The organism is Enterococcus sp. DIV0240d (assembly GCF_051711245.1).
GTDB classification, from domain to species: domain Bacteria; phylum Bacillota; class Bacilli; order Lactobacillales; family Enterococcaceae; genus Enterococcus_D; species Enterococcus_D casseliflavus.
This window is the reverse complement of the sequence record NZ_JBIOMG010000001.1, coordinates 2,765,400-3,226,772: the sequence shown is the minus strand read 5'-3', so window position 1 is coordinate 3,226,772 and position 461,373 is coordinate 2,765,400. Positions and strand designations below refer to the sequence as shown.

The 461,373-nt window shown below is 42.7% G+C and carries 450 protein-coding genes, 3 tRNA genes, 4 pseudogenes and 2 other annotated features (2 of these 459 running past the window's edge); of the genes and pseudogenes, 345 read left to right on the top strand and 112 right to left on the bottom strand.

Translation table 11 applies throughout. The annotated features are described in order from the left end of the window. The 4 genes from IGJ25_RS15510 to IGJ25_RS15495 all read left to right on the top strand — a co-directional run. On the top strand, positions 1 to 117 hold the final stretch of the coding sequence (locus IGJ25_RS15510; RefSeq protein WP_081116030.1) for an ABC transporter ATP-binding protein. 1,320 nt of this gene lie to the left of the window's left edge; only the last 117 of its 1,437 coding nucleotides appear in the window; its start codon lies beyond the left edge, outside the window; it ends in the stop codon at positions 115 to 117. Positions 118 to 258: 141 nt separating this feature from the next. Beyond that, complete coding sequence (locus IGJ25_RS15505; protein ID WP_010750009.1) at positions 259 to 966, top strand: response regulator transcription factor; 708 nt, start codon at positions 259 to 261, stop codon at positions 964 to 966. After that, on the top strand, positions 956 to 2,314 hold the full coding sequence (locus tag IGJ25_RS15500) for a sensor histidine kinase (protein ID WP_060791497.1): 1,359 nt from the start codon (positions 956 to 958) through the stop codon (positions 2,312 to 2,314). The genes IGJ25_RS15505 and IGJ25_RS15500 overlap by 11 nt, the downstream gene beginning before the upstream one ends. Before the next feature lie 107 nt (positions 2,315 to 2,421). Continuing rightward, positions 2,422 to 3,060 carry a PepSY domain-containing protein gene (locus IGJ25_RS15495; RefSeq protein WP_010750007.1) on the top strand — a complete coding sequence of 213 codons (639 nt, stop codon included), beginning with the start codon at positions 2,422 to 2,424 and terminating at the stop codon, positions 3,058 to 3,060. A 68-nt stretch (positions 3,061 to 3,128) separates the two neighbouring features. Here IGJ25_RS15495 and IGJ25_RS15490 read toward each other — a convergent pair whose 3' ends face one another. Together IGJ25_RS15490 and IGJ25_RS15485 are read right to left on the bottom strand one after the other, a co-directional pair. Further along, positions 3,129 to 3,299: a hypothetical protein gene (locus IGJ25_RS15490; RefSeq protein ID WP_008379536.1), complete on the bottom strand. Its 171-nt coding sequence runs from the start codon at positions 3,297 to 3,299 to the stop codon at positions 3,129 to 3,131. A 90-nt stretch (positions 3,300 to 3,389) separates the two neighbouring features. Further along, a complete protein-coding gene (locus IGJ25_RS15485; RefSeq protein ID WP_008379539.1) occupies positions 3,390 to 3,824 on the bottom strand; it encodes an acyl-CoA thioesterase in 435 nt (144 codons plus the stop codon). 189 nt (positions 3,825 to 4,013) lie between these two features. Beyond that, positions 4,014 to 4,221 (top strand) — a binding site (T-box leader). A gap of 532 nt (positions 4,222 to 4,753) precedes the next feature. Between IGJ25_RS15485 and hisS the strand changes: the two genes are divergently transcribed. The 4 genes from hisS (at position 4,754) to IGJ25_RS15465 (ending at position 10,937) form a co-directional block, all read left to right on the top strand. Further along, entirely contained in the window at positions 4,754 to 6,052 is a 1,299-nt protein-coding gene (hisS, locus tag IGJ25_RS15480; protein WP_010750006.1) for a histidine--tRNA ligase, read from the top strand. 11 nt (positions 6,053 to 6,063) lie between these two features. Beyond that, positions 6,064 to 7,839, top strand: a complete 1,776-nt coding sequence (gene aspS, locus IGJ25_RS15475; RefSeq protein WP_010750005.1) for an aspartate--tRNA ligase — start codon at positions 6,064 to 6,066, stop codon at positions 7,837 to 7,839. A gap of 155 nt (positions 7,840 to 7,994) precedes the next feature. Further along, positions 7,995 to 8,870: a YitT family protein gene (locus IGJ25_RS15470; RefSeq protein WP_010750004.1), complete on the top strand. Its 876-nt coding sequence runs from the start codon at positions 7,995 to 7,997 to the stop codon at positions 8,868 to 8,870. A 198-nt stretch (positions 8,871 to 9,068) separates the two neighbouring features. Continuing rightward, a complete protein-coding gene (locus IGJ25_RS15465) occupies positions 9,069 to 10,937 on the top strand; it encodes an acyltransferase family protein (RefSeq protein WP_008379546.1) in 1,869 nt (622 codons plus the stop codon). 77 nt (positions 10,938 to 11,014) lie between these two features. Here the strand turns inward: IGJ25_RS15465 and dhaL are convergent, their stop codons facing one another. The 4 genes from dhaL to IGJ25_RS15445 form a co-directional block, all read right to left on the bottom strand. Then, positions 11,015 to 11,620: a dihydroxyacetone kinase subunit DhaL gene (dhaL, locus tag IGJ25_RS15460; protein WP_010750003.1), complete on the bottom strand. Its 606-nt coding sequence runs from the start codon at positions 11,618 to 11,620 to the stop codon at positions 11,015 to 11,017. A gap of 14 nt (positions 11,621 to 11,634) precedes the next feature. After that, positions 11,635 to 12,618, bottom strand: coding sequence for a dihydroxyacetone kinase subunit DhaK (gene dhaK / locus IGJ25_RS15455; RefSeq protein ID WP_438779428.1), 984 nt, complete (start codon positions 12,616 to 12,618; stop codon positions 11,635 to 11,637). Further along, positions 12,615 to 13,019 (bottom strand): dihydroxyacetone kinase phosphoryl donor subunit DhaM, encoded by a 405-nt coding sequence (gene dhaM, locus IGJ25_RS15450; protein ID WP_005228160.1) that lies wholly within the window; start codon positions 13,017 to 13,019, stop codon positions 12,615 to 12,617. The genes dhaK and dhaM overlap by 4 nt, the downstream gene beginning before the upstream one ends. 204 nt (positions 13,020 to 13,223) lie before the next feature. Then, entirely contained in the window at positions 13,224 to 15,548 is a 2,325-nt protein-coding gene (locus tag IGJ25_RS15445; RefSeq protein ID WP_010750001.1) for an HAD-IC family P-type ATPase, read from the bottom strand. A 258-nt stretch (positions 15,549 to 15,806) separates the two neighbouring features. Here IGJ25_RS15445 and queG point away from each other — a divergent pair, with 258 nt between their 5' ends. Then, the gene (gene queG, locus IGJ25_RS15440; RefSeq protein ID WP_005228165.1) at positions 15,807 to 16,982 is read left to right on the top strand and encodes a tRNA epoxyqueuosine(34) reductase QueG; all 1,176 of its coding nucleotides are present in this window, start codon (positions 15,807 to 15,809) and stop codon (positions 16,980 to 16,982) included. 39 nt (positions 16,983 to 17,021) lie between these two features. Here the strand turns inward: queG and IGJ25_RS15435 are convergent, their stop codons facing one another. Then, positions 17,022 to 17,378, bottom strand: a complete 357-nt coding sequence (locus IGJ25_RS15435) for a hypothetical protein (RefSeq protein ID WP_005228172.1) — start codon at positions 17,376 to 17,378, stop codon at positions 17,022 to 17,024. Between the two features lie 165 nt (positions 17,379 to 17,543). On the opposite strand from IGJ25_RS15435, the gene IGJ25_RS15430 reads away from it, so the two are divergent. The 6 genes from IGJ25_RS15430 (at position 17,544) to IGJ25_RS15405 (ending at position 22,935) form a co-directional block, all read left to right on the top strand. Further along, complete coding sequence (locus tag IGJ25_RS15430) at positions 17,544 to 18,419, top strand: SPFH domain-containing protein (RefSeq protein ID WP_010750000.1); 876 nt, start codon at positions 17,544 to 17,546, stop codon at positions 18,417 to 18,419. A gap of 3 nt (positions 18,420 to 18,422) precedes the next feature. Next, complete coding sequence (locus IGJ25_RS15425) at positions 18,423 to 18,920, top strand: LURP-one-related/scramblase family protein (RefSeq protein ID WP_005233908.1); 498 nt, start codon at positions 18,423 to 18,425, stop codon at positions 18,918 to 18,920. A gap of 19 nt (positions 18,921 to 18,939) precedes the next feature. Then, positions 18,940 to 19,812 carry a fructokinase ScrK gene (scrK, locus tag IGJ25_RS15420; RefSeq protein WP_010749999.1) on the top strand — a complete coding sequence of 291 codons (873 nt, stop codon included), beginning with the start codon at positions 18,940 to 18,942 and terminating at the stop codon, positions 19,810 to 19,812. A 98-nt stretch (positions 19,813 to 19,910) separates the two neighbouring features. Further along, a complete protein-coding gene (locus IGJ25_RS15415) occupies positions 19,911 to 20,660 on the top strand; it encodes an alpha/beta fold hydrolase (protein WP_010749998.1) in 750 nt (249 codons plus the stop codon). A 107-nt stretch (positions 20,661 to 20,767) separates the two neighbouring features. Continuing rightward, on the top strand, positions 20,768 to 21,730 hold the full coding sequence (gene trhO / locus IGJ25_RS15410) for an oxygen-dependent tRNA uridine(34) hydroxylase TrhO (protein ID WP_010749997.1): 963 nt from the start codon (positions 20,768 to 20,770) through the stop codon (positions 21,728 to 21,730). A 266-nt stretch (positions 21,731 to 21,996) separates the two neighbouring features. Next, positions 21,997 to 22,935 carry a 2-dehydropantoate 2-reductase gene (locus tag IGJ25_RS15405; RefSeq protein WP_005228196.1) on the top strand — a complete coding sequence of 313 codons (939 nt, stop codon included), beginning with the start codon at positions 21,997 to 21,999 and terminating at the stop codon, positions 22,933 to 22,935. A gap of 111 nt (positions 22,936 to 23,046) precedes the next feature. Here IGJ25_RS15405 and IGJ25_RS15400 read toward each other — a convergent pair whose 3' ends face one another. Continuing rightward, complete coding sequence (locus IGJ25_RS15400; protein ID WP_060791485.1) at positions 23,047 to 23,835, bottom strand: PHP domain-containing protein; 789 nt, start codon at positions 23,833 to 23,835, stop codon at positions 23,047 to 23,049. 132 nt (positions 23,836 to 23,967) lie between these two features. Between IGJ25_RS15400 and IGJ25_RS15395 the strand changes: the two genes are divergently transcribed. The 10 genes from IGJ25_RS15395 to IGJ25_RS15350 all read left to right on the top strand — a co-directional run bounded on the left by IGJ25_RS15395 (position 23,968) and on the right by IGJ25_RS15350 (position 34,711). Continuing rightward, positions 23,968 to 24,834: an AraC family transcriptional regulator gene (locus tag IGJ25_RS15395; RefSeq protein WP_010749994.1), complete on the top strand. Its 867-nt coding sequence runs from the start codon at positions 23,968 to 23,970 to the stop codon at positions 24,832 to 24,834. A 234-nt stretch (positions 24,835 to 25,068) separates the two neighbouring features. Continuing rightward, a complete protein-coding gene (locus tag IGJ25_RS15390; RefSeq protein ID WP_005228203.1) occupies positions 25,069 to 26,142 on the top strand; it encodes a Gfo/Idh/MocA family protein in 1,074 nt (357 codons plus the stop codon). A gap of 30 nt (positions 26,143 to 26,172) precedes the next feature. After that, positions 26,173 to 26,925 (top strand): sugar phosphate isomerase/epimerase family protein, encoded by a 753-nt coding sequence (locus tag IGJ25_RS15385; protein WP_010749993.1) that lies wholly within the window; start codon positions 26,173 to 26,175, stop codon positions 26,923 to 26,925. After that, positions 26,922 to 27,641: a ThuA domain-containing protein gene (locus IGJ25_RS15380; protein ID WP_225000611.1), complete on the top strand. Its 720-nt coding sequence runs from the start codon at positions 26,922 to 26,924 to the stop codon at positions 27,639 to 27,641. Before IGJ25_RS15385 ends, IGJ25_RS15380 begins: the two co-directional genes overlap by 4 nt. After that, positions 27,638 to 28,606, top strand: coding sequence for a sugar phosphate isomerase/epimerase family protein (locus IGJ25_RS15375; RefSeq protein ID WP_225000610.1), 969 nt, complete (start codon positions 27,638 to 27,640; stop codon positions 28,604 to 28,606). Before IGJ25_RS15380 ends, IGJ25_RS15375 begins: the two co-directional genes overlap by 4 nt. Positions 28,607 to 28,630: 24 nt before the next feature. Then, entirely contained in the window at positions 28,631 to 29,659 is a 1,029-nt protein-coding gene (locus IGJ25_RS15370) for a Gfo/Idh/MocA family protein (RefSeq protein WP_010749991.1), read from the top strand. A 512-nt stretch (positions 29,660 to 30,171) separates the two neighbouring features. After that, complete coding sequence (locus IGJ25_RS15365) at positions 30,172 to 31,098, top strand: alpha/beta fold hydrolase (protein ID WP_010749990.1); 927 nt, start codon at positions 30,172 to 30,174, stop codon at positions 31,096 to 31,098. A 125-nt stretch (positions 31,099 to 31,223) separates the two neighbouring features. Beyond that, positions 31,224 to 32,303: a 3-phosphoserine/phosphohydroxythreonine transaminase gene (serC, locus tag IGJ25_RS15360; RefSeq protein WP_010749989.1), complete on the top strand. Its 1,080-nt coding sequence runs from the start codon at positions 31,224 to 31,226 to the stop codon at positions 32,301 to 32,303. Further along, the gene (locus IGJ25_RS15355; RefSeq protein ID WP_016609459.1) at positions 32,304 to 33,488 is read left to right on the top strand and encodes a phosphoglycerate dehydrogenase; all 1,185 of its coding nucleotides are present in this window, start codon (positions 32,304 to 32,306) and stop codon (positions 33,486 to 33,488) included. Beyond that, positions 33,488 to 34,711 (top strand): DUF1015 domain-containing protein, encoded by a 1,224-nt coding sequence (locus IGJ25_RS15350; protein ID WP_010749987.1) that lies wholly within the window; start codon positions 33,488 to 33,490, stop codon positions 34,709 to 34,711. The genes IGJ25_RS15355 and IGJ25_RS15350 overlap by 1 nt, the downstream gene beginning before the upstream one ends. A gap of 42 nt (positions 34,712 to 34,753) precedes the next feature. On the opposite strand, the gene IGJ25_RS15345 is transcribed toward IGJ25_RS15350, so the two are convergent. Beyond that, on the bottom strand, positions 34,754 to 36,103 hold the full coding sequence (locus IGJ25_RS15345) for an Nramp family divalent metal transporter (protein WP_010749986.1): 1,350 nt from the start codon (positions 36,101 to 36,103) through the stop codon (positions 34,754 to 34,756). Between the two features lie 155 nt (positions 36,104 to 36,258). Next, complete coding sequence (locus tag IGJ25_RS15340) at positions 36,259 to 38,601, bottom strand: ABC transporter ATP-binding protein/permease (RefSeq protein WP_010749985.1); 2,343 nt, start codon at positions 38,599 to 38,601, stop codon at positions 36,259 to 36,261. A gap of 138 nt (positions 38,602 to 38,739) precedes the next feature. Between IGJ25_RS15340 and IGJ25_RS15335 the strand changes: the two genes are divergently transcribed. The 8 genes from IGJ25_RS15335 to IGJ25_RS15300 all read left to right on the top strand — a co-directional run bounded on the left by IGJ25_RS15335 (position 38,740) and on the right by IGJ25_RS15300 (position 49,277). Beyond that, positions 38,740 to 39,225, top strand: coding sequence for a MarR family winged helix-turn-helix transcriptional regulator (locus tag IGJ25_RS15335; protein ID WP_010749984.1), 486 nt, complete (start codon positions 38,740 to 38,742; stop codon positions 39,223 to 39,225). Positions 39,226 to 39,385: 160 nt separating this feature from the next. Beyond that, positions 39,386 to 41,173 (top strand): glycoside hydrolase family 13 protein, encoded by a 1,788-nt coding sequence (locus tag IGJ25_RS15330; protein WP_005228237.1) that lies wholly within the window; start codon positions 39,386 to 39,388, stop codon positions 41,171 to 41,173. Positions 41,174 to 41,477: 304 nt separating this feature from the next. Then, positions 41,478 to 42,530: an aspartate-semialdehyde dehydrogenase gene (locus IGJ25_RS15325; protein ID WP_010749982.1), complete on the top strand. Its 1,053-nt coding sequence runs from the start codon at positions 41,478 to 41,480 to the stop codon at positions 42,528 to 42,530. A 122-nt stretch (positions 42,531 to 42,652) separates the two neighbouring features. Continuing rightward, complete coding sequence (locus IGJ25_RS15320; protein ID WP_010749981.1) at positions 42,653 to 44,335, top strand: ribonuclease J; 1,683 nt, start codon at positions 42,653 to 42,655, stop codon at positions 44,333 to 44,335. Between the two features lie 243 nt (positions 44,336 to 44,578). Continuing rightward, a complete protein-coding gene (locus IGJ25_RS15315; RefSeq protein WP_010749980.1) occupies positions 44,579 to 46,018 on the top strand; it encodes an MFS transporter in 1,440 nt (479 codons plus the stop codon). Positions 46,019 to 46,216: 198 nt separating this feature from the next. Next, the gene (locus IGJ25_RS15310) at positions 46,217 to 46,900 is read left to right on the top strand and encodes a metal-dependent hydrolase (RefSeq protein ID WP_005228247.1); all 684 of its coding nucleotides are present in this window, start codon (positions 46,217 to 46,219) and stop codon (positions 46,898 to 46,900) included. 37 nt (positions 46,901 to 46,937) lie between these two features. Continuing rightward, positions 46,938 to 48,269 (top strand): DRTGG domain-containing protein, encoded by a 1,332-nt coding sequence (locus IGJ25_RS15305; RefSeq protein ID WP_005228249.1) that lies wholly within the window; start codon positions 46,938 to 46,940, stop codon positions 48,267 to 48,269. Positions 48,270 to 48,323: 54 nt separating this feature from the next. Beyond that, positions 48,324 to 49,277, top strand: coding sequence for a DHH family phosphoesterase (locus IGJ25_RS15300; RefSeq protein WP_221692745.1), 954 nt, complete (start codon positions 48,324 to 48,326; stop codon positions 49,275 to 49,277). A gap of 140 nt (positions 49,278 to 49,417) precedes the next feature. Here IGJ25_RS15300 and dapD read toward each other — a convergent pair whose 3' ends face one another. From dapD to dapA, 3 genes are read right to left on the bottom strand one after another with little or no spacing between them, the layout of a single operon-like run. Beyond that, positions 49,418 to 50,131 carry a 2,3,4,5-tetrahydropyridine-2,6-dicarboxylate N-acetyltransferase gene (dapD, locus tag IGJ25_RS15295; protein WP_010749978.1) on the bottom strand — a complete coding sequence of 238 codons (714 nt, stop codon included), beginning with the start codon at positions 50,129 to 50,131 and terminating at the stop codon, positions 49,418 to 49,420. 12 nt (positions 50,132 to 50,143) lie between these two features. Next, positions 50,144 to 50,899, bottom strand: coding sequence for a 4-hydroxy-tetrahydrodipicolinate reductase (gene dapB, locus IGJ25_RS15290; RefSeq protein WP_005233953.1), 756 nt, complete (start codon positions 50,897 to 50,899; stop codon positions 50,144 to 50,146). A gap of 13 nt (positions 50,900 to 50,912) precedes the next feature. Beyond that, entirely contained in the window at positions 50,913 to 51,794 is an 882-nt protein-coding gene (gene dapA, locus IGJ25_RS15285; protein ID WP_008380503.1) for a 4-hydroxy-tetrahydrodipicolinate synthase, read from the bottom strand. A 222-nt stretch (positions 51,795 to 52,016) separates the two neighbouring features. Between dapA and IGJ25_RS15280 the strand changes: the two genes are divergently transcribed. The 8 genes from IGJ25_RS15280 (at position 52,017) to IGJ25_RS15245 (ending at position 59,609) form a co-directional block, all read left to right on the top strand. Beyond that, positions 52,017 to 53,186: a M20 metallopeptidase family protein gene (locus IGJ25_RS15280; protein ID WP_005228259.1), complete on the top strand. Its 1,170-nt coding sequence runs from the start codon at positions 52,017 to 52,019 to the stop codon at positions 53,184 to 53,186. A gap of 4 nt (positions 53,187 to 53,190) precedes the next feature. Beyond that, positions 53,191 to 54,507, top strand: coding sequence for a diaminopimelate decarboxylase (lysA, locus tag IGJ25_RS15275; protein WP_010749977.1), 1,317 nt, complete (start codon positions 53,191 to 53,193; stop codon positions 54,505 to 54,507). A gap of 23 nt (positions 54,508 to 54,530) precedes the next feature. Next, positions 54,531 to 55,364: a diaminopimelate epimerase gene (dapF, locus tag IGJ25_RS15270; RefSeq protein WP_086337891.1), complete on the top strand. Its 834-nt coding sequence runs from the start codon at positions 54,531 to 54,533 to the stop codon at positions 55,362 to 55,364. A gap of 92 nt (positions 55,365 to 55,456) precedes the next feature. Continuing rightward, positions 55,457 to 55,691 (top strand) — a binding site (T-box leader). Between the two features lie 50 nt (positions 55,692 to 55,741). Then, complete coding sequence (locus IGJ25_RS15265; protein ID WP_010749975.1) at positions 55,742 to 56,599, top strand: MetQ/NlpA family ABC transporter substrate-binding protein; 858 nt, start codon at positions 55,742 to 55,744, stop codon at positions 56,597 to 56,599. Between the two features lie 14 nt (positions 56,600 to 56,613). After that, positions 56,614 to 57,639: a methionine ABC transporter ATP-binding protein gene (locus IGJ25_RS15260; RefSeq protein WP_010749974.1), complete on the top strand. Its 1,026-nt coding sequence runs from the start codon at positions 56,614 to 56,616 to the stop codon at positions 57,637 to 57,639. Beyond that, complete coding sequence (locus tag IGJ25_RS15255; protein ID WP_010749973.1) at positions 57,632 to 58,291, top strand: methionine ABC transporter permease; 660 nt, start codon at positions 57,632 to 57,634, stop codon at positions 58,289 to 58,291. Before IGJ25_RS15260 ends, IGJ25_RS15255 begins: the two co-directional genes overlap by 8 nt. Before the next feature lie 183 nt (positions 58,292 to 58,474). Beyond that, a complete protein-coding gene (locus IGJ25_RS15250; protein ID WP_010749972.1) occupies positions 58,475 to 58,807 on the top strand; it encodes a zinc ribbon domain-containing protein YjdM in 333 nt (110 codons plus the stop codon). A 94-nt stretch (positions 58,808 to 58,901) separates the two neighbouring features. Continuing rightward, positions 58,902 to 59,609 (top strand): zinc metallopeptidase, encoded by a 708-nt coding sequence (locus tag IGJ25_RS15245; protein WP_005228270.1) that lies wholly within the window; start codon positions 58,902 to 58,904, stop codon positions 59,607 to 59,609. Positions 59,610 to 59,680: 71 nt separating this feature from the next. On the opposite strand, the gene IGJ25_RS15240 is transcribed toward IGJ25_RS15245, so the two are convergent. Both IGJ25_RS15240 and IGJ25_RS15235 read right to left on the bottom strand, forming a co-directional pair. Then, positions 59,681 to 60,373 (bottom strand): HAD family hydrolase, encoded by a 693-nt coding sequence (locus IGJ25_RS15240; RefSeq protein WP_010749970.1) that lies wholly within the window; start codon positions 60,371 to 60,373, stop codon positions 59,681 to 59,683. A gap of 2 nt (positions 60,374 to 60,375) precedes the next feature. Further along, positions 60,376 to 61,161 carry a DeoR/GlpR family DNA-binding transcription regulator gene (locus IGJ25_RS15235; RefSeq protein WP_010749969.1) on the bottom strand — a complete coding sequence of 262 codons (786 nt, stop codon included), beginning with the start codon at positions 61,159 to 61,161 and terminating at the stop codon, positions 60,376 to 60,378. A gap of 236 nt (positions 61,162 to 61,397) precedes the next feature. Here IGJ25_RS15235 and lacG point away from each other — a divergent pair, with 236 nt between their 5' ends. From lacG to IGJ25_RS15210, 5 genes are all read left to right on the top strand, one after another. After that, positions 61,398 to 62,798 carry a 6-phospho-beta-galactosidase gene (gene lacG, locus IGJ25_RS15230; RefSeq protein WP_010749968.1) on the top strand — a complete coding sequence of 467 codons (1,401 nt, stop codon included), beginning with the start codon at positions 61,398 to 61,400 and terminating at the stop codon, positions 62,796 to 62,798. Between the two features lie 24 nt (positions 62,799 to 62,822). After that, a complete protein-coding gene (locus IGJ25_RS15225) occupies positions 62,823 to 63,140 on the top strand; it encodes a PTS lactose/cellobiose transporter subunit IIA (protein ID WP_010749967.1) in 318 nt (105 codons plus the stop codon). A gap of 12 nt (positions 63,141 to 63,152) precedes the next feature. Continuing rightward, positions 63,153 to 64,826, top strand: coding sequence for a PTS lactose transporter subunit IIBC (locus tag IGJ25_RS15220; RefSeq protein ID WP_010749966.1), 1,674 nt, complete (start codon positions 63,153 to 63,155; stop codon positions 64,824 to 64,826). Positions 64,827 to 64,841: 15 nt separating this feature from the next. Beyond that, positions 64,842 to 66,473: a glycoside hydrolase family 53 protein gene (locus IGJ25_RS15215; protein WP_060791467.1), complete on the top strand. Its 1,632-nt coding sequence runs from the start codon at positions 64,842 to 64,844 to the stop codon at positions 66,471 to 66,473. Positions 66,474 to 66,998: 525 nt separating this feature from the next. After that, entirely contained in the window at positions 66,999 to 68,606 is a 1,608-nt protein-coding gene (locus IGJ25_RS15210; protein WP_060791466.1) for a CTP synthase, read from the top strand. A 263-nt stretch (positions 68,607 to 68,869) separates the two neighbouring features. Here IGJ25_RS15210 and IGJ25_RS15205 read toward each other — a convergent pair whose 3' ends face one another. Continuing rightward, positions 68,870 to 69,325 (bottom strand): YehR family lipoprotein, encoded by a 456-nt coding sequence (locus IGJ25_RS15205; protein WP_005233973.1) that lies wholly within the window; start codon positions 69,323 to 69,325, stop codon positions 68,870 to 68,872. A gap of 368 nt (positions 69,326 to 69,693) precedes the next feature. Between IGJ25_RS15205 and IGJ25_RS15200 the strand changes: the two genes are divergently transcribed. The 6 genes from IGJ25_RS15200 to IGJ25_RS15175 all read left to right on the top strand — a co-directional run bounded on the left by IGJ25_RS15200 (position 69,694) and on the right by IGJ25_RS15175 (position 75,247). Continuing rightward, on the top strand, positions 69,694 to 70,563 hold the full coding sequence (locus IGJ25_RS15200) for a class II fructose-bisphosphate aldolase (RefSeq protein ID WP_005228297.1): 870 nt from the start codon (positions 69,694 to 69,696) through the stop codon (positions 70,561 to 70,563). A 173-nt stretch (positions 70,564 to 70,736) separates the two neighbouring features. Then, positions 70,737 to 71,996 carry a UDP-N-acetylglucosamine 1-carboxyvinyltransferase gene (locus IGJ25_RS15195; RefSeq protein WP_005228299.1) on the top strand — a complete coding sequence of 420 codons (1,260 nt, stop codon included), beginning with the start codon at positions 70,737 to 70,739 and terminating at the stop codon, positions 71,994 to 71,996. Between the two features lie 2 nt (positions 71,997 to 71,998). Continuing rightward, positions 71,999 to 73,294, top strand: a complete 1,296-nt coding sequence (rho, locus tag IGJ25_RS15190) for a transcription termination factor Rho (protein WP_005228301.1) — start codon at positions 71,999 to 72,001, stop codon at positions 73,292 to 73,294. 99 nt (positions 73,295 to 73,393) lie between these two features. Continuing rightward, on the top strand, positions 73,394 to 73,657 hold the full coding sequence (locus IGJ25_RS15185; RefSeq protein ID WP_005233979.1) for a type B 50S ribosomal protein L31: 264 nt from the start codon (positions 73,394 to 73,396) through the stop codon (positions 73,655 to 73,657). A gap of 490 nt (positions 73,658 to 74,147) precedes the next feature. After that, positions 74,148 to 74,774: a restriction endonuclease gene (locus IGJ25_RS15180; protein ID WP_010749962.1), complete on the top strand. Its 627-nt coding sequence runs from the start codon at positions 74,148 to 74,150 to the stop codon at positions 74,772 to 74,774. Between the two features lie 227 nt (positions 74,775 to 75,001). After that, complete coding sequence (locus IGJ25_RS15175) at positions 75,002 to 75,247, top strand: hypothetical protein (protein ID WP_225000608.1); 246 nt, start codon at positions 75,002 to 75,004, stop codon at positions 75,245 to 75,247. Positions 75,248 to 75,274: 27 nt separating this feature from the next. Here the strand turns inward: IGJ25_RS15175 and IGJ25_RS15170 are convergent, their stop codons facing one another. Continuing rightward, a complete protein-coding gene (locus tag IGJ25_RS15170) occupies positions 75,275 to 76,048 on the bottom strand; it encodes a MurR/RpiR family transcriptional regulator (protein WP_010749961.1) in 774 nt (257 codons plus the stop codon). Positions 76,049 to 76,228: 180 nt separating this feature from the next. On the opposite strand from IGJ25_RS15170, the gene IGJ25_RS15165 reads away from it, so the two are divergent. The 4 genes from IGJ25_RS15165 (at position 76,229) to IGJ25_RS15150 (ending at position 80,863) form a co-directional block, all read left to right on the top strand. Continuing rightward, positions 76,229 to 77,800 (top strand): alpha-glucoside-specific PTS transporter subunit IIBC, encoded by a 1,572-nt coding sequence (locus tag IGJ25_RS15165; RefSeq protein WP_010749960.1) that lies wholly within the window; start codon positions 76,229 to 76,231, stop codon positions 77,798 to 77,800. Positions 77,801 to 77,828: 28 nt separating this feature from the next. After that, positions 77,829 to 79,160: a 6-phospho-alpha-glucosidase gene (locus IGJ25_RS15160; protein ID WP_010749959.1), complete on the top strand. Its 1,332-nt coding sequence runs from the start codon at positions 77,829 to 77,831 to the stop codon at positions 79,158 to 79,160. A 64-nt stretch (positions 79,161 to 79,224) separates the two neighbouring features. Beyond that, positions 79,225 to 80,391 carry an MFS transporter gene (locus IGJ25_RS15155; protein ID WP_010749958.1) on the top strand — a complete coding sequence of 389 codons (1,167 nt, stop codon included), beginning with the start codon at positions 79,225 to 79,227 and terminating at the stop codon, positions 80,389 to 80,391. 13 nt (positions 80,392 to 80,404) lie between these two features. Continuing rightward, a complete protein-coding gene (locus IGJ25_RS15150; protein WP_081116043.1) occupies positions 80,405 to 80,863 on the top strand; it encodes a PTS sugar transporter subunit IIA in 459 nt (152 codons plus the stop codon). Positions 80,864 to 80,918: 55 nt separating this feature from the next. Here the strand turns inward: IGJ25_RS15150 and IGJ25_RS15145 are convergent, their stop codons facing one another. Genes IGJ25_RS15145 through IGJ25_RS15135 form a run of 3 tightly spaced genes read right to left on the bottom strand, consistent with a single transcriptional unit; the run spans position 80,919 to position 83,472 of the window. After that, positions 80,919 to 81,692 carry an ABC transporter permease gene (locus IGJ25_RS15145; RefSeq protein WP_005228413.1) on the bottom strand — a complete coding sequence of 258 codons (774 nt, stop codon included), beginning with the start codon at positions 81,690 to 81,692 and terminating at the stop codon, positions 80,919 to 80,921. A gap of 5 nt (positions 81,693 to 81,697) precedes the next feature. After that, the gene (locus tag IGJ25_RS15140; protein WP_010749956.1) at positions 81,698 to 82,501 is read right to left on the bottom strand and encodes an ABC transporter permease; all 804 of its coding nucleotides are present in this window, start codon (positions 82,499 to 82,501) and stop codon (positions 81,698 to 81,700) included. Further along, positions 82,498 to 83,472 (bottom strand): ABC transporter ATP-binding protein, encoded by a 975-nt coding sequence (locus tag IGJ25_RS15135; RefSeq protein ID WP_225000607.1) that lies wholly within the window; start codon positions 83,470 to 83,472, stop codon positions 82,498 to 82,500. Before IGJ25_RS15135 ends, IGJ25_RS15140 begins: the two co-directional genes overlap by 4 nt. Positions 83,473 to 83,868: 396 nt before the next feature. Here IGJ25_RS15135 and IGJ25_RS15130 point away from each other — a divergent pair, with 396 nt between their 5' ends. Then, positions 83,869 to 84,537 (top strand): CPBP family intramembrane glutamic endopeptidase, encoded by a 669-nt coding sequence (locus IGJ25_RS15130; RefSeq protein ID WP_010749955.1) that lies wholly within the window; start codon positions 83,869 to 83,871, stop codon positions 84,535 to 84,537. A 47-nt stretch (positions 84,538 to 84,584) separates the two neighbouring features. Here the strand turns inward: IGJ25_RS15130 and IGJ25_RS15125 are convergent, their stop codons facing one another. Then, positions 84,585 to 85,376, bottom strand: coding sequence for a helix-turn-helix domain-containing protein (locus IGJ25_RS15125; RefSeq protein ID WP_010749954.1), 792 nt, complete (start codon positions 85,374 to 85,376; stop codon positions 84,585 to 84,587). A 235-nt stretch (positions 85,377 to 85,611) separates the two neighbouring features. Between IGJ25_RS15125 and IGJ25_RS15120 the strand changes: the two genes are divergently transcribed. From IGJ25_RS15120 to IGJ25_RS15110, 3 genes are all read left to right on the top strand, one after another. After that, a complete protein-coding gene (locus tag IGJ25_RS15120; protein ID WP_010749953.1) occupies positions 85,612 to 86,625 on the top strand; it encodes an acyltransferase family protein in 1,014 nt (337 codons plus the stop codon). Between the two features lie 178 nt (positions 86,626 to 86,803). After that, positions 86,804 to 87,868: a DUF1002 domain-containing protein gene (locus IGJ25_RS15115; protein ID WP_081116047.1), complete on the top strand. Its 1,065-nt coding sequence runs from the start codon at positions 86,804 to 86,806 to the stop codon at positions 87,866 to 87,868. Positions 87,869 to 88,028: 160 nt separating this feature from the next. Next, a complete protein-coding gene (locus IGJ25_RS15110) occupies positions 88,029 to 88,400 on the top strand; it encodes a YccF domain-containing protein (RefSeq protein WP_010749951.1) in 372 nt (123 codons plus the stop codon). Between the two features lie 245 nt (positions 88,401 to 88,645). On the opposite strand, the gene IGJ25_RS15105 is transcribed toward IGJ25_RS15110, so the two are convergent. Beyond that, positions 88,646 to 89,497 (bottom strand): MurR/RpiR family transcriptional regulator, encoded by an 852-nt coding sequence (locus IGJ25_RS15105; protein WP_005228428.1) that lies wholly within the window; start codon positions 89,495 to 89,497, stop codon positions 88,646 to 88,648. A gap of 152 nt (positions 89,498 to 89,649) precedes the next feature. On the opposite strand from IGJ25_RS15105, the gene gnd reads away from it, so the two are divergent. The 11 genes from gnd to IGJ25_RS15050 all read left to right on the top strand — a co-directional run bounded on the left by gnd (position 89,650) and on the right by IGJ25_RS15050 (position 98,937). Then, positions 89,650 to 90,549 carry a phosphogluconate dehydrogenase (NAD(+)-dependent, decarboxylating) gene (gene gnd, locus IGJ25_RS15100; protein ID WP_005228429.1) on the top strand — a complete coding sequence of 300 codons (900 nt, stop codon included), beginning with the start codon at positions 89,650 to 89,652 and terminating at the stop codon, positions 90,547 to 90,549. Between the two features lie 11 nt (positions 90,550 to 90,560). Beyond that, complete coding sequence (locus tag IGJ25_RS15095) at positions 90,561 to 91,562, top strand: D-isomer specific 2-hydroxyacid dehydrogenase family protein (protein WP_010749950.1); 1,002 nt, start codon at positions 90,561 to 90,563, stop codon at positions 91,560 to 91,562. A gap of 15 nt (positions 91,563 to 91,577) precedes the next feature. After that, the gene (locus tag IGJ25_RS15090) at positions 91,578 to 92,681 is read left to right on the top strand and encodes an iron-containing alcohol dehydrogenase family protein (RefSeq protein ID WP_005228431.1); all 1,104 of its coding nucleotides are present in this window, start codon (positions 91,578 to 91,580) and stop codon (positions 92,679 to 92,681) included. A gap of 11 nt (positions 92,682 to 92,692) precedes the next feature. Then, complete coding sequence (locus IGJ25_RS15085; RefSeq protein WP_005228432.1) at positions 92,693 to 93,526, top strand: PTS mannose/fructose/sorbose/N-acetylgalactosamine transporter subunit IIC; 834 nt, start codon at positions 92,693 to 92,695, stop codon at positions 93,524 to 93,526. A gap of 19 nt (positions 93,527 to 93,545) precedes the next feature. Further along, entirely contained in the window at positions 93,546 to 94,403 is an 858-nt protein-coding gene (locus tag IGJ25_RS15080) for a PTS system mannose/fructose/sorbose family transporter subunit IID (RefSeq protein ID WP_010749949.1), read from the top strand. An 18-nt stretch (positions 94,404 to 94,421) separates the two neighbouring features. Further along, a complete protein-coding gene (locus IGJ25_RS15075) occupies positions 94,422 to 94,928 on the top strand; it encodes a PTS system mannose/fructose/N-acetylgalactosamine-transporter subunit IIB (protein WP_010749948.1) in 507 nt (168 codons plus the stop codon). A gap of 102 nt (positions 94,929 to 95,030) precedes the next feature. Continuing rightward, entirely contained in the window at positions 95,031 to 95,906 is an 876-nt protein-coding gene (locus IGJ25_RS15070; protein WP_010749947.1) for a hypothetical protein, read from the top strand. Between the two features lie 24 nt (positions 95,907 to 95,930). Next, positions 95,931 to 96,386 carry a PTS sugar transporter subunit IIA gene (locus IGJ25_RS15065; RefSeq protein WP_010749946.1) on the top strand — a complete coding sequence of 152 codons (456 nt, stop codon included), beginning with the start codon at positions 95,931 to 95,933 and terminating at the stop codon, positions 96,384 to 96,386. 20 nt (positions 96,387 to 96,406) lie between these two features. Continuing rightward, on the top strand, positions 96,407 to 97,504 hold the full coding sequence (gene uxuA / locus IGJ25_RS15060) for a mannonate dehydratase (RefSeq protein WP_010749945.1): 1,098 nt from the start codon (positions 96,407 to 96,409) through the stop codon (positions 97,502 to 97,504). Further along, positions 97,501 to 98,118, top strand: coding sequence for a bifunctional 4-hydroxy-2-oxoglutarate aldolase/2-dehydro-3-deoxy-phosphogluconate aldolase (locus IGJ25_RS15055; RefSeq protein ID WP_010749944.1), 618 nt, complete (start codon positions 97,501 to 97,503; stop codon positions 98,116 to 98,118). The genes uxuA (IGJ25_RS15060) and IGJ25_RS15055 overlap by 4 nt, the downstream gene beginning before the upstream one ends. 96 nt (positions 98,119 to 98,214) lie before the next feature. Further along, positions 98,215 to 98,937 carry an HAD family hydrolase gene (locus IGJ25_RS15050; RefSeq protein ID WP_010749943.1) on the top strand — a complete coding sequence of 241 codons (723 nt, stop codon included), beginning with the start codon at positions 98,215 to 98,217 and terminating at the stop codon, positions 98,935 to 98,937. A gap of 206 nt (positions 98,938 to 99,143) precedes the next feature. On the opposite strand, the gene IGJ25_RS15045 is transcribed toward IGJ25_RS15050, so the two are convergent. Continuing rightward, complete coding sequence (locus IGJ25_RS15045) at positions 99,144 to 100,307, bottom strand: ROK family transcriptional regulator (protein ID WP_010749942.1); 1,164 nt, start codon at positions 100,305 to 100,307, stop codon at positions 99,144 to 99,146. A 250-nt stretch (positions 100,308 to 100,557) separates the two neighbouring features. Between IGJ25_RS15045 and xylB the strand changes: the two genes are divergently transcribed. From xylB to IGJ25_RS14995, 10 genes are all read left to right on the top strand, one after another. Then, the gene (xylB, locus tag IGJ25_RS15040; RefSeq protein WP_010749941.1) at positions 100,558 to 102,054 is read left to right on the top strand and encodes a xylulokinase; all 1,497 of its coding nucleotides are present in this window, start codon (positions 100,558 to 100,560) and stop codon (positions 102,052 to 102,054) included. Positions 102,055 to 102,171: 117 nt separating this feature from the next. Further along, positions 102,172 to 103,479, top strand: a complete 1,308-nt coding sequence (gene xylA, locus IGJ25_RS15035) for a xylose isomerase (protein ID WP_008380597.1) — start codon at positions 102,172 to 102,174, stop codon at positions 103,477 to 103,479. 141 nt (positions 103,480 to 103,620) lie between these two features. Then, on the top strand, positions 103,621 to 105,087 hold the full coding sequence (locus IGJ25_RS15030; RefSeq protein WP_010749940.1) for a glycoside hydrolase family 1 protein: 1,467 nt from the start codon (positions 103,621 to 103,623) through the stop codon (positions 105,085 to 105,087). Positions 105,088 to 105,123: 36 nt separating this feature from the next. Then, complete coding sequence (locus IGJ25_RS15025) at positions 105,124 to 106,530, top strand: response regulator (RefSeq protein WP_010749939.1); 1,407 nt, start codon at positions 105,124 to 105,126, stop codon at positions 106,528 to 106,530. A gap of 362 nt (positions 106,531 to 106,892) precedes the next feature. Beyond that, positions 106,893 to 107,723, top strand: a complete 831-nt coding sequence (gene licT / locus IGJ25_RS15020) for a BglG family transcription antiterminator LicT (RefSeq protein WP_010749938.1) — start codon at positions 106,893 to 106,895, stop codon at positions 107,721 to 107,723. A 111-nt stretch (positions 107,724 to 107,834) separates the two neighbouring features. Then, a complete protein-coding gene (locus IGJ25_RS15015) occupies positions 107,835 to 109,685 on the top strand; it encodes a beta-glucoside-specific PTS transporter subunit IIABC (RefSeq protein WP_010749937.1) in 1,851 nt (616 codons plus the stop codon). 10 nt (positions 109,686 to 109,695) lie between these two features. After that, entirely contained in the window at positions 109,696 to 111,123 is a 1,428-nt protein-coding gene (locus IGJ25_RS15010) for a 6-phospho-beta-glucosidase (protein WP_225000606.1), read from the top strand. A gap of 144 nt (positions 111,124 to 111,267) precedes the next feature. Continuing rightward, positions 111,268 to 112,167, top strand: a complete 900-nt coding sequence (locus tag IGJ25_RS15005) for an ROK family protein (RefSeq protein WP_005228453.1) — start codon at positions 111,268 to 111,270, stop codon at positions 112,165 to 112,167. Further along, positions 112,164 to 114,434 (top strand): alpha-xylosidase, encoded by a 2,271-nt coding sequence (gene yicI, locus IGJ25_RS15000; RefSeq protein ID WP_010749935.1) that lies wholly within the window; start codon positions 112,164 to 112,166, stop codon positions 114,432 to 114,434. Before IGJ25_RS15005 ends, yicI begins: the two co-directional genes overlap by 4 nt. Next, positions 114,435 to 115,898, top strand: a complete 1,464-nt coding sequence (locus tag IGJ25_RS14995; RefSeq protein ID WP_081116049.1) for a glycoside hydrolase family 43 protein — start codon at positions 114,435 to 114,437, stop codon at positions 115,896 to 115,898. It abuts the gene before it with no gap. A gap of 58 nt (positions 115,899 to 115,956) precedes the next feature. Here the strand turns inward: IGJ25_RS14995 and IGJ25_RS14990 are convergent, their stop codons facing one another. Together IGJ25_RS14990 and IGJ25_RS14985 are read right to left on the bottom strand one after the other, a co-directional pair. Further along, positions 115,957 to 117,753 (bottom strand): sensor histidine kinase, encoded by a 1,797-nt coding sequence (locus IGJ25_RS14990; RefSeq protein ID WP_010749933.1) that lies wholly within the window; start codon positions 117,751 to 117,753, stop codon positions 115,957 to 115,959. Beyond that, a complete protein-coding gene (locus IGJ25_RS14985; RefSeq protein ID WP_010749932.1) occupies positions 117,750 to 118,355 on the bottom strand; it encodes a YesL family protein in 606 nt (201 codons plus the stop codon). The genes IGJ25_RS14990 and IGJ25_RS14985 overlap by 4 nt, the downstream gene beginning before the upstream one ends. 234 nt (positions 118,356 to 118,589) lie before the next feature. Here IGJ25_RS14985 and IGJ25_RS14980 point away from each other — a divergent pair, with 234 nt between their 5' ends. The 6 genes from IGJ25_RS14980 (at position 118,590) to IGJ25_RS14955 (ending at position 125,331) form a co-directional block, all read left to right on the top strand. Then, positions 118,590 to 119,531, top strand: coding sequence for an ABC transporter permease (locus tag IGJ25_RS14980; RefSeq protein WP_005228459.1), 942 nt, complete (start codon positions 118,590 to 118,592; stop codon positions 119,529 to 119,531). 15 nt (positions 119,532 to 119,546) lie between these two features. Continuing rightward, positions 119,547 to 120,479 carry a carbohydrate ABC transporter permease gene (locus tag IGJ25_RS14975; protein WP_005228460.1) on the top strand — a complete coding sequence of 311 codons (933 nt, stop codon included), beginning with the start codon at positions 119,547 to 119,549 and terminating at the stop codon, positions 120,477 to 120,479. A 21-nt stretch (positions 120,480 to 120,500) separates the two neighbouring features. Next, entirely contained in the window at positions 120,501 to 122,249 is a 1,749-nt protein-coding gene (locus tag IGJ25_RS14970; RefSeq protein WP_010749931.1) for a hypothetical protein, read from the top strand. A 142-nt stretch (positions 122,250 to 122,391) separates the two neighbouring features. Next, positions 122,392 to 123,048, top strand: a complete 657-nt coding sequence (locus IGJ25_RS14965; RefSeq protein ID WP_010749930.1) for an SGNH/GDSL hydrolase family protein — start codon at positions 122,392 to 122,394, stop codon at positions 123,046 to 123,048. After that, the gene (locus tag IGJ25_RS14960) at positions 123,045 to 124,511 is read left to right on the top strand and encodes an alpha-L-fucosidase (protein ID WP_005228463.1); all 1,467 of its coding nucleotides are present in this window, start codon (positions 123,045 to 123,047) and stop codon (positions 124,509 to 124,511) included. Before IGJ25_RS14965 ends, IGJ25_RS14960 begins: the two co-directional genes overlap by 4 nt. A gap of 10 nt (positions 124,512 to 124,521) precedes the next feature. Next, positions 124,522 to 125,331 carry an alpha/beta hydrolase gene (locus IGJ25_RS14955; RefSeq protein WP_010749929.1) on the top strand — a complete coding sequence of 270 codons (810 nt, stop codon included), beginning with the start codon at positions 124,522 to 124,524 and terminating at the stop codon, positions 125,329 to 125,331. Positions 125,332 to 125,413: 82 nt separating this feature from the next. Here IGJ25_RS14955 and IGJ25_RS14950 read toward each other — a convergent pair whose 3' ends face one another. Continuing rightward, positions 125,414 to 126,631 carry an amidohydrolase family protein gene (locus tag IGJ25_RS14950; RefSeq protein WP_010749928.1) on the bottom strand — a complete coding sequence of 406 codons (1,218 nt, stop codon included), beginning with the start codon at positions 126,629 to 126,631 and terminating at the stop codon, positions 125,414 to 125,416. Between the two features lie 175 nt (positions 126,632 to 126,806). Here IGJ25_RS14950 and IGJ25_RS14945 point away from each other — a divergent pair, with 175 nt between their 5' ends. From IGJ25_RS14945 to IGJ25_RS14885, 13 genes are all read left to right on the top strand, one after another. Next, positions 126,807 to 128,957 (top strand): glycoside hydrolase family 65 protein, encoded by a 2,151-nt coding sequence (locus tag IGJ25_RS14945; protein WP_142962802.1) that lies wholly within the window; start codon positions 126,807 to 126,809, stop codon positions 128,955 to 128,957. Positions 128,958 to 129,121: 164 nt separating this feature from the next. Further along, positions 129,122 to 131,002, top strand: a complete 1,881-nt coding sequence (locus IGJ25_RS14940) for a BglG family transcription antiterminator (RefSeq protein WP_010749925.1) — start codon at positions 129,122 to 129,124, stop codon at positions 131,000 to 131,002. 3 nt (positions 131,003 to 131,005) lie between these two features. Then, positions 131,006 to 131,791 (top strand): tyrosine-protein phosphatase, encoded by a 786-nt coding sequence (locus IGJ25_RS14935; protein WP_010749924.1) that lies wholly within the window; start codon positions 131,006 to 131,008, stop codon positions 131,789 to 131,791. Positions 131,792 to 131,806: 15 nt separating this feature from the next. After that, the gene (locus IGJ25_RS14930; protein ID WP_010749923.1) at positions 131,807 to 133,072 is read left to right on the top strand and encodes a PTS sugar transporter subunit IIC; all 1,266 of its coding nucleotides are present in this window, start codon (positions 131,807 to 131,809) and stop codon (positions 133,070 to 133,072) included. Positions 133,073 to 133,100: 28 nt separating this feature from the next. Then, positions 133,101 to 133,400, top strand: a complete 300-nt coding sequence (locus tag IGJ25_RS14925) for a PTS sugar transporter subunit IIB (protein ID WP_010749922.1) — start codon at positions 133,101 to 133,103, stop codon at positions 133,398 to 133,400. Between the two features lies 1 nt (position 133,401). After that, a complete protein-coding gene (locus IGJ25_RS14920; RefSeq protein ID WP_225000604.1) occupies positions 133,402 to 133,743 on the top strand; it encodes a PTS lactose/cellobiose transporter subunit IIA in 342 nt (113 codons plus the stop codon). A 156-nt stretch (positions 133,744 to 133,899) separates the two neighbouring features. Next, the gene (locus tag IGJ25_RS14915; protein ID WP_225000603.1) at positions 133,900 to 135,240 is read left to right on the top strand and encodes a hypothetical protein; all 1,341 of its coding nucleotides are present in this window, start codon (positions 133,900 to 133,902) and stop codon (positions 135,238 to 135,240) included. Between the two features lie 217 nt (positions 135,241 to 135,457). Continuing rightward, entirely contained in the window at positions 135,458 to 136,813 is a 1,356-nt protein-coding gene (gene guaD / locus IGJ25_RS14910) for a guanine deaminase (RefSeq protein ID WP_010749919.1), read from the top strand. A gap of 49 nt (positions 136,814 to 136,862) precedes the next feature. Then, a complete protein-coding gene (locus tag IGJ25_RS14905) occupies positions 136,863 to 138,164 on the top strand; it encodes a uracil-xanthine permease family protein (RefSeq protein WP_051095412.1) in 1,302 nt (433 codons plus the stop codon). A gap of 310 nt (positions 138,165 to 138,474) precedes the next feature. After that, the gene (locus tag IGJ25_RS14900; RefSeq protein WP_438779427.1) at positions 138,475 to 139,089 is read left to right on the top strand and encodes a LysM peptidoglycan-binding domain-containing protein; all 615 of its coding nucleotides are present in this window, start codon (positions 138,475 to 138,477) and stop codon (positions 139,087 to 139,089) included. Positions 139,090 to 139,378: 289 nt separating this feature from the next. Further along, positions 139,379 to 139,780 carry an MmcQ/YjbR family DNA-binding protein gene (locus IGJ25_RS14895; protein ID WP_010749917.1) on the top strand — a complete coding sequence of 134 codons (402 nt, stop codon included), beginning with the start codon at positions 139,379 to 139,381 and terminating at the stop codon, positions 139,778 to 139,780. A 229-nt stretch (positions 139,781 to 140,009) separates the two neighbouring features. Continuing rightward, complete coding sequence (locus tag IGJ25_RS14890) at positions 140,010 to 141,719, top strand: ABC transporter ATP-binding protein (protein ID WP_311947220.1); 1,710 nt, start codon at positions 140,010 to 140,012, stop codon at positions 141,717 to 141,719. A 2-nt stretch (positions 141,720 to 141,721) separates the two neighbouring features. Then, the gene (locus IGJ25_RS14885; RefSeq protein ID WP_010749915.1) at positions 141,722 to 143,491 is read left to right on the top strand and encodes an ABC transporter ATP-binding protein; all 1,770 of its coding nucleotides are present in this window, start codon (positions 141,722 to 141,724) and stop codon (positions 143,489 to 143,491) included. Between the two features lie 208 nt (positions 143,492 to 143,699). Here IGJ25_RS14885 and IGJ25_RS14880 read toward each other — a convergent pair whose 3' ends face one another. Then, the gene (locus tag IGJ25_RS14880; RefSeq protein ID WP_010749914.1) at positions 143,700 to 144,017 is read right to left on the bottom strand and encodes an RNHCP domain-containing protein; all 318 of its coding nucleotides are present in this window, start codon (positions 144,015 to 144,017) and stop codon (positions 143,700 to 143,702) included. Between the two features lie 513 nt (positions 144,018 to 144,530). Here IGJ25_RS14880 and IGJ25_RS14875 point away from each other — a divergent pair. After that, positions 144,531 to 144,848: a hypothetical protein gene (locus tag IGJ25_RS14875; protein WP_010749913.1), complete on the top strand. Its 318-nt coding sequence runs from the start codon at positions 144,531 to 144,533 to the stop codon at positions 144,846 to 144,848. 106 nt (positions 144,849 to 144,954) lie between these two features. On the opposite strand, the gene IGJ25_RS14870 is transcribed toward IGJ25_RS14875, so the two are convergent. After that, entirely contained in the window at positions 144,955 to 145,746 is a 792-nt protein-coding gene (locus IGJ25_RS14870; protein WP_174273011.1) for an L-threonylcarbamoyladenylate synthase, read from the bottom strand. Positions 145,747 to 146,068: 322 nt separating this feature from the next. Between IGJ25_RS14870 and IGJ25_RS14865 the strand changes: the two genes are divergently transcribed. Next, complete coding sequence (locus IGJ25_RS14865) at positions 146,069 to 146,989, top strand: cation transporter (protein WP_081116056.1); 921 nt, start codon at positions 146,069 to 146,071, stop codon at positions 146,987 to 146,989. Positions 146,990 to 147,047: 58 nt separating this feature from the next. Then, complete coding sequence (locus IGJ25_RS14860) at positions 147,048 to 147,884, top strand: YitT family protein (RefSeq protein WP_015510257.1); 837 nt, start codon at positions 147,048 to 147,050, stop codon at positions 147,882 to 147,884. Positions 147,885 to 147,981: 97 nt separating this feature from the next. Here the strand turns inward: IGJ25_RS14860 and IGJ25_RS14855 are convergent, their stop codons facing one another. Beyond that, positions 147,982 to 148,650, bottom strand: coding sequence for a GntR family transcriptional regulator (locus IGJ25_RS14855; protein WP_015510256.1), 669 nt, complete (start codon positions 148,648 to 148,650; stop codon positions 147,982 to 147,984). A 188-nt stretch (positions 148,651 to 148,838) separates the two neighbouring features. On the opposite strand from IGJ25_RS14855, the gene IGJ25_RS14850 reads away from it, so the two are divergent. The 5 genes from IGJ25_RS14850 to IGJ25_RS14830 all read left to right on the top strand — a co-directional run bounded on the left by IGJ25_RS14850 (position 148,839) and on the right by IGJ25_RS14830 (position 154,089). Then, positions 148,839 to 150,434, top strand: a complete 1,596-nt coding sequence (locus IGJ25_RS14850) for a mannitol dehydrogenase family protein (protein WP_010749908.1) — start codon at positions 148,839 to 148,841, stop codon at positions 150,432 to 150,434. A 3-nt stretch (positions 150,435 to 150,437) separates the two neighbouring features. Further along, complete coding sequence (gene uxuA, locus IGJ25_RS14845) at positions 150,438 to 151,514, top strand: mannonate dehydratase (RefSeq protein ID WP_010749907.1); 1,077 nt, start codon at positions 150,438 to 150,440, stop codon at positions 151,512 to 151,514. A gap of 16 nt (positions 151,515 to 151,530) precedes the next feature. Beyond that, positions 151,531 to 152,919, top strand: coding sequence for a glucuronate isomerase (gene uxaC, locus IGJ25_RS14840; protein WP_081116057.1), 1,389 nt, complete (start codon positions 151,531 to 151,533; stop codon positions 152,917 to 152,919). A 139-nt stretch (positions 152,920 to 153,058) separates the two neighbouring features. Next, positions 153,059 to 153,385, top strand: a complete 327-nt coding sequence (locus tag IGJ25_RS14835) for an MGMT family protein (RefSeq protein WP_008380664.1) — start codon at positions 153,059 to 153,061, stop codon at positions 153,383 to 153,385. Beyond that, positions 153,382 to 154,089, top strand: a complete 708-nt coding sequence (locus IGJ25_RS14830) for a GntR family transcriptional regulator (RefSeq protein ID WP_010749904.1) — start codon at positions 153,382 to 153,384, stop codon at positions 154,087 to 154,089. Before IGJ25_RS14835 ends, IGJ25_RS14830 begins: the two co-directional genes overlap by 4 nt. Before the next feature lie 95 nt (positions 154,090 to 154,184). On the opposite strand, the gene IGJ25_RS14825 is transcribed toward IGJ25_RS14830, so the two are convergent. Then, positions 154,185 to 155,384 carry an enolase C-terminal domain-like protein gene (locus tag IGJ25_RS14825; protein WP_010749903.1) on the bottom strand — a complete coding sequence of 400 codons (1,200 nt, stop codon included), beginning with the start codon at positions 155,382 to 155,384 and terminating at the stop codon, positions 154,185 to 154,187. Between the two features lie 290 nt (positions 155,385 to 155,674). On the opposite strand from IGJ25_RS14825, the gene IGJ25_RS14820 reads away from it, so the two are divergent. Next, positions 155,675 to 157,504 (top strand): glucose PTS transporter subunit IIA, encoded by a 1,830-nt coding sequence (locus tag IGJ25_RS14820; RefSeq protein ID WP_010749902.1) that lies wholly within the window; start codon positions 155,675 to 155,677, stop codon positions 157,502 to 157,504. Between the two features lie 53 nt (positions 157,505 to 157,557). On the opposite strand, the gene IGJ25_RS14815 is transcribed toward IGJ25_RS14820, so the two are convergent. The 3 genes from IGJ25_RS14815 to IGJ25_RS14805 all read right to left on the bottom strand — a co-directional run bounded on the left by IGJ25_RS14815 (position 157,558) and on the right by IGJ25_RS14805 (position 159,681). Further along, positions 157,558 to 158,328 carry an ABC transporter permease gene (locus IGJ25_RS14815; protein WP_005228499.1) on the bottom strand — a complete coding sequence of 257 codons (771 nt, stop codon included), beginning with the start codon at positions 158,326 to 158,328 and terminating at the stop codon, positions 157,558 to 157,560. Further along, the gene (locus IGJ25_RS14810; RefSeq protein WP_005228500.1) at positions 158,321 to 159,256 is read right to left on the bottom strand and encodes an ABC transporter ATP-binding protein; all 936 of its coding nucleotides are present in this window, start codon (positions 159,254 to 159,256) and stop codon (positions 158,321 to 158,323) included. Before IGJ25_RS14810 ends, IGJ25_RS14815 begins: the two co-directional genes overlap by 8 nt. A gap of 176 nt (positions 159,257 to 159,432) precedes the next feature. After that, positions 159,433 to 159,681 carry a helix-turn-helix domain-containing protein gene (locus tag IGJ25_RS14805; protein ID WP_005234115.1) on the bottom strand — a complete coding sequence of 83 codons (249 nt, stop codon included), beginning with the start codon at positions 159,679 to 159,681 and terminating at the stop codon, positions 159,433 to 159,435. A gap of 193 nt (positions 159,682 to 159,874) precedes the next feature. On the opposite strand from IGJ25_RS14805, the gene IGJ25_RS14800 reads away from it, so the two are divergent. After that, the gene (locus IGJ25_RS14800; protein WP_005228502.1) at positions 159,875 to 160,138 is read left to right on the top strand and encodes a hypothetical protein; all 264 of its coding nucleotides are present in this window, start codon (positions 159,875 to 159,877) and stop codon (positions 160,136 to 160,138) included. 13 nt (positions 160,139 to 160,151) lie between these two features. Continuing rightward, the gene (locus IGJ25_RS14795; RefSeq protein ID WP_010749901.1) at positions 160,152 to 161,069 is read left to right on the top strand and encodes a LacI family DNA-binding transcriptional regulator; all 918 of its coding nucleotides are present in this window, start codon (positions 160,152 to 160,154) and stop codon (positions 161,067 to 161,069) included. 61 nt (positions 161,070 to 161,130) lie between these two features. On the opposite strand, the gene IGJ25_RS14790 is transcribed toward IGJ25_RS14795, so the two are convergent. Beyond that, positions 161,131 to 161,904, bottom strand: a complete 774-nt coding sequence (locus IGJ25_RS14790) for a MerR family transcriptional regulator (RefSeq protein WP_010749900.1) — start codon at positions 161,902 to 161,904, stop codon at positions 161,131 to 161,133. Between the two features lie 114 nt (positions 161,905 to 162,018). On the opposite strand from IGJ25_RS14790, the gene IGJ25_RS14785 reads away from it, so the two are divergent. The 5 genes from IGJ25_RS14785 (at position 162,019) to IGJ25_RS14765 (ending at position 167,855) form a co-directional block, all read left to right on the top strand. After that, positions 162,019 to 162,900, top strand: coding sequence for an HAD-IIB family hydrolase (locus tag IGJ25_RS14785; RefSeq protein WP_010749899.1), 882 nt, complete (start codon positions 162,019 to 162,021; stop codon positions 162,898 to 162,900). After that, positions 162,887 to 163,240: a DUF1827 family protein gene (locus tag IGJ25_RS14780; RefSeq protein ID WP_010749898.1), complete on the top strand. Its 354-nt coding sequence runs from the start codon at positions 162,887 to 162,889 to the stop codon at positions 163,238 to 163,240. Before IGJ25_RS14785 ends, IGJ25_RS14780 begins: the two co-directional genes overlap by 14 nt. Before the next feature lie 248 nt (positions 163,241 to 163,488). Further along, a complete protein-coding gene (locus IGJ25_RS14775) occupies positions 163,489 to 164,955 on the top strand; it encodes a nicotinate phosphoribosyltransferase (RefSeq protein ID WP_005228507.1) in 1,467 nt (488 codons plus the stop codon). A gap of 62 nt (positions 164,956 to 165,017) precedes the next feature. Further along, positions 165,018 to 165,842 carry an ammonia-dependent NAD(+) synthetase gene (gene nadE, locus IGJ25_RS14770; RefSeq protein ID WP_010749896.1) on the top strand — a complete coding sequence of 275 codons (825 nt, stop codon included), beginning with the start codon at positions 165,018 to 165,020 and terminating at the stop codon, positions 165,840 to 165,842. A 192-nt stretch (positions 165,843 to 166,034) separates the two neighbouring features. Continuing rightward, positions 166,035 to 167,855: an LTA synthase family protein gene (locus IGJ25_RS14765; protein WP_438779426.1), complete on the top strand. Its 1,821-nt coding sequence runs from the start codon at positions 166,035 to 166,037 to the stop codon at positions 167,853 to 167,855. A gap of 67 nt (positions 167,856 to 167,922) precedes the next feature. Here the strand turns inward: IGJ25_RS14765 and IGJ25_RS14760 are convergent, their stop codons facing one another. Continuing rightward, positions 167,923 to 169,572, bottom strand: coding sequence for a MutS-related protein (locus IGJ25_RS14760; RefSeq protein WP_081116060.1), 1,650 nt, complete (start codon positions 169,570 to 169,572; stop codon positions 167,923 to 167,925). Between the two features lie 41 nt (positions 169,573 to 169,613). After that, complete coding sequence (gene nrdI / locus IGJ25_RS14755; protein ID WP_225000600.1) at positions 169,614 to 170,063, bottom strand: class Ib ribonucleoside-diphosphate reductase assembly flavoprotein NrdI; 450 nt, start codon at positions 170,061 to 170,063, stop codon at positions 169,614 to 169,616. A 136-nt stretch (positions 170,064 to 170,199) separates the two neighbouring features. Between nrdI and gloA2 the strand changes: the two genes are divergently transcribed. Together gloA2 and IGJ25_RS14745 are read left to right on the top strand one after the other, a co-directional pair. After that, positions 170,200 to 170,577, top strand: a complete 378-nt coding sequence (gene gloA2, locus IGJ25_RS14750) for an SMU1112c/YaeR family gloxylase I-like metalloprotein (protein WP_005228512.1) — start codon at positions 170,200 to 170,202, stop codon at positions 170,575 to 170,577. Between the two features lie 93 nt (positions 170,578 to 170,670). Beyond that, positions 170,671 to 171,237, top strand: a complete 567-nt coding sequence (locus tag IGJ25_RS14745; protein ID WP_005228513.1) for a GNAT family N-acetyltransferase — start codon at positions 170,671 to 170,673, stop codon at positions 171,235 to 171,237. 4 nt (positions 171,238 to 171,241) lie between these two features. Here the strand turns inward: IGJ25_RS14745 and IGJ25_RS14740 are convergent, their stop codons facing one another. Next, a complete protein-coding gene (locus tag IGJ25_RS14740) occupies positions 171,242 to 171,763 on the bottom strand; it encodes an LURP-one-related/scramblase family protein (protein ID WP_005228514.1) in 522 nt (173 codons plus the stop codon). A 39-nt stretch (positions 171,764 to 171,802) separates the two neighbouring features. After that, complete coding sequence (locus tag IGJ25_RS14735; RefSeq protein ID WP_074535475.1) at positions 171,803 to 172,672, bottom strand: Cof-type HAD-IIB family hydrolase; 870 nt, start codon at positions 172,670 to 172,672, stop codon at positions 171,803 to 171,805. A 131-nt stretch (positions 172,673 to 172,803) separates the two neighbouring features. On the opposite strand from IGJ25_RS14735, the gene IGJ25_RS14730 reads away from it, so the two are divergent. From IGJ25_RS14730 to IGJ25_RS14710, 5 genes are all read left to right on the top strand, one after another. Next, positions 172,804 to 173,493: a uracil-DNA glycosylase gene (locus IGJ25_RS14730; RefSeq protein ID WP_015510245.1), complete on the top strand. Its 690-nt coding sequence runs from the start codon at positions 172,804 to 172,806 to the stop codon at positions 173,491 to 173,493. Positions 173,494 to 173,634: 141 nt separating this feature from the next. Continuing rightward, entirely contained in the window at positions 173,635 to 174,618 is a 984-nt protein-coding gene (gene pta, locus IGJ25_RS14725) for a phosphate acetyltransferase (protein ID WP_010749890.1), read from the top strand. Between the two features lie 214 nt (positions 174,619 to 174,832). After that, complete coding sequence (gene tsaE, locus IGJ25_RS14720; protein ID WP_010749889.1) at positions 174,833 to 175,306, top strand: tRNA (adenosine(37)-N6)-threonylcarbamoyltransferase complex ATPase subunit type 1 TsaE; 474 nt, start codon at positions 174,833 to 174,835, stop codon at positions 175,304 to 175,306. Then, positions 175,299 to 175,823, top strand: a complete 525-nt coding sequence (locus IGJ25_RS14715; RefSeq protein ID WP_010749888.1) for a GNAT family N-acetyltransferase — start codon at positions 175,299 to 175,301, stop codon at positions 175,821 to 175,823. Before tsaE ends, IGJ25_RS14715 begins: the two co-directional genes overlap by 8 nt. A gap of 15 nt (positions 175,824 to 175,838) precedes the next feature. After that, on the top strand, positions 175,839 to 176,354 hold the full coding sequence (locus IGJ25_RS14710) for a GNAT family N-acetyltransferase (RefSeq protein ID WP_081116061.1): 516 nt from the start codon (positions 175,839 to 175,841) through the stop codon (positions 176,352 to 176,354). A 75-nt stretch (positions 176,355 to 176,429) separates the two neighbouring features. On the opposite strand, the gene IGJ25_RS14705 is transcribed toward IGJ25_RS14710, so the two are convergent. Both IGJ25_RS14705 and IGJ25_RS14700 read right to left on the bottom strand, forming a co-directional pair. Next, positions 176,430 to 176,963 (bottom strand): 3'-5' exonuclease, encoded by a 534-nt coding sequence (locus IGJ25_RS14705; RefSeq protein ID WP_010749886.1) that lies wholly within the window; start codon positions 176,961 to 176,963, stop codon positions 176,430 to 176,432. Positions 176,964 to 177,047: 84 nt separating this feature from the next. Further along, a complete protein-coding gene (locus IGJ25_RS14700; RefSeq protein ID WP_225000599.1) occupies positions 177,048 to 177,800 on the bottom strand; it encodes an exodeoxyribonuclease III in 753 nt (250 codons plus the stop codon). A gap of 213 nt (positions 177,801 to 178,013) precedes the next feature. Between IGJ25_RS14700 and IGJ25_RS14695 the strand changes: the two are divergent. The 4 genes and pseudogenes from IGJ25_RS14695 to IGJ25_RS14680 all read left to right on the top strand — a co-directional run bounded on the left by IGJ25_RS14695 (position 178,014) and on the right by IGJ25_RS14680 (position 181,011). Further along, positions 178,014 to 178,289: pseudogene (locus IGJ25_RS14695) on the top strand (AbrB/MazE/SpoVT family DNA-binding domain-containing protein). A gap of 72 nt (positions 178,290 to 178,361) precedes the next feature. Continuing rightward, on the top strand, positions 178,362 to 178,493 hold the full coding sequence (locus IGJ25_RS14690; RefSeq protein WP_225000597.1) for a type II toxin-antitoxin system PemK/MazF family toxin: 132 nt from the start codon (positions 178,362 to 178,364) through the stop codon (positions 178,491 to 178,493). Positions 178,494 to 178,794: 301 nt separating this feature from the next. Further along, entirely contained in the window at positions 178,795 to 179,679 is an 885-nt protein-coding gene (murB, locus tag IGJ25_RS14685; protein ID WP_263637342.1) for a UDP-N-acetylmuramate dehydrogenase, read from the top strand. Between the two features lie 117 nt (positions 179,680 to 179,796). Continuing rightward, the gene (locus IGJ25_RS14680; protein ID WP_438779425.1) at positions 179,797 to 181,011 is read left to right on the top strand and encodes a hypothetical protein; all 1,215 of its coding nucleotides are present in this window, start codon (positions 179,797 to 179,799) and stop codon (positions 181,009 to 181,011) included. Between the two features lie 81 nt (positions 181,012 to 181,092). Here IGJ25_RS14680 and IGJ25_RS14675 read toward each other — a convergent pair whose 3' ends face one another. The 4 genes from IGJ25_RS14675 to IGJ25_RS14660 are packed head-to-tail and all read right to left on the bottom strand — an operon-like array spanning position 181,093 to position 184,064. Beyond that, positions 181,093 to 181,737: an ECF transporter S component gene (locus IGJ25_RS14675; protein WP_005228527.1), complete on the bottom strand. Its 645-nt coding sequence runs from the start codon at positions 181,735 to 181,737 to the stop codon at positions 181,093 to 181,095. Positions 181,738 to 181,739: 2 nt separating this feature from the next. Further along, complete coding sequence (gene coaC, locus IGJ25_RS14670) at positions 181,740 to 182,297, bottom strand: phosphopantothenoylcysteine decarboxylase (RefSeq protein ID WP_005228528.1); 558 nt, start codon at positions 182,295 to 182,297, stop codon at positions 181,740 to 181,742. Between the two features lie 31 nt (positions 182,298 to 182,328). Further along, a complete protein-coding gene (gene coaB / locus IGJ25_RS14665; RefSeq protein WP_087664694.1) occupies positions 182,329 to 183,078 on the bottom strand; it encodes a phosphopantothenate--cysteine ligase in 750 nt (249 codons plus the stop codon). Then, complete coding sequence (locus IGJ25_RS14660) at positions 183,075 to 184,064, bottom strand: acrylyl-CoA reductase family protein (RefSeq protein WP_081116065.1); 990 nt, start codon at positions 184,062 to 184,064, stop codon at positions 183,075 to 183,077. Before IGJ25_RS14660 ends, coaB begins: the two co-directional genes overlap by 4 nt. A gap of 386 nt (positions 184,065 to 184,450) precedes the next feature. Between IGJ25_RS14660 and IGJ25_RS14655 the strand changes: the two genes are divergently transcribed. From IGJ25_RS14655 to IGJ25_RS14635, 5 genes are read left to right on the top strand one after another with little or no spacing between them, the layout of a single operon-like run. Then, positions 184,451 to 184,993: a helix-turn-helix domain-containing protein gene (locus IGJ25_RS14655; protein ID WP_015510239.1), complete on the top strand. Its 543-nt coding sequence runs from the start codon at positions 184,451 to 184,453 to the stop codon at positions 184,991 to 184,993. A gap of 16 nt (positions 184,994 to 185,009) precedes the next feature. Then, positions 185,010 to 186,098 carry an ABC transporter ATP-binding protein gene (locus tag IGJ25_RS14650; protein ID WP_005228533.1) on the top strand — a complete coding sequence of 363 codons (1,089 nt, stop codon included), beginning with the start codon at positions 185,010 to 185,012 and terminating at the stop codon, positions 186,096 to 186,098. Between the two features lie 12 nt (positions 186,099 to 186,110). Then, positions 186,111 to 186,920, top strand: coding sequence for an ABC transporter permease (locus IGJ25_RS14645; protein ID WP_010749878.1), 810 nt, complete (start codon positions 186,111 to 186,113; stop codon positions 186,918 to 186,920). Next, positions 186,917 to 187,753, top strand: coding sequence for an ABC transporter permease (locus IGJ25_RS14640; protein WP_005228535.1), 837 nt, complete (start codon positions 186,917 to 186,919; stop codon positions 187,751 to 187,753). Before IGJ25_RS14645 ends, IGJ25_RS14640 begins: the two co-directional genes overlap by 4 nt. Further along, positions 187,750 to 188,823 carry an ABC transporter substrate-binding protein gene (locus tag IGJ25_RS14635; RefSeq protein WP_010749877.1) on the top strand — a complete coding sequence of 358 codons (1,074 nt, stop codon included), beginning with the start codon at positions 187,750 to 187,752 and terminating at the stop codon, positions 188,821 to 188,823. The genes IGJ25_RS14640 and IGJ25_RS14635 overlap by 4 nt, the downstream gene beginning before the upstream one ends. A 145-nt stretch (positions 188,824 to 188,968) precedes the next feature. Here IGJ25_RS14635 and IGJ25_RS14630 read toward each other — a convergent pair whose 3' ends face one another. Beyond that, on the bottom strand, positions 188,969 to 189,409 hold the full coding sequence (locus IGJ25_RS14630) for a MerR family transcriptional regulator (RefSeq protein WP_081116066.1): 441 nt from the start codon (positions 189,407 to 189,409) through the stop codon (positions 188,969 to 188,971). A 253-nt stretch (positions 189,410 to 189,662) separates the two neighbouring features. Here IGJ25_RS14630 and IGJ25_RS14625 point away from each other — a divergent pair, with 253 nt between their 5' ends. The 6 genes from IGJ25_RS14625 to IGJ25_RS14600 all read left to right on the top strand — a co-directional run bounded on the left by IGJ25_RS14625 (position 189,663) and on the right by IGJ25_RS14600 (position 195,945). Then, positions 189,663 to 190,670: an aldo/keto reductase gene (locus tag IGJ25_RS14625; RefSeq protein WP_081116067.1), complete on the top strand. Its 1,008-nt coding sequence runs from the start codon at positions 189,663 to 189,665 to the stop codon at positions 190,668 to 190,670. 171 nt (positions 190,671 to 190,841) lie between these two features. Beyond that, complete coding sequence (locus tag IGJ25_RS14620) at positions 190,842 to 191,135, top strand: zeta toxin family protein (protein ID WP_231472762.1); 294 nt, start codon at positions 190,842 to 190,844, stop codon at positions 191,133 to 191,135. Further along, positions 191,128 to 191,295 carry a hypothetical protein gene (locus tag IGJ25_RS14615; protein WP_005234163.1) on the top strand — a complete coding sequence of 56 codons (168 nt, stop codon included), beginning with the start codon at positions 191,128 to 191,130 and terminating at the stop codon, positions 191,293 to 191,295. The genes IGJ25_RS14620 and IGJ25_RS14615 overlap by 8 nt, the downstream gene beginning before the upstream one ends. Positions 191,296 to 191,703: 408 nt before the next feature. Continuing rightward, on the top strand, positions 191,704 to 193,461 hold the full coding sequence (locus IGJ25_RS14610) for a 1-deoxy-D-xylulose-5-phosphate synthase (protein WP_081116069.1): 1,758 nt from the start codon (positions 191,704 to 191,706) through the stop codon (positions 193,459 to 193,461). 289 nt (positions 193,462 to 193,750) lie between these two features. Then, positions 193,751 to 194,929 carry an MFS transporter gene (locus tag IGJ25_RS14605; protein WP_081116070.1) on the top strand — a complete coding sequence of 393 codons (1,179 nt, stop codon included), beginning with the start codon at positions 193,751 to 193,753 and terminating at the stop codon, positions 194,927 to 194,929. A 128-nt stretch (positions 194,930 to 195,057) separates the two neighbouring features. After that, positions 195,058 to 195,945 carry a MurR/RpiR family transcriptional regulator gene (locus IGJ25_RS14600; protein WP_074933326.1) on the top strand — a complete coding sequence of 296 codons (888 nt, stop codon included), beginning with the start codon at positions 195,058 to 195,060 and terminating at the stop codon, positions 195,943 to 195,945. Positions 195,946 to 195,980: 35 nt separating this feature from the next. Here the strand turns inward: IGJ25_RS14600 and IGJ25_RS14595 are convergent, their stop codons facing one another. Then, a complete protein-coding gene (locus tag IGJ25_RS14595; RefSeq protein ID WP_087627895.1) occupies positions 195,981 to 196,802 on the bottom strand; it encodes an MBL fold metallo-hydrolase in 822 nt (273 codons plus the stop codon). Positions 196,803 to 197,271: 469 nt separating this feature from the next. On the opposite strand from IGJ25_RS14595, the gene IGJ25_RS14590 reads away from it, so the two are divergent. Next, positions 197,272 to 199,128, top strand: a complete 1,857-nt coding sequence (locus IGJ25_RS14590; RefSeq protein ID WP_225000595.1) for a beta-glucoside-specific PTS transporter subunit IIABC — start codon at positions 197,272 to 197,274, stop codon at positions 199,126 to 199,128. Positions 199,129 to 199,139: 11 nt separating this feature from the next. Next, complete coding sequence (locus IGJ25_RS14585) at positions 199,140 to 200,564, top strand: 6-phospho-beta-glucosidase (RefSeq protein WP_081116074.1); 1,425 nt, start codon at positions 199,140 to 199,142, stop codon at positions 200,562 to 200,564. Between the two features lie 124 nt (positions 200,565 to 200,688). Here IGJ25_RS14585 and IGJ25_RS14580 read toward each other — a convergent pair whose 3' ends face one another. Further along, complete coding sequence (locus IGJ25_RS14580; RefSeq protein WP_081116075.1) at positions 200,689 to 201,573, bottom strand: AraC family transcriptional regulator; 885 nt, start codon at positions 201,571 to 201,573, stop codon at positions 200,689 to 200,691. Positions 201,574 to 201,705: 132 nt separating this feature from the next. Here IGJ25_RS14580 and bglB point away from each other — a divergent pair, with 132 nt between their 5' ends. Continuing rightward, positions 201,706 to 202,812: a beta-galactosidase BglB gene (bglB, locus tag IGJ25_RS14575; protein ID WP_081116076.1), complete on the top strand. Its 1,107-nt coding sequence runs from the start codon at positions 201,706 to 201,708 to the stop codon at positions 202,810 to 202,812. Between the two features lie 39 nt (positions 202,813 to 202,851). Continuing rightward, on the top strand, positions 202,852 to 203,163 hold the full coding sequence (rhaM, locus tag IGJ25_RS14570) for an L-rhamnose mutarotase (RefSeq protein ID WP_081116077.1): 312 nt from the start codon (positions 202,852 to 202,854) through the stop codon (positions 203,161 to 203,163). 156 nt (positions 203,164 to 203,319) lie between these two features. On the opposite strand, the gene IGJ25_RS14565 is transcribed toward rhaM, so the two are convergent. From IGJ25_RS14565 to IGJ25_RS14540, 6 genes and pseudogenes are all read right to left on the bottom strand, one after another. Then, the gene (locus IGJ25_RS14565) at positions 203,320 to 204,771 is read right to left on the bottom strand and encodes a response regulator (protein WP_005234181.1); all 1,452 of its coding nucleotides are present in this window, start codon (positions 204,769 to 204,771) and stop codon (positions 203,320 to 203,322) included. Then, positions 204,768 to 205,157: an ATP-binding protein gene (locus IGJ25_RS14560; protein ID WP_404850169.1), complete on the bottom strand. Its 390-nt coding sequence runs from the start codon at positions 205,155 to 205,157 to the stop codon at positions 204,768 to 204,770. Before IGJ25_RS14560 ends, IGJ25_RS14565 begins: the two co-directional genes overlap by 4 nt. After that, positions 205,140 to 205,307, bottom strand: a pseudogene (locus IGJ25_RS14555) (histidine kinase); the annotation flags it as partial. The pseudogene IGJ25_RS14555 and the gene IGJ25_RS14560, both read right to left, overlap by 18 nt. Positions 205,308 to 205,319: 12 nt before the next feature. Further along, a complete protein-coding gene (locus IGJ25_RS14550) occupies positions 205,320 to 206,537 on the bottom strand; it encodes a sensor histidine kinase (RefSeq protein ID WP_225000593.1) in 1,218 nt (405 codons plus the stop codon). Continuing rightward, complete coding sequence (locus IGJ25_RS14545) at positions 206,506 to 206,694, bottom strand: hypothetical protein (protein ID WP_438779424.1); 189 nt, start codon at positions 206,692 to 206,694, stop codon at positions 206,506 to 206,508. Before IGJ25_RS14545 ends, IGJ25_RS14550 begins: the two co-directional genes overlap by 32 nt. Before the next feature lie 9 nt (positions 206,695 to 206,703). Continuing rightward, positions 206,704 to 207,162 carry a DUF624 domain-containing protein gene (locus tag IGJ25_RS14540; protein WP_438779423.1) on the bottom strand — a complete coding sequence of 153 codons (459 nt, stop codon included), beginning with the start codon at positions 207,160 to 207,162 and terminating at the stop codon, positions 206,704 to 206,706. 264 nt (positions 207,163 to 207,426) lie between these two features. Here IGJ25_RS14540 and IGJ25_RS14535 point away from each other — a divergent pair, with 264 nt between their 5' ends. From IGJ25_RS14535 to IGJ25_RS14455, 17 genes are all read left to right on the top strand, one after another. After that, positions 207,427 to 208,737, top strand: a complete 1,311-nt coding sequence (locus IGJ25_RS14535; protein WP_225000592.1) for an ABC transporter substrate-binding protein — start codon at positions 207,427 to 207,429, stop codon at positions 208,735 to 208,737. A 186-nt stretch (positions 208,738 to 208,923) separates the two neighbouring features. Next, the gene (locus IGJ25_RS14530; protein WP_140966019.1) at positions 208,924 to 209,883 is read left to right on the top strand and encodes a carbohydrate ABC transporter permease; all 960 of its coding nucleotides are present in this window, start codon (positions 208,924 to 208,926) and stop codon (positions 209,881 to 209,883) included. 3 nt (positions 209,884 to 209,886) lie between these two features. After that, the gene (locus IGJ25_RS14525) at positions 209,887 to 210,720 is read left to right on the top strand and encodes a carbohydrate ABC transporter permease (RefSeq protein WP_005234188.1); all 834 of its coding nucleotides are present in this window, start codon (positions 209,887 to 209,889) and stop codon (positions 210,718 to 210,720) included. A gap of 75 nt (positions 210,721 to 210,795) precedes the next feature. Then, a complete protein-coding gene (locus IGJ25_RS14520; RefSeq protein ID WP_081116080.1) occupies positions 210,796 to 212,409 on the top strand; it encodes a glycosyl hydrolase family 28 protein in 1,614 nt (537 codons plus the stop codon). A gap of 421 nt (positions 212,410 to 212,830) precedes the next feature. Then, entirely contained in the window at positions 212,831 to 214,084 is a 1,254-nt protein-coding gene (locus IGJ25_RS14515; protein WP_081116081.1) for a glycoside hydrolase family 28 protein, read from the top strand. Positions 214,085 to 214,321: 237 nt separating this feature from the next. After that, complete coding sequence (locus IGJ25_RS14510) at positions 214,322 to 215,653, top strand: MGH1-like glycoside hydrolase domain-containing protein (protein ID WP_225000591.1); 1,332 nt, start codon at positions 214,322 to 214,324, stop codon at positions 215,651 to 215,653. 374 nt (positions 215,654 to 216,027) lie between these two features. Continuing rightward, a complete protein-coding gene (locus IGJ25_RS14505) occupies positions 216,028 to 217,542 on the top strand; it encodes an extracellular solute-binding protein (RefSeq protein ID WP_010749864.1) in 1,515 nt (504 codons plus the stop codon). A gap of 279 nt (positions 217,543 to 217,821) precedes the next feature. Further along, the gene (locus IGJ25_RS14500; protein WP_010749863.1) at positions 217,822 to 218,490 is read left to right on the top strand and encodes a DUF1961 family protein; all 669 of its coding nucleotides are present in this window, start codon (positions 217,822 to 217,824) and stop codon (positions 218,488 to 218,490) included. Beyond that, complete coding sequence (locus IGJ25_RS14495) at positions 218,490 to 219,164, top strand: YesL family protein (RefSeq protein WP_010749862.1); 675 nt, start codon at positions 218,490 to 218,492, stop codon at positions 219,162 to 219,164. Before IGJ25_RS14500 ends, IGJ25_RS14495 begins: the two co-directional genes overlap by 1 nt. Next, positions 219,139 to 221,652: a hypothetical protein gene (locus IGJ25_RS14490; RefSeq protein WP_010749861.1), complete on the top strand. Its 2,514-nt coding sequence runs from the start codon at positions 219,139 to 219,141 to the stop codon at positions 221,650 to 221,652. The genes IGJ25_RS14495 and IGJ25_RS14490 overlap by 26 nt, the downstream gene beginning before the upstream one ends. Further along, positions 221,637 to 222,584, top strand: coding sequence for an ABC transporter permease (locus tag IGJ25_RS14485; RefSeq protein ID WP_005234199.1), 948 nt, complete (start codon positions 221,637 to 221,639; stop codon positions 222,582 to 222,584). Before IGJ25_RS14490 ends, IGJ25_RS14485 begins: the two co-directional genes overlap by 16 nt. 11 nt (positions 222,585 to 222,595) lie before the next feature. Continuing rightward, complete coding sequence (locus IGJ25_RS14480; protein WP_005234200.1) at positions 222,596 to 223,474, top strand: carbohydrate ABC transporter permease; 879 nt, start codon at positions 222,596 to 222,598, stop codon at positions 223,472 to 223,474. A gap of 86 nt (positions 223,475 to 223,560) precedes the next feature. Next, on the top strand, positions 223,561 to 225,771 hold the full coding sequence (locus IGJ25_RS14475; RefSeq protein WP_010749860.1) for a helix-turn-helix transcriptional regulator: 2,211 nt from the start codon (positions 223,561 to 223,563) through the stop codon (positions 225,769 to 225,771). Between the two features lie 193 nt (positions 225,772 to 225,964). After that, complete coding sequence (locus IGJ25_RS14470) at positions 225,965 to 228,637, top strand: beta-galactosidase (RefSeq protein ID WP_081116084.1); 2,673 nt, start codon at positions 225,965 to 225,967, stop codon at positions 228,635 to 228,637. Beyond that, positions 228,609 to 229,448, top strand: a complete 840-nt coding sequence (locus IGJ25_RS14465) for a sugar phosphate isomerase/epimerase family protein (protein ID WP_010749858.1) — start codon at positions 228,609 to 228,611, stop codon at positions 229,446 to 229,448. The genes IGJ25_RS14470 and IGJ25_RS14465 overlap by 29 nt, the downstream gene beginning before the upstream one ends. Before the next feature lie 285 nt (positions 229,449 to 229,733). Beyond that, entirely contained in the window at positions 229,734 to 230,717 is a 984-nt protein-coding gene (locus IGJ25_RS14460; protein WP_438779422.1) for a LacI family DNA-binding transcriptional regulator, read from the top strand. Between the two features lie 271 nt (positions 230,718 to 230,988). After that, the gene (locus tag IGJ25_RS14455) at positions 230,989 to 231,756 is read left to right on the top strand and encodes a histidinol-phosphatase (protein ID WP_010749856.1); all 768 of its coding nucleotides are present in this window, start codon (positions 230,989 to 230,991) and stop codon (positions 231,754 to 231,756) included. Between the two features lie 68 nt (positions 231,757 to 231,824). On the opposite strand, the gene add is transcribed toward IGJ25_RS14455, so the two are convergent. The 4 genes from add to IGJ25_RS14435 all read right to left on the bottom strand — a co-directional run bounded on the left by add (position 231,825) and on the right by IGJ25_RS14435 (position 237,002). Then, on the bottom strand, positions 231,825 to 232,841 hold the full coding sequence (add, locus tag IGJ25_RS14450) for an adenosine deaminase (RefSeq protein WP_225000588.1): 1,017 nt from the start codon (positions 232,839 to 232,841) through the stop codon (positions 231,825 to 231,827). Positions 232,842 to 232,992: 151 nt separating this feature from the next. Then, on the bottom strand, positions 232,993 to 234,099 hold the full coding sequence (gene ald / locus IGJ25_RS14445; RefSeq protein WP_225000587.1) for an alanine dehydrogenase: 1,107 nt from the start codon (positions 234,097 to 234,099) through the stop codon (positions 232,993 to 232,995). A 148-nt stretch (positions 234,100 to 234,247) separates the two neighbouring features. Beyond that, complete coding sequence (locus tag IGJ25_RS14440; protein WP_010749853.1) at positions 234,248 to 234,970, bottom strand: C39 family peptidase; 723 nt, start codon at positions 234,968 to 234,970, stop codon at positions 234,248 to 234,250. A 100-nt stretch (positions 234,971 to 235,070) separates the two neighbouring features. Further along, positions 235,071 to 237,002, bottom strand: a complete 1,932-nt coding sequence (locus IGJ25_RS14435; protein ID WP_225000586.1) for an ABC-F family ATP-binding cassette domain-containing protein — start codon at positions 237,000 to 237,002, stop codon at positions 235,071 to 235,073. Between the two features lie 217 nt (positions 237,003 to 237,219). On the opposite strand from IGJ25_RS14435, the gene IGJ25_RS14430 reads away from it, so the two are divergent. Next, positions 237,220 to 237,894 carry a redox-sensing transcriptional repressor Rex gene (locus tag IGJ25_RS14430; protein ID WP_005228549.1) on the top strand — a complete coding sequence of 225 codons (675 nt, stop codon included), beginning with the start codon at positions 237,220 to 237,222 and terminating at the stop codon, positions 237,892 to 237,894. Between the two features lie 93 nt (positions 237,895 to 237,987). Here the strand turns inward: IGJ25_RS14430 and IGJ25_RS14425 are convergent, their stop codons facing one another. Next, positions 237,988 to 238,350: a thioredoxin family protein gene (locus IGJ25_RS14425; protein WP_010749851.1), complete on the bottom strand. Its 363-nt coding sequence runs from the start codon at positions 238,348 to 238,350 to the stop codon at positions 237,988 to 237,990. Between the two features lie 220 nt (positions 238,351 to 238,570). On the opposite strand from IGJ25_RS14425, the gene IGJ25_RS14420 reads away from it, so the two are divergent. From IGJ25_RS14420 to IGJ25_RS14400, 5 genes are all read left to right on the top strand, one after another. Further along, on the top strand, positions 238,571 to 239,518 hold the full coding sequence (locus IGJ25_RS14420) for a permease (RefSeq protein ID WP_010749850.1): 948 nt from the start codon (positions 238,571 to 238,573) through the stop codon (positions 239,516 to 239,518). 3 nt (positions 239,519 to 239,521) lie between these two features. After that, the gene (locus tag IGJ25_RS14415; protein WP_010749849.1) at positions 239,522 to 240,352 is read left to right on the top strand and encodes a TIGR03943 family putative permease subunit; all 831 of its coding nucleotides are present in this window, start codon (positions 239,522 to 239,524) and stop codon (positions 240,350 to 240,352) included. A gap of 145 nt (positions 240,353 to 240,497) precedes the next feature. After that, on the top strand, positions 240,498 to 240,764 hold the full coding sequence (locus tag IGJ25_RS14410; protein WP_005228556.1) for an IreB family regulatory phosphoprotein: 267 nt from the start codon (positions 240,498 to 240,500) through the stop codon (positions 240,762 to 240,764). After that, positions 240,764 to 241,195: a Holliday junction resolvase RuvX gene (ruvX, locus tag IGJ25_RS14405; protein ID WP_005234242.1), complete on the top strand. Its 432-nt coding sequence runs from the start codon at positions 240,764 to 240,766 to the stop codon at positions 241,193 to 241,195. The genes IGJ25_RS14410 and ruvX overlap by 1 nt, the downstream gene beginning before the upstream one ends. Before the next feature lie 22 nt (positions 241,196 to 241,217). Beyond that, positions 241,218 to 241,535: a DUF1292 domain-containing protein gene (locus IGJ25_RS14400; protein ID WP_005228559.1), complete on the top strand. Its 318-nt coding sequence runs from the start codon at positions 241,218 to 241,220 to the stop codon at positions 241,533 to 241,535. 84 nt (positions 241,536 to 241,619) lie between these two features. Here the strand turns inward: IGJ25_RS14400 and IGJ25_RS14395 are convergent, their stop codons facing one another. Further along, positions 241,620 to 242,765: a tyrosine-type recombinase/integrase gene (locus IGJ25_RS14395; RefSeq protein ID WP_438779421.1), complete on the bottom strand. Its 1,146-nt coding sequence runs from the start codon at positions 242,763 to 242,765 to the stop codon at positions 241,620 to 241,622. A gap of 53 nt (positions 242,766 to 242,818) precedes the next feature. Next, positions 242,819 to 243,550: a helix-turn-helix domain-containing protein gene (locus tag IGJ25_RS14390; RefSeq protein ID WP_010729032.1), complete on the bottom strand. Its 732-nt coding sequence runs from the start codon at positions 243,548 to 243,550 to the stop codon at positions 242,819 to 242,821. Between the two features lie 156 nt (positions 243,551 to 243,706). Here IGJ25_RS14390 and IGJ25_RS14385 point away from each other — a divergent pair, with 156 nt between their 5' ends. Together IGJ25_RS14385 and IGJ25_RS14380 are read left to right on the top strand one after the other, a co-directional pair. Continuing rightward, on the top strand, positions 243,707 to 243,913 hold the full coding sequence (locus IGJ25_RS14385) for a helix-turn-helix transcriptional regulator (RefSeq protein ID WP_010729033.1): 207 nt from the start codon (positions 243,707 to 243,709) through the stop codon (positions 243,911 to 243,913). 50 nt (positions 243,914 to 243,963) lie between these two features. Then, positions 243,964 to 244,245, top strand: coding sequence for a helix-turn-helix domain-containing protein (locus tag IGJ25_RS14380; protein WP_010729034.1), 282 nt, complete (start codon positions 243,964 to 243,966; stop codon positions 244,243 to 244,245). 312 nt (positions 244,246 to 244,557) lie between these two features. Here the strand turns inward: IGJ25_RS14380 and istB are convergent, their stop codons facing one another. Next, positions 244,558 to 245,298 carry an IS21-like element helper ATPase IstB gene (gene istB / locus IGJ25_RS14375; protein ID WP_311904618.1) on the bottom strand — a complete coding sequence of 247 codons (741 nt, stop codon included), beginning with the start codon at positions 245,296 to 245,298 and terminating at the stop codon, positions 244,558 to 244,560. After that, positions 245,288 to 246,526 carry an IS21 family transposase gene (istA, locus tag IGJ25_RS14370; protein WP_438779205.1) on the bottom strand — a complete coding sequence of 413 codons (1,239 nt, stop codon included), beginning with the start codon at positions 246,524 to 246,526 and terminating at the stop codon, positions 245,288 to 245,290. Before istA ends, istB begins: the two co-directional genes overlap by 11 nt. A 155-nt stretch (positions 246,527 to 246,681) precedes the next feature. Between istA and IGJ25_RS14365 the strand changes: the two genes are divergently transcribed. From IGJ25_RS14365 to IGJ25_RS14270, 20 genes are all read left to right on the top strand, one after another. Next, a complete protein-coding gene (locus IGJ25_RS14365) occupies positions 246,682 to 247,626 on the top strand; it encodes a replication initiator protein A (RefSeq protein WP_438779420.1) in 945 nt (314 codons plus the stop codon). A gap of 75 nt (positions 247,627 to 247,701) precedes the next feature. Next, positions 247,702 to 247,920 (top strand): hypothetical protein, encoded by a 219-nt coding sequence (locus tag IGJ25_RS14360; RefSeq protein WP_025481104.1) that lies wholly within the window; start codon positions 247,702 to 247,704, stop codon positions 247,918 to 247,920. After that, positions 247,907 to 250,597 carry a pLS20_p028 family conjugation system transmembrane protein gene (locus IGJ25_RS14355; protein WP_154694606.1) on the top strand — a complete coding sequence of 897 codons (2,691 nt, stop codon included), beginning with the start codon at positions 247,907 to 247,909 and terminating at the stop codon, positions 250,595 to 250,597. The genes IGJ25_RS14360 and IGJ25_RS14355 overlap by 14 nt, the downstream gene beginning before the upstream one ends. 13 nt (positions 250,598 to 250,610) lie before the next feature. Then, a complete protein-coding gene (locus IGJ25_RS14350; protein WP_002331596.1) occupies positions 250,611 to 250,808 on the top strand; it encodes a hypothetical protein in 198 nt (65 codons plus the stop codon). A 3-nt stretch (positions 250,809 to 250,811) separates the two neighbouring features. Then, positions 250,812 to 251,423 (top strand): plasmid mobilization protein, encoded by a 612-nt coding sequence (locus IGJ25_RS14345; protein WP_002321374.1) that lies wholly within the window; start codon positions 250,812 to 250,814, stop codon positions 251,421 to 251,423. Next, positions 251,408 to 252,799, top strand: coding sequence for a relaxase/mobilization nuclease domain-containing protein (locus IGJ25_RS14340; RefSeq protein WP_438779419.1), 1,392 nt, complete (start codon positions 251,408 to 251,410; stop codon positions 252,797 to 252,799). The genes IGJ25_RS14345 and IGJ25_RS14340 overlap by 16 nt, the downstream gene beginning before the upstream one ends. A 215-nt stretch (positions 252,800 to 253,014) precedes the next feature. Continuing rightward, a complete protein-coding gene (locus tag IGJ25_RS14335) occupies positions 253,015 to 253,329 on the top strand; it encodes a hypothetical protein (RefSeq protein WP_002340435.1) in 315 nt (104 codons plus the stop codon). Then, positions 253,322 to 253,816: a hypothetical protein gene (locus tag IGJ25_RS14330; RefSeq protein ID WP_002340436.1), complete on the top strand. Its 495-nt coding sequence runs from the start codon at positions 253,322 to 253,324 to the stop codon at positions 253,814 to 253,816. The genes IGJ25_RS14335 and IGJ25_RS14330 overlap by 8 nt, the downstream gene beginning before the upstream one ends. A gap of 76 nt (positions 253,817 to 253,892) precedes the next feature. Further along, positions 253,893 to 254,207, top strand: a complete 315-nt coding sequence (locus IGJ25_RS14325; RefSeq protein ID WP_002331591.1) for a hypothetical protein — start codon at positions 253,893 to 253,895, stop codon at positions 254,205 to 254,207. Between the two features lie 223 nt (positions 254,208 to 254,430). Further along, positions 254,431 to 255,486, top strand: a complete 1,056-nt coding sequence (locus IGJ25_RS14320; RefSeq protein ID WP_010749844.1) for a hypothetical protein — start codon at positions 254,431 to 254,433, stop codon at positions 255,484 to 255,486. A gap of 411 nt (positions 255,487 to 255,897) precedes the next feature. Beyond that, positions 255,898 to 256,314 (top strand): NUDIX hydrolase, encoded by a 417-nt coding sequence (locus tag IGJ25_RS14315; RefSeq protein WP_074535507.1) that lies wholly within the window; start codon positions 255,898 to 255,900, stop codon positions 256,312 to 256,314. A 151-nt stretch (positions 256,315 to 256,465) separates the two neighbouring features. Then, the gene (locus tag IGJ25_RS14310; protein ID WP_225000577.1) at positions 256,466 to 257,569 is read left to right on the top strand and encodes an alpha-hydroxy-acid oxidizing protein; all 1,104 of its coding nucleotides are present in this window, start codon (positions 256,466 to 256,468) and stop codon (positions 257,567 to 257,569) included. 177 nt (positions 257,570 to 257,746) lie between these two features. Then, a complete protein-coding gene (locus IGJ25_RS14305; protein ID WP_010749841.1) occupies positions 257,747 to 258,373 on the top strand; it encodes a glycosyltransferase family 32 protein in 627 nt (208 codons plus the stop codon). A 113-nt stretch (positions 258,374 to 258,486) separates the two neighbouring features. Continuing rightward, positions 258,487 to 258,996: a GNAT family N-acetyltransferase gene (locus tag IGJ25_RS14300; RefSeq protein WP_015510214.1), complete on the top strand. Its 510-nt coding sequence runs from the start codon at positions 258,487 to 258,489 to the stop codon at positions 258,994 to 258,996. Positions 258,997 to 259,118: 122 nt separating this feature from the next. After that, positions 259,119 to 259,961 (top strand): DUF368 domain-containing protein, encoded by an 843-nt coding sequence (locus tag IGJ25_RS14295; protein WP_438779418.1) that lies wholly within the window; start codon positions 259,119 to 259,121, stop codon positions 259,959 to 259,961. A 258-nt stretch (positions 259,962 to 260,219) separates the two neighbouring features. Next, on the top strand, positions 260,220 to 261,671 hold the full coding sequence (locus IGJ25_RS14290) for an amidase (RefSeq protein WP_081116343.1): 1,452 nt from the start codon (positions 260,220 to 260,222) through the stop codon (positions 261,669 to 261,671). Positions 261,672 to 261,683: 12 nt separating this feature from the next. After that, entirely contained in the window at positions 261,684 to 262,535 is an 852-nt protein-coding gene (locus tag IGJ25_RS14285) for a transporter substrate-binding domain-containing protein (RefSeq protein WP_015510211.1), read from the top strand. After that, positions 262,535 to 263,215 carry an amino acid ABC transporter permease gene (locus IGJ25_RS14280; RefSeq protein WP_081116344.1) on the top strand — a complete coding sequence of 227 codons (681 nt, stop codon included), beginning with the start codon at positions 262,535 to 262,537 and terminating at the stop codon, positions 263,213 to 263,215. The genes IGJ25_RS14285 and IGJ25_RS14280 overlap by 1 nt, the downstream gene beginning before the upstream one ends. Before the next feature lie 276 nt (positions 263,216 to 263,491). Continuing rightward, on the top strand, positions 263,492 to 264,130 hold the full coding sequence (locus tag IGJ25_RS14275; RefSeq protein WP_005228587.1) for a GyrI-like domain-containing protein: 639 nt from the start codon (positions 263,492 to 263,494) through the stop codon (positions 264,128 to 264,130). Beyond that, positions 264,127 to 265,071, top strand: coding sequence for an ROK family protein (locus IGJ25_RS14270; protein ID WP_225000576.1), 945 nt, complete (start codon positions 264,127 to 264,129; stop codon positions 265,069 to 265,071). Before IGJ25_RS14275 ends, IGJ25_RS14270 begins: the two co-directional genes overlap by 4 nt. A 43-nt stretch (positions 265,072 to 265,114) precedes the next feature. On the opposite strand, the gene IGJ25_RS14265 is transcribed toward IGJ25_RS14270, so the two are convergent. Next, a complete protein-coding gene (locus IGJ25_RS14265) occupies positions 265,115 to 266,314 on the bottom strand; it encodes an AI-2E family transporter (protein WP_010749831.1) in 1,200 nt (399 codons plus the stop codon). 202 nt (positions 266,315 to 266,516) lie between these two features. Continuing rightward, the gene (locus tag IGJ25_RS14260; protein ID WP_005228593.1) at positions 266,517 to 266,885 is read right to left on the bottom strand and encodes a PaaI family thioesterase; all 369 of its coding nucleotides are present in this window, start codon (positions 266,883 to 266,885) and stop codon (positions 266,517 to 266,519) included. 188 nt (positions 266,886 to 267,073) lie between these two features. Between IGJ25_RS14260 and menB the strand changes: the two genes are divergently transcribed. From menB to menC, 6 genes are read left to right on the top strand one after another with little or no spacing between them, the layout of a single operon-like run. Further along, positions 267,074 to 267,889: a 1,4-dihydroxy-2-naphthoyl-CoA synthase gene (gene menB / locus IGJ25_RS14255; protein ID WP_005228595.1), complete on the top strand. Its 816-nt coding sequence runs from the start codon at positions 267,074 to 267,076 to the stop codon at positions 267,887 to 267,889. Then, complete coding sequence (gene menE, locus IGJ25_RS14250) at positions 267,889 to 269,388, top strand: o-succinylbenzoate--CoA ligase (protein ID WP_081116346.1); 1,500 nt, start codon at positions 267,889 to 267,891, stop codon at positions 269,386 to 269,388. The genes menB and menE overlap by 1 nt, the downstream gene beginning before the upstream one ends. Further along, positions 269,366 to 270,730, top strand: a complete 1,365-nt coding sequence (locus IGJ25_RS14245) for an isochorismate synthase (protein ID WP_081116347.1) — start codon at positions 269,366 to 269,368, stop codon at positions 270,728 to 270,730. The genes menE and IGJ25_RS14245 overlap by 23 nt, the downstream gene beginning before the upstream one ends. Continuing rightward, a complete protein-coding gene (gene menD / locus IGJ25_RS14240; RefSeq protein ID WP_225000574.1) occupies positions 270,723 to 272,435 on the top strand; it encodes a 2-succinyl-5-enolpyruvyl-6-hydroxy-3-cyclohexene-1-carboxylic-acid synthase in 1,713 nt (570 codons plus the stop codon). Before IGJ25_RS14245 ends, menD begins: the two co-directional genes overlap by 8 nt. Further along, a complete protein-coding gene (menH, locus tag IGJ25_RS14235) occupies positions 272,432 to 273,271 on the top strand; it encodes a 2-succinyl-6-hydroxy-2,4-cyclohexadiene-1-carboxylate synthase (RefSeq protein ID WP_081116349.1) in 840 nt (279 codons plus the stop codon). The genes menD and menH overlap by 4 nt, the downstream gene beginning before the upstream one ends. A 15-nt stretch (positions 273,272 to 273,286) precedes the next feature. Beyond that, positions 273,287 to 274,414 carry an o-succinylbenzoate synthase gene (gene menC, locus IGJ25_RS14230; RefSeq protein ID WP_015510202.1) on the top strand — a complete coding sequence of 376 codons (1,128 nt, stop codon included), beginning with the start codon at positions 273,287 to 273,289 and terminating at the stop codon, positions 274,412 to 274,414. A gap of 72 nt (positions 274,415 to 274,486) precedes the next feature. Here menC and IGJ25_RS14225 read toward each other — a convergent pair whose 3' ends face one another. Both IGJ25_RS14225 and IGJ25_RS14220 read right to left on the bottom strand, forming a co-directional pair. Further along, positions 274,487 to 276,025 (bottom strand): AMP-binding protein, encoded by a 1,539-nt coding sequence (locus IGJ25_RS14225; RefSeq protein WP_438779417.1) that lies wholly within the window; start codon positions 276,023 to 276,025, stop codon positions 274,487 to 274,489. A gap of 194 nt (positions 276,026 to 276,219) precedes the next feature. Then, a complete protein-coding gene (locus tag IGJ25_RS14220) occupies positions 276,220 to 276,843 on the bottom strand; it encodes a DapH/DapD/GlmU-related protein (protein WP_015510201.1) in 624 nt (207 codons plus the stop codon). Positions 276,844 to 276,937: 94 nt separating this feature from the next. On the opposite strand from IGJ25_RS14220, the gene IGJ25_RS14215 reads away from it, so the two are divergent. The 4 genes from IGJ25_RS14215 (at position 276,938) to IGJ25_RS14200 (ending at position 281,906) form a co-directional block, all read left to right on the top strand. Next, positions 276,938 to 278,131, top strand: a complete 1,194-nt coding sequence (locus IGJ25_RS14215) for an NAD(P)-dependent oxidoreductase (RefSeq protein ID WP_225000573.1) — start codon at positions 276,938 to 276,940, stop codon at positions 278,129 to 278,131. Between the two features lie 54 nt (positions 278,132 to 278,185). Further along, a complete protein-coding gene (locus IGJ25_RS14210) occupies positions 278,186 to 278,839 on the top strand; it encodes a GntR family transcriptional regulator (protein ID WP_005228608.1) in 654 nt (217 codons plus the stop codon). Between the two features lie 135 nt (positions 278,840 to 278,974). Beyond that, the gene (locus tag IGJ25_RS14205; protein ID WP_005228609.1) at positions 278,975 to 280,189 is read left to right on the top strand and encodes a quaternary amine ABC transporter ATP-binding protein; all 1,215 of its coding nucleotides are present in this window, start codon (positions 278,975 to 278,977) and stop codon (positions 280,187 to 280,189) included. Beyond that, on the top strand, positions 280,182 to 281,906 hold the full coding sequence (locus tag IGJ25_RS14200) for an ABC transporter permease/substrate binding protein (RefSeq protein ID WP_005228611.1): 1,725 nt from the start codon (positions 280,182 to 280,184) through the stop codon (positions 281,904 to 281,906). The genes IGJ25_RS14205 and IGJ25_RS14200 overlap by 8 nt, the downstream gene beginning before the upstream one ends. Before the next feature lie 119 nt (positions 281,907 to 282,025). Here the strand turns inward: IGJ25_RS14200 and IGJ25_RS14195 are convergent, their stop codons facing one another. Genes IGJ25_RS14195 through IGJ25_RS14185 form a run of 3 tightly spaced genes read right to left on the bottom strand, consistent with a single transcriptional unit; the run spans position 282,026 to position 283,929 of the window. Next, a complete protein-coding gene (locus IGJ25_RS14195) occupies positions 282,026 to 282,862 on the bottom strand; it encodes a histidinol-phosphatase HisJ family protein (RefSeq protein ID WP_081116351.1) in 837 nt (278 codons plus the stop codon). Positions 282,863 to 282,881: 19 nt separating this feature from the next. Further along, positions 282,882 to 283,523, bottom strand: a complete 642-nt coding sequence (locus IGJ25_RS14190) for a sugar O-acetyltransferase (protein ID WP_081116352.1) — start codon at positions 283,521 to 283,523, stop codon at positions 282,882 to 282,884. A gap of 13 nt (positions 283,524 to 283,536) precedes the next feature. Then, positions 283,537 to 283,929 carry a VOC family protein gene (locus IGJ25_RS14185; protein WP_010749819.1) on the bottom strand — a complete coding sequence of 131 codons (393 nt, stop codon included), beginning with the start codon at positions 283,927 to 283,929 and terminating at the stop codon, positions 283,537 to 283,539. A 159-nt stretch (positions 283,930 to 284,088) separates the two neighbouring features. Here IGJ25_RS14185 and IGJ25_RS14180 point away from each other — a divergent pair, with 159 nt between their 5' ends. Beyond that, entirely contained in the window at positions 284,089 to 285,069 is a 981-nt protein-coding gene (locus IGJ25_RS14180) for an ROK family protein (RefSeq protein WP_081116353.1), read from the top strand. Positions 285,070 to 285,158: 89 nt separating this feature from the next. Here IGJ25_RS14180 and rnhC read toward each other — a convergent pair whose 3' ends face one another. Further along, on the bottom strand, positions 285,159 to 286,085 hold the full coding sequence (gene rnhC / locus IGJ25_RS14175) for a ribonuclease HIII (protein ID WP_005228632.1): 927 nt from the start codon (positions 286,083 to 286,085) through the stop codon (positions 285,159 to 285,161). Positions 286,086 to 286,301: 216 nt separating this feature from the next. Here rnhC and zapA point away from each other — a divergent pair, with 216 nt between their 5' ends. The 9 genes from zapA to IGJ25_RS14130 all read left to right on the top strand — a co-directional run bounded on the left by zapA (position 286,302) and on the right by IGJ25_RS14130 (position 295,865). Next, positions 286,302 to 286,742, top strand: a complete 441-nt coding sequence (gene zapA / locus IGJ25_RS14170) for a cell division protein ZapA (protein ID WP_005228634.1) — start codon at positions 286,302 to 286,304, stop codon at positions 286,740 to 286,742. Positions 286,743 to 286,765: 23 nt separating this feature from the next. Further along, positions 286,766 to 287,320 carry a CvpA family protein gene (locus tag IGJ25_RS14165; RefSeq protein ID WP_010749817.1) on the top strand — a complete coding sequence of 185 codons (555 nt, stop codon included), beginning with the start codon at positions 286,766 to 286,768 and terminating at the stop codon, positions 287,318 to 287,320. 78 nt (positions 287,321 to 287,398) lie between these two features. Further along, positions 287,399 to 289,762 carry an endonuclease MutS2 gene (locus tag IGJ25_RS14160; protein ID WP_074933413.1) on the top strand — a complete coding sequence of 788 codons (2,364 nt, stop codon included), beginning with the start codon at positions 287,399 to 287,401 and terminating at the stop codon, positions 289,760 to 289,762. Positions 289,763 to 289,858: 96 nt separating this feature from the next. Continuing rightward, positions 289,859 to 290,173 carry a thioredoxin gene (gene trxA / locus IGJ25_RS14155; RefSeq protein ID WP_005228645.1) on the top strand — a complete coding sequence of 105 codons (315 nt, stop codon included), beginning with the start codon at positions 289,859 to 289,861 and terminating at the stop codon, positions 290,171 to 290,173. 179 nt (positions 290,174 to 290,352) lie between these two features. Further along, positions 290,353 to 292,587, top strand: coding sequence for a L,D-transpeptidase (locus tag IGJ25_RS14150; RefSeq protein WP_081116355.1), 2,235 nt, complete (start codon positions 290,353 to 290,355; stop codon positions 292,585 to 292,587). Between the two features lie 121 nt (positions 292,588 to 292,708). Continuing rightward, on the top strand, positions 292,709 to 293,035 hold the full coding sequence (locus tag IGJ25_RS14145) for a PadR family transcriptional regulator (protein WP_015510192.1): 327 nt from the start codon (positions 292,709 to 292,711) through the stop codon (positions 293,033 to 293,035). Then, positions 293,022 to 293,702: a DUF2812 domain-containing protein gene (locus tag IGJ25_RS14140; protein WP_010749814.1), complete on the top strand. Its 681-nt coding sequence runs from the start codon at positions 293,022 to 293,024 to the stop codon at positions 293,700 to 293,702. The genes IGJ25_RS14145 and IGJ25_RS14140 overlap by 14 nt, the downstream gene beginning before the upstream one ends. 17 nt (positions 293,703 to 293,719) lie before the next feature. After that, positions 293,720 to 294,619 carry an ABC transporter ATP-binding protein gene (locus IGJ25_RS14135; RefSeq protein ID WP_005228654.1) on the top strand — a complete coding sequence of 300 codons (900 nt, stop codon included), beginning with the start codon at positions 293,720 to 293,722 and terminating at the stop codon, positions 294,617 to 294,619. Further along, the gene (locus IGJ25_RS14130) at positions 294,612 to 295,865 is read left to right on the top strand and encodes an ABC transporter permease (protein WP_225000571.1); all 1,254 of its coding nucleotides are present in this window, start codon (positions 294,612 to 294,614) and stop codon (positions 295,863 to 295,865) included. Before IGJ25_RS14135 ends, IGJ25_RS14130 begins: the two co-directional genes overlap by 8 nt. A gap of 72 nt (positions 295,866 to 295,937) precedes the next feature. Here IGJ25_RS14130 and IGJ25_RS14125 read toward each other — a convergent pair whose 3' ends face one another. After that, a complete protein-coding gene (locus tag IGJ25_RS14125; protein WP_438779416.1) occupies positions 295,938 to 296,651 on the bottom strand; it encodes a gamma-glutamyl-gamma-aminobutyrate hydrolase family protein in 714 nt (237 codons plus the stop codon). A gap of 77 nt (positions 296,652 to 296,728) precedes the next feature. Beyond that, complete coding sequence (gene gloA / locus IGJ25_RS14120; RefSeq protein ID WP_005228659.1) at positions 296,729 to 297,103, bottom strand: lactoylglutathione lyase; 375 nt, start codon at positions 297,101 to 297,103, stop codon at positions 296,729 to 296,731. A 147-nt stretch (positions 297,104 to 297,250) separates the two neighbouring features. Between gloA and IGJ25_RS14115 the strand changes: the two genes are divergently transcribed. Next, the gene (locus IGJ25_RS14115; RefSeq protein WP_005228661.1) at positions 297,251 to 297,694 is read left to right on the top strand and encodes an NUDIX hydrolase; all 444 of its coding nucleotides are present in this window, start codon (positions 297,251 to 297,253) and stop codon (positions 297,692 to 297,694) included. A gap of 45 nt (positions 297,695 to 297,739) precedes the next feature. On the opposite strand, the gene yidA is transcribed toward IGJ25_RS14115, so the two are convergent. Genes yidA through IGJ25_RS14100 form a run of 3 tightly spaced genes read right to left on the bottom strand, consistent with a single transcriptional unit; the run spans position 297,740 to position 300,743 of the window. Continuing rightward, on the bottom strand, positions 297,740 to 298,558 hold the full coding sequence (yidA, locus tag IGJ25_RS14110) for a sugar-phosphatase (protein WP_005228663.1): 819 nt from the start codon (positions 298,556 to 298,558) through the stop codon (positions 297,740 to 297,742). Positions 298,559 to 298,567: 9 nt separating this feature from the next. Continuing rightward, positions 298,568 to 299,938, bottom strand: a complete 1,371-nt coding sequence (locus IGJ25_RS14105) for an HD domain-containing protein (RefSeq protein WP_010749809.1) — start codon at positions 299,936 to 299,938, stop codon at positions 298,568 to 298,570. Continuing rightward, positions 299,922 to 300,743, bottom strand: coding sequence for a lipoate--protein ligase family protein (locus IGJ25_RS14100; RefSeq protein ID WP_376716996.1), 822 nt, complete (start codon positions 300,741 to 300,743; stop codon positions 299,922 to 299,924). Before IGJ25_RS14100 ends, IGJ25_RS14105 begins: the two co-directional genes overlap by 17 nt. A 223-nt stretch (positions 300,744 to 300,966) precedes the next feature. Here IGJ25_RS14100 and IGJ25_RS14095 point away from each other — a divergent pair, with 223 nt between their 5' ends. Both IGJ25_RS14095 and rpoE read left to right on the top strand, forming a co-directional pair. Next, a complete protein-coding gene (locus IGJ25_RS14095) occupies positions 300,967 to 301,404 on the top strand; it encodes a DUF1934 domain-containing protein (protein WP_005228669.1) in 438 nt (145 codons plus the stop codon). 84 nt (positions 301,405 to 301,488) lie between these two features. Continuing rightward, positions 301,489 to 302,097 (top strand): DNA-directed RNA polymerase subunit delta, encoded by a 609-nt coding sequence (gene rpoE, locus IGJ25_RS14090; RefSeq protein ID WP_005234347.1) that lies wholly within the window; start codon positions 301,489 to 301,491, stop codon positions 302,095 to 302,097. 164 nt (positions 302,098 to 302,261) lie between these two features. Here rpoE and IGJ25_RS14085 read toward each other — a convergent pair. Then, positions 302,262 to 302,333: transfer RNA gene (locus IGJ25_RS14085), tRNA-Arg, on the bottom strand. Between the two features lie 51 nt (positions 302,334 to 302,384). Here IGJ25_RS14085 and rpoN point away from each other — a divergent pair. From rpoN to IGJ25_RS13890, 39 genes are all read left to right on the top strand, one after another. After that, positions 302,385 to 303,704 carry an RNA polymerase factor sigma-54 gene (rpoN, locus tag IGJ25_RS14080; RefSeq protein ID WP_225000568.1) on the top strand — a complete coding sequence of 440 codons (1,320 nt, stop codon included), beginning with the start codon at positions 302,385 to 302,387 and terminating at the stop codon, positions 303,702 to 303,704. Positions 303,705 to 303,948: 244 nt separating this feature from the next. Continuing rightward, positions 303,949 to 304,986 carry a sugar-binding transcriptional regulator gene (locus tag IGJ25_RS14075; protein WP_005228675.1) on the top strand — a complete coding sequence of 346 codons (1,038 nt, stop codon included), beginning with the start codon at positions 303,949 to 303,951 and terminating at the stop codon, positions 304,984 to 304,986. 40 nt (positions 304,987 to 305,026) lie between these two features. Further along, positions 305,027 to 306,028 (top strand): type I glyceraldehyde-3-phosphate dehydrogenase, encoded by a 1,002-nt coding sequence (gene gap, locus IGJ25_RS14070; RefSeq protein WP_005228677.1) that lies wholly within the window; start codon positions 305,027 to 305,029, stop codon positions 306,026 to 306,028. Between the two features lie 99 nt (positions 306,029 to 306,127). Further along, entirely contained in the window at positions 306,128 to 307,318 is a 1,191-nt protein-coding gene (locus tag IGJ25_RS14065) for a phosphoglycerate kinase (protein ID WP_005234355.1), read from the top strand. Positions 307,319 to 307,381: 63 nt separating this feature from the next. After that, the gene (tpiA, locus tag IGJ25_RS14060) at positions 307,382 to 308,137 is read left to right on the top strand and encodes a triose-phosphate isomerase (protein ID WP_010749804.1); all 756 of its coding nucleotides are present in this window, start codon (positions 307,382 to 307,384) and stop codon (positions 308,135 to 308,137) included. A 112-nt stretch (positions 308,138 to 308,249) separates the two neighbouring features. Continuing rightward, positions 308,250 to 309,551 carry a surface-displayed alpha-enolase gene (gene eno, locus IGJ25_RS14055; RefSeq protein ID WP_005228686.1) on the top strand — a complete coding sequence of 434 codons (1,302 nt, stop codon included), beginning with the start codon at positions 308,250 to 308,252 and terminating at the stop codon, positions 309,549 to 309,551. Between the two features lie 156 nt (positions 309,552 to 309,707). Then, positions 309,708 to 310,763, top strand: coding sequence for a hypothetical protein (locus IGJ25_RS14050; protein ID WP_081116360.1), 1,056 nt, complete (start codon positions 309,708 to 309,710; stop codon positions 310,761 to 310,763). Between the two features lie 527 nt (positions 310,764 to 311,290). After that, a complete protein-coding gene (locus IGJ25_RS14045) occupies positions 311,291 to 312,859 on the top strand; it encodes a prealbumin-like fold domain-containing protein (protein ID WP_438779415.1) in 1,569 nt (522 codons plus the stop codon). 29 nt (positions 312,860 to 312,888) lie between these two features. Beyond that, positions 312,889 to 314,580 carry a Cna B-type domain-containing protein gene (locus IGJ25_RS14040; RefSeq protein ID WP_225000566.1) on the top strand — a complete coding sequence of 564 codons (1,692 nt, stop codon included), beginning with the start codon at positions 312,889 to 312,891 and terminating at the stop codon, positions 314,578 to 314,580. Between the two features lie 138 nt (positions 314,581 to 314,718). Then, positions 314,719 to 315,675: an alpha/beta hydrolase gene (locus IGJ25_RS14035; protein WP_225000565.1), complete on the top strand. Its 957-nt coding sequence runs from the start codon at positions 314,719 to 314,721 to the stop codon at positions 315,673 to 315,675. A gap of 17 nt (positions 315,676 to 315,692) precedes the next feature. Further along, positions 315,693 to 315,965, top strand: a complete 273-nt coding sequence (locus IGJ25_RS14030) for a GNAT family N-acetyltransferase (RefSeq protein ID WP_015510184.1) — start codon at positions 315,693 to 315,695, stop codon at positions 315,963 to 315,965. Positions 315,966 to 316,121: 156 nt separating this feature from the next. Further along, positions 316,122 to 316,358 (top strand): preprotein translocase subunit SecG, encoded by a 237-nt coding sequence (gene secG / locus IGJ25_RS14025; protein WP_005228700.1) that lies wholly within the window; start codon positions 316,122 to 316,124, stop codon positions 316,356 to 316,358. Between the two features lie 123 nt (positions 316,359 to 316,481). Next, a complete protein-coding gene (locus IGJ25_RS14020; protein ID WP_005228701.1) occupies positions 316,482 to 317,234 on the top strand; it encodes an alpha/beta hydrolase in 753 nt (250 codons plus the stop codon). A 3-nt stretch (positions 317,235 to 317,237) separates the two neighbouring features. Continuing rightward, the gene (gene rnr, locus IGJ25_RS14015; protein WP_081116363.1) at positions 317,238 to 319,598 is read left to right on the top strand and encodes a ribonuclease R; all 2,361 of its coding nucleotides are present in this window, start codon (positions 317,238 to 317,240) and stop codon (positions 319,596 to 319,598) included. Positions 319,599 to 319,613: 15 nt separating this feature from the next. Further along, entirely contained in the window at positions 319,614 to 320,072 is a 459-nt protein-coding gene (gene smpB / locus IGJ25_RS14010; protein WP_081116364.1) for an SsrA-binding protein SmpB, read from the top strand. A 293-nt stretch (positions 320,073 to 320,365) separates the two neighbouring features. After that, entirely contained in the window at positions 320,366 to 321,085 is a 720-nt protein-coding gene (atpB, locus tag IGJ25_RS14005) for a F0F1 ATP synthase subunit A (RefSeq protein WP_008380872.1), read from the top strand. 32 nt (positions 321,086 to 321,117) lie between these two features. Then, complete coding sequence (gene atpE / locus IGJ25_RS14000) at positions 321,118 to 321,330, top strand: ATP synthase F0 subunit C (RefSeq protein WP_005228705.1); 213 nt, start codon at positions 321,118 to 321,120, stop codon at positions 321,328 to 321,330. Positions 321,331 to 321,418: 88 nt separating this feature from the next. After that, positions 321,419 to 321,943, top strand: a complete 525-nt coding sequence (gene atpF, locus IGJ25_RS13995; protein WP_005228706.1) for a F0F1 ATP synthase subunit B — start codon at positions 321,419 to 321,421, stop codon at positions 321,941 to 321,943. Next, positions 321,930 to 322,472: a F0F1 ATP synthase subunit delta gene (locus IGJ25_RS13990; RefSeq protein WP_010749797.1), complete on the top strand. Its 543-nt coding sequence runs from the start codon at positions 321,930 to 321,932 to the stop codon at positions 322,470 to 322,472. Before atpF ends, IGJ25_RS13990 begins: the two co-directional genes overlap by 14 nt. A 23-nt stretch (positions 322,473 to 322,495) precedes the next feature. Next, entirely contained in the window at positions 322,496 to 324,052 is a 1,557-nt protein-coding gene (atpA, locus tag IGJ25_RS13985; RefSeq protein ID WP_005228708.1) for a F0F1 ATP synthase subunit alpha, read from the top strand. Between the two features lie 15 nt (positions 324,053 to 324,067). After that, entirely contained in the window at positions 324,068 to 324,970 is a 903-nt protein-coding gene (locus IGJ25_RS13980) for a F0F1 ATP synthase subunit gamma (protein ID WP_005228710.1), read from the top strand. 26 nt (positions 324,971 to 324,996) lie between these two features. Continuing rightward, positions 324,997 to 326,403, top strand: coding sequence for a F0F1 ATP synthase subunit beta (atpD, locus tag IGJ25_RS13975; RefSeq protein ID WP_005231864.1), 1,407 nt, complete (start codon positions 324,997 to 324,999; stop codon positions 326,401 to 326,403). Between the two features lie 31 nt (positions 326,404 to 326,434). Further along, a complete protein-coding gene (locus IGJ25_RS13970) occupies positions 326,435 to 326,857 on the top strand; it encodes a F0F1 ATP synthase subunit epsilon (protein WP_005228716.1) in 423 nt (140 codons plus the stop codon). A 160-nt stretch (positions 326,858 to 327,017) separates the two neighbouring features. Continuing rightward, the gene (locus tag IGJ25_RS13965; protein ID WP_008380880.1) at positions 327,018 to 327,251 is read left to right on the top strand and encodes a DUF1146 family protein; all 234 of its coding nucleotides are present in this window, start codon (positions 327,018 to 327,020) and stop codon (positions 327,249 to 327,251) included. A 90-nt stretch (positions 327,252 to 327,341) separates the two neighbouring features. Continuing rightward, positions 327,342 to 328,634, top strand: coding sequence for a UDP-N-acetylglucosamine 1-carboxyvinyltransferase (murA, locus tag IGJ25_RS13960; protein WP_081116365.1), 1,293 nt, complete (start codon positions 327,342 to 327,344; stop codon positions 328,632 to 328,634). Positions 328,635 to 328,654: 20 nt separating this feature from the next. Then, a complete protein-coding gene (locus IGJ25_RS13955; protein WP_005228723.1) occupies positions 328,655 to 328,831 on the top strand; it encodes a DNA-directed RNA polymerase subunit beta in 177 nt (58 codons plus the stop codon). Between the two features lie 91 nt (positions 328,832 to 328,922). After that, positions 328,923 to 329,198, top strand: a complete 276-nt coding sequence (gene yidD, locus IGJ25_RS13950; protein WP_016608771.1) for a membrane protein insertion efficiency factor YidD — start codon at positions 328,923 to 328,925, stop codon at positions 329,196 to 329,198. A 39-nt stretch (positions 329,199 to 329,237) separates the two neighbouring features. Next, the gene (locus IGJ25_RS13945) at positions 329,238 to 329,696 is read left to right on the top strand and encodes a GNAT family N-acetyltransferase (RefSeq protein ID WP_005228727.1); all 459 of its coding nucleotides are present in this window, start codon (positions 329,238 to 329,240) and stop codon (positions 329,694 to 329,696) included. Positions 329,697 to 329,820: 124 nt separating this feature from the next. Further along, a complete protein-coding gene (locus tag IGJ25_RS13940; RefSeq protein WP_005228730.1) occupies positions 329,821 to 330,702 on the top strand; it encodes an ROK family protein in 882 nt (293 codons plus the stop codon). A gap of 283 nt (positions 330,703 to 330,985) precedes the next feature. Beyond that, entirely contained in the window at positions 330,986 to 332,173 is a 1,188-nt protein-coding gene (locus tag IGJ25_RS13935) for an ABC transporter substrate-binding protein (RefSeq protein ID WP_225000564.1), read from the top strand. Between the two features lie 108 nt (positions 332,174 to 332,281). Then, positions 332,282 to 333,160, top strand: coding sequence for a branched-chain amino acid ABC transporter permease (locus IGJ25_RS13930; protein ID WP_005228742.1), 879 nt, complete (start codon positions 332,282 to 332,284; stop codon positions 333,158 to 333,160). A gap of 9 nt (positions 333,161 to 333,169) precedes the next feature. Continuing rightward, positions 333,170 to 334,147, top strand: a complete 978-nt coding sequence (locus IGJ25_RS13925; RefSeq protein ID WP_005228744.1) for a branched-chain amino acid ABC transporter permease — start codon at positions 333,170 to 333,172, stop codon at positions 334,145 to 334,147. Continuing rightward, complete coding sequence (locus IGJ25_RS13920; RefSeq protein ID WP_225000563.1) at positions 334,128 to 334,904, top strand: ABC transporter ATP-binding protein; 777 nt, start codon at positions 334,128 to 334,130, stop codon at positions 334,902 to 334,904. The genes IGJ25_RS13925 and IGJ25_RS13920 overlap by 20 nt, the downstream gene beginning before the upstream one ends. Continuing rightward, positions 334,904 to 335,605 carry an ABC transporter ATP-binding protein gene (locus IGJ25_RS13915; RefSeq protein ID WP_081116367.1) on the top strand — a complete coding sequence of 234 codons (702 nt, stop codon included), beginning with the start codon at positions 334,904 to 334,906 and terminating at the stop codon, positions 335,603 to 335,605. The genes IGJ25_RS13920 and IGJ25_RS13915 overlap by 1 nt, the downstream gene beginning before the upstream one ends. Positions 335,606 to 335,608: 3 nt before the next feature. Beyond that, complete coding sequence (locus tag IGJ25_RS13910) at positions 335,609 to 336,256, top strand: CBS and ACT domain-containing protein (protein ID WP_010749788.1); 648 nt, start codon at positions 335,609 to 335,611, stop codon at positions 336,254 to 336,256. 126 nt (positions 336,257 to 336,382) lie between these two features. After that, positions 336,383 to 336,616: a DUF2969 domain-containing protein gene (locus IGJ25_RS13905; RefSeq protein ID WP_005228752.1), complete on the top strand. Its 234-nt coding sequence runs from the start codon at positions 336,383 to 336,385 to the stop codon at positions 336,614 to 336,616. Positions 336,617 to 336,701: 85 nt separating this feature from the next. Continuing rightward, positions 336,702 to 336,785 (top strand) — tRNA-Tyr (locus IGJ25_RS13900). Positions 336,786 to 336,789: 4 nt separating this feature from the next. Further along, a tRNA-Gln gene (locus tag IGJ25_RS13895) sits at positions 336,790 to 336,861 on the top strand. A 154-nt stretch (positions 336,862 to 337,015) separates the two neighbouring features. Beyond that, positions 337,016 to 337,183 carry a hypothetical protein gene (locus IGJ25_RS13890; protein WP_179135447.1) on the top strand — a complete coding sequence of 56 codons (168 nt, stop codon included), beginning with the start codon at positions 337,016 to 337,018 and terminating at the stop codon, positions 337,181 to 337,183. Positions 337,184 to 337,232: 49 nt separating this feature from the next. Here IGJ25_RS13890 and IGJ25_RS13885 read toward each other — a convergent pair whose 3' ends face one another. Continuing rightward, complete coding sequence (locus IGJ25_RS13885; RefSeq protein ID WP_005228762.1) at positions 337,233 to 337,838, bottom strand: TetR/AcrR family transcriptional regulator; 606 nt, start codon at positions 337,836 to 337,838, stop codon at positions 337,233 to 337,235. A 174-nt stretch (positions 337,839 to 338,012) separates the two neighbouring features. Between IGJ25_RS13885 and IGJ25_RS13880 the strand changes: the two genes are divergently transcribed. Together IGJ25_RS13880 and IGJ25_RS13875 are read left to right on the top strand one after the other, a co-directional pair. Next, positions 338,013 to 342,239 carry a 2-hydroxyacyl-CoA dehydratase gene (locus tag IGJ25_RS13880; RefSeq protein WP_262119775.1) on the top strand — a complete coding sequence of 1,409 codons (4,227 nt, stop codon included), beginning with the start codon at positions 338,013 to 338,015 and terminating at the stop codon, positions 342,237 to 342,239. Positions 342,240 to 342,437: 198 nt separating this feature from the next. Next, positions 342,438 to 343,145 carry a GntR family transcriptional regulator gene (locus tag IGJ25_RS13875; RefSeq protein WP_005228765.1) on the top strand — a complete coding sequence of 236 codons (708 nt, stop codon included), beginning with the start codon at positions 342,438 to 342,440 and terminating at the stop codon, positions 343,143 to 343,145. Between the two features lie 193 nt (positions 343,146 to 343,338). Here IGJ25_RS13875 and IGJ25_RS13870 read toward each other — a convergent pair whose 3' ends face one another. Beyond that, positions 343,339 to 343,980 (bottom strand): YigZ family protein, encoded by a 642-nt coding sequence (locus tag IGJ25_RS13870; RefSeq protein ID WP_081116369.1) that lies wholly within the window; start codon positions 343,978 to 343,980, stop codon positions 343,339 to 343,341. Positions 343,981 to 344,090: 110 nt separating this feature from the next. Between IGJ25_RS13870 and IGJ25_RS13865 the strand changes: the two genes are divergently transcribed. From IGJ25_RS13865 to cls, 16 genes and pseudogenes are all read left to right on the top strand, one after another. Then, positions 344,091 to 344,384: a DUF7662 domain-containing protein gene (locus IGJ25_RS13865; RefSeq protein ID WP_010749784.1), complete on the top strand. Its 294-nt coding sequence runs from the start codon at positions 344,091 to 344,093 to the stop codon at positions 344,382 to 344,384. Between the two features lie 72 nt (positions 344,385 to 344,456). Further along, positions 344,457 to 344,777 carry a PTS sugar transporter subunit IIB gene (locus IGJ25_RS13860; RefSeq protein ID WP_005228768.1) on the top strand — a complete coding sequence of 107 codons (321 nt, stop codon included), beginning with the start codon at positions 344,457 to 344,459 and terminating at the stop codon, positions 344,775 to 344,777. A 106-nt stretch (positions 344,778 to 344,883) separates the two neighbouring features. Further along, complete coding sequence (locus IGJ25_RS13855) at positions 344,884 to 346,194, top strand: DEAD/DEAH box helicase (protein ID WP_231472711.1); 1,311 nt, start codon at positions 344,884 to 344,886, stop codon at positions 346,192 to 346,194. A gap of 196 nt (positions 346,195 to 346,390) precedes the next feature. Further along, entirely contained in the window at positions 346,391 to 346,867 is a 477-nt protein-coding gene (locus IGJ25_RS13850) for a ComF family protein (RefSeq protein WP_225000560.1), read from the top strand. A 137-nt stretch (positions 346,868 to 347,004) separates the two neighbouring features. After that, entirely contained in the window at positions 347,005 to 347,562 is a 558-nt protein-coding gene (hpf, locus tag IGJ25_RS13845; RefSeq protein WP_005231866.1) for a ribosome hibernation-promoting factor, HPF/YfiA family, read from the top strand. Positions 347,563 to 347,745: 183 nt separating this feature from the next. After that, positions 347,746 to 348,693: a LacI family DNA-binding transcriptional regulator gene (locus IGJ25_RS13840; protein WP_225000559.1), complete on the top strand. Its 948-nt coding sequence runs from the start codon at positions 347,746 to 347,748 to the stop codon at positions 348,691 to 348,693. Positions 348,694 to 348,849: 156 nt separating this feature from the next. Further along, a complete protein-coding gene (locus IGJ25_RS13835; protein ID WP_225000558.1) occupies positions 348,850 to 350,115 on the top strand; it encodes an extracellular solute-binding protein in 1,266 nt (421 codons plus the stop codon). A 160-nt stretch (positions 350,116 to 350,275) separates the two neighbouring features. Further along, on the top strand, positions 350,276 to 351,565 hold the full coding sequence (locus IGJ25_RS13830) for a carbohydrate ABC transporter permease (RefSeq protein WP_010749778.1): 1,290 nt from the start codon (positions 350,276 to 350,278) through the stop codon (positions 351,563 to 351,565). A gap of 2 nt (positions 351,566 to 351,567) precedes the next feature. Next, positions 351,568 to 352,401, top strand: a complete 834-nt coding sequence (locus IGJ25_RS13825) for a sugar ABC transporter permease (protein ID WP_016608756.1) — start codon at positions 351,568 to 351,570, stop codon at positions 352,399 to 352,401. A gap of 10 nt (positions 352,402 to 352,411) precedes the next feature. After that, complete coding sequence (locus IGJ25_RS13820) at positions 352,412 to 353,227, top strand: DUF1189 family protein (RefSeq protein WP_010749776.1); 816 nt, start codon at positions 352,412 to 352,414, stop codon at positions 353,225 to 353,227. Between the two features lie 248 nt (positions 353,228 to 353,475). After that, positions 353,476 to 355,860: pseudogene (gene secA / locus IGJ25_RS13815) on the top strand (preprotein translocase subunit SecA); the annotation flags it as partial. Between the two features lie 45 nt (positions 355,861 to 355,905). Continuing rightward, positions 355,906 to 355,980: pseudogene (locus tag IGJ25_RS13810) on the top strand (SEC-C metal-binding domain-containing protein); the annotation flags it as partial. An 88-nt stretch (positions 355,981 to 356,068) separates the two neighbouring features. Then, a protein-coding gene (gene prfB / locus IGJ25_RS13805) for a peptide chain release factor 2 (RefSeq protein ID WP_225000556.1) occupies positions 356,069 to 357,176 on the top strand; the annotation gives its coding sequence in 2 pieces (ribosomal slippage) (positions 356,069 to 356,140 and positions 356,142 to 357,176; 1,107 coding nt in all). Between the two features lie 112 nt (positions 357,177 to 357,288). Then, positions 357,289 to 357,975, top strand: a complete 687-nt coding sequence (gene ftsE, locus IGJ25_RS13800; protein ID WP_005228783.1) for a cell division ATP-binding protein FtsE — start codon at positions 357,289 to 357,291, stop codon at positions 357,973 to 357,975. Next, positions 357,968 to 358,852 (top strand): permease-like cell division protein FtsX, encoded by an 885-nt coding sequence (ftsX, locus tag IGJ25_RS13795; protein WP_010749773.1) that lies wholly within the window; start codon positions 357,968 to 357,970, stop codon positions 358,850 to 358,852. The genes ftsE and ftsX overlap by 8 nt, the downstream gene beginning before the upstream one ends. A 124-nt stretch (positions 358,853 to 358,976) precedes the next feature. After that, positions 358,977 to 360,422 carry a cardiolipin synthase gene (gene cls / locus IGJ25_RS13790; RefSeq protein WP_005228785.1) on the top strand — a complete coding sequence of 482 codons (1,446 nt, stop codon included), beginning with the start codon at positions 358,977 to 358,979 and terminating at the stop codon, positions 360,420 to 360,422. A 64-nt stretch (positions 360,423 to 360,486) separates the two neighbouring features. Here the strand turns inward: cls and IGJ25_RS13785 are convergent, their stop codons facing one another. Next, positions 360,487 to 360,606, bottom strand: a complete 120-nt coding sequence (locus tag IGJ25_RS13785) for a DUF4044 domain-containing protein (RefSeq protein ID WP_005237290.1) — start codon at positions 360,604 to 360,606, stop codon at positions 360,487 to 360,489. Between the two features lie 332 nt (positions 360,607 to 360,938). Between IGJ25_RS13785 and IGJ25_RS13780 the strand changes: the two genes are divergently transcribed. The 19 genes from IGJ25_RS13780 (at position 360,939) to IGJ25_RS13690 (ending at position 385,655) form a co-directional block, all read left to right on the top strand. Next, positions 360,939 to 361,307 carry a DUF3397 domain-containing protein gene (locus IGJ25_RS13780; RefSeq protein WP_225000555.1) on the top strand — a complete coding sequence of 123 codons (369 nt, stop codon included), beginning with the start codon at positions 360,939 to 360,941 and terminating at the stop codon, positions 361,305 to 361,307. 198 nt (positions 361,308 to 361,505) lie between these two features. Beyond that, positions 361,506 to 361,937, top strand: a complete 432-nt coding sequence (gene mraZ, locus IGJ25_RS13775; protein WP_005228792.1) for a division/cell wall cluster transcriptional repressor MraZ — start codon at positions 361,506 to 361,508, stop codon at positions 361,935 to 361,937. Between the two features lie 25 nt (positions 361,938 to 361,962). Beyond that, entirely contained in the window at positions 361,963 to 362,922 is a 960-nt protein-coding gene (rsmH, locus tag IGJ25_RS13770) for a 16S rRNA (cytosine(1402)-N(4))-methyltransferase RsmH (RefSeq protein ID WP_010749771.1), read from the top strand. Between the two features lie 5 nt (positions 362,923 to 362,927). Then, a complete protein-coding gene (gene ftsL, locus IGJ25_RS13765; RefSeq protein WP_005228796.1) occupies positions 362,928 to 363,347 on the top strand; it encodes a cell division protein FtsL in 420 nt (139 codons plus the stop codon). Then, entirely contained in the window at positions 363,348 to 365,543 is a 2,196-nt protein-coding gene (locus IGJ25_RS13760; protein ID WP_087627818.1) for a penicillin-binding transpeptidase domain-containing protein, read from the top strand. Between the two features lie 19 nt (positions 365,544 to 365,562). Continuing rightward, positions 365,563 to 366,525 carry a phospho-N-acetylmuramoyl-pentapeptide-transferase gene (gene mraY, locus IGJ25_RS13755; protein ID WP_010749769.1) on the top strand — a complete coding sequence of 321 codons (963 nt, stop codon included), beginning with the start codon at positions 365,563 to 365,565 and terminating at the stop codon, positions 366,523 to 366,525. Positions 366,526 to 366,537: 12 nt separating this feature from the next. Further along, on the top strand, positions 366,538 to 367,896 hold the full coding sequence (gene murD, locus IGJ25_RS13750; RefSeq protein WP_225000554.1) for a UDP-N-acetylmuramoyl-L-alanine--D-glutamate ligase: 1,359 nt from the start codon (positions 366,538 to 366,540) through the stop codon (positions 367,894 to 367,896). A 15-nt stretch (positions 367,897 to 367,911) separates the two neighbouring features. Beyond that, positions 367,912 to 369,006: an undecaprenyldiphospho-muramoylpentapeptide beta-N-acetylglucosaminyltransferase gene (gene murG / locus IGJ25_RS13745; RefSeq protein WP_225000553.1), complete on the top strand. Its 1,095-nt coding sequence runs from the start codon at positions 367,912 to 367,914 to the stop codon at positions 369,004 to 369,006. Between the two features lie 86 nt (positions 369,007 to 369,092). Further along, positions 369,093 to 370,076 (top strand): cell division protein FtsQ/DivIB, encoded by a 984-nt coding sequence (locus tag IGJ25_RS13740; RefSeq protein ID WP_438779414.1) that lies wholly within the window; start codon positions 369,093 to 369,095, stop codon positions 370,074 to 370,076. A gap of 153 nt (positions 370,077 to 370,229) precedes the next feature. Next, positions 370,230 to 371,552 carry a cell division protein FtsA gene (gene ftsA / locus IGJ25_RS13735; protein ID WP_225000551.1) on the top strand — a complete coding sequence of 441 codons (1,323 nt, stop codon included), beginning with the start codon at positions 370,230 to 370,232 and terminating at the stop codon, positions 371,550 to 371,552. 31 nt (positions 371,553 to 371,583) lie between these two features. After that, a complete protein-coding gene (gene ftsZ, locus IGJ25_RS13730) occupies positions 371,584 to 372,828 on the top strand; it encodes a cell division protein FtsZ (RefSeq protein WP_005228816.1) in 1,245 nt (414 codons plus the stop codon). Between the two features lie 12 nt (positions 372,829 to 372,840). After that, positions 372,841 to 373,512: a YggS family pyridoxal phosphate-dependent enzyme gene (locus tag IGJ25_RS13725; protein ID WP_074536072.1), complete on the top strand. Its 672-nt coding sequence runs from the start codon at positions 372,841 to 372,843 to the stop codon at positions 373,510 to 373,512. A 16-nt stretch (positions 373,513 to 373,528) separates the two neighbouring features. Continuing rightward, positions 373,529 to 374,182 (top strand): cell division protein SepF, encoded by a 654-nt coding sequence (locus IGJ25_RS13720; RefSeq protein ID WP_010749764.1) that lies wholly within the window; start codon positions 373,529 to 373,531, stop codon positions 374,180 to 374,182. 26 nt (positions 374,183 to 374,208) lie between these two features. Then, on the top strand, positions 374,209 to 374,472 hold the full coding sequence (locus IGJ25_RS13715) for a YggT family protein (protein WP_005228822.1): 264 nt from the start codon (positions 374,209 to 374,211) through the stop codon (positions 374,470 to 374,472). Positions 374,473 to 374,490: 18 nt separating this feature from the next. After that, positions 374,491 to 375,273 (top strand): RNA-binding protein, encoded by a 783-nt coding sequence (locus tag IGJ25_RS13710; protein WP_010749763.1) that lies wholly within the window; start codon positions 374,491 to 374,493, stop codon positions 375,271 to 375,273. Between the two features lie 20 nt (positions 375,274 to 375,293). Further along, positions 375,294 to 376,049 carry a DivIVA domain-containing protein gene (locus IGJ25_RS13705; protein ID WP_005228824.1) on the top strand — a complete coding sequence of 252 codons (756 nt, stop codon included), beginning with the start codon at positions 375,294 to 375,296 and terminating at the stop codon, positions 376,047 to 376,049. 497 nt (positions 376,050 to 376,546) lie between these two features. Then, the gene (ileS, locus tag IGJ25_RS13700) at positions 376,547 to 379,342 is read left to right on the top strand and encodes an isoleucine--tRNA ligase (protein WP_225000550.1); all 2,796 of its coding nucleotides are present in this window, start codon (positions 376,547 to 376,549) and stop codon (positions 379,340 to 379,342) included. Between the two features lie 366 nt (positions 379,343 to 379,708). After that, positions 379,709 to 384,214, top strand: coding sequence for a glutamate synthase large subunit (gltB, locus tag IGJ25_RS13695; RefSeq protein WP_225000549.1), 4,506 nt, complete (start codon positions 379,709 to 379,711; stop codon positions 384,212 to 384,214). A gap of 1 nt (position 384,215) precedes the next feature. Continuing rightward, positions 384,216 to 385,655, top strand: coding sequence for a glutamate synthase subunit beta (locus IGJ25_RS13690; RefSeq protein ID WP_225000548.1), 1,440 nt, complete (start codon positions 384,216 to 384,218; stop codon positions 385,653 to 385,655). Positions 385,656 to 385,749: 94 nt separating this feature from the next. Here the strand turns inward: IGJ25_RS13690 and vanS are convergent, their stop codons facing one another. The 5 genes from vanS to vanC all read right to left on the bottom strand — a co-directional run bounded on the left by vanS (position 385,750) and on the right by vanC (position 391,384). Then, the gene (gene vanS, locus IGJ25_RS13685) at positions 385,750 to 386,880 is read right to left on the bottom strand and encodes a vancomycin resistance histidine kinase VanS (protein ID WP_306569625.1); all 1,131 of its coding nucleotides are present in this window, start codon (positions 386,878 to 386,880) and stop codon (positions 385,750 to 385,752) included. Beyond that, positions 386,870 to 387,565, bottom strand: a complete 696-nt coding sequence (gene vanR-C, locus IGJ25_RS13680; RefSeq protein WP_015510158.1) for a vancomycin resistance response regulator transcription factor VanR-C — start codon at positions 387,563 to 387,565, stop codon at positions 386,870 to 386,872. Before vanR-C ends, vanS begins: the two co-directional genes overlap by 11 nt. Before the next feature lie 98 nt (positions 387,566 to 387,663). Further along, positions 387,664 to 389,766 carry a membrane-bound serine racemase VanT gene (gene vanT / locus IGJ25_RS13675; protein WP_225000547.1) on the bottom strand — a complete coding sequence of 701 codons (2,103 nt, stop codon included), beginning with the start codon at positions 389,764 to 389,766 and terminating at the stop codon, positions 387,664 to 387,666. Then, positions 389,763 to 390,335, bottom strand: a complete 573-nt coding sequence (gene vanXY, locus IGJ25_RS13670; protein WP_438779413.1) for a D,D-carboxypeptidase/D,D-dipeptidase VanXY — start codon at positions 390,333 to 390,335, stop codon at positions 389,763 to 389,765. The genes vanT and vanXY overlap by 4 nt, the downstream gene beginning before the upstream one ends. Next, positions 390,332 to 391,384 carry a D-alanine--D-serine ligase VanC gene (gene vanC, locus IGJ25_RS13665; RefSeq protein WP_081116383.1) on the bottom strand — a complete coding sequence of 351 codons (1,053 nt, stop codon included), beginning with the start codon at positions 391,382 to 391,384 and terminating at the stop codon, positions 390,332 to 390,334. Before vanC ends, vanXY begins: the two co-directional genes overlap by 4 nt. A 358-nt stretch (positions 391,385 to 391,742) precedes the next feature. On the opposite strand from vanC, the gene IGJ25_RS13660 reads away from it, so the two are divergent. Both IGJ25_RS13660 and IGJ25_RS13655 read left to right on the top strand, forming a co-directional pair. After that, positions 391,743 to 392,309, top strand: coding sequence for a helix-turn-helix domain-containing protein (locus IGJ25_RS13660; RefSeq protein ID WP_016249835.1), 567 nt, complete (start codon positions 391,743 to 391,745; stop codon positions 392,307 to 392,309). Next, entirely contained in the window at positions 392,267 to 393,154 is an 888-nt protein-coding gene (locus IGJ25_RS13655) for an IS3 family transposase (protein ID WP_411798475.1), read from the top strand. The genes IGJ25_RS13660 and IGJ25_RS13655 overlap by 43 nt, the downstream gene beginning before the upstream one ends. Before the next feature lie 116 nt (positions 393,155 to 393,270). Here IGJ25_RS13655 and IGJ25_RS13650 read toward each other — a convergent pair whose 3' ends face one another. From IGJ25_RS13650 to IGJ25_RS13615, 8 genes are all read right to left on the bottom strand, one after another. Beyond that, the gene (locus IGJ25_RS13650) at positions 393,271 to 393,819 is read right to left on the bottom strand and encodes a TIGR01440 family protein (RefSeq protein ID WP_015510154.1); all 549 of its coding nucleotides are present in this window, start codon (positions 393,817 to 393,819) and stop codon (positions 393,271 to 393,273) included. Between the two features lie 5 nt (positions 393,820 to 393,824). Then, positions 393,825 to 394,304, bottom strand: a complete 480-nt coding sequence (locus IGJ25_RS13645) for an ECF transporter S component (protein ID WP_015510153.1) — start codon at positions 394,302 to 394,304, stop codon at positions 393,825 to 393,827. After that, a complete protein-coding gene (locus IGJ25_RS13640; RefSeq protein WP_081116384.1) occupies positions 394,301 to 395,089 on the bottom strand; it encodes a bifunctional hydroxymethylpyrimidine kinase/phosphomethylpyrimidine kinase in 789 nt (262 codons plus the stop codon). Before IGJ25_RS13640 ends, IGJ25_RS13645 begins: the two co-directional genes overlap by 4 nt. A 103-nt stretch (positions 395,090 to 395,192) precedes the next feature. Continuing rightward, positions 395,193 to 396,719 carry a glucose-6-phosphate dehydrogenase gene (zwf, locus tag IGJ25_RS13635; RefSeq protein ID WP_225000546.1) on the bottom strand — a complete coding sequence of 509 codons (1,527 nt, stop codon included), beginning with the start codon at positions 396,717 to 396,719 and terminating at the stop codon, positions 395,193 to 395,195. Positions 396,720 to 396,728: 9 nt separating this feature from the next. Then, positions 396,729 to 397,376, bottom strand: a complete 648-nt coding sequence (locus IGJ25_RS13630) for a metal-dependent transcriptional regulator (RefSeq protein WP_015510150.1) — start codon at positions 397,374 to 397,376, stop codon at positions 396,729 to 396,731. Between the two features lie 192 nt (positions 397,377 to 397,568). Continuing rightward, positions 397,569 to 398,444, bottom strand: a complete 876-nt coding sequence (locus tag IGJ25_RS13625; protein WP_413118969.1) for an IS3 family transposase — start codon at positions 398,442 to 398,444, stop codon at positions 397,569 to 397,571. Further along, positions 398,414 to 398,980 carry a helix-turn-helix domain-containing protein gene (locus IGJ25_RS13620; protein WP_016249835.1) on the bottom strand — a complete coding sequence of 189 codons (567 nt, stop codon included), beginning with the start codon at positions 398,978 to 398,980 and terminating at the stop codon, positions 398,414 to 398,416. Before IGJ25_RS13620 ends, IGJ25_RS13625 begins: the two co-directional genes overlap by 31 nt. 86 nt (positions 398,981 to 399,066) lie before the next feature. Next, on the bottom strand, positions 399,067 to 400,302 hold the full coding sequence (locus IGJ25_RS13615; RefSeq protein ID WP_015510149.1) for an aminopeptidase: 1,236 nt from the start codon (positions 400,300 to 400,302) through the stop codon (positions 399,067 to 399,069). A 231-nt stretch (positions 400,303 to 400,533) separates the two neighbouring features. Here IGJ25_RS13615 and IGJ25_RS13610 point away from each other — a divergent pair, with 231 nt between their 5' ends. Continuing rightward, entirely contained in the window at positions 400,534 to 401,109 is a 576-nt protein-coding gene (locus IGJ25_RS13610; RefSeq protein WP_005228861.1) for a TetR/AcrR family transcriptional regulator, read from the top strand. A gap of 55 nt (positions 401,110 to 401,164) precedes the next feature. Here IGJ25_RS13610 and IGJ25_RS13605 read toward each other — a convergent pair whose 3' ends face one another. Continuing rightward, positions 401,165 to 401,611 (bottom strand): flavodoxin, encoded by a 447-nt coding sequence (locus tag IGJ25_RS13605; protein WP_225001452.1) that lies wholly within the window; start codon positions 401,609 to 401,611, stop codon positions 401,165 to 401,167. A gap of 176 nt (positions 401,612 to 401,787) precedes the next feature. Here IGJ25_RS13605 and map point away from each other — a divergent pair, with 176 nt between their 5' ends. From map to IGJ25_RS13565, 8 genes are all read left to right on the top strand, one after another. Further along, positions 401,788 to 402,552, top strand: a complete 765-nt coding sequence (gene map, locus IGJ25_RS13600; RefSeq protein WP_005228863.1) for a type I methionyl aminopeptidase — start codon at positions 401,788 to 401,790, stop codon at positions 402,550 to 402,552. A gap of 79 nt (positions 402,553 to 402,631) precedes the next feature. Next, the gene (locus tag IGJ25_RS13595; protein WP_005228865.1) at positions 402,632 to 403,555 is read left to right on the top strand and encodes a YihY/virulence factor BrkB family protein; all 924 of its coding nucleotides are present in this window, start codon (positions 402,632 to 402,634) and stop codon (positions 403,553 to 403,555) included. 19 nt (positions 403,556 to 403,574) lie between these two features. Next, positions 403,575 to 404,795, top strand: a complete 1,221-nt coding sequence (locus tag IGJ25_RS13590; protein ID WP_015510147.1) for a glycosyltransferase family 4 protein — start codon at positions 403,575 to 403,577, stop codon at positions 404,793 to 404,795. Between the two features lie 281 nt (positions 404,796 to 405,076). Next, complete coding sequence (locus tag IGJ25_RS13585) at positions 405,077 to 406,063, top strand: aldose epimerase family protein (protein WP_015510146.1); 987 nt, start codon at positions 405,077 to 405,079, stop codon at positions 406,061 to 406,063. Between the two features lie 141 nt (positions 406,064 to 406,204). Next, entirely contained in the window at positions 406,205 to 406,651 is a 447-nt protein-coding gene (locus IGJ25_RS13580) for a CopY/TcrY family copper transport repressor (RefSeq protein ID WP_060792542.1), read from the top strand. Positions 406,652 to 406,688: 37 nt separating this feature from the next. Continuing rightward, complete coding sequence (gene copZ, locus IGJ25_RS13575) at positions 406,689 to 406,898, top strand: copper chaperone CopZ (protein ID WP_005228873.1); 210 nt, start codon at positions 406,689 to 406,691, stop codon at positions 406,896 to 406,898. A gap of 126 nt (positions 406,899 to 407,024) precedes the next feature. Continuing rightward, complete coding sequence (locus tag IGJ25_RS13570; protein ID WP_225001451.1) at positions 407,025 to 409,463, top strand: heavy metal translocating P-type ATPase; 2,439 nt, start codon at positions 407,025 to 407,027, stop codon at positions 409,461 to 409,463. Positions 409,464 to 409,564: 101 nt separating this feature from the next. Continuing rightward, on the top strand, positions 409,565 to 410,092 hold the full coding sequence (locus IGJ25_RS13565) for a hypothetical protein (protein WP_010749742.1): 528 nt from the start codon (positions 409,565 to 409,567) through the stop codon (positions 410,090 to 410,092). A gap of 163 nt (positions 410,093 to 410,255) precedes the next feature. Here IGJ25_RS13565 and IGJ25_RS13560 read toward each other — a convergent pair whose 3' ends face one another. Beyond that, positions 410,256 to 410,975: a DUF2087 domain-containing protein gene (locus IGJ25_RS13560; protein WP_010749741.1), complete on the bottom strand. Its 720-nt coding sequence runs from the start codon at positions 410,973 to 410,975 to the stop codon at positions 410,256 to 410,258. Between the two features lie 178 nt (positions 410,976 to 411,153). Here IGJ25_RS13560 and IGJ25_RS13555 point away from each other — a divergent pair, with 178 nt between their 5' ends. Continuing rightward, on the top strand, positions 411,154 to 412,323 hold the full coding sequence (locus IGJ25_RS13555; protein WP_081116389.1) for a pyridoxal phosphate-dependent aminotransferase: 1,170 nt from the start codon (positions 411,154 to 411,156) through the stop codon (positions 412,321 to 412,323). Positions 412,324 to 412,458: 135 nt separating this feature from the next. Here IGJ25_RS13555 and IGJ25_RS13550 read toward each other — a convergent pair whose 3' ends face one another. Both IGJ25_RS13550 and IGJ25_RS13545 read right to left on the bottom strand, forming a co-directional pair. Next, positions 412,459 to 413,334 (bottom strand): IS3 family transposase, encoded by an 876-nt coding sequence (locus IGJ25_RS13550; protein WP_413118969.1) that lies wholly within the window; start codon positions 413,332 to 413,334, stop codon positions 412,459 to 412,461. Next, positions 413,304 to 413,870 carry a helix-turn-helix domain-containing protein gene (locus IGJ25_RS13545; protein WP_016249835.1) on the bottom strand — a complete coding sequence of 189 codons (567 nt, stop codon included), beginning with the start codon at positions 413,868 to 413,870 and terminating at the stop codon, positions 413,304 to 413,306. Before IGJ25_RS13545 ends, IGJ25_RS13550 begins: the two co-directional genes overlap by 31 nt. A gap of 194 nt (positions 413,871 to 414,064) precedes the next feature. Here IGJ25_RS13545 and IGJ25_RS13540 point away from each other — a divergent pair, with 194 nt between their 5' ends. After that, positions 414,065 to 414,973, top strand: a complete 909-nt coding sequence (locus tag IGJ25_RS13540; protein WP_016608721.1) for a phosphate ABC transporter substrate-binding protein PstS family protein — start codon at positions 414,065 to 414,067, stop codon at positions 414,971 to 414,973. A gap of 147 nt (positions 414,974 to 415,120) precedes the next feature. Here the strand turns inward: IGJ25_RS13540 and pnpS are convergent, their stop codons facing one another. Both pnpS and IGJ25_RS13530 read right to left on the bottom strand, forming a co-directional pair. Then, complete coding sequence (gene pnpS / locus IGJ25_RS13535) at positions 415,121 to 416,857, bottom strand: two-component system histidine kinase PnpS (protein ID WP_081116501.1); 1,737 nt, start codon at positions 416,855 to 416,857, stop codon at positions 415,121 to 415,123. After that, entirely contained in the window at positions 416,854 to 417,561 is a 708-nt protein-coding gene (locus tag IGJ25_RS13530; protein ID WP_005228895.1) for a response regulator transcription factor, read from the bottom strand. The genes pnpS and IGJ25_RS13530 overlap by 4 nt, the downstream gene beginning before the upstream one ends. Before the next feature lie 150 nt (positions 417,562 to 417,711). Here IGJ25_RS13530 and IGJ25_RS13525 point away from each other — a divergent pair, with 150 nt between their 5' ends. The 4 genes from IGJ25_RS13525 to IGJ25_RS13510 all read left to right on the top strand — a co-directional run bounded on the left by IGJ25_RS13525 (position 417,712) and on the right by IGJ25_RS13510 (position 420,540). Then, on the top strand, positions 417,712 to 418,185 hold the full coding sequence (locus IGJ25_RS13525; RefSeq protein ID WP_016608717.1) for a DUF523 domain-containing protein: 474 nt from the start codon (positions 417,712 to 417,714) through the stop codon (positions 418,183 to 418,185). Continuing rightward, entirely contained in the window at positions 418,175 to 418,513 is a 339-nt protein-coding gene (locus IGJ25_RS13520; protein ID WP_005228897.1) for a putative DNA-binding protein, read from the top strand. Before IGJ25_RS13525 ends, IGJ25_RS13520 begins: the two co-directional genes overlap by 11 nt. Positions 418,514 to 418,527: 14 nt before the next feature. Then, the gene (ffh, locus tag IGJ25_RS13515) at positions 418,528 to 419,946 is read left to right on the top strand and encodes a signal recognition particle protein (protein WP_005228902.1); all 1,419 of its coding nucleotides are present in this window, start codon (positions 418,528 to 418,530) and stop codon (positions 419,944 to 419,946) included. A gap of 393 nt (positions 419,947 to 420,339) precedes the next feature. Further along, positions 420,340 to 420,540, top strand: coding sequence for a CsbD family protein (locus tag IGJ25_RS13510; RefSeq protein ID WP_005228904.1), 201 nt, complete (start codon positions 420,340 to 420,342; stop codon positions 420,538 to 420,540). A 46-nt stretch (positions 420,541 to 420,586) separates the two neighbouring features. Here IGJ25_RS13510 and IGJ25_RS13505 read toward each other — a convergent pair whose 3' ends face one another. Genes IGJ25_RS13505 through IGJ25_RS13495 form a run of 3 tightly spaced genes read right to left on the bottom strand, consistent with a single transcriptional unit; the run spans position 420,587 to position 423,024 of the window. Then, entirely contained in the window at positions 420,587 to 421,747 is a 1,161-nt protein-coding gene (locus IGJ25_RS13505; RefSeq protein ID WP_167826978.1) for an ABC transporter permease, read from the bottom strand. Between the two features lie 12 nt (positions 421,748 to 421,759). After that, positions 421,760 to 422,641, bottom strand: coding sequence for an ATP-binding cassette domain-containing protein (locus tag IGJ25_RS13500; RefSeq protein ID WP_015510136.1), 882 nt, complete (start codon positions 422,639 to 422,641; stop codon positions 421,760 to 421,762). Then, positions 422,638 to 423,024, bottom strand: coding sequence for a GntR family transcriptional regulator (locus IGJ25_RS13495; protein WP_005228910.1), 387 nt, complete (start codon positions 423,022 to 423,024; stop codon positions 422,638 to 422,640). Before IGJ25_RS13495 ends, IGJ25_RS13500 begins: the two co-directional genes overlap by 4 nt. Positions 423,025 to 423,124: 100 nt before the next feature. Between IGJ25_RS13495 and IGJ25_RS13490 the strand changes: the two genes are divergently transcribed. Then, positions 423,125 to 423,694: a DNA-3-methyladenine glycosylase I gene (locus IGJ25_RS13490; RefSeq protein ID WP_081116499.1), complete on the top strand. Its 570-nt coding sequence runs from the start codon at positions 423,125 to 423,127 to the stop codon at positions 423,692 to 423,694. Between the two features lie 13 nt (positions 423,695 to 423,707). Then, positions 423,708 to 424,241 (top strand): dihydrofolate reductase family protein, encoded by a 534-nt coding sequence (locus IGJ25_RS13485; RefSeq protein WP_005228914.1) that lies wholly within the window; start codon positions 423,708 to 423,710, stop codon positions 424,239 to 424,241. A gap of 84 nt (positions 424,242 to 424,325) precedes the next feature. Here the strand turns inward: IGJ25_RS13485 and IGJ25_RS13480 are convergent, their stop codons facing one another. Then, the gene (locus IGJ25_RS13480; RefSeq protein ID WP_005228916.1) at positions 424,326 to 424,877 is read right to left on the bottom strand and encodes an NADPH-dependent FMN reductase; all 552 of its coding nucleotides are present in this window, start codon (positions 424,875 to 424,877) and stop codon (positions 424,326 to 424,328) included. Between the two features lie 254 nt (positions 424,878 to 425,131). Here IGJ25_RS13480 and rpsP point away from each other — a divergent pair, with 254 nt between their 5' ends. From rpsP to rplS, 7 genes are all read left to right on the top strand, one after another. Further along, positions 425,132 to 425,407 carry a 30S ribosomal protein S16 gene (gene rpsP, locus IGJ25_RS13475; protein WP_005228917.1) on the top strand — a complete coding sequence of 92 codons (276 nt, stop codon included), beginning with the start codon at positions 425,132 to 425,134 and terminating at the stop codon, positions 425,405 to 425,407. Between the two features lie 11 nt (positions 425,408 to 425,418). Next, positions 425,419 to 425,664 (top strand): KH domain-containing protein, encoded by a 246-nt coding sequence (locus tag IGJ25_RS13470; protein WP_005228918.1) that lies wholly within the window; start codon positions 425,419 to 425,421, stop codon positions 425,662 to 425,664. Positions 425,665 to 425,778: 114 nt separating this feature from the next. Beyond that, positions 425,779 to 426,036 (top strand): hypothetical protein, encoded by a 258-nt coding sequence (locus IGJ25_RS13465; RefSeq protein WP_005228919.1) that lies wholly within the window; start codon positions 425,779 to 425,781, stop codon positions 426,034 to 426,036. 87 nt (positions 426,037 to 426,123) lie between these two features. Beyond that, entirely contained in the window at positions 426,124 to 426,948 is an 825-nt protein-coding gene (locus tag IGJ25_RS13460; RefSeq protein ID WP_081116498.1) for a hypothetical protein, read from the top strand. 155 nt (positions 426,949 to 427,103) lie between these two features. Then, on the top strand, positions 427,104 to 427,628 hold the full coding sequence (gene rimM, locus IGJ25_RS13455; RefSeq protein WP_081116497.1) for a ribosome maturation factor RimM: 525 nt from the start codon (positions 427,104 to 427,106) through the stop codon (positions 427,626 to 427,628). Beyond that, positions 427,618 to 428,364 carry a tRNA (guanosine(37)-N1)-methyltransferase TrmD gene (gene trmD / locus IGJ25_RS13450; RefSeq protein WP_081116496.1) on the top strand — a complete coding sequence of 249 codons (747 nt, stop codon included), beginning with the start codon at positions 427,618 to 427,620 and terminating at the stop codon, positions 428,362 to 428,364. Before rimM ends, trmD begins: the two co-directional genes overlap by 11 nt. Before the next feature lie 166 nt (positions 428,365 to 428,530). Then, complete coding sequence (gene rplS / locus IGJ25_RS13445; RefSeq protein ID WP_002357176.1) at positions 428,531 to 428,878, top strand: 50S ribosomal protein L19; 348 nt, start codon at positions 428,531 to 428,533, stop codon at positions 428,876 to 428,878. Positions 428,879 to 429,107: 229 nt separating this feature from the next. Here rplS and IGJ25_RS13440 read toward each other — a convergent pair whose 3' ends face one another. Then, positions 429,108 to 430,160 carry a zinc-binding dehydrogenase gene (locus IGJ25_RS13440; protein WP_225001401.1) on the bottom strand — a complete coding sequence of 351 codons (1,053 nt, stop codon included), beginning with the start codon at positions 430,158 to 430,160 and terminating at the stop codon, positions 429,108 to 429,110. Between the two features lie 1,311 nt (positions 430,161 to 431,471). Here IGJ25_RS13440 and adhP point away from each other — a divergent pair. The 8 genes from adhP (at position 431,472) to IGJ25_RS13400 (ending at position 437,353) form a co-directional block, all read left to right on the top strand. Beyond that, positions 431,472 to 432,485, top strand: coding sequence for an alcohol dehydrogenase AdhP (gene adhP, locus IGJ25_RS13435; RefSeq protein ID WP_005229064.1), 1,014 nt, complete (start codon positions 431,472 to 431,474; stop codon positions 432,483 to 432,485). Between the two features lie 100 nt (positions 432,486 to 432,585). Beyond that, positions 432,586 to 433,305, top strand: a complete 720-nt coding sequence (locus tag IGJ25_RS13430; RefSeq protein WP_171805173.1) for a response regulator transcription factor — start codon at positions 432,586 to 432,588, stop codon at positions 433,303 to 433,305. Between the two features lie 261 nt (positions 433,306 to 433,566). Continuing rightward, positions 433,567 to 433,971: a VOC family protein gene (locus tag IGJ25_RS13425; RefSeq protein ID WP_005229066.1), complete on the top strand. Its 405-nt coding sequence runs from the start codon at positions 433,567 to 433,569 to the stop codon at positions 433,969 to 433,971. Between the two features lie 192 nt (positions 433,972 to 434,163). After that, a complete protein-coding gene (locus tag IGJ25_RS13420; protein ID WP_010749722.1) occupies positions 434,164 to 434,589 on the top strand; it encodes an Rrf2 family transcriptional regulator in 426 nt (141 codons plus the stop codon). A gap of 137 nt (positions 434,590 to 434,726) precedes the next feature. Beyond that, positions 434,727 to 435,374: an NAD(P)H-binding protein gene (locus tag IGJ25_RS13415; protein WP_016608699.1), complete on the top strand. Its 648-nt coding sequence runs from the start codon at positions 434,727 to 434,729 to the stop codon at positions 435,372 to 435,374. 179 nt (positions 435,375 to 435,553) lie between these two features. After that, complete coding sequence (locus tag IGJ25_RS13410; protein ID WP_015510123.1) at positions 435,554 to 436,015, top strand: GAF domain-containing protein; 462 nt, start codon at positions 435,554 to 435,556, stop codon at positions 436,013 to 436,015. 178 nt (positions 436,016 to 436,193) lie between these two features. Then, entirely contained in the window at positions 436,194 to 436,421 is a 228-nt protein-coding gene (locus IGJ25_RS13405) for a hypothetical protein (RefSeq protein ID WP_005229082.1), read from the top strand. Positions 436,422 to 436,579: 158 nt separating this feature from the next. Continuing rightward, positions 436,580 to 437,353 carry a hypothetical protein gene (locus tag IGJ25_RS13400; protein ID WP_081116494.1) on the top strand — a complete coding sequence of 258 codons (774 nt, stop codon included), beginning with the start codon at positions 436,580 to 436,582 and terminating at the stop codon, positions 437,351 to 437,353. A gap of 74 nt (positions 437,354 to 437,427) precedes the next feature. Here IGJ25_RS13400 and IGJ25_RS13395 read toward each other — a convergent pair whose 3' ends face one another. Next, positions 437,428 to 437,763, bottom strand: a complete 336-nt coding sequence (locus IGJ25_RS13395) for an antibiotic biosynthesis monooxygenase family protein (RefSeq protein WP_081116493.1) — start codon at positions 437,761 to 437,763, stop codon at positions 437,428 to 437,430. Positions 437,764 to 438,470: 707 nt separating this feature from the next. Between IGJ25_RS13395 and IGJ25_RS13390 the strand changes: the two genes are divergently transcribed. The 4 genes from IGJ25_RS13390 to IGJ25_RS13375 all read left to right on the top strand — a co-directional run bounded on the left by IGJ25_RS13390 (position 438,471) and on the right by IGJ25_RS13375 (position 443,128). Further along, positions 438,471 to 440,132: a peptide ABC transporter substrate-binding protein gene (locus tag IGJ25_RS13390; RefSeq protein ID WP_225001399.1), complete on the top strand. Its 1,662-nt coding sequence runs from the start codon at positions 438,471 to 438,473 to the stop codon at positions 440,130 to 440,132. Between the two features lie 188 nt (positions 440,133 to 440,320). Further along, positions 440,321 to 441,394 carry a dipeptide epimerase gene (locus IGJ25_RS13385; RefSeq protein WP_438779412.1) on the top strand — a complete coding sequence of 358 codons (1,074 nt, stop codon included), beginning with the start codon at positions 440,321 to 440,323 and terminating at the stop codon, positions 441,392 to 441,394. A gap of 21 nt (positions 441,395 to 441,415) precedes the next feature. Then, positions 441,416 to 442,327, top strand: coding sequence for a C40 family peptidase (locus IGJ25_RS13380; RefSeq protein ID WP_225001398.1), 912 nt, complete (start codon positions 441,416 to 441,418; stop codon positions 442,325 to 442,327). A gap of 36 nt (positions 442,328 to 442,363) precedes the next feature. Further along, positions 442,364 to 443,128 carry a serine hydrolase gene (locus tag IGJ25_RS13375; RefSeq protein ID WP_081116489.1) on the top strand — a complete coding sequence of 255 codons (765 nt, stop codon included), beginning with the start codon at positions 442,364 to 442,366 and terminating at the stop codon, positions 443,126 to 443,128. Positions 443,129 to 443,181: 53 nt separating this feature from the next. Here the strand turns inward: IGJ25_RS13375 and IGJ25_RS13370 are convergent, their stop codons facing one another. Next, positions 443,182 to 443,883, bottom strand: a complete 702-nt coding sequence (locus IGJ25_RS13370) for a GntR family transcriptional regulator (RefSeq protein WP_010749712.1) — start codon at positions 443,881 to 443,883, stop codon at positions 443,182 to 443,184. Positions 443,884 to 444,054: 171 nt separating this feature from the next. Here IGJ25_RS13370 and IGJ25_RS13365 point away from each other — a divergent pair, with 171 nt between their 5' ends. Then, positions 444,055 to 445,359, top strand: a complete 1,305-nt coding sequence (locus IGJ25_RS13365) for a PTS sugar transporter subunit IIC (RefSeq protein WP_081116488.1) — start codon at positions 444,055 to 444,057, stop codon at positions 445,357 to 445,359. Positions 445,360 to 445,374: 15 nt separating this feature from the next. Continuing rightward, positions 445,375 to 446,790, top strand: a complete 1,416-nt coding sequence (locus tag IGJ25_RS13360; protein WP_081116487.1) for a glycoside hydrolase family 1 protein — start codon at positions 445,375 to 445,377, stop codon at positions 446,788 to 446,790. 53 nt (positions 446,791 to 446,843) lie between these two features. Here IGJ25_RS13360 and IGJ25_RS13355 read toward each other — a convergent pair whose 3' ends face one another. Together IGJ25_RS13355 and IGJ25_RS13350 are read right to left on the bottom strand one after the other, a co-directional pair. Beyond that, complete coding sequence (locus tag IGJ25_RS13355) at positions 446,844 to 447,944, bottom strand: mandelate racemase/muconate lactonizing enzyme family protein (protein WP_081116486.1); 1,101 nt, start codon at positions 447,942 to 447,944, stop codon at positions 446,844 to 446,846. A 508-nt stretch (positions 447,945 to 448,452) separates the two neighbouring features. Then, positions 448,453 to 448,821 carry an ACT domain-containing protein gene (locus IGJ25_RS13350; protein ID WP_225001397.1) on the bottom strand — a complete coding sequence of 123 codons (369 nt, stop codon included), beginning with the start codon at positions 448,819 to 448,821 and terminating at the stop codon, positions 448,453 to 448,455. Between the two features lie 491 nt (positions 448,822 to 449,312). Between IGJ25_RS13350 and IGJ25_RS13345 the strand changes: the two genes are divergently transcribed. Further along, a complete protein-coding gene (locus IGJ25_RS13345; protein ID WP_010749707.1) occupies positions 449,313 to 449,558 on the top strand; it encodes a hypothetical protein in 246 nt (81 codons plus the stop codon). 666 nt (positions 449,559 to 450,224) lie between these two features. On the opposite strand, the gene IGJ25_RS13340 is transcribed toward IGJ25_RS13345, so the two are convergent. The 4 genes from IGJ25_RS13340 to IGJ25_RS13325 all read right to left on the bottom strand — a co-directional run bounded on the left by IGJ25_RS13340 (position 450,225) and on the right by IGJ25_RS13325 (position 453,165). After that, on the bottom strand, positions 450,225 to 451,361 hold the full coding sequence (locus tag IGJ25_RS13340) for a tyrosine-type recombinase/integrase (protein ID WP_438779411.1): 1,137 nt from the start codon (positions 451,359 to 451,361) through the stop codon (positions 450,225 to 450,227). Positions 451,362 to 451,467: 106 nt separating this feature from the next. Beyond that, positions 451,468 to 452,340 carry a hypothetical protein gene (locus IGJ25_RS13335; protein WP_428208838.1) on the bottom strand — a complete coding sequence of 291 codons (873 nt, stop codon included), beginning with the start codon at positions 452,338 to 452,340 and terminating at the stop codon, positions 451,468 to 451,470. A gap of 91 nt (positions 452,341 to 452,431) precedes the next feature. Then, on the bottom strand, positions 452,432 to 452,815 hold the full coding sequence (locus tag IGJ25_RS13330; RefSeq protein WP_428208837.1) for an ImmA/IrrE family metallo-endopeptidase: 384 nt from the start codon (positions 452,813 to 452,815) through the stop codon (positions 452,432 to 452,434). A 38-nt stretch (positions 452,816 to 452,853) separates the two neighbouring features. Then, a complete protein-coding gene (locus tag IGJ25_RS13325; RefSeq protein ID WP_428208936.1) occupies positions 452,854 to 453,165 on the bottom strand; it encodes a helix-turn-helix domain-containing protein in 312 nt (103 codons plus the stop codon). 288 nt (positions 453,166 to 453,453) lie between these two features. On the opposite strand from IGJ25_RS13325, the gene IGJ25_RS13320 reads away from it, so the two are divergent. The 4 genes from IGJ25_RS13320 to IGJ25_RS13305 are packed head-to-tail and all read left to right on the top strand — an operon-like array spanning position 453,454 to position 454,367. Further along, the gene (locus IGJ25_RS13320) at positions 453,454 to 453,657 is read left to right on the top strand and encodes a helix-turn-helix domain-containing protein (protein ID WP_428208836.1); all 204 of its coding nucleotides are present in this window, start codon (positions 453,454 to 453,456) and stop codon (positions 453,655 to 453,657) included. A 14-nt stretch (positions 453,658 to 453,671) separates the two neighbouring features. Further along, positions 453,672 to 453,911, top strand: coding sequence for a DNA-binding protein (locus IGJ25_RS13315; protein ID WP_428208835.1), 240 nt, complete (start codon positions 453,672 to 453,674; stop codon positions 453,909 to 453,911). Between the two features lie 37 nt (positions 453,912 to 453,948). Next, positions 453,949 to 454,164, top strand: coding sequence for a hypothetical protein (locus tag IGJ25_RS13310; RefSeq protein WP_438779410.1), 216 nt, complete (start codon positions 453,949 to 453,951; stop codon positions 454,162 to 454,164). 32 nt (positions 454,165 to 454,196) lie between these two features. Further along, positions 454,197 to 454,367: a hypothetical protein gene (locus IGJ25_RS13305; RefSeq protein WP_438779409.1), complete on the top strand. Its 171-nt coding sequence runs from the start codon at positions 454,197 to 454,199 to the stop codon at positions 454,365 to 454,367. On the opposite strand, the gene IGJ25_RS13300 is transcribed toward IGJ25_RS13305, so the two are convergent. After that, positions 454,348 to 454,599 (bottom strand): hypothetical protein, encoded by a 252-nt coding sequence (locus tag IGJ25_RS13300; RefSeq protein WP_438779408.1) that lies wholly within the window; start codon positions 454,597 to 454,599, stop codon positions 454,348 to 454,350. The two genes, IGJ25_RS13305 and IGJ25_RS13300, sit on opposite strands and share 20 nt — an antisense overlap. A gap of 69 nt (positions 454,600 to 454,668) precedes the next feature. Between IGJ25_RS13300 and IGJ25_RS13295 the strand changes: the two genes are divergently transcribed. From IGJ25_RS13295 to IGJ25_RS13230, 14 genes are all read left to right on the top strand, one after another. After that, positions 454,669 to 455,580, top strand: a complete 912-nt coding sequence (locus IGJ25_RS13295) for a hypothetical protein (protein ID WP_438779407.1) — start codon at positions 454,669 to 454,671, stop codon at positions 455,578 to 455,580. Further along, entirely contained in the window at positions 455,565 to 456,080 is a 516-nt protein-coding gene (locus IGJ25_RS13290; RefSeq protein ID WP_438779406.1) for an ORF6C domain-containing protein, read from the top strand. Before IGJ25_RS13295 ends, IGJ25_RS13290 begins: the two co-directional genes overlap by 16 nt. Continuing rightward, positions 456,080 to 456,268 (top strand): hypothetical protein, encoded by a 189-nt coding sequence (locus IGJ25_RS13285; protein WP_438779405.1) that lies wholly within the window; start codon positions 456,080 to 456,082, stop codon positions 456,266 to 456,268. The genes IGJ25_RS13290 and IGJ25_RS13285 overlap by 1 nt, the downstream gene beginning before the upstream one ends. Positions 456,269 to 456,378: 110 nt before the next feature. After that, positions 456,379 to 456,810: a hypothetical protein gene (locus IGJ25_RS13280; protein ID WP_087664308.1), complete on the top strand. Its 432-nt coding sequence runs from the start codon at positions 456,379 to 456,381 to the stop codon at positions 456,808 to 456,810. Then, positions 456,807 to 457,031 (top strand): hypothetical protein, encoded by a 225-nt coding sequence (locus tag IGJ25_RS13275; protein WP_438779404.1) that lies wholly within the window; start codon positions 456,807 to 456,809, stop codon positions 457,029 to 457,031. Before IGJ25_RS13280 ends, IGJ25_RS13275 begins: the two co-directional genes overlap by 4 nt. 125 nt (positions 457,032 to 457,156) lie before the next feature. Then, positions 457,157 to 457,339, top strand: a complete 183-nt coding sequence (locus tag IGJ25_RS13270) for a hypothetical protein (RefSeq protein WP_438779403.1) — start codon at positions 457,157 to 457,159, stop codon at positions 457,337 to 457,339. Between the two features lie 135 nt (positions 457,340 to 457,474). Continuing rightward, positions 457,475 to 457,600, top strand: coding sequence for a hypothetical protein (locus IGJ25_RS13265; RefSeq protein WP_438779402.1), 126 nt, complete (start codon positions 457,475 to 457,477; stop codon positions 457,598 to 457,600). Next, entirely contained in the window at positions 457,597 to 457,863 is a 267-nt protein-coding gene (locus IGJ25_RS13260; RefSeq protein WP_231477769.1) for a hypothetical protein, read from the top strand. The genes IGJ25_RS13265 and IGJ25_RS13260 overlap by 4 nt, the downstream gene beginning before the upstream one ends. A 73-nt stretch (positions 457,864 to 457,936) precedes the next feature. Beyond that, positions 457,937 to 458,272, top strand: a complete 336-nt coding sequence (locus tag IGJ25_RS13255) for a hypothetical protein (RefSeq protein WP_438779401.1) — start codon at positions 457,937 to 457,939, stop codon at positions 458,270 to 458,272. Further along, complete coding sequence (locus tag IGJ25_RS13250) at positions 458,269 to 458,964, top strand: DUF1071 domain-containing protein (protein WP_438779400.1); 696 nt, start codon at positions 458,269 to 458,271, stop codon at positions 458,962 to 458,964. The genes IGJ25_RS13255 and IGJ25_RS13250 overlap by 4 nt, the downstream gene beginning before the upstream one ends. A gap of 5 nt (positions 458,965 to 458,969) precedes the next feature. After that, the gene (locus IGJ25_RS13245; protein ID WP_438779399.1) at positions 458,970 to 459,647 is read left to right on the top strand and encodes a putative HNHc nuclease; all 678 of its coding nucleotides are present in this window, start codon (positions 458,970 to 458,972) and stop codon (positions 459,645 to 459,647) included. A 2-nt stretch (positions 459,648 to 459,649) separates the two neighbouring features. Beyond that, positions 459,650 to 460,279, top strand: a complete 630-nt coding sequence (locus IGJ25_RS13240; RefSeq protein WP_438779398.1) for a hypothetical protein — start codon at positions 459,650 to 459,652, stop codon at positions 460,277 to 460,279. Between the two features lie 10 nt (positions 460,280 to 460,289). Then, positions 460,290 to 461,084 (top strand): conserved phage C-terminal domain-containing protein, encoded by a 795-nt coding sequence (locus tag IGJ25_RS13235; protein ID WP_279280340.1) that lies wholly within the window; start codon positions 460,290 to 460,292, stop codon positions 461,082 to 461,084. Beyond that, positions 461,074 to 461,373: the 5' end (the start) of a DnaB-like helicase C-terminal domain-containing protein gene (locus IGJ25_RS13230; RefSeq protein ID WP_438779397.1), read on the top strand. It continues 939 nt past the right edge of the window; only the first 300 of its 1,239 coding nucleotides appear in the window; it begins with the start codon at positions 461,074 to 461,076; its stop codon lies off the right edge, out of view. The genes IGJ25_RS13235 and IGJ25_RS13230 overlap by 11 nt, the downstream gene beginning before the upstream one ends.

Sequence of the window (461,373 nt, the reverse complement as noted above, 5' to 3'; positions counted from 1 at the left end):
TTATTAGCGGTGATCAGTCATGATCGTGAGTTTTTAGCTGAAGCATGTCCTTACGTGCTTCAACTCCAACAAGGGGAACTCGTTGGCGCGTATCAGCTAGCAAAAAATATGGAATAAATGAAAGACGGAGTGGACCTTGGTTCATGCCGTCTTTTTTGTTCGAACATGAAAAAATCTTCATGATTTTTTTCTTTCAATCAGTTAGGAAGTTTCGAAAAAATCCGTTATGATAGAAGCAAAACAGGAGGAGGAGCGCATATGGCCTTGAAGATCTTGCTAGTAGAAGACGAAGAAAGTTTAGCCAGTTTTATTCAGACCGAATTGACTTTTGAGGGATATGACACGGTCTGGGCCAAAGATGGGCAAGAGGCATTGACCTTATTCAATCAGCAAGCAAATGTCTTTGATCTGATTTTATTGGATTGGATGCTGCCAATCTATGACGGCATCACAGTGGCGCGGCGGATACGTAAAGAAAGCGACATCCCGATTTTGATGATGACCGCCAGAAATCAAACCGCCGATGTGGTGACGGGGCTTGATGTCGGATTAGATGATTATTTAACGAAACCTTTTGAAATCGAAGAACTGTTTGCCAGAATTCGGGTAATCGAGCGACGGTTGCAACGAGAAGCCAAACAACAAAAGAACCAGCAAAACCAATTAGTGGCGGGGGAACTGATGATGGACATCGCCAAGCACTTGGTTCAGGTTGCCGGTGAAACCATTGAGTTGACGCCCAAAGAGTTTGGGATTTTATATGAATTGATGAAAGAACCCGAGGTAGTCAAAACGAGAGATGACCTGTTGAATGAGATTTGGGGCTATGAATACGACGGCCAAACGAATGTTGTAGATGTCTATATCCGCACACTGCGGAACAAGCTGGATGTTTGCGGCAAAGGCAAAATGATCGCAACCGTTCGTGGATTAGGCTATGTCTTGAGGACCGATCATGAAGAATAAATCAGCCAACCAACGTAGAAAAACAGCCCAATTTCAATTGACGAGCCGCTTTTCCTTGATTCTCTTTGGTCTGCTGATTCTCTTCAATCTGTTGTTTATTTTATTATCCGTAGGTTATTTGTTTGAACATATCGAAAATCGTGCCAGCAACATCCTTGAAGCCATCGAAAAAGGTGAGGCATCAGGGGATGCCTGGGACTTTCTCGTCAATGCCTATGTCTCGGCAGATGAAGAAGACGCCCTGCAAGTGATCTTAGCCGATGGCAGTGTCGTTTCATCAGAAGATGCGGAAGAGATTTTTGCCGATATCAATCAAGGGCGAGTGATTCCTTTTCTCGAAGACATCGTTTTTACAGAGGAGGGCATCTATTACACGAAAACCCAAGAAGTCGATGGGGATCAGGTGACGATCGCTATCAATGGGGAGGATAGTGTGGAATTAGCCTATGGCCTCTTTATGATCAGCAGTTTCTTGAATCTGATCGCTGTTGTCGTGGGCAGTCTGCTGATTTATTGGAGTGTCGGGAAATGGAGTCAGAAGCTTACGGGTATGGCGCAAGAAATTGCTGCCATTGAACAAAGTCGAACAGGAGAACTGACGGTTTCTGAAGAGCCCATCGAGATTCGTTCGGTGGCATTGGCCTTTAATAAATTATTGAAAGAACAGCGAGAGACGATCGAGCGGGAAAAACGGTTCGTTGCCGATGCTTCCCATGAGCTGCGAACACCTTTAGCTGCGATTCGCGGACATGTCCAATTGATCCAGCGGCGTGGAACCAAACATCCCGAAGTCATTCCTTCCTCAATGGCGTTTATCGACAAAGAGTCGAAGCGTTTGGAAACATTGAGCAATCAATTGTTGGACCTAGAAAAAAATCAATCCCAAGATGAAATGACCTTTGTTGATGTTTCCCAGATCGTCCGAGAAGAGTGTGAAAAACAAGCGACGATCGTTCCGCAATCGATTGAATATTTTGTGGAGAACCAATGTATGAAACGTGGGCATAAACGTGACTTCCAGCAAATCATCCAAAACCTGTTAGAAAATGCCGCGAAGTATTCACCTGCCGATCAGCCGATTCATGTGACCTTGACGCAAGAGCAGAGACAGATGTCTTTGACCGTCGCCGATTTTGGCATTGGGATTCCCGATGATAAGAAAGCCTTGATTTTCGAACGGTTCTATCGAGTAGAAGATTCTCGTTCCAGCCAGATTGCTGGTTCAGGCATCGGGCTTTCACTGGTAAAACAGCTGGCAGACAAGTATCATGCCAAAATTACCGTGACAGACAATCAACCGCAAGGCAGTATCTTTAAACTTGCCTTTCCAAATGAAAGAGAAAGATGAAGATTTTTTTAGATTTTCTTCAAGCATTTTTGATTCTTTTTCATGAGGAACTTGTTATTCTAAATATATAGAAAAAAGGAATACACAAACAATTGGAGGAATGAAACATGAAAAAAACAACTATTTTATTCGGAATTGCCGCATTAGGATTATTGGCAGGATGTACACAAAACAACACTGGAAATTCAGAACCTGCGCAAAACAGCAGCTCAAGCACAGCAGTTGCCTCATCAAGTGAAACAACGTCGTCACAAGCAACAGACAGCTCTTCAAGCAGTGCAGCGATCGCCAATGGCGGCTTACCTACGGTGACCGTAGAAGAAGCGATCCAAATATTCCAAGACAAATACCCAGATGCAGCGATCACTTCGATTGATTTGGATACTTCTTTTGGCAATTACTTCTACCAAGTAGAAGGCGTGGATGACACGAATGAGTTTGAATTAAAGATCGATGCAGAAACCAAAGAAACTTCTGAAGAAAGAACGGAAAAATTGGATGCCGATGAACAAAACGGTGTCAAAAAAGATGCCGATCAATTGGACCTAACCAACTTGCTTTCATTGGAAGAAATTTCTGATATCGCCGTGAAAGAAGCTGGCGGTGGTCAAGCAACAGATTGGTCATTAGACAAAGAAATGAATGTAACTTATTGGGAAGTCAAAGTAGAAGATGGCAACAAACAAACAGATGTGAAAATCAATGCCCAAACAGGTGAAGTACTAGAAACCGAATTGGATGACTAATCCTGTTTCGCAGTAAAAAAGATAAGCCGCTATCGTCTATGCGCAAAAGACGATAACGGCTTATTTTTTTACGTATGCTGTTTGACTTCAGTTAACGGTTTGACGCGACCACCAATTTTATCTGCAAATGCTTCGGACTGCTTCCGATCTTCAAAGACCCATAACTTGTCTGGAATTTTTTCACGAGTGCGACGACCATCTTTGCCAATGTAACCATGCAAAACTTTAATCACGTACATCGCCATCATCCTTCCCTGAAATTACTTTTGATTATACGAAAGCCGTTTCAAAAAGCAAGGATTTTGACTTAAATGAGTGATCAGAATTGATTATTCCCCTGACAGGGCAGCATAATCAGCAAATCGTTGATGGATTTCAGGAAAACTACGCTTCAGCTGCACGATGCGATTGGTCTCTTTTGCTAAAAAACAATGCTTTGAAGTCCCCGTCGTTGCCAACTGACCATCACTAGTTTTGTAGATCTCATAGCGAAAATCCAAACGCGTGCCAGTATATTTGTCGACCAAAACATCGATTCGCACCTCATCTTCGTAACGAATCATCGTTTTGTATTGCGCACTGACTTCCAGCACGGGAACGATCAAGCCCGCTTCTTCGATGGTATGATACGGTAAATCCAAAAACGCGAGTAATTCCACGCGGGCTTCTTCAAACCAGCGGATATAATTGGCGTGATGGATGATCGCCATTTGATCGGTCTCATAGTAGTGTGGTTGACGGATATAGCCTGAATATAAAGACATAAAAACAGCTCCTTTCATAGAAACAAAACCTTCGTTATTCAGCATAACGCAAAAAGGAAGAAAAGCAAACAGAAGGAGAGCTTCTTTGCGTTGGCCACTAGAGAAAATGCTACTAGAGAGCAGCGGAGTGAAAAAGACAGTGAAACACCTTGACTTTTTCATAGCTTTCTTGTAGTTTATAGATAATATCAAAAATCAGTGAAGGATCGAGTACTTTATTCTATTCCTTAAAAGAGAAAACTGCCCCGGCTGAAAGCAGTTTAGGACGTGTAAAGGAAAGACAATCTGGAGATGAACAGAAGAAAAGCTGTTCCGTGACCGAGCGTTAATCGAGCGAAGGAGAAGAACATTTCTCGAATTTAGGTGGTACCGCGTGTAATCAAAACTCGCCCTTGTATAAAAAACAAGGGCGAGTTTTTTGCTGTGAATCACTGCGACTGGTCCGCAAAGCGGAACAGAGCAGATGATGAACAGTACTAGGCGACCACAGGGAGCGTAGTAACCGAACTAGAAATCACAATGATTGGCTTGCGGAGCAAGACAGAATAGATGATGAACAGTACTAGGCGACGGTAGGGAGCGTAGTAACCAAACTAGGAATCACAATGATTGGCTTGCGGAGCAAGACAGAATAGATGATGAACAGTACTAGGCGACGTAGGGAGCGTAGTAACCAAACTAGGAATCACGTTGATTGACGCAGGAAGTGAGAAATGAAAGCTGTACCTGGCATTTTTGCTTTGTTCAATTGCAGTCGAAGCCAACGAAACCATGACCAGCAACCAACGGCAAAGAGCGCAATAACCCAAAAGTCAAACACGAGAACAACCCACCCACATCAATGAGCAACAAGCAATAGGTGAATAAGCAAACAAGCAATGAAAGCAAAGAACATGGGCAACCATGAAACAAATAGGAGGATGCATACGATGAGTTACCAACGTCCAAAAGGAACCAACGATATTTTGCCAGGAGAATCCGAAAAATGGCAATTTGTGGAAGAAACAGCACGCTTAGTGTTTCGCGATTATCAATTCAACGAAATTCGGACACCGATTTTTGAGCACTTTGAAGTGATCGCCCGCAGTGTCGGGGACACAACGGATATCGTTTCAAAAGAAATGTATGATTTCTACGATAAAGGAGAGCGTCATGTGACGTTGCGTCCAGAAGGCACCGCACCGATCGCTCGTTCTTATGTCGAAAACAAACTATTCGGACCAGAACATACGAAGCCTTATAAAGTGTTTTACATGGGACCAATGTTCCGTTATGAACGTCCGCAAAAAGGCCGTTTGCGTCAATTCCACCAAATCGGTGTCGAAGTTTTCGGTTCAGCAAATCCAGCGACCGATGTTGAGACAATGGCGATGGCAATGGATTTTTATCGTCAATTAGGACTGAGTCAATTGCGCTTGGTCATCAATTCATTAGGCGATAAAGAAACGCGCCAAAACTATCGGCAAGCGTTGATCGATTATCTAGCGCCCCATGAAGCGGAGCTTAGTGAGGATTCAAAACGCCGCTTGCATGAAAATCCTTTGCGGGTCCTTGACAGCAAGGACAAGCGAGACCAAAAATTCGTGGCGGATGCACCATCGATCCTAGACTACTTAACACCAGATGCCAAGGCACATTTTGAAACCGTAACGAGTATGCTGGATGCGTTGGAGATCCCTTATGAGATCGATTCAAATATGGTGCGCGGTCTGGATTATTATACCCACACGATTTTTGAGATCATGAGTGATGCACCAAAAATGGGGGCGCAAGCCACCATCTGTGCCGGCGGTCGTTACAATCATTTAGTGGAAGAGCTAGGCGGACCAGAAACACCTGGTTTTGGTTTTGCTTTAGGGATCGAACGTTTATTGATCACTATGGAAGCCGAAGAAGTTGTGATTCCTGCTTTGAATGAGTTAGATGCGTATGTGGTTGGTTTGGGACAAGAAACCAATTTAGAAGCGTTGAAAGTCGTGCAAGCGATTCGTAATTTCGGTTTTTCTGCCGATCGTGATTTCATGGATCGTAAAGCCAAAGCCCAGTTTAAATCTGCTGATAAACAAGGAGCACGGTTGGTTCTGACTCTAGGCGAAACAGAATTAGCAGAACAAGTGATCAATATCAAATCCATGGCAAGCCGTGAAGAAAAACAATTTTCGTTAGCGGATCTTTATGCCCGCTTCGATGAGATCTACGATGAAATGACAACCAAAATGTTTGAGTGAGGAGAAAAAGAATGACAAAACGTACAGTATATTGCGGGTTAGTAAATGAGACCCATTTAAACCAGACAGTAACTCTAAAAGGCTGGGTGCAAAAGCGCCGTGACTTAGGGGGCGTGATCTTTATTGACTTGCGCGACCGAGAAGGGATCGTGCAAATCGTCTTCAACCCTGAGGTTTCGAAAGAAGCCTGGGAAATCGCGGACAAATGCCGCAGTGAATATGTGTTAGAAGTAACAGGTCAAGTCATCAATCGTGCACCAGAAGCCATCAATCCGAAAATGGTGACAGGTGCCTATGAAGTGATGATCAGCGAAATCACGATTTTAAACACTGCAAAAACACCAGCCTTCTTGATTGAAGATGATCAAACCGTTGGCGATGAGATTCGCATGAAATACCGTTATTTAGACTTGCGTCGTCCAAAAATGACGAACAACATCGTGATGCGGGCGAAAACGACGCAAGCGATCCGCAATTTCTTAGATACGAACGACTTCTTGGATATCGAAACACCTTATCTAGGAAAATCAACACCAGAGGGTGCGCGGGATTATTTGGTTCCTTCACGGATCTATCCAGGTCATTTCTATGCGTTGCCGCAATCACCACAAATTTTTAAACAGTTATTGATGGGTGCTGGCTTCGATCGCTACTATCAAATCGTACGTTGCTTCCGTGACGAAGATTTGCGGGGCGACCGTCAACCAGAATTTACCCAAGTCGATATCGAAACCTCTTTCTTGACGGCAGAAGAAATCCAAACCTATACGGAAGAGCTGTTGGCAAAAGTGATGCGAGAAGTCAAAGGCATCGAAGTTACCTTGCCATTCCCACGGATGACCTATGATGAGGCAATGGGACGCTACGGCAGTGACAAACCAGATACACGGTTTGACATGGAGCTTATCGACTTATCAGAAGTTGTGAAAGACGTTGATTTTAAAGTCTTCCAAATGGCTCTTGAAAAAGGCGGCGTTGTGAAAGTCTTGAACGCCAAAGGGGCTGCAGACAAATACTCCAGAAAAGACATGGACAATCTAGGCCATTACGCTGGTCAATTTGGTGCCAAAGGATTGGCATGGGTCAAAGTTGAAGAAGATGGATTGAAAGGACCGATCGCTAAATTCTTGACAGAAGCGACCGACGCGATCATTGCAGCAGCCAATGCGGAAGTTGGCGATATTCTGATGTTTGGTGCCGATTCCTTTGAGATCGTTTCAGCAACATTGGGGGCGATCCGTAATAAATTAGGAAAAGAATTAGGCTTGATCGACGAGAGCAAATTCAACTTCCTATGGGTCACTGACTGGCCGCAATTTGAATACGATGAAGAAGCAGGCCGCTACGTTTCTGCTCACCATCCATTCACATTGCCAAAAGAAAGCGATCTGCCGTTGTTAACGACAGACCCTTCAAAAGTCTATGCGCAAGCCTACGATATCGTGCTAAACGGTTACGAGCTAGGTGGCGGATCATTGCGTATCCATACACGGGAAGTGCAAGAGCAAATGTTTGAAGCGCTAGGCTTCTCACGTCGCGAGATGCAAAATCAATTTGGCTTCTTATTGGATGCTTTGGATTATGGGTTCCCACCACATGGCGGCATCGCCCTTGGGTTAGACCGATTAGTGATGCTCTTGGCTGGCGAAGAAAACATTCGCGAAGTCATTGCTTTCCCTAAAAATGGGAAAGCAGCTGATCCAATGTCTCAAGCGCCAAGTACCGTTTCGCCAATGCAATTGTTTGACTTGAACATCGATGTAACAACGGTTGAAGAAAACGAATAAGCGTTAAACCATGATGAAATGAGTGATGAAATAGAAATTGGTGAATGAATGAAAAAAGTTCATGAGAATTCATCCATTTCTTTCATTGCTCGTTTCTTTTTTTATGAGCTGAAGTATAATAAAGGCAAATCAAAAAAGTGAGGCTATGAAATGCAATGACTCCTCTGTTTAAATGGCTCCCTCATCCAGAATACGCCAACAAACTTTCGTTTTCGATCGTCTATGCGCTGCTGGCATCGATTGCGGTCAATTTCTTCTATCAACCAGGTAATATTTATTCCAGCGGCATTACGGGTGTCGCTCAGATCATCACCACGATCTCAAGAGAAGGGCTCGGATTTTATATCCCCTTGTCCCTTGCGCTATTATTGTTGAATGTGCCATTATTTTTTCTAGGTTGGTTTAAGATCGGCCACAAGTTTACGATTTTTACTGGAATTACTGTTTTACTCACCTCCTTATTCGTGCAAATTTTGCCCGAAGAAACCGTTACGACGGACCCGATGATCTGTGCGATTTTCGGTGGTGCCATCAACGGGGTGGGGATCGGCTACGCCTTGAAGAATGGTCTTTCTTCAGGAGGGCTGGATTTTGTCAGCATTGCCATCCGCAAACGGACAGGGAAGACGATCGGCTCGATATCGATTTTCTTTAACATTGTTATTTTGTTCGCCGCAGGGATCTTGTTTGGCTGGCAATATGCGTTGTATAGTGCGATCGCGATTTTTGTCAGTGGAAAAGTGACGGATGCGGTCTTTACGAAGCAAAAGAAAATGCAGGTGACGATCATCACCCGCAACCCAGAAGAAGTCATTCAAACGATCCAAAAACATATGCGGCGAGGGATTACCATCATCAATGAAGCCGAAGGGGCGTACAAGCATGACAAACAAACGGTTTTGCTGACGGTAGTGACACGCTTTGAACTGCCGATGCTGCGCAGTGCCATGAAAGAAGCCGATCCAAAAGCCTTTGTCAGTATTGCAGAAAATGTCCAGATTTTGGGTCGCTTTTATGAAGAAGAACTGTGAAAAAGGAGTTGAAAAAAGTATTTCTTTATAGAAGTACTTTTTTTTCGCCAAAAATTAATTTTTTTGAAATATAGCAGATGTTGCTAGCTTTATATGGGGGATTTCTGGTAAATTATGAGAGTATGGAATCAATAGCGTTCATGCTGAAATTGTTTTTTTATGAAACAATTGGATCAATTAGAGAAAAGTGGTTGAAAAATGAATAAACGTTTAAGCACAAGCCGCTATATTACCGGGTTTGACGGCATTCGAACCTTGGCAGTCATCGGCGTTATTTTATATCATTTACTACCTACTCATATGCGAGGCGGGTATTTAGGAGTTCCAGTATTCTTTGTCGTATCAGGTTATTTAATCACTGACTTGCTGAGGCAAGAGTGGGATCAAAACGGCAAAATCAAAGTCAAAGATTTTTATGTTCGGCGGATGAAACGGCTCTATCCAGGAATGGTGGTGATGCTGCTTATCTCAGCAGCGTATATCACGTTGTTCCAGCGAAACCTGTTGAATAATTTGCGCGGGGTTTTTGTTAGCTCGTTGCTTTATTACAACAACTGGTGGCAGATCAATCATGGGTTATCCTATTTTGATCGGTTCGGTAATGAATCCCCCTTTACCCATCTGTGGTCGCTGGCTGTGGAGGGACAGAACTATCTGATTTGGCCTTTAGTATTTATTTTGCTGATGAAAATCGGCAAGCAGAGGCATCGCGCCTTTAAATTTACTGCCGCAGTCACGATTTTGTCGGCAATTCTGTTAGCAGTCCTTTACACACCAGGCGCTGATCCGACACGGGTCTATTATGGAACGGATACGCGGCTCTTTTCGATCTGGATGGGGAGTGCCTTAGCATTCATTTGGCCAAGTACCCATTTGAAGAAAGAGATACCGCAAAAAGCCAAACGGGTCTTGAATATCTCTGGCTTTGCTTCCTTGGCTGGTCTGATCGCAGCGTTCTTTTTCTTAGATGATCATTTGACTTTTGTCTATTATGGCGGCATGTTCTTGATCAGTATCCTATGTACGATTCTTGTGGCAGTCACCGCTCATCCCGGAGCCAGCTTGAATCGGGTATTGAGTAATCCGATTTTCAGTTATATCGGCAAGCGCAGTTATGGGATCTATTTGTATCAATTTCCAGTGATGATTTTTTACGAAGCAAAAGTGGGGAATATCGGGGAGAACGTGCTGATGCACACGTTAGTGGAACTATTCTTGATCTTGTTTATCAGTGAATTGTCCTATCGGTTTATCGAAAACCCAATGCGTAAATTCCAGTACAAAGACACATTCAGAACGGTCCGCGGTTGGTTCAGTAAACCGATTTTTAGTTGGAAAAAACCGTGGTTAGTGCCCAGCTTACTGATTACCCTCGTTGCTTTGTTTGGCGTCGTGACCGCACCGACGAATTATGTCGATGCCCAGCAGCAGCAGTTGAAAGACAACATTGCGGCCAATAAAAAAGCGGCAGAGCAATCGCAAAAAAATGCGAATGCTGAAGGCAATGAAGCAGACGATGAGGCGAACACAAGTGAAGATGAAAAAAATATCATGGAAAAATATGATTTAACAGCAGCCCAAGTGAAAAAAGCAGAATCTCTTGAAATCACGGCTTTTGGTGATTCCGTGATGCTGGATGCAACGGCTGACTTGAAAGAAGTCTTTACCCAAGCGGTAGTTGATGGGGATGTTGGGCGCCAGCTGTATGCGAGCCCTGAATTGATCAAAGACTTGAAAGAAAAAAATCTTTTGCGGGATACCGTCCTTGTGGGGCTAGGGACGAATGGTTCCTTTACAGAAGCCCAATTTGACAGCTTTATGAATGAGATCGGTGATCGCAAAGTCTACTGGATCAATGTGCGGGTACCGACACAGCGTTGGCAAAATGAAGTCAATCGGATGTTGGAGCGCATGGCGGAAAAATACGACAATATGACCTTGATCGATTGGTATGATTTGAGTAATGACCAAGAGTCATGGTTCTATGAAGATCGGGTCCATCCAAATCCAGATGGCATGGATCAATACGTGAAGCTAGTTGCCCAAACGATTTTACAAGAGGAATAAACAAGAAAAAGACAAACCTTACGCAATCATAAGGTTTGTCTTTTGTCTTAAACGGTGCTTTGTAAGAGCATCGTTTTTTAATTCTTTTCTATCACCGTTAATAGTGAGTCAAACAAAATCGCACTAGAAGCCGATCCGGGATCGATATGACCGATGGCACGTTCACCAACATAAGAGGCACGGCCTTTTTTAGCAACGAGTTCTTTGGTATGTTCTTTCGCTGCTTCGATCGTGTCTTTGGTCAATTCCCCTTTTTTCAAGGCTTCTGCGACAGGTTGCCAGACATCGACCATCGTTTTGTCTTCAAACTCAGCTTTTCCCCGCATTTTGATGCCCGTCAAACCTTCTTCAACGATCGTACCTAATTGTTCAAAGGAGTCGATCGTTTCTAGTTCCTTCGTTGCTTTGGTCATATTCATAAACGCCGAACCATAAAGGGGACCCGAAGCGCCGCCGACTTTTGAGATTATTGCCATCGAGAAGACTTTAAAGGTATCACTGATCGTCGTTGGCTGTTGTTTGGCATAAGCTTCTTGATAAGCAGCTACGCCGCGTGCCATATTGTTGCCATGGTCCCCGTCGCCGATCGGTGTATCTAAATCGCTCAAATAGGCTTTGTTTGCTTCGATTTCTTTTGTGAAGGTATCTAACCATGCTTGCACCATTTCTGTTGTCAATTGCATCTCTATTCGCTCCTTTACCAGGCTATTGTTGTGACGGCTTCATTTAACGCATCGGTGTGATCCGTTTCGCTGAAGTCGATCAAGGTCAGTGAAAGTCCCTGCATATCGATGGAAGTCATGAAATTGCCGACTTTATGGAAGGAGACAGGTATGTCTTTTTCTGCGAGTAATTTCGCGACATCATTGGCAAAAACGAACAGCTCCATTTGCGGCGTACCACCCATACCGTTGATCAAGACACCGACTTTTTCTGGGGTCTTTTCATAATCCGCTAAGATTTTTTCCACCAACTCTTGTGCTAGTTCATGTGAGGGTTTCAGTTTTTCACGACGGTAACCAGGTTCGCCGTGGATACCCACGCCATACTCGATCTCATCATCGGCTAAGTCAAAACCTGGTTTCCCAACTTCAGGAACTGTTGCCGCTTTTAATGCGACCCCAATGGTTTTGATCGATGCAACCAAGGCATCGCCCAGTGTTTTTAATTCGCTTAAGCTGGCACCATTACGAGCAGCTGCGCCTAAAATCTTGTGGACTAAGACCGTACCGGCAACTCCTCGTTTGCCAGCAGTATAGGTGCTATTTTCAACAGCGATATCATCATCCACGACCACGATCTCCGTCGTGATCTCTTCCATTTCTGCCATATCTTTGGCCATCTCAAAGTTCAAGATATCGCCAGTATAGTTTTTGACGATCAACAAGACGCCTTGTCCTTGATCAGAATCTTGGATAGCCGTCAAAATCTGGTCGGGGGTCGGGGAGGTGAAGACATCGCCTAAAACGGCGGCGCTAAGCATCCCATCACCGACAAAGCCAGCATGCGCCGGCTCATGTCCGCTCCCACCGCCAGAAACAAGACCGACTTGTTCTTTTTGATTATTCTTAGCGATCACCCGTGAGTCGGCGACTTGATGGACCAGTTCAGGATAACTGCCTACGATACCAGCCAACATTTCTTCTACGATCATTGAGGGATCATTAATGATTTTTTTCATGCTTCATGCCATCCTTTCTCGGCTGCTTTTTTTGCTTCTGCAACGATTTGTGCCAAATCATCACTGAAACCAGCGGTGATCGCTGCAGCAAAGGCACCTTCCACCAGCGGCGCGTCGATCAGGTGATAGCGTTCTTGTTGCTGAGGTTCCAGCATGTCGTATGCAAGTTCGGCATTCAAAACGGCACTGCCTAGATCGGCAAAGACTAAGATCAGTTCAGCGTCTGCGGATTCGTTGACGGCATCCACGATTTTCGTGGCGTCAGAACCCAGCTCTCCTTCTGCTGTCCCGCCTAAAGAATAGATCGTGACTGACTCGCCGTCAGCCATTTCTTCGATCATCTGTTTTAATCCTTCGGTGAGTTGCTGACTGTGAGAAACGAGTAAAATACTTTTTTTCATCCAATTTCACCAACACTTTCTGATTAAATTTGGCTGTTTGACAAGGGGGTTGCCTTTTCCAAAGAAACACCGTCCTTGTTGAAACCGCCTACAGGTTCAGTATACCAAATTTCTTTCTTCTTGTATGGTTGCACCTATGGAGAGGACAAAAAAACAGCATCGTCTTTCTGGACAAAGCAAGAAAGAGCGATGCGGTAAAATCAATTAGGATTGTTTAACGAGCACTTTGGCTGAAAAGCGCTTCGTTAGGAAAGAAAGCCCCACGTACAGGCAGATGTTCAATGCCATCATGCCAAGGAAGTAAGGCAATGTTACGGCGGTCAAGAAACCGACTTCCAGCAATCCGTGGAAAAGCATTGCTGCGACATAGATCCCCACGGTAGTGGTAATCGCTAAGAACAATCGCAATGGATTTAACGGCAAGCAAGCGCGAATCACAGCGATACAGCTGATCCCGATCAACAAATAGTACAACAAGGTCGTCGTATCAAATTGCGACCAACCGTAGTCGGTTTGTAAAAAGCGGATCGCAAAGTAATTGACTAACACCAACAAGGCATTTGGTAATGCATTGAGTAAGACCGTCGGCAAGTAGCGCCCCTTGATCGGTGCTTTGTTTTCTTCAAAGGAAAGGAAGAATGATGGATAGCCTTCAATTGCTAAGTCGATCAATGTGATTTGGATCGGCAAGAACGGAAAGGCGCTGGATGTCAGGATACAAACCAAAGAGAGCAAGAAGCTGTAAATCGTCTTGATAAAGAAGATCCCCGACGCTTTGGTGACGTTATTGACGACGCGGCGTCCTTCAAATAAAACATCTGGCAACGTAGTAAAGTCAGAATCCAATAAGACAAAGTTAGCGATTTGACGAGCCGCACTGTCGCCAGCAGCCATCGCAATACTAACGTCGGCTTCCCGCAGCGCCAACACGTCATTGACGCCATCGCCCGTCATAGCAACGGTCCGGTGATTGGCTTTTAATTCTTGGACAAGCAGTTTCTTTTGTTCAGGGGTCACACGACCAAAGACCGTATAGCGTGTCGCAGCTTCTCGGACTTCTGCTTCGGTCGTTAAGGTAGAAAGATCGATAGCTTGATCGGCATTCGCAAGACCTGCACGATGGGCGATCGCAGCGACAGCTATTGGATTATCGCCAGAGATTACCTTTAGATCGATGCCTTGATCGGCTAAGTAAGCCAAGGTTTCTTCAGCGTTTTGGCGGATGATATCAGATAAAATCAAGACTGCCACCGCTTGTGCATTGCTTGGGTCAAAGGATGCTGGCGCTTTTGGATCGGTCTCTACGGCTAAAATCAACACTCGCAGACCTGCTTCTTGCGCTTCTTTGACTTGCGGCAAGGCAGCAGAGCCAGCGACTTTTTCAGGTGCGCCAAGATAGACATTTCCTAGATGTTCAAAAGCTACAGCACCCCATTTGCGCTGTGAAGAAAAGGCAGCGACTTCGATCGGCTGATGATCCGTTAGCTCAGGGCAGCCTTGACGCAATGCTTGCATCGTCAAATTGTTATCTGTGCTGGCTGCCAAATAATTCCCTAAGAGCATGTTAGGGTCGCTGTCGGCTTGGAGAGGAACGATCGATTCGAGAACCATATGGCCTTCCGTCAACGTCCCCGTCTTATCCAGACAAAGGGTATCGACATGCGCTAAGGTTTCAACGGCATACATGTCTTGGACCAAAATCCGTTTTTTGGCCAATTTAATGACACCTGTCGTCAAGGCGATACTGATCAGCAGGACAAGTCCTTTTGGTAACATTCCTAATAAGGCAGCGGCAGAAACGACGACGGATTCCTTGATTCCAGCATCTCGCATCATAAAGGCTTGGAAGAACAAGATCACCCCTAAAGGAACGATCACATAGCTAGTGAATTTGGACACACTACGGATCGAAGCAAGCAGCTCAGAGCGGATCGGTTTGTGGACCTTCGCCTCATTGCTTAGTTTCGCTGCGTAGTTTTCAGCACCGACATGAATGACTTTTCCTGTCACTTCACCGCTGACGATGAAACTTCCTGAGAGTAAGGAAGCACCTGCTTCTTTGACAACCAGATCGGCTTCACCAGTCAGCATCGCTTCATTGACTTCGACTAGTCCAGAAAGCACCGTCATGTCAGCGGGGATTTGGTCCCCAGCACCAAGAATGACTGAGTCTTCTAAGACCAATTCTTTGGCTGAAATCTCATGGGTTTGACTATCTCGAATCACTCGTACCGTTTGCGGTGAAACAAGTGAGAGTTTTTTTACTAAATTACGTGCGTGCAATTCTTGGCTGATCCCAATGGTGATATTCACAAAAATAATCGCTAAGTAGAACATGTTGGAATAGGCGCCTACGGCAAATAAAAAAACGCCAATCAATAGGTTGAGAAAATTGAATAACGTCAGTAAATTGTCCTTGATGATCGCAGCAGTTGATTTACTGGTTTTGGTTTCATAATCATTGTGCAGCCCCTCTTGGGTTTTCTTGGCGACTTCTGCTGCAGTCAAGCCGGTGGGTAATTGAGTCATAAGCATCTCCATTTCATTTGTTCATTTCTTTCTGATTCCTTTATCTAGTCTAGCATTCGAAAAAGGCAATGCAATCGTTGCGAGGAAAATAGCGATAAAATTAATTAAAATCTTAAACAATCAACACGTGTTCTTTTAAAGAAAGAAAAAAATGGGGGAACAAACCGCACCATCGACTTTTTTCTGGTGCTTACGTATAATAGGGGAAGAGAAAAAGCCGAGAAGCAGATGCTTAGCGGACAAAAGAGGGTAGCGAGCATGTCTTTAAAAGAAAAAATTATTGCAGAAAGCAAGCGGCTTGGCATCGACAAGATCGGGTTTGCTTCAGCGGAGCCGTTTTTGGCATTGGAGCCTTCCTTGCGGGAACAAAAAGCCAAGGGCCATACCTCTGGTTTTGAGCATCCCGTGATCGAAGAGCGTATCTATCCTGAACGGACATTTGAAAATCCGCAAACGATCATTGCGATCGCTTTAGCTTATCCGACAAAAATCAAAGAGAAAGTCCCGCGGGATGAAAAACGTGGCATGTTTGCCCGTGCCTCGTGGGGCATCGATTACCATGATATTTTGCGAGAACGGTTGGATCGCTTGATCGCCTTTATCAAAGAACAAGCGCAAACGATGGAAGAACAAGTCGAATGGCGTTTCGCACCGCAAGTCGATACAGGGGAATTGGTGGATGTGGCGGCAGCGCAGCGGGCGGGTCTTGGCTTTATCGGTCGTAATGGCTTGCTGATCACAGAAGAGTTTGGTTCGTTTGTTTATCTCGGGGAGATCGTCACTAATATCTCTCTTGAACCAGATGAAGAAGTCCCGTTTGGTTGTGGGGATTGCATGCGTTGTGTGACGGCTTGCCCCACCAAAGCGTTATTGGGCGATGGTCGGATGAATGCCCAGCGCTGTTTGTCCTATCAAACCCAGACGAAGGGCATGATGCCAGAAGAGTACCGCAAAAAGATGCATAACGTGATTTACGGTTGCGATATTTGTCAGCTGGTCTGTCCTTATAATCGGGGGAAGGACTTCCATTTTCATCAAGAGATGGAGCCTGAAGTCGATACCGTTTATCCAAAACTGCAACCGATGCTGTCTTTATCAAACAAAGCCTTCAAAGAACAATTTGGCCATCTATCTGGCTCTTGGCGGGGGAAAAAACCGCTGCAGCGTAATGCCATCATCGCCTTAGCCAATGTGGGAGACCGCAGTGCCTTGCCAGCGATTTGGCGCTGTGCGACAGAAGACGTTCGCCCAGTGATTCGAGGAACGGCTTATTGGGCCATTGGTCAGTTGGGCGTCAAAGAACCAGAGATGTGGTTAGAGCGACTGCAACGATGCGCAGAGTTAGAACCCGAAGAAGAAGCACAGCAAGAATTGCAACCTGCCATCGAACGATTGCAAGCAGTCATTACCAAAAAGCAGGAAAAAGAGCTATAAAAAAAGCAAAACGTGCCCGTGGCCGTTTTGCTTTTTTGTTTAATCTAGTACGTCATCACTTTCAACGATTTCTTCTGAATCGAGTTCAAAATCTGGTGCTGGATGCACACGCTCAGGCAGCTCCATTTCTAACTCGCCTTCTTCGGTGTATTGGTTGTCGGTATCGGCAACGTCAACTAAAATTTCTTCAGGAAGCTCTTGTTCTAACCGATAGCCTTCTGCATGACGTGCATCGAGTAATTCCAAAAGATGTTGCCACTCGTCTTTCGAGATCACTACGACGTCAATGCCATCTTTGTTTTGTACCTCTACAACAGAGGAAAGATCGGTGCCGACCGTTTTAATGATCGATTCCAACGACCATTTACTCGTTTCTAAGTCAATTTTTTGTGCCATAAGAATTACTCCTTTTTTGAGAAAAATTTTGTCCTACCTTAATTGTAACGGGAAAGTTGCAGAAAACAAAATAGCTTGATTGGGAATCGTCCCTAATATGCGCAAGAACATTTGCACAGCGGCTTTAACCAAGGTAAGATAAGAGCAAGAAGGGAAGGAATAAAAATGACAGAAAAACAGACATTTCATGTGAATGGGTATTTAGCACTGGTTGTGCTGATCGGGTTATTAGTTGGCGGCGGTTATTTGTTTTATCATGGGTTCGTAAATGAGAGCGTTCTCGAAATCGTTCTCAGTATTCTTTTATGGATCGTTTCGTTTCTTTTCCTTAGTTCGTTAACGATCGTACAGCCCAACCAAGCCAAAGCGATCCTCTTTTTTGGGCAATATTTAGGGACCATTAAAGACAACGGCTTGTTCGTGACAACCCCCTTAACCCAAAAAATCAATGTTTCATTGAAAGTCCGTAACTTTAACAGTTCGCTGTTGAAGGTCAATGATTCAGACGGAAACCCGATCGAGATCTCGGCGGTGGTGGTTTTTAAAGTCGTAGATACGGCGAAAGCATTGTTTGATGTCGATTATTACCAAGATTTCATTGAGATCCAAAGTGAAACAGCGATTCGTCATATTGCGACGCAATACCCGTATGACACGTTCAATGACGATGATCTGACGTTGCGAGGCAATACCAATGAAGTTTCTGAAGAACTGGCAAAAGAATTGCAAGAACGATTGGCTGTTGCTGGGGTCGAAGTCATAGAGACCCGCTTAAATCACCTCGCGTATGCGACTGAGATCGCTAGTGCGATGTTGCAGCGCCAACAAGCTAAAGCAATTTTATCAGCACGGCAAATCATTGTTGAAGGGGCCGTCTCCATGACACAAATGGCGTTAGAACAAATCGAAGACGGACAGGACATCAATTTCACAGATGACCGCAAAGTCCAACTGATCAATAATTTATTGGTGTCGATCATTACCGATAAAGGCACGCAGCCGGTGATCAATACGGGCGATGTCAAAGAGAAAGGAGTGTAGCATTTGAAGAAACTTTACATCAAACAGAAGGTTTTCAGCATTGGCGAAAAATTTACCGTCACCGATGATTTACAAAACCCTCGCTATTATGTCGAAGGCAGTTTTTTTAAGATCCCGAAAAGTTTTACGATCTTCAATGAGCAGCAGCGACCGATCGCGGAGATCACCAAAAAAGTGTTCAGTTTATTACCGAAATTTTTTGTGGAAGTCCACGGCCAAGAAGCGATCGTTTTAGAAAAACATTTCACATTTTTTAAAGCCCGCTATTCCATCAGTGCAGAAGGCATCGATGTGGACGGCAATTGGTGGGATATGGATTTTGTGGTCAACCGCAACGGCAAACGGATCGCAGAGATCCACAAAAAATGGATCTCTTGGGGCGATACCTATGAAGTTGTGATCTATGAAGAAGATCTAGATGACCTGATCATTGCATTAGTGGTAGCCATCGATCGCGTCAAAGCAGATGATGCCGCAGCGTCAAGTTCAGCAAGTAGTTAGAAAAAAAGGAGCGATGTGCATGTTATACGGTTCGATTGAAGCAGGCGGCACAAAATTTGTGTGCGCCATTGGCGATGAAGAAATGACAATCAAGGAAAGAGTGAGCTTTCCGACAACGACACCTGAGGAAACAATGCCTTTAGTCATTGGTTTCTTCAAACAATACCAAGCAGATTTAGCAGGGATTGGGATTGGCTCATTTGGGCCCATCGATATCCATCGCGATTCTGCCACTTATGGGTACATTACCTCGACCCCGAAATTGGCATGGCAAAATTTTGATTTCATCGGTACCATGAAAAAAGAATTTCCGATCCCGATTTCTTGGACAACAGATGTCAATGCGGCCGCCTATGGTGAGTATGTCTTTGGCAGTGGCAAAGGATTGAGTAGTGTCGTTTATTACACGATCGGTACAGGTGTTGGCGGCGGTGCCTTACAAGAAGGGCGCTTTATCGAAGGCTTTAGTCATCCAGAAATGGGGCATATGCTGGTCGTCCCTCATCCAAAAGATGACTTTGCTGGCAGCTGTCCATTTCATGGCAACTGTTTAGAAGGGATGGCTGCTGGACCCGCCATCGAAAAACGCTTAGGGAAAAAAGGTCAAGAGGTTGCAGAAGATGATCCTTATTGGGAGATCGAAGCCTCCTATATTGCTCAATGTGCCTACAATACAACCTTGATGTTTTCTCCAGATGTGATCATTTTTGGTGGTGGTGTGATGAAACAACGCCATATGCTGCAAAACGTCCACGACGCATTTGCAAAATTGGTCAATGGGTATGTTGAAACACCTGAGTTAAGCAAATATATCGTGACCCCAGCATTAGAAGACAACGCTGGAACCCTCGGTTGTTTGGCATTGGCTCGAGAAGCGGTCTTACATTCATAAACGAAAAAGGGATCATCCTCTTCGGGTATGATCTTTTTTACAGCGTATCAGTGGCGCTTTTGGCGACTTTTTGTATACTTAAGCTGAGGTGGAAAAGAATGAAATTAGCTGTTCGAAAAAGAAAAATCGGGAATATTCCGGTCTTAGAAGTCGTACCTGAAGAAATGATTTATGAGCCGCTGCCATTGATTATTTACTATCATGGCTGGCAGACGAGTAAAGAATTAGTGTTGACACAAGGCAGAAAGTTGGCTAGAGAAGGTTTTCGGGTGGTCTTGCCAGATGCAGCCAATCATGGGGAGCGCAAGACCCAGCTATCGGAGATTCCTTCTTTAACTTTTTGGCAAAGTATCCAAACCAATCTATTTGAGTTTTCTTACTTAGTCGATTTTTTTGAAAACCTTGGTTTGGTCAACGGTCAGATCGCAGTTGGTGGAGTCTCTATGGGAGGGATGACCACGTGCGGTTTATTGTGTCAGCATCCAGAAATCACAGCGGCAGCTTGTATCATGGGTTCTCCTTCCATGTTGAAATACCGTGACCGCATCCAAATGCACGCTGGCGCTGCTGGGTTCTTTGTACCCGAGGATTATGGTCAGCTTTTAAGCTGGATGGATGCTTACGACCTGTCTTCTCAACCAGAGAAATTGGGACAGCGTCCTCTTTTGTTTTGGCATGGTACCCAAGACGAGAAAATTCCTTATGGTGATGTGGAAGCCTTTGTGGCAGAAAATCCAGAAGCAAATTTGCAGTTTATCTCGCGAGAAGAACGCCATCTGGTACGTGGAGAAACGATGGATCAAGTCACAGCTTTTTTCGTGGCAGAGCTCAATCAAACCAATCCATGACACGGTTTGCGCAAGGAAAAAGATTGTGTGAAAAGGTACAAGCATAAAACTCGTTTTTTGTCACGTGATAACCTATACTGTAGGGTGCAAAAAAAGGAGGAATTGGTTTGACATACCGCGTTTTATTATTTTATAAATACACAACAATTGAAGATCCGGAAAGCTTCGCCAAGGAGCATTTAGCATTTGGAAAAGAAATTGGCATCAAGGGCCGTATTTTAGTAGCCAATGAAGGGATCAATGGCACACTTTCTGGAACGGTTGAAGCAACGGATCGCTATATGGAAAAAATGGAAGCTGATCCCCGTTTTAAAGGGATTTTTTATAAGATTGACGAAGTAGAAGAACATGCGTTTAAAAAGCTATTCGTTCGTCCGCGTAAAGAATTGGTTTCATTGAACCTTGAAGACGACATCGATCCATTAGAAATGACTGGAAAATATTTAGATCCTAAAGCGTTCAAAGAAGCGTTGTTAGATGAAGATACCGTGGTGATCGATGCCCGTAACGATTATGAATATGATTTAGGCCATTTCCGAGGAGCCGTTCGTCCCGATATCCGCAGCTTCCGTGAGTTGCCGCAATGGATCATCGATAATAAAGAAAAATTCATGGATAAAAAAGTCGTTACTTATTGTACTGGTGGTATCCGTTGTGAAAAATTCTCAGGCTGGCTGCTGCGAGAAGGCTTTGAAGATGTGGCCCAACTCCATGGCGGTATCTTTGCTTATGGGAATGACCCAGAAGTTCAAGGTGAGCTTTGGGATGGGAAAATGTACGTCTTTGATGAACGCATCAGTGTGGAAATCAATCATGTAGATAAAAAAGTCATCGGCCGCGACTGGTTTGATGGGACACCTTGCGAGCGCTATGTAAACTGTGCCAACCCAGAATGCAATCGCCAATTCTTAACTTCTGAGGAAAATCAGGCTGCCCATTTAGGTGCCTGCAGCTATGATTGTGCCATCCACGAACACAACCGTTACGTGGAGCAACATGGAATCACAGAAGCAGAAAAAGCTGAACGGTTAAAAAACTTTGCAACAAAAAATGAAACAGTCACTGCCTAAACCGACAACTGTTTCACAGGAAATGAAGGATTAAAAGAGTCGCACGTGAGTCCGAAAACTGGCTTAGCTCAGTCAGTTTTTCCACCTTCCGTGCGGCTTTTTTGAATGGACAGAATTGGAAACGATTGTTTTTTAATTATCTGAAAAATCTAACTATTCCAATTGTTCTTTTTTCTTTCCTATCGAGAAAAAACGCAAGGCTCTCGCATATTTAACGATTTTAGAGTAAACTATACCTAATTGTGGAAGAGGAAAGAGGAATTCAGATGAAAATTGTTATTGCTGGTGCAGGTGCTATGGGCAGCCGTTTTGCTATTATGCTAAAAAGAGGCGGAAATGACGTCACGTTAATCGACGGCTGGCCTGCGCATATCGAAGCGATCCGTGAACACGGATTACGAGCGAACTTAAACGGTGAAGAGATCGCAGTCCCTTTTTCGATCTATTCGCAAAATGAGATCCCAACGACTGTACAAGCAGACTTGATCCTGGTCTTTACTAAAGCGATGCAACTGGATCAAATGATGCAAACGATCAAACCGATGATCGGAGAGCAAACGAAAGTCTTATGCTTATTAAACGGGATCGGTCATGAGGACACGATTGAAAAATATGTCAGCACGGATAAAATCTTTTTAGGAAATACCATTTGGACGGCGGACTTGATTGGTCCTGGTAATGTTCGCTTGTTTGGGGATGGTTCTGTAGAACTGCAAAACATCGAACCGGGGAAAGAAGAAGATGCCCGTCAATTGGCGGCAGTCTTGGCTGATGCTGGGTTGAATGCGTCTTATTCTGAGAACATCCGTTACTCCATCTATCGCAAAGCCTGTGTCAACGGCACCCTAAATGGCTTGTGTTCGATTTTAAATGTGAATATTGCCCAATTCGGACAAACCTCAACGGCGCGTGCGATGGTCCAAACGATCGTGGAAGAATTTGCGGCAGTTGCTGCCCATGAATCTGTTGAACTGGATGTATCCGAAGTAGTCCACCATATTGAAGAAACCTATGATCCAGAAGGCATCGGAATGCACTATCCATCCATGTATCAAGATTTGATCAATAATCATCGCAAAACCGAGATCGATTATATCAATGGCGCAATCTCGCGAAAAGGCCGCAAGTACCAAGTGCCAACGCCTTATTGTGACTTTTTGACTCAAATGATCCATGCTAAGGAAGATATTTTAGCAGCAGAATAACCTAAGTAAATCTATTCTAAAAATGCAAAAACGGCGTATCCTTTTAGGGTTCGCCGTTTTTTTGTCCATTTATTGAAAATGTGTTGCTGTAGAGTGCATTCAAAGTTGACGCTATTGAGCAGGCAGATCCGCCATAAACCGTTCGCTACCTTGAAATACCGCTAATTGATTGACACCAAAGGAACGCAATAGATCGCTCATCGCTGCAAAATCTAACCGATAGTCACTGGCTTTATGGGCATCAGAGCCGAGGGTGAACAATTTACCACCGACACTTTGATACAGCGGGATAGCATATTGATAAAGGTGGGCATTTTGATAGGGGCCAAAGCTCTTCGCGTTGATTTCCATCGCTAAGTCACGGGCAACGATTTTTTTGAAGATCGTCGTTAACTCTGTTTCAAAATGGGCGGCCAATTCCTCAGCTGTAAATTGGAAACGACGCAAGCCATAATCAAAGTGGGTCACGATGTGCCCGTCAGAAAACGAGTCCAACACGTGGGCCATTTGGTCAAAGTATTGTTTGGCGACTGCAAATTTGTCCTTGTTCAACACGGCATCGTCCATATAATCAAAGGTACCGTTTTGATGGATACTGATCAATTTCAAGTCATAGGGATGGCTTTCAAGATAGCGCAAGATTTCTTGTTCTTGACCAGGCACGACACCAATCTCGATGCCTTTTAAGAGTTTCGTCGCTGTGGTCTCTTGCAGCTTCTGGTGGGTATTTACTAGTAATTCATAGTCAGGAATATCATCACGGAATCCCGAATAGGGGTTCTTCAAATCGAAATGATCTGTCGCAACGAAGTAGGCAGGCTGGTAAGCAAGATAATTCTCAAACTGTTCATCTGAATCAAAAGACAAAAATGTATGCAGATGTTGATCATAATAATTCATAAACAAGACTCCTTTTCTTGAATACGATACCACAAAAAAGCAGAAGAAACTATGATTGGCTGAGAAAAGGTTTTCTCTTGGACAATTTTTCGCTTATAATAAATAAGAATAGAGCGAAGGAGTCGGTCAGCCATGAGTATGTACCTTGAAATTCCTGAATTTGAAAGTGAATTTCGTTTTCGAACGTTTCTAAATGATGGGTTGACCATCGTTTACCCCCATGTCCATAAAGAAATCGAGATCATTTACGCTAAGCGCGGCACGGTCAATATTGGTGTTGACGATATGATCATTGAGTTGGAGGAAGGGGATCTGTATCTTTTTTCCAGCGGGCAACCCCACTATTTTCTAGCATCGCCTGAGAGTGAACGCTATGTCTATCAATTTGATATGAAGCTTTTTGAAGAGCCGTTGCTTCGAGAAAATGAAGTATCCTTGATGACACTCTTTGAAGAAGGGGAGCCCCACAGCAAAAATTGGCCAACGAGTTTTACGGAAAAAATAACAGGTCTCTTGATCGAGTTGTATCAGTTGGAAGAGGAAAATGTCGTTGGGAAGCGTTATTTGACTCTCGGGCTGCTTTACCAGTTGATTGGGGAGTGCTATCAAAGTTTGCCAAAGCGCAAACAAGCCGTCAATCCGCTAAAACGAACGGCCGCACAATACAAAGAAACCTTGCAGCGTCTGAATGATGTCTTTGAGTACATCGAATCTCATTACCAAGAAGTCTTGACGATGGAGGACACCGCAAGACATGTAGGGTTTAGTCCCCATTATTTCACGCGTTTCTTTAAAACCAATACTGGCAAGACCTTCATGCAGTTTTTGACGGAATACCGCATCAATCAAGCCAAATTTATCTTGGCAAATGAAAAGATCCCCATGGCAGAAGTCGCTGAAAAAGCAGGTTTTGCCAGTGTTAAAACATTTCACCATGTCTTTAAGGAAGCCGTTGGTCAATCACCGTTGCAGTACCAGAAACAACTGAATCAAAATTGAGAGAAACAGCCGATGAGCCTTTGCTTGTCGACTGTTTTTTTGTCAATTTGGCACTATTTTTTTCTCGATAGTGTTTTTTTAAGCGCTTTGCATAAATTGTGGAGTGGTTCTTTTTGTTAAAGTTTCATAAGATAATTTTCGGGAATTTTTTCAATGGAAACTGGGAAGAACTGCTTTCGATGTTTCGCTATAATGAGGGGGTAGAAAATAATAAGCGTTTTCAGGAGGAAAGATATGACAGTTAAAGTTGGAATCATTGGGTGCGGTGGGATCGCAAACGGCAAGCACATGCCTGCCTTGTCTCAAGTAGAAGAAGTAGAAATGGTTGCCTTTTGTGATCTGCTGGTTGAACGTGCAGTTGAAGCGAAATCAGCGTTTGGGACCGAAGATGCCCAAGTATTCAGCGATTATCAAGAAATGTTGGCACAAGCTGATCTAGATGTGATCCATGTGTGTACACCAAACGCCTCACATGCTGAGTTGACGATTGCCGCACTAGAAGCGGATTGTCATGTCATGTGTGAAAAACCAATGGCAAAAACAGCGGCAGAAGCCAAAGCAATGATCGAAGCAGCTAACCGAACAGGGAAAAAACTCACGATCGGCTACCAAAACCGTTTTAGAAAAGATTCTCGTTATCTTCATGAAGTGTGCGCCGAAGGACAGTTAGGAAACATTTATTTTGGGAAAGCTCATGCGATTCGTCGTCGGGCTGTGCCAACTTGGGGTGTTTTCCTTGATGAAGAAGCGCAAGGCGGCGGTCCGTTGATCGATATTGGTACCCACGCATTGGATCTGACCTTATGGATGATGAACAATTACAAACCAAAATTTGTTGTCGGAAAAGCGTATCATGAGTTGTCGCAAACCAAAAATGCCGCAAATGCTTGGGGCCCTTGGGATCCAGAGAAATTCTCAGTAGAAGATTCGGCCTTTGGTTTTGTGGTCATGGAAGATGGCGCAACGATTTTCTTAGAAGCTAGCTGGGCGCTCAACAGCTTGGATGTGAAAGAAGCCAAAACGACACTGATGGGCAGCAAAGCGGGTGCGGATATGAACAACGGTTTGACCATCAACGGAGAAGACCACAGCTTGCTGTATGAAAAAAATATCGAACTTGAAACAGGCGGCGTTGATTTTTATGAAGGAAACGGCGAGACGCCAGAAATTTTAGAAGCACAATCTTGGATCCATGCGATCATCAACGATACCGAACCAGTGGTCAAACCTGAAGAAGCAATGGTCGTGACGGAGATTTTAGAAGCGATCTACAAATCATCGCAAACCGGTGAGCCAGTCTACCTATAAGAACTGCTGGAAGAAAAGGAGCGAGCATAAATGACAAAACCGAAAATCGCTTTACAGCTTTGGAGTATTCAAGAGGACTGCAAGACAGACCTTTTTGAAGCGTTGAAAACAGTAAAACAAAACGGCTATGACGGTGTTGAATTTGCCGGTTATCATGGACACAGTGCTGCTCAGATCAAAGAAATGCTTGAGCAGTTGGATTTGGCGGTCGCGGCTTCCCATATCCCGTTTGAAGCATTGCGAGATCGTTTTGAAGAAACCGTCGCTTTTGAAAAAACGATTGGCAATCAACGGATCGTCATTCCGTATGCCAGTTTTGATTCTTTGAAAAAATGGCAAGCCTTTGCTGCGGAGCTGACCCAGATCACCCAAAAGTTGCAAGCAGAAGGGCTGACTTGCTACTACCACAACCATGCCCATGAATTTACTGAAGTTGCTGGAGAATCTATGATCGATGAACTGATCAAAGACAATCCGCAACTGCGTTTGGAAGCCGACCTTTACTGGTTAGCCTTTGCAAACGTGGCTGTTTTACCTTGGCTAAAGGAACGCGAAACGAAGGTCGGTTTGGTTCATATCAAAGATATGCAAGAGCAGCCGCAGGAAAGCACCGAGATCGGCAATGGGATTTTACCAATCAAGTCGTATGTAGAAGCAGCTAAAGCATTAGAACTACCATGGCTGATCGTCGAGCAGGAAGCGTTTCAAAAATTCGCTCCTTTAGAAGCCAGCGGGATTGATTATCTGCAATTAAAAAACATCGTAGAGGAGGTCTACCAATGATCCATGTTACGGTATGGAACGAGTTTCGTCATGAAAAAACGAATGAGACCGTCCAAAAAATGTATCCAGAAGGAATCCATGGTCAAATTGCCAAGTTTTTAGAAGAGGATGATTTCCAAGTGCGAACGGCGACCCTTGATGAACCAGAACACGGGTTGACGGAGCAAGTATTGGCTGATACGGATGTGTTGGTTTGGTGGGGCCATATGGCGCACGAAGAAGTCGATGATACTATCGTTGCTCGTGTGCAGCAGCGTGTATGGGAAGGAATGGGACTGATCGTCTTGCATTCTGGTCATTTTTCGAAAATCTTTAAAAACTTGATGGGAACGTCGTGCGATTTGAAATGGTGGGTAGACGATCAGCATGCACGGATCTGGAATGTCAATCCAAGCCACCCAATTGTTGAAGGAGTCGGCGAATGGATCGAACTAGAGCAAGAGGAAATGTATGGCGAGCACTTTGATATTCCAGCGCCGGATGAATTGATCTTTGTCAGCTGGTTCCCTGGTGGTGAAGTTTTCCGTAGCGGCTGTACATTCCGCCGTGGGAATGGCAAGATCTTCTATTTCCAGCCTGGTCATGAGACATTCCCAAGCTATTACAATCCCAAAGTGCAAAAAGTGATCCAAAATGCGGCTCGCTGGTGTGCACCAACAGAAAATCGTTACCCAACATATGGGCATTTTCAAGCAATTGAGGAGGAAAGAAAATGAAATTAGGTGTTTTTACCCCGTTATTCAATCAACTTAGCTTCGAAGAAATGATCGATGAAGTAGCGAAAAAAGGGCTGCAAACCGTCGAGATCGGTACCGGTGGTTCTCCAGGCAATGCCCACTTAGACATTGACCGTTTACTAGCAAGTGAAGCAGAGCGAAAAGAATACTTAGCGAAATTAGCTGATAAAGGATTGGAAATCTCAGCTTTGAGCTGTCACAACAACCCAATCTCTCCATTAAAAGCAGAAGCGCAAGAAGCCGATGAACTTTTGCGCAAAACCATCAAATTAGCCAGCTTAATGAATGTACCTGTTGTGAACGGATTTTCAGGCGTTTCAGGCGGAAATGCAACAGATACACAAGTCAACTGGCCAGTATTGCCATGGCCAACGGAATACGATGACAATTATAATTATCAATGGGAACAAAAACTGATTCCTTATTGGAAAGGCATCAACACGGAAGCAGAAGCGGCTGGTGTTAAAATTGGGATCGAACTTCATGGCGGCTTTTTGGCACATACCCCTTATACGATGTTGAAACTGCGGGATGCTGCGGGGAAAGCCATCGGCTGTAACTTGGATCCAAGTCATTTATGGTGGCAAGGGATCGACCCAGTGGCAGCGGTCAAAATCTTAGGGGAAGCCGATGCGATCCATCACTTCCATGCCAAAGATACGTATTTGGATCAAGACAATATCAACATGCATGGCTTGACGGACATGCAGCCATATAGCAATGTCAAAACCCGAGCTTGGACCTTCCGTTCAGTCGGTTGCGGCCACAGCTTACAAGTCTGGTCAGATATTATTTCTGCGCTTAGAATTTATGGGTATGATTATGTCTTGAGTATTGAACATGAAGATCCAATCATGTCCATTGATGAAGGACTGACTCGTGCCATCAGTAACTTGAAGATGATTATGATCCGTGAAGAAGCTTCATCCATGTGGTGGGCATAAGAAGAAAACCGAGGAGTGTCAGACATGAGTGCAATCAATTTTGCAGTAATCGGATATGGCGGCATGGGTGCGTACCATGTCCACAATATCTTACCAAATGAAAACGAACGAATCCACATCGTAGGAACTTACGATATCAATGAAGAACGTCAAGCGATCTCCCAAGAAAAAGGCCATAAGATCTTTAAAAGCTATGATGAAGTCTTAGCCGATGAGACGATCGAAGCAGTATTGATCGCCACACCTAATGACTTGCACAAAGAGTTATCGATCGCTGCGTTGAAAGCAGGCAAACATGTTGTTTGCGAGAAGCCTGTTGCGCTGAATACTGCGGAACTAGATGAGATCGTGGCGGTTGCCCAAGAAACTGGCAATACCTTTATGGTTCACCAAAACCGCCGTTGGGATCCTGATTTTCTACTTGTACGCGAACTGTACCGTAATGGACAGATCGGTGATTTGTTCCAATTAGAGTCACGGGTCCAAGGGGCAAACGGCATCCCAGGAGACTGGCGCCATGTGAAAAAACAAGGTGGGGGAATGCTTTTAGACTGGGGCGTTCACTTGCTGGATCAAATGCTATGGCTGATCGACAGTCCAGTGAAAGATGTTAAAGCGGATCTTAGCTTTGTGTTGGGGGAAGAAGTCGATGATGGGTTCTTCGCTTTGATTACCTTTGAAAATGGGGTCAAAGCAATCGTGGAAGTTGGAACTTCCAATTACACGCAATTGCCTCGCTGGTACATCAAAGGCACAGAAGGAACAGCCACCATCACCGATTGGGATTTAAATGGGGAAATGGTGCAAGCAACAGGTCGCGAAGATGTGGCAGCACCAAAACCAGTCCAAGCAGGCGTCGGCTTGACGAAAACGATGGCACCCCCATCGGAATTGGCAGCCAAAGAAATTCCTTTCCCGAAAGCCGAAGCGGATTTTGAACCTTTCTACAAGAATTTTTACAACGTTGTACGCAACGGTGCCGAACCTATCGTTAAAAACGAAGAAGTCCGAGCAGTGATGCAGTTGATCGAACGCATTTTTGCTACAGCGTAAGAGATAGAGGAAGTAGCTCTTTATCCATGTAACCGAACGAGTGCGAGAAGCAAAAACTGGGAGAGAATGATGTTCATTCTGTCCCAGTTTTTTTATTTCTTGACATCATAAGTGACCCATAATCATGTGAAGGGGAAACAATTTTCAAAAGAAGCTTTGGTTAAGGTACTTGATGTTCAGTTAAAGAATACTGTTTTGAATGGTTTGGGTTAGTAGGATCACTCGAGGTACCTCGATCTATACGCTTATTGGTTAGATAAGCGAGGCGATAGCTAGGCAAGTTGTCGCTAACCCACACGCTTGGAAGTTGCAACAAGCGCACAATAGTCACTCTTACCGCAAATAGGGGTGGCTATTGTGCTACATATGTTTGAACTTCTCACGTTTTGCGTGGTTTTTTATCCTTGAAAATTCCCAACTCCTACCGCCATAGCCTAAAATTCCATGTATAATAAAGAAAACGACCGTTTTATTTGGCGAAGGGAAAAGAAAAAGCAAAAGAGGTGCGAACTATGAGGATGAATCAAGAAAAGCTGACTTCATCAAATGGGAAGGATCAGCTTTTTGTCAAAACGTGGCTGCCAGAAGAACAGCCGAAAGCAGTCGTGCAAATCGTTCACGGAATGATCGAACACATTGAACGTTACCACGAGTTTGCGGAATGTTTGACTGCGCAAGGCTATGCGGTGGTCGGTCATGATCACTTAGGGCATGGGCAATCCGTGAAAGAAACACAGGCCTATGGGCATTTTGGTGAAAAAGAGGGCGCCAACTATTTAGTGGCAGATGTGGGAGTGGTCCATCAGTACGCAGCTGCTTGCTACCCAGACCGACCATGCTTTATCTTAGGGCACAGTATGGGGTCTCTGGTGTTGCGGAATTATTTGTTTAGTCAGCCACATCCATTGTCAGGAGCGATCATCATGGGCACCACGATGGAAAAAGCCGTGCTGATGCAAGGAGGCAAACTTGTCACGAACTTGTTGCGCCCGTTTGCCGCTCAGCAATGGCCTTATCACGTAATGGAACAGCTGGTTTTTGGCCAGCACAACCGGCGTTTTCGTCCCAATCGGACCGCCAAGGATTGGTTGACCAGTGATCCGCAACAAGTGGATCGCTACTTGAAGGACCCTTACACGCAATTTCATTTTTCCTTAGCGGCTTACAAGGATCTCTTTACATTGACGCAAACTGCCAGTGATCCGGATCAACTGCGCAGGATTGATCCAGAATTGCCGCTGCTCTTGATTTCAGGTGCAGATGATCCTGTGGGGCACTATGGCAAAAGCGTCCGCCAATTGGCTCAGCAGCTGAAGCAAAATGCTGATGTGACGATGTATTTGCTTGAGCAGGGCCGGCATGAGATTTTGAATGAGCGCAATCGCGAGATCGTTTACAATGAAATTTCTCGCTGGCTGTTTGAAAAAATGCCGAAATGACGAACGTTAAGAAATTGGTAGTCTTTTCTGAAAATTCAAAATTATTTTCTCTTTTAAGGCTTTTTTCATTTTCGGCTATCTGTTATAATGATTTTCACATCTAACATAAAGGAGAGATTTTTTGTATGACAGTTTATAACTTTTCAGCTGGTCCTGCCGTATTGCCCCGTCCCGTATTGGAGAAAGCACAATCCGAACTTTTGAATTACCGCGGAAGTGGGATGTCCGTTATGGAGCTGAGTCATCGGTCCTCCTTGTTTGAAGCGATCATTAAAGATGCAGAAGCACTTTTACGAAAATTAATGGGAATTCCTGAAAACTATCAGGTACTGTTTTTACAAGGCGGCGCGAGTCTCCAATTCAGTATGATCCCTTTAAATCTTGCACAAAACAAAAAAGCCTTATACGTAAATACCGGTTCTTGGTCGAAAAAAGCTATTGAAGCAGCAAAAGCGCTTGGAAACGTGACGGTGGAAGTTGTTGCCTCTAGTGAGGATCAAAACTTTACCTATATTCCAGAAATTTCAGAAGATGCGATCGATCAAGAAGCGGCTTATTTGCATATCACCACGAACAACACCATTGAAGGGACGGCCTTTCAAACGATTCCGCAGGCTGGCGACGTGCCGATCGTAGCGGATATGTCCTCAAATATTTTAGCCAATGACTATCGCGTAGAAGACTTTGGTGTGATTTATGCTGGGGCCCAAAAGAATATTGGTCCTGCAGGGTTGACGGTAGTGATCATCCGAGAAGATTTACTCAATGATGATGCTGTCTTCGCTCCAATGCTGGATTATCGTCTACAGGCTAAAAATGACTCATTGTACAATACACCACCAACGTATGCTATCTATATTGCTAAATTGGTGTTTGAATGGTTGGAAGAATTAGGCGGCATTCCTGCCATTTTAGAACAAGACCGCCAAAAAGCGGCGCTTTTATACGAAACGATCGAAGCCTCTGCTCTTTACAGTAGTCCTGTGGCTGTTGATAGCCGTTCACTAACGAATATTCCTTTTGTGACAGGGGATAAAGCATTAGATCAGCGCTTCAATGAAGAAGCTGTCAAAGCTGGCTTTGAGAACTTGAAAGGGCATCGTTCCGTTGGAGGAATGCGAGCAAGCTTGTACAATGCCTTTCCATTAGCTGGCGTTCAAGCGTTAGTCGACTTTATGAAATCATTTGAAGCGGAGGTCAAATAAATGTTCCAAATCAAAACATTCAATGCGATCGCACCAGAAGGATTACAGCGTTTAGAAAAAGAAAAGTATGCCATCAACGAAAGCGACCAACCGCAAGGGATTTTGCTGCGCAGCCAGAAATTGCACGATTACGCTTTTCCTGAAAGTGTCTTAGGTATTGCCCGTGCAGGGGCTGGGACCAACAACATTCCCGTCAAAGCATGTACTGAAAAAGGGATCGTCGTCTTTAATACGCCAGGCGCCAATGCCAATGCGGTCAAAGAATTAGTGATCGCTAGTCTGCTCTTAAGTGTCCGTCCGATTTTACGAGGTGCCCAATGGGTCCAAACCTTGAGCGGTGATAATGTGGAAGAACAAGCAGAAGCGCAAAAAAGTCAATTTGCTGGAACAGAGTTAGAAGGCAAAAAGTTAGGAATCATCGGCCTTGGTTCTATTGGAGCGATGGTCGCCAACGATGCTTATCGTCTAGGGATGGAAGTAGTCGGTTATGATCCTTACGTGTCAGTGGATACTGCTTGGACGATCTCTCGTCGGGTCAAGCGTGCCAATGATATTGCGGAAGTCTTTTCAACCTGTGATTTTATTACGGTTCATGTGCCGCTAATGGAAAACACGCATCATCTCGTCGGGGAAGCCGAACTTGCGAAAATGAAACCAACAACGAAGCTATTCAACTTTTCTCGTAAAGAAATCGTCGATACAGATGCCGTTTTACGTGCGTTAAAAGCTGACCGTCTAGCGGGCTATACGACTGATTTTGCGGATGAACAATTGCTGCACAATGAAAAAGTCCTCGTCTTGCCGCATTTAGGTGCATCAACAGAAGAAGCCGAAGTCAACTGTGCCAAAATGGCAGCCCGAACATTGAAAAAATTCTTGGAATTTGGAACCATCAAGCGCTCAGTGAATTTTCCAACTGTTGAGATGGCTTTTCATTCGCCTTATCGTCTGACGATCATCAATCGCAATGTACCGAATATGTTAGGTCAGATTTCATCGATCATTGCGGAATCTGGAATCAATATCGACAATATGCTGAATCGTGGACGGGAAGACTTTGCTTACACCCTAGCCGATGTCGCTTCTGAAGATGAAGCCTTATTGAATCAATTAGCCGATAAACTGCGGGAGAACGAAAATATCGTTCGTGTACGGGTCATCAAGAATCAGGAGGTTGGGTATTAATGGTTCAAGTATTTCCGTTTAAAGCCATTCGTCCAGAAGCCTCATTGGCAGAAAAAGTGGCCGAGCTACCGTATGACGTGGTCAATTCACAAGAAGCCGCAGCGTTTGCGCAAGGCAATCCTTACAGCTATTTCCACATCGACCGTTCGGAGATCGACTTGCCAGGAATCGATCCTTATGATCCACAGGTGTATCAAAAAGCGGCGGAAAATCTTGCATCTTTTCAAGAAGAAGGCTGGTTGATTCAAGAAACGGCGCCCGCATATTATTTGTATGAATTGACGATGGCTGGTAGAAGCCAAACGGGGCTTGTCGCCTGTACCTCGATCGATGATTACGTCGCTGGGAAAATCAAGAAACACGAGTTTACCCGTCCAGAAAAAGAAATCGATCGGATCAATCATATTCTGGCATGTGATGCCAATACAAGTCCGATTTTCTTGAGCTATCGCCAACCAGCAGCAGTCAAAGAAGCGATCGATGCGTGGCAAGCAGAGCATGCGCCAATCTATGATTTTGTCAGCTATCATGAGGTGCAACATCGTGTTTGGCTGATCGATGATCCAGCGCTAGTCGCCTCTTTTGCCCAGCAGTTTCAAGCTGTAGATGCCCTTTATATTGCGGATGGGCATCACCGCACAGAGTCAGCAGTCAAAGTCGGCTTGCAAAAGCGAGCCGATGGCCAAAGCAGTCAAGAAAGCGACCGCTTTTTAGCGATTTTATTCCCAGAAAATGAATTAGCGATTTGGGAATACAATCGGGTTTTGCGGGTACCAGTGCCAGAAAACTTTTTTGAGCAGGCAGCCCAGCATTTTACGATTCGAGAAACTACAAGGAAGAAACCAGCGCAACGTGGTTCGATTCATCTGTACCTAAACCATGCGTGGTGGGAGTTGACCATCAAGCCGGAAGCTGTGCCGCAAGATGCGGTAGGACAGCTGGATGTGTCGCTTTTACAACAATACGTGCTGGCTGATATTTTCGCGATCCAAGATGTGCGGACAGACAAACGCATTGATTTTGTCGGCGGAATTCGTGGTCCAGAAGAATTGGAACGTTTGGTAGATAGCGGAGAATGGACATTGGCCTTTTCCATGTATCCAACGCAAATGGCCGATCTTTTGGCAGTCGCCGATGCGGGAGAAATTATGCCGCCAAAATCAACTTGGTTTGAACCAAAACTGTTGAGCGGTCTGTTTTTACATGATTTAGAAACGAATTAACCAAAAAAAGCTTACGAGGCTAGCTCGTAAGCTTTTTTTCTATTAGAAGTTGCCGAGTGTTTCGATGATCAAGCGGACATTCAAGACCGTCAGTGCAAGGGCACAGATCCAGCCTAAGGTAGAGACCCATAGCGGATTCTTGAAGCGTTCCCCCATGATTTTTTTTGAGCTGGTAAAAAGAACCAACGGAATCATCGAAACGGGTAAGGCGATGCTTAAAAAGACTTGCGAATAGATCAGCAGATCGTCCAAGGCTTGTTCGTTACCGCCAAAGTAAATCGTACAAAGCAAAACGGGGATCACCGATAAGCCACGGGTGATCAGACGTCGCGCCCAAGTAGGGATCTTCATATGGATAAATCCTTCCATCACGACTTGCCCCGTCAGTGTCCCAGTGATCGTTGAATTTTGACCAGATGCCAAGAGCGCCACGGCAAACAGAACGCTCAAGACTGGACTGGCGACAGCACCAGCAATGGAGGAATCTTGCAAAGCATCAAACAGCGCGGAGAAGGTGCCGACTTCTTCACTATGACCAAAGAACAAGGCACTTCCTAAGATCAAAAGCAGGCAATTGACCAAAAAGGCAGCGGATAATTGGATATTGGAATCCCAAGTAGCGAACCGCACGGCCGTTGCCACTTCTTGGGTATCGCTGCGATCGATTTTTCGTGACTGGGAGATCGAAGAATGCAGATAGAGATTATGCGGCATCACAGTCGCACCAACGATCCCCAACGCCATTGTCAGCTGCCCATGGTTCAAGACTTGCTTTTGGGGAATAAAGCCTTGTAAGACAGCAGGCAAATTTGGTTGAGCAATAATGACTTCGTAACAAAAGACCAGCATAATGACCAAAATCAGTGTCATGACGATCGCTTCGATTTTTCGGAAACCCAATTTCATTAAAAAGAGCAGAAGCAGTACATCGAAAATCGTTAAGATGACCCCAACTAATAAAGGTAAGCCGAATAGTAGATTGAGAGCGATCGCTCCTCCGATCACTTCCGCGATATCCGTTGCCATGATAGCCAATTCGGTGACGATCCACAAGACAAAGCCTAAGCCTTTGCTGGTGTGTTTACGAGTTGCTTGCGCAAGGTCCATCTGGGTCACGATCCCTAGCTTGGCTGCCATGTATTGCAGCAGCATAGCGATCAAACTGGAAATCAAGATCACAGAAAGTAAGAGATAGCCATATTCAGCACCGCCACCGATCGAGGTGATCCAGTTTCCTGGGTCCATATAGCCCACGGCTACCAATGCCCCAGGACCAGAAAACGCTAAAAGATTGCGCCAAAAGCTACCGTTTTTTGGAATGGCAACTGTATTATTTATTTCTTCCAAGCTAGGACCGTTGGCCGCTTGGATCAATTTTTTTTCTTCATTCATCGTTTCACGTCCTATCTTTTTAGGTATACCTAAAAACAAATCTATTGTATTCCTCATTTATGAATTTTTCAAGAGAAACCTTTTGGACGTCAGAAGGAAGGACAAAAAAACAGCAGCCAAAGGAATGGCTGCTGTCTGTTAGGTTTTTTATAAAATTAGTCGGCGCGTAAAGCGATCGCTGCATCTTTTTTCGCTGCCATTCGAGCTGGTATGTGGCCGCCGATCATCGTTAGGACGGTGCTGACGGCAATCAAGATCAGGCCGTGGACTGGATTTAATTGAGCAACATTTTCGAGATCAGTCATACTATATAAGATCGCGTTGATCGGGAATGTGGCTAACCAAGCAATCAGGACACCTAAAGCTCCTGAAGCGATCCCTAAAATACAGGTTTCGGCATCAAAGACGCGGGTGATGTCTTTTTTACGAGCACCTAATGCTTTTAAGACCCCAATTTCTTTCGTACGTTCTAGCACAGAGGTGTAGGTGATGATACCGATCATGATCATGCTAGTTACCAAGGAGATTCCTGCAAAAGCGATCAAGACGTAGGTGATGGCATCCATCAAGCCACCAGTCAATTGAGTCATCGTACCCGCTAAATCGGAATAAACGATTTGGTCTTCTTTGTCTTTGCCTTTGTTGAAGTCATCCAAGTAATCAAGGATTTTTTCTTTGGCACTGAAATCATTCGGATAGATCATAATGCTGTTTGGTAAATCACTGCCGCCAAGATAAGCGATCAATGAATCTTTGGCACTTTCGTCAACGGGTTCATTCGTCATCACGTTGGTGTCGCTGTCTTTTTGGGCTTGGACGATCGCTGAGTCTTGGTTTTCTTTGATGACTTCTTGCGCGAGGGCATCACTGTAGGCAATGCCAGTTGACAGCAAGTTCATCGTAGAGTTTTGCTTGATACGTAAGATTCCGCTGATCGTTAGTTCTTTGTTGCCGCTGTTATCGAAAACTTCATTTAAATCTTGATTTGGAATGAAGTTTCCAGTTGGTAATTCGGTGTAAAAGGCATCATTAGACGCCAATGTGATTTTTGTTCCCACGATATCGTCGAAGGACACCTTGTCGCCATCTTCAATGTCAAAACCGAGATTGATCAATGCATTGACATTCGTTACGTTGTTTTCATCGACGATCAAAACGACATCTGTGCTAGCACTTGGGTAGCTGCCTTCTAAAAGGTCGTAGTTGTCTTTTAAGAAATTGCCGTTATCCTCTGATAACTGCTCGGGGAAAGTCGAAACCCCAATCCCGGTGGAGGCACTCATGGCAGACATCATGGCATTGGTCTGTTCATTGTCAGGTGATGCATTGGAGAAGCTGACTTGTTCCACAGTATCATCGATCTTACGGAAAAGGTTCAAGGAAGTGGAACGAGTGTAGCCGATATTGTTGCTTAATTCAGGATCAATGTCGTTGATGTAATCGAGAAACTCTTGATCGATTTTATTGATATGGGTTGCACGATCTGCATCACTTAATTTGGCAGTGACCTCTTTATCTGAAGGGAAATCTTCAGATTTCTCCCGCGTTCCCATGGCTGATGGATCTTGTTCAGTGGCTACTTGCGAGATCGTGATCGGAAAACGAGCTAATGTTTCTGACTGGGTATTGTCGATTTGTTTTTGGAATCCCGTTGACAGTGACAAAACAATGGCGATTCCGATGATCCCGATACTAGAAGCAAAGGCTGTCAAGAAGGTGCGCCCTTTTTTGGTGCGGATATTGTTAAACGACAAACGTAAGGCAGTCATGAAACTCATTTTTGTGTGTTTTAATTCGAATTGGTCTTTCTTTTGTCCTTCGACATGAGGGTTCGAATCTTTAATGATTCGTCCGTCTTTGAACTCAATGATCCGTCCAGCGTATTTGTGCGCCAATTCAGGATTATGAGTAACCATGATGACCAATTTTTCTTTTGATAGTTCTTGGATCAGTTCCATGATTTGGACACTGGTCTCTGAATCCAAGGCACCTGTTGGTTCATCACAAAGAAGGATATCAGGATCATTTGCTAAGGCACGAGCGATCGCTACCCGCTGCATTTGACCACCAGAAAGCTGATTTGGTTTTTTGTGCATATGCTCAGCTAAGCCCACACGCGTCAAAGCATCGGTTGCTTTGGCGCGTTTTTCTTCTTTTGACACACCGCTCAAGGTCATCCCAAGCTCGACGTTGTCGATGATGCCTAAATGACTGATCAAATTGTAGCTTTGGAAGACAAAGCCGATCGAATTGTTCCGATACGCATCCCAGTCACGATCTTTAAAGGATTTCGTTGATTTGCCGTTGATGATCATATCACCAGAATCGTAATTATCTAAGCCGCCGATCACGTTCAACATGGTTGTTTTCCCAGAGCCGCTTGGCCCTAAAATGGCAACAAACTCTTGTTTACGAAAGGCGACGGAGACACCATCGAGGGCTTTTGTAGTACTGGCGCCAACCGTATAATACTTCTTGATATCTTTTAATTCTAACATGCTGTCACTCTTTTCTTGCCGTTTTCACGATTATTTTCATTATGTAACCACGCTATCATAATGGTTAACAAAAATCAACGATTATCATTGTTTAAACAAATAATTTATACTAAACTAAAGACAGAAAAGAGGGAGAGTATGGAAAAAGCGTTAGGAACATTCAATATGGCGGTATTTGCGGAAATCTTTTCGCTGATGGGAAACATATTGTTTGAAGAAATCGGTCTGGAAGATTTAAAATTGACCAAAATGGAAATCTTGGAACTCGTGGTGATCTCTAGTAATGAAGGAATCACGATGTCCGAGTTGGCCCAGCAAATCGGTACGTCAAAAGTCCAAATCAGTCGTTCGATCTCGGGGTTAGAAAAGGCTGGCTTTGTGGTCCGCAAAACCAACGGCGTCAATCGCCGCAACGTCAATGTTTATTTGGAAGAAGCTGGGAAGCAGTTGTTTGTCCAAAAGAAAAAACAAGTGGAAGACCGCTTGAATGCCAAAACCGCTCAAATGGCTGCAGAAGATATCCAGCAGTTGAGTCAGTCGTTGACGGAGGCAGTGGGGATCTTGCGGAAATATGACATTTTACGGACTGGCAATCAATGTGAGAAAAATACGCCGTTTGATTAAAAAAGGGCGAAGCAATCGTTTGCTTTTCAATTGCTGAATTAATTTCATATTAACTTATATTATCGATTTTTTAGATAAAGCAACCGATTGCGTTTTTCTCTTGTTTTGACTTCTGATTTGTGCGACAATGAGTATATCAAACAAGTCAAAGGAGTCTGCTATGAATACTACTGCCATTTATCATCGTCCCGAAAGTGAATTTGCGTATTTGTACGAGAAGGATAAAATGCATATCCGTTTGCGTACCGCCCGTCAAGACGTCCGCCATGTCCAGCTGCTTTGCGGTGATCCTTACACACTGTATAAAGAAGCTTGGTACCAGCAAAGAATTGAAATGAAAAAAATTCTTTCCACGGACTTGCATGATTATTGGCAAGTATCGGTCGGAGCAGAATTCCGCCGTTTGTCTTACGGCTTTTCCATCGAAAGTTACGATGGGTTGCATGTCTTTTATGGAGACCACGGGGTCTATCCTTTTGAGCAGCAATATTTAGAAATGAACAACAATTATTTTCGGATGCCTTACTTCCAAGAAGCCGATCGTTTCAAAATTCCCGAGTGGGCAAAAGAAACCGTTTGGTATCAAATCTTCCCTGAACGCTTTGCAAATGGGGACCCATCAAATGATCCAGAAGGTGTATTGCCCTGGGGCTCAAAAAATCCCGATCGCCAAGACTTTTTCGGCGGGGATCTGCAAGGGGTCATCGATCATTTGGATTACCTCGTCGATCTAGGCATCAATGGAATCTACTTCTGTCCGATTTTTGAGGCCTATTCGAATCACAAGTATGATACCATCGATTATTTAGCCATTGATCCAGCGTTTGGAGATAACGATACCTTTAAACGCTTAGTGGAGGAATGCCACAAACGCGGCATTAAAGTCATGCTAGATGCTGTGTTCAATCATATGGGGGATACTTCGCATCAATGGCTAGATGTCATCAAAAACGGCAAAGATTCGCCCTTTGCTGATTGGTTCCACATCAATGAGTTTCCTGTCAACTACAAAGAAGGGGAAAACTTTGAAGATGCTTATGACATCACCTATGATGTGTTTGCCTTTACGCCGCATATGCCAAAACTCAATACAGAAAATCCCGACGTGCAAGATTATTTGTTGAAGATCGCTCGTTATTGGATCGAAGAGTTTGATATCGATGCTTGGCGCTTGGACGTTGCCAATGAAGTCAGTCACCACTTCTGGAAAAAATTCCGCCAAGTGTGTGATGATGCCAAAGATGATTTTTATATCCTTGGGGAAATTTGGCACTCTTCTCAACGGTGGTTACAAGGCGACGAGTTTCATGCAGTCATGAATTACGCCTTTACGGATGCAATCATTGAATATTTTGTCAAAGACGAGATCTCCATGACGAAAATGGTCTCGGAATTAAATAACCAGCTGATGTTGTATCGGGAGCAAACCAACCAGGTACAGTTCAATATCTTGGATTCTCATGATACCCCACGCTTGTTAACTTTGGCTCGAGGAGACAAAGACTTGATGCGCCAAGTGATGGCCTTTACGTATCTGCAACAAGGCGTTCCTTGCCTGTATTACGGTGATGAGATCGGTTTGACCGGCGATATGGACCCGGATTGCCGCAAATGTATGATTTGGGAAGAAGAAAAGCAAGATCGTGATCTCCTGCATTTCACTCGCTCATTGATCAGCATTCGCAAAGACAACCAGAAAGTCTTATCAGAAGGTTCCTTGAGTTGGAACTGGGTTTCGGAAGAGGATGGACTGATCATTTTCGAACGAGAGTTAGGGGCACAGCGGATCATCGGTATTTTCAATACGGGCGATGACCAAATCACCCTTTCTCGTCCTGATTCGATCCTGATGGAACAGTTTGTCCAACTGGAAGATGAAACGATGATTATTGATAACAAAGGCTTTGCTATCGTGAAAGTAAACAACGAAGAATCGAATGAAGCATAAAAATGAGGCAAGAATTGCATATGCAATTCTTGCCTCATTCAATGTTTTGGGTATTTTTAATTTCCCCATGCACGTTGGAAAGAATCTTCCCCAAAATTCCTTCTGTCGGTATTATATCCTATAACACCTGAATGTGACAAATGATAACCCTTAAATATAGGTAGATTTTTTCTGCAAAGGGTAAAAAGATTAAAAATTTAGACAGTATAGCCTTCTTTTTGCGCTTCTTTCCACGAAAGGTCTTTTCTTTTTTACAAGATATGATAAACTAGTAAAAATGTATTTTTATTCGAGGAGTGATTTGATGAGTACAGGGTATCACGTAGCAGTTGTCGGGGCTACCGGCGCAGTAGGAACAAAAATGATTGAGATGTTGGAGAAGACCACGTTGCCGATCAAAAAAATAACGTTGTTGGCATCCAAACGTTCTGCTGGGAAGACCCTTGTGTTCAAAAATGAACCGCTCGTTATTCAAGAGCTGACCACAGATTCCTTTGCAGGCGTCGATATTGCATTGTTCAGTGCCGGTGGCGGCATTTCAAAACAATTTGCTCCAGAAGCAGTCAAACACGGTGCAGTCGTGATCGACAATACCAGTCATTTTCGGATGGACCCGAATGTTCCTCTAGTCGTTCCTGAGGTGAATCCTCATGCATTAGCGCAACATAAAGGAATCATTGCCAATCCGAATTGTTCAACGATTCAAATGATGGTGGCGTTAGAACCAATTCGTCAAAAAGTCGGTTTATCGAGGGTCTTGGTTTCAACGTATCAAGCAGTTTCAGGTGCTGGCGCCCAAGCCTTGGCTGAATTGACTCGTGAATCTCAAGAATTATTAGCTGGCAAAGCCGCTGATGAACTAAACCCTGAGATTTTACCAGCAGGCAGCGACAAGAAGCACTACCCGATCGCGTTTAACGCCTTGCCGCAAATCGATGTTTTCGCCGAAGAGGATTATACTTACGAAGAGTGGAAAATGATCAATGAAACGAAGAAGATCATGGAAGATACGCAGATCAAAGTAGCAGCTACGTGTGTTCGGATCCCTGTGTTTAGCGGTCATTCAGAGTCGATTTATATCGAGACCAAAGACCATGCTAGTGTTGAGGAAGTCAGACAGTGGATCAGCGAAGCGCCAGGAGCCGTCTTGCAAGATGATCCAAGTCAACAAGTGTACCCGCAAGCTTTGACCAGTGTGGACAAAACAGAAACCTTTGTTGGTCGGATTCGCAAAGATTTGGATGTCGAAAACGGCTTGCATTTATGGGTCGTTTCTGATAATTTGCTGAAAGGTGCGGCATGGAACTCCGTTCAAATCGCCGAAAGCCTGCATCAGCAAGGATTAGTTCATGTGTAAACCATAAGTTTTTCAGAAAAGTGTGGTGAATGCCACGCTTTTCTTTTTTTTGTTGTATAATAATAGGGACGGCTTATGCTTGGGAAATAATACAGTAGAAAAAAATTAAGAGGTGAATAAAAGTGGAAACGATAAAAATCATTCCTCTTGGCGGTGTACGCGAAAACGGAAAGAACATGTACATTGCTGAAGTTGGCGAGGATATATTTGTGCTGGATTGCGGTGTCCGTTATCCAGAAAATGAATTATTAGGGATCGATACAGTGATTCCAGACTTCACATATTTAGAAGAAAATGCCGACCGTGTGGCGGGTGTCTTCTTGACCCATGGGCATGCAGATGCGATTGGTGCATTGCCTTATTTCTTGGAGAATATCCAAGTACCAGTCTTTGGGACCGAGTTAACGATCGAACTAGCAAAATTGACCGTGAATAAAAATGAAGCTACCAAGCGCTTCAAAGATTTTCATGTGATCGATGAACATTCGGAGATCGACTTTGGTCATGCGACCATCAGCTTTTTCCGTACGACCCATTCTATCCCTGATTCTGTTGGGATCAGCGTCAAAACAGAAGCTGGCAATATCGTTTATACAGGAGATTTCAAGTTTGACCAAACAGCGATCCCTATGTATCAAACCGATTTTGGCCGCTTAGCGGAAATTGGAAAAGAAGGCGTCTTAGCATTGCTAAGCACGTCTTCAAATGCCGAAAATCCAACGCCGATCGCTTCTGAATTGACGATCCAAGATGAAGTTTACGACAATATCCGTTATTGGGAAGGTCGAATCATCGTTGCTAGTGTTGCCAGCAATTTGCAACGGGTGCAACAAGTATTAGATGCGGCGTTTCGTTCTGATCGCAAAGTCGTTTTGACCGGGCAAGATTTTGGTCGGATCATCAAAACGGCCATGAAGTTAGGGAAATTAAAATTACCTGCCGAAGACTTGCTGATCACCCAAAAAGAAATGAAAAAATACTCAGACGAACAGTTGCTGATTTTAGAAACAGGTCGTATGGGTGAACCAATCAAAGCGTTGCAAAAAATGGCCAACGGCTCTCACCGGACGCTGCGCATCAAAGAAGGAGATCTTGTTTACATCACAACGACGCCGACAACGGCAATGGAAACTGTGGTTGCGAAAACGGAAGATATCATCTATCGCGCTGGCGGTACCGTAAAACAGATCTCGGATAATTTCCGTGTTTCTGGTCATGCCAACCCGAATGATCTGCAGCTGATGTTGAATATGATGAAACCGAAGTACTTTATCCCTATTCAAGGCGAGTACCGCCAATTAGCCGCCCATGTGGACTTGGCGCAAGAAGTCGGGATTCCGATGAAAAATATCTTCATTACTGCTCGTGGAGATGTGTTAGAGTACAAAAAAGGCGAAATGCTTGCCGCAGGTGCGGTCCCAGCTGAAAACGTCATGATCGATGGGATCGGTGTCGGTGACATTGGGAATATTGTCTTGCGAGACCGCAAAGTCTTATCTGAAGACGGAATCTTCGTTGCGGTAGTGACGATCAATCGTCGTGAAAAGAAAATTATTTCTGCACCACAAATCACTTCTCGTGGATTCGTCTACGTGAAAGCCAGTCGCGATCTGATTCGTGAAAGTGGCGAGATCGTGGAAGAAATCGTAGAAAAACACCTTCATGATGAAGAGTTTGAATGGAGCAAATTGAAACAAGATATCCGTGATCGTTTGAGTCGTTTCTTGTTTGAACAAACCAAACGCCGTCCCGTCATCTTGCCGGTCATCATGGAATCAAGCCAAAGAAATCGCAACCGTAAATAATTCGTTTTGACCTACTGACAAAAGCAGGTGAAAGAATAGCCGTTTGACGGCCGATTTCTTTTCACCGAAGCTTTTGTCTTTTTTTTATGTAAGAAAACAGGTGGCGTTTTTTTTACAAAATGACCCTTATTTTGGTCGTGATGAGCAGATAAGGATTGACGGCGAATGGATTTCGATCAATAATACAAAGTTGTCCCCCTAAGACTAGAGGAACAAAACAAGCAAAGAGAGGATGGTCGATTTGTGAATAGTTATCAAGAAAATCCCATAGTACAACAGAGAAAGTGGTGGATTCTCATTGCTGTTTCGATGTTTACCTTTATGTCAACACTGGATGGGAGTATCGTAAATATCGCTTTGCCGACGATCTCGGCAGATATGGGTGTCCCTATGAATCAAGCGGAGTGGGTCGTATCCGTCTACTTGATGATCGTTTGTGCCTGCCTTTTGTTATTCGGTAAGGTAGGGGATAGTTGGGGCAAGATCAAAGTATTCCGCTTGGGGATGCTGATCTTTATTATCGGTTCGCTGTTATGCGGGTTTAATCATTCCTTAGCATTTCTGCTATTTGCCCGAGTCGTGCAAGCGATCGGAGCCAGCATGACGATGGCGACAAATACCGGAATCATTACTGAAGTTTTTCCTATGAGTGAACGAGGACGTGCCTTAGGGATGATTGGTGCCTTTGTTTCGTTAGGATCCATCGCCGGTCCTGGATTAGGCGGAGTGATTTTGGCGCATTTTTCTTGGCCGTTTATTTTTTGGATCAATGTTCCAGTCGGTATTCTGACAATGATTGCTGGAGAAAAGGTGTTGCCAAAAGATATCACCATGAGTCATGATTCCATCGATAAAACCGGGTTTGTGCTGTTTTCAATTGCAATTATCAGCTTCTTCGGCGGCATTTTTCTTGGACAAGAGCGTGGCTTTCTAACGTGGCTGCCGCTGCTGTTGGTGGGGATCGCCTTAGTGGCATTCATCGTCTTTTTGCGAGTAGAAGCGCGTGTGAGCAAACCGCTGATTACCTTTGGGATCTTTCGTAATAAAATTTTCACCATGAGCCTGATCACGGCGTTGCTGATCTTTTCTGCAAACTTTTTTGTCAATGTCGTGATTCCCTTTTACTTGCAAAGTGCCCGAGGCTTAACGCCGAGCGTGGCAGGAATGCTGATGATGGTCTTTCCTTTGATGATGGTCATCGGTTCACCACTTAGCGGCTATTTGACCGACCGTGTAGGACCGGAGATCTTGGTCTTAGCTGGCTTAGCGTTGCTGTCCATCACTCAGCTGATGTATATGTTTATGAATCAGCATACGCCGATTTGGTACTATGTCGTCGCTACTGCCATCATGGGGTTAGGCAATTCGTTGTTCCAATCCCCCAACAATACGATGGTGATGAGCAGCGTCACCAAAGAAAATCTTGGGGTGGCAGGTAGTCTAAATTCCTTTGCCCGTAACTTGGGCATGGTCTTAGGGATATCCTTAGCAACGACGATTCTTTATGCCGCAATGAGTCAAGCCTATGGGAAGCATGTGACGACCTATATCGCAGGTCGGGCAGATATTTTTGCCTATGGCATGAAAATCACCTTCTTTGGGGCGTTCCTTCTTTGTATCACGGCGTTATTCTTAACAGTCTGGCGCATCTATAAACAAGGCGGACGTAAGAAAACGCTATGATCGCTTGAAGTCATCAGGTCGAACTGTTCTATTCCTTATTCAGAAAGGGTAGAACAGTTTTTTTGTTTTTCTTGACAAGAACCAGAAAAAGGACGGATGTAATAAAGCTGCCAGAATTTGTGCTTTTGGATTTCTGGCGTTATCTGTTATAATGAAAAATATTAGACTGTATTACTTAGATGGAAAGGGGAATGTTGTATGAAACTTACGTATCACGGACACTCGGTGCTTGCTATCCAATTAGCGGATGGCCAAAAATTGTTGTTTGACCCTTTTATTACTGGAAATGCTCTGACTGATTTGGATGCAGACACAGTGGAAACCGATTGGCTTTTGATCACGCATGGTCATAGCGATCATATTGGGGACATGGTGCCGATCGCCAAAAGAAATGAAGCACCAGTGATCAGTGTCGTTGAAATTTGCCGCTATGCAGCCCGCAAAGGCGTTGCTGAGACGCATGGCATGAATATGGGAGGCTCTTTTGAGTTTCCGTTTGGCAAAATCTCAATGGTGGAAGCGAAACACAGCTCTGGTCTTGAAGAAGACGGAACGATGATCTATATGGGCAATCCAGTGGGGATCATTTTAGAAGCAGAAGGCAAAACCATCTACCACGCTGGCGATACTGCCCTCTTTAGCGATATGGCGATGATCGGTGAACGTTTCGACATCGATGTGGCGTTTTTACCGATCGGGGATAATTTTACGATGGGCGTTCAAGATGCTGCAACAGCAGCGGCGCTTTTAAACGCGAGCAAAGTAGTACCGATCCATTACAATACGTTTCCAATGATCAAGCAAGATCCGCAAACCTTCGTGAATTTATTGCCGGCAGGTGTGGGCCAGATCCTTGCAGTCGGTGAGACATTAGAAGTTTAAGCAACAGGAAGATTCGTAGTAGGAATAGGGGATAATTATGGCGACAAAACACGACTTGATTTTAGCGCATATCGAGAATCTGCCTGTAGGCGATCGCATCTCGGTGCGGGGAATCGCAAAAGACTTGAATGTCAGTGAAGGAACAGCCTATCGGGCGATCAAAGATGCGGAAAATATCGGCTTGGTTTCAACGATCCAACGTGTGGGAACCATTCGGATTGAACGGAAACTAAAGAAACACATTGAAAAACTAACTTTTGGCGAAGTCGTCCAAATCATTGAAGGCGATGTTTTGGGCGGCGCAGCCGGATTAGACAAAGACTTGAACAAATTTGTTATCGGCGCCATGAAGGAATCGGCAATGGAACGCTACATCACGCCTGGTTCCTTAGTGATCGTCGGAAACCGTAACGAAGTCCACAAGTTGGCATTGGAAGATGGCGCAGCCGTCTTGATCACGGGGGGCTTTGAAACCTCAGAGGAAATCTGTCGCTTAGCAGACGAATTGGAGCTGCCGATTTTACAAACGACCTATGACACCTTTACCGTGGCAACGATGATCAACCGTGCCTTGAGCGACCAGCTGATCAAAAAGGACATCATGCTGGTGAGTGACATTTATATGCCATTGGAAAAAACCAAGTATCTGCACACCTTTGATACGGTCAAGGATTACAAACTGCTTTCGGAGTCTACCAACCACTCCCGCTATCCAGTCGTCAACAAGAATATGCGGGTCGTTGGGATCATCACAGCCAAAGATGTCCTAGAAAAGCCTGACACGCAGATCATCGAACGAATCATGACCCGGGAACCACGGGTCGTAAAAAAAGAGATGAGTGTGGCCTCTGCCAGCCATCAAATGATTTGGGATGGCTTAGAAGTGATGCCCGTCGTAGCAGATGACCTTTCTTTGATTGGGATCGTTACACGCCAAGACATCATGAAAGCGATGCAGATGGTCCAACGACAAACACAAATTTCAGATACGATTTCAGACCAAATCTCGGGACAGATGCAAGTCATCGAACAAGATTTTGAAGGGAACAAATTGCCGCAGCCGCATTTCAGCTTTGCGGTGACGCCTCAAATGGTCAATGAAGTCGGAACGATCTCTTTTGGTGTCTTGAGTGAAGTGATCGCGAATACGGCAAAACGTACCATGCAGTTGAATCAACGGCGCAATAGTTGGATCGAGCAAGTCAATCTGCATTACTTCCGTTTGATCCAATTAGAAAGCGAGATCATCATTCAACCGAAGATTCTAGAACTGGGGCGACGTTCGGCGAAAATCGATATCGAAGTATCGATCGAAAATTCCTTAGTAGCAAAAGCGATCGTGGTATGCCAAGTAATGGAACGCCCATAAATCATCGAAAACGGCACTTATGGAAAAATTTTAGAGAGAAAGTTGAGACCATTCATGAAGGTACAAGAAGAAATACTTGCAACAATCAAAGCATTCGACCGAATCATTATCCATCGGCACCAACGCCCTGATCCAGATGCATTAGGATCACAAGTGGGCTTGGCAGAAATTTTACGAGCTAGTTTTCCCGAAAAAGAAATCTATCAAGTCGGCGGACCCGTTGAAGGATTGGATTACTTGGCGCTGATGCAGACGATCCCTGATGATTTGTATAAAGGAGCGTTGGTGATCGTTACAGATACGGCCAATGCACCACGGGTCAGTGACCAACGCTATGATCAAGGGGCGAAATTGATCAAAATCGATCATCACCCTAATGATGAGCCTTACGGAGAGCTGGTCTGGGTCAATACGAAAGCCAGCAGCTGTAGTGAGATGATCGTTTCGTTTTGGCAAATGTTTCAAAACGAGCTGACGATGACACAAGAAGCGGCTCGTCTGCTGTATGCGGGCATCGTTGGTGATACTGGACGGTTTTTATATCCGGCAACGACAGCGACAACGCTGCGCTTAGCGGCTGAACTATTGGATTACGGTTTTGATGCACCGAAGATCAATCGGCAATTGGATCAAGTCTCTCGCAGTGTTGCTCGCCTTTCAGGGTATGTCTACGAAAACATCGAGATCGATGAGATTGGTGCTGGCAAAGTGATCCTATCACAAGAATTGCAGCAGCGTTTTGGCGTAGTGGATTCGGAAACCTCAGCAGTCGTTTCCTTACCAGGGAAAATCGACGAAGTGATGGCTTGGGCGATCTTTGTCGAACAACCAGAAGGCTATTATCGGGTGCGGATGCGTTCGAAAGGTCCAGTGATCAATGAGATCGCCAAACGCCATCATGGCGGCGGACATCCCCTTGCCAGTGGAGCAAACGCAAAAGACCTTGAAGAAGTTGCCCTAATCTATCAAGAGATCCAAGCAGCGATCAAAGAATTTCAAGCAGAATAAACACTTTTACAAGAACATTTGCCAATAGAAAAAGGGCGTGCCAAAAGCTTTCGGCACGCCCTTTTTTAGACAAAACGCAGCGCAGGCTCATCACTGAACCCGCACTGCGTTTTTATGTTTATATTTGAGAAAAGCGCGGTTTAGCCCCGTAGATCGTCTAAAAATTCGGTTTTGCTTTTCGTTTTCTCGTCTTTCATTTTGATGACTTTGGCTGGTGAGCCAGCAACGACTGCGCCAGCAGGGACATCTTCAGTCACCACAGAACCGGCAGCGACGACTGCACCTTCGCCGACACGGACGCCTTCAAGGACGACGGCATTTGCACCGATCAAAACATTGTCTTCAATGATGACTGGGCTTGCTGAAGGTGGCTCAAGAACGCCAGCCAAGACAGCACCAGCGCCAATATGGGCTTTTTTTCCAACGGTTGCTCGGGCGCCTAAAATCGCACCCATGTCGATCATGGTTTCTTCACCAACGACGGCACCAATGTTGATCACGGCCCCCATCATGATAACGGCATTTTTTTCAATGATGGCTTGGTCACGGATAAAGGCACCTGGTTCGATACGGGCATCGACTTTCGTCAAGTCCAGCAAAGGGATCGCTGAGTTGCGGCGATCATTTTCCAGATAGTGATCGGTGATTTTGTCTTGGTGCACGGTTAAAAACTCAGCCACTTTTTGACTGTCACCAACCACGAAATAGAAAGTGCCGTTACCAAACAATTGGATGCCATCTGCTTGGACGTTACTAAGATCTCCATTGATATAGACTTTTACAGGTGTTTGTTTATTTGCTTCTTTGATGTATTTTGCTAATTGATAAGGATCGGAAAATTGTAATTCTGTCATGAGAGACCACCTTTACTTGTCGATTAGATTTTGCATGGAATAAAAACCAGCTGGTTGGTCGGCTAAAAATTCCGCTGCTTTTAGCGCACCATTGGCGAAGATTTCGCGGGAGAGCGCTGTGTGTTTTAATTCAATGATTTCATCCTGCCCAGCGTAGATGACAATGTGTTCTCCAGGGATCGTTCCGCCGCGAACGGCATGGATGCCCATCTGCTTGCGGTCATTTACTAGATCACTGCCTTCACGCCCGTAGAGATACTCTTTTTTCGTTTCGCAGCTGTCATTGATACTATCTGCCAACAGCAAAGCTGTACCACTTGGTGCATCGAGTTTTTGATTATGATGCTTTTCGATGATCTCAATGTCAAAGTCAGCTTCTAATGCGGGGGTGATACTTTGTAGTGCTTTGATCAGTACATTGATCCCCAACGACATATTGGCAGAATAGAAAACTGGGATCACTTTAGCAGCCAACGGCAGCATCATCTGCGTGTCTTCCGTCAAACCAGTTGTAGCAACCACGATAGGCAGCTGCTGTTCGACACAATAGTTCAATAAGGCAGGGACATTGCTATAATGAGAAAAATCAATCACCAAATCGATCGGCTGCGTGATTTTTTCTGGACGATCATAGATTGGAAAGGGACCATCTAATTGCTCGGTACGATCCAATCCGGCGGCCACTTCTAACTGAGGGTGCTTTGCGATCAGGCTTTGCAACACTTTGCCCATACGACCGTTTGCACCGCTTAATAAAATCTGTTTCACCAAAAACTCCTCCTTACAGCAATCCGTAATTGGTCATTTCTTCTTCTAAATGAACGAGGGTCGCATCTTCTGGGACACCCAAAGGCAAACGATAATGCAATTCGCATTTGCCTAGCAAGGAGACCGCTGCTTTGATCGGCACAGGATTTACTTCACTGAAAATCGCATCGATCAACGGTTTTTGTCGCAATTGCTCTTTGATGGCGGCTTTTACATCACCATTTAAGAAATCAGCAACGAGTTGTGCCGTTTGTTTCGGAGCGATATTGCCGATCGTTGAAATCACGCCAGAGCCACCTAAAGCTAGAATTGGGGTTACTTGATCGTCATTTCCTGAATAGATCGCAAAGTCATCATCCGCAAGACGAGCGATTTCTGCGATTTGCGAAATGTCGCCGCTGGCTTCTTTGATGCCTTTGATATTAGGGATTTTTTTCAGTTCTGCCACAGCTTCAGGTGTTAAATTTAAGCCGGTTCTTGAGCTGACGGAGTATAAGATCACTGGCAGCTCAACGCTTTGACAGATTGCTTCATAGTGAGCGACTAAACTTTTCTTGGTCGCTTTGTTGTAATAGGGTGTTACAACCAATAATGCGTCAGCACCAACGCGCTGTGCTTCTTTTGAAAGATGGATCCCATGTTGGGTGTTGTTGGAGCCTGTTCCGCCGATGACGGGGATTCGACCAGCAACTTGTTTTACCACCGCTTCGATCACCGCGATATGTTCTTCATCGTCTAACGTGGATGCTTCACCGGTCGTACCGCATGCAATGATTGCATTCGTTCCTTGCTGCACATGCCACTCCGCTAACTCCTTCAGCTTATCGAAATCCACCGAACCATCTTGAAGCATAGGGGTGATCAACGCAACGCCAGAACCTTTGAATATTGTCAAACTACGACACATCCTTTCAACCAATTTATTTTTCGTAACTCTACGTATAAGTGTACCAAAACGAGGGGTAAATTTTTCAATAAAAATCGAAACATTTCGACAATTTATACTATAGATTATTCGAATTATATACTATAATATTAAACAATATCAATGAAAAACTGAATATTCGTTGGTTTTTATGGATATTTTTAAAAGGAATGAATAGAAAGGTGTTTTAACATGCAAGTATCGCAAGCAGTCAAAGAATTAACCGAAGACGTGGTTCGTTTTCGTCGTGAATTACATACAATCCCTGAATTAGGGTTAACTGAGTTCAAAACAAAGGAATACTTGCTGCGTCAGTTGCAATCCTTTGGGATCAAAGAAATCTATCCAGTGATTGAAACCGGCTTGATTGCGGTCTTTCGCAGCGATCGCCCAGGAAAGACGCTGGCCTTTCGAACGGATATCGATGCACTACCGATCAAAGAAGAGACAGGTGTTTCCTTTGTTTCCAAACATGAAGGGAAAATGCATGCCTGCGGTCATGACGGCCATATGGCAACGATGCTAGGGTTCGCTAAATATTTGGCAACACATCCTGAAGTGATTCGTGGAACGATCGTTTTGATTTTCCAACCAGCCGAGGAAAGCCCCGGTGGCGCTCAATTGATGATCGATGAAGGCATCTTACGAGATTTTGGCGTGGAAAAAATCGTGGGGCTGCATGTCTTCCCAGACTTTCCCGAAGGAGTCATTGCGAGCCGGAAAGGTCCGATGATGGCCCGTAACGGCGAGATCAATCTAACGATCAACGGCACGAGTGCCCATGGTGCCCAGCCTCATCAAGGACATGATGCCATTTTAGCCGCGGCTGCGATTATTCAAGGATTGCATTCGATCATTTCACGCAATATCAGCCCGCTTTCTGCTGGGGTCATCACTTTTGGGAAGATCCATGGGGGAGATGCGGAAAATATCATTCCCGGTAAGGTCGTTTTAAAAGGAACGATGCGGGCGTTTGAAGATGAAGTCTATGAAACGATGACGCGCAGAATCACCACCGTCGCACAAGAAATCGCCAAAGGATATGATTGCACGGCGGATGTCGAATTCGAACATCTTTATCGTGTCGTGGACAATGATCCTGAGATGGTGGAAGTGTTGGAAAAAGTGGTCGGGGAGAGCTACCGAGAAACACCACCATATATGTTGGCAGAGGATTTTTCGATGTACCAAAAGGAGATCCCAGGTGTCTTTTTCTTTGTGGGTACCCGAAATGAAGAAAAAGGCTATGTCCACCCTTTACACAGCAGCAAAATGAATTTTGACGAAAAAAATCTATTGCAAGGCATCGAATGCTACGTTCGTTTGATCGAGGCGTTGAACGAGCCAACAGACAAGGAGTAAAGCGATGGCAAAAGAAATCAAGAACAATCACTTATACATTGACGGTTGTGATACCGTTGAGCTGGCAAAAACCTTCGGAACCCCCCTTTACGTGTATTCCGTTTCGGAAATTCGCGAAGAATGCCAAAAGATTCAGGCGCAGTTTTTGACGCGCTACAGCAAGACACGGGCAGCCTATGCCGCTAAAGCTTTCTGCACCACAGCAATGCTGCAAGTGATCAAGTCAGAAGGACTCTCATTAGACGTGGTTAGCGGTGGAGAACTGTATACAGCGATCCAAGCTGATTTTCCAGCAGAACACATCGAGTTTAACGGCAATAATAAATCGATTGAAGAATTAGCAGCCGCCCTTGATTATGGCGTAGGACGGATCATCGTTGATGGCATTCAAGAAGTCGGCTTGATCCGCGCGTTATGTCAAGAAAAGCAAGTCGTTGCTAAAATTTTGTTGCGCATCACACCCGAGGTTTCGGTCAGCACCCATCAATTTATCTCGACCGGACAAAAAGATTCGAAATTCGGGATTCCTTTAGATGAAGAAATCTTATTTCCGTTAGTGGAAGAAGTGATTCAAGCACCTGAATTGGATTTCTATGGCCTGCATTTTCATGTCGGCAGTCAATTGTCGGACAATCGCTCACATCTAGCGGCAGTTGATGCGGCTTTGGCCCTTGTCCAAACCATTCATGAACGCTTTGATTATTGGATCAAAGAACTAAATGTTGGCGGCGGCTTTGGCGTTCGATACACAGATGCAGATATTCGCCAACCCTACAGCTACTTTTTAGATCCTGTGATGGAAAAAATCGACGCCTTTTATGCGCAGCACCAGAGCGAACGTCCGACCATCGTTATTGAACCTGGGCGCAGTATCGTCGCAGAAGCAGGTATCAGTTTGCACACCATCGGCAGTATCAAGACATTGCCGGGAATCAGAACATACGCCAGCATTGACGGTGGCATGACAGACAATATTCGTCCGGGTCTTTATCAGGCAACTTACACTGGGATCTTAGCCAACCGCGCTTCCGAAGCTGCGACACAAAAGATCACCATTTCTGGCAAAGCTTGTGAGAGCACGGACATCTTAGTAAAAGACCTTGCATTACCGCCCGTTGAAACTGGGGATCTGTTTGCTACGTTCGCAACAGGAGCTTATGGCTATTCGATGGCCAGCAGCTACAATAATTTACAGATTCCTGCAGTCGTCTTTGTGGAAAACGGCCAAGCGGAATTAGCCGTTAAACGCCAGTCCTACGAGCAAATGCTGCAAAATGAAGTGGTTCCTTCGTTTCTAAAAGAGGGAGCTTCCAGCAAGTAAAATTTTGAAAAGCAGGTGACAACATGACGATTCCTTATACAAAAATGCAAGGTGCAGGAAATGATTTTATCGTAATCGATAACCGCACATTGAAATTCTCCCATGAACAACTGTCGCAATTTGCTGCTCAGGTTTGCCATCGGAAATTTTCTGTTGGCGCGGATGCAGTCATGGCTGTGGATTTTCCCACAGGAACCGCTGATTTTCGGATGCGGTTTTACAATGCTGATGGGACCGAAGCAGAAATGTGCGGCAACGGCGCTCGCTGTATTGCCCGTTATGCCTTTGAGAAGGGAATTGCTGGCGAGCAGATGACCATCGAAACAGTTGCTGGCGATGTCCCCGCATGGCGCTTGTCGGCAAAACACTACAAAGTAACCTTGAATCCACCCACCGTGACTACATTTGATCAAGCGTACCCGAATCCAATGGTTTCATTCGTGGACTATGTGGAATTGGGTGATCCAGGAATCCCTCATGCGGTGGTTCACTATCCTGGTCTGGCAGAAACTGAGTTGGAACAGCTGGCTGAACTTGCCAAAGAGATACGCTATTGGGAGGTTTTTCCCAAAGGGGCGAATGTCAATTTCTATGAAGAAGATGACAAGGGTGATCTGATCGTTCGCACGTATGAACGAGGGGTGGAAGGTTTTACCTATGCGTGCGGCACAGGTTCTGGTGCCACTGCGTATGTCGTGACCAAACGTCACCAGCAATCGGCAGCGAATGTCTTGCTGCACGTGTTGGGTGGCGAGTTAACGGTAGAAGTTGATGTTGATCAGGTCGCATTAGAATTGATCGGCGATGCGGTTATGGTATCTGAAGGCTTGATTTTAGATGAGAATTTGGCTCTGTAAACACTGTGAAAATTATTGCAAAAAGATGATATTTTCGTGAAAAAAAGAATTGACATTCATTTGAGGCTATCGTATAGTTAAACACAACTTAAAAACACGCGATGATAAGAAGAGTAAGTCAGTTTCGATTGGATCAGAGAGCTCGGATTGGTGAGAAAGAGCACAGCCGTTTGACTGAAGATGGCCTTGGAGCGTTTGGACGTGAGCAAAAGCAAGCGTGCAGCGGGATTGCCCGTTACAGCAAAGCAGTTGATAAACTGATAAGGTTGGCAGCTTGTGCCAATGAATTAAAGGTGGTACCACGAACATGGTTGTTTCGTCCTTTCTCTATGATGGAGAAAGGACGTTTTTTTATTATAAAAAGGGGGAACTAAAAAATGAAACAGTTGAAAAAGGGAATCGTTGGGTTAGTTGCTGCTGCTGTCTTAATTACATTGGCAGCTTGTGGCAATACTAGCAGCACAGAGGATACACAGTCTGCTGAAAACAGTGTAGATGCAGTGGAAGAAAAAGTCGTTGGAGTGGCACCAGGACCATATGGCGATATGGTGACAGAGATGATCTCTCCATTACTGGAAGAAAAAGGGTATCAACTAACGACCAAAGTGTTTAATGATTATATTCAGCCGAACAATGCCTTGGCGAATGGCCAAATCGATGCCAATTTGTTTCAGCATACGGCCTATCTAGAAAAATTTTCGGCAGATAACCAGTTATCTCTTACGGCATTACAAAAAGTGCCAACATTGGGAATGGGCATCTATTCGAAGCAACTGTCCAGCTTGGATGAGTTAGCAGACGGGGCGACTGTTTCGATTGCCAATGATGCCTCAAATTTAGCTCGGACCTTGCAACTGTTAGCTGCCAATGAGTTGATCACCATCGCAGACAATATCGACGAAACGAAGGCAACGGTGAATGATATCGAAGAAAATCCGAAGAATCTGACATTTAAAGAATTAGACGCAGCCCAATTGGCTCGTTCGTTAGATACAGTCGATTTAGCTTTAGTACCAGGAAACTTCGCTTGGGCAGCTTCTCTTGATCCTGCAGATGCTTTGGCGTTGGAGTCGTTGAAAGAAGAATATAAAAATGTCTTTGTGGTGTCCACCGAAGAAGAAGACAGTGATTTTGCTAAGGCAGTTACGGAAGTATTAGAAAGTGATGCATTTAAAGAAGCGATTGCCGAATCACCGTTCAGCAACTTTGATCAACCGAAATTTTGGACTGAGTAAGAAGGGCATATCTTATGGCAAAAATAGAAGTAAAACAAGTATCAGTGACATTCACTCATAAAAAACAAATCAAAAAAGCAGTGGATTCCGTTGATTTTTCCGTTCAAGCTGGAGAAGTATACGGGATCGTCGGATTGAGCGGGGCTGGGAAAAGTACCTTGGTTCGTACGTTGAATCTACTGCAGGTGCCCTCTAGCGGTCAAATTCTGATTGATGGTCAAGACATCACGCAAGCCAAAGGCAAACACTTGCGTGAAGTACGACAAAAAATCGGGATGATCTTTCAGCATTTCAATCTGATCCATAATCGAACCATCAAGGAAAATTTAGCCTTTGCTTTGCGCGCTGGTGATTATCCGAAAGATCAGCAAGAAGCGAGGATCAAGGAACTGTTGGAAATGGTGGATCTGCCTCACAAAATTCACGAGTATCCGAATAATTTGTCTGGGGGAGAAAAGCAACGAATCGGCATTGCACGAGCGATTGCCAACGAACCTGAGATTTTGTTGTGTGACGAAGCTACCAGTGCGTTAGATGTTGAAACGACTGAAGAAATTTTGAAATTATTGATCCGAATCAAGGAACAGACAGGCATCACCATCGTCTTTATCACTCATGAATTGGATGTTGCCCGTAAGTTTTTTGATCGGGTGGCAGTGATGGAAAAGGGGCGCATCGTTGAAGAACAAACGACCTATGGCTTGTTCAGTCAGCCTAAACAGCCTATTACGAAAAAACTGGTAGGCCGCTACTTGGATCTGACGCTTCCTGAAGAGATTCTAGCATCTTTCACGCAAGGCGACTTGCTGGAATTGCGCTACCAAGGTGAGTATACGTTAGAACCGCTGATTTCGACTGTAGCGAAAGCCTACGATGTGTCGATCAATATCATCCATGGGAAAATTGAGTATATCAAAAAAGATGTGATCGGTATTTTGTATATCTATTTGACGGGACCTGCCGAAGAAGCAGCAAAAGCCCAAGAACACTTAGCTGCGAACGTCTTTTCTCTAAGAAAGATAGGTGAGAAGAATGGCTGAAACGATTGAGATTTTAAAAACAAACCTGCCTCAAGCACTATGGGAAACATTCTTTATGGTGGGGACCTCAGCAATTATAGGAGTAGTTTTCGGCTTATTAATTGGATTAGTCCTGTTTTTAGTCGGCAGTAACCTTTTTCATAAAAATATTTTCTTGCATCATCTGGCCGATTTTGTCGTCAATGCAATCCGTTCGCTGCCATTTTTGATCTTATTGATTACGCTGATTCCGTTATCAGCGATGCTGATCGGTGATCCTTATACCCCAGCGGGTGGTGCGATTGCTTTATCGATTGCCGCGATTCCTTTTTACGCCCGAATCGCTGAATCCGCATTTGCCGAAATCGACTATGGCGTCCTTGAAGCCAGCGTCGCTTCTGGAGCATCGACGGGACAGATCGTTCGCGAAGTGATTTTACCAGAAAGTCTGCCAGCTTTGATTCGTGGATTTGTGCTAACTTTGATCAGTCTTTTAGGCTACTCAGCGATGGTGGGAACAATTGGCGCAGGCGGCATTGGCGATTTAGCAATTCAGTATGGTTATTATCGCTATGAAACGGCGATTTTGATTGTGGTGATTCTCCTGCTGATTCTTCTGGTACAAATCATCCAGTGGGTCGGCGATGCTTGTGCGAATCATTTCTCAAAATAATATCCAACGCTTTGTAGTTCCTTTTCGAATACACTTGAGTTATCGCTTCTGTTATTACTCTACAGAAGCGATTTTTTTTACTTACAGGTCACTGATTTTTGGTTGCACCTCTAATGGTTTTTCGGTATGCTGATGGTGAGTTGTTTTTTTACAGCGAAAATTATATTTTAAAGGAGCAACACTATGACTCAAATTCCTAACTGTCCAAATTGCCAATCTGAATACGCTTATGAAGACCGTGGGCTGTTTGTTTGTCCTGAATGCGGAAACGAATGGCAAGAGCAACAAGCGATGGAAGAAGCACCCGTATATAAAGATGCCAACGGCAATATTTTAGTCGATGGCGATACAGTAACGGTCATCAAAGACTTGAAAGTCAAAGGCGCATCTGGCGCCATCAAACAAGGAACGAAAGTGAAAAACATCAAATTAGTCGAAGGCGACCACAACATTGATTGCAAGATCGATGGCTTCGGCGCAATGAAACTAAAATCAGAATTTGTAAAAAAAGGTTAAAAACAAAATCTTCCAGTCATCTTCATAATTTTTTCACCACTTTAATGGTAAAATAAGGTCAAAGATTAAAAGGGGGAATTTTATCGTGTATGGTATGGGCGGATACGGGTTCGGCTTTTTTTATGACCCGACTTTCATTCTTGTAATTATCGGTATGGTGATTTCGCTAGCAGCGTCAGCGTACGTCAAAAGTACCTTTAACAAATATGACAAAGTCAGAAGTAAAAATAATATTACCGGCACAAAAGCGGCGCAGTACATCTTGCAAAGCCAAGGAATCAATAATGTGGGTGTGCAAGCGATCGCTGGTGATTTGACGGATAATTACAATTCTGGCAACAAAATGCTGAGTTTATCGCAATCCACTGCACAATCAACTTCGGTAGCAGCAATCGGTGTTGCGGCCCATGAGTGTGGACACGCAGTCCAAGATGCCAAAGGTTATTTTCCTTTGCGTTTGCGTCATGCGATCGTACCGATCGCTAATATCGGAACCAGCATCTCGATCCCATTGATTTTGATTGGGGTCCTATTACGAGGATCGTTTCTGATCAACTTAGGCTTGTTGGCTTTCTCATTGGCGTTTATTTTCCAATTAGTGACCTTGCCAGTCGAGTTCGATGCCTCAAAACGGGCGATCCGTATTTTGGCAGATGGTGGCTTGTTAACAGAAGATGAAGTACCACAAGCAAGAAGAGTGCTCTTTGCCGCAGCGTTGACGTATGTCGCAGCTGCCGTAGCAACCTTATTGCAGCTCTTACGTTTGATTATTTTATTCGGTAATAACAACCGTCGGAATTAGAAAATGGAAACAAATAATAACAAAGTGGCTCAATCAAGATTTCTTGGTTGAGCCGCTTTTTGTATGGAATATTATGATTTAACGAAAACTTTTGACAGGTGCTCTGTCCAAAAATCAGTAAAATCTTTGATGGTTCCATCTTTATTTAGCTGTGCCTGTTCAAATACTGATTTATTCTTACCGAATGGATCAATTGCGATAATTGTTCCAATCCCAGCACGCTTGGCAGCAAGCAAACCTGAATAAGCATCTTCGATAACAAGACAATCTGCAGGAGCTAAGCCCAATTTGCCAGCCGCTTTAAGAAAAATATCCGGTTGCGGTTTTCCAGGAAAAGAGCCATCGTCATAGACGATCTTATCCCAATCAAACCAGCGAGCTAAATCGAAAGTATCAAAATAAAAAGCAACATTCTCTTTAACAGTAGCGGTGGCGATCGTTAATGGAATCTGCTGGTCAGTCAGCTGATCAAGAGTCGCTTCAAGCCCCTTTGTCAATTGGAGATCGTTCTTATTTTGCAAGCAAAGCATACGATAATAGCTTTCTTTTTCTTCTGACAATACGGCGATCTCAGAGGCGGTCAAATGTTCTGAAATGAAATGTTTTAAAATCTCCGTATTCGTTCGACCATGGATATTTTTTAAAATATCCTCATCTGATAAACCATCTTTTGTATGATCATGAATCATGTGCAGCCAAGCAGCTTCATGTAGATGAGAGTCCAAAAACATTGTTCCGTTGAAATCAAAAATAATCCCTTTCATAGTTACGCTCCTATAGTGGTATTTTCGGTTGAATCAGCAATTTGCAGATCGACATATTGTGCATAGTGCTCTTGAACCTCTCGCGAGATCTGGCGATCCGTAATGAGTAAATCGAAATCATGTAAATTATAAAACACATAAAAATCATCGCGATTGAACTTTTTGTTATCAACGAGCAGATATTTCTTGCGAGAATTATTTAATGCGATCTGCTGCGCTTCTCCTTCTTCTGTACTGTAAGTAGAAATTGCTTCGTTGTGAACGCCATTTGAACTGATAAATGCTTTTGTAAACTTTAGTCTTCTTAAATTGTCGTTGGTGATTGGTCCCACAAATGCGCCGGTATTTTTACGGAAATCACCACCAATTAGTAAAATTTCTGGTCCATCTGCTTGCGCAAGAATATCAAAAACCGGGTAATTGTTTGTAATAATCCGAATTTTCTTGTTCAGTAAATGGGTCGCCAAAAGTTCGATTGTTGTACCTGGTCCTAAAAAAATTGTTTCGCCTTCTTGAATTGAGGAGGCTGCTGCGGCAGCAATTTCTTTTTTTTCTTGAATCTGCAGAGTGGCTTTTTCGGTGTGAGAAAGTTCTTGATCTAAAGTGTAGGAAAGACTTTGCGCCCCTCCATGGACACGTAGCAGCTTGCCCGATTTTTCTAATTCATCTAAATCTCTGCGAACGGTCATATCAGAAACATCTAATTGATTGATGATTTCATTAACGGTAAGGATTCCTTTTTTATTGACCATTTCTACGATAGTAAACAATCTTTCTTTTTTCAGCATCGTCTTCACCTCTAATTTAAGGATAATCTACCATATAATCGGATAACAGTCAATCTGTTTCAAACAAAAACAAACAATTATTTGCGTGATACATGTTTATTTCAATGGTTTTTATCATTTTTTTCGATTTTTGTGATTATTTATGTTTGTTTTTGTTGACAAATGTTTTGGATGCGATTACAATTCAATCAGTTAGAAAGTGTGGAAACTGATTATAGATTTGAGGAGAGATGTACATGCTTAAATTACCAGAAGATTTTATTTTTGGTGGAGCCACAGCAGCCTATCAGGTTGAAGGAGCCACTAAGGAAGGCGGCAAAGGCGCTGTTGCTTGGGATGATTTTTTAGAGGAACAGGGTAGATTCAGTCCCGATCCAGCAAGTGATTTTTATCATCAATATGCAAAGGATATTGAATTGTGTGAACGATTTGGTGTGAATGGGCTAAGATTATCCATTGCATGGAGTCGAATTTTTCCTGATGGTGATGGGGAACCGAACCCAGAAGGAATCGCTTTTTATCATCGTGTGTTCGAAGAATGTGCGAAAAGAAACGTAACGCCGTTTGTGACATTGCATCATTTTGATACCCCTAAACGTTTGTTTGACCAGGGAGATTTTTTGAATCGAGAAACAATAGAAGCATTCGTTTCCTATGCCATTTTTTGTTTTCATGAATTCAAAGAAGTGAAAGTGTGGAGTACCTTTAATGAAATCTATCCTGTTGCGACCAATCAATATTTGTTAGGCGTTTTCCCGCCAGGAATCAAATATGATTTTACAAAAATCATCGCCTGTCTTCATAATATGATGGTTGCCCATGCACGTGTAGTGAACTATTTCAAAGAAAACGAACTTCCAGGCGAAATCGGTGTCGTTCACTCATTGGAGACGAAATATGCGGCAACAGATGCTCCAGAAGATAAGCATGCAGCCTTTTTAGACGATGCATTGTCGATCCGCTTCTTATTAGATGCTACTTATTTAGGCTATTATTCAACTGAAACCTTGACTGCTCTTGATGAGATATGTGAAGCAAATCAGGCCAGCTATCATTTTCCTGAAGAAGATTTTGTCGAATTGAAAAAAGCCTCCACGCGTAATGACTATTTAGGGATCAATCACTACCAATGCCATTTTGTCAAAGCTTACGATGGAGAAAACGCGATCCATCATAATGGCACGGGTGAAAAAGGGACCTCTGTTTATAAAGTGAAGGGGATCGGAGAACGCATTTATAAAGAAGGAATTCCTCGAACAGATTGGGACTGGCTGATTTATCCAGAAGGGCTTTATGACTTGTTGTTGCGAATTAAAAGCGATTACCCGCATTACAACAAAATCTATATCACTGAAAACGGCATGGGGTATAAAGACCAGTTTGAAGATGGCATCATTATGGATCAGCCGAGAATCGACTATTTGAGAGTCTATTTGGAATCCTTAAGCAAGGCGATAACAGCTGGGGTAAATGTGAAGGGATATTTTTTGTGGTCGCTTATGGATCTTTTCTCATGGACAAATGGGTATAACAAAAGGTATGGCTTGTTTTATGTTGATTTTGAAACCCAGAAGCGTTACCCGAAAGAGTCAGCATACTGGTACAAATTAGTTAGTGAAACCAAAACGATTATTTAATAAGTAATAATGGAGGAAGAAAAGATGAATAAAGAGGAATTACAAATGCTTGGTTTTGAGATCGTTGCTTATTCAGGGGACGCTCGCAGTACATTATTGAAATTATTGAAAGAAGTAAGACAAGGGAACTTTGAGCATGTTGATTCAGCACTGAAAGAAGCCGACGAAAATTTAACCCTTGCACACAATTCGCAAACGAAAATTTTAGCGGAAGAAGCATCGGGAAAAGAGATGGAGATGGGATTCATTTTTATCCATGGACAGGATCATTTAATGACCACTTTGTTGCTGAGAGATCTGATTCAAGACTTTATTGCACTGTACAAGCAGAATCAAGGATAGGAGAAGAACGCTATGGATGGAATCATTAAACAAATCGAAAAAGGGAAACCGTTTTTTGAAAAAATCTCACGCAATAGTTATCTGGGAGCCGTTCGTGACGGATTTTTAACAGCGATGCCGGCTATTTTATTCTCAAGCATATTCATTTTGATTGCTGCGGTTCCTGAGATTTTTGGTTACCAATGGCCTGAAGCTGTCTCCACTTGGTTGTGGAAAGTCTATAATTATTCGATGGGGGTTGTAGGGTTACTTGTTTCAGCAACCACTGCTCGCTGCTTGGCTGATTCGATGAATCGCCGCTTACCGAAAAACAAAGTAATCAACACGACTTCTGTGATGCTGGCTTCTGTGGTAAGTTTCCTGTTGTTAAGCGTCTCTCCAATCGAAGGCGGATTTTCAACGGAATACATGGGGACAAAGGGGCTTTTGGCGTCCTTTGTCGCTGCATTTTTAACAGTTAATTTATATAAGTTTTGTGTGCTGAAAGATATTACCATTAAGATGCCTAAAGAAGTTCCTGGTACGATTTCGCAAACCTTCCGAGATATTTTTCCTTTCTCTTTTTCAGTATTTGCGGCCGTTTTAATTGATTTAGGTATTCGGCAAATTTTCCAAATCTCATTTGCAGAAGCAATCATTACTGTGCTGCAGCCATTATTCACAGCAGCCGACGGTTATTTAGGAATCGCTATTATCTGGGGAGCGATGGCGCTATTTTGGTTTGTCGGTGTTCATGGACCGTCGATCGTGGAACCAGCAATTGCAGCAATTATCTATGCCAATGTGGAAACCAATCTGCAATTGTTCAATTCCGGTGAGCAAGCTTCAAAAGTACTGACAGTCGGTTTAGGAAATTTTGTAGGAACTATGGGAGGAACTGGGGCCACATTGGTCGTTCCTTTTATCTTCTTACTCTTTGCTAAGTCTAAACAATTGAAGGCAGTCGGGAAAGCTTCCTTTATTCCAGTAAGTTTTGCTGTCAATGAACCATTGTTGTTTGCAGCACCCATGATTTTGAATCCTTATTTTTTCATTCCGTTTTTGTTAACACCAGTTGTAAACGTTTGCTTGTTTAAGTTTTTTGTCGATGTGCTAGGCATGAACAGTTTTATGTACGTTTTACCTTGGGCAACTCCGGCACCGATCGGTTTGGTTCTAGGAACAGGCATGGGGGTGTTAGCCTTTGTTTTAGCAGCGGTTCTAATCGTCGTTGACTTCCTGATCTATCTACCATTTTGTAAAGCATACGATGCTGTTTTAGTAGAGCAAGAAGCACAAAAAGCGGAAGTGATCGCAACCGAAGAAGGTGCTTCTGCTGCTATACGTGAGGAAGTACCTGTGGCAGCGAGACAAATTATCAGCGATACAAATAAAGAAATCAATGTGTTGGTGCTTTGTGCTGGAGCAGGGACAAGTGCGATGTTAGCTAATGCTTTAAAAGAAGGTGCATCTGAATCGAAAGCACCGATCAGTGCAATGGCGGGTGCTTATGGTTCTCATTACGAAATGCTGAAGGATTTTGATATGGTGGTCTTAGCACCGCAAGTCAATTCTTACTATGATGATATCAAAGAAGATACCGATCGCTTAGGAATCAAGCTGGTTGCGACAAAAGGAGCAGAATATATCGGATTAACGAGAGATCCTGAAAAAGCCGTTCAATTTATTCTGAGCCAATTTCAATAAAGGAGGAGCAAATGAATGAAAAAGGGAGCTTGGTTGCGTAAAGTCGCTTTATTTGCAGCTGTGATAGGGACTTTGGGGGCTGTTTCAAAAACAGTTGAAGCATCTGCCAGCGAGTTTATTCGCGGAGCAGATATTTCAATCTTGTCAGATATGGAAAAATCTGGTGCAAAATATTATGAAGATGGTATTTCAAAAGATGCCTTAGAGATTCTAAAAAATAATGGTGTCAACTATGTTCGACTGCGTTTGTGGCAGGATCCTTATAATAGTAACGGAGAAAGTTATGGGGCAGGGACAAATGATCTGGAAACGACGATTGCCCTTGCAAAACGAGCAAAAAGTCTTGGACTCAACGTGTTGCTAGATTTCCATTACAGTGATTTTTGGGTTGATCCTGGGAAACAGAATGTTCCTAAAGCGTGGCAAGATCTGACCTTTGAAGAAATGAATACGGCATTGTATGACTATACAAAGAACGTTCTGTCGGAAATGAAGCAGCTAGACGTTTATCCTGATATGGTTCAGATCGGCAATGAACTGAATAGTGGCATGCTCTGGCCTTATGGCAAGTCTTGGGGAGAAGACGGGGGAGAGTTTGATCGATTGGCTACTTTTTTGAAGTCTGGTGTCCAAGCTGTTCGAGACACTCAACCTAAAACAACTCCAGTAATGCTCCACTTAGCTGATGGTGGCGATACAGGAGCATTTACTTGGTGGTTTGATGAAATCACCAGTCGGGGTGTGTCATTTGATTTAATTGGAGTATCGTATTATCCGTATTGGCACGGTTCAATGAATGAACTTCAAACCAATATGAATACGATCAGTCAACGGTATGGCAAAGAAGTGATCGTAGTTGAAACAGCTTATGGGCATACAACAGCGAATGCAGATACTATGCCAAATGCCTTTGGCGAAGCCGAAGCAGCGGCGGGGGGATATGAACCAACGCCGTCAGGACAAGCAGAGTATTTGCTGGATCTAGCCGATCGTATTCAAGCGGTGCCGAATGATCGCGGGGCGGGCTTCTTTTACTGGGAACCTCTTTGGTACAACGGAAACGTGAGTTGGGCAACACAAGCAGGTATGAATTATCTCGGTGTTCAATCCACTATGGGAAACGAATGGGACAACCAGGCGATGTTTGATTTTGCTGGAAACGCCTTGCCAAGCTTGCGTGCGTTTAAACAAGCAGGGACGCAAACAAATCTGGTTAAAAATGCAAGTTTCGAGAGCGATGGACCAACGACCAGTCCTTCTGATTGGCAAACGTGGTTTCAACAAGGAACAGCTGAAGGTACGATCAAAACGGAAGCAGGGACTTTTTTTGGAGACTACAAATTAACTTTTTGGAAGGACCAAGCTTACGAGGCATCAGCTTATCAAAATATTAGTGGCATCAGCGATGGAACTTACACATTGAGTGCCTACGTAATGTCTGGGGGAGAGTTTGATACCAATCAGTTATATATCAAAAATTATGGTGGAGCGGAACTAAATACTGCGGTTGATAAAACCAGTGAATGGACAAAAATTACAATCAAAGACATTCCAATTACAACAGGTGTTTGTGAAATCGGGGTTTATAGCAAGGCTTCAGCAAATGCTTGGACGAACGTTGATTTTGTTTCGTTGGTGAAACAATAGTCTAAGGATTGCTGCGATTGATCCTCAGAGCTCCCTTTCAACCGCATCACTAGCGTAGAAGGCAGGAATCGAACCTGCACCTCGTCTTTGCCAAAAATAACCAGAAATACGTTCCGATCATTTTTACCAAAACGAGTAAAGCGCCAGACTTCATCTACACTTTGTATTATGCCAAAGAGAGTTCAACGATTTCGTAAGAAGCAATGAAAAATTTGCAAAAAGTTGTGCAGAAAACATGAAGGTTGTTTAAGAAAGAATAACCATAGAATTTAGTCGAGAAAAAGAAGGAACCAGCTGTATCAATAAGTAAAGCGGTTTGTCTGGAAACTTCGTTTTTTTCTGAAAAAATCAAATAAAGTTTTCTTGACATTTGCTAGGTGAGAATGTATCATTCTGTTTGGGCACTCTTTACAAGAGTCAGAAAGTGATTTAGAATTTTCGCTCCCTATTCATTTATGGATAGGGAGCTTTTATTATTTTCTAAATGCTTTTCCTGTAAAATAGATTAAAGGAGTTTTTCAGTTTATGACAAAATATATTTTTGTAACCGGCGGTGTGGTTTCTTCTATTGGTAAAGGGATCGTAGCAGCATCATTAGGACGTCTGTTGAAAAATCGCGGCTTGAAAGTAACGATTCAAAAATTCGATCCGTACATCAACGTCGATCCAGGAACGATGAGCCCATACCAACATGGTGAAGTATTCGTAACCGATGATGGAGCAGAGACCGACTTAGACTTAGGTCACTATGAACGCTTTATCGATATCAATTTGAACAAATACTCAAATGTAACAACTGGAAAAATCTATTCAGAAGTTTTGCGGAAAGAGCGTAAAGGAGAATACTTAGGCGCGACTGTTCAAGTGATCCCGCATATCACCAACGAGATCAAAGAAAAAATCATGCGGGCAGCCAAAATGACTGATTCAGATGTGATCATTACAGAAGTCGGCGGTACAGTAGGGGATATTGAATCATTACCATTTCTAGAAGCTTTGCGTCAAATGAAGGCAGACGTAGGTTCAGACAATGTGATGTACATCCATACGACGCTGATTCCTTATTTGAAAGCAGCAGGCGAAATGAAAACCAAACCGACACAACATAGTGTGAAGGAACTGCGCGGCTTAGGGATTCAACCAAATATCTTGGTCGTTCGGACAGAACAACCCGTAGGACAATCAACGAAAAACAAATTGGCACAATTCTGTGACGTGGCACCAGAAGCCGTGATCGAATCTCGTGACGTTGAGACCCTTTATTCGATCCCATTGGCACTGCAAGCGCAAGGCATGGATCAAATCGTGTGTGATCATTTGAAACTGACTGCACCAGCTGCTGACATGACTGAGTGGCAAGCATTGGAAGAAAAGGTACTGAATTTGAAGAAAAAAGTACGCATCGCATTAGTCGGAAAATACGTGGAATTGCCAGATGCTTATCTATCAGTTGTCGAAGCTTTGAAACATTCTGGTTTTGCCTTTGATGCTGACATCGAGATCGATTGGATCAAAGCCCAAGAAATCACACGAGAAAACGTGGATTCTTACTTAGGTGAAGTAGACGGTATTCTCGTTCCTGGTGGATTCGGTGATCGCGGGATTGAAGGAAAAATCGAAGCGATCCGATATGCTCGGGAAAACGATGTGCCATTCTTAGGGATTTGTCTAGGGATGCAAATGGCTTGTGTGGAATATGCCCGCAATGTCGTTGGCTTGGAAAATGCCAATTCCGCAGAAACCGATCCTGAAACAGCCAACAACATCATTGATTTGATGGCTGACCAAGAAAACATCGAAAACTTAGGTGGGACATTGCGCTTAGGCTTGTACCCATGTAAAGTGAAAAAAGGCACCAAAACAGCTGCAGCTTATGACGGAGAAGAAGTTGTTCAAGAACGTCACCGTCATCGTTATGAATTCAACAACAAATACCGTGAAATCTTTGAAGCAAACGGGATGGTTTTCTCAGGTGTATCACCAGACAATCGTTTGGTTGAGATCGTTGAGATCCCAGAAAACAAATTCTTCGTGGGTTGCCAATTCCACCCAGAATTGATTTCTCGTCCAACTCGCCCACAACGCTTGATCAAAGCCTTTGTTGGAGCTTCATTGGATAACCGCCAACCATAATAATCGCTAGCGGCAAACCAAGCAATGAATGTGCGAAACTCCTCATCTCAAGATGGGGAGTTTTTTTGAGTTGCGCCATCCCAGTAGTCCGTAAAAGGTTGAAACTTGCATGAGCGTTGGTAGAAGGTATCCATTTCTGCACACAAAAAACTTCCGTCAAAACGACCGGAAGTTTTTGGCTGATGCATTATTTTTTTCGCTAGCAGTTTGAATGAAATCCGCCAGCGGGAAACCCATGTTGATTTGCTGGTGCCTAGAGAGGATTATTCTTTTAGCTTATACCCTTGATCTAAGAGCATTTCCTCTGTACGTTCCATGCTGATCCCATTTTCGGTGTTTCCTTCGAAACTAACCCCAGGCAATTGTTTCGCTGAATCATAATCCAACTCATCATAATTGATGGTCAATGATTCAGTCGCTTCACTATCTGTATAGTCGAGGGAATAGTCCAACCCTTTGACTTGCTGATACTGTTCTGCAATCGGATCAAGCACGGTTTGTGCTTCTTCTTTAGTCGTTACCCCGATCGCTGAATAAGGCATGACATTGTTCGCAGTCTGAGTTTTTACTTTATCGCCTTCATAAGTGAAGACCAGTTCCATCGAAACCCCATTTTGATCCATTGTGAATGTTTTGGTTTCTTCCTTGGCCCCCGAGCTACAGCTTGCCAAGAAAAGAACTCCGATGACTGCCAAAAATCCAATAAGCGCTTTTTTCATTTTATCCCTCCTTTTTTACATAATAATATAGCCGCTTTCACAAGGCTATTCTTATGCTCAAAAGAGAAGAAGAAAGGATTTGCTGGAAGATTATGATAAAATAACGAAAAAATATGTGAAATTTTTCTCGAATTTTCACATGCCGATTTGTTATCTAACGACCACAGACAGAAGAGCAAAACCTTACAGAATCCTAGACTTTCAGAAAAGATGATGAAAATGCTGGATTTTTATATTTGTGCAATCTTTTTTTGAAAAGAGAAATTCCTCTTTTTAGTAGCAAATACCGCAAATCTTTGCTAAAATAGCATTGTCGGTTAAGCATTGCTTAACAAATAAAGTTTTTCAAAACTTAGGAGGAATTTTTTATGCCAGTAGTATCAGGAGCTGAATTCTTAAAAGCTGCTCGTCAAGGCGGATATGCAGTCGGCGGATTCAACACAAACAACTTAGAATGGACACAAGCGATTTTAAAAGCTGCTGAAGCGAAAAAAGCGCCAGTTCTAATCCAAACTTCAATGGGTGCTGCCAAATATATGGGCGGATACAAAGTTGCTAAAGACATCGTTACAAACTTGGTTGATTCAATGAACATCACTGTTCCAGTTGCAATCCACTTAGACCACGGTGATTATGATGCAGCAATGGAATGTATCGAAGTTGGTTACACTTCTGTTATGTTTGATGGCTCTCACTTACCATTTGAAGAAAACTTGAAATTGGCTAAAGAAGTTGTCGAAAAAGCACACGCAAAAGGCGTTTCTGTTGAGTGTGAAGTTGGTTCAATCGGCGGAGAAGAAGATGGAATCATCGGTTCTGGCGAATTAGCTGACATCGAAGAATGTAAACAAATGGTTGCAACTGGTATTGATTACCTAGCTTGCGGAATTGGTAACATTCACGGTCAATACCCTGAAAACTGGAAAGGCCTTGCTTTTGACCACTTACAAGCAATCGCTGATGCAGTAGGTTCTGATGTACCATTAGTATTACACGGTGGTTCTGGTATTCCTCAAGACCAAATCGAAAAAGCAATCTCAATGGGTGTTTCTAAAGTAAACGTAAATACTGAATTCCAATTATCATTTGCTAAAGCAACTCGTGAATACATCGAAGCTGGCAAAGATAAAGAAGGTAAAGGATTCGACCCTCGTAAATTATTAGCACCAGGTGTTGCTGCAATCGTTAAAGATGCAGAAGAACACATCGACTGGTTCGGTTCAGCTGGTAAAGCTTAATCTTAATCAAAGATCAAAACTCTTAGAATCACCGATTCTAAGAGTTTTTTTGCTTTCCAAGAAAATATTCTTGATGCGGGGATCAAAAATATCCTGCATCTTTTTTCTTTGAGTGATCTGTGCTAAAATTGGAATGATACACATAAATTAAAAAAGAGTATAGGTGGAATTCCATGAAAAAAATTGTCATCAACGGCAATCGTCCCTTAAAAGGTGAAGTCACCATTAGCGGCGCAAAAAACAGTGCTGTCGCATTGATCCCGGCAGCGATCTTAGCTGATTCACCGGTCATTTTAGAAGGAGTGCCTGACATTCAAGATGTGCACTCATTAATTGAGATTATCGAAATCATGGGTGTGAAGACCCATTTTGAAAACAATACGCTAGAGATCGATCCGACAAACATCGTTTCGATCCCGATGCCTAACGGAAAAATCAATAGTCTACGAGCTTCTTACTATTTCATGGGGGCATTGTTGGCGAAGTTTGGTGAAGGCGTCGTTGGATTGCCTGGCGGCTGCTTCTTAGGTCCGCGACCAATCGATTTGCATATCAAAGGCTTCGAAGCACTTGGCGCAAAAGTCACCAACGAACATGGTGCTATGTATTTGCGTACCGAAGAAGAAGGCTTGACTGGCGAACGGATCTTCCTAGATATGGTCTCCATCGGAGCAACCATCAATGTGATGCTGGCAGCAGTAAAAGCCAAAGGCAAAACGATCATTGAAAATGCCGCACGAGAACCTGAGATCATTGATGTTGCGACCCTTTTAAATAATATGGGGGCGAAAATCAGAGGTGCAGGTACCAATGAAATTCGTATCGAAGGCGTGGAAGAATTGCACGGTTGTCGCCATTCCATCATTCCAGACCGGATCGAAGCAGGAACCTACCTTTCTTTAGCCGCAGCAGCGGGGGAAGGCATTACTGTCAAAAATGTGATTTATGAGCATTTAGAAAGCTACATTGCGAAATTGGAAGAAATTGGCGTACGAATGGATATCAGCGAAGATGAAATCTATGTGCATCCCTCAAAAGACTTGAAACCAGCGACTGTGAAAACCTATCCTTATCCAGGATTTGCCACAGACCTGCAACAGCCGATCACACCATTATTGCTAAAAGCAAACGGAACATCGGAGATCATGGACACGATTTACGCCAAACGGGTCAACCATATTCCTGAATTAGCACGAATGGGCGCACAAGCAACGACAGAAGGCAACATGATTTTTGTTAGCGGACCGAGCCAATTGCACGGAGCAGAAGTTGTCGCTTCTGATTTACGAGCAGGAGCTTGCCTTGTCATTGCCGGATTGATGGCGACTGGCACGACCAGCGTCTTTAATGTCGAGTATATTTTGCGCGGCTATGATCATATCATCGAAAAACTAACGGCTCTTGGAGCTGATATTCAAATGATAGAGGAGTAATTATGAGCGATTATCTTACGATGGCAGAGTTGGAAAACAAAACCTTAAAAGAGATCTACACCTTTGCCAAAGAGTTTCGAATTCCTTATTACAGCCAGATGAATAAAAAAGAATTGTCATTGGCTGTGATACGGGCGCAGGCGGAAAAACAAGGCTTCTTTTATATGGAAGGAATCTTGGATATCGTAGGCCAAGAAGGCTACGGTTTTTTACGCCCAATCAACTACGGACCGAGTGCAGAAGATATCTATATTTCTTCATCACAGATTCGTCGGTTTAGTTTGCGTAATGGTGATAAAGTCGCCGGTAAGGCGCGCCCGCCCAAGGAATCTGAGCGCTATTATGGATTGATGCACGTTGAGTCTGTTAATGGCAAAGATCCAGAAGATGCCAAAGAGCGTCCGCATTTTCCAGCGCTGACGCCGCTTTATCCGAATCGTCATTTAAAATTAGAAACAACGTCAGGACGCCTTTCTACGCGGATGATCGACATGCTGTCGCCAGTGGGTTTTGGACAACGGGGACTGATCGTTGCTCCGCCTAAAGCTGGGAAAACCAGTATCTTGAAAGAAATTGCCAATGGGATCACTGACAACTATCCTGAGGTGGAATTGATCGTTCTTTTGATCGACGAGCGCCCAGAAGAAGTGACTGATCTGGAACGCAGTGTCAAAGGAGATGTTGTTTCTTCAACCTTTGACCTGCAGCCTAGCAACCATACCCGTGTTTCTGAATTGGTACTAGAACGGGCGATGCGTTTGGTAGAAGACAAGCGTGATGTCGTGATTCTGATGGATAGTATCACTCGTTTGGCAAGAGCCTACAACTTAGTGGTACCTCCAAGCGGACGTACACTAAGCGGCGGGATCGATCCAGCTGCTTTGTACAAACCAAAGAAATTTTTTGGTGCTGCCCGTAATATTGAAGAAGGCGGCAGTTTGACGATTCTTGCCACCGCACTGGTGGATACCGGCAGCCGCATGGATGATGTCATCTATGAAGAGTTTAAAGGAACCGGCAATATGGAGCTGCAGCTTTCTCGCAGCTTAGCAGAACGTCGGATCTTCCCAGCGATCGACATCAAGAAATCTGGTACCCGTAAAGAGGAATTGCTGATGAGCAGCGAGCAATTGGAAGAAACCTGGCGCTTACGCAACAACATGTTGGGGGATTCCTTGGAGTTCACAGAACAATTCATTCAATTCTTGCGTAAAACAAAGAACAATGAAGAGTTTTTAGCGGCTTTTCATGATGTCCATTTCGGAGACAAACGGCAAAAAAGAAATATAAAAAGATAATTGCATCTAAAAACCAAACATGGTAAGATAGTCATGTTGTAAAATCGACAAATCAACTCTGGTGAAGCAAATGAGCCAGGGCAAAGGAGAGAAGAAGAAATGAAACAAGATATCCATCCAGATTATCATCCAGTTGTATTCATGGACTCAACTACTGGTTTCAAATTCTTATCAGGTTCTACAAAGAATTCTCAAGAAACTGTTGAGTGGGAAGACGGCAACACGTATCCATTGATCCGTGTCGAAGTAACTTCTGATTCACATCCATTCTACACTGGACGTCAAAAATTCACACAAGCAGACGGACGTGTGGACCGTTTCAACAAAAAATACGGTCTCAAAGACACAAACGCTGCAGAATAAGACAAATAACTGCAAATGTTGTTTCGACAACATTTCAGAGGTTTCCCTTTTACGAGGGAAACCTTTTTTGTTTTTATAGGTAATAGACACGCAACTGCTAAAGCGAAAGAAACCATTCAGAATCTGTTACAAGTAAAGTAAGAGGACTCAATAGATCAGTAAGACAAGAATGTGGAAATTAGCACTATAACGAATCCTATCTAAAAATTTTCTTAAATGAAGCAGTGATCAAGAGTGATTTGTTTTAACCTTCGATTGTTATTGAATATTCAAGCTTCAATTGACTTTTAGCTTAAATAAAATTATCATTAAATTAATAATATCCCTATATAAGTTTATTATTTTGACTTATTTCACCGAATTCAAACGATTTTTTGAGAAAAGTAGATTTTTCCTCTCTTAAGAACCAGTTTTATTCTACATAATTAAAGACCACTTACTAGCTAAGCTTTAACTAATCACATCCAAAACAATCAAGAAAGGAAGAGACATGTTTTCATTTAAGAAAAAGAAGGAAGTTATTAATTTACCAGAACTAAGCAACTTTAATGAACGTACATACCCGAAAAAATTGAAAAAGATTGTGGCTCAATTAGAAACCTGTAAATCTGAGGATTTGAATTATATTGCTGAATGTATTTTACAAAAGATGGGATATACCGTCCAAAACATCGATGGTTACAAAGATGGTGGTATTGATGTGTATGCTTTTTCTAATAATAAAAAGGCAATAGCGGTCCAATGTAAAGCTTGGAATCCGCAAAAGACAACGGAGCGGATCAGTAAGCCACTCGTTGCCGCATTTAAATGGATTTTTCCAGACAAAGGGTTTCCCAATGGGCTTTTCATCACTACACATTTTTTTACAGATCAAGCATTAGAAATAGCCGGTGATAATCTACTGTTGGTTGACAGAAAAAAGCTGATTGAGCTGCTTGCGCATTTTTATCCAGAAATGATCAGTGAGTTATTTTATTATAAAACCTTGACTGAATTAGAAGAATGCAAGAGTTGTAAAAATGGGAAGAAGTTGAAACTTTATAATAAGAAGAAACGCAACTATTACTATATCTGTGAAACATGTGGAGAGTATAGCTCGTTTAATTATTCATCATGAAAAAAAACAAGAGAAAAGCGTAATGAATGAACGGATATCCGTTATTCATTACGCTTTTTTCGCGACTTATGTCACAGTCATTTTTTTTCTCAAATTAATTTTAACAAATGTGTCCTATACGTCGGGTGTAATGACTAAAACAGCCTCGTTTGTTTCGGTAGGTTCGTAGCCAGCTTCCCGTGTTTTTGACGACTTAAAGTGTATTTGAATAGAAGAAAACGTAAGAAATGGCAATCAAGCAAACCAACAATAAACCAGAGAGTGACAGAAAAAGCAGAATGATTCGTTTCTTCTTCAATCCAAGTACAAGTATCACTACATTCAATAGAAAGAAAACAAGTAAAATCGCTAAATATTCCATAACTGGTCCTCTTTTACGTTTTTATTTATCTTACCAGAGATTGGCTGCTTTTCCTAGCAGAAATTGGCTGAAAATGGCTTATTCAAGCGTCTTTCAAAATACTGTAAGTTAAATGAATTAAGGAAAACCAAGAGAACTTTTATGGCTCTGAGACGCTTGCGGCTTGTTTTTGCCAAGCATCATATTTTAACAATAAGTACTCGATCACAAAGAAAAGTGTGGCGGTCGTTTCAAAGGGAGCGATCGCATTTTCGGTTGACTGGATCTCTGGATTTAAAAAGAAAATCGTTTCAGAACAGAGTTTAGAAACCGTTGAGTTTCTCAGCTTCGTGATCCCGATCGTGTTGATGTTGCGCTGTTTCAGTTGCTTTGCTAGTTTGACAACGGTGGGTGACTCACCATTTAAAGTAATCAAAATCACTAAATCATCTGGCTCGATGATGCGATAAAATTGTTCATTGACTGAGATCGCACCAAAATCGTAGACAAGTAGTCCATTAGGCAAAAATAAGAGTTTCATATAATTGGAAACAAGGTTTTGAATGTCCCCTGAACCATAGACAAAGATTCGTTTGGCATGAGCCATCATCTTGCACAATGCTGTAAAATCTTTCTTTTTTAAATTTTCAATCGTTTGAATATGATTGTCGAGAATTTCGCCTTCAATCTCAGAGAGTAGGGCATTTTCTTGTTGTACCTCGTTCTTTAAATGGTATTTGAATTCTGAAAAGCCATCAAAGCCGATTTTTTGACAAAAGCGCATAATCGTCGTCCTAGAAACGATGCACTCCTTGGCTAAATCATTGATGGACATTGCCAAGCAGTGCTTTTTGTGAGTTGTGATGTAGGACCAGATCAAAAAGTCATTCTCGGTTAGTCTTGACTGGTAGGTAGTGATACGGTCTTGCAGCATAGGCTATCTCCTCATTTTATCTCTCCATTGATTCTGTGTGACAATTCACATTTTATGTGAAAAAAACCTTTCAAATGTGAGAAACTTTTAAACAACGGAAAAGGGTTTCATAGCATCATTTTAATAGTAAAATGAGAATCAGTAAAGCGCTTAACTAAAAAACGTGAAGGACGAAAAACTATGATGAAAAAAATACAAAGGTTCGGCGGAGCGATGCTGGCACCGGTCATGCTGTTTTCCTTTTTTGGGATCGTTATCGGCTTTTCTCTGCTGTTTTCGAATCAAACGATCATGGGGGACATCGCAGCACCGGATACCCTCTGGTTCAAATTTTGGAATGTGATTGCAGCAGGAGGCTGGACACCCTTCTTCCAATTGCCACTTCTATTTGTAGTAGGGCTGCCGATCAGTCTAGCTAAAAAATACGCCGCCCGCGCTACGATGGAAGCACTCGTTACTTATATCGCTTTTAATTATTTTGTAAATGCAATTTTAACTTTGTGGCCAGAATCATTTGCGGTGGATTTAGCTCAAGGGGCAACTGCTGGTTCTGGGTTGACATCGATTGCGGGAATCATCACCTTAGATACCGGCATGATGGGCGGCTTGCTGATTTCGGGAATCGTTGTCTATCTCCACAATCGCTTTTATGAAAAAGAATTGCCAGAAATGCTGTCGAATTTCAGTGGCTCAGTCTTTGTAACCATGATTTCCTTTTTTGCCATGGTTCCTTTGGCAGTACTCATGTGTTTTGTCTGGCCAGTTATCCAAGAGGGAATGAGAAGCATGCAAGGCTTTTTCATTGAATCAGGAAACTTCGGTGTCTTTATTTATCAGTTCTTGCAAAAAATACTGATTCCAACAGGCTTGCATCACTTTGTTTATGCACCGTTTGCCTATGACAGTGCGGTTGTCGAAGGGGGAATGGCCGTTTATTGGGCCTCCCACATTGGCGAGTTCCAAACTACTGCGTTTTCGCTGAAAGAGCTCTATCCGTTTGGCGGTTTCTCACTATCAGGAATGTCGAAAGTCTTTGGAACGGCAGGTCTGAGTTTAGCGATGATCCAAGCGGCTCGGCCTGATAAAAAGAAAAAAGTGATCGCATTGATTGCACCGGCAGCATTGACGGCTATTTTGACCGGAATCACTGAACCAATCGAGTTTACTTTCTTGTTTGTTGCACCAGCATTATGGTTTGTTCATGCTTTACTGGATGCTTCGATCGCCACAATCTCCTATGCTTTCGGGGTTGTCGGGGACTTTGGCGGCGGATTGATCAACTGGTTAGGTCTAAATTGGCTGCCCTTGTGGAAATTTCACAGTTCAACTTATATTACCCAAATCATTATCGGGCTGATTTTTACCGCTATCTGGTATTTTGTGTTCTCCTTTATGATCAAGAAGTTCAACTTAAAAACGCCTGGACGTGAGGATGATACTGCAGCAATGCAGTTGTATACAAAAGCAGATTATGACAACAAAAAGCAAGATGAAAAATTACCAAAACATGTGCGGCAAGCACAGGCCTATATGCACTTGGTAGGTGGAAAAGACAATGTCATTGATGTAACGAATTGTGCGACACGCCTGCGTTTGACTGTTAAGGATGCCGCCAAAGTTGCAGATAGTACGCAGTTTCAAGAAGCAGGTGCCTCAGGACTGGTCAACCCGGGAAATGGCGGCATTCAAATCATTGTAGGATTAACGGTACCAACGGTTAGAGAATCATTCGAAGAACTAATGGCCGAATAAAACAGAATCACAAGGAGGAACAAGTACCATGAGTAAGAAAAAAAGTTCAATTTTAATTGCAGGTGGCGGAAGTACCTATACACCATCGCTGGTTATGATGTTATTAGAAAGTCAAGAGCGCTTTCCAGTTAGAAAAATCAAATTCTATGACAACGATGAAAAGCGTCAAGAAACCGTAGCAAAAGCTTGTGCAATCATTATTGCTGAGCGAGCGCCAGAAGTGCAGTTCGAATATTCAACCGATCCAAAGGAAGCTTTTACGGATGTGGATATCGTGATGGCACAGCTTCGTGTCGGCAAATATGCTATGCGGGAACAAGATGAGAAAATTCCTTTCAGGCATAATGTTGTCGGACAAGAGACCTGCGGACCTGGTGGTTTAGCTTATGGCCTGCGCTCGATTGGACCGATCTTAGAACTAGTCGACTACATGGAAAAATACTCGCCAGATGCCTGGCTTTTGAACTATTCTAACCCAGCAGCAGTCGTTGCCGAAGCGACCAGAAGATTCCGACCAAATTCAAGAATCATCAATATTTGTGATATGCCAGTTTGTTTGGAAGATATCATGGCGCGAGTGATTGGGTTGAAGGATCGGAAAGAATTTGAGACGAGCTATTTCGGCTTGAATCATTTTGGTTGGTGGACCAGCATCAAAGACCATGACGGCAATGACTTAATGCCACAAATCAGTGCGCATGTTCAAAAGTACGGCTACACCGAACAAACACAAAAAGGCCAGCATAAAGAAAGCAGTTGGCTGGAAACGATGTGGGCGGCTAAAGATCTGCACGAAATTGAACCAGAATTTTTATCGAATACCTATCTGAAATATTATTTGATGGCTGATGAAACGGTGGCTCATGCGGACAAAGAGTATACCCGTGCCAATGAGATTATTGACGGACGAGAGAAGTATGTGTTTGATGAATGCCGACGAATCGTTGCAAACAACACAGCAGTTGATACAACATTTGCCTCAAACGAACATGCGTCCTTTATTACAGACCTTGCTTGCGCACTAACCTTTAATACGAAAGAACGCATGATTCTTATTGTTGAAAACAACGGCGCAATTGCCAACTTTGCCCATGATGCAATGGTGGAACTACCTTGTCTAGTTGGAAAAGATGGCTACGAAGTCTTGTCGATCGGTGATATTCCAACATTCCAAAAGGGATTGATGGAGCAGCAGATCGCATCTGAAAAATTGGCAGTTGATGCTTGGGAACAAGAGTCTTACCAAAAATTATGGCAGTCCTTTACTATGAACAAAACTGTACCAAGTGCGAAAGTCGCCAAAGAAATATTAGATGAAATGATTGTGGCGAACGAACCATATTGGCCAGAACTAAAATAGGTCCAGCAGGTAAAAGGAAAGGGATCGGCTGAAGGAATTTCCTTCAGCCGATCATAAACAAAGAATGGAAATCAAACACAAATTTCAAGTAATCTATTTTGTTCAATATGCAACGATGGCGATTTTGATGACACAAATCGTTCCTTTTTTAACTGAGCAAGGCTATGATGCGCTTGAAAGAGGCTGGTTTTTAGCCTCCTACAGCATCACGACAATTCTTTTTCAGTTAGTGATCGGCTATTATTCGGACAAGAGCAAACGATTAAAACGTATTTCGATGCTTCTGATGATCTTTCTGGTTTTCTTCTCCATTAGTTTTTATTGGTTAGGAAAAGACCACTGGCTGATCCATCTTCTGGTATTGGCTATTGCGGGTGGATTAGCCAATACAACAGCAACGGTGCTCGATAACTGGGTATTATCGGAGTCCAGTACTTCAAAAAGAATTGCTTCAATCAAAGCAAACGGCTCTTTAGGGTGGAGTATGATGAGTGTCTGCGTGCCATTCTTTTTATTTTCCAATAATTATCGCTGGTTTAGTTTGCCGCTGCTCCTCTTTTTGCTTATCAATTATACATTTTCACGAACGATCCCAGAGAAAAACGCCTTACCGCAAAAGCAAGGAACAGCAACAAACAGCGGTGTCTCGCTGGCAGACATTCTTCTGTTATGCAAAGACCGACGCTTTTTGGTTTATACGGGACTGTTCTTTCTCTTGTACTTGACAATCGTTGCGAACAATACGGTCGTTATCGACAAGCTGATTACAATGGAAAGAGGCAGTGAATTTGTTGGTCTGAAATGGTCGATCCAATCCTTTTGTGAAATTCCAGCGTACCTTTTGCTGAATCGCATGATTGCTAAATGGAAAAATGAGCGCTTGATTTTGATTGCAGGCATATTTTTAACCTTACAATTTTTTGTCTATTGGCTTGCTAGTAGCCCATTCTTACTTTTGGCAGCCAGTTTTCTGCAGTTTTTCACTGTACCGGCATTTACCATCGGCAGTCGAATGATTATCAGTGCTATTACACCGCCAGCTGTTTTTTCTTCTGGACAACTGATATCGATCAGTGTGTACATTGGTGCGGCATCGTTTCTTTCGCCATTAGCTGGCGGCTTTCTTTCGCAGGTGCTGTCCCTCGATACTGCCATCTTTATCTTTGGTTTATTGCCCTTCGTAGCTTTTCTTATCTATTCTAGCTGTCAGAGAACACTGTCGGCAATCTAAGGAGGAATTACGGATGCTTTTTAAAAGAAAAATAGAAATTTGTGCACCGGCAACAGGCCGACTGCTACCGATCGAAGAAGTACCAGATGAGGTATTTTCGTCTAAAATGATGGGAAATGGATTTGCCGTTTCTCATCATCACGGAAAAATCTATGCACCAGCAGCCGGGACGGTTCGAACGATTTTTCCAACACAGCATGCCTTAGCCGTTGAGTTGGTGGATGGCCGTTCCCTTTTGATCCATATGGGAATTGAAACAGTGGCGTTAGCAGGGGAGCCCTTCACGATCGCGGTCCAAGAAAACCAGTCAGTCACGACAGGTGAGTTGCTGGCAGAAATGGATGTAGCAGCAGTTGAGGAAATGGGCAAAGAGACCATGGTGATCGTTGTCTTCATGGAGGAACAAGGCGGGAATTGCCTGCGAACAGATGGCGATATTCAGCAAGGAGAGGCTGTTTTTCACTTGAAATAACCGAATAAAAAAGGAGCGCATTCTCTTAGTTTCAAAGAGAGGCGCTCCTTTTTCTTTACGAACCCGTAGAAATATAATTCTTCAAACCTACTCGCCAAAAGAAGAAGGCGGGAAAGGCAAAGAGTAGACAAACCAAGGGTGATAAGATCCACCAAGGATTAGTTACGCGACCAATGACATACAGAAACGGATAATACTGAAACCAAGCCATCGGCACGACGTAGGTCAATAAACGCAAGACGTGTTTTCCGTAGATACTGAAGGGGTAGCGGCCGAACTCGCGGGCACCATCGGTAAAAATATTCATAAATTCAAGTCCTTGGATCGTAAAGAAGGAAATGGCGGCATACACTAAGAACAATAGGGCGAAAAAGAGGGCGCCGCAGACGATCATCAGAAAAAGAGTCAGGACATTTCCAAAATGCCAAGCAATTCCACTATTAGGAATCGCATAAGCAAACAACAGCAAGGCTTGAATAAAACGGCCGAGACGCGAGAATTCCATTTTGGAAGCTAAGACTTGAAAAATCAAGGAGCGAGGGCGCACGAGTGCTCGATCGAACTCGCCATTACTGATCATTTGCGGAAAAAGATCGAACCCGCGAAAGAAGCATTCCGCAATCGAAAAGGCAAACAAAACCGTTGCAAAGGAAAGTAGGACTTCCTCAAAGGTAAAGCCATCCACTTGATGAAACCGGGTAAACATAAACCAAATGCCTAAAAAAGCAGTAAAGGAGCCTAGAAATTGTCCCAAAGCGGTTAACACAAAGGAAACTTTATACTGCATCTGACTTTTGAGATGGATACAAAAATAATGCCAATAAACCATATTCCTTAACCTCCTTGCACAACGACACGTTTGAGCGCCTGCTGCAGCCAAATTTTTCCGATCACGATCAAAAGTACGAGCCAAAAGGCTTGTAAGAGCAATGCTGAAACCAGCGCCAAGTCAGTCAGATCCCCGTTGTAAATTCGCAGCGGGACGTTTTGCATGGAAGCAAAAGGCAGTAGTTCCACGAATTGGCGAAAAGGCTGCGGAAAGAAAGGCAGAGGAATGACCCCACCAGCTAAAAATTCACCGATGGAGCTGATGACGACCCGCACCCCGATGGAGGATAATGTATAAAAAGTCGAGATGTAGACCAGCTGCGACATAGCGATCACTACACCTAAACTCAGCGCCATGGACAAAAGAAACAAGAACAAGGCAACGATGTTTGCTGGCAGAATTAAACGATAAGGTGCTGGCAGTAAAAAGGCAATCACAAAAATCGGTCCGCAACGCAAGACGGCTTTTGCTAAGCGATTGGCAGCCGATTGGCAAAACCAGCGATTGTATAGATCCATCGGCCGCACAAGTTCATAGGCAATCGACCCTGTGGTGATGGTGTTGAAAATTTCTGCCTCAAAGAACCACAACATAAATAAAGACAAGAAGGCTTGCTGGAGCCAAACATAGGAGACGGTTTGTTGAAAGGTCATGGGAAAGGCACTAGGATCTGCTTGGTAAAAGGCGTGGAATGCCAGAATTTCCATCAAGCCCCAAGCTAGTTGCGTAGCCATCCCGGCAATCGCCGCCGAGCGGTATTGCAAGGTGTTGATAAAGCGGATGCGGAAAAATGCCTGATACTTCCTCATATCTGATACTCCTGATACAGCTTGGCGACCATTTCTTCGGCGGTGATACTGGCAACGGCCAAATCGGTGATCTCGACTTGATTGCTGAGCAGACTGAGCAGCTGAGCGACTGACACTTCTTTGGGATCAAGTTTCAGAACAAGGCGACCAACGTCTTTTTGAAGCAGCTGGACGTTTTCTGGCAGATGAGGTTCATTCCCTTGATAGTCGATCTCCAGCGTTTTGACATCAGAAAAACGATGCTTTAGTTCATCGAGGCGACCATCCAGCAAAATTTGCCCTTTGCCGATTAACAGAATTCGCTGTGTCAGCGCCTCGATATCTTGCATATCGTGGGTCGTCAGGATGACTGTGGTGCCTTTTTCTTGGTTTCTTTTTTTAATAAACTGACGCATGGCAATCTTTGATACAGCATCTAAACCGATGGTGGGTTCATCAAGAAATAAGATTTTGGGGTCATGGAGTAAGGAGGCGGCGATCTCACAGCGCATACGCTGACCGAGACTCAAGGACCGAGCAGGGGTTTTTAAGATCTCACCTAAATCTAGTAAGGTGACTAATTCTTCTAGGTTGCGCTGATAACTAGCAGCGTCGACTTTGTAGATATCACGGATCAAATCAAAGCTGTCATTGACGGGGACATCCCACCAGAGTTGACTGCGCTGCCCGAAGACGACGCCGATGTCTTTGACATGTTGAATACGTTCTTGCCAAGGCGTACGACCATTGATGTGACAAATGCCTTGATCAGGGGTCAAAATCCCGCACATGATTTTTATGGTGGTACTTTTTCCAGCACCATTAGGCCCGATGTAGCCAACCATTTCGCCTTCATTGATGGTAAAGCTGATGTCTTGCAACGCATGGACGGTGGTGGTTTCACGAGAAAGAAAGGCTTTGGCTGCTTGGCGAAAGCCGCTTTTTCGCTTGGATACTTGGAAGGTCTTGCTGAGGTGTTCTACTTGGATCATTTGGATTCACTCACTTTCTTTTGACAAACGCGACAAAAAGAGCATTCGAAATCGAATACTCGCAACGAGTTGGTCCAAACGAACATGGTTGGGGCAGCGGTTCGTCAGCCAAACAAAAGTAGGAACAGTGTAGCATAAGAGAGCGCTTTTTTCAAATACTACTTATATTTTTTTGAGAGCAGCGAAAGAAAAAACGTGGTTTGTTGGATAAAATACGCAAAATAACTGTTTTTATTTTTTATTTGTTGTAAATACTGAGGAAACTCAGTATCATTAGAAACAAGCCGATAGCGGCTAAGCAGTTTCTGGATATATGGGGAACCAAGTGATGGGCTGTGTCATGGTTTGTCGTAACCCAATCCTGCAAAATGCAATGAGCAAACGATGGAGGAGAGCATGAAAGCAGTAAAGAACTTATTTATTTTGATTGGCTTATTCTTACTAAGTCAAGTAGGGATGACCGTATTCAGTGTGGTAAAAATCTATTATTTGGAAGCCGGAGAACCGAGGATTCCTGCGATGATGAGCTATGGGTTGATTGCCTTGCTTTTGGCAAACATTGGCCTACTGATGTATTTGGCTCGGAAGCTAGGACTTGCCACCTTTGACTTTGGCTGGTCAACGAAGCGCAACTGGCTATGGATCATCGGTGGTTTTGTTTTAGGTCGAGTCGTTGCTGTTGGTGGTACCATGTATCTGCAGTATATATCGGATCAAGAGGCGACCGCGAATGATGCATTGTTAGGGGAACTGTTTACAGGCGAAAATCCGCTTTTGATCTTCCTATTGATCGCTGTGGCGGCGCCAATCATGGAAGAAATCGTTTTCCGTGGTGGGTTTATCGGCCTTTTATTCAAGAAATACCCGATAGTCGGGATCATTTCAAGTGTAGCCGTTTTTAGTATCATCCATTCCGTCACCAATCTGGTCGAGTTTTTGATTTATGGTGCTATGGGACTGATAATGGCGTTGATTTATGTAAAAACTAAGCGTCTAGAAACAGCCATCGCCATGCATTTTCTCAATAACGCCTTGGCGGCGATCGCAATGATCTTGCTAGGATAAGAAAGTCAGCAAAAACCACCAAATCAAAACGATTCGGTGGTTTTTGTTTACTCTGGCAGCTGTCCTTGTTCAAAGGGCAATTGCGCCAGTTCTTCTGCAGTAAAGAGGAGGTCGCCTTCATCTTCGATAGAAAATGCGACACCAGCTGCTGATTTTTGATAGACGCGCGCTTTATTCATATTACGAAGATAAAGATCCTTGCCTGCATTTAATTCTGGTGCAGCTAAATTGTCTTCGCGATTACTGCGAATGACGATTTTGCTTGTTTGCGTGCCAAAATGAAAACCGCGATGACCAAAAGCCGTTAATTGACTGGCATTTTCGCTGCTGTATTCTTTATAACCCGACAGACGGCCCGTTTTTACCAGCGGCCGATCGATCGTATAAGTGATCAAGTATTCCGTATCTTCAGGCAGCTGAATCACTTGTCCGGTTTCCTGATTCGTTATCTCAGTGGCAGGCAAGTGGTACTTTTTAATAGAAGTGATCGCTAGGTCTTCTTTTGTGAAAAAGACTGGATCGATCCAAAATCCTGCCAGCAAAATCGTACTTAAGCTAATACTGAGAACAGTCAAAAGGGCGATCAATACGAGGCCAATTCGTTTGCGGTGGGTGGTCAGATTGAGTTCTTGGACCATCTGTTTGTCTTCTTTTAATAAATAGTCCAAGGTCAATTCAAAATAGTTGCTCAGCTTGACTACTTGATCTAGATCAGGATAGCTCTTGCCGTTTTCCCATTTTGAAATCAGTTGCCGAGTGACAAAAAATTCCTGCGCCAATTGTTCTTGCGTGAGATTTCGTTTGGTGCGTTCTTCTTTAATAATTTTCCCAATATCCATGTGTCTGTTTTGCCTCCATCATTCTTCTTATATATTATAGCAAACTCTTTTCTATGCGAACGAGGATCTATGAAATTAACGATGCAACAAAGGGTAACATCCTTTATTTATCAATGTTTCTACTTGTTGCACTGTCTTTCTATTCTGGAAGCTTTCAGTGCTGGTCATAAAAAGAAAGGGCCAGTAAAGTGAAGGATGTTTGATCAAATTTGACAGAGAAAGGAGAAACGATTGAATGAAGACAAAACAACCTATGGTTCCAATTGGCTACATCCAATTCATCGCTTCCTTACTGGTGATTCTCGTTCACTGTGGTCGACTGGCAGAAAACAACGGGCTTCATTTTTTGTTAAAGAGTCTCTTATGTCGTTTGGCAGTTCCTTTTTTTCTGCTGCTGAATGGCTATTTTTTTCAAAAGAGTACCTGTTCATGGCAGCAATGGTGCAAACGACAACTCAAGCTTTACTTGCGTTGGTCGATCGTGTATCTTCCCTTAGGCTGGTTTTATTTAGGGCAGCAAAATCTTGCTGATTCATTACGGGTCATCGGTTTGGCTACTGGCTTTTTTACAGTAGGGGTCTGGTACCATCTTTGGTATTTTCCAGCGTTGCTCTTTGGCATGTGGTTAGTACGAAAAACTCGCTTTCTTGGCTATCGGCGGCAGTTTTTACTGGCGATCAGTTTGTATGTGATTGGCTGTCTTGAAACGTACAGCAGTTATTTAAGTGGACCTTTATTGGTATGCTATCAAAGCTATCGGACACTATTTTTTACAACGAGAAACGGACTCTTTTATGGGTTTTTATTTTTACTGTGTGGGGTTTGTTTAAGAGAACACCAAAAACACCCTTTTTTTACGAAGCATCTTGGCAGAAAACTCGCGGTCTCTCTTTGCTTATTAGGCATTGAAGGTCGACTGGTGTATCTCAATCAGGGGGACGATAAGAATTTCATGCTGTTTTTTGTGCCGACGACTCTTTTTTTCCTTGCTTGGCTGATCAAGCAGCAACCCCCAAAGCGGACTTGGCAAGCAAAACAAGCAGCTGAGGCTAGTCGATTGATCTTTCTGAGTCACCCGCTGTTTCTAGAAACCGGGAAGGTCTTTTTTTCACTCGCAGGGTTTCCGTTGTTCTTTTATACGATAGCATTAACGGGAGCCTTTCTTGGTTTGAGGAAAGTGGGCAGCCGTTTGAAATCCTATACTGTTGGTTTTGCTAAAAAAACAGTTGATGAAAAGAAAAGCGTCTAAAGTATTGCTGTACCAAGGATAATACCAAATTACGCCTTTTTTAAATAGCAGTAGAGTTCTAAGTTTTTCTTCATTTCAGACCCTAGACGTAGGCTTTGCAAGAAAACCTATAGTACAATTACAGCAGTAAGAGGGAAAAAATCCCTGAAAAAGAGATCAACACTTGGAGGATATAGTGATGAAAAAACAGACTCGAAAACCAGCGATGATTTTAGCGACTCTCTTGGTATCTAGCCAAGTTTTATTAGCAGCACCACAAGTTTTTGCTGACGAAACCAATTCAACGACCAGCAGTTCCACTGCAACGAGCAATTCTACCGCAACGACAGCCACTACCGATAGTCAAACAAGTACTTCTGACAGCAGTTCAGATCGTTTGCAAGTCAATGCCGTGGCGATCGGAAATGCCTTGACGAAAGCACAAGAAGACTACACACTTGAACGTCTGGGCATTCAAGGCGAAACACCGATTTATACGACAAACGGTGCTGACTTGATGAAATACATTCCCGATGGTGGCTTTACCGCAGATTGGGCGGTCTATAGCTCGGTCAGAATGCAGACGCTAGAAAGCGGGGCAGGAATCACTGTCGATATCGCGACACCAGATAACATTACCCGCATCACCGCAGCCCAGTATCAAAATGCGGCGCTGACGGCAGGGATCACTGATGCGAAGTTAACGGTTGCTTCTGCTGTACCGATCGACGGTTCCGGTGCGTTAGCTGGGGTTTACAAAATCGTTGAAGAATCAGGCGGCGTCATCAATCAGAATCGAGTAGCTGTAGCTCAAGATGAGATGGATGTGCTTTCTACGATCACCGAAGAGAACAAAGACAAAGAAGGCTATTCCGATGAAGCTTTGAATGCTGCGCAAGAACAAGCGAAAACCGATTTGGCTGCTCAAACCGCAGATGGTACGGAATTGACTCAAGCAGACATTCAAGAGACAGTAGAAAAAGCCTTGAAGGACAACGGACTTGAAGGAATCGTTACGGAAAATCAAATTTCTGAATTGACCTCTTTAATGAGCGACATGCGAGACAACAATATCTTCGATGACTTCATCAAAGAATTGGATCTGTCAGAAGCTCGCAAGCAAATCGAAGAAACCTCTAAGGGCCTTTGGGAAAATATCAAGAGCTTCTTTAGCGGCATCTGGTCTTCGATCACCGGTGTCTTCGGCAATGACTCAAATGAATCAAATAACAGCAGCGAATCAACCGTTGATTCTGGACAATAAGCATTTTACAAAATAACGTATTTCGCTTGTATTAAGAAAAAAGAGAAGCGCGCAGGGGAAGGTGCAGGGACGCTAGTGCACATCTGAGTGCTAACGATGTCCTCTGCTTTCTTTGCTAAAACAGGAGCAGTCTTTATTAAAAAAGAAGGAGGGTAATCAGATGAATTTTTTAGGCAACGTGATTTGGTTTGTCTTTGGCGGTTTAATCGGTGCGATCTCATGGTTTTTGGCTGGGTGTTTATGGTGTATCACCATCATCGGCATTCCCATTGGTCTGCAATGTTTTAAGTTTGCGACTTTGTCATTAGCACCATTTGGGAAAGACATCGTTTACCGTGGCGGTGGCGTGTCCGTGATTCTCAATATTTTATGGTTGATTTTTTCTGGTATACCACTGGCTTTAGGACATTTAGCTAGCGCAGTCATTCTAGCCATCACGATCATCGGCATTCCATTTGCGGCGCAATCATTGAAAATGGCGCGCTTAGCGTTGATGCCCTTTGGAGCAGAGATTGTGTCTAGTCGTTATTGATTTACCTAAAAAAAGATAGTCTTAAAAAACCACATTACAGAGCGGATAGCTTTGTGATGTGGTTTTTTTGCGAGAGTAAGGGACAAGATTTTTGGCAGGCTCAGCGCATTTGAGATTCAGAACTGAAAAAGTTGATAAGAAACCAAAGAAGAGTACAGAAAAAAGCACAAGTTTTTTTGCATATCAACTGTGATTCACAAAAGAATTAGCGAAACGCAGAAAAATCTAAGTTTTTTCTTCCCTTCTCAGGGTTCTTTGATTTTTGAAATGGAGCGCCGAATTTTGGCAATCGATTGTTGTGCTTTGTCTCGATTAATAAACATTAAGATGACATAGAGGGAATCCATGATGCTCAGTTGAGCGATTCTGGATGCCAATGCCTCTGAGCGAAACTCAGTTTCTTCGGAAATAGAGATGAAAACCACGTCGCCGAGTTTGGCTAAAGGGGAAGCAGCATGGCTAGTAATGACGATAATTTTGGCACCATTGTTTTTGGCAACTTGAGCTAGTTCAATGGTTTCTCTTGATTTTCCAGTATGAGAGATAAAAATGCCGCAATCATCTGGCGTCAACAATGAAGCCTCCATCAGTTGGATGTGATAATCACTGCTGTGAAAAACAGTGATCGGCGAGCGCAAAAATTTGTGATAGGCATCGGTTGCCACGATCTCTGAACCACCAACGCCGAAGAAAAAAAGTCGTTTAGATTGATTGATCATTGCAGCAGCAAGCTTTAAATCTTCTTCTTTCAAAAGATTTTTGGTATCAGTCAATGTGGTCATATTGGAATCAAATACTTTTTGAGCCATAGTCAATTCATTATCAGACTTCTGGATATTTTCATGGATCGAAATGGCAGAAAAATCATTTTCCTGCATCAGCATTGCCATTTTGAAGTCTTTAAATCCGTTGTAACCGAGTTTTTTTGTGAATTGAAAAAAGGTCGAATCAGCGATGCCTAATTCATTGGATAAATCACTGATTGAACTGTGGCTGACTTTACTAGGATTTTCCAAAATGTAGTCGGCAATCGCTTGTTCTTTGAGACTTAAGTCTTTATAAAGCGTTTTTATTTGCAGGCGAATCGAAACAGTCAAAGACGGTTACCTCCTTTATATGAACATTATTATCTTTGTATTGTTACGTTACCTCTTTTAAAGAAAAAAAGCAAATAAAAATTATTTTTATTTTTTATATTTACAAAAAAATATTTTTTTGTATAATGAAAGTATGAAATGGAGGCGCTGTTATGGAGATAGGAATTATCGGACTTGGAAAAATGGGATTGAACTTGGCCCTCAATTTAAAAGATCAAGGTTATCAAGTAAAAGGGCTGGATCTTTCGATACATGCGCAGAAAACAGCGCAAGAAGCTGGAATTACACTCTATCAAACGCTAGCTGATTTGACGAATTCTTTTAGCGGCCGACGGGTTTTATGGTTGATGCTTCCTGCGGGAACTGTGACTGAGGGGATTCTTGAAGAACTATGGCCCCTTGTATCAGCGAAAGACATCGTGATTGAAGGCGGAAATTCTAATTACAAAGATTCGATTCGCCGAGCAGCCTGGTTTAAAGAAAAAGAGGTGCATTACTTTGATTGTGGGACTTCTGGTGGGGTTTCCGGAGCTAGAAAAGATGCATGTTTGATGATTGGCGGGAATGAAATCGCTTTTTCAGAGGTGGAATCTTTGTTTGCAGATGTGGCTGTTTTAGGAGGCTACCTTTATGCAGGGGAATCAGGAAGCGGTCATTTTCTAAAGATGGTCCATAACGGTATCGAATACGGAATGATGCAAGCCATTGGTGAAGGCTTTCAATTGATTGAACAAAGTGCCTATGACTTTGATTTGGCTTCCGTCGCAGAGGTATGGAATCATGGATCGGTTATTCGCAGCTGGCTGATGGAAATCGCAGCGGCCCAATTTAATGAGAGCCCTAAGTTGGAGGAATATCGCGGGGTTGTTGCAGCTTCTGGTGAAGCTAGGTGGACAGTGGAAACGGCTTTGGAGATGAATGTTGCTGTACCGACGATCGCTATGAGTTTGTTTATGAGAAATTTGTCCCAAGAAGAAGACAGTTTCTCAGCAAAAGTCGTCTCTGCGCTAAGGAATGGTTTTGGTGGTCACGAGATTGTTGCAAAAGAATAAGGAGGAAGAATATGGAACAGTTTAAGATCGCTATAGTGAATTCCAGCAGCTTTGGAAAAATCTTTCCGCAACATATCGAGCGGTTGAAAGCAATCGGAACTGTCAGTCATTTCACGTTCGATAGCGAAATCAATGGGAAAGAATTGGCAGAAAAGCTTAAGGGATACAACATCATTATAGCAAGTGTTACCCCATTTTTTACCAAAGAGTTTTTTGAGTATAAAGATGAATTGCTACTGATCACACGCCACGGGATCGGCTATAACAATATTGATTTAGAAGCAGCGAAGGACCACCAAACGATTGTTTCGATCATTCCAGCTTTGGTCGAGCGAGATGCAGTAGCAGAAAATAATGTGACCAATCTATTGGCGCTTCTGCGCTGTACAGTTGAATCGAATACAAAAGTCCGCGAAGATCAATGGGAAAAACGAGCGAACTTTGTCGGACGGGCTTTATTTAACAAGACGGTAGGGGTGATCGGTGTCGGCAATACTGGAAGTTGTGTAGTAGAAATATTGAGAAATGGTTTCCGCTGCGAGGTTTTGGCATACGATCCATATAAGTCCGCTTTGCATATTCAAAGCTATGGCGGAAAAAAAGTCGAGCTAGACGAGCTGCTAGCAAAATCAGATATTATTTGTCTATGTGCTAACTTGACGGAGGAAAATTATCATATGATTTCCTTTGAAGAAATTTCAAAAATGAAAGATCAAGTATATCTCTCCAATAGTGCCCGTGGCGCACTTTTGAATGAAGAGGCAATTGTAAGCGGATTAAAAAGTGGGAAAATCGCTGGTCTTGCCACCGATGTCTTAGAGGAAGAGCCTGGTCATAAAGATCATCCGTATTTAGCTTTTGAAAATGTAGTTATGACACCGCATACATCGGCTTATACTATGGAATGCTTAGAAGAGATGGGAAACAAATGTGTAACGGATATTGAACGAATCGTTAAGGGGCTGCTGCCAGACCGTGCTGTTCAAGCGGAAAGTCGGTTTTTGGCTGTATAAAGGAGAGTGAAACTCGTGCTAACGGATTTAAAAGTAAAGGTTGGACCGCAAGTTTATCGTTACCATGAAGGCGCGATCGACTATGTGCCGGAAGTATTAAAAGAGTACAAAGTAAAACGACTGCTGCTCGTACATGGAACGGTTTCATGGGAAAAAGCAAAACCAAAATTACTCTTTTTAGAAGATGCGCATTTGGAAATTTTTTATCATCGCTACACGGGAGAATGCAGCTATTATGGCGCTGGGCTGATTGCTGATCTTGTTGAAGAACTGGCGATCGATTTTATTCTGGGGGTTGGCGGCGGGAAGTTAGCCGACTTAGTGGGATATGCAGCACATGTAGTCAATCGACCCTTTGGACTGATCCCAACATTGGCCAGTAATTGTGCACCATGGACACCCTTGTCTGTCATGTATAAAGAGTCGGGAGAATCTGAAGGAAAGTCGGAACACTATTTAAGACAGGCTGCTTTTTTGATTACCGATCCGACGTTAGTGATCGATGCACCAGTCTCCTACTTCATCGCCGGTTTAGCAGATACGTTGGCAAAGTGGATTGAATCGGAAGCAATCTTAGCCCAACCACATTTGAAAAATGAGCCCTTCTTGCAAATGGCAGGCTATACAGCAAAATTATGCGAAACAGCTATTTTGACACAATCGAAACAAGCGATTGAAGATATGAAGCGGCAGGAAGTGACAGACGCCTTTTGTCACTTGTCGGAGATCGTTATTGCAGTTGCTGGAATGGTAGGCGGGCTAGGCGATAAATATGCCCGCAATGCAGCGGCGCATGCGATGCATGATGCCATCAGTAAATATCTGCCTGAAAGTCATCGTTTTCTTCACGGGGAAAAGGTTGCCTATGGGATGTTTTATCAATTAGCCCTTGAAGAAAAATGGACGGTCATCGATCAGTTGATCCCCTTTTATCAAGAATTGCACTTACCAATGAGTTTACATCAAATGGGTATTTTTCCTGAAGATGCACAAGTCATCGATCAGTTGGTGCAGTTCATAGATTCGAAAGAAAAAGTACACTTGATTCCAGTCTTAATCACCAAAGAACGCTTGAAAGAAGCTGTTCTTGATTTAGAAAACTATTTGAAAGAAGTTTAGGAGGAGGAAAAATGGATACATTAAGTGTTACACAAAGTTTACTGATTGCGCTATGGGTTGCAGCAGTCATGTCTCGTTGGCTCGGCGGAGGCGCCACACTGACTTTACGTTTTTCACCATTGATGACGGGATTAGTTGTCGGACTGGTGATGGGAAATGTGGCTCAAGCCATGATCGTTACTGCCGCTTTACAAATGATTTACATGGGGGTATTTTCTCCTGGCGGATCCATGCCAGCGGAACCTTCAATTGCTGCGGCGATTGCCGTACCGGTAGCTTTGCTAGGAAATCTGCAACCAGAAGCAGCGATTGCTGTTGCCGTTCCTGTTGGGTTGCTAGGGAGTTATTTGTATCAGTTCCGTTTCTTTATCAATACCTTCTTAGGAAAGTATACGGATAAAGCAGTAGAAGATCTTAATGCCAAGGCCATGACGCGTTCAATTATTTTATACCCAACGCTGGCTTCATTTATTTTATTTGTTCCGCTGGTATTTATTGCACTTTATTTAGGCGCTCCGCTGATTGCTGATGTCATCAATGCTCTTGAGGGGACAGTCGTTATTCATATTTTAGAAGTAGTCGGCGGCGGATTGGCAGCGATCGGGATTGCAACTACCGTCTATGTGATCGGTCGAAAAGATTATATGGTCTTTTTCTTCTTGGCCTATTTCATGAGTGTAGTTTTCAGTTCGCTGGAAATTACCATGGTCACCTATGCGATTTTTGGCATTTTGATCGCGTTGATTTTTGTTCAGTCACAAAAAGGAAAATTGGTCCCAGCCCCAGAAACGAATACAGCATCACCATCCTTTGATGATGACGATGACTATGATGACGGGTTCTAATCGATAAGGAGGAGCAGTAATGACCGAAACAATTCAAAAAGCGCAAGGCGCACCAGAAGAAATCACGAAGAAAGATGTCACAAAAGCATACCTAAGATGGCATTTCGCCAATGAGATCCCGCATTCATTTGAACGGTATTTATCACCCTCGCTTTTATACGCCATGATGCCGATTTTGCGCAAACTTTACAAAGACGATGAGGCACTGAAAGCTGCCTACAAACGCCAACTGCTGTTTTTCAATACCCAACTGAGTTGGGGGGGCGGAGTCATCACTGGATTAATGTCTTCGATGGAACAGCAGCGAGCCGAAGAAGAGTATGAGAAAAAAGAAATTTTGATGCAAGATGATTTGATGTACAACACGAAAGCTGGTTTGATGGGTGCTTTAGCAGGAATCGGGGATGCCATCGACTCAGGAACCGTTCAATATATCTTTATTGCGATTGCTGTTCCTTGGGCACAGCAAGGAAGTCCACTAGGTGCGTTGTTCCCATTCATTTGCTTTGCACTGTATCAAGTTTCTCTAGGAATGTTTTTCGCCTGTCAAGCATTTTCGATGGGGCGCAATGCAACTGGTTTGATGCAGAGTACAGGCGTCCAAACCGCAATTGAAACACTGTCGGTTCTCGGTTTGTTTATGATGGGGGTTCTGGCTGGAAACTATGTCAAAGTCAGTTCTTCGCTACAGTTTGATATTTCTGGACGAGAATTTATTATCCAAGATATCCTTGATCAGATTGTACCAGGGATTTTGCCGTTAGCAGTTGTAATGGGCATCTACTGGTTCTATACAAAGAAAGGATTAAAAGTCACGCAAGCATTACTATGGCTGACCTTGATTCTGATTATTTTAGCCGGTGTCGGTATTTTATAAGAAAAGGAAGTGGAAAAAATGGGTGTAGTAAATTTAGCACGAGTAGATGAACGATTGATCCATGGGCAGGTCATGATGACCTTGTCACAAAAAAGCGGAGTCAACTCGATTTTTGTAGTGGATGAGGTAGTAGCTAAGGATAAGTTCATGCGGGAATTATACAAAAATGCCGGTAGCCGCACAGGGCAAAAAACGATCGTCGTTACACCAGAAAAAGCCAAATTTTACTGGGATGAATACAACTTCAAAGATTACAACTGTATTTTGATCGCTAAAACCATCAGTGTGATGTACGACTTAGTCAAACACGGCGTGCCAATGAAAGAATTGAACATAGGCGGTATCGCCCAAAAAGATCCCGAGAAAGATCTCTTGGTAACAAAATCTGTTTATTTAAATCAAGCTGATGCGCAAAAACTCAAAGAAATGAACGAAGCGTACGGTGTGGAATCAATCTATTTTCAAGCAACACCTTCTGCACCGAAATCAACCCTTAAAGATGTGTTGAAGCAGTTCAATTTGTAATCATTGAGCGCGTTCGTCATCTGTTGAAGAGGAAGGCGGAGGATCTTATAAAAATAGAGTTCCTCCTTCCTTGTGAGTAATTTGTGAATAGGAGAATTCACCATGAATCAAACAGAAACATTTCGTGATTGGCTTTTTCGTTATCGGTATGTCTACCGATCGCGTTCCACGGATAAAAGCAAACAAAGATTTTTGAAGGCACTCATCGCAGATATCATCCCGTTTCGCAAAGATCTTCAGGTGATCGAGTATGATCACACGAAAAAAAACGCCTCACGCAATTTGTATGTTGGCGATCTGACCAAAGCAAAACGGATCATCTGCACATATTATGATACACCGCCACAGCATTTCGGCGATTACCATTTTTTTGATCGGCAGGAGCAAGGCCGTAAAACAAATCAATTTATTCTGACTGCTTCAGCAGTGATGATTCTTTTAGGGCTGTTGGGAACTTGGCTTTATATCCACTTTGCTTCAGGGAGATTTCCCTTGCTGTCTTGGCAAACAGCACTTTTTGCTTCAGGGGTCGGTATTTATTTTCTGCTATTAAATCGCGTAAGCCGCGGGGCAGGATTTCAGCAAAATCTAACCCGCAATACCTCCTCTATCTTAGCGCTGCTGTCCTTGATCAGTCAAAACAGTCAAACAGCGACGGCCTTCGCATTTCTTGATGAAGGAAGTTACGGAGAACGCGGGTTGGAAGTGTTACGTGATTCAGTAAGGCCGAATGCGAAGATTTATTATTTAGATTCTATTGGTGCCGATGCTCCGATTCGAGCTATCGGCAAGCAATTCAATGAAGGGCAACTGCAGCAGTTGGCGATCGAACACAGTAGTGAAGCAATAGGCAGTATTAACTATTTATTTTGTGCAGAAAAGCAGCAGGATCAGACGTATGTGCTGCCTAGAAAACAATTAAAGCAAAAAGAGCTGAATCTGAGGAATATGCAAAAAGTTCTTGCGTTATTTGGTTAGGAAGCTAAAAAGGAGGAATAACATTTGTTAGGAATCGTATTGGCAACTCACGGACAGCTGAGTACTGGTTTTAAAGATGCTGCAGAGGTGATCATGGGCAGTGTCGAAAATATTGCGGTCGTTAATTTGAACCACGGAGAGGATATTCAACTTCTGGGAAACAAAATCCATGAAGCGATTCATGAAACAGATCAAGGGGACGGTGTCTTGGTGTTTGCTGATCTATTGAGTGCGAGTCCCTACAATCAGTCGGTTGTAACGATCAATCAATTAGAAGAACCACTTCAGGAAAAGACGTATGTGATCGGCGGAGTGAATCTACCGATGGTATTAGAAGCAATCAATCATCAATTTTTGGCGACACCGATTGAACAGGCGGTGGCAGCAGTGATCCAGCAAGGAGAAAACAGTGTAGCGCTTTGGCACAATTCTTCAGCAGATGATAGTAGCGAAGAAACTGATGAGGACGATGATTTTTAAAAACGAAAGGATGACAGCAAATGCAATGGGGGTTTCGATGGTACGGGGAAGGGGATACGATCCCGTTAACGAATATTCGACAAATTCCAGGAATGCACGGCATTGTAGGAACACTTCTGAATAAAATGCCCGGAGATGTATGGGAGGTTTCCGAAATCAACGCACTAAAAGCATCAATTGAAAAAGAGCATCTTTCGCTATTAGGGATTGAGAGTGTCGCGATCCACGATGCGATCAAAGCTGGAACAGAGGAACGGGATCACTACATCGATCAATATATTCAAACGATTCGGAATTTAGCAGCTTGTGATGTACATATGATCTGCTATAGCTTCAAACCGATCTTCGGCTGGGCAAAAACAAATCTATTTTATCAAAACGAGGATGGCAGCTTCTCTTTGCTCTATGATCAAGCCGTTGTGGATGATATGGAACCTAGTGAGATGTATACGCTGATCCATAGCCAATCAAAAGGCTTTAAATTACCAGGTTGGGAAGAAGAACGACTGAAAAAGTTCCAGCGTTTGATGGCAACTTATGAAGGGGTCACTCAAGAGATCCTCTTTGATAACTTAAGCTATTTCTTAAAGCGGATCATTCCTGTGTGTGAAGAAGTAGATGTGAAAATGGCGATCCATCCGGACGATCCACCTTGGGAAATTTTTGGTTTGCCACGGATCACCAAAAATTTAGAGGACTTGAAAAAAATCATGGCCATCGTGGATTCGCCTTATAATGGGGTGACGTTGTGCACCGGTTCGTTAGGTGCCGATCCAGAAAACGACATGGTGGAGATCGTTCATGGCTTAAAAGGCCGCATCAACTTTGTTCATTTTCGCAATGTGTTGTTTATGGGGGAACGCAAATTTAAAGAATCTGCCCATCTTTCCACTGAAGGATCGTTAGATATGTATGCCATTATGAAAGCCTTGGTTGAGGTCGGTTTTGATGGTGTCATCCGTCCTGATCACGGGCGGACGATCTGGGGGGAAGTGGCGATGCCAGGCTATGGTCTGTATGATCGCGCGATTGGTATCAGTTATCTTCAAGGGCTTCATGAAGCCGTCTTGAAAGAACAAATGCAATCGAGGGGAACGAAGGGAGGAGAGAGCGTATGACACTCTATGAACAATTGGCAAAAACAAGGGTGTTGCCTCTTTACACTGCAACAGACCTTACCTATTTGCCAGTAGTAGAATCACTGCTGATTGAGCATGAACTGTATTTTATTGAAGTGACCTTCCGCAGTGACCTTGCTTTAGAAGCGATTGAAAAACTCTCTCAATCGGGCAAATTGATCGTAGGCGCAGGCACGGTCCGCACCTTAGAACAAGCGAAAGCAGCGGTTGAGAAAGGGGCGCGCTTTATTGTTTCCCCTGCTCTTGTACCTGATGTGGTGGAATTTTGTCTTGCCGAAAACATTCCAGTGTTTCCAGGGACAGCTACGCCAAATGACATTCAACGGGCAATGGATTATGGCTTATCAGTTGTGAAATTTTTCCCTGCGGATATCTACGGGGGCTTGCCGGCAATCAAAGCCCTCAGTGGTCCGTTTTATGATATTCGATTTGTCCCAACTGGCGGAATCAACCTCGAAAATATGCAAGACTATTTATCTGATCCGCAAGTGCTAGCAGTTGGCGGCTCCTTCATTCTTTCAGAATCACTAGTAAAAGAAGGTCGGGAAAAGGCTGACAGCCATTTGGCGCATGTAAAATCATTGCTAAGTTGAGCAGTCAGCTGTAAATAAACAAGGTGAAGCAATGGGTTCCAGAGGATTTTGGTACCATTGCTTTTTTATTCGCAGAAAAGTAAAGGAGGCTATAGGATGAAAAAGATAAAACTGGTGATTTTTGATATGGACGGTTTGATGTTTGAAACAGGTCGTCTAGCTTACCGCGCTTATTTAAGAGCCGCGGAGGAATATGATTTTGAAGTTTGCCAAGAAGTTTATTATTACCTGACTGGCAGAACGGAAGCAGATATTCGTAAAGGGATGCAGGAACTTTATGGCAGTACGGTACCAACGGATCGATGGCGAGAAGCGATGAATCTTCAGAAAGAAGTGATTTTAGCTGAAGAAAAACGGGTATTCAAAAAGCCCGGCCTTCTTGAACTGTTGGAAGCATTAAAAAAACAAGATTGCTTGATGGCCGTGGCATCCTCTTCATCGAAAGAAAAAATCAAGGCGTACTTTGAAATGGAACAGATGCCAGATTGGTTTGATACAGTGGTTTCTGGGGATCAAGTGCGAAAGGGCAAACCTGATCCAGAAATCTTTCTAACAGCTTGCCAACAATTAAGCGTAAAGCCTGAAGAAGCCTTGGTATTAGAAGATTCTCTAGCTGGCATAAAAGCCGCAAAACAAGCCGAAATCCCAGCTTTTCTGATTGCGGATGATTTGAGTGCTTTGCCAGTCAAGAAAAATGGGAAGTATCCTTTGCTTAAACAGCCAAAACTTGAGCAAGAAGTAGCTGCACAGGTGAAAACTTTTTCTGATCTGACGGAAGTTAAAGACTGGCTAGTCGTGAATCATTTTTCTTGGGATTGATCAAATCGTACGGATTTTCCTGCATAGCATCTCGCAAAAACAGGTAGTCAGCGATCAATAAGTTTTTGGATGACTTTTTTCTATTGAAGTATAGAATTGGTATTATAACTGTCGCAGGATTCAAAGAATAGCGAAAGTTCTTTACTGTGAAAAGAGAAAACGCTGGACTGCTCCTTCAGTCCAGCGTTTATTTAGCGTATCAGTTGCTACAAATCAAGTGCCGCAAAGCGCAAATCGTTGATATTCAAGAAATGTTTCGCCACTAAAACGTTGCCGCCAAACAGCGGGGCCTGATCGCCTAATCGACTGTTTTTGATCTTCGTGTTTTTGGTGAACTGGCTGGTCAATTTTTGTTGCAGCGCCAGTAATAAATCAGGAATTTTGCGATAGACCGAGCTGTTGATATAGACTTCTTCGGGATCAGAAAAAGTGATGACATTGTTTAGCCCAATACTAAGAAACTCAACATTTTGTTGCGCCAATTCGACTGCTGACTTTTCTCCGACATGGTAGGCTTGTGCAAAGGTATCCGAATTAACGAACGCAGTTTTTGTATAGTGACTGTAGGTGTCAAACAAGACTTTGTTCGAGGCATATTGCTCTAAGCAGCCTCGATTGCCGCAAGGACACAAGTTGCCGTGAGGAAAGAGCGTAGAATGGCCAACTTCCCCCGCCATGCCGTGAGTACCGGTTTGTAGCTGCCCATCAACGATGATTCCGACACCGATCCCACTATGGACGCTGACGCTCAGTAAATTCGTGGAATCAGAAGAAAAACAGTACTCGCCTAAAGCCGTCAGATTGGCTTCGTTCTCTATATAGACCGCCGTATTGTATTTTTGGCTCAAAGGGGCGATCAAATCAAAGTGTTCCAAGTCGTAGTAGGGGGCAAAGGTGATCGTCTGATTGTGAACGATGCCGTGGATCGCCAAACAGATTCCTACTAATCCATGAGTGGTTTGCGGCATTTGCGGCCAAAATTCTTTCATCATAGAATCGATCGTCGCCAGTACATTTTCTTTGGTGATCAATTCATGGGAATGATCGGCGGAGGCGATCATCTCGCCATTGATATAAGAGAGCATTCCACGAACATAGTTATAGCCGATGTCAAAGGTAACAGCTAAGCTACTGCGGTGGTTGAATTGCAATTGAATCGGTTTGCGACCACCGATCGAAGTGGAATCCCCAATGCCGACTTCGCGCACGAAGTCCGTGTCGATCAGTTTTTTGGTTATTTGAGAAACAGACGCTTTATTGAGATGGGTCAAATTTGACACTTCCGCTCGTGACACATTTTCATTGTCAATGATCGTCTTCAATACAGCCGCTTCATTTTGTTCGCGTATGCCCATTTTATTGATAATCATGTATTCTCCTCTTCGTAGATGTGATTAGTGTTAGTTTACCGTGCAAATTAATATTGTGCAAGCTGAAGAATAAAGAAAAGACGCAGAATGTAGGAGCAGCAGTTTGAGAAGGAAAAACCATGAAAGATTCGTTGAAAGCGCTTGACAGGAATGCGAGAATCGTTTACTATCCAATTAGTTAGTTTTGAATGCTAATTAACCGATTAAGGGTCAATGGTTAACTGCTTCAAACAGAGGAAGGAGAGAAGAGATGGCTTATTTTTTAGGGTTGGATCTAGGAACAAGTGCGTTAAAAGGCTTAGTTTTTGATCAAACCGGGGAACTCCAAGGAACAGCAAGTGCTGACTATCCATTGTCATCCCCTAGACCGGGGTTCAGTGAGCAAGAGCCGGTGCATTGGCAAGAGGCGGCAGATAAGGTGATCAAAACCTTGATCCAGCAGCTTCCAACGCTGCAAAAGGAATTGATCGGCGTCAGCTTTTCTGGGCAAATGCATAGTCTTGTTTTATTGGATGAAGAAAACCGAGTCATTCGTCCGGCAATATTATGGAATGACGTTCGAACCACCAAACAATGCCAAGCGATCATGGCATCCTTTGGAGAGGAAATAAAAGCAATCACCAAGAATGTTGCTTTGGAAGGGTTCACCTTACCAAAAATTTTATGGGTCCAAGAACACGAGCCTGAACATTGGCAACAAGTTCGTCACATGATGCTGCCAAAAGACTACTTGGCTTTTTGGCTGACTGGGAACTATTCGATGGATTATTCCGATGCAGCGGGTACGTTACTGCTGGATATCGAAAAGAAGTGCTGGTCTGAAGCCATTCTAGAAAAATTCGCAATCGCATCGGATTTACTGCCGCCGCTTTTTGAATCAGCAGCGCCTGTGGGGCAAATGCGAAAAGAGCTGCAAGAAGCCTTTGGGTTTGAACAAGAGGTGACGATCTATGCAGGTGGCGCAGACAATGCCTGTGCTGCATTAGGTTCAGGGATCATCGCCGAAGGTGTCGGCATGGTGTCGATTGGCACGAGTGGTGTGTTCTTATCCTTTGAAGAAGCGCAAGAGGTTGATTATCAAGGAGATCTACACCTTTTCCGTCATGCGATCAAAGACAAGTTGTATTCAATGGGGGTCACGTTAGCCGCTGGAAATTCCTTAAGCTGGTATCGTGATACGTTTGCCCCCAACCAATCGTTTCAGGAATTGCTTTCAGCGATCAGTGAGGTAAACCCAGGGGCAGAAGGCCTGCTGTTTACGCCTTATATCGTGGGCGAACGCACACCGCATACCGACAGCCAAATCAGGGGTAGTTTTATCGGCATCGACACACGGCATCGCGAAAAGCATTTCAGTCGTGCCGTCTTAGAAGGGATCACCTTCTCTTTGAAAGATTCCCAAATGATCATGGAAGAACGGGCACAGCGGAAATTCACCCAGATCGTTTCTGTGGGGGGCGGTGCGAAAAATGCCGAATGGCTGCAAATGCAAGCCGATATTTTTAATGCAGAAATGCTGACTTTGTCTACTGAGCAAGGTCCAGGTATGGGCGCAGCAATGCTGGCAGCAATCGGCAGTGGCATTTATCCAGATGCAGCTGCCTGTGTTAACGCCTTTGTCAAATACGGCAAGGCCATTGCACCGATTCCTGAAAATGTCGCCAAATACCAAGAAATCTATGCGATCTACCGCACCGTCTACCAACAAACCGCACCTATCTGCCATGCATTGGCGCAAATCGAGTAGCGTAATGGCAGCAGGCAATCTACTTGATCAAAGCGAGGAATCGTTTTTGGTTCTAAATGATTGGAAACAAGTAAGTTAGTTTATTACACTAAAAAACATAAAATGGAGGCAACAACAATGACTTATTTCCCAGAGATCGAAAAAATCCGCTACGAAGGTCCTAAAACAGACAATATGTTTGCATTTCGCCACTACGATGCCGAAGAAGTTGTTTTAGGCAAGAAAATGAAAGATCATCTACGTTTTGCAATCGCCTATTGGCATACGATGACGCAAGACGGTTCTGATCCTTTTGGCGCACCTGTCAACAAACGGACGTGGATTGGTGACACCGAAATGGAAACGGCGAAAAATCGAGTAGAAGCCTTCTTCGAGATTTGCGAAAAATTAGGGGCAGAGTTCTTCTGTTTCCATGATGTAGACGTGGCACCTGCAGGAGAAACGTTAGAAGAATTTTTCCAAAACTTAGACGAAATCACCGATTTGATCAAAGAAAAAATGGAACAAACGGGGATCAAACTATTATGGAATACAGCAAATATGTTCTCACATCCTCGTTTCAATAACGGCGCTGCTTCCACCAATAATGCGGAAGTTTATGCGTATGCGGCAGCCCAAGTCAAAAAAGGCTTAGACATCTCGAAAAAATTAGGCGGCGAAAACTATGTCTTCTGGGGTGGCCGTGAAGGCTATGAAACCTTGTTGAATACAGACATGAAATTTGAACAAGACAACATCGCCCGTCTATTCAAAATGGCGATCGCTTATGGCGAAAAAATCGGTCATAAACCTCAGTTCTTATTAGAGCCGAAACCAAAAGAACCATCAAAACATCAATATGATTTTGATGCAGCGACAACGATGGCCTTCATTCAGCACTACGGCTTAGAAGGAGATTTTAAATTAAACCTAGAAGCCAATCATGCAACATTAGCTGGTCATACCTTTGAACATGAAATCGCTGTTGCCCGCAGCTATAACGCATTAGGCTCACTGGATGCCAACCAAGGAGATATGCTGTTAGGATGGGATACGGATGAATTCCCAACCAACGTCTTTGACTCGACACTTGCTTTATACGAAGTCTTAGAAAACGGCGGCATCGCACCGGGAGGAATCAATTTCGATTCTAAAGTCCGTCGTTCGTCATTTGAAATGGAAGATCTGTTGTTAGCCCACATCGCTGGTATGGATACGTATGCCAGAGCGTTGAAAGCAGCAGCGAAACTAAAAGAAGACCGCTTCTTAGACGAGTTGAAGGAAAAACGGTATGCTTCTTTCCAAGAAGGCATCGGAGCGAAGATCGTTGCTGATGAGGAAAACTTAGAAACACTGACAGATTACGCATTGGCTCATGATCAAATCGAATTAGAATCCAGCCACATTGAATATGTGAAATCTCGTTTGAATGATTACCTGTTTTAATAAGAAACGACTGTCGTTCTGAGGAGCGGCAGTTTTTTCACCTAAAAAATATCTTTTGGCAATTGTTACGAATCAACCAAATTATGATACGATAAAATGTAACCGATTTATTTCGGTTTAGGAAATGAAGGAGGCAACTTGATGTTTCACACAAACTTAGATCCTTTCCCAGAAAACTTCTTATGGGGGGCAGCTTCGGCGGCCTATCAAATTGAAGGAGCATGGGCAGAAGACGGCAAAGGTCCGTCGATTTGGGACACCTATGCCCAAATTCCTGGCAATACTTTTGAGGAAACCAACGGCAAAGTGGCGATCGATCATTACCATCGGTACAAAGAAGATGTTGCTTTGATGAAGCAAATGGGCTTGAAAGCCTATCGCTTCAGCGTGGCGTGGTCGCGAATCTTGCCTGATGGCGAAGGCGCGATCAATGAAGCGGGTGTGGCGTTTTACGAAAAGCTGGTGGACGAATTGCTTCGGCAAGGAGTAGAGCCGATTTTGACGCTGTATCATTGGGACCTTCCCCAGGCTTTGCAAGACAAATATCAAGGATGGGAAGGCCGAGAAACAGCAGAAGCATTTGAACGGTATTGCCGGATCCTTTTTGAACGCCTAGGAAAGAAAGTCACCTATTGGGTCACCATGAATGAACAAAATGTCTTCACTTCTCTTGGGTACCGTTGGGCGGCACATCCGCCGGGCTTGAAGGACTTAAAACGGATGTATGCAGCCAATCATATCATCAACCTTGCCAATGCTAAGGCGATCAATTTGTTCCATGAGCTGGTTCCTCAGGGCAAGATCGGTCCAAGTTTTGGCTATGGACCGATGTATCCGTTTAGCTGTGACCCAGAAGATGTGCTAGCAGCAGAAAATGGCGAAGCCTTCAACAACGCATGGTTTTTAGATGTCTATTGCAAAGGCGAATACCCGAAATTTGTGTACAAGCAATTAGCCAAAGTTGGCTTGGCTCCTGAAGTCACTCCAGAAGATCAAGCACTATTAAAACAGGCAAAACCTGATTTCTTAGGAATCAATTACTATCACGGTGGGACGGCCCAGCAAAACAATTTGCAAAAGCAGTCAGCTGAAAAGAAAGAATTTTCTAAAGTCGATCCGTATTTGATGCAAGCGGCAGCTGGTGAGTTCTCACCCGAAGAAACCATGTTTGCGACAGCAGAAAATCCTCACTTGAAAAAAACAGATTGGGGCTGGGAGATCGATCCCGTTGGTTTCCGTGTAGCCTTGCGGCGCATCCAAGCCAATTATGACTTGCCGATTTTTATTACTGAAAATGGGTTAGGCGCTATCGATCAATTGACAGAAGACAAACAGATCCATGACCCATATCGCATCACCTATTTGCAGGAACATCTGGTGGAACTGCAAAAGGCCATCACGGATGGGGTTGAGCTGATCGGCTATTGTGCTTGGTCCTTTACAGATCTACTGAGTTGGTTGAATGGATACAAAAAACGCTATGGGTTTGTTTATGTTGATCGCGACAATCAAAGCGAACGTCAGTTGGCGCGCATCCCGAAAGATAGTTTTTATTGGTATCAAGAGGTGATTCGCACCAACGGGGCAAGTTTGACAAGTGAAACATGATGTAACGAAGGAGTAGCTGAAAATGGAGGTTGGAAAATGCGTAAAGTGTTGATCGTTGACGATGAAGCATCGATCCGAAATGGGCTACCTCTGATCATCGATTGGGAACGTCTGGGGTATCAAATCGTCGGGTCGGCGGAAAACGGCGAAGCTGGCTTGGCAATGATCCGCGAATTGAAGCCAGATGTTGTGATCGCTGATATCCGTATGCCGGGAAAAAATGGTCTTGAGATGGTGCAAGCAGCATCGGAGGAAGGGCTTTTGTTTTTTGCCATTATTTTATCCGGCTACTCAGATTTTGACTATGCCAAGCAAGCTTTGCAACTGGGCGCTGTGACCTATTTGCTGAAACCAGTTGACGAAGAAGAGCTGATCGGTATTTTGACGAAAATCGATCAAAAAGCCAAGACCGATCAGCAGAAAAATCAGAAGAGTCAGTTGATGGAGAAATTGTTTGGCGGGGATCAAACGGGAATCAAAGACGCACAAGCCATCAAGCTATTGCGTCTTTCCGAGGAGGCAGATGCCCAAAAGCTGGTTGAGAAATTGCAGGAGCAAGTGGCGCAAGTCGTCACCTTGATCCATCGGCATCATCGGTATTTGGTTCTGTTAAACGAGGAACGCTTTCCTGACGAGGCGATCGATGCGTGGTGCCGTAAAAAAATGGCTCACCATGAAATCTTGATCTCCCGCTGGTTTGCGGCGCAAGATAACTTGAAGCCATTGATGATCGATATCCAGACATTAAGTAAATTGATTTTCTTATTTCCCAATCAAGTCATTTCTCACCATGTTTTGGATACGACGCAAGAAGCAGAAGAACGAAGCGATTTGCGTGAAGAATTAGTTAAGGCGATTTTGGCAAACAATCCGTTAGAACAGCCGTTATCCCGCTATTATCAAACCTTTTATCATTCATTGGCATTGGAAGAAGAGATCAAATGGCAAATCAATGGTGACATCGAATGGCTGCAGCATCAAATCAGTGAAAAAGTAGCCTTAGCAATCGAATGGTCGACAGACGAAGTACATCAGCAGATTTTTCTCGCCCAGACGTTTCCAATGCTGCAAGAGGTGATCACCGCAAAACTAGCTGACTTGCAAGCAACAGTCGCCAGCAGTTTGAACCAAATCGATATCATTGCAGAATTGATCCAATACACGAAAAAGCATTATCAAGAAGATTTGACCTTGAAAAAAATCGGGGAACGTTTCAATTACAATAGTGCCTATCTAGGCAAGAAGTTTCGCAAAGAAACTGGGAAAAATTATTTGGCGTTCTTGGATGAAGTACGAATGGAAAAAGCGGTGGAAATCTTACGTCATTCCAATCTAATGGTCTACGAAGTTGCTGAATTGGTGGGCTACAGCAATGTTGATTATTTCTACAAAAAGTTCAAACAATACCATCAGGTTTCACCGAATGAGTTTCGGAAAACATAAGAAAATTCGCTGATACATGAGCAGCTATTTTTCAGGAAAACAGTCCATCGCATAGGCAATGAAAAGAGAAATTTGTGAAAAGAAAAAGCGGCATTACAGGTTCGCATGGCGGCAGCAAGAGACAACACGTCTTTTTTTGTCGCCATTTTTTTGAATAATCTCGTCAGAAGCTCATACAAGAAAATGCTTTAAAAAAGCTATTGACGTCGTTTTCATTTTGAAGTATAGTAAGTGCATCGGATCGTTACTGATAATGCAGGCGTGACCACAGGTATGAGATTTTCTCCATTCGTTTGTTTTGGAAAAAGATCATAGCTAGTTGGTGACGTTATTTTTTTGTTTTATTTTAGGAGGTGTTGACCATGGAAATCGTCAAAGTATTTAATAATAATGCTTCATTAGTCCTGAACGACAATCACCAAGAAGAAGTTGTGATGGGGAGTGGCATCGGCTTTGGTTTGAAGCCAGGCGACACTGTCGATCAAAAGAAAATAGAAAAGCGATTCATCATTAACGACCAAAAAAGCATTGCAGATTTGGAACAGCTGCTTAAACGGATTGAATATCGTGATCTGCAACTGGCCAGCGATATTTTAAAATTGTTTGAGGAAGCGTTTCAATGCGAAAGCAATCCTGCACTGCTAGTGGCACTTGCAGACCATATCGGTTTTGCTCTGACGAGAGCAAGAGAAGGGATGAAAATTCAAACACCCCTAGAATGGGAATTAAAGCAGGTGTACCCGAAAGAATATGAAATTGGTCTTCAAGCGGTTGAGCTGATGCAAAAGCGAACACATCTGAATATTCCGCAAGATGAGGCTGCTTTTATTACGCTGCATTTCGTGAATTTTTTAGGCGATAACAACGGAATGGAAGAAACAATGCTGATTTCCAAAGTCATGAAAGATATTTTGACGATCATCAATTATCATTATGGCAAAGAATTCAGACAAGACTCTATTTATTTTTCCCGATTCATCACTCACATTCGCTACTTTGTTAAACGACAGATGAGCAATGAGCTACCAGCTCAACCAGCGTCTAGTTTATTAGATGTGATTCAACTGAAATATCCGTTGGATTATGAGTGTGCTATGAAAATCAAGCAATTTCTGGAAAATAGGTATCAGTGGGAAATCACTGAAGATGAAGTGTTGTATTTAACCTTACATTTAAATCGATTGGCATCTTAACGGATCGTTACTGGTAAAGCAGGTGTGACCTAGAGTGAGCACTCAAACGAGTCTTTTGTTTGAGGTGTCTTCTAGATCACGCTTTTTATTATACGCAAAAGGAGAATAACTATGAAATTTGAAAACGAAAGTGCCGCGATCATTCGCTTGATCGGTGGTGAAAAAAATATCGATAGCTTGGTTCATTGTGCAACGAGATTGCGTTTTGGCTTGAAGGATGACGCCAAGGCCAATAAAGGGGAACTTCAAAAACTACCCTATGTGATGTCCGTTGTACAAAGTGGAGGACAATATCAAGTCGTAATCGGCAGCAATGTATCAGATTACTATGCGACGATCTCAGCTATGGCTGGGTTATCAGATCAAGAAACAGGTTCTTCGAAAAAAACAGGTTTTAATTTGAACGCCGTATTTGAAATTATCTCAGGTGCTTTTTCTCCTTTAATTCCTGCTCTAGCAGGTTCGGGGATGCTAAAAGCACTGCTGACGGTTTTGACCCAATTTAATTGGTTATCAGCAGAATCTTCTACTTATATCATTTTGAGTGCCGCGAGTAATGCAATATTTTATTTTTTACCGATTTTCTTAGGGATCACGTTGTCGAAAAGATTAGGTGCCAACATGTACGTTGGCGGCGTGATTGGTGCAGCATTGTTGGAACCTCAGTTTACTGGGTTGATTGGCGTGGAAAATACAAATTTCTTAGGGATACCAGTTCAAGCCGTGGACTATGCCACAACCCTATTTCCGATTTTTGCGGCTATTTTCATTTATCAATTTGTAGATAAATTTTTGAAAAAGATTATTTATAAAGACATTCAATTGTTTGCCGTACCAATGCTTAGTTTGATGATCATGATTCCATTGACCGTTATCCTTTTTGGTCCATTCGGCACCTTTTTCGGGGATCTTTTATCAGGAAGTGTAATGTGGTTATTTGAAAAAAGCCGAATCCTTTCAGGTATCGTTTTAGGGGGCGGGATGACCTTCATGGTTATGTTTGGTTTGCACTGGGGCTTTACACCTGTAACGTTAGATAATCTGACAAGATTAGGTGGAGACCCCATTGAAGGAATGGCATTGGCCGCTGTTTTTGCTCAAATCGGGATTGCAGTTGGCTTCTTCTTACGAGCGAAAAAACATTCGAAAATGCGGGCTTTGGCAGGCCCAGTTGCATTGACTGGCTTCTTTGCCGGCGTGACAGAGCCCATCGTCTATGGGATTATTCTTCGTTACAAAAGACTTTTGCCGATCGTAGCTATTTCCGGTGGTTTAGGCGGAGCAGTGTTAGGCGCTTTTGGTGTGACGATGAATGCGTATGTTTTCCATAATATTTTTTCCTTACCTGTTTACAGTCCTTTGGTGGGTTATCTGATCGGAATCACCGTTTCATTGTTGTCAGGAGCTCTACTGGCTTATTTCTTCGGCGTGAAGGAAAGTGAACTAACAGAATTTGAAGCAGAGCCTGAATCAGAGGTAGAAAGTATCTTAACCAATGCAGCAACTCCGATTTATTCACCGGTAAAAGGACAAGTGATGCCTTTAGCAGAAGTGGAAGACGATGTCTTCGCCAGCGGAATCGCTGGACAAGGAATTGCGGTCATCCCCGATGAAGGAATCATTCGGGCACCTTTTGCAGGTACTGTTGTTGCTGTTTTCCCTTCTAAGCATGCGATTGGTATCAAATCTGATCAAGGGGTTGAATTATTGATCCATGTCGGATTGAATACCGTGAATCTAAATGGTGAGTTTTTTGATGTTAACGTCGAAAATGGTGCGACAATTGCACGAGGAGATCGTTTGTTGACCTTTGACCGGCAGGCGATTCTGGATAAAGGCTATCAATTATCGACACCCGTGATCGTTACAAATTGTGGACCAGATACAGTAATCGAGTACGAAACAACGGCCGGAACAATTGAAGCAGAAGGGATTCTGTTTACCGTAAACAACGAAGGATAGGAGTTTGAAAATGAAAGAAAACTTTTTATGGGGCGGTGCGATCTCCGCTCATCAAGTGGAAGGTGCTTGGCAAGAAGGCGGGAAAGGGATCAGTATTGCCGATGTGATGACAGCAGGAACGAAAGACCGGCCTCGGAAAATTACCAACACAATCTTGCCTGAGGAATATTACCCGAATCATGAAGGCATTGATTTTTACCATCGTTACCCGGAAGATATCAAACTTTTTGCGGAAATGGGTTTCAAAGCTTTGCGAATCAGTATCGCATGGACACGAATTTTTCCTTTAGGAGATGAACAACTACCGAACGAAGAAGGGCTGTATTTTTACGATCAGGTCTTTGACGAGATGCAAAAATATGGAATAGAACCTGTTGTGACGTTGTCTCATTTCGAGATGCCCTATCATTTAGTTGAAACCTATGGGGCTTGGCGCAACAGAAAGATGATCGGATTTTTTGAACGTTTTGCGCAAACTGTAATGGAACGCTACAAAGAAAAAGTGCGGTATTGGCTAACATTTAACGAGATCAACAATCAGCGGATCATCGATAATCCAATTTACAGTTTTACCAATTCTGGTGTGATCTTTGACGAGGATGAGGAGAAACTAGCAGGCATGTACCAAGCCGCTCACTATCAGTTTGTTGCTTCAGCTCGGGTCGTCACAGCTGCGAAAAAAATCAATCCTGAGTTTCAAATTGGCTGCTGTTTAGCTGCCACACCTAATTACCCGCTGACTTCTGATCCTCGTGATCAATTGTTAGCACAACAAGAAGATAATAATCAACTCTATTTCACAGATGTACATGTCCGTGGACACTACCCAAAAAGAATTCTCAATGAATGGCAGAAAAAAGGGTACACGATCGATGTGACAGAAGCCGATCTTGATGATTTGGCAAACGGCACCGTTGATTATATCGGTATTACTTATTATTTAAGCAATACAGTATCTACCCGCTTAGATGCAAACTATCTACATGATCCTTTGTTGGGCAGCAGTGTGCTAACAACGAATCCTTATGCAACGATGACGGAATGGGGCTGGACGATTGACCACATGGGATTGCGCTATATGCTGAATCTCTTGCAGGACCGTTATGAACTGCCGATTTTTATTGTGGAAAATGGCTTTGGTTTTAATGACCAAATGACAGAAACCGGCATTCATGATCCCGAACGGATTGACTATTTAGCTGAACACATCAAACAAATGATGCTTGCCATCGAGGAAGACGGCATTGATGTGATTGGGTATACAGCATGGGGCTGTATTGATCTCATCTCATTTACTACAGGTGAAATGCGAAAAAGATATGGGTTCATCTATGTAGACCGTGACAATGAAGGGAATGGTTCGCTTGATCGAATCAAGAAAGATTCTTTTGATTGGTATAAGGAAGTCATTGCTTCAAATGGAGCAATGCTTAAATAAAAAAGAAGTATCCTATTGCCTATCGGAGACAGAAAAAAGCTAATTTTTATAGTAAGAAAGTCTATTCTAAGAAGTAGGCTTTCTTTTTTTTCTTTTATATAATTTAAATGAAACTGTAAGCGCTTTTCGAACGGAGGAGGAGAAATGACAGATGTACGCCTGTGCTTTGATGTAGGGGGGACCTATATCAAATTCGGGGTTTTTACGGAGAAGAATCAATGGCTGGACCGAGGCAAAATCAAAACCCCGAGTAATACGCGGGATGAATTTTTTGCTGCCTTAGCTGCCAAAATAAAAGAAGTCGAGCAAGTGCATGTCATCGAAGGGATCGGGCTGAGTTTTCCTGGTTTCATTGATTCAGTCAATGGCCGAGCGATCATGGCGGGGGCGTTGGCTCCTTTACACGGCTGTGCTGTTGTACAAGAGCTGCAGCAGCGTTTAAACAAGTCCTATCCGATCTGGATCGAAAATGATGCGAAATGTGCTGCTTTAGCAGAACTTTCTACCGGCAATGCTGCTGACGTACAAGATTTTGTCATGATCACATTAGGCACCGGTATTGGTGGCGCGCTCGTTCATCAGCGCCAGTTGATTCACGGACATGGGTTTCGGGCAGGAGAATTCGGAATGATGATCACTGATTTTCAAGCATCTTCTTTTGCGACCCTCCATGATCTAGCTTCAACGAGAGGACTGATTGCTGCCTATCGGCGGGCAAAAGCGATTCCTGAATCAGAGGAGATTTTAGGCGAAACCATCATGCAACAGCGGTCGAGTGATCCTGAAACGCAGGAGATCCTGAAACAGTGGGCACGTTATGTCGCACTTGCGATTTACAACCTAGCTGTCACGATGAATCCCGAAAAAATACTGATCGGCGGCGGCATCAGCCAACACCCTGATCTATTAGCTATAATCAAACAAGCAATCAATGAGAACCCCCATTGGCCAGATTTCCAAGTGCCGATCGAGACTTGTCGTTACTATAATGATTCTGGTCTGTTAGGGGCGTTGACATTGATCCAACAAGGAGGAAAAAAATGAAATTTTCAGATGGCGGTTGGTTATTTCGTGAAGGATTTGATGTGAAATTTGCGGTGCATGTCTACGATGCCCGTAAAGAAGAAAACAAATTGGTTTTATATCTGCCTTATAGCTATGTCGGACATAAAGGGGCAACGCTGGATGGCGGATTGTTAACGATGGAAGTCACTACCCCTAGAAGCAATATCATTGGGATCACCCTCTATAACTATAAAGGGGTCCAAGCCAAAGCCCCCGATTTTGAATTGATGACAGAAGCGATCACTCCTGATATTTCAGAAGACGAGCAATCATATGTTTTTCGCTCGGGAGACTTGCAAGTCGTAATCACCAAAGAGGAAAATGTGACAGCTTCGTTTTATTACAAAGAACAGCTGATTACCCAAAGCAAGCCTCGCAGCAAAGCCTTAGTGATCGATCCGCAAGCAAATACCCATATCAGCGAACAGTTGACCCTGGATGTGGGAGAAACGATCTATGGTTTAGGGGAACGCTTTACAAATTTCGTGAAGAACGGCCAGAGTGTTGATATCTGGAATGCCGACGGGGGCACTGGTACAGAGCAAGCTTATAAAAATATTCCTTTTTATGTAAGTAATAAAGGGTATGGCGTCTTTGTCAATTCACCAGATCGGGTGCAATTCGAAGTGGGGAGTGAAAAAGTTTCGCGTGTTCAATTCAGCAATCCAGGACAATCGCTGCAGTACTTTGTGATTGCCGGCGATGAGTTAAAACAAGTGATTCAGCGCTACACTGATTTGACGGGGAAACCGTCGTTGCCGCCTGCGTGGTCCTTTGGTTTGTGGCTAAGTACCTCGTTCTTGACGGATTATGATGAACAAACCGTGACGTCTTTTGTAGACGGTATGGCAGAACGTGATATCCCTCTTGAGGTCTTTCATTTTGACTGCTTATGGATGAAAGAATACGAGTGGTGCAACTTCACATGGGATGAACGAACTTTCCCAGAACCTGAAAAAATGCTGCAGCGCTTGAAAGCCAAAGGATTGAAAATCTGTGTCTGGATCAATCCTTACATTGGGCAAAAATCACCCTTGTTTGATGAAGGGATGGCCAATGGCTACTTTTTGAAACGCGCCAATGGAGATGTCTGGCAATGGGACAAATGGCAAGCCGGTTTGGCGGTCGTCGACTTCACCAACCCTGAAGCGATCGCTTGGTACAACAGCAAGCTGCGTGCCTTATTAGACATGGGGGTGGATTGCTTCAAAACGGATTTTGGTGAACGGATTCCCACCGATGCGGTGTACTATGATGGCTCTGATCCAGAAAAAATGCACAATTATTACGCCTATCTATACAATAAGGTCGTCTTTGACTTGCTGAAAGAAGTCAAGGGAGCAGAAGAAGCCATCGTTTTTGCGCGGGCAGCTTCGGTTGGTTCACAACGCTTGCCTGTACACTGGGGCGGCGACAGTACCTCAGATTATCCATCGATGGCAGAGTCGCTGCGGGCAGGTCTGTCCTTTGGGTTAGGCGGCTTTGGGTATTGGAGCCACGATATCTCAGGGTTTGAAGCTGGCTCAACTCCAGACCTCTACAAGCGCTGGACACAATTTGGTCTGCTGTCTTCCCATAGCCGTTACCATGGCAGCTGGGAATACAAAGTGCCATGGGTCTATGACGACGAAGCCGTGGCGGTAGCTAAAGCCTTTACCAAGTTAAAACTGTCCTTGATGCCTTACTTGCAAGCCCAATCGGTGCTAACCGCTCAAACGGGGATTCCGATGATGCGGGCAATGGTCTTAGAGTTTCCTGAAGACGAGATGACCCATCATTTGGATCGCCAATACATGCTGGGGGAACACCTTTTAGTGGCGCCCATTTTTAATGATCAAGGAACAGTCTCCTTTTACGTACCGAAAACGAAGGGGCATTGGATCGACTATTTATCTGGCAAAGCATACGAGGGCGGACGCTGGTACCAAGAAACCTATGACTATTTCCACTTGCCACTGTTAGTCCGACCAAATCAAGTCATTATCGAAGGCCATGAACAAACCAAAGCAGTCTATGACTATGCCCAACATCCAACGATCCATCTTTTTGATCCGCAAGACAAGACCGCTGCCGCTATCTATGATCACCATGGTGAGTGGATTGGTGAGGTGGCTGTCGAAAGAGTCGATCAAGAACTGATCGTCAAGCTGACTGGCATCCAGCAAGCATTCTTGCAGATACACACGACTGCTGGAAAAACGAGCCATGAGCTGACGGCTGACCAAACCACGATAAAGGAGTTCTAGATGCCCATGCGAACCATCACGAATCCAATTTTACCTGGATTTCATCCAGATCCCAGTATTTGCCGTGTCGGTGAAGACTTTTATCTGGTGACGAGTACCTTTGAATATTTTCCTGGATTACCAATCTATCACAGTAAAAACTTGGCAGACTGGCAGCTGATTGGCCATGGACTTTCGCGACCTGAGCAGTTGCAGCTACCGACGAAAAACCCCAATGCTTTTGGTCTGTATGCCCCAACCTTGCGTTTCATCAAGGACCGCTTTTACCTCGTTTGCACCAATGTTGGCGCAAACGAAGGAGGAGAAGGCAATTTTCTGATTTGGACGGATGACATCGCTGGTGAATGGTCTGACCCGATTTGGCTGGACACCCCTGGGATCGACCCAACAATTTTCGCAGATGACGATGGACAGACCTATTACTTAGGCACCCATAAGGAGATCTATCTGCGGACGATCGATTTGGCTTCTGGAGATCTAGGCCCGCGGCAAAACATTTGGACGGGCAGCGGAGCGGCTGATCCAGAAGGCCCCCACTTGTATAAAAAAGACGGTTATTACTACCTGTTGATCTCCGAAGGCGGAACGTCCTATGGGCATATGCTGACCATGGCCCGCAGCCGTTCCTTGACGGGACCCTATGAAGCATGCCCCAACAATCCAGTGATGACCAATCGCAGTACGAATCTGCCGCTGCAAGCCGCAGGGCATGCGGATCTCGTGCAAGATACTAAAGGCAACTGGTGGGCAGTCTGTCTAGCAGTACGCCCCATCAGCTATCCTTTGAGGCATTTGTTAGGGCGGGAAACATGCCTGCTGCCAGTAGACTGGTCAAACCCATGGCCGGAGTTTGGCGAAGAAGGTCATTTACCAGAAAGCATTCAGGTAGACACAGCGGCGGCACCAAAGGAAACACAAAAGAAGAGCAGCAAGCCTGATTACGTGACTTTATTCGAATGGGACCCGACGTTGATTGAAGAAGAGCCGCATGGCTTCTTGCTGCATCCTAATCAGACGGGTCTGTCTGATCAAGGCAAACTTGCGGCTGTGTTCCAACGGCAAACCGCCTTTGATCAACAATTTCAAGCAACCTTTGATTGTCGGCAACTAACGGATGGACAAGCGGGATTGACGGTTTTCTTAAATGCCACCCATCACTATGAGGGCTACTTGGAAAAAACGGCGTCCAGTCAGCAGCTAGTTTTCCGCCGACAAATCGGTTCCCTATGGAAAGTGGAAAAGAAACTGACTTATGCAGCAGATACAGTCACCTTGCAGCTGAGCGCCGATAAAGAAACTTATCGTTTTTCTGTTGTTGATGAGCAAGGACAAGCACAGCCTTTAGGTAGGGGAGAAACAAAATATCTGACTACTGAAGTTGGTGGTGTCTTTACTGGGATCATGGTAGGCTGCTATGCCAGCGCCTCTTCATCCCAACAAACCGTTCATGTGCGGGATTTCTAATCAATCAAAAGCCCCCCTTCGATTTCTGAAACAGGAATCGAAGGGGGGCTTTGCTGTTTTAGTGAGGAGAAGATGAATCTTGGCTTAGATCGTGGATCCGCAAGGTGACTTGTGTGCCGCTGCCCAACACACTCTCGATCGTCAAGCCGTATTCAGGTCCATAAAACATTTTGACCCTATGATTGACGTTGGCTAGCCCAATGTTCTTTTTGGCATGGGTGGAGGGCGTCTTGATTTTTTGCTGCAAGTGTTCGAGTTTTTCTGGCGGTATCCCGCTGCCGTTGTCTTGTACCACGATCACCAGATCATGGCCGTCTTTGGTGATCGTCAAACGGACAAACCCTGGATAGGTGATGCCTTCCAAACCATGGGAGATGGCATTTTCCACCAATGGTTGAATCAGGAGGGGCAATATTTGGACTTCTTTTTGGTCGATCTCATTGGAGACTGAATAGGAAAAGTTGACTCGATCGCCAAAGCGCATCCGCTGGATCTTGACATACACGTGAACCGCATCTAAGGACTCTTCTAAACTCGTTCGCTTGGTTCCGTGGGCTTCTAGCGTATAGCGCATCGATTTTGCCAGTAACTTGATGGCATAAACGACGTCAGAATTGCCAGAAGTCAGCGCCATCATACGAATCGTTTCTAATGTATTGAACAAGAAGTGGGGGTTGATCTGCCCCGCTAAGATATTAAATTCCATTTGCTGCTGCTGAGTCAACAGCTCTTGCTGTGCCAAACGTGAACGGTAGATCTCTTCTTCTTTTTTCTTGATTCGTTGAATGATCTTGTGGAAATCAAGAGAGATCTGTGAAATCTCGTCTTCGCCGCTGATATTTTGAAAGAAATCATAATCCTCGATCGAGGCAAAGTAGACCGCCTGCTGCAGTTGAGAGATTCGTTTAGTAAAGAATCGAGCAAAGAGAAAGACGATGATGAAAGTAGTGATCAAAATCACCAAAACGATCGTGCTCCACCGGATCAGATTGGTGCGTAGATTGCTGTAGGCATTGGTATCCGCACTATAAATCGTGATGATGTCTTCTTTGTTACTCATGGGTAAGGTGCTTTTGGTGAGCATCACCTTGGTACCATCATTTTTTAAAAAGGCAGCACTCGATTGCGGCTCAGAAAGAGCTGTCAGCTGTCCCGGTTCCCCAACTTGATTGATTTTGTCGCTATAAAAGATGACATCATCATTTAACTGTAATTCCAATTCATAGGATGAATTACGAAGTCGGTTGCTGAGATAATTGTAATCGACTTGGATCTCCAAAACGGCTGTTTCTTTTGATAAAGGCAAAGGTAACGTTTTATAAAGACTCAAACGATTTGCTTTGTAATCCTCTGGCATCGTCATCAAAAAAGCATCGGGTTGCTTGAGCGCTCGTTGGTACCAGGCGGTCGCTTGAATCGTGTCATCTGCCTGTTGAAAATATTTATAGTTCGGAATGGTTTGATTCGTCGTATAGATAGTTAATTTCGCAATCGAGGTTTGAAGATTTCTGATCTCATCTAGCTGATCATAGCTATTGATGTCCACAATCGCTTCTTGATCGTCAAGGTAATTGGCAGTTAAAAGTTGACGTAGATGGGTATCGTTTGATAAGGAACTCGCCGTGTTGGTCAGCGTGTTTGTTGTATCAAAAAGAACAGATTTGACACGCTGAGCATTCAACTCTGCCAAGTGTTGGTAATTGCCTGTCAGCTGTTTGGTTGAATCGTAGACCAATAAGAGACCTATAGTCACTGTGGATAAAAAAACAACAGGTAGATAAAGAATGAACAATTGTCGCCGAATGGAAAACTGACTCAGACGACGAAAAAGTGAGAGATGACTGATTCTTTTCATGCTTGTTGATTACGAAAGATAGAAAGCAACAGGAACGAACTACAATAAATAACAAAAGAAAAGCCGAAAATCAACAAGAGAAATTTAAACAACGGAAATAAAACAACAAAACAAAACGCAGCGATAGGAATAAGTGCGAGAGCTAACGAACGGACAGGGTCCGCGATCGGTAACAGAAACGCATTTTTTAGTGTTTGCCTAAAACTGTTTTCATAACGTCCAATTAAGGCAAGGCAATAGACTAACACAATAAACAGATAAATAGCTGTAACAATTAGAACGAAAGCAAAAATACTGGCAAGAATGGTTTTTGAGGAAAACCAAAACAAGCTACTATACAGTAGTGCTACCATGGGGAGCCCAAGAAGGAGAAAACTACCGGTGGCTTTCATAAAGTTTGCTCGTAGCGCTCGCACATAGCCTACGATCAATTCACCACGCTCCTCATCCGCATAACGAATCGTCACTTCATAAAGGGCAGCTGTCGCAGCACCAATCGTAATAATTGGCAAACAGCTAATGATATATAGTAAATTTAACAATGTAAATTGTGAAAAAACGGTGGTTATTTTGTACAGTTGACCATCAGGATTGTACTTCATTTTTATCCCTCCAAAATTGATATATTCCTATAGTACTCGCAAAAAACAAATTTTGAAAGCCTTACCATTCGAGCGGTTTCTAGCGAAAACATTGATAGATCAACGTTCTTTATAAATAAAAGAAAAATGAAGTCTAAAATGTACGGATTGACCTCTATTTTTCACAGGTGGCAAATAAGCATTCAGGTGCTAGTATTAAAAATGTAAAAGCGGTTACAAAAAAGGGGGAGGAAAATGGAAAGTAAACTAAGCAGTGTCCCAAGAAAAAATAAGCGGGTGACACGAGAAGGGAAGATTTTGTTTTTATGTATCGTTCCCTTTCTGATTCTCGTGTTTTTGTTCTCTTATTTTCCTTTGCACGGATGGATTTATTCACTTTATGATTACAAACCAGCATTAGGTTTAGCGCGCAGCGAGTTCGTAGGCTTCAAATGGTTTCGACTTCTTGTCTCTAGTCCAACACAAGTGGATCAGATCGTACAAGTAATGAAAAACACCTTTGCCATGAGTTTTTTAGGGATCGCCACTTCGATCCTACCAGTAGGCTTCGCCATTTTACTGAACGAAATCAAGTGCAAATGGTTTAAAAATTTGGTCCAAACGCTGACCACGCTGCCGAATTTTATCAGTTGGGTTTTGGTGTATACGATCGCCTTTAGCTTGTTTTCTTCAACAGGGCTGGTAAACACGCTGCTGCAAGAATGGGGCTTCGTTACCGATCCAGTCAAATTTTTGGATAGCGGCAATCATACGTGGCTGATGATGTGTCTTTGGAATATTTGGAAAGGCTTGGGCTGGGGTGCAATCATGTATCTTGCAGGCATTTCAGGAATTGACCCCGAATTGTATGAATCGGCACGAATCGATGGGGCGAATCGTTTCCACCTGATGCGTCATATCACACTACCTGCTTTGATGCCGACGTTCCTTGTGATGTTGATGCTGTCTATCGCCAACTTGCTGAATAACGGAATGGATCAGTACTTTGTCTTCCAAAATGCATTCAATCGAAATACGATCCAAGTCCTCGATTTGTATGTCTACAATTTAGGGATGGGCGGAAATAGTCTATCGCTAGCGACCGCGATCAGTATGCTAAAAAGTGTCATTTCTGTTGCCTTGTTAGCCATCGTCAATATTGCTTCGAAAAAAATTCGGGGGACATCCATTATTTAGAAGAGGAGGATATCAATGGAACTATCGATTAGTGAAAAGAAAAAGGCGAAAAAAGTACGCAAACGTGAAAACCTGACGTTTAGTATCCTCAACTATACCTTTTTCTTTCTGATTACGTTAATTTGCGCGTATCCCTTTTATTACTTGATCATTAATTCAATCAGTAATAATGAGTTGAGTGCGTTAGGCCAAATTCGCTTTTTTCCACAAGAGATCCATTTTGAAAACTATAGTCAAGTGTTACAGCTAAAAGGATTGCCTCTAGCCGCAACGGTTTCGGTGGCTAGAACGGTGATTGGTACCGCCGCGACTGTCTTAGCTTCAGCCTTCTTAGGCTTCATGTTTACCCAAGAAAAAATGTGGAAACGAAAATTTTGGTATCGCTTTGTCGTGATTACAATGTATTTCAATGCAGGGTTGATTCCATTATTCATCACGATGAAGACATTAGGTTTAACGAATAACTTTTGGGTCTATATTTTGCCTGCTGTCGTTCAGCCCTTTAATATCATCTTGGTGAAAACCTATATTGAGTCGATCCCCAAATCATTGCAAGAAGCAGCTGAAATGGATGGAGCTGGCATCATTCAAGTATTCTTTCGGGTAATTTTACCCAACTGTACGCCGATTTTAGCAACAGTAGCGATTTTCTCGGCAGTGGGTCAATGGAATTCCTTCCAGGATACATTGATTTACATTACGGATCAAAGTCTCTACTCCTTGCAATACCTTCTTTACACGTATATCAATCAAGCCAATTCGTTGGCACAAATGGTCAAAAATACCTCGGGATCACTTTCTAGCATCGCTTCAGCAGCAACAACGCAGACGCCGACGTCGATCCGCATGACCGTTTCAGTCATTGTTGTTTTACCAATCATGTTCATTTATCCGCTATTCCAGAAGTATTTTGTTAAAGGAATTATGTTGGGTGCGGTGAAAGGCTAATAAAAAGAAAGAGGGAAGAAAATGAAAAAAATGTCCAAATATGTAACAACAGGTTTGTTAGGCATGACATTGCTAGGTAGTTTAGCCGGCTGTGGAGGAGCGGCTGAATCTGAGACAGACGCTGCTTCCAGCGAAAGTGGCTACGATGAAACGATCACGATCGATGTCTATAATGGGCTAGCCAACTATATGGGGATGCAAGAAGGTTGGTTTGCCAAAATCGTGCGGGATAAATTCAATATGGAATTGAACATCATCGCACCAAACGTTGCTGGAAACGGTGATACCCTTTATCAAACGAGAACAGCAGCAGGCGATTTGGGTGATTTGATCATTGTTGATAATGGCCAACAATACAACGAATTGGTTGAAGCAGGTTTGTTGACCGATGCGAGCGAGTATTATGAAACTATGGAAAACGTTCAGCGCTTCGATGCGGCTGTTCAAAATCTAAACAAAGATGCCGATGGGCTGTATGGCTTTCCAACTTCTGTTTCTACCTTAAAAGCCACCGATCCTTCAGAAGGATTAGACCCTACATTTGGTGCTTACGTGCGTTGGGATCTTTATGGGGAGCAAGGATATCCAGAAATCGGTACATTGGAAGACCTGCTTCCTGTGATTCAAAAAATGCAAGAAGACAATCCAACAACAGATTCTGGCAAAAAAGTTTATGGGTTTTCTCTATTCAGCGATTGGGACGGCAACATGATGAATGCAGGCAAACAGCTTGTCACCTACTATGGGTACGATGAATCAGGATTTGTCTTGGCAAAAGCCGATGGATCTGATTATCAAAGCATTCTCGATAGTGACTCTGAATATATTCGTGCACTTAAGTTTTACTTCGAAGCCAATCAAATGGGCTTAGTTGACCCAGAATCAACGACGCAAAATTACGATACACTTTTTGCAAAATTCCAAGAAGGACAAGTGTTATTCTCATGGTGGCCTTGGTTAGGTCAAGCGGCCTTTAATACGACCACGAACTTGACTGAAGGAAAAGGCTTTATGTTGGCACCGATCCAAGACCAAAAAATCTTCTCTTATGGTGCGGAAGTATACGGGGGCAAACAATTTATCGGGATCGGTTCTAATGCCGAAGACCCAGAACGAATCGCAGCCTTCATTGACTGGCTCTACTCATCAGAAGGTGTGTTAGCAAATTCTTCTCAAACAAGCGGCAGTAGTGGTCCAGAAGGGTTGACTTGGGAAATGAAAGACGGCGAGCCTGTCTTAACTGAGTTCGGAAAACAAGCATTGCTAGATGGTGATGGGGATGTGCCAGAAGAATACGGTGGCGGAAGTTACAAAGATGGCGTATCTGCACTCAACGTCAATACGGTATTACCGATCGATGTCAATCCTGATACAGGCTTCCCTTATGCTTATACGATGTGGGAAAGCTACCAAAATGAAACAACCGATCCTGTAAAAGAAGATTGGTCAAAAAATATGGGTGGTGCAGAATCCACCATTGGCTATTTAGAGGAGAACGACCAATTGTTAGTTGCCCCTGGTGCCAGCTATGTAGCGCCAGAAGATAGTTCAGAGATCTCTACGTTGCGTAACCAAGCCAAAGCGACGATCATCGAGTACTCTTGGCGAATGGTTTTTGCCAAAGATGAAGCAGAATTTGATCAATTGCTAAAAGAAATGCAAGAAACAGCAGATGGTCTTGGCTATCAAACCGTTTTGGAATTTGACATGAACAATGCAAAAGATCAAAACGAAAAACGGATAGAAGTAGCGAAAGAATTTGGGGACTAATCAAAAACAAACAAAGAATCGCTCGAGTGATTTGCCAACGGTTCCTTGGCAAAAGTGAGTATACAGCCTTTGGATAAGCAATCACTTAAGAAGATTGATCCAGCACCAGCGGATCAGTCTTCTTTCTTTAAGGAGGAAAACAATGATAGTGGATAAAAAAGATCGTTTGCTTTTTATGGGGGATTCGATCACAGATAGCAATCGAAATTATCAAGCGATACCCGCAGGTTGGTCTTCATGGGGGGACGGCTATGTTCATCTGATCAACGCCTATACCACAGCATTACTCCCGCAAATGGAATTAATGATCGTCAACCGGGGTGTCAGTGGGGATACGGTTGTCGATTTGAAGAAGCGCTGGAAGGATGATGTGTTGGCATTTCATCCAGATTGGGTAACGATCATGATCGGTGTGAATGATGTGTGGCGGCATTTTGATGGAACCTTTGCTCAAACGGAACTAGTGGGGATCGAGAGATTTGAATCAGAGCTGCGTGATTTGATCGAGCAGACCTTGCCAAATGTCAAAGGGATGATTCTTTTGAGCCCGTTTATGGTTGAAGCCAACAAAGAAGATCCATTAAGAAAAATGCTTGCCAATTACCAACAAGTGCTTGCCAAAGTAGCGCAAGAGTATGGTATCCTTTTAGGGGATACGCAGGAAAAGTTTGATGATTTTTTGCTTTATCAATCATCCTATGTCTTAAGCAGTGATCGCGTGCACCCCTCGACTGCAGGACATGTGTTGATTGCAAAAACATGGCTGGAAACAGTCGGTATTTTGGAGGAAAAACAATGATCACAGTAGAAACGATCCAGCAAGTCGCACATCAAGGCCCCTTTTTTCCAAATTGGCAGTCATTGGGCGCTTTTGTTCTACCGGAATGGTTCCGCAAAGCAAAATTTGGGGTCTTCATTCATTGGGGACTGTACAGTGTTCCAGCCTTTCACAATGAATGGTATTCAAGAAATATGTACATCAAAGGCCATCCAGAATACGATCACCATATTGAAACCTATGGTCCACAAAAAAACTTTGGCTACAAAGACTTTATTCCGATGTTTACCGCAGATAAATTTGATGCAAATGAATGGATTCGCTTGATTAAACAAGCCGGTGCCAACTATCTTTTTCCCGTTGCAGAACATCACGACGGGTTTCAGATGTATAAAAGCGAACTGTCTGAATGGAATGCGTCAGTTATGGGGCCGAAAAAAGATATTCTTGGGGAACTAAAAGAAGCAGCAGAGGAGCAAGGCCTGCATTTTTGTACCTCATCTCATCGTGCCGAACATTGGTTTTTTATGGGACACGGTAAGGATTTTGACAGTGATATCAAGGAGCCGTTGGCAAAAGGCGACTTTTACTGGCCAGCGATGCCAGAGCCAGACCATGAAAGTCTCTTTAGCGAGCCATACCCGTCAAAAGAATTTTTAGATGATTGGCTGCTTAGAACCTGTGAACTCGTCGACAACTATCAACCAGAGCTGCTGTATTTTGATTGGTGGATCCAACATGAAGCCTTCAAGGAGCATTTGCAACTTTTCGCTGCTTACTATTACAATCGTGGGGCTGAATGGGGCAAACAAGTTGGTATTTGCTACAAGCACGATGCCATGATGTTTGGTAGCGGTATCGTGGAGATTGAACGGGGGAAATTTGCCGAACCACAACCTTTTTACTGGCAAACAGACACAGCAATCGCTCGTAATTCATGGTGCTATACCACGACATTGGATTATAAAACAACACGTGAGATTTTACAGGATTTGATCGAAGTCGTCAGTAAAAACGGCAATCTCCTTTTGAATATCGGGCCGAAAGGGGATGGTTCGATCCCAGAAAAAGATCAAGCGATCTTAAAAGAAATCGGTGCGTGGCTGGATGTAAATGGTGAAGCCATTTATGAAGCGAAACCATGGCGCAAAGCAGGGGAAGGGCCCACGACCGTAGTTTCGGGCCAATTTCAAGAAGCACAGGCGACGACATACACGAGCCAGGATTTCCGCTTTACGGTTCAGGGGGATTCGTTGTATGCGATTGGCATGGCAAGTCCTGAGAATGGACACGCAAGGATCCAAGCACTGGCACAATCCAAAGACCAAAATTTGCCAGAATTTCACGGCATCATCAAAACCGTCACGATTCTAGGATACGAAGAACAGCCTGTTGATTGGCAAGTGACCGATGAAGGCTTGCAACTAACTTTTGAACCAATTGAAACCGACCAACCAATTGTCTATAAAATTACAATGAAATGAGGCGCAACCCGTGATACATGAAAAAAGATCTGCACTTTTACCAGAAAGCCAAGCAAGTTTAACTACCTATGTCATCGAAAATTCTCCTGAAATGGAACCAGATCGTGTCCGACCAGCGGTCATCATCTGTCCTGGCGGCGGCTATGAAATGTTGTCGGATCGAGAAGCGGAACCTATCGCCATCAAAATGATGAGCTTTGGTTTCCAAGCCTTTGTGTTGCATTATAGTATCAAACCGGCTGTCTATCCGTTAGCCTTAAAGGAATTGGCTGCTGCCGTTCGTCTTGTCCGCACCAATCATGACACCTGGCACGTCGATCCTGAAAAAATCATCGTTGCTGGTTTTTCAGCTGGTGGCCATTTAGCTGCTAACTTGGGTGTGTCTTGGCAGCAACCTTTTCTAGCAGAGGCTTTACAAGGAGCCAATGAAGAATGGCGGCCTAACGGGTTACTGTTGAGCTACCCGGTATTATCTAGTGGAGAACTTGGGCATCAAGATTCCTTCCGTTCATTATTAGCAGATCGCTACGAAACAGAAAAAGCCGCCTTGTCTTTAGAGACTTTAGTCAATGAACAGACACCACCAACGTTTCTTTGGCATACGTTAGAAGATGGATTAGTCTTGGCGGAAAACAGCCTCCTTTTTGCCGAACAGCTGCGCAAATTTAATATACCTTATGAGCTACACATTTTCCCTCGGGGCGGTCACGGGTTAAGTTTAGGAACGCCAGAAACCGCCAACAGCGATCAACACGGGATCGAAGCGTCGGTTGTCCGTTGGCCAGAATTATTTGCTGATTGGGTAAAATGGAATTTTTGAGAAACGTTTAATGATCGAAAGAAACAAGCCATTGTCTGCTGAGTTCAGACAATGGCTTTTCTTTTCGTTGTTATCAGATAGTTTATTCAGCTGAAAAGACAACCGTTCCTTGATAAAAACTTTTGCTGACGAAGCCTTTGCGGGCGACAAATTCTGCCGTACAAGCAGCTGGTGTCAGCAAGAAATCAGCCGAATCACCAACCTTAGGCCATTGCTGCGCACCGTTTTTATCTAATGGCACTTTGCCATCAGTAACCAGACCTAGGGCTTGCGTCAAGTCTTCCTGACTTTTGACAGCAAAAATCTCTAAATAGCGCGCCAGCTTTTCTTGTAAAGAACCGTCGCCAAGAGAAGACCAAGAATCATAGACATTGTCGCAACCGATATGAACAGCCACGCCATAACTTTGCAATTCCTTCAGCGGCGGGATCGTTCCTAGGCTGATGGGAATACTTGAAATGATGTGGATCTCTAAGTCTGCTAAGGCTTGAAAGATTTCTTTGCGTTCTTCTCCCTCAAAGTCATTTAGACCAAAGGCGTGACTGATCGCCACTTTTCCTTGCATATTGAATTCCTTTGTCAAACGAATCATTTCTTTAACGGTCGCTCTGCCAGCTTCTTGCCGATCATGAAGATGGAGGTCAATACCGACATGCCCTTTTTGAGCAAGTTCAAAAGTTGTCCGTAAGGAAGTTTTATAATCTTGATCGAGTGTATAAGGATCAACACCGCCAATATAAGAAGCTTTGCCCGTTGCTAAGGCTTCTTCAATCAAAGAAGCTGCATTTGAGCGCAATAAGCCATGTTGTGGGAATAAGACCAACTCCGAGCCAAAAGGTTGTTCGGCGACTAATTCAGTGATCGCATCAAAATAACGCAGCTGAGTCATTGGTTCAATATCGATATGTGAGCGGAACATCACCGCACCGTGAGGTAGTTCTAAATCAATCAGCGCTTGTCCGCGTTCTTTGATCGATAACGGTAAGGCATCTAATTGGGGAATCTCAGTTTCAAATCGTTCCACCAAGCTAGCTGCTGGCGTTACTGGACGCCAAGGAGTACCTAATTTACTTTTGTCCAAATGACAATGTTTTTCGATCAATCCTGGCAACAATAACTGATTTTCCCCATCAATGATCGTCGCTCCGCTTGCTGCCTGCCATTCGGACATCGGCACGATCTCCGCTATTTTTCCATCATTGATCCCGATTGCTGTATTTTCTGTTTTGGTTCCATAAGACCAGTCGCCTTCTTTTAAATAACTCGTCTCAAGTTGTACATTTGTAAGCCATAAATCCAAGAAATCGCCTTCTTTCGTGTTTGCTTCATGGTATCATACATTCGCTGCTCGGCTCTAAAGAGATGCTTGTGGCAAAAGGACTAAGAGCTGAGCCTTGCAATCATTGGCTAGAAGTGTAGGATAGAAACTAAGTGAAGATAACGAGGAATAAACCAAAAGACTTGGAGGATAAAGGATGAAGAAAAACGACTTTCTATTGACAGCTGATGAGCTGTCCCATCAGAAAATGGAGTATCTAGAAACATTGTTCGCTTTAGGAAATGGGCAAATCGGCGTCCGTGCAGGGCATCCTTTGAAGGTCAATCAACTGTATCCAGGAAATCCTGGGGCGTTTGTCAACGGCTTTTTTGACAGCGAGCCGATTCAGTATGGCGAATGGGCTTATGGGTATGCAAAAGAACATCAAACGATTTGCAAATTGCCAAACTTGCGTGGAGTTATTTTGAAAATCGGCGAGGAGGATTCTTCGGTTGAGGAATGGCAAGTCGAACGAACGCAAATGAGTCTTGCATTAGCTGACGGGATTCTGACGGAAAGTTATCGGATCACTACTCCGACCGGAAAGTCTTTTGAGTTGGGGTTAACTTCGTTTGCGTCAATGACGCGTAGTGAACTCTATGTTTGCCGCTATGAAGTGATAACAGCCGATTTTTCAGAACCGATCGAACTATCCCACACATTAAATCAGCAATTCTCTGTCAATAAAACAGATGATCCTCGAGTTGCCAGTAAGAATCATCAATTGGAAAAAGAACAAATGGGCGCATACCAAGTATGGACAGCACCAAATAGTCAAAAGCAAATCGCTATTCGGCTGCATCAAGAAAAGCAGTATTTGACAGTTGGAGAACCGTCAACTTCGATTTTTCAGGTCAAATTGCTGCAAAGGTCTGGTGAGACACCATTTGAGCAGAAAGTCGACGAGTTTTCTGTCTTATCAAAAGAACAAGCGGATTACTATCGATCTTTCTGGCAAGCCAGCGATATTCAAATCGTGGGGGATGACTATTTGCAAAAAGGGATCCGTTTCAATTTGTTTCATTTGAACCAAGGTGCAGGGCGTGATGGGAAAACGAATTTCGCCGCAAAAGGGCTGACGGGTGAAGGATATGAAGGACATTATTTTTGGGATACAGAAATGTATCTACTGCCTTTCTTCATTTATACGAACCCCGAGATAGCCAAAAGCTTGCTTTCCTATCGTGCAAGTATTTTGCCGCAAGCCAAAAAACGAGCAAAAGAATTGAATCAAGCTGGGGCATTGTTTGCTTGGCGTACGATTGACGGTAATGAAACGAGTGCCTATTATCCAGCAGGTACAGCACAACTGCATATCAATGCCGATATCGTTTATGGTTTTCAATTATATGAACGTATCACGGGTGATCAACCCTTTATTGAAGAAATTGGTAAAGAAGTCGTTTTTGAAACAGCGAAATTCTGGTTTCATTATGGCACGTTTGTTGTAAAAGAAGGACAAGAGCGGTTTTGTATTCATGGAGTGACAGGACCAGACGAATACAGCGCTTTGGTAAACAACAATTTTTATACAAACAAAATGGTACAAAATAACTTACGCTATGCGGTCGAATTGGCCAAACGATACCATGTCTATCAAGAATTGATTGCCGATTGGGAAAAAGCAGCTGACTTGATGTACTTCGGTTACGATGAAGAGCGGCAGCTAACGAAACAAGATGATTCCTTCTTAGATCAAGCGCTGTGGCCATTTGAGGAAACACCTGCTGAGAATTATCCGCTTCTGCTTCACTATCATCCAATGATCATTTATAAGTATCAAGTATGCAAGCAAGCAGATACTGTTTTAGCAGAGATGCTGTTTACCCATGAATTTTCAGCAGATCAATTAACAAGAGACTATGACTATTATGAGCAGGTGACGACCCATGACTCCTCGTTGTCTCGTTCCATCTTTAGTGTGATGGCTAGCCGAATCGGCGACACTGAAAAAGCGTATCGCTACTTCATGGATACCGCACTGATGGATCTCAATGATTTGCAAAAGAATGTTGTAGACGGTGTTCATGCTGCCAATATGGGCGGCAGCTGGTTGAGTTTGATTTATGGTTTTGCTGGTCTGACCTATGATCGCGGACTTCACTTGGCGAATCATTTGCCACAGAAAATCGAATCACTGACATTTACGATCACTTATCAGCAAGAAGCAATCAGAGTGAAGCTTCAAGGGGGAGAAATCGAATGCCGGTTGCTGCCTGACAGCAAGTTGCGTATTGTCAAAGAGGGGCATGGACTTTGGATTCAGCAACACACCACGACTATCGATGCCTATCCACAAGAAGACTGATCAATCGGATAGAACCAGAACCGCCGCAAGGATTTTCGCCTGCGGCGGTTTTTTTTGACTCGTTCCATAAATCTTCTTGTAGAAATTTCCCTTAATGAAAGGGAAGATATACCTATGGAGGTTGCTTGAGTTTGACTCTAAACTAGTAAGCGAGGGAGAGAGAGATGGAAAAATTAAGCCTATTGTTGTTAAGAACACTTTCGAAGCATGACGGTTTTATGACGAGTAAAGCGGCTGCTGCCGAGTTGGGTGTTAGCAGGAAAACCGTTCGCCGTTATGCAGAAGAAATCAACCAGCATCAAGAACGATACGGTTGTATGATCCAAGCGAAAAAAGGGAGTGGGTTGTATTTACAAATAACGAACGAAGAAGCTTTTCAGCGAAGGAAAGAACAAGCGTCACACAATGACGACTTTGTTTCTAGAATTATTGAATTCTTTATTCAAGAAGAAACGTATATTAAGTCCGAAATGCTTTGCGAACGCTTATTCATTTCTCAGAGTAAGCTATCTCAAGAATTGAAAAAGCTGCGACGTATACTAAGCCATTACCAGCTCTCCATTCAAACGAAGCCGTATTACGGAATGAAACTTAGCGGCAGCGAATTTGACTTGAGACGGTTTATGGCTAGTAATTATTTGCAAAGAACCCATATCAAGCAGTTAGAAGAGGGCACAATCAGCGAAGATACACCGTCGCTTCTTCATCAGCAGATAAAAGCGATCGTTTCGTCGGAGTTTTCGCAAAAAGCCTACCCCATGTCGGAGGCTATTTTGAACAATCTGGTGAATCATTTAGCGATCGCTGTCTTACGCATGCAAAGCGGCCGCTACTTGGATCGAAATCTGCCAATCAGCGGCAGGACCAATGATGAACAGACGTTACTAGGAGAGCGAATCATAGCCAGAATTGAAAAAGAATGTGCTGTACACTTTACCGAATACGAGCGAAATTATGTTTTAGGGCAAATCGTTGGTAAACGAGTAGTCCCTAGAAATGAAAAGATGACTGTTTCAGATGAAGCAGCAGAATTGGTCAGCAAAATTTTAAAAGCGATCAAGGAAAGCCGCCAAATCGATTTCAGCAAAGACTTGGATCTGCAAACGATGTTGATGTTGCACTTTGCTCCGCTGATCGATCGGATCGAATTGGGGATCGAGCTGAAAAATCCTTTGTTGAATGAGGTGAAGGTACACTGTAATGTCGCTTATGATTTAGCCATCATTGCCGGTCAAGTCATTGCAAAGCAATTTGAAAAGACCATCAGTGATCATGAACTCAGCTATTTGGCGATGCACTTTGATGTGGCTTTAAATAAGAAAAATTCGCAAACACAGCGCAAGTATATTTTAGTGGTCAATGACCTAGGCCGAGCGGCCAATACCTTCCTTAAAGAGAAATTTGAGTTTTATTTTCGCAATTATATCAAGAAAGTCACGGTATGCAATCAATATGAATTTTTGCAAATGATCGAAGAGCAGGAGTTCGATTTCATCTTTTCTTCGATTCCGCTTCCTTACGAAGGAACGATTCCTGTTATGAATGTTGATTATTTTATGCAACCGGATATGATCAAAAAGATCGAAACCGCATTGGCCGCTGTCTTCACAGAAGAAGTGCTTTTGAACTACTTTAAGGAATCATTATTCATCTGTGAACAAGAATTTGAAACAAAAGAAGCGGTATTGCATTTTTTATGCCAACAAATCAAAGAACAGTATTCAATGCCTGAGAATTTTGAAACATTAGTTTTTGAACGAGAAGCCTTTTTTGGAACCGATTTCTTACCGTCGGTCGCTTTCCCTCATCCCAATGCACTGATTGGTTCAGAAACGGTGATTGCTGTTGCAAACTTGAAAAAGCCAGTGTTCTGGTACAAACAGTCGGTTCGTCTCGTTTTCTTATTAGTGATTGCTGAACAAGATCACTTAAAAGTGAAACCGCTGAATGATCATTTGATCAAACAATGTTCTTCGTTGGATAAAGTTAACAAACTAGCTGCAACAACGGACTTTATGTCGTTCATTAATTATTTAAAGGAGTAGTATATGACAAATGAAAAAGTAACCTTAGAAGGTGCATATAATTTTCGCGATTTTGGCGGCTGTCGGACCAAAGAGGGAAAATATGTGGTGACTGGAAAACTATACCGCTCAGACGAATTGAGCAAATTGACAGAAGCCGATCAGAAAAAATTAGCAGCTCTGGGAATCGAGAAAATTATTGACTACCGTAATGCCCAAGAAAGAGTAGACAATGAAGACAAACCCATTGGGAATGCTCAGGTGCTTTATTTGACACCGATTGCTGATATTGCTGCTTTAGCTTCTTCAGAAGAAGGGGAGCCAATGGCGCTTTCTGCAGAAGAAATCACCGCCGAAGTTGCAAAAGAATTGATGATTCGGCAAAATCATGAATTTGTTGAAAACAGTCAATGCAAGACCGTTTTTAAAGAAGTATTGGACATTCATTTGGAAGCTGAAGGTGCAGTGGTTCAGCACTGCCGTGGTGGCAAAGACCGCACCGGTTATGGGGTTGCCCTGATTCAGTTACTGTTGGGTGTCAGTTATGAAGAGGTCATGGAAGATTATCTGCTGACCAACGAGTACAAAAGAGAGAAAAATACCAAGAGTCTCAAGCAGATACAAGAAGAAACGAACAACCCCGATTTTGTGGCAGCAATGCGATACTTCAAAGAAGCTGATCGGTGTTTTTTACAAACCGCTTTGGATTTGATTGAGGCTCATGGGGGGATTGAAACGTATGTAAAAGAAGAACTGGGTTTTTCACAGCAGAAAATCCAGCTGCTTAAAGATAAATACTTGCGGGATTAAGTGAAGGAGGACCTTATGAATACACTGAAAGATAAAATACTAGCTGCAGCCGTTCAAGTACAAAACAATATTTATATGAAAGCCATTGCCAATGCAATGATGGGCTTAATGCCCGTCATGATGATCAGTTCCATTGCTTCCTTGATCAATGCGATCGACATTGGGGCAACGCAACAGATAATGGAACAAATTGGTTTGAAAGCATTATTAACACAAGTCAACGCGATGACGATCGATGTCGTTTCCGTTTATGTCGCCTTTCTAGTTGGCTATAAATTAGCCGAACATTTAAATGCGGATCAACTAAATGCCGGTATCATGAGTTTGGTCTCATTTTTGATCTTGAGTCCGATTTCGACTTTAGAAGAAACTCGTACGATGGAGTTGTCGACCCTTGGCTCCGGTGGGATGTTTGTCGCCATGTTTGGTGGATTGTTGGGTGCCAGAATTTACATTTTATGTGTACAGAAGAATCTGATGATCAAAATGCCGGATTCGGTACCGCCGATCGTCAACAAATCCTTTGCAGCGATCGTGCCAGCAATTATTGTTTCAGCCATTATGGGCATCATCTACGTGGGCATGGCGGCAACCCCTTATGGCACGCTGACAGATATGATCTATACTTGGGTACAAGCTCCACTGACCTTGCTAGGAGCGAATATTCTTGCCTGCATGATCATTGTGGCTTTTATCGAATTTCTTTGGTTCTTTGGCATTCACGGAGTGTTGGCTGTTTATCCGATCTTGATGCTGGTCTTTTACCAACCAGGACTTGATAATCTGGCGGCGTACAGTGCCGGTCAAGCATTACCACATTTGTTTACGATTGGTTTTATTTTGAACAATCGCGGGGCTCGTTCATTTGCAGTCGCTTTACTGGCTATTTTTGGCTGCAAATCAGAGCAACTAAAAGCTGTTGGTAAAATTGGTTTGATCCCTTCCATGTTTGGTATTTCTGAGCCAATCAAATTTGGGATTCCTCAGGTGATGAATATCAGAATGCTGCTTCCCTTGATGTTAACACCGGCTGTTTCCGTGTTGTCAGCATATCTCTTAACAATTGTGGGCTTTTTGCCTTATCACAATGGAGTCAATATCCCAACTGGATTTCCGATTATTTTCGGTGGCTTCTTAGTGAATGGCTGGCAAGGAATCATTGCACAATTGATTCAATTTGTCTTATGTGTCCTCATCTATATCCCTTTTATGCGTCTGCAAGACAAAGCAGCACTAGCTGAAGAAAAGAATCTGCAAACCCAAGCGACAGTCGTTGAGTAACAAATAACGAGAAAATGGAGGAACAATGATGAAAAAAATAGTATTAGTTTGCGCTGGCGGCATGTCTACTGGTGTCTTAGTAAATAATATGAAAAAAGCAGCGCAAGAAAAAGGAGAAACGGTGGCGATCGATGCGTTCTCCATTGAATCAGTAACGACTGCAGCAAAAGATGCTGATTGCGTACTGTTAGGACCGCAAGTTTCATACCGATTAAATGAAGTTCAAGGTTTAGTTGCTTGTCCAGCAGCCAGTATCGACATGCGCACCTATGGCATGATGGATGGAAAAAAAGCATTGGAACAAGCACTTGAACTAATAGGAGAGTAGAATGGAAGAAAAAGAACAAATTTGTTTTCAGATTATTTCGCAAGCGGGTACGGCAAGAAGTTGCTTTTTTGAAAGTATTCAAAAAGGAAGAGAAGCCCAGAATCTGGCTGCACTGCAAGCAATCGAAAAAGGAAAAGAACATTATCATGAAGCCCATTTGGCACATCGGAAGTTAGTTCAACAAGAAGCCCAAGGGGAAAAAGTCTGGATGTCCTTACTATTAAGTCATGCGGAAGATCTTTTGATGAGCGCAGACATCATGAGTGAGCTTGCAAAAGAGTTTCAAGGGTTGTATGAAGAAATTCAGGCAATTAAGCAAACGATTCAGTCTACTGGCTCCTAACCGAAAATCGCAATAAGAAAAAGAAACGAAGTGTCAGTCCTTTGACAAAACACTTGGTTTCTTTTTGCTTAAATTTGGTACGCACGTTGACAGGATTGCTTGAAGGTGTAGGATAGAAGAAAGATGGAACCTTAAATCAAACCAAGGAGTCGGACGATGAAAGCTTTCAAATCCCATACCGCACTTTTGATCATCAGCAATACGATCACGATCATCCCATATCTTTGTTTTTTATCTTTGAGCAAAGAGCAGTCGCTAAGTGCAGCATTAGCCTTTGCGCTCTTTTATACCTTTCGCATGACAGGGGTCTTTTTCTTACAGACGCTTACGGCGCTTTTTGCACCATCGCTGTTAGCAGCAAGTGTCTTGATCGGCGGCGCCGGCGCATTGGTGGGTATCTTGAGCACTTGGTGGAGCGTGGCACTCTTGCCAGCTGCTGGTTTGTTGGGGATCAGTGCTTCTTGGCTGCCCCCAGCTGATCTGATGGTACGCCAAAAAGCCAAGCTCACTGAACAGCCGCTGAAAAATGATTGGAAGGAGGCGCTGTTCTTTCTTTTCGTTTTACTGTTTGCCTTACGGTTGCCTGATGACCTTCAAGGCGTTGGCCTATTTGGCAGTTATTTTGCACTCTTTGTGCTGGCAGGTAAGAGTAGTCAAACCTTCAACAACCTCCCAAAAAGACCGTTGATGCAGCGCAACCAGTTATTCAACAAGCAGTTTTTGTTGTATTTCTTTTTCTTTCTCTTACTGTTTGGCTTGCGATCAGCAAGGCTGATCAAGTCGAATGCCCTGTTTGAATGGGCGATTACTGGCTTCTTGTTTCTCTTTGCTTTGCTGCTGATCACTTTAACGAAACGCAGCCGCTTGTGGAAACAGCCACTTCATCTAAATGTGCTCACCTTCATTCGTGGGGTGATCGGAAACTTTCTTTTTCTTTTCGGCTCGGTGTATGTTACCGGTCGACTTGGAGCACAAGCGTTAAGCACGCACGTTTACTTACCATATGCACTGGGCCTTTTTGGCGCGATGTTTCTCGGAGGAAAACTCGCTCATCGTTTAGAAAAACAGCTGGTACCAACATATTTACTTGGGCTGATGGCAGGTGTTCTTCTGTTCAGCAGCGACACACTGATTCCAATAAGTTTATTCGTCATTAGCTTCTTTAATGCGGGATTGAATCAATGGCTTACGAAACAGTATTTGGCGGCAAAACCCGAAGCAATCGAGCAGCAGAGTTTAGCCAAGTATGCCACACAAAGCAAAGGGAGTCTGGTACATCAATTTCTTTTGATGACACTCCTGTTTGTCATTCTTCGTTTTGAACATCAGCCGCTGGCTTTCTTGTTTCAGCTATCAGGAACGACGGCAACGAATCAGACCTCAAGGATCCAAAGCTTTTTAGAGCCAGCAAAATGGGGCTCGATTGCAGGAGTACTCTGTTTGCTAGTAGGTGGACTGGTGGTATTTTATCGGCAACTAAAGAAAACAAAAGTATAAGCGTCGTTAACTGACACTGTCTTATTTCTAGACGGTGTCTTTTTTTGAAATCGCATAAAAACCGAACGTTCAGCGTTTTATCTTCCTTTATGATAGTGAATTTTATTGCACTATTTTCGAATAGCGTTAAAATAAGAACATCGTGTTAGTGAAAAAGGAACATTAAACGAACGGCTTTTTCCTGACAATGTCTTAGAGAACGGGGGAAATCAAACAAATGGCAACCATTCGCTATTTTAAAGGAGATGTTTTCCATACGCCAAGTGATGGAAAATTGGAGTATATAGAAGAAGCTTTGATTCAAGTCGATGACGCAGGGATCATCACGAAAGTCACTGCCAAAACAGATCAAGGGTATGAGGCAGAGCTGGCAAAAGCATCAGAGAATCTTCAGGCTTTATCTGAAGGCCAGTGCTTTTTACCAGGGTTTGTCGATCTGCATGTCCATGCACCGCAATGGCCGCAAGCAGGGATCGCGTTAGATGAACCGTTAAATGTCTGGTTAGATGAATGCACGTTTCCGCTGGAGGCAAAATATGCCGATCCAGCATTTGCCAAAGCTGTCTATCAGGATTTGGTGGCACAGTTGTTGGCAAGAGGAACGACAACGGTTCTTTATTTTGCAACGATCCATCTAGAAGCGAGTCTTCAATTGGCGAAGACTTGTGCCGCTCTTGGTCAACGGGGATTAGTCGGAAAAGTCGTTATGGACGATCCTCAAGCCAATCCTGCTTTTTATCGGGATGCGTCAACAGAAGAGGCATTAGCGGATACAGAACGTTTTATTCAAGAAGTACAAGCAATCGCAAAGACCGCACCTCAAGGCGTTTATCCTGTGGTCACTCCGCGATTTGTCCCCAGCTGTACCGATGAAGGCTTGGCAGGGTTAGGCGCATTGGCTCAAAAATATGATGTCCATGTTCAGACCCACTGCAGTGAAGGGCAATGGGAACATGACTTTGTCCAAGAACGATTTGGCAAAACGGATACCGAAGTGCTGCAAGATTTTGGCTTGTTGCGTGAAAAAGCAGTGATGGCTCATGGCAATTTCATCAGCCCAGCTGACGGCGCCCGTTTTGTCGAAACCGGCGCCGCAGTTGCGCACTGTCCCATTTCAAATGCCTACTTTGCCAATGGCGTGATCCCAATCAAGCGCTTGAAAGAACAAGGGGTCACGATTGGTTTAGGAACGGATATCTCCGGCGGTTTTTCACCGAGTTTGTATGACAACATCAAACAAGCTGTGATGTCTTCGAGAATGTTAGAAGATGGCGTGGATGTCACGCTTCCTCAAAACACACGAGGAGTAGCTGATTCTCGTATATCCGTGATCGATGCGTTCTCATTGGCGACAAAAGGCGGCGGTGAGGCACTGAGATTACCAGTAGGTGTCATCAAAGAAGGGTATGCGTTTGATGTGCAAGTGATCGATACGCGACAAAAAGAAAATCCTTTGCCTGACTTCGGTGTGTTTACTTCACCCGAAGCAAGATTACAAAAAATCCTGTACTTAGCAACGATGCAAAATATTCGCCAAGTCTGGGTCCAAGGAAAAAAAGTACACGAAAAATGAGGAGAATGAGACAGTGGAATCAACGAAAAACAAACATTTAACGATCGGAATGAACGAAGACATTCCCTTTGGTCAAGCAGTACTTTTAGGATTACAGCATGTGTTGGCAATGGACGTGTATGTGCCGCCATTTATTATCGCAACCGCGGTGGCGATGTCCTCTTCAGACGCATCAGGTTTGATCCAATCGACCTTTTTAGGAGCAGGGATCGCTTCTTTGATCCAAGTCCTCTTTTTCTTGAAATTACCCGTATGTCAAGGACCATCCTTTGTGCCCGTTGGAGCGATCATCGGTATTTATTTTGGTGCCAACGGCATGGACACGGTGTTAGGTGCCAGCATTGTTGGTGCCGCAGCAGTCATTTTACTAGGCTTTACTGGCATCTATAAGTATATCGTTCGTCATTTTATTCCTACGATCGTCAGTGGGACGATCATCATGATCGTTGGTTTGACGCTGCTGCCAACGGCATTTACTAGCAATATCTATCCTGCCACTGAAACACTAAGTGCCAATCAAAACATGTTGCTAGCTGCGATTACTGCGGCGATTTTGATCTTGTTTTCCATGTTAGGCGATTATTTTCCAGGAATGGGAAAATACTTCCGAATCAGTTCGGTCATTATTGCTTTGGTTATCGGTACCGTGATTGCTTCCTTTATGGGAGGCGTTGATTTTCAGTCGGTGGCGGATGCTTCTTTCTTTAGTCTGCCAAAACTGGTATTTCTAAACTATGGCCTGCATTTTGATGTTTCAGCGATCTTAACGATGCTAGTGATCTATATGGTTCTCCTAGCAGAAACAACAGGAACTTGGTACGCGGTCAGTTCTGTGACAGAAGAACCTGTTACGGATGAACAGATCAATAAAGGCGTGATCGGTGAAGGGTTAGGCTGCTTGGTTGCCGCCTTAGTTGGAACGACACCTGTAACTGGTTATTCTACCAATGCAGGGATCATTTCGATCACAGGGGTTGCTAGTAAAAAAGTCTTTGTGATGGCGTCCGTCTGGTTTATCCTATTGTCCTTCATGGGAAAACTTTCAGCCTTGATTCACGCAGTACCTTCTGCTGTCATCGGCGGCGTGTTCGCGGTCGTCTGCGTCATTATTTTGTTGAGCGGCTTTCGGGTCATTAAGAATGAAGAGTTTTCCGAGCGGGAGTTGTATATTATCGGGGTACCGTTGATTATTGCCATCGGCTTGTTGTTTATGCCAGCAGAAATCAAAGAATCCGCGCCTCAATTCTTACAATATTTATTAGATTCACCGATTGCTTTAAGCGCTATTGCGGCGATCGTCATGAATAAATTGATCCCAGTGAAGAAAAAATTGAAAGTAAATGAGGAATGAGACCTTGTCTCGTTCCTTCTTTTGTTACAATCCTGTGTAAAAAGAGGGGTTTTTGTAATATAGGAAAGGTTTTCTAAGGTTAACTGGTTTACCTGAAAACAAAATAACTGTAATGTTAAAAATTACAGCAGAGCAAAGCTTGATATGATAGGATTCTCAAATTCTTACGAAACGTAAGGCAACTGTCGTTTTCGTAATCATCTGTAATGAATTCTTTACCTATGAAATATTCTTCGATGTTAGACTTGTTTATGCGCTTGAGTCATCTCAAATGACGCAAAATGAGTTTCAAAGAAGGAGATTTAATTATATGAAGTCTTTAAAAACTGTTTTACTTAGTACAGCTGTCCTTGCCGGTTTCGGCCTTTTCTTAGGTGGGAAAGACGCCTTTGCAGACGAACAATACACTGTTCAATCTGGTGATACATTATCAACAATCGCTACTAACTTTTATGGTTATAGCTCTGATGATACGATCAATGCGATCGTTGAAGCAAACGAGATTGCTGATAAAAACTTGATTTTTGTTGGGGAAGCATTGATCATCCCTACAGATGGCACTGCAACTTATACAGAATCTGCAAGCACGACTGCTGCAGCAAGTGTACAACAACCAAGTGAACCAGCAGCTTCACAATCAAGCAACACACAATCTGCTGCAAGCACACAAAGCAGCTCAAGCTACAGCTCTTCAGCTAGCGGCTCAGAAGCTTCAGCAAAAGAATGGATCGCAAACAAAGAATCTGGTGGTTCTTACACAGCGACAAACGGACAATACTATGGCCGTTACCAATTAACCAACTCTTACTTAAATGGTGACTATTCAGCTGCTAACCAAGAAAAGGTTGCCGATGAATATGTTGTATCACGTTATGGTTCTTGGTCTGCTGCCAAAGCATTCTGGGAAGCAAATGGTTGGTACTAAGATTCTCAAATGAATCTTGTCCGTGACATCTAGTAATCAATTGCCCTTATTGGCGAGTACAACTTACTCGCTGATGAGGGCTTTTTTGTGTCTTCTGAGAAAGGTGAATGAATGTAACGCTGCTTTCAGCTGCATGTAACATCATTATCAGTCGATATGCCACTGATAAAAAATCCCTTTTTCCACGACAACCATGTATAATAGTAGGAAATAGAGCAGCAAGCGATTCAATCTGTCAAAATTGAGACAGAAAATGGCGAATTTGATAGCAGAAAGTGGGGGAAACACAATGAGTACATCGATTGAAGAAAAAATTGCACAAAAAATGCAGCGATTTCAAGCATTTGGGGAAGGCTTGCCGGGAGCCAAAGTCTATTATCGCGAAGATTGGGATGCAATCTACTTTGATTTAGTAGGAAAGCAGTTTGGAATCATGAGTCCACAACCAGAAGAAACAGCGTTTTTGACTTTGAAAAATCTGCCCGAGGTCAACGAAACGCTGCGAGAGCAATTTCCTGACGTCATCATTCCAGGGTATTATGCCAATAAGACCCATTGGAATACCATCAAGTTGGCATCTGATGCCTTGATGGAAGAAAACATCGAACAAATGATTTTGGTTTCCTACGATTTAGTCAAACAAAAACTGACAAAAAAACAAAAAAGTGAGCTGGAAAACAGCGAATCGTAAGTCAAAGATTTAGCGACAAAAAATAATCAAACCAGTATCGAGGATCATCATAATCCCTTTACTATTCGTTATTTTCGACAACATTTATGCAATATTTTCAAAGAGCTTTCATGAAAGCTCTTTTTGTTTTATTTGTTCGCTTGTTTCCCGTCGGGATCCATGTTAAATTGTTGTGCAACCGAAATTTTTTGGCAGTCTTTTCTGCTAAACAAAAAGGAGTGGTACGTATATGGATCTGGTCTTACGCCATGTCAAAAAGTACAAAGCGGCAACCGGCATTGCCTTATTATCGGTCATTTTAATGGTCGTTGCTGAATTATGGCAGCCGAAGCTCTTGCAGCAAGTGCTAGAATCAATTATTACCGAAAACAATGATGAAATGAAAAAAATTGGTATGCAGCTGATTGGGCTAGCATTGCTAGGCCTTGTTGCAGGGATTATCAACACGATTTTTTCTGCGAAAGTGGCGCAAGGCATTAGTGCCGATATTCGGGAAGAGATGTTTCGGAAAATCCAGACATTCTCATTTGGTAATATCGAAACCTTCTCGGCAGGAAACCTAGTGGTGCGCTTGACCAATGACATCACTCAAATTCAAAACTTAGTGATGATCTCGCTGCAATCGTTGTTTCGCATCCCGTTCTTATTTATCGGTGCCTTCATTTTGGCGATGACAACCATGCCGCAACTTTGGTGGATCATCGTCTTACTAATTATCGCTGTCTTAGTGATTACGGCACTCTCCTTTACACGGATGGGCAAACACTTTATGATCATCCAGAACTTGATCGACAAAATCAATGGGATTGCCAAAGAAAATTTGATGGGGATTCGTGTGGTGAAATCTTTTGTTCAAGAAGAAAACCAGCTACAAGGCTTTTCCAAAGTCAGTGAAACGTTAACGAAGCATAATATTATCGTAGGAACCTTGTTCTCTGTAATGATCCCCTCCTTTATGCTGGCAGCCAACTTAGCCGTCGTTGGCGCGATCTTCTTTGTCAGTGATCTAGCGAAAGATGATCCAACCTTGATTGGGGGAATTGCCTCATTCATGAATTATTTGATGCAAATTATGATGGCGATCATTATCGGCGGCATGATGATGATGATGACATCGCGGGCTGCAGTTTCGCTTAAACGGATCAAAGAGATTCTAGATACCGAACCGGATCTGCAATACCAAGATGTCCCAGAACAAGAGTTGTCTGGAAGTGTCGCTTTTGAAAACGTCAGCTTCCGTTACCCTGGGGATGAAAAAAATGCCCTAACGGCTATCAGTTTTACCATCAAACCTGGTGAAATGATTGGGATCGTAGGGGCGACTGGTGCCGGCAAATCAACACTGGCGCAGCTGATTCCTCGTTTGTTTGACCCAACGGAAGGTGTCGTGCGAGTTGGCGGCGTTGACTTGAAAGAAGTCAATGAACAAAGCTTGCGTAAAACGGTCGCTTTTGTCTTGCAAAAAGCGATCCTCTTTTCAGGAACGATTGCCCAAAACTTGCGGCAAGGGAAAAAAGACGCCTCAGAATCTGAGATGTCTCGCGCAACGGAAATCGCCCAAGCCAGTGAATTTATTCAAAAATTGACCGCTGGGTTTGAAGCGCCGGTCTCCGAGCGCAGCAGCAATTTTTCTGGAGGGCAAAAGCAACGCTTATCGATTTCTCGAGGAGTGATCGGTGAACCGAAAATTTTGATTTTGGATGATAGTACGAGTGCATTAGATGCTCGTTCGGAAAAATTGGTTCGCGAAGCGTTTGAAAAACAATTAAAAGACACGACAACGATCATCATCGCGCAAAAGATTGCCTCTGTTGTGAAAGCCGACCGCATCTTCGTTTTAGATAATGGACGTCTGGTTGGTGAAGGAAGCCATGAATTTTTAGCCAATAACAATGCCATCTATCAAGAAATCTTCGCAACACAGAAAGGAGAGGAGTAACCATGACAGATTTGTTCAAAGCGAGTAAATTTTTCTACCATTACTTAAAACAATACAAGTGGTCGTTTCTATTCATTTTTGTGACGGTGATTCTGGCAACGTATCTGCAAGTGCAAGCGCCAGTCTTTGTCGGAGAAGCGTTCCAAGAGTTGGCGAATTATGTTGGTGGTTTGATGCAAGGGGTCGATGATAAATCAGCTTTTCTATCGATCATTTGGAAATTGTTGATTTTTTATGTCTTAGCCAGTGCAGCCAATTTTGTTTATAGTATCTTGTTCACGCAAGTGGTGGGGAAATCAACCAACAGAATGCGGATCGGTTTATTTAATAAACTGGAAAAATTGACGATCAAATTCTTTGATTCTCATCAAGACGGTGATATTTTGAGCCGTTTTACCAGTGACTTGGATAACATCCAAAACAGTCTGAACCAAGCATTGTTGCAAGTGCTGACCAATGTAGTCTTAATGGTGGGGATCTTGATCATGATGTTCCGTCAAAACGTTGAATTGGCATGGGCAACGATTGCTTCTACCCCGATTGCGGTCTTAATCGCGGTGATCGTGATCCAAAAAGCCCGCAAATATGTCGATCTGCAGCAAGATGAAGTCGGAAAATTAAACGGCTATATTGATGAAAAAATCAGTGGTCAACGAATCATCATCACCAATGGACTGCAAGAAGAAACCATCGACGGTTTCTTGGTCCACAACCAACAAGTCCGCGAAGCTACCTACAAAGGGCAAGTCTACTCTGGGCTGCTTTTCCCCTTGATGCAAGGGATGTCCTTGTTGAACACGGCAATCGTGATTTTCTTTGGTGGCTGGTTAGCATTGAACGGTGACTTAGAACGTTCTGTTGCTTTAGGATTAGTTGTGACCTTTGTCCAGTATTCGCAGCAGTATTACCAACCATTGATGCAGATCTCTTCTGGTTACAGCATGATTCAATTGGCGATCACCGGTGCGCGCAGAATCAATGAAATGTTTGATGAACCTGATGAAGTCAAACCAAAAGACGGGATCAAAGTGAAGGGCATCAAAGAGGCGGTTGCTTTGAATCATGTGGACTTTGGGTATGACAGTCAAAAATTGGTCCTAAAAGATGTCTCGATCACAGTCAACAAAGGCGAAATGGTCGCATTAGTCGGACCGACGGGTTCAGGAAAAACGACCATCATGAACCTGTTGAATCGCTTCTATGATGTGAATGGTGGTTCTGTGACCTTTGACGGCATCGACATCCGGGAGCTAGACTTGGATCTGCTGCGTTCTCAAGTGGGAATCGTTTTGCAAGAATCCGTGTTGTTCTCAGGGACGATTCGCGAAAACATTGCTTTTGGGAAACCAGAAGCGACTGAAGCCGAAGTCATTGCAGCAGCGAAACAAGCCAATATCCATGAGTTTGTTATGACGTTGGAAAAAGGCTATGACACGGAGATCACCGAAGAGAACAATCTTTTCAGTACTGGTCAAAAACAATTGATGAGTATTGCCCGAACGATTTTGACCAATCCAGAATTGTTGATTTTGGATGAAGCCACCAGTAACGTTGATACCGTGACCGAAGCGAAAATTCAACGAGCAATGGATGAAGCGATCAAAGGACGAACCAGTTTTGTGATCGCCCATCGCTTGAAGACGATTTTGAATGCCGACCGCATCGTTGTCTTGAAGGATGGCAAAGTCATTGAAGAAGGCAATCACCATCAATTGGTGGCGGCCGACGGCTTTTATGCGGAACTGTATCACAATCAATTCGTTTTTGAATAAGCGCAAACCAACGTAAAATCATCAAAAAGACACTAGCAGGACAGCCCGCAATTTCGTCAACCAATCGACGAAACAGCGGGCTGTTTTTTTTTAGGTTAAAGCAAGCGCTTCTTATGACGACAATGTCTATGAGCAGTTAGTGGTATAAGAGATCCGTTGTTCTGATAACCAAAAAAGACCAGCCTTAAGCATGGTCTTCTTTGGTTTTTTAGTGATACGCAGCGGTTTGAGCCAACCACTCAATAAAATGGTCTGGCTGTTGCGTATCCTGTGCCACGATATTCCACTGCTGGTTTTTGCAGCGGGTGCATTCATGCAGCAGCTGATATCCTTTTTTGGAATGTTGGCGATAGTCAATCGGTCGCATCAAGCCATGGCAAGTATTTTGACGATCACCCGGGCGAATATCCACGTGTAACGAGTAGAGACACTGGGGACAATGGTTGCGGTAAGAACCATTGGTCAAGGGTGCCACAGGCGTACTGCAGTTTTTACAAACAAAGGTCGTATTTTCATCTTTTCTCATTTTGCTTTCCTCCAAAAGAATGATTTCTTTTGAGAGAAAAGGGTTCCGTTCGTTCTTCATCAGGCTTCTTTGGCTAGGGACACATTCACCGTCCGTAACGATTACTTCTGCTTCCAGCTTCATGCGATTTCGCAATCCGTACCACGCTTAGTTTTTTCGTTTTGTGCTAAGCACTGTGTTGCGGCAGCCCACAACCCAGCAGTAAGTGTAGTCCAAAGTCACTGTCATTGGCGTCGTCCCCTAGAAAGCAATTGAGGAATGCTTTTTCATCGAGTACCTCCTATGTGTTTACGAGGGTATTATAGCAGAAATAGAGTTGGAATTCTAAGACAGATGAAACCTGATCGTAATTCATTCCTTTTTTATCGTTAAAAACAATAATATTTAGATAATAATGCTATTTTGTGACAAAATATTTACATGTAGGTTTCGCTCGATTTTATTTTGGTCACTGAAGAAGAGACACGGAATCACAAAATGAAGGAAGGATGACCTAACGAAAGGAGAACAAAAATGTTTGGTACGAACAAGAAATCCGAAAATTCGAATGGTACACAAGGCAAGAAACGAAAAAAGCGTTTGACTGTAGAAAATCTGATCAACCAATATCTTGAAGAAAAAGAGATCCATGAATTGAGTGATGGTCTGTCTGTCCAGATCTTTAATGACTTATCTGCACACCGAATACATTTCATGGAGATCCCCAACCTTAGTTACAAAAATCTCGGAGCAGCTATCCAAATCGATCAAAACTGGATTAAAATCAAGCAACAAGATACGATCATCAAACAGCAGGCAGAGATCATTCAGCTTTTGAAAGAAAAACGATAGAAGAAAAGTATTTTTTCAATTAAAAAAACGAAGAACGAGCTGAGTGGTTCTCCTTGAAAAGGAGGGCAGCTAGCTGGTTCTTCGGTTCCTTGTTGACAATGAAAGATCAATAGTACTCCCCGTGGCGATAGTCCCATGAGTTGAAGTAATCAGAAAGGTACATTTGGATTTTTTCAACATCGAGTCCTTTACGGATCAAGACAGGTGCGGGTGTGATGGAGCGTTGGTCTCCTTGCTCAGGAATCAAGTTGCCGTCTTTATCAACGAAAGAAACCATGACTCCTTGCTCATAGCGGGTTTCCAGCGTTTTGTCTGGTTGGATCGATGCAACATAGTCGTTGCCTTCAATGATTAGATCGGCTTCTTGCGCGATTTGTTCGCCGATCCCTTCAACAAGTCCGCGGTTTCCTTTGCCTGAAGGGTTCGCTGAGCTGGCGAAAAGCAATTTCTTTTGCTGATCCCAAAATTCTTTTGAAATCTGCTCACCAGGGACACCGAATTTGATCACAAAACAGCTGGTTCCCCGAACGTCCGTCATCAATTCTTCTGAACCATCATTTGGGATATAGGCTTTTCCTGATTCTTTCCAAGGCAAAATCGCACCGAATAACACGTCATTGTTCCAGCAAGTTTCGTAAACGGCGGCGGTTTCCGCATTTAGTTCGGCTAATTCATGTAGCTGTTCCAATGAGCTGCAAAGAACGACGCCTGGTTTGTTACGCTTGCGATTTTTCGCTGAAAACTTGCGTTCCAGCCCTTTTTTATCAGAGACGGCAATGATATAGCCGACTTTGGTTGGGCAAACGATCACTTTGCCTTCTTCATTCAAATAGTTGATCGCACGTTGATTTGGTTCTCCTGTCCATGGGACTTGTTTTGCTTCATTCACTCTCTTCATCCTCCCTGTCTTCCAATGAATCGCCGTTATGAAAAATATAACGGAATATTCTGAAAATTCTGATTGAATATGGTTACCCTTGATGATAAGGGAATCAATCCGCGTAGTCAAGGGGATTTACACCAGAATGTAAAAAGAGTGGAATAGAAAGATCGAATATGCATCACTAGAGAATAGAGTGAATGATTGACAGCAACACTATTTTTTTCCGCTTTGTATGAAAAAATTGACTGTTTTTCATGTTATTTATATGGGAAGATAGGCTTATAGATGGAAGAACGCAATCAAAAGAATAGTTTTTTTGTGAAAGATGAGGAGTATCATGAGTGAAAAGAAAAAAATACGCAAGCTTTTGTTGGCATCGATTGTCGCTGGGAGTATCTATGGTGGCGGTGCCTTGCTTTTTGGGTTGCTGGTCAGTTATAACGTCCTCTTGTTAGATGGGGTCTATACATTGATTGGTGCAGTGATGTCACTGATTGCTTTGTACGTGGCAAAATATATCCAAGCCCAAGATTTTGAACGTTTTCCATTCGGTAAAGAGGCATTGATGCCATTAGTGGTATTTATTCAATATAGTATCATCCTGCTGATCTCAATTTATGGGATCATTGAATCTGCTTTTAGTTTATTACACGTCAGTGATGGCATGATTGATCCAATCGGTTTGTATTTCTCGCTGGTTGGTACGATCTACTGTTTCTCTTTTTACTTGTACTTAAAAAAGAAACCACTGACCCATCCCTTTTATTGGGTGGAACTAGAACAATGGCGTTTCGGCTTTTTCTTTAGTCTGGGTGTCGTCGGTTCATTTCTTGTGTCCTGGCTGATCCAAGCCAGTCCCTATGGGGATTTTGCGATGTATGTCGACCCAATCATCTCCATCGGGATCACCTTGTTCTTTATCCAGCTTTCGATAAAAGAGTTGAAAGCAGCGATTTTAGAATTGACTTCCTCTACCCCAAAAGAAGAACTGCGGGAGACCATCATGACGATCGTTGAAAAAGAATTGCGCGCAGAAGAAGTGGTGGACTTTGTGTTACGTACCGCCAAAGTCGGTAATCAAGTCATTGTGGAATTAGATGTAGTGATTTTACCTGCAACTCCTCTCGATACAGTAGGTCAGCAAGATCCCTTGCGAGAACGATTGAATCAGGCAATCAGCCAACAGATTTCTGGTTATTCCCTCTGGCTAAACATAAATTTTGTCGGTGACATCAAATGGGCGTATAGTGAGGAGTAAGAATGGCTGCAAAGCAGCTTGAATAAACCGTGAAAATGACAGAGAAAAGAGGAAACAAATGACAATTCTGAAAACCTATGGAAAAATCACCGCAGCACTTTTCTTGTTAGCGGCAAGCATCAATTTATTTTTAGGACCGCATCATGTGGCAGCTGGCGGTGTCAGCGGAATCGGTATTTTATTAGAGTCAGCACTCGGTTGGGATCGAGCGGCTGTGATCATGGTCTTGAATATTCTCATGCTTATTCTTGCCTATGCCTTTTTAGGGAAGGGGCCTTTTATGAAAGTCCTCTATGGTAGTTTTGCTTTTCCAGTAGCAATTGCTTTAGTTCCGGAATATATGGTGGCTGAAGACCGGTTGCTTTCCGTGATTTTTGGCAGTGCGATTTTTGCTTTAGGAGTAGCGATTTTGTACAAAAATCAGTCTTCCAGCGGCGGCACAACGATTCCACCGCTGATTTTCAAGAAATACTTTAATTTGAATCCAGCGATTGGCTTGCTGGCGACCGATGCGATCGTTGTTTCCATGAACTTGTTCGTTTTCGGGTTTGAAGAGTTCTTGTTTGCGATCTTATCGATCGTGATCACCTCTGGTGTGATGACCTACATTGAAACCGGCTTTAACCGAAAGAAATCTATCATGATCTTAAGTGAGAACCACGTGAATGAGATTCGAGAAGCGGTCTTTGATAAAACAGCTCGGGGTGCGACCCTGTTGGCTGCCCAAGGCGGTTACCAGCAAGCCGACAAGCAAGTGCTGCTGATCGTTGCCAGCGACCAAGAGTTTATGCAGATCAGACAAATCATTGAGACGATTGACCCAAAAGCGTTTGTGATCGTCAATAATGTCTCAGAAGTACTGGGGCAAGGCTTTAGTTATCACCCGATCGAATGAGCGTATTCTCGCTTGTTCAGCGTATGAAACCACCCTCGTCAAGTAGGCTATCTACTCGACGAGGGTGGTTTTTAAGGTCCATGATTTTCAAATAGCTTTACTCCGTAAAGTAATCGGGGAAGGCTTTTTCCACAAAAACCAGATCGTTATCAATGACATCAATGTGTTGCCCGACCAAGGGAGCAATTTTGGCTTGGTCTTTTTCTTTTAAGGTTGCTAAGATTTCTTCATGATCTCGCAAAATAATTTCCCAAGACAATTCCTCCACCTCTAAACGTAAGAAGCGGAAGCGATTTAATGGCAGATTGATCGTTTGTAGCCAATTCCAGACATTTTCTTTGTCGGCGATTTTATAAATCAACTGATGGAAGGCCTCGTCGAGTTGGAAAAACTCGATTTCATCCTTCAATTGGGCATAGGTCCGCTGCAAAATAACGAGTTTTTCTAGTTCTTTCAGTTGTTCTTCTGTAACGGCTTGGCAGGCAGCTACGAATACTTCTTTTTCAAGCGTCTCTCTGACAAAACGAGCTTCTTCAATTTGTTTGATGCTGATTTTAGAAATATAGGTGCCGCTTTGGGGAACGACATGGATCAGTGCTTCACGGCGCAGACGAATAATTGCTTCGCGGATCGGCGTCCTGCCGATGGTTAGTCGTTGCTCCAATTCCTTTTCAGATATTTTTTGACCGGGAATCAGTTTGGCGGTTAAGATCAACTCTTTGATTGATTCATAAGCTTGTGATTGAAAATTTGTAGGGTTCAACATAAACGCTTCTTTCTGTATCAGGCATTCAATTCCCTTCGAAAGAAAAACTCTGAAGGAAAGTGCCTAGGGATAGTTTTGAGTAATAAAACTAGTATATAAGTTGAATAACCTTTTGTAAAGGCTTGCAATTCAGTATGGAATGAACTAGAATACTAATATATCAGTTTTAAGAAAAAGGAGGAAGTAGGATGTTTGATTTTGCTGCCTTGAAGCAGGCAGGAGTTACGATGCCGGTCGTTCCCAAAGAAGTGAGGGATCAATCAGATACTCAGTTTCAATGGCTACACTTTGGTGGGGGAAATTTGTATCGGGCATTTCACGCAGAAGTAGCCCAAACGTTGATCGATCAACAAGCGTTGTCAAAAGGAATCGTAGTGTGTGAAACCTTTGATGAACAAGTGATCGATCAAGTGTACGCGCCTTACGAGAATGACATTTTAGAAGTGATCATGCACGAAGGGGGACGGTTGGAGAAAAAATTGCTCCAATCAACGGCGGCTAGTTATTATTGCCATCCTTCCCGCACTGCGAGTTATGAGCATATACGTAAAGTATTTCGTGAGCCGTCACTACAATTGGTCACCGTAACAATCACAGAAAAAGGCTATGGCTTAAAAGACAGTCAGGGGAATTTTTTGCCTGTCGTCCAAGCGGATCTCGCTGCGGGTCCTCATCAGGTCAACCATACAATGAGCATTTTGGCTAGCTTTTTATGGGATCGTTTTCAATCAGGGGCTCTTCCGATCGCTATGGTCTCTACCGACAATTTTTCGCAAAATGGGCTCCGTTTCCAAGCTGCGATTGTCACCATCGCAAAAGAGTGGCAAAAGCTGGGGCATATTTCAGAAGCGTTCGTCCGATACTTAGAAAACAACGCGCAAGTGACGTTTCCGTGGTCAATGATCGATCGGATCACGCCAAATCCTTCAACAGCAGTTGCAGAAGAATTAGCAGCAGCTGGCATTCAGCAGCTGCCAGTCATTCGGACCGATAAAGGAACGATGATCGCTCCGTTTGCTAATACAGAGGCGACTCATTATTTAGTGATTGAAGATGATTTCCCGAACGGTCGCCCGAATTTAGACAAAGCGGGGGTGATCTTGACGAGTCGAGAGATCGTAGACAAAACCGATAGTATGAAAGTCACAACTTGTTTGAATCCACTGCATACGGCAATGAGTTTGTTCGGCTGTTTACTCGGCTATACATCCATTGCTGCGGAAATGACCGATCCAGATATTGTCGCTTTGATCAAAGGAATCGGCTATCGTGAAGGCTTGCCGGTAGTGGAAGATCCTGAGATCATTCAGCCAAAGAAATTTATCGATGAGGTGGTCGGTCTTCGTTTACCGAATCCGCTGATTCCTGACACCCCCCAGCGCATCGCCGCAGACACCTCACAGAAAATCGCCATCCGTTTTGGTGAAACCATCAAAAAGTATGTGGAGAAAGAAGGCTCGGCTTCTGAGCTGACTTTTATTCCTTTAGCGATTGCTGGCTGGTTGCGTTATCTCTTAGCGATCGATGATGAAGGCCATCCATTTGTCCCAAGTCCTGATCCCCTCTTAGCAGAATTGCAAGAGATTTTACATGAGTGTCAGTTGGGGTCAGCCGCCGATGTTCAAGAGATCATTCGACCAATCTTAGCAAATCCGCAGATTTTTGGTTTGGATCTCTATCAAGCAGGAATCGCTGAAAACGTGGGTCACTTGTTCGCTAAGATGCTAACAGGAACCGGCGCAGTTCGTAAAACATTACATGAAACAGTAGAAGGGATCGAATAAAAAATGGAAATGACATTTCGTTGGTATGGAAAAGAATACGATAAAATCAAGTTAGCAGATATCCGTCAAATTCCTGGGATGAAAGGCATCGTCGGCACACTTTTTGATTTGCCTGCTGGGGCAGTTTGGCCCAAAGAACGGATCAAGGCGCTCGTGGAAGAAGTCGAAGCAGCTGGACTTTCTCTGAAGGTGATCGAAAGTGTCAATATTCATGATGACATCAAGATTGGCTTGCCTTCGAGAGACCTGTATATCGAAAACTACAAAGAAACGATTCGTAATTTGGCAGCATACGGAATCGAAGTGATCTGCTATAATTTTATGCCGATTTTTGATTGGATCAAAACGGATCTCGATTATCGCTTAGCCGATGGTTCTTCTACGATGGCATTTGAAAAAGCAGGGATCGACAAAGACCCAGAAGAGATCGTCAAAGAAGTTGAGGAGTCAAGCTCTGGCTATACCTTGCCAGGCTGGGAACCAGAACGTTTGGCACATGTCAAAGAATTGTTTGCTGCGTATAAGGATGTCGATGATGACAAATTAAGAGAAAACTTTGCTTATTTCCTAAAAGCCATCATTCCCACCTGCGAAGAGGTCGGCATCAAGATGGCTGTTCATCCAGATGATCCTCCCTATTCGATTTTTGGTCTGCCGCGTATCGTTAAAAACCGTGATGATCTGGATTGGGTCTGTAACGTGGTCGACAGTCCGTCAAATGGCATCACACTTTGTACTGGCAGTATCGCCGAAGACCCAGCCAATAATGTCTATGAGATTTTGGCTGAGTTTTGTCGCCGGGATCGGATTCCTTTTGCCCATGTTCGTAACATTCAATACTTGGGCAATGACAAAGACTTTTATGAAGCACCGCATCTCTCCTCTGAAGGCTCGTTAGACATGTATCAGATCCTAGAAGCGATGTACAAAAATGGCTTTGACGGCTATATTCGACCAGATCATGGGCGAATGATCTGGGGAGAAACGGGACGTCCAGGCTATGGCTTATATGATCGGGCGATCGGCGCTTCCTACTTATTAGGGTTGTGGGAAGCCATCGACAAGAGCGTGGGGCGTTAAGAAAAGGAGCGAAGAAATGTTTTTAACTGACGATTTTATTTTGAAAAACAGCTTTGCCAAAGAGTTATACCATGGGTATGCAAAAAAGCAGCCGATCATTGATTACCATTGTCATTTAGATCCGAAAGAGATTTTCGAAGACCAAAACTTCACCAATCTGACCCAAGCGTGGCTGGCGGGGGACCATTACAAATGGCGCTTGATGCGAGCCAATGGTGTTGCAGAATCTTTGATCACTGGCGATGCTGATGACTACGAAAAATTCTGTGCTTGGGCGCAGACCTTGGAGGCTTGCATTGGCAATCCATTATATGTCTGGACCAATTTGGAATTGAAGCGAATCTTTGGTATGGATGAGCGGTTGACACTAGCCAATGCAGCAAGCATTTGGGAAAAAGCCAATCAACAGTTGCAGACGAAGGAATTTTCACCACGAGGGCTGATCAAAAAGATGGCCGTTGAGGTGATCTGTACGACGGATGATCCCATTGATTCGTTGACGTATCATCAAAAGCTGGCAGAAGAATCCTTTGCTGTGTATCCTACCTTTCGTCCTGACAAAGCAATCAATCTGCAGAATTCAGAATTTCCAGCATACCTTAAGCAATTGGCTGCAGCTGCGAACAAAGAAATCACTAGCTATCAAACGCTGGTTGAAGCATTGGCCGTACGTATTTTTTACTTCCAGCAACGGGGCTGTCGTTTAGCAGATCACAGTCTATCACGTCTTGGAGAGGAAGCCTACGATACCGCTGCACTTGAAGCGATTTTTCAGAAGCGTTTGACCACTGGGACACTGACTAATGAAGAAATCAGACAGTTTCAAACCGGCTTGCTGATTGACTTGATGCGCCAATACGCGAAGCAAGGTTGGACCGCGCAATTGCATCTGATGGCGACTCGCAACAACAGTCAAAAACTTTTCCAACAACTAGGACCTGATAGCGGCGGTGATGCGATGGGGGACGATCGTCTAGCGAGCGGCTTAAGTCGGACATTGGCGCAGCTTCAGGCGGAAAGCTTATTGCCGAAGACGATTTTGTATTCACTGAACCCCAAAGATTATCCAGTGTTGACTGCGCTGATGGGGGCGTTCCAAGAAGAGAGCAAAGGCAAGCTGCAATTAGGCTCTGCTTGGTGGTTCAATGATACGTATTCTGGTATGCGATATCAGTTGACGACCCTAGCAGAAGGCGGGATTCTTGGAAACTTCGTCGGCATGCTGACGGATTCTCGCAGCTTTTTGTCTTATCCACGCCACGAGTATTTCCGGCGGATTTTGTGTCAGGTGATCAGTGAATGGGTAGAAGACGGACAACTACCAGCAGATGAAATATATTTAGGGCAGATCGTCGCAGATATCTCTTATCACAATGCGAAAACCTACTTTGATTTTCCAAACTAATGACTACTCGATTCGTTCTTGGCTTGCTAGAGAAGGAATCGAGTGTTTGTATGGCTATTGCTAAAGTTGCGTCTGTTCATTTACTATTGGCAGGGAATCCAGTACTATGATAGAAAGAATCAAAGAAGGAGCGAACAGTATGAATCCATTCTATGAAGAAGTCTATGCGCTGGCGCGGCAGATCCCTTTTGGTAAAGTCGTCTCCTATAGTCAGATTGCGTGGAAATTGGGACAAATCAACGGCGCGCGAGCAGTCGGTCGAGCGATGCGCTTGAGCCCTCAGGATGTCCCTGCCCATCGAGTCGTGCGGGCAGATGGCGTCTTAGTTGGTCCCACCGCCAATGTGCGAAAAGCAGCACTCGTCGATGAAGGGGTGGTCTTCAAAGCCAGTGGTCGTATCGATATGAAGGCTTGCAGTTGGTCCATGAGCGAGATCGCTCCCGCTCAAATGAAGGAGCCATTATGAAAAAACGTGAATTTATCGTGCAAGATCTGTTGAGTAAAATCTATCAGGAAGAATTTTCTGCCGGCAAATTACCCAACCAAAGAACCCTTGCGCAAACCTATGGCGTTTCGCGGTTTACGATCCAGCAAGCAATCAAAAACCTTGAAGAGATCGGGATCGTCAAAGTGGTACAAGGTTCAGGGATTTTTATCCATGAAAAATGGGTCAAAAACCCAATGATCTTTAATTCCTTGACCCGCACCCCTTATGACCGCATCCATTCCAAAATGATTTCCTTGAATAAGGCGGCAGCAACGTTGGATGAACAGCAGATTTTCCAAATAGGCCCAGACGAGGAAGTCTGGATCTTTGAACGAGTGCGGATCGTCAATTATAAAATCGAACAGCTGGAAACCTCTAAATTGCCCGTCAGCCTATTTCCTGAATTGACACAAGAAATCGTGGAGCACTCGATCCAACGCTATGTCGAAAGCTGCGGATACCGCATTTCCCACTACATCACAAGCTATACCCCCATCACCACATCGACCGCGCAATCGGGTATTTTATTGTGCAAGCGGGGAACACCGGCAATGCAGATCAGCAATCGGGCGATTTTAGAAGACGGCCGCGTGTATGAGTTCAGCAATATCGTTGCCATTGATTATGCCGTGACCTACATCCGTCCCTTTGACCGTGAGATCCATCGCTCACGCATCGATTGATTTTTAGGAAAGCAAATGTGCCAGTTGCGTCGTCTTTACCCAGAGAGAACAAAGACATCCCCTGTCGATTGGACAGGGGATGTCTTTTGTTGTGTTTAAGGAGTGATCAAAGTGCCGTCTGGTGTACGGCTCTGGGTCCATTCGTGAGGACGGTAAACCACGGGAAATTCCGAAGCTGCTGCTTCATCGAACGTGATTCCGATCCCACTTTTCTCGATGGGATAAAAATAGCCGTTTTCAGGTTGTGGACTACCACCAAAGACCGACTGGGTATTTGCTGGGATCGCAATCGTTTCTTGGATCGCGGCATTGTGGAGATGGATATTTAGATGGGTGTTGACGGCTAAGCCGACAGGGCTGATATCAGACGGCGTGTGCCAAGCGATCCGAATGCCCATCGCATCGCAGAAGTGAGCCAATTTCAATGCTGGCGTGATCCCACCGATTTGTGAGACATGGGCACGCATAAAGTCAATCTGTTGATTTTTGACTAGCTCTTGCCATTCCATCGGATTATTGAACAATTCGCCGGTCGCGATCGGGGTCGCCGACTGGCTGCGGAGTTGCTGCAACCACTTGTTTTGATCCGGCGGCAAAATATCTTCTAGGAAAAAGAGATTGAAAGGCTCAGCGGCTTTTGCAAATTGAATCGCTTGGTTTGGATGCAGCCGTTCATGCACGTCATGCAGCATTTGAAATTGATTGCCGTATCGTTCTTGGATCGCAGCAAACATTTTCAGTGTTGTGTCCATGTAGTCTGTTTGATCAAAATAGGAACCAGCGATGGGCTGATCGGGTGTTTGCAGTTGGCTAGGATTTCCACCATAAAAGCCTAATTGGCAACGGATATAGCGATAGCCCTCAGCCAAGAAGCGATCGATTTCTTGATAAAGGTCTTCGAGATTATCTGCCACGGCATGGGTATAGGCGGGAATCGCCGTACGCGCTTTTCCACCTAACAGTTGATACAATGGCATATCGGCTAATTGTCCCTTGATGTCCCATAAAGCCATGTCGACTCCTGAGATGGCATTGTTGGTGATCGGACCATTCCGCCAGTAAGAATTGACATTCATCACTTGCCAAAGATCTTCGATTTGATTGGCATCGCGGCCAAGTAAGAGGGGGCGTAAATACTCGTCAACGACGGTTTTTACGGCTAGTGGGCGAAACTGGAAGGTTGCGCAACCTAACCCAGATACGCCTTTGTTTGTTTCTACTTTAACGACAACAAGGTTATGACGATCAGGTTTGATCGCAAAGGCTTTGACGTCGGTGATGATCGTTGGTGTCATTTCATTCACTCCAATTTTTGTCTCTAGTTGCTATAGCCATTGAAACATGCTTGGCAACCGCTGTCAATTTGGTCTAATAAAAACTGGATATACACCATAAAACCAGTCCAATTTTTGCCTATTTTATAATAAAACGTTGATATATAGCGTTTTTATTCTGGTTTTATCAAAAAAGGACTGGTTTTACAAGTCTGTGTGAGCATGCTACTATGTGTGTGAAAACGGAAACACCTGAAAGGGCGCCCGTCAAATGGATCAGGACCGTTAGCAAACAACAGGGGGAAAAAAAGATGACCAAAGAAGACATCGTAAAACAGATCATTAAAGATGTTGGCGGATCAGACAATATCAACAATGCATGGCACTGTATGACTCGCTTGCGTTTTGATTTAAAGGATGAGAAAAAAGTCGACTATGCGGCGTTAGAAAAAACACCCAAAGTCGTAGGAACAAAATATCAAAGCAATCAGCTGCAGGTAGTGATAGGAACGGATGTTGCTGATTATTATGCACCTTTAGCCAAAGAATTAGGTCTTGATGAAGCGAACCAAGGGGAAACATCAGAGAAAAAAGGAGCCGTTTCCTTATTTATGGATACCGTTTCTGGCGTTTTTGGTCCGATCGTTCCAGCTATCGCTGGCGCAGGAATGATCAAAGGATTGATGGCTGGATTGGTGGCATTGAATGTCATCTCTAATCAAACAGATACCTATTTAGTGATCGACATGATCGCGAGCGGCGTATTCACATTCTTGCCATTTTTTGTTGCTGCTTCTGCCGCTCGGATTTTTAAAACCAATCAATATTTAGCGATCGCAATCGCGGCAACGCTGCAATTTCCAACGATGACCAATGCGGTAGCCGAAGGGAGTATTTCCGCCTTTCGTTTGTTCGGCGTATTGCCAGTACCCGTCTTTAACTATGCAGGGACAGTGATTCCCATTATCTTTGCCGTGCTGGCGCTCAGTTATATTTACCGTTGGGTCGATAAACTCTTACCACAAGTGCTGCGTACCGTGTTTACACCGACGATTTCGTTGTTTGTCGCTGGTATCTTGACATTAACGGTCATTGGCCCAATCAGTATCCATCTAGGAAACTTATTGGCTGCTGGCGTGGCTGGATTATTCACTATCTCGCCTGTCTTAGCAGGAATCGTGGTAGGGGCGATTCGACCAATCGCAATCTTCACGGGACTGCATCATGCCATGACCCCGATCGCTTTGCAAAACTTTGCCAATCAAGGATATGATATGCTGATGCCAATGATGTTTATGGCAAATATGGCAATCACCGGCGCAACAGCAGCTATTTATTTCAAAGTCAAAACCAAAGAAGAAAAATCGATCATTCTATCGTCGGCGGTTTCAGGCTTGTTAGGGATCACAGAACCTGCGTTATTCGGGATTTTATCGAAGTATAAAAAAGCCTTTATCGCAGCAACAGTTGGTAGTTCTGTGGCTTCTGCCTTCATCAGTTTCTTCGGTGTTCGTATTTATGGGTACATTCTTTCAAGTATCTTTAGTTTGCCAGCCTATATCGGGGAATACTTTATCTACGCCGTTCTAGGGATCATCTTGGCGATCGGCTTATCTTTTGCCATGAGCTGGTTCTTGGTACCAAATCAAGCAGCAGAAGGCGATCGTTACACCAACGAAGTGGATCTGCATGCCGTGACCCATGGTGAATACGTCCCATTAGAAGATGTACCAGATGAAGTTTTTTCAACGAAAATGATGGGAGAAGGCTATGCCATCGAGTCACAAGATGGCCAAATCTTTGCACCAGTCAGTGGCGAAGTCACCACTGTGTTCCCTTCAAAACATGCCGTCGGGATCAAAACCCAAAACGGCGTGGAAGTTCTTGTGCATATGGGGATCGATACAGTTTCCCTTGGCGGTCAAGGCTTTGAAGTCTTTGTCAAAGCTGGGGAGCAAGTCACTCCGCAAACCAAACTGGCACAAATGGATCTGCCGTTTATCAAGCAGCAAGGCAAAGAAACCATGGTGATCGTTTTGATCACCAACATGGATCGCGTGCAACAATTTTCTGGAAGTACTGATTTAGAAGGCAGACACCAAGCCGGTGCATTACTGGAAAAAGTCGTTTTGAATGCCTAATAAAAGAAAAAAGATGAGCTTCGTTAACGAAGTTCATCTTTTTTTCTTTGTAATTAACTACGCAGCCCGCGGCCTTTTTGGATCAAGTACCAGCATACGCTGTATAAGACGACAATGAACAAGACCAAAATACCGATGGAGAGGAAAATCGGGACATCGATGGTGCCCAAAAATCCGTAACGGAAACCAGAGATCATATACACGATCGGGTTGACTTTGGAGATCGTTTGCCAAATTGGCGGTAGCATGCTGATGGAGTAAAAGACGCCTCCAAGATAGGTCAATGGTTGTAAAACAAAGGTTGGCACGATGGAAACATCGTCAAAGGATTGGGCGAAGATCCCATTTAGCAACCCTGCTAATGAAAATAAGATGGCGGTCATGACAAGGGTTAAGACAACGATGACCCAAGAATAAACATGTAATGGGACGAAGAAAAGGGAAATGATGGTCACCAATGTGCCCACCAAGATACTACGGCCAAGTCCGCCAAAGACAAAGCCCCAAATGATGACGTGGGTAGGGACCGGCGCCACTAAGAGTTCCTCAATGTTTTTTTGAAACTTCTGTGAAAAGAAGGAAGATGACACGTTAGAGTAAGAACTAGTGATCGTCGACATCATGATCAGCCCAGGAACGATAAATTCCATATAAGAAAAGCCGCCCATTTCGCCGATGCGGCTGCCGATCATTTTCCCAAAGATAATAAAGTATAAGGAAGTAGTGATGACGGGTGGGACGAGGGTCTGCACCCAAATCCGTAAATAGCGGTTGGTCTCTTTGACCGCTAAACTTTTTAAGGCTGTAAAATAAAGACTAAACATGGTTTTCCTCCGCTTCGTGTGATTCTTCGGTGATTTTCAAAAATAGTTCTTCCAAGCGATTGGATTTGTTGCGCATGGAGAGGACATTGATCCCTTGCTGACTGAATTGGGCAAAAAGATCGTTGACGCCTTGATCTCGAGCGACTTCAACAGCGATGGTCTGTTCATCTTCCATTTGGATCGGATACCCAGTGATCGTTGGTGCTTGCTTGATCGGTGCGATATCAAAAAGAAAGGTTTCAAATTGCAGTTTTGCCAATAAGGACTTCATGCTGGTGTTTTCGATCAGTTCACCAGATTGGATGATCCCGATGTTGCGGCAAAGCATTTCCGCCTCTTCTAAATAATGGGTCGTCAAAATGATCGTTGTGCCCTTTTGGTTCAATTCCCGCAAAAAGCTCCACATTTCCCGCCGTAATTCGATATCGACACCTGCCGTCGGTTCATCCAAAATCAATAGCCGTGGTTCATGCATCAGGGCACGAGCAATCATCAAACGGCGTTTCATCCCGCCTGACAGCATCCGCGCACGAACATTGCGTTTTTCCCACAAATTCGACTGCTTCAAGTATTTTTCGCTGCGCTTGATGGCTTCGTTGCGAGGGACACCATAATACCCAGCTTGATTGACAACGATCTGCTGGACCGTTTCAAAGGGATTGAAATTGAATTCTTGGGGAACCAGACCAATCTGTTGTTTGACTTGGACCAATTCTTTGTCTAAATCGTAGCCGAAGACTTTGACGCTTCCCGAAGATTTATTGACAAGAGAGGTGATAATGCCGATGGTGGTGGACTTTCCAGCGCCGTTTGGGCCTAACAAGGCATAAAAGTCGCCTTCTTCCACCGTCAAATTTATGCCCCGCAACGCTTCAACGCCGGTAGCATAGACTTTGCGTAAATCGGTTAGTTCTAGTGCATAGGTCATGTTTGTTTGAACTCCTTCTATGTATGATGGTTTATTCTATCATTTTTTTTCAAGAAGAACCGCATGATTTGATTTTTTTCATTTGATTAGATAACAATTGTTGCTAATCGATGAAAAGTGGAAAAGAGGCAAAAGAAAAAACGACCATTTGATCGTTTTTTCGATAAAGTCGATTGTTAGCATAAATACCGTTCTGGTCGTTCTGTCTGTCCTAATAAGTAATCGACAGAAACATTATAGAGGGAAGCTGCGTGTAGCAGCGTCAATACATCGGGTAAGCGATCGCCTGCTTCGTATAAGGTGTAATCGGGGTAAGACACATCGAGATGCTGGCATACTTCTTTTGGGCTCAATCCGCGTTCTTCTCTTAAAAATTTGAAGCGGCAACGCAAGGTGTCTAATAAAAAAGCTTCTTCTAATGTCACTTTGCGGTCCTCCTTAAAAAATAGCGCTTTTTTTCGCACTGTTCTCTTTTTATTGTACCAACAAAAGCAAAATATGCGAAGTGATTCACATGAAGGGCGATCGGTTTTTGTCAAAAAGTGAAACAAATGACTTGCTCTGAGACGCGTTTCATACAGTATGCTTGATTTATAAAAAGGAAGGCGGGATGGAAACATGAATACATACATGAAGAAAAATGGTGCGGAATGTTGTTATGTGACGTTGGCATTTGATGGACAACAACTGGTATTGACGAAGCCAAAAGGGTTCTTTCAAGAACGGTTAGTAGAAATTCCTGTGGATGAGATCAGTCACTTGACGTGTGATGAACACTTCGGGTCTCAGCGCATCGGATTTATCCATCACAACGATTACTATGAATTTTATACATGTGGGCTAAGTGTGATAGACTATATGAAAGAACAATTATTCGTTTAAGGAGCAGTGAGTCATGGCAAACATTCGGGATATTGCACGCTTGACCGGCTATTCGGTCTCAACGGTTTCACGAGTCATTAATAACAATCCTTATGTCAGTGAAGAAAAGCGTCGTAAGATCCTGGCTGTCATGGAAGAGGTCAACTATATTCCGAATTACACGGCGCGGGCATTAAGTGTCGGCAAAACCAAAAATATCGGTGTGATCCTGCCGTTTGTCAATCATCCCTATTTTGATCGATTATTGAGCGGCATCACGACAGCAGCGTTTGCTCGTGGCTATAAGGTGACGCTTTTAGCCACGAACTATGATCCGCAAGTAGAGGAAGCATATTTGCAAGAATTTGCGGCGAAAAGCTTTGATGCTTTGATCATTACCTCGCGGGCGAATCCGATCGAAACCTTATTGCCTTATCGTTCATACGGACGCATCGTCTTTTGTGAAAATATCTCGTATTTGACTGACGGCTGCACTTATATCGATCGAGAGGAATCGATCAAGGAGGTCTTCACGTATTTTAAGGAACAAGGCATCCAGAAAATCGGCGTGACATTGGGACGTAGCCGCAAGCTCAGCAGCAATTCAAAAATCACGGTCCGTTTGGCTCACGACTATTTTTCGACCTTTTCCGAAGACTTGATTTTTTGGGATTGCTTGACGGAAGAAGATGGCAAAGAAGCGGCTGCTTATTTTGCAGATAAAGGAGTCGAAGCGATTTTCACCAATGGGGATCATGTTGCTGCTGGGATTCAGTCGCAGGCGCCGGGAGAATGGCTCGTGATTGGACGGGACAATCTATACATCAGCGAGCTGCTGCAGCTTTCAACGATCGATCATCACTTGCAAGCTTGCGGGGAGACCGCCGTCCAATTGGCGGTAATGGAAAAAAGCGGCAACTATCGCATGCCCTATGAGTTCATCAAACGATAGCTACAGACGAAACGATGCGCAAACAGTGCCCCTGAGCGGGCAGTGCTTGCGCATCGTTTTTTTAATGGGATTTGGTGTAATGGTCAATGATCTGTTTCAACAGCTGCGCGCTGCCGACGCCTGCTTTTTGATCGTAATAGGCGGTAAAACGCTCGTCTTGAACGTACATTTCCCCTAAAGATCGGTGATATTCTGCTGAGTAAAAGGGCGCTGCTTGTTTAAGCCATGCTTGATGCGCAGCAAAAGCCTTTTCGGCTTTGTCAGAAGGGATTCGTTTCCCTTCCTTTTCATTCAATAGCTCTTTTATCAGCTGCAACAAGCGGTTTTCGTTGTCGGTCAGTGCTTGATAATCGACTTGGGTCATCTGCTGCCACTTTTGGTTGCTTTGTTCGATGATTTCCTCACCGTAGGCTTCTCGTAATTCGGCACCGTAGTTCGCTTCGTTTTCACGAATTTTTTGTTCCTTAAAATAACGGAATTTCTCTTGATCGGTCATCGTCTTTTCTCCTTCATAATAATCAATTGTTTGCGCTAAGGTGGTCAAAAGACTGTCCAGGGCTGCTCGCTCTTGTAAAAGCTGTTGGTAATGCTGCAACAAGACCGTTTGGATCGATTCTTGTGGCTCATACAAGATTCCGCGGATTGTTTCTAATGACAGCCCAAAAGACTTAAAATATAAAATCTGCTGTAGGCGATCGACTTCCTGTCTCCCGTAGATACGGTAACCAGCTGAGTTGGTGCGTTGCGGTTGTAACAACTTGATCTGATCATAATACCGCAGGGTACGGCTGCTGACTCCTGACAGTTTAGCTAAGGCACTGATCGTATATTCCATCGGCTTTTCCCTCCTTACACCTGTATCCTAAAGGTTGACGTAACGACAAAGTCAAGAAAATTTTTTTGCGTTTTTTAAAATGTGCTATAATTATAACAAAGAAAGGAAGATAAGATGCAAATAGTTTTTTCTGATATTGATGGGACGTTCCAAGAAATGGGGCACCCGATTCATGAGATCAATAAAGAAGCCATCCGTTGTTTGCAAGACCAAGGGGATCACTTTGTGTTTGTCACAGGGCGAGGATTTGAGCTTGTTCAAGATATGATGGCGGAAGAAGGCCTTTCCTGCGATGTGATTTTTGGAAACGGCGCTGGTCTGATGTTAAAAGGAGAAGCGCCTGTTTTGACGCATACCTTGCCCTATAAGACATTGGCGCAAGTGATTGGTATCTTAGAAACAGAAGAGGTTTTTTATTTCTTACATACTGACCATGGCATCATTTCCCCACAAGCGCATTTGTATGAAGCGCAGTTTCAAGAAAGCCGCAAGCAGTTACTCGCGGAGTTAGGGGAGCGAGGACAAATCATCGCTGACTACAAATATGAGTTCTTTTACAACGAATGTCTTCATAAAGACGACGTGCTGCAGTTCATGAAGGAACATCCAGAGATAAAGGTCATCAAAATCGAACTGATGGAAGCGTCAGACGAAAAAAGAGAACGGCTGCGGGAGATGATCCAATCAGAAACGGCTGCGATTTTTCAATCCTTTGTCCAAACACTGGAGATCGTTGATCCATTGGCGACCAAAGGTGCCGCGATCCGTTCCTTTTTAGAAGCTTTTCCCGCTGCCAAAAGCTACGGGATCGGTGATGGTGAAAATGACCTTGCGATGTTTGAAGCGGTGGATGTTTCTTTGGCTGTAGCAAATGCCAGCCCAGCGATCAAAGCAGTTTGTGATCGAACCATTGAGCGCGCGGAAGATGGCGGTGTTGGCCGCTTTATTTTAACAGAATTAGTTTCGAGAGAGGATGTTGTGCATGAAGTTGATTGAAACCCCAGTAAATCAAAATCTAAATATGGAAACTTTTTACCCGAACATCTCCAAGTATCTATTCGACAAAATAGCGATCAAATACTATAAATTGTACTCGCTTGATCGGACGCAGATTCTCTATGTGGATAGTTTTGATACGATTTCTTTAGTATTGATCAACAATAAAAAGAAAATCAGTCGGGAAGAAGTCGACACAGCGATTCATCGTTTGCTGAAGGTCGATCGCAAAGACGTGACCGTCAATGTTAATATTCGTAAAGAAATGGAAGCAAGAGGCATCACCTTTTCTAAACCGAGGAAAGATGTCATTCTTGTTCAATTGCCTGTGAAAGAATAGTAGTTGAAAGAAGTTGGGACATGCACGTTGCAAGAGCAATCAAACGTTGAACAAAGGGGCGACCTTATACGTGCGCAGGAATGATGCGCCAATAAGTAGGAGGCTGACCCATGCTTTTGAGCAATTTGTTCTCAGATGGATTGCCTTGTACTAGCAAAAACCCAACTTTTTTTGAAAAAAACAAGATTTTCTGTCTTTTGTGTTTTTTTTGCTATAATGAGAAGAAGTAAGCTAGAGGGAGTAAGAACATGCAGAAATTATTTAAAGATGACAGCTTGACGCTGCACACCGATCTCTACCAAATCAACATGATGCAAACCTATTGGGAGTTAGGCAGAGCCGATCGTAATGCGGTGTTTGAATGCTATTTCCGTGACATGCCTTTTGAAAACGGCTATGCGATCTTTGCCGGTCTGGAACGATTGATCGACTATTTGAACGATTTATCCTTTTCAGAAACGGATATTGCCTACTTGCGAGAAATCGGCGGCTATCCAGAAGCCTTTTTAGAGTATCTAAAGGAGTTCAAGTTTGCTTGTACCGTTCGTTCTGCGTTAGAAGGTGATTTAGTCTTCAACAATGAACCGATCATTCAAGTAGAAGGGCCGTTGGCACAAGCACAGTTGATCGAAACGGCGTTACTGAATATGGTCAATTTCCAAACACTGATCGCCACGAAAGCGGCCCGCATCAAATCCGTGATCGGCACGGATCCCTTGTTGGAATTTGGTTCACGGCGGGCACAAGAATTGGATGCAGCCATTTGGGGGACCCGAGCGGCTTATATTGGCGGAGCAGATGCGACGAGTAATGTGCGGGCAGGGAAGATTTTTGGCATCCCAGCCAGCGGAACCCACGCCCATTCCCTCGTGCAATCCTACGGCAATGACTATGATGCATTTATGGCGTATGCCCAAACCCACAAAGATTGCGTATTCTTAGTCGATACCTATGATACATTGCGCTTAGGTGTGCCAAATGCGATTCGTGTGGCCAAAGAGATGGGGGATAAGATCAATTTCTTAGGTGTGCGGATCGACAGCGGCGATATGGCGTATATCTCGAAAAAAGTCCGTGAACAGCTGGATGAAGCGGGATTCACGGAAGCCAAAGTCTATGCTTCCAATGATCTAGACGAAAATACGATTCTAAGCTTGAAAATGCAAAAGGCGAAAATCGATGTGTGGGGTGTCGGCACCAAGCTGATCACCGCTTACGATCAACCGGCATTAGGCGCGGTTTATAAACTGGTGGCCATCGAAAATGAGCAGGGAGAAATGATCGACACCATCAAATTATCCAGCAATGCTGAAAAGGTTTCGACCCCTGGGAAAAAACAAGTTTGGCGGATCACCCGTAAATCTGACGGCAAGTCAGAAGGCGATTATGTCACGCTATGGGAAGAAAATCCACAAGCAGAAGACGAACTGTTCATGTTCCATCCTGTTCATACCTTTATCAACAAAACAGTGACGAACTTTGATGCGCGACCATTATTGCAAGACATCTTTGTAGATGGCCAGCAAGTGTATCAAGTGCCTGACTTAGAACACATCAAAGCCTATGCGACGAATTGCTTGGATTCCCTTTGGGACGAGTACAAACGTGACTTGAATCCACAGAAATACCCAGTCGATCTTTCGCAAGAATGCTGGGATCATAAAATGCGCACGATTGAAAAAGTACGCAAACAAACCAATGGCGCGATTTTGTAATCCGCAACTGCGCTGGTCCTAGGATCAGTCAGCTGCTTCAAAAAATAAGAGGAGGCGTTTCTATGACCATGCAACAAGAAATTATCAAAGAATTAGGAGTCTTACCGACCATCGACCCGAAAGAAGAAGTTCGTAAGAGTATTGATTTTTTAAAGGCGTATCTGCAAAAGAATCCGTTCTTGCATACGTTTGTCTTGGGGATCAGTGGTGGACAAGATTCGACGTTAGCTGGACGGCTTGCGCAATTGACGATGGAGGAAATGCGCAGCGAAACTGGGAATCCCAACTATCAGTTCATAGGGGTACGCTTACCTTATGGGGAACAAGCAGACGAAGAAGATGCCAAAAAAGCACTAGCGTTTATCCAACCAGACATTGAGCTGCGGGTAAACATCAAAGCCGCCGTCGATGCGCAAGTACAAGCGGTGGAAGAAGCAGGGTTAGCGGTTTCCGACTTTAACAAAGGCAATATCAAAGCCCGTCAACGGATGATCACGCAATATGCTATTGCGGGTGAAAAAGCAGGGGCTGTTCTGGGAACAGATCATGCTGCGGAAAACATCACCGGCTTCTTTACGAAGTATGGGGATGGCGGAGCCGATATTTTACCACTATTTCGTTTGAATAAACGCCAAGGCCGTCAACTCTTGCAATACTTAGGCGCGCCAGAAGCGTTGTATACAAAAGTCCCAACTGCGGACTTGGAAGATGGCAAACCTTTAGTGGCAGATGAAGCAGCTTTAGGAGTGACCTACAACGACATCGATGACTATTTAGAAGGCAAGGAAATTTCGGCTGAAGCCCAACAAACCATTGAAAACTGGTGGAACAAAACGCAACACAAACGCCACTTGCCAGTCACGATTTTTGATGATTTTTGGAAATAAACGAAACCAATGATTGAGTTCCATTCGGATAGAAAGAAGAGTCTAGGGGGCAAGAAACCTTAGACTCTTTTTTTATGAGGCTTGCTTTCTTTAAAAATAACAAAAGCTTCTTACCTCGGCTTTACTTTCTTGCCTCGAAAGCATAAAATACGAGGGTACCTAGAATGTGTAGAAAAGGAGGAATGTTCCTTCGTGAAAATAAATAGCCATCCTTATCTGAAGATCGCATTAAAAGGCATCACCATCGTCCTGTTGATCATTTTCAGTAATTTATATTTGCAATGGTGTCAAAACAATCTTTCCGTTGAATTAGCTCTGAAATTTGCCTTTTCGTGGCATACAGCAAAGTTTTTCTTGGCTTGTGGGGTGCTACTGCTGGTGTATGGGGTGTTTGCCAGCTTGGCAGGTTCGGTACTGATCGGAGGCGTCTTTTATAGTGTCGTCATCGGAATCTTAGGATATGCCAACCACACAAAGATGGTCTATCGCCAAGAACCAATCTATCCCGATGATTTAAAGATGGTCACTCAATTCGACCTTCTACGAACCATGATCGGCAATGGCGCCTTTTTCTTAGCCATCCTCTTCGCTCTGGCGGCGATCGGGGCGATCGGCTGGAGTATCTATCGCAGCCGCAAATTAAACCTGCGTTTGCAAGTGATGCGAGGAGCGGTGCTGGTCGTATGCTCGCTGGGCTTAGTCTATGTTTCTCACTTCAATGACAGCAACAACCTTTTACGCAAAGCTTACAATCAGACGGCGCTCTGGATTCCGTATTCACAAAAAATGAACTACTACAATACGGGATTTATCGGTGGGTTTTTGTACAACCTGCGGGTAGATGCCATGACGAAGCCTGAGGGGTATTCAAAAGAAGCGATCCAAGCGATTGCGGACACCTACAATGCACAGGCTGCGGAGAAAAATCAAGACCGTGAAAGTGAAGCACCAAATATCGTCTATGTGATGAGCGAGAGCTTTTCCGACCCGAGCCATTTAAATGGCTTGTCGATCACCGGCGATCCGTTGAAAGACTATTACCACGTCGCCGATCAAACCATCAGTGGAAAAATGCTTTCGCAAAATTATGGGGGCGGTACGGCAAACATCGAGTTTGAAGCGTTGACTGGTTTTGCCATGGGCCTATTGAATCCACAGATGACAACGCCTTACACGATGCTGGTGCCGAAATTGACGCAACTGCCATCCTTGGTTTCTTTCTTGGAACAGTCCGAGTATACGGCAACGGCGATCCATCCTTACGATACATCGATGTACAAACGCAAGGATGTCTATGGCGTGATGGGGTTTGAACAGTTTATCGATCAAGAGACGATGACCTATACCGACAAAATCGAAAATAATCCTTATATTTCTGATGAGGCGGCCTACAAAGAAGTGCTGGCATTGTTGGAAAACGATCAGCAACCGCAATTTGTCCATTTAGTAACGATGCAGACCCATATGCCGTATGCTGGTAAATACGATACCTTGAATTACCAAGCAAGCGGTCCGGGCAATATGGCTTCTTTGGAAAACTACCTGCAGGATATCTCCTACAGCAGTACAGCATTGAAAAACTTTGTAGCTGAATTAGAGCAGCTGGATCGGCGAACGCTGGTCGTCTTTTGGGGGGATCATTTACCAGGCATTTATGCCGATGAGATCAAGGAGCAAAATGAAACGGCTGCCCTGCATGAAACGGAGTTTTTGATGGTCGATTCGCAAGGAAATTTTGCCCCAGAAGATGTACCTGTAACAAGTCCCTTTTACTTTGCGCCGAACCTATTAGAAGCCAGTGACCAACCAACGAGCGGGTTTTACCAGTTGTTATTGGCCTTGCAAGATGAGCTGCCAGCTTTTGAAATGGGTCAATACTATCAAGGCGGGCAATGGCAGACGACCCTTGCATTGGATCAAGAAGCCCAAGAAATCTATGATGCCTACAATTTGATCCAATACGATGTGTTACAAGGAGAGCAATACAGTTTAACGACTGGTTTGTTTGACTAACTGAAACGTAAAATAGCGCCTTATCCCAGTCTTAGTCACAGGATAAGGCACTTTTGTTTGTATGAAGTTATAAATCCTGCCATTTACGGTTTTGATCAAAATCATTGGCGGCGGCATAGGCGTCTTGAACGATCGTTTCAGGGTAGCCCATGACTTTTAAGAGGGCGATTGCATTGCGGCTCAAGGCAGGACCGGATTTGACCTTGTAATCAAAGGAGATGCCGTCATCTTCCGTGACTTGTTCAGAAAAATGGATGTTGCAGCAGTCATTTTTCAATATTTCAGTCAGCTCAATATCATGAGTGGCGACAAATGCCAATGATGGGTAGGCTCGCAGCCAATGGATGATGCTGGCAGATGCAGCGATCCGTTCCACCGTATTGGTTCCTTTTAAAATCTCATCAACAAAACAATAGCAGCGCTGGTTCGTGGCAACGGTGTCTAGCAGGCGTTTGATGGATTTGATCTCTGCTACGAAATAGCTGTCGCCTTCAAATAAATCATCTTCGACAGCCATCGAGGTAATGACGTGACCGGGAACCATCGTAAAGGTTTCGGCAACTGCTGTCTGGATCGTTTGTGCCAAGATGCAATTGATGGCGATGCTTTTGACATACGTCGATTTACCCGAGGCATTGGAGCCAGTCACGAGGGTATTGTGGGTCCAAGCAACATCATTCATGACTGCTTCACTTAGAAGCGGGTGATACGTACCCGTTGCTTGTACACCTCCGCTTGTTTGGAAGGTCGGTAGGCAAGTGATGGGCATATACGTGCGAAAATTTAAAATGGCGGCTGCGACTTCCAATTTTCCCAGCAAATTCCACAGATCGATGGCTGCTTGTTGGTGCTTTGCCAGGGTAGTAGTGACCGTTTGATAGGAAATAAACGGCAGCATAAAAATGATATTGATGTATTCAAACAACATGTCTCCTTCGCTGCCGTTTTTGGCACGAAACGAAAAGGCGAAACGAGTGATCTTTTTTAATGGTGCCAAGGATTGTTTGATCTCATCTTGGAGGGGCGTGTTGATTTTAGCGATCTGACTGCCACAGGCAATCGTTTGAACCAAATAGCGCATGCTGTTCAGTTCTGTTTCCAGCTTGGCTTTTTTGATGGAGTAATAGATCGTATTGAAAACGACACTAACCAACGTCAACAGGATGCCTTGGACAAACCCCAGCAGGAGCAGCAAGATGCCGACTAACGGCAGCACACCTAAAAAGACAAAGAACGGCAGAGAGCCGATCGATTGCGCAGCTTCATTGGCCAAGTAGGCTTTCGAGAAATTATCATCTTGTTTTCCTAAACGAGCAAACGTATATTGGGATTGTTCGCGTGCGGCACTGTCAGCAGCAAAAAAGTCGATCAATTTGGTCAGCTGTTTGTCCGTCTTGAAGCGAAAATTGCGTAATTGCTGGTACAATGCTTCTGAACCAACACTGGAAAACGTCAGATTAATGGACTCAAACAACGAAAAGCCATCCAAGTCATACCAAGTGATGTCATCGACCTCGCTATCAAAATCGTGAAACTTCTTCTCAGTCAGCCAAGCCTTTTTCAAACTCGCTTCTTTATCAAAGCGGGGCTGACGGGGAAGCTTTCCCCAAGCAAGCCGAACGTAACGGCGTACTTTGTATCGATTCCAGATATCTAATACGGTCAAGATGAGAATGCTGGCGAGTATGATCAAAATGACCATCGTTTGTGGTTCCATATGCAAAAGTCCTCCTAATGGCTAATGAATGCTGGCTAAAGTTAAGTGTTGATGTGGGCAGGATCAATTTCTTTCAAACAAGCATAGATCCGTTCAATATCTTGGGTCGTTCCTCGCAGCTCGAAATCCGCTAAGAACGGGATCGAAAATTGCTCCGCATATTGCATTGCGGTCAAGCAATATTGATAATTGAAGTTTTTGTTGCCACTGCCGATCACGCCTAAGCAAAGAGCTGCGTTGTTTTCATAGTCAATGTATTCCCGCATGGTTTCTGTGAGAATCTCCTGATCGCCGTTATCGACGCCATTTCCACCTTCTAAATAGGTAGGGACAAAAACCACATAAGGTTCGTCTTCTTGTTCAAACACACTGTTGTCATGAATTTCTTTGGCTTCCCAAGTACTCGGAGTGTCTTGCTGATCCGCATAGGCCAACAAGCGGTTGACGAATGCACGGGTATTTCCAGAGATTGAAATATAAAGTAGTTTCATTTTTTTCATCACCTTCCGCTTTCTAGTATAACAGAAACCATTTATGAAAAGAGGAGAACTTCGGCAGTCTTTTCTAGTAAAATGCAGCCAAAGGCTTTAAACTGAGAGAGGAGTCCAATACAAAGGAGTGGCAATAATGTTTTCAAAAATGCATCATGTGGCGATCATCGCCAGTGATTACCAGCAGACCAAAGAATTTTATGTAGAGAAATTAGGCTTTGAAGTGATTCGTGAACATGCGCGCCCAGAAAAGAAAGATGTAAAAATCGACCTGCGCTTTGGGGAATCAGAAATAGAACTGTTTGTGGTGGAAAACCCACCAGCAAGACCAAGTTTCCCCGAAGCAGCTGGCTTGCGGCATTTGGCATTTGCGGTGGAAAATATTGAAGCAGTCGTGGCAAAGTTAGCCGCCAAAGGAATTGCGTGTGAACCGATTCGTTTCGATACCTTTACGAATAAGAAAATGACCTTTTTCCAAGATCCAGACGGCTTGCCGTTGGAATTGCATGAATAAATAAGGAAAACTTTGTGTGGATCCTTTGTCGATTCAACTTGGTTTTTCTTGAGAGAATTGTTATTCTATGTATAGAAGTAAGGAGGAGAAAACGTGATAAGATTTGCAAAAAAAGAAGATCGCTTTGTCATGGCTGAACTCGTTTTAGTCATTTTAAAGGATATGGAATTGCCCTTTGTCAAAGAGATCGGTGAAGCAAAGACCTTAGAGATCTTGGCAGATGCCATGCTAGAACCCGACTATCGTTACGGCTTTCGCCGTGCGTTGGTCAATGAGATCGACGGGGAGGTTGCTGGGGTCGCCTTTGGATACCCAGACAAAGAAGAGGCGACGATCGATCAGCCTCTAGATAAAGTGCTGGAACAGTACGGTTTGAGTAAAGACATGAAGCTGTTTATCGATGAAGAAACCTTACCAAATGAATGGTACTTAGATACCATCTGTGTGGCTGAGAAATTTCGCGGCAAAGGTGTCGGCTCAGCCTTATTAGAAGCGTTGCCGAAAATTGCTTCTAGAGATGGCTATGAGGTGATCGGCTTGAGTGTGGATCGAGCAAATCCCCATGCGAAGCGGCTCTATGAAAAGCATGGCTTTGAAGTCGTGGCCCAAAGAGAGATCAGTGGCCACCTATACGACCATATGCAAAAAAGAACCAGCTGATTTTTCAGCTGGTTCCATTTGTTAGTCGAAGCTCAAGAGGATGGTCTTTCTTGCGGTGCCGATTGTACAGCCAGTAATCCATGACGGCAGCGATACAGATGCAGACCGGTGCATCCCGATCATCAACGACATCCAGTACATAATAATCCCCCGTCAATAAGGTCGCCTTATCCATTTCCATGATCTTTTTATTGAAATGATGGATCCCATAGCGATGATTGTAGATATCGCCGTGGACCGCCCAGTGAAGCTGCTGGATATAGTAGAAATCACCCGGCCAGTTAAAGATTTTCTGCAGTGTACCGACTTTCTCAAAGTCTTTGTAGATCTCAAAGCGCGTACCAAAAGTAAAACTGATTTGTTTGATACTAGCAACCATTTGCCCATTCAAGCGGTAAAGGGAAAGAGCATCGCCCTTAGTTCCCCAACGGCCCACCATTAAAAACAGTGATTTGCCTGTTTCATCTTTGACAATGGTGCGTGTGACTCTGCTAAGTTGTCTGTCTTGGATGAAAAATTCTGACATACTTACGCCTCCTCATGTATCCCCAAAAAGCTGCGTGATTTAAAGATTTTCATCAATTGCCCGAACGATCGCTTTGCCGACACCAGACTCAATATTGGTGTCCGTCAAATACTTCGCGGCTTCTTTTACCTCTAACTCGCCATTTCCCATTGCAAAACTAACGCCTGCCAGTTGCAGCATACTTACGTCATTTAAGTTGTCACCGATCGTCATCACTTCCTCCAGTGAGATCATCCGATCCTTAGCGACATGCGCCACTGCGATTCCTTTTTGCGCGTTTCGGTGGTTGATCTCAATATTGTTTTGTCCAGAAGAAGTCACCACTAGATCGCCGTACCCATCGATGATTTTCGTGATAGGACCCAATACCCGCGCACCATCTTGATGGAAGCAGATCACTTTCAAAAATTCTAATTCTTCGATCGAAAACAACTCACTGAAATCATCGACGTAATTGATCGGTAAAAATTCCAAACGGGCTGCTGTCATAGCAATCGCCATCTTATGGGTTAAATGGGGCATTGCTTCTGCCGTGTGGATCGCAAAATTTTCGATCCGACGTGTTTGGCTTTCCGAATAGATCCCGTTGCTCGTGGAGATCTCAAAATAGATGTCGTTTTCTTTGAGTAGGTCGATCAACGAACGAGTTTGATCATGGCTGATCGGCACAGTAAATAATGAATTACCCGCTTCGTCGTAGACTTGGGCACCATTCAAGGTGATCATTGCACAGTCGATCCCGGCTTCTTGCAGCGGCGGCAAAGCCTCTTTGCGGTTACGGCCAGTTGCGACCATAAATTCGATTCCTTTGGATTGGGCATATTTGATTGCTTGGATATTTTCTTCTGAAATCTGCATACTAGCATTTAAAAGCGTACCATCCATATCAGAAGCAATTAATTTGATCATTGTCAGCGTCCTTTCTTAATCGTTTCTACAAATAGTGTACCATAAATCGCGCATTTTTTTCTTTCGAAGAGTAATTCTTGTTTCTAAGGGGAGGGATTTGTTATCCTAGAAGAAAACAAAGGAGATTCGCCATGAAACGACTATTGGACAATGATTGGCAAGAACAATTGCAGGAATCATTTGAGCAGCCGTACTACCAACAACTGCGGACTTTCTTGAAACAAGAATATGCCCAGCAAACGATCCATCCAGCAATGGATCATATTTATGAAGCCTTAAAACTGACACCATACCATGACGTAAAAGTTGTCATCTTAGGTCAAGATCCTTATCATGGCCCTCACCAAGCCCACGGACTGTCGTTTTCCGTACAGCCGGGGGTCAAAATACCGCCTTCGTTGCGGAATATTTACAAAGAATTAGCTGATGACTTAGGGATTCCACCTGTGTCCCACGGTTATCTCGTACCTTGGGCGCAACAAGGGGTCTTATTGTTGAATACCGTGTTGACAGTACGTGAAGGGCAAGCCTATTCACATCACGGGCATGGCTGGGAGCAGCTGACTGATACGATCATCGAAAAATTGAATCAACGAGAAGAACCGGTCATTTTTGTGCTTTGGGGCAAACCCGCCCAAAAGAAAGCCGCTTTGCTAGATACTAGCAAGCATATTATTATAACAGCGCCTCATCCAAGTCCGTTATCAGCGCATCGAGGATTCTTTGGTTCGAAGCCTTTTTCTAAGATCAATCAAGCATTGCTGGCGTTAGGGGAAGAACCGATTTCCTGGGCGTTGCCAGAAAAAATAACACAGTTGTAAAACTGTGTTATTTAGAATGAGCAAACTTGTGAAAAAGGTAACGATATTTAAAATAATCGACTAATACAGGATTTTTATCTGTTCTTTTTTTCGCAATTATTGTACAATGGAAGGGTATAAAAAAACTGGAGGTCTTTACCCGTGGAATTATTCGAAAGTTTAAAATTTAAAATCGTGCGTCGTCATATCAAAATCGTTTTTCCTGAAGCAACAGATCCTCGTATCCTAGGTGCTGCTAGCCGTTTACGTTCAGAAGAATTAATTGAACCTGTTTTGATCGGTAACCCGGTTGAAATCGAAAAAGCAGCGGAAGCTCGCGGAATCAACGTATCAAACTTTGAAATTTTAGATCCTGAAAATTATGATCGTTGGGATGAAATGGTTGAAGCTTTTGTGGAACGCCGCAACGGCAAAGCAACGAAAGAACAAGCAGAAGAAATCTTAAAAGATGTCAACTATTTCGGTACAATGTTGACTTACATGGGCATTACTGAAGGAATGGTTTCAGGAGCGATCCATTCTACGGGTGATACAGTAAGACCCGCGTTGCAAATCATCAAAACAAAACCAGGCATTAGCCGTACAAGTGGTGCTTTCTTAATGGTTCGTGGTCGTGACCAAGAAAAATACTTGTTCTCAGACTGTGCCATCAATGTAAACCCAACTGCACAAGAATTGGCAGAAATCGCTGTTGACTCAGCGAAAACCGCTGAATTATTTGAAATCGATCCAAAAGTTGCTATGTTAAGCTTCTCAACGAAAGGGTCTGCGAAAGCACCAGAAGTAGATAAAGTCGTTGAAGCAACAAAAATCGCCAAAGAATTGGCACCAGAATACCAAATCGATGGAGAACTGCAATTCGATGCTGCGTATATCTCAGCAGTTGCGCAATTGAAAGCTCCTGAATCTGAAGTAGCAGGTAAAGCAACCGTCTTTGTTTTCCCAGATTTACAATCAGGAAACATTGGCTACAAGATCGCCCAACGTTTCGGTAACTTTGAAGCAATTGGACCAATCTTACAAGGATTGAACAAACCAATCTCTGATTTGTCTCGTGGTTCAAATGAAGAAGATGTCTACAAATTATCAATCATTACTGCGGCACAAACACTAATGGAAAAATAAGCAGCCAATCGCTGCACTTATGAAAAACTGATCCCTTGAGGGTCAGTTTTTTGTTTTGCTCTTGGAAAGTTGAGGGCAGCAAAGGAGGAAGTGTGCGCAAAAGCAACGATCCAGTGATCGTCGGGAAATTTTCCCTAAGCTCCTTCTTTACAATTCCTTGAAAAACAAGCTATACTAGCAACTAGTAAATTAGATTGATCAAAGGATGGGGACTATGTTTACCATTAACGACTTAGAAGCAACCGCAGCATTTGCAAAAATCATTGGAGAGGCAGCCGAGCCAGGGGATAATCTGGTATTGACGGGCGATTTAGGTGCTGGCAAAACAACCTTGACGAAAGGCATCGCCTTGGGGCTAGGAATCGAGCAACTGATCAAAAGTCCGACCTATACGATCATTCGTGAATATACCAATGGGCGGCTACCGCTGTATCATATGGATGTCTATCGGGTGGAATACGGTGCAGAAGATTTAGGACTGGATGATTATTTCGAAGGGGATGGCTTGTGTGTGATCGAATGGGGCAATCTCTTAGAAGCCTCCCTGCCAGAGGATTATTTAGAACTGATTTTGGAAAAAGATGATACAGATGAACAAAAACGTCTTGTGAAATGTCATGCATATGGCACCAAAGCAACCGCCTTTTTGCAACGGATCACAACAAAATGGCAGGCAGCCCATGAGTGAGATCCAATTACAGATTAAAGAAGCCACGGGTGCTGATGCCAAAGCTGTGTTAGCAGTCAGTCAACAGCTGGGAGAAGAAACGGATTTTCTCTTGATGGACGAAAGCGGCTTGGCGTTGCCAGAAGCCTTATTGGCAGAACAGCTGGATGCTATCTATGAACGGGACGACTATTTGCTGTTGTTGGCATTTGATCAAGAACAATTGATCGCCATGGCATCAGTCAAAGGCCATGAAGAGTGGCAATTAGCCCATGTCGGGGAGATCGGTATCTCGATTTTAAAAGACTATTGGGGCTTGGGCTTAGGTTCGCTCTTGATTGAAGAATTACTGGACTGGGTAGTAGAAGTTGGCGAATTGACCCGCATCGAGTTGACCGTTCAAGCGAGAAATTTACGGGCGATCCATCTGTATCAAAAATTTGGTTTTTTAACAGAAGGCTGTATGAAAGAAGCGGTGCAAACCCGCGAGGGGCAAAAAGTTGACGTCTTGATGATGGCACGTCTTTTTGAATCATAAAAAGGAGTGAAGAAAATGGAGTTTCGGGAACCGACGATCGCAGACTGTGATCAAATCGAAGCGTATCGGCAAGCGTTCGAGAAGAATCAAGAAGTCATCCACGGTGGGGCAGGACTTGTAGAAAGTCCCACAGCCAAAGACTGGCTAGAGGGATTGGTGGATTTTAAAACAGCAGAAACGGTACCAGAAGGATTCGTTCCCGCCCGTACCTATCTGGCTATCCAAGATCAAAAAGTGGTCGGTCTCTTGAATCTGCGTCTGACACTTAATGCGTATTTGCGCCAAATTGGTGGACACATCGGGTATTCAGTGCACCCAGACCATCGAAAGCAAGGCATCGGCTCGGCAATGCTGGCACAGTCATTGGTAAGTGCCAAACAATTTGGCTTGAACAACGTGTTAGTAACCTGTGAAGAAGCCAATCGCGCCTCCGCCAAAGTCATTGAAAACAACGGTGGTAAATTGACAGAAAAAGTCATTGATCCTGAAGATGGCGCTATAATCTGTCATTATTGGATCGATCTGACTTAAAATGAATCCTTCCTTAAATGAAAACGTGCGTCCTAAAGGCTAGCGCAATGCTGACTTTAGGACGCACGTTCTTATTTATTTGACTAAAACCAATTTTTTTAATGGATCGATACCAAATTCTTCTTCTTGACGCAATAAGATTTGGGCACATGCCCGACTATCTTCTAGTGCATCATGGTGGTTTAGTAAAGGAATCTGTAATTGCTCACAAACCGTGTTTAATTTGTGGTTCGTAAATTCTGGATACAGCTTGCGGCTCGTTCGCACCGTGCATAAGGAAAGATAATTTGGTTGTGACAACCCATAATAATCAAGACATCCCGCCAAAACTCCAGTATCAAAACCAGCGTTATGCGCAACGATCAAACTGTTCAGTTGATAATATTGTTGGATTTGTTTCCATACGTCAGGAAACTTAGGCGCTTCTTGTACATCTTCTGGACGGATGCCATGAATTTGAATGTTTTTCCAAAAAAATTCCGTTTCCGGTTGGATCAATGTGTAATATTCGCCCACGATTTTGCTATCTTGTACCATGACTAGTGCAAGGGAACAGGCACTATGCTTTTGATAATTTGCTGTTTCAAAGTCCATTGCGATAAAATTCATCAGACTCACCTCATTGCCATTCTAGCACAAAATCAAAGAATGAAAAGCGAACAAACGTTAAGAAAAACTGAAGTTTTCTTACGGTTAGTTGAGATCCAGTTCCACCGGACAATGGTCACTGCCAATGATATCTGTATGGATCTTGGCGTCTAGCAAGCGCTCATTTAAGTCATCCGAAACGACAAAGTAATCGATGCGCCAGCCAGCATTGTTTTTGCGAGCGTTGAAACGGTAGCTCCACCAAGAATAAATACCTTCTGCATCTGGATAGAAATAGCGGAACGTATCGGTAAAGCCAAGAGCCAAAAGAGTCGAAAACTTTTCCCGTTCTTCAGGTGTAAACCCAGCACTTTTTTGATTGGTTTTCCAATTTTTGATGTCGATATTTTTATGGGCAACATTCAAATCACCGCAGAGAATCACTGGCTTTTGTTGTTTCAATTCAGTCAAGTAAGCCAAAAAGGCATCTTCCCAAGTCATGCGATAATCCAAGCGGCGCAATTCATTTTGGGAATTCGGTGTGTAGCAAGTAATCAAGAAAAATTCAGGATACTCCAGCGTGATGACGCGACCTTCCGTATCATGTTCTTCGATTCCTAATCCATAACGGACCGATAGTGCAGGTTCTTTTGCGAAAATTGCTGTGCCAGAATAGCCTTTCTTCTCCGCATAATTCCAGTATTGATGATAGCCTGGTAAATCCAATTCGATCTGACCTTCTTGCAGCTTTGTTTCTTGTAAACAAAAGAAATCAGCATCGAGGGCTTCAAACACTTCAGAAAAATTTTTTTTAACGATGGCCCGTAAACCATTCACATTCCAAGAAATAAATTTCATTGAGACTCCTCCTTGTTTTCCACTACGCCTCCCATTTTACCTAAAAAAGCCAGAAGCGCAAAGCAAGTGAGCGGAATGAGGAAAACAAGGAGGAAGAATGAGGATTAAATTTGGATGCTAGAGAAAATTCGTTTGTAGTACGGAAAAGGAACGATGGCTCCTTACGCTTACTTCCATTTTATGATACAGTCATTTTGAAAAGGGGGCAGTTTCATGACGATCAAAGCGCAAGTTTCAGCGAAAATGACTTCGAAAAATCAAATAACTATTCCAAAAAGTGTGCGGCAAATACTAGGCTTAAAAGAGAATCACTAGGTAATTTTTGAATTTACCCCAGAAGGTGAGATCAAGGTAAGAGGCGAAAAAGCAGCACCTTCTTTTGAAGCTTTTTGGAAACAAGAATTAGCGATCATAGAAGAAATGGGAAAATTTGACACAGGTGAGATGTTTTTTGAAAAAGATTTAGGTGAGGAGAACATTGAATGGTAAGGCAAGGAGATATTCTTTTATTGACTTAAATCCCACCAAAGGAAATGAAATGGCAAAAAAAGACCGTGTGTAGTGGTTAGTAATGATTATTATAACAAGAGTTTCAATACCATCTTAGTGATGCCAATCAGTAGCTCAAAAAAATATGTAGAAGAAAAATTTGCTCGATCGAATGCGTTTCAAACAGTTACCGAAACACAATAAAGTAAAGTTCAAGGGACGATTCTTTGTCAGCATATTTGCAGTGTGGACTTCTTGCATCGCAGCAACTTAGAAGTAGTCGATAAAGTCACTACGGAGATGAAAGAACGATTATCTGAAATAACAAAACACTTTTTTTGAAGCTTACTCTTTATTAATCAGGTCATTCGAAAAGAGGCGCTTATGGGTCATTCGACCATTAAGCTTTTCTTTGATTCACCAGAGGTAGCAACTTTTCCTTGAACATGCTAAAATAAGTGAGATATTTATTGTGAAAGGAAACCTTCTCGTGAATAAAGACTTGATGATTGCGCAATTCCCTGAAATTGCCTTATTAAAAGATGAACCCTTATTGAACTATACGTATACAAAAACTGGTGGACCGGCAGACATTTTGGCTTTTCCCAAAACAGCAGATGAAGCCAAACAGCTGCTTGATTATTGCCGAGAACAAGCGATTCCTTGGATCGTCTTAGGAAATGCCAGCAACTTGATCGTCCGTGACGGTGGTATTCGCGGCGTGGTGATCATGCTATCAGAAATGAACCAAATCGTGGTGGACGGCACTTCTTTGATCGTCGATGCTGGAGCAAAGTTGATCGATACCACCTATGTCGCTTTGCATGAATCGTTGACTGGTTTTGAATTTGCCTGCGGGATTCCTGGCAGTGTCGGCGGTGCCGTCTTTATGAATGCTGGCGCCTATGATGGCGAAATCCAAGATGTCTTTGCGTCCTGCGACGTTTTGCTGGCTAATGGTCAAATCGTGACTTATACCAAGGAAGAAATGGAATTTGCTTATCGTCATAGCAAATTACAAGAGCAAAAGATGATCATTTTAAGCAGTCGCTTTGATTTAGCAAAAGGCGATCAAGAGCAAATCAAAAAGCGGATGGATGAACTGACAGAATTGCGGCAATTGAAGCAACCGCTAGAATACCCCTCTTGTGGGAGTGTCTTTAAACGTCCAGTCGGTCATTTTACCGGCAAGCTGATCCAAGATGCAGGCTTACAAGGATTGAAATGGGGCGGAGCCCAAATTTCGAAAAAACATGCGGGCTTTATCGTGAATGTCGATCAAGCCACTGCAACGGATTACGTCGAACTGATCGCTCATATCCAACAAGTCATCAAAGAAACCTTTGATGTCACCTTAGAAACAGAAGTCCGAATCATCGGCGAAGAATAGAATAGCGAAAAGATTGTCCCGAGGGGCAGTCTTTTTTTTATGAGAGCTGATAAAAAAGAGCTTAGGTTTGTAAGCTTTCTCAGTCTTCGGTACAATAAACGAAAAGGAGTGAGCAGGATGAAAAAGTGGGGACGCGTCATTTTGTTTGTTGGGTTCGCCTTTCTTTTCTGTGGTTGTACGAAATTACCGCAAGAACAGTTTGCCGAACAGTTGACGAATCAGCAAGCAGCGAATGCTGGTGAATTCCAAGCGACGATCGATACCTTTGAGATGGGCAGCAGCAGCGAATACGGTCAAGAAGCCGATAGGTATGCCTCCATGTTGATGTCACAGTTAGTCGGTTCGTCATTTAAAGGGGACTTCGTCCAGGACAAAGAAACCAAAGCGATTTTACTCAATCTGGCAGTCGCTTTTGGGGGGCAGGAGCTGCCGATCAAGCTGATCGTCGATCCAGAAAAACAAGAAGCGTATGTGTCAGCTGAAATCTATGAAACACTGCAAGGGTATATCAGCGCATTTGGTAGTGACAGTTATGGGACAAAACCAGACGCTGCGGAATATGAAGGCAAATACCTGCGCATCGATCAAGAAACCTTAGATTCTTACTTTGGCGAAGGAACTTTTGCAGAGGACGGCGAGGGGACAACCGAAGCAGAAAAAGAGCCTGAAAACCTCTTTACCATGAACAGTCTTTTTCATAATGAGACGTTTGCAGACTATTTGAAAACCTTTGAACCAGATGATTTCAAAAGAGATGGAGATACGATCAGCCACACGTTTACCAAAGAAGAATTGGCAGATTATGCAACCTATGCTCAAGAACACGGCGCCGATCAAAATCAAGTCGCCGAATTAGAAACGATGCTGCAAGAAGTTGAGCAGTTTGACCTAGCCATGACCGTCAATACGAAAACAAATCAGCAGAAAATGGCTTTTCACTTCGTGCAAGCGGATGAGCTGCAAACCACTATCGGAGCCACGGTGACTTTTACAGGGAAGAAAAGTGATACTGCTGTTGCAATCCCTACAGCGGAAGAATTGATTGACCCAGAAGAATTGTTTTCTCCCTATGATTATGGTTGGGATGACAGCTATGACGATGGGTATGATTATGATGATGAGTACTGGGATAGCTATGATGAAACCGATGATTGGTCTTCTTATATGCTGACGGATGAGGAGTTTGAAGAACTGCTGCTGCAAATCAAGCAAGAGCTGCCTTATTTGACCCAAGCAGATATCGATGATTATCTGACATTTTATGAAGAGTATTTGACCCAAGAGCAGTATCAAGAGCTTGTCGAAGCACTCCAAGTGACACAAAGTTTATAAGACACTCAAAAGGGAAGCGACCGCCTAAGTTAGCCAAAAAGCTAACTTTGGGCGGTCGCTATTTTTTTAGATACGATTTTTTTAGATACGATTTTTTTTGCGGTTCATGACTAAGCGCAAAAGGACGGTTCCAACTGCCATCGTGGCGATTCCCGCTACAATGGCTTCAGGTACACCTTGGGCGAAGATTACACCCAAAATCGCTGCATAGACAGCATTGCCAGCTTTCCCCACAACCTCCGCATATTCTTGCTGGAACAAGAAGTAGATCAAGTTCATTACCAGGATCGTATTCGTCAAGCCTCCAGCAACACCAGCAATCAGTAGCGAAAGACTTTGCTGTTTGTTTTTCCAGATTTTTTGACAGCCTTTATAAACAAAGTAAGGAACGACACCAATCAAAATACGGGGAATCAGCGCTACGAGGATCGCTTTCCAGCTTCCTTGATCACTCCCATAAATCGGTACGAAAGGGGAGAAGACAAAAGAAAGCGGGGTGATGATCCAGGTCGAACGCACCATACTGATGATCCCAAAGGCGCCGCCTAAAAAGCCGCCGATCCGAGGGCCTAATACAATGGAAGCGATGATCACAGGAATGTGCATCGTTGTCGCATTGATTGGTCCTAAGGGAATAAACCCAAGAAAGGGAACCGATGCTAAAAGAATCAAGATTCCTAAAAAGAAAGCTGTTAAGACAAGTTCAAAAGTTGATATTTTTTTCATTGTTAGACACTCCGTACTTCCAAAGCAGTCAATGCTTTTTCAAGAATCGTTTCTGTTGCTGCTAATGCGCCTCTGCCGAAATCACCGCAAGCCAGTAACGCTTCACGGGGTTCAATCTCTTGGAAGCCGACTTCTTTCAAAATCCCCAAATTTCTTTGAACAATCGGGTTTTCGTACATGACGGTATTCATGGCTGGCGCAATCAAGCGGGGCACGGATAACGGCAACGCTAAGGCAACTGTTGAGATCAAATCATCGGCTATCCCATGCGCCAGCTTGCCAATACTGTTGGCACTAGCTGGGGCGAGCAAGAAAAGATCGGCTTGTTTGGCTAGTTCAATATGATTGATCCGATCTGGTTGACGTTCTTGCATAACATCTACATGGATCGGGCGTTTGGATAATGACTGTAACGTCAAAGGCGTAATAAATTGTGTGCTGTTTTGAGTCATTAAGACATCCACTGCATAGCCCTTTTTGGTTAATTCATTGGTTAGGTCGGCTGCTTTGTATGCAGAGATACTGCCGCTGACGCCAAGCAGAACGTGTTTTTGTTTCATGTTTCTTTCTCCTTTTCTAAAAAACATCTAGCTAAGCACGCAGGTCATTGCGTAATGTGTCAACGATCAAGGTTGCGATCTCAGCTTTTGTGCGGCCAGTCCCGATTTGTCCTTCTTGTGTCAAAAGGTGTCCGACATGCTGGTTTCCAGAAATTTGCGTCAAGTCGTTGGCCAACACATAATCCGCTTGGCTAGCCAGCAGACTTTTTCGTGCGACCGCAAACAACTCGGCTTCCGCTACGTCTACTAATAATTTGAATCCGACTAATAAGGTTGTCGGCTGTAATGCTTTGATGGTTTGGATCACTTTCGGGGTTTTCTTCAACACTAAAAACAAATGATCAGTATTGGAAGAAACTTTGCCTGCCGTTGATTCAGATTGTGAGAGCACGTGTGCCATCAATGCCGGAGTGACCTGGTTGTCATAAGCTGGTAGGGCATCGTTGATTGCTTCATAAAACGCTGCTTCTGAAAAATGAGCAGCAGGGGTGAAATCACTGACTGCCATACTGTGGATCACAGCAGCATACGAATGGGTCGTCAATAAATCGGTCAACTGCGTCAACAAGTCCGTGGTCCCTTCAATGAAATGACAGGTAACGCGTGGATCGGTCGGCGGTTGTTTGGCAGTTTTCGTCGTAACGTAATCGATGGCCACCTCAGGGTATTGCAGCCATTCCTTGGCAATGGCTTGACCAAGTGAGCCCGTGGAATGATTCGTGATTGCACGGACATCATCGATTTTTTCGGAAGTACCGCCAGCCGTAATCAAAATTCTCATTGCGCTTGTGACACCTCAACGATCGTCCGTCCTTGGTGCGTACCAGCTAATAAAGCTGCCAATGTTTCTGGCAAGTCTTCCAAAGTGATGGCTTTCGTGTAAAGCTGATCGATCACATTCCACTCACCCGCTAATTTCTCCCATAATGCCGAGCGGATCTCATGGGAAACATTGACCGAATCGATCCCAATTACGCGAATCCCACGCAAAATAAAGGGTAAGACAGTCGTTTCGATTTTGATTCCACCAGCATTGCCGCATAAGAAGGCACCGCCCCCATACGCGATTTGCGGAAGCACTGCCGCAAGCAATGGACCGCCAACTGTATCGATGACCGCTGCAAACGCTTGTTTTGCTAATGGTTTGACCTTTTCTGGTACCACGTCATCAGGACTAATGATTTTCGCTGCGCCTAGGTCCAACAACCATTGCGCATCGGTTTTCCGAGATAGCGCCACTATATTTGTATAGCCCAGTTTTTTCAATAAAGCAATGCTGACACTGCCGACGCCACCGCTAGCGCCTGTCACCAAAATAGCAGCGTCTTTTGCTAAGTGCAGCTGTTCTAATTCTTGCACCGCTAAAGCTGCTGTGAACCCAGCAGTGCCATAGGTCATACTGTCTTTTGCTGAAAAACCAGCAGAACGTTTCACGAGCCACTCGGCTGGGACCCGTTGAAATTGACTGTAACCGCCTGGGTGAGAAACCCCTAAGCCATAACCTGTCACTAAGACTTGGTCGCCTGGGGCAAAATCAGCAGACTGACTGTCCACGACTTCCCCTGCTAAATCGATTCCCGGCGTCATCGGATACGTGCGGATCACGCCGCCATTTTCTTTTGCTGCCAAGGCATCTTTGTAATTGACATCTGAGTAATCAACACGGACAAGCACATCGCCTGCTGGCAGCTCGTCAAGGGTTGCAGTTGTGAGTGAAGCAGTAAAATTTGGTTCATTCATGACACGAAAGGTAGAGAAATTCGTCATTTCAGACACTCCTTTGATGGTTTGTACTCATAATACCATAAGTTTTATTTTTTTAACCAGCGAAGCAAGAAAAGGTAGGTCTTCTTATCAAAAAATCAGCAAAAACAGATCATTATTAAATCTACCTTTTCTTCGTTAAAATAGAAGTTGTTCTTTTAAACCTTTGAAAAGCGAAAATGACGGGACCGCCACTCCTTTCATTTATAATACAAGCGTTTAGCGTCACTCCTTTTTTTGATCAGAGAGAAAAGATTTCAAAAAAATGAAGAAAAAAGGCTTGTGTTTTTTGCAATTATTTGTATACTAGAAAAAGTGAAATTAAACATGAAGTTTACTTATAGCAAACTTTTTTATTTGAAGTTGTGTCAATCAAAGGGGGAATGAACATGGAGATTGGCGAGAAGCTGCGCAATTTGCGCGTTCAAAAGAATTTGACCCAAGAAGAATTAGGCGAGCGGACCGATTTGACGAAAGGCTATATCTCACAGTTGGAGCGTGATTTGAGTTCGCCTTCTATGGAAACTTTTTTTACGATCTTAGAAGTTTTAGGCGTGACACCAGAGGAATTCTTCCGAGAAGAAAATGCGCAGCATCAAGTGGTTTATCGCGAAGAAGATAGCACGCTTTATTATGATGAAGAAAATGGCTATGAATTGAAGTGGCTGATTCCTGATTCCAATGAAAAAGAAATGGAGCCAGTCTTGCTGACTTTTGATAAAGCGGGCGAATACAAGACCTTTGAACCATCGTTAGCAGAAACATTTATCTATGTCTTAGAGGGCAGTGTGGCGTTGACACTAGGAGAAACGCAGTACAAGGCTCGTAAAGGCCAATCGATTTATTATCAGGCGACTGAGCCGCATCAATTAAAAAATATTGCGGGCAAAAAAAGCCGTGTGCTTGTAGTCGTGACAGATTCTTATTTATAGTACAGGAGGAAAGAGTGTGGGAAAAACAATAATTTCATTCAACAATGTGGTGAAGCGATTTGATGATGATGAAACAGTTTTGAAAAAAGTGAGTTTTGATATTGAAGAAGGTCGCTTTTATACATTGTTAGGTCCTTCAGGTTGTGGAAAAACAACCATCTTACGCATCATTGCGGGTTTTTCGGACGCAACAGAAGGCGACGTTTATTTTGATGGACAAAGAATCAATGACGTTCCTGCCAATCAACGGCAAGTGAATACTGTCTTTCAAGATTACGCCTTATTCCCACATATGAACGTTTTTGAAAATGTGGCATTTGGTCTGCGAATCAAAAAATTACCAAAAGATGAAGTGAATAAAAAAGTCTTAGAAGCGTTGCGGCTAGTGCAGCTTCCTGGTTATGAGAATCGTGAAATCAGCGAAATGTCTGGAGGACAACGCCAACGGGTCGCAATCGCACGAGCGATCGTCAATGAGCCCAAAGTATTGCTTCTTGATGAACCCTTGTCCGCATTGGATTTGAAATTGCGAACCGACATGCAATACGAGCTGCGGGAATTGCAGCAGCGACTAGGCATCACCTTTATTTTTGTCACCCATGACCAAGAAGAAGCGTTGGCGATGAGTGATGAGATTTTCGTTATGAATAAAGGGAAGATCGTCCAAAGCGGCACACCAGTGGATATTTACGATGAACCAATCAACCATTTTGTGGCGGATTTTGTCGGTGAAAGCAACATCGTCACAGGTACGATGATCGAAGACAACTTAGTGGAATTTGTCGGCAAGCAATTTGAATGTGTCGATGGCGGGATGCGGCCGAATGAAGCTGTTGAGATCGTGATCCGTCCAGAAGATTTGAATTTGACGACGGCGGAAAAAGGCAAGCTGGTCGTTGAAGTAGACACGCAATTGTTCCGTGGCGTGCATTACGAGATCATTTGTTACGACGAACAAGGCAACGAGTGGATGGTTCACTCTACAAGAAAAGCCACTGAAGGAAGCAAGATCGGGCTTTCCTTTGAACCAGAAGACATCCACGTCATGCGTTTCAATGAGTCCGAAGAAGATTTTGATGCTCGTTTAGAGAGCTACGAAGATTAGGAGGGAAAGCTAATGACGAAAATGCGTCGTTTTTATGCGATACCCTATGTCTTTTGGTTATTGCTATTTGTTATTGCACCAGTCTTATTGATCATCTACCAATCCTTTTTTGATATGAACGGCAACTTTTCGCTGGTCAATTATCAAAGCTACTTAGGTTCTGGCAAATATTTGATCATGACCTTAAACTCGGTTTGGTATGCCTTTTTGATCACCGTGATTACCTTAGTGATCAGCTACCCGACAGCCTATTTCTTAACTAAGCTGCGTCACAAAGATTTGTGGCTTCTGTTGATCATCTTACCAACGTGGGTCAACTTATTGTTAAAAGCCTATGCGTTTATTGGGATCTTCGGCATTCATGGCAGTGTCAACAACTTCCTAGAAATCATGGGTGTTGGACCAAAGCAGATTTTGTTTACCGACTTTAGCTTTTTGACGGTTGCCGTCTATATCGAACTGCCCTTTATGATCATGCCGATTTTTAATGCCTTAGAAGAAATGAATCCCTCTTTGATCAGTGCCAGCCGCGATTTAGGGGCAAACAGCTATGATACTTTCCGACGAGTGATTTTCCCTCTGTCGTTAAACGGTGTGAAAAGCGGCGTCCAAGCCGTCTTCATTCCGTCGCTCTCCCTCTTCATGTTGACCCGTTTGATTGGGGGCAATCGCGTGATCACGCTTGGTACGGCGATCGAGCAGCACTTTCTCGTTACCCAAAACTGGGGCATGGGTTCGACCATCGGCGTCATTTTGATCATCGCTATGTTCCTCGTGATGCTGTTTACGGGAGAAAAGAAAAAAGGAGGGCAACGTAAATGAAAAAATTTCGCTGGTCGAATCTTTATCTGATCGTCGTCTTTATTCTTTTGTACGTGCCGATCTTTTATTTGATTTTCTATTCCTTCAATGAAGGAGGCACCATGAATGCTTTTACGGGTTTCACTTTTGAACATTACCAATCCGTCTTTCAAGATACCCGCTTGATGATCATCGTGTTGAACACCTTTATGCTGGCATTTTTATCAGCATTACTGGCAACGATCATCGGCACATTTGGTGCGATGGGCATCTACTATACCCGCAAACGCCGAACGAGAACGGCATTGTTGAGTTTGAATAATATTTTGTTGGTTTCACCAGATGTCATCATTGGTGCCAGCTTCTTGATTTTCTTTACGATGATCGGCAACTTGTTCCGTGGGTTTAGCTTAGGCTTTTTCAGCGTATTGCTTTCGCATATCGCCTTTAGTATCCCGATCGTGGTGTTGATGGTCTTGCCGAAACTGCAAGAGATGAACGATTCAATGATCGATGCTGCCCGTGATTTAGGCGCGAATAATTTTCAAGTCATTAAAAATATCATTTTGCCTTTCTTGACACCGGGCATCATCGCCGGCTATTTCATGGCCTTTACTTATTCACTCGATGATTTTGCCGTGACATTCTTTGTGACAGGCAATGGCTTTAGTACCTTATCGGTAGAGATCTATTCTAGAGCACGTCAAGGAATCAGTTTAGAAATCAATGCATTAAGTACACTTGTCTTCTTATTCTCCATGATCCTGGTGGTAGGTTATTACTTTATCAGTAAAGAAAACGGCGCGAAGAAATTGCGTAAAAACCGCCGTGTGGAGGTGGCAAATCTGCGATGAAACGACTACAATCTCTGATTATCGGTATTGTTGCGATCGTCCTGATCTTGCTCTTTGGTGTCCGTGAATTGGAACGCTCCTCTGGTATGGCAGGTGCTGAAGTCGTCAACATCTACAACTGGGGCGACTACATCGACCCTGATTTGATCAGTAAGTTTGAAGAAGAGACAGGCTACAAGGTCAACTATGAAACCTTTGACTCAAATGAAGCGATGTTCACGAAGATCCAACAAGGCGGTACGTCCTATGACATCGCCATACCGAGTGAATACATGATTGAGAAAATGATGGAACAAAATCTTTTAAAACCATTGGATCACAGTAAAATCAAAGGGCTAGACAATATCGACCCTCGCTTTTTGGACTTGAGTTTTGATCCAGGCAATCAATATTCCATCCCTTATTTCTGGGGAACACTGGGGATCGTCTATAACGATAAGTTTTTTGATGAAGGTGAGATCACCCAATGGGACGATCTTTGGAAACCCGAATTAGCAAACAGCATCATGCTGATCGATGGCGCGCGTGAAGTGATGGGATTAGGTTTGGACAGCTTAGGCTATTCTCTTAACAGCAAAGACGACGATCAGCTGCAAGAGGCATTCAATAAGCTGCGGACTATGACTCCAAACATCAAAGCCATCGTCGCTGATGAAATCAAGATGTACATGGCCAATGAAGAAGCATCGGTTGCGGTCACATTTTCTGGGGAAGCAGCCGACATGATGTACGAAAACGAGCACATTCATTACGTGATCCCTTCGGAAGGCTCCAACCTGTGGTTCGATAATATGGTCATTCCTAAGACCTCACAAAACGAAGCCGGTGCTTACGCCTTCTTGAACTTTATGCTGGAACCCGAGAACGCTGCACAAAACGCAGAATACATCGGCTATTCCACACCTAACCAAGAAGCCATGGCATTACTGCCTGACGAGATCACCGAAGACGAACAATTCTATCCATCCGATGAATTAATGGAACACCTCGAAGTCTATGAAAACTTAGGTGCTGAGTATCTGGGCATCTATAATGATTTGTTCTTGGAATTGAAGATGTATCGGAAATAAGCAAACTGCCATTAAGCAGGGAATGTATCCTGTTTAATGGCAGTTTTTGTAATGAACAGTCTATTTCAGCACTATACGAATGTAATTATCAAAGAATCAATGGGAGATTGATCCAAATTATTGGTAAAATATCTTCATTAAAATTCTATTCACCAACAACTACTTCCTCGTCCCAAGTTGCCGGGTTCAATGGATCGTTAGAAGCTATTTTCTGGTTGATAAGCTCTTGATAGGTATTACTTTTCTTTTCTAAATAAGCGACTCGTTTTTGCGCTTCTGCAAGTTTAACGAGCGCTTTTTCTTTTTGCGCTTGAATGATGTCGGCTCTTTCTTTGATCGTCGAATCGCCGAGGAGACAAAGCGAAATATAATGCTTAATGGCTTCTAAAGACATGCCTGTTTCACGCAAATTCTTGATACCAGTTAACCAATTGATGGAAGTCTGGTTAAAAACCCGTCTATTGTTTTTGTCCCTGATCAAACTAGGAACCAAACCCATATCGGTATAATAGCGAATCGTGTGTTCAGACAATTCAGTGATCGTGGCTGCTTCTTTGATAGAGTAAATGATGGTCACTCCTTTCATAAGTTGCTGTAGTCAAGCAAGTCGTTTAAACGTAATAGTAAAAACTGTTGTAGATCATTTTCTTTTTATATCGCGTATTATAGCACACATAATTTTGTGGAGAAAAGCAGCTTCCTATTTGAGAGCCTCAAAAAGACAAAAAGGTGGAAGAAAATGATTGTTAGAAACTCCTTGACTTCGAGTGACTCGAAGATGCTAAAGTTTAGCTAGCTTAGCGAGCACACAAAGTATCGATGAAGGAGGGAATTGTAATATGAAGAATAGAAAAATCAGAAGTTTAGAAGTCTCACCAATTGGAATTGGGTGCATGGGTTTTTCTCACGGGTATGGAAAGGTGCCAGAAGAAAAAGAGAGTATTGCATCCATTCGTAAGGCTTACGAATTTGGCTGTACATTTTTTGATACAGCAGAAGCTTATGGAAAAGAAATGTTTTATCCCGGACATAATGAGGAGTTGGTGGGCAAAGCATTGTCGCCTTTTCGAAATAATGTTGTTCTTGCCACCAAGTATCATCTCGATGAAAAAGAAGTGAATGAAAATAGAACTCTCTATACAGCGATCCGTAACCATTTGATTGCTTCAATGGAAAAATTGCGCACCGATTATGTTGACCTCTATTACCTTCATCGAATCAATGAACAGATTTCTATAGAAGAAATAGCTGAAGTGATGGGACGATTGATCAAAGAAGGTATGATCAGAGAATGGGGACTCTCACAAGTTTCCGTGGAGACACTTGCTGAAGCACAGCGGATTACCCCCATTGGTGCTGTGCAAAACCTCTATTCGATGGTTGAACGTGATTGTGAGCAAGAGATTTTCCCTTATTGTCTTGAAAACGAGATTGCAGTCGTTCCTTTTTCACCAATTGCTAGTGGGTTTTTATCAGGAAAAGTCACACCAGATACACCTTTTGAAGGAGATGATGTTCGCAAATTCGTCCCTCAGCTGGCTAAAGAAAACCTCATAGCCAATCAACCGATTTTGAATATGCTAGTAGAAGTCGCGAAAGAAAAGCAGGCAACAAATGCCCAAATCTCTTTGGCATGGATGCTTCACAAGTACCCAAATGCGGTGCCGATTCCTGGATCCAAAAATCTAGGTAGGATTTTAGAAAATCTAGCTGCTTGGGATGTACGTCTTACAGATACCGAGTTCCAAGCAATTGAAAACCAATTGAATCAAATACCTGTATATGGCCATCGAGGACATGTCGAATCACAACAACAATCTTTCGGAAAACACTGGGAAAAACACTAAAAAAAGAAAAAACTGGAAAAGCAGACTGCATGACAAATGTAGTCTGTTTTTGCTTCTAGTTCACTAACAGAAACCTTTTTTCCCTCTTACTTTTCACAATAAATGATTTTTGCTTTACCCCCTAAAAAAGCTGATCAAAATATTGCGCGATGCTTAAAAAAGAATTATGATGTGCTTATCTATTATATCTATCAAGATCCTTTTATTGCTTGGAATTATACGAAGCAACGTGAAAAAATAGAAGGACGCTTTGTTCCTAAAGAACATTTTATAAATGCTTTTTTTCAATCAAGATATAACTTGATTAAAATGAAGGAATTGTATAAAGAAAATGTGACCGTTAATATTTTTATAAAAGATTTTCAAAATCGCCATTCTCATACGTTGATGGCAGTTGACAATGTATCGTTCGCTTTGCCATTAACATACACAAAGGAAGAATTGGAGGAGAAGCTCAATGACTGAGAAAGAAAAAGTAGAAACAATCATGATAAAATATCATCGAAACTTCTCGATCTTACAGAAAAAGGCAACGCCTAGCGAATTGAAAACAGTTTTAAACTTTGTTGCAGAAGAATCGAACCGTAAACAGCGAGTGCTTGTTGGTTTAGAGAAAGAAGAATAAGCGGATAATGAAAAAATTTAGGTTTCTTAAGAATGATCATTGAACAAGTAAACCCGAGATAAGAAGCAAGCGCTTCTTATCTTTTTTTGTATCATTATGGTGGGCGTGCTGTAACGTTAGGATCAAAATAGAAAAAATTCACAAAAAGTGCTTGACCTAAAGTCAACTCTAGGTGGTATCTTTTTAGATAGAAGAAATGAGCAGCGATGGTTAGAACTAAGAAAAATCACGATTTCCCTTTAGGATAACTTGCTATTTCTTGGTTTGACAGGAATTTAAAAAAGAGCGTCCAACTCCGATTGCCGCATTTTTTCATTCCAGAGAACGATCTACTCATTTCGACTTCGTGTCTTTTTCCTTGTGAGTAAACACACGAACCATTCAAACATTTCTACAGGAGGTACGTACATGTTATTAGAAAAAATCAAAAGCCCCAAAGAGTTAAAAGAATTGACCAGCGGGCAACTTCAAGAACTGGTAGTAGAAGCACGAACTGCTTTATTGGAAAAAATCAGTCACCATGGAGGGCACAATGGCCCTAATCTGGGGATGGTTGAGATGACGATCGCGTTGCATAAAGTCTTTGATTCCCCCACCGATAAACTGATTTTTGATGTGTCTCATCAGACCTATATCCACAAAATGTTGACGGGACGCGCCCATGCCTTTCTTGATGCTGCTCAGTATGATGCGGTTTCTGGTTACACGAATCCGAAAGAAAGCGAGCACGATCTCTTTACGGTCGGTCATACCTCCACCTCAGTTTCGTTGGCAAATGGTGTGGCGAAAGCCCGTGACCTAAAAAATGAAACGTATAACGTCGTTGCCGTCATTGGCGATGGTTCTCTATCAGGTGGCTTAGCGTTTGAAGGCTTGAACAATATTGTGGAATTAGGCACCAATACTATCGTGATCCTCAACGACAATGACCAATCGATCGCAGAAAATCATGGAGGGATGTATCAGAATTTGCGGGCATTGCGGGAAACCAAGGGGCAAGCAGCAGACAATCTGTTCAAAGCGATTGGTTTTGAGTACCACTATTTAGATGAAGGAAATGACCTCGCTGCCTTGATCGCTTTATTTGAAAAAGTGAAAGACATTGATCATCCTGTTTTATTACACATTCATACGATCAAAGGCAAAGGCTTCAAGTTTGCGGAAGAAAATCGTGAAAAGTTTCATGCAGGTGGTCCCTTTCATTTAGAAACAGGCGAATATATTTCTGCTGGCGGCAATCAAGTAACCTACAACAGCTTAACGACGGATTATTTATTAGAAAAAATGGCGACAGATCCTAAAGTTGTGGCAGTAAATGCCGGTACACCGATGCTGCTTTTTTCTCCAGAACAACGAGAAAAAGCAGGTAAACAATTTGTAGATGTGGGTATTGCAGAAGAACATGCGGTATCGATGGTTGCTGGGTTAGCAAAAAATGGAGCGAAACCTGTCTGGGCCGTTTTTTCTACCTTTATGCAACGTAGTTTTGATCAAATTTCCCATGATTTGGCCCTAAATCATCTGCCTGGAACGATTCTGGTATACGGTGCATCGATTCATGGAATGAATGACGAGAGCCATTTGGGAATTTTTGATATCCCCTTTTTGGCACATATTCCCAACCTTGTTTATCTTGCGCCAACCTCTAAAGAAGAATATCTAGCAATGTTGGATTGGTCGCTGGAACAAACCAACGCTCCAGTTGCGATCCGAGTACCGGTTGGACCTGTCAACGAAACGGCAGTGGCAGCCTCTACTGACTACAGCGATCAAAAAAATGAGGTGACTCAAGCTGGCACGCAGGTAGCCATCGTCGGTGTCGGAAACTTTTATGCGCTAGCAGAAGAGATCGCTGAACAATTGGAAATGCAACATGGAATTACCCCAACGGTGATCAATCCTAAGTTTATTTCAGGGGTCGACAACGAATTGTTGGATGCTGTGGCACGAGCGCATAAACTCGTTGTCACGTTGGAAGACGGCATACGAGAGGGCGGCTATGGACAAATGATTGCCAGCTATCTTGGTGATCGTGAGATTGCCGTCAAAAACTATGGCTTAGAAAAGAAATTTTATGATAATTACCGAGCAGCGGACGTTTTATCCGAACTTGGTATCACTGCTGAGGCAATTACGAAAGATGTCATAGAACAGCTGCAGAAATAAGTTCTCTTGGGGTGTCTTATGTAGCTGATAGGATGTTAAAAAATGAATGATCGAAGGAAACCTTGCAGTAAAACAGACTGCAAGGTTTTTTCGCAGACAATCGGTGATGATCTCCAGCAAATGCAGAAGACCAATGCTTTTCAAGCATAAAGCCTCAGCGTAGGAAGCATTGGTCAAAAGCTGGCGATCCAGCAAATAATAAAGAGGTAGGAAAAGATTGCTTTGGTGTCTTATCCGGTTGAGCTCAGAGAAACAAAAAAAGTATTTTGTAAAAAGAAAAGGGGTAACTATGAAATTTTTTTCAATGAAGTTGCTGGCACTGTTGTCGGTGGCAATGGTCGTCTATTCGGCACCGGCGATTTCTGCCAATGTTCCAGCGATTGCGGCAAGCTTTCCAGAAGTAGATGCAGTCTACGTCGGGTTACTGACCACGATTCCGTCATTGTTTCTTTTGCTAGGGATTTTTACTACTAGCATGATCGAAAAAAGGATCGGCAAAAAATACACGATGGTCACCGGCTTGGTCATTGTGGCGATTTTTGGCACGCTGCCGGCATGGTATCAGGGGAGCTTTCCCGTCTTGTTTCTTTCGCGCGCGATTCTTGGCTTTGGGATCGGCTTATTCAATCGTTTGGCGATTCAAATGATTAGTTTGTTGTTTCAAAATGAGCCGCAAAAGAAAGCCAAGGCTCTTGGGTTAGAAAGTGCCGTCGGTGGTTTAGGTGGTATCTTTATGACTTTGCTGGTAGGGCAGCTAGTGAAGATCAGTTGGGAGATCTCTTTCTTCGTTTATGGCTTTGCCTTGATCAGTCTCTTTTTTGTTCAGGTATTTATTCCCAACGAAACAAAAGCGAACACCGATGCGGCTCTGAGAGCGAACGTCACGGTTTCAACAGAACGGAAACAAAAGTCATTTGTTTTGGGTGTGCTCTTGTTTCTGATCGTTGTCTTGTTTATCAACTACAATCTGCAGATCACCCCGTTGTTGTTGGAAAAAGGAATCGGTGATGCGACCGATGGCAGTAACATGATCGCCGCCATTGCGACGGGGGCATTTATCGCCGGCAATGCCTTTGGCTTGATATATAGACGCCTACATCGCTGGTTGCTGCCCGTTGCGGCATTGCTTGCAGGAAGCAGCATCTATTTGACGTATCCTTTGCAGACGGTGGGGCTGCTCTTGGGTTGTTCTTTACTACTAGGCTTTGCCTTTCGCAGCATCATGCCTTTTTTCACCCACTTGCTGACGACTGGTGGTGAAGCGGAAGCTAAGTTTGGCACGATCGTCTCGATCGTTGCTTACAATTTAGGAGTCACGTTAGCACCTTATGCATCACGCTTGCTGATACTAGTCAGCGGCAATGAAACAGCAGGGATGCAGATGATTCTATCTGGAGGCTTGTTGTGCTTGATTGGTGTCCTAGCTTTTTTGGGAAATAAATACTTTCTGTATTTTGAACGAGGATAGGCGAAAGCTAGCTTGATCCTCGTTTTTCCATCTTCATTTCATCCTTCTCATCGCTTATAATAAAAAGAAACAATGATGAGTTGAGCGTACTAGACAAACTGCAGGCGTCAATCAGAGGGGAGAACCAGATGTATCTTTTTCAAAAAATTGAAGAAGCAGCGTTTAAACAAAATGATGCGAGACGAACGATCGGTGACTTTTTATTAAGCAATCGAGAAAAAGTTAGTGAGTATAGCATGGAAGAAATCGCAAAACTGACCCATACTTCCAAGCCGACGCTGGTCCGTTTTGCAAAATATTTTGGCTTTTCTGGTTGGAAAGAATTTGTATATGCCTTCATGCACGAATTGGCTCATTTTGATGATGGGTCAGCAGCAATCGATGTGAACATTCCTTTTGATGAAGCTGCAGACACATTAGAAATCATTGAAAACTTGGCGAACTTGCGTATGCAAACGATTAAAGAAACAGCGGCACTTATGACCGTAAAAGACCTGAATCAAGCTGCGAGGCTCATCAATGGCGCTCAAACCATCGTCATCTATGGGCGTAGTCCAAATTCTTATTTCGGACAGCTGTTTAAACGCAACTTAAACACGATCCATAAAAAAGCCTTTCTTGCAGATGCGGATGAATCTGGCTTGATTTCTAATACGCTGACCCCACAGGATTGTGCCATTCTGATCTCTTATTCTGGTAATAATTCAGAAACGTATCCTATGAAAAATGTGAAAACATTGTTGAAAAATGGTGTGCCGATTATCAGTATTACGAGTGGTGGAGAGAACTATTTGCGGGACTATTCGACGATCGTCTTGACGATTGCTAGCCGAGAAAAACTGTATTCCAAAATCGGAAATTTTTCCACAGAAGAATCGATTCAGTTCCTTTTGACAGTTTTGTTTGCTAAGATTTTTTCCCTCGATTATCAGGAAAATATCCAAATGAAAATCACCAATGCTCGTTTTTTAGAGACGAGCCGAAAAACGACGTTTAAAGAGATGGCAGAAGAATAAAAGGACCGCACCGAATATGGTGTGGTCCTTTTTCCCTATTGTACATTGTTAGGAGTGGTTGATTTCAGTTCGATTGGCTCACCGGCAGCGACAAGACGAATCCGCTTTGGATTGACGATCCGATCGTACAAAGCCTCAGGATCCCCATTAAAGGCATCGATATGCGGAGCATCCACTGTTCCCCAATGGGAGAGGATCAATTCAGCATGCGGATAGTTGTTTGCCAGCTTGACGGCATTCTCAAAGCCGATGTGCCACGCGTTGTCGTTAAAGTCAAACAAGATCGCATCTGGCTGAGGCATCTCTAATTGCTCTGGTAAAAGACGAGAATCTCCAGGAATCCACAAGGAGCCATCAGGTGTATCGATCCAAAAGCCACAATAGTCCTCAATTTGGAAGACACGATCAAATTTTGTCGTTTCATTTTGCCAAAGGTGATACGCCTTTGTTAAAGAAATCGTCAAATTCTTCACGGTGAATGAATCATAGATATCGTGGCCTTGGGCAGCAACATGAAAGTGCTCTTGTATAAGTTCGGCGACATACTTGGGTCCATGAAAGCTGTCGGTAACAGAAACTAATTTGTCAATTGTCGGAATGCTGTAATGATCGTTATCCGAATGGGTGATCAATACCGCATCTAAGTGAGGAACTGCCGACGGTTTGATTGGCAGATCGATCAGTAACGGCAGGTCAAATCCTTCTAAGACCGGATCGACCATGATACAAGTACCCCGGCTGTTTAAAAGAATGCCGGAATTTCCTAACCATCGAATGATCGTTTGATCCGTTTTTTGAAAAGCTTTTTCGTTAAAGACAATCGTTTTTGGAGGAATTGCTTGTTGTGCGTTTGTCATTTTTTTTCGTTCCCTTCGCCTGTTTTTTTAATCCAACGCAGCATCGCCGTTCGTAACAGGCTATGCTGAATCGTTGTTCCATTATGAGGTGCTTCAACGGTTTGGGGGAAAGAAGCTGCAGTTCCAGTAATTTTAAGAGAGTATTATGCCGCCATTTTTTACATGATTATTCTATGGCGTGCGCCCATCGATTGTTTTTGATTGCCACAATTCAAAAGTGTCGCATTCATAGAGTAAATTATACCATTGTTTCTCCTGGCTTCGTCAAGGCAGTGCGGGGTCTTTTCGTGGAATAAATTTCGAAAAAAGAGCGGTATTTAATGAAAAGGTGAAATCCATTTCGACTTTAGGAAAATGTGTTGGAACCGCTCTCTAAAAATGGTACATTGCTGGCAGAAAGAACAGTATGTTTTACCGGTGAGCACATACAACATAGATTTTCTTTGAAATTTATCTAGGGGTGGAATGTATGAGTGAAAATTATCAATCATTAGCAAAAAAAATCGTCCAGTATCTGGGGGGACAAGAAAATATCACGGATGCCTATCATTGTCAAACACGATTACGCTTTAAAGTCAAAGATGAAAAGTGTATAGATCAAGGAGAACTAGAGGCACTCGATGGGGTTGCCAAATACATCAATAACGCAGGGGTACATCAAGTCGTGATTGGAACACATGTCAAAGATGTCTATGAAGAAGTCACAAAATTGGTTTCGCTTCAATCATCAGGGACGTCAGAGCCTGGGGAGAAAAAAGGGCCGGCAGCTGCAGTGATCGATTTTGTGGCAGGAACGTTTCAACCAATTATTCCGGCATTGTCCGGTGCTGGAATGGTTAAGGCAGTTTTGGCTTTGTTGATCGTCTTTGATGTGATCACCGCTGATTCGCAAACCTATTACATGCTGAATCTTTTTGCAGATGGTGTTTTCTTCTTCTTACCAATGATCCTGGCCTTCACTGTGGCACAAAAATTGCGATGCAATCCGATTTTAGCGGCTTCAGTGGCTGCTATGATGATGCATCCTAATTGGGGTGCCTTGGTCACAGCAGGCGAACCCATTCACTTTTTTGGGGTTATTCCTTTTACATTAGCAAACTATACGGGATCAGTTATTCCGATCCTGATCGTGATTTTTTTCCAATCGTATGTCGAAAAGTTTTTGAACAAAGTGATTCCAAAATCAGTAGAACTGGTTTTTGTTCCAATGCTAACATTCTTGATAATGGGTACATTAGCCTTCTCGCTATTTGGACCGATCGGTAGTATCTTGGGTGGCTATTTGGCAACTTTCTTTACCTTCTTAAGTGTCCATGCTAGCTGGGTTCCAGCGGTTTTGATTGGGGGCTTTTTACCAATCATGGTGATGTTTGGTTTGCACAATGGGATTGCTCCTTTAGGGGTGATGCAAATGGCAGAACTTGGGTATGACAGTATTTTTGGTCCAGGGGCATTAGTCTCAAACATAGCTCAAGCAACCGCAGTAGCAATTGTCGCATTGCGTACGAAAGAGAAAAAGACTAAGCAGTTGGCGGTATCAGGGGCGATTACTGCCTACATGGGGATTACTGAACCCGCTTTATATGGAATCAATTTGCCAAAAAAATATCCGTTAGTTGCGGCAATGATCGGTGGGGCTTCTGGTGGTTTGTATGCTGGCTTGACCAATACGCATCGCTTTGCGACCGGTTCGTCTGGTCTCCCAGCAGTCTTACTATATATCGGTGATGATACGATGCGCTATTTTTGGAATATCATTATCGCATTGGTGATTGCAGCTGTGGTGAGTGCGGTCGTTACCTATGTCTTAAGTTTCAAATATGAAACAAAAGTGACAATTGATGTTCCAGATATGAAAGCAGTAGTCTTAGAAGATACCCTATTGATCAATCCTGTACCAGGAACCGTGATGCCACTGAATCAAGTCAAAGATGACGCATTTGCTTCTGAAGCACTCGGAAAAGGATTTGCGGTCGATGAACCCATCGGTGAAGTCATTGCGCCTTTTGATGGAAAAGTCGCTGCTGTTTTTCCTACCAAACACGCGATTGGATTGGTTTCAGACACGGGAATTGAATTGTTGATCCATGTCGGTTTAGACACAGTGGAACTAAATGGTCAGTATTTTGATGCGTTAGTAGAAGCAGAGCAAAAAGTTACAAAAGGACAGCGACTGCTGACGTTCGATGTACAGCAGATAAAAGCTGCAGGATATGTCACACAAGTACCGATCATCGTTACCAATACACCACAATATACCGCAGTCGAACTTGTGAAGGAAGGATTGGTAGCTAAAGAAGAGGAAGTACTTGTAGTCAAAGTTTAGGAGGAAATAACATGGGATTATCAGATGATTTTTTATGGGGTGGTGCAACGGCTGCCAATCAAGCAGAAGGAGGCGTATTAGCAGGAGGACGTGGCTTATCAAATGTCGACCTCTTACCAACTGGTCCTGATCGCGCAAAGGTCGCTGCGGGTGAACTGGAAATGTTGGAATGGCAGGAAGATTCTTTTTATCCAGCCCAAACGGCCATTGATATGTACCACCATTATATGGAAGATATTGCCCTTTTTGCCGAAATGGGGTTTAACGTGTATCGGATGTCACTTTCTTGGTCACGGATTTTTCCGAATGGCAATGACGAAGCGCCCAACGAAGAAGGACTGCTTTTTTATGAGAAAATCTTCAAAGAATTGAGAAAACATCAAATCGAGCCATTAGTCACGATTGCCCACTTCGATGTTCCGCTGCATTTGATCAAGGAATTTGGTGGCTGGAAAAATCGCCGACTCATTGATTTCTATGTGACTTATGCGGAAACCGTCTTCCAACGCTATCGCGGGTTGGTCAAATATTGGCTGACGATCAATGAAATCAATATTTTGCTGCATCAGCCCTTTGTAGGTGGCGGGATCGTCTTTAAAGAAGGGGACAATCGTCAAGAAATCAAATACCAAGCAGCGCATCATCAGTTAGTCGCCAGTGCCTTAGCAACCCAAAAGGCTCATGAAATCGATCCGACCAATCAAGTTGGTTGTATGCTGGCTGGTGGCAGTCATTATCCTTATACTTGCCGACCTGAAGATTACCAAGAAGCAATCAATCGTGATCGCGAAGGCTATTTCTTTATCGATGTGCAAGCCCGAGGCAAATACCCCAATTATGCCTTGAAAAAATTTGAGCGAGAAGGCTTAACAATCAAAATAACACCTGAGGACGAGGCGATTTTAGCGGCTTCTCCTGTTGATTTTGTCAGTTTTTCTTATTACTGTTCTCGAACGGTCAGTGCCCACCCAGAAGACTATACGCAAGCGACAGGGAATCTCTTTCCATCAATTAAAAATGAACATCTATCATCGACTGAGTGGGGGTGGCAGATTGATCCGTTAGGACTGAGAAATTCATTGAATCAATTGTATGATCGCTATCAAAAACCGTTGTTTATCGTAGAAAATGGGTTAGGGGCGATCGATACCCCTGATGAGAATGGGTTTGTCGCAGACGATTATCGGATCGACTATTTAAAAAAACATATTCAAGCCTTCAAAGATGCGGTGACGATCGACGGCGTGGAACTACTTGGTTATACTACTTGGGGTTGTATTGATCTTGTAGCAGCCAGCACCGGTCAAATGAGTAAACGCTACGGCTTTATCTATGTGGATCGAGACGATCAAGGCAACGGCACCTTGAAACGAACCAAGAAAAAATCCTTTGAGTGGTATAAAAAAGTGATCGCTTCAAATGGGGAAGTTTTATAATATACAAAAAGAATGACACGAGAAAATGTGTCATTCTTTTTGTATTGTGTCGTGCAACATCAGGACAGGCAAGCAGGAACTCTTTTTTTACACGAGCCAATGGTGGACGCTTTGCAACGGCTTGCTATTTTTTCCCTGCAAAATGCGCAAAACGGACAAATTGATTTTGGGCTTCTTCTCGTAAAAATTCTTTTGGTGTCAGCTGAAATTCTTGTTTAAAGCAGCGTAAAAAATGGGTATAGGAGTTGAAGCCGCAAGCTTCGAAGGTGGCGGTGGCGCTTCTGGTTTTACGTAAAATTTCTTTGCTCTTTAAGAGTCGTTTCTTGACGACATAGGCATGAAAGGCGACGCCAGTTTCTTTTTTGAAGGTCCTTGAAAGCGAGTATGGGCTCATGAAAAGGGCTTTGGCGACGGTCTCTAAGGAGAGATCAGCGGTCAAATGCTGATTGACATAGGTAATGGCCGCCAAAATGTCTTTATTTTTATAGAGTGAGTCGGATAAAAACAGCGGTTCTTTTTCCTGATAGGCAATCGTATTGATGGAAATCAAAAACGCGATCAAATGATTTTGATAAAGTAAGTCGGTGCCATAACTGCTATCCGTTTTTTTGCGCAAAGGTCGCAATAGCTGGTCTAGTTGGTCGGCATCGATCGATAAAATACGACTGTTGATGCCGCCGTTGCTACGAAAACAGGCAGTGAGATCTGTTTGGGTAGTGGAGAGGGCAGCGAGATAAGTAGGATTGATATACAGGTAGGTTCGCTCGAAAAAATCAGAAGTTTGATGGACGATTCGATGCAAGACATTCGGAGGAATCAAGATGATCGTACCAGGTTCTAGAGGGAATTCTCCGCCATCGATAAAGAAGACCGCTGATCCTTTTAAGGTACAGTGAATCTCATAAAAACTATGGTAATGATAAAGGGTATTGTTTTCTTCTACGATGTCTTTGATATGAAAGGCCTCAAAGCGATCGTTGATCATCGTGTCCGCACTTTGCTTCTCCATGATTGGCTCCTTTCGTACTCGTTTGTTTTTATCATACAAGAATAGATAGTAAAGTGTCAATAACTGCTATTTTTGTGTAAATGTAAGCGTGTTACGATCAATCTATCAAAGAGAAATGAGAGGATGAACCCAATGGTGATTTTAGAACAGTTATTTGTGGAAAAACGTGTTGTGGAAGAAAAAATTGATCGCATGATCGAAAATTTAACGACGATCAAGGATGATAATGGTGAATTTTTATTAGACTTTGACGGCTTGATCGTTGATGATAAAAGCTGGGGGATTTGGAACTGGCCGCAAGGGGTGGGACTATATGGCATTTATAAAAACTACCAAATCACCAAAAATCCTAAAGCGCTCCAAGTTGTGGAAGAATGGTTTGAGCAGCGGATGTTAGAAGGCGCGCCGCCTAAAAATGTCAACACGATGGCGCCGCTTTTAGCAATGGCGTATCTTTATGAAGACACCAAAGATTCTCGTTACTTGCCTTACCTTGAACAATGGGCGGAATGGGTCATGCATGATATGCCGCGAACCGATGAAAATGGTCTGCAGCATGCGACCTATGGACCAGAAAATCGCAACCAGCTTTGGGACGATACCTTGATGATGACTGCTTTGCCTTTGGCGAAAATTGGCATGTTGCTGAATCGTCCGGCTTATATCGAAGAAGCAAAACAACAATTTATGATCCATATCAAATACTTAGTGGATAAAAAAACTGGGCTTTGGTTCCACGGCTGGACCTTTGAAGAACGCCACAATTATGCACAAGCGCTTTGGGCAAGAGGCAACTGCTGGATCACCATTGCGATTCCTGAGATCATTGAAATTCTCGACTTGCAAGAAGGAGATGCGTTACGGAGCTTCTTGATCAATACCCTCTTAGACCAACTGACTGCCTTGCAAGAAATGCAAGATGAAAGTGGCCTGTGGCACACCTTGTTAGACGATCCTAGCTCGTATGTGGAGGCTTCCGCGACTGCTGGTTTTGCCTATGGGATCTTAAAAGCCGTTCATAAGCGTTACATTGACAAAACTTGGGAAGATGTTGCCTATAAAGCGTTAGCCGGTTTGATCGAACAAGTTGCAGAAGATGGAGAAGTCCAAAATGTTTCCATCGGTACTGGAATGGGAGAAGACTTGGCGTACTACAAAAACATTGCGATTACGGCGATGCCTTACGGGCAATCACTGACAGTCTTAGCATTTACTGAACTATTGGTTTCATTTTGTTAAGTTAAACACCTTAAGCAATAAAGAGAGGAGCAAACAAAGATGATCAAAAAAGCGATTCGGATGAAGCTACATCCTGGTTATGAAGCAGAATATGAAAAACGGCATCGCGAACTATGGCCAGAACTAAAAGAGCAGCTCATAGCACACGGGGCGAAAAGCTACCAGATTTTCTTAGATCCAGAAACCCTTGCGTTGTTTGGCTACCTTGAGATTGAAGATGAAACCCGCTGGCAGCAGTTAGCGGCAACCGAGATCAACCAAAAATGGTGGCATTACATGGCAGAACTCATGGAAACAAATCCTGATGATTCGCCAGTGACACAGGAGTTAAAGGAAGTCTTTATGCTGTAAGCTAGACAAAAATGCTCATTCCTTAAAACGAACACGGTCGCATCAGTTGTTTGACATCAATCACTGGTTAGTCAAAGAGGTAGTTCGCTCACATTCGTGAGCGGACTACCTCTTTTGTTGAAATAGCAAAACAATGCTTTCGTTATAGAAGAAACGTTAAGAGAGAAGGGCTTTTTCTTGTTGCTTCAAAAATTTCTTTGGTGTCATACCAGTAATCTTTTTGAACGTTTGAACAAAATATTCAGGCGCATTGCTAAAGCCCGTCATCGCTGCCACTTCGTATACTTTGTAGTTTTTCTTCAGCAGTTCTTGTGCTTTTTGGATGCGGTATTCGGCTAATTTTTGATTGAAGCGAATCCCGGTTTCTTTGTAATAGGTTTTTCCTAAGTATTCAGGATTTAAGTACAAAAGATGGGCTGCGATCCATTTCAATGACAATGCTTCATGGTCATAATATTCTTCGATGATCAGGTTGACCTTTTGGGACAGCTGCATGTTCTCGCTATCATCTAAGCTGCCCCGCATCAAATCGATACAGTGAAGCAGCATAAACTGGAGTTCGTGCCAATTATTCAAGAGCATGATCTTTGGGGAATAGTCATCAAAGTAAATGTCTTTTTTGATGCGATGGTTTTCAAAAATTGCCGATAACAAATCGTTGACCTGCAGCCGCAATAGTTGGACAGGGTAAAGCTCCATGCGACAGGTAGAAAAAAAGTTTTCCGTAAGAACTTGGGCTAAAGTCAGTTCGCCTTTGTCGATCAATGCCAAAAGTTTTTCACGGTATTCCATATAGAGACTATTTTCATAGACATTTTCTTGTGAGATTTGGGCTTCTTGGATGACTTCAAAGGTATCAAAATAAAACTCCTTATCCAAGTTTCGCTTGCCTAAATGATAACTGAGTAAAAATTTTTCGGGAGTTTCGACCCAGCAATTGATGGCGATCCCTTTTCCTAGATGCGCAGCCTGTACCTTCGTTTTAAAAAAGAGATTAAAGGTATTTTCCGTACTGAAGTTCAGGATATAGCCAACTTTGTTTTGATGACCGATCACCAACTCGTGATGGTTCTCATAGCTTTCGATCCGCTTAGCGATGGCGTGATAGAATTTCGAATCAAATAAGTACATACAAAATGGAAAAACGAACGATTCAGGCAGCGGTTCTTCTCCGCAGCTATTGATGTATTGTTCAATTTGTTGTTTTAAATAGAGGGTAGATTCCATTTGGCGACGTTCAGAGCGTTCGATCGTCTCAGCCAACGCTTCTGAAAGCTTGCTCGGAAAAACAGGTTTTTCAAGGAAAAATTTGACCCCTAAAGCCATCGCTTCTTTGGCAAAGGAGAAGCTGCCAAAGCCTGTCAAAATAATGATTTGAATCGCAGGATTGATGGCTTTTAATTTTTTGATCAAGGCAAGTCCATTGACTTTAGGCATATTGATGTCGGTAATCACGATGTCGATGGTGTTTTGCTGACAAAATGCCAAGGCTTCTTCACTGTCTGTGTAAATTCCTTTGACCACTAATGGGAAATCAAAAGAAGCAACGAGGTTAGCCACACCATTTGCTATCAAGGGTTCATCGTCAACAACGAGGATATTTTTCATGTTTCACTCACTCCTTTTAAGGGGATCACAAAGCGCACCGTCGTCTTTTTGAAGGGAATCGAGGAGACGATGGCTAACGACGCTTGATCACCATAATGCAGTTGCAATCGTTTTTGAATATTGGTCAATCCGATGCCGCCTTCTTTTTCAATCGAGAAGTTGGCTTTAAAACCAGGGCCATTGTCAGAGACACTGACTTGGAGAAAGGTTGCTTGTTGTTCAATCGTAAGGACGAGGCGACACGTCTCCTTCATATCATTGACGGCGTATTTAAAGACATTTTCAATCAATGGTTGAATCAGTAACTTAGGAACCTTAAAGGACAGGTCATTCACCAAAATTACTTCGATATACTCGATCCGTTTCCCGAAGCGAACGTTTTGAATATTGATATAGGCATGCACGATATCTAACTCATCTTGCAGCGTCGTGAAGTCAGACTTGGTATCGATTTTTTTACGAAACAAATAGGCAAGGGAGGTGACCATCTCTGAGATCTGCCACTGCTGATTTTCAATGGCGATCCAGTTGATCGAGTCTAACGTATTTTAGAGAAAATGTGGATCTAATTGCGCTTGCAATCCCTTAAATTCGATTTCTTGGGACAAAATACGCATTTCATAATTGTCCTTGATCAAGGCATTTAATTCATCGATCATCGTATTGTAGCTTTCGTAAAGGACCATGATCTCTTCTTGACTATTTTCTGGGACAGCGAGGGTCTTTAAAGAGGCCAGTTTTTTCGTTTTCCGCAGAACTGCCATTTGCGAAGCCAAGTCAGCTAAAGGACGGGTCAGCTGATTGCTTATTTTCCGAATCACAACAATAATCAAACATAAAAAAGGCAAACTCACAGCGATGGAAAGGCCTTGTAGTTTATAAAGATCCGCTAAGACTTGGTTTTCAGGCAGTAAATAAATGAAGGTCATATTCGGCATCGTCTTCCGATCCATTGCATAGTAGTACTGGCGATTATCAAACGTCATGGAGCCGATCGATCGCTGGAAGGTTCCCATTTTTTGCTGCAAGGTATTTTGATCCGCAGCGAGGGTTTGCTCGTCATTTGCGGTACTATAAAATTGGTTCTGATACGCCATGAAAAATTGGTTTTGTTCAGAGACAATGGGAAGACTTTCGATCTCGTTACGAAAGAAGGACGTATTGACTAGAAATATCACCGTACCAATATAGGTTAAAGAAAGATCGGCTGTTGAATAGATTTTTCGCAGGTAGACACCTTGAGAAAGGTCTTTTGCAAAAAACCAACTCCCTTTGGCAGGCTTATCGGGCAAAGTCTCGATCATATCTTTGATGGTTTGGCCATTAAAGATATGGTCGGTCTCGGCTAGAAAGTTGATCATGTTTTCGTTCGTTGGGGTAAAGAGATAGACGTTTTGAATCGTTGATTCATTGCGTACGAGGGCGTTGATTTCTGCACTTAAGGCATTCTTTTGGTCGATCGCCTCTAAGGATTGCAAGGAATCTTGTGCCAAGATCCTTTGTAGGCCATTTTGGATCGGTGCACTATCAATAATGCGAAAAGAGAGGGTTTCGACGGCAGTTAAACGTTTGGCGATATTTGTTGAAATGATCGAGACATCTTTATACGCGGCTTCTTTCAGCTGCGCCATGTAGACTTGTCGCCAAACTAAGGTCAGGAGAAGAGCCAATGAGACGATAATTGCCACCGTTGCAAAAAAGACAAAATGTAACTGTCGCTCAAAAGGCTGCTTTTTAAAGTGATTGATCAGCTTCTGGGACTTCATGGACACTGCCTCGCTTTGCTTGCAATTGTTTGGTTTTTTCAATCATCTGACCATGAAAAAATTCAGCGAAAAACAAGAAAATCACCAGTCCAAAGACGAGTAACAAGGAGGTTTTGGCAGTCAATAAGAGAAACAATAAATACCAGGTAAACAACAAGGCAAGGCCTTACAGTGGGTAGCGAAAGACTAGAAAGATACTGATGTACAAGGTCTGTTTCCAAGCGTGTTGTTCGGCTTTGGCATAGGTCATAAAGCTGATGAATGCAGTGTAAAGGAGGAGAATCGTTAAAAGTAAATAGACAGGGCGCAGCCAAGCCATTTCAGTCGGGAAAAAATGAGTAATCCGTAAGTTAAACAACAACAGAAGTACTGTACTTAATAGTCCAATGCCAAAAAGGGAAAAGGTGCGAAAGGCTTGCTTGTAGGCTTGCCAGAAGGCAACAGCTGAATAGTCATGGCCTGTTTTACGAAAATCATGTAAACATTTAATCGTGACAGCGGTGGCAGGACCGAAGCCAAAAATCCCCAAACCTAAAAGGGTAAAGAAAAGCCATAAAAGGTTTAATTTAGCAAAATAAGCTGTTACCGTAAAAAGACGAAACAGTCCGGTTTGTATTTTTTTCATTGTTTCCACCTACCTTGTTTTTTGAAAAGTAAGCCTTTTCAACGCTAGTATAGCATAGTATATTGGAAAAAATAGAGCATGTCTGTTTTTTTACATTTTTCATCTGTTTTTCTATTTTTTTCTAGCTATTGCCCGTGAAGGCTTAGCCTTCAGCAAAAACGACAGTCTAGTTTTTCACATATTTGCTCTTGTTTTTTCATTTTTATTAACGAGGATTTCCATTACAATCACCTTGTAAGCGCAAACAAAAAGGAGTGTAGAAGAATGAAGAAAACTTTTTTAAAAGCAGCGAGCTTGTTGTTTCTTGGTGCGACCTTAGCAGCTTGTGGCGACAACGGCAATAGTAGCGGAAGCTCAGAAGCTGATGCAGATGGGAAAACGACGATTTCCTTTACCTGGTGGGGCTCAGAAGTCAGACACGAGAAGTATATCGAATCGATCAAAGAATTTGAGAAACAAAATCCTGACATCAAAGTTGAATATGAATATGGTTCTTGGGATGACCATTGGAAAAAACTAGCAACAAAAGCGGCTTCTGGAGAATTACCTGATGTGATCCAGATGGATGTGCAGTACATTGCGCAATATGGAACGAAAAATCAATTAGCAGATATGTCGGAATTTATCGGCAATGAGATTCAAACCGATGATATCAAAGAATCAATTTTAGCAACTGGCGAGTTAGATGGAAAAGTTTTTGGCATACCAACTTCTGTCAATACGATGGCGATGCTCTACAATCCATCATTGGTAGAACAAGGGGGCACTGGGATCGACTTTAGCAATTATACCTTCGATGACCTTGTAGAAAGTACGGCAGCGATCGCTGAAGCAACCGGTGATTATGGTTGGAATGATAACAATGACAACAGTACGATTTTACAATACTTTTTACGTACTAAAGGCGAAGATCTATACCAATACGATGCAGACGGCAAACCAGAGATCGGTTTTTCCAAAGAAAACTGGGTTGAATTTATGGGGGCTATCGCGGACCTTACGGAAGCCAAAGCAATGCCAACCGCAGAAGTGACTAGCAATGCCAACAGTATGGATCAATATCCGTTTTCACAAGGAAAAGCAGCCTATATGATGACTTGGTCCAATCAATACTTGACCTATAAGGCCTCCGCCGCAGAAGATGTCGAAATCAACTTGGCTCGTCCATTCGACTCAGAAAACGGGGCGATGGCGTATCGACCAGGGTTCTTTTATTCGATCGCGAATGCTTCTGAATCAAAAGAAGCAGCTGCGAAGTTTGTTGACTTTTTAGTAAATAGTGAAGAAGCCAATAAGATCATCGGTACTGAGCGGGGGATTCCTTCCAATGATGCCATCAAAGAATTGCTTTATGCCGACATGACACCAGAAGAACAAGAGTCCTCTGATTTCTTAGATGATATTGCAGACATCGTTGGTGATCCATCCCCAATCCCACCAATTGGGTTTGCTGAAATCAACACGTACTTTAAAGAGCTGTACGCAGAGATCACTTATGGCACCATGACACCAGAAGAAACTTATGATGCCTTTACGCAACGCTGCGAAGAAATTTTTGCAGAAAACTATCAATAAGCATAGCTGCGGCGCCTTTACTGACTTTTTCAGTAAAGGCGTTTTTTTAGGAGAAACAATGGGGGAAAAAATAGGTCCTCTAGTTTTTCACATTTCTGTACTTTTTTTTCTATTCATTCTTAAGAAGCACTTCGTTAAAATCAACTTGTAAGCGTAATCAACTATAGGAGGTAGGAAGTGAAAATTATGGAACTACAATCAAAATCACCCACGGCAAAAGAACCTGGGAAACTCAAAAGCTGGTTTAATCGATTACCAGAATCAAAACAGAATATGGTTACAGGCTACTTATTTATCTCACCCTTCATCATTGGCTTTTTTGCTTTTATTATCGTCCCGATGGGGATTTCTCTTTTTATGTCTTTTCATGACTATGATTTATTGACAGAGGCGCAATTTGTTGGCTGGAATAACTTTAAGACGATTTTTACGAATGATCCCAAGTTTGTTCAGTCACTGACTGTTACGCTGAAATATGTTGTGTTGGCAGTCCCTTTACGGCTGATCGTCGCATTAGCAGTGGCGATGCTGATCAACCGCCCATCGAAATTAAGCGGCGCTTATCGGGTATTATTTTATATCCCTTCGATTTTAGGTGGGAGCGTGGCGGTCTCGATCATGTGGCGGAATCTTTTTGGCGATTCAGGGTTGATCAATGGCGTGCTAGTGGCGATCGGCTTAGACCCGATCTACTTCTTTAAAAGTCCTGGCTTAGCGTTGATGACCTTGATTTTATTAGCAGCGTGGCAATTTGGCTCGTCGATGTTGATTTTCTTATCCGGTTTGAAAAATATTCCGAAAGATTATTACGAAGCGGCGGAAATTGATGGGGCAGGAAAAATCAGACAGTTTTTCAATATCACGGTTCCAGTCCTGACACCAATCATCTTTTTCAATCTGATCTATCAAACGATCATGGCCTTTTTGACGTTTACACCTGCGTTTATCATTTCGAATGGGACGGGTTCTCCTCGTAACGGCACGTTAGTCTATTCCTTGTACATGTATCAACGAGCCTTTACCGATTTCAAAATGGGCTATGCTTCAGCCTTAGCGTGGATTTTACTGGTCATCGTCGGGTTGATTACGATTCTGTTGTTCGCAACATCGAAATTTTGGGTGTTTAAAGAAAACGAGGAGGTTTGATTGATGCGTGAACAAAAACAAAATTATTTCTTTGATGCTGTGATCTTAGTTGCTGCATTACTGATGCTTTATCCGATTTTCTGGCTGCTGTTTAGTGCCTTTAAACCTAGTAGTGACATTTTTCGAACGGCAACGGAGTTGATCCCCCGCAGCTGGACGTTAGAAAACTTTACCAAAGGCTTTGAAGGGATCGCAGGGATTCCCTTCATTCGCTATATTTTCAACTCGTTGCAAATCGCGTTGATTTCAATGGTAGGGGCGGTCTGTTCTTCGGCTGTCATTTCTTATGGATTTGGTCGAATTCCTTTCAAAGGAAAAGGCTTTTGGTTTGCTTGTATCTTGGTCACGATGATGCTGCCGCAAGAGATCATCATGGTGCCTCAGTATCTTTGGTTTAATCAATTAGGCTGGCTTAACTCGATTCGTCCGGTAACCGTTCCTTCATACTTCGGACAAGCTTTCTTTATTTTCATGATGGTTCAATTCGTCTCTGCGATCCCGACAGATTTAGATGAAGCAGCAAAAATGGACGGCTGTGGACGGGTCGGTATTTTCTTCCGCGTGATTCTACCGTTGATGAAGCCTTCCTTGGCAAACGCTGCGATCTTCTCTTTCTATTGGAAATGGGAAGAACTGATCGGACCGATGCTGTACCTTACACGTCCGCAAAACTACACGGTATCGATTGCCTTAAAGCAGTTCCTAGATGCTAGCAGCACTTCCAATTGGGGAGCGATGTTCGCGATGTCTGTGGTCTCCTTACTACCTGTGTTGATCATCTTCTTTATTTTTCAAAAATACATTGTTGAAGGCATCAGCACGACGGGTCTTAAATAATTGTGGAAAAAGATATTCGCTGTTTTGGAATATCTTTTTTCTATTGAATGAATTCGTTGAAGAAAGGACAAACCGATGGAACCATTTCAAGTAATTGATTTTCATGTCGTACCAAGCACGATCGGCGCTCATCAAGCGACCCTTATTTGGGAGAAGCCGCTGCACGCTCAAGCTATTTTTGGTTATCAATTGTTTTTAGACAACGATTTGATCCAAACCAGACCAACAAACAAGACGCATTGGACGTTGACAAACTTATCTGCCGATCAAACGTATCAAGTAACGATCATCTGCCTCGATCATCAGGGGTGCCTGCTTACAAATACCGCAGTCACGACGACCTTTCGTACAAAGAAAAAAAGTGTTGTGTTAGATGTTACGCAAGCACCCTACCATGCTGATAGCGCAGGCAAAGAAGATAGTACCACCATTCTCCAGCAAGCGATCAACGATTGCCCTAGCAATGGCACTGTCTGGATCCCAACAGGGGCAGTGATCCTTTCTGGTGCGTTGGAGCTAAAAAGCAATATGATCTTTCAGGTAGATGGCACATTGCAAGCAAGCCTCGACATAGAAACATATCGGGTTGCCCCTCACGAGTATTTAGGAAGCGTGAATCAAGAGGGCTTACCATTAAGCCGTTATGAAGGCTGGGAATTGTTTTGCTTCCGTTCATTGATCAACATTGGGTATATCGATCGGGGCGATCGAGGGCGTATCGTTTGTGAAAATATCCGTCTTTGTGGCAAAGGAACGATCATTGGTGGCGGGAATCCATTAGGACTGGCGATGCGAAACTCTTATGCAGACCGGGAACAGTATCCAGAATATGTTTCTGATGGAAAACCTGGAAGACGAGTAAGGGGACGTTTGATCTGTATGATGCAGGCCAAAAACATCCATTTGACAGAGTTGACGTTGATTGACCCACCATGCTGGACTGTCCATATGATTTACTGTGACACCGTTGTGACCCATGGGGTGAATATTCAGTCCAAAGGCATCGACAATGGCGATGGATGGGATCCAGATTCTTCGCAAAACTTGCTGATTTTTGACACCGTTTTTGATACGGGTGATGATTGTATCGCAATCAAATCTGGCAAAAATCCAGAAGGAAATCAGATCAATAGACCAGCGAAAAATATTCGGCTGTTTGATTTGGCTATTCGAGGGGGACATGGCATCGCGATTGGTAGTGAGCAATCTGGTGGTGTCGAAAATATCTCCTTTCGAGATTGTCAACTGACCAATACGCTTTATGGGCTAGAATTGAAAGCGCAGAATGATCGTGGTGGCTATATTCGTCAAGTGACGATCACCGATTGCCTGTTGGATCGTTTCATGGCTCATCCTGTTGCTTACAATGCCGATGGTCAGGCAGCCCAACAGTTACCGATCATTTCGGATATTTTGGTCAAGAATACCCGTATCGTAGGGCAGAACCCTTTGGTCGAGCTAAAAGGGTTTGTCGATGAACAAGCACAGCAGGTTTCACCGATCCAACGCGTTGCTTTTGAGTCAGTTGCCTTTGAATCAGCTAAAGGGCAAAAGAAAATGATTTTTGAACAGTGTCAGGAGGTCAGCTTTAAAGAAGCAGCCGTTATTGATCGAGCGGCCATAAGTGACGCAATAAGTTGCCAAGAAACAGTCGAACTATCCATGGTGGGACAAAAGAAACTCACGTAGAACAAGCTTTTGAAAATGATCTGCGTTGGTTCTCCCAATGAGAAACAGTTAGTTAAGCACCTTATTTCCTCCCTTGACAGGTTGCGCCTTTTTGCTTTTGTAGACAAAAAGGCGCATTTTTCTAACAAGAAAGGACGATGCAAAAAAAGACGATCCCCAGAAATCAAAAAGGACTTTCATTTCCCGATAAGGGGACTATAGTAAAGAATGTAGGGAAAAGGACGCCAGAAAGCACATGGGAAAAGACAACGAGATGTGCCAAGAGGAACGCTTTACTTGATGGACAGCGCCAGTAAGAAGCACTCAGTTCTATCCAACGAAATGATAGATGAAAAAAGGTGGGCGATGCGCAATTTTTACAATCATGGGTATCGACAAACCTATCAACAGCTTAAAACAAAAACGTAGGAGGCAAGCAAGAATGGAAGACATCACGCAATTATTGCAACGAGAAATTGACCAAGCATCAACTGTGCAGGGAACAGTGATTACACCACCCGGCGCCTATCAAATCGGCGCATTGTTTTTAAAAAGCAATGTGCACTTGATTGTCTCAGAGGATACGATTCTGTATGGTAGTCAAGAACTGGCCGATTATCCCGAAGTAGATAATCGGGTCGCAGGAATCAATATGAAGTGGCCTGCAGCGATGATCAATGTTTTTCACGCAGAAAATGTCATGATCTCTGGAAAAGGAAAACTTGATGGTCGTGGAGAAACATGGTGGCAAACGTTTTGGGGAACAGATGAAGCCAGCGGGATGATGGCGGATTACGCAAAAAAAGGCTTACGCTGGGCAGCAGATTATGATTGCAAGCGCCCACGAAATATCCTTGTTTATGAAAGTCAGCAAGTAACCATCAAAGGCATTTCGTCGGTACAGTCGGGTTTTTGGAATACCCAAATCACGTATTCTCACCACATATTGATCGACGGCATCACGATAGACAATGGAAAAGGGCCTAGTACTGATGGCATCGATATTGATTCCTGTGAAGAAGTCACGATTCAAAATGCCTACATTTCCTGCAACGATGACAATATCTCGATCAAGGCGGGACGTGGGGCAGAAGCCTTAGCCCAGCAAAGAAGCTGTCGGAAAATCACGATCAAAGACTGTCAGTTAGGGTATGGTTCAGGAATTGCCATTGGTAGTGAAACTTCGGGTGGGATCGAAGAGATTAAAATACAAAAAGTCGTCTTTGAGCAAACTGGCGCAGGGTTTCGGATCAAATCCGCCAACAATCGAGGTGGATTTATACGCAAGGTCACTGCTTCGGATTTAACGATGAAGGATGTTGGCTTTCCTTTTCTCTTACAAACAAATTGGTACCCAGATTATAGTTATCCAGAACTGCCAGCTGATTATGAGGAAGAGATTCCCGACTATTGGCACAAATTGATGGTACAACCAGCTATTCCAGTAGGTCCAGCAAAGGTCTGCGACATTACTATTGAAAACGTGCAAGCTACCAAAACAGGACAACAAAGCGTGCGTGCTTTTTTCATCGAGGCCAGCCCAGCAGAACCGATCCGCAATCTAACATTAAAAAATCTTTCCATCCATGCCGACGAGTTCGGCAAGATTGCAGGGGTTGAGAACTTAAAGATGGTGGAAACGATCGTCACTGCGTTAGCGCCAACCTTGGATCAAAATGATGTGTATGAGCGGTAGTAGAGAGACAACGAGAACGTACATCGCTAAGTAGGAAAAGAGAGGGGCACAATGAGGGAAAATTTTATAAAGAAATATATTGATACATTTAATCACAATGATGAAGAACTTTATTCTCAATGTATATCAAATGCTGACGCAGAAACCTGGATGATGCAAAACGTCCCAGTATTTACATGTAATCAACCATTATTTGAATAAGCATATTATTTTCGATGGTGGGTATTTCGGAAGCATTTGAAAGCCACACCAGAGGGAACGATCATAACTGAGTTTTTACCACCCGTTCGTTGGTCAGGACCATACAATTCCATCAATTGTGCTGTTGGACATCATCTTTCCGAAGCTCGTTGGTTAAAATGTGGTCGCGAACTCATTCACGAATATGTTGATTTTTGGTTTAAAGGCAGTGGAAATCAGTATGCCTATTCGTCTTGGATCATTGATGCGATCAAAAATTATGCGATTCTTTGGTCAGATGCTGAGTATGGTGTTCAGTTATTACCTCATTTGGTAACCTTTTATCAAGAGATCGAAACGCATCATCTGACTCGTTATGGTTTGTTTTGGTCAAATGATGACCGGGATGCCATGGAGTGTTCTATTAGTGGTAGCGGATTGAGGCCAACATTAAATAGTTACATGTATGCCAATGCCTTAGGAATTGCCTATTTTGCCGAGCAAGCAGGTGATTCTTCACTTGCTAAAGACTATCGAAATAAAGCGTCACTTTTAAAACAAAATATAATAAAGTATTTATGGGATTCTGAAGAAGAATTTTTTAAAGTGATTCCCTTAGAGGATAAAGATGCGCAAATTGCAACATTTGACTTTAAACAAATACCAAAGCAACACAATGTAAAAGAATTGATTGGCTATCTCCCTTGGCTCTTTGGTATTGCCGAAGATACTCATGCGAGGGCTTGGCGCTATTTGAGTGATCCCATGTGTTTTCACGGTGAGTATGGTCTGACTACAGCAGCCAGAGATCATCTGTGTTATAACTTACCCAGTGAGAAAAATCATGAGTGCCTTTGGAATGGACCATCTTGGCCGTTTGCCACAACCCAAACGATCAATGCAATGATAGCCTCACGTCAAAACAAAAATAGTTCACTTAAAGCAACAGACATTTCACGAGAATTGCTGACCTATGCGAATAGTTTTTATCGAAACAAAGCAGATGGGCCAAAAGTCAATTGGCTTGATGAAAATATTGATCCAGATACAGGAGAATGGCTTTCCAGAAAAATTTTAAAAGACCAGAACTGGCCCATAGGAAAAGGTGGCTATGAACGTGGAAAAGATTACAATCATTCTGCTTTCAGTGATTTATTCATTCGTGGATATTGTGGTATTCATCTTTCTGATGAGGGACTGCTGACGATCGATCCAATTAAAGATACGACGCTTGAGTATTTTTCTTTTGAGGATTTGCCGATGAAAGGTGATTTTATTTCTGTCTGGTATGATCGATCAGGAGAACATTTTGGCAAGGGCGTAGGCATTACGGTATTGATCGATGGCAAACACTATCAGAGTAAAAATAAGATTGAAATCAGTTTGTAAAGGACCAAGAAATTGGTCTTTTTTAATTTGAAAAATTTACAGCCTAATTGGTTTGGTCACAAGTAACTTCTTAAGAGAATGTGCTACTTGAGTAAGAAAGATCTGTCCATCTATTTAGAAGCATAGCATGAAATTAGAGACGGATAGAGAAAAGAGAGCGAAGATTTTAAGCCAAGAGCCAGTGCTTCAGATGTTCTTACTTTTTTTGGAAAGGGAAGACTCAGCAGATCGTTGTCAACAAACCCCTACCTAGCCATATATCAACGATTAACAAAAAATGTCAATTGCTGGAAATCCTGCTTTTCGTTATGCTTTTGGTATTGAAAGCGGTTTATTTAATCGGGCTCAACAACAAAATCTAAGGAGGAAAAGTAGTGAAAAAATTAAGTACGATTCTTGGTTTGGGGTTACTATCAGTCGCTTTTTTGTCGGCATGTGGGAAGGAGGAAGCAGGTTCCACAACAGATTATGATACGATTTCGATTTTATCGCCGTACATTGAAACTGAACCACCTGCAAGTGACAACGAGATTTTGAAGCAATTAGAAGCGTACACTGGCAAAAACATTGATATTACCTGGGCACCCAATACATCCTACGAGGATAAAATGAATATTACGTTAGCTTCAGATGATATTCCAGAAGTGATGGTCATTCAAGGAAAATCAGGAGGATTTATCAAGTCAGCAGAAAATGGCGCTTTTTGGGATTTGACCGACTATTTAGCTGATTATCCTAATCTCTCTCAATCTAACGAGGATGTTTTGCGTAATTCTTCTGTGAATGGCAAAGTGTACGGAATTTATCGGAAACGTGATGCGATGCGGACGGCGGTGATCATCCGAAAAGATTGGTTAGAAAACTTAAACTTAGATGTACCAGAAACGATCGATGATCTCTATGAGGTTGCCAAAGCATTTACTGAGAACGATCCCGATGGGAATGGTGAAAATGATACGTTTGGTTTGATTATTCCCCAATGGCCTGGCTCGATCAATTCAAATAGTCCTTACGATGTGTTAGCTACTTGGTTTGGGGCAGGAAATGCTTGGAAAGAAATAGACGGCACTTTAGAGCCATCCTTTATGCAACCAGAATACCTAGAATCAATGCAATTTGTTAAAGATATGGTGGAACAAGGCTATGTCAATCGTGATTTTGCAACCATGGCAGCAGATAAATGGGATGAGCCGTTTATCAATGGACGTGGTGGGATCATTATTGATACGTATTCACGAGCAGCACAAATCAGCAATAAATTATTGCAAGCTGGAGAAGAAGACCTCGTCGTCTTTACAGGGAATTTAAAAGATAATAGTGGTACGATGAATGCGTTACCGACAGATGGCTATTCTGGTTTCTTGGCGATTCCTAAGTCGAGTGTCCAGACAGAGGAACATCTAAAAGAGGTGTTGACGTTCCTTGATAAATTAAATGATAAAGAAGCACAGGTATTGCTGAACAACGGAATCGAAGGAATCAATTTTGAAGTAGTGGATGGAATGTCCGTCGCACTAGAAGGATCAGAAGCTGAAGCGTTAGCCAATGCGGTCAAAGGGTACTCACAAATTGGGATGAATGTAACGGAAGATACCCTGTACTATATTGCTAAGCCTGATACAGAAGCGGCTACTGAAAGCTATGAAAAACGATTGTCATTGATGGAAGCTGATTTAGAGCACGCTGTCTTTAACCCAGCAGCCTCCTATAATACAGATACGTATGTAACAAAAGGGGCACAGCTTGATCAGATCATTAGTGATGCGCGGGTTCAATTTATTGCAGGACAAATCGATGAAGCGGGTTGGGAAGCTGCGATCGAACTTTGGAAGAATCAAGGAGGCACGCAGCTGATGGAAGAAACGAATGCCCTTCATCAAGCACAATAACGACAGTCGAAGAAGGTTGAGTGGATCTTGCTCTCAACCTTTTTCTTTTTCAATAATTTTTTTCAGCTAATTATTCAGCTAATAAAATGGAGTACTATTTAGGTGAGACGAGACAGGTAGTAAGAAATCAGAAAAGAAAAAATGGAAAAAAACAAGTGGAAACCCTAATCTAACGCTTGATATCAAGGAATTCAAAAAAAGTCAATTGTTAGAAATGTAGGTCAAGTTTACTATGAAAAGAGAAAAGTAGCTCATATACGCATAAAAGGAGAAGAAGAAATGTTAGCGAAATTGATCTATGAAAATCCGCTGAATCAAGCAGCAGATATTCAACACTTTATTGCTGAAGGAGAGCCCAAGATTACTTTCCAAGACGGGATGATTCTGGCGAATACGTATTCTGAAGAATCAAACAAACAACCACATTTTGTTTTATGGCTGCCTCAACAATTTCCAGCGGACCTACGAATCACCTGGCAGTTTCAACCACTGGCTGAACCAGGCTTATGTATGCTCTTTTTTGCAGCAGCCAATCGCAAGGGTGGCTCGATCTTCGATTCTGGAGTACCCAAACGAACCGGGGCATATCCCGAGTATCATTCTGGAGGGATCGATGCTTACCACCTTTCTTATTTTCGAAGAAAGTATGAGGAGGAACGGGCGTTTGAAACGTGTAATTTGCGCAAAAGCCATGGGTTTCATCTGGTCGCCCAAGGCGCAGACCCACTTCCGAGTGTAGCAGATGCCCGAGGGTTTTATCACCTAAGAATCGATAAGGTAGGTGCAACGATTTCCTTTTGGATCAACGACTTATTGGTGTTAAGGTACCTTGATGAGGAACAGTTTGGTCCCGTATTAACTAAAGGAGCGATCGGATTTCGGCAAATGGCGCCAATGAAGGCCCGCTATAAAGACTTGAAGGTATATTCCTTAGAGGAGGAACGGTGATGAATTGGCAGAAAGCATATCAAGCAGCAGATTTTGTCTTTTATTGTTTGCTGATAAATGTAACCGTTATTATAGGTGCACTAGTAGGTGGGATCATCTTTGGACTGGCGCCTAGCGTACAAGCAGGATTCCACGTAGCAAAGAAAACCCTTAAACAGGAATCGCCGCCTTTTTTTCAAACGTTCTTTGGGTATTACCGCAGGAACTTTTGGCGATCGAATCGCTTGGGCTTACCGATCATTCTCTTTTATTTGTGCCCCATGATGGTGATCCAGCAAGGATTTTTAGCGGCATTGACTCAAACAGGCTTGATCCTATTGATCGTTAGCCAATGCGTCGCGATCGCTGTGATCAATACATTGCTTAGCATGTACGAATATTATGTGCTCCCAACGAAGAAGTACCTAGGCGCTTCGCTACGCTTTCTTTTTTTTCAACCTATTGGCACCTTTTTAGGCGTCCTTTGGTTTGGGATTTGTAGTACGATCAGCTTTTTTCTCCCCGGTCTCCTTCCATTTTTAAGTATTGGGATGTGGATCATTGGCACAATGGGGATTTACTTGAAATTATTTGATGAAAATGAACAAAAGCTAAAGCAACAAAACGATGCAGTTCAACCTGCAGAGAGGGAAGAGGAGGAAATCGAACATGGCATTGAAATGGCTCAAAAATAAACCTAAGGGAAAACGTGGGCTGAGTTTTGGGTATCCATGGGAAAAAGGAGCTTTACAACCTGAGGTTCTAAGGGAGGAACTGTTTTTGCTGGGGGAGGAGCCGCTGCAAACGAAAGTACTGGCTTACTGGCCAGATGGCAGTGTGAAATGGACAGGACACAGTGGTCTGGTGGCAGAAACGACGCAGTTACTTTTTCAAAGAAAACAGCGTGTCCAGAAGAAACAGGCGATTGCTAGGGAAGCTTACAACGGTATTTATTTTGACAACGGTACGATCAAAGGCTTCTTCCCGAAACATGGGGAAGGGAAAAATGTTTTGGACTGGGTAGCGGTCAAGGGGCAGAAAAAATTGCAAGATCTTCACGCAATCCTGCAATACCAAAACAAAAAGGTGCAGTCCAAAGTAACGGACTTGATGTTGGAAGAAAATGGTTCAGAAAAAGCCGTTATCAAAGTAACGGGCGTCATTGAGATCAATCAAGAAGTGGTGCAAGAGTTTATTTTACGGTTTCGTATCTTTCGCGAAATCAGCAAATTGGAAATCATTCATACGGTCATTATCATCAAACCACTTGCTTATGAAGGCATGGGGATAGCATTTGATTATGCGTTGACAGGTGAAAATTGGAATCGACAAGTCAAATTTATTGCAGATGCTGTGTATCATGAAGCGGCACAATTGTTACTTTCACGGCGACACTATCAGCAAAACATTCCCTATCAACAACAAGCCAGTGGACAGCTCGTTTCATTGACCTCAGCGGACGAGCAGATGCTGTCTCATGCGGTGGAAAATGCTATTTGGGACAATTTTCGGGTCAATCAAATCAATCATCGGTCATTTGAATTAGAAAAACAGACCGAAGCTGGGTACTGTTGGTTGCCCATTGGGGATGGCGAGCATTATTCAGGTACCTTTTACGCTGGGGGAGAAACCGGCGGCGTTGCTTGCAGCATGGAGAAATTTTGGGAAAAAGCACCATCTGCGATCGAGGTGACAGGCATCACCCAAAAAGAAACCCAAATCACGATGTGGCAGTGGTCACCGAATGCCAAGCCAATGGATTTTCAGCACTATTCCAAACGGGATCATATGCTTAGCGGATACGAAGGAATGGAAGAGATTCGTTCGACGGCAGTTGGCGTAGCAAATACGACGCGTTGTTGGTTGGATCTATATGAAGAAGCCCCGTCAGAAGAAGTGTTGCTGGGCTTAGCTCAAGAAAACCAAGAACCTGCCCAGATCGTTTCATTGCCAGAGCGTTATCAAGAGACGAAGGTTTTTGGCAGGATCAGTTTACCAGATGAATCAACGAAAACGAAACAGTTGCTGGAGCAACAATTGGCTGAGATGCGTCAATTCTATTTAGCAGAAGTCCAACAAAGAAGTTGGTATGGCTATTGGAACTATGGTGATGTCATGCATACCTATGATCAGTTTCGACACCAATGGCGCTACGATCTTGGTGGGTACGCTTGGCAAAACACTGAACTGGTCCCAAACATGTGGCTTTGGCTAGATTTCTTACGGACTGGTGATCCAAGCGTCTACTATCTGGCTGAAAGCATGACGAGACATACTTCAGAAGTCGATCAGTATCATGCTGGTGAATACAAAGGATTAGGGTCACGGCATAATGTCGTTCATTGGGGCTGCCAAGCTAAAGAAGTTCGAATTTCAATGGCGGGTCTCCATCGCTACTACTACTATTTAACAGCGGATGAACGCATTGGGGAGATTATGGAACAAGTCAAAGACAATGAAACCTATGCTTTTGATGCGTTACCACCGATGCGCGAGTTTTATGAACGAGAAACGAAGCGGATACCGATTCGCATCGGACCAGATTGGGCTGCGCTAGTCTCGAACTGGTTTACCCAGTGGGAACGGACGAATGATCCTGTTTACCTTGAAAAAATTCGCACGGGCATCACCTGCATCAAAGCCATGCCCCAGCGCCTATTGTCTGGTCCCACAGTGTTATTTGATCCACAAGACAAAACCTTATCTTATATGGGAACTGGGAATTTTGGCGGCTATCACATGGTCATCTCCTTTGGGGCGCCGCAAGTTTGGTTAGAACTTGCTCAAGTGCTGGAAGACCCCGAGTGGACAGAGATGTTAGGGGAGTTTGGCTGGTTTTATAGCTTGAGTCCTGAGAGAAAAGCAGAAGAATCAAACGGGGTACTGACGGAACCTCATTTTGCCTGGCCAATGTTTGCGTCGACGATGATGGCCTTTGCTGGGCGAGTGCGTAACGATCAAGCAATCAGCCAAAGGGCTTGGCAGTTATTGCTTGATAATGACAAATCGGGTGTTCCATTGCCGATCGAAGCGACCATTGAAGCAGCGACAACGTGGAAAAAAATAAAAGAAATGCCGTGGGTATCGACCAATGTGCTGGCACAGTGGGGTCTAAATACGATTTGTTGTTTAGCACTGATCGGAGCGGAGTTAGAGGAGGAGAATGAATGGAAACAACAATAAAAAAAGTGCCGAAAACGAAAGAGCAATGGGGGAGTTTTCTCAACCATTTTAAACAAAATAAATGGCTCTATATTTTGACGATTCCCGGGATCATCTATTTTGCAGTATTTCGTTATGCACCGATGTATGGGTTGATCATTGCTTTCAAAGATTATGTGCCCTTTTTAGGAATCGCAGATAGTCCATGGGTCGGAACACAAAATTTTATGGATTTCTTCAATAATCCTGATTTCTTTCGGATCTTGTGGAACACGTTGATGATTGCCTTTTTAAACATCTTCTTTTCGTTTCCAGCACCCATCTTTTTGGCACTGTTACTGAATGAATTGCGCAACAAGCTGTTTCAGCGGACCATTCAAACCTTCGTCTATGTACCACATTTTCTTTCATGGACGATCGTCGTTAGTCTTTGGCATATCTTATTCAACATCGATCATGGAGCGATCACTCAATTTATCGCTTCGTTGACAGGCGTTGAAATCGACTTTCTCTCAGACCCGCAATGGTTCCGCCCCATGATCGTAATGCAATCGATTTGGAAAGAGATCGGTTGGGGGACCATTATTTATTTAGCTGCCTTATCAGGTGTGGATCAGGAACAATACGAAGCCGCGATCATGGATGGTGCAGGACGTTTTCGTCGTGTGTGGCACATCACTTTGCCTGCGATTCGTTCGACGATCATCATTATGCTGATCATGCGGATCGGGTCGATTTTGTCTACGGGGTTTGATCAGATTTTCTTGATGACCAATCAGTTGAACCGAACAGTAGCAGATGTTTTTGATACGTATGTGTATATGATGGGGATCACCAATGGCGCTTACAGTTACTCAACAGCCGTCGGATTATTTAAATCGATCGTTGGGATCATCCTCGTACTTTGTACCAATAAATTAGCGAAACGCTTTGGCGAAAGCGGCTTATACTAAGGAGGAAAAAGATGGATACTTTACACAATACGAAGGCAGGGAAAATATTTGACATTTTTAATGCGCTATTTTTGGCATTGATTGGGTTATTCATGGTGATTCCTTTTATTTATGTGATCGCAGGTTCATTTGCTACGGAGTTAGAATTGACCACACGTTCGTTTTTCTTATGGCCAAATGAGATCAGTCTCGACTCCTATCGCTTTATTTTTTCAACCAACACCTTTATCCGTAGTTTGCTTGTAACGGTCGGCGTTACCATCGTTGGCACGCTGGTGCAGCTTTTCTGTACCTTCACCTTTGCCTATCCTTTATCACGCAAGCACCTAAAAGGACGGAACACCTTGTTGAATCTCGTGATTTTTGCAATGCTCTTTTCAGGTGGGATGATCCCAACGTTTATCGTGGTGAAAAATTTAGGACTGATCAATTCTTATTGGGCATTGATTTTGCCAATCGCGATCAATCCGTTCAACTTAATGATCATCAAAAACTTTTTCCAAGAAATGCCGATCGAATTGGAAGAATCCGCCAAGATGGATGGCTGTACGGAACTAGGGATCTTATGGAAAATCATTTTGCCTTTATCAAAACCAGTGATCGCGACCTTCACCCTTTTTTACGCCGTTGGTATCTGGAACGACTTCATGAGTGGATTGCTCTATATCAACGATTCAGCAAAATGGCCGATTCAGTTATTGTTAAGACAGATCACGATGGCCTCCAGTGGTGCCAATGCGTTAGCAAGTATGGACCCCAACTATGTGCCGCCTGAACAAGGAATCAAATTTGCAGTCATCATTGTGGCGACTTTACCAATTTTGATCTTCTATCCGTTTTTGCAAAAACATTTTGCCAAAGGAATGCTGATTGGATCCGTCAAAGGATGATACACTTCAATAGTTGTGGATAGGTTGTCATGCGTTTTTTCGCATGACAATTTATTACATAAAATCTATTACAAGGGTGTTTGGGAATGAAGTACTTTAAAACAGGCGGTTTTCATCGAAAACTGCAGCTAGCCAGTCTATGGATCGTCGTGCCGCTATTAGCCGTTGCAATCTTTTTGCATGCCTATTTGATCGGACCATTACAACGATCGTATCAAGAACTAAACAATCGCCAAGTCGAAGGAATCGTTAGTAACATCAACCAACAGTTCTCGCAGCTGGAAGTGACTTTAAGCGTTTGGGGGCAATCGTTTCAAAGGCGCTACCAAGAAGATTTATTGGAAACGACGAATTATCAGACGTTGATCCAGCTGTCGGAAGAATTGTTTTACTTAACCAATAGCTCCAATTATGTCAATCGAATCGGTATTTATTCGCTCGGAGAGGCGCCCTTTGGGATTGAAAGTGGCGGCACGTATGAATTAACGCTCGAGCAAACCAAAACAGCATTTGAACGCTATCGGATCGATAATGGTAGGCAGTATCAGTGGAAGATCATTGAAGAAGAGGATGAATTGATTTTTGTACAAAACATTGATAGCCAAGGTGAAGATCAGCCTAAAATTTTTTTAGTTGCAACGATCGACGAGCAATCATTGTTAAAGTATTTTTATGATACTCAAATTGAAAATGGTCTCGCAGCGATTTCCTTTAATCATGAGAGTTTTCGTTTTATTGGCGATCAGAACTTAGCGAATGTTATCCAACCGCTGAGTGAGGAGCATCAAGGAACCTGGGTCGAATCGATCAATGGCAATGATTATAGCATGATCGCCGTAAACAGTACGCGACTCAACCAAATATGGACATTTTATACCGTCGTTCCCTTAGCATTGATTACCGAGCCAGTCACTCATTTGGCTAGAGTGCTGATCGTCGTAAGTATTCTTTTTATTGCTTGTGTGGCAGTCATGAGTCTCTTTTTGGCAAAAAAACAATACCAACCTTTTGAAAAAACGATGGATCAGCTCTTTGGTAATACCCAATGGAAAAAAGAAAACGATCTGGAGTTTTTGGTGGACCGTTGGCAACAATTAAGTCGGGAAAAAGGATTGCTACAAAATCAGGCGGAACGCTTTCAAGATTCGCTGAAGCGGCAAGTGATCCAACATTTGATGGAAGGGTATTATGGCTATTTGTCAGAGGAAGAATCGCAACAATTACTGCAGCAAAAAAACTGGCGCTTAAGTGACCAAGGGTATCGCCTGTTTTATTTCCAACTCAATGATCTATTAAGCAATCAAGCAAATTCACAAGATGAAACCCACATTTTGTTTGCGCTAGAAAACATTATAACGGATGTCACAGCCATGTTTTTCCCAGAATCAACCATCGTTTCGTCAAATGAAGGGCGGATTTTGGTTTTTGTGGTCAATCAAGAGCAGCAACTGACAGATTACTTCACGATGGTCACCAAGCAAATCAATTTGATCGTCTGTCGTTATGTCACCATCGTTAGTTCGCAACAAGAAACTGAGATTCGCAAGTTGCCTGAAGTTGCCCAACGTCTCAAAAAGCAAATCCATCTGCAACGGTTGATTCCCGAAAATCAAGTGCTTCAAGGAGAGAAAATGCGTCCGCTGCCGAAGTATTCTCTTTCGCAAGAAAACTTGATTTTAACAGCACTGAAAAGTGGCTATCATGAAGAATTGCAACGAAGTGTCCAGCGGTTTTTGGAACAGGTCGTGGCAGAAAACAATCAACAGGCTGCGGTGATCTATGTGGTCAATCGACTGTATGATCAAGTCGATTACCTTTTAAATGAAAATGGTGTCTCACGAACGGATTATGTATCGAAAACGGTTGTGTTAGAGCGAATCGAACGACTTTTAGACATCAATCAGATCCAAGCCTTTTTGTACCATCATTTCTTAAAGCCCGTCTCCATCCTCTGGCAAGAAAATGTCGCTAATTCTTATAGTGAAATGATCCAAAAAGTAGCGGAGTACATCCAATCTGATTTTCGCAATGAACAAATTTCGTTAGAATATGTTGCGGATCGTTTCGAAGTAGACCCAATCTTTTTGAGTAAGGAGTTCAAGCGTGCCAAGCAGGTCAACTTTATTGATTATTTAACCAACGTTCGCATCGTAGAAGCAAAACGGCAGCTGCTCGAAACCGATCACCAAATCAATGAAATCGCAGAAAACCTTGGGTATAATCCCAGTTACTTCAATCGTTTATTTAAAAAGTGCACGGGAATGACCCCAGGACAATATCGAAAAGGTCAGAGCTGATCACTGTTGGTTGCTGCGGAAAAGCTCGTATTTTCGCAGCTTTTGCTCTGATTTTTCTATGTTTTCGTCAGCCAATGTTTTGTATAATAGAAAAGAAAGCGATTTCTAATACAGCTTAAGTTCAGCAAGAAAACCAGCAGACTTGTCAAAGCTGTTGGAAATCTGATAGTAAATAGATGGAGGAAGAAAAGAAATGAAAATCGTTCTAGGCGGAGATTCAACCATGGCGGATTATCCCCTTGATCAACAGCCAATGATGGGCTGGGGACAAGCCTTACCAAGCTATCTACCCCCAGAAGTAAACGTACGCAATTTTGCAAAAAACGGCAGTACGACTCGTTCGTTTATCGAAGAAGGGTTGTTTGAGCAACTCCTGCAAGAAGTCGAACCGAATACAGTCGTCCTACTGCAATTTGGACATAATGACCAAAAAGAGAAAAATCATGTCACGATGGAGGCGTACATTGCTCATTTGACAGACATGATCCGTCAAATCAAAGAAAAAGCAGGAATCCCGATCCTGTGTACACCTGTTGAACGGCGGGTAGGAGAAGAGGGACGATTGGCGCATACGTTGTCAGCATTTTTACCTGTCTTAAGAGAACTTAGTCGAACGGAAGAAGTAGTTTTGTTTGATTTAAATCGCTATACCTATCATTATTATGACACATTAGGACTAGAAGCTTCCAAAGCACTCTTTGTTTGGTTAGCACCGAATGAGCACCCCAATTATCCTGCAGGTCTTGCAGATGATACCCACTTTTCAAAGCTCGGGGCGCATATGATCGCTCGCTATGTAGCGATTCGTCTACAGGCGTTTTTCCATGAGCAACCACTGTTTCCTGATATTTATTACGGCGCCTGCATGTATCCAGAAGTCTGGTCGGAAGAAATCATGCAAAGTGATAGTCACACGATGAAAACGTTGGGCATGAATTTTGCTAGAATTGGGGAATTCATGTGGCGCGACTTGGAGCCTCAACCTGGAGAATATGATTTTTCGTTGTTGGAACGTGCGCTAGAACAGTACCAAGCAAATGGCATCGATGTTTGCTTATGTATTCCAACGCCGACCCCACCCCGCTGGTTTACAAAACAGTACCCAGAAGCATTGGTCACTAACCAAGATGGAACGAAGATGCATCACGGCTCAAGACAGCATGTCTGTACAAACAACGAGGACTTTCGCCGTTATGCCTATCGTTTGACGAGAAAAATCGCTGAGATTGCCGAAAAACATGAAAATGTCGTTATGTTGCAATTGGACAATGAGTTTAAATGTCATGTCGATCTATGTTACTGTACGACGTGCCAAACGCGTTGGCATACGTATTTAAAAGACAGCTATCAATCCGTGACTAACCTCAATGAGTGTTGGGGAACGAAGGTGTGGAGTGAGTGGTATGACGCATTTGAGGATGTCGTCTTGCCGCTAACGACCCCATTTTTGCATAATTCTTCCTTGATGAATGCCTTTCGCCGTTTTACCACCGATACGTTGAATGAGTTTGCGCATGATCTTTGTCATTTTATCCGAATGGAGACCGCGTTACCCATTACCCATAACTCCGCTTTTGGGTTTAACTTGCAAAATGATGAGCTATTTGCTGATTTGGATATTGCTGGTTTTGATACGTATGCGCCGGCAGACAATTATCCAGCGTATACGATGAACTTGGATCGTTGGCGAAATGTCAAACCGCGCAATAAGGAAATGTTATTGTTAGAAACTTGTACTGCCAATGCAGGTCATATTGAAAATTATGCGGCACCTCGTCCTCATGGGTTTGTCACAAGTGAAGCGTTCATTGGCTATGCTGGTAATTTGAAATCCTTCTGCTTTTGGCATTTTCGTGGACATCGCTATGGTGTGGAGCAACCCCATAGTGCCGTGTTAACTGCTTGGGGAGAGCCAGATCGTGGGTATGAAGAGGTAGTTCGGATTGGCGAACTAAGACAACAGATCGCACCACTTTTAGCGGAAACGAAGTATGTATCGGCAAAAATAGCCATTATCTACTCGGATTACTCGAAACGTTTTTACACGATCGATCATGGGGGTGTTTATGATTATCGCAGCCTGTTTACCGAATTTTACGGCAGTCTGATTCGCCAAGGAATTCGTGTAGAAATCATTCAAGAAAATAGTCCGTTAGAAGAGTATGATGTTGTTCTTGCCCCATTTGTTCGTTGGATCAGTCCTACCTTGTTGAAAAAATTTGCCGCCTTTACTGAAGCAGGAGGCAAGCTGATTTTAGGCCCGATGACGGGGGATCGGACAAAAGAGCTGGCGTGGCCAGCGACGAATGGCTTAGATCGTTTAGGAGAATGGCTCGGGTTCGACCAAATCCAGCAGTTTACGGTGAAAGGACTGACTTATCAGCTAACCTATGACGGCCTAAAAGAACCTTTGGATCATTTGGTCACAGTTTTTCACTGCCCAGAAGATTGGGAAACGATCGGACGTGGGAATGACCAAACGCTACTAGCTAAGAAACAACTGGCTCAAGGAGAGATCATCTATTTAGGTGCGCTACCTAGCAATTTACCAGACAGTTTGATATGGCAGTCGTTTTGTCGCAAAGAACTTTTCCCTTATGAATCAGAGCGCCAGTTGATCAAATGTTCGGAAGGTGTGATGAAGTATCGCCGAGAGTCAGCGACCCATGTCCAACTCTGGATCAGTAACTTAGGGCTGACGACAGCTGATTTTACCTTACATCTACCCGGTTTCGAACGCTTATCAGGTGAAGCGCTGGCGCGGGGGAACCATAGGCTAGAACCTTATGAAAATTTGATTATTGAATGGGAAAAAATAGTAGAAAGCGAGGAGTCAGATGATTCATTTAGCCATCCGAGGGCATGACCTTTCAGGAGAATATACACCAAAGCAGTTAGCACAAGCGGTAGGTGCAAAGAAAATAAAAAACGTTCAGTTTGCCTTGAATGCGTCTTTTCCAGATCTAAGTGCTCCTGAAAAGATGAATCCAGGTATGGGGACCTTCTTCAAGAATGAATTCCAAGAACAAGGCGTTCAAATCGCTTTGTTAAGTTGTTATAGTAACTTGATTCATCCCGAACCAGAGGAACGAGAAAAAATCTTACAGAAATTTGAGCGCTATTTATTCCATGCCCGTTATTTTGGTGCCAGCATGGTGGCTTCAGAAACAGGCTCAGTCATTGCCGCACTGGGATATAGTGAAGAGAATTTTTCAGATGAGGTTTTTGAAGACTTGATCCATGTGATCCAGCGACTCGTTCGAGTGGGAGAAAAATATCAAATCATGGTAGGGATCGAAGCCGGACTGAATCATCCGCTGTATTCGAATCAGCGCATCGCCGAGCTGATTGAACGTGTTCCTTCTGATTATTTAGGGATCATTTACGATCCAACGAATTTGATCACCGCAAAAACGGCTGCTGATCAAGTCGCATTGGTAGAAGAAGCATTTACTCTTTTCGGAGAGAAAATCGTCTGCTTGCACCTAAAGGATTTTCAACTCTCGGGAGAAGAAGTGATCCCTGTCCCGTTAGGTGAGGGACAAATACGGTATCCAGAAATTTTACAGCTTCTGATCAAACACAAGCCATACTGTTACGTGGTGCTAGAAGAAACAAAAGACGCTGGGATCGATCGTGCGGTGGCGTTGATTGAAGGCTTAGATTTAAAAAATTAGCTGGGGGTTTGTGTAGATGATTGTGTAAGAGAACACGGGAGTAGTTTTCTTGTTTTCTTAAAAAACGCTGGCATTGAATGCAAATTTTATCTAGCATAGAAAAGTTGTTTATGATGAGATTTCATCTAAACAACTTTTTTATTTTCTTAAAAATAAAAAATACGATGTAAAATTTGTTATTATAGAATAAAAAGAAGTATTTTAGATTGTTGCATTCGGATAATGGATCAAATGGAAAAGGATTTAATATTTACGAGACATGTAAAAGAGAGAAAGGAGGAACCAATGGCAAACATGCAAGACGTGGCAAAACTTGCCAATGTATCTGTGACCACCGTCTCACGAGTGATCAATAACAGAAAATATGTCAATGAAGAAACAAAGCAGATTGTGCTAGAAGCAATTCAAGCACTTGATTATGTACCAAATGAATTAGCACGGTCCTTTTATTACAATTCCTCAAAGATGATAGGCTTGCTGATCTATGATTTGAAAAATGATTTTTATAATCAATTTATTACCCGAATCGAGTCGCAACTGATTGAGAAAGGCTATAGTTTGATGATTGGTACCACACAAGGGAATCCTGAAAGAGAAACCTATTTTTTGAACTTGTTTCTCGCAAATAATATTGATGGGGTAATTTTATGTACCAACCTTTGTACGCAAGGTCCGTTGTTGCAAAAGGTTCTCAAATTACCTCTAGTGAGTGTGGGTAGAGTCCTTAGCGATGAAGTATCCTCCGTTTCTGCGGATAATACCTCAGGTGGACAGTTGGCAGCACAGATCTTAAGCCAAAATTGTTGTCGCGAGATCCTCTTCATTAATGGACCAAAGACATTACATTCCGTTCAAGAAAAATCAGCTGGTTTTTATCAAGTGATGGACCAATACCCAGAGATCCATGTTCACGAGGTCATACTCGATTTTGTAAATGTCACGCAAACATCCTTTGATCAACTTTTTCGTCAATGGCCTTCTATCGATGGCATTTTTGCGGCAAGCGATTTTTTTGCAGCCTGTGCTTTACGTTCCCTTCATTCACTGGATAAAAAGGTTGGTGGAGCGATTCAAGTGATTGGTTATGAAAACACCAATGTTTGTCTTTGTACTAGCCCTTTGCTTTCGTCCATCGCACGACCTTTAGAGGAGATGGTGGATTGGACGACCCAGCTACTTTTTCAAGAGGTACAAGGAGACAAAACCGCACCAAGACACGTCCTCTTGAAAAATTCATTTGTCCCAAGAGAAACGACTCAATGGAAGTGATGGGAAAAGAAGCAACCGATTGCAGCTTTCTTTTGATTGTCTTGGGATAGCCGAAATTCTATAATGAAATGGACTGGAATAAATCCAGAATGAGGAAGTTGCTAAGTGATAGGTGTTGATAGCTAGTACTATTTTTTGAAAAATGGTTCCGCTTACAAAAGATTCTGTAAAATAGCGAACGGCTTGAAGGATAACGCCTCAAGAAGAGTGTACCTAAAATGCGATCACAAAAACAAATTAACCTAAATGTAATAAGAAGGAGTGAATAACCATGTGGAAAGCAAACTATCATACCCACACAACTCGATGCAAACATGCACGGGATTCTGATGAAGACTATGTGATCAAAGCCATCCAAGCTGGCTTTAAGGAAATCGGCTTCGCTGATCATTGTCCCTGGCCCTTTGAGGATGGGTATGTCTCCCCCATGCGGATGGATGTTGCGCAATTGGAAGATTACGTTTCATCGGTGAAAAGCTTAAGGGAAAAATACCAAGGACAAATCGATGTGAAATTAGGATTAGAGTGTGAATATTTTGAAACAATGATCCCTTGGCTAGTTGCAGAGAAAGAAAGGCTGTCGATCGACTATTTGATTTTTGGCAATCACTTTCCTGAAATCGAAAGCAATCACTATTACGACCATACACCTGGGGATTCGGTAAAAGCGATCAAAGATTATCTTCGAGTCTCCCTACAAGGGATCGAATCAGAGATCTTTGCTTATATGGCACATCCAGATGTGTTCATGCGGGGCTATAAAACCTTCGATTCTCATTGTGAAGAAGTTGCCTACCGCCTATGTGAAAAAGCCAAAGAGTATCAGCTGCCGTTGGAGTATAATTTGGCAGGCTATACGAACGGTGGCTATCCGCATCCTGAATTTTGGAAGATCGCCAAGGAAGTCGGCTGCTCTTGTATTATTGGGATCGATGCCCACGAGAGTGTGGCTTTAACGAATACAGAAGTTTACGAAAGAGCTCTTTTAGAAATCGATGCCTTGGGGTTAACACGGATCGATCGGCTCTTCTTTGCGTGAAGGAAAGAGAGTTGATCGTTTTGGAAATAAACATGGACGCCAGTGGGGATCACTAGCGTCCATGTTTATTAGAATTGCCATTCTTGAATTTTTTTCAAGAGTACCGCTTTGTCGGAAGCTTCCGCAAAGGAATGCTGAGCGGCAGTTTCGTTTAAGAAGCGCATCTCTGATTCGGACATGTCGCAATGATGAGCCATTTGCAGGTATTCATTGGTCAATGTCGTGTTTGAGACCGTTCGGTTATCGGTGTTCAAACAAAAAGGGACCTTGGCCTCCAGCCATTCTCTTAATGGGTATGCCGAGTATGTGGGAATCGCACGCGTATGAACATTGCTGGTAGGACAGCCTTCGATACAGCGATTTTGTTCTCGAACAAACGCTTGGGCAGTGTGATCTCCTTTTAAGGCGATGCCGTGGCCAATCCGTTGCGCACCGCTTTCGATGGCTTGATAAATGTTTTGCACACAGCCGCATTCGCCTGCATGTAAGGTCAGCTGGACACTTTGGTTCTTGAGGAACACTTGATAGCTGGCAGCTAAATCAGGGACGTACCCGTCTTCTTCTGGACCTGCCAGATCAATGCCGACGACTTTTTCATCGGTAAGAGCGATCGCTTCATCAAAAATCGCCGTAATAGCTGGTAGGTCTTCTTGACGCATCCCAATGATCAAAACATTGCCTTTGATTGGGTAGCGTTCTTCTGCTCGTGCGATGCCTTCGATCACGGCTTGGATGGTCTGGCTGCAAGTGAGTCCTTTGTCCATCGATAAGCTGGGAGCAAAGCGGATCTCAATATAAGCGACCCCATCTTGAGCGGCTTGTTCCATCACATCATAGGCGGCAGCTGCTAACGCTTCTTGTGTTTGCAAATACGGCCGAACGAAATCAAAGCAGCGAAGATAATCCCTCAGGTCATGACAATCTTTGGGGGCTTGCATCTGTGCTTTCACAGCTTCTATGTCTTGCTCGATCGGTAGTTCTTGCTGATTGGCGATGGCGATCAATGTTTCTGGACGAATGGAACCGTCGAGGTGGCAGTGAAGTTCTACTTTGGGAAATGCTTGGATTTGTTGTTGAGTAAGCACAGTGTTCCTCCTGTCTAGGTCGAATTTTTTTAAGTATGAATATAGCATACTTCCAAAGCCCATGCTACCCAAAAAAGGAAATTCTCATAGAAAGCAAAACAGCAGCCGCGAATTACTTGTGCGGCTGCTGGTTTTATTGTGGGAGAGTGACTCAAATCAATTCCGATAGATCGGTAAAAGGCAATGACAGATCGTGAGCGGCTTCTTTTGAAGTAAATGCGCCCTCATAGGCGATGACCCCTTTGGCAAGTGCCTGATTTTCTCGCAACGCTGCTAAAGGATCGTTCGCTAGCTGCTGGGCATACGGTAAGGTGGCAATGCTCAATGCGATGGTTGCCGTTTGCGGCACAGCACCTGGCATATTCGCGACTGCATAGTGAATAACTTCTTCCCGGATATAGGTTGGCTCGTCGTGGGTAGTGACTTTGTCTTCGGTCTCAAAAATTCCGCCTTGGTCAATGGCAATATCGACGATCACGGATTTTTCAGGCATCTGTTTCACCATGTCGCGGGTCACTAAGCACGGAGCTTTTTGTCCTGGCAATAAGACGGCTCCTACCACCAAGTCTGCGGATTGGATCGTTCGTTCGATATTCAAGCGATTGGAATACAAGGTTTGGACTTGACCAGAAAATTGTCGATCCAGCTCTTGTAAGCGTGGGATCGAAACGTCTAAAATCGTCACTTGTGCGCCTAGACCTACGGCGACTCTCGCGGCATTCTCACCGGCAACGCCACCACCAATGATCGTTATCCGACCTTGACGGACACCGGGAATACCTGAAAGCAGGATCCCTTTTCCGCCATATATTTTTTCGAGAAATTGTGCGCCGATTTGAACAGACATTCTTCCAGCGATCTCACTCATAGGCGATAGCAGAGGCAGGGTGCCGTTCGCCAGCTGGACGTTTTCATAAGCAACAGCGATCACTTTGCTGTCGATCAATGCTTGAGCAAGCTGTTGATTGGCGGCTACGTGGAAATAGGTGAATAAAACCAGTCCCTCATGCAAAAAGGGGTATTCTTCTGGTAAAGGTTCTTTGACTTTCATAACCAATTCAGAGGCCCAAACCTCTTCAACGGTAGTAATCGTAGCGCCGACTTCCTGATACGCTTGATCAGAAAAGGTTGATCCTGCACCAGCGCCTTGTTCAACGAAGACTTCGTGTCCGTCTTGGACTAACTCATAGACTCCCGAGGGCGGCAATGCCACACGATTTTCATTGTTCTTGATTTCTTTGGGGATACCGATTTTCATAGACTTCACACCTTTCTTTCTTCCATTATAATAGAAAGCGGATTCCTAAGGGGAGAAAGAATGGTTTTTTTATTAAAAAAGTAAGATCCAGTTGCTGCCTACGCCACGACAAAGAAAAAAGCCCCGAAAGGGGACTTTTTTCGATCAATCAGCTGAAGGTCCAAAAGCGTAAGCTTTGATTAGCGATTTCATCTAGTGTGTAATAGATAGCGTAATGGGATTTTTCTGGATCATCATTGGGATCTAAGACAAACACTTGATCGTCCATCATTCCACCTAAGACCATAATATGGCCGCCATCTGTAAATTCCCCTGGAGTCACAGAAACGATGACCGGATGATTTTGTTGCAAGTAAGCTTCAACACTGGCTAGATCTGTGCCAAGATCATAGTAGTTGTAGCCGTTTGCATCGGCAAAGTCAGAAAAAATCCGCCAGTCCGTTCCTTGGCCGTCAACGTAATAATGATCTCCTGCCCAATCAAGGACTTCTAGTGGCGAAATGGGATAGCCTTCAAGATAGGATTGAACCATCGCAAGAGAAGCAATCGCACAGCCGTTTTCTGCTAAGGTTTGGCTGCCGTCATTGCCATAGGATCTATCAGCCCAATCTTCGTTCGTCTGCAAGAAAATCGGTGTTGTGATGTCCATTTCCCATAAATAAGCATTGATGTCATCACTAAAGATAGCCTGAGAATAAACATATTCGTCGTCATAACTCTCATCATAGGCAACGACGGTCTGCACGTGTTCGGACAACTCTCCGTACAACACGTGATGAGAGATTCGATTGAACCCTATCCAAATCAACACCAATCCTGCCAAAACAACCATTGGCCGACGCTTTCGATAAACATCTGTCTGTTTTTGCATTTTTCCCTCCTTGTTTTACGAATCGTACGTATTCATCCTGTTCTTTTAAGTAAAACAAAGGAGGGGACGCTTGTCATCGGCCTACAGACCGATTCCACGATCAACTTTCAAATGCCTCTAGTTCTAAGCTAGTATTTTCCCATGCTTCTAGTAGAGCTTCTTGTTCAGTGCGGGCTTGTTCTAATGCTTGATTCAACGCGGTCAATTTGACATGATCATTCAACGCATCTGGTGCGGTCATGTCTTGTTCCAGTTGTTGGATCGTTTCTTCTATTGCGGCAAGTTCTTCTTCGATTTGGGTGACTTTTCGCTGTAAGGTTCTAACGGCTTTTTGCTGTTCCTTGCTTTGGACAAAGTTTTGCTTGCCCGCTGAGAGGGTGGTTTCGGTTGTTTTTGCTTCCAACATTGCTGCGATCTCAGCTTCTTCTTGTTTCTTTTCTAAATAATAATCGTAATCGCCGAGATAGAGCTTGCTGCCGTTTTCAGACAGTTCCACGACCTTGGTGGCGATTCGATTGATAAAGTAGCGGTCATGAGATACGAAGAACAAAGTGCCTTCATAATCGATCAGGGCATTTTCTAAGACTTCTTTGCTGTCGATGTCTAAATGGTTGGTTGGCTCATCCAAAATCAAGAAATTGTCATGGTCCATGGCTAATTTTGCCAAAGCGACACGGGCTTTTTCGCCACCACTTAACAGCGTGATCGGCTTTTCAACATCTTCTCCAGAAAATAAGAAGCTGCCTAATATATTGCGAATCTCGACTTCAGGTGTGGTACTGTGGTCATCCCAAAGCTCATGGAGGATCGTTTTGGTTGAGTGCAGATCGGATTGGGTTTGGTCATAGTACCCGATTGAGACATTGGCGCCAAAATGGACCTTTCCTTGAATAAAGGGGATTTTATGAATCAGCGATTTCAGTAAGGTTGATTTGCCGATCCCATTCGGTCCCACTAAAGCGATCGCATCTTTGCGCCGAACATCTAAGTCGATGGGCGCCGATAAGACTTCTTCTTCAGAATAACCGATAGCGGCATTTTCTACTTGCATCACAACATTTCCTGAAGGCTTTTCAATGGAAAAAAGGAAGTGGGCGGATTTTTCATCTCCTTGCGGGCGATCCAGCCGATCCATTTTCTCTAATTGCTTACGGCGACTTTGCGCGCGTTTGGTGGTAGACGCACGGACAAGGTTGCGGGCAACAAAGTCTTCCAGTTTATTGATTTCTTCTTGCTGTTTTTCAAAGGCTTTCCATTCACTTTGCAGTTGCTCCGCTTTCAGGGTCAAATAGCGGCTGTAATTGCCTTTGTAGTGGCGCATTTTTTGGCGACTCAGTTCGTAGACTTCGTTGACGACTTTGTCTAAGAAGTAACGGTCATGGGAAACGATCAGCAATGCACCGGCATATCCTTGCAGATAGTTTTCTAACCAAGATAACGTTTCGATATCTAAATGGTTGGTCGGTTCATCCAGAATCAAGATATCAGGTTTTTGCAGCAGCATTTTTGCTAATGCCAAGCGGGTTTTTTGACCACCAGAAAGGGTATTGATGGCTTGCGTGTAAAAAGAAGGATCAAACTGAAAACCGTGCAAGACGGAGCGAATCTCATTTTCATAGCCATAGCCGTTTTTTTCTGCAAATTCATGCTGCAATTGGTCGTATTCTTTCAGGAGATTGCCAGAGTCAGCAGCAGGATCTGCTTCGGAGATGGCGATCTCTAAGCTACGCATGCGCTGCTCCATCTGTCGAACCGTTGCAAAAGCTCCCAGCATTTCTTCCCAAACAGTGGCCTGACTATCAAGTCCGGTATCTTGAGCTAAGTAGCCCATCGTAGCGGTCTTGTTTTTAGCGATCGTTCCTTTATCAGGACTTTCGAGTCCAGCAATAATTTTCAGTAGCGTTGATTTACCAGCACCGTTGCGCCCAACAAGCGCGATTCGGGAATTGCTGGCAATTTCTAATTGGATATTTTCAAATAAAACCTCGGCTCCGAAAAGACGGGCGATTTGGTTGGCTTGTAATAAAATCATGTGTATGTCATTCCTATCTTTAAGAAACTTGTCTGTATCAAGGTTACAATACTACAAGTCTATCATATTTTAAGGGAAACGGCGATTGGGAAAAAGTTTGATTTTACCATTATAAAATTTATATTTCAAATTATGAGCATTCAAATTGATTTTTGAACAATGTATTTGTTATGATAGCTTCATCACAAGTGAATTTTTCACAATGGGGGAGTATTCTTTGAAAGATCATCAAATTCCAAAGGCAACAGCGAAGCGATTGCCTTTATATTATCGTTACTTGCGTATTTTGCACCAAGCTGGCAAATTAAAAGTTTCTTCGACCGAACTAAGTGAAGCTGTTCAAGTTGATAGTGCGACGATCCGCCGCGACTTTTCCTACTTTGGTGAATTAGGAAAACGCGGCTATGGCTATGACGTTGAAAGCTTGATGCAGTTCTTTGCGAAGACATTGAACGAAGACCACATGACGAATGTAGCTTTAGTCGGTGTCGGAAACTTGGGGAGCGCCTTGTTGAAATACAAATTTCACCAAAGCAACAGCATTCGGATCAGTGCCGCATTTGATGTCAACGAAGATCTAGTTGGTCGAATCGTAGATGGTGTGCCGGTCTATCCAATGGATGACATGAAGGAACAAGTGAAGATCCAGCAGATCGATGTGGCTATTTTGACGGTTCCCGCACAACATTCACAAGATTTAGTGAACGAGCTTGTGAAAGCTGGCATTAAAGGAATCTTGAACTTTACACCTGCACGGATCACTGCACCAAAAGGCGTGCTGATTCAAAACGTTGACTTAACCAATGAATTGCAAACATTGATTTATTTCTTGCATTCAGGCAACGTCTTGTCCCATGAAGAACCAGTAGAAGAACCATCACTAAGCGAATAATCGCATCACATAAATAGGAACCAACAAAACAGCTGCCAGATCGTAGTATATACAACGATCTGACAGCTGTTTTGTTGCTTTCATTCACTGAACTTACTCGTCTATCTGGTCAAAAAGTGATTCATAGGAATCTTGCTCTTCAACGCTTGTGAGCGCTTCTTGATACCGCAAGATTTGTTGAGTCAAACGTGTGAAATCGATGATGCGGGCTTCACGATGCACTTCTTTCCCATTCGCGAACAAGAGGACGACGGGAACCGTCAAGACCGAAAATAGACTGGCTGCTTCTGGCTCTGCCAGCGTGTTGATGGTAAATAGGGGGAGTTGCTGGGTTTGTGCCAGTTTTTGGATGCGTGGTTTGTCTGCAACACAAATACTGCAATTCGGTTGAGAGAGATAGAGTAGTGCCAACGGTTGTTGGGCGAGCTGCTCTTGGATCGGTTGATTTTTTTGCATAAGTCATTCCTCCATGGAAAATGTACGCTGTTCTTGAGGAAAAGTCAAAATATCTGCTAGCAGCTGATCGCTTAGGTGAGTAAGAAGGATTCAAAGATAAGGGAAATCTAAAGCAACGATTAAAAAAATAGGCTGCTTTAAAAAAAACGTTGTATAAAAAAAGGAAAAAACGTATAGTAATTCCAGCGTTTCGAATTTATTGATAAAGAAGGTTAAAGTTATGTTTCAGGCATTACCGAATTCTGTCCTGCAAATGAGTGTTATTTTTTTATCTATCGTCATTGAAGCCTTGCCGTTTGTCCTATTGGGCTGCTTGATCTCAGGTGCCTTACAAGTCTTCTTGACGCCAGAAAGAGTCAAGAGGCTCTTACCAAAAAACAAATTGGCATCGATCACAGTTGGTTGTGGTCTGGGGGTCTTTTTTCCTTCCTGCGAATGTGGGATCGTACCGATCGTTAATCAGTTCGTAAAAAAAGAGGTGCCAGTGTATACGGCGTTTGCCTTTATGCTGACTGCACCGATCATCAATCCTATCGTGATTTTTTCTACATTCATTGCCTTTGGAAATTCCGCGAAGTTCGCCTTTTTGCGTGTACTGGGCAGCTTATTGGTCGCAATGGTCGTGGGGATCTGGCTGGCGTATTTTAACAAACAAGAGATCTTAAAAACACGGCTTGCCAATCAATTAAGTGGCGGGAATGAGCAGGCAGCTCACCCACACCATCAGGGGCATGATCACGCCCACCATCAAACGGAAAAGAGCAGTCATCCGCTCCTTCGGCAGATTCGTCATTTGCTGCAGCATAGTTTGGATGAGTTTTTCGATACTGGGCGTTATTTGATCATTGGTGCGTTGATCGCCTCAGCGATGCAGACCTATCTGCCAACTGGCTTGATGCTGACATTAGGCTCCACGAAGCTGTTAGCGGTCTTCGTCATGCTGTTGTTGGCACTAACGTTATCCCTATGTTCCGAAGCAGATGCCTTTATCGGCTCTTCGTTGTTGAGTTTATTCGGCACTGGACCAGTCGTCGGTTTCCTGGTTTTTGGTCCAATGGTAGATATTAAAAACCTGTTGATGATGAAGCGGTACTTTTCGGGGCGTTTTATCGCTTCTTTAGTTGGATTAGTCGCAATCGTCGTTTCAATTTATGCATGGGTGGTGTAAAGAATGGTTCGTTTTTTGATCTTATCAGGCTATTTTGAATTGATGATGTACTTGCAAGTGACGGGCAAACTCAATCAGTTTATCAACATTCATTATCGCTATCTCGCTATTTTATCCATGATCATTTCTTTATTATTGGCTTTGGTCCAGCTGTATTTTTGGGTCAAACAAGAGCCTGAGCATCATCATGACGATGAGCATCAGCATGGATTGGAGAAAAAACACCAACGAGTGATTGCGTATTTTCTATTAGCCTTACCGATCATCGTGGGTCTCTTTTTCCCCACCGTTAGCTTGGATACGACGATCGTTGAAGCAAAAGGGTTTAATTTCCCCCTAAGTGAAGAATCTGTGGGGGATCCAGAAATGACGACCCAATATCTGAAACCCGATACAAGTCTTTATTTTAACAAAGAAGATTATGACACTCAGATGGATGCAGCATTGGCACGTTACGCCAAAGATGAGACGATTGCGGTAACGGAAGAAAATTACTTGGAAGTCATGGAGTTGATCTATACGTACCCGAGCGAATTTATTGGCAAGAAAATCACCTATGATGGATTTGTGTACCATGCAGATCAAGATGATGCCAATGAAATCTTTTTGTTTCGTTTTGGCATTATCCATTGTGTGGCTGATTCAGGCGTTTTTGGCTTGCGAGTGGAATTACCGCAGCAAGCGACTGCAGAAAATAACCAGTGGCTTCATGTGGAAGGGACGATCCAATCGAAGTACTATCAACCCTTCAAACGGGACTTGCCGATGGTGGTAGCAGACCAAGAGAAGACGATTGAAGCACCAGAAAACCAGTATGTCTATCGCGCTTTCTAGCTTTTTTTAAGAAAGTTCATAAAAACATCATAAACCTTTGTTATAATGGAGAAAATCTAAGCATATGTTTGTAGTTTTATCAAACGTTTAGTACAATATAGTAGGAACATATGCTAAAATCTATACAAAAGAGAGGTGTCGTGAAATGGGTTTTACAGATGAAACAGTTCGCTTTGATTTTGATGATAGCCGTAAAAAAGAAGTCAGCGAAACATTAGCTATCGTCTACCGAGCATTAGAGGAAAAAGGATACAATCCGATCAATCAAATCGTCGGTTATCTCCTTTCTGGCGACCCGGCTTACATTCCTCGTTATCGGGATGCCCGGAATTTGATTCGTCGTCACGAACGGGATGAGATCATGGAAGTTCTGATCCGTTATTATTTAGGCAATCACGGGATCAACCTATAATGAGAATCATGGGATTGGATGTTGGTTCGCGGACAGTCGGCGTGGCGGTCAGTGACCCAATGGGCTGGACAGCACAAGGGATCGAGATCATTCGCATCAATGAAGATGAAGGCAATTTCGGTTATGATCGACTTGCTGAATTGGTGAAAGAATATGAAGTCTCACGTTTTGTGGTAGGACTACCTAAAAATATGAATAATACGATCGGACCTAGAGCGGAAGCTTCTATGGCTTACGGCGCAGCGATCGAACAGCAATTCGGTTTGCCGGTCGTTTACCAAGACGAACGTCTGACGACCGTTCAAGCAGAACGAATGCTGGTAGAACAGGCGAATACATCGCGTGCCAAACGAAAAAAAGTGATTGATAAATTAGCAGCAGTCATGATTTTGCAGAATTATTTAGATGGTGCTGGGAAACAGCTGTTTTAATTTACAGAAAAGAGGAAAATAAATGTCAGAACATACACACGATCATAACCACGATCACGATCATGAAGGACATGAACACATTACTTTAATCGATGATCAAGGAAATGAAACCTTATACGAAATTCTATTAACGGTTGACGGTACGGAAGAATTCGGCCGCAACTACGTCTTGCTTTATCCAGCAGGCGTACCAGAAGAAGAAGACGTTGAATTACAAGCGTACGCTTATATTGAAAACGAAGACGGATCTGAAGGTGAATTAGAACAGATCGAAACAGAAGCAGAATGGGATATGATTGAAGAAGTCTTCAACACATTCATGGCTGAAGAAGAAGAATAAGCTGTAAATGATAGCTGAACCCTTGGTAGATAAGGGTTCAGCTTTTTTTTGTTTTGAATTGAATACGGGATTGAATACGTTCCGCTAGAAATTTAGGTGCTCTGCAAGCTTTTCAACGGTTTTTTCTTTGGTTTCTTTAGTTAGATGAGCATAGGTATCCATTGTTAATTTGATTGATGAGTGTCTAAGGCGTTCTTGAACTTCCTTCATGGAGACTCCCGACTCTAACAGCATACTAGCATGAGTGTGTCTGGTTACATGGTTACCTAGAAATGGAATACCAGAATTCTTGCAGATTGTGATCATACGAGAATAGATAGCGTGTTTAGTAATGATTTCTTTGTAGATTCCACAAAAAATCATTGTTGGATCAGTAATCCCGAGGGTTAACATATATCTTTTTTGATTGATTTGCCATTTCTTTAGCCAATTAATGGTTTTATTGTCTAAAGATAGGGAACCATAGCTATTTCTCGTTTTTGGACTTGAAATTTTGTACCCATATTTTGTTTGGCTTAAGGTTTTGTTTATAGTGACGGTGTTTGATTCAAAGTCAATATCTGACCAGTCTAAGGCTAAAGCCTCACTGATTCGACAGCCACTAAAAAATAGAAAGCGCAGTAAAGTTTTATCGTACTCTGCCCTATACGTACTTCTTTTGGATTCCAAATATTGAAATAAGGTTTCTAATTGATCTCGTGAATAAATTTTGACAGTATCCTTCTTTTTTTCAACATTTCTGTTGAGCATGATTACGAGCTCACAGGGATTTTTAGTGATCAGCCCTAGAGTCATTGCGTATTTGAAAATACGGCTTACGGTAGAATGTAGGACTTTATATTGATCTGTTGTTTTAGCCCACTGATTCAATATCTTCTGAACATGTTTTGTAGTAATTTCTTTAATTCTAAACTGCCCATATTTTGGAAGAATCCATTTATTAAACTTGATCTCAATTTTTAATTGAGTGACTTCTTTTACAGTAGTTTTATAGCTTTCATACCAGAGATCATACACTTCTTGGAAAGTTTCGTTCGTTTCCCTTTTAAGTCCATTCTCTTCAAAGTCTACAAGTAGTCTATTAAGCTCTATTTGAGCTTCTTTTTTTGTTTTAAAATTTCTACGTGTAGTACGGACTTCTTTACCAGTTAGCGGGCTGATTCCAAGGTATGTTTGAAACATCCAAGCTTTGGTTCCGTCTTTCTTTTCATATTGTTTAATTGTTGCCATTGTTTTTCCTCCTATCAGTTGCGTGGCGTGCTTTTGATAGGAAAATGTAATCTTTATTCTTCTATATCATATTGATTTTGAAAATATTTTTTTTTGTTGAATGTAGTTGTTTTTATTTCATCAATAAAAGATGTTAATTCTTTTAAATAATTTAATAAATCTTCATCGTTACCTGCGTTTGTAGATTTGATTTCGCTATCAATTAAACCAAATGCAACACCTAAATAATTGAATACCTCATAATTGATACTTTTAAGACTTTTCTGTCTGTTTGAAAGTTTTTCATCAAGACAAATATATATGAAACCCAGGATGAGTTGGTCATCTGATTTATCAGTTTGCAAGAGTTTTTTATATACATCATCTATAATCATTTCTACAAAGTTATCTTTTAAAGAAGGTGATTTATCTAGACTATATGTTTTCGATACTGCTAAAAATAAGTCATATAGACCAAGCCTATCTCTGTCTTTACCGAAATCTTTGAATTTGTTATGGAAGGTACCGTTGTCAAAAAAAATCTCATTGAATAAATACTTGATATATTTCTTAGTTTTTTGAGAATTACCTGTCAGTAGATATTCAGTAGAAACACCACCAAGTTTAGCAATACTTAGTAGCCGCGCTTTGTTGGGTATGTTCTTTCCTTTTTCCCATCTAGAAACATTGCTTTTGCTTGCGGGAGGTGTCAGATTTTCGCCAAATTCTTCAAGAGTATACCCTAAAGAAACACGTATTTCTTGTATTCGTTTTCCAATTTCAGGATTAATGTTTTTATCAAACAAAATGGTTTCACCACCTTCATCTATTCTATTCTACAGTTTACACTACATTCTCATATAATGAAATGAAAAAGTAGATAAAAGTTGAATTTTACGTTGCGGTATGAATAAATATATGTTATTCTTTTAGTGACGAAAAGTTGAAAAGAAGGAGGAGTCATGAAGCCTAAAGATTTTAGAAAGTTTTGTGGATTATCACAATCTGAACTTGCTGAAAAATATGGCATTTCAGTACAAGCGGTAAGAAACAAAGAAAGCGGTAAAACAAACTATTCTCCAGAAGAAATGATTATTTTGAAGTATCTTGTGAAAGAAAAAGGAATTGAAAATATCACAATTGATCAAATTTTTTTTAATGAAAAGTGACGAAAAGTTGAATTTGAATACATGTAGTCAAATTAGTGGGGGCAAAGAAAATGAAATCTGAGATTCAAGTTATTCTGCCATCGGATTTAGATCAAGAATTGCGAAGATATTTCTATCGAGTTGCAAAAGAAGCAGTAGATCAAGTTCGAATTGAAACATCTCTAAGCAAAGAAGTTTTTAGATTGGGAGAAGCTTGTAAGTATTTAAGCTGTAGCAGAAGTACATTAAAAAAATTTATCAGAGAGAAAGGTTTAAAAGTAAGCATAATCGGAGATTGTCAATTTATTAGAAAAGAAGAATTAGCAAGGTTTATCAAAGAATATGAAGTATAAAAAGTTGCGTGGCGTGCTTTTGATAGAAAAAAGGAAGTGTTTGTTTGAATAATGATGAAGTATAGAAAATATAAAAATACTTTGAAAAAAATTAAAAGGAGTGTTCCCGACAGTTTGGCGACCACAGGAAACACTCGACAATAAAGTTCTAAGAAAACTTTATTTGACTACATTTTAACATTTATTAGAAAGAAGAGGAATAAATGGAAGAAATAGATAAATTAATTGTGTCAAGGGCAACTTAGAAATGTAGGTTTTGGGCAGAATAAAAATGTAGGTTTTCGGCAATAGGAATTGTCGGCAATCGCCAGTTTAGATTTTATTTCTCATACGATAAGACTTGCCGGTAATCTTGAACACTTTGACATGATGAACCAGTCGGTCAAGGATCGCTGCCGCGATTTCTGGGCTTTGAAACAATTCACCCCATCGAGATAAGACGATATTTGTCGTAATAATCGTAGAGCGGTGTTCATAACGCATGGCTAGAAGCTGGAAGAACAAATCGGCTTCTTGTTTTTGTATCGGTAGATAGCCAATCTCATCAATAATCAACACATCATATCGTGCATATCGGTTTAGTACTCGCTCAAGCGTGCCTTTCTCATAGGCAGCTCGTAAGCGTAAAAGAAGCTCATGACAAGGGATGAATAAAGTCCGGTACCCTTGATGACAGGCTTCAATTCCTAAGGCAATCGTTAGATGCGTTTTCCCAACTCCTGGGCTCCCAATAAAGACCAGGTTCTCATGCTTTTCTACGAAACCCATGTGCTTTAAATCCAGCAGTTCACGTTTATTAATACTTGGCTGGAAGGTAAAATCAAATTCCTCTAGACTGGTCCGTTTAGGAAAGCGCGCTCGCTCTATCACGCGATTCATTTTCTGGTTATGTTGATGATTGACTTCCTTTCGCGTTAATTCCAGAAGAGCTTCCGTCAAGGAAAGCTCCTCTCGATTGGCAACCTCGATATAATTGGGAACATACTCCCGCATGTGATTTAAACCGAGCGTTTCTAGGTTGGTCATCAGTTCTTGATAATGGCTATTCTTCATCAGCAATCTCCACCAAATCATATTGTTTTAGACTTTCGCGAGTATAAGCTCTGATGTCATCGTCCTCTTTATGGCTCATGACATCTGACTTTAGGATTTGGAAATAGTCCTCCTCATGATAGTTCAATTGTTTTTTCGTTAAGGGATGCGACCGGATCAGTTCTCCGTTATAATGAATTTGTACTTGGTCTTCCTTGTCGGAGAGCTCGATTTCAACCTCTTTACCGATATAGCGAGGATCTACAGAGTACCTGCATTTACGGAAAACGACCATGGCTTCCTTCGTGACTTTACGGCTAATAAAGTCCTCAAAATAAGGATTCAAAAGGTTTTTCGGTAATTCATGTAGGTGCTCTTTTTCGTTTGTCCACCAACGCTCATCTGGCGTCTGGTCCGTTGCCTGGGAGACTTCACTATTTAACTCAGAACATAGGTCATTCACTAGATGACATAGCTCTACGGTATCATAAAATTCATGGTTATAGACCTTCAGTCGATCAACAGTTCTGGCTAACGCTTCTACACATCCTTTTGTTTGTGGTCGAAAGGGACGACAGGCAATTGGCGTGAAGCTGGCGTCTTTACTGAAGGCATAAAAGCGTTCGTTGAAATGCGCTTTTGAAAACTGACTGCGAGAATGATCAACCACCGTCTTCATATTGTCGAACCAGATTTCTTTTGGCACACCACCGGTGTGATAGAAGGCATCATCCAGACATTCAAACAGGGTATCTTGCTTACGGTCAAAGGTTAAAGTAATGAATTTTTTCTTCGAGTAAGGAAGGACGTATAAGAAGATATTAAATTCAAAAACTTCTCCTTGATTACTGATTAAGCGCATATCTTCCTTCCAATCAACCTGGGCGGAAAGTCCCGGGTTATGCTCAACACGAATGGTGGCCTTTTGCACTTTTTCTTGTTTGAACTCGCGACAGTAAGCTTTTACTAGGCTGTAGCTCCCGTCAAATCCTTTGCGTTCGATAAATTTGAAGATACTGTAGGTACTACAATGCCCCTTGACTTTGTCTTGGATAATTTCTTTATATGGATCCAACTTGCTTGGACGTTTCTTGCGCGGGGTAGGTGTGGACGTTTCACCCTTAGCTTCTTCGTATGCATTTTTGACTGTTCGATAATCACAGTCATATTGTTTGGCTAATGCGGCATAGTTCGGTTTGATTTCGTTGATCACGTAGATCATCACTCCTTCACGTATATCTTTTCTCATCCCTGAACCTCCGTTTCATTTGGGATAAGAAGAGCATACAAAAATGTAGGAAAACCAACAATTTTAAATTGCCATTTTCCTACATTTTATCGTTGCCGTTAACATTAATTGCTCAGTATGCATACTCAAAAGATGACGTATATGCTGAAAAATACTTGAAGTATCCGATTTTTTTAGATAAACATAAAAAATATAAGAAGATGAAACAAAGTACAAAAAAAGTTTATATGTATTTGAAAAAACAAAATGAATATTCTTTAGAGAATTCAAAAGTTGACAGCAAAGGAAGAATTTTTTTGATTTTTGCTATAGAAAAAATAGCTGAAAAATCTTGTTTAACAAAGAAAACGGTAATAAGCGCTTTGAGAGAGCTAGAAGAATATAAATTAATTACGATTAAAAAAAATGGATTTAACAAAAAAACTGGGAAGAATAATCCAAATTTTTATTATTTATTGAAACCAGAATTCAGCGAAGGAGATTTCTACAAAAAAAAGTGTATTGAGGAAAATTTACACCTTCCGACAAATCAACATTACAGTCCAAGTGAAAAAAATACACCTTCCGACAAATCAACATTCGATGGTGATAAGTCATTCCCGCTTCCAGGTGAAAAATTTTTACAAGAACTTAATCATTCTTCTAAAGATTTTAAAGATTTTAAAGAATCTCAAAATGCTGACTTTATTGATTCACTTTCAGTTGAAAATAAAAAATTAGATGAAATATTAATTGAATCATTAATTGAAAAAGAATGGCTTTATCAGGTATGGGGGGATAATATTGTAAACTGTCTGAAATTAGTGGGTAATAACGATTACAGTCAATTTTATGACTGGTATAAAAAATTCAAATATGCGATTAAATCTGCTGAAAAAGAACAAAAAATTCAACTGAAAATTATCTATGAAATCTGTAATAACAAGTATTTTGTAGATTATGTTAGAGAACAGCTATCAATGACTTTACGTGACTTGATACGAAGAGCAAAAACAGATCACCGTATCAAACAAAAAGACGATTATATCTTTGCTTCTCTAAAAAATAAAGCGTTAGAACTAATTGAATTGCAAATCAGTGAAGGAATAGATAAGCAATAAGAATAGAATTGAGTCAAATGAAGTGGAGGGGTATCTCCGCTTCATTTGAGAACTTTGAATATAGGAGGGGTTATTTTGATTGAAAATCGTTTAATAGATCAAGTTTGGTGTCTAGATCAAAATACAGATAATCTCGAATTAATCGAGACTATTTGCTTCAACACTATAGTTCTCGATTTAAGATCTGAAAATGACAATTGTGTAACTCATATCATAATTGACAGAAAAACAGCTCAGAAGCTCTCTGAGAGTCTCAGAAAATGGGCTGAGGGAGGTAATAATGAAAATAGTTAAAGAAAAGATTGCCAGTAGAAAAATACACTGGTTAGCTTTGAGCATACTTGTTTTAATGTTTATCGTTGTTTTCACCGGTAATGTTGTCCAAGCAAGCATTTTCAATTGGTTTGATGACACGGAAAGTCAAACTGAATTTTTGAATAATCCTGTCTATCAATCGTATTTAAAAAAATATAACGGAAATTTTTACAGTCAGTTTGGATTGTGGATAGGGTGGTCTGTTATAAAATCGATGTTTGCAATTGTAGATGGTATTCAAAATATGATTCCCGAAGTGTTAGATTTGTTTAGCTTTATTGAAAGTACGGGAATGAATAAAGTTTATCAATCGGTCTTAAGTACAGTTGTTATTGGTTTAATGATACTTTCACTGATGTTTGTTGGTTACAAAATGATTACTGGAAAAGGAACAGTGGATTTAAAATCGGTTGGAATGAACGTAGTGATGTCTGTAGCATTAATTCTTTTAATGCCGACTTTGATTGGATCAACAGAAAAACTTTCAGGAATAATGTTTGCAAAGACTCTTTATAATGACGCAACTAGTATCAATAATCAAGATGGCGGTGTAGCATGGTCATTGATTGAGCAGGGAGTGACAGATTTAGCTTATATTAATAAGACAGATCAATATTCGACAATTGATAAAACAAATGACCGAAATAATCTAACAAAAGAAAATTTCTGGAAAACGGATCTTACGCAAGTATTGACAGATAATGTAATTGATAAAATGGAAAAAGAGAACCCAACAGCTGATAATCTGCGTTATGAATTAGTTGAAAATTCTGATAATGAATTTGTTGCTACTAAATTTTCAGATAATTTTTTATCAACCTTTGTTGATGGTATCAAATCAGGATATTATCGCTATCAAGCGAACCTGTGGGGAATTTCTTTTGGATTGATTGCTTTAGCGGTAGCGTATGTTTTTAGTGCTTTCATTATAATTACAGCAATACTCGAGTTAGCATTTAAACGTGTACTCGGAGTTTTAGTATTTGCTACTGACTTAGAAACAGGACAGCGTTCAAAAGTTGTTCTATCAGATATTCTACAGTGCTATTTGACTGTAGGCTTTCAAGGATTTGGACTATCCATGTTTGCTATGTTTATCAATTTTCTGAACTCAGGACAAGGTATCTCAACAAATATTTTTATAAAAACAATTGCTTATATCTGTGCCGTTTTTGTTTTAATCAAAGGCAGTGGAACAGTCATGAGATACTTTGGTGTTGATATTGGACTCAAAGAAGGTTATGGGCAACTTGCTTCTGCTTTTGGTATGGGCGCAATGCTGTTTAGAAAAGGATCAAATGGATTTAATCGTGCTAAAGGAAGCGGAAATGGAAATGGATCAGACAGCGGAGAAGGAGAAGATCGAAAACCAGAAAAGAATTTCGGCGAAACTCTATCAAAAAAAGCTGGCAAAACTGGAAGAGCTTTGGGATATGCCCATGAACGTGGATTATCAGGTTTAGCTTCAGATGGAGCTACGATGGCTAGTGAAAGAGCAACAAAACCATTTAAGAGTATGCGTGATATGGCTAATGATACCAAGAATAAGTTCAAAGAAGGCTTAGATGATGGTACTGTGTCCGCTATTAATAAAAATAGCAAGCCTATGTTAGCTAAAAATAAAGAAGATGAAACTGGAAAATATGCTGATTCCATGCCAACACGTCTTTCGGATAGAAAAGATGGTGCTAAGGTTGAAAATGCCGATAGTATTATGTCTAGTTCTGAACGTATGCGTGAAGCAATGAAAAATAATGCTGAATCGAATAATAATCCTGTAAGTGCAATTCAGCAAAAAGTCCAACAAGATATTGAAGAACGTAAAAATGCTATGCACGGTCAAGCTAAGTCTGCTGAAGAATTAATTAATCAGAAGCGACAGGAAGCGAAATACACGCCTGAAGCAATGAATCGTGAGGAAATGTTAAGGAGACGTGTAGAAGGACGTACAGGCGCTAATATGGACGAAAAAGAAGCGTTGACCAAAGAAAGAATCCAAGAAGCTAAAAATTCAAATACTGGATTAGAAAAATTGGTCAAAGAAAATCTACAAAATTCTACAAGTAGTCAAGGTGGCCGATCAGTAGATGTCCGAGAAAATATTCAAGGTTCATTGAATGGTCATGTCGGACGGAATGTTGATGTAAGAGAGAATTTACAAAGTTCTTCAAATGGTCAAGGTACTAAGACAATTGATGTTCGAGAAACTCTGCAAAGTAGCAGTACAAGTCAACCAAAAACAGTAGATGTTCGAGAAAATGTACAAAATTCTACAAGTAGTCAAGGCTTTAAATCAGTGGATGTCCGAGAGAAAGTGCAAAGTAGCAGTGCAAGTCAACCAAAAACAGTAGATGTTCGAGAAAATGTACAAAGTTCTACAAGTAGTCAAGGATTCAAAACAGTAGATGTTCGGGAGAACGTTCAAAAAGATAGTGGAGAAATGAAAGAAAAAACACAAAAAATCAATATCGTTGAAGACAGAAAGTCAGCGAAAAAATTTGATTCAAATCATGAAACAGTGATTATTGATAGTGAAATCCGTGAAAATGATAAGGGATCAAAACCAAGACGAAGGTTTACCTATGAAGACAACGAGTTATTCAGAGATACACTTAATGATCCTAATCCACTTTTCGATAGTTTACTTAAAAAATAAAGAGGTGATTGTCATGCAATTAATTCTACAGATTAGTACACATGATTTCTTAGAACTTGACGAATTATGTGAATCAGTAAAGAAAGCAACAAATGAAAAAATCACGGTCACTAATTATATTGAACTGATGATTCAAGAAGAATTAAAGATGAAAAATGAAATAGAGAGCAATTTCAAATGTTGCTCTCTAGAAAAAAATGTGAGGGGATAATCAATGGATGATAAACAAAAAATGTACGAAAAAAATCGCAAACATAGTGAGGCCTTAAATTTTCGTGTCGATAAAAAGACTTATCTTGAACTGACATTGATTGCAAAACAAAGGGGAATTTCTAGAGCAGACGTTTGCCGTGAGCGGTTAAAGGGACTCAAATATGAACCGCCGTTGTTAGCTGAAGATGATAGGGTAGTTTTAACCAAACAGTTAAATCAAATTGGTAACAATTTGAATCAAGCGGTAAAGGCATTAAATATCATTGCTAAATATTTTAGAGAAGAATCTGAAGATAAAAAAGAAAAGAGCCTACATTTTAGTTTTGATGCTAGCCGTTACAACATTTTTAAAGATGAACTTGCGAATAGCATAGCAAAAAAGTTGATGATTAGTTATCCAGATGACATTTTTTTGGAGTCCAATCGGAGTGCCCCCTCTTTTTTTAAATTATCAGAAGTAGAAAAAGAATATTTCGAATATTGGATAGAAAAGCAAACTAGACCGGGTACGAAAGAAGAGTATTCCCAAAAAGTTGATCGGAATTTAATTCACTCAATTCAGATTATTGCAAGTTTAAAAGATGAGGTGAAACAACTTTGGGAGCTACTATAACATCGAAAGGACGCAAGAAAAATTTATCCTCGCTATTACAATATGCAGCTAATCCTTCAAAAAAAGAAAAATGTGTTGCAGTCTCAGGAATAAATTGTAGTGATGATAGTGAGGAAGCACTGCAAGAAATGAATTTAGTACGTACCAAGATGAATAAATCTAAAGATATAGCACAAGCGTTTCATGTTATTCATTCGTTTGATAAGAGTACTTCTAAAGAGTTAAGTATTGATAAAATGCACGAAATAGCTGTCGAATTTGCAGAGAAAGCTTTTCCAAATTCGCAAATCATTGTTGCAAGTCACAATGATAAAGATCATTTTCATAGTCATCTTGTCATTAATAATATTAACATGGAAACATGTAAAAGGTTGCGTATTGACCCTAAAGATTTAGAACTAATGCGAAAAATTAACGATCAAGTCCTCAATGAACATGGTCTTGAATCAGTGAATAATGAGTACTATGAAAACTTAGAAAAGAGAACCAATCTTTATTCAAACGATCCTTCTAAGATGAAATATGGAAAAATTAATTATCAAGAGTTTGTGCAAAATGCGATCGAAGCAACGTTGGAAAAATGCGAAGTGAATTCTTTTGAAGATTTTTCGGATCATTTGGCAAAAGAATATAACATTGAAGTTTATCAATTTTCAAAAACAAATAACAAACTTGGCTATGTTCTTTACAAACAAGGTGTAAATTTCTATGAGCGTAGAGGTGAGTTAATTACTTTAGGAAGAGATAAACAATCTAGAAAAGAAAAAAGTCAGTATGTCGAACGTACTTTTAGTGCAAGAAAGTTAGGGAAAAGATATTCATTTGAATCTGTTTCTGAACAACTTGAAAAGAATTTAGAAGAATCACATATAAAAAATTTTTTTAATATGGAAAGAGAGCAAGTTATGTCGCTAATTAGTGGAGTAAATTACAAAACTGGTGAGTTAAATGTACCTTTTGTGGAATTAGATTCCATCGCACAAAAGCAATTTAGCGACCGTGAAGGCGATGAAAAATTCATTAAATATGATGACTTCTTGCGAGAGGTAGACAAGCATTTTGTAAATACAGTGTCTTTAGAAGATGATCAAGAATACACGATTAAACTTCATACGGATGTGAATCCTCAAACTTTACGTAGTGCGAAAAGTAAAACAATTTCTATTAAAAAGACTGATCAGAAAGAGTTATTTCTACCGGCAAAGGGTTTTGAAAATTGTTCTCATACACCTTCTGCTAAACAGATTCACTATCAAATCAGTCGCATAATGAATGACGATGTAAAAATGTATCGTGCTAAAAAGGATTATGAATTCACACAACAAATGATTGAAAATCAGCAAAAAAGGCAACAAAATTTTGAAATGGAATTCTGAATGGGCTTGTTAGTGGACTTTCCAGTTTTTTGCCTATGAAGAGTTGCTTGGAAAGAAGCAGTTTTTAGGACATACGCCAGCTACCCATCTACTTGCCAGTCAATCCGCCCCGCTCACGCTAGGCTACTTTCTGGCAAGTCAGATGGTGGGTAAATCTCTGAGGGAGCAAGCTCCCTACAGACTCCCTCCCAAAAAAAGAAAGGTGGAAGAAAAAAATGAACTATCCATATTTTAAAGTCTCGGCTTCAGAAGAAACTAAAGAAATATTCAACAATTTTTACAACCAAAACAAAGGAGTTTTTGGTTCCAAGGCAAATATGTTTCGTGTTATGGTTTCAAATTTACCAGTGTTAGCTAGTCCATCAAATAATAAATTTAATGATTCTGAAAGCATTAAATTTGAACAAAAAATTTCAGAACTAGAATCAATGATAAGTAATGAAGTAATTGAAAAGCTTGATGACATTGATCAAAAGTTATCGTATTCTCTAAAAAACAAATACAAAACGGAGGAGAAAAAAGATGTTTAAAGTTTACTTCCCGTTTCAGTGGCTCGTTAAAGGAATTCTTTTAGTGCTACTAGGATTGATTCTTTTTGGAAGTTATCTAACAATTAAAGCCAGACATTTTCCAGAAGAAAAGCCAATAAAAATTGTAACAATAGATTTAAAAATAGGTGAAACTTATCAGGCAGATGGGGTTGAACTAACATTTAAAAATATTGAAGTGACCGAAAAAAGAAATGAATTTGCACAACATGATCGTGTATTACAAGTGACCTATACACTTAAAAATGATACAGAAAAACCAATACGTCCACAACAATGGTCGATTGAAAATAAGGATGGTGAAGAGCTTTATGAGTATGCTATGATATTAGATAATCCAGAGTATATTGAAAGTGACAAAGCAGAAACAATAAATTACTATTATGAATTACCGAATGAAATGCAGGATTACCAAATCGTATTACGTAGAGCAAATGGTTACCTAGTTGGGTTGCCATTTACTTTATAAGTTTTATTTTGTCAGTAGCTTTTAAGGTAATATCAGTTTTGTGATTTTTGAAAATGGAAGTGGGGGAACTGGGAGAATGGCTGAGGAAAATAAAGTTGTTCCGTTTGAAACATTAGTGATAAATAAGGAAGAGTTTGAGCAACTTTTTCTTGATTTTTTTATTCAATATGACAGGATTTATGATTTTAGTTCGTCACTAGATTTATTTGAATTAGAAGCAGAAATAATAGAAAACAGTCGAGAGAAGAATGGTAAAATCATTATTTCAGTAGAAAAATTCAATGAATTATTCTCAGAAACATTTGAAATAGATCCAGACTATTATCAACCACAAGAAGTTTTTCGAGAGTTTAGAAATCAGATTATTCGTTCAAGTAATATTGAAAATTGAGTCAATAAAAGAAGCGTTGAAGAAAAGTTCCTTCTTTCGACGCTTCTTTTTAAAAGATTTTACAAATGTCTTATGGAGATTTGCTTCAATGACTACTTGTAGTCATTTCGTTTAAAATAATTATGTTACACCCTTATGTGTCACAGAGAAATACTGATATAATAAGAAATAAGGTATGTAACAATAGAGTATACTCTGGCGTTGCTAAAGGAGAAAGTGAAAGTTGCAAGAAAAAAAGGTTATGAGCTACATTACAAATGCTGAATATAAAAATTTAAAAATTCAAATACATAATTTTACTCCTTCTGGATTTATCATTGTTCGATTTGCTTTGCCTTTTCAATTACCTTTGGATGAGTCGGGTGGAATTTATTCAAGGAAAAATAGGAAAGGACTTAAAGTCAAACATAAATATACTGACCGTGAATATTCAGAAGTCGGAAAAGTAACATCAGAAGTTGATATTATCAGTGTATTACCAGATCGTATTACCCCAAGTAATGAAGATAGGCTTATTAGCGAAGCTGTCGATGATTCGTTGGATTTTCTAAACAATATCATAAAAGTTCTAATTACAAGATTTAAATATGAAGACTTTACACTAATTAATCGTTATGAATTACCAGCAGGTTTACCTGTTTGGATCTGTAGAAAATCGAAATTTAACGAAAAAAATCTTGAGGCAAAACTTCTCATGAATTTTCATTTTGCGAATCTTGAGCGAGAGCATGTTCTACTCTCTTCAGAAGAACGGCGTGATTTGGTAACTCTGGTAGAAAACTTAAATCAGAATCCATACTTTGATTTGGCAGTATTATTCTCGGAGGCCAGTAATCTCTATAAAATAGGTTCTTTTCATTCAGGTTTTTTAAAAATCCATGCTTGTATCGAGAGATTGATGTATGCAATGGTTAAGGAAATTTTTATTCGTCAAGGGAAGCCACAAGACAAAATAGACAATATACCTCAAATAGCATATAAGAACATATTGACACAACATTTAGGTCCGTACCTCACCAAGAATGGTTTGCTTTTTGATATCGAAAATAAAGATTCTATTGCTTATAAATACTGGACAGAGGTTTATTCTTTGCGAAATAAAGTTGTACATTCAGGCTATAGATTGACTGAAAGCGAAGCTCTAAACGGGCGTAAAATTGCATGGGAGCTTAACAAGTTAGTTATTGTCACTATGAAGAAATTAGGTTATAAGAATATTATTAAATATCTAACGGATTCAGAGGAAAGCCTTAAAAGAGGATATCAATGGCCCTACTAAATTAACAAAAACTAAAAAATATCACATCATTGTTGTAATTAATGTGTAATTATATGTGTTTCTGTAGAATGCTATAAAACTTTATTATGTAACTGAATAAAATAAAATATTGGATAGAGTTTAGATTAGAGCTTCCTTATCAAAAGCACGCCACGCAACATGAATACGTTTTTGAATACGATTAGAATACCAATCAAGATGAATTAGCATCAATAAAGTGATTAACTGTATACAAAAATCGTTGAAATACCAACTATCTTCAATTATTTTTAATGGACTTAACTTCATGGCTGAAGAAGAAGAGTAATAAGTTGCAAGTGCTGACCCTTTCCATAAGGGATCAGCACTTTTTTTGATTTAACGACTGTTTATTTTAGAAGCATGTCTGCTTTTTTGAAAGGAATGAGAAAAATGAGTAACGTAACGATATTCGAGCTTGAAAAGATCGCAGAAGAGCAGCTAGTTTTTGCCGTGATCATCAGCAAGTACCAAGAAAAGTTCGTCTATGTCAAACACAAAGAACGAGACACATTGGAGATCCCTGGAGGCAAGCGAGAACTAGGAGAAAGCATCACAGAGTGTGCTGCCCGTGAATTAAAAGAAGAAACAGGCGCTAAGCACTTTACCCTAGAGCCGTTATTTATCTATGGGGTAGAAAAAGACGGGGAGACCGATTACGGCTTGGTGTTTGAAGCCCAGATCACGGACTTGCAGGATGAATTGACCTCAGAAATCGAGGCAATCTATGTAATGGCAGAGCCGCCTGCCAACTGGACATATCCAACGATTCAGCCGTTGTTGTTGGCAGAATATTTCTCACGAACATAAAAATAATTCAGCCCACTCAAATGGAGGGCTGTCTTGAGTGGGAAAGTAAAAGCAGCGTGTTGAGTAGGAGTGAGCGAATGAGTTGCGTGATCCTGCAATCAGGGGTAGGATGAAAATGTAAACGTTATCTTATTGGAGAGTAGGGAAAGGCATGGAAAAAATTTATCAAGCAAGTACCGCAGAAGGAGCAATCGATTTTATCAATATGCGCGATTTGGAGATCGCGGCAGAGGAAGTGATTCCTAGAGGTGGGTATGGCTATATCAGCAGTGGTGCGGGGGATATTTTTACCTATCAAGAAAATGAACGCGCCTTCAATCACAAATTGATCATTCCTCATGTCTTAAAGGACATTGAATTACCGGACACAACGTTGTCCTTTGGCGGTGATACGTTGTCAGCGCCAATCATTATGGCGCCTGTTGCCGCCCACGGCTTAGCAAATGTTGCGGCAGAACAAGCGTCAGCCAAAGGTGTTTCACGTTTTGGCACGATCTATACGGCGAGTTCGTATGCCTCTTGTACGTTGGAAGAAATCCGAGCAGCTGGTGGCCAAGAAGCGCCGCAGTGGTTCCAATTTTATATGAGTAAAGACGATGGCATCAATAAAGACATCTTGGCGATGGCAAAACGCAATGGCGCCAAAGCGATCGTTTTGACCGCAGATGCAACTGTGGGGGGCAATCGAGAAACGGATCGCCGCAATGGCTTCACCTTTCCGTTGGCAATGCCGATCGTTCAGGCCTATCAATCAGGGATCGGACAAACGATGGATGCCGTTTACGGCTCCTCAAAACAAAAATTAAGTCCCCAGGATGTCGCTTTTATCGCCAAAGAATCTGACTTGCCAGTTTATGTCAAAGGGGTGCAATCAGAAGAAGATGTGGAACGAGCTTTAGGGGCAGGTGCACAAGGGATTTGGGTCTCAAATCACGGGGGACGCCAATTGGATGGTGGTCCAGCTTCCTTTGATTCCTTACAGATCGTGGCTGAAGCAGTGGCAGGTCGGGCGCCGATCGTCTTTGATAGCGGGGTACGGCGAGGACAGCATGTCTTTAAAGCGATTGCTTGCGGAGCAGATCTAGTGGCGATCGGCCGCCCAGTGATCTATGGGTTGGCTCTAGGTGGTGCTACCGGTGTTCAACAAGTCTTTGATTTCTTCAAAAAAGAATTGGAGATGGTCATGCAGCTTGCAGGGACGCAAACGGTGGCAGATATTAAAAAAGCCGTTTTACGGGACAATCGCTATTTATAAGTAATCCCTCAAAAAGGCGCTAGAATCGCTGATTCTGGTGCTTTTTTTAATGGATTTTTCTGATCATGCCCAGGAGCAGGAGCAACTGCTTTCTCTGAAAAAAGTGTATATGATTTTGAAACAATTGCAAAATCAGCTACACTTAAAAGAGACCAATAAACTAAAGGAGAGAGATTGATGATTCCAAAAATTATTCATTATTGCTGGTTTGGCGGCAATCCATTAGGTGAACAAGAAAAGAAATACATGGATACCTGGAAAAAATATTGTCCGGATTATGAGATCAAACGTTGGGATGAATCAACGATCGACCTTTCAAAATTCGGTCCTTATCTAAAAGAGGCCTATGACCAAGAAGAATGGGCCTTTGTGTCAGATGTGGTTCGTTTGTATGCATTAGTGACAGAAGGCGGTATTTATATGGATACCGATATCGAGGTGGTCAAACCTTTAGATGAGCTCTTGACACTGGAGGCATTTATGGGCTTTGAGATCGAAACCAAGATTTCTACTGGGATCATTGGAGCGGTGCCGCATCATCCCTTTATGGAAGAATGGTACCACGATTACGATGACCGAAAATTTGTCCGGGCAGAAAAAACGGAAGATGTCGTCACCAATGTGATCCGAGTGACGGAACTGTTGCAAAACCACGGATTAGAATTGAATAATCAACGACAAACCGTTAAGGGTGTAGAAATCTTCCCGCAAATGACGTTTTCACCAAAAAGCTATATCACTGGTGAGGTCGAGGAAGATCCGAGTACGATGGTGATCCATCAGTTTTCTGGCTCTTGGTTATAAAAGAGTAAGTCTATGAAAGGACGGACAGTGGGGAAAGCTGTCTGTCCTTTTTGCTTTTGCAAGGGATGATGGAGATGTGATAGAATAGCTTGAAAAAATGAGGAGGCGTTTTGATGGCTATCAAACGATGTACTTTGGCAGATTTAGAAGAATTGGGAGAAATCAGCGTATCCACCTATTACGATACATTTGCTCCTTTCAATACGGAGGAAAATACTCGTATCTATCTAGAAGAAGCCTACAATCTGCCGAAACTGACCCGAGAGTTAGAAAATCCGCAGTCGGCGTTTTATTTTTTACAAGAAAATGATCAAACCGTAGGATATATCAAACTTAACTGGGGTGAGGCGCAAACGGAAGCAATTGCCCCAGAGGGGTTGGAAATTGAACGAATCTATATCAAAAAAGAACATAAGCGCAGAGGCTATGGCAAAACACTGCTGCTGTTTGCTCAAGAGACCGCCAAAGAGCTGCAGAAAAAGTCGATCTGGTTAGGCGTTTGGGAATTTAACGACAATGCGTTGGCTTTTTATCATACGATGGGCTTTGAAAGAGTTGGCAGTCATTCCTTTTTTATGGGGGATGATGAGCAGACGGATTTCTTGATGCTGAAAGAACTTTGAAATCTGCCTTTGTATGAGGAATTAGAAATTACTTTCCATTTTTTTGGCAATCAAGTATAGTTAAAGGGATTGATGAAAAAAGAACGATTGGTGAAAACCATCGCTAAGGAGAGCAATTGTAAATGGAAAAACAGAGAAACGAAAGTATTTTGCCACGTTTTCTTAAAGGCGTGGTGATTGCCTTGGGCTTTATCTTGCCTGGTGTTTCAGGTGGCGTATTGGCAGCCATCTTAGGCATTTATGAGCGGATGCTGCGCTTTATGGCACATCTGACGAAGAATTTTAAAGAGAATCTCCTCTTTTTCCTGCCAGTAGGGATCGGGGGAATCGTAGGGATCGGGCTTTTATCAAAGCCATTAGAGTGGCTGCTGCAAAACTATCAAATCATCGTTTTGTGGGGCTTTGCGGGGGCAATTATTGGGACGTTACCGGCACTTGCTAAAGAATCGACCTTGAAAAGCAAACGGACAACCGGCGACCTGCTTTGGTTCTTCGGCAGTATGGTCATCGGCTTCTTGTTCCTCTATTTTATGGGCGATATCTTAGGAATGATCCCTGCCAATTTCATTGGTTTTGTTATCGCCGGCGGTCTGATCGCGTTAGGTGTTTTGGTTCCCGGCTTGAGTCCTTCAAACCTTTTGCTCGTTCTGGGCCTTTATGATCCGATGTTGAAAGGCTTTAAGAGCTTTGACATCATGGGGGTCTTTCTACCGATCGCCATTGGCGGCTTGGCAGTGATGCTGCTGTTTTCGAAATTGATGGAGTGGCTATTGAGCCATTATCATTCAAAAGTCTATCACTTCATTTTAGGGATCGTTATTGCCTCAACGATATTGATCGTGATTCCTCCGGTGGCAAACTATAGCGGCTTTACTTGGGTAACGGCTGTCATCGGAATTATTTTGTTTGTCTTGGGGGCTTGGTTAGGTCTTTGGATGAGCAAGCTGGAAGAAAAATACAAGTAAATCAAAACGGCACATCGTTTGGCGATGTGCCGTTTTTGTTAGGTAATGATGGGGACAGCTAAGAAGAAGCGTTGGTCGACAACTGGTAGTAAAAAGATGGGAACGTTTGATAACGATATGATACAGGTTTAAAAACTGTTCTATTTTTGTTGAAAGATTTCCTAGTGTTTGGTATATTGTAGTCTATATAAAGAAGGATTTCCCGTGTGTTACAGTTTAGATAATTGTTTGGGATTTTGAGAAAAAGGAGGGGTAAGCATGCAAGATGCGACCTATTGGGCGGAACAATTACGGCAAGGACAAATCAGTTTTGCAGAGCGGGTGGCGATGATCGAAGAAAAAGTCAATCAACAAAATCCGCTTTTGAATGCGCTTGTAACATTTGATCCGCAAGCAGCGATCCAGCATTACGAGCAGCATCTTCAAAAAACGGTTTTTGGGGGACAACCCATGCCGTTAAAAATACTCGGCCAAACCAAAGCAGGGTGGCCAGCAACGTCAGGAGCCAAACTGTTTGCTAAAGCACGAGCCAGCCGCACGGCTCATTTTGTCTCTCGTTTAGAAGAGGCAGGCTTTGTGCCGTTAGGGCAAACCAATGCACCAGAATTTGGATTCAAAAATATTACTGATCCAACATTATATGGGCCTACATGTAATCCGTGGAATCCTGCCTATTCAGCTGGTGGTTCCAGTGGTGGTGCGGCAGCGGCAGTGGCTTCGGGGATGTTTCCGATTGCGGGTGCCAGTGATGGCGGCGGATCGATCCGCATTCCGGCATCCTTTAGCGGATTGATTGGTTTGAAGCCAACCCGTGGTACGATGCCAGTGGGTCCTAGTGAATGGCGCAGCTGGCAAGGCGCTTCCATCAACTTTGCGTTGACGCTTTCCATGCGTGATACGGAACAGTTGTTTTATGCGTTGCGGACGTCACAGCCGACAGCCCCTTATCAGGCACCGCAAGTAGAATGGCATCATCGGCAAGCGAGTCAAAAACCGCGGTTGAAGGTCGCTTTTACTACCGCATCGCCGACCGGTGGCCAAGTGTCTGAAACTGCCATCCAAGCAGTCCGAAGTGCAGCCGCATTTTTAGAAAAGCAGGGGCATGAAGTCGTTGAAGTGGGCTATCCAGTGGATGGTCAGCAAATGATGACCACCTATTACGCCATGAATGGCGGCGAAACAGCCGCGATGTTTGCTGAGATCAATGCTGCTCGTCAAGTACCGGTCAGACGGGAAGAGATGGAATTGATGACCTGGGCACTTTACCAATATGGCAAAAAACTGCCTGCCGCCGATTACGTTCTTGCCCTGCAGTGGTGGGATCAATTGGCAGAAAAAATGGAAGAAGTCTTTTCAATCTATGATCTCTTTTTGACCCCGACGACGGCTTATCCAGCCCCTTTGATTGAGGAAGACTTACAAAGCGATAGCATTCGCCAAAGACTGCATGAGATCGAATCGCTTGGAAAAAGTGCTGCGGGTGAGTTGATCGAAGAAATGTTTGCCAAGAGCTATGCTCTGACACCTTACACTCAATTAGCCAACTTAACGGGGCAGCCAGCCATCAGCTTGCCAACTGCTCTTAGTGAGGAAGGGTTGCCGCTAGGGATCCAATTTATGGCGTCTAAAGGCAGAGAAGATCTACTTTTCCAAGTCGGCTATTTATTTGAAACACAGCAACGATTTCTGTTGCCAAAACAAGGAGACTAAGAGGAGGATATTATGAAACAAGTTAGAAAAGGGAAAATCGTTGCAATGGTTGGCTTTTTAGGTTTATTCGCGGGAGTCTTGTTAAGTGCCTGCAGCAAACCAACGGAAGAAGACACCAGTTTAAGCAAGGTGGAAGAAGCCAAAACATTGGTTGTTGCTACTTCGGGAACCTTGTATCCATCGTCTTACTATAACGATGAAAATGAATTAGTGGGCTATGATGTCGATGTGGCAAAAGAAGTCGCCAAACGATTAGGCGTAGAGATCACATTTAAAGAGTACAATGTCGATGGACAAGTTTCTTCTTTAACACGTGGAGAAGCCGATTTTGCTGCCAACGATTTTGGTTTGACGGATGAACGGGCGGAAAAATTCAGTCTTTCAACGCCTATCAAATACTCGTTCGATAGTATGATCGTGCGAAAAAGTGATGACTCTGGGATTGCTTCTTTAGAAGATTTGGATGGCAAAAAAGCTGCTGGTGAACCAAATACTAGCTACATGCGCTTAGCCGAATCCTATGGGGCAGAATTAGTGACTTACGACAACGCAACGAATGATCAGTATTTGACAGATGTTGCGAATGGTCGAACGGATGTGATCTTGAATGATTACTATTTGCAAAAAATGGCAGTCGCTGCTTTGCCAGATATCCCTGTAAAAATTTTGGAAGATGTCTACTTTAATCCGAATGAAACGGGCTTCTTATTTGTGAAAGATCATCAAGCATTGCAGGAAAAAGTGGATGCTGTTTTAGCAGAAATGAAAGAAGACGGCCGTTTAAAAGAACTTGCGGAAACGTATTTTCAAACCGATATTTCAGTAAAATCTGATCAAGCGATCCAAACGGTTGAAACAGACTAATGTATATTCCAACCCTTGATTTGCCGTTGATGTGGGAGTCATTGCCCTATTTGCTGTCGGGCTTGTCCTATACGGTCGGCATTGCTGTCGTTTCGTTTCTAGGAGGCAACGTATTAGGGATCACACTCACCTTCTTAGGGATGCTGGAAAACCCCATCATTAGAGGGTTCGTGCGGGGCTACCTCTCCTTTCTAAGAGGCGTCCCAGCGTTGGTCTTGTTGTTCCTACTGTATTTTGGCTTGCCTTATCAATTGTCGGCGCTTAGTGCTGCGATCATCTGTTTTACATTGACCAGCAGCGCATTTATCGGAGAAATCTACCGAGGATCAATTGCGGGTGTGGATCGTGGGCAATTTGATGCTGCCTATGCGTTAGGGTTATCCTTTACGAAAACGATGCGTCTGATTATTTTGCCGCAAGCCTTTCGTATTTCTGTACCGGCATTGAGTAATGTGGCAATGGATTTGTTGAAAGGAACCTCCTTGGCAGCAATGATCACGATTCCTGATATTTTTCAAAAAGCTAAGATCGTTGGCGGACGAACCTTTGATTACATGTCCATGTATGTGCTAGTTGCCATCATCTATTGGCTGTTGTGTATTTTGATTGAAGCCGGGCAAAAGCGATTAGAACAACATTTTTCAAAACGCTTTGCCGCTAATGAGGCTGTAAGACAATAAAAAAAGAGCCGAGGCTCGATCACTGCAGAAATCACTCTCTTCTTGAATTGATTTCTGCAGTTTTTGTATTTGAAAAGATAGAAGAAAGGAGATTGCCGTAGTAAAACAATGAGCAAAGGCAAGGAAGATAGAGAAATTTCTGTAATGTCAAACTAGTTTCAGTATGAAAATGGTGCTGACCAAGTTATTTTCCTTCACTTAAACAGCCTATATTTCATTCGGTCGGCTCAAGTGATTCATGGTAAAATAAAGAAAAGCAAATCGAGGAGGGTCCTTATGAAGTATGAATGGCGCAAACTAGAAAAAGAGCTCTATCTTCCCAAAAAACCAACAGTGATCGAGGTGCCAACGTATCAATTTATCAGTTTGAGCGGCAGCGGCAATCCGAATCGACCTGAATTCAGCGAAGAGATCGCCGCTTTATATACGATTTCTTATTCACTCAGGATGGGATTAAAAAAAGGGGCTTTTGGCAATGAACCCTTTGAATACACGGTCTTTCCTTTAGAAGGTGTGTGGACCTCTCTGACAAAGCCAGACGGTGCCGTCAACAAAGAAGAATTGATCTACAAAATCATGATTCGCCAACCAGAGCCAGTCACGGAAACACTATTTCAAGAACAGCTCTTAGCAGTCAAAGAGAAGAAAGACAATCCAAATCTAGAAAAGCTCATCTTTGAGCGCTATGAAGAAGGATTGTGTCTGCAAGCGATGCATACAGGTTCTTTTGACACTGAAGCGGAAACATTTGCGAAAATGAAGGAGCTGTTAAAACAAGAGCAGTTAGTGATCCGTCCAACGATGGACACGTTCCAGCATCGAGAAATCTATTTGTCTGATCCGCGAAAAGTTTCACCAGATAAAGCCAAAACCGTCCTGCGATGGGCAGTAGAAGCAGAGGGTGGGATTCAGTGAATAAAAACTATTTAAGCATCGACATCGGCGGCACGAAAATCAAATCGGCTGTCATTGATCGCTCGGGGAATATTCTGACACGAGGACGGATGGATACGCCGAAAAATCTTACGGAATTTCTGACAGGGATTGAAACGATCGTTGAAGACGTTCATGGAAGCATTCGGGGCATTGCTTTTAGTACTCCAGGAAAAGTCACCCCAGAGACAGGGACGATCTCGTTTGGCGGGGCATTGCCTTTTTTAGATGGAGTCTCCTTAAAACAGCTGCTGGCAAAGTACCAAGTGCCGCTGGCTGTGACCAACGATGGCAGGGCAGCCGCATTAGCTGAATGGTGGCTAGGAAACCTTAAAGGGATTCAAAATGGGGCTGCCATAACATTAGGTACTGGTTTGGGCGGTGGTGTGATCGTTGAAGGAAAACTGATCCAAGGTGCACATTTTCAAGCAGGGGAATTAAGTTTTCTATTAAATACCACTAAGAGAAGCGATGCTCTAGAAAACGCTGAGCAACCAAATAATCAGGGATTGACCCTGCAGCAATTGGCAGGTTTTAGCGGTTCAGCGGTCGCCATGATTCGCCGCAGCGCCCAACTGCTAGGCTTAGCTGATCTTGCGGATGGTGAAGCAGTTTTTGACGCTATCAATCAAAAAGAGCCACAGGTCTGGGCGCTGTTTACAGCGTATTGCCGAGAAATTGCGTGTGTCATACTCAATGTTCAAGCCGTGATCGACTTAGAGCGCTTCGTGATTGGTGGTGGCATCAGTGCCCAAGCGATCGTGGTGGAAGAAATCGACCGTCAGTATCAGCAACTGCTGGCTAGTTTACCGATTTTGCAGCAGACCTTGACGAAGCCGGAAATCCAAGCCTGTAAATTTCAAAATGACGCCAATTTATTAGGGGCGCTCTATCATTTCTTTTTGGAACATGAGATGAAATAAAATAGAAAAAAACTGCCGCGAATCAACGATTCGCGGCAGTTTTTTAGGCTTTTTTCTTGGTGCCTTTGTCTTCATCACCTAGGTAATCTTTGCTAGTGAAGGCACTGTGGAAGTATTTGCCGTCTTGACCGTAATAGCGGTTGTAGCGCTGCTTGAATTTGCGGAACACGTAAACGACAAGAACTTTTAGCAGACAATAAATCGGGATTCCGAAAATCACCCCAACGATCCCCATCAAATCACCCATCACTAATAAAACAACCAGAATCGTAATAGGATGGATTTTCAATCGGTCACCCATCACACGGGGCACGACTAAATCGCCATGAAGCAGCTGTACAGCAAACCAAGCAATCAAAAACTTAACCAACATCCCAGTGGAGTCTTGTGCGGCAATGAAAAGCCCCGGGAAAAAGACGATAAAAGGTCCGATATAGGGGATGATGCAAAGCAGACCAGCAGCGATCGCCAGAATACTGGCATACTCTAGGCCGATCAAGAGGAAAACAACCCAATAGATCGCCCCTAAAATCAGGGATGAAATGATTTGTCCTTTCAAAAAGGCACCGACTTGTAAGTCAGAGATCTTGACGATTTCATTAAAGTCTTTGCGAAAACGCGGTGGTACTAATGAGAGGACCGAAAAATAAAACTTGTTGGGGTTGCGCAATAAAAAAAAGGCAATGATCGGTCCAGTAAACAAAGCAATGAATAAGGTCGAAATGGTTGAAAATAAACTGCTGAGCCCAGCGGCACCAGTTTGCCAATAGTCTCCAATAAAACTCATGATATTACTGGTGATATTTTGTAGTGTGTCTGTAATTTGTGCCATCTCATCTTGAAATGGGGTATTTTCTAAAAAGGCGGTCGCGTTTTTCTCAAAGTCACTGACCAAACTTGGTAAGCTATTGATCAGATCGGTGGTTTGCTGCTCCAAAATCGGATAAAGCTGGAAACCAGCAAAGACGATCAACAAAAGAATCAACAGATAGATCCCAGCAATCGAAGCACTGCGGGGAATTTTTTTCGTTTCCAATTTATCGACCACCGGATTAAACAGATAGTAAAGGATCAGCCCAAATAAAAAGGGTGGGATAATAGCTGTAAGAATGGCTGAAAAGGGTGTAAATAAAAAAGAAATCTGATTTAGCAAAAAGACAGCAACTGCCGACAAGATAATCAGTCCTAAGACATAATAGCTTGTTTTGCCGCCTAAAAAGTGGATCAATCGGTTATTTTTCATAATAAGCCTCGCTTTCTTAGCTACATTATAACGAAAGACCCCTATTCTGTAAAAAAACAACGTACCTTTCGAAAAAAACGCGCTCACATTCTCAATATCTTTATAATGAAAGAATATCTTTAATAAGGCGTTGAATGGTGACCTCTTTCTTCAAAACAGACCAAAAAACGCTCCCGTGAGCACAATGCAGGAGCGTAAAGGATTATTTGCGCACAGTCGTTAAGGTGCAGCGCCCAACGGCAGTTTTTAACCCGCTAGCTAACCAAATAGTGGCTTGCCAAGTTTGGATACGAGCGCCGATACGATCAGGACTAGCTTCTACAATCAGGGTTCCTTCTTGGGCGGCGGCTAGATGATTGACTTGCAGGTCAACGCCGGCGGCAAAGGCTTCTTCTTGAGCCAAAGCTTGATTGGCACCGATGCTGCAGGCGGTCTCGATCAAAACACCGTTAATGCCACCGTGAACGAGACCAAAAGGCTGTTTGTGCTGCGCTTTGATCGGCATCCGTAAACGAACAAAATCGGCTGTTGCTGCTTCTACTTCGATTTCTAAGGCTTCCAGTAAATTCATTTTTTGCTCCTTTTTCTAAGAAAGTTACCATGATTATAGCACGAGTTTTGGTAGAAATAGCCGAAGATCTCAGAAAGTCGGCAACAGGGGGAGCAGTCTTAAGAAATTCCCTTAACCAAAGCAATTTCTAACGAAAAGCGACTAGATATGTGTATAATAGAGCTATGTGAATTGAGGAGGAACAAGTAATGAGAGAATGGAAAACCTTAAAAGAGTACGATGAAATTTTGTTTGAACAACATGGAAAAGTGGCGAAAATCACGATCAACCGCCCAGAAGTCCACAATGCGTTTACACCAAAAACGGTGTTTGAAATGATTGATGCATTTTCGATCAGTCGCGATGAACCAGGCATCGGCGTGATTATTTTGACAGGCGCCGGCGATAAAGCCTTTTGTTCAGGCGGAGACCAAAAAGTCCGTGGTCACGGTGGCTATGTTGGGGAAGATCAGGTTCCTCGCTTAAACGTATTGGATCTGCAACGCTTGATTCGCACGTTACCAAAACCGGTGATCGCCATGGTCAAAGGCTGGTCGATCGGTGGCGGAAATGTTTTACAATTGGTTTGTGATTTAACGATCGCCGCTGATAACGCTAAATTTGGTCAAACAGGACCAAATGTCGGTAGTTTTGATGGTGGCTATGGTTCGGGCTATCTTGCACGGACAATCGGTCATAAAAAAGCCAAGGAAGTTTGGTTCATGACAAAACAATATACCGCCGAAGAAGCATTGGCGATGAACTGGATCAATACAGTCGTTCCTCTTGATCGAGTAGAAGATGAAACGATGGAATGGGCAGAAACGATGCTGCAAAAGAGCCCGTTGGCGTTACGCATGATCAAAGCATCAATGAACGCCGATACGGACGGATTAGCTGGTATTCAGCAATTAGCTGGCGATGCGACCTTATTGTATTACACGATGGATGAAGCCAAAGAAGGTCGTGACGCGTTTAAAGAAAAACGTCAACCAGACTTCGACCAATTCCCTAAATTCCCATAATGACTGGGAGTTGGCTGCAAAGGCAAGCACAACTTCATCCAGAACGACCAGCTTTTTATTGGCATGAAAAAAGCTGGTCGTTTGCTGCCTTGCAAAAAGAGGTTTATGCTTACGCTGCTTATTATCTAGCCCAATTCGTTGATCAGCCAAACCGGGTAGCTCTTTTTAGCAATAACTCCCCTGAAATGGTCTTTACGATCCTTGCGTTATGGGAGTTGGGGATCGAAGTCCAGCTGCTGAATACGCGATTGACAGCCGCTGAAATCTCCTTCCAATTGCAAGATGCCCACTGCGACTGGGTGATCACGGCGGATCAGGCTGCGGTTTCGGATGTTCGCAGCTTGACCTTTGGACAAGCGATCAAACAGGCGGAGGCTTTTATCGGTTCTGTTGTTCCTTCGTTTGTTCCTAATGAAGCAATCTATCAAGCAGAGCAAGTGGCTTCAATTATGTATACCTCTGGTACGACTGGCAATCCCAAGGGTGTGCCTCAAACCTTTGGGAATCATCTAGCAAGTGCCGAAGCGACTCAAAAAAACTTAGCCATCACTAGCGAGGATTGTTGGCTTTGTGCAGTTCCGCTGTATCATATCAGTGGGTTATCAATTCTCTTGCGGTCTTTGCGACTTGGGATGAGTGTTCGTTTGTATGAGCGCTTTGATGCTGGAGAAATGGCAAAAGACCTTGAAGCAGGGAAAGGGACGATCGTTTCTTTGGTGGCAAAAATGTTGACAGATTTGCTGCCCTTGGTGCCCCAACAAGGCTTTGATTCGTTGCGTTATGTACTGTTAGGCGGCGGTCCGATTGCCAAAAGTGTATTGGAAAAATGCCAGCAAAAACAGCTTTCTGTGATTCAGTCCTATGGGATGACTGAAACCTGTTCACAAGTGGTGGCATTGCCGCCAGAAAAAGCTTCTGAAAAAATCGGCGCCTCTGGGGTTCCCCTGCAAGGTGTTCATTTACGAATTGCGACTGATGGGAAAATGGCAGACCACCAGACTGCTGAAAATACCCAGCCGATCGGAGAGATACAACTGCAAGGACCTGCGATCACGACTCGTTACTTGAACGATCGCAGTCCACAGCAGTGGGACCAAGAGGGCTGGTTTGCCACAGGAGATCTAGGTTATCTTGATCAAGAGGGCTTTTTGTATGTAGTCAGTCGTGCAAGCGAACTGATCATATCTGGTGGAGAAAACATCTATCCCGCAGAAGTGGAGCAAGCCTTGTTGCAGCATCCAGCGGTCAAAGAGGCAGCTGTGGTGGGGGAACCAGACGAGGAGTGGGGACAATCTGTCGCGGCTTATTTAACGTTAAATCAACCGATCCACTTCCAAGCTTTATTGGATACGTTAGAAGGGCAGATCGCCCACTATAAATTTCCGCGCCGTTTTTATCACGTGCGAGAAATGCCGCGCACAGCAAGCGGTAAAGTTTTAAAAAGGCTATTGCTGAGTGAAGAAAGAGTGAACTACATTGAACAGCAAATCAACAAGTAATTATGAGGCAGCGATCGCTGCCGGGAAAACCTATTTGAGTGAGTATCAACCTTTAGAAAGGTGTGACTTACTGGCTCTTTATGCAGCGGCACAAGAATATCGAGGGGAACGCTATTTCTGGCGTACTCCTGATGAAACGACTAGTATGGTAGGGTTGGGTTGGTTAGCCACTTTTTCGCAACCCAAACTTGCAGACTTTTCAGAAGTCCGCTCTCTCTTAAAGCAAGCCCACTATCAACCAGAGGCACCTTTTCAGGCGCAGTTAGTTGGCGGCTTTGCTTTTGATGAACAGGCAGAAGTCAGTCAGGATTGGGCTGAGCTAGGTGCTGGTCTCTTTGCGTTGCCAGAAATACTGGTCAGCAAAACTGGCGATCAGTGTGGCGTCGTTTATACAGTAGCCGCTTCTTCCGAGGAACAACGACAACAAAAAGTCGCTGCCTTACAGGAAAAAGTCGCAAGCTGGTTGCAGGCCAATTCGGACAAGAGTCTTGTAGCAGAAACGCCTGCTTTTCAGGCACAAGAGGAACTAGATGTGCCCCAATGGCTGCAAGCGGTCGAAGAGACAGTGGCAGCCATTCGCTCAACTGAAACACCGTTGAAAAAAGTGGTTCTGGCAAGACGAATGAAGGTAGAAACGAAGCAGTCGATCATTAGTGCTGCGGTGTTGCAACGGTTGGCGCAACAGCAGCCGAATACCTATCTTTTTGCCATCGAACATGGGGGCCATGTTTTTGCTGGTGCGACGCCAGAACGCTTGCTAAAAGCGACTGTCGATCAGTTTGAAACGGTAAGTATCGCAGGTTCCGCACCAAGAGGCAAAACCAAAGAAGAAGATGAGGCACTGGCACAAGCCCTCTTAGCGGACGCAAAAAATACCCATGAACATCAAGTAGTTGTCGATCGCTTAGAAACGGCATTGGCCACTTTGTTAGCTGACGGCTTTCAATCAGAAGCCCGTTCCGTGATCAAAAATCGTGACATTCAGCATTTGTTTGTTCCTTTAGCAGGGCAAAGAAAGGCAGGAGTCAACTTTCTGACCGCCGTGCAAAAACTACACCCGACCCCAGCATTGGGGGGAGAACCGAAAGAAGCAGCCGTCTCATGGATTCGTACCCATGAACCAGCCAGCAGAGGGATGTACGGTGGACCGATCGGTTGGTTGGGTATTCAAGAAGATATTGGCGAGTTTGCTGTGGCGATCCGCTCAGGATTCTTTAGCGGCAATCAAGCAACGCTGTATGCGGGTTGTGGGATCGTTGCCGATTCAGATGCGGAATCCGAACGTCAAGAAACACGGTTAAAATTTCAACCGATGAGGAGAGGGATCTTAGGAGATGAATAACCAGACAGTCATGACAGACTATTTACTAGCGGCGATCCAAGGACTAAAAGCAGCGGGTGCGAAGCGAGCAGTCATTAGTCCCGGTTCACGCTCCACGCCATTGGCGCTACTATTGCATCGTGATCCTGAGATCACCTGTACGGTGGCTGTCGATGAACGTTCGGCTGCTTTTTTTGCTTTAGGGATGTCCAAAGTTGATCTCCAGCCGACGATCTTACTGTGTACCTCTGGAACTGCAGCAGCCAATTATTATCCAGCTGTTTGTGAAGCAGAAGCTACCAACTTGCCACTGATCGTCTTAACGGCTGATCGCCCACCAGAACTGCGGGGTGTTGGGGCGCCACAGGCAATGGATCAACAGAATTTGTATGCCTCTCATGTCAAAAAGATGGTAGAGATGACGGTGCCAGAAAACGATCCTGCTTTGTTGCGTTATAGTTTTTGGCAAGCTGCAACTTGCACGATCGAAGCGCAAAAACAGCCGAAAGGCCCTGTCCAAATCAACTTTCCATTACGGGAGCCGCTGTTGCCTGACTTTAGTCGCCAATGCAGTATGCAGCAAGACGTGAGCTATCTGGCACCACAACAAGAGCTGTCAGCAGAGATGATCACCCAGCTAGCCCCTTACTTTGATAAAAAAGGTATCCTGATTGCTGGAGAAAGCCTTACGATCGAAGAAGCGCAGCAGTTGCTGGCTTTTTCGGAGAAATTAGGCTGGCCGATCGTCGGTGATCCATTGACCAATCTGGCGACAGCCGGTACCAAAGTAGGAACATTTATCAGTCAAGCCGATCTTGTTTTCCCGCAATTGACTTCTGCCTTCCAACCAGAAGTGGTCGTGCGTTTTGGTCGCTTACCAGTCACTAAAAATGTCCTATTATGGTTGAACAAAGCAGCGGATACGACGACGTGGCTCTTTGTTGATCCATCAGGGCAGTGGCAAGATCAGCTGCATCGGGCAAACTATTTGATCGAAGCAGCGATCAGCGCCTTCGTGGCGGCCATCACCCAGTTGCCGATCGTCAAACATACGGCGTGGCAACAACAATGGCAAGCACTTCAAGCGCGGGCAGATCAGGTGATTGCTGCAAGTCCCCAGTTGCAAAAATGGGATGAGAGCAGCGCTGTGCGCATGCTCCAACAATGTTTGCCTGAAGAAGCGCAAATTCTTTTGGCAAACAGCAATGCGATCCGTTTTTTTGATCGCTACGGCAGCAAAACTACCTCCACTTATCGAGTGTATGGAAACCGAGGCGTCAATGGGATCGACGGCCTTGTCTCGACCGTGGCTGGGATTGCTTCCGCCAGTCAAAAGCCTACCTACTTGTTGATTGGTGATTTAGCGTTGTACCATGATATGAACGGCCTACAACTACTGCGCCAGTATCAATTGCCAGTAACGATCATTTTACTGAATAATAACGGTGGTGGGATCTTTTCCTTTCTGTCACAAAACACCTTAGAACCAAACGACTTTGTCCCGCTCTTTGGTACTCCGTTAGATCTTGAGTTTCAAAAAGTGGCGGCCTTATATGAGGCAGATTGGCACACACCGACCTCTTTGCTAGAGTTTCAAACGATTTTAGCGGAAACAAGTCAACAGCCGCGCTTTCAAATAATCGAAGTGAAGGGTGAGCAAAAAGATCCGGTCAATACTTGGCAAGCACTCCAACAGCAGTTTAGCGAGGCGGGAGCGCAGCAATGAAGGACACGATAGATGGCGTCAGTTATTTTTATCAGTGGCTGCAGCCGTATCGACCATCCTTACCAACCCTTGTGGCATTGCATGGCTTCACGGGTTCTTCGGAAAGCTTTCGACCGGTTTTTGCAGAGGTAGGTTCTTACAATGTATTGGCAATCGATTTGATTGGACATGGACGCTCATCGATTTATGTCCATCCCATGCGTTATGAACTTCCTTTACTGGTGGAGGATCTCGCACACCTTTTAGCGAAGTTAGGGATTGAACGTTATGGCCTGTATGGCTACTCGATGGGGGCGCGAATCGCACTTGTCTGGGCGGTCATGGAACCAACGGCAGTGACCCATCTTTTGCTTGAGAGTGGTTCACCCGGGTTAGCTGATCCAGCGGAACGACTCGCTCGTCAGCGGCACGATCGTCGCTTAGCGTTGCGCTTACTAAGGGAGCCTTTTGTCGATTTTGTCGATTACTGGCAAGAACTGCCGTTGTTTGCTAGTCAAAAGGAGCTACCTTTAGCGCAGCAGGCTGCTGTACGGCAAGGACGCTTGCAGCAAAACAAATTTGGCTTGGCAGTAAGCTTGGTTTACGGTGGTACTGGCAAACAGCCAAGCTGTTGGTCGGCACTTCCGCAGCTAGCTTGTGAAATTCTTTATTTTGCGGGGGAAAAAGATTTAAAGTTTCGTAAAATCGCCCACCAAATGAAGCAGCTGCAACCAGAGATGACCATCAAAGTCGTTGCTAATGCTGGACATTGTATCCATTTAGAACAGCCGACACAGGTTCGTCATGAAATCGATCAATGGTTTGTAAAAGGATCGGGGCCACAGTCAGCTGATTGACAAGGAGAGAACGCAATGAAGATTGAAAAAATTGAACGCATCGCCTGTCGCTTGCCCCTCAAACAACCCTTTGTGACAAGTTATGGACAATTAACAGAAAAAGCTTTTGATCTTTATTTGGTGACGACAGAGGATAAAACGATGGGCATCGGTGAATTGGTCGCTTTTGAGCAGCCAGATTACATTGAAGAAACCCTCTTTTCTGCTCGACAAGTGATTGAAACAGCACTGATCCCATTATTGATTGACCAAGAGATCGAGCATCCGCAAGAAGTTTGTCAACTGTTTCAAACGGTCCAAGGAAACTACATGGCAAAATCGGCTTTGGAAACAGCGATTTGGGATCTATATGGCAAGCAAACGCATCAAAGTGTGAAAGAGCTTTATACCGCAACCCGACCGAGTGTCGCTGTTGGCGTTAGTCTTGGCATACAAGACTCTGTCGAAAAACTAGTGGCTCTTGTTGCCGATTATGTCGCCCAAGGGTATCAACGAATCAAATTAAAAATCAAGCCTGGGCAAGATCTGGTACCCTTGCGAGCGATTCGACAAGCCTTTCCAGAATTGCTTTTGATGGCAGATGCAAACGGAGCCTATCAGAGTGAGCCAGAACGCATTTTGGCACTTGATGACTTAGGCTTGGTGATGATCGAGCAACCACTTAAGGTACGAGATCTGGTGGGGCACAGTCAGCTGCAGCGTCAGATGAAGACGCCTCTATGTTTGGATGAAGATATTCGAACGGCAGAAGACGTCGATACCGTCGCAGCCCTGGACAGCTGCCGTGCGATCAACCTGAAAATCCCCCGTGTCGGTGGGATCACCGAAGCCTTGCGAATCCTTGATCGATGTCAAACCCATGGACTACTCGTTTGGTTAGGCGGCATGTTTGAGTCTGGTGTGGGGCGAGCCATGAATTTGCAATTTGCGAGTCAAGATATTTTCCATTTTCCTGGGGATCTTTCCGCTTCTGATCGTTACTTTTATGATGATGTCATTACACAGCCTGCAACTTTGCATGAAGGCAAGCTGCTGGTACCTGATGGAAAGGGCTTTGGCATCACGCTAGCAGAAACAAAGCTAAGTCAGTATGGGCAACCTAAAGAATGTATCTACTCAAGAAAACGATCAGCGAAAGAATAACATCAGCAAAGAAAAAACAGTAAAAATAAAAGAAATGGCCAGCAGGGAAATCTGCTGGCCGTTTCTTTTGCTTTATTCTGCGTTTTTGAATTCTTTTTCAATTTGTAGTCGTTGGACTTTCATGGTTGCTGTTCGTGGGATATCTTCGTAGTCGCGTAAAATTGGCTGATTGAGGTGAGGGAGATCTTCCACCATTTTCCACCAAGCATCCCAATCCATTTGACGATTTGGTGCTAAAGCAATGATTGGTTGCGGTGAGTTTTCTTTGTCGCGAACGATCACGACTTCGGCAAGGAAGTCTAAATGATCCAGCAAAAGGTCTTCCAAGGCAAGATTGCTTTCAATATTTTTGATCAAGTCCACTTGACGGTCTTTTAAGTAAAGATGTCCCTGATCATCCATCATGCCGTAATCACCACTGTCCCACCAAGCGCCATAGACATTGTCAGCAAAACGCTGATCTTCTTTATAATAGGTCAACGCGCGTCCTTTTGAAAGGAAATGGATGTGCCCATCGGTATTGGCTGGCAGCTCGTTGCCCTCAGCATCGGCGATCCGCGCTCTCGTTAAGTCCTCCAGACCGACACCCATATCACGGGCATCGTTGGTAGCGATGCTTTCTAAGGTATGTGCTTTTAGGATCATTGGCCCGCATTCACTTTGGCCATAGACTTGTAAAAAGAGTGCTTCTTTTGTTGCTGAAGTATTTAAAAAAGTCGCCATTGTTTGATTGTTGATAGCATCAAAGGTTGAGTGATAGTAACGAATATTAGCAAAAGCATCTGGTTGTTCTTTTGCCACAAAGCTCCATTGGACAAAATTGTTTGGATGAGTTTCCAAAGCGATCGGTGGGTATTCTTTTAACATGCCTACGATATGAGCACCGTTGGCATTGGCTAATGGCATCATCGGGAAGCCCATCGCCATCAAGGAGGAGATACCGATATTGAAGCGGGAGTGCACCGGTGAAATATGGAACGCAATTAAATCAGAGTCAGCTTTGGTGCGATCGATCTTGGTGAAGATCGTTTTTTGCCATTTTGTCCGCCAGCCCATGGAGTTTGCTGAATGACAAATCAATTTTGGAATACCCGTCGTTCCAGAAGTATGGGTCATATAGGAAATTTGATCCACCGGTAATTCAGTTTGTTCCACTGGTTCCGCTGGTTGTTGTAGCAAATGGCGAACAGCGATCTGTTTGTCAGTACTGCTATTTTTCACTTGTGCGACGCGGCCTTCGGTTTCTTCATCAAATAAGATGTAAGGATCTTCTAAGCGATCCACAAACACTTCGATGGTTTCAGCAGGAAAATGATAGGAGATCATAGCAGGAACGGCACCAAGGTAAGAAGCAGCCGTTGCTAACAAATACGTATCGAATTTTGAAGATTTATACAGAATGATTTTATCTCCTGCTTGCACGCCAAGTGAGGCAAGTTGATAAGCACGCTTTAAAATCATTTCATGGCTCGAACGGTAGGTACTACGATAGCCAAGCTCAGGAAATGCTGGCAACACTTCATCATGGATGATGGGGGTGTCAGGAAACGTCTCAGCAGCTTCGCGATAATTGGTGTATAGATTCAATGGACGATAGTCTAAAATGGACAAATAGAACACTCCTTTAAAAGTTCGTGAAAAACTTCATTTGATTTCTCCATTTTAGCACAGGAATTCCTCGATACAATAGATATTTTGTGTTTTTTATTTATTTCTAAAAAATCATCCGGGCAAAGACTTTCGAAGAATGAATGACTGTGATGTGTTATCATTCATTCCTCGTACTAAGCGGAAAAAGTGCATAATCAACGGGTGTATTTTGCTACAAAATCTTCGATTGGGAGGCGAAAGTCTAAATAGCGTGCTTTTAATTCTGCACGATTCCAATTCCACCAAGCGATTTCTTGCAAAGCAGTGATCGTTTCTGGATCAAAGCGGTATTTGATCACTTTTGCTGGAACCCCGCCGACGATCGCATAAGGAGGCACATCTTTGGTTACGACTGCGTTTGAGGCGATCACGGCACCATCACCGACGGTCAAACCAGATTGGATCACGGCACCGTGGCCGATCCAGACATCATTGCCAATGACGGTCGTTTTTGCTTTGCGTTTTTCTAAGAAGGACTCGTCCTTTGGCGCAAATCCATAGCCTTCGCCATTATAGGCAAAAAGATGCTGACTAGGGCGTTCATAGGGATGATTGGTAGGGCCGATGCGGACCATCGCTGCGATACTGATAAAACGTCCTAATTGGCTGTTCTGAATAAAGCAATATTGCCCCGTATAGGTATAATTGCCGATGGAAGAATGATCAATGTGATTGGCTTCGCCAATTTCGACATAGTCTCCTAAAGTTGTGTCTTGAAGCTGCGAGTCTTTGCCAACGATCGGCTGTTCATCTGGAAAATTTGTGATCGATAGGTGCATAGAAATCATCCTCTCTTGCGTATTGCTATCATTTTACCGCACTTTTTTGTACTATTTGACTAATACGCACTAAAGACAAAAGGAGGTCTGCTTTATGGAGACGATTTATCAGTTAGATAAGATGACCGAAACGATAGCTAAGCGAGCAATCAAAAAAGGATACTCGTTAAAAAATCAAGCGGCCCCAGAGGCGCTGTTTGTGCGCAGTTCAACGGTTCCTAACGAATTGATCACTCCAGAATTAGCTGTGATCGCTCGCTCAGGAACAGGCACCAATACGATCGATTTGGCACGGTGTACTCAAAATGGCACAGTAGTTTTCAATAGTCCTGGTGTCAATGCCAATGCAGTCAAAGAGTTGGTGCTATCCAATTTATTTCTCAGCGTTCGCCCCTTATTCAAAGCGATCCAGACGGTAGCCGATTTACAAGAAGAACTAGCGTCCGGTCAAATTGAAGCAGAAGAGGTGTTGAAGGTAGCTGAAGAACGGCGAAAAGAAGTGATTGGCGAAGAATTAGCTGGAAAAACCATCGGTATTTTAGGGTTAGGAGAGATCGGTGAACGGGTGGCAAAAGCCTGTCATCAGCTAGGGATGGAGGTTTTGGGCTATGCCCGAACGAAGAAAGCAGCACACGATTACGAGCAAGTCAGTGACCTGCAAATGCTGTTGACCGAATCAGATTTTGTGGTGGTCTTGCTCCCTTTAAGTCAAGAGACCAAAGGCATGCTGAATCGACAAACGATTCAGCAGATGAAAAAAAATGCAGTGTTGATGAATTTTGGTCGCGGGGAAATCGTGGAAGAAGCAGCCGTCTTAGAAGCATTAGTCAAAAATCAGCTCAAACAATACATCACTGATTTTCCTAGTGCGGGCTTGATCGGACAACCGAAAGTGTTGTGTTATCCGCATATCGGCGGCAGTACTACCAATGCCTTGGAAAAGGGGGACCACGTAGTTTTTGATCGCATGCATGCCTATTTACGCGCTGGGACGATTCAAGAATCGGTCAATTTCCCCCATGCAGAGTTGCCTTTTTTGGCACCGTATCGCTTAGCGCTGTTTTATCACGACAAGCCTGGTGCTTTTGCCCCATTATTGCGGATCATTTCTGAAGCAGGCGTGGATATCGATAATTTGGCGAGTGAGAGAAAAGCCGGAGTTGCCTATACTTTGATTGATCTTGATGAGACAAATGAAACACTGCTGCAAGATCTACAGCAGCAGATACAGCAAGAAACAGCGATCATTCGTGCCCGCTTGATCAAAAATTCGCGAACCAGTGAATAGTTGCCACCAACAATGTTTCTTGTTATGATGAAAAAAAAGTAAAGGAAGTTCATCATGACGAATAAGTTTCAAGATAAAAAGAAGGTCGCTTTGCCTCGTTATCAGCAGATTGCCGTAGCGATCGCGGAACGAATCGTTGAAAATCGCTACCAAGTTGGGCAAAAGATCCATGCACGCTCAACGTTAGCCAGCAATTTCAATGTCTCTCCTGAAACAGCCCGCAAAGCGATCAATGTATTAGTTGATTTAGAAATCATGGACGTCCGTCATGGCAGCGGCGCCTATATTGCTTCAAAGGAAAAAGCACAGGCCTTTGTGGAACAATACCAAGATGTGCAGTCGATCCAAGAAATTAGACAAGATATTTTAGACAGTGTGGAGCGGCAGCAGCAAGAGCTGGATAATTTTTCTGACTTGTTGAACACGCTAGTGCAGCAAACCAAAAAGGTACACCACATGAGTCCGTTTGTGCCCTTTGAGCTTCAGCTGACGGAACAGGCGCAGCATTTGGAAAAAAGTATCAACGAATTGAATGTTTGGCAGGCAACAGGGGCGACGATCATCGCGATCCAAACAACCGAAGAATTGTTGTTGTCACCGGGACCTTATGCGAAATTCAGTGCAGGCAATACGATTTATTTTGTCGGGAATGAATTGGCGTTGCAGCGCATGACCAATTTCTTCTATCCAACGGACCATTCAGCGTAATTCTTTTTCCTGATTCCCATGCTTTTTTTGCAAAAGAAAAAGCATGGGGAAATTTTTTTTGACAAAGTGACCACATCTTGTTAAGATAGTATGGTCACTTTCGTGAAATTTTTCAGAAAAAGGAGTATTAATCATTTGAGTAAAGTTAAAGTGGAACACTTAACCAAAATATTCGGTAAGAAAAAGCAGCAAGCTCTTGCCATGGTCAAAGAACAACGCAGCAAAAACGAGATTTTAGAAAAAACGGGTGCCACCGTTGGGGTCTATGATGTGAACTTTGAAGTCAACGAAGGCGAGATTTTCGTCATCATGGGCCTTTCTGGAAGCGGGAAGTCAACATTGATTCGACTATTGAATCGATTGATCGAGCCGTCTGGCGGAGATATTTACATAGATGGCGTGGATGTTGCCAAAATGAGTAAAGAGGAACTACGAGAAGTTCGCCGTCACAAAATCAACATGGTTTTCCAAAGCTTTGGCCTTTTCCCTCATCGGACAATTTTAGAGAACACAGAATACGGACTAGAAGTCCGTGGGGTCTCGAAAGAAGAACGAACAGCGAAAGCGGAAAAAGCGTTAGAAAACTCAGGATTGCTTTCTTTTAAAGACCAATACCCTGACCAGCTGTCTGGAGGGATGCAACAGCGTGTGGGACTTGCCCGTGCGTTAGCCAATGATCCAGAGATCCTCTTGATGGATGAGGCCTTTTCAGCATTAGATCCGCTGATTCGCCGTGAAATGCAAGATGAACTTTTAGAATTGCAAGCCAATGTTCAAAAAACGATTATCTTTATCACCCATGATTTGAACGAGGCCTTGCGGATCGGTGACCGGATCGCTTTAATGAAAGATGGTCAGATCATGCAGATCGGTACAGGAGAAGATATTTTGACGAATCCTGCCAACCAATACGTGCGTGATTTCGTGGAAGATGTCGATCGTTCCAAAGTCTTGACTGCGCAAAACATCATGGTCCCAGCATTGACGACGAACATCGAGATCGATGGACCAAGCGTAGCATTGAACCGGATGCGGAAAGAAGAAGTCAGCATGCTGTTAGCCGTCGACAAACGTCGTCACCTAAAAGGAAGCCTGACAGCCGAGTCTGCTCGTGAGGCACGGAAAAACAATCTGACCTTGAAGGAAGTTATTGATAAAAATGTTAAAAAGATCGATAAAGATATGCTGGTAACGGATATCTTCAATTTGATCTATGATTCGCCTACACCTTTAGCCGTGGTAGAAAACGATCGTTTGATCGGAGTCGTGATCCGCGGAAGTGTGATTGAAGCATTGGCTGAGACTGATTCAGCTGCTCAAGCAGAGGAAGGGGTAGTGACAAATGGATAATTTCTTACAACATACGATTCCGGTGGCTGATTGGGTCGAAAACTTTACTGATTGGCTAACAGGAACTTTCAGTGGATTGTTTTCAGCCTTACAGTCTTTCGGACAATTTATCATGGACGCTATTACAAATGTATTACTGTTTGTACCACCGTTATTAATGATCGTCTTATTGACGGCTGCTGCCTTTTTCGTTTCACGCAAAAAATTCGGCTTGCCAGCTTTTACTTTTGTCGGGTTGCTGTTCATCTATAACCAAGGGTTATGGACAGACTTGATGAACACCGTCACGTTGGTCTTATTGTCGAGTTTGGTTTCGATCATCATTGGGATTCCACTAGGAATCTTAATGGCGAAAAGCGAAAAAGCGCAAAGTATCGTGACGCCGATCTTAGACTTTATGCAAACGATGCCTGGTTTCGTTTATTTGATTCCTGCGGTTGCTTTCTTTGGGATCGGGATGGTTCCTGGGGTCTTCGCCTCAGTGATCTTTGCTCTACCACCAACCGTTCGGATGACGAACTTAGGGATTCGCCAAATTTCTCGTGAATTGGTGGAAGCCTCTGATTCCTTCGGTGGGACTGGCTGGCAAAAACTGATCAAATTAGAATTGCCACTAGCCAAAAGCACTATTTTGGCTGGGGTCAACCAAACCACGATGCTGGCATTATCAATGGTCGTGATCGCGTCAATGATCGGTGCTCCTGGGTTAGGGCGCGGCGTCTTGTCCGCCTTGCAACGAGCACAAGTCGGTAACGGATTTGTCAGTGGGGTATCCTTAGTTATTTTGGCGATCATCATGGATCGCTTTACCCAGAATTTGAATCGTTCGGCACATCAAAAAGCAGCCAGCAAGACAAGTCGCAAACAAAAACGTCTTTTTGGCGGGATTGCTGCAGCGGCAGTCGTTGCTTTGATTGGAGCATCGTTTGCCTTTGGAAATGTTTCTGACAGCAAAGGCACGGTGAACTTGGCGTATGTCGAATGGGATACGGAAGTTGCATCTACCCATGTGGTGGCAGAAGTTTTGTCGCAAATGGGCTACGAAGTCAATACGACGCCTTTGGATAATGCCATCATGTGGGAATCGGTGGCAAAAGGGGAAGTTGACGGGATGGTCGCTGCTTGGCTGCCATCTACGCATCAATCCCAGTATGAACAGTACCAAGACCAAGTTGAAAACTTAGGTCCTAACTTAGAGGGGGCAAAACTGGGGATCGTTGTACCAAGTTATATGGATGTAGATTCCATCGCAGACCTTTCTGACGAAGCTGGAAAAACCATCACTGGTATCGAACCAGGCGCTGGTGTCGTAAATGCAGCGGAAAATACGGTTGCAACGTATGACAACCTTTCCGATTGGAATGTCGCTACCTCTTCTTCAGGAGCGATGACAGTGGCATTAGGCCAAGCCATCAAGAACCAAGATGAGATCGTTATTACTGGCTGGTCTCCACATTGGATGTTTGCGAAATATGATCTGAAATATCTGGATGATCCAGAAGGAACAATGGGTGAAGCAGAAAGCATCAACACTGTTGTACGCCAAGGATTAGCAGATGACATGCCAGAAGTCTACGAAGTACTTGATCGTTTTAACTGGACACAAGAAGACATGGAAGAAGTCATGTTAGCAATCAATGACGGAACGTCAGCCGAAGATGCAGCCAAAGATTGGGTAGCCAATCACCCAGAAGAAGTTGCTGCTTGGACGAACTGATTTCTAAAAAAAGAACGACCGCAGATTGAAGCGGTCGTTCTTTTTGTTATTAAAAATACTTAGGTTCATAACGAAAGACGAGGGGATGATTTTTGCAAAAGATCGAGCTTTTGTGCAGGTTAAGCAAAACGATGAAAAATCGGTTGCATCTGTTCAAACGTACAGAGCTTAGTAAATCCTAATGACCGTAAAAGATCTTGTCCCTCTTTGATTTGAAACCCGAGCTGCTCTGGTTTATGAGTGTCGCTGCCGATGGTTATCACGCTTCCCCCCAAGTCACGATAAAGCTTGAGGATCTCGATCGATGGCGTATACCCGTTGATTCCGTAACGGTGGGAAGAGGTATTCAGTTCAATGCCTTTGCCATTTTTGATCACGACTTTCAAGATCTCTGCTATTTGTTCTTTCGTTTGTTCAAAAGCGTCCTTCTCTTTATCTAAATAACGACGAATCAAATCCATATGGGCTAAGACGGAATACTCTTTATATGTCGTGACTAGCTGATACATTTCATCATAATAGCGCTCGTAGCATTCCTGTTGGCTGCGTCCTTTTTGAAATTCTCCAGTCCAAAATTCTTGATCGTCTACCTGATGAACGGAAAGTAAAATGAAGTCAAAGGGATGCGAATGATAAAGACGGGTAAATTGTGGGATCGTGTGCATTTGTATCCCAAATTCCAGCCCAGTTTTTAGCTTGATTTGGTCACTGTATGTTTCCTTTAAGCGTGACAGTTCGTTAAAATACAAGTCGTAGTAGACATTTTTTACAACTTTATTGGCCCCGACGAGGTACGTATCCGTCGCTTGCCAGTCTTCTTTGACTCCATAATCCACATGATCGGTAAAGCAGATTTCTGCTAAGCCTAGTTTAATGGCGTCTTTGACTACATCTTCCATCAAATACCAAGAATCATCGCTGTAATCACTATGGACGTGATAGTCTGTAAAAATCATGGCGTCTCCTTTTGTTTCGTTATTTTTGCTGCTTCTGCCAGTCTGCTCGTTTTTGATGATAGAGCTGGGCGGCAGTTTCCCAATGTTCTTTGTCAGCCGGCTGAATCTCACGGATCACACGGGCTGGATTGCCGCCGACGATCGTATTCGGCGGCACATCTTTTGTGACGACGGAACCAGCAGCGACGATGGCATGTTTGCCGATCGTGACACCTGGTAAAATCGTACTATTGCCCCCGATCCAAACGTAATCTTCGACGGTGATCGGTAGGCCAAATTCCAAATCTTGACTGCGGACCACAGAATCGATTGGATGACTGGCGGTATAGAAGCTGACCCGTGGTCCCACCATCACATGATCACCAATCAGAATCTTATTGACATCTAAAAAAATGCAATCCATATTGGCATAAAAGTGATCACCAATCTCAACATGGCGACCATAATCAACATAAAGGGGTGGTTGGACAAAGCAATGCTGCCCAAATTTGCCAAAGAGTGCTTTTTCTTTGGCGATGATTCGTTCTCGGTCATCGACTGGTAAGTGGTTGATTTCCTGGGCACGTTTTTTTCCCTCCGCTGAACCATTCTCAGGGAGAATGCCAGCAGCTTGATACAATTGACCAGCCAACATCGCTTGATAATCAAAGTCTTCTTTCATTGCAAAATCCTTTCTAAGACGGTAAATCGTCGGTGGTTAATTCAATCAAATTGCCTTCGGGGTCTTGGACAACTGCTTCATAATAGCCATCGCCTGTTGTACGAGGACCATTTAAAAGAGGGTAGCCATCTTCAACAAACCGTTGAGCGTAACGATCGACGTCAGCCTGATCACCAACTGCAATCGCAAGGTGAGTGTAGCCTAAGCTTTCGCTGATACGAGGGCTTAAAAATTTCTTGGTCGTTAATTCTAACCGACTTCCAGAATCAAAGGTCAAAAAATAGGACTGAAAGCCTGTTTTCGGATTATGGTATTTTGTGTTGCTGACCGCCTGAAAGTAGGTTTCATAAAATGTCCTCATTTTTTCCAAATCATTGACATATAGTGCGATGTGTTCAATTTTCATTATCGACAACTCCTTTAATAAGCAACATAGATCGTTTCTTTTTGAACTTAGTAAACTTTGTTTAATAAGTTGCTTCTATTATACCTTTGTTAACAAAATTAATAAAGGTATATTCCCAGCTTTTTATCTGTTAAAATAGGAGCGTTGAGGGGGAGAAAAATGAAAGCTTATCAGCCAACGACCATTAAATTACATAATCAGGCAGTATTGCTGGATTTGCTAAAACAGCAGCAAGCGCCTATGACCAAGCGCCAACTGGCAGATGCCTCTCAATTAAGCGTGGTAACGATCAACAAGCTGCTTCCTGAATTGATTGAAAAGCAGTTGCTTTTGACGACGGATCAACCGCAACGAACGGGAGGACGTCAAGCTGCGGCTTACCAGTACAATGCGCAACGGACACTGTTGTTGATCATTCAGTTTATCGAAGAAGACCAGCAGATCGTGATTCGTTTTTCAGTCGTCGATCTCGTCGGGAACATTTTGCATCATGAGCAGTCAGCAGAGGGCCGATTGCCGCAGTTCTTGCAAGTGATTCGTCAGATAAAACAGGAATACCCGAAAATCAGCTTGGCAGTCGTGGGAATTCCTGGTGTGGAAATTGCTGGAAGACTGAAGATCATGGATGCTCCAGCATTTAAGGACATGGCGCTAGGGGAATTGATTGAAAAGGAGATCGCTGTAAAAACGCTTATTGAGAATGACGTGAATGCTGCGGTATTTCATTTCAAAGAAGAGAAAAAAATCGTGGCTGGCATTTATTTTCCGAAAAATTATCCGCCAGGTGCGGGACTGGTCATCGACCAACAGCTCTTTAAAGGAGCCAACCATTTAAGTGGCGAAATCAAGCATTTGCCGCATCTCTACACGGCTTCTTACCCTTTGGCAACAGAGGCGATCCCAGAACAAGTGACTGCCACTCTTCAAGCGATCGTGGCAGTGACGGACCCGCATCAAGTCATTTTGTTTTTGCCCTCTGAATGGCAGGCGCTCGTGTCGCGCTCCTTTTTGGAAAAGCAGCTGGCAGCAGTGTTTCAATATGGCGTCTTGCCAAAATTACACTTTTCCGATCAGTTTTCAGAAAATTATTTGGATGGGTTGATCACGATGGGAATCGAAGCAGCTGGCTTAGGGCTTTGATTCCCAGCATTCAACTGGTACTGAGGACAAAAACTGCCGCTGCTTCCTTTATTCAGAAGTAGCAGCAGTTTTTTTGAAAATACGAGAACTCACAGCTTGGCGAGTTTCTGTGCTTTTTCGGTATTCGCAAAATGCAGTTTGGCATATTGGCCTAATAGTGCTATGCCACCTTGCTGCAGTAATTTTGCTGCAACTTGATCAGCAGCTGCGTGGGCGCCAGAAGGCAAGCGCAAACCGACTTCTTTAGAGGCTGCATCTAATTCATCCAAAAAGACTGTACGACATAAAATAGAGGCTGCCGCTACTGCTAAATGATATTGTTCACCTTTCGTCGCAAAATAGAGCTTTTCAGTGACCGCTACTTGTTCCGACTTTAAATAGGTGCGATAATTTTTTTCGCTCGTGAACTGATCGATCAAAATGGCATCTGGTGTCTCAGGAGCAATCTTTTGCAAAAGCAAACGAATGGCTTGATTATGCAAAGCAACTTTCATTCGGACTGTGTTGTATTTTGGTTGGATCTCGTTGTATTTGCTGGGCGTGACGGTGAGCAATTGGTAAGGAACCAATTCTTTGATTTTCGGCGCCATCTTACGGATCTCTGGATCTGTCAGCATTTTTGAGTCCTTGACTCCTAAAGCTTTCAGCTGTGGTAATTGCTCTTTTTTTGCATAGACGGCACAGACCACCAAAGGACCGAAATAACTGCCATTACCGACCTCGTCACTGCCGACGACGCTTTTTTCGCTAAATCCTGCTGGCAACGCAGTGGATGAAACAGTCGCTTTTTTCTTATCTGGTACAGCACTTGCCGTATCGCCCCATAAGGAAGCTTCTTTTTCAGCGGTCGCTCCTTGGAACATGACTTTTCCTGACGTATAAGCAGTGATCGTCGTTGGCCCTTTTTTGGCGACAAACACTGTATAAGGAACTTTCTTAGCTAGCAAATCTCGTTGGTAAAATTGCTGCATCTTTTGGATAGTTGAAGTTGGTACTTTGATAACGATCGTACTCATTTGATTCCTCCTGATTTTTTGTCTTTTTTTAGGTAGACAAAAGGATACTTTAAGATTTTACCATACTTCTTATTCTTTTTTACTAAGACGATCAGCAAACAAACGATTGGCATGGAAATTCATAAGAAAATCACGTATAATAGTTAAGAGTTTGCGACACATGTTCAATAAGTGATAGAATAGAGCAGAATGTAAGCAATGGGAGGAAATATTCCTATGACGGAGCAAAAGAAACGTTATAAAGCAGTTATCGCGAATCAAAGTTACACGATTATTGGACGCGAAAGCAAAGAACACATGGATATGGTGACAAGATTGGTCAATGACCAACTGCTTGAGATCATGCAATTATCGCCACAAACCGATCAAGAACAAGCGTCGATCTTATTAGCGATCAACGCTGTTTCCGACCAGCTGAAAAAACAAGAACAGCTTTTGGTCCTACAAAAAAAGGTGGACGAGCTGCGAGGACAAGCCATTAAAGCAACGGAGCTTGAGAATCGCATTAAGCGGATCGAAGCGATTGAATCCGAAGCACGGAAAGTTCTCGATGAGACAGGTCGCAGTGATGTGGAGATCCATAATCATGTGGAAGCACAACAGATCTTAAATGAACAAAGGAAACGAAAAATTCAAGAAAAGACAGCCCATGGGTAGTGCGGCGTAGAAAGGATACCTAAATGATTGGATTATTTGTCTTGGTTTTGTTGTTGGCAGCCTTTTACGGCGGCGCACGGCGCGGAACCAGTTTACAATTGGTCTCAGTTTTGGGCTATTTGATCTCTTTTTTCTTTGCAGTAGCAAATTACCAAGAAATTGCGAAGAAAATTGAGCTCTATGTTCCTTATATGTCAGTAACGGCGGACTCAAAGTTAAAATACTACGATATGGAACTGGCTTTAGATTTAGACAAAGCCTATTATGCAGCCATCGCTTTTGTGATGGTGCTCTTTGCTGGATGGCTGATCACAAAACTAGTGGTGATTTTTGCAGACAGTTTGCGTTACAAACGCCTAAGTTTTTTAGGTGGTTATGACTGGGCAGTTGCGGGTGTTTTGAATGTTATCTTGATGTATATCAATTTGTACATGTTTTTCATGATTCTCTCAATGATCCCGTTTGCCACGATTCAAAATCTGTTTGAAACGAGCGGAACTGCGAATTTCATCGTTGATCGGTCGCCGATTCTCTCAGATTACTTCTATCGATTGTGGATCACAGATGTGATTGGGTAAAAAGCAGGCAGATGGTTGCAGAGCCATTCTGCCTTTTTCTTAGGAACAAAAAGTTAAAACAAAGCAGGTGAGAAAAGAATGAATACTAAGATCCTTGATGTTTTAGGATTTGAACAAGTAAAGAGTCAAATCGGTCAGTATATTGTAACAGCCCAAGGAAAAGAAGCCTTAGCAAAGCTTGCGCCATCAAGTGATGCGCAAGTCATTTCCTCTTGGCTAGCAGAAACAGAAGACGCGATCAAGATCCAACGTTTAAGAGGCGGAATCCCTGTACCAAAGATTGAGAATATTCGTCCCCAAATGAAACGGATCGAAATTGGCGCCGATTTAAACGGCATTGAGTTGGCACAAGTTGCCCGTGTCTTATCAACTACGCAGGAATTGAAACGCTTTTTTGCTGATTTGTCTGAAAGCGAGATTGAATTTTCCCGCTTGTATCACTGGGAAGAACAGTTGGTGTCTTTGCCAACCTTGAATCGACGCTTGAAAGAAGCTATCGATGAGGATGGCCGAGTCACAGATGATGCCTCTCCAGCACTACGTGGAATTCGCCAATCGATCCGACGAGCAGAACGGACGATTCGCGAGACATTGGATGGCATCGTCCGAGGTGGCAATGCAAAGTATCTAAGTGATACGATCGTAACCATGCGAAATGAGCGTTATGTGATTCCAGTCAAACAAGAGTACCGAGGTGTTTTCGGCGGGGTAGTCCACGACCAAAGTTCCTCTGGTCAAACCTTGTTTATCGAACCGAAACAAGTAGTGGAACAAAATAACCGTTTGCGCCAGCATCAAATTGCGGAACGGGATGAAATTACACGTATTCTAGCAGAATTGTCAGCAGAGTTAGCCCCATATCAAAGAGAGATTCTCCATAATGCGTATGTGATCGGGATCATGGATTTCATGAATGCCAAGGCTCGTTTTGGAAAAGAGATGAAGGCAATCGTACCAGCGATCAATCAAGACAACCATGTCTTTTTTAAGCAAGCACGTCATCCATTGATCGATCAAGAAAAAGTCGTTCCTAACGATATTACGATTGGAAAAGACTATCAAGCCGTTGTCATTACTGGGCCGAATACCGGTGGGAAAACCATCACCTTAAAAACATTAGGGCTATTGCAGATCATGGGCCAAGCTGGTTTACCAATTCTGGCAGAAGAAGAAAGCCAAATGGGTGTCTTCAATGAGATTTTTGCGGACATTGGGGATGAACAATCCATTGAGCAAAGTCTATCGACCTTTTCTTCTCATATGACAACGATCGTTGAAGTGTTGAAAAAAGTCGACGAGACAAGCTTAGTTCTCTTTGATGAATTAGGCGCAGGAACCGATCCTCAAGAAGGGGCGGCACTAGCGATTGCGATTTTGGACGAACTTGGGGCTAAGTCGGCTTATGTCATGGCGACGACCCATTATCCTGAATTGAAGGTTTATGGCTATAACCGATCCAATACGATCAATGCCTCTATGGAATTTGATGTTGATACCTTAAGTCCGACCTATCGCTTGTTGATCGGGGTTCCAGGACGAAGCAATGCGTTTGAGATTTCGAAAAGACTTGGCTTGCCAGATACGATCATTGATCAAGCCAAAGAGATCATGGATGGAGAAAGCCAAGACCTGAATGAAATGATCGCTGATTTAGAAAATCGAAGAAAAATGACGGAAACCGAGTATCTTGAAGTCCGTCATCATGTAAAAGAAGCGGCCCGCTTGCACCAAGAGCTAGAAGCAGCCTATAGTTATTTCTTTGAAGAACGTGAAAAAGAATTGGCGAAAGCTCGGCAAAAAGCCAATCAGATCGTTGAAGAAGCCAAAGAAGAATCTGAAAAAATCATTGCCGATATTCGTAAAATGCAGTTAGCCGGCGGTCAAACGAAGGTCAAAGAACACGAGCTGATCGACGCGCGCACCAAGTTATCAGGACTGCAACAAGAAGAACATCTGCAAAAAAACAAGGTTCTGCAAAAAGCCAAAGCAGCCAAGACGCTGAAAGAAGGAGACGAAGTGCTTGTAACATCTTATGGGCAGCGCGGGGTCTTATTGAAAAAAGCAGGCAAAAATCAATGGCAAGTCCAAATCGGTATTTTGAAAATGAATTTGCCAGAAACAGATCTCCAACCAGCAGCGCCAGTGAAGGAGCCTACACAGCGTATCGTCAATACGATTCGTTCTGCTGACAGCAGTCCAGTGGTCAATCAGTTGGATTTACGCGGTAAGCGGTACGAAGAAGCCCTCAATGAAGTGGATCAGTATTTAGATGCAGCGATTTTGGCAGGCTATCCGCAAGTGACGATCGTCCACGGAAAAGGAACCGGTGCGCTGCGTCAAGGGATTACCGATTATTTGAAAAACCATCGCTCGGTGAAAAGTTTTGAATTTGCGCCAGCAAATCAAGGGGGCAATGGGGCGACCATTGTGAAGTTTAACTAACCTTTAAGAACCCTTACCTTTTGTAAGCAGACGATTTTAAAAAACTTCCGATACGTGGTATACTTTTTTTAGTTTTAAAAATGGAGGGGAAGTACGATGGCAAAAGAAATTACTGATAAAACTTTTTCAGAAGAAACCGATAAAGGCTTAGTCCTTATTGATTTTTGGGCAACTTGGTGTGGTCCATGTCGGATGCAAGCGCCGATCTTGGAACAATTAGCGAATGAATATGAGGAAGACGAATTGAAGATCGTGAAAATGGATGTGGATGAAAATCCTGAAACACCAGCTTCATTCGGGATCATGTCTATTCCAACTTTGTTGTTGAAAAAAGACGGCCAAGTCGTTGATAAAGCAATTGGGGTGCATACAAAAGATCAATTGAAAGCTTTAGTTGCGGAACATATGTAATAGAAGAAACGTTTTTGAAGCAATAGCCGAAAGTGGCTATTGCTTTTTTTATTTTGGGGACGTTTTTTTCAAATTTTCTATTAGGCAGTGGTATACTTAAAGTGGGGAGTGGCACTAAAAAATATCTTGTTAATATAGTAAGAAAGTGATACCAAAATAGGCTTAAAGGGGGAATAAAAATGAAAAAGTTGAAACGTGGGTTGCTTCAAGGCGTTGCGATTGTTGGGGTACTGGTCGCGCCCATCGTAGGAACGATCACACAAGTTTATGCAGCAAATGAAGGGGATCCGACAGCAGCGTCTGTCGCTGCGCAAGAGACGACGTCAGAAAGTTTTTCAGAAGCGAGCGCAGCATCATCTCAAGAGGCAAGTACAGAGAGTACAGAGTCAAGCACGGCAACTGAGTCTTCATCAACGTCTACCTCTTCATCAGAAACAACGTCAAGTACTAGCACGGCTGCGACTGAGACCAGTCAGACCGAGACCACACAAGATTCATCTACTCAATCGACGGAAGAATCTTCTGAAGAACCAGACCTAGGGATCATTGATGTTGAATCAATTGCAGATAACAACCAATATGTAAAAATCAATCCGGTTGCAGCAGCCAATCCTGAAACGCAAAACATCCTTTACTGTTTTGAGAAGGATCAATTGATCGAGCAAGGAACGATCAATGAATTAGCTGGCAAGGTATACCGTAGTGTCAAACGGTATCAAGGTGCCGATAAGCGGACCTATCTTGAAATTCGTGACGATCAAAAGGTTGTCGGTGTCGTAGCAGAAGCAGCAGTGAAAGTTGCCAGCGGAACCTTCAAAACCGAGAAAAAATATGCAACCGTTACAAGTGCGAAAGAACCGCTTTGGCAAGATGTGTTTTTAGATAAAAAAACGAGTACTTCTTCAAGCATTGTTGGTCAAACCTTTGAAATCAAAGAAGTATTCACGACGAATAATAACGTGATATATTACGCATTGTATTCAAATAAAAATGTTCTCATCGGTTGGATAAAAGCTACCGGCGTTAAGTTAGCGACATCACCTGGGGGTGTATGGCAGTCTGAATCAAAGTATGCCACGATCATCAGCGGAAATTATACGCTATGGCAAAATTTTCATTGGACAGCGAAAAAAGGAACGACAGCCTCTCTAAATGGAAAAACAGTCAAAGTTACTGGGAAATATCGCCACTTGAATGGGTCGACATACTATTCTCTTTATACAAATAACAACAAATGGCTAGGCTATATCAATGCCTCGGGTGTCAAATTAACGACTGATGCGCAAGGCGCCTATCAGTCCTACGGGAAATATGTGACATTGACCAAGAAAAATTACACGATTTGGGGCAATTTTCGCTGGTCGAGTAAGAAAAACACTACCACGAAATTAGCGGGAAAAACCTATCTTGCCAAAGGAAGATACAACCATGTCAATGGCGGTGTCTACTTGTCCCTTTATGATGCGAATGGCAAGTGGATCGGCTACTTAAATGGCAATGCAGCAACGGTTGCCAACAATCAAGGGGGCACTTGGCAAAGTGAAAAACGCACAGTCCGCCTAAAAAGTAAGAATTATACCTTATGGCAAGATTTAGCTTTTGCGAAGAAAAAAGGCAGTAGTGCGAATTACATGAACAAGAATATCCAAGTTACTGGGAAGTATCAACATTTCAACGGCTCCACCTACTACTCCCTCTATCTCAACAACAAATGGTTAGGCTACATCAATGCAAGTGGGGTGACCAAAGCCCATACGATCACTTCTCAAAGCAACATTAGCCGCTATGTGGTCGTCAAGAATGGGGATGGCAATTTCTTTGAAAAAGCCGATCCAAATAGTGCCAAACTTGGGAAAAAGAGTGCCTACAAAGGCTATATGGCACAAGCGACCAAACTAGCAAAAACGAGTGATGGCAATTACTTGTATCTCGTTTCGCCAGCTGGTCGAATCGGTTGGGTCAAGGAAAATCAAACCACAAATGTAAATAGCAACTTTTGGATGTATACTACAGGAGGGAAATATCCTTCATTAAACGTTAAAAACTTAAACATTGAAGTATCTATCAGCAAACAGCGGGTCTACATCAAATCAGGAAATAAAGTGATTTATACGATGCTTTGCTCGACCGGTGCCTTCAATACGCCAACACCTTTAGGGAATTTCCGTATCCAAGCAGAAAAAGGCTTAGCTTTTTCAGGAGCCGCTTACTACCGTTCCTTTAAAGACCACGGCGTCTATTTATTCCATACGATCCCAACGAGCATTGCTTGGTCCACTAATGCTTTTAGTTCTGTTGAAGGACGAAAATTAGGCACTCGGGCTTCTCATGGCTGCATTCGTTTAGCAGTCCCAGATGCCAAATGGTTTTACTATAACATCCCTTATAATACGCCTGTCAAAATTGCTAACTAATGTTCAAAAAGTCGTTTCCCTTAGTGGAGACGGCTTTTATTTTTCAAAAAAAGATTGACGCTGGTTATATCATTCGATAATATATCATTAAGTGATATAGCTAGTGGGACGGAGGAATCAAATGGATGAGGCATTGACAGATTCAACCTATTTGATTTTATTAGCGCTTTTAAAGCCGAAACATGGGTATCTCATCATGAAACAGATCCATGAGCTGAGCCAAGGGACGTTTGAGATTGGTCCCGCAACGATGTATACGATTTTAAAGAAGCTGACGAAAAAGGGGTGGATCGATTTAGAGGAGAGCGTTGACCGAAAAAAAATCTATCAGATTACACCAGAAGGAAGACAAGTTCTGGAGAAAGATATTCAACGGCGCAAATTATTTTATCAAATCGGAGAACAGGTTTTCGAAGCGTTAGGGGGAGAGCAAGATGGGCATCAATAAGAAATACCTTCTTTCACTTGGTGTAGCCTATTACCCAGAAAAGGAAATGGTTCGTCTGCAAAAACAAGCGTCGTTAGGGTGGCACTTTGTGAAGATGAATCGGTTAGGGTTTTTGAAGTTTATCAAAGGAGACCCAGAAACGACCAAATATGCAGTAGACTTTTTCGAAGGAGAGCCCTCTGAGATCGTTGATTACTTAGCGATGTATCAAGCAGGAGGCTGGACTTATATCAGCAATTATAAAGATCGCTATTTTTATTTTAAAGCGTCTCCTGACACACCAGCGATTTTCAGTGACCAAGAAAGCTATCAAGAACGGATCGATAATGAAACACGGTATTTAATGAAAAAATCGATTCTGCTTTCGGTGATCAGTTTAGTGATATTAGCAGCAATTTATTTTCTGATCCGTTATTTCAATATTCGCACAAATCCATTTTGGTCCTTTGGACTAGGATTGATTACGGGGCTGGTGTTTATCCCGATTGGGGTAGGATTGACCACGATCCTGATGAAATTCTTATATAAAAATCGAGCAAGTTATTACAATGAACCAGAGAAACTGGCGAAGCGTCAACGAGTGATCCGCGATACCGTCATCCTGATGTTTGTCGGAGCGATCATTGGCGCCGTTATCGGCTTTTTCTTTAGTGATATATTTTATTAGATAGGGAAGGTGAGCATGTGTTAGAAGCAAAACAATTAGTAAAAACATTTGGCGATTATACAGCAGTCGATCAATTGTCCTTTACCATCAATGATGGACAGATCATGGGCTTGATTGGTCAAAATGGTGCTGGTAAAACGACGACATTCCGATTGATCTTGGATTTCTTGAAAGCTGATCAAGGGGAAGTATTATGGGATGGCCATAAAATTAGTGAAAAAGAATACAATATTATCGGCTATCTGCCAGAAGAACGCGGCTTGTTTCCAAAAGTAACGATTGAAGATCAATTGATCTATTTCGCGCGGTTACGAGGCAAGAAGAAAGAAGACATCGTACCAAAAATCGACTATTGGATGGACAAATTTAAAGTCAAAGGCAAGAAAACCGATAAAGTCAAATCGCTATCAAAAGGAAATCAGCAAAAAGTTCAGCTGATCTCAACGTTGATCCATGAACCAAAATTGGTGATTTTAGATGAGCCATTTAGTGGGTTAGACCCCGTCAATGCAGAACTGTTGAAAAATGGGATCATTGAACTGAAAAAAAATGGCTCATGTGTCATTTTCTCCAGTCATAATATGGATAATGTGGAAAAAATCTGCGATCACTTGATTATGCTGCGGGATGGTCAAACCGTCTTAAACGGAAAAGTTCATGAAATTCGTGAATCCTTTGGGCGGACGAAAGTCTATTTAGAATCCAACTTGACGAAAGAACAGCTCTTGGCAGTGGCAGGTGTCGAGGAAGTTCTTGCCAGAGAAGATGGCAGCTATGATATTACGATTGCTGATCCTGCAGTAGGAAAAACCTTATTTGATTTAGCAACGGCGGATGGTTATATCCCTATGTTCAATCAACAACCGCCAACGTTAGAAGAAATCTTTAAGCGGAAGGCGGGAAAAATAAATGAGTAAGTTTTGGGTAATCGCATTAGATGTTTATAAAAAAAATATCAAATCAATTTCGTTTTTGATTATGATTCTCGTGCCATTTATTGCAACGGGGGCATTTTATCTCATTGGTTATTTTGCTGATGGTATGAACAGTGTCGACAAAATTGCCGTTTATGCGAATGAACCAGCCATTGCGCAGACCTTTGTGGACCAAAGCGGCGATGATTTTGAATTTGAAATTGTTGACAGCGAAGAACAAGGGCAGCAACAGATGGCAGACAAAGATGCTGATGCTTTGTTACTTATTACTGCTTCTGGGGATACGCTGCAAGGGGAATTATTAAGCGAGTCCTCGATGGGGCAAGCTTTAGAGCTGACGATCCAACAGTTATTGACGGGTTTGCAGTCTTCCTATAGAGCTAGTGAGCTTGGCTTGACTGCTGAGCAAGTGGCAGTCCTTAGTGAAATCGCACCGCTTGATCGTCAAAAAGTTTCCTTCGGTGAAGATGGCGAAATGACTTATGGGGAAGACAATACCGCGATGCAATCACTAGTAAGTATGATCGCAACAATCATCCTCTTTTTCTTTATCATTACTTACGCACAGATCATTGCACAAGAGATTGCCTCTGAAAAAGGCACACGCATCATGGAAGTCATTTTGTCTAGTACCCGGGCGCAAATCCATTACTATGCCAAATTGACTGGTGTAATCATGGTTGCAGCGACCCAGCTAGTTGCTTATGTTGCGATTTTTGGTGGGAGCTATTTCTGGATCAAGGATAACCCAATGGTAAAAGACTTGTTGGCAAACTTTTCGACAGATGGCATTTTTGGTCCCTTCCTGGTGTTTGCGATCGTTTTCGTCTTCTTAGGAATTTTGATCTACTCGGTCTTATCAGCCCTTTGCGGGTCGTTAGTGAACAAAGCAGAAGATACGGCGAAAGCCATCATTCCAGTAACGTATCTTTCATTAGGCGGGTATATGCTTGGAATCGTGCTAGGCGGTATGGATCCTCATAACGTGGTCTTGCGAGTAACTTCCTATGTACCATTTTTATCTTCCTTCATTATGCCAGTACGGCTTGCTAATGATACAGTGGGTATCGGCGGTGCATTGATTTCAGTAGGGATCCTTGCTGTTACCACAATTGTCCTGATGCTGGTTTCTGCAAAAATGTACAAATCAAATGTCTTGATCTATAACGACAATGGCATTTTAGCAACGTTGAAACAATCACTAGTGTTAATGAAAAACGAGAAATAAGCAAAACGCCCGATCCTTTTCGTGATCGGGCGTTTTTTATTCGCTAAAATCTAGAAAACAAGGGGCAAGCCTTTAGAATTCCTGCACAAAAAAGTTGAAGATCGATTGCTCAGAAGACAGCTTGTAAGCGGCTAGCTCAGGATGCCACTGAATGCCTAAGATCGGTGCGCCATAGGCGGTGGATTCAATGGCTTCAACGACACCATCAGGAGCGGTGGCAATCACGTTGAAATCATCCGCAACGGTTTTGACTGCTTGGTGATGAAAAGAATTGACGTGATAGGTTGTGCCTAAAAGAGCAGCCAAACGACTGTCTGCCTTGATTTTTACCCGATGTGTAGGGAATTGAAAGAACGTCAGCAATTGCACGTGTTTGATCGTTGGGTGATCGATCAAAGAGAGATCTTGGTACAAACTCCCGCCAAATGCGACATTGAGTAACTGCATGCCGCGGCAGATTCCAAAGATCGGTTTGTTTTGAGCCACTGCTTCTTTGATCAATGCCAATTCAAAGACATCACGATCAGGATGAATGCCTTGAATCAAGGGATGAGGGTCTTCGCCATAGTGAACAGGGGAGACATCATGACCACCGGCTAACAAGAGTTTATCGATTTTGCTGATGTAAGTCGCAGCATCTCCCACGACACCCATTGGTAATAATAGGGGGATGCCTTGGGCTTGTTGGATATGGGTCACAAAATTTTTGGGTGTATAGGACAACCAATGTTCTGCTTCTTCAATCATTGGTCGTTCATTAGCAGCGATGCCGATAATAGGCTTCATTTGATCAAACCTTTCTACTAGTAAATGGATCGAAAAAGAAAAAAGGACACGAGGTCCTTTTTTCGATCACCTTCGCTTTATTTTTCGCGAATAACTTCGATTTTGTAGCCATCAGGATCTTTCACAAAATAGTAAGAAGGAGAAGTTCCTGGGAGTCCTTTCAGATCAGTGACATCAAATCCAGCCGCTTGGTGCTTCTCATGAAGCGCTTCTAGATCATCGGTACTGATGGCGATATGGCCATAGCCGTCGCCTAACTCATAGCCAGGATGGTCATAGTTATAGGTCAACTCTAGCTCGTAATCATCACCAGGCAAAGTTAAGTAAACCAAAGTAAATTTATGTTCAGGAAAATCACGACGGCGAGATTCTTCAAAACCAAAGGCAGTTTGATAAAAATCTAGAGAAGCCGTTAAGTCTTTGACGCGGACACATGTGTGAGCCATTTTCATGGGTAAATCATCCTTTCGATCTTGATAGTTGTATGATAACATATTTTCTCTTTTTGTAACGAATAAAAGACAACCGAGCATTATTTCCAGCTTGTCCAGACTATTGGCATAGGGTAAAATGGAAAGAAAGTGTTGGTGGAGGGAATCATGCCAGAAAAGGAAATTGTGTTCGGGGAAAAAGAAGCGGGGAAACCATACAAATCAAGATATGGGGCGTATGTCGTTCTTCCAAACGAAAAAAATGAAGTGATCTTGGTGCAAGCACCCAACGGCGCATACTTTTTGCCCGGTGGTGAAATTGAGCCAAATGAGAGCAAAGAAGAAGCGATCCAACGAGAATTGATTGAAGAACTTGGATTTGAAGGGGAGATCGCTGAGTATCTAGGGGAGGCAGTTGAATACTTCTATTCGCGCCATCGCGATACATTTTACCATCACCCGGGCTATTTCTATTTAATGACACAGTGGAAAAAAGTTTGCGAACCGACAGAAGAAACCAATCAATTGTCTTGGCACACGCCAGAAGAAGCGATCCAACGATTGAAACGCGGCAGCCATAAATGGGCAGTTGAACAGTGGTTGGCAAAATAAAAAAGTCAGGTTTCCGATAAAAAGGAAACCTGACTTTTTTTGCACTTAGTTATTTGTTAAAACATACTTGTTGATCACTTCTGCTACACCGTCTTCTTCATTTGAAGCGGTGAGGACATCTGCGGCATTTTTCACGTTTTCAGTAGCATTGGCCATCGCCACACCGATACCAGCATATTCCACCATGGTTAAATCATTTTCATTATCGCCGATCGCCATGACTTCTTCTTGTTTGATGCCTAAGTGCTCCGCCAATTTTTTGACAGCAGCTCCTTTATGGGCTTGTTTATTTAGGACTTCCAAGAAGTATGGAGCACTTTTAACCACATTGTAGTTGTCGGTCAAACTGCTCGGCAATTGTGGGATGATCTGATCCAGTATTGCGGGATCATCGATCATCATCATTTTGATGATATTCAAGTCAGCAGTCATTTCTTCTGGTGTCCGATATTTCAATGGCATGTTGACTAAGAAGGCTTCATAAATCGTGTAAGGACTGATATCGCGGTTAGCGGTATACATGGTATCCTCAGTTTCTACATGAAGGTGAACCCCTAATTTTCTCGCAGTCATCTCAACAAAGAGATAGTCATCTTGGGACAAGCCGAATTCAGAGATGATCTCTTGATTTTTGGTTTTTTGAACCAAAGAGCCATTGTAGGTAATCACGAAATCATTGTCCGTAAATAAGTCTAGTTCCTTCAATAAATCTTGGACACCAGTTAAAGGGCGTCCCGTACACAAAACGATGCGCACGCCTTGTGCTTCTGCGTCTTTTAATGCTTTGTAAACTGCTGGAGTGATCTTGCGGTCGTTGTTCAGCAGGGTGCCATCGATATCGATGGCGATCAGTTTGATACTCATAAGTTCCTCCTAGTGGCTTGGTTTGATCAAAGCACCATTGCGAATGTGCTTGGCAAACTCTTGATACGTCTCTCCAAATAAATCATAGTGATTTTGGATGTTGGGGTCAATCATTTCTTTTGGAAAATAAAAGCGTTGGTCACCTTGGGTTTGTCCCGCTAAGGCTGCAACAAGTTGACTGGCTTGGGATAATTCTACAAGGGAACCATCTTTTTCCTGTAATTCGATCTGTGTCCGATGCTTACCAGAAGTTGGTCGATAAAAATCATAAGGCAGATCGAAGCTTGAATTGATGGCAGTATAGTAGCGGGGATTGAAGCCGACTTTTTCCACCAGTCCCTGCATTTCTTCAATCATCGGCAACTGTGTCTCATCGTCAAAGCGAGCGGATTTTAGCGGTTTACGATTTAAGAACCGCTTGGCTAAATCGCTGAGGATCGGATCATTCTCTTCCGTCCATTGGGTAAAGTAGGTATTCAACACGCCATCGTCGAGTTTCAAGTATTCATCTAAAGTGAATTCTTGTTTTAAAAACGGGAGAAGCAGTTGCGAATGGCTTTGAAACATTTCCTGATCCACTTGATAAAGTTCTGCAGCACGATCCAGCAAATGGGCTAAGATCACTTCCATCCCTCGAGAACTCGCATGGAAATAAACTTGCACATACATTTGGTAACGACTGACGATGTAGTCCTCCACAGCGTGCATGCCATTCATAGAAAAAGCAATACCGCCTTCGTACGGACGAATCACTCGTAAAATTCTGGTCAGATCAAACGTGCCATATTCAGTGCCGGTAAAATAAGCATCGCGCAGCAAGTAGTCCATCCGATCAGCATCGATTTGACTGGAAATCATTTGAACGACTTGGGGATTTGGATAGGTTTTAGTGATGACACTTGCCACTTTCTCAGGAAATCCAGCTTCCACTCGGTTCAATATCTGATGAACTTCCGTTTCAGGAGAAGTGATGATCGCCACTGTGATGGCTTCATGATCCGTATGAAAAATATGCTCAAAGGTGTGGGAGTATGGACCATGGCCCACATCATGAAGCAATGCTGCACACAAGGTCACTAAACGCTCCTTATCATCCCAGCCGTTCGGTCCAACTTTTTCAATCGAATAATTGCGTTGGAAAATATCGCAAATGCGGCGGCTGATTTCATAAACCCCCAAGGAGTGAGAAAAGCGGCTGTGTTCTGCTCCGTGAAAGGTGAAAGAAGCAGTCCCTAGTTGTTTGATTCGTCGCAAACGCTGCACTTCTTTGGAATTGATCAAGTCTAAAATCACTTGGTGCTGCACATGGACATAGTTATGAACAGGGTCACGAAACACTTTTTCTATCGCTAAGGTTTGATATTTATATGGTAGGCTCATCGCTAAACTCCTTTATTGGGTGATTTCGCTTTTCCATGCCAGCTAAGCGTTGCTGCATTTGTTCGCTAAGGTCATTTTCTGAAAGCCATTGATCCAGTGACTCAAGCGGATATAGGGATTGGTCTGTGATCAAGAAAAGCAGGGCTTTTTGCAAGCGGTCAATCACCTCTTGTGTGGTAAACTTACGGCCGAGAGCCGCTTCTAAAGTGGTCATGCTCGCAGGATTGACGGCTGGATAGCCATCCGGACCAAAGCGCTCTTTTAAACCTGCTTGGTAAAAACGACGAACGAGAGAGCCGCGGGCTGGTTGGTCGCCATTGATGCTCAGATACATCATGACAGCCACGCCGTCTTTGATCCGTCGTTGTGCTGTGCCAGCAATTTTTTTTCCGTCAATACTCAGGTCATAGGTGCCTGGGCAGTACGAGTCAGCAATTTCATAAGCCAAAATTGTCCGCTCAGGAAAGGCTGCTTGTAGCAATGTCGCCATCATTTCATAGGCTGCATCCGTAGTGGCAGCCAAATGTTTAGGGAAAATGAGAGAGACATTCAAAATACCGGCATCATTGATGACCCCAAGCCCGCCTGAGTTGCGGATGATCGAGGCATAGCCAGCTTCTTTCAAAACCTGCAGACCATCTATCAAAAAAGGCAGCCGGGTATCTTTCATTCCTAAAATCATCGTATCGGACAACTGCCAAAAATGACAATAAACTTGTTCCAGTTTGCCAGCAGCTTCGGTGGCAACATCGGTAAAAGCAAACGGCTCATAAGGATTGTGGATACGTGGTAAAGTTTGATCCATTATATAGATAGTCAAATCGGTTAAACTCCTTTAAAAATACCTGTTATCCTTATTATATACGATTCTTGGAAAATTACTTGGAGAAAAGAATGAAAACTTGCTTTTGTTTTCGCTTTTTTATTTTCAATGAAGAAATAGACCAAGGAGAATCAACTGAAATGATTGACAAACGAATGAAAAAAAGCAAGAATGAAACTGAAATCTTCAAAGGAGGCACACGTACATGCAAGAATTATCAAAAGGAATCCCAATCTCGATTCATTTAACAACCAATGTACGACAAGCAGGGGAAACAGAGAACTTTCTGTTTGATCTGCAAGGACAAGCAGTCAAGATCGGTGATACCTTATATATCCGTTACAAAGAGATCCAGCCAGACGGTACCGACGTTCCCGTCACGATGAAAATCATGCCAGACGGATTGATTCAATTGATTCGCTCAGGGGAAATGCGCATGCGCTTGAAATTTTCTTATAAGGAACGGTTAGAGACGAGCTACCAAACCCCGTATGGCTTGATGATGTTCCACACCTTCACCAATCACCTGCACGTTAGCTTGAAAGACCGTCCATATTCGGGAAAGATCGATATCGATTATGACTTGTTCATGGCTGCTGACAAAGTCGGCGAATACAAACTATCTTTAGAATTTACCGCTTGATCAAAGGGAAATTGAAAGAAAAAATTGCAATTTGAGGCGTAATTTTGTATGATTAGGAGTAGACTGTGAAAGGACGTGTCCCGTTTGGAAATTAATGTATTTGAAGGTGTAAATAAAAACGAATTGTCGATGATTGAAGTTGCCCATGCGATTTTAGAGCAGCGCGGTGACGTGATGGATTTTTCTGATTTGGTCAACCAAATTCAAAACTATCTTGAAACTTCAGACAGCGAGATTCGTGATTCATTGGCGCAGTTTTATACAGACTTGAATATCGACGGTAGTTTTATTTCTTTAGGCGACAATCGTTGGGGCTTACGTTCATGGTACGCCATTGATTCGATCGATGAAGAAGTCAACCATGGCATCGAAGACGAGGATGAAGATACACCACGTCGTCGCAAACGTAAAAAAGTCAATGCCTTTATCAACGATGATGAAGACGCAATCGATTATAACGATGATGATCCTGAGGATACTGATTTGTCAGATGACGAAGAAGATGATCTCTTTGATGATGATGATGACGAGGATGAAGAAATCTCGGCATACAATTCAGACTTGCAAGAAATCGGCGCCGACAATAGCACCGATGATGAAGAAGAATTACCTGACAGCATTGAGGAAGATCTCACCATTATCGATGACGATGATGAAGATGATTTTGCGGATGAAGAGGAAGAAGAGGAGTAATCCTCTTCTTTTTTTCGCCTTATGGCTGCAAGCAGCTTTTAATCGTTGAAGGACGAGTTCGCCTTCTTACATAGATACAAATAAAAAAGGAACCGCATCAGCGGTCCCTAAGTGCTTTTGAATTATTGATTTGAATCGAGTATACTTGTAACGAAAAGAAAAAACGCGCCTTGAGGGAATCGAACCCCCGTCTCAAGAACCGGAATCTTACGTGATATCCACTACACTAAAGGCGCGAAGCACAAATATTAGTTTAACCAATTTCAGTGAAAAAAACAAGAGGTAGAATGATGAAATTTCAACAGCAATTTTCACAACAACAAAAACAGACGCAAAAGCTTGCTATGACGCAGAAATTACAGCAATCGATCCAAGTGTTGCAATTTTCTGCAGACGAATTATTGTCCTTCATAGATAACCAAGCATTAGAAAATCCATTGATTGATCTGGGGGAATATGATTCGCCCATCACACCAAGCAAAAGCAATGGCTCATCAGAACAATTGATGGATTATTTAAGCCAGATCCCTGACCAGCATACGTCTTTATTCGAATACCTCATTGATCAAGTGCATTTAAACTACCGAGATACCTTCTTGCGGACGATCGTTTTATTTTTAGTCGAGTACATTGATTTAAACGGCTTTTTGACGATTGATCTGGAAGAAGCTGGAAAACTTGTTGGTGGGACCCCAATCCAAATGCTCGATGCCTTGACCTTGATCCAGCAGCTAGACCCAGCAGGCGTCGGTGCTCGTGATCTAAGAGAGTGTTTGATGCTGCAAACGGAAAGAGATGACTATGCGCCGCCAATGGCCTATCTCATTTTAGAAGAATTTTTTACAGAAATGGCAGAGCGCAAGTGGGACAAAATCAGCAAAGCGCTGCAGATTCCATTAACTGAGATCCAAAAGGTCTTTGATTATGTTCAAACATTGACCCCCACACCAGGGGCTGCGTTTGGGTCAACCGATGGGCTTTACATCGTACCTGACCTGCGGGTGACGGTTGAAAAAGGACAGCCGATCGTGAAATCAAACAAACGCGCCTTGCCAGAGGTTCGCTTTCAGCAGCAATATTTTGATCAATTGAAGCAAAGCGGTGATCCAGAGGTATTAAGTTATTTAGACAATAAAGCCCAAGAGTTCGAGTGGCTGAAAAAGACCTTGCTGCAACGAGGGGATACCATCTATCGTGTCGGGGTGCAGATCGTTGCACGGCAAAAGGAGTTTTTCACTCAACCAGATCGCCCATTAAAGCCATTGGTTTTAAGAGAAGTTGCCGAAGAATTAGGGATTCATGAATCAACGGTCAGCCGAGCGGTCAACGGGAAATACTTGGAAACCTCCTTTGGGGTGTTTGAATTAAAACTATTTTTTGGACAGAAAGTTTCGACACAAGAAAGCGGTGATGACCTGACGACGGCATCGATCAAACAGCAGCTAAAAGCACTGATCGATGAAGAAAACAAAAATAAACCATTGTCAGATCAGAAGTTGACAGATGCCCTCAAAGCCCAGGGCATCGATATTTCCAGACGAACGGTGGCAAAGTATCGTGAAGCTATGAATATCTCAGGTTCTTCCAAGCGGAAACGATTCGAGTAAAGCAAAACGTACTATTAACGAGTAGGAAAGGCAGCAAAGCCTTTCCTTTTTTTATCGATCCTTTCCTCATTTTCAATTTATGACGATTTTATGAAAAGCAAGATTTTGTGACTGAAATAGTTGCGTATCAAGGCGATAAGTGCTACTATTATTGGTGTAGGAAACAGATTTAAATTTTTTTTTGCAATCGATGGGTCATTTTAAGTCATTGTAGGACGAAAATTGTCCAACGGGAGGATATAAAATGCTCGATGAATTAAAATTGATTGAGGCAATCACCCCGGATATTCTCGCTGTACTCCAGGAACGTTACCGTATCTTAAGAAATATTTATTGGATGCAGCCCGTTGGCCGCCGGACACTTTCGGAAAGTTTATCAATGACGGAACGCGTGTTGAGGACGGAAACAGATATCCTTAAAAAGCTAAAACTGATCGACTCTTCAAAAAGCGGCATGCAATTGACCGCCTATGGAGAAGAAGTGTACACGAAGATCGGTGCACTGATGGATCAGCTGTTCGGAATGCACCAAATCGAAAAACGATTATCAGAGACCTTTGGCATCGAACGTTGTTTGATTGCGAGCGGCGATGGTGATCGACAACCGAAAGTGATTGCTGAATTTGGCCAGTTGCTGAATGAATCGTTGGATCTCTTATTGCCAGAAGGCAAAAACACCATCGCAGTGATGGGAGGGACGACAATGGCGAAAGTTGCCGAGGAATTGGGCAATTTGGAAACCGCCAAACGTCATAACTTGTTTGTTCCAGCCCGTGGCGGTATCGGAGAATCAGTCAACGTGCAAGCAAACTCAGTCAGCTCAGTAATGGCGATGCAGACAAACGGCGATTATCGCTCCTTGTTTGTACCAGAACAATTAAGCATGAACACCTACGAGTTTCTCTTGAAAGAACCCGCCATCGTTGATGTCTTAAACTTGATAAGTCAAGCGAATTGTGTTATTCATAGTATTGGACGGGCGTTGCATATGGCGGCTCGACGAAAAATGTCAGAACAAGAAATTCTGATGTTAAAACAAAAAAATGCAGTTGCAGAATCCTTTGGGTATTTCTTTAACGAAGCTGGCGAGGTCGTCTACAAAGTTCCTCGCATCGGACTTCAATTAAAAGATTTGCAAAAAGTCCCAATCATTTTTGCGGTCGCTGGCGGACAATCAAAAGCCAAAGCGGTCAATGCATACATGAAAAATGCACCAAAACAAACCTGGCTCATCACCGATGAAGCTTGCGCAAATGAGATTTTAAAAGGGGCAACCCTTTAAAATAAATATTTTTATGATTTTCATAAGGAGGAAATCTTAAATGACAGTTAAAGTAGGTATTAATGGATTTGGACGTATCGGACGCTTAGCATTTCGTCGTATCCAAGAAGTAGAAGGAATCGAAGTTGTGGCTATCAATGACTTAACAGATGCTAAAATGTTAGCTCACTTGTTAAAATATGATACAACACAAGGACGTTTCAACGGTACAGTTGAAGTTCACGAAGGTTCATTCAATGTGAACGGAAACGAAATCAAAGTTTTAGCTAACCGCAACCCTGAAGAATTGCCTTGGGGCGAACTAGGTGTTGAAATCGTGTTAGAATGTACTGGATTCTTCACTTCTAAAGCAGCTGCTGAAAAACATTTAACAGCTGGTGCAAAACGTGTAGTTATCTCAGCTCCTGGTGGAAACGATGTTCCAACAATCGTTTACAACACAAACCATGAAACTTTAACAGGTGAAGAAACAGTTATCTCTGGTGCTTCATGTACAACAAACTGTTTAGCTCCTATGGCGAAAACATTGAACGACAAATTTGGTGTAGTTGAAGGATTAATGACTACAATCCACGCTTACACAGGTGACCAAATGACTCTAGACGGACCACACCCTAAAGGTGACTTCCGCCGTGCCCGTGCTGCTGCTGCAAACATCGTGCCTAACTCAACTGGTGCTGCTAAAGCGATCGGCTTAGTAATCCCAGAATTGAACGGCAAATTAGATGGTGCTGCTCAACGTGTTCCTGTTGCAACTGGTTCATTAACTGAATTAGTTACTGTTCTTGACAAAGAAGTAACTGTTGATGAAATCAATGCAGCAATGAAAGAAGCTTCAAACGAATCTTACGGTTACAACACAGACGAAATCGTTTCTTCTGATATCGTTGGTATGACTTACGGTTCATTATTTGATGCAACTCAAACAAAAGTTATGACTGTTGGCGACAAACAATTAGTTAAAACTGTTGCTTGGTACGACAATGAAATGTCATACACTGCACAATTAGTACGTACTTTAGAATACTTCGCTAACCTATAAGAGTTGCGAACGACTTTAATTTAAACCATCGCAAGAGAAAGCGGGGAAGCATCGCGCTTCTCCGCTTTTTTTAACAATTATGCTAGGAGGAATCTGTTCATGGCGAAAATGACAGTTCAAGATATCGATTTAAAAGATAAAAAAGTTCTTGTACGTGTGGACTTCAACGTTCCATTGAAAGATGGAGTGATCGGAGACGATACACGGATCAAAGCAGCATTACCAACAATCAATTACGTGATCGAAAACGGCGGAAAAGCAATTCTTTTCTCACACTTAGGTCGTGTGAAAGAAGAAGCAGATAAAGCTGGAAAATCTTTAGCGCCAGTTGCGAAACGTCTAGGCGAATTGTTAGGCAAAGAAGTAACTTTCGTGGATGAAACCCGCGGCGAAAAATTAGAAGCAGCGATCAACAACATGCAAGATGGCGATGTCGTTGTTTTTGAAAACACTCGTTTCGAAGACATCGATGGCAAAAAAGAAAGCAAAAACGATCCTGAACTAGGTAAATACTGGGCTTCTTTAGGCGATGTTTTTGTAAATGATGCCTTTGGTACCGCACACCGCGCACACGCTTCAAACGTAGGGATCGCTTCAACAGGTATCCCAACAGTTGCTGGTTTCTTAATGGAAAAAGAAATCAAATTCATCGGTGAAGCAGTCGAAGAACCAAAACGTCCAATGATCGCGATTCTTGGTGGAGCAAAAGTATCTGACAAAATCGGCGTAATCGAAAACTTGATTCCTAAAGCAGACAAAATCTTGATCGGCGGCGGAATGACGTATACGTTCTACAAAGCAAAAGGTATGGAAATCGGTAATTCTCTTGTGGAAGCAGACAAAGTAGAATTAGCAAAAGAATTGATCGAAAAAGCTGGCGATAAATTAGTATTACCAGTTGATTCAATCACTGCTGCTGAATTTTCAAATGATGTCCCAACAGAAGAACATACTGGTGATGTTCCTGAAGGACAAATGGGCTTAGATATCGGACCTGAAACTATCGCTTTGTTTGCTGAAACATTAAAAGGCGCAAAAACAGTCGTTTGGAACGGACCTATGGGTGTGTTTGAAATGTCTAACTTCGCAAACGGTACGATCGGTGTTTGTGAAGCAATTGCCAACCTTGAAGATGCAACAACGATCATCGGTGGCGGTGACTCTGCAGCTGCAGCAGAACAATTAGGTTTTGCTGACAAATTTACCCACATCTCAACAGGTGGCGGTGCCAGCCTTGAATTGCTAGAAGGAAAAACACTTCCTGGCCTAGCTGCGATCAACGATAAATAATCAATGACAAGCCGTGCAAAGGATCTCCTTTGCACGCTTGATAACGAAAAGGAGTGCCAGAACATGCGCAAACCAATTATTGCCGGAAACTGGAAAATGAACAAAACTGCGAAAGAAGCAAAAGAATTTGCTGAAGCAGTCAAAACAAAAATTCCTAGCAACGATACAGTTGACTCTGTGATCGGTTCGCCAGCTCTATTCTTAGAAACATTAGTGAATGCTGCTGAAGGAACAGAATTAAAAATTGCTGCTCAAAACAGCTACTGGGAAAATGAAGGTGCCTTTACTGGTGAAACTTCACCAGCAGCTTTAGCAGATTTAGGTGTTGACTATGTCATCATTGGTCATTCAGAACGTCGTGAATACTTCCATGAGACAGATGAAGACATCAACAAAAAAGCCAAAGCAATCTTTTCAAACGGCATGATCCCAATCCTATGCTGTGGTGAATCTTTAGAAACCTATGAAGCTGGCAAAACAGCGGAGTGGATCGAAGGACAAATCACTGCTGGCTTAGACGGTTTAACAGACGGTCAAGTAAGTAATCTTGTGATTGCGTACGAACCAATCTGGGCGATCGGTACTGGTAAATCAGCGGATGCAAACATCGCAGACGAAATTTGTGGCGTTGTCCGCAAAACCGTTGAAAAATTATACGGCAAAGAAGTTTCAGATAGCGTGCGTATCCAATACGGCGGTTCTGTAAAACCTGAAAACATTGCTGAATACATGGCAAAAGAAAATGTTGACGGAGCATTAGTTGGCGGCGCAAGCTTGCAAGCTGATTCATTCCTAGCATTATTAGATGCTGTAAAATAATTTCATTTTCATGAAAATAACATTTGCAGAATCGTGATTTTTTCACTACAATTAAGTTGTTCGCAAGGGGCTTTCCCCTTAAGATAAAACAAACTCAAAGGAGAGACAAAACATGTCAATTATTACTGATGTTTACGCACGCGAAGTCTTAGACTCACGTGGTAACCCAACTATCGAAGTAGAAGTCTACACAGAATCAGGTGCTTTCGGCCGCGGAATGGTTCCTTCAGGAGCTTCAACAGGTGAACACGAAGCAGTTGAATTACGTGATGGCGACAAAGCTCGTTATGGCGGTAAAGGTGTAACGAAAGCAGTTGACAATGTAAATAACATCATTGCAGAAGCTATCATCGGCTACGATGTACGTGACCAAATGGCTATCGATAAAGCAATGATCGCTTTAGACGGAACTCCTAACAAAGGCAAATTAGGCGCAAACGCGATTCTTGGTGTTTCTATCGCTGTTGCTCGTGCAGCTGCTGATTACCTAGAAGTACCTTTATACCACTACTTAGGCGGATTCAATACAAAAGTATTGCCAACTCCTATGATGAACATCGTCAACGGTGGTTCTCACTCTGACGCACCAATCGCTTTCCAAGAATTCATGATCTTGCCTGTAGGCGCACCTACATTCAAAGAAGGCTTACGTTGGGGTACTGAAGTATTCCACGCTTTGAAATCAATCTTGTCTAAACGTGGTTTAGAAACTTCAGTAGGTGACGAAGGTGGTTTCGCTCCTCGTTTTGAAGGAACTGAAGACGGTGTTGAAACAATCTTAGAAGCAATCAAAGCTGCTGGTTTAGAACCAGGTAAAGACGTATACCTAGGATTTGACTGTGCATCATCAGAATTCTACGAAAACGGTGTTTACGACTACTCTAAATTTGAAGGCGAAAACGGCGTAAAACGTACTGCTGCTGAACAAGTTGACTACTTAGAAGAATTAGTTAACAAATACCCAATCATCACTATCGAAGACGGTATGGATGAAAACGACTGGGATGGTTGGAAACTATTAACTGAACGCTTAGGCGACAAAGTTCAATTAGTAGGGGATGACTTGTTCGTTACAAATACTGAAATCCTTGAAAAAGGAATCAAAAACGGTATCGGTAACTCAATCCTGATCAAAGTTAACCAAATCGGTACATTGACGGAAACATTCAATGCTATCGAAATGGCGAAAGAAGCTGGTTACACTGCAGTCGTTTCTCACCGTTCAGGTGAAACAGAAGATTCAACAATCTCTGATATCGCAGTTGCAACAAACGCTGGCCAAATCAAAACTGGTTCTCTTTCACGTACTGACCGTATTGCAAAATACAACCAATTACTACGTATCGAAGACCAACTTGGTGAAGTTGCTGAATACAAAGGCTTGCAAGCATTCTACAACTTGAAAAATAAATAATTTCAGGTTGATCAAACATTTTCGTTTGGCTGTACTGAAATGATGGTAAAGTCCCCTCATGTTAAATGACATGGGGGGATTTTTTTACGAGTTTTTTCGGTATGCTAATTCTATGATAGACTATAGGAAAACTTAGTATTTTAGGAGAGAATGCTGATGAAAAAATTGTACATAAATAATGTAGCTTTAAAGGAAGCAGAACATATCGTTTCCGCTGCAGGAATTATTGACTTATTTCCAGAAGAAGTGATCCTCCAGTATAATTGGTTGATTACCGATTATTCAGGTGACACAAGTATTTTGCGTTCAAGTGAAAAGAAGAAAAATGGAAAGTCGCTTATTTGGCTGAGCGGCCATAATTTATTGGATGCAATCAAAGGTACTTATCTTTATGAAGGGGTACTAACTGGTTTTTTACCCAGCATTTCTTTGGGTGATCTTTTGATCTTTGGTTCATACCCTGAGTGGGAAGGCTGGAATCGTGATGTAGATCTTCCGTACATTCAGCATCCATTAGGCAGTTTAGAATTAATCATTGATGATGGTAGCTCGTATTCTGTCGTTACAGACGATACAGATCTATTGGTATATATAGAAAAGTATTGTAAGGATATAGCTGTGTCTGATTCATGTGATGAAAGACCAGACAGATTGTTTGGCGATCTTTATAGTCAACAGTTGCTACCCACAACTGTTGGCAACTGGTGGTTAACCTTTAACGGGGAGCCGATTTCTTTTAAAGTAATCGATGGTCATAGCAATTTTTCGAGTTACTACGGTGAAAGTCATCCAGATTGGGTCAACGAAATAATCGGTCGCTTTATCTTATTGCCTAATTTAAAAATGATCAAAGGGAAGGGAAAACTTGAGATAAAAACGGATCTTCCTCGACACTCTTTCCGTGATTTTGAAATCGTTAGTGGGCAAAGATACTATGGCGCGCAATATTTGTTAAAAAAATCTGCCAATAACCTTAATTTTGCTGTAACTCAATATTATGACGATGAGTGTTTCCTGAAAAAATCCGGGGGTGTATATCAACTTGACAGGTCTGACTCGGGATTCCCAGCTTATTTTATTGAGGGGAATCAAAGTCCAACTGATTTAAGATTTTGTGTGTCATGGGGTGCATTGGCTACTGCAGATTCTTTGTCCTTGGATGTGGCTTGTGACTTTGATCAAGAGGAGATTGCTCAAACTTTTAGTAATTAAAAGTGAATGAAAGCTATATAGAAAAAATCTGTTTCTAGTAGATGAACAAGGAACAGTTTTTTTCTATAGAAAGTAAGTTGAAAAATTAAGAGAACTTATAAATAGAGGGAAAATAACAGTAAGATTTTAAAGAATCAGCTAAAATTTTTGTAATCGAAAATGAAAATAATGTGATTGTTTATGAAAATTTTCATTTCCAGTTTACATTTATTATTTTTTTGACTAGTGAAATTTTAACGAGTTGCCCATCACTGCTGTTGCTCAAGAGTTTTGAATGAAAGAACTTTTATCACAAACAAAAGATTCTTTCTGGATTTTGAGTATTTATCATGAATAAATTGTTCTGTTGTTTTTTGAAACTAAAGAAATTATATTTCGTTTTCACAAGTTCTCCTGAGAGCAAGAATCATTTTATGGTTCTTGCTTTCATTTTTTTCACATAAACAAACTTTGAGGTATTTTGCATTTTGTCTTTTTTCCGATTAGGATAATCACCTGAGTAAAATTTGTTGTTTGGAGGAAGAGAAATGCGTACTTATGTGAAAAAAATATCTTACCCGATTGTTATGTTGTCTTTGCTTGTAATGTCCTATGTGACACCATTGTTACCAGTCGGTACAGCTCATGCGGACACCGAGGGAAACACCAAAATAATTCTATTTCAAAATGAAAAAGGAACAGCGCAAGTGACCTCATTACCAGATCCTACGACAGGAAAAATCACTTGGACGATCGAGGTAGAAAAGAATCAGCAGTCTGCTGCTAATCAACTGGCATTCAGCTTGAGTGAAGGAGAACAAATGGTTCTGCCAGAATCAATCCAAAGCAACGGCACGCCATTTACATATGATCCGCAAAGACAGCAGCTGATGGAAGAAACTACTAGCAGCTCCTTTAGCCAAATGACGCTAACGTTTCAAACAAAAGCTCTTGAAACATTGACAATCAAATCCGCATTTCTTCAAACAGATGAAGAAAATGGACAAGTGAAAGAAGACATTATCAACACAGCAGATGTAGCAGTTGTTCTACCTGACAATCAATCATCCACAGAAGCAACGAGTGCCGAAGCAGTGCTTGCTGACAGTCAGGAACAAACAGAGGCTTCCGAAAAACAGCCTGCCACAAAAAGCAGCGAGTCACAACCACAAGCAGAGTCAAATACCGCATCAACAGCAATCGAATCACCGCTTGATACACAAGCAAGTGCGCCAGCAGCTTCAAAACTATCAAGTGGCGGCAGCTTTAAAAATGATGTGCCAGAAGTTGATGACGTACTTCTAGGAGAAGCCCAGTATTTTCATATTTTTGCTAACCATGCGACGCTAAATACCCATACGAACGGAAACTTAGCAGTGGGAGAACTAAATGGCAATGTCAATTTTGGAACCAGTATTCAGGATGGTTCGTTGGCAACAAAAATCAATTATATTCAAAAGGTCAATACGATCGCAAATTCTTCTTTTGTGTCAGGAACTGATAGCAGAAAAAACAAAGTTGTCTTTGGCCCATCAGTCACAGTAGATTTAGCAGATCAAAATCAACAACCTGCCGTTTTTGTAAATGGACAGAGAATGGATCACTTGAAAACTTCCGAAGTTTTCCAAGATCAATCTGCAAGTGAACCGTATATAGATTTTAAAAAGGTATTTTCAACGTTACAGGCGACGTCAGAAAGGCTAGGAGTCTATCCGCAAACACCCGGTGTAACCAAAGATTTTACTGATAATAATCAGCGGGTCATCAATACCGCCCGTGCTGAAAATGATACGCAAGAGGTTGTTTTGACCTTAACGGATGAACAAGGCAACCCGCTTGATGACGGTGTTTACGAACTTCAAAATAAAAAGACACATAAAGAGGTTGATGAAGAGGTCACAAATGATGATGGACAAGTAATCGAAACGGATCTTCCAGAAGGGGACTATTCCTTTGTTGAAACAGAAGCGCCAGATGGTTATCTAATCGACAAGAAACCAATTTCCTTTTCGGCAGACACTATTGATGAAGAAGATCAAAAGGTAGTCGTTACTCTTTCAAAAACAGAATTAGAAAAAGATACACCAATTACCATCAAAGGGCTAACAAAAGGCTAACAAAAGGCACGTCTCCTGTACTCATCAATGTGGATACAGAAGGAGCAAGTACCGTTAATATCAAGTCGCAAATTAAACTAGAATATACAGATGGCACGACGCGCAATAGTCATGAAACAGAAGATTTTGATGATGCCGTTATCCTGTGGAATTTTATTAATCAGCCAGAAAATCAAATGATTTCGATTAATAGTCCCTTCCAAGGAACGATTTTGGCTGTTGGTGATACAGTTGATGTCCACCAAAATGTTGACGGCAGTATCATTGCTGATACGGTATTGGTCAATGCGGAAACCCACCGCTGGGATCTTCAAGCCAATGAAACGGTTGTACCGATAATCAAACTAGCTGCAATGAATCACCTGCTGTCTCTTGATACAACGACAGTCAGCGGAACCAAAACGTGGGACGATTATGACAACAAATTTAATACCCGTCCGACAAGCATTACGGTTCAATTACTGCAAAACGGTGAAGTGTTCCAAACAAAAACGGTTACCCCGAATAAAGAGGGGGAATGGCATTATGAATTTACCGATCTACCAACAACCGACGAATCTTGTCAGACCTATGACTACGCAATTCAAGAAACACCCGTTGATGGGTATACCACCAAAGTAAACGGCTATGACCTAGTCAACACCTACCGTAACACTGAAACGACAGAAGTATCGGGAACGAAGACATGGAATGACTACGACAACAAGTTCAATACCCGCCCTGAAAGCATCACTGTCAATCTGATGCAAAACGGCGAAAAATACGCAGAAAAAAATGTAAAAGCAGATAAAAAAGGCAACTGGACCTATCGCTTTGACAATCTGCCTAAGTATGATACCGAAGGAAAAGTGTACACTTACACGATCCAAGAAGAAAATGTTTCAGGATACACCAGTGAAATCAACGGTTATGATCTAGTCAATACGTACCGCAATACGGAAACAACAACAGTTTCAGGTACGAAAACATGGAATGATAACAACAATCAGCTCAACATCCGACCAAAAAGTATCACTGTCGAATTGATGCAAAATGGTAAAAAGATCGACAATCAAATCGTAAAAGCCGATAAAGAAGGGAACTGGACTTATCACTTCGAGAATCTGCCTAAGTATGATTCCAAGGGAAAAGCCTATGTCTACACGATTCAAGAAGCAACCGTTTCTGGATATATCAGTGAAGTAAACGGCTATGACCTAGTCAATACGGAAACAACCACAGTTTCAGGCAGAAAAACTTGGAATGACAACGACAACCAATTCAACACCCGCCCTGAAAACATCACTGTCAAGCTGATGCGAAACGGCGAAAAATACGCAGAAAAAAATGTAAAATCAGATAACCACGGCAACTGGACCTATCGCTTTGACAATCTGCCAAAATACGATGCCGAAGGAAAAGCCTATACCTACACGATCCAAGAAGGAAAAATTCCAGATTACACCACCAAAATAAATGGCTATAACTTAGTCAACACTTATACAGGGCCAGAGACACCAAAAACACCGAGTGATCCTAAAAAGCCGCAGGTCCCGTTGTCACCTAAAAAGCCAGATACTTCTAAACAATCGGAAGATGACAACAAGAATGACGCAAACCATGCGACTACTGAAAAACGATTGCCTAAGACAAACGAGCGCTCTTCTTATGAGTGGAGTATCCTTGAAAGTATTTTACTCGTTACAAGCGTTGGCATACTTTATCGACGAAAACATAGTTAACCAATTAAAACTTTGTCCTGCTTCTCTGCTAGAAGTCAGGGCAAAGTTTTTTTAAAGTATAGGACTTATTTAAGACGTGCGACAAAACTTTGGCCGAAATCCATTGTAAATGGTAAACTAAAATGAAGGGGGGATCCTATGGTTTGGCTATTGCTACTACTGCTTATTTTTGGTTTTATGGTGTACTATGTATATCGCACGTCTGTTTTGAAAAAGGGCGTACGCTATTTTGTTTCGGCGATCATTATGCGAAACAATGAATGGTATGAAAAAGAAGGCAGAAAGAAACTGGGGATTCCATACAAAGAGCGGATCGCAACAAAGAGTTCGGCTTTTTGGACACAAGGTTCGGAATGTACGGTAACGACCGCCGATGATCTGATCCTAACAGCGGAAGTCTTTGATCAGTGTGCAAAAACGTGGGTGATCTGCTTGCATGGGTATCGCAGTGATGGGCAAGCAGATTGTCAAGAGGCAGCCGAGAAATTCTGGTCTGCTGGTTACAATGTTTTGGTTCCTGATTTACGTGCACATGGTCGCAGTGAAGGCAAAGAGATCGGCTTAGGGTGGCTAGATCGGATGGATCTGCTTTTGTGGATCGATAAGATTTTGGAAAAAGACCCACAAACACAAATCTTCCTCTATGGTTTAGGAATGGGGGCTGCGACCTTACTGCTGGCTAGTGGAGAAGTCATGCCGGTGCAAGTGGCTGGGTTGATCTCAGACAGCAGCTATACGTCCGTTTACAGTGCGATCCGATCAAGCTTGCCGCAATTTTCTCGGTTACCGATCAAACGCTTTTTGCGCTTAGCGAATCGCTATAGCAAACAATTAGTCGGTTATCCCTTCTTGCAGATCTCGGTGACCCGACAAGTCGGCAGCAACCATTTACCTGTGCTGTTTTTACAAGGAGAAAAAGATTCGTTTCTTTCGGAAAAAGAGATCAATACCTTAATGGAAGCAACGGCTGGACCGAAACAAAAAGTCCTCTTTGCGAATATGGGACATTTACAGGCAGTGAAAGATGCACCAGAATATTGGCCAACCGTTTTGCAATTCATTGAGAATATCAAACAAAATACAGACATCGTCTGATAGAAAGGAAGAAAGCAATGGAAATCAAAGAAGAAAATAAACGTTTTGCTTTGTATGATGGAGAAAAAGAGGTGGGAGAAATCACATGGCAAGAAACGCCAGATGATGTTCTAGAAGTAGACCACACCTTCGTCAACCCTGATTATCGCGGCCAGCAATTGGCGCAAAAATTACTCAAAGCGGTTGTTGAAAAAGCAAGACGGGAAGAGAAAAAAATTATGCCTGTCTGCTCCTTTGCGGTCAAAGAGTTCAAAGAAAAACCAGAATACGATGACGTACTCGTTCGCTGATTTGAACGAAAGTGATCTATGAGAAAAAGGCTGTCAGAAAGGACAGTCTTTTTTTTAAACCGTCCTGCAAAGGTCAATGACAAAAAGAGAGTAGTAATTTCCAGCGGAAAATGCTAAAATGGAAAGGACGACTTTAGCAAGCAAGGAGGAGCTAACGTGTATAACATCTTATTAACTGCTGTGATCGTTATTTCGATTTTAATGGTCATTACGATCATGATGCAGCCTAGCAAGCAAAATAGTGCAGCTAGTGCCTTTACCGGCGGTGCAGATCAATTGTTTGGTAAGCAAAAAGCCCGTGGATTTGAAGCGGTGATGCAGCGTTCAACGGCCATTTTAGGTTTTGTTTGGATGGTCTTGCTCTTTATTTTGGCTTTTCTTTCATCAAACTAATCACTTTGTTAGCGAACCTCTCGTAAAGAGAGGTTTTTTTCTTTTTAACGGGAAGATTTTGATCGCATTTGTCGAAGTATTCTTGCTAACTATGGTAGAATTGGACGTGAGGTGAAAGGAAACATGAAAACATTTAATCAACCAAAACCGGTTTTTGCTGAACACGGCAAACGAGCGGTCATTTTGTTCCATGCCTATTCAGGCAGTCCTAACGATGTGCGCATGCTTTGTCGTTCGTTAGAACAAAAAGACTACACGGTTTATACACCGATGTTTACTGGACATGGTACACCGAATCCAGATGATATCTTAAATCAAGGAATGACTGTTTGGCAGCAGGATGCTGCGGATGCAGTTGCTTATGTGAAAGAAAAAGGCTATGAGGAAGTTGCCGTTCTTGGACTTTCGATGGGTGGGATTTTAGCGATGGATCGTTTGACGCAAGACCCAACATTGATGGGCGGCGGTCTTTTTTGCTCACCGTTATTTGAAACCAAGAACGAAGTACCAGTCAATTTTGAAAAGTATGCTGAAATGGTTATACCCTACGCTGATTTAGATGAGGCGACCCAAAAAGAAATATTGGCAAAAGTCCCTCGTAAGGTCAGAGAACAACTGCAAGGAATCGAAACAGTCGGACAAACCACAGCTGAGCATTTAGGAAAAATCGAGCGCCCAATCTTCCTGGCGCAAGCAGGAAGGGACCAAATGATCGATCCACAGACGGTTTTCAAAACCGCAGCGGCATTGTCCCATGTTCCCTATACGCTTCAATGGTATCCACAAAGTGGTCATGTGGTGACAGTTGGACCAGAACGGAAAAAATTAGAGCAGGATGTGTTTGCTTTCTTAGAAACACTTGCTTGGAAAGAGTGAGTTATGACAGAAACGATTAAAACAAAAATTATTCAGTTTCTCGAAGAAAGCCGTAAAAAAAGTTTTTCAATGGAAGAAATTGCTGAAGGTCTAGGACTTCAAAAAAGTACAGACTTTAAGAATCTTGTCCAGACAGTAGCGGCGATGGAACGAGAAGGCAGTGTGATTTTTAACAAAAAAGGCAAAGTGAAATTACCAATGAAACGAGTGTTTGTGGAAGGAACCTTCCGTGCCAACGAGCGGGGCTTCGGCTTTGTCACGTTGGATGAAGAAGAAGACGATATTTATATCCCTAAAGAAGCAACAGGCTATGCCATGGACGGCGACACCGTTGCTGTAGACATCGTGCATGTTGCCGATCCTTTTTCAGATCGCGGCGCAGAGGGAAAGGTCGTAGAAATCAAGCAACGCGCCATCAGTCAGTTGGTCGGCGAGTTTACATTATTTGACGAAAAAGAGATCGAAGAATCGGATCTATATGGCGTTGTTCAACCTAAAGATAAAAAACTAAGCGATTTAAAGGTGTTTATCGGCGCCCAAGGAATTCGTCCAGTAGACGGCAGCATCGTGATCGTTGAGATCAGCCATTATCCAGAAAAAGGCTATTCGAAAAGCTTAGAGGGGTTGATCACAAAAGTTGTGGGGCATAAAAACGATCCTGGAATGGATATTTTATCGATCGTCGTGGCGAATGGGATTCCCACAAAATTTGAGGAAGAAACCTTGGCAGCGGCAGATGCAGTACCCGATACGATCGATCCTGCTGACTTTCCAGAACGACGGGATTTGCGAGATCAACAGATCGTAACGATCGATGGAGCGGATGCCAAAGATTTGGATGATGCGGTGACGGTAAAAGCATTGCCTGACGGCAGCTTCTATTTGGGCGTGCATATCGCAGATGTTTCTTATTATGTGACAGAAAACAGTGCGTTGGACAAAGAAGCTTTTGAGCGGGGAACGAGTGTCTATCTAACGGATCGAGTGATTCCGATGATCCCACAACGTTTATCAAACGGGATCTGTTCGTTGAATCCGAATGTCCCAAGGTTGGCCATGAGCTGTGAAATGTGGATCAACCAAGAGGGGATCGTCACGGATTACAATATTTTCCAAAGTATTATTCAAACAAGTGCCCGCATGACTTATCAGGCAGTCAATCAAATTATTGAAGACAATGATCCAGAAACCAGCAAAGAATATGCGAAACTAGTACCGATGTTCCATGATATGGCCGCCTTGCACCACGTGTTAGAAACGATGCGGATCAAGCGTGGGGCGGTTTCTTTTGAAGACCGCGAAGCGAAAGTCTTGGTCGATGGAGAAGGGCACCCGCAAGAAATCGTTCTGCGAGAACGTGGCGTCGGCGAACGATTGATCGAGTCCTTCATGTTGGCAGCCAATGAAACCGTGGCGCGTCATTTCAATCGGAAGCATTTACCATTTATTTATCGGATCCATGAGGAACCAAAAGAAGAGAAAATGCGTCGCTTCTTTGATTTTGCTTCTGCTTTAGGGATTGTAGTCAAACAAACCAACGGCTCGATCTCACCAAAACAACTGCAAAAAGTGGTTGAAGATGTCGCAGATAAGCCAGAGGCAATGGTTGTCAATACGATGCTGCTCAGAAGTATGCAGCAAGCGAAGTATTCAGAAGAAAACGTCGGCCACTATGGTTTGGCAGCGGAAGATTATACCCACTTCACGTCACCGATCCGTCGGTACCCCGACTTGATCGTGCATCGCTTGATTCGTTCTTACAGTGAAGATGTCTCTGAAGCCAACCAAAACAAATGGGCTGAAATCTTGCCTGACATCGCAATGCACAGCTCCCAAATGGAACGACGAGCAGTCGATGCAGAAAGAGAAGTCGATGCGCTTAAAAAAGCTGAGTATATGGCCGATAAAGTAGGAGAAGAGTTTGACGGTATCATCAGTTCCGTCGTTAAGTTTGGCTTGTTTATTGAATTGCCTAACACGATTGAAGGGCTGATCCATATCAATAATCTGAAGCAAGATTACTTCCATTATTTGGAAAACCATCTGGCACTTGTAGGTGAACGGACAGGCTTGACCTTTAAAATTGGTCAAAAAGTTCGTATCAAAGTCGTGAAAGCTGATCCTGAAACAAGAGAGATCGATTTCGAATTGGTAGCAGCAGAAGAAGTCGAAAAACTGCAAGCACCAAAAGCCAACAAACGAAACAACCATCAAAAAAATGAAGCGAACCGTCGCGGGAAAAAACAACACAACCTTGAGAAAAAACAAGGGAAACGCTTTGAACAAACCGGTAAAGGCAAGTCAAAGAAAGCTGGCAAAGTGAAAAAGAAAAAACCTTTTTACAAAGGAATCAAGAAAAAATAAATGGAGGGATGGCCCGTGCCTAAAGGAGAAGGGAAATTAATCGCCCAAAACAAAAAGGCCCGCCATGATTACACGATCCTCGATACGATCGAAGCGGGGATCGTCTTACAGGGAACAGAGATCAAAGCGATCCGTAACAGTCGGATCAATTTGAAAGATGGCTTTGTACGCATTCGCAATGGTGAGGCATTCTTAGTCAATGTGCATATCAGCCCTTACGAGCAAGGAAACATTTTTAATCATGATCCACTACGGACAAGAAAACTGTTACTGCATAAAAAGCAGATTGCTCGTCTGGTTGGCGAAACAAAAAATACAGGCATGACGATCGTTCCGTTAAAGGTGTATATCAAGGATGGTTATGCCAAAGTTTTGATTGGTTTAGCGAAAGGAAAACGCGAATATGACAAGCGGGAATCCTTGAAACGCAAAGATCAAGAAAGACAAATTGACCGAGTTCTTAGAAATTTCTAATTTTCTAAGAACTTCTTTTAGAATCCGATAGAGGTTATTGCTTTGAAAATCGCGCTAAATTTGGTAGCATTTAAGGGAAAGCTGTTGATATAACAGGCTTTTTCTTCCACATAGCGACACGGGGATTTTTCATTTAATTTAGGATTTTTGGCATTGTGAGTTTTTTGTCTAATTTTCTTGAAAATGCTTTGAAATTTTCCATTCGTGGTGGTATGATACCGATTGTTATGAGAGGAAACGCATTGTAACACCAGATTTTTTTCTGGAGATGACAGGAAAAGAGGTGAGAAAGATTGGAAGATAAATCGCTTATGTTTCATATCGGTCCTATATGGTTTGATGGAACTGTAGCTATGATGACAATCATTTCTTGTATTATTGTTTTTTTGGTGGTCTTTATTTGTACACGTAATCTGCAAATGAAACCGAAAGGGAAGCAGAACTTCATTGAATGGGTCATTGACTTTGTTCGCGGTATCGTAGCGGACAATCTACCAGGATCTCAAGTGAACAACTTTCATTTGCTCGGTGTAACAATGTTTCTTTTTGTGTTTGTGGCAAATGAGATCGGGTTAGTCACAAAAATCGTGACGACAGATGACATTACCTTATGGAAAAGTCCGACAGCAGACCCGTTTGTTACACTGACACTCGCACTTATGGTTATTTCCTTGACACATTTCTTTGGGATCAAGTCGTTGGGCTTCAAAAATTACTTGATCAATTCATACTTGAAACCGGTGGGGTTCTTATTACCGCTAAAAATCATCGAAGAATTTACGAATGTCATCACGTTAGGCTTGCGTTTATATGGAAATATATTCGCGGGGGAAGTGTTATTAGGATTGATTGCCAACATGTTTATTAGTCTTGGTTGGTGGTCATTACCGATCGTGATGCCGCTAGAAATGATCTGGATTGGCTTCTCACTCTTTATTGGAGCGATCCAAGCTTATGTATTTGTTACATTGACCATGGTATTTATGAGCCACAAAATCGTGGCAGAACATTAATCGAATCGACATACAATTAGGAGGAAAAAAGAATGAACTTTATTGGAGCAGGATTAGCAATTATCGGAGCAGCAATTGGTGCAGGATATGGTAACGGACAAGTAATCGCAAAAACGATCGAATCAATGGCACGCCAACCTGAAATGTCAGGTCAACTACGCTCAACAATGTTTATCGGGGTCGCGTTAGTCGAAGCTGTACCGATTCTAGGGGTAGTTATCGCGCTGTTATTAGTCTTCCGATAAGACAAGCACGAAAAGGCAGAAACGAACAATTGCACTCGTTTTTGCTTTTTTCTAATGAAACAATGACTTTCAGAAAGGAAGAATCGTTATGCTAAATCAGTTGGTTATAGCGGAAGTTCAAAATCCAATGCTTGGCAATATTATCGTTGTCAGCGGATCAATTCTTCTTTTGCTATTCTTATTGAAACATTTTGCATGGGATGCCATCAGCAGCATGATGCAAAAACGGGAAGATAAAATCGCCAATGATTTGGATTCAGCGGAACAATCACGCTTGAATGCAGCAAAATTAGAAAAAGAACGCCAAGAAAAATTGGCACGTTCTCATTCTGAAGCTGCGGAGATCATCAAGAGCGCCAAAGATAGCGGGGAATTGAGTCGACAAAATATTTTGAGCGAGACCAAAGAAGAAGTGGCTCGTTTGAAAGAAAAAGCAAACTCAGACATCACCCTTGAAAAAGAAACTGCGTTAAAAGAAGTGAAAGATGATGTTGCAGAACTTTCGCTTCAAATCGCAGAAAAAATCTTAGGACGCGAATTGACTCCCGAAAATCATGAATCCCTAATCAATCAATATATCGAAGGATTGGGTTCAGTTAATGAAACTCGATAAATTCACGGTGGGAAAACGCTATGGAAAAGCCTTGTTCGAATTGGCGATGGAAGAACAGCGCTTGACAGAAGTTTACCAAGAATTAATGACCTTGCGTCAGATTTATCAGGAGATTCCAACATTCGGTCAGATCGTGACGGATAACCGCTTGGATCTCCATGAAAAAAGACAATTAGTCGATCAATTGCTGAAGGGCTTTGAAGGCTTGGTCAGAAATTTCTTAGAGATCGTTTATGAATATGATCGCATGGATGATCTATTGCTGATCATTGATGAATACGAACGTCGTTACGATGAATATCAAGGTCTTGTTCTCGGAACGATCACAACGGCTGTTGCTTTGTCAGCAGAACAAAAAAGCAAAATCGAAAAGCAAATCGCCGATAAGCTTGGGTACAAGCAGGCACAATTGAAAGAAACGGTCGATCCAACGATTTTAGGCGGAGTCATCGTTGAAGCAAATCATCAAGTGATCGACGGTAGTATTAAGAGCCAACTGGATTATCTGCGACAAAAAATCGGCAGATAAACAAGAGATAAGAGGTGAATCGGATGGCCATCAAAGCAGAAGAAATTAGTGCCTTGATCAAAGAGCAAATTAAAAATTATCAGAACGAACTTTCTGTAGAAGAAATCGGTACTGTCACATATGTTGGGGACGGGATCGCCCGCGCCCACGGTTTAGAAAATGCCATGAGTGGAGAACTGCTTGAGTTTTCAAACGGTTCTTATGGGATGGCACAAAACTTAGAATCAAACGACGTCGGGATCATCATCCTAGGTGATTTTGAAACCATTCGTGAAGGAGACAAAGTAAAACGAACCGGTAAAATCATGGAAGTTCCTGTCGGCGATGCATTAATTGGCCGGGTAGTGAATCCATTAGGGCAACCGATCGATGGCTTAGGTCCGATCGAAACAGACAAATCACGCCCAGTTGAAGCAGCCGCACCAGGTGTAATGCAACGGAAATCCGTATCGGAACCAATGCAAACAGGGTTGAAAGCTATTGATGCTTTAGTGCCAATCGGACGTGGACAACGGGAATTAGTCATCGGTGACCGAAAAACCGGGAAAACAACGATTGCGATCGATGCGATCATCAACCAAAAAGGGCAAGACATGATCTGTATCTATGTCGCTATTGGCCAAAAAGACTCAACGGTTCGTGCACAAGTAGAAACATTACGCCGTTACGGTGCACTTGATTACACGATCGTTGTTTCAGCAGGTGCTTCACAACCAGCACCATTGCTTTACATCGCACCTTATGCCGGGGCAGCAATGGGAGAAGAATTCATGTATAACGGCAAACATGTTTTGATCGTCTTTGATGACTTATCAAAACAAGCAGTCGCTTACCGTGAACTTTCTCTACTTCTACGCCGTCCGCCAGGTCGTGAAGCATACCCAGGGGATGTCTTCTACTTGCACTCTCGTTTATTGGAACGTGCAGCGAAATTAAGTGATGAACTAGGTGGCGGATCAATGACGGCACTGCCGTTCGTTGAAACGCAAGCGGGAGATATCTCAGCCTATATCCCAACCAACGTGATTTCTATCACAGATGGACAAATTTTCTTAGAAAATGACCTGTTCTATTCAGGTGTGCGTCCTGCCGTAGCGGCTGGATTGTCCGTTTCACGGGTTGGTGGTTCTGCACAGATCAAAGCGATGAAGAAAGTTGCTGGAACCTTGCGTTTGGACTTGGCAAGTTACCGCGAGCTAGAAGCCTTCACACAATTTGGGTCTGATCTAGATGCTGCGACACAAGCCAAATTAAACCGCGGTCGTCGTACCGTTGAAATCTTAAAGCAAAAACTACATGAACCATTGGCAGTCGAAAAACAAGTCGTGATTCTTTATGCGTTGACGCATGGATTCATTGATAGTGTACCTGTCAATAAACTATTGGACTTTGAAGCAGAATTATTTGAGTATATCGAAGCAAACGCAGCAACGATTTTTGAAACCATTCGGACAACGAAAGACTTGCCAGAAGAAAGCTTGTTAGATGACACCATTAAAGCATTCAAAGATATTTTCATGGCATCCAACAGTTCTCGGGTGACACCGCAAGATAAAATATCGACAATGCAAAACGCATAAAAGAGGTGAGAGAAAATGGCTGCTTCATTAAATGAAATCAAGCAACGAATTGCCTCAACAAAGAAAACCAGCCAAATCACAAAGGCCATGCAAATGGTTTCAGCTGCAAAATTAACAAAATCTGAAGCTCATTCGAAACAGTTTCAAGTGTATGCCAACAAAGTACGTGAAATCGTTACGCATTTGACTGCGCAGCAGCTTTCCGATCTTGCAGGTTCTGGTCCTAAAGATGGTGTGAACTATAACAGTATGTTGGTTAGTCGCCCGGTCAAACGCACAGGCTATATCGTCATCACTTCTGATGGCGGTCTAGTGGGCGGCTATAATAGTTCCATCTTAAAACAAATGATGACCATGCTGGATGAAGACCATGCAAAAGAAGAAGAGTATGTCATGATTGCCATTGGTGCAACTGGCGCTGACTTTTTCAAAGCACGGGGCATCAATTTGGCGTACGAGTTAAGAAACCTTTCGGATCAACCAAGCTTTGATGAGGTACGTAAAATCGTAACATTGGCAACCACGATGTACCAAAACGAGGTCTTCGATGAATTATATGTGTGTTATAACCATCACATCAATTCATTGACTAGCCAATTTCGTGTGGAGAAAATGTTGCCGATATCCGATTTAGATCCTGAAGAAGCCGAAAGTTATGAACAAGAATACTTGTTTGAACCTTCCAGAGAAGCGATTTTGAATCAATTACTGCCTCAATACGCTGAAAGCTTGATTTATGGTGCGATTGTTGACGCAAAAACAGCCGAGCATGCTGCCGGAATGACAGCGATGAAAACAGCAACAGATAATGCCAAAAATATTATTGGGGACTTGACGATCTCATACAACCGAGCGCGCCAAGGAGCGATCACCCAAGAAATTACTGAAATTGTGGCGGGGGCATCCGCGTTAGAATAGTTTCAAGAACGAATGGAGGAATACGAATGAGTTCAGGCAAGATTGTTCAAGTCATTGGTCCCGTTGTTGACGTGGAATTCTCTCTAGACCAATCATTACCAGATATCAACAATGCGTTGATTGTTTACAAAAAAGATGAGCAGAAAACAAAAGTTGTGTTAGAAGCTGCCCTAGAACTTGGCGACGGCGTTATCCGTACGATTGCCATGGAATCAACAGATGGCTTACAACGAGGAATGGAAGTAATCGATACAGGCGCCTCCATCTCTGTTCCAGTTGGGACAGAAACATTAGGACGGGTATTTAATGTCCTAGGCGATACCATCGATTTAGAAGCACCATTTCCTGAAGAGGCACCCCGCAGTGGGATTCACAAAAAAGCACCTGACTTTGATGAATTGTCAACAAGTACGGAGATCCTTGAAACTGGGATCAAAGTCATTGATTTGTTAGCTCCTTATTTAAAAGGGGGGAAAGTTGGACTTTTCGGTGGTGCCGGTGTTGGTAAAACCGTCTTGATCCAAGAATTGATCCACAACATCGCCCAAGAGCATGGTGGGATCTCTGTCTTCACAGGTGTTGGTGAACGGACACGTGAAGGAAATGACCTTTATAATGAAATGAAAGAATCAGGCGTTATCGAAAAAACAGCCATGGTGTTTGGACAAATGAATGAACCACCAGGTGCCCGGATGCGGGTAGCCTTGACTGGTTTGACATTAGCCGAGTACTTCCGTGATGTGGAAGGACAAGACGTGCTCTTGTTTATCGATAATATCTTCCGCTTCACTCAAGCAGGTTCTGAAGTATCTGCCTTACTAGGTCGGATGCCGTCGGCCGTTGGGTATCAGCCAACATTAGCAACTGAGATGGGGCAATTACAAGAACGGATCACATCGACGAAAAAAGGTTCTGTTACGTCTATTCAAGCCATCTATGTCCCTGCCGATGACTATACAGACCCAGCACCTGCGACTGCTTTTGCCCATTTGGATGCAACAACCAACTTGGAACGTAAATTGACCGAACAAGGGATCTATCCTGCCGTTGATCCACTGGCGTCTTCTTCTAGTGCGTTAGCACCTGAAATCGTTGGTGAAAAACATTATGAAGTAGCGACTGAAGTACAGCATGCGTTGCAACGTTATCGGGAATTACAAGACATCATCGCCATCTTAGGGATGGATGAATTGTCTGATGATGAAAAAACCTTAGTTGCCCGCGCACGCCGCATTCAATTCTTCTTGTCACAAAACTTCCACGTAGCGGAACAGTTTACGGGACAACCTGGTTCTTATGTGCCAGTTGAAGAAACCATCAAAGGATTTGCAGAGATTCTTGAAGGAAAATATGATGATCTTCCAGAAGAAGCCTTCCGCAGTGTTGGACGAATTGAAGATGTCATTGAAAAAGCGAAAAAAATTGGCTATTAATTAACCAGCCTTGAAGAAAGAGGGGAACCTCATGGATCAATTTTTAACAGTCAATGTGGTGACACCTGCTGGTTTGGTTTACGATCATCACGCGAAAATCGTGGTTGCACGTACAACAGATGGTGAGATCGGTATTTTGCCGCACCATGCCCCAATCATCGTTCCATTGACGATTGATGAAGTCCGGGTCAAACGGATTGATTCAGATACCCATGTCGACTGGGTCGCTGTCAACGGCGGTATATTAGAAGTGCGAGACAATGTTGTCTCGATCGTAGCCGATAGTGCGGAACGTGATCGTGACATCGACGTTTCACGTGCAGAAAGAGCAAAACAGCGTGCAGAACGCCAAATCGAAGAAGCCAAACAAGTCGAGGATATCGACCAGCTTCGGCGCGCAACGGTTGCTTTGCACCGCGCCATCAATCGAATCAACGTGTCAAAACATTCCTAAAAAACAAGGGCATCTTGCCTTTGTTTTTTTGTTTCTTCAAGAAAACGTTTTAAAAACTTTTTAAAGTCTTTTCATGAAGGTTTCAAGAAAGATTATTTTTTATCTTGACATCTTTGTGGTATGATAGGAATGTTCAATTATGAAAAAAGGAGCAGGAAGTATGCAAGTGTATGGAATTGATGCAATCATTCGAATCGTGAGTCATTTAGCGTTCATCTATTTAGCATTTTGGGCATTGCAATCTGTGCGGATCGATGCTTTTTTTAAAGCTTTACGAACGACTCAGATACGAATGGTCATGGTGTTTCTTGCGATTGCATTAGGCTACACCGCCAGTACTTTTTTCCTTGAGTTGATTGCGCTATGTCGTAATTTATTTTTAACAGGTTTTTAAGAATTTCATTAATATATGCAAAAACACCGAATATTATGCTATAATTGGCAAGATTTGTGTGAGTCACTGCATTATTTGGAGGGAACATAAATGGAAGAGATGATCGTTCAAGGTGGTAATCGATTAACTGGAACAGTGAAGATCGAAGGGGCAAAAAATGCTGTTCTACCTATCTTAGCGGCAAGCTTATTAGCGGAAGAAGGAACAACGACATTAACAAATGTACCGATCCTTTCCGATGTATTAACAATGAAAGAAGTGATTCGGCATTTAAATGTCGCAATCGATTTTGAAGAAGAAAACAACACAATGACGATCGATGCGTCACAAGAATTAGCAATCGAAGCACCGTATGAGTATGTGAGCCAAATGCGCGCTTCAATCGTAGTCATGGGGCCTTTGTTAGCCCGTAATGGACATGCCAAAGTGGCAATGCCTGGCGGCTGTGCAATCGGCAAACGACCAATTGATTTACATTTGAAGGGATTTCAAGCACTAGGCGCGCAAATCATCCAAAAAGATGGATACATAGAAGCGATCGCCGATGAGTTAAAAGGCAATAGCATTTACTTGGATTTCCCAAGTGTCGGCGCCACGCAAAATATCATGATGGCTGCCGTAAAAGCTAAAGGCATCACCATCATCGAAAACGTCGCTCGTGAGCCAGAAATCGTTGATTTAGCAAACATTTTGAATAAAATGGGTGCCAAGGTCTTTGGTGCAGGAACCGAAACGATGCGTATTGAAGGTGTCGAACACCTGCATGCAGTAGATCATTCAATCGTGCAAGACCGTATCGAAGCAGGAACCTTTATGGTTGCAGCAGCAATGACCCAAGGAGACGTTATTATTAAAGATGCGATCTCAGAGCACAATCGTCCATTGATTTCAAAATTGATCGAAATGGGCGCAGAAGTGACTGAAGTCGCTGAAGGGATTCGTGTGGTCGGACCTGAACATTTGAAGGCAACAGATGTGAAAACGATGCCTCACCCAGGTTTTCCTACGGACATGCAAGCGCAAATGTCTGCTATTCAATTATTAGCGCAAGGAACGAGTGTTGTGAATGAAACGGTATTTGAGAATCGTTTCCAACATTTAGAAGAAATGCGTCGCATGAATGCCCATGTAAAAATTGACGGCAACGTTGCAGTGATCGAAGGCGGCCATGAATTACAAGGTGCGCTGGTCTATGCGACAGATTTACGTGCCGCAGCAGCGTTGATTTTATTAGGTTTGCGTTCAACGGGACGGACGCGTGTTCGCAATCTAAAATATTTGGATCGCGGCTACTACAAATTCCACGAAAAATTGCAACAATTAGGGGCATCTGTTGAACGAGTTTCTGACGCAGTAGAAGAAGTCGTACCAGTTAACGCCTAATAGGAGTAGGAGAGAAAAAAGTGAAGTTGAACCGTTATATTTTAACTAGCTTGATAAAAATTTTAATCGTCATTTTATTAGCTATTTTATTGTTCCTAGCAGGAACGATGATTGGTTATGGAGTGATCGGTGACGGCAGTCCTTTTAAAGTATTCTCTCCAAGTCTTTGGAATCATATCTTTGAGTTTATGAAATAAACCATAACTAGGACTTACGCCACGTGCTGAGTCCTAGTTTTTTCTATCTATCTTTACTGAATCGTACGCTAAAAAGAAAGGCTGGCAAGGAATGAGTAAACTTTTGATCGGCTTTGTTCGTTTCTATCAACGTTTTATTTCCCCATTATTTCCTCCTAGCTGTCGTTATTATCCGACTTGCTCAGGATACATGATCCAAGCCATCCAAGTCCATGGAGCAGCCAAAGGAGGCTTGATGGGGGTAGCTCGTATCTTACGTTGCCATCCCTTTGTAAAAGGCGGAATAGATTACGTACCCCAGACGTTTACTTTAAAAAGAAATACGAAAGACAAAGTCAAACCAACGTACCGTTATCGGAAAAGTTAAAAGGAATCAACAGAAATATAAAAAAGGAGCCAAAAAGCCATGATTCGTCCAATCGCCCCTAATGAAGCGTATCCTTGGGCGTTGCTGCTGGATGCAGATCCTGATAAAGCAGTCGTAGAAAGCTATCTATATAATAGCCAAACACTTGTTTATGAAGAAGCTGGAGAAATGATTGGTGTGCTAGTTTATCAAAATCAAGGCAAGAACTGGGAGATCATGAATGTGGCCGTTTCGCCAGAAAAGCAAGGAATGGGCATCGGTCGTCAATTGCTGCAAGCTGCCGAAGAAGCGATCCTCAGTCAGCACCTCGGGGCAAAACGGCCGATCGTAGTGATCAAAACTGGTAGTCTGCCCTCTGCAGCCTTGACTTTGTACCAAAAGCAAGGCTATGTTGAAAAAGAGCGGGTGAAGAATTATTTCACCACCCACTATGTCGAACCGATTTTTGAGAATGGGCAGCAGCTGTTCGATCAAGTGATTTTGGAAAAACAACTCTAATGGATGAAGAGACAGTCTAAGTGAATGAGACTGTTTTTTTCTTGTCCTCGGAAATCGCTTTCTTCAAGCGCCGACTTGCGGTAAAATAGACAGTATCAGAATAATAAAGGATTGAGGGAAAAAAATGGCGATTTTAGTCTTTGATATGGGTGGTTCAGCAGTAAAATATGGCGTCTGGGCACAAGATTCTTTGGTGAGTAAAGGGAAGTTCACTACTCCAAATACTTGGGAGGAAATGAAAGCACAGCTGCAGCAAGTGAGGGCAAGCGTAGATGAAGAGATTGAAGGCGTTGGAATCAGTGCGCCAGGTGCGGTCAATGCCCAAGAACGGCGGATCGACGGCATTAGTGCGATCCCTTATATCCATGGGTTTGATATTTACTCAGAACTCGAAGCAGCGTTTGGGGTACCCGTAACCATCGAAAATGATGCCAATTGCGCTGGGATGGCTGAATTTTATCAAGGAGCGGGCAAAGAGTATCAGCAAGCAGCCTTCGTTGTGATCGGAACAGGCGTTGGCGGTACCCTGTTTCAAAATGGTGAGCTAGTCCGTGGGGCACATTTATACGGTGGCGAATTTGGGTTGATGATCCTAGATCAAGGCAAAACATTTTCGCAACTAGGGACAGCGGTTCAGATGGCCTGGCGGTATTGTGATCGGATCGGAGTGGATCGAACGACGATTACCGGTGAAGAGGTCTTTCAACGTGCAGAAGATGGCGATGCCATTGCGATCGAGGAAGTCAATAAATTTTACAACTATTTAGCACAAGGACTGTTCAGTATTCAGTTTGCTTTTGATCCTGAAGTGATCATTATCGGCGGTGGTGTCAGTGCCAAAAAAGGCTTGTTAGAAGAAGTGGACCAGCGCTTGAAAAAAATGTTGGCGGATCAAGCATTAAATGATTTCGTCCCACTGATCAAGCTATGTGACTATCGCAATGACGCCAATTTAGTTGGGGCGGCGGCAAATTTTCAAGCATTGTATCCACGAAATAGCCGCTAACATGAGGATGTAATGTTTTCAAACGTCCGTTTGAAAAAAAAGTATCAAATCAAAGCGTATCGGCAGCAAGCAAAGGGGAAAAACCTTTGCTTGCTTTTCTTTTTATCCAAAAATTAGAAAAGCGATTCCATCGTTGCTGGATCAATGTTTTAAAAGCACCATTTTTTATCGGCGAAAAAAATAAATTCTGAATAGGTGAAATATTCTGATAATTCGTTGACATTTTCCAGATTTTTCAGTATATTGGATAACATATTCAGGGGAAGTGAAGGAGAGGAAAATTATGAAAAAGAAATTTGCATTTTTGTTTGCGAGTTTGTTTTTATTGACAGCTTGTAGTGCAGGACCAACAGGTGGACCAACGGATAGCAGTGGTGCTGCTGAAGGTGGCAATAAACAAGAGGGAGATACCATTAAGATTGGTGCCAACTTAGAGTTGTCTGGAGCAGTTGCTGCTTATGGGACGGCTGAAAAAGAGGGGATCGACTTGGCAGTCGAAGAAATCAATGCTGCCGGCGGTGTTCTTGGAAAACAAATTGAAATTATTTCGAAAGATAACAAATCAGATAACAATGAAGCTGCAACGGTAGCAGCCAACTTAGCAACCAATGATAAAGTTGTAGCCATCATTGGTCCAGCAACTTCTGGTGCTACGAAAGCTGCTTTGCCTAACGTGACCAGAGCACAAGTACCAATGGTTACACCTTCAGGTACTGACGATGCGATTACTTATACTAGTGGGAAAGTGCATGAATTTGCCTTCCGTTCTTGTTTCCAAGATAGCTTCCAAGGAACGATCTTGGCAAAATATGCAGCAGAAAATTTGGATGCTTCAAAAGCCGTGATCTTAGGTGATAACTCAAGTGACTACGCAATTGGTTTGACGGAAGCATTTAAAGAAAGCTACCCAGGCGAAATCGTCTTAGAAGATAACTTTACCGAAGGCGACAAAGATTTCCAAGCAGTTCTTACAAGAATCAAAGATGTCGACTTCGATGTCTTGTTCATTCCAGGCTACTACACAGAAGCTGGTTTGATCATCAAGCAAGCGCGAGAATTAGGAATTGATCAAGCAATCATTGGTGCGGATGGATTCGGTGATGAAAAAATGGTTCAAACAGCTGGTGCAGAAAATGTCAGCAATGTTTACTATACCGGTCACTTCTCTACCAAAGCACCAGCAAACGACAAAGTTGAGCCGTTTGTGGCAGCTTTCAATGAAAAATATGGCAAAGAGCCTTCTGCTTTTAATGCGTTAGCCTATGATGCCGTTTATATGATCAAGCAAGCGATCGAAGATCAAAACTCAGCAGATTCATTAGCGATCGCAGCTGGTTTGTCTGAACTGAAAGACTTTGTCGGTGTGACCGGTGAAATCACGATGGATGAAAATCATAACCCTGAAAAATCAGCAGTTGTTTTAGGATTGACTGACGGGAAAGAAACCTCAGCAGACACTGTGGAACCTTAAAAACCCGCAGTTGTTTGGCAGTGAAAACTGGGACAGACCTGATGTGTTTGTCTCAGTTTCTTTTCTCTAAAAAGAATGACCATAATAAATGATATTGGAAGTGAGTATATGGAAATGATGATCCAACAATTGATCAACGGCTTGTTTCTAGGCAGTATCTATGCCTTGTTAGCGCTGGGTTATACGATGGTGTATGGCATCATCAAGTTGATCAACTTCGCCCACGGAGAAGTTTACATGATCGGTAGTTTTATCGGTTACTTTTTGATCAATCAATGGCAATTAGGGTTTTTCCCGGCGTTGTTCATTTCAATGATCGCCAGTGCAGCTCTTGGGGTAACGATCGAATTTTTAGCGTATCGTCCCTTACGCAATTCCACGCGAATTTCGGCACTGATCACGGCAATCGGGGTTTCTTATTTTTTGCAAAATGTCATGATCTTTTTCTTTTCTGCCAATGTGCGCCCCTTTCCGCAAGCGATCGAACGACAAACCTATTCCATCGGGTTTGTTCAAGTAAGTAATGTCCAGTTATTGATCTTGGCTGTTTCGGTTACCTTAATGATTCTCTTGCAATTGATCGTGAAAAAGACCCGTATGGGAAAAGCGATGCGGGCAGTAAGTGTTGATGCAGATGCAGCGCGTTTGATGGGGATCAATGTCAATCGAACGATTTCCTTTACCTTTGCCTTAGGCTCGGCTTTGGCTGCAGCTGGCGGGATGCTGATCGGTTTGTATTATAATTCCATTGATCCATCAATGGGCGTCGTTCCTGGTCTGAAATCTTTTGTTGCAGCGGTTCTTGGCGGGATCGGGATCATTCCTGGAGCAGCCTTAGGTGGCTTTGTGATCGGTTTGGTGGAAACAGCAGCGACAGCGCTTGGTTTTTCTGATTATAAGGATGCTTTAGTGTATGTCATTTTAATAATTATATTGTTGGTTCGTCCAGCTGGGATCCTCGGCAAAAATATCAAAGAGAAAGTGTAGGTGGCAGAAATGAAAAAGAATTTACGTTACAACTTAATCTGGCTCGCTCTGGCAGCTATTCTTTATTTTGGATTATTTGCAGCCTACAATGGCGGAATGATCAATTTGTTCTCTGATGCGATCATCGTCAATATCGGAATCAATATCATCTTGGCAGTCAGTTTGAATCTGATCATCGGCTTTTCAGGGCAATTCTCCTTAGGACATGCTGGATTTATGGCAATCGGTGCTTATGCTGGCGCGATCCTGTCGGCAAGCAATCCAACCTTTGGCGGCTTTTTAACTGGCTTACTGGTGGGGATGCTGGTTTCAGGTGCAGTCGCATTAGTGGTTGGGATTCCGACCCTCCGTTTAAAAGGCGACTATCTAGCGATCGCTACCCTAGGTGTGGCAGAAATCATTCGGATCTTGTTGGTGAACCTCCGAGGCTTGACCAATGGTCCTGCAGGAATTTTCGGATTGCCCCAATTCAGTAATTGGCAGATCGTCTTTCTCTTTGCCGTTCTATCGATTCTTGTCGTTTCAAACTTTATCCATAGCGGACCAGGTCGGGCGACTTTAGCGATTCGTGAAGATGAGATCGCTGCAGAATCGATGGGGGTCAACACAACGAAATACAAGGTAATTGCGTTTGTGATGGGGGCAGTGATGGCAAGCATTGCTGGTACCCTTTATGCCAGCTATCAGCAGTCGGTTTTCCCACGAGATTACGGTTTTATGAAATCGATCGATGTATTGATCATCGTCGTTTTTGGAGGGCTTGGGAGTACCACAGGAGCAGTTGTTTCGGCAGTAGTGCTAGGAATCTTAAACATGTACTTGCAAGGCTTCTCTGATTTGCGCATGATCATTTATGCATTGGCTTTGATCATCATTATGATCTTTAAACCAAGCGGACTTTTAGGGACATGGGAATTCTCCGTAAAAGGACTGCTGGATAAATTTAGAAAAAAGGGGGATGACAACGATGCCTCTATTAGAAGTTAAAAGCTTAACGAAAAACTTCGGCGGTTTAGCTGCTGTTTCTCATGTAGACCTCCATCTAGATACCAATGAGCTGGTCGGGTTGATTGGACCAAACGGTGCCGGCAAGACAACGCTCTTTAACCTCCTGACAGGTGTGTATGAGCCTAGTGAAGGCGAAGTGCTTTTTGAGACCCAAGGTAAGCCAAAACGTTTAAATGGCGTGAAGCCTTATAAAATCGCGGATTTAGGCTTTTCAAGAACCTTCCAAAACATTCGCTTGTTTAAAAACTTGACCGTGATGGACAACGTTTTGATCGCTATGAACAGTAAGCATAAAGAAGGACTGCTGACCAGCATCTTGCGTTTGCCAAAGTATTACAAAAACGAAGAATCCATGAAGAAAAAAGCCTTAGAGCTGTTACGGATCTTTGATATGGATGGCAAAAGTCAAACGTTAGCGAAAAATTTGCCTTATGGCGAGCAGCGTCGGTTAGAGATCGTACGCGCATTGGCTACAGAACCAAAAATTCTGTTTCTTGACGAGCCGGCTGCGGGGATGAATCCTCAAGAAACAACAGAACTGACAAAGCTGATCTATAAGATCCAAAAAGATTTTCAATTGACGATCCTCTTGATTGAGCATGATATGAGTTTGGTCATGGAAGTGTGCGAACGGATCTATGTGCTGGAATACGGCCAAGTCATCGCCCACGGTGAACCAGAAGAGATCAAAAACAATCCGCGGGTGATCGAAGCTTATCTAGGAGGGGAAATCTGATGCTGGAAATTCAAAATTTAAGTGTACACTACGGCATGATCCAAGCGGTCCATGATGTTTCCTTCCACGTCAATCAAGGGGAGATCGTTTCACTGATTGGTGCCAATGGTGCAGGGAAAACCACGATTTTACGGACGATTTCTGGATTGATCCGCCCCTCAAATGGCTCAGTCACTTTTGAAGGAAAACGAATTGAGAAAGAAGCACCGCAAAAAATCGTCGCAAACGGCTTGTCACAAGTGCCAGAAGGGCGGCACGTCTTTTCAGGTTTGACGGTTCAAGAAAACTTAGAGATGGGGGCCTTCTTGCGTAAAGACAGTGGTGTCAAAGACGACTATGAACAAGTTTACCGCAAGTTTCCTGTATTGAAAGAACGCCTCTCGCAAGATGCGTCGACATTATCTGGCGGTGAGCAGCAGATGTTGGCAATGGGGCGGGCATTGATGTCAAAACCGCGCTTGCTTTTGCTGGATGAGCCCTCGATGGGCTTGGCACCGATTTTTATCAAAGAAATTTTTTCAATCATTCAAGAAATCAAGCAGCAAGGAACGACTGTGCTGCTGATTGAACAAAATGCAAAAATGGCTTTATCGATTGCCGATCGCGGCTATGTATTAGAAACGGGGAAAATCGTTTTAGAAGGTACTGGAGAAGAATTACTAGCAAGTGATGAAGTAAGAAAAGCGTATCTAGGAGGCTAAACAATGAGCGTAAGTGATTTTATGACGAAGACGGTCGTCACCGTCGATTCGCAGACACCGATCTTTGATGCAGTAGATTTAATGAAGCAGCACGATATCCACCGTCTGCCCGTCGTTGACGATGGTAAATTAGTAGGGTTGATCACAGAAGGAACGATCGCTGAAGCAACTCCCTCAAAAGCGACAAGCTTAAGCGTTTATGAAATGAACTATCTCTTAAATAAAACGACGGTCGCTGATATCATGTTGAAAAAAGTGACCACGATTGAACCAGATGCTTTATTAGAGGACGCCATTTCCGTCATGCGTAGTGAAAACGTGGGGGTTTTACCAGTCATGGATGATGATACCCTAGTGGGGATCATTACCAACAATGATATTTTCGATGCCTTTTTGAAAATCACTGGCTACCATGATGGCGGAACCCGAGTGTCCATCGAGATCACGGATGACCATGTGGGCGTGTTAGCAGACGTGACCAAACTGCTTGCCGATCATCAGATGAGTATTTTGACCATCGTAGTCAATCGGATGGCGCTAAAAACGATTGTTGAGATCCAAGTAGAGTCGCGCCAAGTCGCAGCGATCGAGAAAATCTTAAGCGATGCAGGGTATACCGTAACCAGTGCTGTCTTGACGAACCAGAAATGAGACAAAGCAGCAAAAGTAGTCGATCGTAACGATTGACTACTTTTTTTCGTTCCAGATGAGATTTTCTTTTTCTTTTGCTGGTTTTCTGTTAAAATAGGAAGGTGCTGTAAAGAAAGAGGTGCAACCATGTCTAAGAAAAATAAAGATATCGAAGTCCGTATTGAAGAAACAACGAAAGCCATTCATGGCAAAGACTATACCGTCAATGAATTATTTATTGGTAAAAAACGTATCGGTGAGATTTTAACGACTGGACCGAAAGAATTTCAAAGCTTTTTAGGGGATGAAGATCTAGGTTCAAGCAGAAGTTTAGAAGCTGCGATCGAGATGATTATTCGCCAATGGAATTTACATGAATAATTTCTAGAAAAATTTACTTTTTGCTCTTGCAATTTGTTATCTTTTTCGGTATTATAACTATTGTCAGGTTTGAGAAAAACCTTTTGGAGGAGTAGCGAAGTGGCTAAACGCGACGGACTGTAAATCCGTTCCTTAGGGTTCAGTGGTTCGAATCCACTCTCCTCCACCATTATTGGGGTATAGCCAAGCGGTAAGGCAACGGACTTTGACTCCGTCATGCGTTGGTTCGAATCCAGCTACCCCAGTCAGATGAATACGCAAAAAAAAAACAGCAAGTAGTCTTGCTGTTTTTTTTCGTTATTTAACCATTATTTTTTTTGGTTTGAGGAAGGGTTATAAGTTGAAGATTTTTTTTATTTGCGATACGCTAGTAGTAAAGCATTCGGGAGATGAAAACACATGAAATTTAAACTGAATCTAAAAGAAAAAATAACGGAAGTTGCAGAGCATGTCTATGACGTTGTCAAAAAGGAAGACTATGCGATTCGTGTGGCTCCAAAAGGAATCAAAGTAACAAAACAGCGTAAGACAAAAGACACGATCAAATGGCGCGCAAAAAATCATTGATTAAAGGGCAATCAGCATGAGAGAAACTGCATATAGGCAGTTTCTTTTTTTATTCCTCAATTTCAATCCCCAAGACAGTTAGATGACCGTTTGCCACTAGTTTGATGACGAGTTTTGCTAAATGGTCGGCGTGCATCGTTGTTTCTGCCGTTAGCCACCAATGCAGCGTGCCAACAAATATTGAGGTCATATAATCAATGATGAAGTCTAAGGGCACTTCAAGATCGCCTTCTGTAATCTTCAAGGTTGAAAAGATCTCTTGATACCGTTCCGTTAAAATCAGCCCCAGTTTTTTACGAATGATCTCAATGGCAGAGGCATCCATGATCGTCAAATAAAAAGAGCGATTCTTTTGAATGTGTAAAAAAAGTTCGGTCATGGCCGCTTCGATTTTACGGATCTTGATTCGATTGCCTTGGACGAAATCTTCAAAGTCAAGGATCGAGGTAAAAGATTCGACGGCCAAGTCAAATATTTTTTCATACAAGTCTTGCTTGTCTTTGTAATGGGCATAGAAGGTCGCGCGGTTGATCATGGCTTCGTCTGCGATATTTTGGACAGTCACTTGCTCGAAGCCTTTTTCTTCAACTAAGCGAATAAAGGCTTCAATAATGTACTTATTGGTTCGTTTGACACGTAAATCCAATTTTTTCATATTGTGAATTTCCTTTCAAAATAAACGACAAAAAACGTCTAATTGTTGTTTATCCCACACCTTCGTTGGAATTGTTTGTTGAATTATCAATTAAAAGAATTACAATGAACATAAGTATTATAACAAACGGCTTGTTAGATAATCAACAAAGTGTTGTTTAGATGGAGGCAACAAATGAAAAAATATAAGGCGGGCATCGATGTCGGTTCAACAACGGTCAAGATGGTTCTGTTAGATGAACGCAATCAAACGTGTTTTTCAAGGTATGAACGACACTATGCAGACATCCAAAAGGCAGCGGAAAAAATTATTAAAGAAGCGCAAGCAGTAATCCAAGATCAGCCAGTTGCGCTGGCGATTACCGGATCAGGCGGAATGGGGCTGGCAGAAGTTTTGCGGATCCCTTTTGTCCAAGAGGTCATCGCTTGTACCAAAACAGTCGAGACAGTGATCCCAGAAACGGATGTGGCGATCGAATTAGGCGGTGAAGATGCGAAGATCACCTTTTTTGAAGGTGCGTTGGAGCAGCGGATGAATGGCAGTTGTGCCGGTGGGACCGGTGCGTTTATTGATCAGATGGCGGTTTTATTGAAAACGGATGCCAATGGGGTCAATGAGCTAGCCAAGGGATACCAAACCCTTTATCCGATTGCCTCACGCTGCGGGGTCTTTGCCAAAACTGATGTGCAGCCGCTGATCAATGAAGGGGCGGCAAAAGCGGACATTGCTGCGAGTATTTTTCAAGCGGTGGTCAATCAAACGATTGCTGGCTTAGCAGCTGGTCGTAAAATCAAAGGCAAGGTAGCCTTCTTAGGCGGTCCACTGACGTTTATGTCGGAATTGCGTCAACGATTTATCGATACGTTGAACCTGCAAGAAGCAGATATCATTTTTCCCGAGAATCCAGAACTGTTTGTGGCGATGGGGGCTGCACTGTATGCAGAAGAAGCGCAGCAGCTTTCTGTACTATGCGACCGCTTAGCCAATGGTGAAGACGGCACACTTGCGCCAACAGATACGCTAGATCCTTTATTCAAAGACGAAGCAGAACTGGCTGCTTTTCGTGCCCGCCATGCCCAAGCGGTTGCTGCAGAAAAACCTTTGTCGGAGCATAAAGGTGCTGCTTATTTGGGTATCGATGCTGGATCAACGACGACGAAAGTCGTCTTGATCAATGATGCGGGGGATTTGTTGTTTTCTTTTTATGGCAACAATGAAGGCGAGCCGTTAGCGACAACGATGGCGGTTTTACAAGAGCTTTATCGTCAGATGCCTTCTGACGTTTACATCGCAAAGTCAACGATCACAGGGTACGGTGAGCATCTGATCAAACATGCACTGAAGGTCGATATCGGTGAAGTCGAAACGATGGCCCATTACAAAGCTGCTGAACATTTCCAGCCAGGGGTTGATTTTATCTTGGACATTGGTGGGCAAGACATGAAGGCGATGACAGTCAAAGACGGTGCACTTTCTTCGATTCAGCTAAATGAAGCCTGTTCGTCAGGATGCGGCTCGTTCATTGAGACCTTTGCCAAATCTATGAATCAGGATGTCAAAGAATTTGCGCTGGCAGCGACAAAAGCCCAAGCGCCGGTTGACCTGGGTTCGCGTTGTACCGTCTTTATGAACTCAAAAGTCAAACAGGTCCAAAAAGAAGGAGCCTCTGTTGGCGACATTTCGGCTGGCTTGTCTTACTCGGTCATAAAGAATGCTATCTATAAGGTGATCAAGGTTCGGCGCCCCGAAGATCTTGGCGAGAAAATCGTCTGCCAAGGAGGGACTTTCTATAATGAAGCGGTTCTGCGCGCCTTTGAATTGATCAGCGGCCGTGAAGTCGTACGACCATCGATCGCTGGCTTGATGGGCGCTTATGGGGCGGCGTTGATCGCGTTAGAAGAAGCGGCGATCGACGATGTCAGTACGTTGTTGTCTCCTGCAGAAATGGCCGATTTTCAAGCAGAAAAAGAATTTACAAATTGCGGTCTTTGCGAAAACAATTGTTTATTAACCGTGACCCTCTTTTCGGATGGTCGAAAATTCATTACGGGGAATCGCTGCGAACGTGGTGCGCGGATCAAAATCAAAAAAGAAGACCGCAAAGTCAATCTCGTGGATGAAAAATACCGCCGCTTGTTCAAGTACCGTTCTTTGCGTAAAAAAGATGCCCTCCATGGGGAAATCGGCTTACCAAGAGTGTTGAATCTTTATGAAAATTATCCGCTATGGCATACCTTTTTCACCCAGTTAGGGTTTCGAGTAACCTTGTCGCCGCGTTCTAATAAAGAACTATATGAGCAAGGGATCGAAACGATTCCTAGCGATACCGTTTGTTACCCAGCCAAACTAGCCCATGGACACATCCAAGCACTGATCGATCAAAACATACCGTTGATCTTTTATCCAGGAGTCATTTTTGAGCGAGTAGAGAACACTGCCGCTGAAAATCATTTTAACTGTCCAATCGTACAAAGCTATCCAGAAGTGATTCGTAACAACGTCGATGCGATTCGTGAAGGGGCGGTTGACTACCGCTGTCCATTTTTAAATCTGGCAGATGAAGCCTCAATGGCCAAAACCTTAACGGGGACGTTTCAAGATTTTGGTTTTTCTGAAGACGAAATTGCCCAAGCGCTGCGCAGCGGCTTCGAGGAACTAGATCAGTTCAAAGTAGATATTGCGCAACGGGGAGAAGAAACGCTGCGAATGCTGATGACGACCAACCAAAAAGGGATCGTTTTATCTGGAAGACCGTATCATTTGGACCCTGAAATCAACCATGGGATAGCGGAAGTCATTACCCAAGAAGGCTTTCATGTACTGACCGAGGACAGTATTGCTCATTTAGCAAATGTCGGCGATCTGCGGGTCGTGGATCAATGGGTCTATCATTCACGGTTGTATGCGGCTGCACGAGTGGTGGCGAAAAACAAGCAGTTGGAATTGGTTCAATTAAACTCCTTCGGCTGCGGGATCGATGCAGTGACCACCGATCAAGTCGAAGAGATCATGGCGCAATATGGCAAGCTGTATACGGTGTTGAAAATCGATGAGGGTGCAAACCTTGGAGCAATTCGGATTCGGTTACGTTCCTTGAAAGCAGCAGTCAACGAACGGGATAAACAGCACTTTGTTCCTAAAAAGCAATACGAGGAACCAGCAAAGATTATTTTTACCAAGGAAATGCGCAAGCAGCACACGCTCTTATTGCCGATGTTGAGTCCCATCCATCAAAGCGGATTAGTAGATGTCGCTTTGCAGGCTTCTGGGTATCAAGTGGTCTGTCTGCCCAGTGAAGATCGAGAAGCAGTCAATGTCGGTTTGCGCTTTGTCAATAACGATGCCTGCTACCCGGCCATTATTTCCATTGGACAGCTGGTAGAAGCGTTACAAAGCGGGGAATATGACGTCGAAAACACCAGCGTATTGATGACCCAGACGGGCGGTGGGTGTCGCGCAACGAACTATATTCCCTTGTTACGTAAAGCATTGAACGATGCAGGATTTCCGCAAGTACCGGTGGTATCTATTTCGATGGGCAATACTGGTGTTGAATCAAATCCTGGCTTTCGCTTTACCTTGCCGATGATGAAACGCTTGGCGGTGGCATTTTTATACGGAGATCTCTTTGAACGGGTCGTTTATCGCACCCGTCCATATGAGCAAGAAGCAGGGGCTGTCGATCGGCTCCACCAAGAATGGCTGGAAAAAATTGCCAAAAATGTCCGCAATGGCTCCTTCAGCCTCTTTAATCGCAATATGAAGAAAATCATTCAAGACTTTGATCAAGTGCCGTTAAATGCTATCAAGAAGCCACGTGTCGGTGTCGTGGGAGAGATTTTAGTGAAGTATTCACCGACTGCCAATAATGATGTCGTTCGCCTGTTAGAAGCAGAAGGAGCTGAAGCGGTCGTACCAGATATTGTCGGCTTCATGAATTATTCCCTCTACAATCAGATTTGGCGCTACGAGCATTTGGGGATGGCGAAGAAAAGCAAAATGATCGCTGATTTTGCGATCATGGCGATTGAACGGCTCCAAAAACCAATGGATAAAGCGTTGCGGGCGTCAACGCGCTTTGAGGGCATTCATTCGATCCATCAGCTTGCCGAGCAAGCGAGCGAGATTGTTTCCATCGGCAATCATACGGGAGAAGGCTGGTTCTTGACCGGTGAGATGATCGATCTGTTGGAAAATAATGTCAACAATATCATTTGTCTGCAACCATTTGGCTGTCTGCCTAACCATGTAGTAGGAAAAGGCGTCATGAAAGAGCTGCGTCGCCAGTACCCACAGGCGAACATTGCAGCGATTGATTACGATCCAGGTGTTTCGATCGTCAATCAATTGAATCGCATTCGCTTGCTCATGGCAACTGCCAATAAAGCGTTGGCTGAATAAATTCTCAAGCCAGCGACCGAACCAATTTAAAAGCAAAGAGACTGCTCTTGTTTGGACAATTTGTGATAACTTCTTTTTCTGCCTATAAAATGGGGAAAGAGTTCGCACAAATTGAGAAAAACTGAGCAGTTTTTGCTTTTTTTATTAGCTATTTAGGTATATACCAGTTATAATAGGAGGGGAACGGAGGAATGTGTAGTGGTGGAAAAATTACCTGTTTATATCCAGATTCATGATCAAATCAAAGCCAATATCGAAAACAATACATACAAAATCGGGGATCGTCTGCCTTCAGAACGGGAGTTGTCAAAACAATTCGGCGTGAGTCGCATGACGTTGCGGCAAGCGATCCAAACCTTAGCGGATGAGGGGATTCTTGAGCGCAAAATCGGTTCTGGCACTTATGTGGCTCGCCAAAAAGTACAAGAGAAAATGACGGGCACGACGAGTTTTACCGAAATTATGAATTCTCTTGGTCGTAAGCCTTCCAGCAAAGCGGTCGCTTATTTCTTGACGGCACCTAGCTCCAGTGAGATGGAAAAGCTGCAATTAGAAGGACACGAAACGATTTTACGGATGGAGCGGATTCGGTATGCGGATGATGTGCCGATCTGTTTTGAAGTAGCGAGTATCCCTGAAAAGTTTATTCATGACTTTAGCAAGGAGGAGATCATCTCTTCCCTCTATAAAGTGTTGGAAGAAAAAGGACAGCGGAAAATCGGCGGCGCTTCGCAAACGATCTCAGCTATGGTCGCTTCCGAGCAAATTGCTGATTATTTACAAATCAAACGCGGCGATGCGATTTTACGTATGCGGCAAATCACTTCATTTGAAGATGGGCAACCATTTGAATATGTGCGCACCCAATATGTCGGCAATCGTTTCGAATTTTATATGGAAAAATAAGCTGCCTGAGACGGCTGGAAACAAAAAAGACGCGAAAAAGCCGAAAGGACACTGCGAGCATACGTGCTGTTGCTCCGCATCGGTCAATTCGGTTTTTCAACGATTGGGCGTTTCTGCATTCGCTGCAGCAAGCGGCATTAGAGTCCGTGCTTTGAGGAAAAGAGCAAACCTGACAGGTGCTTGTCCTGCATAGTTACTCGGTTGGCTCCTCGATGAGGCGCTCTACATATTCGGTCTTGCCTTTGTTTAGCTGCACTTGCCCTTGCAGCAAATCAATCAGAGCGGCTTCTTGGTCGGCAAGCGTTGCTTCAGGAATCATTAAGGTAACAACGATTTTCTCGGTATAAGCAATGTCTTTTACGTAGATGTTCTGCAGTTCTAAATAGTTTTGCAGCTTACCTAAAAGGGGATAATCAATGGTCAATGCAAGCTCTTGATGCAAAACGCCTTCGACGATTCCCACCGCCTTGATGCCAGCGGAAGCTGAACTGGAATAAGCGCGGATCAATCCGCCAGCGCCAAGTTTCGTTCCACCGAAGTAGCGGGTAACGACAGCGACCATATTGATCAAGTTATTTTTCTTCAATACTTCTAAAATCGGTACTCCAGCGGTGCCGCTAGGTTCACCATCATCACTGCTGCGTTGGATCTCATGGTTTTCACCCAATACATAGGCGCTGCAATGATGATTCGCCTTCCAATGTTCTTTTTTGAGGGCTTGTATAAACGCTTTGGCTTCATCTTCTGATTGGATTCGTTTTAACGAACAGATGAAACGCGATTTTTTGATTTCTATTTCCGTTTCTCCATCTTGTCGGATCGTTCGATAAGTCACGCGTACGATCGCCTCCTTTATGTTTCTAGTATAGGCAATCGGAAGGAAAGTTACAAATAGAAGAAAGAAAAAGGCACCAACACAGACCTGAAAAAGAGGAGGCAGTTGCTTTGGGTAGACGCAAAAAGTACGATACGATCACGCACTATTTAAAAAACAACGGCGGTTCACAAATTACGTTAACCTTTACCCAGTTTGATGAATTTCTTTTCCCAGCATCTGGCTTGCCCAAAAGTGCCCGCACGAGTACGGATTGGTGGGCAAATGATTACCGACATCCTGAAAACGGGGCCTATGCGTGGCTGAATGCCGGCTATGAGGTAGTCCACGTCAATTTAAAAAAAGAGTATGTCGTTTTTAACCGTTTAGTAAAATCAAACTGGCTGCTGGATAGAAAGCGTTGACAAATTTCAAACTTGTTCTATACTAGAGATAGGAAATGTTATCTTATTCTTAAAATTCAAGGAGTGTTCGATATGGCGAAAAAAACAATTATGTTAGTTTGTTCTGCAGGAATGAGTACAAGCTTATTAGTAACAAAAATGCAAAAAGCAGCTGAAGCAAAAGGATTAGAAGCAGATATTTTTGCAGTTTCCGCTTCAGAAGCAGATCAACATTTAGAAAGCAAAGACGTAAATGTTTTATTATTAGGACCACAAGTTCGTTTCATGAAAGGCGATTTTGAGAAACGTCTAGCGCCAAAAGGAATTCCTTTAGAAGTAATCAACATGGCAGATTACGGCATGATGAACGGCGAAAAAGTCTTAGATCAAGCTTTGACATTGATCGGCGAATAAGCAAGACCTGCTGTTGAAGCAAACAAGAAACCTGTAATCGGTTCAAGTACTTTTCAAAAAGTACTTGAACCGATTTTTTTGCGTACTTAAAACTGAGGTGTATGTTATGACCAATCAAAAAGGAAGACAATTTTTTGTTTTAGATGAAACAATGAATGTAGGAAAACCCTTTGATTCTCGACCGGCAATGCTCGAGCAGGGGCAGAGAATCGTTTGTCAGCGATGCGGTTCTTCCCACCGCAAGCCGTCGGTGCAATTACCGATAGGCAGCTATTACTGTCCAACCTGTATTCGCTATGGTCGGATCACATCAAATGGGCGACTGGTGATTCAACCTACGGAAAGTCCAGCCATTAATCACCACATCGTCTGGCCAGGAACATTGACGCAGTTTCAGCAAAAAATTTCCCAGCAATTGGTGTCTAATTGTCGACAAAAACGATCCTCGCTTGTTTGGTCGGTCACGGGTTCAGGGAAGACCGAAATGATCTTTGAAACGATCCGCTACGTTCGGCAAGAAGGTGGTCGAGTGGCGATCGTCTCACCTCGGATCGATGTTTGTCGTGAATTGTTTCCGCGGATTCAGCAAGCATTTCCACAAGAGGAAAGCTTGCTCCTTTATGGAAAATCAGAAGAGCCTTATCGCTACACAAACATCCTTATTGCGACCACCCATCAGCTACTGCATTTTTATCGGAGCTTTCAACTGATCGTGGTGGATGAGGTAGATGCATTTCCCTACGAGGGCGATGCGCAGCTGCGTTACGGATTATACAATGCCTTAGCCAAAAACGGGTGTCTGATCTATTTAAGTGCGACGCCTTCAGAACGACTGCTGCAAGAAATTCGTGGAAAATTCGCTGTCTTGAGAATGCCGCTGCGGTTTCATCAGCGTCCATTGATCGTTCCAAAACCTGTTCATTATAGTCACTGGGCGCAGGCTTATCGCAGAAAACGTTGGCTGCGACCATTGCTGCAGCAGTTGCAGCGGCTGCTTCAAAAAAACTTTGTCTTGGTGTTTTGTCCAAGCATTGCGCTGATGAAGGAAGTAGAAGCGGCTGTCCGCCGACAAGGCACGTCATGGTCTTTGACTAGCGTTTCGTCGCAAGATCAAAAACGGAGCGAAAAAGTAGCGTCTGCTCGTCGACAGATTTACAAGGTGTTGTTTACAACGATGATTTTAGAGCGTGGGGTGACGTTTGAAAACGTCTCAGTCATCGTATTGGGTGCTAATCATCCAGTCTTTACAAAATCGGCGCTCGTGCAAATTGCTGGTCGTGTCGATCGTAAAGGGGCCTATACGGAAGGGGAGGTCATTTTTTTCTACGACCAAATGACGGAAGCGATCCGAAAAGCACTCAACGAAATCAAGGAAATGAACCAATTGGCAAAAAGCTGGCTGACCGATGGTGTGTAGTTGGTGTAAAAGGACTTTTCCTAGAGAACGAACGATCATTGAGGTGTTGGCTCCTTGGCGTATCCCAGAAAATGAATTGTGCCCGCAATGTGCCCAACAGTTTTCAGTGATCGATTGGCGAACCTGCTGCCCTTCGTGTGGAAAAAAAACATCTGAGTTTTGCAGCGATTGTCTCTATTGGGAAGAAACGTGTCCCATGATACAATTGCAGCACCGAGCGCTATTTGCTTACGATCAAGGAATGAAGGATTGGCTTCACGAATACAAACTGATGGGAAACTATCAGTTGCGGGGGACGTTTGCGCCTGTGATCAAACAGAAACTCAACAGGTTTGACTATGAGTGTTTGATTCCCATCCCACTATCGGCAGAGCGTTACCAACAGCGAGGGTTTAATCAAGTCACCGCTGTGCTGGAAGCCGCCGGAGTCAGATTTCAAGAGTTACTGGAGAAAGTTGTTGATACCGCACCACAGGCACAACGTTCTCGCAGGCAACGATTAGTAGAGGCGCAACCCTTTGCAGTGAAGCCAGATGTAGCGTGTGAAATCAAAGGGAAAAAATTATTGTTGATCGATGATGTGTATACTACCGGTAGAACGTTATATCATGCAGCTGAAGCACTGCAGTCCTTTGGCCCCCAGGCGATTCGTTCTTTTTCTATTGCTCGTTGAAACGTTATTTTGAAAACGCTTAAAGAAAATTGTTCGATTTACTAGGCAAATGACCAAGAGTTCGATATAATAGAGTTAAGAAGAAGAAAAGAGTGGTCCTTTTCCTTCTTTACTGGTAGACGAAAGGGGTAATTTTTATGTTTAGATATAATGTGCGTGGCGAAAATATCGAGGTAACAGAAGCGATCCGTGATTACGTCGAGAAAAAAGTAGGTAAATTAGAACGTTATTTTAATGATGTGCCAGAAGCAACAGCACACGTTAATTTGAAAGTTTATACAGAAAAAACTGCAAAAGTAGAAGTAACGATTCCTTTACCATTCCTAGTTCTACGTGCGGAAGAAACTTCACCTGATCTATATGCTAGTATCGATTTGGTTGTTGACAAATTGGAACGCCAAATCCGCAAATTCAAAACAAAAATCAATCGCAAATCTCGTGAGACAGCGTTGGTTCCGCCAACAGATGGTGATTTGTTCACAACTGAAGCAAACGATGAAGAAACCAATGGTTCTGATTTAGACATCGTACGTACAAAACGTTTGTCTTTAAAACCAATGGATAGTGAAGAAGCTGTTTTACAAATGAACATGCTAGGACACAACTTCTTTATCTTTGAAGATGCGGAAACGAATGGAACGAGCATTGTGTATCGTCGGAAAGATGGTAAATACGGGTTGATCGAAACGGATTAACACGTGTGGGATCCTTTTGGCGACACCCCAAAAAAAGTCTTTTTGACAGAGTAGCTGAGAAGCTGCTCTGTTTTTTTATCTTTTGGAATGAAGCAAGAAATCTTTCTATATAAAAGTTGGCTTTGTTTCTCTTTTGTTTTATTGTGTTATACTATAGATGAAATAATACAGGGAGAGTGAATCATGACTACGTTAGCAGATGTCGCCAAAAAAGCAAATGTTTCCGCAATGACCGTTTCTCGAGTGATCAACCATCCAGATAAAGTGACCGAAGAGCTAAAGCAGCTCGTTCATCAAGCAATGCTAGAACTGGATTATCAACCGAATATTGCTGCCAAATCATTAGTTTCCAAGCGTTCCCATATCATCAAAGTGTATATCTTAGAGGAGATGGACACGACGGAGCCATACTATATGAATTTATTAGTGGGGATCGCTCGTTCCATCGGCAAAGCGCATTATTCGTTGCAGCTGGTTACGACGGATGGGGTGGATCGTGGCCCAGCAGATGGTTGTATCATTACGGGATTTCGCCAAAAGGATATGGACTGGATAAAAAGTTTAAAGAAACCCGTCGTTCTATTTGGTGAAAATGAAGCTGGATTCAGCTTTGTTGATAGTGACAACTACCAAGGGATCGTTTCTGCTTGTAAACACGCCCTCGATACTGGCTATCAACACTTGGTCTATATTGGTTTAGAGTTGGAAGAAGCATTTACGAAAAGCCGAGAAAAAGGGTACATAGATACAGTCACAAAAACAGGACAAGCACCAAAAATCCATCGTTTTGAGAACCGTTCTTCCGCAGCCCGCACCTTTATCACAGCACAGAAGGAGCAATTTGCGGAAAATACTTGTTTTATTTGTGCGACGGATCGTTTGGCACTAGGCATCAATCAAGGCTTGCAGTCGATTGGCGCGCAGATACCAAAGGATTTTGGGATTGTCGGCTACGATGGGGTATTCCTGGATCAGGTCAGCTCGCCCAAGTTGACGACTATGAAGCAAGCCATCGTTGAGATGGGCGAAGCTTGTGGTGAACTACTGATTCAAAAAATTGAACAGAACGATACGAGCCTGCGACAACAGCGCTTTTTACCGCAACTCGTGGTTCGTGAATCCACAAGGTGAAAAATTAAGCAAATGGTTGCGCAATTTCTTTTCAATTCCTTAATATCTTAATTTAAAGGCTTTTTCAATTTTTGTTATCGCTAACATTTAGAAAATGTTTGCCATTTTAAGAAACCGGTTGCATAATAGAGTTACAAATTGCAGGAGGTAAACAGGATGAAAGTGAATTGGAAAAAGGCAGCTCTAGGATTAGTTTCAGGAAGTGCGTTGTTAGCGCTTGCAGCATGTGGCGGCAACGGCGGTAGTACCGATGGTAGTAATGCAGATGCAGGTTCAGGTAGCGATGAAAAAACGATCACGGTCTCTGTAGGCGCAGACTATATTGATTATATCAATGAAGTGAAATCTGACTTTGAATCTGAAAATGATGTCACCATCAACGTTGTGGAAATGGACATGTTCGATCAAATGGATGCGCTTCAACTAGACGGTCCTGCTGGGAAAGGCCCAGATGTTACGATGTCTCCTTATGACCGTGTGGGTCAAGTAGGCTCCCAAGGGCATTTGGCAGAAATGACTTTGCCAGATGATGGACGGTACAGCGATACAGACAAGCAACAAGTGACCATCGATGATAAGATCTATGGCGCACCAGCAATGATCGAAGCGGTTGTCATGTTCTACAACAAAGACTTGATCGATGAAGCACCAGCAACTTTTTCTGATTTAGAAGAACTAGCAAAAGATGATCGTTTTGCAGAAGGCGATGACAATGTTGGTTTCTTAGCTCGTTGGACGGACTTTTATTATACGTATGGTCTATTAGCGGGGCATGGCGGGTATGTCTTTGGTGATGAAGGAACAGATCCATCTGATCTAGGGCTGAACAATGAAGGTTCTGTTGAAGCAATCACGTATGCAACTGATTGGTTCCAAAATGTCTGGCCGCAAGGAATGCTTGATGTATCAGCCAACGAAAACTTGATGTTGGATTACTTCAATCAAGGCAAAACAGCAGCTATCATTTATGGACCATGGGGCGTGAACGGCTTTGAAGAAGCAGGCATCAACTATGGAGTAGCGAAAATCCCAACGCTAAACAACAGCAACGACTATGAAACATTTGGCGGCGGAAAAGCGTGGGTGGTATCTAACTACTCACAAAACAAAGACGTTTCTCAACAATTTGTCGAGTATTTGACCAACGAAGCCAATCAAGAGAAATTGTATGACATGCGTCATGATATTCCAGCGAACATTATGGCTCAAGAAACAGTCGCTGCTTCTGATGATCCAGTAGCAAAAGCAGTGATTGAGCAATACAGTGTTTCACAACCAATGCCAAATATCCCTGAAATGTCTGAGGTTTGGGTAGGGGCTGAAAACATGCTGTTTGATGCAGGTTCAGGCAATATGACTCCTCAAGAAGCAGCGGATAATGCTGCCAAAACAATCGAAGAAGCGATTGAGCAGAAATACTAATAATTAGCCGATTACGGTCTGTCATTCATGTCGACGATTCTATAGAGGATGTTTGTCAAAAGGATTCCTTGCAACGTAGCACGCAAGAAATTGCTTGACGAGATTGTTTTCTATCGATCGTCGGCCGCTTGGCAGACTTTCGATTTTAAGGAGGATACATATGAGGACGAATTCACAAGCCATGCAGACAGCGCTTCTTTCAATCATCCCTGGTGGGGGACAATTCAAAAATGGTCAGAAATTCAAAGCGGGTCTCTTTTTTGCAGCCTTTCTGATTTTTCTGGTCGAAATGCTTTTGTTTGGTGGACAAGCACTTTATAACTTTGTCACACTCGGATCAGTACCGATGGAAGACAACTCTTTGTTCTTGTTGATTGAAGGAACACTGCAGGTCATCGTTACCGTTATTTTCATTATCTTTTGGGTTTTAAATATCAAAGATGCTTATCAGGTTCGGCAAAGCATTGAAAAAGGCTTCCCGGTAGCTGTTACGAGAAAAGAATTTTTCAAAAAATTATACGAAGATGGGTTCGCGTACTTACTGACGATCCCTGCCTACTTGGTAATGATCGTAGCAATTATTTTTCCAGTAATGGTGACGCTCTTTATGGCATTTACCAACTATGATTTTCGACACATTCCGCCAGCAAACTTAATCGACTGGATCGGTTTTTCGAATTTCACGAATATCTTCACCTTAAGTTCTTACCGCGACACCTTTGTAAAAGTATTCAGTTGGACGGTGATTTGGACCGTTTTAGCAACCACCTTGCAAATTACACTCGGCATACTGACAGCAGTTGTTGCCAACCAAAAATTTGTGAAGTTTCGTCGCGTCTTTGGGGTGATTTTCTTGCTTCCTTGGGCGGTGCCAGCGTTTATCACAATCATGAGTTTTTCAAATATGTTTAATGATACCGCAGGAGCGATCAATACGCAGGTGATCCCGCTATTGAACAATCTGCCTTTTGTGGATATTGGGAACATTGCTTGGAAGACTGATCCGTTTTGGACGAAAACGGCGATTATTTTGATTCAGGGTTGGTTAGGGTTTCCTTACATCTATGTAATGGTTTCGGGGATTTTACAATCCATTTCCGAAGATTTGTATGAAGCAGCAAAAATGGATGGAGCCAATGCGTTGCAGCGTTTTCGGAACATTACGCTGCCGGCAATCTTTTTGGTAGCAGCCCCAACCTTCGTTACGCAATATACAGGGAACTTTAATAACTTCTCGATGATCTATCTATTTAACGAAGGTGGACCAGGGAGTTTAGGCGGAAATGCTGGATCGACAGATATTTTGATTTCATGGATCTACAAACTGACGACCGGCGGCTCACCACAATATTCGATTGCTTCTGCATTGACCTTGATCATTTCCTTTGTGGTGATCTCCATTTCATTACTGGTGTTTAAAAAGACGAATGCATTTAATATGGAGGATTGAGGATGAAAAAGAAGAAGTTTTCTTTCAGCAAATTATTTACCTACTTGTTTATGATCGCGTTATCGATCATTATCATCTATCCCTTGTTGATTACCGCAACCTCAGCCTTCAAGGCAGGGAACATGATCGCTTTTCGCTTAGATTTTGATGCGGATTGGACATTGAACAACTTTCGACGTTTATTCAATGAAACCCCGTATTTGACATGGTATAAAAACACCTTGATCGTGGCCGTTTCGACGATGATCATTCAAGTAATGATCGTAACGTTAGCAGGGTATACTTACAGTCGTTACCGTTTTGCTGGTCGTAAAAGTAGTCTGATGGTGTTCTTGATCGTTCAAATGGTACCGACAATGTCGGCGTTGACCGCTTTTTATGTTATGGGCTTATTAGCAAACGGTCTAGATAGCTTCTGGTTCTTGACACTGATTTATATCGGTGGTGGGATTCCGATGAATACTTGGCTGATGAAGGGGTACTTTGATACGGTACCCATCGACTTGGATGAATCAGCAAAACTTGATGGTGCAGGGCATTTTCGTATCTTTTGGCAAATCGTTTTGCCCCTCGTAAAACCAATGGTTGCCGTCCAAGCATTGTGGGCCTTTATGGGACCATTCGGCGAATTCTTGCTGGCGCGATTCTTGCTTCGCTCACAAGAGCGTTTGACCGTCGCAGTCGGGCTACAAACCTTTATCAATGATGCCCGTAACCAACGGGTCGCACTCTTTGCGGCAGGGGCGATTTTGATCGCCGTACCGATCGCTGCACTGTTTTTCTTCTTACAAAAATACTTTGTTTCAGGTTTGACCTCTGGCGGAACAAAAGGATAGGAATGATAGGATGTCTGAACAACGATTTCCCTTAACGTACTTTGGGGCCATTTTTTCTCCAACAAAAGTCTATGCATGGCGTAAAAAATTAAATCGCTGGCAGCAAGTGTTCGTCTATGTTTTCTTGATGTCCTTGCTGATGATCCCGTTGACCTTAATGATCAGCAAGCAAACGGATCAAGCCTTTGCGGCATTTTTTCCCCATGCAAAAACACTCGTGACGGCAGAAACGGCAGCAAAATACAATGAGTTGCAGCTGGAAGATGGCAAACTTTTAGCGGATGAGTCACAAGTCTTTTCCCAAACAGAAGCGGGGATCATAGGCGTTGCGCTTTCAGAAGCGGCTCTTGAAAAAGCAAAATACGCCATCAATTTTCGGGAAACAGACTGGACCATCAAAGAAGAAATCGATGGACAAACTTATCACTATGAAATGCGTTACACGGCGGAAATGGCACCTGATCAAGTAGATGATGCGGCTTCGTTTCAAAAAGCAATCGAAGACGGCTTCTATCGCAACAACGAGACCGCGATTTTCTTCAGTCAGACGATCACAGTGGCATTTTTATTGGTGGCAATGAATAGTATTCTAGTCATAGGCGCAGCGTTTTTCCTCTGGTTGACGAAAAAATCACGACTATCGACAATCGGCAGCTTCAAAGAAAGTACGAACGTGATTTTAAATGCACTGGGGGCAGGCTCTCTCGTTGCGATGTTGGCAGGATTTATTGGCGCTGATATCGTCTTGATGATCGGGATTCAGTCTTTAGGCATGCTACTGATGCTCTTCTTAGCTTTCTTAAAAACCCGTTTTAAAACGGCATAATTTGCAAACCTTCGCAACAAGACGTTTGGGCGTGTGCTGGACTTTCAGCGCCGATCAATGGCTTGTTGCGTGTTTTTTTTCCCGCGTTTCTTTAAAATCTGTGAAAAAAGGTTAAGAATCCGTTTATCACGCAAGATTGATGCGATAGTTCTATCGAAAAATATTTCATTTATGGTGAACTAGTGCTAAAATAGTTAGGAGAGTTTCCAGCTAGGATAATGCAGAAGTAAAAGGAGAATTATTAAGGTATGGCCAATTTTTTTAGAAAATTAATCGAAAACGACAAAAAAGAATTAAAACGTCTTGACCATATTGCGAATCAAGTTGAATCACATGCGGATGAAATGGCCGCTTTATCTGATGAACAATTACGCGGGAAAACCGATGAATTTCGTCGTCGTTTCCAAGAGGGAGAGACTTTGGATAAATTATTACCTGAAGCCTTTGCAGTAGTACGTGAAGCTGCAAAACGCGTTTTGGGCCTTTATCCTTACCACGTCCAATTAATGGGTGGGATCGTCTTGCATGATGGGAATATCCCAGAGATGCGTACGGGTGAAGGGAAAACCTTGACGGCGACATTACCTGTTTATTTGAATGCTTTGAGCGGTCAAGGTGTCCACGTCGTAACTGTCAATGAATACTTGGCAACTCGTGACTCGACTGAGATGGGGGAGCTGTACAACTTTTTAGGGTTGACGGTCGGCTTGAACATTAACTCAAAATCAGCAGAAGAAAAACGTGCGGCATATGCTTGTGACATCACTTATAGTACAAACAATGAATTAGGGTTTGACTATTTGCGGGACAACATGGTGGTTTACCGTCATCAAATGGTACAGCGTCCATTAAACTATGCCATCGTCGATGAGGTCGATTCGATCTTGATCGATGAAGCGAGAACACCGTTGATCATTTCAGGACAAGCAGAAAAATCAACTGCGCTATACAATCGGGTCGACAATTTTGTCAAACGCTTGACGGAAGAAGAAGACTACAAAATCGATATCCAATCAAAAACGATCGGTTTGACAGAACGTGGGATCGAAAAAGCGGAAGAGACCTTCGGCTTAGAAAACTTGTATGATATTGAAAACACGGCATTGACCCATCACTTGGATCAAGCACTACGAGCGAATTACATTATGATTCGCGATATCGATTATGTCGTGCAAGATGGGAAAGTAATGATCGTTGACCAATTTACAGGTCGGATCATGGATGGTCGCCGATATTCTGATGGGCTCCATCAAGCGATCGAAGCGAAAGAAAGTGTCGAAATCGAAGATGAAACCAAAACGATGGCGACGATCACATTCCAGAACTACTTCCGGATGTACAAAAAACTGTCTGGGATGACTGGTACAGCAAAAACGGAAGAAGAAGAGTTTCGAGAAATCTATAACATGCAAGTCATTCAGATTCCTACGAACAAACCAATCTTACGGGATGATCGTGCGGACTTGCTTTATCCAACGCTTACGAGCAAATTCAAAGCAGTCGTTCAAGACATCAAAGAGCGTCACCGCAAAGGACAACCCGTGCTTGTAGGGACGGTCGCTGTTGAGACTTCTGAATTATTGTCATCAATGCTTGATCGTGAGAAAGTTCCTCATGAAGTATTGAATGCCAAGAATCACTTTAAAGAAGCAGAAATCATTTTGAATGCGGGACAAAAAGGTGCTGTAACGATCGCGACCAATATGGCTGGTCGGGGAACGGATATCAAGTTAGGTCTTGGTGTTGCAGAACTAGGCGGCTTGGCAGTTATCGGTACTGAGCGTCATGAATCCCGACGGATCGATAATCAGTTGCGGGGACGTGCGGGACGTCAAGGAGATCCAGGGATGTCGCAATTTTACTTGTCGTTAGAAGATGATTTAATGAAGCGTTTTGGTTCTGAACGAATCAAAGTGTTCTTGGATCGGATGAAGATCGATGAAGGCGACGCCGTGATCCAAAGCAAGATGCTTTCAAAACAAGTAGAATCTGCCCAACGACGAGTGGAAGGCAATAACTACGATACTCGGAAAAACGTCTTGCAATACGATGACGTGATGCGAGAACAGCGGGAAGTTATTTACGGACAACGTCAAGAAGTGATCATGGAAGAAACGGATCTTTCACCACAATTAATGAATATGGTGAAACGTTCCATCAGCCGAGTCGTCGACAGTCATACGCAATTAGAAGAAAGCAATTGGAACTACGAAGGAATCGTTGATTTTGCGGCGAATGCACTTGTTCATGAAGATACTATCAGTATCGAGGACATCAAGGGCAAATCAGCTCAAGAGATCAAAGACTACCTAAACCAACGGGCAGAAGAAGTCTTTGAACAAAAGAAAGCACAACTTAATAGTCCAGAACAATTACTGGAATTTGAAAAAGTCGTCATCTTACGAGTTGTCGATACGAAGTGGACCGACCACATCGATGCTATGGATCAGCTGCGTCAATCGGTTGGGTTACGGGCTTATGGACAAAACAATCCATTAGTTGAGTACCAAACAGAAGGATTCAATATGTTTGAGAACATGGTTGGAGCGATCGAATATGAAGTAACTCGTCTCTTTATGAAGGCAGAGATTCGTCAAAACGTTCAACGGGAACAAGTTGCTCAAGGGGAAGCACAAGGGGTAGAAGAAGCACCTGCTGCCCAAGCACCAAGTTTCAAAAACGTTGGTCGTAACGATCCTTGTCCATGCGGCAGCGGGAAAAAATTCAAGAATTGCCACGGGAAAAATATGTAACAAGTTTTGAAAAAGTTGAGAGTAGGCTGGCAGACGTTTTTGTCCAGTCTACTTTCGTTTGTAAGAAAAAAAGAAAGAAGGAATTTTAATGGAAATCGCAGATATTCGGAATCAATTGACCCAGATGAATGAAAAAATAATCAGTTTTAGGGGGTCTCTTTGACTTAGATCAGTTAGAAGAGGACATTGCGGAAGCGGAACACCAAATGGCAGATCCCACCTTTTGGGATGACTCAGAAAAAGCTCAACAAGTCATTAACGCAAACAATGCCAACAAAGAGACCTACGATCAGTTCAATCAGTTAGCAGAAGAATTGGAAGAGCTGGAAGTGATGTTGGAAATGATTCAAGAAGAAGCAGACACAGAAATGGAAGCAGAACTTGAAGCACGGATCACGAAGCTAAACGAGAAAATGGCGTCTTATGAATTGTCGATGCTGTTAGATGAACCCTATGATCGAAATAACGCCATCATCGAGCTTCATCCTGGTGCAGGCGGTACCGAATCACAAGACTGGGGCAGCATGCTGTTACGGATGTATACTCGTTTTTGCGAACAACACGGGTATCAAGTAGAGACCCTCGACTATCAAGCTGGTGATGAAGCGGGGATCAAAAGTGTCACTTTACTTGTAAAAGGCCACAACGCCTATGGGTATTTGAAATCGGAAAAAGGCGTTCATCGTTTAGTTCGGATCTCACCTTTTGATTCAGCCAAGAGACGGCACACGTCATTTTGCTCGGTGGATGTGATGCCAGAATTAGATGGGGCGATCGATGTGGAAATCAACTCAGATGATTTGAAAATCGATACGTACCGCGCAAGTGGTGCGGGTGGACAGCACATCAACAAAACCGAATCTGCTGTGCGGATCACCCATATTCCGACAGGAACGGTCGTTGCTAGCCAAGCCCAGCGCTCACAATTGAAAAACCGTGAGCAAGCGCTGGGGATGTTGAAAGCCAAGCTGTATCAATTAGAAGTGGAAAAGAAAGAGCAAGAGGCAGCAGCCTTGCGAGGCGAGCAGTTAGAAATTGGTTGGGGCTCGCAAATCCGTTCTTATGTCTTCCATCCCTATTCGATGGTCAAAGATCACCGAACGAATTTCGAAACTGGGAATGTACAGGCAGTCATGGATGGCGATTTGGATGGCTTTATCGACGCGTATTTGAAGCTGAAACTGAATCAAAAATAACCTTGTGTGACTTAAACAGATTGAAACATAATTGTAATCTGTTGCAAGCAAGGTGAAATATATTCATGCTATAATAAGCCAGAATGAAAATTTGAGATGGAGAGATAGCTGTATGATAGAAATGAAAGATATAATGAAAAAGTACTCTAATGGTACGACTGCTATCCGTAACCTTTCGATTTCAATTGATCAAGGAGAGTTTGTTTATGTCGTGGGCCCATCGGGTGCCGGTAAATCAACCTTTATCAAATTGATGTATCGGGAAGAAAAAGCAACTAAAGGCGTTTTGAATGTCGCAGGATATGATTTGGTCGGCATGAAAAACCGCGAGATCCCATTGATGCGTCGGGAAATCGGCGTGGTCTTTCAGGATTATAAACTTTTACCACGGAAAACGGTCTTTGAAAATGTTGCTTATGCAATGCAAGTTATCGGCCGCAAACCTCGTGATATCAAAAAACGGGTGATGGAAGTGTTAGATTTGGTCGGCCTGAAACATAAGGTGCGGGTATTTCCAAGTGAGCTTTCCGGTGGGGAACAACAGCGGGTGTCGATTGCTCGTGCCATCGTAAATACGCCGAAAGTATTGATTGCGGATGAACCAACGGGGAATCTAGATCCTGAAAACTCATGGGAAATCATGAAGCTGCTTGATCGGATCAATGCCCAAGGAACAACGGTCGTTATGGCGACCCATAATAGTACGATCGTAAATACGATTCGTCATCGCGTGATCGCGATTGAAAATGGCCGCATTATTCGCGACCAAGCGGAAGGAGAATATGGTTACGATGATTAGAACATTTTTCCGTCATCTCCTGGAGAGTATCAAAAGTTTAAAGCGTAACGGCTGGATGACTATTGCGTCATTGAGTGCGGTAACGATCACACTGACATTAGTCGGTATTTTTCTAGGTGTAATCTTAAATGCAACAAAACTAGCCGAAGACATTCGCGAGAATGTGGACGTTTCGGTTTTCGTTGATATTGGTACGGAACAAGAAGACATGGATGCTTTGGAACAGTCCTTAAATGATCTGCCGAACGTTTCAGAAGTGAAATTTTCTAGCCGAGACGAAGAATTGCAGAAGATCCAAGATGCAATGGGGGATTCATGGAACTTGTTCGAAGGCGACAGCAATCCGCTGTATAACGTGTTTGTCGTCAGTGCAACAGATCCAGAGTATACGACAGAGATCGCTGAGCAAGCTGGCGAATTGCCAAATGTTTTCAAAGCCGATTACGGCGGAGATTCTTCTGACCGAATCTTTGAATTGTCTGCTGCTGTGCGGACTTGGGGCTTAGCTGCTGCTGTCTTATTGATTTTTGTGGCAATGTTCCTGATCTCTAATACGATTCGGATCACGATTTTGTCTCGTCAAAGAGAAATTCAGATCATGCGTCTGGTGGGGGCGAAAAACGGCTACATTCGTTGGCCATTCTTCCTTGAAGGCGGCTGGATCGGACTCTTAGGTTCGATCGTTCCGATTGCATTAATGTACTTCGGCTACCACCAAGTTTATGCAATGGTCAATCCATCCTTACTGCGTTCAAATTACAGTTTAATTGCACCAAATATGTTTCTATTACAAGTTTGCGGTGTGATGGCACTGATTGGGATCGTGATCGGTTCACTTGGTTCTGTCTTATCAATGCGCCGTTTCTTAAAATTCTAAACCGATGTTTTCTTAAAGTCGATCGTCAAGATCGGCTTTTTTTGTTTCATCACAGTGTTTCTTTACTTTAGGTACTATTTTTTGATATGCTTTAGTAGCGGGAAATCTGGGAAGAGGTGGAGAAATGGTTGTAATGGATAATTTGGTAACCATTTTATTTATAGTCAATATTTTGTTATCAATCATTATCATTTTCAGAGAAAGGCGGCAGACTGCTCAAACGTGGGCCTGGCTTTTGGTCTTGATGTTCATTCCAATCGTTGGCTTTGTGCTTTACTTTTTCTTTGGTAGAGGGATCTCTAAAGAAAAGATCTTTGATATGCGCTCACAGGCAAAGGTGGGGCTGAATGTTGAATTAGAAGAACAAAAACAAGCGCTCGCTCGTCAGCTGTTTCCACATCCGCCGACCGCGCAGGTAGAAGTGCAGCAGCTGGTCTACCTGTTGACAGTCTTTGGGCAATCCCTGTATACGACAGCGAATAGTATGACGCTTTATACCGACGGACGGCAGAAATTTGATGCCTTGATCGCGGATATCGAACAGGCAAAAAATCACATTCATATGGAATATTACATTTATCGCAGTGATACATTGGGAAATGAAGTCAAAGAGGCACTGGTGCGCGCGGCGAAGCGAGGCGTAAAAGTAAGAGTCTTATTAGATGCTTGGGGCAGCACCCAAGTATCATTGAAGTTTTTTGATGAGTTGCGTCTACATGGCGGTCAAATTGCCTTCTTCTTTCCTTTATTCGTTCCTTATGTCAATCCGCGAATCAATTATCGAAATCATCGGAAAATCGTGGTGATCGATGGAGAAATTGGCTATACAGGCGGTTTTAATGTGGGAGATGAATATCTAGGGCAAGTGGAAAAATTCGGTTATTGGCGAGACAATCACTTGCGAATTGCCGGTTCAGCTGTCTATTCGCTGCAAAATCGGTTTTTGATGGATTGGAATTCACAACATGCGTTGGAGATCAAATATGATCCTTCCTTGTTTCCTGAAATTAAACAAGTCGGGACAGTTGCAGCCCAAGTCATCACGAGTGGTCCTGATACGGAACATGAAGAAATCAAAATGACCTATCTGAAAATGATCAACTTAGCCAAAAAGGAAATCTTGATCCAAACACCTTATTATATTCCGGATGAAGCCATTCACAATGCCTTGAAGTTGGCACTGCTTTCTGGGGTGAAAGTTCATATACAAATCCCTAACAAACCGGATCATCCCTTGGTATATTGGGCGACCTATTCCTTTGCGGCTGAGCTGCTGCATTTTGGGGCAGTCATCGAAACCTATGAGAAAGGGTTTATGCATGCAAAAACGATGATCATTGACAGTGGGCTCGTTTCGATTGGTTCAGCAAATATCGATGTCCGATCGTTTCGTTTAGACTTTGAGGTCAATACGATCATCTACGATGCACAACTCGCGACGCAAACGAAAGAAGCGTTTCTGGCGGATTCGATCGATTCTAAGCACTTAACGATCGAAGCGTATCAGCAAAGAAAGCTGACGATCAAAATCAAAGAAGGCTTGGCACGCCTTGTGTCACCCTTGCTGTAAAAAAAGTGCCCTTTTCCAAAAGATGGAAGCCATCATTTTGGAAAAGGGCACTTTTTTAATAGGATTAACCCATAATACTTGTGTATGCTGCTAAGAAAATCGAGCCAACAGTGAGAATAAGCATGGTCCAGATCACGACTTGCGTGATTTTTGCAAAGGTACTTTTTGGTTTTTTCTCGTTCATTCTAATCCACCTTTTAGAGTTATTCTAGTGACAGTTTACCCTCAAATACACAAGAACTCAAGTTGAACCAAGGAGAAATTAAGAAATTTTCAATTTCAGGACAAAAAAAATCATTAGAATGACAAGATAGACTTGTTGAAGATACGCCCTTCTGTTTTAATAGGTAAAGAAATGCATTCTTCAAGACTTTCAAAAGTCAGCTGGTGAACAAAGAGGCTCCTTAAAAAATTTCATGACTGTCTTATTCCAGCTCAGATTTTTAAAAGAACTGAAACACGGATGTAAAGAAAATAAAGTATAGTGACACTAGTTGTTAGAAAGGATTTTGCTGTATGTCTGGATTTAATCCAATCGTTTTGTTTTGGTATATCTTCCCTGTGCTCGTCTATTTCGCCTGTCGGTTTATTGTTTCCGCGTTGTCCTTGAATGATCGTTACCACGTGAAGGCACCGGATTTAGCAGTACCGTTTTTGATGGTCGGGATTCATCAATTATCAAAGTATACTTTTGATCAAGCGATCACATTGTACTATTTGATCTCCATTTTTTTATTAGGGATTCTGCTGGCAGTTTTTCAGGCATATTACTATGAGGAGATCCAATATAGTCGCTATTTAAAGATGTATTGGCGTAGTATTTTTCTATTTACGATCATTTTTCATGTCGTTTTGATCATTCTAAATATTGTTAGTTACTTATAGTGTTTTGACTCTTGATAAACGCCCATTTTTTCACTTAAAGTTTTTTTAAAAACTTTAAGTAGTCGGTTTTCCTCTTTTTCCTCATTTGGTAAAGAAAAGTCAAACAACTTCCCTTTCAAATTTCATATAATTTGTGGTAGAAAGTGGGGGATTGTGGTAGACTGTGAATATCAGGTGGAGATCGGGGGTTATTTATCGATGTTTATGGGTGAATTTCAACATTCGATAGATGCAAAAGGCCGACTAATCGTCCCTTCAAAACTACGAGAAAAACTCGGAGAAAAATTTGTTGTGACACGTGGATTAGATGGCTGTTTATTTGGCTACCCCTTATCTGAATGGGAAAAACTTGAAGAAAAACTAAACGAAATGCCTTTAGCGAAAAAGGACGCTCGGACATTTGTCCGCTTCTTTTATTCTGCTGCAACAGAGTGCGAAATCGATAAACAAGGACGAATCAATATCCCTGTTACATTGAGAAATCATGCAGACCTTACCAAAAGCTGTGTGATCATCGGCGTTTCAAACCGAATCGAGATTTGGGATGAAACGCGTTGGCAAGCATTCTCTGAAGAAGCAGAAGAAAACTTTGATGAAATTGCTGAAACAATGATTGATTTTGGCTTATAGGCTTGATAGGAAGAGGAAAAAACACATGGCAGATTTTCAACACTACACCGTTATGCTACAGGAGACCGTTGATGGGTTAAAGATTCGTCCAGAAGGCGTCTATGTCGATTGTACATTAGGTGGAGCCGGTCATAGTGAATATTTATTGTCGCAACTGTCTGAAGAGGGACATCTCTTTGCTTTTGATCAAGACCAAACTGCTATCGATCATGCGAAAGAACGTTTAGCACCATATGTTGCTAAAGGAATGGTTACGTTCATTAAAAGTAATTTCCGCTATTTAAAGGAAGCATTGCATCAACACGGTGTGAGCCGAGTCGATGGGATTTTGTACGATTTAGGTGTTTCCTCACCCCAATTAGATGAAGCCGAACGCGGCTTTAGCTACCACCAAGATGCACCGCTGGATATGCGGATGGATCAAACTGCAACATTGACTGCCTATGAAGTAGTCAATCAATTCGACTACCACCAATTAGTCAAAATCTTCTTCCGTTATGGAGAAGAAAAATTCTCGAAACAAATCGCTCGTGAAATCGAGCGGGTGCGACAAGATCATCCAATCGAAACAACGGGTGAGTTGGTCGATATCATCAAAACAGCCATTCCGGCGCCAGCAAGAAGAAAAGGCGGACACCCTGCAAAACGGGTTTTCCAAGCCATTCGCATTGCAGTCAATGATGAGCTAGGTGTGATTGAAGAATCACTTGAACAAGCGATTCATCTTTTAGCAGTCAACGGACGTGTGAGTGTCATCACGTTTCACTCTTTAGAAGATCGCATCGTGAAATCGATGTTCAAGGAATACAGCACACCGAAGGATATGCCGCCAGGTTTGCCGATGATACCAGAAGAATTCCAACCAACACTTAAACTTATAACAAGAAAACCACTACTTCCAACTGAGGAAGAAGTAGCTGAAAATAATCGTTCTCGCAGTGCGAAACTGCGAATCGCGGAAAAAATCAAGGAAAGCGAAGGGTAACAACTATGGCAGAACTAAAAGTTCATGACTATGAATTCAGAGAACCACTTGAATCACAACCTATGGAACACTCTGAACCGACAACTGAAAAACTGCCTACTGATCCCCAGCGTCCTGAGGTCATCCGCGTACCAGCATCTCCGGCTCGTCGGTTAAAAAGCATTTCTACTCTGGAAAAACTGATCGCTGCCTTTGTGATCATCTCTGTATTGACGTTGGCGATCTTGACCATCAATATTCGAACCAATATCAGTCAAGTCGAACACGATATTTCTTTGATCCAATCGGATATCAATGAAAAAACAACACAAGCAGAACAGTTGGAACAAGAGAAAAATGAACTTTCTAAAACCGAGCGCATCCAAAAGATTGCTGAGGATAATGGATTGTCGATCGATGACGGCAATTTAAGGAAAGTGGACTAAATGAAGTTAACAGATAAATTCAAGCAATACTTAAAAAAGAACAATCAAACTACAACGAACAATCGCAAAAAAGTAGGTATTATTCTCTTTGCTACGAGTATTGGATTGTTCTTTTTGTTTGTCACGCGTTTGAGCTACATCGTCATTGTCGGAGATGTCGCTGGGACTTCCTTAGCTGAAAAAACGAAAAATCTTTATGAAGGCAGTGAAGTCATCAAAGCGAAACGTGGAACGATCTATGACCGCAATGGGATTCCAATTGCTGAAGATGTGACTTCCTATTCAATTTACGCTGTTTTGAACCAAAATTACAAAGATGGCAAAAAGAATCTTTTTGCAGAAAAAGCAAACTTCAATAAATTGGGCAAAATCTTGTCGGATGTATTGTCCATCGACCAAGAAACAGCAGTCAATACATTAGAAGAAGGGCTTGAGCAACAATTATGGCGTGTTTCTTTTGGAAGCAAAGGGAACAATATTACATTAGAACAAAAGAATGCGATTGAAGATGCAATGGAAAAAGAAGGGATTGCTGGCTTTCATTTTGACAGTCATCCAGCTCGTCTTTATCCGAATGGTGTCTTTTCTTCTCACTTTATCGGGTATGCTGTTGCCAATGATGACGATACTGGTCTAGTTGGGAAAACGGGACTAGAAGCTGCGTACAATGACGTGCTTTCTGGGACCGATGGCGAGATCGTTTATCAAAAAGATAACAATCAAAATCCGTTGCCAGGAACCGTAGCCGAAACTGTTGCAGCGGTGGATGGAAAAGACGTCTATACGACCATCGATAGTCGAATCCAAAGCTACTTGGAAACGCTGATGGACAGTGTCTTTAAAGAAAACAAACCAGAAAACTTAACAGCGAACTTGATGGATGCAAAAACGGGTGAGATCGTGGCGATGGCGCAACGACCAACCTATAATCCAGAAAATTTAGATTCCATCAATGATTGGCAAAACCTATTAGTTGAGGACAACTACGAGCCAGGATCAACCATGAAGATCTTGACGACGGCAGCAGCGATCGATCAAGGGATCTTTAATGAAAACGAAACTTTTACCCCAAGCCCTGATGGAATGAAACTTTATGATGCAACCATCAACGACTGGGACTTCGGTCAAAAAGGAACACTGACGATGCGCCAAGCACTTTCATGGTCGAGTAATATTGGAATGGTGACCTTGGAACAGCGAATGGCAGATCGTTGGCAGCAATACTTAAAAGAATTTGGTTTTGGTCGCAGTACCTATTCAGGATTGCCTAACGAAAATACTGGGATCACACCAGAGGATAACCCTGTCAGCCAAGCGATGACGTCATTTGGTCAAGCGATTGGTGTGACGAATTTCCAAATGATGCAGGCCTTTACGTCGGTGGCAAATAACGGAACGATGTTGAAACCACAGTTTATTAGTAAAATCGTTGATGGCAATACAGGAGAAGAAACGGTCACACAACCAGAAGAAGTTGGCCATCCCATCACAGCAGAAGCGGCAACAAAAGTACGGGAATATATGCGTGATGTTGTCGAAAGTGAAAATTACGGAAGTGCTTATGGTGTCTATGAACTACCGGGCTACAATATTTCCGCGAAAACGGGGACAGCCCAAGTAGCCGATCCAACGACCGGTAAGTATTTGTCTGGTGGTACCAATTATCTGTATTCTGTTGTTTTGATGTTTCCTTCAGAAGAACCTGAATATATTTTGTATTTGACGATCAAATTGCCAGAGAAGCACGAAAGCACCGTGTTGGGTGAAATTGCTAATCCATTGATGAAACGAGTCATGGATCTAAAAAATTCTGCATTAGAAGATAGTACAACCTCTGGTAGTGAAACGACTGTAGGGGATTATCGTAATCTTGATACAGAATCAGCGGCAACTGACGTTCAAAAAGCTGGGTTGACCCCTGTTGTCATCGGTGATGGCGAGAAGGTCATCGCACAGTCCGTTGACAGCGGCACTTCGATCATGCCTGGCGGACGGGTACTGCTGATTACGGATAGCGACAAGTATTACATGCCTGATACGACCTCCTGGTCCAAAGCAGATTTGATCAAATTTGGCAGTCTGTTGAATGTGGACGTCAGTTTTGAAGGGGACGGCTATTGTACCAAACAGAGCGTGGAGCCTTATACTGAGTTATCGGGACAATCGATCAAGTTTACACTAAGCGAAAACGAATAGAATAATAGGAGAGAACGATATGGAATGGACAGAGATGATATTACCTTTGGCAAGCGGCTTTGCGATCGTAACAGCCGCAATGCCTTTGTTTATCGGCTATTTTCAAATGAAGAAATACGGACAGGAAATACGTGGTGACGGCCCTAAATGGCATAACGTAAAGGCTGGTACACCAACGATGGGTGGGTTTGTATTTTTGATTTCTGCAATGATCACTGCAATTTGGGTAGGGGCATGGCAAAATCAACTGACTGCTTCATTGTTCATTCTTTTGTTCATTACCTTGGTTTATGGTGCATTAGGATTTCTTGACGATTTCATCAAGATTTTCCGCAAAAGAAATATGGGCTTAAACTCGCTGCAAAAATTGATTGGACAAATTTTAGGCGGACTCGTCTTTTACTTTGTTTTTCGAGCGGAAGGCAATGCAGACGTGTTAAATTTCTTTGGGATCGATGTGCCACTGTCGATCTTTTACGGAGTGTTCGTCATCTTTTGGCTGGTCGGTTTTTCAAATGCAGTCAACTTGACCGACGGTATCGATGGTCTGGTCGCAGGACTGGGCACGATTTCTTTTTCAACTTACGCACTGATTGCTTGGCGGCAAGATCAAATCGATGTATTGATCGTTTGTCTAGCAATCATTGGCGGATTGATCGGCTTCTTTCCGTACAATCGCAAACCGGCTAAAATTTTTATGGGGGATGTCGGCTCACTGGCTTTAGGCGGTCTGCTGGCAGCAATTTCGATTCTTTTACACCAAGAATGGACCCTCTTGCTTGTCGGACTGGTCTATGTTTGTGAAACAGCAAGCGTGATGCTGCAAGTTGCCTCATTCAAATTAACGGGCAAACGAATCTTCAAGATGTCACCCATCCACCATCATTTTGAAATGAGCGGATGGTCTGAGTGGAAGATCGACACTGTATTTTGGTGTATTGCGTTAGGTTGCTCGTTGCTCACAATAGCCCTTGTATGGTAGGAGATGAAGAAAATGAAAAGAATTAAAACATATCAAAATAAAAAAGTTCTTGTGCTAGGATTAGCGCGTAGTGGATTCAGTGCGGCCAAATTGTTACATGATTTGGGCGCACTTGTGACCGTTAATGACGGCAAGCCATTTGCTGAAAATCCCGAAGCACAAGATCTTTTGGCGTTAGGGGTCAAAGTGATCACTGGCAGCCACCCAATCGAATTATTGGATGAAGGCTTTTCGTTAGTTGTGAAAAATCCAGGAATCCCTTATTCACAGCCCCTTGTTCAAAAAGCTTTAGAGAAAAAAATTCCTGTAATCACGGAAGTGGAGCTAGCGTATCAAATCTCTGAGGCTCCGATTATCGGCATTACTGGTACGAACGGAAAAACCACCACAACGACCATGATCGCCAATGTCTTAAACGCAGGGATGCAAAAAGGGCAGGCACTGCTTTCTGGGAACATTGGGTTTCCTGCAAGTTCCGTTGCTCAAACGGCCAAAGCGGAAGACCGATTAGTCATGGAATTGTCTAGCTTCCAATTGATGGGGATCGATACTTTGCGACCAAAAATCGCCGTGATCACCAATATTTATGAAGCCCATATCGATTACCATGGCAGTCGTCCAGAGTATGTCCTAGCAAAGTGGCGGTTGCAACAGCGAATGACTGCAGATGATTATTTGGTGATCAACTGGAACCAGCCAGAACTAGAAGCACTGTCGGCAAAATCAAAAGCGCAAATCATTCCTTTTTCCACCAAGGAAAAAGTAGCAGGCGCGTACATGCTTGACGGTATCCTCTATTATAAAGAAGAAGTGATTATGGCAGCTGATGAACTTGGCGTGCCAGGAGATCATAATATTGAAAATGCATTAGCAGCGATTGCTGTCGGTAAACTTTGCGATATGCCAAACGAAGCCATTAAGCAAGCGTTACAAACCTTTACAGGCGTGCCCCATCGAACTCAGTATGTCACCACCATCAATCAGGTGAAATTTTTCAATGACTCCAAAGCAACAAACATTCTAGCCACAGAAATGGCATTAGGCGGCTTTGACAATGAGAAACTGATTTTATTGGCAGGTGGTCTGGATCGGGGGAACAGCTTTGATGACTTAGTTCCCGCACTAAAAGGGCTAAAAGCCATCGTGTTGTTTGGTGAAACAAAGGAAAAATTAGCCGCTGCTGCTCAAGCAGCAGGGGTAAAAACAATTGAAATGACAGACAATGTTGAAACAGCCGTCCCATTAGCCTTTTCTTTAAGTGCTGCTGGAGATACGATTTTATTGTCACCTGCGAATGCAAGTTGGGATCAATACCCTAATTTTGAAGTTCGCGGCGACAAATTTATGGCGGCAGTAGCAGAACTTAAATAGAAATGAGTGACGGATATGAAAATACTTGTGACTGGCGGCGGTACTGGCGGACATATTTATCCAGCGTTGTCTTTTGTCGATTATGTAAAAGAGATTGACCCGACAGCCGAATTTTTATACATTGGTGCAACAAGGGGCTTGGAAAATAAAATCGTCCCTCCAACAGGTATTCCTTTTAAAACATTAGAAATCCAAGGCTTTAAGCGTAAGTTGTCCTTCGATAATGTAAAAACGATCCAACTTTTCATGAAAAGTTATTACGCAGCCAAAAAAATCATCAAGGAGTTTCAACCGGATGTGGTGATCGGCACCGGCGGCTACGTTTCTGGCGCGGTGGTCTTTGCTGCAGCGAAGTTGAAAATTCCTACAATTATTCATGAACAAAATAGTGTTCCCGGGATCACGAATAAATTTCTAACCAAATATGTGGACAAAATCGCCATTGCCTTTCGCGATGCGTCCCAGTACTTTCCAGCGAAGAAAACGGTGCTGGTGGGGAATCCCAGAGGTCAAGAAGTACGCAACAGTCAAAAGTCAGCGATCTTGTCTTCCTACGATTTAAATCCGGCGAAAAAGACGGTCTTGGTTTTTGGTGGGAGTCAAGGAGCACTGAAAATCAATCAAGCGATCATTGATGCGCTGCCGCTGTTTGCTCAAAAAGAGTATCAGCTTCTCTATGCGTCAGGTGAACGGTATTACAAAGAGATCGAAGAAAAAATCGGCATGTCAAAAGATGCCTTTCCTAATATCAGTATTCGCCCTTACATTGATCAGATGGCAGAAGTGATGGCAAATAGTGATTTGTTGATTGGACGAGCAGGAGCCACATCGATCGCAGAATTCACTGCATTAGGGATTCCAGCGATTTTGATTCCTAGTCCTTATGTGACCAATGACCACCAAACGAAGAACGCCCAAAGTTTAGCCAATGCAGGAGCAGTCAAAATGATTGCCGATCATGAACTAAACAGTCAAAACCTCGTGGAAGCAGTAGACAGTATCATGCAAGATGAAGCCCTTCGTAGTAAGATGGCAAAAGCCTCAAAAGAACAAGGGATCAGCGATGCCTCAGAACGATTATTTCGACTTGTGCAAGAGGTAATCAAATAGTACAATGTGTGGGATAGAAAGGAGCGATTATCATTAGTAAAGACAAAACACCTCATGATGATCAAACCCCCTCGTCAACGGAAGAGTTGACCCCTTGGCAAAAAGAAAATCTAAAGTATTTGCAAGAAAAAGGCAATCAGCCAGCTTGGTCTTCTCCTGCTCCTGAAGAAACAGAAGATACGTACAAAGACCATGAAGACGAGCAAGAAGAAACATTTTTTGAAGCAGATGAAGCAATGGAAGAGTCTGTTGATGAGAAGGAAGCATTGCCAGAGCCAGAAAATAAGGCCCGCTCCTTTGCTGATCGGCTGCCTAACCTAAAGGCGTACCGCAACCAAGTGTTGATTCGCCGTTTAGCCTTGATTATTGGATTGTTGATGATTCCTTTATTGATTGTTTTGTATTTCGTTTCGCCCCTTAGTCGTTTGGCGAATGTGGTCGTCAAAGGCAATCATGAAGTATCCGCAGAAGCAATTCTCGAAAATTCGGACCTAACCGTCAATGAAGAGATGTGGCCGCAATTTTTCGAACGTAATCAAAGCGTGTCTGCCATCAAAAAAGAATTGCCACGTATAAAAAATGCCTCAATTTCTCTATCTGGTATCAATCGCTTCGATATCACTGTCACTGAATTTCAAGAAGTTGCTTTACTAGCCCAAGATGGTGGCTATGCGCCGGTTTTAGAAAATGGCGTTGTGTTAGATGAAATCAGTGAGCAGCCAGTGGAAGGATTGCCGGTTTTAGAAAATTTTTCGGCTGAAGATAAAATCAAAGCAACACTTAGTGCCTATCAAGAATTAAGTTCAGAAATTCGCGATGGCGTTTCTCAAATCAAATATACCCCCCGTGACAGCAATGATGAGCTGCTGACTCTCTTTATGAATGATGGCAATCAAGTGATCGTCAACATTTCGAATATGATGAGTCAAATGCAGTATTATCCGCAAATTGCCAAAGATTTGACCGAGGACAGTATTGTGGATATGGAAGTTGGAATCTTTACTTACCCAATTTCAGATACACAAGAAGACGATGCAGACGAAAATCAAACAGCTGATAGTGATTCTTAGGAAAAATTCAAGAGTTTTTTTCATTAACTTGTTTCTAAAAAGCGCCATTATATGGTAGAATTGGTAACAGTGAACAAATTATTCGAATGAACTCTAAAAACGGACTGTGATGGTTCGCTATATATCCAATTTAAGTAGGAGGGAACCCCATCCATGGCAAAAACGGGAATGTATGTTGGCCTTGATATCGGTACGACATCTGTAAAAGTTGTAGTAGCCGAATACGTTGACAGCCAAATGAATATCATTGGTGTAGGTAATGCAAAATCAGAAGGAATCAACCGTGGGATCATTGTAGATATCGATAAAACGGTACAAGCCATTCAAAGAGCAGTAAGACAAGCAGAAGAAAAAGCAGGAATTCAAATTCGCAGTGTAAGTGTTGGTGTACCAGCCAATCTTCTTGAAGTGGAAAATTGTCAAGGAATGATCGCTGTCAATAGTGAATCAAAAGAGATCACCGACGAAGACGTGCGTAATGTTGCCTCCGCAGCACTCGTTCGTTCTACCCCTCCTGAAAGACAGATCATTGCTATTTTACCGCAGGAATTTACCGTTGATGGTTTTGAAGGAATCAAAGATCCTCGTGGCATGATCGGGGTTCGCCTAGAAATGTTTGGTGTTGTGTATACAGGACCAAAAACCATCATTCACAACATTCGCAAATGTGTTGAAAAATCTGGTTTGATTGTTAATGAAGTAGTCATTACGCCATTAGCACTAACAGAATCGATTTTATCAGACGGTGAAAAAGATTTTGGTACGATCGTCATCGACATTGGTGGCGGCCAAACAACCACAGCAGCGATGCACGACAAGCAATTGAAATTCACCCATGTGAACCAAGAGGGCGGCGAATTTGTCACAAAAGACATTTCGACGGTTTTAAATACCTCTTTCAACAATGCAGAAGCATTGAAGATCAATTATGGGGATGCGTATCCTGAACGCACTTCAGCCAGCGAAGAATTTCCGGTTGATGTGATCGGGAAATCAGAACCAGTGAAAATCGATGAACGCTATTTATCAGAAATCATTGAAGCCCGTATGGAACAAATCTTCACCAAATCAAAAGAAGTCCTAGACGAAATCGATGGGCTTGATTTACCGGGTGGCGTGATCTTGACTGGTGGCGCTGCAAGTCTTCCTGGTGTCGTAGATCTTGCTCAAGAAGTATTCGAAACAAACGTCAAGCTTTACGTTCCTAATCATATGGGACTTAGAAATCCTGTTTTCACGAATGTGATCAGTATCGTTGACTATTCGGCAAACTTAAGCGAAGTGTACCAGCTTGCCAAAAGTGCGATCACTGGTGAAAAAACAGTGGCGCAACAGCCCGTTGCTATTCAACAACAAGAAGTGTATTACGAACAATATGAAGCGCCAGAAGAAACTTATGAAGAAGCAGAAGAAGAGAAAAAAGGTGAGTCGATCACAAACCGAGTAAAAGATTTCTTCTCAAATATCTTTGAATAATCTAAAACGATTCTCAGGAGGAAGATAAATTATGGAATTTTCAATTGATAATAACATCAATGACGGCGCTGTGATCAAAGTCATCGGAGTCGGTGGCGGTGGCGGCAACGCAGTCAATCGTATGATCGAAGAAAATGTCAAGGGCGTAGAATTTATTGCAGCCAACACTGACGTTCAAGCTCTAAAAAACTCAAAAGCAGAAACAGTCATTCAATTAGGCCCTAAATATACCCGCGGACTTGGTGCTGGCTCTCAACCAGAAGTTGGTCAAAAAGCAGCGGAAGAAAGTGAAGATTCTATTCGCGAATCATTAGAAGGCGCAGACATGATTTTCATTACCGCTGGTATGGGTGGCGGAACCGGAACAGGTGCTGCACCGATCGTAGCAAAAATCGCTAAAGAAATCGGCGCGTTGACAGTCGGTGTCGTTACTCGTCCCTTTACTTTTGAAGGACCAAAACGTGGCCGTTTTGCGGCTGAAGGCATCGCTAAATTAAAAGAGAATGTCGATACCTTATTGATCATCTCAAACAACCGTTTATTAGAAGTTGTTGACAAGAAAACGCCAATGCTTGAAGCATTCCGTGAAGCAGACAATGTCTTGCGTCAAGGGGTTCAAGGGATCTCAGACTTGATCACTGCACCTGGCTATGTCAACTTAGACTTCGCTGATGTGAAAACAGTAATGGAAAATCAAGGCACAGCCTTGATGGGAATCGGTGTTGCTAGCGGGGAAGAACGTGTGATCGAAGCAACGAAAAAAGCGATCTCTTCACCATTACTAGAAACGTCGATCGATGGCGCAGAACAAGTGCTATTGAACATCACTGGCGGATTGGATATGACTTTATTTGAAGCACAAGATGCTTCTGATATCGTCGCTCATGCGGCAACAGGCGACGTAAACATTATCTTAGGTACATCAATCAATGAAGACTTAGGCGATGAGATCCGTGTGACTGTCATTGCAACCGGCATTGACCCTTCAAAAAAAGAACGGGGTTCTCGCTCTAGCAGACAAAGCCAAGGTCAAATTCATTCTATCCCTCAAAAACCAACATTAGATATGGATCAAGCACGCCCAGCGCAAGCAGAAGAAAGCAATGGCTTTGGTGATTGGGATATCCGCAAAGAACAAAATGTACGACCTAAAGTAGAAGAAAACACATTTGAAAATGTAGAAAAGAAAGAATTCGATACCTTCAGCCGTGATGAAGTACGTTCGAATGATGACGACGAATTAAGCACACCACCATTTTTCCGTCGTAAACGCTAGGGGGCAGAGCACATGATTTCTGAGAACTTGCACAAGATTCAGCAAGAGATACAGGATTCCTGTGCTCTTGTTTCTAGAAATGCCAATGATGTCTGTTTGACAGCTGTGACAAAATCCGTCGATACAGAAACAACAAGAGTCCTTTTAGAAAATGGTGTGCGGGATTGTGCAGAAAATCGAGTAGAAAAACTACTTGAAAAGAAGGCAGCACTAAAGGATTATCCAGATGTCCGTTGGCATTTTATTGGCAATTTGCAACGCAGAAAGGTAAAATCAATTATAAATGAGATTGATTTTTTCCATGCGTTAGATTCAATCAAACTGGCACAAGAAATTCAAAAACGAGCAGAGCATCCGATCAACTGCTTTGTGGAAGTGAATGTTTCGCAGGAAGCAACGAAACAAGGGATTTTTGTTGAAGAGGTAATGGCTTTTATTGAAGCACTTGCTTCGTTCGACAAAATTCGTGTTGTTGGATTGATGACGATGGCCCCGCTCACTGCTTCCAAAGACGAGCAGCATCAGATTTTTAAAGAATTAAAAAGGATTCAACAACAGATCGCTGACCTGCATCTTACACATGCCCCTTGCTTAGAAACGAGTATGGGAATGAGTAATGATTTTCCCATTGCGATTCAAGAAGGTGCAACATTTATTCGTGTAGGAACAGCATTATTTCAATAAAAAAGGAGGTTGACCGATGTCGCTCAAAGAGAAACTGACCAATTTTTTTGGATTGACTGACGAAGAAGATTACTACGAAGAAACATTTGCCACGGAAGAACCGGCACGCACAGCGTCTAAACAAGCTGTGAACCAAGGAGGAGCTTTTACAGCCCCCAGAGCAACCACGAATACGTATGCATCTGGCCAAGCGGCAACACGTACAACAAGTCAACCACAAAATCAAGCCTATCAATACAGACAGCAACCACAAGCAGCTGTCTATCAACAAGCCTCAGCTGCGGCTGAACGGGTAAGACCGGTGACGAAGACGGAAGAAAAAGTCGTTCCGATGGCACAACAAAGAAGCAATACGAGAGTCAAAGAAACAAAAGCAAAAGAAACACCCGCACAAGCAGCTGGTAAAATAACGATCGTAGAGCCACGCGTCTATTCCGAAGCGATGGGGATTGCCAAGCAGGTCATCAATGGGGATGCTGTACTTGTTAATTTTCATTTAATTGAAGAGTACCAAGCTCGTCGAATAGTTGATTTTTTAACAGGAACAGTGTACGCTGAAGATGGTGATATCAAGCGTGTTGGCGATGAAATTTTTCTTTGCACGCCTAAGGGTATGGAAATTGAAGGCACTGCCCAAACATTAGCAGATACCAATTTTTTTGATATCTAAAGTGAGGAGGAACGCCAATTTTATTTTTGAGATTCGTTAAATTACTAAGTGATGCTGTTTATCTGTATACCATTTTATTAGTGATCTATGCACTTTTGTCTTGGTTTCCAGGAGGGTATCAATCCGCTTTTGGCCGTTTCTTAGCAAAAGTGTGTGAACCGTATTTGAGTTTATTTGATCGATTGAAATTAAGTTTTGCTGGTATTGATTTTACGATTGCGTTTGCAATTATCGTCTTACAGCTAGCATCACAAGCATTGATATTGATCTTACAATCAATTTTATTTTAACGTAAGGGGTGGTTATCGGTGAACGCAAATGTCTATCAACATTTTCGAAACGATGAACGCCCTTTTATTGATTCCGCTCAGGGATGGATCGAACAAGTGCAAATGCAGTATGCGCCTTACTTAACTGATTTTTTAGATCCGAGACAAGCGTATATTTTAGAAAGCTTGATTCGTCAATCAACGGATTTAAGCTTCCGCTTTTTTGGTGGTTACGAAGCTGCTGAAAGACGACGTTGTTTGATTTATCCCGATTATTATGAGCCCACCACCGATGAGTTTGACATGACTTTGTTTACGATTCAATACCCGAAAAAATTTACGGTGTTGAGTCATGGAAAAGTTTTAGGCACGTTAATGGGGACTGGAGTCAAGAGGGAATACTTTGGAGACATTCTTTCCGATGGTGAAATATGGCAAGTATTCGTTGCCGCTGAAGTCAGTCATTTTATCCAACTCCAAGTGGATAAAATCGGAAACGTCTCGGTGCGCTTGGAAGAAACAAAATACACCGAGTTGATCGTTCCTAAAGATGGCTGGACCGAGGAAAGAGAAACGGTTAGTTCATTGCGTCTTGATACAGTGATCTCTGCCGTATACAACATCTCACGTCAGCGTTCGAAACAGTTGATCGAATCAGGAAAAGTAAAAGTAAACTGGACAGAAGCACTACGACCAGATTTTGTTCTGGATTTACTGGATATCGTTTCAGTAAGAGGATTTGGTCGGATTCAAATACAGGGGTTAGAAGGAACCACGAAAAAAGAAAAAGTTAGATTGTTATTAGGTGTATTACGTAAATAAATCAAAGAGGTGTATAGAATATGGCATTAACTCCATTAGACATTCAAAATAAAAACTTTTCAGTAAAAATGAGAGGATACAACCAAGACGAAGTCGATGACTTTTTGGATATGATCGTCCGCGATTATGAAGAAGCGGTTCAACGCAATCGCGAGTTAGAGAAATCATTGAAACACGCCGAAGAAAAACTAGAGTATTTCAATGAACTGAAAGACGCCTTGAACCAATCCATCATCGTGGCTCAAGATACCGCGGATAAAGTAAAAACAAGCGCAAGCAAAGAATCAGAAGTGATCGTTACGTCTGCCCAAAACCGTGCGGATGAAATGGTTGCTACTGCAGAAAAACATGCCCATGCCTTGATGACCTCAGCGGAAGAAAAAGCCAAAGAGATTTTGACGGATGCAACAGACAATGCCCGTCAATTGGCAACAGAAACAAATGACTTGAAGAAGAAAACCAGAGTCTTCCACAACAACTTATTGGTTATGTTACAAACCCAATTAGAACAAGTGAAGAGCCCCGAGTGGGAAGAGATTTTGGCGCCATTTTCAAGCTACGTGCAAGATTCCCATCAAGTAATCAGAGAAGTTTTATCAAAAGAACTTGACAGTGAAAATGGTTCTGGAGTAAACTCAGAAGCAGTGGACACATTTGATGTGGACGTTGTTGAATCAGATGAAAAAATCGTTGATGTAAGCGAAAGCCCTGAAGTGAAAACATTAGATGATGCGAGAAACTTATTAGACGAATTGAACAAAACAGATAACAACTAAGACACAGAACAGAAAAATTTCTTATATTTTTCAAGCGAGTTTGGGAGAGTGGAAGCCAAATAAAACCCTGTAAGAAATCAGATCATCTGTGAGTTGCGTTCTTTAAAGAGCCGATTATCCAAAGACTCAAGTAGAGAACGACGCCTGATCCCGTTACCGATCATCAAAGAATTGTCTAACGACAAGAAAAATTTGGGTGGTACCACGAACACGTTCGTCCCTTGCCAGGGACGGACGTGTTTTTTGCTGTTCATCATCTGCTCTGGTCCGCAATGCGGAACAGATCAGATGATGAACAGTACTAGGCGACCGTAGGGAGCGTAGTAACCAAACGAGGAATCACTAGGATTGATTTTTAAAATCAGTGAGACCTAAACACAAGGAAGTCATGGCAACCAATCCATTTTGATACGTTCAATAGAAGCAATTGATTGGTCGAGTCAATGGATTTAGAAATTATACGGAAACGTAGTGAGACGAAAAGGAGCGAAACAAGAATGAAAATGAAAGAAACACTGCATCTTGGAAAAACCGCTTTTCCAATGCGAGGCAACTTGCCGAACCGCGAAGTGGATTGGCAAAAAGAATGGGAAGAAAATCGATTGTATCAACGCCGTCAAGAATTAAATGAAGGCAAGCCAACCTTTGTCTTACACGATGGTCCTCCTTATGCAAATGGGAACATCCATATCGGACACTCATTGAACAAAATCAGTAAAGACATTATCGTACGTTCCAAATCAATGTCAGGTTTCCGTTCCCCTTATGTACCTGGTTGGGATACCCATGGTTTGCCGATCGAGCAAGTGTTGACAAATAAAGGAATCAAGCGCAAAGAAATGAGCTTGGCAGAATACCGCAAAAAATGTGAAGAATATGCTTTGACACAAGTGGATACACAAAGAGCTGACTTCAAACGTTTAGGGGTTTCTGGTGACTGGGAGCACCCATACATCACACTGACGCCCGATTATGAAGCTGCAGAAATTCGCGTTTTCGGAAAAATGGCAGAAAAAGGCTATATCTACAAAGGATTAAAACCAATCTACTGGTCACCATCTAGTGAATCATCACTAGCAGAAGCCGAGATCGAATACAAAGATGTGAAATCACCATCGATCTATGTTGCTTTCCCAGTCGCAGATGGCAAAGATTTGCTTGATTCAGATACATCTTTTGTTATCTGGACGACGACGCCATGGACCTTGCCAGCGAATCTAGGAATCTCTGTGAATCCAACCTTTGCCTATGTTCAAATCTTGGCTGATGGTCGTAAATTTGTCGTGGCAAAAGATTTATTGGAAACCGTGACGAATGAGATTGGTTGGGAATCTGTCGAAGTATTGCAAGAATTGGCAGGCGATCAATTAGAAAAAATGACGGCGCAACATCCTTTCTATGACCGTACGTCTCTGTTGATGTTAGGGGATCATGTGACATTGGATGCCGGTACTGGTTTGGTCCACACTGCACCAGGACACGGGGAAGATGACTACATCGTCAGCAAAAAATATGGGCTAGATGTCTTATCGCCAGTCGATAGCCGTGGGGTCTTCACAGAAGAAGCACCAGGATTTGAAGGGGTCTTTTATGACAAAGCCAATCCAATGATCACTGAGCTTTTAGAAGAAAAAGGGGCGCTATTAAAACTAAACTTCTTTACTCACAGCTATCCACATGATTGGCGGACGAAAAAACCAGTCATCTATCGGGCAACGCCACAATGGTTTGCTTCAATTGATAAGTTCCGTCAAAACATTTTGGATGAGATCGAAAAAGTAGATTGGATCATTCCATGGGGCAAAACCCGTTTATACAATATGATTCGCGATCGCGGCGACTGGGTGATCTCTCGTCAACGTGCGTGGGGTGTACCATTGCCAATCTTTTATGCAGAAAACGGCGAAGCCATCATCACGCCTGAAACGATCGAGCATGTGGCAAACTTGTTTGCTGAACATGGTTCAACGATTTGGTTTGAAAAAGAAGCCGAAGAATTGCTGCCGGCTGGCTTTACGCATCCAGGTTCACCAAACGGTAAATTCTCGAAAGAAACTGACATCATGGATGTTTGGTTTGATTCAGGTTCTTCTCACGAAGCCGTGTTACGTCAACGTCCAGAATTGACGTTCCCAGCTGACATGTATTTGGAAGGTTCTGATCAATATCGCGGGTGGTTCAACTCAAGTATCACAACTAGTGTTGCGATCAATGAAGTCGCACCATACAAAGCCGTCTTGTCTCAAGGCTTCACCTTAGATGGCGAAGGCCGTAAGATGAGTAAATCTCTTGGAAATACCATTGCACCAGAAAAAGTGATCAACCAAATGGGTGCGGATATTTTGCGCCTTTGGGTCAGCAGTGTTGACTACGAAGCGGATGTTCGAGTGTCTATGGATATCTTGAATCAAGTATCAGAAGTCTATCGGAAAATTCGCAATACCATGCGTTTCTTATTGGCTAACACGAATGATTTTGATCCAGCAAAAGACAGCGTACCATTTGAAAACTTGCGTTCTGTTGATAAATACATGATGGTTCGTTTGAATCAAACGATCAAAACGATCCGAGAAGATGGTTATGAAAAATACAACTTCTTGCATATTTACCGAACAGTCATCAACTTCTTGACAGTCGATATGTCATCCTTCTATTTGGATTTTGCGAAAGATGTCGTTTATATCGAAGCTGAAAATGATTTCCAACGTCGCGCCATGCAAACCGTCTTTTATCAAACAGCGGTTGCGTTGACGAAATTACTGACGCCGATCATTCCGCATACGGCAGAAGAAATCTGGTCACATTTGAAAGAAGAAGAGGAATATGTCCAATTAGCGGAGTTCCCTGGCTATGATACATTTGCTAACCAAGAAGAGCTGCTTGATTTATGGCGTGCTTTCCTTGATTTCCGTGACAATGTCTTAAAAGCATTGGAAGAAGCGCGTAATGCAAAACTGATCGGGAAATCGTTTGAAGCAAAAGTGACTGTCTATCCAACCGAACCGGTTGCGGCATTACTAAAAGCCATTGATTCAGATATTGCTCAGTTGCTGATCATTTCACCGGACTTCTTAGCGATCAAAGAAGCAGGTGAAGCAGCACCAGAAGCGGCCTATCAATTCGAAGACGTGGCGATCTTAGTGGAAAAAGCCGAAGGTGAAGTCTGCGAACGTTGTCGTCAAGTCCGTGTGGATGTCGGTGTAGAAGAGCAGCTACCAACACTTTGCGGCCATTGCGCAGCCATTGTCAAAGAAAACTATCCTGAAGCGGTTGCAGAAGGCTTTGAAAAATAAAAAAACGGAAAAAGATGATCCCATTGCGGGTCATCTTTTTTTTGAAATCAATCAAGCTTGTTCCTTGAAAATGGGACATAAGCAGCTGTTTGTGACATCCAAATGAGAAAATCCGCGTTAATTGATAACGATTCTCATTTGTTTGCAATAATTTTACGATAGTTTATTGTATAATAAAAAAACCTTATTAGACGAAGACTCCTGCCTGTGATTTACAAGTAACTACTTGTTCAATGGATGTAAGTAACCCTTGAAGGAAGAAAGCAACGAGATCGGATCAAGTAAAAAAAACTTGCCAGATAGAAAAACAGGTTGTAAACTGTTAAAAATCGGAATATTCAGAAAATTGAAAGAAAGTGTGATTCCATGAGTGATTTAGAGATGATGAAAACAACGAACCAAACGATGTACGATGCCGCTTTTGAAAAAGATGCTTGTGGGATGGGGTTCATTGCTCAGAAAAATGGTCATTATTCCCGAGAGCTCGTCCAAAATGCCTTAACGATGTTAGAACGGATGAATCATCGAGGGGGAACAGGCGCTGAACCTGACACGGGGGACGGAGCAGGAATCTTGATGGCGATGCCAGATCCTTTTTTTCAGCAGCGGGCAAAAGAGTCAGGAATCCCATTGCCTGAAAAAGACGCCTATGCTGTTGGGATGTTTTTTTTACCGAAAGAAAAGCTCCGAGCAGCACAGGTCCAAGAAGAAGTAACTAAAGACATTCAACAAATGGGTTTTACGGTTTTATGGCAGCGCGACGTTCCATATGATTATTATCAGTGTGGGCCAGGGGCGCAAAAAGTCATACCATCTTTTGTGCAAGTCTTTATTGAAAAGCCTGTCGATGTAGCAGCTGGCCGTCCCTTTGAAGATCAGCTTTATCGGCTACGGCGTAAACTGGAAAAAACATATCATACCGATGAGCTGTCTATCTGCAGCTTGTCCAGTAAGACAGTTGTTTATAAAGGGATGCTGCATGCCTATCAAGTTGGCTTGTTTTTCAAAGATCTTCAAAGCCCAGAAATGACTTCAAGTATTGCTTTGACCCATTCTCGCTTTTCAACGAATACCTTTCCAAGCTGGAGTCGGGCGCAACCTTTTCGTTTCTTAGCCCATAATGGCGAAATCAACACGTTACGCGGGGCGGAAAATTGGATGCATGGACATCAGATCGAAGTCTACGATGACGAAAACTCCGATTCTGCGAAGCTGGAAAATTGTATGGAATACTTGTATCGTCAAGGTCGAGACATTCCCCAAGCACTGTTGATGATGGTGCCAGAAGCGTGGTCTAAAGAAGCTGGCTTGACGCCAGAACTGACGGCTTTTAATGAATACAATGCAAGCTTTATGGCTCCTTGGGATGGACCAGCAGCTTTATGCTTTACCGATGGGGAGATGGTGGGAGCTGCCCTTGATCGTAATGGATTGCGACCATCTCGCTACTCGATCACAAAAGCTGGTTTTGTTGTCGTGGCCTCTGAGTCAGGCGTGGTGGATTTACCAGCGTCGGAAGTGATTGAAAAAGGGGTGCTTGGACCAGCAAATATGTTTTTGGTGGATACCCAAAAAGGGATGATCTTACGAAATCAAGAAATCAAAGCGCATTATGCGAATGCCCATCCTTACCAGGAGTGGCTAGCGGAACACTTATTGACACCAGAGCTGCTTCCTGGGACTAAGAAGCAGGAAGAAACAGCAGACGATGCGATCCAGACCCTTTGGAAACGGAATGGCTACACGGATGAGATCATACGCACGTTGATTTTACCAATGGCTCAAACGGGAGAAGAACCAGTGATCTCCATGGGGTTTGATTCACCCTTAGCTATTTTGAGCGAACGTCCCCAATCCTTGTTTACGTACTTCAAGCAACAATTCGCCCAAGTGACTAATCCACCCATTGATGCGATTCGCGAAAAACTAGTGATCGGTACCGAGCTGTTTTTAGGTCGAGATGGGGATGTTTCAAAGGACATTCGAATCAATTGTAATAAGCTGAAGATTGCTAGTCCTGTGTTAAAAACGAGTGAATATGAAAAAATCAAACAGTTAGATCAAAATGGTCAAAAAGCGGTTTTACAGTCGATTCTTTATGATTATGTACCTGAAAACGGGGTAGCTTTGCAACAAGCGTTAGAAGCGCTTTTTAAAGAAACGGAGCAAAAAATCGATGCTGGGGCAACGATCGTCATTTTAAGTGATCGGGAAGTCATCCAAGCGCAAGAAGGAAAAGTGGCGATTCCGATTCTCTTGGCGGTATCAGGCCTGCACAATTATTTGGTGCGAAAAGGCAAACGTTCCTTGGCATCGATCGTTGCGGATACTGCGGAAGTCTGTGAGGTCCATCATTATGCCATGTTAGTCGGCTACGGAGCAAGTGGGGTCCATCCTTATGGGGCTTACCAGACATTGGCGCATTTTGAGCTTTCAGAAAAGATCGAAAGTTACCGCAAGGCATGTGAAAAGGGCATTGTCAAAATCATGTCACGAATGGGAATCTCAACGATCGCCGGTTACCACGGGGCACAATTGTTTGAAGCGGTTGGTATCTCTGAGAAAGTCATCGCTGAATATTTTACCGGCACGGTTACCCGTATCGGTGGTCTCTCGTTAGCGCAAATCGAGCAAGAATATCTGACGCGTTATGAGGCCGCATATGGTGAAAAACGAATGGATTATCTTGATTCTGGCGGTAGTTTCCAGTACAAAGCCGATGGGGAACATCATTTGTTCAATCCAAAAACGATCTATGGGTTCCAAAAAGCCGTTCGCACAGGCAGTTATGAGCTTTATAAAGAATATGCGGCGGAAATGAATCAAGAGGCATTGGACAATCCAACGACGTTACGGTCTATGTGGACCTTTGCGAACACAAGACGCAGTATTCCGTTAGCTGAGGTGGAGCCTGTCGAAACGATCGTCAAACGATTTAAAGTCGGGGCGATGTCCTACGGCTCACTAAGTGAAGAAGCACATCGCTGTATTGCTGAAGGAATGAATGCGATCGGGGCAAAATCCAATAGTGGAGAAGGTGGCGAAAACCGAAATCGTTTCAAACCAGTGGATGGCATTAATTATAATAGTCGCATCAAACAAGTAGCTTCTGGCCGTTTTGGTGTCAACGCCGAATATTTAATGAGTGCAGATGAACTCCAGATCAAAATGGCGCAAGGGGCGAAACCTGGAGAAGGCGGTCAATTACCGGGCAATAAAGTCTTCCCGTGGGTCGCCGAGATTCGAGGGTCTACGCCTGGTGTTCGATTGATTTCACCGCCACCACATCACGACATTTATTCGATTGAAGATCTAGCCCAGCTGATCTATGACTTAAAAGCCATCAATCCGTATGCACGGATCAATGTCAAATTGGTTTCTAGTACGGGCGTGGGTACGATCGCTACCGGTGTCGTCAAAGCTGGCGCAGACGTAGTCGTGATCTCAGGCTATGACGGTGGGACTGGTGCTTCTCCGAGAAATTCGATCCGTGATGCCGGCTTGCCTTGGGAGATGGGGCTTGCAGAAGCCCATCAAACGTTAGCTATGAATCATTTGCGGCAGCGAATGACCTTAGAGACAGATGGAAAATTGATGACGGGTCGGGACATCGCCATTGCTGCTCTTTTAGGAGCAGAAGAATATAGCTTTGCCTCTTTAGCGCTAGTTGCGATTGGTTGTGTCATGATGCGGGTATGCAGTATCAATACATGTCCTGTCGGCATTGCTACACAGAACCCAGCGTTGCGAAAATTTTTTGCTGGAAAACCTGAGCACATCATCAACACGATGTACTTTTTAGCAGAAGATCTACGGGAAACGATGGCTGAGTTAGGCTTTCGTACCATCGATGAGATGGTAGGACATGCGGAATTGTTGACACCACGCTTCGTTGCTAAAGGCAAAGCAAAGTCATTAGACTTTTCGAAAATGATTGGGACGACGATCCCAATCGAACGCAAAGTGACCGATCCATTCCTTGAGAAACGTCAATGGCCAGAATTAGATGCTTTTGCACAAGCTGCTATCGACAACAATCAAGAAATCGTGACGAATCATACGATCAATAATGTTCAACGCTCAGTCGGCGCGCGTTTAGGAGGCTGGATCGCGGAACGTTTTGGCAATTATGAAGTTACGCCAGGTCTGTTGCAGTTTACGTATCGAGGTATTGCTGGACAAAGCTTTGGGGCTTTTGCCACCCAGGGCATCCAGTTGAAACTGATCGGTGAGGCCAACGATTATGTAGCCAAAGGGTTAAGCGGTGCCCGCTTGATCATTGTGCCACCTGAAGATGCCGCTTATGACGCAGAGCATTCACCAATTGTTGGTAATGTAGCGTGCTTCGGGGCAAATCGAGGCGAAGGCTATTTCCGAGGCATTGCTGGCGAACGCTTTTGTGTTCGTAACAGCGGAGCCAATGTCGTTGTCGAAGGTGTTGGCGATCATGGCTGTGAGTACATGACTGGCGGTGTCGTGGTGATATTAGGAAAAACCGGCCGCAACTTCGGTGCTGGAATGTCCGGTGGCGTGGCGTATGTTTACGACCCCGATCAAACCTTTGCCGATAAATGCAATCGGGAAATGGTTGATTTATATCGGATTGGCGAAAGCGGCGATGACCACCAACTAAAAGAGATGATCCAGCAGCATTTCGCCTATACAGATTCATTGAAGGCGGCTGAGATCCTAGAAGATTGGGAAAATCAGCAGCACCATTTCATCAAAGTCTATCCGACAGAATATCATCAGATGATCCAAGCGACGGAGACCTTGGCGGACCAAGGGTTTGTCGGAGATGAACTTGTGACGAAAGCCTTCGAAGCTGTCGTCGGTCCACAATTGACCATCCCAGGAAAGGAGCGTGACTAATATGGCAGATCCATTTGGTTTTTTAAAGTACCCAAGAGTAGAAAATCCTACCCGACCAGTGGCAGAACGAATCGAAGACTGGCAAGAATTACAGACGCCATTGCCTGAAAATGAGCGTCAAGAGCAAGCAGCACGCTGTATGAACTGCGGGATTCCTTTTTGTCATACCGGTTCTTTTTACGGGGGGCAACGAGCGGTTTCAGGTTGTCCCAATGACAACCTGATTCCTGAATGGAATGACTTGGTTTATCAAGGGCGTTTCCAAGCCGCTTTTGAGCGTCTTGCCAAAACCAACCCATTACCTGAAATGACTGGTCGTGTTTGTCCAGCTCCTTGTGAAAAAGGCTGTACCGAAGCACTGAATGGCTCAGGTGTCACGATCCACGACAATGAACGCTTTATTATCGATACTGCTTTTGAAAATGATTGGGTCAAAGCCTCGGGATTGCCTCAAGAAGCGACTGGGTTCAAAGTTGCCATCGTCGGCAGCGGACCAGCTGGTTTATCCGCTGCATGGCGCTTGAATCAACTAGGGCATCAAGTGACGGTCTATGAACGCAGTGATCGCTTTGGCGGTTTACTGATGTACGGTATTCCAAATATGAAATTAGATAAAGACGTCGTTCAGCGACGGATTGACTTGATGGCAGAGCTAGGCGTGACCTTTGTCGCTAATACGGAGATCGGTCGTGACTTGTCAGCAGAAGAATTGGCCACTCAGTATGATCGGGTCATCTTGGCAACAGGAGCTAGTGTTCCTCGTGACTTGAAGATTCCAGGTCGTGAATTGACTGGGGTGCAATTTGCAGTCGATTATCTGACGGAAGCAACCAAAGATGTGTTAAAGCATGGCAAAGCGGCAACAAGTAAAAAACTTGCTGGCAAACATGTTATCGTGATTGGTGGCGGCGACACTGGAAATGACTGTATTGGTTCAGCGATTCGGCAAGGAGCCGCTTCTGTGCGTCAATTGGAGATCACGCCCCAACTGCCATTGACACGGACCGACAGCAATCCTTGGCCAGAATACCCAATGACAGCTCGCACAGGATATGGGCAAGAAGAAGCGGCTGAAGTGCTACAAACACAAGTGACGTATCATGGAGTGTCCACAACGGCCTTTATCGGCGCCGAACGCGGCCAGTTGATCGCCATCGAAACGGTCTCAGTAGATCAACAGTTTCAGCCGATCCCTGGCACAGAGCAAGTGATCAAGGCGGATTTGGTCTTGCTGGCAATGGGCTTTGTTGGTGCAGAGACCCAACTCTTCGATGCCTTTGGTGTGCGAGAAGTGTACGATGATTACACGACGAACAATGAACGAGTGTTAGTCGCAGGAGATGCCAAACGAGGACCGAGTTTAGTCATCTGGGCGATTCGTGAAGGACGCTTAGCGGCAGAAAAAGTCGATCAAGCGTTACGATCATTGGTGTATCAATAAGCAATCAATAAGCAATCAATAAAAAACAACCTGAGCAGCTATTCCTCCTTCAGAATTAGAAGGGGATCAGCGAAATGCTCAGGTTGTTTGCCTGTTAAGCGGTTGGTTCAGATGGATGGGGCTTTGGCAGCTGTTCATTTTTTTCCATTGCTGCCTTCGGTAGGCGAATCGAAAAGACGATGGTTTCATCACGGCTTTCCGCCCAGATCTTTCCACCTAATGCTTCAACGATTTCTTTGGCGATCGGCAAACCAAGACCCGTCCCACCCGTCGCTGTTGCTCGGGAAGCATCCATGCGGTAGAAAGGCTCAAAAATCAAGCCGATCTTTTCAGCTGGGATCGTTTTTCCTTGATTGGTCAAACGAATCAGGATATCATCAGACTCGCTGATGGCTAATCGCAAAGGGGAGTTAGGATAGCTATAATTGATGGCATTGCGGATCAAGTTATCAAAAACGCGTTCCATTTTCTCCGTATCAACGGTCGCAAAGACTTTATTCTGTAGCTGAAGTTGCCAATGGAGATTTTTTTCTTCTAACAGCGGCAAAAATTCAAACGTCAACTGTTCCAGCATCAAGCTCAAATCCGTGGTTTCAGTTTGCAAGGCGATCGTTGTAAGATTAAAGCGGGTAATTTCGAAAAATTCGCTGATCAATAGTTCCAGCCGTTGGGCTTTTTGCAAGGCGATCTTCGTATAGCGTGCGCGTAGTTCGGTAGAAAGCTGCGGTTCCTCTTCTAAAAGCGTCAAATAGCCGATCACACTGGTCAAAGGCGTTCGTAAATCATGTGCGAGATAGACGATCAAATCATTTTTTCGTTGTTCCGCTTCTTTGGCGGCTCGTTGATCCTGTAAGTTTTTCTCTCGCAACTGGTTCATTTCTTCTTGCACATCAATCATATTGCTGGAAAGAACGATTCGCTTCGTGGGTTCGGCAATCAGTTGGTTTGTGGCTTGGATCGTTTCATTCAAATAACTGATAGCTTTACTCATATAATAAATCGTTGTGCTCACCCAAATCAGTAAGGCCCCGATGGCTAAGCAAAGAAGCCAATAGTCAGCAAAAAGTCGTAAAATTTGATAAATGGGTTCATAGCCATACCAGACCCTCATTCCAGCAACGAAGCGTACTGCGAAAGGAATGATGATCAAGATCGCCATCAAGATGCCCGTGGTGATAAAGTATTGGGTCAAGAGCTTGCGGATCAATGGACTTCTATTTTTCAATGATATAGCCGACCCCCCATACGGTTTTGATTAATTTCGGTTTGCGGGGTTGTTCGTTCAGTTTTTCCCGCAAACGGGCGATATGTGCCATCACTGTGTTATTGTTGTCTAAATACTTTTCTTTCCAAACTGCTTCAAAAAGGGTTTCCGAGGCAACGACCGATCCTTGGTGTTCAAATAAGTAAAGCAAGATTTTAAATTCGATGGGGGTCAAGAAAACCTCTTTGCCATAAAGAAAACATTGGTGGCTGTTGATTTTCAACAGTAAGCCTTCCTTTTCGTATTCTTCAATCTTCTGGGGATTCGCTGACTGGTTGTAACGCTGGTATCGCCGCAGCTGCGTTTTGACCCGAGCAACGACTTCTAAAGGATTGAAGGGCTTGGTCACATAATCATCTGCCCCAAGGCTTAGACCGGTGATTTTATCCAAGTCTTCCCCTTTTGCCGTGAGCATCAGGACTGGGAAAAAGTGGGTCTTACGAATTTGCTGCAACAGCTGAAAGCCGTCGATATCCGGCAGCATCACATCTAAAACCGCCACGTCGACCGTTTCTTTTTCAAGATAAGCCAAAGCGCTCGTTCCATCATAAAAAGATTCTACTTGGAAGCCTTCATTCCTTAGAAACGTCGTGACTAACTCCGCGATTTCTTTTTCATCATCAACAACAATTATTTTTTCTGCCATCCTTGATTCACTCCAACTATCTACGATCATTTTTCATTTACACTACCATTTACTCTACACCCATCATACCGTAATCGGTAAGCGAATGCATTCGTTTTCTACTTTGAACTAGAGGTGATGCGGGAACCTAGGCGGCTGATCAATTCATTGGTAATGGTTTGTGCTTGATCAGCGGTAGTCGTCCAATCGCTGATTACTTCGAGCGAACTTTCGACCGCCAGTTCTGGATAGTCCGTTAAATCGATCAAGAGCATATCCATACAAACCAACCCAATCTGCGGGAGTAAAGCACCCTGATAAGAAAGTTGGAACCCTTGGTTTGATAGGGCACGTGGAACCCCGTCGCAGTAGCCGATGCTAACGATCCCGATCGTGGCTGGTCGATCAAAAACAGTGCCTAATCCATAGCCGATCGCTTCACCAGCGGCAACTGTTTTTTTGTCTACCAGTAAGGCTTTGAGTGTCAAAATTGGCTGTACGTTTATCTTCTGCTTCGTTGGTTCGTTTGGGACGCTCAATGAACCAGTTAGAAGAATACCTGGGCGTACATAATCATAGTGTTTCTCTGGGTAATTCAATATTCCGTAGCTGCTTTGCAGATGTGTCAGTCCATAGGCGATATTTCTAGCGGATAAGCCAGCCAACAGATCATCAAAACAAGTGATTTGGGCTTGTGTCCGCAAGATACTTGCCGTATCCAGCTGATCTGAAGAGCCTAGATGGGAAAAAATGCCCGTAATCTTGAGAGATGGCAAGGCGTAAAGTCCAGTAACTGTCTCAAGATCAGGTGCAACGCCTAAGCGGTGCATACCAGTATCTACCGCTAAATGGCATTCGATCGGAATGCTTGTTTGGGCTAAAGCATGCCCATGGGCCTCACTAACGATGGTTTGAATCAAGGAATAATGTTTCAGCTCTTTGGCACGTTGGGCAGAAGTGTACCCTAAAATCAGTAAGGGACTTTTGATGCCAGCTCGCCGTAATTCAATGGCTTCTTCAAGGGTAGCAACGGCAAAGAAATCAACGCCGGCTCTTTCTAGGGTACTGGCGACCGTCTTCGCATCACAACCATAAGCATCCGCTTTAACCACCGCCATCACTTTTGTTGTTGCTGGGATCAATCGCTTGATTTCCTGCAGGTTGTGCAACAAAGCGGGGGCGGAAAATTCTTTGGCTGCTCGCTGCAATTTGGGCGGCGTTTTTTTCGAAAACGGGAACAGCTTCTGCAAAGCAAAGAGACCTTGCACCACCCCAATGGTCAGTCCTAAGACCACGAAGAAATTGATCAGATTGTTTTGCAGCAAGGGCAGCTTTTGACTAAGAAAATGGGTCACTGCAATGGTATAAGGATGGAGCAAATAGAGCCAAAGGGACAGTCGACCCGCTTGTTTCCAGATTATGGGTGCTTGCCATTGCTGGATGATCGGAAATAAAAACAACAGGACGAAGGGCAAAAAAACATACATGCTGTCATGTTTCGGCGTGGTAAAGTGATGCAAAAGGTAACTTTCCAAAAGCAAGCAAATCAGACTGATCAGCAGATAACTATAGCGATGGGGAGAAGCTGGTTTCTTGGAAAATCTTCTGGCTAGTACCCCTAAGATCAAAAATAAAGGAGCAAAGAAAATGCCGTTGCGAGTTCCATCCAATAGTTGAAAAATCAGTGAATAGAGTGGCGTAATGGGTGTTTGTGCAGCCAGGCCAGACCAACTGTCCCCACCTAAACCAACCACATACAAACCGACAGCAATGAAAAACACTTGCTTGAAAGAAAGCCGTGTCAAGAGGCCCATCACTAGTAGACTGCCGGTAATGATCGCAGGAAAATACCAAAGATGGTAAAGAATGCCAGTGACCAACAATGTTTGGATAAAGGTGCCCAGCGGCATGTTCAACCCAAGCATGCCGCTGTACCAAGCAAGCGGCAAAAAGAGCAGTGTGGCTATGAGGTAGACTTGCAGCTGCTTTTTAATAAACTGCCAGACACGATGTCTGGCAGGATAGCTGTTTTGGGTGGCTAAGTCGCTGAACACGTAATATCCGCTGATCATAAAAAAGAAGGGAACGGCAATTCTGAAGAGCGTCAACGTGATCAGGATATCACCGTCAGGCCATAAGTGATGAAGAGGCAGACAGTGGATCGCCACCACCATCATCGCCAAAATCACCCGGAATTGCTCGATTCCTTGATTCTTCTTCATGCGAACTGCCTCGCAGTTTGTTCAAGGTATTGATGGTATTCTTCCAAGGTCCACTGTTGACTGGCGATGATTTGACTATGAGGCAGACCGACATAACGAAAATGCCATGGTTCATAGCCAATCCCTGTAATTTCCTGTTTGTCTGCGGGATAGCGTAAAATAAACCCATAGTTCATCATTTCCTGGGTAAATAAATCGGCGGCTGCGCTGTCACGAAATAGTGGGCAGATCAAATCATCCTGGCTGCCCTTTAAACCAACATCGATCGCTAAGCCTAACTGATGTTCACTGCAACCGGGCAATGCCACAAATTGTTTCGTATAGGCTAGCCCATTTTCTTTCAAGGAATACTCCCATAAATACCGTTGCTGCTTTTCGGTTCGGTAGCCATCTAACAAGCAGATCTCGTCTTCAAGCTTTAAGGATTTGACGAGCCGTTTCCATTGTTTGGCTGCTTCTGGCTGCAAGTAAACCTCGTCTTCGCTGAAGGCAGCAAGGACTAAATGAGGGGGTTCTTGGTTTTTTTCTAACGGAAATTCTTTGCTAACTAACTGTAGATAGGGATTCATTTGACTTCCTCCTTTGCTAAGACAAGCAGTTTTTGTAGTAGTTCTTGATAGGATAAGCCGACCGCTGCCATCATGGCAGGATAGCGGGAGTGACTCGTAAAGCCCGGCATAGTATTGATTTCATTCAAGTATAGTTCTCCTTGATCCGTGACAAAAAAGTCGATGCGAGCAAGACCTTTAAGACCAAGACTACGATAGAGCAGCTGAGCTTGTTCTTTGACCTTGGTTTCAATCGTTTCAGGCAATGGCGCAGGGACGGTGATTTTGGCGCTGATCAGCTGGTACTTTTCTTCAAAATCGAAAAAGCCGTCTACTAATGAAATGGCGTCACAAGCACCGACAGTCAAAGAGTCGTTGCCCAAAATACCGCAACCGATCTCAACACCGGCAATATTTTTTTGTAGGAGCACTGCGGAACAATAAGTAAAGGCTTCTTTTAAGGCAGAAGCGATTTCTTCAACGCAGGTGACTTTAGTGATCCCTTTTGAGGAGCCCGCTTCATTAGGCTTAAAGAAAACTGGAAAGCCATGGGTCTGGATAAAAGCTTCGATTTGTTCTTGCTGGTTGGCTTGATTTGTCAAGAGAATCGTAGGAGCACTTTGTACGCCAATGGCTGCTGCAGCTTGATGCAGCAGCCATTTGTTCATACATAAGGCAGAACCGGCCACCCCGCAACCTACATAAGGCAGCTTCATCAATTCAAACAATCCTTGGATACTGCCATCTTCCCCATATTTGCCATGCATAATGGGAAATAAAACATCAGGTACCAACGTTTGCTGCTCTTCACTTAGCCAAAAGCCGTTTCCTTCGAATAGCGGCTGTATTTTCTGTTTATGTTTCGTATCCAACAACCACGTGTCTTGTCGGATGTTTTCCAGTTCTCCTGTATACAAGTACCAATCCATAGCATCTGGGGCGATCCCGATCAAAGAGAGGTCGTAGTCATAGGGAGATGATTGGAGTGCTTCGATTGTGCTAGTTGCTGAAGCTAAAGAAACGGTGTATTCCGGTGAATTGCCTCCAAAAATAATGGCGATTTTTTTCATGTTTTTCTTCCTTCCGCTTTTCGATTCTTACTACATTCAGTCTATCAAGGAAAGAAAAAAGAAATTTGCGGGCTTACTGGTATCTTTCTTTTCTTTTTGTGATGAAATTCTGACGAATTTATGACAAAAGGAAAGCGACAGCAGCCGCTCCTTTTACACCAGAAAGAAACTTGCCTTTGAAGTAGAAAAAGCTGCCATAAGATGGAGTGGAAAAAATAGTGAAAAAAGAGCACTCTGAAGGAAAGGGGGAGGCAATAGCAGGAACGTTGACACAAAAAAAGCACGCCGAAGCATGCTTTTTGAAGCGACCCCCAAAAGTTAGACCAAAATAATCTAACTTTTGGGGGTCGTTATTTGTATGGCAAAATATCCTTTTGAATTAAAACTAAAAATCGTTAAAGAATATCTTAGTGGCGTGGGCGGATATCGGTATCTTGCCAACAAATACGGTATTTCAAGCAAGTCTCAAGTAAGTAATTGGGTGAATGCCTATCGTGAATACGGAGAGGAAGGTCTATTGAGAAAGCATCAAAATCAGAAATATTCTGTTCAATTTAAGTTAAATGCGCTAGAGTTATATCAAACAAGTGAGATGTCCTATCGAGAAGTTGCTAGCACTTTAGAAATGAACAACCCTGCGCTTATTGCCAATTGGATGCGTAATTTCAGAGAAGCAGGTATTGAGGGGCTCTCAAAAGAGAAAGGGCGACCACTTACTTTGACTAGAAAAAAAGAAAACAAAAAAGAAAATACAACAACTGAAGAACGCGATCGTATCAAGGCATTAGAAAAGCAAGTCCGATCCCTTCAAATTGAGAATGCCTTTTTAAAAGAGTTGAGGAAGCTGCGAAAACAGGAAGCCCAGCAAAGACGCAAGAATCAATCGCACGAATCATCGCCAGCCTCCGAGGATCATTCAAACTAGTTGAGCTTCTTGAAACATTGAAATTTCCTAAAGCAACCTATATGTATTGGCAGAAACGGTTTGACAGACCAAACCCAGACCAAGAAATTGAAGAAAAAATGCTTGAAATTCGCAAAGAGCATAAAGACTATGGCTGTCTGCGACTAAAAAAAGAATTAGAGAATCAAGGGATTCATGTCAATAAAAAGAAGATTCAACGTCTGATAAAAAAACTAGGTATCGAAGTAAAGTCTTACACTCGAAAATCTCGACGGTACAATTCTTATCGTGGGAAGGTTGGTACTGTCGCCAAAAATCGTATTCATCGTCGGTTTTATACAAATATCTGTCACCAAAAAATTACAACTGATACCACAGAGTTTAAGTATTATGAAGTAGACACCGCAGGTGTCGTTCGTCAGAAAAAGCTGTATTTAGATCCTTTCATGGATTTCTACAATAGTGAAATTCTATCTTATCGGATTTCTGAAAAACCAAACGCACTAGCCATAATGGAAGGATTAGAAGAAGCAATCCAGATGACAAATGATTGTCCATTTCGTAGAACCTTCCATTCAGATCAAGGATGGGCCTATCAAATGAATGCTTATAAGAATAAATTGAAGCAGCATAAAATCTTCCAGAGTATGTCTCGTAAAGGGAATTGTTTAGATAACTCACCTATGGAAAACTTCTTTGGTTTATTAAAGCAAGAGATTTTTCATGGAGAAGTCTATCGGAGTTTAGATGAATTGAAAACAAAAATTGACCAATATATCTATTATTACAACCATAAACGCATCAAAAAGAAATTAAATTGGCGAAGTCCGGTTCAGTTTCGAGAAGCTGTAAAAACAGCTGTCTAACAGTTAATCTTATCGTACAAAAAAGGAGTGGATTTCTCCACTCCATAAAAGTCTAACTTTTTGGGGTCACTACATTTTCTTTTTGATGAGGGCTTTTCGATTATTATACGATTCGCTTATTGTGCGTAATGCGCACGAGGACCACCAATATATTTGGGCCGTGATCCCAGAGCTGTGACATGGGCAGCGCCGAGGGACTTGATAGAGGGACGGATCGGGATTTGAACATGTTTGACATGCATGCCGATTGCTGTGTCGCCAATATCGATGCCAGCTTTTGCTACTATGTGCTCCACTTCAATAGGCTCATCGAACAGCTGGAAAGCGGCAACTGAGCAAGCACCGCCTGCATGCAACTGGGGCACTACTGCGACTTCTTCTAATTGATATAGTCGAGCCGTTTCACGCTCAACAGCTAAAGCCCGATTGAGATGTTCACAGCCTTGAACGGCTAAATGAATATTTTTGGGACGCAAGATCGCTCGTAGTGTTTCAACGATAACCATGCCTACTTCTTGACTGGAATTTTTGCCAATCAAGCCGCCCACGACTTCACTTGTTGAACAACCAAGGACAAAAAGATCATTTTCACCAACATTCGCTGTCGTAATGACTTCTTCAACGATCGTAGTTAAATCCGTTTTTAATTGATTGATATCTGTCATAAGAATCACCTTTCATTTAAAGAAAACTTTTTCGTGCGGCGCAAGGCATGCGTCAGGGGTAAAGCAACGATGCTGCCAAAGACCGTTTGGATCAAATTACTTGGGATCGAGGCGATCCCAGCGCCTAAACCGAATAGCAAAACCGTTGCTGCTGCATAGCCGGCGATCATGATTAAACTGCCGACAATGACGGCTGCTAGTGGCCGATGGCTCATTCTACCTACGATCCAGCCTTGCACACCATGGATCACGATGGAAAAGAAGGCCCATTCAGGGTAACCTGATAGAAAATCAATGATGCCGCCGCTCATTCCACCGACGAAGGCACCGGCGCTAGGTCCGAACAAAAGGGCCGAGATATAGATCCCTGCTTCACATAAGGTCACAAAGCCCTTCGTTTGCGGAACAGGAATGATAAAGGTCAAAGAAAGTGCACACGTGAGTGCCGTCAGCATAGCGATCGTCGTTAGGTTTCTTACTTTCATAGGTGTTCCTCCTTTTTAAAATAGACGAGCTGATTGACGTTGCCAGAGGTACCTAAAGGCAGACCGTCTTCAATCCCTGCCCAAACAAATGCTTTTGCGGTTTGGATAGCTGCTTCCAACGAAGTGCCTTTAGCAAGCATTGCGGCAATCGCTGATGAGAGGGTACAGCCAGCACCGTTGGTTGTGGTTCGCGTACTTTTTTCTGCCTCAAAAACGGTAAATTGTCCTTCTTGATACAAAACATCATAGGCTGTTTCCCCAGTTAGTCGACTGCCACCTTTGATCAGAACATTTGGGGCACCAAGCGCATGGATTTTTTTTGCCGCCGTTTTCATCTCTGCTAAAGAGGTAATGCTTTGTCCAGATAAGTGTTGTGCTTCGAGCAGATTAGGTGTCACTAATGCTGTGTAAGGAAACAATGAGATCAATCCTGCTTGATAGGAGTGGTTAAAGGCAGTATCTCCTTCTTTGAAGGCGAGAACGGGATCGAGCACGATCGGTCCGGTAAATGTTTGTAAAAAATCTCGCAGCAATTCAATGATGGCCGTTTGATGAAGCAGCCCGATTTTGATTGCATCTAGGGATACGACCGAACGCAGTGAATCCAGCTGTGCTTGGATCACGGGCTCAGGGAGATCATGGAACATAAGATCATCCTTGATGGCGACCACACATGTTAATAGGGCATGGCCAAACACCCCGAATTCCTCAAATGTTTTCAAATCAGCCGTCATGCCGCCACCTGCCAAACTGTCGAGACCGGCGATCGATAAGACTTGTTTCATGTCTGCTGCTCCTTTCATTTCTCATTTCTTTCTATTATAAACAGTCGGTAAAAAAGAAAAACGGCCAATTGGATGTTTTTTCCTCATCCAATTGACCATTTGTTTATTTCTCATTTAGTAAATCTCGCTCACGATACCATTCATCGGGACGCCAGATCCATTCAAAGCCATCGGCAGCTAAGAGATCATAGGCTGCTTGGGGGCCCATCGTTCCTGCGGCATAGTTTGGAAAATCAGGTGTTTCTTGGTCCCAAGCGTGACGGATCACATCAACGATGCGCCAAGATTGGGCAACTTCATCCCAGTGGGTAAAGTTAGTGCCATCACCGTTCAAGGCATCTAGAATCAGTTTTTCGTAAGCTTCAGGGGTGTTTTCGACGATTTCAGTACTATTTCGGTAATCGAGCTTCACTGGCAATGTCTCAAACCCTTGGCCAATTTCTTTTCCGTTCAAGGAAAGAGAGAAGCCTTCCGTCGGTTGAATGTAAATCGTCAGCACATTCGGTGCCAAACTCTCGATTTGCTTTGGTTCATTCAGGTCTTGCTTAAAGACATTGACTGGGACTTGTTTAAAGACAATGTTGATGCGAGTGCCTTTTTCCGTCAACCGTTTCCCAGTGCGCACATAAAATGGTACGCCGGACCAGCGGAAGTTATCGATCAAAAATTTCCCAGCAACGAAGGTTTCCGTTGCCGATTCTTCATCCACATTGGCTTCTTCACGGTAACCAACAAATTTCTTGTCTTCTAATTGTCCTTTATCGTATTGCCCACGAACGAAGTGTTGTTTCACTTCTTCTTCGGAGTAGATACGGATCGCATTTAAGGCTTTGATTTTTTCTGTCCGTAATTCTTTTTCAGAAAAAGCCACTGGCGGTTCCATGGCTAATAAGGAAAGAATCTGCAGAATATGATTTTGGACCATATCCTTCAAGGCACCGCTCTTATCATAATAGCCGCCGCGTTCTTCTACGCCTAAGTTTTCTGCGATATTGATCTGAACATTGTCAATGTAACGATTGTTCCACATTGACTCAAAAATGTTATTGGCAAAACGAATCGCAGAAATATTTTGGATCATTTCTTTTCCTAAATAGTGATCGATTCGGTAGATTTCTTGTTCCGAAAAGACTTGATTGATCTCTTCATTCAATTCTTTTGCTGAATTATAGTCGCTTCCAAACGGTTTCTCGATGATCACCCGATGGTAGCCGTCAGTATCCAGCATTCCTTGGGATTTCAAGTGAGAAACGATCGTCCCAAAGAAATTAGGGGACATTGCTAAGTAAAAAATCTGATTGCCTTCTAAATGGTATTTCTGATCTAAGGTTTCCGCCAAATCCTTTAATGAATCATAATGGCTCGTATCTGTTACATCATGTGATTGGTAGTAGAAATGAGAAGCGAATGTCTCTGCTTGTTCTTGTGAGTCACTCAACTCTTTGATTGTACCTATCACCACTTCACGATAGTGTTCATCCGACCAAGGACGGCGTGCAGTACCAATGACTGCAAAATCTTCTTTCAAATCGCCTTTTTTGTACAACCGAAACAAAGAAGGATATAGTTTGCGTTGGGCAAGGTCGCCCGTACCGCCAAAAATCGTAAAAAGGACCTTTTTTTCCATCATCTTCACTCCTTACAGTTTATCGACAAAAATCGTGCTGGCGGCTTTGTAGCTGACAGCAATTTCTTTTGTGTCATTTTTGATCGTAATCGGACCCTCGTATGCTGCCGCATCGATGATCTCGTATTCTTCATGAATATTCAATTTGATCGAAACGAGATAATCCAGCAGTTCTCGTTCGTCAAGGACACGGGCGATACGAATCTTGGTTCCTACCGGATAAGAACTCATGGTGTTTTTTTCGCCTTCGTGAATGAGTTCTCCTTGTTCAGGAATCATTCCCCCATGTGGGCAATACCGAGGATGATCAAGGTAGGCTTCTAAGCGGCTCGCCAACGTTTCTGAGGTGACATGTTCTAAAACTTCTGCGTCATCATGAACTTCATTCCATGAATAATGCAGGTGCTCCACAAGAAAGACTTCCCATAAACGATGCTTACGAATGAGGGCACTTGCAGAAGCTAAACCAGTTTCAGTCAACTGTACCCCTTGATAAGGTGAATGTTCCACTAAGCCTTCTTTTAATAATTTTGAAATCATTTCACTTACTGAAGCTGCTGAGACGTCCAGACCTGACACGATTTGTTTGTTATTGATCTTCTTTTGGTCACCACCAAGCTCTAAGATGAGCTTTAAATAATCTTCACGATTTGGTGTCATCGGATCCATCCTCTCTTATCAAAGACTATCAAAGTAGATTTTATCAAAAAAGCCAGCTGATTACTATGAAAAAAGCCGCCGGTTCTCAATATTCTATGTAAAAAGAAGACCGAGGGGATGTAGTGACCCCAAAAAGTTAGACTTTTATGGAGTGGAGAAATCCACTCCTTTTTTGTACGATAAGATTAACTGTTAGACAGCTGTTTTTACAGCTTCTCGAAACTGAACCGGACTTCGCCAATTTAATTTCTTTTTGATGCGTTTATGGTTGTAATAATAGATATATTGGTCAATTTTTGTTTTCAATTCATCTAAACTCCGATAGACTTCTCCATGAAAAATCTCTTGCTTTAATAAACCAAAGAAGTTTTCCATAGGTGAGTTATCTAAACAATTCCCTTTACGAGACATACTCTGGAAGATTTTATGCTGCTTCAATTTATTCTTATAAGCATTCATTTGATAGGCCCATCCTTGATCTGAATGGAAGGTTCTACGAAATGGACAATCATTTGTCATCTGGATTGCTTCTTCTAATCCTTCCATTATGGCTAGTGCGTTTGGTTTTTCAGAAATCCGATAAGATAGAATTTCACTATTGTAGAAATCCATGAAAGGATCTAAATACAGCTTTTTCTGACGAACGACACCTGCGGTGTCTACTTCATAATACTTAAACTCTGTGGTATCAGTTGTAATTTTTTGGTGACAGATATTTGTATAAAACCGACGATGAATACGATTTTTGGCGACAGTACCAACCTTCCCACGATAAGAATTGTACCGTCGAGATTTTCGAGTGTAAGACTTTACTTCGATACCTAGTTTTTTTATCAGACGTTGAATCTTCTTTTTATTGACATGAATCCCTTGATTCTCTAATTCTTTTTTTAGTCGCAGACAGCCATAGTCTTTATGCTCTTTGCGAATTTCAAGCATTTTTTCTTCAATTTCTTGGTCTGGGTTTGGTCTGTCAAACCGTTTCTGCCAATACATATAGGTTGCTTTAGGAAATTTCAATGTTTCAAGAAGCTCAACTAGTTTGAATGATCCTCGGAGGCTGGCGATGATTCGTGCGATTGATTCTTGCGTCTTTGCTGGGCTTCCTGTTTTCGCAGCTTCCTCAACTCTTTTAAAAAGGCATTCTCAATTTGAAGGGATCGGACTTGCTTTTCTAATGCCTTGATACGATCGCGTTCTTCAGTTGTTGTATTTTCTTTTTTGTTTTCTTTTTTTCTAGTCAAAGTAAGTGGTCGCCCTTTCTCTTTTGAGAGCCCCTCAATACCTGCTTCTCTGAAATTACGCATCCAATTGGCAATAAGCGCAGGGTTGTTCATTTCTAAAGTGCTAGCAACTTCTCGATAGGACATCTCACTTGTTTGATATAACTCTAGCGCATTTAACTTAAATTGAACAGAATATTTCTGATTTTGATGCTTTCTCAATAGACCTTCCTCTCCGTATTCACGATAGGCATTCACCCAATTACTTACTTGAGACTTGCTTGAAATACCGTATTTGTTGGCAAGATACCGATATCCGCCCACGCCACTAAGATATTCTTTAACGATTTTTAGTTTTAATTCAAAAGGATATTTTGCCATACAAATAACGACCCCCAAAAGTTAGATTATTTTGGTCTAACTTTTGGGGGTCGCTTCAGGAGCTACTCCACCTCAGCCTTTTTTTATTAAGCCCAATCACCATTGCGGAAGACAGGAACTGTGGTGCCATCTTCTTTGATGCCATCGATGGACATTTGGTCAGAGCCGACCATGAAGTCTACGTGGGTTTGGCTGCGGTTTAAACCAGCCGCTGCCAGTTCTTCTTCACTCATCTCAGTGCCGCCTTGTAAGCTGAAGGCATAAGCAGAGCCTAAAGCCAAGTGGTTTGAGGCATTTTCATCAAACAACGTATTGAAGAAGATGATGCCAGATTGTGAGATAGGGGAAGGGTCAGGGACTAAAGCGACTTCACCTAAAGATTTCGCTCCTTCATCGATCGCTAGCAATTTGCCTAACACTTCTTCGCCTTGTTCTGCAGAAAAGTCCACGACTTTACCGTCTTTGAAGGTGAATTTCATGCCAGAAATAATCGTTCCTGCGTAGCTCAATGGTTTCGTACTTGAAATATAGCCATCGATGCGACGATTATCTGGGGCAGTAAAGACTTCTTCTGTCGGCATGTTCGCCATGAATTTTTCATTGCGGGTGTTGTAGCTGCCAGCACCTTCCCACAAGTGATTTTTTGGTAGGCCGATGATCAAATCGGTACCCGGTGCTGTATAGTGTAATGCGCTGAATTGTTCTTTGTTCAATTCTTCTGCCTTGACTTGCAGTGTTTCATCATGTTTTTTCCAAGCAGCAACAGGATCTTCTTCGTAGATACGCGTCGTTTTGAAAATTTGATCCCATAGCTTGTCTTGTGCTTCTTCTGGGGAAGCATCAGGGAACACTTTTTGTGCCCAATCTTGACCTGCAGCAGCAACAACGGTCCAGCTGACTTTGTTGGCTTGTGTTGCTTGACGCAGTTTCATCATCGCCTTACCAGAAGCTGCTTGGAAAGCGGCGACCCGATCTGAGTCAACGCCCGCTAACGCATCGGGATTGGCAGAAACGACACTGATGCGGCTCGCACCTTTTTCGACCCAATCTTCTGTTTGATCAATTTTGTGTTGAGGGATCGTAGACAAACGATCCTCAGCTGCATGCGCAAGAAATTCTTTTTGAACCACATCGTCGGTCCATTGAACGATTACTTCATCAGCGCCTAGCTCATACGCTTTTTTTGTCAATAGTCGAGCTAACGGTGCTTGGTCCACGGCGATTTGGATGACGATGGTGTGCCCTTTTTGGACATTTACACCAACTTCTGTGATCAGTTGGGCATATTTTTCAAGGTTCTGATTAAAGTTTGGTAAAACCATTAAAATTCCTCCATTTATTCTAAAATTATAACTGTCTTCATGATAGCACTAAGTATTTTTGAAAACAAACGAAAAAGAGAGCAAAAAAACAGAGGTCTTCAAATTGAAAAACTGGAAACACTAGGGGCAATAATTTTAAAAGTTTTTTTGCAAACTTAAAAAAACATGATACAATAAGTAAAAGGTATTTCTGAAAGCGATGTATAGCAGAATTAAGGAGATTAAAAAATTATGGCAAGAAAGAAAACTATTACTAGAGACCAGATTTTAAAAGCTGCCTATGAAGTTGTCGCAACCGAAGGATTTACACGTTTTACCGCACGCAATATCGCAGCGAAGATGAAATGTTCAACGCAACCGATCTACTTAGAATTTAAAAATATGGATGACTTAAAAAATGCATTGATCAATCAGATTTACGACTACTTAGCGACAGAAGTTTTTCCAGTTGAAAGACGGGGAGATGTCATCGTTGACTTAACGTTAAATTATATTGGCTTTGCAAATAAAGAAAAACGATTATACCGAGCGCTATACTTAGAAGAGCATGGTGGTGGGGATTCCATGCAGCAGTTTTCATTTGACCTTTTTGTGAAATCAGTAAAAAAAGAACCAAAGTATCAAGATCTATCGGACGTGAAATTACAGTCCTTGCATACTGGTGTCTGGATCGTCGCTACTGGCTTAGCGGCATTGATGTCTTCGGGGATCATTCATCCCACAGAAGATCAGATTGCTAAGCTGATGACGGAAACCACCGATAATATTTTAGCAAGAGAAACACCCATCGATATCAGTTATCATTAAGCAAACAAGAAAACCTCCGACAGAATCAAGTGATTTTGTCAGAGGTTTTCTTGTTTTATTCTGCAAATGCTTCCGCTAGCTTTTTGGCAAAGGTTTCTAAGTTTTGAATATCGTCTTCTTCCGCAGCCAAGTCGACCTTGACGCTATCTGCCCCTTTTGTTGCACCTGTCTTACTAAAGACGGCTTCAAAGTCATCGACGGACTTACAAAAGTCATCATAAAACGTATCCCCAGAGCCGCAGACCCCAAAGATTTTGCCACTTAAATCAAGTTCTTGCAAATCTTCGTAAAAATCGACGATCTCATCAGGCAATTCACCGTCACCGTATGTATAGGTTGCGACGATACAGATATCGGCGTCTTCAAACTCATCGGCATCCACTTGGGTACACTCATTCATTTCAACTTCCATGTCAAGATTTTCAAGGGCTTCAGAAACGATATCTGCAATTTCTTCCGTATTCCCCGTCATACTCGCATAGACGATTTTTGCTAAAGCCATGGGCTTTTTCCTCCAATCTCATTCCTATTCTCAAGGAAAACTCTCTTACAGATTATAGCAAATGCACGAAAGATTGAAAACAAAACTTGAAAAACTCTTTACAATGTCTGTGAATTTTGTAAAATAAGGGATTTCTATGGTAAAATAAGAGGAATTTAATTAAGGGAGACGAGAACATGATTACATTAAAATCTGCCAGAGAAATAGACCGCATGGCCGAATCCGGCGCGCTGTTAGCAGATGTCCACAAACAATTACGCAGCTTCATCAAACCTGGTATCACCAGTTGGGATATCGAAGTGTTTGTCAGAGATTATATTGAAAGCCATGGCGGAATTGCCGCCCAAATTGGTTTTGAAGATTACAAATATGCCACTTGCTGCAGTATCAACGATGAGATTTGTCACGGGTTCCCCCGAAAAAAACCATTGAAAGATGGCGATCTGATCAAAGTTGATATGTGTATTGATTTAAAAGGCGCCATTTCTGATTCTTGCTGGAGTTATGTGGTAGGAAACTCGACGCCTGAGATCGATCGTTTAATGGAAGTAACCAAAAAAGCGTTGTATCTAGGAATCGAACAAGCCCAAGTTGGCAACCGAATCGGTGACATCGGTCATGCCATTCAAACCTATGCGGAAAAAGAAGGCTACGGTGTCGTGCGCGATTTCGTTGGACACGGCATTGGTCCAACGATCCATGAAAGTCCGATGATTCCTCACTACGGAGAAGCCGGCAAAGGGTTACGTTTAAAAGAAGGAATGGTTATTACCATCGAACCTATGATCAATACAGGGACGTGGAAAATGAAAATGGATCCTAACGGCTGGACCGCCTATACTCTAGATGGTGGCTTAAGTTGCCAATACGAACATAGTTTGGCGATCACCAAAGAAGGGCCACGCATTTTGACTTCTCAAGGAGAAGAAGGAACCTACTAAATTTTGGCGGTAGGAGACTTCTGATTGTTACGTATGACAAAGAAAAAAAGGCAGATGATTCGCTGGCGGAGGAAGAAACATGAAAATCGTTGATAAAGTAAAAAGCAATCAAAAGCTGATGCGTTTCATTGAAACAACGCAAAATAGAATAACGGATTCAGAGATGGGGACCACATCGGTCGTCGTCGCCTACTATTTATTGCTTTCACTTTTCCCGTTAATGATTGCGCTGGGAAATCTGTTGCCTTATTTATCGATTGATCCGAACACGGTTTTATCTTATGTACAAGAATTGATCCCTAGTCAAATCTATGACTTTATCGGACCAGCGATCGAAAACCTCCTCACCACAAGCTCTGGTGGGTTGTTATCGATTTCCGCCTTGGCTGCGTTGTGGTCTGCGAGTCAAAGTATCAATGCCTTGCAAATTGCGATGAACAAAGCCTTCGGTGTGGACCAACGTTCCAATTTTATCGTGGTGCGCGCAGTATCATTTGTGATCATCCTGCTCTTTATGATTGCGATCGTTGGTGTTACGATGGTATTTGGGCTTGGAAAAATCATTCTTGATTTTTTGCAGCCGATTTTTAAGTTTCAAGACAATCTGATCGATACGTTCCAAACAGTCAAATGGCCAGTCACGATCGTTGCTTTGCTGTTTATCATGATGCTGATCTATTGGTTAGTGCCGAATGCAAAGGTCAAGTTGCGTTCGACTTTGCCAGGGGCGATCTTTGCAACGATTGGCTGGATGTTGCTGTCACAAGTGTTTGGCTTATACGCCCGTTACTTTGCTGCGAAAATCATTGGCTATCAAATTATTGGAAGTTTTATTGTTTTAATGATCTGGTTGAATCTTGCTGCGACGATTATTATCTTGGGTGGAATCATCAACGCAGTGGTAGAAGAGTATGTGTCGGGACAAGAGATCAAAGAACGAACAGATCCTGTTCAGCGGATTTCTTCGAAAATCGAAGATACATTTACCAATAAAGAGAAATAACGGAAAGCGAGAATAAACGATGGATTTTGCATTCAAATTTGTAATGCGCTTATTTATAACAATGATCGTGTCTTTAATCCTAACACCGATCATTAAATTGATCTCTTTTAAGATCGGCGCAGTCGATCGACCAGGAGATCGCCGAATCAACACCAAGACAATGCCGACCGCAGGGGGACTGAGTATTTTTCTTTCGTTCTCTTTTGCATTGCTTTGGGAATTCCGTGCAATGATTCCTTTTGACTATGTCTGGCCGATGCTTTTAGGTGCAGCCATCGTCGTAGTTACTGGATTATTGGATGATATCTTTGAGTTGACGCCCCTGCAAAAAACACTGGGTTTGACGTTAGCGGCTTTGGAGATCTATTTTGTTGCTGGCATCAAAATCAGCACGGTTTCGATCCCTTATCTCGGGGTTTTTGACTTGGGCTGGTTAGGCTTACCTATGACGATCCTATGGATTTTGGCGATCACGAATGCGGTCAACTTGATTGACGGTTTAGATGGTCTAGCGAGTGGGGTCTCCATTATCAGTCTGACAACGATTGGGATAATTAGTTACTTCTTTTTACCAAACTCCGTTGAAGTACCGATGGTGATTTTTACATTGATTGCCGCGATCGTAGGCTTCTTTCCTTACAATTTTTATCCAGCCACGATTTTTTTAGGCGATACTGGGGCACTTTTTCTAGGTTTCATGATTTCCGTCCTATCGTTACAAGGCTTAAAAAATGCGACCTTCATTACAGTGATCACCCCAATGTTGATTTTAGGGGTACCCATTACCGATACCGTCTATGCGATGATTCGTAGAAAATTCAATAAACAAAAGATCTCTTCAGCAGATAAGATGCACTTGCATCATCGCTTACTTTCATTAGGGTTTACCCACCGTGGCACGGTCTTGACGATCTATGCCTTGGCGATGGTTTTTTCATTTATTGCATTATTGATGAATTATGCCAGTAACACCGCAATCATCTTGCTGATCATTAGTACAGGTTTTGGCATCGAATTGTTTATCGAGTTGATTGGTTTGGTGGGAGAAAATCGTCAACCACTCATGTGCGCGCTGAAGTTTCTTGGAAACCGTCGATTCAGGCAAAAAGTCTTGAAGGCGCGAGCGGAAAAGAGAAAAGACAAGCAAGAAGAGGAAAGCGAAGATTTAGCTGCTAGCGCTTCTCAAATCAAGGAAAAGCGACGAAAGAGAAAACATTACCAAGCAAAACACAAAAAATAAACGATACAGTTGCGGCAAAGGTGTCCAACAGGTGAGATGAATACGAGTGATCGTTGAAGGTCAGGAGGAGTCAGTGCTTCTTCTAGCGCGTTCTCTTACGATCAGCTGTCGATGATTCGATCAATCCGTTGGCGATGCTTGCCGCTTTTTGTTTGTTTGAAAATGGTCAGACAAACAGTATTTCCTGTCGAATTCTTCCGTCTTGAATTGACGGATCTAGCCCTAAACGTCTATACTTAAAAAGAGCAGCAGACTAATCAAAGAAAGAAGGATATGAACGAATGCCAAATGTGAAACAACTGACGTCAGAAAGAATGGGAACAATTTATGAGCTTTCCAATGATAGCGGTACCATCGTAAGGCTAAGTCCTGAAGGCGCACGCTTATTGGATTGGGTCGTTCCAGTAGAAGAAGGTCGCGACATTGTGGTCGGTTATGACACGATCGAAGGACATCGCCAAGCACGTTATTATGGCGCAACGATCGGCCCTGTGGCGGGAAGGATCGCAGGTACTCGCTTTGAGATCGACGGACAAGAATACCAAACGGAAGACAATGATGGCGGCAATACGCTTCATGGCGGTTCAAAGGGGCTGGATACTGATACATGGATCACTGAAACCTTTGAAGAAGCAGACAAAGCTGGGGTGATTTTTACTACCACACGGCAAGATGGCGATGGCGGGTTTCCTGGGAATGTTCGTTATCAAGTCACCTATACGTTGACGAATGACAATGAACTATTGCTTGCTTATGATGCCAACACTGACAAAGCGACTTTATTTAACCCAACGAACCACGGTTATTTCAATTTGACAGGTGATACCCAACAGCCGATCGATGACCACTTGGTTCAAATCAATGCCGAACATGTGGCTGAAACGAATGACGATGTGACGACGACCGGTGAAAAAACGCCTGTCGCAGGCACAAAGTTTGATTTTAGACAAGAACGCCCGATGGGAACGACGATGTTGGATGATCCGTTCTTATTAGACCATACGCAAGAGTGGGATCTAAAAGTAACCAGTCCCGATCAAAAAGTGCAGCTGACTGTAACTACTGACCGTCCTGCCGTTGTTATTTACACAACGGGTGAGGGAGAAGCTGGTGCATCAATGAAGACTGGTCCTTTTGCCAATCATGGCGGGATGGCGATCGAAACACAAGGTGTTCCTGGCTCTGAGAAATTTACCCACTTTGGTGAGATCGTGTTGCGTCCAGAAGAACCCTTCCACTCTGTGACGACGTATCAGGTCCACTTTTAAGCATAGGAACCAAATCATTTTTAATGAAATAGAAAAAAGCATTGTCAAAACGCAGAAAGTTTGGCGATGCTTTTTTTTGACAAAATCCGATTACAGATGTAAACTTAAAAATGTGAATCACTTATGAAAGGAAGTGGACAAATGCAACCTGTGGTCGAACCAATCAAAATCAGCGATTCTGAATGGGAAGTCATGCGTGTGATCTGGACATTAGGACAATCCGACGCGAAAGAGATCACCGCTTTATTGAGCGAAAATAAAAATTGGAAAGCAGCAACTGTCAAGACGCTTTTAGGACGACTCGTCAAAAAAGGCGTATTGAAAACAGAAAGCCAAGGGAAAAAATTTGTTTATTCGCCACTTGTTTCCGAAGAAGCAACCGTTCGCAGCGCAGCTGAGAATCTTTTTTCTCATATTTGTGCCAAAAAAGTTGGGCAGACATTAGCAGAAATGATCCAAGAAGCAGCATTGACGGCAGAAGATTTGGCGATGCTCCAAGCAGCAGTCGACCAAAAAGTGCCAGTAGCAGCGATCTCATGTAATTGTATTCCTGGTCAGTGCCAATGCAAAACCCATGCAACAAAATAAGTAGCCAACGAACTGTTAAAAGAAATGAGGAATCGTAATGAAAAAAAACATGCAAATCAGCGGAATGAATTGTGCCCATTGTGCCGCAAAAGTTGAAAAAGCGCTTAGTGAAGTACCGGGTGTGAAAAAAGCCAAAGTGGACTTGAAAAAAGCTCGCGGAACAGTCAAGTTTGACGAGTCGCAAGTGACAGAAACAGCCTTAGTCAATGCGGTCACCGAAGCGGGTTATCAAGGGGTATTTGAGTAAGCAATGGAATTGCTAAAGTGAAAAGGAAAAATCAAAACAAATGAAAAGTGTCCAGCCGCTTGAAGCTTTTGTATGAAGGAGCAAGACTGTACGCACATTCAGTGAAATAGGAAGGGGAATACTAGGATGAATCAGAAAAAAACGTCTTCCGCAAGTAATAGTCAGACGTCAAGCCATCATAGGCATGAACCTGCTTTGAATGAGCGGGATAATGGTACACAGGGAAAAGAGCGACATGCGCAATCACAAGTGACAGAAGTCCCTGAGCCTAGCCATGAGATGAATGGGATGGATCATCACAAGGCGACATCAAAACAGCAGGAGCATGAAAGCTCCGATAGTAACCATGGTCCTATGGATCATGAAGTGTCCAGCATGGACTATAGCCATAAGGGCCATGAGATATCTGGCATGGATCACGGCTACAAGGACCACGAGATGTCTGGCATGAACCATAGTCACATGAATCATGAGATGTCTGGCATGGAACATAGTCACACGGATCATGAGATGTCTGGCATGGATCACGGCCATAAGGACCATGAGATGTCTGGTATGGATCATAGTCATATGGATCATGGAATGGGTGGCATGGATCATAGTATGCATATGGGAAATTTTAAGCAAAAGTTTTGGCTATCCTTGGTTTTGGCGATTCCAATCGTCATTTTATCACCAATGATGGGCATCGAATTGCCCTTTCAGTTCACGTTTCCTGGCTCAGATTGGGTCGTATTGCTTTTAGGAACGATCCTGTTTTTCTATGGAGGGCAGCCGTTTTTAAGTGGTGCGAAAATGGAATTGAAACAAAAAAGCCCAGCCATGATGACGTTGATTGCTATGGGGATCACGGTTTCTTATTTTTATAGTCTTTACGCATTTATCGCCAATCATTTTCTTGCTGTTCCTCATGTAATGGATTTCTTCTGGGAACTAGCGACTTTGATCGTGATCATGTTGTTGGGGCATTGGATCGAGATGAATGCCGTTTCTAATGCTGGCAATGCATTACAGAAATTAGCAGAACTATTGCCAAAAGAAGTGATTCGGAAAAATGCGGATGGATCAGAAGAACAGATTCCATTAGAAGAAGTGACCAACAAAACACAGTTGATCGTTCGCTCAGGAGATAAGATTCCTACCGACGGAACGATCCTTGAAGGAGAAACAACAATCGATGAGTCGGCAGTGACTGGTGAATCCAGACGGGTACCTAAAACCGTCGGCAGTACTGTCATTGGAGGATCTGTCAACGGCAATGGTACCATCACGATGGAAGTCACAGGAACTGGGGAAGACAGCTACTTAGCGAAAGTCATGGAAATGGTGCGAAAAGCCCAAGCAGATAAATCCCGCTTAGAAGCACTTTCGGACAAAGTGGCAAAATGGCTGTTTTATATTGCGTTAGTTGCTGGTGTCTTGGCATTTGCTGTATGGCTGTTTGTTGCTGACCTACCGACTGCTCTTGATCGAATGGTCACGGTATTCGTCATTGCCTGTCCCCATGCGTTAGGGCTAGCGATTCCCCTCGTGGTTGCTCGCTCGACATCGATCGCTGCCAAAAATGGCTTGCTCTTAAAAAATCGCAACGCACTGGAGAATGCGCATCATGTTGATTATCTGATCCTCGATAAGACCGGTACGTTAACAGAAGGAACGTTTACCGTAACTGGCATCGAGGCGACAGGCAGTCTTTCTGCATCAGAAGTACTAGCTTACCTAGCAGGTCTTGAGAAAACCGCCAATCATCCGATCGCAGAAGGTATTTTAGCCCAAGCTGAAAAGGAAAACATCACAGCCAAAAAGGCGACTGATGTTCAAACAAGGACAGGGATTGGTCTGGAAGGCGTGATCGATGGACAGAAGTGGGTGATCGTCAATCAAAAAGGATTGGAGCAATTAGCCATTCAGTATCAAGGGAACTCCTTGGAAAATTATCAAGAACAGGGCAATACCATCAGCTATTTGGTTCATGACGGCAAAGTGGAAGGAATCGTCGCATTAGGGGATAAGGTGAAACCAGAAGCGAGTCAATTTATTCAAAAAGTGAAAGACTTAGGCATCACACCAGTTATGGCTACTGGAGACAACCAAGAAGCGGCGCAAGCCGTAGCCGATTACCTAGGAATCGAAGCCTTCCATGCGGCAATGTTGCCAGACGATAAAGAACGTCTAGTCAGTGACTATGTCAAAGAGGGCAAGCGCGTCGTAATGGTAGGCGATGGGATCAATGACGCCCCAAGTCTTGCAAGAGCGACGATCGGGATTGCGATTGGAGCGGGTACCGATGTAGCGATCGATTCAGCCGATGTCGTTTTGACGAATAGCGAACCTCAAGACATCTTGCACTTCTTGACTTTGGCGAAAAAAACAAGACGCAAGATGATTCAAAATCTCTGGTGGGGCGCAGGATACAATATTTTTGCCATTCCTTTGGCAGCTGGCGTCCTCGCACCGATCGGGATCATTTTGAACCCAGCAGTCGGAGCTGTCTTGATGTCTATGAGCACGATCATCGTTGCCATCAATGCAATGACCTTATCAATCGAAAAAAGCGGCGATTAGCCGCTTTTTTGTTTCTTTTCCTAGGAGCAGTGAAATACCTCTATAATCTGCTTCTGGATTTATGCTATAATGTGTTCGTTGAGACAAGGAGGACGTTGATTATGGAACTGAAGAAATTGGATGTTCCCACTACTTCAATTACTGAAGTAAAAAAATCTCCGATGGATGTATTTAATCAAGCGCGAGAAGCAGGAACAGCAGTATATGTATTCAATCGTGAAAAAGTGGCGGGGGTCATGTTGACACAAGAACAGTATGAAACGTTATTGCAGGAATTAGATTATTTGCGTCAGCGACCGATGATGGAAGAAGAACCCGAACAGCCGCCAGTGGCAGGGCTAGAGGAATTCTTACAAATCATGCGGCAAGCGCTGATCACCGGTGCGAGCATCTCGGCAAAAAATTTAGATGAGCGAATGGTGGCGTTAGGGTTCATCACTCGTAAAACTGGTTTTGGCGGTGTCGTTGACATGGTGAACGAATTGAAAGAAACAGGCAAGATCGTTTACCAGCTACGTAAAAAACAAGATGGTAAATCGGTGACCGCTGAAGTCATTGGAGAACAAGACAATCAAACGCAATTATTTGATAAATTGATCATCAAAAAAATCTTTCTAAAAGAAAAATAAACGCTGGAACTTGTCCCAGCGTTTCAGACGGTAGACAAAGTACGGATGTGTTCGTACTTTGTCTTTTTTTCTATAAAATACTGGAGCTTGTTAATTTTTTTAAAACTGTGAAAGATATTGCTCATCCAACCAACAAAAGTTCCAGCCAGTTACAGACTAGGTTTTAAGTCAGCCAGTAAGTTTTCCCGTCTTTCGTCCGTTGCATAAATCCGTATTCGATCAAATAACGTCGGACAGTGACGTAATCGGTGATCGCTTGCTTTAATACATCGTTTACGGCAGCTTCTGAATAATTTTTCTTCGGATCAAATTTTTGTGCCAGTACACTCAAGACAACGATCTTGCGCTTTTCTTTGCTGGGAAACTGTTTGATAAACCCCGTTTCATCAAAATAAGTAGCAATGATCTTTTCTCTTTCACTAGCCGTAATGGCATAGCGATCATCAAGCATCGTCGCCCCTTTGTGAGGCGGCAGCAACGGGGTATCTTGCAACAAGGACATGATACTTAAAAAAACAGTCGCTTGTCGCTGTTTTTCTTTTAGTTTAAAGCGATGATTCCTGACGGTTGAAGAAGAGATACCTAAGCGCTGGGCAATCACAGTATCGCTAACATCTTGGGCAAACAGTTGTAAAATCTCCTGCTGGCTTTCTGATAGGCCTGTTTGTTCTTTGGGTAAAGCCAACAATGCGGATAAAACGGTTCCGTGATGCTCAGTGATATGCTGCATCATTCGTTTTTTTGCTGTAAAAAAGGCGCCATCAACGGGATAGATTTCTTCTTTGTCGAAGGTCTCCTGACAAAAGACGCAACAATAATCCGTTGGTGTTGCGACATATCCTTGCTGATAATCAGAAATGGTAAACTCTTGATAAGGTTTCATTTTGGGTTCTCCTTTTATTGTTTAGATATATACTAACATAAGTTGAATTTGTTTGTAAATAGACAAACGGATTTATCGTTATTAGATTAATTTCATCCGTTGCTTAAAATCGTCGCCTTTTTGTGTTAGGATTAACAACAATAGCGAATGAATTTGCTTAATTCAAAGGAGTGATACTATGGCAGACGTAAGCCAACGCTTCAATCACGAAGTGTACAATATAGCTGTTTCATTGATTCGTAAATTTGATGAACGGGTTTCTTCAATTCCTGATATTTTAAAGTTAACGTTAGGCGAGCCGGATTTCAACACACCGGAGCACGTGAAAAAATCGGGTGTCCAAGCAATCGAACAAAATTTCAGCCACTATTCTGGAATGGCAGGCTTAGCAGATGTTCGGCAAGCAGCCAGTCTCTTTTTGAAAAATAAATATCAGCTTGATTACGACTTTCAATCAGAAGTATTAGTGACGATCGGTGCAACGGAAGCAATCTCAGCTTCTTTATTAGCCACGTTAGAACCTGGTGATAAAGTGATTCTACCAGCACCAATTTATCCAGGCTATGAACCAGTCATCCATTTAGCTCATGCCAAACCGATTTATCTTGATACGACGGATAATGACTTTGTTTTAGCGCCAGAAGTTTTAGAAGCAGCCTTAAAAGAACATGGGGAGCAAGTCAAGGCAGTCATTTTAAATTATCCTAGCAATCCAACAGGGGTCGTTTATACCCGAGAACAAGTCAAAGCATTGGCAGAAGTTTTAGAAAAATACCCCGTTTTTGTTATTAGCGATGAAATTTATAGTGAGTTGACTTATGATGAAACCCATGTGTCCATTGCTGAATACTTGCGGGATCAAACGATCGTGATCAACGGCTTGTCGAAATCACACGCGATGACTGGTTGGCGCGTCGGCTTCATTTTTGCACCAGCAGCGTTGACTGCTCAGATCATTAAGGTCCACCAATACTTAGTGACCGCGGCATCAACGATTTCTCAAAAAGCCGCAGTGCGGGCATTGATCGAAGGCATCAACGATGCAGAAGTCATGAAAGCCGATTACCGTGAACGCAGAGATTACTTGTTTGAAAAGATGACTGCCCTTGGTTTTGAAATGGCGAAGCCATCTGGTGCATTCTACATTTTTGCCAAAATACCAGCAGGTTTCAACCAAGATTCCATGGCTTTTTGTGTCGACTTAGCCGAAAAGAATCAATTAGCAATCATTCCAGGGATCGCCTTTGGTCCCGAAGCAGAAGGCTATGTTCGTTTAAGCTATGCGGCAAGTATGGAAAACTTGGTGGAAGCGATGGATCGCTTGACACGCTATATGCAAAGCAATTGATTCTACAAACGTTTCGTTAGTTCATAAGTGTTAGATAAAGTAAGCCCCATCTGATGGATGCTGTAGTGACCCCAAAAAGTTAGACTTTTATGGAGTGGAGAAATCCACTCCTTTTTTGTACGATAAGATTAACTGTTAGACAGCTGTTTTTACAGCTTCTCGAAACTGAACCGGACTTCGCCAATTTAATTTCTTTTTGATGCGTTTATGGTTGTAATAATAGATATATTGGTCAATTTTTGTTTTCAATTCATCTAAACTCCGATAGACTTCTCCATGAAAAATCTCTTGCTTTAATAAACCAAAGAAGTTTTCCATAGGTGAGTTATCTAAACAATTCCCTTTACGAGACATACTCTGGAAGATTTTATGCTGCTTCAATTTATTCTTATAAGCATTCATTTGATAGGCCCATCCTTGATCTGAATGGAAGGTTCTACGAAATGGACAATCATTTGTCATCTGGATTGCTTCTTCTAATCCTTCCATTATGGCTAGTGCGTTTGGTTTTTCAGAAATCCGATAAGATAGAATTTCACTATTGTAGAAATCCATGAAAGGATCTAAATACAGCTTTTTCTGACGAACGACACCTGCGGTGTCTACTTCATAATACTTAAACTCTGTGGTATCAGTTGTAATTTTTTGGTGACAGATATTTGTATAAAACCGACGATGAATACGATTTTTGGCGACAGTACCAACCTTCCCACGATAAGAATTGTACCGTCGAGATTTTCGAGTGTAAGACTTTACTTCGATACCTAGTTTTTTTATCAGACGTTGAATCTTCTTTTTATTGACATGAATCCCTTGATTCTCTAATTCTTTTTTTAGTCGCAGACAGCCATAGTCTTTATGCTCTTTGCGAATTTCAAGCATTTTTTCTTCAATTTCTTGGTCTGGGTTTGGTCTGTCAAACCGTTTCTGCCAATACATATAGGTTGCTTTAGGAAATTTCAATGTTTCAAGAAGCTCAACTAGTTTGAATGATCCTCGGAGGCTGGCGATGATTCGTGCGATTGATTCTTGCGTCTTTGCTGGGCTTCCTGTTTTCGCAGCTTCCTCAACTCTTTTAAAAAGGCATTCTCAATTTGAAGGGATCGGACTTGCTTTTCTAATGCCTTGATACGATCGCGTTCTTCAGTTGTTGTATTTTCTTTTTTGTTTTCTTTTTTTCTAGTCAAAGTAAGTGGTCGCCCTTTCTCTTTTGAGAGCCCCTCAATACCTGCTTCTCTGAAATTACGCATCCAATTGGCAATAAGCGCAGGGTTGTTCATTTCTAAAGTGCTAGCAACTTCTCGATAGGACATCTCACTTGTTTGATATAACTCTAGCGCATTTAACTTAAATTGAACAGAATATTTCTGATTTTGATGCTTTCTCAATAGACCTTCCTCTCCGTATTCACGATAGGCATTCACCCAATTACTTACTTGAGACTTGCTTGAAATACCGTATTTGTTGGCAAGATACCGATATCCGCCCACGCCACTAAGATATTCTTTAACGATTTTTAGTTTTAATTCAAAAGGATATTTTGCCATACAAATAACGACCCCCAAAAGTTAGATTTTTTTGGTCTAACTTTTGGGGGTCGCTTCATGCAGCGGGGGCTTTTTTAGGCAATCGACGAACTTTACAAAAGATTTACATCGCTTTATCGATTCTTTACATGAAATCCATCAAGGGTTTACACCGCCTTGCTAAACTAAGTATATAACGAAAGGAGATTTACTAAATGAAAAAATTGGGACTTTTATTTTTTGCAACTGGATTATTATTAGCTGGCTGTGGGAGCGGTGGCGCAAGCACTGAGAGCAGTCAAGCATCAGGCGGATCTTCATCAGGTGCCGCATCAAATGAAAATGTAGAAATTTTAGCTGTGGGCTCAACGGCATTGCAACCCTTGGTTGAAGCAGCAGGTGAAAGCTTCTCAGCAGACAATCCCAATTATACAATTACGGTTCAAGGTGGCGGCAGCGGAACTGGCTTAAGTCAAGTAGAAGCAGGCGCGGTGACGATCGGCAATTCCGATGTGTTTGCGGATGAAAAAGATGGTGTGGATGCTAGCAAATTAGTTGACCATAAAGTAGCCGTAGTTGGTATGGCACCAGTGGTAAATAAAGACGCAGGCGTTACGGACCTTAGCCAACAAGATTTAATCGATATTTTTACAGGCAAAGTGAAGAATTGGTCTGAACTAGGCGGAGCAGATCAAGAAATCTCTGTAATCAACCGCGCATCAGGCAGCGGTACGAGAGCGACCTTTGAAAAATGGGGCTTAGATGGTGCAGAGACGATCCAAACACAAGAGCAAGATTCTTCTGGAACAGTCCGTAAAATCGTTGCTGAAACACCAGGAGCAATCAGCTACCTTGCTTTATCCTATTTGGACGATTCGATCCAAGCGCTATCTCTTGATGGGGTAGAAGCGACTCCTGAAAATATTGCAGATAACAAATGGCCAATCTGGTCTTACGAGCATATGTACACGAACGGCGAGCCAGATGCAAACGTCAAAGCCTTTCTTGATTACATCATGACAGACGATGTCCAACAAGGAATCGTTATCGAATTAGGTTACTTGCCAATCACTGATATGAAAGTAGAACGCAGTGTAGACGGCGAAGTAACGAATGTTGAATAGTGAAATGACCGAAGAAGGAGAATGCTCCTTCTTTTTTTGTGTTTAAAGCATCAAGAAGATGCTATTGGCTGGTGCTTCATTTGGTAATGAAAAACAACTACAAAAACAGCCGATAACAATTATTCACCTGTTATCGGCTGTTTTTTATCAATAATCATCTTTTTCATGAAGGGGCAAAGTCACCGTAAAGGTAGAACCAATTTTGGGGAAACTGTCAACCTTGATGCTGCCACCTAATAATTTGGTATAGTCTTTAACGATAGCCAGCCCAAGTCCAGTGCCGCCAGAATTGCGGGCGCGGGCTTTGTCCACCCGATAAAACCGCTCAAAAATCCGTTCCTGATCTTCTTCATCGATGCCGATGCCTTGATCCTGCACTTGAAATAACAGCTGGTCGTCTTGCTCTGAATAGGATAATGTGATGACACCACCAGGTTTTGAATAGGTGACAGCATTTTCTACCAGATTTTTTACGATGGGCTGCAGCAGCTCTTTTTTGGTAGATAAAATGAAGGGTTCGGGTCCTTCAAATTGAAAGGTCAATTGCTTCTTAGCAGCTGCGGGACCATAGGTTTGAACGACTTGTTGCAGCAGCTCAGAAAAGTTGATCGGTTGGTCGACATACTGGAAAGAATCACTGTCTTGAGACAGTTGGATGATATCTTGTATTAGATTTTTCAAGCGATAAGCATCTTTTTGAATGATCTCTAAAAAGGTCTGCAATGTTTCTGGGTCTTCTTTGGCGCCGTCCAGCAGTGTTTCGGTAAACCCAATCAAGGAAGTTACCGGCGTTTTTAATTCATGGGAAACATTGCCGACAAAATCTTTTTGCATTTTTTCTAATTGTCGGATGCGCGTCAAGTCATAAGAAATACCAATCAACTGGTTTTCTTGGAAGCTTCGCAAGGTAACATCCAAGACTTTTGAACGTTCCCCGCTAAGGGTGGTTTCCGCATGGAAAATAGGGGTCTCGTCGTTAAATTGATAGATCAATTGGATCAGTTGTGTGTCATGAATCACTTCAGTGAAGGGCTGCGGCAAGGTTGGCGCATTTTCCATCCCCAACTGTTCTTGCATCGTCGGATTCAACAGCAGCAGTTGATTTTCTTCATTAATGATAAAGACACCGATCATCAGTTCACTGAGCAAGCCGTACAGCTGTTGTTCAGATGCCGCATAGGCACGATAGGTCTGGCTCATTTGTTCGCTCAGCTGATTGATCAGTTGATACAACTCATCATGTTCAGGGGTTTCTTGCATAATGATTGCTTGTTGATCGGGCGAGGTGATCATTTTTTTTACGACGGGCAGAATCGTTTGGATTGGACGATTCCGCTGACGCAGCGTGTGGAAAATCAGCAGGCTGATCAAGAAACAAAAGACAAGATAGACAATCAAGATCGATTGCTTGATTCCTTGGTTTTTCGCAAAAAAAGCAGCAGTCGGTTCTGCGATCCGCAAGATTTGAGTTAAGTTTCCATCTTCTTTGACAGGAATCGCCACGTAAAGCAATTCTTCATGCAAGGTGTCGCTTTCCCGCAACGATTGACCAACGGCGCTTCCGCGCAAAACGGCTTGAACCTCTGGACGATCGGAGCGGTTTTCATGGAGGGTATGATCATAAGTATCGAAAATGATTTGGCCTTGATCATCTAACAAAGTGATGCGGCTATTGCTGTCTTGAACATAGGCATCGGCAAATTGTTCGAGCGCTGCGGTTTGGTTATCTGAGAGATTCAAAAACACAGCGGCTTTCTCTTGCAGAAAATCCACTTGCTGGGCGATGACTTGCTGACGGTAAAAACTGCTTAGAACTTGCCAACACAGGAAAAAAATCAGCAATAGACCGATTGACCATAAACCATAGCCATAGCGTTTTTTCATTGGGTCGGCTCCTGAAATTTATACCCAAATCCTCGAACGGTCACCAAGTATTCTGGACGCTTGGGATCAGCTTCCAATTTTTCTCTTAAATGACTGATGTGAACATCCACGATGCGACTTTGTCCATCAAAGTCAAAATTCCAAATACGATTGAGTAAGGTATCGCGATCGATCACGCGGCCTTTACGTTTCATAAAGTAAACCAGCAGCTCGAACTCTTTCGGGGTCAGGAAGATTTTCTCCCCATCCACACTGACCTGGAAATTGGTCAGATCGGCTTGAATTCCGCCGATTTGCAAGATTTCTGCAGGTTGATCTTCTTCTCGTGCTTGTTGACGAGGTTCTAAGCGACGGAAGATGGCCTTCATTCGAGCCAATACTTCTCGAGGGCTGAAGGGTTTCGTCAAGTAGTCGTCAGCCCCGATCTCTAAACCCAAAATCCGGTCGATCGGATCATCTTTTGCGGTCAAGACGAGGATCGGTGTCTCGATTTTTTCTTGCCGTAATTTCTTTGTGATTTCGATGCCGTCCAAATTCGGCAGCATGACATCCAAGATGATAAAGTCAAAAGGTTTTGACAACGCCAAGTCGAAGGCTTTTTGACCATCTGAGGCGGAAACGACTTGATAGCCCTCTTTTTCTAAATTAAAAGTTAAAAGTGTGACGATTGAAGGTTCATCATCGACAACGAGTATTTTTTTCATGATAGACTCCTTTCGTTTCTTTTTTTCAAGAAACGATTAAATTTCAACGAACAAGTCCTATTTTAGCATGAATAGACAATTGGTACTATTGCAACCACTAAATAAATGCTATAATAAAGGACGATTTCATAGGAAAGCTGAGGGTGCTAAATGATTGGAATCAGTGCGTGTCTAGGCGGTGCCCTTTGCCGCTACGATGGAAAACATCAAGCAGTACCACAATTGATCGAACTTGTTCGTGCGGGTCAAGCAATGATGGTCTGTCCAGAAGTTCTTGGCGGCTTGCCGATTCCACGCGAACCGGCCGAAATCGTCGGTGGCGATGGGGTGGATGTTTGGGCGCAACGAGCGAAGGTCGTCACCATTTCAGGAGAAGACGTGACGGAACAATTTACTAAAGGCGCGAAAATTGCTTATCAAAAATTACAAGAGCAAGGCATCACCCAACTGATCTTAAAAGAGAAAAGTCCCTCTTGTGGCAGTCAGACGATTTATGATGGCAATTTTTCTGGAATCAAAAAAACAGGGGTCGGTGTCGCTTGTGCCTATTTTCGACAACAAGGCATGACTGTTTTGTCCGATGTCGAATGGCTTGCAAAACAGGAGGAAGCAAATGGAAATTGAAAAGACCAATCGCATGAATGCGTTGTTTGAGTTTTATTCCACGTTATTGACGGAAAAACAGATGAATTACATGGAATTGTATTACGCAGATGATTTTTCTCTAGGAGAAATCGCTGAAGAGTATCAAGTTAGCCGTCAAGCAGTCTATGACAACATCAAACGCACCGAACGTATTTTAGAAGACTATGAAAAAAAACTACATATGTTTTCGGATTATATCATGCGGGAAGACTTGCTGGATCAGCTAAGCGAGTATACGAAAACCCACTATCCAAAAGACGAAACCTTACAGGGGTTTATTCAACAGCTCCAAGAAATTGAAGAATAAAGGAATGAAAAAAAATGGCATTTGAAAGTTTAACTGAACGCCTCCAGCAGGCAATGAGCAAACTGCGCAGAAAAGGAAAAGTATCTGAAGCAGATGTAAAAGAAATGATGCGTGAGATTCGTCTAGCTTTATTAGAAGCCGACGTCAATCTGCAAGTTGTAAAAGAGTTTACCAAAAATGTCCGTGAACGGGCAGTGGGGGTAGAAGTATTAGAAAGCCTATCTCCAGCGCAACAAATCGTTAAGATCGTTGATGAAGAATTAACCAAAACATTAGGATCAGAAACAGTTGGGATCGAAAAATCACCGAAGATCCCAACGATCATCATGATGGCTGGTTTGCAAGGGGCAGGGAAAACCACCTTTGCTGGGAAATTAGCCAACCATTTGATCAAAACCGAAAACGCACGTCCATTAATGATCGCTGGTGACGTGTACCGACCAGCTGCGATCGACCAGTTGAAAGTATTAGGGCAGCAATTGGATGTACCTGTTTTTGATATGGGAACTGATGTCAGCCCAGTTGAAATCGTCCGCCAAGGATTGGCTTTGGCTCGGGAAAAGAAAAATGACTACGTTTTGATCGATACGGCGGGTCGTTTGCATATCGACGAAAACTTGATGGAAGAGCTAAAACAAATCAAGGACTTGGCACAGCCAAATGAAATTTTACTGGTAGTAGATGCGATGACAGGACAAGATGCTGTCAACGTGGCGGAAAGCTTCAATCAACAACTGGGGATCACAGGGGTAGTCATCACCAAGCTAGATGGCGATACTCGTGGCGGGGCGGCATTGTCGATTCGTCAAGTTACGGGCGCTCCAATCAAGTTCACTGGTACCGGTGAAAAATTGACCGACCTTGAAGTATTCCATCCAGATCGGATGTCTAGTCGGATTCTCGGTATGGGTGATATGCTGACTTTGATCGAAAAAGCACAGCAAGATTACGACGAGAAAAAAGCAGAAGAACTTGCTCAAAAAATGAAGGAAAACTCCTTCGACTTCAATGACTTTGTCGAACAGATCGATCAAGTTATGGGCATGGGCCCAATTGAAGATCTCTTAAAAATGATTCCGGGAATGAGTCAAATGCCTGGTATCGAAAATGTCAAAGTTGATCCGAAACAAATTGCTCGACAAAAAGCCATGGTTTATTCTATGACACCAGCTGAACGGGAAAATCCTGATTTGTTAAATCCAAGCCGTCGCCGCCGTATTGCTGCTGGTTCTGGAAACAGTGTCGTCGAAGTCAACCGTATGATCAAACAATTCAAAGAATCTCGCAAAATGATGCAGCAAATGAGTAAAGGGAATATGAACATTCCTGGCATGGATCAAATGTTTGGCGGCGGTGTCAAAGGGAAACTTGGAAAAATGGCCATGAACCGCATGGTCAAGAAACAAAAGAAGAAAAAGAAAAAACGCAAATAATTGTTTAACACTGATAGGAACTGAGAACTGAACCTTATCTTTGTGTAATTAAAAAACATGATCTGAAAAGGCACCAAATCGAGAAGCTGTACCTGCTGATTCTAGCAACTGCAGCTCCTCAGATTGCCTTCTTCAGGTCATGCTTTTTTATGCTCACAGCGTCCTCTTTAAATGAACTCCTTCAAAGAACATCAAATAGAACATCTAGAGAACATCCTTTTTTATAGAGAAAGCCAGCTTTCTACCGAATATCTCAAATCGTCCAAGAGTCAAAAATAGCGATCAACTATCGTTGCGAGCACCTCTAAAAATAGGATAGAAGCAGAACATTCGTGCTTTCTGTTAAATGGTGCTACTATTAATTTATAGCAAGTATGAAAGGAGTTTTTTACGATGACAAACAAAGATCGCATTGAAGGAAAAGTAACCGAAACAAAAGGGAAACTTACAGGAGATGACTCCGAAGAATTAAAAGGCAAAACCCAAAATAAATATGGGAAAGCCAAAGATAAGGTTGAAGATTTTGCGGATGATGTTTCTCGTAAAGTAAATGACTTCTTTGACAAAAAAGACGACGACAAACCTAGACATTAAACTTAAAAGCATCCCTGCAACAAGAACATGTTGCAGGGATGCTTTTTTATATTCCACTGATTTGTTTGTTTTTTCGTTTGTACCACCAATTCATCAGCGCTTTAGGATAGACAAGCAGCAAACTGATGAATAAGCAGGCAACCAGTAATAAACCGAGCCGAAGGGCGATGTTCCAAAGACTGACATCATACCCCTCATAGAGATTACGGTAAAAAATTTCTAGTGGGTAATAAGAAATCATGGATAAATAGAACCAAGTTCCCAAAGAAAGCAGCCAATAAACTGGTGCGCGCAATTTAGGGATCGTTATATAATCACCGTCATTTTCTAAAGAGATTTTCGAGAACACTTTTTCGGCAGCCAGAATCAGCAAGCCGCTCAAGCCGAGGTAAAGGAGCAGCAGCCACCAAGGGTAGACATATCCTTGCGGCCAATCGATCCAGGTTTGAAAAGGAATCAGAAAATCCCCATGACCAAGAAACACAAAACTAAAAAACTCGCGGGTACATTGGAAAAAGCTATACCCCATTGATCCTAGCGAAATAGTGAAGAAGACCGAGAGCACGCCAGTAAACAGATTCCCCAGCAAAACGCCTAACAAGAGACCTGCAGCAAATACTAGCAGATTCGTTGCCAAGGTACTAAGGGCAGAAAGCAGCACGTCTTGAAGCGGCACAGCGAGATAGCGAGCTGGGATCATCGTGTATTCGATCAGGATATGACCTAACAGACCCAACACTAAACAAGCGGTCAAGGGTAAGCCGATAAAAAGCAGTTTCTTGTGAAAGACGTGCTTTCTGCTAAAGGGTAAGGCAAATAAAAAGCGATTGAAATTGGTGCGGCCATCGACAAAAAAGGATAAGAAGCCCCAAATAAACAGGAAGACAATCACAAATTGATTCATGGTGGTCATATAAGGGCGATTGTAATAAATCTCATCAGGGGACTCATTGCTGATCGTCAATACCGCATCGCGGTATTCTGTTGCCGAATCAAAGTAAACCGGGGTTTCACCCTTGTAGCTTTTGACATAGTACTCTCGATTTTCGTTGAAATCTTTGATAAATTCTTCAGATGTCAAATAGCGTTCTTGCTGATGCCAGGCTTTTTGTGATTGCCAGCCATCACCAAGATACATTAAGAGTAAGACAAAACAAAAGCCGATCAGCAGCTTGCCGTAGCGTTCTTTAAATATATTGCTTAACATCGTTTTCCACCTCTATCCTTCCACTAATGCCTCTTGTCGTAAATTTGCTTCAAACAGATCTTCCAAGGTCAATGGCAATTCTTCGAAAACCAAAGGGTCAAGCTGCTGGATCTCAGCCGCCAGCTCTTTTGTGTAATTGTCAAACAAAGCGGTCAAGACTCGACCTTGTTTTTGAATCAGCTTGGAGCGCTGCTTGATAAGGGGAGGAATCTGCTTGCTGCGAAAGACGAGTTGAAGTTTGCGAGATTGTTCGCGAATCGTTTCCAAACGGTAGTCTCCTTCAATCGTTTTCCCTTTGATCAACAAGGCACGATCAATAATATGCTCTAATTCATTTAGATTATGGGAAGCGATCAATGCGGTACGATTCGACTCACTGAGGCTTTCCAGCAATAGTCCGATCACTTTTTTACGGACGATCACATCAAGACCATCAAAAGGTTCGTCTAACAGTAAGAACGTCGCATTTGAAGCGATCGCTAGAATCATCTTATAAAGACCTTGCATTCCTTTTGACATTCGCCGGTAAGAAAGCGTTAGCGGCAGACCATGGCTTTGCATCAATTCTAAATAAAGATTTTGATCAAAATTCGGATAAGCAAGCCGATAAAATTGATTGATTTTTTTTAACGAGTAGGCAGCCAGAAAGTTTTCTTTTTCATCGATATAAAAAAGCTGTTCTTTTAATTCCGGGTGCTGATCCAGGCGTTGGTTATCGATCGAAATCTCGCCATCATCTAGTAAATAATGTCCAGCGACCGTCCGAAACAGCGTGGTTTTCCCAGAACCATTGCGGCCGATCAATCCTACGAGTTCTCCTTTTTCCAAAGAGAAGTTCACGTTTTCTAAGATAATTGTTTGTTCCATTTTCTTGGTCACATGTTCGATCTTCACTGTGGATCGCCTCCTAACTCTTGTTCAAAGCCATTCATCCAATCACTCAGCTCACGCATGCTGATCTGTAGATGGCGTGCTTCGATCACCAATTCTTTCAAACGTTCTTTCACTTGTAAGATCCGAATCTCATCGCGTGGCAGATCCTCAGTAACTTTCACAAAGGTGCCTTTTCCTTTGATGGTGACAAGCACTTGCTCATTTTCCAATACTTTGTAGGCTTTGCTGACGGTATTTGGATTCATCAACAGGTGCTTGGCCATTTCACGAACCGAAGGCACTTGATCTCCGGCGGTTAGAACACCGTTCAGAATATCTTCTTTGATACTTAAAACCAATTGCTCATAGTAAGGTTTGCTGCTGGCTTTGTTAATACGAACCACAAAATCAGCTCCTTTCATTTATGTGTACTAGTATACGTAGTACACTAGTGGAAGTAAAGTCTTTTATGATAAAATAAACAAAAAGGAGCTGATGAGGACAATGGAACGATGTGAGTGGGCCAACAGTACACCAGCGATGCAGGAGTATCATGATACAATCTGGGGGAAACCTGAGTATGAGGATCAGCAGTTGTTTCGAAAATTGGTGTTAGATATGAATCAAGCAGGGTTGAGCTGGCAAACGATTTTAAATAAAATGGCGAATTTTGATGCGGCGTATGATCAGTTTGAAATCACCAAAGTAGCGAACTATACGGAAGAAAAAGTGGAAGAACTGATGATGAATCCAGGAATCATCCGCAATCGGCGAAAGATTGAAGCGGCGATCAGCAATGCCCAAGAAGTTTTAAAAATCCAGCAAGAATATGGTAGTTTCTCCGCATTCTTGTGGCAATATGTCGATCATCAGCCGATTATTAATGAATTTGAGCAGCAATCCGATGTACCGACCCATTCGGAAATCTCTGATCAGCTAGCGAAAGATTTGAAAAAGCGAGGGTTTAAATTTGTCGGAACGACCATTATTTACGCCTTTATGGAAGCTGTCGGCATGGTCAACGACCATTTAGTCACTTGTGTTTGTCGAACATCAGCAGCAAACAAAGAATAAAGGAGCGAGCATAATGGGAAAAGTGATATTCTATGGTGCGATCAGCCTCGATGGCTATTTAGCAGGTCTGAAGGATCAACTGGACTGGCTGTTTCAAACCGATACCGGTGTCGCCACGACTTATGAAGCATTTTTTGCAACCATCGATGCGACAGTGATGGGGAGAAAGACCTATCAAGAAGCAAAAAAACTTATGGATGGTGGACTGTTGTATCCCGAAACGACAAACTATGTTTTTTCCCGAACACAAAAAGAACCGTTGCCAGATGCAACGCTAGTGTCAACGGATCCAGTGGCATTTGTTTCAGCATTAAAACAAGAGGAAAACGTATGGGTAGTAGGGGGAGGTTCCTTACTAAAACCATTGCTGGAAGCTGATTTGATCGATGAATGGTTTATTCAAATCGCGCCGGTGTTTTTAGGAGAAGGCAAGCGACTGTTTGAACCGGGGGATTACTCGAGACGCTTGACGTTTGTTGAAACAAAACAGATGGGGGAACTGACAGAACTCCATTTTGTCCGAAAGTCTGTGTCAGGCAGCGAGTAAAAAGCGCAAACGATTATTCTTCACAGTAAAAAAGACCAAGAAACTCAGTGCCGAGTTTCTTGGTCTTTTTGTATGGAATCTTCATTAGTTGAATCGTTGAAAGAATTCAATATATTTTGCAAGGATCGTTTCGAAGAAGCTTACTGTATCTGGATTGATTTCATTGTTTTCATCGATCAAGTTTGTGATACCGCCAATGTAGGCTTCTGGTTGTTGCAGAGTAGGCATATCCAAAAAGACTAATGATTGACGCAAATGATGGTTCGCACCAAATCCAGCGATCGCTCCTGGAGAAACGCTGACGACTAAGGCTGGTTTGCCGCCCCAACTGCTCGCACCGTAAGGACGAGAACCAACATCTAAAGCATTTTTCAAGGCTGCAGGAACAGAGCGGTTGTATTCTGGTGTAAAGAAGAAGACACCATCAACGGCGCTTAATGCTTCACGAAATGCTGTCCATTCAGCAGGAACTTTTCCTTCAACTTCCAAATCTTCATTGTAAAAAGGCAAGTTGCCGATCTCGATGAAAGATGCTTCAAAACCTTCTGGTAATAGTGATGCGAATTTTTTCGCTACGAGTTTATTGTAAGAACCTTCCCGCAAGCTGCCGACGATAAAACCGATTTTTTTTGTCATGTAAAATTCCTCCTTGTTGTTTTCTACTCATTTATCTTACCAAAAGTAAGTGAATGGTGCAAATAAAACGATTTGACCTTAAAAAGGTTTCTCTAATATTCATGATACGTGTCCAGATTCATTCTGGCAAAAGATAACCATGCCGAAAAAACAGGAAAGAAAAACTTTTTTCAGCTGTAAAGAAAAAACTCTTTACACCATCAGAAAAACCTGTTAAACTAGCTCTTGTGATTAAATCAATGGAGGTGTAAATAATGGCAGTAAAAATTCGTTTAAAACGCATGGGTTCTAAAAAGAAACCTTTTTACCGTATCGTCGTAGCAGATTCACGTTCTCCTCGTGACGGACGTTTCATCGAGACAGTTGGTACTTACAATCCTTTACTAGACCCAGCTGAAGTAACAATCAAAGAAGATCTAGTTCTTGATTGGTTATCTAAAGGTGCGCAACCTTCAGATACAGTTCGTAACATCCTTTCTAAAGAAGGCGTTATGAAAAAACACCACGAAGCAAAATTCACTAAGAAATAAGGTGACTTTGGATGAAAGATTTGCAAGAATTAGTCTTAACGATCGTTTCACCACTTGTTACCAAACCTGAGGATATCAAGCTTGAGCTGGTAGAGTCAGATGATTTCTTGGAATATAATCTTACTGTGGCACCAGAAGATATTGGTCGTATCATCGGTAAACAAGGTCGGGTTGCCAAAGCAATTCGAACGATCGTTTACAGTGTACGGACAAATGGACCGAAAAAAGTTCGTTTGAATATCATTGATGGTAAATAAGCAAGAGTGTAAAGCATTTCTCAAAGAGAAATGCTTTTTTTTGTAAAATTCATGCTTAAGATGGAGGACAAAAAAGGATGGTTTTGAGATAATCAAAAATGAGGAGGTGCTTGTATGTCTCAACTAATCGCATGGATCGTCGTTCTTTTGATTCTCGTCTTTATTTATAAAATCGGTTCTTTTCTTTGGCGAACGCTAGGGATCTTGTTGTTGCTCTTTTTAATTTGGGTCTATCGTGAGGAGATCATGACCCAATTGAACCAATGGACACAAAACTTTCGTTGGGGCGACCTATCGACGATCGCCAATCAAGTTTGGCAATGGATCAAGGACGGCTTCCAATCACTGCAAAATTGGGTCACTAATCTTTAAAAAATCGACAAAAAAAATGACAGACAATCTGACTTGTTTGTCATTTTTTTTATTGAGGGGTATCCTTTGTATAAGGAGGGGAACATCATGAAAAAAGAACTAGGATTATTTGTTACGCTGCTAGCGATCGGAACCTTGGCTGGCTGTACTAATCAAAAAGACCAAGAAACCAGTCAAGCCAGTACAGCTGAAACAACAGCAACGACTATGGTGGAAAGTACCCAAACACAAAAAAGTAGTCAGTCAGAAACCAGTCAATCAAGTGCATCGACTAGTCAGGCGGTTTCTGAGGATTCTTCAAATACGAGTAGCACCACAGACATCTATAGCCAAATACAAGCGGTATTCCCTGATCTTGTCTTGCCAAAGGACGTTCCGCTTGCTTCGGGTAAAGTGTTGAATGCGGCCACAGCTGGCAGTCAATCCGATGCCTCGATTCTTTATTATGGACTTGATCAGCAATTGTCTCTCAATGACAAGGCATTGAACGAAGAAACACCGCTTGCTGCTTTTCAATCAAAAGAGTATCAATCAGCGGATGAAGCGGCTGCAGCGGTCAATGTAACAGCGGATGATGGCGGACAAGCCGTCGATCTCGGATATGGCATTACTGGGCATATGCAAGGAGCTGCTGGCTCCAGTTATTTGAGCTGGCAAGAAGGAAATTGGTCATTGACTGTTCGAGCAGTCAACCAAGAGGAGCAAGATCCTGTGCCGGTTGCCAAAGAAGTGGTAGCGTATCTAGAAGAAGCCATGCTTCCAGCACCTGAGGTCGGTCAAATCACTATCGATATGGGAAAAAATGACCATACAGCAACTACCGTGGTCTGGCAACAAGAAAAGATGCTTCGAACGGTGCAACATCAAGATGCACGTTCAGCATTGGAAATGGCCGTTTCAATGAATCAATAAGTTTCAGATTAGGACATTGCCCCTTTGATCGAGCGTCGAAGGGGTGTTTTTCGCGCGATGATTTTGAGGAAAACAGGGGGCGCTAGGAAACGGCTAGAATTCGCTACTTTGCTATGCTAAAATAGAACAGAAGTTAGAAGAAATGGGGAACGAACGTGACAGAATATTTAAACGTAGGGAAAATCGTCAATACACATGGGATCCGTGGAGAAGTACGAGTGATATCACAAACGGATTTTCCAGAAGAACGCTACCGTAAAGGGGCTGAATTGACACTTTTTCGTGAAAATAAAGAGCCATTACCATTGATTGTTTCAGGTCATCGCAAACATAAAAATTTTGATTTGTTAACGTTTGAGGGCTATCCTAACATCAACGACGTTGAACCGTTTCGTAACGGCATTTTAAAAGTTACCAAGGATGATTTGGTGGATCTAGCAGAAAATGAGTTTTACTACCATGAAATTATTGGTCTGGAAGTCGTCGACGAAGATGGCACAGTCATTGGTAAAGTCAAAGAGATCCTTTCACCAGGCGCCAATGATGTTTGGGTGGTACAGCGAAAAGGGAAGAAGGATGCCTTGATTCCTTATATCGAATCTGTTGTTCATACCATCGATCTTGAAAATGGTCAGGTCATCGTTGAGATCCCAGAAGGGTTGTTAGACGATGAGAATTGATGTGCTGACACTATTTCCACGAATGTTTGAAGGGCCTCTTGGAGAATCGATCATCGGTAAAGCACGGGAAAAGGGATTGTTAGAAATCAATGTCTCTAATTTCCGTGATTATTCTGACAACAAACATCAAACAGTGGATGACTATCCTTATGGTGGCGGAGCAGGAATGTTATTAAAAGTCCAACCTGTCTATGACAATATCAAAGCGATCGAAGAAGCGACACCAGAAACGAAAAAGCGGGTGATCCTATTAGACCCAGCGGGAAAACCCTTTGATCAAAAGATGGCGGAAGAATTCTCTACCGAAGAGCACCTTGTTTTTATTTGCGGTCACTATGAAGGCTATGATGAACGAATCCGTTCATTGGTCACTGATGAAGTGTCACTGGGCGATTACGTCTTGACTGGCGGCGAATTGGGGGCAATGGTCATGATCGATGCGACGGTCAGGCTATTACCAGAAGTTTTGGGCAATCAAACCTCCGCACAAACTGATTCTCATTCCACTGGTTTATTAGAGCATCCGCAATATACACGCCCGGCAGAGTTCAAAGGCATGAGAGTGCCGGAAGTTTTGATGAATGGCAATCATAAATTGATCGAGCAGTGGCAATTAAAAGAATCCTTGCGCCGAACGTATCAGCGACGTCCAGATATGCTGGAAACTTATCCGCTGACCGCTGAAATGCAGAAGCTTTTAAAAGAAATTGAAGACGAAGCGAAGACTGGCAAGTAAAATAGTGCCAGTTTTTTTGATATTCTGTGCCATGACAAGAAAATTCTCTTTACAGCCTGTGGTCGACTGTGGTAAGATATTTCAGTGAGTGTAAACTCAACTATTACGATGTTCCGCTGGAGCTTTCATGCTTTAAGAATGTTTGGGAATAAGGAGAATGATAAACATGAATCCATTGATTCAAGAACTAACTCAAGAACAATTACGTACTGACATCCCAGCTTTCCGTCCTGGGGACACTGTTCGCGTTCACGCGAAAGTTGTCGAAGGAACTCGCGAACGTATCCAGTTATTTGAAGGTGTTGTCATCAAACGCCGCGGTGCTGGTATCAGCGAAACTTATACAGTTCGTAAAGTATCAAACGGTGTAGGTGTTGAACGTACCTTCCCATTGCACACACCACGTGTTGCACAAATCGAAGTTGTTCGTTACGGTAAAGTACGTCGTGCAAAATTGTACTACTTGCGTGCATTACACGGAAAAGCAGCTCGTATCAAAGAAATTCGTCGTTAATCATTTATTATCAGATGAAGCAAAAGCCCTTGATTTCAAGGGCTTTTTTCTTTTGTTTGGCGTTATGTTCTATCATTTTAAAGTTCTAGAATTGATTAATTGTGGAAAAAGGGTAGGCTGTTACAGTGTTTTCTTTCTTCATAGATAAAAAGACAAAGTACTGGTTATAGTACTTTGTCTATCGAGAGGCTGTCCATTGTTCGGACGAGCGTTTTTTAATTAGCTTTGTCTATTCATCCCTTGAAACAACAACCATAGATTTGATCGTTTTTCGTTCCTGCATATCGGCATAGGCTTGGTTGATATCATCTAAATCATAGGTTTGGGTGAAAACGCGGCCTGGATTGATAGTACCATCAAGCACCGCTTTTAACAGGATTTCCTTATCATATGTTGTGACCGATGCAGATCCTCCTGCAATGGAAATGTTTTGAGCAAAAGTGGAACCGATTGGTCGATTGTCATAGTGAGGGACGCCGACATAACCTACACGACCACCATTATGCAATACACCAAGGGCTTGTGTAATGGCAGCTTCTGTACCAACACATTCAAGAGCAGCATCCGCGCCTCCGCCAAGGATCTCGCGTACCTTCGCGATTCCCTCTTCACCACGCTCAGCCACAACAGCTGTAGCACCTGATTGAAGAGCCATTTCTTGTCGATCTTTATGACGGCTCATTAAAATAATTTGGGAAGCCCCACGCATTTTTGCCGCGATGACAGCACATTGTCCTACGGCACCATCGCCAATCACGACGACTTTATCCCCTTTTTCTACATGTGCACAACGTGCCGCATGATATCCTGTGGGCATAACATCTGCCAAAGTTAAAAGAGACTTGATCATACCTTCCGTATAATCAGCTGGCTGACCTGGAACTTTTACAAGGGCCCAGTTGCCGTAATGGAAGTTGATATACTCAGATTGGAAACCGTTAGACCAATTCGTTGTACCTTGATGACGGTCGCATGTGCCATCAAAGCCGGCACGGCAAGCATCACATTCACCACAACCATGGGTGAAGGGGACGATGACAAAATCTCTAGGTTTCACAGTCGTAATGTCTGGACCGATTTCTTCAACGATGCCTAATGCCTCATGACCATCATTAACTGAATGAGGTTCTTTACTATCGCCATGGGCATACGACCAAAGATCAGAACCGCAAACACATGCTCGGACAACTTTAATAATAACATCATCGGCTGCTTGCAAAGTTGGCTTTTTTACTTCTTCCATTTTAACTAATCCTGCTTTTTCAAAAATTGCTGCTCTCATATAAATCCTTCTTTCTTAAGTTAGTATTGTTAGTATAAATGCTGAAGTTAACTTTAGGTCAAGAAAAAGACACATCAAGAAATGACGTTCTCTAAAAAATTCCATTCAGGTTTTCCTTCAAGAGCAAACGTAGTGCTAACAAAAATAATTATTTCTATTCGTTAGCCGTTTCTTACGATGTTTCAAGTGGAACATGCGCAAATGACGCCTGGAGACGGTTTGTCATTCAAACCGCCTGCCGTTTCTGAAACTTCTATCCAACTTCCCTCAATGCTTCATTTGGCGCAACAAAAATTACATGTACGTCAGAGTAACTTTTTTCATAAATGATTTTAGCTTATCTAGCAGAGGATACCATGAAATGATCGTCTAAAGTTTTGCGAAGACAGAATACTTTCTTCAGATTCAAGTTTATTTCCCTCTCAACAACTGTTACTGATCAGCAGTTTTTTATAAAAAAGGCAAAGAGGCAATAAACGGAGATTTTAATTAAACGTTCACTACACATTTAGGCTATAGAAGTTCATTTTGAGTGATTAGGTAGTTGCTGATTGATTACTATGTTTTTCCGTATTATGTGCCGATCGTAGTTGGGGAGCCTTTTGGGCTTTTTTATTTTGACACAGTAAGGCCAGGAAGCAGGTTATGGGATGTTTCTTATGCTGCGTACCGCTGGGTACCCTTGTATTTTGATGGGAACAGTCATCTGAGTGAAACGCAATGCCATCGATTGAAACTTTTTGTGGATACTTATCGGCTGTCCAATAATGACAGAGTACAGATTGTCGATTGTTTGATCGACCGCCTTTGTGCACTAGTTGCTTTTATGAGTAGAAAAGGAGAAGAAGGGAATGGAAATTTTCAGAAAAACATTGACGAGGGACATCTTGCTAAATACCAATAGGACATTCAGCGCCTGAAAGAAAATAAATCGCAAGTCATCGAAGGGATAAAAATAGAAGGATAGAAGAACAGTGAGTACAAATCATCCTACAGTCTTCTATCAGATCGTCTTGATGTTTTTTATTGAAACGATTGTTATTTATAGAGATGAATTTTCTCTATCTTTTTAATTTTTACTTTTATGTAATCTGGAAATAAAGAAAAAATTTTGAATGATTTCATTATTGTTTTCTAATAAATGATTACAGAAAAAAAGCAATAAATTCCCCTTTTTTTGATGATTTCTATGGTAATCTTCTCGATAGAGAACTTTCTTTTATCTAGCTATTACTGACCTCTATGCGTTAGTTAACTACTTCACAAATAAAAGGGAGTTCTTTATTTAATCGAATTGAAAGAGGTGTCTTTGTGAAAGCAGCTGTAGTATCAAAAGATAAGGTTGTAAAAATCGAGGAAAAAGAATTAAGAGCGCTTCGTCCGAATGAAGCATTATTGAAAATGGAGTGTTGCGGTGTCTGCCATACTGACTTGCATGTAAAAGATGGCGACTTTGGAGATGCATCTGGGATCGTACTCGGACACGAGGGAATCGGTAAAGTGGTTGCAATCGGTGATGATGTTACTTCTCTAGCAATCGGTGACCGTGCAAGTGTCGCTTGGTTGTATGAAAGCTGTGGATCATGCGAATACTGTGTGAACGGGAATGAATCATTATGCCGTTCGGTTAGAAATGCCGGCTATTCTGTAGATGGTGGTATGGCTGAAGAATGTATCGTTGTAGCTGACTATGCAGTGAAAGTTCCAGAGGACTTAGGTTCTGCTGAAGCCAGCAGCATTACTTGTGCAGGTGTAACCACATATAAAGCGGTAAAAGTTTCTGACATTAAACCAGGTCAATGGATCGCCATCTATGGTTTAGGGGGACTAGGAAACCTAGCCTTACAATATGCTAAAAATGTCTTTAATGCAAAAGTGATTGGAATCGATATCAACGACAAACAGTTGGACTTCGCAAAAGATCACGGCGCTGATCTTGTAATCAATCCTGCAAAAGAAGATGCGGCAAAAATCATTCAAGAAGCAACCGGCGGCGCACATGCAGCCGTAGTAACAGCTGTTTCAAAAGCAGCCTTCAATTCTGCTGTTGATGCTGTTCGTGCGGGCGGTACGATTGTAGCGGTCGGTCTCCCACCAGAAAGCATGGACTTGAACATTCCTCGACTTGTATTGGATGGGATTAAGATTGTCGGTTCCCTTGTTGGAACACGAACTGATTTAGCAGAAGCTTTCCAATTTGCAGCGGAAGGGAAAGTCGTTCCTAAAGTAGTCATGCGTCAGTTAGAAGAGATCAACGATATTTTTGATGAAATGCTTTCAGGAAAAATCAAAGGACGGATGGTTATTGATTTTCAAGAAAAATAAACGAAAATAGAGAAACCGACTATGAATTTTTAGCGAAGGAGAAAATTTCGTGTGTAATTTATTGATCATTGACAGCGAAGAGCGAAGAGCAGTTAGCGAGATGGTTCGTTTGATTGATCGTCATTTCCCAAATGTCATCTTGCTTCCAATGGTTGATTCGAAAAAAGCACTTCAGCGTACCTGTCTTGAGCAGATGGTTGAGATTGCAGTGATCAATGCGGATGGCGAAGAGGACTGTTTTGAATTATACAAAGAGTTGCTTTCTTTTTATCCGAATGCAAAAGCAATTTTGTATTCTGCAGTAGAAAGTTTTGCTATCGCTCAAAAAGCGTTGCGTTACGACTTGATCGATTATTTGGTCGAACCGATCACCAATGATTTTGTTTATGCATTGGACCGAGGGATTCAATCCATCAATCAGATTTCCTTGCTGCACGTCGAGAAAAACAATGAAGCTTCTCCTTCGCTTTCTTTAAGACATAAGATATTGCGCTATATTCATGAAAATTATAGAGAACATATTACGTTAGACACTTTAGCAGATCACCTGCATTTAAGTCGGTATCACACCAGCCGTTTGATCAAGAATACATTAGGAATGACCTTTTCATTGTACTTGATGATTTATCGTATTGAAGTTGCCAAAAAAGAACTCTCAACAAGTGATCGATCAATCAGTGAAATTTCTGTTAGAGTAGGATTCAATGATCCAAATTATTTTAGTAAGAAATTTAAAAAAGCAACTTCTTATACGCCCAAAGAGTATCGAAAAATTTATCGTGGGAAAGTAACCGTGATCGACTCAAGACTTGAGCTTTGAGTATTAAATAAAGTAGTTTGGGCTGATTGTATTAGCGAAAACATGATTCTTTGCTAATGCTTATCAAGTTACTTTTTCATAGATGAGAAAAGCTAAAAGGCCTATGTGTGCAAGGCCTTTTTTTACTTGAAAAAAATTTTGGATCAGGTTATTCAGACTAGCAGCAGAGGACAAAGACTGATGTTTTTGTGAATGAACCGATAGGTGCTATAATGAGAACGGATTCAGCAGTGCAGCTTACCAAAGAAAGGGAGCAAGAAAATGGCGAACAAAATGGTGTTTATTAACTTGCCTGTCACTGATATCAAACGTGCAACATCCTTTTATGAAGCGCTGGGGTTTGTAAAAAATGAAGAGTTCTCAAACGAGACCAGCAGTGGAATGGTTTGGAGTGAATCGATTTGGTTAATGCTGTTAGAACATGCGTTTTACCAACAATTTCTAAATGGTAGAAGTATTGCAGATACAAAGAAGACGAGTGGCGCATTGATCGCGTTTAGTTTTGACACACCAGAAGAAGCAAAGAATTTTGCAAAAATCGCTGAAGAAAATGGTGGACAGTCGTTCCAAGTTGATATGGGGATTCCAGAGGACATGATGGTCGGCTATGAAATCGTTGATCCTGACGGCAATCAGATTGAGTCTGCTTGGATGAAGGGCTATTAGCAAAGTGCTCGTTTAAATAAAAAGGAAAAAAATGGTTCAGTATGCAGTTCCCTCAAGAAGTTAGGCTTTTGTGCTAACTTTTTGAGGGCTGCTTTTTCTTGATGGGATCCTCGAGTTTTGTAAGATTGGTCAGTACCCTTTGTCTAAATCTGAAAAAAGAGGTATGATACAAGAAAAAGGAGTGGAGACGAAGTGAAATATTCAACGAAATACAGCGACGCCATTCACATCCTCGCTTACATCCACCTCTTTAAAGGAACTGATCTATCAAGTGATCGGATCGCCCAGAGTGTTGAAACGAATCCTGCTTATGTTCGCCGGATTATGAGTGATCTGCGTATTGCCGGATTGATCGAAAGCCAAAGAGGAAAACCAAACCCTAAACTAACGAAGGAACCAAATGAGATTTCTTTGTTGGACATCTATGCGAGTGTTGAAAAAGATCAGCATCTTTTACATGCGGACAAAAAGACCAATCCCAATTGCTTGATTGGGGGGAATATCCAAACGGTATTAGAGGAAACTTACGATGTGCTGCAAAAGAAAATTGAGCAGGAAATGAGCGCTATCTCGCTACAATCCATCATTGACGGCATTCAAGTAGAAGCCAATCATTAAAAGTGTCACATAAAAGGCTGTAAAAAAAGAACTTTCACCTGCTAGGCAAATTCTTGACAGGGAAGAAAGTTTCTTTTATACTCTAGTTGTAACTTAATTAGTAACAACTGATTTTGAAAAAAACAAAAGTAGGAAGGATGATCATTATGAAAATCGGTATTATTGGCGCAACAGGGAATGCAGGTTCAGCAATTTATCAAGAAGCAGTACAGAGAGGACACGAAGTGACTGCTATCGTGAGAAATGAAGCGAAGGCCAAAGAACAACTTGGTGAGACGGTCAAAACACTTACAAAGGATGCTTTTTCTCTCACAGAAGAAGAGCTCAGTGACTTTGATGTGCTTGTTGACGCGTTTGCGACAAGTCCTGACAAAGCTTACTTGCATGTGGATCTGGCAGCAAAATTAGTGCACCTGTTTCGAGAAAAAAATACTCGTTTGTTCTTCATCTTAGGAGCCGGCAGTTTATTCAATGAAGCGGGGGAACGTAATCTCTCTGAGTTGAAAAAAGCACCAGGAAGCGAAAGTTGGATTGCGATTCCAGAAAATCAGCTAGACGAATATCTCTTTTTAGAAACAGTCAAAAATGTCCCTTGGGTGGGGATTTCTCCTGGGAATGTCTTTCAAGAAGGACCAGCTAAACCAGCGATTTTAGGGAAAGATCACTTACTATTCAACGAACAAAAGGAATCGGTGACATCTAGCGGTACGTTAGCTAAGGCAATTATCGATGAGATCGAAACAGTACAACATGAAAACACTCGCTTTACTGTGATTGATGCCTAGTAAGTTTTCAAAGACGACTGAGAAGGAAATGCTATGAGTAGCGTTGACTATTGGTACGAGTGGATGGATAGGCTATTTTAGGCAACAGTTCTTTTTTCACATTATTGTTTCCCATACTCAGTAATTTAGACAAGACAAATCCTCTGTCTTTGCTTATAATCAAGGACAGAGGTGAGAAAATGAATAAAAAAATCGAAGCGTATGAATTGATGCTTCTGCAATTAAAAGGATTACTAGAAGCAGAGAGTAATTGGATCGCTAATCTAGCAAACTCTTCTGCTTTATTAAATGAAACATTGGAAGATACGGTGTTTGCCGGCTACTATTTGTTTGAAGAAGGCGAACTGATCTTAGGCCCGTTCCAAGGAAGAGTATCTTGCACCAGAATCACTATGGGCAAAGGAGTTTGTGGAGAGTCAGCGGCAAAACAAACGACATTGATCGTCCCGAATGTCAAAGAACATGAGAACTATATCTCTTGTGACTCGGCAGCTATGTCTGAAATCGTTGTTCCTATGATAGCTGATGATCAATTGATTGGTGTTTTGGATATCGATAGTGGCAAAACGAACAGCTATGATGAGATCGATCAGAAATATCTTGAAGAATTTGCGGCGATCCTAGTAGCGAGTCGTAAATAAATCGTCATTTCTTAATAATTAGCAAAAAACAATATAACGTTTACAAAGCAAGTGTTCATTGAATAATGGGCACTTTTTTCATTTTTGTTTTAAATGGACATGCATATCGCTTTATTTTATTAAAATTAGATGATAAGATGATAATACAATTAGAGAAACGAGTAGTAAGGAGCGCATTATGGAAGCAGAAACAATTGTATTAGGTAAAGCATATGAATGTAAACCAGTCGGCTTAGAAAGCCGCGTTATCGGAGAAGTGGTCAGAAAAATGGAACGTTGTGCCGTTTTGCATGTGATCCGTTATGAAGAGACTGATCATGACGAGCTTGAAGAACGTTGTGGACGAGTTGTGGCAAAATACAACGAGATCTATCAACCAGCATTGGTTGAATGCTTTTCTAGCTAAGGGTTAATCCCAATCAAGCGAAGCCATGCACGTAAACCAATTCCCTTAACAAAGGGGCTGTTTCTTGGAAGTAGCCTCTTTTTTTGATTCTTGGACACCGCTGCGTAGAAAAATACATGCTATAATGGGCGAGAAACTAGCAGAAAGCAGGGAGCGAAATGGAATTAGAAAAAACGGTCATTGATGACAAACAGATGCTTTTTGAATTGCCGAAGGAAGCAGGGCAACTGCAAATTGTTAAAGGAAAACTTATTGAAACAAAAGACAATACCGTCCTCTTAGCCATAAAAGAAGGCCAATTACTATCAGTAGCAGATGAGAAAACATTTGATGACAAGCAAGAATATGATCGCTTAATGATCCTTACACCACCTTGGGAGATCATGGCGCCATACTTAGCAGCCTATTATCAAGAGAAATATCATTTGTCCAATGCTTCCAACGCACCTATCGTGATTCCACAGGAACTGCAACAAGGGGTCGCTGTTTGTGCGGAATCATTTGATTGCTTGATCGATTTTCTGGGGTATGTATCCACCAGTAAAAAGGAAACGAAAGCGGTGAAAAAAGGGGGCAAGCCTCGTCATAAATGGTCAAAAGAATTACAAGATGAACCCTTTATGGTGGATTATCAAGGAAGTACAGCAACGGTCTATTGGCAGAAACGCAACGAGGTTCGAATTGAAAAAGGCGCTACCTTGCGTCAAGAGGTCCCTTTGAACAAAGACGGCTCGGTGGGCTTTTCAGCTCGATTAGCAGAAAAGATACGGCAAGAGAATCAATCAGCGATCAAAGAGGGACGAACGATTGAAGACGTCGTATTAAAAAGTGTAAATGAGGTCGGCATGTTTCTTTACTATGGGGGGACCAATGGCTGGCTTCAATTAAAAGATCAGCAAGGAAGAACCCTGAACGAGCGAACGGTGGAATAGAAAAGAGAGATACTGAACAAGAAAGCGATCCACCAAAGCGAACGGAATCAGCTTTGGTGGATCGCTCGTATCGTTTAACTAGGAGTAGGCTCTTCATCGATCAAGACAAATTCTTGACCTGTTTTGGACAAAACAAGGCTCGGTTTTGCAGTTCCTTCCTTTTCTGCTCGATACGCATCTCGGTGCTTTTGCAGATGTTCGGGGCGTTTTAACCAAGCTTGAAATGCTTTTTTCTCAGTCCATTTTGACACCAGCTGGAAAACGAGGCGGTCTTTTGATTCTGAAAACCAAGCTTCAGCAGACTGACAGCCAGCGAATGTTTTCATTGAGGCGGTATCTTTTTTCATTTTAGCTAGAAATCGTTCTTTACCTTCAGGAATTACTTCAAATGCGACGGTACGGATATACATGAAATTCCTCCTTGCTGTGAGTGATTTCATTTAGTATAGCGCTAATTGAGAATCATTGTCAATTAGCGTAAGGGATTTGTACGTTTTTATCGATTTTCACTTTTTGATTAAATCTTTCAAAAGCCTTGAACAAATGAAAAAAGTACGTATAATTAATATACGTACTGAAGAGTCCGAAGAGTATTGGAGAAAATGGATACTTGGGGAAGTCTTTCTTTTCTCACGTGCAATACTCTTCGTTTGTTTAGTGTACCACTCCCATTTTAAAATAGATACGTTTTTTTTACTTTCTGAGGAGATTTCTTTTACTCCTTGAGTTGAAAGGCAAAAAAGTGGGAAGGTTCTGAGAAAGCGCTATGAAGACGAAATTTATGTCTTCTTTTTTTGTGTGAAAGGGAAGGTAAATTAAGAAAGTTTTTTATCCATTTTACCTGCGAAATGATGTATAAGAAAGTATCATAAGTTCTGATCCCTAGAAGATCAGGACTTTTTTGTATGCTTTCTTGGCACGACTCCTTTCAACGATATTCAGCATAAAGTCGCTCTTTTCTACTTTTTACATTCAGAAGAGCGTTTCTGACACAACCGTGTAACCTCTTACATTTTTTGGTCGTGTTAAATTGACAGGCTGCATAAACATGCGGTAAACTCGGTACAACAAACAGAATTTTTTGAATTATCTGAATGTTAGAAGGGGATGAGTAGAAATGGGGAAACGTAGCAAATATGCAGTATCGCTTGTGTTACTAGGCAGCTTATTTTTAGCAGCTTGTCAAAATGGCAATGAAGATAACGAGACGGATTCATCAGCCGCTTCTTCTGCAGAGCAAGTGATCAATGTGCAATTTTCGGCAGAGATGGGCAGTGCAGATATTTCTTTAGCAACCGACTCTTACAGCTTTATCACGTTAAACAACGCCTATGAAGGTCTTTATCGCTTAGATGAAAACAATGTTCCTGTGATTGCTGGTGCAAGCGAAGACGCTGAAGTTAGTGAAGATGGGCTTTCTTACACCATTTCACTGCGGGAAGAGGCAAAATGGTCCAATGGCGATCCAGTTACTGCAGCTGATTATGTTTTTAGCTGGCAACGCACCGTTGATCCAGCCACTGCTTCCAATTATGCTTATATGCTGGCACCCGTTAAAAACGCTGCCGCTATTTCAGATGGTACGCTAGATAAAAGCGAGTTAGGGATCGAAGCAGTCAATGATCATGAATTGAAAATCACGTTAGAAAAACCGACGCCTTACTTTTTATCTTTACTGGCTTTTCCAACTTTCTTCCCGCAAAACGAGCGTGTCGTAGAAGAGTTCGGTGACCAATATGCCTTAACCAGTGAAAACGCGGCGTACAATGGACCATTCCTATTGACCAATTATGCTGGACCAGGCACCGACATCCAATGGACATTGGCGAAAAATCCCGATTATTGGGATGCTGATTCGGTCAAACTTGAAACAATTAACTTTGATGTCGTGAAAGACTCATCGACCGCTTATAACTTGTACGAAAGCGGACAAGCCGATGACATTATTTTAAGCGGTGAATTGGCGATGCAGAATGTGAATCATCCTGATTACATTGTTCAGCCTAGTGCAACCACTCAGTATTTAGAAATGAATCAAGCACCAGAAGATTCGCCTTTTCGAAATGCAAATCTGCGCCAAGCCATTTCGTATAGTATGAATCGACAACAAATCGTTGACAATATTTTAGGCAACGGCTCCTTACCGGCGGTCGGTTTTGTTCCTTCTGACCTAGCGTTTAATCCAGAGACAAAGGCTGATTTTGTCGAGGATGCGGCAACCACGTTAGCCTTTGACGAAGAAAAAGCCCAAGAATATTGGGAAAAGGCAAAAGCTGAACTGGGTATCGATACATTGTCTTTTGAACTGTTGACATCAGATACCGATCAATCGAAAAAAATGGCAGAATACATTCAAGGTACCTTGCAGCAAACACTGGATGGGCTGACTGTCGAAGTCACAAACGTTCCATTTTCTGTGCGCTTGGATCGTTCAAATAGCGGCGATTTTGAGATGGTCATGAACAACTGGATCGGGGATTATGCAGATCCAATCAACTTTTTGGAATTGTTCAAAAAAGACAGTTCCTATAATCGTGGAAAATGGCTAAATGATGACTACAATCAATTGATCGAACAAGCCTCCAATGAAAATACTAACGATCCAGAAGCCCGTTGGGAAAATATGGTAGCAGCAGAAAAAATCTTAACCGACGACTTAGGCGTTATTCCACTCTTCCAAAGTGCTGAAGCACATCTACGGTCGCCAAAAATCAAAGGCCTCATCGTTCATAGTGTTGGCGCGGCCTATGATTATAAAAATGTCTTTGTCGAAGAATAAGGAGAAAAAAGCTCCTTTTGTCTATTCATTGTCTGACTTCGCCAAAGAGGGCAGCAGACGAGAAAAACGTTACTAGAATGTTTAGCAACTTGATAACAAGGAATAAAGCAGTTCTTTTTCTAGCAGCGAACAATGACGTATTCATTTTAGCTAGATAAGAACTGCTTTTCTTTTTGGGAGGAACACCAATGAAAATCACAGCAGTTGAAACCAAACGAATTCCGATCCAGCTGAATGCACCCTTTAAAACGGCGCTCAGAGAAGTGCACGCCGTCGAAGTGATTCGAGTGCTGCTTTTTTTTGATAATGGGATCGTTGGCATCGGAGAAGCAGCACCTACCGAAGTGATCACCGGTGATACAAAAGAAAGTATTTTAAAAGATATCGAAACGGTCTTTGCCCCGTTCCTGTTAGGCAGAAAGGTAGATGCCCAATTGCTAGTAATGGATGAGCTTCATGCGCTGATCCAGCATCATACGAGCCCTAAAGCGGCGATTGATATCGCGTTGCATGATGCACTGGCAAAAGCGGCCAACTTGCCTCTTTACCGCTATTTAGGTGGTTCTTCCAATACACTGACAACCGATTATACGATCAGTGTTGGCTCACAGGAGCAGATGCTGCATGATGCCCAAGCGAAAGTCCAGGCGGGATTTCGCTCCTTGAAAATCAAACTAGGGGCAGGAACGATCGAAGAGGAAGTTGCGAAAATTCGCCGCATCAATGAACGCTTGGCAGGAAAGATTCCCTTTCGAATTGATGCGAATCAAGGCTGGACCAAAGAAGAAGCGGTGCAGATTTTAGACCAATGGCAAGACATTCCGATCGAGTTTGTTGAACAGCCAGTAAAAGCCCATGATTTTGCTGGACTCAGCTATGTGACTGCTCGTACGACGATTCCAATCATGGCTGATGAAAGTCTTTTTTCCTATGAGGATGCCAAACGTTTGATTGCTGAAAACTGCTGCAATTATTTGAACATTAAATTGATGAAAAGCGGCGGGATCAAAGAGGGACAAAAAATTTATCACTTGGCAAAAGAGCATCAAATGCCAGTGATGGTCGGTTCGATGATTGAAGGGTATGGGGGAATGGCGGCAGCCGCCCATTTTGCCTTGGGGATGGCCGACGTCCAATTTTATGATCTGGACGTTCCTTTTATGTGGGAGACCCAAACGACTTCCCCTGAAATGCAAGGGGTTCTTCAGCGTCCAGGAAGCTTGAGGGTCACCGAACGCATCGGTCTAGGAATCAACGAATAAATAGTTATGAGAGGAGCAAAGATGAAACAAATTGTTCAGGCTGGCTCTTCCTTCTTATGGAAGGAACCCAAAGAAAACAAAGTACTAGCAAAAATCAAAGCATTTCCTTTAGAAGCGCTGCACACTTTTTTGACTGATGAAGATACGATGCGGCTTTATCAGGAAAGCTTAGTGGACTCCGAAGTATTATATGGGACGATAGTAGAAGTCATCACCCAAACGGATGGTTGGTCCCATGTGATCGTCTTGGATCAAAAAAGCAATAAACACCCACTCGGGTATCCCGGTTATCTGCCGAACGAGGTATTGAAGCCATTGCCACCAGATTATGCAACAGCTAAAAGAAGGATTGGGGTGATTGCAAAAGAAGCCGTGCTTGTTTTTGACTCGACCACACGACTTGTTTCTTTTGGAACAGTTTTACCACTTGTTGGGGAAACCGCAGATTCCTATCAAGTGGCTACGCCTAATGGACCAGCAACGATCGCTAAAGCTTTTGCTCACGTCCTATCGGACACATGGGCAAAGCTCCCAGAAAAAATAATAGCCTTGGCAGAACAATTTATAAACCAGCCCTATGTCTGGGCAGGCATTAGCGGCAGTGGCTTTGATTGTTCTGGATTCATGTATTCGCTGCATCGACTTCATGGTATTTTAATCCCCCGAGATACGATCGAGCAAGCACAACAAGCAAACATCGTACCTTACAGTCAGGCACAACCAGGGGATCTGCTGCTGTTTGCTTATGAAGAAGGAAAAGGCGAAGTCCATCATGTCGGTCTATATTTGGGGGATGACGAAATGATTCATTCAAGAACACCTGGGTCACGGGTCATGAAAACCAAAATCACTGGCTCTAATTATGAATCAGAACTCGCAGTTGCGGCGCGTTATTGGCAAAACCAGCCGAATGCATCACAGGAATGCTCATGAACATTCTTTTCATGATCGTAAGGAAAGGGGCATTTGATGGGAAAAGATGACTTGCGTGTAGCAATTAAGCCTATTCTAGAAAACTATCAGACAACCTTGGAAATGGGTTTATGGATCGGTACGCCAACGGAATGTCTTGTTGACTATCAGAGTCAAAAGTCGTTTTCGGCAGCGAGTATCAGTAAGCTTGTTTTGTATGCCTATTATCTTGAACAGATTAACGAAGAAAAAATCGATCCGCAACAGCTGATCGGTGTGAACGCCGTTGATCTGACAGGTGGTGCTGGGGTGATCCGTCTTTTTCCTCAGAAGAAAGGTTGGACCATCAGTGAACTTCTCACGGCGATGATCGCCGTATCTGATAATACTGCGACCAATGTACTATTGGACTTAGTAGGGTTGCCCACGCTTCAGGCCTGGATTCAGGAGCCAGAGATTCAATTTGAACGGTATATGATGCGACCGATCAAAGACAAAGAGAACCGCTTGACCCCCTCGGCGGCTGCTAAACTACTACTAAGGTGTGTTAAACGAGAAGAAGCTGCACTAGGGTTTTCACCCTTAAATCAGCAGCAATTTCAAGAAGGATTAGCGGGAAATTTTGCGGAAACTGCGCAGCCCGCTTGCCGCATTTTTAATAAGACAGGCCGTCTTGACCGCATCGAACACGATGTAGCGTATTTACAAGCCAATGAAACGAGGATCATCATTGCGGCATTTTCCTATGATAAAACCGGTAGTGGTCAAGGGATCAGTTGGCTAAGAGAAATTGGTCAAACAGTCTATCAGCAATATTTTTAAGTAAAATGCGCTGCGTATCGCTCCTCACTTAGAGGCACTTGATCCGCAGCGTATTAATTATTTACAACAATAAAATCCCCCATATCATAGCGGTGCCGTGATTGGGAAAATTCAAAAGGCGTCCCATCGCCGAGGTAAACCGTTTGCTCAACTTCTAAAATGGGATCGGTGGCGGCACAAGCTAAGTATTGCTGGTCATAGGTGTCTGCACGATCCGCTTTGATACGACGGACAGATGTTCCAATCGAGGAGTGGAGTTGGTTCGTGATGTAGCTATAGACTGAAGAGGATAAGACTTCTTCGGTAATGCCAGGAATGACATGAAGCGGCATGATGGTATATTCTAAAACAACGGGTACATCGTCAAATAGACGCAGACGAACGATATCATAAATTTGCTGGTCACTGCGAATTTTTAGTTTTTCTTGTTCTTTCTCATCGGGAAAAAGAATGGCAAAAGAAATGATCTTGCTGGTGATTTTTCCTGTCTCTCCAAGGCGCTTCGTCAGCCCGCGATTGATCTTGGCGTTGTAATCGAAGGTTGAATAGGAATCACTGATAAACGTACCCGTGCCTTTTTTACCGTAAATAATGCCTTCCATTTGTAAAATATTCAATGCTTTTTGAATTGTCACGCGGCTCGTTTGATAATCCGCAGCCAGTTCGGATTGCTTCGGCAATTTTTTCTCTTCTTCGTAAAACCCGTGATTGATTTTGCTCCGTAAATCGGCAGCGATGTCATGGTAGTTCGCCATTTGCTTCACCTCAAAATAATAATAAGTGATAAAACGAAGTATGTAAACTTGGAGCTTTACATACCCTGTTTTGAAGGCTTTTCCTGCGTTTACATTCTTCAGGAAATGAATTACATTTGTAATGTAATCGTTTTCTAAAAATTGAAGAATAGGGGTATAGGAGGGAGTTTTATGCAAGGATTTATGGATCGACTCGCTGACGTTTTAGGAAAGTTTGCCAATAGGATCAACAATTTACGCTACATCATGGTCATTAAAAATGCCTTTGCTGCTTTGATTCCAGTAATCATTACAGGAGCGTTTGGTACATTGTTTTCAGCAATGGTTTTTGATGCTGAAAATGGATTGGCACAAATCGAGGCACTGCGCTTTTTAGAAAGTTTAAAACCGATCTCATCTGCGGTCAGTTATGTGACGTTGAGTTTCTTAACGATCTATGCAGTGTTTCTGATTGGGATTGAGCTAGCAAAATTAAATAAGATTTCTGGGGTCTTTCCAGGAATCATCGCAGTAATGTCTTATCTTTCTGTTAATCCAATGATCTTTGAATTTTTGCACGAAGATGCTACGGTGGTTGCCGAAAACGTGCTGGCTAAGCAATATACTGACACGAAAGGCCTATTTTTAGGCATGTTCGTTGCGATCGTTTCCATCGAGCTTTATGCGTGGTTAGGAAGACAAAAACGGCTGCAGATCACGATGCCTGATAGTGTTCCTGGGAATGTTTCGGCAAGTTTTTCGGCATTGTTTCCAACGATTTTCACCGTGACCATCATCGCCACCGCTGGTTTTGCTATCAAAGCACTCACAGGGATGTATGCTTACGATATCATCTACAATGTCGTCCAACGACCACTGGAAGGGATCGTCCAAGGATTGCCAGGTATCTTGTTGTTGATGTTTATCGCACAAGTTTTTTGGGTCATCGGGATTCATGGGAACCAGATGGTCAAACCCATTCGCGAACCATTGTTGCTGGCAGCGATCGCTGTCAATACGGAAACTTTTGAAGCTGGAAAAGAAGTACCCAATATTATTACGATGCCGTTTTGGGATATGTATATGAGTATGGGCGGCTCTGGGGTTACGATTGGGTTGCTGATTGCGATTTTGATCGTCGGCAAGCGGGAGGACATGCGCCAAATCACTAAATTGTCATTAGCACCTGGGATTTTCAATATCAATGAGCCAGTGATCTTCGGAATGCCAATTATGCTGAATCCCATTTTGGCGATTCCCTTTATCCTGACACCGTTAGTAACAGGAACGATTGGGTACGTGGCGACAAGTCTAGGCTTTGCCGCTAAAGCGGTGGTAATGGTCCCATGGCCGATGCCACCGATCGTCAATGCTTATCTAGCTACTGCTGGGGATATCGGGGCTGTGATCACGCAAGTTATCTGTATTGTCGTGGCAATTTTGATCTATCTACCTTTTGTTTTGGTAATGAATCGTACGACCAATGAAGTTGCATAAAGGAGTTTTAAAAAAATGGTAAAAATACCTGAAACATTTATTTTAGGGGCTGCTTCGTCTGCTTGGCAGACAGAAGGCTGGCAAGGAAAGAAAGAAGGGCAAGATTCGTATCTCGACCGCTGGTACAAAGAAGAACGCTTTGTCTGGCATAATGGCTACGGGCCGGCTGTTGCGACGAATTTTATGGAAAAGTTTTCAGAGGATGTTGAACTGATGCAGGAGGTTCATTTGACCCATTACCGAACATCGATCAACTGGGCGCGCTTCTTTACCGACCATGAACAGCTGATCGTTGATGAAGATTATGCTGCTCATATCGATCAGCTGATCGACCAATTGCTTGCGGCTGGGGTCGAACCGATGCTTTGTTTGGAACATTATGAACTGCCAGCTAGTTTGATGGATGCCTATGATGGCTGGAGCTCGCGGAAAGTGGTCGATCTATATACTCGTTATGCCGAAATCGCCTTCGAGCGTTACGGTGATCGAGTCAAACAGTGGTTTACCTTCAATGAGCCGATCGTTATTCAGACTCGTTGCTATCTCGATGCGATCCGCTGGCCCCATGAGCAAAACACAAAAAAATGGATGCTTTGGAATTATCACAAAGTATTGGCTTCCGCCCAAGCGGTGGCTGTCTATCATGAAAAGGGCTACGAGGGGCGCATCGGTTGTGTGCTAAATCCAGAAATGGTTTACGCACGCTCTTCCTCACCAGAGGATCAAAACGCGCAAAAAATGTACGATCTTTTTTTCAACCGAATCTTTTTTGATCCAATGGTTAAGGGGCATTATCCAGATGAACTTATCACACTTTGCCAAACCTATGACATCTACTTTGATCCGACAGAAGAAGATTTGGAAATGATCCGCACCCATACGGTGGATTTCTTAGGTGTCAATCAGTACTACCCGAAACGCGTGCGGGCACCACGATATCAATGGCATTCGGATACACCATTTCATCCAGAAATGTTTTATGAGACCTTTGATTTGCCAGGAAAACAAATGAATAACTCCCGTGGCTGGGAAATCTATCCGAAGGTCATGTACGATATGGCTAATTATCTTAAGGAGAATTATGGCAATATTCCATGGCTGATCACTGAAAATGGTATGGGGCGGGAAAATGAAGAACAGTATATGGATGCCACAGGTCAAGTCCAAGATGACTATCGGATTCAGTTTATTACCGAACATCTTTACTGGCTGCTAAAAGCCGTCGAGGAAGGCGCCAACTGCGAAGGCTATATGCTTTGGGCATTTACCGATTGTGTTTCACCTATGAATGCGTTCAAAAACCGCTATGGTCTTGTACGAGTCGAGCTAAATGAAGAACGGACTCGGTCATTAAAAAAATCAGCCGCTTGGTATCGTTCCCTGATTGATGAACGGTGGCTTCCATTTGAAGAAAAACCATTGATTCTGTAATAAAAACCCACGCCGATTTCCTCATCCTAAAGGAAATCAGCGTGGGTTTTCAGTTAAAAGGGTTGTTTATGAGGAGCAAGTTTCTCCCAGTCAAAGGTGACGCCAATCCCTGGTTCTTCTGGTGCAATCGCACATCCATCGGATGGATCGATCACTAACGGTCTCGTGGTGTATTGATCGATTGGGAAACTGTGCATTTCGAGATACCCAGCATTAGGCATCGCTGCTAGTAGACTAACGTGCAATTCTTGCATGCCATGTGTAGAAACAGATAAGTTACTTGTTTGTGTTAAGGCAGCAATTTTCAACCAGCCGGTGATCCCACCGCAATTGGAAGCGTCGGGTTGCGGAAAATCGACATTGCCATATTTGATCATATGAGCAAATTCGATAGGGGTGCGCAAGTTTTCTCCGCCTGCCACCGCAATTTGCCCTTCTTTAGCGATACGAGCGTAGCCTTCGTAATCTTCGGGGATCGTTGGTTCTTCAAGGAACAAAATGTCATAAGGCGCCATCAGTTTGGCGGCTTTGATCGCTTTTTCAACAGACCAGCTCATGTTGGCATCCACCATAAAGACAACATCGGGACCAATCAATTCTCTGACCGCTTTTATTCGAGCAATATCTTCGGCAAGTGTTTTTTGTCCCAATTTGATTTTGACCGCTTTTAATCCCATGTCTAAATATTTTTGATTATTGGCTAAGAGTTTTTCAAGAGGAAAGTTTAGATCAATCGCACCACCATAGCATTTTACTTTGTTGCTTGCGCCGCCTAAAAGTTTGTAGAGGGGTTCTTGTGCTTTTTTCGCACGTAAGTCCCACAAGGCGATATCACAAGCCGCAATGGCGAAACTTGCTAAACCGCCTCTGGCAACATAGTGGATTCCCCAGTTCATCTGATCCCACAAGGCTTCCACACATGCTGGATCTTTCCCTAAAAGGATCGCTTTTAGTTCTTTATCGATCAGTTTGGCGATCGATTCGCCACCGAAGCCACCAGTATACGTATAGCCGACCCCTTCACGTCCATCATCAGTAACGATCTTGACGATAGGCACTTCAAAGTGGGTGTGTAAGCCATGCTTCGCATCTTCCATGATTTCTGGAAGAGGTATCCGATAATACGCTGTTTGTACATCTGTAATTTTTGCCATTAAAAATCCTCCTCAAATTAATGTTCACGTGTGCATTTTAATGTTAACGTTTGCATAACCATGTTAGCATGGGAAGGCGAGATTGACAAGGCTGAATTTCCTCAAATTCAAAACTTTAAAAGAAGGAGGATCGCTATCGAAGGGATCGCATCTCATCAACTGATGCTTCATGGAACCATTTAGAATATAAACAGATATAGGGAATATTAGCTAGAAATGAAGTGAAACCCCTATAAATTGTCACAAAATAGCATTTTGTTTATTTTTAAAGCATAGTTATTGAATAAAAATCATTTTTGTATTATGATTATCTTAACAACGAGCAATGAAGAGTACTGGGGCAAATGAAAGCTTGGGGAAGTCTTTTATTTGGGATACCCAGTACTCTTATCTTTGTTAAACGACAAGTGAAATACAAAAGAACGACTGAACTTCTTTGGTTCAGTCGTTCTTTTGTATTTCATAAAGCGAGCGAGAGTAACTTATCGTAAGGAAGAACAAGTTTTTCTCAATTGACAAAGGAATAATCATTGGCGGTTAAAACAGTACGAGCTTGTTCTACCTGATGTTCCTTGATTAAAATATAATCAGTATTGAAGGTAGAAACAGCAAAAATACTGATTGACTCCTCGTCTAGAAGGGAAGAGATTTTTGCAATAATGCCAATTAAGCTAAAATCCAGCACACCAATTATTTTCATCGCTTTCCATCCATCTTCTCTGTTTAGTGTTTCAGCTGGAACCTTTGCCGTTGGTAACACCAAAGAAAGTTCTTCTGACGTATGGGCAAAAAATAGAGGAACGATCTTCAGTATCGAAGGATCAATACGCTCTACTTGGATGACAGAAAAAGAGGGTGCCAATAAGGTTAGTTTCATCTAATCACGTCCTTCGTTTGATGCAAACATCATATCAAAGGATAAGAAAGAAGGGAAGGCGATTATCATTTGATCACGTACGATTCTAAGCGTTGTGTCGTTTCTGCGAGACGTAACAGACGGGTAGATTCTATACAGAAGAAAATAAGCGGTTAAAACTGATGGGTATACCTCTGTTTCTGGAGAAGAAGAAATATCAATTGGATCCGCAATCTATGCTGAATCAGATTTGAAATCAATCGAGTTAATAGAAGATAAATAGCACTCAATCATAAATCAATGGTTGAGTACTATTATTGTACATAAAATTATGGTGGACAGAGGAATGGAATATAAATCACTAATTGTTTGATTGGAAGAAAAATTGATACTGAGGATCATAAAGAGAAGAAGGAACATGCTAAATTTTACGAAGACCTTACAAGATTCAAGGAGAAGGTAAAGAACGCTCTGTAATATTTTGATAAACTTTAGTCAAGGAGGTGTGATAAATGGATAAATTTTTCAACTTTATTGAAAAAGGACTTTCCGAAGAAATTAATTTTTTTATGTTTTCCATAGATTTGGAACATTATTTAGTCGATCACTACGAGGAAATGTATACCGAAAACAAAGAAGCTACATTGTACCTGAATGATTTACTTCCTGATGAGGCTGAGAAAATGGAACCTGGAATGAATCCAGATAGTTTTTGTGAACGAGTAAAGGAAATTGTAGAGAAATCGAAAACACTTTAATTAGCACTTTTTTTGCTGAGGCAGAGTCAGATCAAGCCAGCAACGAACTATCATAGATTGTTGATGATCAAGCAGATTATGAAACTTACATCAAGCTTTGATGATAAGAAACATCTTCAAAAAATTTCATGCGATGAGGCAGGGAAAATAACTATTGTAGAAGCAAAGAAAGCCGTTGAGAACGCAAAACAGGAGTGAAAAAAAGTGTATCTAAAGATACTAAGGAGTAAAAAGCCTTAAATCAAAAATAGAGTAAAAAAATCAGTCCAAGAAAAACTCGCAAAAAAGAGATTCGTATACAATTTGGTGAAAAGGTACGCCATTGAAGAGCCTTGATTGCTTAAAAAAAAGCATCTGACTTCACTTGAACAATTAATGTAGGTTCAATCGGTATAAGAAATACAATCTAAGAAAAGCGAGGAATAGCACATCGGTTTAAAGCTGATAATTAACCACCATTTGACTACCAAACAAGAAAACTACGAAAAACATTGGGGAACTAAAAATACAAAAAAAGCGCTCAAAACCTCTTTAAATCAAGGTTTTGAACACTTAGGAAAAACTACGAAAATCTAATCGATTTTTCTTTATGGAGATGGCGGGAGTCGGTAAAACGTTGATATCATAATGCTTTCAGCTTTTTGACTACCAAATTGACTACCAAAATTAAAAATCCACATAAGTATTGAATCTATTTGCCAGCTGTTCTTTTGCAGTTTTTGAAACGTGAGTATACACATCCATCGTGGTTTGAATATCTGAATGACCTAACCTCGATTGAACATCTTTGATAGATGCCCCAGCTTCAAATAGGAGAGAAGCGTGAGTGTGACGAAAACCATGTATTGAGATCTGTTTGAAATCTTCGGGTAATTTTTTCATTGTGACTAAGTACCATTTTCTAGGTTTGGCTGGCGAAAGAATTCCACCGTCTTCACTTTGAAAGATTAAACCATCCGGAGATTTCTTTTTGAACTCTTTTAATATAGCGATTGTTTTGTTATCTAATGAAATCCTACGAATAGAAGAAGGCGTTTTTGGAGTTTGAACATAAAGTCCGCTAGCGCTTCTGGACACAGCTTTATTAATGTTGAGTGTTTGATTTTTGAAATCAATGTCAGTCCATTTCAACGCTAGCGATTCACCTTTGCGTATTCCGGTAAAAGCCAAGAGACGAAAGTATACATATGCTCTAAAATTGCTATCACTTTCTAAAGCAGACATAAATTGTTTTAACTCTTCTTTATCATAGAAGTTTAAATCCTTATCCTCGGTTACTTCTTTTTTTCTAACAGGTTTCTTTATTACCTTAGTTGGATTCATGTTGATCAGCTGCATACGAATGGCGTAGTCGAAAACTAGACCAGCATAATTCATGACCATGCTTGCTCGAACCAATTTTTTATGCCAAATATTCATTTGGTTTTGTACATCCATAGGCTTTATTTCTAGAATGTTTTTTTCACCAAATGCAGGAAGTATATGATTCTTAAAAACACGTTCGGTCTTTAAAAGAGTTGAGGCTTTAACTGTTGATTTGTATTCCTCATACCATAAGTCATATATTTCTTCATACGTTTGAATCTCGGGCTCCTCAGCAACCTCTTGTTTTTGCATACCATTTACTTCTAAATCAGCTATTGCTAAACGAGCTTCTCTTGTTGTCTTAAAACCACGCCTTGTTGTGCGAATTGGCTTTCCTGTATCTGGGTCTGTCCCTAGGTACAGTTGAAACATATAAGCTTTTTCGCCATTTTTTTTGATGTACTCTTTTATTCGGATATCTTGCTTTTTCTTAGCCAATTGCTTCAACTCCTTAGTTTTGTTACAATAGGCATAGCAAATAAGCCTATTTGTTTATTGCTTAGCACGCTCTCGTCCGCCAAGATAGAGGGGCGTGTTTTTTTATTTAGTTAAGTTCAAAAGAATCTACTACTACAGCAGGCACTGTAATTTCTCCGCCGATAGCAGAAGAATAAGTATACTCACCGTAAGAGACACCTCGAATTGTGATGTAGTCATCTTCTAAAAGGCGATTGTTCGATAACTGATCCTCTGATATTTCAATCAAGATAACTTGATCGTAGTTATCATCTATAGCGAATCTAAATTGAGAAACATCTTCTCCTTTAATCACTTGAATGATTTTTCCGTAGAATTTAACTTTTTCAAGCATATACGTATCAGGATTTCTAGCTAAGTTTTCATAAGTAATGCCTGTGTCATAACTTGCTTTCTCTTCTTCAGCAGCCTTGCGTTCAGCTTCTTCCGCTTCTTTCTTTTCCTTTTCAGCAGCAGCTTTTTCTTCGGCTTCTTTTGCAGCCTTTTCTTCAGCGGCTTTTTTCTCTTCTTCAGCTTTTTTCTTTTCTTGTTCTTTTCGTTTAGCTTCAGCTTCAGCAGCGGCTTTTTCTAACGTTGCTTTTGATTTCACAATCACTTTTTTCGTATCTGTTCCATTGGACACTTCATACGTGACATCTTCAGTTTCTGGAAGTGAGGCTGTCATGCTAAAAGACCCAGAAGCAGTTGGCTCGATTTCTGTTACTAATTCATCACCTTGACTTACGGTAATTTTACTTTCTGGATCAGCTTTACCAGACAAGTTAAAATTATTGTTTTCCAAGTAATGTTGAGGTTGGTACACACTAAACTCAATTTTTTCTTTGGTACTTGAAATAGTTGTAGATTCTACATCCTCGCCACTTGTCACGGAAGATTTTTCTGGTGTACATCCAACAAAAAATAAAGTGCTAAATAGTAACCCAAAAACTATTCTTTTCATTATTTTTCCTCATTTCTTTGATATAATATATTTGTACAATCTCAGAAATGAGTAACCCTTATCGAAGCGGTAACTTCGGTAGGGGTATTTTTTATGCGTAATTGCTCATACTCTCTCGAACGTATCCTTCTAAAGTCCACGGGATATTGTAATGCTCCATAAAGTTAACCGCATTCAATTGTTCTTTCTCAAAATCATATTCATTTGACCAAATATATAGTAGGATTTCAATCGCAATTCTATTGGCTTCGAATTCTAACTTCCGCCTGCCATAGTCAGTAGCGTTGTAGTAATCGGATAATTCTTCATGCTTCTTAATACAATGACCCAACTCGTGTGAAATTTCAAAGTCAGAATTCATTTCGAGTAATCTATTGCTTAAAAAAATTGTTTTTTCACTAGCATAATATATACCGCTTCGATCCATATCGACAAAGATCAGATCCAAACCCATATCATTTACTATTTTTAGCAAATGATGATTAACCTCGCACATATACACATCACATCACTTTACTTTTTTTCAGCAGCACGCTTAGCGGCAAGAACTGATTTCAAAAATTCTACTTCTTCATCGGTTACTGGTTCGCCGTCAAAAGCGAATACGGCATGCTTTTCTGCTAAAGAAGCTTTGTCTTCTCTGCCTAAAAGATAATCTACGCTGACTCCAAAGTAATCAGCAATTTCTTGTAACCTTTCAGCTGAGGGGTTAGTTGTCTTTAATCTATAAAGGACGTTTTTTCCATACCCCAATTCTTCTTCCACAGTATTTAAGGACTTTCCTTGATTCTTTGCTAAATTTTTTATTCTCTCAAACGTTGTCATATCAATATTCCTTTCATTCAAGAAAAAATATTTAACAAAAAATGTTAAAACTGTTGCTAATTTTAACATGAGGTGTTAATATAATTCTTGTAAACAAGTTTAACGACTAAATGGACAACAAAAACACCATTGATGATTAAACGCCAACCGCCAAGAAAGCTTTAAAATCAATTGTTTTATGTCTTATTTAACTATGGACTAATTTTAACACTAGGTGTTAAAACAGTCAACAAGTTTGTATATAAGTCGTTAAATTTGTTTACGAAATATGTGAAAGGAGATTTAGATATGGCTGACATTGCAGAAATTACACAAAAAGACAGGGAAAAAATTAAAGCGTATGTTGATAATTCGCCTTTCTTAACATACACAACGCTTGCGAAAAGATTCAACATTAGCAAGAGTAATCTGTCTTTGATTTTGAATGGCAAACGGACTTCTGCGGAAGCAAACAAAATTATTGATTCGATCATCGCAATGTATGAATTGTAGTTAGGGGGAAAGACATGCCGGATATTGATGAAAAAACTATTCAACTTATTTTAAAAAAGTACGTTCCTAAGCGATACCTGAATCAGCGTGAGGCTTGTATCTACGCTGGGACAAGTCCAAAGACTATGAATGCATGGATTAAGCGAGGACTGAAGCAAATCGTTCTTGATGATGAGAGTAATCCAAAATACGATGTTCGAGATATCGACGCTTTCATGGAAGAACACAAAATCGGGATCGGGAAGCACCACTGACTGATAAGGAAATTATACCAAAGAAAGGAGAATAAAAATGAATGATAAAGAAAAAGAACTAGAGAAAATCGGCGACCAGATTCTGGAAAAAGCGGCAGAAATGACTTCTCTAGCAAATGAATTATATAGGCTAATCGGTCATGTTAAAAGCGGCAATTATGAATGGACTGCAGATGGGAAGATATGTAATCAGCTCGTTGAGGAAATTAATTTGGCGCTAGGGTCTAAAGTGGAATTGAAAAATGATTTTTGAGTTAATGCCAAGAAAAGAAGGGAAGAAAAATAATGGATAACGAAAAAATCGAAATCACAATCAAAGCAACACCAGATGAATTAGCAAAATTGCTCCAAGCTATCGGAAGTAGCAAGGAGCAGACTAAACGCAAACATCCAGAATCGAAAATAGAATATGATCCGCAAACAGGTGAAGGAAAGCTTATTCCTCAAAAGAAATAATAACCTTCTTGCTTCGTACCGGTATTGTCTGATTGAATTTGCGGTTCGAATAGATAGTTAAAAACTCACTATCACGAGCAACACATATTACAGTATCATCTTCGAATTCTTGAAGAATCATATCGTGGTTGAAAGTAAATAATGTACGAGTTTTATCTGGCACCTCAATTTTGAATTCATTTACGAACTCTATGGGCAATTCAGACTGGAAATCCAATTTATAGTCTTTCAAAGTTGCCACCTCCTTATCAATTATTTCAGCCTGTCACACTGATAAGGAAATTATACCAAAGGAAGGAGAATGACATTGAATGAAGTTTCAACAAATTTTGACTATTCAATAGTAGATGATACCACTGCTCAATTTTTAAAACTAAAAGAACAGGAACTACAATCAATCGTTCTAAACAGTTCAATTCAATTAGGTGAGAAATTAATTGAAGCACAAGAAAAACTAGCTAGTTTCAAAACAGGTACATTCGAGAAATGGTTCATTTCAATTGGATTGAAAAAAACTAGTGTGTACGCCTACATCAATCAAGCAAAATTCGTTCGCCAAATGAACGAATACAAACAAATCGAAATGTTCCAAGAACTACCAACCACACTTAAAACAGAAATATCTAAACCGTCAGCTAAACCAGAAGCGGTAGAAATGGTGCTCTCAGGTGATATAAAAACCACCAAAGAATATCGAGAGCTTGAGAAACAGCTAAAAGCAAAGGATGAGCAAATTAAACTACAAGCACAGATGATTGATGATCTGAATGAGCAAGAAACGGAAGTAGTTGAAAAAGAAGTCATTGTCGAAAAGGTTCCAGACGACTATCAGCAGCTTAAGCAATCTACAAAGATCGTTGATGAAATCACCAGAGAAAACCAAGCGCTTAAAGCTGAACAGGAAGCTTTGAAACAACGTATAGCGGATTCCGAAAAAGCGTTGCAAGAAAAAGCGAAGGTTGAAAATGATGAACTAGAACAAGCACAACTAAAACGGTTGAAACGTGATGCTGATATCAGTGTTCATAAACTCATTATCAATATGAATCAATTTGTTAAAGAACAAGCGGTAACGGTATACGATTCGCAAGCAATCGCTGGTGCGAACGATGAGACAAAGCAAAAACTCACAGATTCAATTTCCAGAGTTGAAAAATTATTAAAACAAATCAAACAAGAAATCGGAGGAGAAGTAGCATGGGTAATCAATTAACTAAAAACAACACGATCGCATTGATCCACACATTGGAAACACAAGGCAAACAAAGTGAAGCGCTGGTAGGTTTGTTGCGTGAAATGGGAAATATCAAAGAAGAAATGATTGAGCTGAAAGACGAAGTAAAAGAACACGTCAACGAAAGCCGCTCGTTATATGAAAAAATGTCTGAGCAAGTCACTATCACGTATGAAGAGCAAAAGGAATTGCGCTCAATCGTCAGCAAACTAGCCATTAGCTTAACCGAAGAACATCAAAAGCGCCAAGGTAAAACATACAGTGGCAATCTATTTAAAGCTTGGAAAGGCATGTTCATGAGTCGTATCCACTCGAAGCTTAAGAAACGCATGAACGTTGTCCGTTATACGTCGATTAAGCGAGTAGATTTTGATGAAGCCTTAGCTTATTTAAATGTACTAACCTACGATCATTTTAGTCTAACGGATCTTCAACCAACGCCTGCAGTATTGAACGTTTTGGAATTGGAGGAGAAATAATGGAATTCGATAACGTCAAAGATGCGCTAAAAAGTGCAATGGAGTATGCCGAATCATCGAATTTACAAGTAGACGGAAAACCAGCGACTTGCGAAGACTTTCAAGAGCTTATGAAAGATCATATCTATGCTATTGCAGATTTATTAGGAATTGATGAAGTGGCCGATCGCAACTGGAGTATTGGATAAAGGAGGATGTCATTTGGTGACAATAGTTTCTTTAATTTCAATCATTCTAAGCTTAGGTTCAATTCTTTTGAATATTGACACAAATAAAAAGATGAAAAGGAGATACAACATTGAAAAACAAACTAGCAAAAACAACAGCAATCATCGGACTAGCACTAGGTAGCGGCGTTATCGGCTACGCAGCAAGCAACGCATTTCAGGATTTGGACACGATCAAGGCAAATTTCAACACAGTCTTGCAATACGGACAAACGAAATCGCAACGTGTGTCAGAACTCGAATCACAGCTATCCAACAACATTCTCACACAGGAGCAGCTGAAAGCCGAAATTGAACAAATCAAATCGGACAAGCAAAAGGAAATTGAAGCCAAGCAACGGGAGATCGAACAAAAGCAACAGGAGATCGCTACAAAGCAACAGGAAGCCGATAGCTTGCGCCAACAACTGAACACGGTGCAAAACGACAAGGAACAGTTAGAACAGCGTGTGAGCGAGTTACGGCAGTATACGGATCAAAAAGTAGGGGAGTTGGGTAAATGATGGCAAGAAAGGCAAAGAATAGATACCGACTAACAGTTGGTGGTTTAAAGGTTGAACTTTCGCTTTTGAAGGAATACACAGATACAGCTAGTGATCTAGATATCGCAAAAACTATCTTACGTCACATGAGGTTCTATTCGGTTTATGAGTCGGTATCCGAAGGAGCGCCTTTTGATTTAAAAATGATTCGAGCATCTAAAGCAAACGTTGAGAAAGGATGACTAAAAATGATTAAAAGAATCACTATATCAGTTGAGGAAGATAGCGGATCGAAAATGCAGCATACCGTCTCAACAAGAGAAGAAGCGCTTGCTTTGATTGATCGATATTTCAAGGAGGAGTCAGTATGACATTAGTAAATGTAATTTTCATCTTAGCAATTACTTGGGTGATCCTGTTGCTTGTCTTTACTATAGTTATGTTGGTGCATATGCACAAAGAATATAAACGAATGGATGAGCAAATAGAACGTCGCCGCAAGGCTTTTGATGATCATTTAGATGAAATAAGAAAGAAGGGATTAAAGTGAACAAGATATGGCTGGCAAGTTTAACAACCGACTTATTTTATAAAGCACGCCAATTACAGGCAATTTCTTATGCAAGTCTCGGCTTGAATATTGTTCTGTTGGTAGTCCTGATTTGGATCATGGGGGTTAAATAGTATGACCAGAGCTGAAGCGCTACGTATAGGCAAAGTAATTGCTGATCGCTGGTACAAGCATAACAAGCCGTTGATTCAATCAAGACAGAATATTGAACGGATGAAGAAACGGAGGGGGACTTCATGAGTGAAGATGAAATTTTGAAATTGGTCCAAATCCTGATCGGTAGCACATCAGCGACCGGTTCGCATGGCGAGGACATGGATCGCATAGTTCCGAACGTTAACAAGTTGGGCATTATTGCGGTTGAGTTAATAAGCAGCCTAAGAACGATTGCTGATGCCTGGGAAAACAGACAAGAAGCATCGATTCAAGCGGTAGGTAAAAAAGCTAGATATTGGATTAATTTTATTGAAACCGAGGTATTGGAAACAAAAAAGACCGACTAGCCGGCAAGCTATAGTCAGTCAGAAACGAAAAAATATTTACCTAAGTTTACCACAAATCGAGAGGAGTGGGAAGATGTCAGATTATATCGCAACAGATTACGACAACCTGCTGCAAGACGAAAGCAGTCATGTGATGCCTAATATCCATTCTTTAGACGACAACGAGGAAGAAGTAGACCTGTCAGCACATTGGAATGAGGACGATAACGGAACGATTGTTCATGAATCGGATTGGATGTTTATAGGGTATCGAGAAAACAAAAATGGCACGCTTGCTAAATATGTCGTACAGCAAGAGAATTTCTTACTTGTAGTTGATGAGTATGGACCAAAATCACTGAGGATGGACACGATGAAAATTATCAGTGGTAAAGAATGGCTGAAACAAAGACAGGAGGAATTTAAGTGAGCGAACAGTTTACTGAAAAGCAAAACGAGATATTTAACTTCTTGTTTACCTTAGATGTCAATAACCACGTTGAAAAGAAAAAAACAGGAAGTGTACAACTCAGCTATCTTTCTTGGGCGTGGGCATGGGCTGAAGTGAAAAAGAAATTCCCAACGGCGGAGTACGAAATAGAAAAATTCGATAATAGTCTTCCTTATGTTTTTGATCCCAACACTGGCTATATGGTTTTTACGAAAGTCACAATCGAAGGTCTTTCACACGAAATGTGGTTGCCAGTGATGGACGGAGCTAATAAAGCGATGAAAGCTAGTCCATATACCTATGACACAAAGAAAGCCAAAGGGTTAAGAGTTGATGCAGCTACCATGTTTGACATTAACAAAACGATAATGCGCTGCCTGGTAAAGAACTTGGCAATGTTTGGATTAGGATTGTATATCTACGCTGGTGAAGATTTGCCTGAATCCCCATCAGCTAGTAAAGAGCAACTGGAAGAACTGAAATCGTTGTTTGAAGAAGCATCAAGCTTGCTGAAACGATCACCTAAGACATTTGAGAATCAAGCTTTGGCACACTTTAATTATTCTGGAAAATTCGAGGATATCAACGAATCATTTTACGAGTTGCTAAAAGAGTATACGCAAAACGGCATTGATCAAATGAAAGCTGCTCAAGAAAACAAAGAGAAGTGATGTAAATGAACAATCTTTCGTATCTAGCAAAAATAACAAAAGTTGATGAAGATAAAGTTACTTTGCAGCTCAAAGAGTCGCTAAACATCGAACGACTCAAAACAATCTTTGATGGATATGATGGCGAAAGACAAGCGGAAATATTCATCAAAGACCCACGAGGCTTCACAGTCGAACAAAGGAAGTTTTTCTTCGCTTTGTTAAACGATATCTACAAAGAGACAGGGCTGTCTATTGACGAGATGAAAGATTATATCTACTCAATGTTTAGATACGCCACAGGCAATAATATAAGCCTCTCAAATCAATCTGTATCGACAGTAGATGATGTTTCATATTTAACGAATCTCGTACTTGATTTCATATTTGAGCACGATATTCCTTTCAAGGATGGATACGAGGTTCCACCGCAAAACATTCAGTATTTCTTCTATAAATGTGTAATGAATCGAACCTGTTGCATCTGCGGTAAAAAGAACTCTGACATCGATCACTTTGAAAAAGCCCTAGGAAGGCGTAAGCGGAAAGAAGTTGATCACACAGAATTTACTTTTGCAGCACTTTGCAGAACCCACCACGGCGAGAAGCATCAAATGGGGATTACGGAGTTTAAGAATAAGTATCACGTTATCGGGATCAAACTGAATCAAGACGAGATTAAGAAACTTAGGATAGGGGGATAAAGATGAAAAAAACTGATATCTATAATTTTAGACAGTTGTTCTTTTTAGATAAATATCTAATGGGGCACAGAGGTTATATAGCAGGAGGATGCTTTAAGAATATTTTTAACGGAGAAAAAGTAAATGATATCGATATGTTTTTTAGGCAAGAATCTGATTTTCTTCAGAGTAAATCTTACTTCGAAGAATTAATAAAAAAAGAACCAAACAGTTGGAGGAAATCGTATGAGAACAAGAAAGTTTGGTCTGTTTATTCAGAAAAAGATCAAATCAGAATAGAACTAATCAAAAGCGTTTTTGGAAATCCCGAAGAAGTAATATCTGATTTTGATTTTACTATTACGAAATTCGCATATTATTCGGAATACAAAAAAATCGAAGAGGATAATTACTTAGCGCAATTTGAAGTAGTTTATCATGACGATTACTTTGAACACCTACAAACAAAGAGATTGGTAATAGATGCTGACATCCCATTCCCTATATCAACTTTTAATCGTAGTTATAAATATCAAAAATACGGTTATGGGCTTTGCCGCGAAAGCAAAGTGAAACTAATACAATCTATATTTGATTTACCAGCAATAGACGCAAGTGAACTAGGTTTATCTTTATACGACGGCAAAGATTAGGAGGGATAGAGTGTCTGATAAGCAAAAAAAACGATATTACTGGCTCAAACTCAAAGAGAATTTTTTTGAAGAAGACACAATCGAGTGGTTAGAAGAACAACCAAACGGTAAAGAGTACTGTCTGTTTTATTTGAAACTTTGCCTTAAATCATTGAAGACTGAGGGAATGCTCGTCAGAAACGTTGGCAATATGATGATCCCTTACGATCCAGAGTCATTGGCCAAGTTAACAAATTCTAGCGCCGACACCGTAAAAGTTGCAATGGATCTATTCCACAAAATTGGACTGATACAAATTATGGATGGCGGAGAAATTTATCTGAGTCAACTTAACGAATTAGTTGGCTCAGAAACTGAATATGCTATTCAAAAAAGACTTCAAAGAGTAAAGGAGGACAATGTCCAGAAATTGTCTGGAAAATGTCGCCTAGAGAAAGAGTTAGAGAAAGAGAAAGAGTTAGAGAAAGAACTAGATATAGATAAAGAGAAAATACCATACAGCGACATCATCAAATACTTGAACGAAGCAACAAGTAAATCATTCAAAGTTACTCAGAAATGGAAAGACCTGATCAAAGCAAGATGGAACGAAGGTCAACGATTAGATGATTTCAAAAAAGTAATTGATGTGAAAACAAACCAATGGTTGAACAACCAAGAAATGAATAAGTACCTAAGACCAGCAACACTCTTTGGAAATAAGTTTGATGATTATTTGAATGAGTATCGCCCACAAGTTAATTCTTCAATCTCCGATGAAATTGCTGAATCTCAAAGGAGGTTGTCTGAAGCCTATGAACAATGAGTTGAAACTTGTGGCTGAAATGCTAAACAATCCATCGATCATTACCAACATTGATATTGATTCAGAATGGTTTGAAAGTCCTCAGTGCAAACTGATTGTAGAGTCAATGACGAGACTGCGAGGAATGAAATACACCACCGAACAGGTTCATCGAGAAATGCGAACCATTGACTACTTCAAAGCAGGGACAGCTGATGAATTAGACATCTTGAAGAATTCTGCGAATCAGCTTGGGATTGAAAGAGAACTAGCACGGATCATACACAATGATTATCTTGATCGCAAGTTG

Excerpts from the sequence above, each read along its gene's own strand:
- IGJ25_RS15505 (WP_010750009.1), top strand. The coding sequence starts at position 259 with ATGGCCTTGAAGATCTTGCTAGTAGAAGACGAAGAAAGTTTAGCCAGT.
- IGJ25_RS15500 (WP_060791497.1), top strand. The coding sequence starts at position 956 with ATGAAGAATAAATCAGCCAACCAACGTAGAAAAACAGCCCAATTTCAA.
- IGJ25_RS15495 (WP_010750007.1), top strand. The coding sequence starts at position 2,422 with ATGAAAAAAACAACTATTTTATTCGGAATTGCCGCATTAGGATTATTG.
- IGJ25_RS15490 (WP_008379536.1), bottom strand. The coding sequence starts at position 3,299 with ATGTACGTGATTAAAGTTTTGCATGGTTACATTGGCAAAGATGGTCGT.
- IGJ25_RS15485 (WP_008379539.1), bottom strand. The coding sequence starts at position 3,824 with ATGTCTTTATATTCAGGCTATATCCGTCAACCACACTACTATGAGACC.
- hisS (WP_010750006.1), top strand. The coding sequence starts at position 4,754 with ATGAGTTACCAACGTCCAAAAGGAACCAACGATATTTTGCCAGGAGAA.
- aspS (WP_010750005.1), top strand. The coding sequence starts at position 6,064 with ATGACAAAACGTACAGTATATTGCGGGTTAGTAAATGAGACCCATTTA.
- IGJ25_RS15470 (WP_010750004.1), top strand. The coding sequence starts at position 7,995 with ATGACTCCTCTGTTTAAATGGCTCCCTCATCCAGAATACGCCAACAAA.
- IGJ25_RS15465 (WP_008379546.1), top strand. The coding sequence starts at position 9,069 with ATGAATAAACGTTTAAGCACAAGCCGCTATATTACCGGGTTTGACGGC.
- dhaL (WP_010750003.1), bottom strand. The coding sequence starts at position 11,620 with ATGCAATTGACAACAGAAATGGTGCAAGCATGGTTAGATACCTTCACA.
- dhaK (WP_438779428.1), bottom strand. The coding sequence starts at position 12,618 with ATGAAAAAAATCATTAATGATCCCTCAATGATCGTAGAAGAAATGTTG.
- dhaM (WP_005228160.1), bottom strand. The coding sequence starts at position 13,019 with ATGAAAAAAAGTATTTTACTCGTTTCTCACAGTCAGCAACTCACCGAA.
- IGJ25_RS15445 (WP_010750001.1), bottom strand. The coding sequence starts at position 15,548 with ATGACTCAATTACCCACCGGCTTGACTGCAGCAGAAGTCGCCAAGAAA.
- queG (WP_005228165.1), top strand. The coding sequence starts at position 15,807 with ATGTCTTTAAAAGAAAAAATTATTGCAGAAAGCAAGCGGCTTGGCATC.
- IGJ25_RS15435 (WP_005228172.1), bottom strand. The coding sequence starts at position 17,378 with ATGGCACAAAAAATTGACTTAGAAACGAGTAAATGGTCGTTGGAATCG.
- IGJ25_RS15430 (WP_010750000.1), top strand. The coding sequence starts at position 17,544 with ATGACAGAAAAACAGACATTTCATGTGAATGGGTATTTAGCACTGGTT.
- scrK (WP_010749999.1), top strand. The coding sequence starts at position 18,940 with ATGTTATACGGTTCGATTGAAGCAGGCGGCACAAAATTTGTGTGCGCC.
- IGJ25_RS15415 (WP_010749998.1), top strand. The coding sequence starts at position 19,911 with ATGAAATTAGCTGTTCGAAAAAGAAAAATCGGGAATATTCCGGTCTTA.
- IGJ25_RS15405 (WP_005228196.1), top strand. The coding sequence starts at position 21,997 with ATGAAAATTGTTATTGCTGGTGCAGGTGCTATGGGCAGCCGTTTTGCT.
- IGJ25_RS15400 (WP_060791485.1), bottom strand. The coding sequence starts at position 23,835 with ATGAATTATTATGATCAACATCTGCATACATTTTTGTCTTTTGATTCA.
- IGJ25_RS15395 (WP_010749994.1), top strand. The coding sequence starts at position 23,968 with ATGAGTATGTACCTTGAAATTCCTGAATTTGAAAGTGAATTTCGTTTT.
- IGJ25_RS15390 (WP_005228203.1), top strand. The coding sequence starts at position 25,069 with ATGACAGTTAAAGTTGGAATCATTGGGTGCGGTGGGATCGCAAACGGC.
- IGJ25_RS15385 (WP_010749993.1), top strand. The coding sequence starts at position 26,173 with ATGACAAAACCGAAAATCGCTTTACAGCTTTGGAGTATTCAAGAGGAC.
- IGJ25_RS15380 (WP_225000611.1), top strand. The coding sequence starts at position 26,922 with ATGATCCATGTTACGGTATGGAACGAGTTTCGTCATGAAAAAACGAAT.
- IGJ25_RS15375 (WP_225000610.1), top strand. The coding sequence starts at position 27,638 with ATGAAATTAGGTGTTTTTACCCCGTTATTCAATCAACTTAGCTTCGAA.
- IGJ25_RS15370 (WP_010749991.1), top strand. The coding sequence starts at position 28,631 with ATGAGTGCAATCAATTTTGCAGTAATCGGATATGGCGGCATGGGTGCG.
- IGJ25_RS15365 (WP_010749990.1), top strand. The coding sequence starts at position 30,172 with ATGAGGATGAATCAAGAAAAGCTGACTTCATCAAATGGGAAGGATCAG.
- serC (WP_010749989.1), top strand. The coding sequence starts at position 31,224 with ATGACAGTTTATAACTTTTCAGCTGGTCCTGCCGTATTGCCCCGTCCC.
- IGJ25_RS15355 (WP_016609459.1), top strand. The coding sequence starts at position 32,304 with ATGTTCCAAATCAAAACATTCAATGCGATCGCACCAGAAGGATTACAG.
- IGJ25_RS15350 (WP_010749987.1), top strand. The coding sequence starts at position 33,488 with ATGGTTCAAGTATTTCCGTTTAAAGCCATTCGTCCAGAAGCCTCATTG.
- IGJ25_RS15345 (WP_010749986.1), bottom strand. The coding sequence starts at position 36,103 with ATGAATGAAGAAAAAAAATTGATCCAAGCGGCCAACGGTCCTAGCTTG.
- IGJ25_RS15340 (WP_010749985.1), bottom strand. The coding sequence starts at position 38,601 with ATGTTAGAATTAAAAGATATCAAGAAGTATTATACGGTTGGCGCCAGT.
- IGJ25_RS15335 (WP_010749984.1), top strand. The coding sequence starts at position 38,740 with ATGGAAAAAGCGTTAGGAACATTCAATATGGCGGTATTTGCGGAAATC.
- IGJ25_RS15330 (WP_005228237.1), top strand. The coding sequence starts at position 39,386 with ATGAATACTACTGCCATTTATCATCGTCCCGAAAGTGAATTTGCGTAT.
- IGJ25_RS15325 (WP_010749982.1), top strand. The coding sequence starts at position 41,478 with ATGAGTACAGGGTATCACGTAGCAGTTGTCGGGGCTACCGGCGCAGTA.
- IGJ25_RS15310 (WP_005228247.1), top strand. The coding sequence starts at position 46,217 with ATGAAACTTACGTATCACGGACACTCGGTGCTTGCTATCCAATTAGCG.
- IGJ25_RS15305 (WP_005228249.1), top strand. The coding sequence starts at position 46,938 with ATGGCGACAAAACACGACTTGATTTTAGCGCATATCGAGAATCTGCCT.
- IGJ25_RS15300 (WP_221692745.1), top strand. The coding sequence starts at position 48,324 with ATGAAGGTACAAGAAGAAATACTTGCAACAATCAAAGCATTCGACCGA.
- dapD (WP_010749978.1), bottom strand. The coding sequence starts at position 50,131 with ATGACAGAATTACAATTTTCCGATCCTTATCAATTAGCAAAATACATC.
- IGJ25_RS15280 (WP_005228259.1), top strand. The coding sequence starts at position 52,017 with ATGCAAGTATCGCAAGCAGTCAAAGAATTAACCGAAGACGTGGTTCGT.
- lysA (WP_010749977.1), top strand. The coding sequence starts at position 53,191 with ATGGCAAAAGAAATCAAGAACAATCACTTATACATTGACGGTTGTGAT.
- dapF (WP_086337891.1), top strand. The coding sequence starts at position 54,531 with ATGACGATTCCTTATACAAAAATGCAAGGTGCAGGAAATGATTTTATC.
- IGJ25_RS15265 (WP_010749975.1), top strand. The coding sequence starts at position 55,742 with ATGAAACAGTTGAAAAAGGGAATCGTTGGGTTAGTTGCTGCTGCTGTC.
- IGJ25_RS15260 (WP_010749974.1), top strand. The coding sequence starts at position 56,614 with ATGGCAAAAATAGAAGTAAAACAAGTATCAGTGACATTCACTCATAAA.
- IGJ25_RS15255 (WP_010749973.1), top strand. The coding sequence starts at position 57,632 with ATGGCTGAAACGATTGAGATTTTAAAAACAAACCTGCCTCAAGCACTA.
- IGJ25_RS15250 (WP_010749972.1), top strand. The coding sequence starts at position 58,475 with ATGACTCAAATTCCTAACTGTCCAAATTGCCAATCTGAATACGCTTAT.
- IGJ25_RS15245 (WP_005228270.1), top strand. The coding sequence starts at position 58,902 with ATGGGCGGATACGGGTTCGGCTTTTTTTATGACCCGACTTTCATTCTT.
- IGJ25_RS15240 (WP_010749970.1), bottom strand. The coding sequence starts at position 60,373 with ATGAAAGGGATTATTTTTGATTTCAACGGAACAATGTTTTTGGACTCT.
- IGJ25_RS15235 (WP_010749969.1), bottom strand. The coding sequence starts at position 61,161 with ATGCTGAAAAAAGAAAGATTGTTTACTATCGTAGAAATGGTCAATAAA.
- lacG (WP_010749968.1), top strand. The coding sequence starts at position 61,398 with ATGCTTAAATTACCAGAAGATTTTATTTTTGGTGGAGCCACAGCAGCC.
- IGJ25_RS15225 (WP_010749967.1), top strand. The coding sequence starts at position 62,823 with ATGAATAAAGAGGAATTACAAATGCTTGGTTTTGAGATCGTTGCTTAT.
- IGJ25_RS15220 (WP_010749966.1), top strand. The coding sequence starts at position 63,153 with ATGGATGGAATCATTAAACAAATCGAAAAAGGGAAACCGTTTTTTGAA.
- IGJ25_RS15215 (WP_060791467.1), top strand. The coding sequence starts at position 64,842 with ATGAAAAAGGGAGCTTGGTTGCGTAAAGTCGCTTTATTTGCAGCTGTG.
- IGJ25_RS15210 (WP_060791466.1), top strand. The coding sequence starts at position 66,999 with ATGACAAAATATATTTTTGTAACCGGCGGTGTGGTTTCTTCTATTGGT.
- IGJ25_RS15205 (WP_005233973.1), bottom strand. The coding sequence starts at position 69,325 with ATGAAAAAAGCGCTTATTGGATTTTTGGCAGTCATCGGAGTTCTTTTC.
- IGJ25_RS15200 (WP_005228297.1), top strand. The coding sequence starts at position 69,694 with ATGCCAGTAGTATCAGGAGCTGAATTCTTAAAAGCTGCTCGTCAAGGC.
- IGJ25_RS15195 (WP_005228299.1), top strand. The coding sequence starts at position 70,737 with ATGAAAAAAATTGTCATCAACGGCAATCGTCCCTTAAAAGGTGAAGTC.
- rho (WP_005228301.1), top strand. The coding sequence starts at position 71,999 with ATGAGCGATTATCTTACGATGGCAGAGTTGGAAAACAAAACCTTAAAA.
- IGJ25_RS15185 (WP_005233979.1), top strand. The coding sequence starts at position 73,394 with ATGAAACAAGATATCCATCCAGATTATCATCCAGTTGTATTCATGGAC.
- IGJ25_RS15180 (WP_010749962.1), top strand. The coding sequence starts at position 74,148 with ATGTTTTCATTTAAGAAAAAGAAGGAAGTTATTAATTTACCAGAACTA.
- IGJ25_RS15175 (WP_225000608.1), top strand. The coding sequence starts at position 75,002 with ATGGCAATCAAGCAAACCAACAATAAACCAGAGAGTGACAGAAAAAGC.
- IGJ25_RS15170 (WP_010749961.1), bottom strand. The coding sequence starts at position 76,048 with ATGCTGCAAGACCGTATCACTACCTACCAGTCAAGACTAACCGAGAAT.
- IGJ25_RS15165 (WP_010749960.1), top strand. The coding sequence starts at position 76,229 with ATGATGAAAAAAATACAAAGGTTCGGCGGAGCGATGCTGGCACCGGTC.
- IGJ25_RS15160 (WP_010749959.1), top strand. The coding sequence starts at position 77,829 with ATGAGTAAGAAAAAAAGTTCAATTTTAATTGCAGGTGGCGGAAGTACC.
- IGJ25_RS15155 (WP_010749958.1), top strand. The coding sequence starts at position 79,225 with ATGGAAATCAAACACAAATTTCAAGTAATCTATTTTGTTCAATATGCA.
- IGJ25_RS15150 (WP_081116043.1), top strand. The coding sequence starts at position 80,405 with ATGCTTTTTAAAAGAAAAATAGAAATTTGTGCACCGGCAACAGGCCGA.
- IGJ25_RS15145 (WP_005228413.1), bottom strand. The coding sequence starts at position 81,692 with ATGGTTTATTGGCATTATTTTTGTATCCATCTCAAAAGTCAGATGCAG.
- IGJ25_RS15140 (WP_010749956.1), bottom strand. The coding sequence starts at position 82,501 with ATGAGGAAGTATCAGGCATTTTTCCGCATCCGCTTTATCAACACCTTG.
- IGJ25_RS15135 (WP_225000607.1), bottom strand. The coding sequence starts at position 83,472 with ATGATCCAAGTAGAACACCTCAGCAAGACCTTCCAAGTATCCAAGCGA.
- IGJ25_RS15130 (WP_010749955.1), top strand. The coding sequence starts at position 83,869 with ATGAAAGCAGTAAAGAACTTATTTATTTTGATTGGCTTATTCTTACTA.
- IGJ25_RS15125 (WP_010749954.1), bottom strand. The coding sequence starts at position 85,376 with ATGGATATTGGGAAAATTATTAAAGAAGAACGCACCAAACGAAATCTC.
- IGJ25_RS15120 (WP_010749953.1), top strand. The coding sequence starts at position 85,612 with ATGAAGACAAAACAACCTATGGTTCCAATTGGCTACATCCAATTCATC.
- IGJ25_RS15115 (WP_081116047.1), top strand. The coding sequence starts at position 86,804 with ATGAAAAAACAGACTCGAAAACCAGCGATGATTTTAGCGACTCTCTTG.
- IGJ25_RS15110 (WP_010749951.1), top strand. The coding sequence starts at position 88,029 with ATGAATTTTTTAGGCAACGTGATTTGGTTTGTCTTTGGCGGTTTAATC.
- gnd (WP_005228429.1), top strand. The coding sequence starts at position 89,650 with ATGGAGATAGGAATTATCGGACTTGGAAAAATGGGATTGAACTTGGCC.
- IGJ25_RS15095 (WP_010749950.1), top strand. The coding sequence starts at position 90,561 with ATGGAACAGTTTAAGATCGCTATAGTGAATTCCAGCAGCTTTGGAAAA.
- IGJ25_RS15085 (WP_005228432.1), top strand. The coding sequence starts at position 92,693 with ATGGATACATTAAGTGTTACACAAAGTTTACTGATTGCGCTATGGGTT.
- IGJ25_RS15080 (WP_010749949.1), top strand. The coding sequence starts at position 93,546 with ATGACCGAAACAATTCAAAAAGCGCAAGGCGCACCAGAAGAAATCACG.
- IGJ25_RS15075 (WP_010749948.1), top strand. The coding sequence starts at position 94,422 with ATGGGTGTAGTAAATTTAGCACGAGTAGATGAACGATTGATCCATGGG.
- IGJ25_RS15070 (WP_010749947.1), top strand. The coding sequence starts at position 95,031 with ATGAATCAAACAGAAACATTTCGTGATTGGCTTTTTCGTTATCGGTAT.
- uxuA (WP_010749945.1), top strand. The coding sequence starts at position 96,407 with ATGCAATGGGGGTTTCGATGGTACGGGGAAGGGGATACGATCCCGTTA.
- IGJ25_RS15055 (WP_010749944.1), top strand. The coding sequence starts at position 97,501 with ATGACACTCTATGAACAATTGGCAAAAACAAGGGTGTTGCCTCTTTAC.
- IGJ25_RS15050 (WP_010749943.1), top strand. The coding sequence starts at position 98,215 with ATGAAAAAGATAAAACTGGTGATTTTTGATATGGACGGTTTGATGTTT.
- IGJ25_RS15045 (WP_010749942.1), bottom strand. The coding sequence starts at position 100,307 with ATGATTATCAATAAAATGGGCATACGCGAACAAAATGAAGCGGCTGTA.
- xylB (WP_010749941.1), top strand. The coding sequence starts at position 100,558 with ATGGCTTATTTTTTAGGGTTGGATCTAGGAACAAGTGCGTTAAAAGGC.
- xylA (WP_008380597.1), top strand. The coding sequence starts at position 102,172 with ATGACTTATTTCCCAGAGATCGAAAAAATCCGCTACGAAGGTCCTAAA.
- IGJ25_RS15030 (WP_010749940.1), top strand. The coding sequence starts at position 103,621 with ATGTTTCACACAAACTTAGATCCTTTCCCAGAAAACTTCTTATGGGGG.
- IGJ25_RS15025 (WP_010749939.1), top strand. The coding sequence starts at position 105,124 with ATGCGTAAAGTGTTGATCGTTGACGATGAAGCATCGATCCGAAATGGG.
- licT (WP_010749938.1), top strand. The coding sequence starts at position 106,893 with ATGGAAATCGTCAAAGTATTTAATAATAATGCTTCATTAGTCCTGAAC.
- IGJ25_RS15015 (WP_010749937.1), top strand. The coding sequence starts at position 107,835 with ATGAAATTTGAAAACGAAAGTGCCGCGATCATTCGCTTGATCGGTGGT.
- IGJ25_RS15010 (WP_225000606.1), top strand. The coding sequence starts at position 109,696 with ATGAAAGAAAACTTTTTATGGGGCGGTGCGATCTCCGCTCATCAAGTG.
- IGJ25_RS15005 (WP_005228453.1), top strand. The coding sequence starts at position 111,268 with ATGACAGATGTACGCCTGTGCTTTGATGTAGGGGGGACCTATATCAAA.
- yicI (WP_010749935.1), top strand. The coding sequence starts at position 112,164 with ATGAAATTTTCAGATGGCGGTTGGTTATTTCGTGAAGGATTTGATGTG.
- IGJ25_RS14995 (WP_081116049.1), top strand. The coding sequence starts at position 114,435 with ATGCCCATGCGAACCATCACGAATCCAATTTTACCTGGATTTCATCCA.
- IGJ25_RS14990 (WP_010749933.1), bottom strand. The coding sequence starts at position 117,753 with ATGAAAAGAATCAGTCATCTCTCACTTTTTCGTCGTCTGAGTCAGTTT.
- IGJ25_RS14985 (WP_010749932.1), bottom strand. The coding sequence starts at position 118,355 with ATGAAGTACAATCCTGATGGTCAACTGTACAAAATAACCACCGTTTTT.
- IGJ25_RS14980 (WP_005228459.1), top strand. The coding sequence starts at position 118,590 with ATGGAAAGTAAACTAAGCAGTGTCCCAAGAAAAAATAAGCGGGTGACA.
- IGJ25_RS14975 (WP_005228460.1), top strand. The coding sequence starts at position 119,547 with ATGGAACTATCGATTAGTGAAAAGAAAAAGGCGAAAAAAGTACGCAAA.
- IGJ25_RS14970 (WP_010749931.1), top strand. The coding sequence starts at position 120,501 with ATGAAAAAAATGTCCAAATATGTAACAACAGGTTTGTTAGGCATGACA.
- IGJ25_RS14965 (WP_010749930.1), top strand. The coding sequence starts at position 122,392 with ATGATAGTGGATAAAAAAGATCGTTTGCTTTTTATGGGGGATTCGATC.
- IGJ25_RS14960 (WP_005228463.1), top strand. The coding sequence starts at position 123,045 with ATGATCACAGTAGAAACGATCCAGCAAGTCGCACATCAAGGCCCCTTT.
- IGJ25_RS14945 (WP_142962802.1), top strand. The coding sequence starts at position 126,807 with ATGAAGAAAAACGACTTTCTATTGACAGCTGATGAGCTGTCCCATCAG.
- IGJ25_RS14940 (WP_010749925.1), top strand. The coding sequence starts at position 129,122 with ATGGAAAAATTAAGCCTATTGTTGTTAAGAACACTTTCGAAGCATGAC.
- IGJ25_RS14935 (WP_010749924.1), top strand. The coding sequence starts at position 131,006 with ATGACAAATGAAAAAGTAACCTTAGAAGGTGCATATAATTTTCGCGAT.
- IGJ25_RS14930 (WP_010749923.1), top strand. The coding sequence starts at position 131,807 with ATGAATACACTGAAAGATAAAATACTAGCTGCAGCCGTTCAAGTACAA.
- IGJ25_RS14925 (WP_010749922.1), top strand. The coding sequence starts at position 133,101 with ATGAAAAAAATAGTATTAGTTTGCGCTGGCGGCATGTCTACTGGTGTC.
- IGJ25_RS14920 (WP_225000604.1), top strand. The coding sequence starts at position 133,402 with ATGGAAGAAAAAGAACAAATTTGTTTTCAGATTATTTCGCAAGCGGGT.
- IGJ25_RS14915 (WP_225000603.1), top strand. The coding sequence starts at position 133,900 with ATGAAAGCTTTCAAATCCCATACCGCACTTTTGATCATCAGCAATACG.
- guaD (WP_010749919.1), top strand. The coding sequence starts at position 135,458 with ATGGCAACCATTCGCTATTTTAAAGGAGATGTTTTCCATACGCCAAGT.
- IGJ25_RS14905 (WP_051095412.1), top strand. The coding sequence starts at position 136,863 with ATGAACGAAGACATTCCCTTTGGTCAAGCAGTACTTTTAGGATTACAG.
- IGJ25_RS14900 (WP_438779427.1), top strand. The coding sequence starts at position 138,475 with ATGAAGTCTTTAAAAACTGTTTTACTTAGTACAGCTGTCCTTGCCGGT.
- IGJ25_RS14895 (WP_010749917.1), top strand. The coding sequence starts at position 139,379 with ATGAGTACATCGATTGAAGAAAAAATTGCACAAAAAATGCAGCGATTT.
- IGJ25_RS14890 (WP_311947220.1), top strand. The coding sequence starts at position 140,010 with ATGGATCTGGTCTTACGCCATGTCAAAAAGTACAAAGCGGCAACCGGC.
- IGJ25_RS14885 (WP_010749915.1), top strand. The coding sequence starts at position 141,722 with ATGACAGATTTGTTCAAAGCGAGTAAATTTTTCTACCATTACTTAAAA.
- IGJ25_RS14880 (WP_010749914.1), bottom strand. The coding sequence starts at position 144,017 with ATGAGAAAAGATGAAAATACGACCTTTGTTTGTAAAAACTGCAGTACG.
- IGJ25_RS14875 (WP_010749913.1), top strand. The coding sequence starts at position 144,531 with ATGTTTGGTACGAACAAGAAATCCGAAAATTCGAATGGTACACAAGGC.
- IGJ25_RS14870 (WP_174273011.1), bottom strand. The coding sequence starts at position 145,746 with ATGAAGAGAGTGAATGAAGCAAAACAAGTCCCATGGACAGGAGAACCA.
- IGJ25_RS14865 (WP_081116056.1), top strand. The coding sequence starts at position 146,069 with ATGAGTGAAAAGAAAAAAATACGCAAGCTTTTGTTGGCATCGATTGTC.
- IGJ25_RS14860 (WP_015510257.1), top strand. The coding sequence starts at position 147,048 with ATGACAATTCTGAAAACCTATGGAAAAATCACCGCAGCACTTTTCTTG.
- IGJ25_RS14855 (WP_015510256.1), bottom strand. The coding sequence starts at position 148,650 with ATGTTGAACCCTACAAATTTTCAATCACAAGCTTATGAATCAATCAAA.
- IGJ25_RS14850 (WP_010749908.1), top strand. The coding sequence starts at position 148,839 with ATGTTTGATTTTGCTGCCTTGAAGCAGGCAGGAGTTACGATGCCGGTC.
- uxuA (WP_010749907.1), top strand. The coding sequence starts at position 150,438 with ATGGAAATGACATTTCGTTGGTATGGAAAAGAATACGATAAAATCAAG.
- uxaC (WP_081116057.1), top strand. The coding sequence starts at position 151,531 with ATGTTTTTAACTGACGATTTTATTTTGAAAAACAGCTTTGCCAAAGAG.
- IGJ25_RS14835 (WP_008380664.1), top strand. The coding sequence starts at position 153,059 with ATGAATCCATTCTATGAAGAAGTCTATGCGCTGGCGCGGCAGATCCCT.
- IGJ25_RS14830 (WP_010749904.1), top strand. The coding sequence starts at position 153,382 with ATGAAAAAACGTGAATTTATCGTGCAAGATCTGTTGAGTAAAATCTAT.
- IGJ25_RS14825 (WP_010749903.1), bottom strand. The coding sequence starts at position 155,384 with ATGACACCAACGATCATCACCGACGTCAAAGCCTTTGCGATCAAACCT.
- IGJ25_RS14820 (WP_010749902.1), top strand. The coding sequence starts at position 155,675 with ATGACCAAAGAAGACATCGTAAAACAGATCATTAAAGATGTTGGCGGA.
- IGJ25_RS14815 (WP_005228499.1), bottom strand. The coding sequence starts at position 158,328 with ATGTTTAGTCTTTATTTTACAGCCTTAAAAAGTTTAGCGGTCAAAGAG.
- IGJ25_RS14810 (WP_005228500.1), bottom strand. The coding sequence starts at position 159,256 with ATGACCTATGCACTAGAACTAACCGATTTACGCAAAGTCTATGCTACC.
- IGJ25_RS14800 (WP_005228502.1), top strand. The coding sequence starts at position 159,875 with ATGAATACATACATGAAGAAAAATGGTGCGGAATGTTGTTATGTGACG.
- IGJ25_RS14795 (WP_010749901.1), top strand. The coding sequence starts at position 160,152 with ATGGCAAACATTCGGGATATTGCACGCTTGACCGGCTATTCGGTCTCA.
- IGJ25_RS14790 (WP_010749900.1), bottom strand. The coding sequence starts at position 161,904 with ATGGAATATACGATCAGTGCCTTAGCTAAACTGTCAGGAGTCAGCAGC.
- IGJ25_RS14785 (WP_010749899.1), top strand. The coding sequence starts at position 162,019 with ATGCAAATAGTTTTTTCTGATATTGATGGGACGTTCCAAGAAATGGGG.
- IGJ25_RS14780 (WP_010749898.1), top strand. The coding sequence starts at position 162,887 with ATGAAGTTGATTGAAACCCCAGTAAATCAAAATCTAAATATGGAAACT.
- IGJ25_RS14775 (WP_005228507.1), top strand. The coding sequence starts at position 163,489 with ATGCAGAAATTATTTAAAGATGACAGCTTGACGCTGCACACCGATCTC.
- nadE (WP_010749896.1), top strand. The coding sequence starts at position 165,018 with ATGACCATGCAACAAGAAATTATCAAAGAATTAGGAGTCTTACCGACC.
- IGJ25_RS14760 (WP_081116060.1), bottom strand. The coding sequence starts at position 169,572 with ATGGAACCACAAACGATGGTCATTTTGATCATACTCGCCAGCATTCTC.
- nrdI (WP_225000600.1), bottom strand. The coding sequence starts at position 170,063 with ATGAAACTACTTTATATTTCAATCTCTGGAAATACCCGTGCATTCGTC.
- gloA2 (WP_005228512.1), top strand. The coding sequence starts at position 170,200 with ATGTTTTCAAAAATGCATCATGTGGCGATCATCGCCAGTGATTACCAG.
- IGJ25_RS14740 (WP_005228514.1), bottom strand. The coding sequence starts at position 171,763 with ATGTCAGAATTTTTCATCCAAGACAGACAACTTAGCAGAGTCACACGC.
- IGJ25_RS14735 (WP_074535475.1), bottom strand. The coding sequence starts at position 172,672 with ATGATCAAATTAATTGCTTCTGATATGGATGGTACGCTTTTAAATGCT.
- IGJ25_RS14730 (WP_015510245.1), top strand. The coding sequence starts at position 172,804 with ATGAAACGACTATTGGACAATGATTGGCAAGAACAATTGCAGGAATCA.
- tsaE (WP_010749889.1), top strand. The coding sequence starts at position 174,833 with ATGTTTACCATTAACGACTTAGAAGCAACCGCAGCATTTGCAAAAATC.
- IGJ25_RS14715 (WP_010749888.1), top strand. The coding sequence starts at position 175,299 with ATGAGTGAGATCCAATTACAGATTAAAGAAGCCACGGGTGCTGATGCC.
- IGJ25_RS14710 (WP_081116061.1), top strand. The coding sequence starts at position 175,839 with ATGGAGTTTCGGGAACCGACGATCGCAGACTGTGATCAAATCGAAGCG.
- IGJ25_RS14705 (WP_010749886.1), bottom strand. The coding sequence starts at position 176,963 with ATGAATTTTATCGCAATGGACTTTGAAACAGCAAATTATCAAAAGCAT.
- IGJ25_RS14700 (WP_225000599.1), bottom strand. The coding sequence starts at position 177,800 with ATGAAATTTATTTCTTGGAATGTGAATGGTTTACGGGCCATCGTTAAA.
- murB (WP_263637342.1), top strand. The coding sequence starts at position 178,795 with ATGATTGCGCAATTCCCTGAAATTGCCTTATTAAAAGATGAACCCTTA.
- IGJ25_RS14680 (WP_438779425.1), top strand. The coding sequence starts at position 179,797 with ATGAAAAAGTGGGGACGCGTCATTTTGTTTGTTGGGTTCGCCTTTCTT.
- IGJ25_RS14675 (WP_005228527.1), bottom strand. The coding sequence starts at position 181,737 with ATGAAAAAAATATCAACTTTTGAACTTGTCTTAACAGCTTTCTTTTTA.
- coaC (WP_005228528.1), bottom strand. The coding sequence starts at position 182,297 with ATGAAACAAAAACACGTTCTGCTTGGCGTCAGCGGCAGTATCTCTGCA.
- coaB (WP_087664694.1), bottom strand. The coding sequence starts at position 183,078 with ATGAGAATTTTGATTACGGCTGGCGGTACTTCCGAAAAAATCGATGAT.
- IGJ25_RS14660 (WP_081116065.1), bottom strand. The coding sequence starts at position 184,064 with ATGACGAATTTCTCTACCTTTCGTGTCATGAATGAACCAAATTTTACT.
- IGJ25_RS14655 (WP_015510239.1), top strand. The coding sequence starts at position 184,451 with ATGGAGATTGGCGAGAAGCTGCGCAATTTGCGCGTTCAAAAGAATTTG.
- IGJ25_RS14645 (WP_010749878.1), top strand. The coding sequence starts at position 186,111 with ATGACGAAAATGCGTCGTTTTTATGCGATACCCTATGTCTTTTGGTTA.
- IGJ25_RS14640 (WP_005228535.1), top strand. The coding sequence starts at position 186,917 with ATGAAAAAATTTCGCTGGTCGAATCTTTATCTGATCGTCGTCTTTATT.
- IGJ25_RS14635 (WP_010749877.1), top strand. The coding sequence starts at position 187,750 with ATGAAACGACTACAATCTCTGATTATCGGTATTGTTGCGATCGTCCTG.
- IGJ25_RS14630 (WP_081116066.1), bottom strand. The coding sequence starts at position 189,409 with ATGAAAGGAGTGACCATCATTTACTCTATCAAAGAAGCAGCCACGATC.
- IGJ25_RS14625 (WP_081116067.1), top strand. The coding sequence starts at position 189,663 with ATGAAGAATAGAAAAATCAGAAGTTTAGAAGTCTCACCAATTGGAATT.
- IGJ25_RS14615 (WP_005234163.1), top strand. The coding sequence starts at position 191,128 with ATGACTGAGAAAGAAAAAGTAGAAACAATCATGATAAAATATCATCGA.
- IGJ25_RS14610 (WP_081116069.1), top strand. The coding sequence starts at position 191,704 with ATGTTATTAGAAAAAATCAAAAGCCCCAAAGAGTTAAAAGAATTGACC.
- IGJ25_RS14605 (WP_081116070.1), top strand. The coding sequence starts at position 193,751 with ATGAAATTTTTTTCAATGAAGTTGCTGGCACTGTTGTCGGTGGCAATG.
- IGJ25_RS14600 (WP_074933326.1), top strand. The coding sequence starts at position 195,058 with ATGTATCTTTTTCAAAAAATTGAAGAAGCAGCGTTTAAACAAAATGAT.
- IGJ25_RS14595 (WP_087627895.1), bottom strand. The coding sequence starts at position 196,802 with ATGACAAACGCACAACAAGCAATTCCTCCAAAAACGATTGTCTTTAAC.
- IGJ25_RS14590 (WP_225000595.1), top strand. The coding sequence starts at position 197,272 with ATGAGTGAAAATTATCAATCATTAGCAAAAAAAATCGTCCAGTATCTG.
- IGJ25_RS14585 (WP_081116074.1), top strand. The coding sequence starts at position 199,140 with ATGGGATTATCAGATGATTTTTTATGGGGTGGTGCAACGGCTGCCAAT.
- IGJ25_RS14580 (WP_081116075.1), bottom strand. The coding sequence starts at position 201,573 with ATGGAGAAGCAAAGTGCGGACACGATGATCAACGATCGCTTTGAGGCC.
- bglB (WP_081116076.1), top strand. The coding sequence starts at position 201,706 with ATGGTGATTTTAGAACAGTTATTTGTGGAAAAACGTGTTGTGGAAGAA.
- rhaM (WP_081116077.1), top strand. The coding sequence starts at position 202,852 with ATGATCAAAAAAGCGATTCGGATGAAGCTACATCCTGGTTATGAAGCA.
- IGJ25_RS14565 (WP_005234181.1), bottom strand. The coding sequence starts at position 204,771 with ATGAAAAATATCCTCGTTGTTGACGATGAACCCTTGATAGCAAATGGT.
- IGJ25_RS14550 (WP_225000593.1), bottom strand. The coding sequence starts at position 206,537 with ATGAAGTCCCAGAAGCTGATCAATCACTTTAAAAAGCAGCCTTTTGAG.
- IGJ25_RS14540 (WP_438779423.1), bottom strand. The coding sequence starts at position 207,162 with ATGAAAAAAATACAAACCGGACTGTTTCGTCTTTTTACGGTAACAGCT.
- IGJ25_RS14535 (WP_225000592.1), top strand. The coding sequence starts at position 207,427 with ATGAAGAAAACTTTTTTAAAAGCAGCGAGCTTGTTGTTTCTTGGTGCG.
- IGJ25_RS14530 (WP_140966019.1), top strand. The coding sequence starts at position 208,924 with ATGGAACTACAATCAAAATCACCCACGGCAAAAGAACCTGGGAAACTC.
- IGJ25_RS14525 (WP_005234188.1), top strand. The coding sequence starts at position 209,887 with ATGCGTGAACAAAAACAAAATTATTTCTTTGATGCTGTGATCTTAGTT.
- IGJ25_RS14520 (WP_081116080.1), top strand. The coding sequence starts at position 210,796 with ATGGAACCATTTCAAGTAATTGATTTTCATGTCGTACCAAGCACGATC.
- IGJ25_RS14515 (WP_081116081.1), top strand. The coding sequence starts at position 212,831 with ATGGAAGACATCACGCAATTATTGCAACGAGAAATTGACCAAGCATCA.
- IGJ25_RS14500 (WP_010749863.1), top strand. The coding sequence starts at position 217,822 with ATGTTAGCGAAATTGATCTATGAAAATCCGCTGAATCAAGCAGCAGAT.
- IGJ25_RS14495 (WP_010749862.1), top strand. The coding sequence starts at position 218,490 with ATGAATTGGCAGAAAGCATATCAAGCAGCAGATTTTGTCTTTTATTGT.
- IGJ25_RS14490 (WP_010749861.1), top strand. The coding sequence starts at position 219,139 with ATGGCATTGAAATGGCTCAAAAATAAACCTAAGGGAAAACGTGGGCTG.
- IGJ25_RS14485 (WP_005234199.1), top strand. The coding sequence starts at position 221,637 with ATGGAAACAACAATAAAAAAAGTGCCGAAAACGAAAGAGCAATGGGGG.
- IGJ25_RS14480 (WP_005234200.1), top strand. The coding sequence starts at position 222,596 with ATGGATACTTTACACAATACGAAGGCAGGGAAAATATTTGACATTTTT.
- IGJ25_RS14475 (WP_010749860.1), top strand. The coding sequence starts at position 223,561 with ATGAAGTACTTTAAAACAGGCGGTTTTCATCGAAAACTGCAGCTAGCC.
- IGJ25_RS14470 (WP_081116084.1), top strand. The coding sequence starts at position 225,965 with ATGAAAATCGTTCTAGGCGGAGATTCAACCATGGCGGATTATCCCCTT.
- IGJ25_RS14465 (WP_010749858.1), top strand. The coding sequence starts at position 228,609 with ATGATTCATTTAGCCATCCGAGGGCATGACCTTTCAGGAGAATATACA.
- IGJ25_RS14460 (WP_438779422.1), top strand. The coding sequence starts at position 229,734 with ATGGCAAACATGCAAGACGTGGCAAAACTTGCCAATGTATCTGTGACC.
- IGJ25_RS14455 (WP_010749856.1), top strand. The coding sequence starts at position 230,989 with ATGTGGAAAGCAAACTATCATACCCACACAACTCGATGCAAACATGCA.
- ald (WP_225000587.1), bottom strand. The coding sequence starts at position 234,099 with ATGAAAATCGGTATCCCCAAAGAAATCAAGAACAATGAAAATCGTGTG.
- IGJ25_RS14440 (WP_010749853.1), bottom strand. The coding sequence starts at position 234,970 with ATGCAAAAACAGACAGATGTTTATCGAAAGCGTCGGCCAATGGTTGTT.
- IGJ25_RS14435 (WP_225000586.1), bottom strand. The coding sequence starts at position 237,002 with ATGATTTTATTACAAGCCAACCAAATCGCCCGTCTTTTCGGAGCCGAG.
- IGJ25_RS14425 (WP_010749851.1), bottom strand. The coding sequence starts at position 238,350 with ATGCAAAAAAATCAACCGATCCAAGAGCAGCTCGCCCAACAACCGTTG.
- IGJ25_RS14420 (WP_010749850.1), top strand. The coding sequence starts at position 238,571 with ATGTTTCAGGCATTACCGAATTCTGTCCTGCAAATGAGTGTTATTTTT.
- IGJ25_RS14415 (WP_010749849.1), top strand. The coding sequence starts at position 239,522 with ATGGTTCGTTTTTTGATCTTATCAGGCTATTTTGAATTGATGATGTAC.
- IGJ25_RS14410 (WP_005228556.1), top strand. The coding sequence starts at position 240,498 with ATGGGTTTTACAGATGAAACAGTTCGCTTTGATTTTGATGATAGCCGT.
- ruvX (WP_005234242.1), top strand. The coding sequence starts at position 240,764 with ATGAGAATCATGGGATTGGATGTTGGTTCGCGGACAGTCGGCGTGGCG.
- IGJ25_RS14400 (WP_005228559.1), top strand. The coding sequence starts at position 241,218 with ATGTCAGAACATACACACGATCATAACCACGATCACGATCATGAAGGA.
- IGJ25_RS14395 (WP_438779421.1), bottom strand. The coding sequence starts at position 242,765 with ATGGCAACAATTAAACAATATGAAAAGAAAGACGGAACCAAAGCTTGG.
- IGJ25_RS14385 (WP_010729033.1), top strand. The coding sequence starts at position 243,707 with ATGAAGCCTAAAGATTTTAGAAAGTTTTGTGGATTATCACAATCTGAA.
- IGJ25_RS14380 (WP_010729034.1), top strand. The coding sequence starts at position 243,964 with ATGAAATCTGAGATTCAAGTTATTCTGCCATCGGATTTAGATCAAGAA.
- istB (WP_311904618.1), bottom strand. The coding sequence starts at position 245,298 with ATGAAGAATAGCCATTATCAAGAACTGATGACCAACCTAGAAACGCTC.
- istA (WP_438779205.1), bottom strand. The coding sequence starts at position 246,526 with ATGAGAAAAGATATACGTGAAGGAGTGATGATCTACGTGATCAACGAA.
- IGJ25_RS14355 (WP_154694606.1), top strand. The coding sequence starts at position 247,907 with ATGAAAATAGTTAAAGAAAAGATTGCCAGTAGAAAAATACACTGGTTA.
- IGJ25_RS14350 (WP_002331596.1), top strand. The coding sequence starts at position 250,611 with ATGCAATTAATTCTACAGATTAGTACACATGATTTCTTAGAACTTGAC.
- IGJ25_RS14345 (WP_002321374.1), top strand. The coding sequence starts at position 250,812 with ATGGATGATAAACAAAAAATGTACGAAAAAAATCGCAAACATAGTGAG.
- IGJ25_RS14335 (WP_002340435.1), top strand. The coding sequence starts at position 253,015 with ATGAACTATCCATATTTTAAAGTCTCGGCTTCAGAAGAAACTAAAGAA.
- IGJ25_RS14330 (WP_002340436.1), top strand. The coding sequence starts at position 253,322 with ATGTTTAAAGTTTACTTCCCGTTTCAGTGGCTCGTTAAAGGAATTCTT.
- IGJ25_RS14325 (WP_002331591.1), top strand. The coding sequence starts at position 253,893 with ATGGCTGAGGAAAATAAAGTTGTTCCGTTTGAAACATTAGTGATAAAT.
- IGJ25_RS14315 (WP_074535507.1), top strand. The coding sequence starts at position 255,898 with ATGAGTAACGTAACGATATTCGAGCTTGAAAAGATCGCAGAAGAGCAG.
- IGJ25_RS14310 (WP_225000577.1), top strand. The coding sequence starts at position 256,466 with ATGGAAAAAATTTATCAAGCAAGTACCGCAGAAGGAGCAATCGATTTT.
- IGJ25_RS14305 (WP_010749841.1), top strand. The coding sequence starts at position 257,747 with ATGATTCCAAAAATTATTCATTATTGCTGGTTTGGCGGCAATCCATTA.
- IGJ25_RS14300 (WP_015510214.1), top strand. The coding sequence starts at position 258,487 with ATGGCTATCAAACGATGTACTTTGGCAGATTTAGAAGAATTGGGAGAA.
- IGJ25_RS14295 (WP_438779418.1), top strand. The coding sequence starts at position 259,119 with ATGGAAAAACAGAGAAACGAAAGTATTTTGCCACGTTTTCTTAAAGGC.
- IGJ25_RS14290 (WP_081116343.1), top strand. The coding sequence starts at position 260,220 with ATGCAAGATGCGACCTATTGGGCGGAACAATTACGGCAAGGACAAATC.
- IGJ25_RS14285 (WP_015510211.1), top strand. The coding sequence starts at position 261,684 with ATGAAACAAGTTAGAAAAGGGAAAATCGTTGCAATGGTTGGCTTTTTA.
- IGJ25_RS14280 (WP_081116344.1), top strand. The coding sequence starts at position 262,535 with ATGTATATTCCAACCCTTGATTTGCCGTTGATGTGGGAGTCATTGCCC.
- IGJ25_RS14275 (WP_005228587.1), top strand. The coding sequence starts at position 263,492 with ATGAAGTATGAATGGCGCAAACTAGAAAAAGAGCTCTATCTTCCCAAA.
- IGJ25_RS14265 (WP_010749831.1), bottom strand. The coding sequence starts at position 266,314 with ATGAAAAATAACCGATTGATCCACTTTTTAGGCGGCAAAACAAGCTAT.
- IGJ25_RS14260 (WP_005228593.1), bottom strand. The coding sequence starts at position 266,885 with ATGAATTTACTGGAAGCCTTAGAAATCGAAGTAGAAGCAGCAACAGCC.
- menB (WP_005228595.1), top strand. The coding sequence starts at position 267,074 with ATGAGAGAATGGAAAACCTTAAAAGAGTACGATGAAATTTTGTTTGAA.
- menE (WP_081116346.1), top strand. The coding sequence starts at position 267,889 with ATGACTGGGAGTTGGCTGCAAAGGCAAGCACAACTTCATCCAGAACGA.
- menD (WP_225000574.1), top strand. The coding sequence starts at position 270,723 with ATGAATAACCAGACAGTCATGACAGACTATTTACTAGCGGCGATCCAA.
- menH (WP_081116349.1), top strand. The coding sequence starts at position 272,432 with ATGAAGGACACGATAGATGGCGTCAGTTATTTTTATCAGTGGCTGCAG.
- menC (WP_015510202.1), top strand. The coding sequence starts at position 273,287 with ATGAAGATTGAAAAAATTGAACGCATCGCCTGTCGCTTGCCCCTCAAA.
- IGJ25_RS14220 (WP_015510201.1), bottom strand. The coding sequence starts at position 276,843 with ATGCACCTATCGATCACAAATTTTCCAGATGAACAGCCGATCGTTGGC.
- IGJ25_RS14215 (WP_225000573.1), top strand. The coding sequence starts at position 276,938 with ATGGAGACGATTTATCAGTTAGATAAGATGACCGAAACGATAGCTAAG.
- IGJ25_RS14210 (WP_005228608.1), top strand. The coding sequence starts at position 278,186 with ATGACGAATAAGTTTCAAGATAAAAAGAAGGTCGCTTTGCCTCGTTAT.
- IGJ25_RS14200 (WP_005228611.1), top strand. The coding sequence starts at position 280,182 with ATGGATAATTTCTTACAACATACGATTCCGGTGGCTGATTGGGTCGAA.
- IGJ25_RS14195 (WP_081116351.1), bottom strand. The coding sequence starts at position 282,862 with ATGATTTTTACAGACTATCACGTCCATAGTGATTACAGCGATGATTCT.
- IGJ25_RS14190 (WP_081116352.1), bottom strand. The coding sequence starts at position 283,523 with ATGAAAGAAGACTTTGATTATCAAGCGATGTTGGCTGGTCAATTGTAT.
- IGJ25_RS14185 (WP_010749819.1), bottom strand. The coding sequence starts at position 283,929 with ATGAAAATTGAACACATCGCACTATATGTCAATGATTTGGAAAAAATG.
- IGJ25_RS14180 (WP_081116353.1), top strand. The coding sequence starts at position 284,089 with ATGAAAGCTTATCAGCCAACGACCATTAAATTACATAATCAGGCAGTA.
- rnhC (WP_005228632.1), bottom strand. The coding sequence starts at position 286,085 with ATGAGTACGATCGTTATCAAAGTACCAACTTCAACTATCCAAAAGATG.
- zapA (WP_005228634.1), top strand. The coding sequence starts at position 286,302 with ATGACGGAGCAAAAGAAACGTTATAAAGCAGTTATCGCGAATCAAAGT.
- IGJ25_RS14165 (WP_010749817.1), top strand. The coding sequence starts at position 286,766 with ATGATTGGATTATTTGTCTTGGTTTTGTTGTTGGCAGCCTTTTACGGC.
- IGJ25_RS14160 (WP_074933413.1), top strand. The coding sequence starts at position 287,399 with ATGAATACTAAGATCCTTGATGTTTTAGGATTTGAACAAGTAAAGAGT.
- trxA (WP_005228645.1), top strand. The coding sequence starts at position 289,859 with ATGGCAAAAGAAATTACTGATAAAACTTTTTCAGAAGAAACCGATAAA.
- IGJ25_RS14150 (WP_081116355.1), top strand. The coding sequence starts at position 290,353 with ATGAAAAAGTTGAAACGTGGGTTGCTTCAAGGCGTTGCGATTGTTGGG.
- IGJ25_RS14145 (WP_015510192.1), top strand. The coding sequence starts at position 292,709 with ATGGATGAGGCATTGACAGATTCAACCTATTTGATTTTATTAGCGCTT.
- IGJ25_RS14140 (WP_010749814.1), top strand. The coding sequence starts at position 293,022 with ATGGGCATCAATAAGAAATACCTTCTTTCACTTGGTGTAGCCTATTAC.
- IGJ25_RS14130 (WP_225000571.1), top strand. The coding sequence starts at position 294,612 with ATGAGTAAGTTTTGGGTAATCGCATTAGATGTTTATAAAAAAAATATC.
- IGJ25_RS14125 (WP_438779416.1), bottom strand. The coding sequence starts at position 296,651 with ATGAAGCCTATTATCGGCATCGCTGCTAATGAACGACCAATGATTGAA.
- gloA (WP_005228659.1), bottom strand. The coding sequence starts at position 297,103 with ATGAAAATGGCTCACACATGTGTCCGCGTCAAAGACTTAACGGCTTCT.
- IGJ25_RS14115 (WP_005228661.1), top strand. The coding sequence starts at position 297,251 with ATGCCAGAAAAGGAAATTGTGTTCGGGGAAAAAGAAGCGGGGAAACCA.
- yidA (WP_005228663.1), bottom strand. The coding sequence starts at position 298,558 with ATGAGTATCAAACTGATCGCCATCGATATCGATGGCACCCTGCTGAAC.
- IGJ25_RS14105 (WP_010749809.1), bottom strand. The coding sequence starts at position 299,938 with ATGAGCCTACCATATAAATATCAAACCTTAGCGATAGAAAAAGTGTTT.
- IGJ25_RS14100 (WP_376716996.1), bottom strand. The coding sequence starts at position 300,743 with ATGGATCAAACTTTACCACGTATCCACAATCCTTATGAGCCGTTTGCT.
- IGJ25_RS14095 (WP_005228669.1), top strand. The coding sequence starts at position 300,967 with ATGCAAGAATTATCAAAAGGAATCCCAATCTCGATTCATTTAACAACC.
- rpoN (WP_225000568.1), top strand. The coding sequence starts at position 302,385 with ATGATGAAATTTCAACAGCAATTTTCACAACAACAAAAACAGACGCAA.
- IGJ25_RS14075 (WP_005228675.1), top strand. The coding sequence starts at position 303,949 with ATGCTCGATGAATTAAAATTGATTGAGGCAATCACCCCGGATATTCTC.
- gap (WP_005228677.1), top strand. The coding sequence starts at position 305,027 with ATGACAGTTAAAGTAGGTATTAATGGATTTGGACGTATCGGACGCTTA.
- IGJ25_RS14065 (WP_005234355.1), top strand. The coding sequence starts at position 306,128 with ATGGCGAAAATGACAGTTCAAGATATCGATTTAAAAGATAAAAAAGTT.
- tpiA (WP_010749804.1), top strand. The coding sequence starts at position 307,382 with ATGCGCAAACCAATTATTGCCGGAAACTGGAAAATGAACAAAACTGCG.
- eno (WP_005228686.1), top strand. The coding sequence starts at position 308,250 with ATGTCAATTATTACTGATGTTTACGCACGCGAAGTCTTAGACTCACGT.
- IGJ25_RS14050 (WP_081116360.1), top strand. The coding sequence starts at position 309,708 with ATGAAAAAATTGTACATAAATAATGTAGCTTTAAAGGAAGCAGAACAT.
- IGJ25_RS14045 (WP_438779415.1), top strand. The coding sequence starts at position 311,291 with ATGCGTACTTATGTGAAAAAAATATCTTACCCGATTGTTATGTTGTCT.
- IGJ25_RS14035 (WP_225000565.1), top strand. The coding sequence starts at position 314,719 with ATGGTTTGGCTATTGCTACTACTGCTTATTTTTGGTTTTATGGTGTAC.
- IGJ25_RS14030 (WP_015510184.1), top strand. The coding sequence starts at position 315,693 with ATGGAAATCAAAGAAGAAAATAAACGTTTTGCTTTGTATGATGGAGAA.
- IGJ25_RS14020 (WP_005228701.1), top strand. The coding sequence starts at position 316,482 with ATGAAAACATTTAATCAACCAAAACCGGTTTTTGCTGAACACGGCAAA.
- rnr (WP_081116363.1), top strand. The coding sequence starts at position 317,238 with ATGACAGAAACGATTAAAACAAAAATTATTCAGTTTCTCGAAGAAAGC.
- atpE (WP_005228705.1), top strand. The coding sequence starts at position 321,118 with ATGAACTTTATTGGAGCAGGATTAGCAATTATCGGAGCAGCAATTGGT.
- atpF (WP_005228706.1), top strand. The coding sequence starts at position 321,419 with ATGCTAAATCAGTTGGTTATAGCGGAAGTTCAAAATCCAATGCTTGGC.
- IGJ25_RS13990 (WP_010749797.1), top strand. The coding sequence starts at position 321,930 with ATGAAACTCGATAAATTCACGGTGGGAAAACGCTATGGAAAAGCCTTG.
- atpA (WP_005228708.1), top strand. The coding sequence starts at position 322,496 with ATGGCCATCAAAGCAGAAGAAATTAGTGCCTTGATCAAAGAGCAAATT.
- IGJ25_RS13980 (WP_005228710.1), top strand. The coding sequence starts at position 324,068 with ATGGCTGCTTCATTAAATGAAATCAAGCAACGAATTGCCTCAACAAAG.
- atpD (WP_005231864.1), top strand. The coding sequence starts at position 324,997 with ATGAGTTCAGGCAAGATTGTTCAAGTCATTGGTCCCGTTGTTGACGTG.
- IGJ25_RS13970 (WP_005228716.1), top strand. The coding sequence starts at position 326,435 with ATGGATCAATTTTTAACAGTCAATGTGGTGACACCTGCTGGTTTGGTT.
- IGJ25_RS13965 (WP_008380880.1), top strand. The coding sequence starts at position 327,018 with ATGCAAGTGTATGGAATTGATGCAATCATTCGAATCGTGAGTCATTTA.
- murA (WP_081116365.1), top strand. The coding sequence starts at position 327,342 with ATGGAAGAGATGATCGTTCAAGGTGGTAATCGATTAACTGGAACAGTG.
- yidD (WP_016608771.1), top strand. The coding sequence starts at position 328,923 with ATGAGTAAACTTTTGATCGGCTTTGTTCGTTTCTATCAACGTTTTATT.
- IGJ25_RS13945 (WP_005228727.1), top strand. The coding sequence starts at position 329,238 with ATGATTCGTCCAATCGCCCCTAATGAAGCGTATCCTTGGGCGTTGCTG.
- IGJ25_RS13940 (WP_005228730.1), top strand. The coding sequence starts at position 329,821 with ATGGCGATTTTAGTCTTTGATATGGGTGGTTCAGCAGTAAAATATGGC.
- IGJ25_RS13935 (WP_225000564.1), top strand. The coding sequence starts at position 330,986 with ATGAAAAAGAAATTTGCATTTTTGTTTGCGAGTTTGTTTTTATTGACA.
- IGJ25_RS13930 (WP_005228742.1), top strand. The coding sequence starts at position 332,282 with ATGGAAATGATGATCCAACAATTGATCAACGGCTTGTTTCTAGGCAGT.
- IGJ25_RS13925 (WP_005228744.1), top strand. The coding sequence starts at position 333,170 with ATGAAAAAGAATTTACGTTACAACTTAATCTGGCTCGCTCTGGCAGCT.
- IGJ25_RS13920 (WP_225000563.1), top strand. The coding sequence starts at position 334,128 with ATGCCTCTATTAGAAGTTAAAAGCTTAACGAAAAACTTCGGCGGTTTA.
- IGJ25_RS13915 (WP_081116367.1), top strand. The coding sequence starts at position 334,904 with ATGCTGGAAATTCAAAATTTAAGTGTACACTACGGCATGATCCAAGCG.
- IGJ25_RS13910 (WP_010749788.1), top strand. The coding sequence starts at position 335,609 with ATGAGCGTAAGTGATTTTATGACGAAGACGGTCGTCACCGTCGATTCG.
- IGJ25_RS13905 (WP_005228752.1), top strand. The coding sequence starts at position 336,383 with ATGTCTAAGAAAAATAAAGATATCGAAGTCCGTATTGAAGAAACAACG.
- IGJ25_RS13890 (WP_179135447.1), top strand. The coding sequence starts at position 337,016 with ATGAAATTTAAACTGAATCTAAAAGAAAAAATAACGGAAGTTGCAGAG.
- IGJ25_RS13885 (WP_005228762.1), bottom strand. The coding sequence starts at position 337,838 with ATGAAAAAATTGGATTTACGTGTCAAACGAACCAATAAGTACATTATT.
- IGJ25_RS13880 (WP_262119775.1), top strand. The coding sequence starts at position 338,013 with ATGAAAAAATATAAGGCGGGCATCGATGTCGGTTCAACAACGGTCAAG.
- IGJ25_RS13860 (WP_005228768.1), top strand. The coding sequence starts at position 344,457 with ATGGCGAAAAAAACAATTATGTTAGTTTGTTCTGCAGGAATGAGTACA.
- IGJ25_RS13855 (WP_231472711.1), top strand. The coding sequence starts at position 344,884 with ATGACCAATCAAAAAGGAAGACAATTTTTTGTTTTAGATGAAACAATG.
- IGJ25_RS13850 (WP_225000560.1), top strand. The coding sequence starts at position 346,391 with ATGATACAATTGCAGCACCGAGCGCTATTTGCTTACGATCAAGGAATG.
- hpf (WP_005231866.1), top strand. The coding sequence starts at position 347,005 with ATGTTTAGATATAATGTGCGTGGCGAAAATATCGAGGTAACAGAAGCG.
- IGJ25_RS13840 (WP_225000559.1), top strand. The coding sequence starts at position 347,746 with ATGACTACGTTAGCAGATGTCGCCAAAAAAGCAAATGTTTCCGCAATG.
- IGJ25_RS13835 (WP_225000558.1), top strand. The coding sequence starts at position 348,850 with ATGAAAGTGAATTGGAAAAAGGCAGCTCTAGGATTAGTTTCAGGAAGT.
- IGJ25_RS13830 (WP_010749778.1), top strand. The coding sequence starts at position 350,276 with ATGAGGACGAATTCACAAGCCATGCAGACAGCGCTTCTTTCAATCATC.
- IGJ25_RS13825 (WP_016608756.1), top strand. The coding sequence starts at position 351,568 with ATGAAAAAGAAGAAGTTTTCTTTCAGCAAATTATTTACCTACTTGTTT.
- IGJ25_RS13820 (WP_010749776.1), top strand. The coding sequence starts at position 352,412 with ATGTCTGAACAACGATTTCCCTTAACGTACTTTGGGGCCATTTTTTCT.
- ftsE (WP_005228783.1), top strand. The coding sequence starts at position 357,289 with ATGATAGAAATGAAAGATATAATGAAAAAGTACTCTAATGGTACGACT.
- ftsX (WP_010749773.1), top strand. The coding sequence starts at position 357,968 with ATGATTAGAACATTTTTCCGTCATCTCCTGGAGAGTATCAAAAGTTTA.
- cls (WP_005228785.1), top strand. The coding sequence starts at position 358,977 with ATGGTTGTAATGGATAATTTGGTAACCATTTTATTTATAGTCAATATT.
- IGJ25_RS13785 (WP_005237290.1), bottom strand. The coding sequence starts at position 360,606 with ATGAACGAGAAAAAACCAAAAAGTACCTTTGCAAAAATCACGCAAGTC.
- IGJ25_RS13780 (WP_225000555.1), top strand. The coding sequence starts at position 360,939 with ATGTCTGGATTTAATCCAATCGTTTTGTTTTGGTATATCTTCCCTGTG.
- mraZ (WP_005228792.1), top strand. The coding sequence starts at position 361,506 with ATGTTTATGGGTGAATTTCAACATTCGATAGATGCAAAAGGCCGACTA.
- rsmH (WP_010749771.1), top strand. The coding sequence starts at position 361,963 with ATGGCAGATTTTCAACACTACACCGTTATGCTACAGGAGACCGTTGAT.
- ftsL (WP_005228796.1), top strand. The coding sequence starts at position 362,928 with ATGGCAGAACTAAAAGTTCATGACTATGAATTCAGAGAACCACTTGAA.
- IGJ25_RS13760 (WP_087627818.1), top strand. The coding sequence starts at position 363,348 with ATGAAGTTAACAGATAAATTCAAGCAATACTTAAAAAAGAACAATCAA.
- mraY (WP_010749769.1), top strand. The coding sequence starts at position 365,563 with ATGGAATGGACAGAGATGATATTACCTTTGGCAAGCGGCTTTGCGATC.
- murD (WP_225000554.1), top strand. The coding sequence starts at position 366,538 with ATGAAAAGAATTAAAACATATCAAAATAAAAAAGTTCTTGTGCTAGGA.
- murG (WP_225000553.1), top strand. The coding sequence starts at position 367,912 with ATGAAAATACTTGTGACTGGCGGCGGTACTGGCGGACATATTTATCCA.
- ftsA (WP_225000551.1), top strand. The coding sequence starts at position 370,230 with ATGGCAAAAACGGGAATGTATGTTGGCCTTGATATCGGTACGACATCT.
- ftsZ (WP_005228816.1), top strand. The coding sequence starts at position 371,584 with ATGGAATTTTCAATTGATAATAACATCAATGACGGCGCTGTGATCAAA.
- IGJ25_RS13725 (WP_074536072.1), top strand. The coding sequence starts at position 372,841 with ATGATTTCTGAGAACTTGCACAAGATTCAGCAAGAGATACAGGATTCC.
- IGJ25_RS13720 (WP_010749764.1), top strand. The coding sequence starts at position 373,529 with ATGTCGCTCAAAGAGAAACTGACCAATTTTTTTGGATTGACTGACGAA.
- IGJ25_RS13705 (WP_005228824.1), top strand. The coding sequence starts at position 375,294 with ATGGCATTAACTCCATTAGACATTCAAAATAAAAACTTTTCAGTAAAA.
- ileS (WP_225000550.1), top strand. The coding sequence starts at position 376,547 with ATGAAAATGAAAGAAACACTGCATCTTGGAAAAACCGCTTTTCCAATG.
- gltB (WP_225000549.1), top strand. The coding sequence starts at position 379,709 with ATGAGTGATTTAGAGATGATGAAAACAACGAACCAAACGATGTACGAT.
- IGJ25_RS13690 (WP_225000548.1), top strand. The coding sequence starts at position 384,216 with ATGGCAGATCCATTTGGTTTTTTAAAGTACCCAAGAGTAGAAAATCCT.
- vanR-C (WP_015510158.1), bottom strand. The coding sequence starts at position 387,565 with ATGGCAGAAAAAATAATTGTTGTTGATGATGAAAAAGAAATCGCGGAG.
- vanT (WP_225000547.1), bottom strand. The coding sequence starts at position 389,766 with ATGAAGAAGAATCAAGGAATCGAGCAATTCCGGGTGATTTTGGCGATG.
- vanXY (WP_438779413.1), bottom strand. The coding sequence starts at position 390,335 with ATGAATCCCTATCTACAGTTAGTTAGCAAAGAATTTCCGTTAGAAAAA.
- vanC (WP_081116383.1), bottom strand. The coding sequence starts at position 391,384 with ATGAAAAAAATCGCCATTATTTTTGGAGGCAATTCACCGGAATACACC.
- IGJ25_RS13660 (WP_016249835.1), top strand. The coding sequence starts at position 391,743 with ATGGCAAAATATCCTTTTGAATTAAAACTAAAAATCGTTAAAGAATAT.
- IGJ25_RS13650 (WP_015510154.1), bottom strand. The coding sequence starts at position 393,819 with ATGACAGATATCAATCAATTAAAAACGGATTTAACTACGATCGTTGAA.
- IGJ25_RS13645 (WP_015510153.1), bottom strand. The coding sequence starts at position 394,304 with ATGAAAGTAAGAAACCTAACGACGATCGCTATGCTGACGGCACTCACG.
- IGJ25_RS13640 (WP_081116384.1), bottom strand. The coding sequence starts at position 395,089 with ATGAAACAAGTCTTATCGATCGCCGGTCTCGACAGTTTGGCAGGTGGC.
- zwf (WP_225000546.1), bottom strand. The coding sequence starts at position 396,719 with ATGATGGAAAAAAAGGTCCTTTTTACGATTTTTGGCGGTACGGGCGAC.
- IGJ25_RS13630 (WP_015510150.1), bottom strand. The coding sequence starts at position 397,376 with ATGACACCAAATCGTGAAGATTATTTAAAGCTCATCTTAGAGCTTGGT.
- IGJ25_RS13620 (WP_016249835.1), bottom strand. The coding sequence starts at position 398,980 with ATGGCAAAATATCCTTTTGAATTAAAACTAAAAATCGTTAAAGAATAT.
- IGJ25_RS13615 (WP_015510149.1), bottom strand. The coding sequence starts at position 400,302 with ATGGTTTTACCAAACTTTAATCAGAACCTTGAAAAATATGCCCAACTG.
- IGJ25_RS13610 (WP_005228861.1), top strand. The coding sequence starts at position 400,534 with ATGGCAAGAAAGAAAACTATTACTAGAGACCAGATTTTAAAAGCTGCC.
- IGJ25_RS13605 (WP_225001452.1), bottom strand. The coding sequence starts at position 401,611 with ATGGCTTTAGCAAAAATCGTCTATGCGAGTATGACGGGGAATACGGAA.
- map (WP_005228863.1), top strand. The coding sequence starts at position 401,788 with ATGATTACATTAAAATCTGCCAGAGAAATAGACCGCATGGCCGAATCC.
- IGJ25_RS13595 (WP_005228865.1), top strand. The coding sequence starts at position 402,632 with ATGAAAATCGTTGATAAAGTAAAAAGCAATCAAAAGCTGATGCGTTTC.
- IGJ25_RS13590 (WP_015510147.1), top strand. The coding sequence starts at position 403,575 with ATGGATTTTGCATTCAAATTTGTAATGCGCTTATTTATAACAATGATC.
- IGJ25_RS13585 (WP_015510146.1), top strand. The coding sequence starts at position 405,077 with ATGCCAAATGTGAAACAACTGACGTCAGAAAGAATGGGAACAATTTAT.
- IGJ25_RS13580 (WP_060792542.1), top strand. The coding sequence starts at position 406,205 with ATGCAACCTGTGGTCGAACCAATCAAAATCAGCGATTCTGAATGGGAA.
- copZ (WP_005228873.1), top strand. The coding sequence starts at position 406,689 with ATGAAAAAAAACATGCAAATCAGCGGAATGAATTGTGCCCATTGTGCC.
- IGJ25_RS13570 (WP_225001451.1), top strand. The coding sequence starts at position 407,025 with ATGAATCAGAAAAAAACGTCTTCCGCAAGTAATAGTCAGACGTCAAGC.
- IGJ25_RS13565 (WP_010749742.1), top strand. The coding sequence starts at position 409,565 with ATGGAACTGAAGAAATTGGATGTTCCCACTACTTCAATTACTGAAGTA.
- IGJ25_RS13560 (WP_010749741.1), bottom strand. The coding sequence starts at position 410,975 with ATGAAACCTTATCAAGAGTTTACCATTTCTGATTATCAGCAAGGATAT.
- IGJ25_RS13555 (WP_081116389.1), top strand. The coding sequence starts at position 411,154 with ATGGCAGACGTAAGCCAACGCTTCAATCACGAAGTGTACAATATAGCT.
- IGJ25_RS13545 (WP_016249835.1), bottom strand. The coding sequence starts at position 413,870 with ATGGCAAAATATCCTTTTGAATTAAAACTAAAAATCGTTAAAGAATAT.
- IGJ25_RS13540 (WP_016608721.1), top strand. The coding sequence starts at position 414,065 with ATGAAAAAATTGGGACTTTTATTTTTTGCAACTGGATTATTATTAGCT.
- pnpS (WP_081116501.1), bottom strand. The coding sequence starts at position 416,857 with ATGAAAAAACGCTATGGCTATGGTTTATGGTCAATCGGTCTATTGCTG.
- IGJ25_RS13530 (WP_005228895.1), bottom strand. The coding sequence starts at position 417,561 with ATGAAAAAAATACTCGTTGTCGATGATGAACCTTCAATCGTCACACTT.
- IGJ25_RS13525 (WP_016608717.1), top strand. The coding sequence starts at position 417,712 with ATGATTGGAATCAGTGCGTGTCTAGGCGGTGCCCTTTGCCGCTACGAT.
- IGJ25_RS13520 (WP_005228897.1), top strand. The coding sequence starts at position 418,175 with ATGGAAATTGAAAAGACCAATCGCATGAATGCGTTGTTTGAGTTTTAT.
- ffh (WP_005228902.1), top strand. The coding sequence starts at position 418,528 with ATGGCATTTGAAAGTTTAACTGAACGCCTCCAGCAGGCAATGAGCAAA.
- IGJ25_RS13510 (WP_005228904.1), top strand. The coding sequence starts at position 420,340 with ATGACAAACAAAGATCGCATTGAAGGAAAAGTAACCGAAACAAAAGGG.
- IGJ25_RS13505 (WP_167826978.1), bottom strand. The coding sequence starts at position 421,747 with ATGTTAAGCAATATATTTAAAGAACGCTACGGCAAGCTGCTGATCGGC.
- IGJ25_RS13490 (WP_081116499.1), top strand. The coding sequence starts at position 423,125 with ATGGAACGATGTGAGTGGGCCAACAGTACACCAGCGATGCAGGAGTAT.
- IGJ25_RS13485 (WP_005228914.1), top strand. The coding sequence starts at position 423,708 with ATGGGAAAAGTGATATTCTATGGTGCGATCAGCCTCGATGGCTATTTA.
- IGJ25_RS13480 (WP_005228916.1), bottom strand. The coding sequence starts at position 424,877 with ATGACAAAAAAAATCGGTTTTATCGTCGGCAGCTTGCGGGAAGGTTCT.
- rpsP (WP_005228917.1), top strand. The coding sequence starts at position 425,132 with ATGGCAGTAAAAATTCGTTTAAAACGCATGGGTTCTAAAAAGAAACCT.
- IGJ25_RS13470 (WP_005228918.1), top strand. The coding sequence starts at position 425,419 with ATGAAAGATTTGCAAGAATTAGTCTTAACGATCGTTTCACCACTTGTT.
- IGJ25_RS13465 (WP_005228919.1), top strand. The coding sequence starts at position 425,779 with ATGTCTCAACTAATCGCATGGATCGTCGTTCTTTTGATTCTCGTCTTT.
- IGJ25_RS13460 (WP_081116498.1), top strand. The coding sequence starts at position 426,124 with ATGAAAAAAGAACTAGGATTATTTGTTACGCTGCTAGCGATCGGAACC.
- trmD (WP_081116496.1), top strand. The coding sequence starts at position 427,618 with ATGAGAATTGATGTGCTGACACTATTTCCACGAATGTTTGAAGGGCCT.
- rplS (WP_002357176.1), top strand. The coding sequence starts at position 428,531 with ATGAATCCATTGATTCAAGAACTAACTCAAGAACAATTACGTACTGAC.
- IGJ25_RS13440 (WP_225001401.1), bottom strand. The coding sequence starts at position 430,160 with ATGAGAGCAGCAATTTTTGAAAAAGCAGGATTAGTTAAAATGGAAGAA.
- IGJ25_RS13430 (WP_171805173.1), top strand. The coding sequence starts at position 432,586 with ATGGTTCGTTTGATTGATCGTCATTTCCCAAATGTCATCTTGCTTCCA.
- IGJ25_RS13425 (WP_005229066.1), top strand. The coding sequence starts at position 433,567 with ATGGCGAACAAAATGGTGTTTATTAACTTGCCTGTCACTGATATCAAA.
- IGJ25_RS13415 (WP_016608699.1), top strand. The coding sequence starts at position 434,727 with ATGATCATTATGAAAATCGGTATTATTGGCGCAACAGGGAATGCAGGT.
- IGJ25_RS13410 (WP_015510123.1), top strand. The coding sequence starts at position 435,554 with ATGAATAAAAAAATCGAAGCGTATGAATTGATGCTTCTGCAATTAAAA.
- IGJ25_RS13405 (WP_005229082.1), top strand. The coding sequence starts at position 436,194 with ATGGAAGCAGAAACAATTGTATTAGGTAAAGCATATGAATGTAAACCA.
- IGJ25_RS13400 (WP_081116494.1), top strand. The coding sequence starts at position 436,580 with ATGGAATTAGAAAAAACGGTCATTGATGACAAACAGATGCTTTTTGAA.
- IGJ25_RS13395 (WP_081116493.1), bottom strand. The coding sequence starts at position 437,763 with ATGTATATCCGTACCGTCGCATTTGAAGTAATTCCTGAAGGTAAAGAA.
- IGJ25_RS13390 (WP_225001399.1), top strand. The coding sequence starts at position 438,471 with ATGGGGAAACGTAGCAAATATGCAGTATCGCTTGTGTTACTAGGCAGC.
- IGJ25_RS13385 (WP_438779412.1), top strand. The coding sequence starts at position 440,321 with ATGAAAATCACAGCAGTTGAAACCAAACGAATTCCGATCCAGCTGAAT.
- IGJ25_RS13380 (WP_225001398.1), top strand. The coding sequence starts at position 441,416 with ATGAAACAAATTGTTCAGGCTGGCTCTTCCTTCTTATGGAAGGAACCC.
- IGJ25_RS13375 (WP_081116489.1), top strand. The coding sequence starts at position 442,364 with ATGGGAAAAGATGACTTGCGTGTAGCAATTAAGCCTATTCTAGAAAAC.
- IGJ25_RS13370 (WP_010749712.1), bottom strand. The coding sequence starts at position 443,883 with ATGGCGAACTACCATGACATCGCTGCCGATTTACGGAGCAAAATCAAT.
- IGJ25_RS13365 (WP_081116488.1), top strand. The coding sequence starts at position 444,055 with ATGCAAGGATTTATGGATCGACTCGCTGACGTTTTAGGAAAGTTTGCC.
- IGJ25_RS13360 (WP_081116487.1), top strand. The coding sequence starts at position 445,375 with ATGGTAAAAATACCTGAAACATTTATTTTAGGGGCTGCTTCGTCTGCT.
- IGJ25_RS13355 (WP_081116486.1), bottom strand. The coding sequence starts at position 447,944 with ATGGCAAAAATTACAGATGTACAAACAGCGTATTATCGGATACCTCTT.
- IGJ25_RS13350 (WP_225001397.1), bottom strand. The coding sequence starts at position 448,821 with ATGAAACTAACCTTATTGGCACCCTCTTTTTCTGTCATCCAAGTAGAG.
- IGJ25_RS13345 (WP_010749707.1), top strand. The coding sequence starts at position 449,313 with ATGGATAAATTTTTCAACTTTATTGAAAAAGGACTTTCCGAAGAAATT.
- IGJ25_RS13335 (WP_428208838.1), bottom strand. The coding sequence starts at position 452,340 with ATGAAAAGAATAGTTTTTGGGTTACTATTTAGCACTTTATTTTTTGTT.
- IGJ25_RS13325 (WP_428208936.1), bottom strand. The coding sequence starts at position 453,165 with ATGACAACGTTTGAGAGAATAAAAAATTTAGCAAAGAATCAAGGAAAG.
- IGJ25_RS13320 (WP_428208836.1), top strand. The coding sequence starts at position 453,454 with ATGGCTGACATTGCAGAAATTACACAAAAAGACAGGGAAAAAATTAAA.
- IGJ25_RS13315 (WP_428208835.1), top strand. The coding sequence starts at position 453,672 with ATGCCGGATATTGATGAAAAAACTATTCAACTTATTTTAAAAAAGTAC.
- IGJ25_RS13310 (WP_438779410.1), top strand. The coding sequence starts at position 453,949 with ATGAATGATAAAGAAAAAGAACTAGAGAAAATCGGCGACCAGATTCTG.
- IGJ25_RS13305 (WP_438779409.1), top strand. The coding sequence starts at position 454,197 with ATGGATAACGAAAAAATCGAAATCACAATCAAAGCAACACCAGATGAA.
- IGJ25_RS13295 (WP_438779407.1), top strand. The coding sequence starts at position 454,669 with ATGACATTGAATGAAGTTTCAACAAATTTTGACTATTCAATAGTAGAT.
- IGJ25_RS13290 (WP_438779406.1), top strand. The coding sequence starts at position 455,565 with ATGGGTAATCAATTAACTAAAAACAACACGATCGCATTGATCCACACA.
- IGJ25_RS13285 (WP_438779405.1), top strand. The coding sequence starts at position 456,080 with ATGGAATTCGATAACGTCAAAGATGCGCTAAAAAGTGCAATGGAGTAT.
- IGJ25_RS13275 (WP_438779404.1), top strand. The coding sequence starts at position 456,807 with ATGATGGCAAGAAAGGCAAAGAATAGATACCGACTAACAGTTGGTGGT.
- IGJ25_RS13270 (WP_438779403.1), top strand. The coding sequence starts at position 457,157 with ATGACATTAGTAAATGTAATTTTCATCTTAGCAATTACTTGGGTGATC.
- IGJ25_RS13265 (WP_438779402.1), top strand. The coding sequence starts at position 457,475 with ATGACCAGAGCTGAAGCGCTACGTATAGGCAAAGTAATTGCTGATCGC.
- IGJ25_RS13260 (WP_231477769.1), top strand. The coding sequence starts at position 457,597 with ATGAGTGAAGATGAAATTTTGAAATTGGTCCAAATCCTGATCGGTAGC.
- IGJ25_RS13255 (WP_438779401.1), top strand. The coding sequence starts at position 457,937 with ATGTCAGATTATATCGCAACAGATTACGACAACCTGCTGCAAGACGAA.
- IGJ25_RS13245 (WP_438779399.1), top strand. The coding sequence starts at position 458,970 with ATGAACAATCTTTCGTATCTAGCAAAAATAACAAAAGTTGATGAAGAT.
- IGJ25_RS13240 (WP_438779398.1), top strand. The coding sequence starts at position 459,650 with ATGAAAAAAACTGATATCTATAATTTTAGACAGTTGTTCTTTTTAGAT.